The organism is Streptomyces sp. NPDC044921 (genome assembly GCF_056432865.1).
This window is the reverse complement of record NZ_JBWKIF010000003.1, coordinates 158655-513270: the sequence shown is the minus strand read 5'-3', so window position 1 is coordinate 513270 and position 354616 is coordinate 158655. Positions and strand designations below refer to the sequence as shown.

Here is a 354616-nt window from a genome sequence, read left to right as displayed (position 1 = left end):
TCTCAAGAAACGGTCGCTTCCTTTGTACTCACCCTCTCGGGCTTTCCTCCGGGCGCTTCCCTTCGGTCTTGCGTTTCCGACTCTATCAGATCTTTTCTCGACCCGATTTCCTCGGTGCTTTCCAGGTTTCCGCTCTCGCGGTTTCCTTTCCGGCGCTTCCGACTTTATCAGAAGTTTCTGAGTCGGATTTCCCGCCCCGGCCGGACATGTCCCCGGTGCCTGAGTTGGCCCGGGTGCCCCGTCGGGAGGAGTTGTAAACCTACTGGAGCGGGGCGCCCCGATGCAAATCGAGGCGCCCCGCTCCCAGTTGGCACTGGCTCAGACCCGACGGGCCGTCAGACCTCCACGACCACGGGCAGGATCATCGGCCGGCGTCGGTAGGTGTCCGAGACCCACTTGCCCAGCGTGCGGCGGATGAGCTGCTGCAGCTGGTGGGGTTCGACCACGCCGTCCTGCGCGGAGCGTTCGAGTACCTCGGTGATCCGGGGGATCACGTCGCCGAAGGCGGAGTCCTCGATGCCCGAGCCGCGGGCCTGGACGTGCGGGCCGCCGGTGATCTTTCCGGTGGAGGAGTCGATGACCACGAAGACCGAGATGATGCCCTCGTCGCCGAGGATCTTGCGGTCCTTCAGGGCCGGCTCGCCCACGTCACCGACGGAGAGGCCGTCGACGTAGACGTAGCCCGCCTGGACCTTGCCGGAGATCTTGGCCTTGCCCTCGATGAGGTCGACGGCGACGCCGTCCTCGGCGATGACGATGCGGTCGTGCGGGACGCCGGTCAGGGCGCCCAGTTCGGCGTTGGCGCGCAGGTGGCGCCATTCGCCGTGCACCGGCATCAGGTTCTTGGGGCGGCAGATGTTGTAGAAGTACAGCAGCTCGCCCGCGGAGGCGTGGCCGGAGACGTGGACCTTGGCGTTGCCCTTGTGGACCACGTTGGCGCCCCAGCGCGTGAGGCCGTTGATCACGCGGTAGACCGCGTTCTCGTTGCCGGGGATCAGGGACGACGCCAGGATCACCGTGTCGCCCTGGACGATGCGGATCTGGTGGTCTCGATTGGCCATCCGGGACAGGGCCGCCATCGGTTCGCCCTGGGAGCCCGTGCAGACCAGGACCACCTCGCTGTCCGGGAGGTCGTCGAGCGTCTTGACGTCCACGACCAGGCCCGGCGGGACCTTCAGGTAGCCCAGGTCCCGGGCGATGCCCATGTTGCGGACCATGGAGCGGCCGACGAAGGCGACCCGGCGGCCGTACTCGTGCGCCGCGTCCAGGATCTGCTGGATGCGGTGCACGTGGCTGGCGAAGCTCGCGACGATGATGCGCTTGCGGGCGCCGGCGAAGACCTGCCGCAGGACGTTGGAGATCTCCCGCTCGGGCGGGACGAACCCCGGGACCTCGGCGTTCGTGGAGTCAGAGAGGAGGAGGTCGATGCCCTCCTCGCTCAGGCGTGCGAAGGCGTGGAGGTCCGTGAGGCGGCTGTCCAGCGGGAGCTGGTCCATCTTGAAGTCGCCGGTGTGGACCACCATGCCCGCGGGGGTGCGGATGGCCACGGCCAGTGCGTCCGGGATGGAGTGGTTGACCGCGACGAACTCGCAGTCGAAGGGGCCGATGCGCTCGCGGTGTCCCTCCACCACCTCCAGGGTGTACGGGCGGATGCGGTGCTCCTGGAGCTTGGCCTCGATGAGGGCGAGGGTCAGCTTGGAGCCGATCAGCGGGATGTCCGGCTTCTCGCGCAGGAGGTAGGGGACGCCGCCGATGTGGTCCTCGTGGCCGTGCGTGAGGACGATGCCCTCGATGTCGTCGAGGCGGTCCCTGATGGACGAGAAGTCCGGCAGGATCAGGTCGATTCCGGGCTGCTCCTCCTCGGGGAAGAGCACTCCGCAGTCGACGATCAGCAGGCGGCCGCCGTATTCGAAGACCGTCATGTTGCGGCCGATTTCGCCGAGGCCGCCGAGCGGGGTGACCCGCAGGCCGCCTTCGGGGAGCGGCGGCGGGGGGCTGAGTTCGGGATGCGGATGGCTCAAAAGACTCTCCTCACCACGCGCGCCACGTACCGGTAGGGCACGTGGCGCGCGTGACGTTCGTGCAGAAGCAGTTGTCGTTGTGGGGTGGTGCGGGCACCGGTGGCCCGCTTATTCAGTTGTGAAGCACATGCGCGGGGGTGCGCGCGAAGTCTGATGTCAGAGCTGTACCCCGCCGGCGGCAAGATCGAGCTTGAGCTGCTCGATCTCCTCGGGCGCGCACTCGACCATGGGGGCGCGCAGGGGCCCGGCGGGCAGGCCCTTGAGCGCGAGCGCCGCCTTGGTGGTCATCACGCCCTGCGTGCGGAACATGCCCGTGTAGACGGGGAGCAGCTTCTGGTGGATCTCGGTGGCCTTCTGCACGTCGCCGGAGGTGTACGCGTCGACCAGGGCGCGCAGCTCGGGGGTGACCACGTGGCCGACGACGGAGACGAAGCCGACCGCGCCGACGGAGAGCAGGGGGAGGTTCAGCATGTCGTCGCCGGAGTACCAGGCGAGGCCGGAGCGGGCGATGGCCCAGCTGGCGCGGCCGAGGTCGCCCTTGGCGTCCTTGTTGGCGACGATCCGCGGGTGCTCGGCGAGGCGGACGAGCGTCTCGGTGTTGATCGGGACGCCGCTGCGGCCGGGGATGTCGTAGAGCATGACCGGCAGGCCGGTGGCGTCGGCGACGGCCGTGAAGTGCCGGTAGAGCCCTTCCTGCGGGGGCTTGTTGTAGTACGGCGTCACGACGAGCAGGCCGTGCGCGCCGGTGCGCTCCGCCGCGCGGGCCAGTTCGATGCTGTGGTGGGTGTCGTTGGTGCCGACTCCGGCCACGACGTGGGCGCGGTCGCCGACGGCTTCCAGGACGGCCCGTACGAGATCCGCTTTCTCCGCGTCGCTGGTGGTCGGGGACTCGCCCGTCGTGCCGTTGATGATCAGGCCGTCGTTGCCTGCGTCCACCAGGTGGGCGGCGAGCCGCTGCGCGCCGTCGAGGTCGAGTGCGCCGTCCGCCGTGAAGGGCGTGACCATGGCGGTGAGGACCCGCCCGAAGGGGGTCTGCGGAGTCGAGGTCGGAGCCATGGGTTACACGCTACTCGTTGCTCAGGACCGGGTCTGCCCTCGGGGCGGGCGACAAGTCGCGACAAAGGTGGAGCCCGGCACTGCCTGCTCGGGGGTTCAAGCAGTGCCGGACCCGTTTGATCAGGCTAGATGAACTTCTAGAAATGCCGCAATACGGACACTTCGCACGGCTGAACCGTACATCTGTGCCTGACCGGGGAAGCGGGCGGTGTCACGGCGCCACGCGTCCGTTGGCGTTGAAGGCGTCGTACGTGAGCGGCATGAGCCGGGCCCACTCGGCCTCCATCTTCTCGCCGACCATCTCGATCTCCCGCTGCGGGAAGGACGGCACCTTCGCCAGCTCGTGCTGGGTGCGCAGACCGAGGAAGTGCATCAGCGAGCGGGCGTTGCACGTGGCGTACATCGAGGAGTACAGGCCGACCGGCAGGACCGCGCGGGCGACCTCGCGGGCGACGCCGGCGGCGAGCATCCGGCGGTACTTCCTGTAGGCCTGGCGGTAGGAGTCCTCCATGGCCTCGCCCACCAGCTGGTGCTGCTCGGGGGTGCCCTCGACGAACTCGTACTTGCCCGGCCTGCCCTGCTGGATCAGCTTGCGGGAGGTGTCCGGCACGTAGAAGACCGGCTGGAGCTCCCGGTAGCGGCCGCTCTCCTCGTTGTACGACCAGCCGACGCGGTGCCGCATGAACTCGCGGAAGACGAAGATCGGCGCGCTCACGAAGAAGGTCATGGAGTTGTGCTCGAACGGGCTGCCGTGCCGGTCCCGCATGAGGAAGTTGATCAGGCCCTTCGAGCGCTCGGGGTCCTTCTGCAGCTCTTCAAGGGACTGCTCCCCCAGGGTGGAAACCCGTGCTGCGAACAGCACGTCGGAGTCGGCCGCGCTGTGTTTCACCAGCTCAACGGTGACATCGCTGCGCAGCTCGATCTTGAAGTCGTCGTCGGGGGTCTCGGTCACGGTTCGCAGGGCCTTCCCATCGCGTCTCTTGGCGACGCCACTCTACGTTTGGTGACGTGCCGCAATGAAGTTGGTGAAACAGGGCACCTCTGAGGGAGTTCGTTCGTCTCTACGGATGACAGTGATCCGTTCCACCCTCGAAGGGAGACGCACCCCTGATGTCCGGTCGGCGTGAACCCGTACCGTTCGCCTTCGTCGCCGAGGCCGACAGGTTCCGCAGCAATGTCACTCCCCCACCGCGTGAGCGGCTGTCCGCCGGCCAGATGGCCGGCCGATGGCTCATGGGGCTCACCATCGTGGCGGGGCTCGTGGGGTCCCTGGTGATCGGGACGCCCGCGCTGTCGCCCGACCATTCGGCCCAGCAGCCGCAGCAGTCCCAGGCGTCCGAGAGGCGCTGAACCGCCCCCGGACGGGCGGTGACTCCATCCGGCCCCCCGCCAGTGGTGACCGGGGACACAGATCGGTAGCCTCACCGGGCACAGCCCACGCATGGATCGAGTGAGGACCCGCCGTGCCCCTGCCCTTTCTGACGGCCGACCGCGTATTCGAGGCGGCGGACGACGTTCCGCTGCCGTACGACGACCGTGACCACTGGCGGCGGCCGTACCGGCCCGGGCCGTGGCGGGTCGCGGCGGCGGCGCTCGCGCTGCTGCTCGCCTCGTTCGTGCTGTTCGCGGCCGTCGTCATCGCGGCGACGGCCGAACCGGCCTCGGCCGGGCTGGTCTTCGCCCTCGCGCTGCTCGTCATCGCCGGCGCCCTGCGCCTGCTGCGGGTGGGCGTGTGGGTGAGCGCGCGGGGGCTGCGCCAGGTGGGTTTCCTCACGACGCGTACGGCGCCCTGGGAGCAGGTCGTCTCCGTGCGTACGGTGCAGCAGCCGGTGCGCTGGCTGGGGCTGCCCCGGACCGTGCAGGGCCAGGCTCTGCTGCTGCGGCGGCAGGGACGGGCGGCGGACGGTGTGCCGCCCCTGATGTCCACGCACAACCTGGACTTCGTCGGCCGCACGGAGGCCTTCGACCGGGCGGCCGACTCGGTGGAGGCCTGGGCGGACGAGTACCGCCCGCACTGACCTTCGCTCCTCATGCCGAGGGGGCCGGACCGTGCGCGTCACGGTCCGGCCCCCTCGGCATGAGGAGCCCCGGGTTCAGGCGGTCTCGGGCTGCTTGCCGTCGTGCAGGGCGATGGCGCGCTGCATCGCCTTGCGGGCGCGCGGGGTGTCGCGGGCGTCGTGGTAGGCCACGGCGAGGCGGAACCAGGTGCGCCAGTCGTCGGGGGCGTCCTCCGTCTCGGCCTTGCGCCGGGCGAAGACCTCGTCGGCCGAGTCCCGGTCGATGCGGCCGCTGGGGGTGCGCTTCAGCTCGTCGACGGGCAGGCCGCCCTCGGCGTCGAGTTCGGCGGCGAGGGCGTTGGCCCGGCGGACGAACTGGGTGTTCTTCCACAAAAACCACAGGCCGATGCCCGGCAGGATCAGCACGGCCACGCCGAAGGTGACGGTCAGGGGCGTGCCGGTCTCGATGAGCAGGACGCCGCGGCTTCCGACCAGGACGAAGTAGACGACCAGGACGGCGGCCGTGAGGGCGTAGGTGAGCTTCGCGCGCATGAGGGTTCAGGGCTCAGTTCAGGTCCAGGAAGTGTTCCAGGCCGAAGGTCAGGCCCGGGGTGCTCACCACGCGGCGGGCGCCGAGCAGGATGCCCGGCATGAAGCTGCTGTGATGGAGCGAGTCGTGCCGGACCGTCAGGGTCTCGCCCTCCCCGCCGAGCAGGACCTCCTGGTGGGCGAGGAGTCCGCGCAGCCGCACCGCGTGGACCGGGACGCCGTCGACGTCGGCGCCGCGGGCACCGTCGAGGGCGGTGGCCGTGGCGTCGGGGGCCGGGGCGGTGCCGGCGGCGCGGCGGGCTTCGGCGATGAGCTGCGCGGTGCGCGTGGCGGTGCCGGAGGGGGCGTCCACCTTGTTCGGGTGGTGCAGTTCGACGACCTCGACGGACTCGAAGTACGGGGCGGCGAGCTGCGCGAACTTCATGGTGAGGACGGCCCCGATGGAGAAGTTCGGCGCGATGAGCACGCCCGTCCGCGGGGACCGCTCCAGCCAGCCGTTCAGCTGTGCGAGGCGCTCCTCGGTCCAGCCGGTGGTGCCGACGACCGCGTGGATGCCCTGGCCGACCAGGAAGTCGAGGTTGGCCATGACCGAGTCGGGCGTGGTCAGCTCGACCGCGACCTGGGCGCCGGCTTCGGTCAGTGTCTCCAGCTTGTCGCCCCGGCCGAGGGCGGCGACCAGCTCCATGTCCTCGGCGGCCTCGACGGCCCGGACGGCTTCGGAGCCGATCCGGCCCTTGGCGCCGAGGACCGCCACGCGCAGCTTGCTCATCTCTTGTGCTTCTTTCACCAGGGGATTGTCAGGCGACGGCGTCGTGCAGGCGGGCCGCCTGTTTGTCCTTCAGCGGGCCGATGACCGACAGCGACGGCTTGCGTCCGAGGATCTCGCCGGCGACCGCGCGGACGTCGTCCGGGGTGACCGACGCTATCCGGGACAGCATGTCGTCGACGGACATCTGCTCGCCCCAGCACAGCTCGCTCTTGCCGATACGGTTCATCAGCGCGCCGGTGTCCTCCAGGCCGAGGACCGTGGAGCCCTGGAGCTGGCCGATGGCCCGGGCGATCTCCTCGTCGGTGAGGCCGTGCTCGGCGACGTGGTCGAGTTCGTCGCGGCAGATCTTCAGCACGTCGTGCACCTGGGAGGGGCGGCAGCCGGCGTAGACGCCGAAGAGGCCGCAGTCGGCGAAGCCGGAGGTGTACGAGTACACGCTGTAGGCCAGGCCGCGCTTCTCCCGGACCTCCTGGAAGAGGCGTGAGGACATGCCGCCGCCGAGGGCGGTGTTCAGTACGCCCAGGGCCCAGCGGCGCTCGTCGGTGCGGGACAGGCCCGGCATGCCGAGCACGACGTGGGCCTGCTCGGTCCTGCGGTCGACCAGCTCGACGCGGCCGGCGGTGCGCAGGGCGCGCTTGCCGCCCCGCGGGGCGACGGGCTCGGCGGTGAGGTCCTTGAACGCGCCGGCCTTCTCGAAGGCGGCGCGGACCTGCCGGACGACCTTGGCGTGGTCGATGTTGCCGGCGCAGGCGACGACCAGGTGGGTCGGGTCGTAGTGCTTCTTGTAGAAGCGGCGGATGCGGTCGGCGGTGAGGGCGTTGACCGTGTCGACCGTGCCGAGGACCGGGCGGCCGAGGGGGTTGTCGCCGAACATCGTGTGCGCGAACAGGTCGTGCACGCAGTCGCCCGGGTCGTCCTCGGTCATGGCGATCTCTTCGAGGATGGCGCCGCGCTCGACGTCGACGTCCTCTTCGCGGATGAGCGAGCCGGTCAGCATGTCGCAGACGACGTCGATGGCGAGCGGCAGGTCGGTGTCGAGCACGCGTGCGTAGTAGCACGTGTACTCCTTCGCCGTGAACGCGTTCATCTCGCCGCCGACCGCGTCGATGGCGGAGGAGATGTCCAGCGCGGACCTGCGGTTGGTGCCCTTGAAGAGCAGGTGCTCCAGGTAGTGGGTGGCGCCGTTCAGCGCCGGGGTCTCGTCGCGGGAACCGACGTGCGCCCAGATGCCGAAGGTCGCGGAGCGCACCGAGGGCAGGGTCTCGGTGACGATGCGCAGGCCGCCCGGGAGGGTGGTCTTGCGGACCGTGCCGATGCCGTTCTCGCCCTGGATGAGGGTTTGGGTACGGGCGACGGCCCGCGCCTCCGAGGAGGTGCGGGCCGTCGCCTTGGAGCCACGGGACGTCACTGGTCGGCGTCGTCCTTCTGCGTCTCGTCGCCTTCCTCGCCCTCGATCACGGGGATCAGGGAGAGCTTGCCGCGGGAGTCGATCTCGGCGATCTCGACCTGGACCTTCTGGCCCACACCGAGGACGTCCTCGACGTTCTCCACGCGCTTGCCGCCGGCGAGCTTGCGGATCTGCGAGATGTGCAGCAGACCGTCCTTGCCGGGCAGCAGGGAGACGAACGCGCCGAAGGTGGTCGTCTTCACGACCGTACCGAGGTAGCGCTCGCCGACCTCGGGCATCGTCGGGTTGGCGATGCCGTTGATCGTGGCGCGGGCGGCCTCGGCGGCCGGGCCGTCGGCGGCACCGATGTAGATCGTGCCGTCGTCCTCGATGGTGATCTCGGCGCCCGTGTCCTCCTGGATCTGGTTGATCATCTTGCCCTTGGGGCCGATGACCTCGCCGATCTTGTCCACGGGGATCTTGACGGTGATGATCCGCGGGGCGTTCGGGGACATCTCGTCCGGGGTGTCGATCGCTTCCATCATCACGTCGAGGATGTGGAGGCGGGCGTCGCGGGCCTGCTTCAGGGCCGCGCCCAGGACGGAGGCGGGGATGCCGTCCAGCTTGGTGTCGAGCTGGAGGGCGGTGACGAACTCCTTGGTGCCGGCGACCTTGAAGTCCATGTCGCCGAAGGCGTCCTCCGCACCGAGGATGTCGGTGAGGGTGACGTAGTGCGTCTCGCCCTCGATCTCCTGGGAGATCAGGCCCATGGCGATACCGGCGACCGGGGCCTTCAGGGGCACACCGGCGTTCAGCAGCGACATGGTGGAGGCGCAGACCGAGCCCATGGACGTCGAGCCGTTGGAGCTCAGCGCCTCGGAGACCTGGCGGATCGCGTAGGGGAACTCCTCGCGCGTCGGCAGGACCGGGATCAGGGCGCGCTCGGCGAGGGCGCCGTGGCCGATCTCGCGGCGCTTGGGGGAACCGACGCGGCCGGTCTCGCCGGTGGAGTACGGCGGGAAGTTGTAGTTGTGCATGTAGCGCTTGCGGGTCACCGGGGAGAGGGTGTCCAGCTGCTGCTCCATGCGGAGCATGTTCAGGGTGGTGACGCCCAGGATCTGGGTCTCGCCACGCTCGAACACGGCGGAGCCGTGGACCCGCGGGATGGCCTCGACCTCGGCGGCGAGCGTACGGATGTCCGTCAGCCCGCGGCCGTCGATGCGCTTCTTCTCCTTGATCACGCGCTCGCGGACCAGCTGCTTGGTGAGCGAGCGGTACGCGGCGGAGATCTCCTTCTCGCGGCCCTCGAACTCCGGCAGGAGCTTCTCGGCGGCGAGCTGCTTGACGCGGTCCAGCTCGGCCTCGCGCTCCTGCTTGCCGGCGATGGTGAGCGCCTGGGCGAGCTCGGGCTTGACGGCGGCGGTGAGCGCCTCCAGGACGTCGTCCTGGTAGTCGAGGAAGATCGGGAACTCGGCGGTCGGCTTGGCGGCCTTCGCGGCGAGGTCGGCCTGGGCCTTGCAGAGCACCTTGATGAAGGGCTTTGCGGCTTCCAGACCGGCGGCGACGACCTCCTCGGTCGGCGCCTCGGCGCCGCCCTTGACCAGCTGGATGGTCTTCTCGGTGGCCTCGGCCTCGACCATCATGATCGCGACGTCGCCGTCCTCCAGGGTGCGGCCCGCGACGACCATGTCGAAGACGGCGTCCTCGAGCTCGGTGTGCGTCGGGAAGGCCACCCACTGGCCGTTGATCAGCGCGACGCGGACGCCGCCGATCGGGCCGGAGAAGGGGAGGCCGGCCAGCTGCGTGGACGCGGAGGCGGCGTTGATCGCCACGACGTCGTACAGGTGGTCGGGGTTGAGCGCCATGATCGTGGCGACGACCTGGATCTCGTTGCGCAGGCCCTTCTTGAAGGACGGGCGCAGCGGGCGGTCGATCAGCCGGCAGGTGAGGATCGCGTCCTCAGAAGGACGGCCCTCGCGGCGGAAGAAGCTGCCGGGGATCTTGCCGGCGGCGTACATCCGCTCCTCGACGTCCACCGTGAGCGGGAAGAAGTCGAGCTGGTCCTTGGGGTTCTTGGAGGCGGTGGTGGCCGACAGCACCATGGTGTCGTCGTCCAGGTATGCCACGGCGGATCCGGCGGCCTGCTTGGCCAGGCGGCCCGTCTCGAAGCGGATGGTGCGGGTGCCGAAGGCGCCGTTGTCGATGACGGCCTCGGCGTAGTGGGTCTCGTTCTCCACTAGCGATCTCTCCGTTTGCTTGTCGTCTTTCGTCCCACGACTGCCCGTGTGGCAGGGGGACATTCCGGAGATGCGCGCCGTGCTGTGCGGGCCGGTCTTCGATCGAAGCACCCGGGGCTCGCTTCCCCCCGGGGGCCACTACCGAGGACCGGCGGCGGCGTGGTGCGCCTCTCCTCTTCTTGTCGTGCTGTGTCGTCCGTCTTGCGTTGTGCTACCACACTACAAAGGGGCGGTGACACTCCGCACGTACAGTTGCGCGCGTACAGCAAAGGGAGCGGCCCCGTTTCTCCCGGGAACCGCTCCCCTCACGGCGTCTTACTTGGCGCCCGCCGCACCGCGGCGGATGCCGAGGCGGTCGACCAGCGCACGGAAGCGCTGGATGTCCTTCTTCGCCAGGTACTGGAGAAGGCGGCGACGCTGACCCACCAGGATCAGCAGGCCACGGCGGGAGTGGTGGTCGTGCTTGTGGGTCTTGAGGTGCTCGGTCAGGTCGGAGATCCGACGGGACAGCAGAGCGACCTGGACCTCGGGGGAGCCGGTGTCGCCCTCCTTGGTACCGAACTCGGACATGATCTGCTTCTTCGTAGCGGCGTCGAGCGACACGCGTACTCCTCATTGGTCTGCGATGGCCACCGAGTGCCCCCGGTCTGCTTCTCGGGGGAGCTTCCGTGACTCGGAAGGCGGGGATCCGCTGGGCGCGGCCTCCAGAACGGCTGGTTCCGGGGGTGCGTACACAAACGGCCGTCGACCAGAGTACCAGGTGGTCGGGGGCCTCTTTGCCCTGGTCCCCGAAGCTCCCGGCCGGAGCGGAGGGGGCCACTAGGGTGGGCGGGCTCGGATCGTTCGTACGTCGGGAAGGGGTCGCTGCGGCATGGCGGAGACGGCTGAGGAGATCAAGGCACGCAAGGAGCGGGAGCGGGACGAGCTCTACGCCCTCGACATCTCCGGTGTGGAGTGGCACTGCGCGCCGGGCACGGAGGAGCACGAGGAGCGGGTCGAGATCGCGTACCTGCCGGAGGGGGCCGTCGCGATGCGGTCGTCCCTCGACCCGGAGACGGTGCTGCGTTACACGGAGGCCGAGTGGCGGGCCTTCGTGCTGGGAGCGCGGGACGGCGAGTTCGACCTGGAGCCGAGGCGGCGCGACGGAGGGTCCCCGGCCGGGCAGTAGGCGCGAGGACGCACGACGAGGGGTGAGCCGGTGGACGGCCGCCCCTCGTTGTGCTGTCCGGGGCGGTGACGGGCGTCCTGGGCAAGGGGGTTCGGGTTCTTCACGCTCGTCGCCCCTCTTGTTCAGCAAAGTGTGTGCCGCGTACGCCACTTCAGGGCACCTTGCGGGCAGGTTGTGACACGGCGGACGGGTGCTCGGGGGTGGACGGGCCTGCCGTGGCGGGGCTTGTGGTGATTAGGCTGGGACGGGGCGCGGCGCCGGAAACCGTGGAGCGGGCGTCGGTGTCCCAGGGGGAAACACGGGGGAGTTGGTGGAACGGCTGCCTCGGACGACCTCGATACGCCTCAAACGACTTCGCACGGCTTCGCACGACGTCGGACGACAAGCAAGGGTCGCCCCAGCACGGCATGAGGGTGCTCGACCACACCAGCAGGAGGAACACTGTGAGCAGCGATCGGGACGGGATCCGCGGGGGCTGGGCGACACCCGGCGATGACCAGCCCGACGCGGAGTCCGCGGCCGAGGTGACGGGCGAGTTCACCATCGACTACGCGCCGCCCGCCTGGTACACGCAGAACGCCTCGGGGAGTTCGGGTTCCGGGCAGGGCGCGGGGACGCCCGGGGAGACGTCTTCTCCGGGGGCGGCCGGAGGAGCCGGTGGCTCCAGTGGGCCGGGTGGGGCCGGTGCGTCCGGTGCGTCCGGGGGTGCTGCCGCGGGTGGCGCCGCCGGTGCGCCGAAGGGGCCGGTTCCGCCGCTGCCCGGTCTGACCCCGCCGCCGCACGCGAATCCCTCCGGCGGGTACGCGTACCCGTCCGTTCCTCCTCATGGTCCGTCGTCCTCCAGCGGTGGTCCGTCGACTCCTCCCGGTGGGAACTCGTCCGGTCCGGGGCCGGCCCCGGCGCCCGGAGCACCCTTCACCCCTCCGGCCCCTGCACCCGCTCCGGGTGCTCCGTTCACGCCTCCCGCGCCCGTTCCCGCTCCGGGTGCTCCGTTCACGCCTCCCGCGCCCGCTCCCGGCGCGCCCTTCACGCCTCCCGCGCCGTCTGCCGGGGGGCCGTCCGCCGTTCCGAGGCTGCCGACGGGGTTCGAGCCGCAGGGGGCCCAGGCCGACCAGCCCGGCCAGTCCGCCCCGTCCGACGGGCGGGCGGAGGAGCCCGGCGCCGCCCCGGGCTCTTCTACGGCCGTGCCGAGCGTCCCCGTCGGTGGGTATCAGGCGCAGTGGACGCCGCCCGCTCCGCCGGAGGCGGCTCCGGCCGTTCCGGCGGCGTCGGCCTCCGACGACGCCGAGTCCGCCGACACCGAGTCCGCCGACGGTGACCTGGAGAGCGGTGCCACCATGCGGTTCTCCGCCGTCGCGCTGAAGCGGGAGATCGCGGAACGTGCCCCGGCCGCCGAGGAGCGGGTGGAGTCGGCCGACGCGGGCCTGGACGCGGGGAAGCAGACCGAGCACGAGGAGGAGGCCGTTCCCGACACGGGTGACCGTGTGGTGTCCGGGGGCGCCGAGGAGGAGACGGCGGATGGCGTGGCCGCGTCCGGTGCGGGTGCGGGCGCGGACCGCGTGGACAGCGCGGTGTCCGGCGGTGCCGGCCCCGAGGACGCGGAACCCGTGGTGAAGTCCCCGGCGGCCGGCACTCCGGATGAGGACGCCCCGGAGGCGGACAGCGACGGCTCGACGACCGGGGCGGCGGGCCTTCCGGACGCCGCGCCGGAGGGGAACGCCGCCGCGGACGCAGAGGTGAAGGACGCCGTGCCGGGGGAGAGCGTGGCCACGGACGAGGAGCCGGTCGGCGCCGTGCCCGCGGACGCGCAGCCGGTCGACGCCGTGCCCGCGGACGCGCAGCCGGTCGACGCCGTGCCCGCGGACGCCGTCCGGGCAGACGACGTCGTCCCGGCGGACGCCGACCCTGAAGCAAGTGGTCCGGCTGGCGCGACCCCGGCCGACGCCGTGCCTGTGGATGCGCCCCCGGCCGCCAGCGAACCGGCCGATGTACGGGACGCCGCTTCCGCGCAGACCGGCGACGCACCTCTCGCGGACGCCGAGCCGGCGGATCCGGGCCCCTCCGGCTCCGAGCCTTCGGACGCCGTACCCGCCGAGGCCGCTCCCGACGCCACAGACGAGGACGAGGAGAAGGACAGCGCGCCGCAGGACACCGCGGTGCCGGAGCCGTCCGACTCCCAGCCCGCGTGGACTCCCCCGCCCCCGCAGGGCGTGCCGCCGCTGCCGCCGTCGTACCAGCCGGCCGCCCCCGCACCGGCGAGCCAGTGGCCGGCCCAGCCTCAGCATCATCCGCAGCAGATCCAGCCGCAGGCGCCGCCCGCGGACGCCCAGCCCCTGCCCCAGCCCCAGCCCCAGCCGGCCGTTGCCCAGGGACAGGCGCCGGTGCCGCCGCAGCCGTCGGTGCCGGCCCAGCAGCCGCCGTTCCAGCCGCAGGCGCCGCAGCCCGCGCCCGCCGCGTGGAACCAGCCGGGCGCGCCTACGCCGCCGGGCCAGCCCCCCGCTCAGCCCACGGCCGGGCCTCAGCCCGGCGGTTACGGCTTCCCTCAGCCGGGAGCCCCCGCCCCGGCCGCCCCCCAAGCCCAGGGCGACCACGGCTTCCCGCATCCCGGTGCCCCGGCTCCGGCGGCCCACCAGCCCCCGCTCCCGGGCGCGCAGGCCGGCTACGGCTTCCCGCACCCGGGCGGGCCAGCTCCGGCCAGCCCGCAGTCACAGCCGCAGCCGCAGCCGCAGCCGCGGGCCGGTATGCCCCCGGCCCAGCAGCCGGGCACCCCGCCGCACCCCGCTCCGAACCCGCAGGGCGGCTACGGCTTCCCCCACCCCGGCGTCCCGGCCGCCGCAACGCCGCAGCCGGCGGCCCAGCAGCCGGGCACCCCGCCCGGTCCTACCCCCGCTCCCGTCGCGCCCGACGCGCCGGGCGGATACGGGTTCCCGCACCCCGGCGCTCCCGCCCCGGCCGGGCCGAACGCCCAGGGCGGCTACGGATTCCCCCAGCCGCCGGCCCAGCAGCCCCACCCCGGCGTGCCCCCGCAGGCACAGCCCCCGCAGGCACAGCCCCCGCACCCCGGCGGCCAGCAGCCCCCGGTCGACCCCCGCACCGGTTCCGCCTGGCCGCAGCCCGTGCAGCTCGATCAGCGGCAGCCGACCAACCCCGGGGCCGCGCCGCTCGGTTACACCGCTGCCGTCGAGCTGTCGTCCGACCGGTTGCTCAACAGCAAGAAGCAGAAGGCGAAGAGCAGCCGTCCGGCGGCCGGGGGCGGGCGGTTCAAGCTCGGCGGGAAGAAGGAGGAGGCCGAGCGGCAGCGCAAGCTGGAGCTGATCCGCACGCCCGTGCTCTCCTGCTACCGGATCGCGGTGATCAGCCTCAAGGGCGGTGTGGGCAAGACGACCACCACCACCGCGCTCGGCTCCACGCTCGCCACCGAGCGGCAGGACAAGATCCTCGCGATCGACGCCAACCCGGACGCGGGCACCCTCGGGCGCCGGGTGCGGCGGGAGACCGGGGCCACCATCCGTGACCTCGTCCAGGCGATCCCGTACCTCAACTCGTACATGGACATCCGGCGGTTCACCTCCCAGGCGCCGTCGGGCCTCGAGATCATCGCCAACGACGTCGACCCGGCCGTGTCCACGACGTTCAACGACGAGGACTACCGGCGGGCCATCGACGTGCTGGGCAAGCAGTACCCGATCATCCTGACCGACTCCGGTACCGGTCTGCTCTACAGCGCCATGCGCGGGGTCCTGGACCTCGCGGACCAGCTCATCATCATCTCGACGCCGTCCGTGGACGGGGCGAGCAGTGCGAGCACCACGCTGGACTGGCTGTCGGCGCACGGCTACTCCGACCTCGTCTCGCGGTCCCTCACCGTCATCTCCGGAGTGCGCGAGACCGGCAAGATGATCAAGGTCGAGGACATCGTGGCGCACTTCGAGACGCGCTGCCGGGGCGTCGTCGTCGTGCCGTTCGACGAGCACCTCGCCGCCGGTGCGGAGGTCGACCTCGACATGATGCGGCCCAAGGTGCGGGAGGCGTACTTCAACCTCGCGGCCATGGTCGCCGAGGACTTCGTCCGTCACCAGCAGTCGCACGGGCTGTGGACCTCCGACGGCAACCCGCCGCCGGTCGCCGCCCCGCCCCTGCCGGGCCAGCACGGCCCGTACGTTCCCGGCCAGCCTGTTCCTGGGCAGCCGGTTCCCGGCCAGCCGGTTCCTGGCCAGCCGGTTCCTGGCCAGCCGGTTCCCGGCGGGCCTCCCTACCCCGGTCAGCACCAGCCGGGGCCGTACCCGCAGCAGCCCCAGCAGCCCCAGCAGCCGGGACAGGCGTACCCGCAGCCCGGACAGCCTTACCCGCAGCCGCAGCCGCAGCCGGGACAGCAGCCCTACCCGCAGCCGGGTCAGCCCGGGCAGCCCCCGGCCGCGCCTGCGCAGCCCGGCTACGGCTACCCGCAGCCGGGACAGCCCGCTCATCCCGTTCAGGACGCCCACCCCGGACAGCCCGGGCAGACCGACCAGCAGGGGCAGACCCCGCCGCCCCCGCCCCCGACGCAGTAATCGCCTCACCCGGTCGGCCCCTTTCCAGGGGCCGGTCCCGTTTCCGGCCCGCGCCGTCCCGACTCGGCGCGGGCCGTGTGCGTTCCGGGCCCATCCGGCGCGAAATCCGTTGCCAGGCCCTGGCCAGCGACGCGTCAGTGGTCTCCACCAATGGGCACCGAAAGCTCGCCAATTCGTTATTTCCGCAGGCCACAAGGGGTGAACGTGCCGTTGACGGGCGAGGAGGCCGCTGATACACACTCAGCAACCCCTGACAGCTGATCAACCCGTCCTTACCGTCCGAGCGATGACGCGAGGTCCGACCATGGGCACGAACGATCAGACACGCAGCCTCCCGCGCGGCCTCCGGCTCGTCGCCGTCGCCGGGGCGGCCGCGCTCACCCTCACCGCCGGGCTCGCGACCCCGCTCGACCCGGCGCCCCGGCAGGCCCGGGCGGCCGACGACGGCAAGAAGGTGCTGACCGTCGCCGTCGCGCAGAGCGTGGACTCGCTCAGCCCGTTCCTGGCGGTCCGGCTGCTGAGCACGAGCATCCACCGGCTCATGTACGAGTACCTGACGAACTACGATCCGAAGGACAACCACGCCGTGCCGGGCCTGGCCACCGAGTGGGAGTCGTCAGCGGACAAGCTGACCTGGACGTACACCATCCGCTCGGACTCGAAGTGGTCGGACGGCAGGCGGGCCACCGCCGAGGACGCGGCCTGGACGTTCAACAAGATGATGACGGACGACGGCGCGGCCACCGCGAACGGCAGCTATGTGGGCAATTTCCGGAAGGTGACGGCGCCGAGCCCCACCGAGCTGGTCATCGAGCTGAAGAAGCCGCAGGCCACGATGACCGCGCTCGACGTGCCGATCGTGCCGAAGCACGTCTGGGAGAAGGTCTCGGACTTCTCCGAGTTCAACAACGACAAGACCTTCCCGGTCGTCGGGAACGGCCCGTTCGTGCTGACCGGCTACAAGGCCGACAGCTACGTGCGCCTCAAGGCCAACAAGACGTTCTGGCGCGGGGCGCCGAAGTTCGACGAACTCGTCTTCCGCTACTACAAGGACCAGGACGCGGCCGTCTCGGCGCTGCGCAAGGGCGAGGTGTCGTTCGTCGCCGGGTCGCCGTCCCTCACACCGGCCCAGGCGGACTCCCTGAAGGGCGCGGAGAACATCAAGGTCAACGACGCCCCCGGCCGCCGTTTCTACGCCCTGGCCACCAACCCGGGCGCCAGGGCGAAGAACGGCGAGAGGTTCGGTGACGGCCACCCCTCCCTGCTCGACCGGCGGGTGCGCAACGCGCTGTTCATGGCCGTCGACCGCGAGGCCATCATCGACAAGGTGTTCCGGGGCCACGCCGTCGAGGGTGAGGGGTACATCCCGCCGCGCTTCCAGGACTACTTCTGGAAGCCCTCCCCCGGCCAGAAGCTGGCGTACGACCCGGCGGAGGCGGCCCGGCTGCTGGACCGGGCGGGCTACCGGAAGAACGGGGACGGCAAGCGCGTCGGCAAGGACGGCAAGCCGATCACCTACCGCGTCCTGTGCCACGCCACCGACCCGAACGACAAGGCGGTCGGCAAGTACCTCCAGGAGTGGTGGGGCGACCTCGGCATCGGCGTCCGGCTCACCTGCCTGGACAACGTCACCGACCCGTGGCTGGCCGGCAAGTACGACCTGGCGTTCGACGGCTGGTCGGTCAACCCGGACCCGGACTTCGTGCTGTCCATCCACACCTGCGGCGCGCTCCCGGCGACCCCCGAGGACACGGGCGCGACCGACAACTTCATCTGCGACAAGACCTACGACGAGCTCTACGCCCGCCAGCTCGCCGAGTACGATCCCGCCAAACGGGCGGACATCGTCAAGCAGATGGAGTCGCGCCTGTACGACCTCGGGTACATGAACGTCATGGCGTACCCGAACGCGGTCGAGGCCTACCGGACGGACCAGATCAAGTCGATCACGACCATGCCGGCGGAGGCGGGGAACATCTACGGCCAGGACGGCTACTGGAGCTGGTGGTCGGCGGTCCCGGCGGACTCCGACGACTCCTCCGGCGGTTCGTCCACGACCGTCGTGGCCGTCATCGCCGCGAGCGCCGTCCTGCTCATCGGCCTCGGCACGGTCGTGGCGGTGCGCCGCCGGGCCGGCGCCGACGACCGTGAGTGACCGCGCGCACGTGACCGCCGACGCGACCCCCGCGCTGGTCGAGGACAGGCAGCCGACGACCCGGCCACGGGTACGCGGGCGCTCCGCGTACCCGCGCTACCTGGCGGGCAAGGTGGCCGGTGCGGCCGTGTCGCTGCTGGCCGTCCTCGTCACCAGCTTCTTCCTCTTCCGGCTCATCCCCGGCGACCCGGTGAAGACCATGACCGGCGGACGCCAGGTCTCGGCCGAGCAACTGGCCGCCTACCGCGAGGAGTTCGGGCTCGACCTGCCGTTGTGGCGGCAGTTCACCGACTACTGCGGCAAGGCCCTCACGGGCGACTTCGGCACGTCGTACCAGTTCCGCGCGCCCGTGGTCGACAAGATCACGGAGGCGCTGCCGAACACCCTGCTGCTCACCGGCACGGCCTTCGTCCTCTACACCGCGCTCGGCATCCTCCTGGGCACGCGCTCGGCCTGGCGGCGCGGCGGGCTCGGCGACCGGGTCAACACCGGCCTGGCGCTGACCCTGTACTCGATCCCGTCCTTCTGGCTCGGACTGCTGCTGATCATCGTGCTGTCGGTGGGCATCGGCCCGCTGCCGGGCCTGTTCCCGACCGGCGGCATGGAGTCGGGCGGTGAGGAGGGCTTCGCGTACGTGCTCGACGTGGCACACCATCTGGTGCTGCCGGTGGTGACGCTGGTGGCGGTGGAGTACGGGCAGACGCTGCTGGTCACGCGGTCGGCGCTGCTGGACGAGATGGGCGGCGACTACCTGACGACCGCCCGGGCCAAGGGGCTGCGCGACGACCTCGTACGCCGTCGGCACGCCGTGCCGAACGCGCTGCTGCCGACCGTGACCCTGATCTTCATCAACCTCGGCCGGACGGTGGCGGGCGTGATCCTCGTGGAGACCGTGTTCTCCTGGCCGGGCCTCGGCGGGCTGTTCTACCAGGCGCTGAGCGTGCCCGACCTGCCTCTGGTGCAGGGGCTGTTCTTCGTGTTCGCCGCCGCGGTGATCCTGATGAACACCCTCGCCGATCTTGTCTATCCGCTGCTGGACCCCCGGGTGGCCCGATGACGACGCCGACCGGAACGGCCCCGGGCCCGCGGGCCCTCGCCCGGCAGCGCCGCCGGGCCTCCGTCGCCCGCTTCTGGCGGCAGTACCGCGCCGAACGGGCGGGGCTGTACGGCCTGGCCGTGCTCGCCCTGTGCGCGCTGCTGGCGCTGTTCGCACCCCTGTTCGTCGGCTCCGACGTGAGCAGCGTGACCGACGCGCCGGGGCGTCCGATGCAGAGCCCGAGCGCCGCCTTCCCGCTGGGCACCGACCAGTTCGGGCGGGACCTGCTGGGCCTGGTGGTCTGGGGCTCGCGCGTGTCGCTGTTGGTGGGGCTGCTCGCGGCCGTGCTGTCGGTGGCGATCGGCACCCTGATCGGGGTGACGGCCGGGCACTTCAAGGGCTGGTACGCGACGGTGATGATGCGGATCACCGACTGGTTCCTGGTCATGCCGACGCTGGTGCTGGCGATCGCCCTGGCGACCGTGATGTCCCGCTCGCTGACCACGATCGTCGTGGCGATCGGCGTCACCACCTGGCCGACCACGGCCCGCCTGGTGCGCGCGCAGACCCTCGCCGTGGAGACCCGGCCGTACATCGAGCGGGCGAAGGCGCTCGGCGGCGGGCACTGGCACATCATGTCGCGGCACGTGCTGCCCAACGTGATGCCGCTGGTGCTGGCGCAGACGACCCTGATCATCTCCTCCGCCATCCTCGCCGAGGCGACGCTGGCCTTCCTCGGGCTGGGCGACCCGACGGTCGTGTCGTGGGGCGGGCTGCTCCAGGACGCCCGGGAGGCGGGCGCGGTCAGCGCCGGAGACTGGTGGTACCTGGTGCCGCCGGGCATCGCCATCGCCGTGGTGGCACTGGCGTTCACACTGTGCGGACGGGCCGTGGAGGCCGTCCTCAACCCCAGGCTGGGGGTGTCGCGTTGACTCTGCTCGACGTCAGGAACCTGACCGTGACGTACCCGGGCGGCGCGGCCGCCGTGCGCGGGGTGGACCTGCGCCTGGACGCGGGGCGCAAGCTCGGCCTCGCCGGTGAGTCGGGCTGCGGCAAGTCCACCCTGGCGCTGGCCCTGCTGCGGCTGCTGCCGAAGGGCACCCGCGTCACCGGCGAGGTGCTCCTCGACGGTGAGGACGTGCTGACCATGAAGTGGGGCCGGGTGCGGGCGGTCCGCTGGGCCGGGGCCTCCGTGGTCTTCCAGGGCGCGATGCACTCCCTGAACGCCGTGCACCGCGTCGGCGACCAGATCGCCGAGCCGATCCTGCTGCACAGGAAGGCCACCCCGGCCGGGGCGAGGAAGAAGACCGGCGAGCTGCTGGAGCAGGTCGGCCTGCCCTCGGCCCGCGCCGCCGCCTACCCACACGAGCTGTCCGGCGGCCAGCGCCAGCGCGTCATGATCGCCATGGCCCTGGCCTGCGACCCGCGCCTGGTCATCGCCGACGAACCGACCACCGCGCTCGACGTGATGATCCAGGCCCAGATCCTGCGGCTCATCGGGCAACTGGTCGCGGACCAGGACCTGGGCCTGATCATGATCAGCCACGACCTGGCCGTCCTCGCCGACACCTGCGACCGGCTGGCGGTGATGTACGCGGGCCGGGTGGTCGAGGAGGGCCCGGCCCGGCAGGTGTACGAGGACGCCCGGCACCCGTACGCCAGGGCCCTGTCGGCCGCGTTCCCGCGCATCGGCGACCCGGCCTCCCGGTTCGCGCCCCGGGGCCTGGCGGGCGACCCGCCCGACCCTGCGGCGCTGCCCTCCGGGTGCACGTTCCACCCGCGCTGCCCGGGGGCGCTGGAGTCGTGCGCCGAGCACGACCCGGCGCCGCGGTCGGCGGGCCCTGAACGCCGGGCGGCGTGTGTGCTGGTCGGCCCGCCGCTGGACGGGCCGGACGGCGCCCGTGACGAGCCGGACGCCCGCGCGGGGCGTCGAACCCCGGAGGGTCCGGAGACCCTGGAGGAAGCGAGGCCCGCCACGCCATGACCCTCTCCCCCCCGACCCCCGAGGTCGGCACGGCACCCCTGCTGCGTGCCCAGGGCCTGCACGTCACGTTCCCCGGCCGGCGCGGCGGTCCCCGGGCCCGGGCGGTGGACGGCGTCGACCTCGACATCCGGCCCGGCGAGATCGTCGCCCTGGTCGGTGAGTCCGGCTGCGGCAAGACGACCCTGGCCCGCGCCCTGCTGGGCCTGGTGGAGCCCACGGCGGGCCGGGTCGCCTTCGACGGCCGCCCCCTGGACTACTCCGGCCGCTCCCTCAAGGCCTACCGCAAGCGCGTCCAGCTGATCCTCCAGGACCCGAGCGGCTCCCTCAACCCCCGGCACACGGTGTACGACGCGGTCGCCGAGGGCCTGCGCATCCACGGCTTCACGGGCGACGAGCGCGCGGCGGTCGCCGAGGCCCTGTCCCGGGCCGGTCTGCGTCCCCCGGAGCGCTTCTTCCTGCGCTACCCGCACGAGCTGTCCGGCGGACAGCGCCAGCGGGTCGTCATCGCGGGCGCGCTCGTCCTGGAACCCGAACTGCTGGTCGCCGACGAGCCGGTGGCGTCCCTCGACGCCTCGGTACGCGGCGAGATCCTCGCCCTGCTGCTCCGGCTGCGCACCGAGCTCGGCCTGTCCGCCCTGGTCGTCACGCACGACCTGGGCCTGGCCTGGAACATCGCCGACCGGGTGGCCGTGATGTACCTGGGCCGGATCGTGGAGACGGGGGCGGTGGAGCAGGTCCTGACGGCCCCGCGGCATCCCTACACGCAGGCCCTGCTGTCGGTCCTGCCGGAGGCCCCGGGCACCCCGGTGATCCTCACCGGCGAGCCCCCTGACCCCTCCCGCGTCCCGCCCGGCTGCCGCTTCCACGCCCGCTGCCAGATCCTGGCGGGCGGCGAGGCGGAACGGGCGGGCGTGGCGGACGCGTGCCGGGGCCGGGACCTGGAGGTGCTGAGCGGCAGCGGACCGTCGCAGGTCGCTTGCCACTGGGCGGCTTCCCTCACCAGGGGCACGGGGAACCGCGCGACCGGCCCGCACGGACCGGCGGACGGCCCACGAGCGGTCTAGGCGGCCTCGTCGGCCGCCACCAGCTCCCTGCACCTGTCCACGTCCCGCCCCATCTGCTCCAGCAGCGCGTCCAACGTGTCGAACCTGGCCTGCCCCCGCACGAACGCCAGGAAGTCCACCGCGACGTGCAGCCCGTACAGGTCCAGCCCGACGCGGTCGATGGCGTACGCCTCCACCGTGCGCTCGGTCCCCTCGAACTGCGGGTTCGTCCCGACGGAGATCGCCGCCGGCATCGCCTCGCCCTGGGCGTGCAGCCATCCGGCGTACACACCGTCGGCCGGGATGGCCGTGTGCGGCAGCGTCTCCACGTTGGCGGTGGGGAAGCCAAGTTCGCGTCCGCGCTGGGCGCCCCGGACCACGACGCCCTCCACCCGGTGCGGCCGGCCCAGGATCTCCGCCGCGCCCCGGACGTCGCCCTCGGCGACCAGACGCCGCGTCAGGGTGGAGGAGAACGGCTCCCCGCCGCCCGCCTCGCCCGTCACGTACAGGTCGACGACCTCCACCTCGAAGTCGTAGGTCTTGCCCTGCGCGGCCAGGAACTCCACGTCGCCGGCGGCCTTGTGGCCGAAGCGGAAGTTGGGGCCCTCGACGACCGCCTTGGCGTGCAGCTTGTCGACGAGCACCTTGACGACGAAGTCGGCCGGGGACAGCTTCGAGAACTCGGTCGTGAAGGGGAGGATGAGCACCGCGTCCACGCCGAGGTCCGCCATGAGCTCGGCGCGGCGGTGGTGCGGGGCGAGCAGGGGCGGGTGGCTGCCAGGGCGGACCACTTCACTGGGGTGCGGGTCGAAGGTGACGACGACGGCGGGCACGCCCAGCTCCCGGGCACGGTCCACGGCGTGCCGGATGATCAGCTGGTGTCCGCGGTGGACTCCGTCGTAGGAGCCGATGGTGACGACGCTGCGCCCCCAGTCCTGGGGGATGTCCTCCAAGCCACGCCAGCGCTGCACTGTGCCTGCTCCTTGTCGAAAGCTCGTCGAACCCGTGTCCGGTCGGTTGTCCGTGGTGACGCGTACGCAGGTCTAAGGGTGCCATGCCGGGTCGCCGCCGCCCGCATCGGCATCGGGCCTGTGACCGGGCGCACGGCACCCCGCGCCGTCAGGCCGGGACGCGGACGCCCGCCAGGTCCTCGATCGTCCGGTGGGCGCTCGGCCCGACCAGGGCCGCCCATTCCTCCGGCGTGTCGGCCAGCCAGCCGGCGACGCGGGCGGCGAAGCCGGGCACGTGCCGGCCGAGGTCGACCAGGGCCCGGTCGAAGCGGACCGCCCCCTCGGGAGTGCGCGCCAGCAGCAGGCCGACGCGGTGGACGAGGTCGCGCAGGTCGTCGCCGCCGTTGCGGGCGGCGGCGTGCAGCAGCGTGTCCAGGACGTCCGTGTCGTGCTCCCGGGCCAGCAGCTCCTCGCGCAGTTCCCGGCGCAGCGGGCGGGAGGCGGGGATGCCGGGCGGCGTCAGGACCCCGGCGAGGGCGCAGCGCAGCCGCACGGGACCGTCTTCCAGCAGGCCGGTGACCAGCGGCAGGAGCACCGCCCGGGCGGCGGGGCCCCCGTCGAGCCGTTGGTCCACGTAGGCGGCGACCCGCCCGGCGAGTTCCGGTCGCCGCTGCGCCGCCTGCCGGATCAGCCCCGCGACGGGCCGGGCCAGACCGGGCGGGGTGGCGTCGGCGAGCGCCCGCAGCGCCTCGTCCGCGTCCGGCCGCTCCAGCCGTGCGGCGAAGGCGCCGAGGACCGGTTCGGTGTGGGTGAGCAGGGCCCCGGCCAGCGCGTCCGGCGGCAGGTGCGGGTCGCCCGCCGCGAAGTGCTCCAGTGCTCGGGGCAGGTAGCGGACGCGGCTCTGCGGGTCCTGCACGAGGAGGGCGAGCGCACCGCCGTGCAGGGCGCGGTCGGCGGGACGGGCGAGCAGGGTGAGGGCCGCGTAGCGCAGGAGGGCCCGGTCGCCCCCGGTGTGCGCGTGGGGGGCGACGCGCAGTCCGTGCGCCATCGCCGCGGCCCGCCGGGCCGGCCGCTCGTCACGGGCCCACCGGTCGGCGGCCCGGCACAGCGCCGACGGCTCCTCCTCGGCGAGGACCGCGAGCAGTTCCTCGGCCCGCCGGTGCGCGCTGTCGACGAGCACGTCCGTCAGTTCGTCCGGGGCGCGGTGGCGGTGCGTGTGCAGCAGTGCCTGCGCGGCCAGGGCCACGGTCGCGTGCGGGGTGGCGGGCAGCGGCTGCTCGTCGTCGAACCAGCGGACGAGCTGGGGCTGCGCGGCGACGGGGTCGGCGGCCAGCAGCCGTGCGACGGCGTCCAGGAAGCGGGGGCCGGCCTCGCACGGCGGCCCGTCGGCGTGCACCAGCCGCCTGAGCAGCCGGAACCGCGGGCCCTCCGACAGCCGCAGGCCGGTCCAGAAGTCCGGACCGAGCACGTCCGGCACGGGCCGCTCCTGCCGCCGCCAGGCCACGATCCGGTCGGCGAGCAGCCGCAGCACGTCGGTGTACGGCGTCGCGTCCGGCACGGCCGCCAGCGTCCCGGCGAGCAGCCGGGCGGCCCACCAGGACCCCGGGTCGGCGTCCAGGGCGTGCACCAGGTCGGCCAGGCGGGAGGCCAGCGGGCCGGTGCCGCGCTGCCGCCCCAGGCAGAGCAGGGCCTGGACGACGGGCCCGATGCGGTGGTGCGGGACGGGGTCCGCCTGCTCGTCCCGGCCGCGGTGGACGAGGGCGTGCAGGGCCTCGTCCAGGTCGAGGTGCAGCCCCTGGAGCCAGTCGGCGAGCTCCTCGTGGGCGAAGCGGTAGCCCGGTCCGCAGGGCACGAGCAGGCCTTCCGCGAGCACGGCCGCGGCCCAGCCGCTGCCGCCCCCGAGCCGCTCCGGGGCGGTTGTCCAGGGGAACGCCGCCTCGAACGCCTCCCGGTCCAGGTCCCCGAGCCCCGGGCCGAGGCTGCGGCGGGCGGCCTCGTGCACCTGCCCGGCGACCTTCGCGGCCAGCCGGCGCACGGCGGTGCCGCGCAGGCCGCGGCCGGCGGCGAGGCGCGTGGCGATCCGCAGGGCCATCAGGTCCACGTAGGCGGAGAAGACGTCGTTCCGGTCGAGGGGGGCGGCGGGCCGCGGGGCGTCGGCGAGCGCGGCCCGGAGCTCCGTGAACAGGCGCAGTGTCAGGGGATGCCGGGCGTCGGTGCCGGCCAGGGCGCCTTCCGGGATGCCGAGGTGCTCCCGGGCCTGGCGGGCCTCGTCCTCGGTGAGGTCGCCGAGGACGACGCACGCGGGCCGGTGCAGCGGTTCCGCCGCCTCCTCCCAGTACTCCGCCCGGCAGGCGACCACCAGCCGCACGCCCGTCTCCCGCAGCCACCGCAGCGTCCCGTCCGCCCAGTCGGCGAAGCGGCGGGCCAGGGCGGGCGGCATCTCCTCGGGGCCGTCGAGCAGGAGCAGCAGGGGGCGGCCGAGAGCGGCGGCGCGGCGGGCGAGGCGCTCCGGCGAGAGGTCGCCGAGACCGGCGGGGAGCGGGGTCCGGGCGGCGGCCACGAGCGGGGCGGCCCGGGTCAGCGCCCGGCGGGCCGCGTCCGCCACCGACGTGTCGTCGTCCCGCAGGTCGCAGCCGCGCAGCCACAGCGTGGGACACCCGCCGCGTGCGCGCCGGGCCGCGAGCGCCGCGAGTTCCGTCGTCCGGCCGCTGCCCGGTGCGCCGGCCAGGCCGAGGACGGACTGCGGGCCCGACGTGAAGGCGCTGAACTCGGCCGCCACAGCCGCCCGTTCGACCGTTCGCGCGGGATCCAGGGGCTCGGGCGGGCCCTCCAGGCCCGTCGAGACGCGGGTCAGCTCCAGCACTCCGGCCAGGTTCAGGTCGTCGCCGTACGCCGGGACCGTCGCCGCGTTCTCCGCGAGCAGGTCGGCGAGCGGGCCGGCCGCACCGGGCATCCCCGGATGCAGGGGTACGGCGAAGCCGACGTCGCGGTGGCCGGAGCGCAGCGCGGTGCCGAGGACGCCGACGACGGCTCCGGTCGCGGCGTCCACCACGGGGCCGCCGGCCGCTCCCCCTCCCAGCCGCAACGCGTCCCGCCCCGCCGTGCCGACCGCCAGTTCCAGCGCGCCGTCGACGCGGTGGAAGCGGTCCGTGGCCGCGTACGTCACACCGGCCGGGCCGAGGACCCTCGCCTCACGCCAGCCTCCGGCGGCGATCCGCACATAGGTGCCGGTCCCGGCCCCGTCCCGGGCGGTGACGGGCAGGGGTGGCACGCCGAGCCCCTCGGTCCGTACGAGGGCCAGGTCGAGCGCGGGCAGCGGTGTGATCGCGTCGGCGGTCACGACCCGGCGGCGGTCCCCCGCCCCGTACAGCACCAGCCCGGACAGGCCGTCGACGGCCTCGTGGCTGGTGACGAGCGTGCCGTGGTGGTCGGCGAGGAATCCCGTGCCCCGCGGGCGGCCCGCCAGGTCGTGGATACGGACGAGCGCCCCGTCCGGCACCGCCCGGTCCTCGCACTCCATGGGTCCGGGGCGGTCCGGGCGATCCGGTGCGCTGTCGTCCGTCTCCCGGGACCGGTTCCGCGACGTCATCGTCGAGCCTCCCCGCCGTACACCCGTGCCCTCGCGTTCGACGTTAGGGGCGGGATGATCAGCGGGACAGATCGCTTCGCGAAAGCGCCCCCTTCCGCTCCCCCGGTTCACTCCGAGCGCCCGCACGGACGGGTGAACGGACGGGGGCGGCTGGATACACCCTAGGGGTGGGGGAACCGAGGGGGGACCGTGGAGCGGCGGCAGTGGAGGTACCCCGTGACCGCCGCTCCACGGGCGGACCGCCCGGACGGGCGGGTCAGCCGAAGACGGCCAGGCTCTTGGCCTTGCCGCGCTGCTCCTCGACGAGGGCGAGGAACCGGCCCTCCGGGTCGAAGACGGCGACGGGGCCGGAGCCCGCGTACTGGTCGGGCATCTCCAGCCGCACGCCGTTGGTCAGCAGCCCGGCGCGGCGGGCGTCGACGTCCCAGCGGGGGAACGCGGCGGCGGCGGCCTCGGCGACCGGCATCACGGTCAGCTCCTGCTGGAGCTGGTCCAGGGTGCGGGCGGCGTCCAGCTTGTAGGGGCCGACGCGGGTGCGGCGCAGGGCGGTGAGGTGGCCGCCGACGCCGAGGTCGGCGCCCAGGTCGCGGGCGAGGGCCCGGATGTAGGTGCCCGAGGAGCAGACGACCGACACGACCAGGTCGAGCACGGGCGTGCCGTCCTCGGCGACGGCCTCCCGGACGTCGTACACGCCGAAGGAGGAGACCGTCACGGGCCGGGCCGGGATCTCGAACTCCTCGCCCTCCCTGGCCCGCTTGTAGGAGCGCACGCCGTTGATCTTGATGGCGCTGACCTTGGACGGCACCTGCATGATGTCGCCGGTCAGCTTCGCGATGCCGGCGTCGACGGCGTCCCGGGTGACCCCGGAGGCGTCGGCGGAGGAGGTGATCTCCCCCTCGGCGTCGTCCGTGAGGGTGTTCTGCCCGAGCCGGATCGTGCCCAGGTACTCCTTCTCGGTCAGCGCGAGGTGGCCGAGGAGCTTGGTGGCCCTCTCGACGCCGAGGACGAGGACACCCGTGGCCATCGGGTCGAGGGTGCCGGCGTGCCCGACGCGTCGTGTCCTGGCGATGCCGCGCATCTTGGCGACGACGTCGTGCGAAGTGAAGCCCGACGGCTTGTCGACGATGACGAGGCCGTCGGGCGTGGTGTGCTTCTGGGTCATTCGGCGGTGTCGTCCGTCTCGTCGTCCTCGTCCGGCTTGCGGTACGGGTCGGCGTCACCGGCGTACTTCGCCCCGGCGGACGCCTCGCGGACCTTCTCGTCGGACTGGCGCGCCTTGTTGAGGAGGTCCTCGATGTTCCGGGCGGTGTCCGGGAGGGCGTCCATGACGAAGGTCAGGGTCGGCGTGAACTTCACCCCGGCGGCCCGGCCCACCTCGGAGCGCAGGATGCCCTTGGCGCTCTCCAGGCCGGCGGCGGCCGCGGCCCGCTCCTCGTCGTCCCCGTACACGGTGTAGAAGACGGTCGCCTCCCGGAGGTCGCCCGTCACCCGGGTGTCCGTGATGGTGACGTGCGAGCCGAGCCGCGGGTCCTTGATCCCGCGCTGCAGCTTCTGGGCCACCACCTCTCGGATGAGGTCCGCCAGCCTCTTAGCCCGCGCGTTGTCGGCCACTGGTCCGTCTCCCGTTCTTTCCTGTCCGGTTCGTTCTCGGTTCGTCAGTCGTCTTCGCCGTGGAAGCGCCGCCTGACGGACAGCAGCTCCACCTCGGGGCGGGCGGCGACCAGCCGTTCGCACCGGTCGAGCACCTCGCTCAAGTGCCCCGCGTCGCCGGACACCAGCGCGAGGCCGATGACCGTCCTGCGGTGGAGGTCCATGTGGTCCACCTCGGCCGCGCTCACCGCGTACTTGCGCTGGAGCTCGGCGACGATCGGACGGACGACGGAGCGCTTCTCCTTCAGCGACCGTACGTCGCCGAGGAGCAGGTCGAAGGACAGAGTCCCCACGTACATGTGTGTCCGGATGACCCGCCGGTACGGGATCGATGGCCTGCGCGGTCGGAGCGCAGGAACACCAGGAACGTTACCCCGAACGGGCCGGGGGCTCGATCGGGTTTTCCGGTGCGCACCGCGCCCCAACGGCCAGCCGGCCGACGCGGCGGGTGCCGCGTCGGCCGGTCGGTGATCCGTGGGTGTTACACCCGCGGCTTCTCGCGCATCTCGTACGTCGCGATGACGTCGTCGACCTTGATGTCGTTGAAGTTGCCGAGGTTGATACCGCCCTCGAACCCTTCGCGGATCTCGGTGACGTCGTCCTTGAAGCGACGCAGGCCCTCGATGTTGAGGTTCTCCGCGACCACCTTGCCGTCGCGGATGAGGCGGGCCTTGGTGTTCCGCCTGACCTCGCCGGAACGGATGAGGACACCCGCGATGTTGCCCAGCTTGGACGACTTGAAGACCTCGCGGATCTCCGCCGTACCGAGCTCGACCTCTTCGTACTCCGGCTTGAGCATGCCCTTGAGGGCCGCCTCGATCTCCTCGATCGCCTGGTAGATGACCGAGTAGTACCGGACGTCCACGCCTTCGCGCTCGGCCATCTGCTGCGCACGCCCGGCGGCGCGCACGTTGAAGCCGATGACGATGGCGTCGGAGCCCATGGCCAGGTCGATGTCGGACTCCGTGACCGCACCGACGCCGCGGTGCAGGACGCGGATGTCGACCTCTTCGCCGACGTCCAGCTGGAGCAGGGAGGACTCCAGGGCCTCGACCGATCCGGACGCGTCGCCCTTGATGATCAGGTTCAGCTGCTGGACCTCGCCGGCCTTCAGCACCTTGTCCAGGTCCTCCAGCGACACGCGGCGCGTGCGCTTGGCGAACGCTGCGTTCCGCTCGCGGGCGGCGCGCTTCTCCGCGATCTGGCGGGCCGTACGGTCCTCGTCGACCACGATGAAGTTGTCGCCGGCGCCCGGGACGTTGGTCAGACCCAGGACCTGGACCGGCGTCGACGGACCCGCCTCGGCGACGTTGTTGCCGTTGTCGTCGAGCATGGCGCGGACGCGACCGTAGGCGTCGCCCACGACCATCGTGTCGCCGACCCGCAGGGTGCCTCGCTGGACGAGGACCGTCGCCACGGCACCGCGGCCGCGGTCGAGACGGGACTCGATCGAGATGCCCTGCGCGTCCTGGTTCGGGTTGGCCCGCAGGTCGAGCGAGGCGTCGGCGGTGAGGATCACGGCCTCCAGCAGGGAGTCGATGTGCAGACCCTGCTTGGCGGAGATGTCGACGAACATGGTGTCGCCGCCGTACTCCTCGGCCACCAGCCCGTACTCGGTGAGCTGGCCGCGCACCTTGGTCGGGTCGGCGCCCTCGACGTCGATCTTGTTGACCGCGACGACGATCGGGACGTCGGCCGCCTTGGCGTGGTTGAGCGCCTCGACCGTCTGCGGCATGACGCCGTCGTTGGCCGCGACGACCAGGATCGCGATGTCGGTCGACTTCGCACCACGGGCACGCATGGCGGTGAACGCCTCGTGACCCGGGGTGTCGATGAAGGTGATCTTGCGCTCTTCGTCGTTGACCTCGGTCGCGACCTGGTAGGCACCGATGTGCTGGGTGATGCCGCCGGCCTCGCCCGCGATGACGTTCGTCTTGCGGATGGCGTCGAGCAGGCGCGTCTTACCGTGGTCGACGTGACCCATGACGGTCACCACCGGCGGACGGACCACGAGGTCTTCCTCGGTGCCCTCGTCCTCGCCGAACTCCAGGTCGAAGGACTCGAGCAGCTCGCGGTCCTCCTCCTCGGGGCTGACGATCTGAACCGTGTAGTTCATCTCGTCGGCGAGGAGCTGCAGCGTCTCGTCGGAGACGGACTGCGTGGCCGTGACCATCTCGCCGAGGTTCATCATGACCGCGACGAGCGACGCCGGGTTGGCGTTGATCTTCTCCGCGAAGTCGGTGAGGGAGGCACCGCGCGACAGGCGAATGGTCTCGCCGTTGCCGCGAGGCAGCATCACGCCGCCGACCGACGGGGCCTGCATGGCCTCGTACTCCTGGCGCCTCTGCCGCTTCGACTTGCGGCCGCGGCGCGCGGGACCGCCGGGACGGCCGAAGGCGCCCTGCGTGCCACCACGGCCACCGGGACCGCCGGGACGGCCGCCGAAGCCGGGACGGCCACCGCCGCCGCCGGGACCACCCGGACGGCCGGCGAAACCGCCGCCACCGCCACCGGGACCACCGGGACGGCCGGCGAAACCGCCACCGCCGCCACCGGGACGACCGGCGAAGCCGCCGCCACCCGGACGACCGCCACCGCCACCGGGACGACCGCCGCCACCGGGACCGCGGCCGCCGGGGCCACCGCCACCGGGACGCGGGCCGGCCGCCGGACGCTGCGGCATCATGCCGGGGTTGGGACGCGGACCGCCGGGACCGCCGCCGGGACGCGGGCCGCCGCCCTGCGGACGGGGCATGCCGCCCGGCGTGGGACGCGCGCCGCCCGGAGCCTGCGGACGGGGACCGCCCGCGGCGCCCTGGGGACGGGGACCGCCCTGGCCCTGGCCCTGCGGGCGCGGGGCACCGCCGGGTGCGCCGGGACCGCCGGGACGCGGGGCGCCGCCGGGACGGGGCGCCTGCGGGCGCGCCATGCCGGTGGAGCCGCCGGAGGTGAAGGGGTTGTTGCCCGGACGGGGACCCGCCGGACGGGCACCGGGACGCGGGGCGCCGCCACCCGGACGCGGAGCGCCGGCGCGGTCGCCACGGCCCTGGCCGCCCTGACCGGAACCACCCGGACGGGGGGCACCGGGACGCGGGGACTGACCGGCCGGACGCGGGGCGCCCGGACGCGGGCCGGAACCCTGGGACGGCTCGGCGGGAGCCGACGGCGGTGCCGTGAACTCGGGCGTGGTCGGAGCCGGGGACGCCGGGGCGGGCCGCGGCGCGGGCTTCGGGCCCGGGGTGGGACGGGGGCCGGGAGTGGCCGGCGCGGCGGGAGCCGCGGGCTTCTCCGCGGCGGCCGGCTTGGGGGCCGGCGGGCGCGGGGCGGCCGGACGGGCAGCCTGCGCCGGGGAGGGGGCTGCCGGCTTCGCCGGGGCAGCCTTGCGGGCGGGGGCGGGCTTGCCGCCGCCGTTGCCCTGCTGGAGGGCGTCCGTCAGTTTGCGTACAACGGGCGCTTCGATGGTCGAAGACGCCGAACGGACGAATTCACCGAGTTCCTGGAGCTTGGCCATGACGACCTTGCTCTCGACACCGAACTCCTTGGCGAGTTCGTAGACCCGGACCTTAGCCACTTCGCTCCTTTGAGGTCCGGGTTGCGTCCGGACCGTCGCTAGTTCATGGGCGTACTCATCGCGTACTCATCGAGTGCTCATCGCAATCTCGACCTGCTTTCGACTCGCGAGGTACCTAGCCGCACGGGGTTCCGTACGGCACGTCTTACGGTGTTGCCTGCTCGGCAACTGTCGTCTGCTCGACGTAGTGGCGCAACGCCTTTGTGTCGAGCGCTCCCGGGGCGCGCAGTGCCCTCGTGAACGCCCGGCGGCGTACCGCCTGGTCGAGACAGACCAGTGCGGGGTGTACGTACGCACCCCGGCCGGGCAGCGTACCGCGATGATCGGGGACGCATTCGCCCTCGATCGCCACGATCCGCAGCAGTTCGGCCTTGGCCGCTCGCTCCCGGCACCCCACGCAGGTGCGCTCAGGGCATACTCGGGCGCGCGTCCGGCCAGACACAGTTAAGTCTACCTCCCCGTACGCGCCTCACTCCTGCGGGGCAGCAGCCGAACAGTTGCAGCGCGTGAACCTGTCGTGATCTGAACGACCGACGGCTTGGATCCATTCCCCGGATCCGGCGCGGATCTCCGTCGATCTTCGGCCGATCCGCGGGGCTACTCCGCGGCCGGTTCCGTGTCCGGGCGGATGTCGATCCGCCAGCCGGTCAGCCGGGCCGCGAGGCGGGCGTTCTGGCCCTCCTTGCCGATGGCCAGGGACAGCTGGTAGTCGGGCACGGTCACCCGGGCGGACCGGGTCGCCATGTCCACGATCTCCACCTTGGAGACACGGGCCGGGGACAGCGCGTTCGCCACCATCTCGGCCGGGTCCTCCGACCAGTCGACGATGTCGATCTTCTCACCGTTCAGCTCGCCCATCACGTTGCGCACCCGGCCGCCCATCGGGCCGATGCAGGCGCCCTTGGCGTTCAGACCGGACCGGGTGGACCGTACGGCGATCTTGGTGCGGTGACCGGCCTCACGGGCGATCGCGGCGATCTCCACCGACCCGTCGGCGATCTCCGGCACCTCCAGGGCGAAGAGCTTCTTCACCAGGTTCGGGTGCGTGCGCGACAGTGTCACGGACGGACCGCGGACGCCCTTGGCCACCCGGACGACGTACGACCGCAGCCGCATGCCGTGCGGGTAGGTCTCGCCCGGCACCTGCTCCTGCACCGGCAGGATGGCCTCCAGCTTGCCGATGTCCACGAGCACGTTCTTCGGGTCGCGGCCCTGCTGGACCACACCGGTGACGATGTCGCCCTCGCGGCCGGCGTACTCGCCGAGCGTCGCGTCGTCCTCGGCGTCGCGCAGGCGCTGCAGGATGACCTGCTTGGCGGTGGTGGCGGCGATACGGCCGAAACCGGACGGGGTGTCGTCGAACTCGCGGGGCTCCTGGCCCTCCTCGAGGTCGTCGGGGTCCTCCTTCGCCCACACGGTCACATGGCCGGTCTCCCGGTTGAGCTCCACGCGCGCGTGGCGGCGGCTCCCCTCGGTGCGGTGGTAGGCGATGAGGAGGGCCGACTCGATCGCCTCGACCAGCAGGTCGAAGGAGATCTCCTTCTCCCGAACCAAGCCCCGCAGGGCACTCATGTCGATGTCCACGGCTACGCCTCCTCTTCCTTCTCGTTGTCCTTCTTGTTGTCCTTGCGGCCGAACTCGACCTGGACGCGCGCCCGGACGATGTCGTCGAAGGCGAGTCTGCGCGCGGTGGCCTTGCGGCCCTTGACCCCGGGCACCTCGGTGTCGACGCCGTCGTCGTCGACCTTCAGGATCCTGGCGAGAAGCTCGCCGCCCTCGGCCAGCTGGAACTTCACCAGCCGGTCCGTGGCCCGGACGTAGTGCCGGTGTTCCGTGAGGAGGCGCTCCGCGCCCGGGGTGCCGACCTCGAGGGTGTACTCCCCCTCGCCCATCGCGTCCGTCTCGTCGAGCTTCGCCGAGAGCGCGCGGCTCACATCGGCGATCTGGTCCAGGTCCGCACCGGTGTCCGAGTCGACGACGACGCGCAGCACACGCTTGCGGCCGACGGAGTCCACTTCGATCTCTTCGAGATCCAGGCCCTGGGAGCTGACGAGCGGTTCCAGTAGCTCTCGCAGCCTCTCGCTCTGGGTGGTGCTCATCCGGGTGACTCCTCGGCCGCGTGTGCTGTTGTGGGATGGGTCGCGTGTCTGGTCAAAGGGTATCCGGTCGCAGGGTGTGTTGCCGTCCACCCGGTCACGAACGGTGCCGCTGAGTGGTCCCGGGCGACGGCCCGGGTACCGTGATCACGGGCGTGCAGCCCTTGTGGTCCCCGCCTTCCCGCCTGTTGCCCACCACGAGCCCCGAGGACGTCTGACGTGCCGTTCCCCTCATCGCCGCGCGCCCGCTCGGGGCCGCGCAGAAGGAGTCTGCTCGCGACCGGGCCCGCGGCCCTCGCCCTTTCGGGCTGCACCTCCGGCACAAAGGGGGCCGCGGACGCGGGCGACGGCCCCTCGGCCGCCGAGCGCCGGGCACGCGCGCGTGCGGCCCGGGACAGCGAGCGGCTCCTGGAGCGGTACGACGCGGTGATCGCCGCCCGGCCGGCACTGGCGGGGCGCCTGGGACCGCTGCGGGAGGACGTCGTGCGCCACGTCCAGGCGTTCGGAAGTGGCCGAAAAGCATCCCCCTCGGCGTCGGTCCCGGCGTCCGGCCCGGCATCACCGTCCGTGGCGGCCCCGCCGTCGCCGGCTGTCCCGGGGAACGACGAGGAGGCCCTGGCCGGGCTGGCCGCAGCGGAGCGGGAACTCGCCGACCAGCGGGCCGGGCAACTGCTGGGGGTACCGGGCGAGCTGGCGCGGCTGCTGGCGTCGGTGGCGGCGGCCGGGGCGGCGCACGTGTACCTGCTGACGGAGGGGGACGCGTGAGCGAGGCGAAGGACCGGGAGCTGCGGGCCCTCCAGGCGGCCCTGGCGGCCGAACACGCGGCCGTCTACGGGTACGGGGTCGTCGGCGGGCGGATCGGTGACGGGCAGCGCGCCGAGGCGCGCACGGCCTACGACGCGCACCGGGCACGCCGGGACGCGCTGGTGCGCGAGGTGAAGGACCTGGGCGGCCGTCCCGTGGCGGCGGCCGCCGGGTACGCGCTGCCCTTCCCGGTGGCGGACGCGGCGGCGGCCGCGCGGCTGGCCGCGGAGCTGGAGGACCGGGTGGCCGGGGTCTACTCCGACCTGGTGCGGGCCGCGGGCGGTGAGCGGCGCGCCCTGGCCGCCGGGGCGCTGCGGGAGGCGGCGGTGCGGGCGGTGCGCTGGCGCGGGGAGAGCGTAGCCTTCCCTGGGCTCGCCGAGCGGGCGGGCACGGCCCCGCCCTCGGCGGCGCCGACGGCGTGACCCGCGCGGGGCACGCACCGCCAAGAGCACGAAGGGAACGACTCGCGCATGGTTTTCGAACCGCCGCAGCGCCTGGTCAGGGCGCTCGGTGAGACGGCCCCGGACGGCGACGACTGGCTGGAGAGGCTGCCCGAGGCGGCTCGGCAGGCCGTCGCGCTACGCGAGTTGACCGTGGAGCGGGTGCAGGTGCCCGGCGGGCGCAGCAGCCTGGTCGTGCTGGTGCGGACGGCCGACGGGACGCCCGCCGTGCTCAAGCTGGCGCCGGGCCGGGCCCGGCCGGAGGCGGAGCGGGCCGCGCTGGCGCACTGGGCCGGACGGGGTGCCGTGCAGCTGCTCGAACCGCCGCCGGCCTCCCGGCCCGCCGCGGACGGCGAGGGCGCCGAGGGGGTGCTGCTGCTGGAGCGGCTGCACCCGGACGTGTCGGTGCGGTCCCTGCCGGAGGCCAAGGCGCTGCTGGAGGCCGCGGGGACGCTGCGGCGGCTGTGGGTCGAGCCGCCCGCCGGTTTCCCCTTCGAGACGGTGGCCGAGCGGACCGGGCGGCAGGCCGAGGCGATGCGGGCCCGGGCGCAGGCCGATCCCGAGGTGGCCCCGCTGGTGGACCTGGCGCTCGGGGCGCGCGAGGAGCTGCTGGCCGCGCCGCCCGAACACCGGCTGCTGCACGGCACGTTCCGGCAGAGCAAGGTGCTCGCCGGGGAGCGGATGCCGTGGCTGGCCGTGGGGCCCGACCCGGTGGTCGGCGAGTGCGCCTTCGACCTGGCCCGGCTCGTCCGCGACCGGGTGGAGGACCTGATCGCCCAGCCGTCCGGCGCGGCGACGACCCGGCGCCGGGTGAAGCGGCTGGCCGAGTCCCTGGACGTGGACCAGGAGCGGCTGCGCGGCTGGACCCTGTTCCGGGCCGTGGAGTCGGGTGTGCGGGCGGGGCGCGTGGGACGGCCCCGGGACGCGGAACTGCTGCTGGAGTTCGCGGGCTGGCTGTGAGCGCTCCGAGAGCTCGGAGCGCTCACAGCGGCAGCGCCGGGTGCCCTAGGCCGTGAGGCGGGCGACGGCCTCCTCGACCGTCAGTTCCTCGCGTTGGCCGGTGCGGCGGTCCTTCAGTTCGACGACGCCCTCGGCCGCGCGGCGGCCCGCGACCAGGATCTGCGGGACTCCGATCAGCTCGGCGTCCGTGAACTTGACGCCCGGGGAGACGCCGGCGCGGTCGTCGACCAGGACGCGGACCCCGGCCGCGGAAAGCCTGCCGGAGACGTCGAGGGCCAGTTCGGTCTGCAGGGCCTTGCCGGCGGCCACCACGTGGACGTCGGCCGGGGCGACCTCCCTGGGCCAGCACAGGCCCTTGTCGTCGGCGCTCTGCTCGGCCAGGGCGGCGACCGCGCGGGAGACGCCGATGCCGTAGGAGCCCATGGTGACGCGGACCGGCTTGCCGTTCTGGCCGAGGACGTCGAGCTTGAGGGCGTCGGCGTACTTGCGGCCCAGCTGGAAGATGTGGCCGATCTCGATGGCGCGGTCCAGGACGAGGCCCGTGCCGCACTTGGGGCAGGGGTCGCCGTCCTGCACGACGACGACGTCCACGTAGGCGTCGACCTCGAAGTCACGGCCCGCGACGACGTTCTTCGTGTGCGTGCCGGCCTTGTTGGCGCCCGTAATCCAGGACGTGCCCGGGGCGACCCGCGGGTCGGCGATGTAGGTGACCTTGTCCAGGCCCTGCGGTCCGACGTAGCCGCGGACCAGGTCGGGGCGGGCGGCGAAGTCGGTCTCGGTGACCAGCTCGACGGCGGCCGGGGCGAAGTGCGCCTCGACCTTGTCCATGTCGACCTCGCGGTCACCGGGGACGCCGACGGCGACGATCTCGCCGTCGACCTTCACGAGGAGGTTCTTCAGCGTGGCCGAGGCCGGGACACCGAGGGAGGCGGCGAGGGTCTCGATGGTCGGGGTGTCCGGGGTGGGGATGTCCTCGGCGGCGGGGACGTCCGCGGCGTCGACGGGCTTCAGCTCGTACGTGATCGCCTCGGTGTTGGCGGCGAAGTCGCAGTTCGGGCAGTCGGCGAAGGTGTCCTCGCCGGCCTCGGCCGGGGCCAGGAACTCCTCGGACTTGGAGCCGCCCATCGCGCCCGCGGTGGCGGCGCAGATGCGGTAGTCCAGGCCGAGCCGCTCGAAGACGCGCTGGTAGGCCTCGCGGTGCAGGGCGTAGGACCGCGCGAGGCCCTCGTCGTCGGTGTCGAAGGAGTAGGAGTCCTTCATCAGGAACTCGCGGCCGCGCAGGATGCCGGCGCGGGGCCGCGCCTCGTCGCGGAACTTGTTCTGGATCTGGTAGAGGATCACGGGCAGGTCCTTGTAGGAGGACGCCTGGTCCTTCACCAGCAGGGTGAAGATCTCCTCGTGGGTGGGGCCGAGGAGGTAGTCGCCGCCCTTGCGGTCCTGGAGGCGGAAGAGCTCGGCGCCGTACTCGTTCCAGCGGCCGGTCGCCTCGTAGGGCTCGCGCGGCAGCAGGGCGGGCAGGGACACCTCCTGGGCGCCGATGGCGTCCATCTCCTCGCGGACGATGCGCTCCACGTTGGACAGGACCTTCTTGCCGAGGGGCAGCCAGCTCCAGATGCCGGCGGCGGTGCGGCGTACGTAGCCGGCGCGGACGAGGAGCTTGTGGCTGAGGACCTCGGCGTCGGCCGGGTCGTCGCGCAACGTCTTCGCCAACAACTGGGACATGCGCTGGACCGGTGCGTTCGCCATGGTTCGTCTGCTCCTGCTACGTGTGAGTGATGGCAGGAGGTTATCCGGGCGGTACGGGGCGGCGGAAATCGGTTAGCGGCGCAGCAGCGGCAGCGGGGCGCCCATCACGGCGTACGGCTTCGGGGCGCTCGGGAAGAGGACCTGGCGGGCGAGGTCCCGGTAGCCGAGGGAGCGGTACAGGGCGCGGGCGGGGCTGTCGGTGTCGATGGCGGAGAGGATCGAGCGGGGCTCGGCGGCGGCGTCGGTGATCGTGGTGATCAGGGAGCGGCCGATGCCGCGGTTCTGGTGGTCGGGGTGCACGTGCAGCTCGGTGATCACGAACGAGTCGTCGAGCCAGTGGTCGTGGTGCTGGGCGCGCAGGTAGGGCTCCACGACGGTGGACCACCAGTGGGCGCGGTCGTTGGGCATGCCGTAGACGAAGCCGACGAGGCGTCCGCCAGTGGTCGCGCCGAGGGCCCGGGCACCGGGGTAGGTCATGTGGCGCAGGACGATCTGGCGGCGGACGGCGACTTCGTCGGGGCCGAGGCCGAAGGCCACGGCCTGGACGGACAGGGCCTCGTCCACGTGGGCGGAGAGGTCGAGGGGGCCGATCACCAGGTCCATGGCGGGGAGCCTACAGGGGCGTTCCGGTCGTCGTCCGGGCGCTTCAGAACAGAACGCTCATGAACGCGCCGACCTCCTGGAAGCCCACGCGCTGGTACGTCCTCCTGGCCGCCGTGTTGAAGTCGTTCACGTAGAGGCTGACGACCGGGGCCACGTCCGCCAGGGCGTAGCGCAGTACGGCGGCCATGCCGGGGGCGGCCAGACCGGTCCCCCGGTATTCGGGGGCCACCCACACGCCCTGGATCTGGCAGGCCCGGTCCGTCGCGGCGCCGATCTCGGCCTTGAAGGCGACCTTGCCGTCGGCGTCGAAACGGGCGAAGGCGCGGCCGGAGCCGACGAGTTCGGCGACGCGGGCCTGGTAGAGGAGCCCGCCGTCGCCGGCCAGCGGCGAGACGCCGACCTCCTCGGTGAACATCGCCACGCACGCCGGCAGGATCGTCTCCATCTCGTCCTTGCGCACGCGGCGGACGTAGGGGTCCGGGGCGACGTCGTCCGGCAGCCGGTCGGTGACCATGAGCGGCTGGTGGCGGCGGACCTCGCGGGCCGGGCCCCAGTGGGGCTCCAGGAGCCGCCAGAGGTCGGCGGTGGCTCCGGCGGGGCCGACGATGGACGAGCAGCGGCGGCCGGACCGGCGGGCGCGGTCGGCGAAGGCGCGCACGGCACGCGGACCGGCGCAGATCGGGACGAGGTTGGCGCCCGCGTAGCACAGGGAGGTGAGGATGCCGTCCTCGTACCAGCCCCACATCTCGCCGCCGAGCCGCCACGGGTCGAGTCCGGCGATCTGCACCCGGGACGTCACGAAGGCGTTCGCGACCGGCTCGCGGTCGAGGACGGCGAGCGCGGCGTCCAGGTCGCTCGGTTCGAGGACCCGTGAGGTGGTCTGCGTCAACACGTGCGGGGCCTCACACACTGGGGTCGGCTGGTCTCCGCACTATAGCCGCGGTGCCTGGGCGGGGCGCCTCGGAGCTCGGGCCCGTGGTCGCCGGGCGGGTGCGGGACGCCCGCGGCTCGTCGCGCCCACGCGGCGGAGCCGCATGCCGACACCCGACACGGCCCCGCGCCCCTCGCGGGGCGCGGAAGACCGGCCTCAGCCCGCGACCGCCACCGACGGCTCGCCGGAGGCCACGCCGTCCTTCTCCATCTGCTCGGCCAGCTTCATGGCCTCCTCGATGAGGGTCTCCACGATCTTCGACTCGGGGACGGTCTTGATGACCTCGCCCTTGACGAAGATCTGGCCCTTGCCGTTGCCGGAGGCGACGCCGAGGTCGGCCTCGCGGGCCTCGCCGGGTCCGTTGACGACGCAGCCCATGACGGCGACGCGCAGCGGGACCTCCATGCCGGTCAGGCCGGCGGTGACCTCTTCGGCCAGCTTGTAGACGTCGACCTGGGCGCGGCCGCAGGAGGGGCAGGAGACGATCTCCAGGCCGCGCTGGCGCAGGTTCAGCGACTCCAGGATCTGGATGCCGACCTTGACCTCCTCGACGGGGGGCGCGGAGAGCGAGACGCGGATCGTGTCGCCGATGCCCTGGGAGAGCAGGGCGCCGAACGCGACCGCCGACTTGATGGTGCCCTGGAAGGCGGGGCCGGCCTCCGTGACGCCGAGGTGGAGCGGGTAGTCGCACTGCTCGGCGAGCTGCTTGTACGCCTCGATCATGATGACCGGGTCGTTGTGCTTGACGGAGATCTTGATGTCGCGGAAGTCGTGCTCCTCGAAGAGGGACGCCTCCCACAGGGCCGACTCGACCAGGGCCTCGGGGGTCGCCTTGCCGTACTTCTGCAGCAGGCGCTTGTCGAGGGAGCCGGCGTTGACGCCGATGCGGATGGGGGTGCCGTGGTCGCGGGCCGCCTTGGCGATCTCCTTGACCTTGTCGTCGAACTGCTTGATGTTGCCGGGGTTGACGCGGACCGCCGCGCAGCCGGCCTCGATCGCGGCGAAGACGTACTTCGGCTGGAAGTGGATGTCGGCGATGACCGGGATCTGCGACTTGCGGGCGATGGTGGCGAGGGCGTCGGCGTCGTCCTGGGTGGGGCAGGCGACGCGGACGATCTGGCAGCCGGAGGCGGTCAGTTCGGCGATCTGCTGGAGGGTCGCGCCGATGTCGGACGTCCGCGTGGTCGTCATCGACTGGACCGAGACGGGGGCGTCACCGCCGACCGCGACGGACCCGACCTGGATCTGCCGGCTCTCGCGGCGCTCGGCGAGCTTGGTCGGAACGGACGGCATGCCGAGAGAAATCGCAGTCATCTGCTGTGCAACCCCAAGTCGTGGATCAAGGTCCGGTCCCGTGAGCAGCGGGCTCCGAGCTTCGAGATTACGGCACGGGCGAGGGCGCGGGCACATCCCACCCGCGGTGCCACCCGATGGGAGGCGGCCCGGCCGAAAGCCTGCCGGGCCGCCGTGAACTCCGTATGACTAGGAGATTCTCACCGGGTTCACCACGTCGGCGATCAGGACCAGGATCGTGAAGCAGACGAAGATACCCGCGACCACGTAGGCGACCGGCATGAGCTTCGCCACGTCGAAGGGGCCCGGGTCGGGCCGGCGCAGCAGTCTGGCCGTGTTGCGGCGCAGCGACTCCCACAGGGCGCCCGCGATGTGACCGCCGTCGAGCGGCAGCAGCGGGAGCATGTTGAACAGGAACAGGGAGAGGTTGAAGCCGGCGACCAGCATCAGGGCCATGGCCAGCTGCTGGGTGGGCGGGATGTCGAGCGTGAAGATCTCACCGCCGACCCGCGCCGCGCCGACCACGCCCATCGGGGAGTCGGCCTCGCGCTCGGCGCCGTCGAAGGCCGCGTTCCACAGGGCCGGGATCTTGCCGGGGAGGGCGGCGAGGGAGTCGACGGCCTCGCCGATGCGGTCGCCCATCCACGTCACGGACTCGCCGAAGTCCTGCTTGACCACGCCCGTGGCGGCGCTGAAGCCGAGGAAGCCGGCCTGGACGTACTGGCCCTCGACGATCTGGCCACTGGAGTCCTTCTTGGCGACCTGGTTCGAGGCGATCTTCGCGTGCAGGGTGACCTCGCGGCCGTCCCGCTCGACGACGATCGGCACCTCCTTGCCGGGGTTGGCGCGGATCAGGTCGGACAGCTCGTTCCAGTCGTCGGTGCGCGTGCCGCCGAAGGAGACGATCTTGTCGCCCGCCATGAGGCCCGCAGCGGCGGCCGGGGAGGCCGGGTCGCCCTTCTCGCACTTGTCGCGGTTCTCGCTCTGCGCGATGACGCACTGGGAGACCGAGCTGACGGAGGTGGTCTGCTGGGTGATGCCGAAGCCCATCAGGACCGTGAGGAACAGCACCACCGCGAGAATCAGGTTCATGAAGGGGCCGGCGAACATCACGATCACGCGCTTCCACGGGGCGCGCGTGTAGAACATCCGCTTCTCGTCGCCCGGCTGCAGCTCCTCGTAGGCGGCCGAGCGGGCGTCCTCGATCATGCCGCGCCACGGGGAGGTGGAGCGGGACTCCAGGCGGCCGTCGGGGCCGGGCGGGAACATGCCGATCATGCGGATGTAGCCGCCGAACGGGATGGCCTTGATGCCGTACTCGGTCTCGCCCCTCCTGCGCGAGAAGAGCGTCGGGCCGAAGCCGACCATGTACTGCGGCACGCGGATGCCGAAGAACTTGGCGGTGGACAGGTGCCCCAGCTCGTGCCACGCGATCGAGAACAGCAGGCCGACCGCGAAGAGGACTATGCCGAGGATGAACATCAGGGTCGTCATGCACGGGCCTCCGCCGTCTGTGCCGCCAGTTCCCGGGCCCGGGCCCGCGCCCAGGTCTCCGCTTCGAGGACGTCCGACACGGTGAGTGAGGTTCCCGTACGCGGGGTGCCGTGCTCCTCGACGACCCGGGTGACGGTGTCCATGATCCCGTTGAACGGCAGTGCGCCCCGGCGGAACGCTTCGACGCACTCCTCGTTGGCCGCATTGAACACCGCCGGGGCGGTGCCCGCGAGCTCGCCGACGTGCCGGGCGAGGTTCACCGAGGGGAAGGCCTCGGTGTCGAGCGGGAAGAACTCCCAGGTCGAGGCCTTGCTCCAGTCGAAGGCGGGGGCGGCGTCGGGGACGCGCTCGGGCCAGCCGAGGCCGATGGCGATGGGCCCGCGCATGTCGGGCGGGGTCGCCTGGGCCAGTGTCGATCCATCCGTGAACTCAACCATCGAGTGCACATACGACTGGGGATGCACGACGACCTCAATGCGGTCGAAGGGAATGTCGTAGAGCAGGTGCGCCTCGATGACCTCCAGGCCCTTGTTGACGAGGGTGGCGGAGTTGATCGTGATGACCGGGCCCATGGCCCAGGTGGGGTGCGCGAGGGCGTCCTCGACGGTGACGCGGGACAGCTCCTCCTTGGTCCGGCCGCGGAAGGGGCCGCCGGACGCGGTGACGACCAGCTTGCGCACGTCGGCGCGGGTGCCCGCGGCCAGGGCCTGGAAGAGGGCGGCGTGCTCGGAGTCGACCGGGATGATCTGCCCGGGTTTGGCGAGGGCCTTGACCAGCGGGCCGCCCACGATGAGCGACTCCTTGTTGGCCAGCGCGAGGGTGCGGCCCGCCTCCAGGGCGGCGAGGGTGGGGGCGAGTCCGATGGAGCCGGTGATGCCGTTCAGGACCGTGTGGCAGTCGGAGGCGGCGATCCGGGTGGCCGCGTCCGCGCCGGCGAGGATCTCGGGAAGCGGCTCGCCGGTGCCGTACCGCGCGCGAAGCGCCTCGCGCAGGGCCGGGACGACGTCCTCGCGGGCCACGGCGACCGTGCGCACGCGCAGCCGGTGGGCCTGCTCGGCGAGGAGGGCGACCCGGCCGCCGTTGGCGGAGAGCCCGGTGACCCGGAAGCGGTCGGGGTTGCGCAGCACGAGGTCGATGGCCTGGGTGCCGATGGACCCGGTGGAGCCGAGGATCACCACGTCCTTGGGGCCGTCGCCCGCGACGGGGTCGTAGACCAGGTGCGGATCGGCGAGGGGGGCTGGACTGTCGCTCATCCCTCCATTGTTGCCGTAAGCCCCGTGTCTGAGGACAGCGCGTCCCCTTCCCGGGGGCGCGCGCCGCAGACGTTGGCGCCCCCGGGGGGCCGGGCTACCGGATGGGCCGGTGGACGTTCTCCTTCCGGGACGGTCCGGGCGTCGCGTCGGCGATCCAGGGGCCGTCGCCGGACGGGTCGACGATGCCGTGCTCCAGCCACGCGTAGGTGCCGGACAGGACGCCCTTGACGACCTTGCGGTCGAGGTCGTCGGTGTTGGTCCACAGGCGGGTGAAGAGTTCTTCGATCCGGATGCGGGCCTGGCGGCAGAAGACGTCGGCGAGCTGGTAGGCCTCGCGGCCGTGGTCGCCCCGGCCGCGCAGCATCTCCGCGCGGACGCAGGCCGCGCTCATGGCGAACAGCTCGGCGCCGATGTCGACGATCCGGCCGAGGAAGCCCTGCTTGGACTCCATGCGGCCCTGCCAGCGGGACATGGCGTAGAACGTGGAGCGGGCCAGCTTGCGGGAGGTGCGCTCGACGTAGCGCAGGTGCCCGGACAGGTCCACGCCGTGCTTGAACTCGGCGTAGGAGGTGGGCAGCTGGCCCGGGCCCGCGACCAGTTTCGGCAGCCACTTGGCGTAGAAGGCGCCCGCGTTCGCCCCGGCCTTCGCCTTGTCGCCGAGGGACTTCTCGGGATCGATGAGGTCCCCGGCGACCGCGAGGTGGGCGTCGACGGCCTCGCGGGCGATGAGGAGGTGCATGATCTCGGTCGAGCCCTCGAAGATGCGGTTGATGCGCAGGTCGCGCAGCAACTGCTCGGCGGGGACGCCGCGTTCGCCGCGGGCGCGCAGCGACTCGGCCGTCTCGAAGCCGCGGCCGCCGCGGATCTGGACGAGTTCGTCGGCCATCGTCCAGGCCATCTCGGAGGCGTACAGCTTGGCGAGGGCGCCCTCGATGCGGATGTCGTTGCGGTCCTCGTCGGCCATCTGGGAGGCCAGGTCCGTCACGGCCTCCAGGGCGAAGGTGGTCGCCGCGATGAAGGAGATCTTGGAGCCGACCGCCTCGTGGTGCGCGACGGGCTTGCCCCACTGCTCGCGGGCCGCGGACCACTCCCGGGCGATCTTCAGGCACCACTTGCCGGCCGCCACGCAGGAGGCGGGCAGGGACAGCCGTCCGGTGTTGAGCGTGGTCAGGGCGATCTTCAGGCCCTGCCCCTCCTCGCCGACGCGGTTGGCGGCCGGGACGCGGACCTGGTGGAAGCGGGTGACGCCGTTCTCGATGCCGCGCAGGCCCATGAAAGCGTTGCGGTTCTCGACGGTGACGCCCGGCGAGTTGGTCTCCACGACGAAGGCGGTGATGCCGCCCTTGTGTCCGTCGGACTTCGGCACCCGGGCCATGACGACCAGCAGGTCGGCGACGACGCCGTTGGTGGTCCACAGCTTCACGCCGTCCAGGACGTAGTCGTCCCCGTCCGGCACGGCCGTGGTGGCCAGGCGGGCCGGGTCGGAGCCGACGTCGGGCTCGGTGAGCAGGAAGGCGCTGATGTCCGTGCGGGCGCAGCGCGGCAGGAAGCGCTCGCGCTGCTCCTCGGTGCCGAACAGCTTCAGCGGCTGGGGCACGCCGATCGACTGGTGCGCGGAGAGCAGCACGCCGATCGCGGGGCTGGCGGAGCCGGCCAGGGCGAGTGCCTTGTTGTAGTACACCTGGGTGAGACCGAGGCCGCCGTACCTGGTGGCGATCTTCATCCCGAAGGCGCCGAGCTCCTTCAGGCCGTCGATCACCTCGTCGGGGATCCGGGCCTCGCGTTCGATGAGGGCCGGATCGACCTTGGTCTCGACGAAGTCGCGCAGCTTGGCGAGGAACTCCTCGCCGCGCTGGGCCGCCTCGTCCTCGGGGACGGGGTGGGGATGGATGAGGTCGAGCCGGAAGCGGCCGAGGAACAGCTCCTTGGCGAAGCTGGGCTTGCGCCAGTGCTGTTCCCGGGCGGCCTCCGCCACCTCACGGGCCTCCCGCTCGGTGACGGCGGGACGGGATGAGGGGGTGGTGGAAGCGGACATGAGGGTCACCTCGCCGCATCTAGGAATAGTGATGACTGTACGTTACCGACCAGTGCTACTGGATCGTTGGTACCCGAAACGGGATGCTCCCACCAGTCCTCGCGCGTCCGTTCAGCCGAAGGGGACACGGTGCGCGCGGCCCTTGCCGGGCGCCTGACGACGGTGTTGCATCGAGGTGCCTCCCGGAGCCCGGCGCCCGCCCGGGAAATCGGTATCGAAGCGCTTCGACAGCCTATGGACACCCACTCGCGCTGGAGCTACTGTCGGACCACCCCCACCCGTTCACATCAGCACAGCGCGTTGTCGAAGCGCTTCACAGAAAAGCTTGGAGAGCTGGATGGTCACCCTCGCCGAGGTCGCCCAGCACGCCGGAGTCTCGGCGAGCACGGTGAGCTATGTCCTCAGCGGCAAGCGGTCGATCTCCTCGACCACCCGGCAGCGGGTCGAGCGGAGCATCCGCGAACTCGGGTACCACCCGAACGCCGGGGCGCGCGCCCTGGCGAGCAGCAGGTCGAACATCATCGCGCTGATGATCCCGCTGCGCACGGACATGTACGTGCCCGTGATGATGGAGATCGCCATCGCCGTGGCGACCACCGCGCGGACGCACGGCTACGACGTGCTGCTGCTCACCGGCGAGGAGGGGCCCGACGCGGTGCGCCGCGTCGCGGGCAGCGGGCTCGCCGACGGGATGATCCTGATGGACGTCGAACTCGACGACGAGCGGCTGCCGTTGCTGCGCGCGACGGACCAGCCGTCGGTGCTGATCGGCCTGCCCGCCGACACCGCCGGGCTGACCTGCGTCGACCTGGACTTCCGGGCGACGGGCGCGCTGTGCGTGGAGCACCTGGCCAAGCAGGGGCACCACGACATCGCTGTCATCGGCGAGGCCCCGGCGGTCTACGAGCGGCACACGGGCTTCGCCGAACGCACCCTCGACGGGCTCCGTTCCCGCGCGCGGGAGCTGGGCGTGCGCCTGCTGCACCGGCCCTGCGAGGGCGGGTACGACGCCATGGCGGTGACGCTCGCCCGGATCCTCGACGAACGCCCCGGCACCTCGGGGCTCATCGTGCAGAACGAGTCGGCGGTCGAGCCGCTGCTCGCCCTGCTGCGGCAGCAGGGCCGGGCCGTGCCGGAGGACGTGTCGGTGGTCGCGATCTGCCCCGACCAGGTGGCCACGCAGGCCTCGGTGCGGCTCACGTCGGTCGCCATCCCCGCGCAGGAGATGGGCCGGCACGCCGTGGAGCACCTGGTCGCCAAGCTGGAGGGGCGCGGCAGCGACGACGTGGTGCTGCTCGCGCCCGAGCTGACGGTCCGGGCGAGCAGCGGACCGGCGCCGAGCCACCCGTAGGCCCCCGGTCCCGGCCCCCGCCTCTTCCCCCGGCCTTCTTCCCATCCGGCCTCCGCCGGGGCATCCCCCTGTCCGCACTCCTCCAGGAGCACAGGAGCACGCGTGAATCTGCCTGCTGAAGCCCGGCCCCAGGTGAGCCTGGCGCAGTCCTCCCCCACCGTCGGCACGTTCCGCGAGCGGGACGGCGCGCTGGAGTGGAGCGGCCGCCAGGAGACCGTCCGGATCGAGCCGTGGGGCCCCGACGCGGTCCGGGTGCGGGCCCGGCTCGGCGGCCCGGTCCTCGAAGGGCTTCCGGGCGCCCTGCTCGACGCGGCCCCCGCGGCCGCGTCGACGGTGACGATCGAGGACGGCGGCGGCCGGCTGACCGTCGGCGCGCTCACCGTCGAGGTGGACGCCGAGGGCCTGATCCGCTTCCTGCGCACCGAGGACGGCGGCGAGCTCCTCGCCGAGGACCGCGCCCACTTCTGGTGGCCCGGCCCCCGGCTCTACACGGCCGTCGGCAACGGCCACCACCGTCTGGAGCAGCGCTTCGCCGCGTACGACGGTGAGAAGCTCTACGGGCTCGGCCAGCACCAGCACGGCCGTCTCGACCAGAAGGGCCTGGTGCTGGACCTGGTCCAGCGCAACGCCGAGGTCGCAATCCCGGTGCTGACCTCCAGCCGGGGCTACACGCTGCTGTGGAACAACCCGGCGATCGGCCGGGTCGAGCTCGCGCACAACGGCACCCGGTGGGTCGCCGACTCGGCCCGGCAGATCGACTACTGGATCACCGCGGGCACCCCGGCCGACGGGCAGCGCCGCTACAGCGCGGTGACCGGCCGGACGCCGATGCTGCCCGAGTGGGCGGCCGGATTCTGGCAGTGCAAGCTGCGCTACCGCACACAGGACGAACTCATGGCGGTGGCCCGCGAGTACAAGCGGCGGGGCCTGCCCCTCTCGGCGATCGTCTGCGACTTCTTCCACTGGACGCACCTCGGCGAGTGGAAGTTCGACCCGAAGGAGTGGCCGGACCCGGCGGCGATGGTGCGGGAGCTGGCGGAGCTCGGCGTCCAGCTGGTGGTGAGCGTGTGGCCGTCGGTGTCGCCGCTGAGCGAGAACCACCCGGTGATGGAGCAGCGCGGGTACTTCATCGGCACCCAGTACGGCCCGATGGCGCACGCCGACTGGCCGGACAAGGAGGTCGCCTCCACGGTCCAGGTCGCCTTCTACGACGCCAGGCATCCCGAGGCGCGGGAGTTCGTGTGGTCGAAGGTGAAGGAGAACTACCTGGACCCGTACGGGATCACGGCGTTCTGGCTGGACGCCTGCGAGCCGGAGCTGAAGCCGGGGTTCCAGGAGAACCTGCGCTACTGGGCGGGGCCGGGCCTGGAGGTCGGCAACATGTACCCGGCCGAGAACGCCCGCACCTTCCACGAAGGCCTGCACGCCGCCGGCGAGACCGAGGTGGTGACGTTGAACCGCTCGGCGTGGGCGGGCAGCCAGCGCTACGGCGCCGCCCTGTGGTCCGGCGACATCGGCACCGACTTCCCGACCCTGCGCCGCCAGATCGCGGCCGGCCTCAACACGGCCCTGTCGGGCATCCCGTGGTGGAACACCGACATCGGCGGCTTCCACGGCGGCGACCCGGACGACCCGGCCTACCGGGAGGTGATGGTGCGCTGGTTCCAGTTCGGCGCGCTGTCCCCGCTGATGCGCCTGCACGGCTTCCGCGAGCCGGGCATGCCGCTGGGCCCGGAGATGACCGGCGGTCCGAACGAGGTGTGGTCCTACGGCGAGGAGGCCGGGGCCGTTCTCGAGAAGTACCTGCGGCTGCGCGAGCGGCTCAAGCCGTACGTGCTGGACGTGATGCGCGCGGCCCACGAGGAGGGCCTGCCGGTGATGCGGCCGCTGTTCCTGGAGTTCCCGGGCGACCAGGCCGCCTGGTCGGTCGACGACTCCTACCTCTTCGGACCGGACCTGCTGGTCGCCCCGGTGCTGACGGCCGGTGCCACCGCCCGGACGGCGTACCTGCCGGCCGGTGCCGTGTGGACGGACGCCTGGACGGGCGCGGCGTACGAGGGCGGCCGGACCGTGACGGTCGACGCCCCGCTGGACAGGCTCCCGCTGTTCCTGCGGGACGGGGCGCGGCTGCCCGTGGCGGAGTAGCCGCACGGTCCGCCCCGGACCGGGACCGATCGCGCCCGACGGCACGGTCGGCCCCGGCCCCGCGGGTCAGCCGCCGCTGACCGTCAGGTTGTTGGTGGTGAAGTTCAGGCCGCCGGACGAGGAGGTGATCTCGTAGCCGAACTGCACGTCACCTATGGTCTCGTTGCCCATCCACTTCTTGGTGTCCTTGATCCACTTCAGGATCGGCAGGATGTTCACGCTGCCGGAGTTGGAGTCGGACGTGCGCAGGAACGAGAAGACCTCGTTGGCCCCGTTGTTGCCCTTGTAGACGTTCCAGGTGTGGCCGCCGAGGGTGACGCTGCCCTGGGAGGTGCCGAGCGGTCCGACGGCACCGTTGTAGTTGACCCAGAGCATGATCTCGTAGTCGTAGTCGGTGTCCCAGATGTCGTACGACGTGTTGTACGCGCCGGACGACGGCACCGTGACGTTGTAGCTGCTGGTGAGCGAGGACAGGGCGGTGATCGACTTGTTGATCACCTTCTTGGAGTTGGGGTAGGACTTGATGCCGCCGGTGTTGGGGTGGTTGGCCCAGACGCCCCAGTTGGTGCCGGAGTTGGCCCAGACGCATTGGCTGCCGGCGCCGGAGCCCCAGATGTTGTTGTAGAGGGTGTAGCCGTTCAGGCTCGTGTTGCCCCACTGGTCGCAGGAGTTCCACACGGCGGCGGAGGCGGGGGCGGAGGCGAGGCCGACCGTGGCGCCGAGCGCGAGGGCCGGCGCCAGCAGGGCCTTGGTGAGCCTGCTCAGGGTGTGTGTTGGTGCCATGGTGTCCCTTCCATGGGTGGGGGGAACTGCGGGGGGATCACCGCGCTCTCACGGTGAGGACGCGGTCCTCTCCGGCGACGAGGTCGAGGGGCTCGCCGCCGGAGGAAGTCCTGAGTTCGACACGGGTGCTGCGGCTCGGCCGGAGCACGGCGGTGGCGCTGCCGTCCCGGCTCCAGGTGAGGTCCAGTCCGGCACCGAACCGGGTGCGCACACCGCGCAGCGCGCCGCCGGGGAGGTCCGGCGGGAGCGCGGGGAGCAGTACCAGCCGGTCGGGGGTGGACTGCACGAGCATCTCGATCAGCACGGCGGGCAGGGTGTGCGCGGCGTCGGCGTTGTAGACGTCACGGCCCGGGTAGTGGGCGCTCATCAGGGAGGCGTGGAAGAAGTCGCCGTCCAGGACCCGGCCGAGGGCGTCGGCGACGCGGGCGCCGTCGCGGAGCCGGGCGGCGACCAGGGCGTGGTGCAGGTGGCCGTGCGCGGAGTCGTTCTCGGCGCCGCGCAGTTCCAGGGCGCGGTGGGCGGCTGCCGCGAGGCCGGGGGTGTCGTAGGGGGTGATCTCGTCCAGCGGCCAGACCCCGTAGAGGTGGCTGAGGTGACGGTGGTCGTAGGAGTCCGCCAGGCCCGGCCAGGCCCATTCGGCCAGCGCCCCGTCCTCGTTCACGCGGTGCGGCGGGAGCCGGTCGGCGAGGGCGCGCCAGCGCTCCGCGTCCGGGGTGCCCGGGTGGTAGGCGGCGGCGGTGCGCAGGGCGTGGCGGGCCGCGGAGAGGTCCATGGCCGCGTTGATCGTGCCCCAGCTCGCGTTGGCGGGGCGGTTCTCGGGTGAGTAGGACGGGACGACGACGAGGTGGCCTTCCTCGTCGGTGCGGGTGAGGAAGTCCTCGTAGAAGAGGGCGACTTCGGCGAGGGCGGCGGCGGTGCGCGGGTCGCGGGCGCCCCGGGTCTCGTCGTGGTCGACGAGCGGCTTGAGCAGCCAGTCGGCGCCGGCGGTCCACAGGTGCAGCGGGTACTCGCGGTCGAAGTGGTAGGAGTGGCCGGACTCGCCGTCGGTGTGGGCGGGGGCGACGGCTCCCCGGGTGCCGAAGACCGCGCCGGCGTTGTCGCGCCAGTCGGGCAGGTGGCGGTGGACCAGGCGGGCGTGGGCCTCGGTGACCTCGGGGAGGGCGGCGGCCGCGGCCGAGGCGGTCTGCAGGTTGAGGTTGGCGTCCTGGGTGAAGGCGCCCGACCAGGCGGTGTTCCAGTCGCCGGTCCACAGACCGGTCAGGCGGGGCGGGAACAGGCCGCTGGCGCTCAGCAGGTGGTAGCGGCCGGCGGCGAAGAGGCGTTCCAGCAGGGCGGTGCTGCGCGGCCGCTTGAGCAGCTCGGAGCCCGGCAGGGCGCGTTCGGCGGGGTCGGCGCGCAGGTCGAGCGTGACGCGCTGGTAGGCGGTGCGGTGCAGGGCGACGTGGCGGTCGAGGAGTTCGCCGTGGTCGGCGGGCAGGTCGCGCAGGGCACGGCCCTCGGCGACCACGTCGAGTTCGTCGGTGTGCCGGAACACCCGGGTGAGGATCAGCACGCAGCGGGCGCCCTCGATGCGCACGCCCGGGGGCACCAGGGTCGTGGTTCCGCCGGTGACGGTGATCCGGCTGACGCCGGTGCAGGCCAGGTCGCTGTCCGGGTAGCGGGCGCGCAGGCTGAGCAGGGCGCCCTCGGGGGTGAGGACGGCTCCGTGGCCGACGCCCAGTCCGGCGGGGGCGCCGGGCAGCCGGTGGTCCAGGTCGATGCCGAGGGTCAGGTCGGGACCGGTGACGTGCTGGACGATCACGTCGTCCGCCCGGGAGACGAACACCCGCCCGGTCCAGCCGTCGCAGGTCGCGCTCACCACGCCGGTGGTGAAGTCGACGTCCCGGCGGTAGCCGGGGCGGTCGCCGGCCGGCCGGTTCAGCCGGACCTGGAACGCGGGGTGGAACGGCTGCACCCATTGCAGCGGGCGTCCGTCCGTGAAGCTCTCGGCGGCGGCGGTGTCGCCCGCCAGGAGGCGGTCCTGCACGGCGGCGAGGGCGGCGGCGAGCCGCGGCGGCCGGGGATCCCGGCCGTTGGGCCGCACCAGGGTGTGATGCGTGACGACGACCCGCTCGGCGTTCGGGTCGCCGAACACAAGAGCACCGTGGTGGCCGTTGCCGCTGAGGAAGGCGTCCTCCCAGCGGCCGGCCGGCCGTGGCTCCCAGGTGCCGTGGACGGGGGCGGAGTCGGTCATGGCCTCAGCACCGCCGCCCCGTAGCGGCCGAGCGTGACACGGCCGGTCACGTCGGTGCCGGTCAGCAGGTCACGGTGGGTTCCGGGCACCTCCACGGTGACCGGTTCGCGGCTGTGGTTGAGCACGAACAGCACCTCTCCCCGGCGCACGGCTTCCACCTGCCCGGGCAGTCCGTCGAGCACCGGCCGGATGCCCGCGCCCTCTGCGACCCGGGCCAGCAGGTCGCGCAGCGCCCCGGGCTCCGGGAGCGTGGAAAGGTACCAGGCCCGGCCCTTGCGCAGGACGGCGGGCAGTCCGTCGAGTTCACCGCCCTGGTAGGGCACGGTCTCGTCGGCGGTGCCGTCGCCTTCCAGCTCCTCGGACCACAGGGTGCCGTGGAAGCCCTGGCAGGCGACGGTCTCCCCCTCGTCCAGCGGCCACCACTCGTGCAGCGTGCGGATGCCGAACAGCTCCCGCAGCCGGGCGTCCATGCCGCCGGGGCGGACCCGGTCGTCCTCGTCGGCGACGCCGGTGTGGAACCCGCACACCAGGGTGCCGCCCCGGCGCACGTAGGCGAGGAGGTTGCCGATCGAGGTGTCGGTGAGCGCGTACAGCTGCGGCACGACGACCATCGCGTACGGCGTCAGGTCGTGCCCGGGATGGGCGAAGTCGGTGGCCAGGTGCGCCTGCCACAGGGCCCGGTGCCAGGCGCGCAGCACGTCCGGGTACTCCACCCGGCTCGACAGGCGGCCGTCGTGGGCCCCGGCCCACCAGGCGTCCCAGTCGTGCAGGACGGCGATGGGCGCGGTGACGGGCCGGCCGGTCACCTCGGGGGCGATCCGCGCGAGGTCGGCGCCGAGCCGCTTGACCTCCTGGTAGGTCCGGCCGTCCTCCCCCGCGTGGCTGACCATGCCGGAGTGGAACTTCTCGGCGCCCTGCCGGGACTGCCGCCACTGGAAGTAGCAGACGGCGTCGGCGCCCCGGGCCACGGCCTGCAGGGACCACAGCCGGTTCAGGCCCCGGGGCTTGGGGTGGTTCACGCCCCGCCAGTTGACCGGCCCGGCCGCCTGCTCCATGAGCATCCAGGGCCCGCGTGCCTGGGAGCGGGTCAGGTCCTGGACGAGGGCGCCGCTCTGCGCGCCGAGCGGGTCGCGCGGGTCGGGGTAGAGGTCGACGGAGACGACGTCCTCCTCCGCGGCCCAGCGCCAGCCGTCCTGCCCGGACCACAGCGGCATGAAGTTGGTGGTGACCGGGATGTGCGGGGTGTGGCGGCGGACGATGTCCCGCTCGGCGGTGAAGCACTCCAGGAGCATGTCGGAGGTGAACCGCCGGAAGTCCAGGACCTGGCCGGGGTTGCGCAGGTAGTGCGGCTGGCGGGGCGGCAGGATGCCGTCCCAGGTGTCGTAGCCCTGGCTCCAGAAGGCGGTGCCCCAGGCCTCGTTGAGGGCGTCCAGCGTGCGGTACTTCTCACGCAGCCAGCGCCGGAAGGCAGCCGCGGCCTCGTCGCCGTAGTCGTAGGTGCAGTACTCGTTGTTGATGTGCCACATGGTCAGGGCCGGGTGGCCCGCGTAGCGGGCGGCCAGGTCCTCGGTGATGGCGGCGGCGTAGCGCCGGTAGGTGGCGCTGGAGTGCGAGAAGTGCTGCCGTCCGCCCCACCACTCGGTGCGGCCGTCCTCGGTGACGGGCAGGGTGTCGGGGTGCAGCCGGCCCATCCAGGGCGGGGGCGAGGCCGTGGGGGTGGCGAGCACGACGCCGACGCCGTGGTCGTGCATCAGGTCCATCAGGGTGTCCAACGGGCCGAACTCCCGTGCGCCGGGCTCCGGTTCCAGCGTCGACCAGGAGAACACCCCGAGGGTGACGGAGTTGACGCCGGCGGCCTTCATCAGCCGGACGTCCTCGTGCCAGGTCTCCCGCGGCCACTGCTCCGGGTTGTAGTCGCCGCCGAAGAGCAACCGGCCCCTGGTCGCGTCACCGAGGTCGGGCATCAGGCGGGCTCCCCGTACTGGACGCCGCGCCCGTTGGTGGCGACGTAGACCCGGCCGTACACCCGCGGGTCGCCGGTGATGGCGGCGCCGATCCAGCCCCACTGGTGCCGGTCGTCGTTGACGCGGACCCAGGTGCTCGCCTCGTCGTCCGAGCGGTACACGGCCGTGACGCTCTCGGTGGCGCCCACCATGTAGAGCGCCGGGTAGGAGGCGCCCTCGGCGGCCTTGCCGAAGCCGAGGGTGTACGACGCCCAGCAGCTGGTGACCTTGCGGAAGCTCGCGCCCCCGTCGGTGGAGCGGTACAGCCCGTTCCACTTCAGGCTGAGCCAGAGGTCGCCGGAGCGGCCCGGGGCTGCGACGAGCTGGAACTCGCTGTCGCCGGAGCTCAGGCCGTCGGCCCGGGCGGTGAAGGTGCGGCCGCCGTCGGTGCTGGCGAACAGCGTGCCGGTGGTGATGTCGAAGGCGTAGAAGCGCCGCGGGTCGGCGGGGCCGGCGACCGGGGCGGCGCCCCGGGGGAAGGAGGCCACCTCGGACCAGGTGGCGCCGTTGTCCGCCGAGCGGAAGCCGGGGTTGTCCGCGCCGAAGGACCACAGCAGCACGCTGCCGTCGGCGTTGGCGGCGATCGGCCCGGGCGCGCTCCTGGCCGGGGCGGGCTGGGACGCGAACGGGGCCCAGGTTTTGCCCCCGTCGGTCGACCAGGCCCCGTTGCCGTGGTCGCCCCAGCCCGCCCGGACCACGTACGACGGCTTGGCCGCGGCCAGCGACAGGCCGGTCGACGTGCCGAACACCGGGTTCGACGCCATGCCGCGCGAGGGCGACGCCGTCAGGCGCTCGTGGTACATGACGCCGATATCCCCGGACCCGCTGAGCAGGTGCGCCTCGCCGGCCGGGGGCGAGAGGAGCTGGCGGACGGAGGCCTCCTCCAGGCCGCGGATCTGCGGGGCCCAGTGCGTGAGGTCGCGGGTGCCGTACAGGGTGGCGCCGGTGCCGTAGACGACGTGTTTCGAGTCGTACGGGTCGAGGGCGAGGGCCTGGATCCACCAGCCGAACTTGGGCTTGTCGCCGCCCCACTTGAGGTACGGCGTCTCGGAGACGTCGAGGACGGCCGTGTCCTTCAGGGAGGTCCAGGTGCGGCCGCCGTCGGTGGAGCGGAACACGGTGTCGATCTCGGTCCAGCGGTTGTTGGTGGAGACGACGAGCGTGCCGGGGCGGCGGGCGTCGACGGCGACCCCGCCGTAGCCGAAGGAGTCGGTCCCGCCGTCGCTCGTGGTGCCGCCGGGTTTCACGGGCGTGACCTCGGTCCACTTGCCGTTGGTGGTGCGCAGCTTGTGCACGCTGCCGTCGGACTGGCCGTTGGGGCCCGGGCCGTCGGCGTAGGTGACGTACAGCTCGCGCGTGTGCCGGTCGTACGCGGCGCGGACCGGCACCTTGGCGGCCTTGCCCGCGGGCTGCCCGGGGACGGCCTCCCAGGTGGTGCCGTCGGCGGTGCGGTACAGGTTCGCGGTGGTGCCGTCGGAGTCGCCCCATCCGGCGTAGACGGTGCGGCCGGCCGCGACCAGGAGCGTGATGCCCTGCCCGGTGGCGCTCGGGGCGGCCGGGAAGCTCACCGGCTGCCAGGTGGCCCCCCGGTCGGCCGACCTGAGCAGCCCGTCGTGCCGGGTCCCGAGCCACAGCGTGTCGCTGTCGCGCGGGTCGACGAGCAGCCGCTCACCGCACCCGCGTCCGTCCTCGTTGGCCCCGAGCTTCACGGAGAGGTCGGTGCGCCGCCAGGTCGCTCCGCGGTCGTCGGAGCGCAGCACGGCCCCGTTGCCGGCCCACGGCTGGGTGTACGTGCCGAGGGCCAGGTACAGCCGGTTGGGACGGGCCGGGTCGACGGCCATGGCCTCCACGCCCAGCAGGTTCCAGTCGTCCCAGCCGATGTGGTCGACGAGCGGCACCCACCGGCCGGTCCGGTCCTCCCAGCGGTAGGCACCGCCGATGTCGGTACGGGCGTAGGCGAGACCGCGGACGGCGGGGTGGAACAGCACGCCCGTGATGAATCCGGTGCCGCCCTGGACGACGTTGCGCCAGCGGTAGGCACCGCCTGCGGCGGGGACGGCGGCGTGCGCGCGCCCGGGCAGGGTCGGGACGGTGGTGAGCGCGGCGGCGGCCGCGGTCCCGGCCAGGACGGCTCTTCTGCTGGGGCGGGACGCGTGCATGACATACCTCGTCTTCGTGAAGGGGGAGGGGGGACGCAACCTGGGGGCGCGGGGAACCGCGCGAGCGGCCGCGGCGAGGCCGCGCACGGGAGGCGAGGGACAGCCCCGCGGCGCGAGCCGTCAGCCCTTGACCGCGCCGGTGAGCATGCCCTTCTTGAAGTGCCGCTGGACGAAGGGCGACAGCACGGCGACCGGCAGCAGGGCCATCACCATGACCGCCATCTGCACCGCGAGCCCCGACAACTGGCCCGTCTTGATGGCCTGTCCGAGACCGACCGGCGCTTCCTGCTTCTGCACGAGCTGGATCATCACGTTCTGCAACGGCATCATGTCCTGGTCGTTCAGGTAGAGCGACGCGTTGAACCAGGCGCTCCAGTACCCGACGGCGTAGAACAGCGTGATCACCGCGAGGACGGCCCGTGACAGCGGCATCACGATCTGCCAGAGGATGCGGAAGTCCCCGGCGCCGTCGATGCGCGCGCTGTCGACGAGTTCCTGCGAGATCCCCATGAAGAAGCCGCGCAGCACGAGGATGTTGAAGACGCTCACCGCGCTCGGCAGGATCAGCGCGAGATAGCTGTCGGTCAGGCCCAGGGACTGCACGAGCAGGTAGGTGGGGATGAGGCCGGCGCTGAAGAACATGGTCGCCAGCAGCGTCATCAGGATCCAGCGGTGGCCGAGGGACCCGCTGCGGGAGAGGCCGTAGGCGCACAGGACGGACACCGCCATGGAGAACAGCGTGCCGACCAGGGTGACGAGGACGCTGATGACCGCGGCGCGGGTGACCTGGCCGCCGCTGAGCAGTTCCCGGTACGCGATGAAGGTGATGCCCTTGGGCACCAGCACCAGGCCGCCCGCCTCGTCGATGGTCCTGCGCGAGGAGAGGCTGGTGACGATGACGATCCACAGCGGGAAGAGGATGGCCAGGCAGGCGAACGACAGGGCGATGCCCTTGCCCGCGAGGCCGGCCCTGGAGGGCGCCTCCTCCCACGCGGGGCGGGGCGGGGCGGCCCACGGGCGCGGCTTGTCCACCGGTTTCCCGACGACGGCGGTCACTTCTTGTACACCCCCTGCTCGCCCATGAGATGGGCCACCTTGTTCGCGGCGAGGACCAGGCCGATGCTGACCACGCCCTTGATCAGACCGGCGGCGGCCGCGTAGCTGAAGTCCTGGTTGCGCACGCCGTTCCACCACACGAAGGTGTCGAGGACCTCTCCCGCTCCGGGTCCGACGGCGTCGCGTTGCAGCAGGATCTGCTCGAACCCGACGGTCAGGGCGTCGCCGACGCGCAGCACCAGCAGCAGCGCGATCACCGGGCGCAGGGCGGGCAGCGTGACGTGCCACATGCGGCGCCAGCGTCCGGCCCCGTCCATCGCGGCCGCCTCGTAGTGGTCCTGGGACACCGAGGCCAGGGCGGCGAGGAAGACGATGATCCCCCACCCCGCGTCCTTCCACACGCTCTGCGCGGTGAGCAGGAAGGCGAAGGTGTCCGGGTTGGTCATGATGTCGATGCCGTCGTACCCGTTCTGCCGCAGCAGCTGGGAGAGCATCCCCGCACCGCCGAACATCTGCTGGAAGACGGCGATGACCAGCACCCACGAGAAGAAGTGCGGCAGGTAGAGCACCGCCTGCGCGACGGCCCGCACCCGGGGCCGGACCACGCTGTTGATGAGCAGCGCGAGCAGGATCGGGATCGGGAAGAACAGCACGAGCTGGACGAAGAACAGCACCAGCGTGTTCTCGACGGCGTTCCAGAAGGCCGAGTCCGCGAAGATCCGCTGGAAGTTCTCCAGGCCCACGAACGGGCTGTTCAGGATGGAGACGACGCCGTTGTCGCTGATGTAGGGGTCGTAGTCCTGGAAGGCGACGACGTTGCCGAGGATGGGCAGGTAGTTGAAGACCAGCACCAGCAGGACGGCCGGCAGCGTCATCAGGACCAGGACGCGGTCGCGCCGGAACCTGTGCCGGAGGCTCAGCTTGCCCGCAGGTGGCTTCTCCCGGGAACCGGTCGCCTCCGGTGACGCCACCGGTTTCTTCCCGGACGTTCCGGCCTCGGTGCTGCTCCGAGGCACCGTGCTGTGGGACACGGCTGTTCTCCTTGCCTCAGAGCCGGGTCAGCTCGCCGCCGGGCCGTTCTCGTCGAGAAGCTTCTGGTACCAGTCGCGCAGCTTGTCGCCGCCCTTGCTCTTCCAGTCGGAGACGAACTGCTGCATGTCGCCGATCTTCTTCCGGCCGCGGACGATGTCGTCCTCGAGCTGCTCGACGTCGTTGGTGAGGTTGGTGTAGCGGGCGGGCTCGGTGATCTGCATGCCCCAGAAGGAGGACTTCCTGGCGAACGCGCCCATCCGCTGCTGCCACTCGACCTGGCCCTTGGCGACCTCGGGGAAGTCGGGGTGCGCGAGGGTCGCGGCGGGGCTCGCGACCATGACGTAGGCGTTCATCACCTCGATGTTGCCCTTGTCGGTCTTGACGGGGACGCCGTCCTTGACGGTGTAGTGGGTGCCTTCGACGCCGTAGTTGGTCATCATGTACTCCTTGGTGCCGTACGGCGCCGCGGTGACGTTGGCGACGGCCAGCACGTCGCGGATGACCGACTCGGAGGCCTTCTTGTTGACGAAGGCGAAGATGCCGGCGGGCTGGTCGGCCCACAGCACGGGGTCGCCGCCGTCATGGCCCCAGACGTCCATGCCCCAGATCTTGAACTCCGGGTTCTGAGTGGCCTGTTCGGCGGTGCGGCCCCACCACTGGGAGATGTTGTTGGGGTAGATCAGGAACTCGCCCGCCGCGAACTTCGGGCCCGGGTCGGGGGCGTTCTTGCCCATCTTGGAGTCGGGGTGGACGACCCCGGCGGCGAAGAGCTTGCGGGACCACTCCAGCGCCTCGAGGAACTCCTCGGTCTCGATGCGGTTGACGAGCTTGCCGTCGACGAGGTGCCAGCCGAGGGGCTTCTCGCTGCCGGAGAGCACACCGAAGGCCTGGAACGCGGTCCACTTCATGTCCAGGCAGGCCCACCGCCTGGCCCTGGCGTTGGTGATGTCCTTGGCCAGCTCCATGAACTCGTCGCAGGACTTCGGGACTTGATAGCCCTCCTTCTCGAAGATGTCCTGCCGGTACAGGGGCACCATGGAGGGGGCGGACGGCGCCGGCATGGGCAGGCCGCGCAGCTTGCCGCCGAAGATGGAGCGCCGCCACGCGTCGGTCGGGATCGCCGCGAGGTTCGGGTACTTCTTGACCTCGTCCCCGGACAGGTAGGGGCCGAGGTCGGCGAACTTGCTGATGATGGCGCTGGGTATCTTGCCGCCCATGTTCCACCCGGGGACGACCACCACGTCCGGGACGTCGCTGGAGGCGAGGACCGCGCCGAGCTTCTGGTCGTAGGTGTTGCCGTCCTGGTTCTGCCAGACGACGTCGACGCCGATCAGGTCGTTCATCGCCGTGTAGTAGGCGTTGTTCTGCTTCGGCGGCGAGCCCCAGAACGGCGACATGACGGTGACCTTGCCGCCCTTGCCGAGCTTCTCGGCGACCGAGGTCTTCAGGGTGGAGAGGTCCAGCTTGCGGGTGAAGCCGATGGCCGAGCCGTTCCTGGACGGGATGTCCGGCTTCACCACGTTGCTGGCCACGTAGGCGGGCAGGATCTTCTCGGCGTCCTTGCCCGACGTGGTGCCCTCCCGCGAGCCGCTGTCCGACCCGCCGCACGCGGAGAGCAGCGGCACCCCACCGGCCACCGCTGCGGTGGCGACCGCCGTGGAGGCGAGGAAACTTCTCCGGCTCGGTCCCGAGGAGGCGGAGGCGGCGTTCGGCGTCATTGCGTCAACCCTTCATGGCACACCAGGACACCCGGCGGAGGCCGTCGGCTGCGGTGTCTCGAGTGGAACTGGCTGAGCTGAAGCGCACCGTCGACCCGGGGCATCACCGGTTCCGCAGTCGAAGCGCTTCGATGTTGCTGCGAGGTTAAGTGAACGCCCCAGGGTGCACAAGGGTCGTCCCCAAACTTCCTCCTGACCTTGATAAGGGACCTTTCCTCATGCACGACTTGAAGGATGACGTCGGTCTCTTGACACCCGGCCCGTCGTCGAATGAGCATCGAAGCGCTTCGAAAGCGCCTCGCCGATTCAGCGCAAGGGATCCCACGTGACCGCACACACGCCACCCACCGCACCGTTCCGCGATCCGCGGCTGCCCTTCGCCGAACGCGTCGACGACCTGCTGGGGCGGCTCACCCTCGACGAAAAGATCTCCTTCCTGCACCAGTTCGCGCCCGCCGTCGAACGGCTCGGCATCGCCGCGTTCCGCACCGGCCAGGAGGCGCTGCACGGCGTCGCCTGGATGGGACCCGCGACGGTGTTCCCGCAGGCCGTCGGGCTCGGCGCGACCTGGAACCCCGACCTGGTACGGCGGGTCGGTGACGCCGTGTCCCGGGAGGTCCGCGCGATGCGCGCCAAGGACGACCGGGTCGGCCTCAACGTGTGGGCCCCGACGGTCAACCTGCTGCGCAACCCCCTGTGGGGCCGCAACGAGGAGGGCTACTCGGAGGACCCGAAGCTGACCTCGGCGATCGCCACCGCCTACACGCACGGCCTGCGCGGCGACCACCCGGTGTACTGGCGCACCGCGCCCGTGCTGAAGCACTGGCTCGCCCACAACAACGAGACGGACCGCTCCACGACGTCGAGCTCGGTGCGCCCGCGGGTGCTGCACGAGTACGACCTGCGCGCCTTCCGCGACACCGTCGAGGCGGGCGCGGTGGCCGGCGTCATGCCGGCGTACAACCTGGTCAACGGCCGCCCCAACCACGTCTCCCCGTACCTGCGCGAGCACCTGCGCACCTGGACCGGCCAGGAGCTGCTCGTCTGCTCGGACGCGGGCGCGCCGAGCAACCTGGTCGACTCCGAGCACTACTTCGACACGCACGAGGAGGCGACGGCCGCCGCGCTCGTCGCGGGCGTCGACAGCTTCACCGACCACGGCACGGACTCCTCGCAGATGACCGGGCGGCTGCGCGGCGCCCTGGAGCGCGGCCTGCTGACGGAGGCGGATCTCGACACGGCCGTCCGGCGCCAGCTCTCGGTCCGCTTCCGGCTCGGCGAGTTCGACCCGCAGGACGACCCGCACCCGGCGACGGCCGCGTTCGACACCCCCGGGCACCGCGCCCTCGCGCGGGAGGCCGCCGAGCAGGCGATCGTGCTGCTGAAGAACGACGGGCTGCTGCCGCTGGCCGCCGGCACCCGGGTGGCCGTGGTGGGGCTGCTCGCCGACGAGTGCAAGCTCGACTGGTACAGCGGCACCCTCATCCACCGTTCGACCCCGCTGGAGGGCCTGTACGAGCGGTTCGGGGCGGAGCGGGTGGAGTTCGCCGAGGGCGTGGACCGGGTCCGGCTGCGGACGGCCGCGGGCGCTTTCCTGCACGTGCCGGTGGCGCAGGACGCGGCCGACGAGGTGCGCGGCGCGGAGGGCGCGCTCGACCCGGCGCTGCTCGCGGGCCGCACCGACCTGCCCCCGCTCACCACCGACGCGGCCGGCACCGAACTGGCCCTGGTCGACTGGGGCGGGGGCGTACTGACCCTGCGGGCGCCCGACGGCCGCTACCTCTCGGTCGCCGAGGACGGGTACGTACGCGCCGCCGCCGACCAGCCGGGCGGCTGGGTCGTGCAGGAGACGTTCAGCCTGGAACCGCACGGGGACGGGCACCTCCTCAGACACCTGGGAACGGGTCGCCACGTCTGTGTCTCCGCCGACGGCGTGAAGGTTGCCGACGAGGATGCCGAGGTCTTCGGGCTGGTCGTCGCCGAGCGCGGCGAGGAGGCGGTGGCGCGTGCCGCCGCGCGGGCGGACGTCGTCGTGGTGGTCGCGGGCAACGACCCGCACCTGGGCGGCCGCGAGACCGAGGACCGTACGACGCTGCGCCTGCCGGACCACCAGGAGCGGCTGCTGCGGGCGGCCCGGGCGGCGAACCCGGCCACCGTGCTGGCCCTGGTCTCCGCCTACCCCTACGCCGTCGACCCGGCGGACCTGCCGGCCGTGCTGTGGACCGCGCACGGCGGCCAGGCGGCCGGCACCGCCCTGGCCCGGGTCCTGGCCGGCGACGTCTCCCCGGCCGGCCGCCTGCCGCAGACCTGGTACGCCTCCGACGCCGACCTGCCCGGCCTGCTCGACTACGACGTGATCGGCAGCCGCCAGACCTACCTCTACTTCGAGGGCACGCCCCTGTTCCCCTTCGGCCACGGCCTGTCCTACGCCTCGTTCGCCTACGACGGCCTGACGGCCCGGGTCGAGGACGGGTCGGTGCGCGTCTCCTTCTCCGTCACCAACACCGGAGAGGTCACCGCCGACGAGGTCGCCCAGCTCTACGCCCGGGCCCTCGACCCCGCCGTCCCCCGCCCGCGCCGCGAGCTGCTGGACCACCGGCGGATCACGCTCGCCCCGGGCGCGACGGCTCGGCTGCACTTCGACGTCGCGCTGTCCGCCTTCGCGTTCTGGGACGCGGCCCACGACCGGTGGCGGGTGGAGCCGGGCGCCCACGAGCTGCTGGCGGGGGCGTCCAGCGAGGACGTCCGGCTGCGGACGGTGCTCACGCTCGACGGCGACCCGGCCCCGCCGCGCGCGGTCCTCACGGACGGCCTGGCCGCGGCCTCCTTCGACGAGCAGCGCGGCATCGAGATCGTCGACCGCACCAAGGTGTCCGGCGACGCGGTGACGCCGGCGGACCCCGCCGGGGGCGAACTGGTCTACCGTTCTTGCGACTTCGGGCGTGGCGTCTTCGGGGTGACGGTGGAGGTGGCCGGCTCCGGCACGGTCGAGCTGTCCCTGGACGGCGGCCCGGTGCTCGCGGTGCTGTCCACCCCCGCGCCCACCGCGGGCCCGTACGACTACGTCCGGCTGAGCGCGTCCGTCGCCGCCGCCGGTGTCCACGACGTGCACCTCGGGCTGCGCGGCCCGCTGCGGCTCGCGCACGCCGGCTTCTCCGGTTGAGGGTCCGGAACAGGCCGGCACCAAGAAGGGGCCCGGCACCGGAAGGCATCGGTGCCGGGCCCCTTCGCAGACTATATGAAAACGGTTCTCATGAGCCAGAGGGTCAGAGGGCGATGCCGGTGAGGACCATCACGCGCTCGTAGGTGTAGTCCTCCATGGCGAACCGCACGCCCTCACGGCCCACGCCGGACTGCTTGACGCCGCCGTACGGCATCTGGTCGGCACGGTAGGACGGGACGTCGCCGATGACCACGCCGCCGACCTCCAGGGCCCGGTGGGCGCGGAAGGCGGTCTGCAGGTCGTGCGTGAACACGCCCGCCTGGAGGCCGTACTTGGAGTCGTTGACGGCGGCGAAGGCCGCGGCCTCGCCGTCCACCTTCTGCACGGTGAGGACCGGTCCGAAGACCTCCTCGCAGGAGATCGTCACGTCGGCCGGGACCTCGGCCAGGACGGTCGGCGCGTAGGAGGCGCCGTCGCGCTCGCCGCCGGTGAGCAGCCGGGCACCGGCGTCCACGGCCTCCTGCACCCACTTCTCGACCCGCTGGGCGGCCTCCTCGCTGACCAGCGGGCCGACGTCGGTGGCGTCGTCGCTCGGGTCGCCCGTCACCTGGGCCTCCACGGCGGCGACGATGCGCGGCAGCAGCCGGTCGTACACCGAGGCGTCGGCGATGACGCGCTGGACGGAGATGCAGGACTGACCGCCCTGGTAGTTGGAGAAGGTGGCGATGCGGTTCGCCGCCCAGTCCAGGTCCTCGTCGCTCGCCCAGTCGGCGAGGACGACGGCCGCGCCGTTGCCGCCCAGCTCCAGGGTGCAGTGCTTGCGGGGCACCGAGTCCATGATCGCGTAGCCGACCTTCTCGGAGCCGGTGAAGGAGATGACGGGCAGGCGCTCGTCCTGCACCAGGGCGGGCATCTTGTCGTTGGCGACCGGCAGGATGCTCCACGAGCCCTCGGGCAGCTCGGTCTCGGCCAGCAGCTCGCCGATGATCAGGCCGGACAGCGGGGTGGCCGGGGCCGGCTTGAGGATGATCGGGGCGCCGGCGGCGATGGCCGGGGCGACCTTGTGGGCGCAGAGGTTCAGCGGGAAGTTGAAGGGCGCGATGCCGAGCACGACGCCCTTCGGGAAGCGGCGCGTGAGGGCGAGCCGGCCCTGCCCGCCGAGGTCGGTGTCGAGACGCTGGGCCTCGCCGCCGTTGAACCGCCGGGCCTCCTCGGCCGCGAACCGGAACACCGACACGGCACGGCCGACCTCGCCGCGCGCCCACTTCATGGGCTTGCCGTTCTCGGCCGAGATCAGCCGCGCGATCTCCTCGGTGCGCTCGGCGAGGCGCTTGCTGACGTGGTCCAGGGCGGCGGCGCGCACGTGCGCCGGGGTGGCGGCGAACGCGTCGCGCACGGCGTACGCGGCGGCCACGGCCTCCTCGACCTGCGCGTCCGTCGGCACGCTCACCTTGCCCACGAGCCGCCCGTCCCACGGGGAGGTGACGTCGAAGGTGTCCTCGCCGGTGGCCTGGCGGCCGGCGAGCCAGAAGGCGTGGGTGGAGGTCATGTTCGTTCCGGCCCTTCGGCGTTGGGGGTGATCCAGAGGTACGGGACCAACCGTAGGGGCGCCGTGGCCGAAGGGCGCTTGTCCGGGGCGTAGCAGTGGCGGCCGGGGACACTACGGTTTGGCTAGTCGCTGCTGGTCGTCTTCAGGGCCAGCCAGAGCTCCATGCGCACGTCCGGGTCGTCCAGGGAGCGGCCGAGGATCTCCTCGACGCGGCGCATCCGGTAGCGCAGGGTGTGGCGGTGCACGCCCAGGTCGGCCGCCGCCGCGTCCCACTGGCCGTGCCGGGACAGCCAGGCGCGCAGGGAGGCGACCAGGTCGCCGCGGCCCGTGGCGTCGTGCTCGTACAGCGGACGCAGCATGCCGTCGGCGAACGCCCGCACGGCGTCGTCCGCGAGCAGCGGCAGTACGGATCCGGCCGCCATCTGCTCGTGCTCCACCAGGACGCGCCCGCGCCGGCGGGCCACCGACAGGGCCTGCTCGGCCTGCTTGTACGCGGCCGACGCGGCGATGGGCCCGGCCGGTGCCGACAGGCCCACGACCAGCTCGTCCTCCTCGCCCCCGGGCACCTTCTCGCGCACCCCGGTCCGGGCGGTCTCCAGGGCCGCCGCGTACGCCGCGCAGGCCGCCGCCGCGGCACCGCCGTCCGCGGCCAGCACCACCAGCCGCTCCCCCTCCGGAACGACCAGCACGGCCTCCCCGGCCCGGGCCGCCGCGGACTCCACGACGTCGCCGAGCGCCGCGAGGGGGTCGCCTCCGGTGTCCGCGGCGGCGAGCGCGGCGGCGGAGGGCCGGTCGGGGGCCGGAGCGCCCGTCCGCGCCTCCGCACGGGCCAGTGCCGTCGCGGCCGACACCGGCACGCGCTCGGCGACCAGCATCCGGAACGGCGCGTCCAGCAGCCCGCCGTACAGGTCCCCGGCGACCGCCCGCGCGTGGTCCGGCTCCCCGGCCAGCAGCATGCGCAGCACCGCCGCGCCGATCCGCTGCTCGGCCGCCTGGAGGGACCGGGAGCGTTCCGTGGTCAGGGTCAGCAGGGCGACGGCCGAGTGGACGGCGTACCGCTCGGCGGTGCCCAGGGCGGCGGCCGTGCCGACGGCGAGCGCCGCGCGGGGCCGCCGGCCGGTCCCCACGGTGTGCAGTTCGACCCGGTCCTCGTTCTCCGGCCCGCCGGCCACCGACGAGGCCGGCGCCGGGCGGTCCCGCAGCCGCTGCACGTCGCCGGTGAGCCGCGCGGCCCGGCGGCCTGCCCACTCGGGCGCCGCGGCGACGACCGCGCCCGAGGCGTCGTACAGCGCCGCCCACCCGTCGACCTGCGCGGCCAGCGCCGCCAGCAGCCCCTCCGGCCCGCCGGTCTGCGCCTGCCGGGTCAGTTCGCGCTGGGCGGCGAACCCGGCGGTGACGGCCTTGTACTGGTCGGCGGCGATCGCGGCCGACACGGCCTTGCTGATGGCGAGGAAGGGCGTCCGGCGGGGCACCTCCAGCAGCGGCAGGCCCTCCTCCTCGGCCGCGTCGACGAGTGCCTTGGGGATCTCCTCGTAATTCACGCCGACGGCGAAGCCGAGTCCGACCACACCGGCTTCGGACAGCCGCCGCACGTAGCGGCGCATCGCCTCCGGGTCCTCGGCGTCCAGCTTGAGCGCGGTGATCAGCAGCAGCTCCCCGCCCTCCATGTAGGGCACGGGGTCGGCGAGCTCGCTGACGTGCGCCCAGCGGACCGGCACGTCGAGGCGGTCCCCGCCCGCCCGCACGGTCAGCTTCAGCGCGGAGTGGTGGACGAGCGAGGCGAGCGTCGGGGGCATGAGGCCTTCAGGTCTGCGTCAGGGCTGTGGGGGCATTGTGCTCTTTTGGCCGCCGCGTATGAACGACCTGTGACGATTCTGCCTCACCGTACGATCCCCGCGTACCGCGCCCGTGCGCGGCGGGCGGCGGATCTCAGCCCCGGAGGTTCACCAGCAGGGGCGGCGCGTGCTCGCCCTGCACCGTGGTCAGCGACAGCACCGCGTGCCCGGCCGGCACCCCGTGGGCCAGCTCGGAGGCCGACCAGCGCTCGCGCTCGACCTGCCGGACGGTCACCGCCCGGGCGGTCGGCGCCTTGCCGGTGATCACCCGCCGGACCGCGTGCAGCGCCTTGCCGGCCGGGGTCTCGGCGATGATCTGCCGGTCGGTGACGTCACGGGCCTCGGTCCACTCCTTGCCCCACACCTCGGCGAAGTCCTGGCCGTCCCAGGGCGTGAGCCCCGCCAGCGCCATCCGGCAGCCGGTGGCGCCGAGCAGCGGCCCGCGCAGGGGCCGGGCCACGTCGTCCAGCGTCCGCAGGGTCAGCACGACACCGGCGTTCCCGGACCGCAGCCGCTGGATGCTCCGCACGGCCTCGGGCGTCACCACCCCGGTCGCGTCGTCCAGCACCAGACAGGCGAACAGCGACCGGTCCTCGCGTACGGCGACACTGGCCGTGAACTGGGCGAGCACCAGCCGCGCGAGCATCCGGGAGGCGTCGGCGTGCCCGCGCTCGGGCAGGTCGATGCGGACGCGCACGGGGTGGTCGAGGGCCTTCAGCGTGAAGGGCCGCGACTGGCCGGAGGTGTCGAAGAAACCGGCGAAGGCCGGCCGGTCGAGCAGCGCGACCCGGTCGGCGAGCACCCCGCCGACGTCCCCGGGCTGCCCCATCTGCCGCTCCCGGGCGTCGAGCTCGCGCAGCAGCGACTCCTGCCCGGACTCCTGCAGCCCCTGCCGCAGCGCGGCGAACGGCCCCGGCGCCCCGTCCAGGAGCTGCCGCAGCTCCGGTACGGAGGGGAAACGCCCGTGGACGGCGCGGAACGGCCCGAGCAGCTGCGCGAGCACGGTGGTGGAGCGCCGGCTGTCGCTGCCGGGGTGGGGATCGGCGAGGTCCCCGACCAGCCCCTCGGCGAGGACGGCCGCGGCCTCGTCCGGGTCGCTGGTGCCGCCGTACAGGTCGAGGTCGTACTCGGACTCCTGGTTCCCGATGCGCACGACGACGTCGTACGCGTCGGCGGGCCCGAGCCCCGCCCCGGCCCCGCCGACCACCACGACGGCGGCCCGCCCGGCCAGGGCGTGCAGACACAACGACTCGGCGAGCGGCCGCACGACGGTCCCGGTCTTCCCGGAACCGGCGGGACCGACGGCGAGCAGGGAGGTACCGAGCAACTCGGGCCCCAGGGCGAGTCCGGTGCCGCGGTAGGCGTACGGGTTGCGTGGGTCGTCCACGGTGGCGCCCAGCCGCACTTGTCCGGTGAGCAGGTCGTGTCTGGCCACCCGGGTGGGCAGATCGCGCTCTCCGGAGGGGTGCAGGCAGGCGGCGGCACCGTCCTTCAGCACCGCGCCGCTGAAGGTGGAGAGGCTGTGCCGTCCGGTGCGCACCCCCTGCCAGGCCCGCATGATCCGTGCGTGGTCGACGTCCCGCATGAGTCCCGATCGGGCGTCGGCGGCGAGCCTCTCGGCCGCGTCCGCGGCACCGGCGGCGCGGAGCTCGTTCCATTGAGCCAGGTCCTCGTGGGCTGACGGGTGGGCCGTCTGGACCTCGGGTCGGCGGAGTCGCTCGGTGACGAACCGGCGCCAGACCTCGCCCCAGCGGCCGAGCCGGGCCACGCCGACCATGATCGCCAGGGCGACGAGAAGCTCGTACCCCCGGTACACCATGAACGTGCCGGTCTCCCCGAGGTCGCTGTCGGCGCCGCGCCAGGCGTCGGGGACGATCAGGTCGAACGGCACCCACCACCAGTTGCCGAGGTAGCCGTTCTGCAGCAGCGACCAGACCAGCCACCCCACCAGGAAGGCGATCACCGCCCCGCTGAGCAGCTGCCGGGTGGGGATGACGTCGAGTTCCTCCGCGGGACGCGGCCGGTGGCCGAACCGCCACACGCCCGGCGCCGCCTCGGGCCGGGGCGCGCGCAGCCAGGCGAGGAAGGCCGACCCGTCCGGGAGCGGCGGTGTCGCCGGCGGCCGGAGCGGCCGGGGAGGCATCGATAGCCCCTCCGGCGGCCCCCCCGGACGCGGCACCGGGTTCGCATGTGTGCCCCGGGCCTCCTGCGTCCCGTCGCTGTCCATCGCCCTTGCCCCCTGACCAGCCGCTCCGTCCACCATCAGCGAGTCAATCTAACGCCCTCCCCTGGGGAGTTCACCGCTTACGCGCCCGCGTCGTGGGCACCGGTGGCCGAGAGTGCCATGTCCACCCCGGACAAGCCGCAGCGCCGACAACGCCCACATGGAGCATGCCCACCCCCCTCCCCCCGCCCTAGCCTGCGGGAAAAGAAGTCAGAGTGTCTGTACAGGCCCGTCCGCACCACCCCCAGGAGCCCCGCATGAGCGCACTGCCGCAGGAGCGTCGTGTCGTCACCGCCATTCCCGGCCCGAAGTCGCAGGAGCTGCAGGCCCGCCGCACCGCCGCGGTCGCGCAGGGCGTGGGTTCCGTGCTGCCGGTTTTCACCGCGCGCGCGGGCGGCGGGATCATCGAGGACGTCGACGGCAACCGGCTGATCGACTTCGGCTCCGGCATCGCCGTGACGTCCGTCGGCGCCTCCGCCGAGGCCGTCGTACGGCGGGCGTCGGCGCAGCTCGCCGACTTCACCCACACCTGTTTCATGGTCACGCCGTACGAGGGCTACGTCGAGGTCGCCGAGGCGCTCGCCGAGCTCACCCCGGGTGACCACGCCAAGAAGAGCGCGCTGTTCAACTCCGGCGCCGAGGCCGTCGAGAACGCCGTGAAGATCGCCCGTGCGTACACCAAGCGGCAGGCCGTCGTCGTGTTCGACCACGGCTACCACGGCCGCACCAACCTGACGATGGCGCTCACCGCGAAGAACATGCCGTACAAGCACGGCTTCGGGCCGTTCGCGCCCGAGGTGTACCGGGTCCCCGTGGCCTACGGCTACCGCTGGCCGACCGGGCCCGGGAACGCCGGTCCCGAGGCCGCCGCCCAGGCGGTCGACCAGATCAGCAAGCAGGTCGGCGCCGAGAACGTCGCCGCGATCATCATCGAGCCGGTGCTCGGCGAGGGCGGCTTCATCGAGCCGGCCAAGGGCTTCCTGCCGGCGATCCGCAAGTTCGCCGAGGACAACGGCATCGTCTTCGTCGCCGACGAGATCCAGTCCGGCTTCTGCCGCACGGGCCAGTGGTTCGCCTGCGAGGACGAGGGGATCGTCCCGGACCTGATCACGACCGCCAAGGGCATCGCCGGCGGACTGCCGCTCGCGGCGGTGACCGGGCGCGCCGAGATCATGGACGCCGCCCACGCGGGCGGCCTGGGCGGCACGTACGGCGGCAACCCCGTGGCCTGCGCGGGCGCGCTCGGCGCGATCGAGACGATGAAGGAGCTCGACCTCAACGCCAGGGCCAAGAGCATCGAGGCCGTGATGAAGGCGCGTCTTTCGGCCATGCAGGAGAAGTTCGACATCATCGGCGACGTGCGCGGCCGGGGCGCGATGATCGCCATCGAGCTGGTCAAGGACCGCGCCACGAAGGAGCCGAACCCGGAGGCGACCGCCGCGCTCGCCAAGGCCTGCCACCAGGAGGGCCTGCTGGTCCTGACCTGTGGCACCTACGGCAACGTCCTCCGCTTCCTGCCGCCCCTGGTGATCGGCGAGGACCTGCTCAACGAGGGCCTCGACATCATCGAGCAGGGCTTCGCCCGCGTCTGAACCCCCGCGGCGCGCATCTGAGCCGCCGTCGGGGCAGGTGAGCCGCCCCGGTTCCGCTTCCGGGGCGGCGAGCGGCAGAGCGTGTGAAGAAGGTGTGCGAGGTGGATGACATGGCGCCGTACGGCCTGTCCTCCGCCCTGCCCCTGTCGTAGGTTCTACCCAGATGAGAGATACACCCCGCCCACAGGGGACTGTGGACGGCATCAGGCCGGGGCCTCCCCAGCTTCGACCTGGTCGTGCCCTCGCGCACACAACCGGAGCCCGAGGCTCTGGATCTCCTCACCGATCGGACGGTCGCCCGCCCCAAACCCCCCGGGGCGCGCGACGTTCCGGTCCGGACGGCCGCCCCGGAACCACCCCCCCCTGTTCCGGGGCGGCCGAACCTCCTTCTCGCCCCCCTCTTCCTTGCGCTCAGTCGGCCGACGCCTCCCGCGCGGCCCGTTCCAGCCTGGCCCGGTGCCTCTGCCACCACGTCTGGTCGCCTTCCGGCGCGTTGTCCGCGGCCGGCGTCAGGCCGGTGCTCCCGTCGATGAGCTCGCGCACGATGTCCGCGTGTCCGGCGTGCCGCTGCGTGTCGGCGATCACCCGCACCAGCACGTGGTGCAGCGTCACCTCCCGCCGCTCCTCGGGCCACCACGGCACGTGCCCGGTCGCGTCCAGGGCGAGCGCCTCCACCGTCCGGTCCGAGTGCCGCCACGCCTGCCGGTAGAGGCCCACGATCCGCTCGCGCGACTCGTCCGGCGTGGCCCACATGTCCGCGTGGGGTTCGGCGTCCCGCGTGTACCACCAGGGCGGCGGCGGTTCCGCGTCGAAGTACGGCCGTCCGAACGTGTCCCCGAGGTACCCCAGCTCCACCCCCGCGACGTGCTTGACCAGCCCGAGCAGGTTGGTCCCGGTCGGGGTGAGCGGGCGGCGGGCGTCGTACTCGGAGAGCCCTTCGAGCTTCCAGAGCAGCGCGTCCCGGGCGTCCTGCAGGTAGCGGAGCAGGTCCGCCTTCGGGTTCGGTGCGGTCATGCCGGGCAGTGTCGCACCCGGCACTGACAGGGCCCGCTCGCGGACGTCCGCGCTCGTGCCAGGCTGTGCCCCATGCCGGTCTCTGCACCCCAGGAACGCGCCCCCTCCCGTGAGCGCCCCGGCGCTCTCGTCCCGCTGTTCGGCCTGCCCGTCCTGCTCTTCGCCCTGATCACCTGGCAGGTCGTGGCCGACGGCCCGCTGCTGCGCCTCGACGAGCGGCTCAGCCGTGTGCTGGTCAACCCGGACCGGTTCTCCGAACTGCTGTCGGACCTGGGCAACGTCGGGGTGGCGGTCCCGGTCCTCGCCGCCGCCCTCGGGTACGCCGCGGTGCGCGGCCACCGCGACGGCACCGGCCGCTGGTGGCTGCCGGTGGCCGCCGCCGCCCTGCTCATGGCGCTGGTCCCGGCGCTGGTCGTCCCGCTGAAGGAGCTCACCGACCGCCCCGGCCCGCCGGTCGTTCCCCCGGGTACCGGCTACTACCCCTCCGGCCACACCGCCACGGCCGTCGTCGCCTACGGCAGCGCGGCCCTGCTCCTGCTCCCCGGGCTCCGCGCCGCCCTCGCCCGCCGCGTCCTGGTCGCCGGGTGCGCCGCCCTCGTGTTCGGCGCGAGCTACGGCCTGGTCCGCCGCGGCTACCACTGGCCGCTGGACGTGGCGGGCAGTTGGTGCCTGGGCGCGGTGCTGCTGGCGTCGCTGTGGCTGTTGCTGCGGCGGACGCCGCCGTCCGGTTCGCCCCGGTGAGACCTAGTCACCGTTCTCCGTGGCCAGCCCCGCCGCCGCCTCGTGCATCGCCAGTTCCAGCAGGGCCGGGTCCGTCAGCAGCCCCGAGCCGTCCGGCGGGACCAGCCAGCGGACGCCGCCGGGCGAGGAACGGCCCGGGTACGGCACGACGATCCAGGTGCCGGCGCCCGCCGTGCGGATGCCCGTGCCGAGCCAGCGGGCCGCGGTGCCGGGCGGCACGAAGAAACCCATGCGCGCGTCACCGAAGTCGACGAGCACGGGGCCGGGTTGGTCGAGGACGCGGCTGAGCACGTCGAGCGTGGCGTAGCCGAGTTCCCCGGGCAGGATGAGCACGTCCCAGGCGCTGCCGGCCGGCAGCAGCGCGACCCCGAGCGGGTTGCGCTCCCACTCCCAGCGGCAGGCCTCGGGATCGGGTGCGACGGATGCGAGCCACTCGACCGCCGACTTGGCCCCTGTCATGAGGAGGACCCCCTTCTTCACTCGTGATGCTCGTGATCCCGCGGACGCGCGCTGCGTCCACGAGGGCGCCACGAGGGAGAAGGAGGTCTCCCCGGGGTCATTACGCGGGTTCCGTGGTCTCGTTGGAGTGAACCGGATCACACCCGCCCGGCCGGATCGGCCGGCTCGTTCAGCTGTCGAAGCCCAGGCCCAGCCGGTCCATCGTCCGCAGCCACAGGTTGCGCCGGCCGCCCCGCGCGTCCGCGCGGGCCAGGGACCACTTGGTGAGCGCGATGCCCGTCCAGGCGAACGGCTCGGGCGGGAACGGCAGCGGCTTCCTGCGGACCATCTCCAGTTCGGTCCGCTCGGTGCGCTCCCCCGCCAGCAGGTCCAGCATCACCTCGGCGCCGAACCGGGTGGCCCCGACGCCGAGTCCCGTGTACCCGGCCGCGTAGGCCACCCTGCCCTGGTGGGCGGTGCCGAAGAACGCCGAGAAGCGGGAGCAGGTGTCGATGGCGCCGCCCCAGGCGTGGGAGAAGCGGACGCCCTCCAGCTGCGGGAAGCAGGTGAAGAAGTGCCCGGCGAGCTTGGCGTAGGTCTCGGGGCGGTCGTCGTACTCGGCGCGGACGCGGCCGCCGTAGGGGTAGATCGCGTCGTAGCCGCCCCACAGGATCCGGTTGTCGGCGGACAGCCGGAAGTAGTGGAACTGGTTGGCGCTGTCGCCGAGGCCCTGGCGGTTCTTCCAGCCGATGGAGGCGAGCTGGTCGTCGGTGAGCGGCTCGGTCATGAGGACGTAGTCGTAGACCGGGACGGTGTAGGAGCGCACGCGGCGGACGAGGTTCGGGAAGACGTTGGTGCCGAGGGCGACCCGGCGGGCGCGGACCCGGCCGTAGGGGGTGCGGACGGCCATGCCCGCGCCGTAGGGCTTCAGGTCCAGGGCGGGCGTGTGCTCGTAGACGCGGACGCCCAGGGCGACGCACGCCCGCTTCAGGCCCCAGGCGAGTTTCGCCGGGTTCAGCATGGCGACGCCCGTGCGGTCCCACAGGCCCGCCCGGAAGGTCGGTGAGTTCACCTGCTCCCGTACGGCGTCGGCGTCCAGGTACTCGACGCCCTCGGCCAGGCCGCGGCGGACCGTCTCCTCGTGCCACTCGCGCAGTTCGCGCGCCTGGTAGGGCTCGGTGGCCACGTCGATCTCGCCGGTGCGCTCGAAGTCGCAGTCGATGGAGTGCCGGGCGACCGCCGCCTCGATGGCGTCGAGGTTGCGGGCGCCCAGCCGCTGGAGCGTGTGGATCTCGCCGGGCCAGCGGGCGAGGCCGTTGGGCAGGCCGTGGGTGAGGGAGGCGGCGCAGAACCCGCCGTTGCGGCCGGAGGCGGCCCAGCCCGCCTCGCGGCCCTCCACCAGCACCACGTCCCGCCGCGGGTCGCGTTCCTTGGCGATCAGCGCCGTCCACAGTCCGCTGTAGCCGCCGCCGACGACCAGCAGGTCACAGGTCTCGGAGGTGGTGAGGGCGGGTTCGGGGCGGGGCCGGCCGGGGTCGTCCAGCCAGTACGGGACCGGCTGGGCGTCGGAGAGCGAACGGGTCCACTGATTCATGGCGCCAGCGGCCATGATTTCAACTCCCTACGGTTATGCCTTTTGTCTGTTGCGGCGATTTCCGATGACCATCGAGATCAGGACGAGCAGGACGGCGACGACGAACATGGCCGTACCGATGACATTGATCTGGACGGGTGTTCCGCGCTGCGCCGAGCCCCAGACGAACATGGGGAAGGTGACGGTCGAGCCGGCGTTGAAGTTGGTGATGATGAAATCGTCGAAGGAGAGCGCGAAGGCGAGCAGCGCACCGGCCGCGATACCCGGCGCGGCGATCGGCAGGGTGACCCGGACGAAGGTCTGGAACGGGCCCGCGTACAGGTCGCGCGCCGCCTCCTCCAGTTTCGGGTCCATCGACATCACACGTGCTTTCACGGCCGTGACCACGAAACTCAGGCAGAACATGATGTGCGCGATGAGGATCGTCCAGAAGCCCAGCTGGGCGCCCATGTTGAGGAACAGGGTGAGCAGCGAGGCGGCCATGACGACCTCGGGCATCGCCATCGGCAGGAAGATCAGCGAGTTCACGGCGCCGCGGGCGCGGAACCGGTAGCGGACCAGGGCGAAGGCGATGAGCGTGCCGAGGAGCGTGGCGCCGAGGGTCGCCCAGAAGGCGATCTGGAGGCTGACCGACAGGGAGCCGCACAGGTCCGAGACCCCGCACGGATCCTTCCAGGCGTCGAGCGAGAACCGCTGCCACTCGTAGTTGAAGCGCCCCTTCGGTTGGTTGAAGGAGAACACCGTCACGATGACGTTCGGCAGCAGCAGATAGGCGAGGGTCAGAAGTCCCGCGATGACGACGAGATTCCTCTTGAGCCAGTTGACGAAGGGCATTTAGACCAGATCCTCCGTCCCGGACCTGCGGATGTAGAAGGTGACCATGAGGAGGATGGCCGCCATGAGGATGAAGGAGAGCGCCGCGGCCGTCGGGTAGTCGAGCACTCTGAGGAACTGCGTCTGGATGACGTTTCCGACCATGCGGGTGTCCGTGGAGCCGAGCAGGTCGGCGTTGACGTAGTCGCCGGCCGCCGGGATGAAGGTCAGCAGCGTGCCGGAGACGACACCCGGCATGGACAGCGGGAAGGTCACCTTGCGGAAGGTCGTCCAGGGCCGGGCGTACAGGTCGCCGGCGGCCTCGTGGAGCCGGCCGTCGATGCGCTCCAGCGAGGTGTAGAGCGGCAGGATCATGAACGGCAGGAAGTTGTACGTCAGACCGCAGATGACCGCCAGCGGGGTGGCCAGCACGCGGTCGCCCGCGGTCAGGCCCAGCCAGCTGGTCACGTCCAGGACGTGCAGCGAGTTGAGCGCGCCGACGAGCGGGCCGCCGTCCGCGAGGATCGTCTTCCAGGCCAGGGTGCGGATCAGGAAGCTGGTGAAGAACGGCGCGATCACCAGGATCATGATCAGGTTCCGCCAGCGGCCCGCCCGGAAGGCGATCAGGTAGGCCAGCGGGTAGCCCAGCAGCAGGCACAGGACCGTGGCGGTGCCGGCGTAGAGCACCGAGCGGACGAACTGCGGCCAGTACGCGGACAGCGCGTCCCAGTAGGTGGCGAAGTGCCAGGTGACCTCGTAGCCCGTCTCCAGCGAGCCCGTCTGCACGGACGTGGAGGCCTGGTAGACCATCGGCAGCGCGAAGAACACCAGCAGCCAGAGGATGCCGGGCAGCAGCAGCCAGTACGGGGTCAGGCGGCCCCGGCGTTTCGGCGGCTTCGGCCCGGGTGCGTCCGGCGCGAGGGGTGGTGGCGCCTCGGTGAGTGTCGACATCAGGCCGCCTCTTCCACTCCGGCCGAGCCCGCTGTCCCGTCGAACACGGACTGGGCGGCGTCCAGGCCGAAGGTGTGGGCCGGGTTCCAGTGCAGGACGACCTCGGCGCCGGGCACCAGGCGCGGGTCGCGGTCGATGTTCTGGGCGTAGACCTCGAAGTCGGAGCAGACCGGGCTGTCGACGACGTACTGCGTCGAGACGCCGATGAAGCTGGAGTCCGTGATCCGGCCGGTGATGCGGTTGCGGCCCTCGGGGATCTCGCCGGCGTCGTCCGCGTGGGTGAGGGCGATCTTCTCCGGGCGGACGCCGACCAGGACCTTGCCGCCGGTGGACGTGGGGGCGGAACAGCGCGCCTCGGGCAGGACGAGCTTGCCGCCGCCCGCCTTCAGCACGATCTCCTCGCCGCTCCTGGAGTCGACCTCGGCCTCGATGAAGTTCGAGGTGCCGAGGAAGTTGGCGACGAAGGTGGTGCGCGGATTCTCGTACAGGTCGGCGGGCGAGCCGAGCTGCTCGACGCGGCCCGCGTTCATCACGGCGACCGTGTCGGCCATGGTCATGGCCTCCTCCTGGTCGTGCGTGACGTGGACGAAGGTGATGCCGACCTCGGTCTGGATGCGCTTGAGCTCCAGCTGCATCTGGCGGCGCAGCTTGAGGTCGAGGGCGCCGAGCGGCTCGTCGAGCAGGAGCACCTTGGGGTGGTTGATCAGCGCGCGGGCCACGGCGACGCGCTGCTGCTGGCCGCCGGAGAGCTGGTGCGGCTTCTTGCGGGCCTGCTCGCCGAGCTGGACCAGCTCCAGCATCTCCTCGACCTGCTTCTTCACCGACTTCAGACCGCGCCGGCGCAGGCCGAAGGCGACGTTCTCGAAGATGTCCAGGTGCGGGAAGAGGGCGTAGGACTGGAAGACCGTGTTCACCGGCCGCTTGTACGGCGGCAGGGCCGTCACGTCCTGGTCGCCGAGGAGGACCGTGCCGGCGGAGGGTTCCTCCAGGCCGGCGATCATGCGCAGGGTGGTGGTCTTGCCGCAGCCGGAGGCGCCGAGCAGGGCGAAGAAGGAGCCCTGCGGGACGGTCAGGTCGAGCGGGTGGACGGCGGTGAAGGAGCCGTAGGTCTTGGCTATGCCCGTGAGGCGGACGTCGCCGCCGGGGCCCGTCGTGTTCGTCATGGTGGTCACGCCCCCGTCAGCTTCGCGAACTTCTCTTCGAACTCGGTCTCTTCCTTCGAGCTCAGCGAGCGGAAGGCGTGCGACTTGGCGGCCATGGCCTTGTCGGGGATGATCAGCGGGTTGTTCGCCGCGTCCTCGTCGATCTTGGCCAGTTCGGCCTTCACGCCGTCGACGGGACACACGTAGTTGATGTACGCGGCCAGTTCGGCGGCCGCCTTCGGCTCGTAGTAGTAGTCGATGAGCCGCTCGGCGTTCGTCTTGTGCCGGGCCTTGTTGGGGACGAGCAGGTTGTCCGTGGACGTCATGTAGCCGCTGTCCGGGATGAGGAAGTCGATGTCGGGGCTGTCCGCCTTGAGCTGGACGACGTCCCCGGCCCAGGCGACGCAGGCGGCGAAGTCGCCGCTGGTCAGGTCCGAGGTGTAGTCGTTGCCGGTGAAGCGGCGGATCTGGCCCTTGTCGACGGCCTTCTGCAGCCGGGCGATGGCCGCGTCGTAGTCGTCGGCGGTGAAGTCCGCCGGGTCCTTGCCCATGTCGAGCAGCGTCATGCCGACGCTGTCGCGCATCTCCGACAGGAAGCCGACGCGCCCCTTGAGCTTCGGGTTGTCGAGCAGGTCGGAGACCGACGTCACCTCGACGCCGTCGAGGGCCTTCTTGTTGTACGCGATGACGGTCGAGATGCCCTGCCAGACGTACGAGTAGGCGCGGCCCGGGTCCCAGTCGGGGCTGCGGAACTGGGCCGACAGGTTGGCGTAGGCGTGCGGCAGGTTGGACGGGTCGAGCTTTTGCACCCAGCCCAGGCGGATGAGGCGGTCGGCCAGCCAGTCGGTGAGGACGATCAGGTCGCGGCCGGTGTCCTGGCCCGCGGCGAGCTGCGGCTTGATCTTGCCGAAGAACTCGTTGTTGTCGTTGATGTCCTCGGTGTACTTGACCTTGATGCCGGTGCGCTTGGTGAACTGCTCCAGCGTGGGGTGGTGCTTGCCGCTGTCGTCGACGTCCATGTACTCGGTCCAGTTGGAGAAGTTCACGGTCTTCTCCTTGGCCGAGCGGTCCTCGGCCGGGACGCCGCCCTGCGACTGACCGGCCGCCGGGATGCCGCAGGCGCTCAGTGTCCCGAGACCGCCGACGGCGAGCGCGCCGCCCGCGGAGGCGCGCAGCAGGGACCGCCGGGTGAGGGCGGCCCTGCCGTTGGTGAGGCTGCGCCGCATCGCGGCCACTTGGGCCGCGGACAGGCGGTCGGGCTCGTACTGCTCCATGCGCGTGGTGCCCTTTCGGAGGGTGGGCGGCCGCTGGTCGGGCGGCCTGGTACGGCTAGCGGTCCCCGAAGACGGTGCGGTGCCAGTCCTTCGCGGCGACCGCGGTGTTGTCGAACATGACGTGCTTGATCTGGGTGTACTCCTCGAACGAGTACGCGGACATGTCCTTGCCGTAGCCGGAGGACTTGTAGCCGCCGTGCGGCATCTCGCTGATGATCGGGATGTGGTCGTTGACCCACACGCAGCCGGCCTTGATCTCGCGCGTGGCCCGGTTGGCCCGGTACACGTCCCGGCTCCAGGCGGAGGCGGCCAGGCCGTAGGGGGTGTCGTTGGCGAGGGCGATGCCCTCGTCGTCGGTGTCGAACGGCAGCACGACCAGGACCGGTCCGAAGATCTCCGACTGGACGACCTCGCTGTCCTGGGCCGCGTCGGCGATCAGGGTGGGCCGGTAGTAGGCGCCCTTGGCGAGCTCGCCCCCGGGCGCCTCGCCGCCGGTGACCACGCGCGCGTAGCCGCGCGCCCGGTCGACGAAGCCCGCGACCCGGTCGCGCTGGACGTGCGAGATGAGCGGGCCGAGGTCGGTGCCGGCGGCGAAGGGGTCGCCGAGCCGGACCGTCTCCATGAGCGCGGCCGTCCGTTCCACGAAGGCCTCGTACAGCGGCCGCTGCACGTACGCGCGCGTGGCGGCCGTGCAGTCCTGCCCGGTGTTGATGAGCGCACCGGCGACGGCCCCGTGGGCGGCGGCCTCCGGGTCGGCGTCGTCGAAGACCACGAAGGGTGCCTTGCCGCCGAGCTCCAGGTGCAGGCGCTTGACCGTGGCGGTGGCGACCTCGGCGACGCGCTTGCCGACGGCGGTGGAGCCGGTGAAGGAGGTCATGGCCACGTCGGGGTGGCCGACGAGGTGCTCCCCGGCCTCCTTCCCGGTGCCGGTGACGATGTTGATCACCCCGTCCGGGATCCCGGCGTCGGTGGCCGCCTGCGCGAAGAGCAGCGAGGTCAGCGGGGTGAGCTCGGCGGGCTTCAGCACGATGGTGTTGCCCGCGGCGATGGCCGGGAGGATCTTCCAGGCGGCCATCTGCAACGGGTAGTTCCAGGGGGCGATGGACCCGACCACCCCGATGGGCTCGCGCCGGACGTAGGAGGTGTGGTCGCCGGAGTACTCACCGGCGGACTGCCCCTGCAGGTGCCGGGCGGCCCCGGCGAAGAAGGCCGTGTTGTCGATGGTCCCGGGGACGTCGAACTCGCGGGTCAGCTTCAGCGGCTTGCCGCACTGGAGCGACTCGGCGCGGGCGAAGTCCTCGGCCCGGTCGGCCAGGACCGCGGCGAACCGGTGCAGGGCGTCGGACCGCTCGCCGGGGGTGGCGCCCGCCCAGCCGGGGAAGGCCTCGCGCGCGGCGGCGACGGCCCGGTCGACGTCGGCGGCGCCCGCCAGCTCGTAGCGCAGCACCTCCTCGCCCGACGCCGGGTCGACGACCGCGTGCGTACGGCCGGAGGTGCCCCTGGTCAGGCGGCCCGCGATGTACTGCGCGCCCTGCTGGAAGCGCTCCTCGGCCGGGAATCGGCCGGGGGTGGCGTTGCCCGGGTTGTGCATGTCGCTCTCCTCCGTGTCCCCGTCGCGGGGCCGGCGTGGCTCAGGCTCGATTTGAGTGCCGATCCTGACAGAGGGATGGGACTCCAACAAGTGATTCCGTTGTTGATTTTTGGTTACGCGACGGAATCTGTCGACCAGGTGTCGAGTCCGCCGCGAAAAGGCGGGACGCTGTGTCAGTGGTGCGTGCCAGACTCGCGTGCATGGAGGAGATCACGGGGGCGGTGGACTCACGGGACGCGCTGATCAGGGCGGTCCGCGCGGGGGCCAGGGTCAAGTATCTGCACTTCTGGGGGCACCGGCCACGGCCGGACGGCCGGATCGGCGTGAGCTGCCTGAGCCAGTGGTGGCCGTCGCCGTTCACGGTGGACGGCGTGGAGTACGCGACCGCCGAGCACTGGATGATGGCGGGCAAGGCCCGGCTCTTCGGGGACGCGGCGGCCGAGCGTGCCGTGCTGGCCGCCGCGCATCCCGCCGAGGCGAAGAAGGCCGGGCGGCTGGTGCGCGGGTTCGACGAGGCGACCTGGGCCAGAGAGCGGTTCGGGATCGTGGTGGAGGGCGGCGTCCACAAGTTCGCGGCCCACCCGGACCTCCAGGGCTTCCTGCTGGGCACGGGCGAGCGGGTCCTGGTCGAGGCGAGCCCCGTGGACCGGGTGTGGGGCATCGGGCTGGCCGCGGATGACGAGGCGGCGGCGGACCCGGAGCGGTGGCGGGGGCCGAACCTGCTGGGCTTCGCGCTGATGGCGGCGCGGGAGCGGCTGCGGACGGCCGGGGCATGAGGAGAAGGCCGGTCCGGGACCGGCCCCTCGGCGACCGCGGCACCCGGTGAGCGCGGCCCCCGGGTGCCTTGAGACGGCTCGGCTCAGGAAGCCGCGCCGAGCCCGCCCATGACGCTCGCGAACAGCAGGAACCCCAGCAGCGGCAGGATCACCGTGGCGACGATGCCGCAGACCAGCCCGGCGGTCGCCGCGCCCTTGTTGGTGGCCTCACCACGGGTGGCCTTGCCCCGGCCCACGGCACCGAAGATGATCGCCAGGATGCCGAGGATCACGCCCAAGAACCACAGCACGACGGTCATGCTGCACACCACGCCGATGATGCCCAGCACCAGACCCGCGGTTCCCATGCCGTTGCTCGGCTGCACGGGCATCGCGTAACCGGCGGCCTGCGGGTAGCCCACCGGCGGTGCGGCCGGGTAGCCGGGGCCGCTCTGGGGGTAGCCGTAGCCCGGTCCGGACTGCTGCGGGTAGCCGTAGCCGGGGGCCGGCTGCTGCGGGGGCTGCGACGGCGGGCCGAAGCCACCGGGTGTGGGATGGGCGTTGGACATGGACGTGCTCCCCTCCGTTGTCAGACCCGGGAATCGTAGTGGCCGGCCCGGCCGGGGAGTACGGGAGTTCAGCGCAGGACGGGTGCGGTGACGGCGGGGCGCGGGGCGCCGTAGTACGGGTCGTCGTTCTGGTCGCTGTTGATGGCGGCCGTGATGCCGACCGCGATCAGGACGATCACGGTGATGCCGAGGATGATCCCGATGATGCCCATGATCAGACCCGCCTGGGCCTGGCCGTGGTTGGTGGCCACACCCGCCTCGGCGCGCCTGCGGCCCTTGATGCCGAAGACGACGGCGAGGATGCCGGTGACCAGGGAGACCACGCCGTACAGGCAGAAGAGCGTGCAGGAGACGATGCCGAGCACCATCGCGGCGATGCCCATGCCGTTCTGCGGGGCCGCGGGCATGCCGGGCCAGCCGTAACCGGACTGCGGGTAGCCGGGGTAGCCGTAGCCGCCGGGGGCCGGGCCGGTGGGGGCGACGGGCGGGGGCGGGACCGCGCCGGAGCCGGGGGTGTCGTACCGGGGGGTGCCGGCGGGCGGGGTGAGACCGGCGCTCGGCATCGAGGTGACCGTGGCCTGGTCGTGCACGGAGGGCGGCCCCTGGGCGGGCGGCTGGTCCTTGTCGAGCGACGGTTTGTGCTCCGGGGGCGCCCACGGGTCGTGGCCGCCGCCCGCGCCGGGCTGCGTCGGGTCCGTCATCTGTGCATCCCCCCTGGGTCGATCGTGCCGCCATGCTACGGGCCGTGCGGCACGGGCCACAGGGCGGGTGCGCGGGGTGTGCGCGCCCCGACGGGGCCGAGGGCCGGCGCCCGGCCCCGCGCCCCTCGCGGCGCCGCTCCCCCGCCTAGGATGAGTCCCGAGTCACCGATCAGCCGATCACCCGCGCCCGCCGCCCTCGTGCCGGCCCGGCGCCGTTCCGGGGAGGAACCCTTGACCGAGCACCTCGTCGACCCCCAGGCCCCGCGCGATCTGCGGGCCTTCATCGCCGGACTGCCCAAGGCCGAACTGCACGTGCACCACGTGGGTTCCGCCTCCCCCCGGATCGTCTCCGAGCTGGCCGCCCGGCACCCCGACTCGAAGGTGCCGACCGACCCCGAGGCCCTGGCCGACTACTTCACCTTCACCGACTTCGCGCACTTCATCGAGGTGTACCTGTCGGTCGTCGACCTGATCCGCACCCCGGAGGACGTCCGGCTGCTGACCTACGAGGTGGCCCGGGAACTCGCCCGGCAGCAGGTGCGGTACGCCGAGCTGACCATCACGCCGTTCTCGTCCACCCGGCGCGGCATCGACGAGCGGGCCTTCATGGACGCGATCGAGGACGCCCGCAAGGCCGCCGAGGCCGAGTTCGGGACCGTGCTGCGCTGGTGCTTCGACATCCCCGGCGAGGCGGGTCTGGAAGCCGCCGAGGAGACGACCCGGCTCGCCACCGACGACCGGCTGCGCCCGGAGGGACTGGTCTCCTTCGGGCTCGGCGGTCCGGAGGTCGGTGTGCCCCGGCCGCAGTTCAAGCCCTACTTCGACCGCGCGATCGCGGCCGGGCTGCACTCCGTGCCGCACGCCGGCGAGACCACCGGCCCGGAGACGGTGTGGGACGCGCTGACGCACCTGCGGGCGGAGCGCATCGGGCACGGCACCAGCTCCGCGCGGGACCCGAAGCTGCTCGCGCACCTCGCCGAGCACCGGATCGCGCTGGAGGTGTGCCCGACCTCGAACATCGCCACGCGCGCGGTCCGCACCCTCGACGAGCACCCGGTCAAGGAGTTCGTGCGGGCCGGGGTGGTCGTCACGATCAACTCCGACGACCCGCCGATGTTCGGCACCGACCTGAACAACGAGTACGCGGTCGCCGCCCGGCTCCTCGGCCTCGACGAGCGGGGCCTGGCGGACCTCGCGAAGAACGCCGTCGAGGTGTCCTTCCTGGACGACGCCGGCAAGGCCCGGATCAAGGGCGAGATCGACACGTACACCGCCGGGTGGCTCGGCCGGTGACGTCCTCCGCACAGCGCCCCGGGCGGCCGGTGACCGCCGTGGCCCACCGGGGCGACCCCTACCGCGTCCGCGAGAACACCGTGGCCTCGCTGAGGTCCGCGCTGGCCCGGGGCGCGGACGCGGTGGAGGTCGACGTACGGCTCACCCGGGACGGTGTGCCGGTACTGCTGCACGACGACACGCTCAAGCGGCTCTGGGAGCACGAGCGGCCGGTGCTCGCGCTCTCCTGCGACGAGGTGCGCGGGCTGACGGGCGGCGGGGTGCCGACCCTGACGGAGGCGCTGGCCGCGACCGACGGGCACCGGGTGATGATCGACCTGCCCGGTTCGCCCGGCGTGCGGGCGGTGCGCCGGGTCATGGACGCCGTCGGGGAGGCCGGGGCGGCGGACCGCGTGTACTACTGCGCGGGCGCCGACGCCATGCTGGCGGTGCGCGCGGCCGACCCGGCCGCCGAGATCGCCCTCACCTGGACGACCCTGGCCCCGCCGCGGCCGGTGCTGCTGGAGGCGATCCGCCCGCGCTGGCTCAACTACCGTTTCCCGCTGGTGGACCGCCCGCTGGCCGACCGTGTGCACCGCGACGGCTACCTGCTGTCCGTCTGGACCCCCGACACCCGCCGCTCCATGCGCCGGCTGCTGGCCGCGGGCGTGGACTCGATCACGACCAACCGCGTCGACGTGCTGTGCGCCGCGCGCGCGAGCGCTGCGGCGCCGTCGCCGGATCGGCCGGGGCCACGCGGGTGAGGCACCGCGGCACCGGCGCACCGTCCGTGCCGGTGCCGCGGCGGATCGCGCCCTGCCCCTGCCCTGCCCCTCGTCGACGTCCCTGACGACGTCCGCCGGCCGGCTGGACGGGGACGACGGTCGGGCCGCCGTCGCAGCCCCGTGCGTTCCGGGTGAGGGCGGCGGTGCGCCGGAATTCTTCCTCCCGCTCACGGACCAGGGCCTTACGGCCTGGCGCCTGCCCCCGGTCCTCCCGGATCTCGAAGTCCATCGCATCCCCTGAGCTGGGGTGTTGCGACGACCACTAGAACGGAAGATGGCGCCCGGGGCCGCTCCACACGGCGTGACTACGCGTCCAGGGACGTCATCACGTGCTTGATGCGCGTGTAGTCGTCGAAGCCGTACGCCGACAGGTCCTTGCCGTAGCCGGACTTCTTGAAGCCGCCGTGCGGCATCTCCGCGACCAGCGGGATGTGCGTGTTGATCCACACGCAGCCGAAGTCGAGCTTCTTGCTCATCCGCATGGCGCGGCCGTGGTCCTTGGTCCACACCGAGGACGCGAGCGCGTACTCCACGCCGTTGGCCCACTCCACGGCCTGGTCCTCGTCGCGGAAGGACTGCACGGTGATGACCGGGCCGAAGACCTCGTTCTGGATGATCTCGTCGTCCTGCTTCAGGCCCGAGACGACGGTCGGCGCGTAGAAGTAGCCCTGGTCGCCGACCCGCTTGCCCCCGGCCTCCACGCGCGCGTGCGCGGGCAGGCGCTCGATGAAGCCCTCGACCTGCTTGAGCTGGTTGGGGTTGTTCAGCGGCCCGTACAGCACGTCCTCGTCGTCCGGCTGCCCCGTCTTGGTGTCGGCGGCGGCCTTCGCCAGCGCGGAGACGAACTCGTCGTGGATGGACTCGTGGACGAGGACGCGCGTGGCGGCCGTGCAGTCCTGGCCGGCGTTGAAGTAGCCCGCGACCGAGATGTCCTCGACGGCCTTGGCGATGTCGGTGTCCTCGAAGACCACGACCGGCGCCTTGCCGCCCAGCTCCAGGTGGACGCGCTTGACGTCCTTGGAGGCGGACTCGGCGACCTGGATGCCGGCGCGCACCGAGCCGGTGATGGAGGCCATGGCCGGGACGGGGTGCTCGACCATCATGCGGCCGGTCTCGCGGTCGCCGCAGATGACGTTGAAGACGCCCTTGGGCAGGATCCCGCCGAGGATCTCCGCGATCAGGACCGTGGAGGCCGGGGTGGTGTCCGACGGCTTCAGCACGACCGTGTTGCCCGCCGCGATCGCCGGGGCGAACTTCCACACGGCCATCATCATCGGGTAGTTCCACGGCGCGACCTGCGCGCAGACGCCGACCGGCTCGCGGCGCACGATGGAGGTCAGGCCCTCCATGTACTCGCCGGCCGAGCGGCCCTCCAGCATCCGCGCGGCACCCGCGAAGAAGCGGATCTGGTCGACCATCGGCGGGATCTCCTCGGAGCGGGTCAGCCCGACCGGCTTGCCCGTGTTCTCCACCTCGGCCGCGATCAGCTCCTCGGCGCGCTCCTCGAAGGCGTCCGCGATCTTCAGCAGGGCCTTCTGGCGCTCGGCGGGCGTGGTGTCGCGCCAGCCGGGGAAGGCCTCGGCGGCCGCCGCCATGGCGGCGTCCACGTCCGCCTGCCCCGACAGCGGAGCGGTCGCGTACGCCTCGCCCGTCGCGGGATTGACCACCTCGGTGGTCCGTCCGTCGGCGGCGTCCCGGAACTCACCGCCGATGTAGTTGCGCAGACGACGCAGCTCGGTGCTCACTGCCGGCCCTCCAGTTCGGATGTCCATCACTTGAGACACCCACCCTAGTCGGCCGACCCACGTTTTCAACACCCCCGCTCCGTCCGCTGGTGCGGAATCCGCAGGACTGGACTATCGAAACAACGGATTTCATCGATCGAGGCTTGCGGAAGTGTCGAGACCTCGTGCACAGTGACCCCGTGGCCAGTCGAAGCGCAGACCAGAAGGGCTCGCGGGAGCACCGCGAGCCCTCCCGCGAGTCCAGGAACGGCAGCTCGCCCCAGCTGGACGCCGTCTCCCTCGCCATCATCGAGCAGCTGCAGGAGGACGGCCGCCGGCCGTACGCCGCCATCGGCAAGGCCGTGGGCCTGTCCGAGGCGGCCGTGCGCCAGCGCGTCCAGAAGCTGCTCGACCAGGGCGTGATGCAGATCGTCGCCGTCACGGACCCGCTCACCGTGGGCTTCCGCAGACAGGCGATGGTCGGCGTCAACGTCGAAGGCGACGTGGAGGCGGTGGCGGACGCGCTGACGGCCATGTCCGAGTGCGAGTACGTGGTGATGACCGCAGGCTCCTTCGACCTGATGGTGGAGATCGTCTGCGAGGACGACGACCACCTCCTGGACGTCATCAACAGACGCATCCGGGCCGTCCCCGGAGTGCGCTCCACCGAGAGCTTCGTCTACCTCAAGCTCAAGAAGCAGACCTACATGTGGGGAACCCGATAACCGTGAGGACCCGATAGCCGTGAGCAAGGACCTCTCCCAGTCCGCGTACGACCACCTGTGGATGCACTTCACGCGCATGTCGTCGTACGAGAAGGCCCCCGTCCCCACCATCGTCCGGGGCGAGGGCACGTACATCTACGACGACCAGGGCAAGCGCTACCTGGACGGCCTCGCCGGGCTGTTCGTGGTGCAGGCCGGGCACGGCCGCGTGGAGCTCGCCGAGACCGCCTTCAAGCAGGCGCAGGAGCTCGCGTTCTTCCCCGTCTGGTCCTACGCCCACCCCAAGGCGATCGAGCTGGCCGAGCGCCTGGCCCACCACGCGCCGGGCGACCTGAACAAGGTCTTCTTCACCACCGGTGGCGGCGAGGCCGTCGAGACCGCCTGGAAGCTCGCCAAGCAGTACTTCAAGCTGGTCGGCAAGCCCACCAAGCACAAGGTCATATCCCGGGCGGTCGCCTACCACGGCACCCCGCAGGGCGCCCTGTCCATCACCGGCCTGCCGGGCCTGAAGGCCCCGTTCGAGCCGCTGGTGCCGGGCGCGCACAAGGTCCCGAACACCAACATCTACCGCGCGCCGCTCTTCGGTGACGACCCGGAGGCCTTCGGCCGCTGGGCCGCCGACCAGATCGAGCAGCAGATCCTCTTCGAGGGCCCGGACACGGTCGCCGCGGTGTTCCTGGAGCCCGTGCAGAACGCGGGCGGCTGCTTCCCGCCCCCGCCCGGCTACTTCCAGCGCGTGCGCGAGATCTGCGACCGGCACGACGTGCTGCTCGTCTCCGACGAGGTCATCTGCGCCTTCGGCCGCCTGGGCACGTACTTCGCCTGCGACAAGTTCGACTACGTGCCGGACATGATCACCTGCGCCAAGGGCATGACCTCGGGCTACTCCCCGATCGGCGCCTGCATCATCTCCGACCGCCTGGCCGAGCCGTTCTACAAGGGCGACAACACCTTCCTGCACGGCTACACCTTCGGCGGCCACCCGGTCTCCGCGGCCGTGGGCCTGGCCAACCTCGACCTGTTCGAGCGCGAGAACCTCAACCAGCACGTCCTGGACAACGAGGGCAACTTCCGCGCCACCCTGGAGAAGCTCCACGACCTGCCCATCGTCGGCGACGTCCGCGGCAACGGCTTCTTCTACGGCATCGAACTCGTCAAGGACAAGGCCACCAAGGAGTCCTTCGACGCGGACGAGACCGAGCGCGTCCTGTACGGCTTCCTGTCCAAGAAGCTGTACGAGAACGGCCTGTACTGCCGGGCCGACGACCGCGGCGACCCGGTCGTGCAGCTCGCCCCGCCGCTGATCTCGGACCAGTCGACGTTCGACGAGATCGAGCAGATCCTGCGGGCCACCCTCACGGAGGCGTGGACCAAGCTCTGACCATCCCGGGCTCCCGCGTCGCTCCGATCGTCTGCCTGGATGATCAACACCGGCCCCGGTGACGCCCGTTCGAGTGAGAAACGGCGGCCCGGGGCCGCGTGCTGTCCGGAGCCGGGCCGCTTTTCTGCCTAGCGTGCCCAGTGACCGATCGGCCCTGCCTTCGTTCCCCCGCACGGGGGATGGCACGGGAACTACGGATCTGAACCGAGGTGTACGCCCATGGAGGCCCCGCCGGACAACGACGTGCTCTGGGCACGTGCCCTGCACTTCCAGCACGACGACGGCTCGCCCGCGCTCTGCGGTGTCTCGCTCGGCGTCCGCGAGGGCGAGATCCTCGCCGTCAGCGGCCCGCGCGGCAGCGGGAAGACGACCCTGCTGCGGTGCCTGTCCGGCCTGGTGCCCGTGCGGCGCGGCGAGGTCTGGTTCAACAGCGTGCCCGTGCACACCATGGGCCCGCTCACCCGGGAACGGCTGCGCCGGGACCGCTTCGGCTGGATCGACCCGGCCCCCTCCCTGGTCCCGGAGCTCAACGCCTGGGAGAACACCGCCCTGCCGCTGATGCTGCGCGGCACCGGACGCCGTCGCGCCAAGACCACGGCCCTGGAGTGGCTGGAGCGCCTCGACATCGGCGACGGCGCCCGCAAGCGCCCGCACCAGCTGGTGCAGGCCGAGCGGCAGCGGGTCTGCATCGCCCGCGCGCTCGCCACCGCCCCGTCGGTGCTGTTCGCCGACGAGCCGACGGCTCCCCTGCACCGCGCCGACCGCTCCCACGTGCTGCGCACCCTCACCACGGCGGCCCGCTCCCACGGCATCACCGTGGTGCTGGCCACCCACGACCCGGAGACCGCGGCGCTCGCCGACCGCACGGTGTCGCTGCTCGACGGGCGGCGCGTGCAGACGGTGCACCTGCCGCCGGTCGCCGAGACCGCCGAGCCGGAAGGCCGGGCCGCGTGCTCGCTCTCCGTCTGACCCGCGGCGCCCACCCCGCCGTCCAGGTGCGCCGCCTCCTGGTCACGGCGGCCGCGGCGGGCACGAGCTTCCTGTTGCTGTGCGCCCTGGCGCACGCCCTCGGCCACCCCGGCGCCACCGGCGAGTCCGTGACGCGGCTGGCGTGGTGCGCGGCCCCGCTGGCCGCCACGATCTACTTCGCCGTCGCGGTGGCACGCACCGACCCGGCCACGAAACCCCGCCCCGGCCTCGCCGCGATCGGCCTCGGCCCGGTGCGGCTGATGGCCCTCTCGGCGGCCACGACGGCCCTGTCCTGCACGCTCGGCTCCATGCTGGCCCTGCTCGTGTTCCTGCACCTGCGGGGCGATCTGTCCGGCCTGCCCTTCGACGGGGCGGCCGCCGGGCCCCTGGCCTCGGGCCGGCCCCTGCCCCTGGCGGGCACGCTGACCCTGCTGGGGATCGTGCCCGTCGGCGCGTCGGCGGCCGTGGTGACGGTGCTCCGGCCGAGGGAGGCGGGACCGGCCGCGCCCCGGGCGTCCCGGACGTACGGCCGCTTCGGCGCGTACCGCCGCGAGAGCAGGCGCGAGACCTTCGGGGCGTACGGCCGGTTCGGACGGCAGATCGTCCGGCCCGCGCCCGGCCCCTCCGCCGACGCGGCGCCGCAGGGCGCACCTCCGCAGGCACGCACGGGCGAATCGGCCACGACGGCGACCGCCGCGGGCACCGGCACCGCCACTGGATCCGCTTCAGGGCCCACCTCCGACACCTCCGACGCGGAGCCCGGGTCCGACACAGGGTCCGGCTCCGGCGCAGGGTCCGGCTCCGGTGCGGGAACAGGCTCCGGCTCCGCTGCACGCTCCGGCTCCGGGGCGGCCTCCGGCTCCGGTGCAGGGCCCGGCTCCGGCGGCCCGGTGAGCGCGCTCGCGGACCCCCCGGCACGCGACGCGGTGAGCGCGGTGATCCCGTACGGCGACCCGGCGCGGCACCCGGCGCAGCCGGAACGCGGGGGCGCCGCCCGGCCGGCCGGTGACCCGGCCCCGCACACGGGGGAGCCCGGCCCGGGCAGCGACCACTCCGACGGCCCGTCCGCGGGCCGTGCCCCGGCCGCCGCTGCCGCCCCGGCCCGGCACCCGGCGACACCCGACCCGCGGACCGCCGCCCACGCCGCAGGGCGCCCGGACGGGCCGCACTCGGTGAGCGCGGCCCGAGCCGAGGGGACTCCCGCCCAGCGGTCCGCCCCGTACCCGGCCGCGGCGCGCGGCGCCGACGACCCCGCCGCCCTCGCGGCGGCCCTGCCGGAGACGCCCGTGCCCGGTGTCTCCCCCACCGCCGCTCCCACCGGTCTCCCCTGGGGCATCACCCTGCTGGCCGCGGGTCTCGCCGTGGAGACCTACACGAGCCGCACCGCCCCGGCCGCCCCCGACCTCACCTTCTCCGGCGCCTCCCCCGGCGTCCTGGCGGGCTGGGCCCTGGCCGCCGTCGGGCTGGCCCTGGCCGGACCGGGCCTGACGCACCTGTGCGGACTCCTCCTCCAGTCGGCCCGGCCCGGTGCCCTGCGGTTGCTGGCCGGTCGCGTCCTCATGGCGGAGGCCGGCCGCATCGGCCGCCCCCTGGGCGTCGTCAGCGCGGTGCTGTCGGCCGCGTGGGCCATGGTGCTGCTGCACGCCCCCGACGGTCTGTCCCTCGGCCCGCTCACCCTGCTCGGCGTGCTCCTGGTGACCGGCTGCACGGTGGGGACGCTGCTCACGGCCGCCGTCGAGGCACGGCAGGTACGCGCCGACACGACCAACGCGCTGCTGCGCCTGGGGGCCCCGGCGAGGATGCTGCGCGGCGCCGCCGCCCTGCGCGCGGGCGCACTGCTCGCCCTGTTCGGTCCGCTCACCCTGACGGTCGCCGAGCTGGCGGCCCTGCCCCTGGCACGCTGACCCGCCCGGCCCTCCCCCGGCGCCGTCGAGAAAACCCGTACGAAAAAAATCTCCGGACAGCGATGAGTCCGGCGCCTGTGCCCGGTCTAATCCCGCGTAACGACACGGACCCGTTGGGAGAGACCCCATGTACCAGCAGATGATCTTCGTGAACCTGTGCGTCAACGACCTCGGCGCCTCGAAGAAGTTCTTCACGGAGCTGGGCTACTCGATCAACGAGCAGTTCAGCGACGACTCGACCGCCTCCGTCGTGATCAGCGACACCATCGTCGTGATGGTGCACACGAAGGACAAGTACGCGCAGTTCACGAAGAAGCAGATCGCGGACGCGACGCAGACCAGCGAGGTGCTGATCGCGCTGAGCGCCGAGAGCCGCGAGAAGGTCGACGAGCTCGTGGACAAGGCGGTCGCCGCGGGCGGTTCCGTCAGCGGCGAGACCCAGGACCACGGCTTCATGTACGGCCGAGCCTTCGACGACCCGGACGGCCACACCTTCGAGGTCGTGTGGATGGACCCGTCGGCCGTCCAGGGCTGAGGGCCGCTGTGCCAGCATGGGCGGGTGCAGACGATGCCCGCCCATGCGGCCCACCATGACGACCGTGAGATAGAGACCCTCGCCGAGTTCGACGCGACCGTCTCGGCACGCGGCACGCTCGCCGGCTATCGCGTCCAGGCCGTCGACCTGACGGACCGCACGCGCGAGCTGCTCACCACGGACACGGCCGGCGCGATCTTCCTCGGCTGCGCGATGCGGGAGGACGCGGCCGTGAAGATCCGCGCCGACGGCGCCCTGGTCTTCCCGCCCGTCCCCGGCCTGCCCTTCGACCCGTACCGCGGTCTGCTCTACTCGCCGGACGAGTTGTTCGCGTCGCTGCCGGACGGCTACGAGGCCACGCCCGACGCCCGCGCCTACGCCTGGTTCCAGCGCACGAAGGCGGACGGCGACATCTACGCGTCCATGCTGCGCGCGGTCCACGACGACTCCGTCTCGGACGCCCTGGACGAACTGCTCACCGGCGCCCGGGTGGTGGGCGTGATGGGCGGCCACGCGATGGCCCGCGGCACCGAGGAGTACGCGGGCGCCGCCCGCCTCGGCCGGGAGCTGGCCCGGGCCGGCTTCACGGTCGCCACGGGCGGTGGCCCCGGCGCGATGGAGGCGGCGAACCTCGGGGCCTACGCCGCCCCGTTCGGCGCGGAGATGCTCGCCGAGTCCCTCGAACTGCTGGGCAAGGCACCGCACTTCACCCCGTCGATCACCCAGTGGGCGACGGCCGCCTTCGAGGTGCGCACCCGCTGGCCCCGGGGCGGGCGCTCGGTCGGCATCCCCACGTGGTTCTACGGCCACGAGCCGCCGAACGCCTTCGCCTCGCACATCGCCAAGTACTTCGCCAACGCCACCCGCGAGGACGGCCTGCTGGCCCGGTGCAACGCGGGTGTGGTGTTCCTGCCGGGCGCCGCCGGGACGGTACAGGAGATCTTCGACAACGCGACGCCCAACTACTACGAGTCCCGTGGCGAGCCGACGCCCATGGTGCTCGTGAACCGCTCCCACTGGACGGAGCGGCTGCCGGCGTGGCCGCTGCTCACATCGCTCGCCGGACAGCGGCCGATGGCGACGCGGATCGCGCTCGTCGACCGGATCGAAGAGGTGCCCGAGGCGTTGAAACGTCTCGGCGATTAATAAGCTGGCAAAGCAAGTGCTTGCAAGCTGCATATGCGTTGACACTACTTATGCGGCGCTTATAGACCTGTGAGCCTCCAGGTGGTGCTGATGTTCCGTCAACACCGCCGCCAACCCCCCGCATTACGCATCCTGTAAAGGACAAACGTGGCAGTTCTGTCCGTATCCCGCCGTACGGCCTCGCGCCGTACCGTCGCTCGCTCCCTGCGCGTCCTCGGTGTCGTCTCGGCCTCGGCCGCGCTCGCGCTCGGTGCCTCCGGCAACGCGCTCGCCTGCAACATCAACGAGTTCTCCGCCGAGGCGAAGTGCGACGGCGACAAGGGCGTCATCACCGTCACCGACGTGGACCCCGCCGGTGTCCCGGCCACGGTCACCGTCTACCTGCAGAACAACGGCGCCGACGCCAGGAAGGTCGGCGAGCAGGTCGTCAAGGGCTCGCGCGAGGGCACCACCATCACCTTCGCCGAGGACTGGAAGCCGAACGCGGAGTACCGCATCCACGTGAAGGCGACCCCGTACGTCGACGAGGACATCAAGCCGAACCTCGTCACCCCCGCCACGGCCTGCACGAAGGGGGAGGAGCCCCCGGCCTCGACCCCGCCGGCCACGCCGACCCCGTCGGCCCCGTCGACCCCGTCGGCCTCCCCGTCGAAGCCGGCCGAGGAGACCGGCACGCCCGCTCCGGAGCCGTCGCAGAGCGAGAGCACCACGCCGGCGGGCAACGCGCCCGCCCCGGCGGCCGGTGACTCGAACCTCGCCGAGACCGGTGCCGACTCCAACACCGGCGTCATCGCCGGCATCGCGGCGGCCCTGGTCGTCGCCGGTGGCGGTGCCGTGTTCTTCGGCATGCGCCGCCGCGGGGCGAAGAGCGACAGCTGACGCCCGCGCACCACGCGACGTGGCCCGTCCCCTGGACCAGAGGGCGGGCCACGCCCCTTCTCAGCCGAACGTGGCCCGCTCCAGCCAGAACTCCAGCACCTCCCGGTCTCCCAGCACCTCCAGCTCCGGTGCGTCCAGGGGCAGTCGGCGGTAGAAGGCGAGCAGCACGGAGGTGAGCGGTCCGCGCAGGGCGACGCCGGCCTTCTCGTGGCCCCGGCGCCAGGAGATACCGTCCTCGGTCAGCTCGATGAACCACTCCGCGTCCAGTCCGGGACCGGCGTCCGTGGCGTGCAGATGGATGCTGCGGCCCGGTCCGCGCAGTTCGCCCACCACGTCGTCCGGCGCGGTCCGCTGCACGTACCGCACGATCTGCAGCCACTCGTCGATCGCGTCGGCGGCCACGTCGGGCGCGACCGCGTAGGGCACTCCGGCGGCGAGTGCGGCGTCCGCGCGGTGCACGGTGATCTCGTGGGTCACCCGGCGGGCCCAGAACCCGGAGTTCAGGACCCCCGCCCAGCCCCACACGACGGCGTCCGGCCCGGCCTCCCGCAGGGCCGCGACGACCCGCTCACCGCTCAGGGCCAGCCATGCGTCCAGCGCCGCGGCGTCGCCGCGGGCCTCCGGTCCGGCGATCCCGGGCACCCGCTCCTCGGGCACCTCTTCCGCCGCCCGGGTCCGTACGATGACCTCCACCCAGCGCAGGGCACCGCCCAGATGCCGGACCAGGTCCTCCAGCGACCAGTCCGGACAGGTCGGCACGGTGCCCGACAGATCCGCGCCGGAGACCACCACCGCCCTCAACAGGCGTACCTGGTGGGCGATCTCGTCACAGTAGCGGTCATGCGCGAGCTGAGTCATGCCCGCACCCTAGGCCGCCGCCGATCAGTCGAGCACCACGATTTCGGCCGCGTCGAACTCCACCCCGACCTCGTCCCCCACCTCGGGCGCCGCCCGCAGCGCGCACGCCGCCTCCAGGCGCGGGGCGTCCCCGGGCTTCAGGTGGACGGCGACGTGGGTGCCGCGGAAGGTGCGTGCGGCCACCGTGCAGCGCAGTCCGGCTTCGGCGGGCACCAGGCGCACCCCGGCGGGCCGCACGAGCAGCGTCCGCGTGCCCTGCGGCGCGCCCTCGGGCACCGGCACCTTGCCCCACGGCGTGTCCGCCGCCCCCGCGCCGACCGTCGCCCCGACGACGTTGTCGAAGCCGAGGAAGCGGGCCACGAACGCGTCGGCGGGCCGCTGCCACACCTCAAGGGGCGTGCCGGACTGGGCGATCCGCCCGTCCCGCATCACCACGACCCGGTCGGCGAGCGCGAAGGCCTCCCCCTGGTCGTGCGTGACGGCGAGCACGGTGGTGCCCAACCGCCCGAAGAGCTCCTTCAGTTCGACGACCAGCCGCTCCCGCAGCGACCGGTCCAGCTGGCCGAGGGGCTCGTCCAGCATCAGCAGCCGCGGACTCGGCGCCAGGGCCCGGGCCAGCGCGACCCGCTGCTGCTCCCCGCCGGACAGCGCGGCGACGGACCGCCGCCCGGCGTCCGGCAGCCCCACGAGGTCCAGCAACTCCCGTACGCGCTCGGCCTGGTGGCGCTTGGACGTCCCGTGCATGCGCAGGCCGAAGGCGACGTTGCCGGCCACGTCCCGCTGCGGGAAGAGCTGGTGGTCCTGGAACATCAGCCCGACGCCCCGCCGGTGCGCGGGCACGCCCGCCTGGTCGCGCCCGTCGAGCGAGACCCGCCCGGAGTCGAGCGGCTGCAGCCCCGCGACCACCCGCAGCAGCGTCGACTTGCCGCTGCCGCTCGGCCCCAGCACGCACACGACCTCGTGCTCGGCGACGTCCAGGTCGACGGCGTCCAGCACGGCCCGCCCGCCGAAACGGACCGTCGCGCCCTCCAGCCTCAGCAGCATTCAGAACTCCCCGGTCCGGTCCGTCCGCAGTCTCTCCAGCACCAGCAGGGCCACCGCGCACACCACCATCAGAATCGTCGACAGGGCCATCGCCTGCCCGTAGTTGAGGTCGCCGGGCCGTCCCAGCAGCCGGGCCACGGCCACCGGCAGCGTCGGGTTGTCGGGCCGCGCGATGAACACGGTCGCCCCGAACTCCCCGAGCGAGACCGCGAAGGCGAACCCGGCCGCGATCAGCAGCGCCCGCCGTACGAGCGGCAGGTCCACCTCCCGCCACACCCGCCAGGGCGAGGCCCCGAGCACCGCGGCCGCCTCCCGCAGCCGGGTGTCCACGGCCCGCAGCACCGGCAGCATGGTCCGCACCACGAACGGCACCCCGACCAGCGCCTGCGCGAGCGGCACCAGGATCCATGCCGACCGCAGATCCAGCGGCGGCTCGTCCAGGGCGATCAGGAAGCCGAACCCGACGGTCACCGCCGACACCCCGAGCGGCAGCATCAGCAGCGCGTCGAAGCCGCGCACGAACCGCCCGGCGTCCCGGCGGGTGAGCGCCACGGCGGCCAGGCCGCCGATCACCACGGCGATGAGCGTGGCGGCCACGGCGTACGACAGGGAGTTGCCGATCGCCTCGATCGGCGGGACCAGGAACACGCCCCCGTCCTCGCGGGTCAGCGCCCGGTAGTAGCCGAGGCCCGGCGCGTCCAGCGACCGCTGCACCAGCACGGCGAGCGGCAGCAGGAGCAGCAGGACGACGGTGGCGAGGACCCCGCCCAGCAGCGCCCACTGCGCGGCGCCGCGCGGCCGGCGCGCGGTCGCGGACGGGTCCACCAGGCGCAGCGCGCTCTCGCGCCGCCGTACGGTCCAGGCGTGCAGGACGAGGATGGCGCCCACCGCGGCGAACTGGATCAGCGTCAGCACGGCCGCCGTGGACAGGTCGAAGATCTCGGAGGTCTGCCGGTAGATCTCCACCTCCAGGGTGGCGAAGGTGGGCCCGCCGAGGATCTGGACGACACCGAAGGAGGTGAAGGTGAACAGGAAGACCATGAGCGCGGCGGCGGCCACGGCCGGGGCGAGGGCCGGCAGGGTGACCTGCCGCCAGGCCCGCGCGCGGGACGCGCCGAGCATCCGCGCGGCCTCCTCCTGCCGCGGATCGAGCTGCGCCCACAGCCCCCCGACCGTCCGTACGACGACCGCGTAGTTGAAGAACACGTGCGCCAGCAGGATCGCCCACACGGTGGTGTCCAGCCGTACGCCCCACAGCTCGTCGAGCAGTCCCCCGCGCCCGACCAGCGCCAGGAACGCCGTACCGACGACGACCGTGGGCAGCACGAACGGCACGGTCACGACCGCCCGCAGCACCTGCTTGCCCGGGAACGCCAGGCGCGCGAAGACGTACGCGCCGGGGAGCGCCAGCAGCAGCGTGAGGGCGGTGGAGACGATCGCCTGCCAGGTGGTGAACCACAGGACGTGCCGGACGTCGGACTGCGCCAGCACCTCCCCGATCCGCCCGGGGTGCCAGGCCCCGTCGGCCTTCAGACCGCGCGCGACGATCGCGGCGACGGGGTAGGCGAAGAAGACCGCGAAGAACGCGACGGGCACGGCCAGCAGCCCGAGCCGCGCCGCCGCGCCCCGCGTCCGGCCGGTCACTTCAGGACGAGCGAGGTCCACGACTTGACCCACTGGTCACGGTGGTCGGCGATCCGCGCCGGGTCCATGGTCTCCGGGGCCTTCGCCTGGGGACCGTACGTGACGAACTCGGGTGGCACCTGGGCGTCCTCGGTCACCGGGTAGACGAACATGTTGAGCGGCATGTCCTCCTGGAACCTCTTGCTGATGAGGAAGTCGAGGAGGGCCTTTCCGCCCTCGGCGTTCTTCGCGTTGCTCAGCAGTCCGGCGTACTCGACCTGCCGGAAGCAGGTGCCCTCGGCCACCCCGGTCGGGGCGGTGCCCGGCCTCGGGTCGGCGAAGACCACCTCGGCGGGCGGCGAGGAGGCGTACGACACGACGAGCGGCCGGTCGCCCTTGGCCTTCTTCCCGCCGGCCGAACCGGAGAACTCCTCGTTGTAGGCCTGCTCCCAGCCGTCGACGACCTTCACGCCGTTGGCCTTGAGCTTCAGCCAGTAGCCCTCCCACCCGTCCTCCCCGTAGCGCGCGGCGGTGCCGAGCAGGAAGCCGAGGCCGGGCGAGGACGAGGAGGCGTTCTCGGTGACCAGCAGGTTCTTGTACGCGGGCTTGACCAGGTCGTCGAAGCTCCGCGGCGGCCGCAGACCGCGGTCGGCGAAGTACTTCTTGTCGTAGTTGACGCAGATGTCGCCGGTGTCGACGGGTGTGACCCGGTGCTTGTCCCGGTCGACCCGGTACTCGGCCTTGATCCGCTCGGATCCCTTGGCCTGGTACGGCTGGAACAGACCGTTGTCGAGGGCGCGGGACAGCAGGGTGTTGTCGACGCCGAAGAAGACGTCGCCCTGCGGGTTGTCCTTGGTCAGGATGGCCTTGTTGACGGCCTGCCCGGCGTCGCCGTCCTCCAGGACGCGGACCTTGTAGCCGGACTGCTTCTCGAAGGCCGCGATGACGTCCTTGGACGCGGCCCACGAGTCGTGGCTGACGAGCGTCACGGTCTTGGAGCCGCCGGACTCCTCGTCGCCGCCGGACGAGCCGCACGCGACGAGCGTGCCGGCCATGCCGAGCGCGACGGCCACCGCCGTCAGCCGCTTTCGGTTGATGTCCACTGGATTCCTCCTGGGGTGACCAGGAGAAGACGCGGCCCCGCCCGGGACTTCCGAGGTCCCGGGCAGGGCGCAACAGCTCGAGTGATGACCGATCTCCCTACCCAGAATGACCTGGGCCAGGTTCGGAGGGTCTGCGGCCGGTGCCGCACTCTCAGCGCTGTGGCGCTCCCCTGTCGGAATATGCAGATGTTCTTACGACGGTCAGACTACCGTTCGGTGGCCGCGAGCTGACCACACGCCCCGTCGATCTCCTGACCACGGGTGTCCCGGATCGTCACCGGCACACCGTGCGCGGCGATGGCCTCGACGAACGCCTTCTCGTCCTCCGGCCGGGAGGCCGTCCACTTCGACCCGGGCGTCGGGTTCAGCGGGATGAGGTTGACGTGCACGGGCCTGCCCTTGAGCATCCGGCCGAGCCGGTCACCGCGCCAGGCCTGGTCGTTGATGTCCCGGATCAGCGCGTACTCGATGGACAGCCGGCGCCCGGACCTGGCGCTGTACTCGAAACCGGCGTCCAGCACCTCGCGCACCTTCCAGCGCGTGTTCACGGGCACGAGGGTGTCGCGCAGCTCGTCGTCCGGGGCGTGCAGCGAGATGGCGAGGCGGCACTTGAAGCCCTCGTCGGAGAACCGGTGGATGGCCGGGACGAGCCCGACCGTCGAGACGGTGATCCCGCGCTGGGAGAGCCCCAAACCGTCGGGCTCGGGGTCGGTGAGCCGCCGGATGGCGCCGACGACCCGGTTGTAGTTCGCGAGGGGCTCGCCCATGCCCATGAACACGATGTTGCTGAGCCGCGCCGGACCGCCGGGGACCTCGCCGTCCCGCAGGGCGCGCATCCCGTCCACGATCTGGTGCACGATCTCGGCGGTGGACAGGTTCCGGTCCAGACCCGCCTGCCCCGTCGCACAGAACGGGCAGTTCATCCCGCACCCGGCCTGCGAGCTGATGCACATGGTCACCCGGTCCGGGTAGCGCATCAGCACGGACTCGACGAGCGTCCCGTCGAACAGCCGCCACAGCGTCTTGCGCGTGGTGCCCTGGTCGGTCGACAGGTGCCGCACGACGGTCATCAGCTCGGGCAGCAGCGCCTCCCGCAACCGTCCGCGGGACCCGGCCGGGATGTCGGTCCACTGCTCCGGATCGTGCGCGTACCGCGCGAAGTAGTGCTGCGAGAGCTGCTTGGCGCGAAACGGCTTCTCCCCGACAGCGGCGACGGCCTCCCTGCGCTCGGCAGGAGTGAGGTCGGCGAGATGCCGCGGCGGCTTCTTGGCTCCGCGGGGGGCGACGAAAGTGAGTTCTCCGGGCTTAGGCATGGCTGTACCAGTGTCGCAGATCGAATCGGGTGACCCGCGGCACCGGGAGCGCCGGCCCTATCCGCCCGTGTGCTCCAGCCGGTCCTTCAGGAGCTGCTCGTTGCGCGGGAGCTCCTTGCGGACCTGGGGGCGGACGACGAGCGGGACCAGGACCTTGCCGACGCCGTGGCCCTCGAAGTCGACGGCGATCGTGACGTGGGAGGGGCGCCCCTCGTCGAACGGCTCGACCTCGCCGTGCACCCGGGCCCGGACCGGGCCGTCGACCCCGCGCATGCCCCAGCTGTGCGGCGGGTCGTACTCGGTGACCTCCATGGTCATCGGCATGACGCGGCGGCCGACGTGGCGCGTGACGCGGACCCGGGTGCCGACGCCGACGGGCCCTTCGTCGAGGCGCTCCGCGGACACGGCGCTCAACTGCCACTCCGGCATCTTCTCCGCGTCCGTGACGTAGTCGTAGACGTCCTCGGCACGGCAGTCGACATCGACGGTTGGTGTGATGGCGGTCATGATGGCCCCCTCGGGGAGGTACACCTGCATCGTCCCACCGGGGTTCCCGGCGGCTCCGGGACTGCGGCGAGCCCCCGTCCGGTGCCGGACGGGGGCTCGCCCCAGGAAGACCGGTTCCGCTCAGCCGGAGCCGACGAAGAGGACCAGCAGCAGCCACACGACCGGAGCGGTCGGCAGCAGCGAGTCGAGCCGGTCCATGATGCCGCCGTGGCCCGGCAGCAGCGTGCCCATGTCCTTGATGCCGAGGTCCCGCTTGATCATGGACTCGCCTAGGTCGCCGAGCGTGGCGCTGACCGCGACCGCCAGGCCGAGGACCAGCCCCTGCCACCAGGCGCCGTCGTCGATGAGGAACTGCATGCACAGCGCGCCGACGACCATGGCGAAGGAGACCGCCCCGGCCAGGCCCTCGCGGGTCTTGCCGGGGCTGATGCGCGGCGCGAGCTTGGTCCGGCCGAAGCGCCAGCCGACGGCGTAGGCCCCGGTGTCGCTGACGACGGTGAGCAGCAGGAAGGTGAGCACCCGCTGCGGCCCGTCGTCGGCGGTCAGCATCATCGCGACGAAGGTCGCGAGGAACGGCACGTAGAACGCCGCGAAGACACCGGCCGTGACGTCCCGGAGGTAGTTCTCGGGCGGTTCCGTCATGCGCCAGACGAGTACGGCCAGGGCCGTGAGCGCCATCGCCACCCAGGCGCCCTCCGCGCCCCGGACGTACCCGGCGACGACCATCGCGGCGCCGCCGAGCGCGAGCGGCACGAGCGGTGCCCGGATGCCCTTGCGCTCGTCGAGCCGCTTGGTCAGCTCCCACAGGCCCACCACCACGGCGACCGCGACGACCCCGACGAACACGGCCTTGACGATGAACAGCGAGGCGACGATCACCGCGCCGAGCCCGACGCCGACCCCTATCGCGGCACTGAGGTCGCGACCCGCGTTCTTCTTCTGCGGCTTGGGAGCCGGCTGTGCGGCGTCGGGCATGTGCTCCGGGTTCGTCTCGTTGCGGACCGGGGGGCCGCTCGGCGGAGCGGCCCCCCGGTCGTCGTCCTGGTTTCCGCCGTGTGCGGCTACGTCGGGCACGATGGGCATGGGGCGAGTGTGAGGCGCTTGGTGCGCATCGTATGCGGGACCCGCCGGGACGGGCCCCCGGACGTGCCCGTGGCCGTACCCCTGCACGGGCCCCCGGCCGTGACCCTGCGCGGGTCCGTGGCCGTGCCCTTGGTCGGTGGGACCCCAGTACCCGGCCGGTGGCGGCGCCCCCCAGGAAGAGTCGTTCATCAGACCTCGAGCAGCTCCGCTTCCTTGTGCTTCAGGAGCTCGTCCACCTGCGCGACGTACTTCGCGGTGGTGTCGTCGAGCTCCTTCTCCGCACGGCGGCCCTCGTCCTCGCCGACCTCGCCGTCCTTGATCAGCTTGTCGATGGCTTCCTTGGCCTTGCGGCGCACGGAGCGGATCGAGATCTTCGCGTCCTCGCCCTTGCCCTTGGCGACCTTGATGTACTCGCGGCGGCGCTCCTCGGTCAGCTCGGGGAACACCACCCGGATGATGTTGCCGTCGTTGCTGGGGTTGACGCCCAGGTCGGAGTCGCGGATGGCCTGCTCGATGTTGCGCAGCGCGCTCTTGTCGAACGGCGTGACCACGGCCATGCGCGGCTCGGGCACGGAGAACGAGGCCAGCTGGTTGATCGGCGTCGGCGCGCCGTAGTAGTCGGCCACGATCTTGTTGAACATCGCCGGGTGCGCACGGCCGGTGCGGATCGCGGCGAAGTCCTCCTTGGCGACCACGACGGCCTTCTCCATCTTCTCCTCGGCCTCGAGGAGGGTCTCTTCGATCACCACTTGCTCCTGCGTGTCTTGAGTAGGCCCGGCTGCGGTTCCATGTGGGGCGGCGGCCGGCTGCGTCGCGTCTTCTTCCTGCACGGTTCCCGACCGGCAGGACATTGTCCATCCCCCGGCCCGGCTCCGTCCCGTCCGTCCCCCGGACGGGGTTGGTGCGGTGTCTCAGTCCCGGCTGCCGGGTTCCCCCACCAGCGTGCCGATCTTCTCACCCTTGACGGCGCGCGCGATGTTGCCCTCCGCGAGCAGCTCGAAGACCACGATCGGGAGCTTGTTGTCGCGGCACAGCGTCACGGCCGTGGCGTCGGCGACCTTCAGGTCGCGGGTGATGACCTCGCCGTAGCCGAGGTGGTCGAACTTCACGGCGTCCGGGTTGGTCTTCGGGTCGGAGTCGTAGACCCCGTCCACGCCGTTCTTGCCCATCAGCAGCGCCTCGGCGTCGATCTCCAGGGCGCGCTGGGCGGCGGTGGTGTCGGTGGAGAAGTAGGGCATGCCCATACCGGCGCCGAAGATCACCACGCGGCCCTTCTCCAGGTGCCGCACGGCGCGCAGCGGGATGTACGGCTCGGCGACCTGGCCCATGGTGATGGCGGTCTGCACGCGGCAGTCCACGCCGACCTTCTCCAGGAAGTCCTGCAGGGCGAGGCAGTTCATGACCGTGCCGAGCATGCCCATGTAGTCGGATCGGGCCCGGTCCATGCCGCGCTGCTGCAGTTCGGCGCCGCGGAAGAAGTTGCCGCCGCCGATGACGACCGCGATCTGCGCTCCGTCGCGCACGACGGCCGCGATCTCGCGGGCGATCTTGTGCACCACGTCGGGGTCGACGCCCAGGCCCCCACCGCCGGAGAAGGCCTCTCCGGACAGCTTCAGCAGAAACCGGCCGCGTACTTTGCCGTCGTCGCTCTTCTGGGCCTTGGTGGTCATGGGGGATCCCGCCTCTTTCACGTGGTGCACATGCGAGGAAGGCCATTGCCGGTGGGGTGTGTTTCGCATCCCATACGGCAATGGCCTCCTCGTCAGATCTGCTGTCGTCCGCCACCCCTGTGACGGCGTACGCGGACGACTGCTGTCGACCCTATCGGGGTCGCGCGTCGATCGCGGTACGGACTCAGATGCCGACCTTGATGCGCGTGAAGCGCTTCAGGGTGACACCGGCCTCGTCCAGGACCTTCTGGACGGACTTCTTGTTGTCGAGCGCGTACGGCTGGCCGAGCAGCGTGGCGTCCTTGAAGAAGCCGTTGAGGCGGCCCTCGACGATCTTCGGCAGGGCGGCCTCGGGCTTGCCCTCGGCGCGGGTGGTCTCCTCGGCGACGCGGCGCTCGGACTCGACGACCTCGGCCGGCACGTCCTCCTTGGAGAGGTACTTCGGCGCGAAGGCGGCGATGTGCTGGGCGACGCCCTTGGCGATCTCCGCGTTCGGCTTGTCCAGCTCGACGAGGACACCGATCTGCGGGGGCAGGTCGGGCATCGTGCGGTGCATGTACGCGGTGACGTAGCCGTCGGCGAACTGCGCGAAGCGGTCCAGGACGATCTTCTCGCCCAGGTTGGCGTTGGCCTCGTCCACGAACGCCTGGACGGTCTTGCCGGCCTCGATCTCGGAGGCGAGCAGGGCCTCCAGGTCGGCCGGGGAGGTCTTGGCGACGTGCTCGGCGATGGCGGTGGCCACGGCCTGGAACTTCTCGCCCTTGGCGACGAAGTCCGTCTCGCACTTCAGCTCGACGAGGACGCCGGAGGAGTTGTCGTCGGCGATGATCGAGACCACGGCGCCGTTCTCGGCGGAGCGGCCCTCGCGCTTGGCGACGCCCTTCTGGCCCTTGATGCGGAGCGCCTCGACGGCCTTCTCGACGTTGCCGTCGGCCTCGTCCAGCGCCTTCTTGCAGTCCATCATGCCGGCGCCCGTGAGCTCGCGGAGCTTCTTGACGTCGGCGGCGGTGTAGTTCGCCATGAGTCTGTGAATCTTTCTCGAAGTCTGGAAGATCGAAGATCTGCGGGATGCACCCCCATGGAGCCCGGGAGTGCTGTCCTTCCGCTGACCTACGGGTGAACGGCGGGAGCGGACTTCATCGCGCCCAGGGCGCCTGGTGATGGAGTGCCGCTCCCGCCGTCAACGCGGACTGACGGGTCAGGCCTGCTCGGCCTCGGCCGGCTTCTCGCCCTCGGCCGGCTGCTCGGCCTCGGCGGCCGGGGCGGCCTCGGCGGGGGCGGCCTCGGCGGCGGGGGCGGCCTCGTCGGCCTTCTTCTCGCCCTCGAGCAGGTCGCGCTCCCACTCGGCCAGCGGCTCGCCGGCGGCCTTCTCGCCCTTGCCCTCGGTGGCGACACCGCTGCGGGCGATGAGGCCCTCGGCGACGGCGTCGGCGATGACGCGGGTGAGCAGGGTGACGGAGCGGATCGCGTCGTCGTTGCCCGGGATCTTGTAGTCGACCTCGTCGGGGTCGCAGTTGGTGTCGAGGATCGCGACGACCGGGATGTTCAGCTTCCGGGCCTCACCAACGGCGATGTGCTCCTTCTTGGTGTCCACGATCCAGACGGCGCTGGGCACCTTCTGCATCTCGCGGATACCGCCGAGGGTCTTCTCCAGCTTGGCCTTCTCGCGGGAGAGGACCAGCAGCTCCTTCTTGGTCAGACCGGAGGACGCGACGTCCTCGAAGTCGATCTGCTCGAGCTCCTTCAGGCGCTGCAGGCGCTTGTAGACGGTCGAGAAGTTGGTGAGCATGCCGCCCAGCCAGCGCTGGTTGACGTAGGGCATGCCGACGCGGGTGGCCTGCTCGGCGATGGCCTCCTGCGCCTGCTTCTTGGTGCCGACGAACATGACCGTGCCGCCGTGGGCGACGGTCTCCTTGACGAACTCGTAGGCGCGGTCGATGTACGACAGCGACTGGAGCAGGTCGATGATGTAGATGCCGTTGCGCTCCGTGAAGATGAAGCGCTTCATCTTCGGGTTCCAACGACGGGTCTGGTGACCGAAGTGGACGCCGCTCTCCAGCAGCTCCCGCATCGTGACGACGGCCATGGCCGTATCTCCTTGAATGTTCTCGGTTGTGCCGCGGATGCCGGACGGCTCCCGCGCCTGACGCCCACTGCGCGCCGTGCCACGAGGGACCGAGGGGCGCTGATACGGGCCGTTGCCGGACCTCGTATCGGGGCGTGCGAAGTCGACCCGGTGGCCCGGGTCGCCACCAGAAGTGTACGGGACCCGCGAGGCCCCGGGTGACGCCGTTGTCCACAAGCGGGCGCCGCTCCACAGGCGCGGGTGGCGACCGCGGTGGTTCGGCACGCTTCTGCCCATGCGAGCGAAGCGATGTGTGCGCGTGATCACGCGCCTGGTGCTGTTGCCGGCCCTGACGGCGGGCCTTTTGCTGGCACCGCCACCGCGCCTGTTCGCCGCGGGTGCCGACGTGCCGACCGCGGACGTGACCGTGCCGACCGCGGGTGCCGATACGCCTGCCGAGGACGTGACCGTGCCGACCGCGGGTGCCGATGTGCCTGCCGAGGACGTCAAGGCGCCGACCGCGGACGTCAGTGTGCCGGCGGTGGGGCGCGCCTGGCCGGTCGGCCTGCGCCCCCGGGTGCTGCGCGGCTGGGAGCCGCCGGCGACGGTGTACGGGCCGGGCCACCGGGGCGTGGACCTGGCGGCGGCACCCGGGACTCCGGTGCGGGCGGTGGCGGCGGGACGGGTGGCCTTCGCGGGCCGCGTGGCGGGCAAGGGCGTGGTCTCGGTGGACCTCACCGGCACCGGCGACCCTCCGCTGCGCACCACGTACGAACCGGTCACGGCGTCGGTCGAGGAGGGCACACGGGTGCAGCCGGGCGAGGTGATCGGCACGGTGGACGCCCACGGCTCGCACTGCGCGTCACCGTGCGTGCACTGGGGGCTGCGCAGAGGCGGGACCTACGTGAACCCGCTGGGTCTGCTGCCGCCCTGGCTCCTGCACGGGGGGCCGTCGAGGCTGCTGCCGGTCTTCAGGTGACGGCGAGCGCCCCCGTGATCCCGGCCGGGGCGGGGATCAGCCCCGCACACCCCGCAGCGCCATGGAGACGGCGGCCTCCGTGATCGCCGCGGGGTCCTCCGCCGCGCCCAGCTCGATCCTGCGCACCGCCGCGTCCACCACGCCCTGCACCAGCATCGCCGCCAGCCGGGGCTGCTCGTGCCCCATCTCCGCGAGCGCCTCGACGATCATCGCGACCAGCCCGCCGTGCGCCGCCCGGATCTTCTCCCGGGCACCCGCGTCGAGCTCGCTCGCCGAGATCGCGACCACGGCCCGGTGCCGCCGGTCCCCGACCAGCTCCAGCTGCTGCCGCACGTACGCCTCGACCTTGGCCTCGGGCGTCTGCGCCCGCTCCATGGCGGCCGACACCTCCGCCGCCCAGACGGGGAAGTCGGCCTCGCACAGCTCCTCGACGACGGCCGCCCGTGACCGGAAGTACTCGTAGACGCTCGACCGCGCGAGGCCCGTCCGCTCGGCGAGGGCCGGGAAGGTCAACGCCTCCGTCCCGCCCTCGGACAACAAGGAACGAGCCGCGTCCAGCAGGGCGGCTCGCTGCATCGACCGGTGCTCGGCCACGGAGGCCGCTCGAATCCTTGGCACGTCAACCACTGTACGGACGCGCCGGGCCCGACGGGAGTGGCTCCCGCCCAGTCGGCGCCGGCCCGCCGGATCAGCGACCGAAACCGGCCAGTTTCGCTCTGAGCTGGAGGACGGACTTGGTGTGGATCTGGCTGACCCGGCTCTCGGTCACGCCCAGCACGTTCCCGATCTCGGCCAGGGTGAGGCCCTCGTAGTAGTAGAGCGTGACCACGGTCTTCTCCCGTTCGGGCAGCGTGTTGATCGCCCGCGCCAGGAACCTCCGCAGCTCCCGGTCCTCGGCGACCTCCACGGGATTGTCGGCGGCGGTGTCCTCCAGCGTGTCCATGACGCTCAGCCCGTCACCGCCCTCGCCCCCGCCGTGCAGCAGCTCCTCCAGGGCCACGACGTTGGCCAGCGACAACTGGCTGAACACCGCGTGGAGGTCCTCCACCGCGATGCCCATCTCGGCGGCCACCTCGCCCTCGGTCGGCGTCCGCCGCAGCCGCGCCTCCAGCGTGGTGTAGGCCCGCTCCACGTTGCGCGCCTTCTGCCGCACCGACCGGGGGATCCAGTCCAGCGCCCGCAGCTCGTCGATCATGGCCCCGCGGATGCGCGTGATCGCGTACGTCTCGAACTTGATCTCCCGGTCGATGTCGAACTTCTCGATCGCGTCGATCAGCCCGAACACCCCCGAGGAGACGAAGTCCGCCTGCTCCACGTTGGACGGCAGGCCCACGCTGACCCGTCCCGCGACGTACTTCACCAGCGGCGAGTAGTGCAGGATCAGCTGCTCCCGCAGCCGCTCGTCCCCCGTCGCCTTGTACGACCGCCACAACTCGTCGAGCGACGAGGGAGCGGGCGGCCGCACGTTGCCACCGTCACGGGCGGCTGGGGGGATCGCCGCCCGGTCGGACCCGGAGGTGTGCTGGGGCATTCGTCGCCTTGTGCCGTTCTGCTGCGGAGTGGTGCTGCCGAGGGGAGCTGTCTGTCTGATGTCGAGTTGCCTGTCCGTGTCGGGATCCTCGTGAGCGTAGCGTGACTGCGGCGTCGCGGTGCGCGAAGGAGGGAGGTCGAAGCGGGCGCAGATACGTTCCGCGAGACCCTCCGCCGGGTCGCCCCGATCGCTCGGTGTGATCACCACAGAAGCCCAACTGGGCGCATATCCAAGGGGTGTCGGGGTTCCCCCGGACGGCCGAACACGGACGGTCAGCACGGCCCGGGAGCACCGCGGACCGACATCACCGCCTCGCGTGTCAACTTCCATCCGTCGCCGTGTCGTTCGACGTAACCGAGTGCTCGGAGTTCGTACAGTCTCGCGACCGCGTCGTCCTGTGCGGTCTGCGCGCGACGGGCGATCTCGTCCGGGCGGGCGGCCCCGCGTCCCGGCAGCGCGGCAAGCACCTGCCGGGCGGCCGGTTCCAGCAGGTCCCGGGGCAGGACGGGGCCGCGCCGCTCCGGTGCCAGCTGTCCGATGGCGCCGACCAGTTCCACGACGTCCGCGGCGTCGGTGACCAGGGCGGACTCGCCGCGCAGCAGCTCGTGCACTCCGGCGGACAGGGCGCTGGTGGCGGGGCCCGGGACACCCATGGTGTGCCGCCCGAGCCGCTGGGCCGCCCGGGCCGTGACCAGGGAGCCGCTGCGGTGGGCGGCCTCGACGACCACGGTGCCGCGGGTGAGGGCCGCGATCACGCGGTTGCGCAGGATGAACCGGCTCGGGGTCGGGTGGTCGCCGGGCGGCAACTCCCCTACGACCAGCCCCTGTTCGGCGATTCTGCCGATCAGCCGGGTGTGTCCGCGCGGGTAGGGCCGGTCGAGCCCGCAGGCGAGGACGGCGACGGTGGCGCCGCCCGCGCCGAGCGCTCCGCGGTGGGCGGCGCCGTCGACACCGTAGGCGCCGCCGGAGACCACGACCCACCCCTGCTCGGCGAGGCCGGCGGCGAGGGTGGCCGCCATGTGGGCCCCGTACTCGGTGCAGGCCCGGGCGCCGACGACGGCCACGGACTTCAGCGCCCACATCCGCAGGTCGGCCCGGCCCCGGACCCAGAGCCCGAGGGGCCGGGCGTCCCCGAGGTCGTCGAGCTGCGCCGGCCACTCGGTGTCGCCGGGGCACACGAACCGGACCCCGGCGTCACGAGCGACGTCGAGGTCCCGGCGCGGCCGGGCCGCCGCGGCCCTGGCCAGGAGTCCGGTCCACCGTTTGCCGCTGACACCGGGCAGAGCCGCCCCGCCCTCCCGGAGCCGCCGCGCCACGCCCCCGGCCCCGTGCTCCCGCACCCACCGCCCACCGGCTTCGTCGCCGGGTTCGAGGACGCGGGTGAGGAAGACGCGGGCGAGCAGTTCGTCGTCCGGTTCGCCGGCCGTGCTCACGTCAGCGCCCCGAGGGCCATGGGCACACCCCGGGGAACTCCGGTGCGCAGCTGGAGCGCCAGGGCGACGTCCGTCGCGTCGGGCCGGTCGTGACCCACGAGGTCGGCGACGGTCCAGGCGACCCGCAGGACGCGGTCGAGGCCGCGGGCGGTCAGCACGCCCCGCTCCAGGTTCCGCTCGGCCTCGTCCATCGCGCCGGGCACGGCGTACCAGCGGCTGCGCAGCTCCCTTCCGGGCACTTCGCCGTTGGTGCGCCAGGGAGTGCCCGCGAGGCGCTCCGCGGCCCGGTCCCGGGCGGCACGGACCCGGTCGGCGACCGTCGCCGTGGACTCGCCGCGGGCGGCGCGGGCGGTCAGCTCGGTACGCGTGACGCGGTCCACCTCGACGCGCAGGTCGACCCGGTCGAGCAGCGGGCCCGACAGCCTGGCCTGGTAGCGGCGGATGGCCGAGGGCGGACACTCGCACAGGTCGTCCCGCTGGGAGAACCGGCCGCACGGGCAGGGGTTGGCCGCGAGCACCATGAGGAACTTGGCCGGGAAGCGCACGACGCCCGCGCTGCGCGCGATCACGACGTGCCCGGCCTCCAGTGGCTGGCGCAGCGCGTCCAGCGCCTGGCTGCTGAACTCGGGCGTCTCGTCCAGGAACAGCACGCCCCGGTGGGACAGGGACACCGCGCCGGGCCGCGCGATGCCCGGGCCACCGCCGACGAGCGCCTGCATCGTGGCCGAGTGGTGCGGGGCACAGTAGGGGGCGATGTCGATCAGCGGCTTGCCCGGGGGCAGCAGACCCGCCACCGAGTGGACCGCCGTGACCTCCAGCGACTCCTGCCGGCCGAGCCGGGGCAGGATGGCCGGCAGCCGCTCGGCGAGCATCGTCTTGCCGGCTCCGGGCGGCCCCTCCAGGAACAGGTGGTGCCCGCCGGCCGCGGCCACCTCCACGGCCGTGCGCGCCGAGGTCTGGCCGACGACGTCCGCGAGGTCGTGCCCGTGGTCGTGCTGGGCGGCCCCGGCGCTGTGCATGCCGGTCGCGGCACCGGTGCCCGGCACCCGCAGACCGGCGAGGAGCGGGTCGGGGCGTCCGAGGGCGTCGGGTTCCTCGTCGGGTACGGGTTCGTCGGCCAGGATGGCGATCAGCTGGCGCAGGCTGCGGACGCCCAGGACGGAGATCCCGGGCACCAGCGACGCCTCGGCTGCGGCGCACTCGGGCACCACCACCTGCTCGTACCCCGCGTCCGCCGCCGCCAGTACCGCCGGCAGCACCCCCCGGACGGGCCGCACCCGCCCGTCCAGGCCCAGCTCGCCGATCATCACGATGTCGGCCAGGACCCGGGGGTCGATGCGCTCCGCCGCGCCGAGGACCGCCGCCGCGACGGCCAGGTCGAAGCCGCTGCCGGACTTGGGGACGGAGGCGGGGCTCAAGCCCACCGTGAGCTTCTTCTGCGGCCAGGCCGCGCCCGAGTTGACGACAGCGGCGCGCACCCGGTCCCGGCTCTCCGTGAGGCTCTTGTCGGGCAGCCCCACCAGCGTGAACGCCGCCACTCCCGGTTCGAGGTCGGCCTGGACCTCGACGACCACGCCCTCGACGCCCACGAGCGCCACCGAGCACGTACGGGCGAACGCCATCAGGCCACCCCCCGCACGTGCTCGACCACGGCCGCGCCACGGGCCGGCAGCAGCACCCCGACCACGTCGATGCGGACCCCGCCGGGCGGCGCGCCCCCGTGCGTCTGGATCCAGCGCTCGGCGAGGTCGCGCAGCCGCTCCGCCTTCTGCGGGGTCACGGCGGCCATCGGATGCTCGAAGGGACCCTCCCGGCGGGTCTTGACCTCGCAGACGACCAGGACGTCCCCGTCGCGGGCCACGATGTCGATCTCTCCGGTGCGGCCGGAGCGCCAGTTGCGCTCCAGGACCGTCAGTCCGGTCTCCGCCAGCCGCCGGGCCGCCAGGGTCTCTCCGTACCTGCCCATCGCACTGCGTGCGTTCATGTCGGCACCACCTCCGGCGCCAACGATCACGCAGCCGGACCCACCGGGTGGATCTTGGTGGACGGCTCGGCCGTTGTGGACAACCCCGTCACCCGCCCGGGTGACCGGGCGGCGCGGGTCAGCCGCTGGGCAGCTCCAGGTCGCTCTTGTTCAGCTCCTCGATGTTCACGTCCTTGAACGTCAGCACCCGGACCTGCTTCACGAAGCGTGCCGGCCGGTACATGTCCCACACCCAGGCGTCGGCCATGGACACCTCGAAGAACACCTCGCCCTGAACCGAGTGCACCTGCATTTCGTAATCGTTGGTGAGGTAGAAGCGCCGCTCGGTCTCGATCACGTATTTGAACAGACCGACGACATCGCGGTACTCCCGGTAGAGCTTCAGCTCCATCTCGGTCTCGTACTTCTCGAGGTCCTCGGCGCTCATGGCATGTTCCCCTTCAGCCGTGCGATCCCCCCATTGTGCGCCAGTCCGGTGAGCCCCTAGACGATTTCCGGGTCAAGGATCACAGGCCTGGCCGGGGGACCCTCGTCGAGCAGCGTGCGCAGCAGCCCGGCGAGTCTGGTCGGATACACCGTCTCATGTGCCCGGCCCAGTTCCGGGCACGTCCACCAGCGCGCTCCGGCGACACTGCGCCGTTCCAGTTCGGTCAGCCCCGCGGCGGCGATCTCCGTCCGGTCCGTACGGGCGAGGTAGTACCACTCGTCCTGGTCCCAGCGGCGGCCCGCGAACGGAAAGGAGCACCTGCGCCGCCACAGCACCGGGCCGAGCTCGACCTCGGTGATGCCCGTCTCCTCGGCGAGTTCCCGCAGGGCGGCCTGTTCACGGGTCTCGTCGCCCTCCACACCGCCGCCCGGGGTGAACCACCAGTCGTCGGCCGGATCGTCCGGCTCGTGCCCGTGCAGCAGCAGGATGCGGTCCCTCGGGTCGAGCAGCACCACCCGGGCGACCCTGCGCAGTCCGCCCTCGTAGGTGTCCTGGCCCGCCGGGACGGCCTCAGCGGACACCGGCGGGCTCCGCGCTGGTCCGGCGGGCCCGGGCCGCGCCGGTCCGCTTGGCGATGGGCCCGTAGGCGCCTCCGCCCAGGACGAGCACCGCGCCGGCGATCACGAGGAGGGTGATCGTCGGCAGCGGGCCGGGCGAGGAGAGGGTGCCGAGCGGCTCGAAGCCGGCGGGGCGCTCCAGCATGCCCTTCATGGGCCAGACGACGGCGTCCACGCGGGCGTCCACGGCGGAGCGGGCCACTGTGCCACTGGCGGCGTCGGTGAGGTGGGCGGTGGAGTCCACGGAGTTGCCGCGCTCGTCACCGAGCAGGAACAGGCGGCCCTGGGGGACGGTCACGGTCGGGAAGTTGTTCGTCCCGGCGGGTGTGTCCGCGGGCAGGTAGGTCTCGTCGATCTCCTTGCCGTTGACCCGCAGCTTGCCGTCCTGGCAGCAGGAGACCGTGTCGCCGCCGACCGCGACCACGCGCTTGACCATGGGCGCGTTGGCCCAGGCCGCGTCCTTGAAGACGACGACGTCCCCGCGGCGCACCGCACCGCCGTCGACCCGCTGCGCGAGGATGCGGTCGCCGGCGTCGATGGTCGGCGTCATCGAACTGGTCGGCACGGTGTACGGCCGGTAGACCACGGCGCCCCAGGCGAACCCGCCGAGGAAGAGCACCATGCCCAGTGCGACGGCCAGCCCGGACAACCGCTGTCCGGTCCGGCTGCCCACCGGGCCCGTGCCCGGGCCACCGCCGCGCGGGGCCGTGTGCGTCATGCTCTCGCCACCCATGGGTCCGCACCCTACCCGGGGGTACCGGCCGAGGTCAGCAGACGGGTGGAATCACGGCTTTCCGCTGGGGGAACGCCTCCCGGGCCGGATCGCCGCCCCGTGAGCTCCGCGGTCGTACCGGCCGCAGCCACCGGGCGGGGGCAGGGCGGCCGGACGCCGGCTTCCGGCTGACCCGCACAGGCCGCGCGGCAGCGGCGTACAGAGCTTGGGCGAGCCGTACAGAGCGCCGAGCCGCACAGAGCCTGGCCGATTCGTCCGGGGCCCGCGGCCGCGCCGGACCGGGCGGAGCCACCCGCCCACGTCCGCGCTACGGCTTACGGCGGCGCCACCACACCACCGGCACCACCCCGGCCAGCGCGAGGCCCTGCGGTGCCACGGGGAGGGAGGCGGCGGCCGGCTGGGCGTTCAGGCCGGGCTGGTCGAAGGTGTCGGGCACCGGCAGGTTGTCCCAGCGGTTGACCGGCCAGGCGACGACGATGGCACGCCCGACGACGTCCTTGACGGGAACCATGCCGTGGTTCTTGTCCGACTGGTTGTACCGGGAGTCCCGGGAGTTCTGCCGGTGGTCGCCCATGACCCAGATGTAGCCCTCGGGGACCTTCACCTTGAACTGGCCGCCCTGGTCGTCGACGCTGCACGGGGTGTTGCCGGGGTAGACGTACGACGCCTCGTTCAGCGCCTTGCCGTTCACCGTCAGCGGGCCGGTGTTCTTGCACTCGACCGTGTCGCCGCCGACGCCGATGACGCGCTTGATGAGGTCCTTCTCCTCCACCGACGGCATGAGGCCGATCCAGCTGAGGAACGTCTGCAGCGCGTTCGGGTCCGTGGTCGGCTCGCCCGCCAGCCAGTTGTCGGGGTCGTGGAAGACGACGACCTCGCCGCGCTCGGGCTCCGAGCCGAACCAGGGGGTGAGCTTGTCGACGAGCACGCGGTCGCCCTGCTGGAGGGTGTTCTGCATCGAGTCGGAGGGGATGGAGAACGCCTGCACCAGGAACGTCTTGATCAGCAGCGCCAGCACCAGCGCGATGCCGATCAGGATGGGCAGCTCCTTCCAGAAGGAGCGCGGTTTCTTCGGTGTGCGGGCCGTTCCGCCCGGTCCCTGGCCCTCGGCCGTGCTGTGCTCGTCTGTCACCCTGTCGCCCTCGGCTGCCCCGGAGTCACTCCCGGAGGTCACGGCGCTGTCCGCGGCCGGGACGGCGGATTCCGCGGGGTGTCCGCGGTGCTCCTCGCCGTCGTGTCCGGACCGTGCGCCAACCGCCACATCCCCCACGCCAACTCCTCACTCTGTGCCGCCGCCTGCCCCACACACGGCGCAGGCCCACCACTCCCATAACGAGCGGGAGTTCCGCAGGGGTCGGGAGCTGGATCGTCTCGTTCGAATCGTAGGGGGCAACCCTATGCGACAGCCGGGGAGCCGCGGTCGACCCGGTGCCCGAGTCGGACACCGAGGCGTAGGTGTTCGGCTCCTCCAGGGTGGTCCAGTGGCCCAGCGGCCAGGCGATGACCATGGCGCGGCCCACGACCTCGTCCTCGGAGACGGTGCCGCCGTAGTCGGTGTCCTGGTGGGCGCGGGAGTCCGCGGAGTTGTTGCGGTGGTCGCCCATCACCCACAGGCGCCCCTGCGGGACGGTGATGTCGAACGGCGTGTCCGACGGGGCGACACCCGGGTACAGGTAGTCCTCGTTCAGCGGGACGCCGTTGACGGTCACGCGCCCTTGTGTGTCGCAGCACTGGACGCGGTCGCCGCCGACGCCGACGACCCGCTTGATGAGGTCCTTCTCGTTCTCGGACGGCAGCAGGCCGATGAAGGTGAGCCCTTCCTTGATCTGCTTGACGACGACGGGGTCGTCCTTCCGGGCCGTCGGCTGCTCGTCCTGGAGCCAGCCGCCGGGGTCCTTGAACACGACGACGTCCCCGCGCTGCGGCTCGGAGCCGAACCACGGGGTGAGCTTGTCGACCAGGACGCGGTCGCCGACCTGGATCGTCTGCTCCATGGAGCCCGACGGGATGACGAAGGCCTGGACGAGGAAGGTCTTCAGCACGAGGGCTATCAGGACGGCGACACCGACGAGGAGCGGTATCTCCTTGACCGCGCTGCGCCTGCGGCGCCGCTTGACCTTCTTCTGGAGCTTGCGCCGCTCGGCGCGCGTGCGGCCGCTTGAGGCACCGGCGGCGCGCCGGGCGCCGGTGGGCAGCAGGTTGTCCGCGGGGCTGGCGGGCACCCCGCGCGGTTTGCCGCGGTTACCCATGGGCGCCCGCCTCTTCGGCGGCGGGGGCGGGCACGCGCGCGTAGGCGTCGGGCCGGTGCAGCCGGGTGGTGTGTGCGAAGGGCCAGACGATCGCGTCGGCGCGGCCGATCACGACCCCGACGGGGATCATGCCGCCGCCGGGCGAGCCGAGGTGGTCGCGGGAGTCGCTGGAGTCGCTGCGGTGGTCACCGAGGAGGAAGAGCCTGCCGTCGGGCACGACGACGTCGAAGGACACCGCGGAGGGGCGATCCCCGGGGTAGAGGAAGCCCGACTCGTCGACCGGCCGGCCGTTCACCCGGATCCTCCCCTCCTTGTCGCAGCAGACGACGTGGTCTCCCCCCACGCCGACAACGCGTTTGATGTAGTCCGCGTGCCCGAAGTACCCGGTCCCGTCGAACACGACGATGTCTCCCCGCTGCGGCGCGGCACCGAAACGGTATGCCAACTTGTTTACGAGAACCCGGTCCCCGATCCTCAATCCCCGTTCCATCGATCCGCTGGGGATCTGGAACGGCCGCAGCACGAAGGTACTGAGGAACAGCAGGAACAGCAGGCAGGCCAGCAGCGTGAGGGTGATCCGGCCGCCCGGGAGCCAGGCGGCGACCCGCGACACCAACGCGAAGCGCGACCGTTCCTCCGGCCCCCCGGGCTCCGAGGAGGGGTCCTCGGAGTCGGAAGGGCGGGAGGAGCGGTCGCGCTCCGTGTGCTGCGCTTCGGTGTCCATCGGAGCCTGATGCTATCCGGCCCCGAGGTGAACCCCGGAGAGCGCTCAGTTCTCGCGCTTCTCCTTGATCTTCGCGGCCTTGCCGCGCAGCTCGCGCAGGTAGTACAGCTTGGCGCGGCGGACGTCACCCTTGGTGACGAGCTCGATCTTCTCGACGATCGGGGTGTGCACCGGGAAGGTGCGCTCGACGCCGACGGAGAAGGAGACCTTGCGGACCGTGAAGGTCTCGCGCACGCCGGAGCCCTGGCGGCGGATCACGACGCCCTTGAACTGCTGCACACGGGAGCGGTTGCCCTCGATGACGCGGACGTGCACGTTGACCGTGTCGCCCGGGCGGAAGGCGGGGATGTCGCTGCGCAGCGACGCGGAGTCGACGGTGTCGAGCAGGTGAGACATTTCGTCTGCTTTCCTCGCTGATGCCACAGGTCATCAACGGAAACTAGGTGTGTTTCGGAATGAGGGTCGCGCGGGTCGGGGCGGGCGTCGTCTCCCCCTGTGGCAGGGGCGCACGCCGGACGGACGCACAACAGCTGGCTATTCTTCCACGCCCTCGGTCCTGCGCCAAAATCGGCCGTACGGCTCCCCCGCGGGATCCGGCGACCAGCCCAGGATGGAGAGCATCTCGCGGTCCTTCTTGTCGAAGGCCTTGGGGTCGCACCGCTCGATGAGATCGGGCCGGTACGCGGTGGTGCGCCTGATGGCCTCGTCCCGGCGCCAGCGGGCGATCTTCCCGTGGTGCCCGCTGAGCAGCACCTCGGGGATGTCCCGGCCGCGCCACTCGGGCGGCTTGGTGTAGACGGGCCCCTCCAGCAGGTTGGCCATGGCGCCGGGTGCGAAGGAGTCGTCCCGGTGGGACTCGGCGTTGCCCAGGACGCCCGGCAGCAGCCGGGCCACGGCCTCGGTGACGACGAGGACGGCCGCCTCGCCCCCGGCCAGGACGTAGTCGCCGATGGAGACCTCGTACACCGGCATGCGCGTGGCGTACTCGTCGACGACACGGCGGTCGATGCCCTCGTAGCGGGCCGGGGTGAAGACCAGCCAGGGGCGTTCGGAGAGGTGGACGGCGAGTTCCTGGGTGAAGGGGCGGCCGCTGGGCGTGGGCACGACGAGGGCCGGCTCGCGGGAGCCGGTCTCGTAGCCGTCGGCCAGGACGGAGTCCAGGGCGTCGCCCCACGGCTCGGTCTTCATGACCATGCCGGGGCCGCCGCCGTAGGGGGTGTCGTCGACGGTGTTGTGGCAGTCGTAGGTCCAGGACCGCAGGTCGTGGACGTGGACGTCGAGCTGTCCGCGGGCGCGTGCCTTGCCGACGAGGGAGACGTTCAGCGGTTCCAGGTACTCGGGGAAGATCGTGACGACGTCGAGGCGCATCAGGACTCGTCCCGGCTGGAGGCGATCTCGGCGCGGTCGTCGATCAGTCCCGGCGGCGGGGTGATGACGGCCTTCTGCTCCTCCAGGTCGATCTCGGCGACGATCTCCTCGACGAAGGGGATCATCACCTCGCTGCCGTCGGGCCGCTCGACGATGAACAGGTCCTGGGTGGGCAGGTGCGAGATCTCGGTGATCCGCCCGACCTCGGTTCCGTCGGCGGTGACCACGTCGAGGTCGACGAGCTGGTGGTCGTAGTACTCGTCCTCGCCCTCGGGCAGTTCCTCCGGGTCGACCTCGGCGATCAGGAGGGTGTTGCGCAGGGCCTCGGCGGCGGTGCGGTCGCGGACGCCCTCGAAGCGCAGCAGGAGGCGTCCGCTGTGGACGCGGCCCGTCTCGATGGTGAGCGGTCCCGCGGAGGCGGGGTCGGTGGCGAGGACGGCCCCGGGGGCGAGCCGCAGCTCGGGCTCGTCGGTCCGTACCTCGACGGTGACCTCGCCCTTGATGCCATGGGCACGGCCGATCCGTGCGACTACCAGCTGCACGTGTCCAAGTCTCCTTGTCATACGACTGCGGGCCGGGGACGGCCCTGTGGCCCTCCCCGGCCCGAGCCGGTTGCGCGATAAGCGTCAGCGGACGTGGTCCACGTCGACGAGGTCGACGCGGACGCCGCGACCGCCGATGGCGCCCACGACGGTGCGCAGGGCGCGTGCGGTGCGGCCGTTGCGGCCGATCACCTTGCCGAGGTCGTCCGGGTGGACCCGGACCTCGAGCACCCGCCCGCGGCGCAGGTTGCGCGAGGCGACCTGCACATCGTCAGGGTTGTCGACGATGCCCTTCACGAGGTGCTCGAGAGCCTCCTCGAGCATGCTCAGGCCTCGGTCGAAGCGGACTCAGCGGCGGCGTCGTCCTTCTTCTCAGCCTTCTTCTTCTGGGTGATGGCCTCACCCTTGCCCTCGTCGTCGCCGCCGAGAGCCTCGAACGACGGGCGCGCGGCCTTCTCGGGCTGGGTCAGGAGCGGGGCCGGAGCCGGCTCGCCCTTGAACTTCTGCCAGTCGCCGGTCTTCTTGAGGATGGCGAGCACGGGCTCGGTCGGCTGCGCGCCGACACCCAGCCAGTACGCGACACGGTCCGCGTCGACCTCGATCACCGACGGGTTGTACGTCGGGTGGTACTTGCCGATCTCCTCGATCGCACGGCCGTCACGACGGGTGCGGGAGTCGGCGACGACGATGCGGTAGTGAGGCGAACGGATCTTGCCCAGACGCTTCAGCTTGATCTTGACTGCCACGGGAGTGGGTTCTCCTGGATTTGACGTGGTTGGGCACGGCGAGAGAGCCGCGTGGGGTTGCGGTACCCGAGTGCCCGATGGACGCGTCAGCCGGAGGCGAGAGGGTTCCTGTGCGGCTGTCGAGTACAGCTAGCCATTGTGCCACACCCCGCGGGCCGCTCAGGCCGGGGGTGTGCCGCGTCCGGGCATGCCGCAGGGGCACCCGGCGTGGAGGTGGGGTACGCCGGGTGCCGGCCCGTTCCGCGGCCCGTCCGACCGGCAGCCACGAGATGCCGGTCGGACGTCAGCTCGCGACCGCTCCCACGACCTCGGGGATGCGGAACGGCTTGCCGCAGCCGCCGCAGACGATGGGCGCCTGGGCGAGGACCGACGGGACGACACGGACGTTGCGTCCGCAGTCACAGACCGCCTTGACGCGCACGCCGCCGCCCGAGGAGCCGTGGCGGGCGGCCGGGCCCCGGAAGGTGCGGGAGGTGTCGGAGGAGGTCGCTGCGGTGTGGGCCTTGAGGGCGCGCTGGAGGCGCTCCATCGTCGGGCGGTAGCGGCGCTTCGCCTCGGGCGTGAGCGTGACCAGGGAGAAGCCGCTGCTGGGGTGCGGTTCCTCGGGGTGGTCCAGGCCCAGCTCCTCGGCGATGGCGAGGAATCTGCGGTTGTGGTAGCGGCCGGCACGGGACGTGTCGCGGACGCCGCGCGCGGCGGCGATGCCATGGACTGCCTCATGGAGCAGTCGCTCGAAGGAGAGCTCGTGACCGCACGCGGACGACGACTCCCCGATCAGGGACTCTGGCGCGGCAAGGTCGGGCAGCTCGGGGTGGTACCGCTGAATGTCGGCCCACGCCTGTGCCAGCTCTGCGGCGAGAACAGGTGGTGTCTGTGTCGTGCTCACGTAATGACAACGAGCTGGGGTGCCCCAGTGTTCCGATTCCGGGCCATCCCAAATAATTTGCACGTACCCGTCAGTTGCCTCTGATGCGTCCCGACGAGGGCGCGTGCGCTGATCTGTGGAGAAGCCTCGCAGCTCACCACAAGGTGGTGCGTAGCCACGCGTACGCCCCGGCGCGTAGCGAGCGCCCGCGCGCCGGGGAGCCAGGGGTCCGCGGGGACGCAAGAGGCGTTTCGGTCGCCGCGCGTCCCGCGCGGCCAGCGTGCGCGTACCTCAGTAAGCGCGTGCCACGACGGCGACGTTACCGGGTGCGTCACCGTCGGCCGGCACCGACCCGTCCTCGGCGACCAGACACCGTACGGTCACCGCGTGCTCGGCGAGCGCGGCCTCGCCCTCCGCGCCGAGCAGCGCCCACGGGATGCGCGCCCAGCCGCCGGCCGTGGCCGCCTCGACGGCCTCCCCGATCGTCGTGACGTCGGCCGTGCGGGACTCGCGGCGCTCGCGCGACTGCGTCAGCAGCAGCTCCTGGTCCTCCTCCAGGACCTTGGGGAGCAGCTCCGCCAGGTCGTCCAGCCGGACCGGCGCCTTGCCCCCGGGGATGCGGCGGGCCAGCGTCGCGGTGCCGTGCTCCAGGTCGCGCGGGCCGATCTCGATGCGCACGGGCACGCCCTTGAGTTCCCAGTCGACGGCGCGGCGGCCGAAGGGGATGTCGGTGCGGTCGTCGACGTGCACGCGGACACCGGCCGCGCGCAGCCGGTCGCCGACCTCGCGGACCTTGGCCAGAACCGCCTCGTCGCCCTTGACCGCCAGCACCACGGCCTGGATCTGCGCCAGCCGGGGCGGCACGCGCAGTCCGTCGTCGTCGCCGTGCATCATCACCAGCGCGCCGATCATGCGCGTGGTGGATCCCCAGGAGGTCTGCCAGACCAGTTCCTGCCTGCCGTCCTTCGACAGGTACCGCGTGTCGAACGCCTTGGCGAAGTTCTGGCCCAGTTCGTGGCTCGTGGCCATCTGCAGGGCCTTGCCGTCGCCCATCATGCCTTCGAGGGTGAGGGTGTTGACGGCACCCGCGAAGCGCTCCCTGGCGGTCTTGCGGCCGGGGACGACGTCCATCGCGAGGACGTTCACCATGAAGTCCTCGTAGACCCGGCGGTGGATGTGCGCGGCGAAGTCGCGCGCCTCCTCAAAGGTGGCGTGCGCGGTGTGGCCCTCCTGCCAGAGGAATTCCGTCGTGCGCAGGAAGAGGCGGGGCCGCAGTTCCCAGCGCACGACGTTCGCCCACTGGTTGATGAGCAGCGGCAGATCGCGGTAGCTCTGCACCCATTTGGAGAAGTAGTCGTTGACGATCATCTCCGAGGTGGGGCGGACCACGGCGGGCTCTTCGAGTTGCTTGCCGCCGCCGTGGGTGACCACGGCCAGTTCGGGCGCGAAGCCCTCGACGTGGTCGGCCTCCTTCGTGAGGTACGACTGCGGGATCAGCAGCGGGAAGTACGCGTTCTGCGTGCCCGTGGCCTTGATGCGGGCGTCCATCTCCGCCTGCATCCGCTCCCACAGCCCGTACCCGTACGGCCGGATGACCATGGTGCCGCGCACCGGCCCGTTGTCGGCGAGTTCCGCCTTGGTGATCAGGTCCTGGTACCAGCGCGGGAAATCGTCCGCGCGGGGCGTGAGTACGGGTGCCTTGGCCATGGCGCGATGGTACGGGCCCGGGTTGCCGGAATGTGAAATCTCGCCACCGGCACATGACATCTCACAACCCCTGCCGCATTCCACTGGACGACGGGTCGAGGGGGGAGTTTCCTGGCATACGGGGAGTGCGAGCGCACTGTCACGGGGGCCATGGAAGCGGCAAGAGGCAACTCTCGGCGGATTGGGGCGCTTACTTATGACACCTACGCTCGTGCGGCAGCACCTGCCTCACGCGGGGGCCGCACCCCGCGTGGACCTGCGTGCACGCGCGCGTGACTGGTCCGAGATCCAGGAGCGGATGCTCGTACCGCTCTACGAGGCCGTCTACGAGCGACTGGACGTGGGTCCCGCCACGCGGCTGCTCGGCCTCGGCTGCGGTTCGGGACTCGCCCTGCTGATGGCCGCCGCCCGGGGAGCGGCGGTCACCGGTGTCGACGCTTCCCCCGAAAGAGTGGCCCTCGCGCGGGAGCGGCTGCTGCCCGGGTCGTCCGGTACCGGTACGCGCCCGGACACCCGGCTGGTGGACGGCTCGCCCGGGGACGCCGCGCGGTCCGGCGCTCCGGCCTACACGCTGGTGACGGCCTTCGAGCCGATCGGATGCCTGGCGGGCGACTCGGAGGGGCTGGGCGGGCTGCTGGCGGAGGCGACGCCGCTCGCCGAGCGCGGAGCCGCCGTGGTGCTGGCCGGCTGGGGCCCGCCGGAGCGGTGCGCCACGGCGTCCGTGCTGCGGGTCGCCACCAAGCTGGCGGAGCCGCTGCGCCACTCGGGCAGCTGGCGTCCTGCCTCGCGCGACGACCTGGAGGACGTCGCCCAGCGCGCCGGGCTCAGGCCGGACGGCTCGGGCCGGGTGGCCTGCCCCTTCGGCTACGCCGACGTGGACAGCGCGGTACGCGGCCTGAAATCGACGGGGCTCTTCGACGCGGCGATGGGCGCGACGGACCAGGTGCAGGTGGACAAGGAGCTGACCGAGGCGCTGCACCCGCACCAGCGGCGGGACGGCACCGTGTGGATGCCCAACGTGTTCCGGTACCTGATCGCCCGGACGCCGTGACACACGGCGCCTGACACGACCGGGAGGGCGCCCCTTCACGGAAGGAGCGCCCTCGGCGTCGTCGTACCGGACCGGCTCGTCAGCCCATGAACTTCTTGAACTCGTCGGGGAGTTCGAAGTCCTTGGCGCCCTGCTGGGGCAGCCCGAAGGCGTTGCCGCCCTCCGCGGCGGCCGCGCGGCGCGCGGCGGCCTCCTGCTCCTGCTGCTTGCGCTTCATCGGGTTGCCGGAGCGCTGCTTGCCCTTGGCCTGCTTCTGCTTCTTCTTCGCCCGGCCGGGGCCACCGCCCATGCCCGGCATCCCGGGCATCCCGGGCATGCCGCCCTGGGCCATGCGGGACATCATCTTGCGCGCCTCGAAGAACCGCTCGACCAGGTTCTTCACGGCGCTGACCTCGACACCGGAACCGCGGGCGATACGGGCGCGGCGCGAGCCGTTGATGATCGTCGGGTCCTGGCGCTCGGCCGGGGTCATCGACTTGATGATGGCCGCCGTGCGGTCGACGTCCCGCTCGTCGAGGTTCTGGATCTGGTCCTTCATCTGGCCCATGCCCGGCAGCATGCCGAGCAGCTTGGAGATGGAGCCCATCTTGCGGACCTGCTCCATCTGGGCCAGGAAGTCGTCCAGGGTGAAGTCCTGGCCCTTCTTGGACGCCAGCTTGGAGGCCATCTTCTCGGCCTCTTCCTGGCTGAACGTCTTCTCCGCCTGCTCGATCAGGGTGAGCAGGTCACCCATGTCGAGGATGCGGGAGGCCATCCGGTCCGGGTGGAAGGCGTCGAAGTCGTCCAGCTTCTCGCCGTTGGAGGCGAACATGATCGGCTTGCCGGTGATCTGCCGGATCGACAGGGCGGCACCACCGCGGGCGTCACCGTCGAGCTTGGAGAGCACCACGCCGTCGAAGCCGACGCCGTCGCGGAAGGCCTCGGCGGTGTTGACCGCGTCCTGGCCGATCATCGCGTCGACGACGAACAGGATCTCGTCCGGGGAGACGGCGTCGCGGATGTCCGCGGCCTGCTGCATCATCTCCTGGTCGATGCCGAGGCGGCCGGCGGTGTCCACGATCACGATGTCGTGGACCTTGGACTTGGCGAAGTCGATGGAGTCCTTGGCGACCTTGACCGGGTCGCCCACGCCGTTGCCCGGCTCCGGGGCGTAGACGGCGACGCCGGCGCGCTCGGCGACCACGCTGAGCTGGTTCACGGCGTTGGGGCGCTGCAGGTCACAGGCGACGAGCAGCGGCGAGTGGCCCTGCTCCTTCAGCCAGCGGCCGAGCTTGCCCGCCAGGGTGGTCTTACCGGCACCCTGCAGACCCGCCAGCATGATCACGGTGGGCGGCTGCTTGGCGAAGCGCAGGCGCCGGGTCTCGCCGCCGAGGATCGTGACCAGTTCCTCGTTGACGATCTTGAGGACCTGCTGGGCCGGGTTCAGCGCGCGGGAGACCTCCGCGCCGAGGGCACGCTCCTTGACGTTCTTGATGAACGTCCGGACGACCGGCAGGGCGACGTCGGCTTCCAGCAGAGCGATCCGGATCTCGCGCGCCGTGGCGTCGATGTCCGCCTCGGAGAGCCGTCCCTTGCCGCGCAGGTTCTTGAAGGTCGCTGAGAGGCGATCGGAAAGAGTATCGAACACGGCGCTCGCGGTCCTCGGGGTCGGAGACGGACTGGGGAATCGCCCTCCAGGGTATCCCGGCGTGACAAGTCGCCGGGTCGCCCTCACCCCCGCAGTGTCTCCTCCAGCTTCCGTGCCACCGGCTCGGCCTCGTCACCGGGCAGCGGCGCGCCCTCCGGGCCCGTCACGTAGAAGGCGTCGACGGCGTTGGCGCCGAGCGTCGAGACGTGGGCGCTGCGCACCCGCACGCCGGCGTCCTCCAGGGCGCTGCCGATGCGGAACAGCAGGCCCGGGGCGTCCTGGGAGCGGACCTCGATGACCGTGGCCAGCCGGGAGGCGGCCGGGTGGACCGACACCCTCGCCGGGGGCGCGACCACGCCCCGGCGGCGCGGATAGGCCGCGTCCCGCTCGGCGAGGCGGGCGGCGATGTCCAGGGAGCCGTCCAGGGCCCGGACCAGGTCCGCGCGCAGCCGGGCGGCCTGCGGCAGGGAGCCGTACTCGGCGGCGACGCGCCAGTCCAGCAGCAGGACGGATCCGTCGACCCCGGCGGGCAGGGTCAGCGACCGCAGCTCGGCGGTCCGCACGGTCAGCCGGTGCACGGCGAGGACCCCGGCCACCGCGGGCAGCACCCCGGGCTGGTCGGGGACGGCGATGAGCAGCTCCACGCCGAGCGGCTCGGGGTCGCCGGACGGCTCCTGCCCGGCGGGCGGCTCGGTCTGGGCGCGCAGGGAGAGCACGGGACCGCCGGTCGCGGCCGCCTCCAGGGCGAGACGCTCCTGCTCTGCGGTGGGGGCTGCGTCCTCGGGGTCGTCCGGGACGTCGCCGGCGAGCACCGCCCCGACCCGTTCGACCAGCTCGGTGACGAGCGAGCCGCGCCACGACGACCAGGCGGCCGGGCCGGTGGCGAGGGCGTCGGCCTCGGTGAGCGCGTGCAGCAGCTCCAGGGTGCCCGGGGAGCCGACGGCGTCGGCGACCGCGCGCACGGTGGCCGGGTCCTCCAGGTCGCGCCGGGTGGCGGTCTCGACCAGGAGCAGGTGGTGGCGTACGAGGGTGGCGACGACGGCGACGTCGTGCCGGTCGAAGCCGATGCGGGCGGCGACGTCCCTGGCGATGATCTCGCCGGCCACCGAGTGGTCCCCGGGCCAGCCCTTGCCGATGTCGTGCAGCAGCGCCGCGACCAGCAGCAGGTCGGGGCGGCTGACCCGGCGGGTGAACGCGGAGGCGCGCACGGCGGTCTCGATGAGGTGCCGGTCGACGGTCCACAGGTGCACGGCGTTGCGCTGCGGGCGGCAGCGCACGCGCTCCCAGTCCGGCAGCAGCCGGGTGATCAGCCCCTCGGCCTCCAGCGCCTCCCAGACCTCCACGGTGGGGCGGCCGGAGCCGAGCAGGGTGACGAGCTGCTCGCGGGCCTCGGCGGGCCAGGGCGTGGGCAGCGGGCGCACGGTGGCCGCCAGGCGCCGTACGGCGTGCAGGGACAGCGGGAGCCCGGCCTGCGCGGCGGCGGCAGCGGCGCGCAGGGGCAGGACCGGGTCCCGCTCGGGGCGCGCGGCCCGGGCCAGCACCACCTCGCCGTCCTGCTCGACCACGCCCTCGGCCAGCGGCGAGCGCTCGGCGGTGGGCTTGCCCCCGCCCAGCATCGCGCGCAGCCGGGGCCGCACGGCCCGCGAGCGCAGGACCCGCCCGACCTCGCGCCAGGTGACGTCGCTGGCGTACGAGACGATCCGCGCGGCTTCGTAGACCTGCCGCAGCAGGGTGTCCGCGTCGAGCAGGCCGAGCTCGGCGGCGACCTGGTCCTGCTCCTGGAGCGCGAGCCGGTCGGTGGCGCGTCCGGTGGCCAGGTGCAGGGCGTCCCGGACGTCGAGGAGGCGGCGGCGGGCGTCGGCGAGGCCCTCGCGCGGGGCGTCGGCGAGCCAGGAGGCGGCGACGGCCCGCAGCGCGGTGGCGTCGCGCAGCCCGCCGCGGGCCTCCTTCAGGTCGGGTTCCAGCAGGTACTGCAGCTCGCCCTGCCGCTCGGCGCGTTCGGCGCACAGTTCCTGAAGTTCGGGCAGGCGCTTGGGCGCTTGGTTGCGCCAGTCCGCGAGGACGGCGGTGCGCAGGGACGCGGTGAGGCCGAGGTCGCCGGCGATGTGCCGGGCGTCCAGCAGGCCGAGCTGCACCTTGAGGTCCTCGCCCGCGGTCCTGCGGGCCTCGGCGGGGGTGCGCACCGAGTGGTCGAGGTCGAGACCGAGGTCCCAGACCGGGTACCAGAGCCGGTCGGCGAGGGCGGCGACCGCCTTGGTGTCGCCGCCGTCGTGCAGCAGGAGCAGGTCGAGGTCGCTGCGCGGGGACAGTTCACCGCGTCCGTAGCCGCCGACGGCGACCAGGGAGGCGCCGCGCAGGTCCCCGGCGCCCGCGGTGAACAGGCCGGTGAGCCAGTCGTCGGTCAGTTCGGCCAGGGCCGCACGGCGCGGCGGCCCGGACCGCGCCTCCTCGGTGAGGAGGCGCAGCCGGGCCGCCGCGTAGCCGCCGGGTCCCGAGTCCTCTGCTTCGTTCCGCACGTCCGTACCCGTCACCCGGCGACTCCTGTTCGTTTGCCTGCCTGGAAGGCCGTCAGAGCGCGTCGGGGCCGCGCTCGCCGGTGCGGACCCGTACGGCCGTCTCGACCGGGACGGACCAGACCTTGCCGTCACCGATCTTGCCGGTGCGGGCCGCCTTGACCACGACGTCGATCAGCTGCTCGGCGTCGTCGTCCTCGACCAGGACCTCGATGCGGATCTTGGGGACGAGGTCGACGGTGTACTCGGCACCGCGGTAGACCTCGGTGTGGCCCCGCTGCCGTCCGTAGCCACTGGCCTCGGTGACCGTCAGGCCGTGTACGCCGAAGGCCTGCAGGGCCTCCTTGATCTCGTCGAGCCGGTGCGGCTTCACGACGGCGGTGATGAGCTTCATGCGTCCACCTTCTTGCTCTCGGCCCCGGCCACGGCGGCCACGACGGCGGCGGTCTTGGCGGCGCCGCCACCGGCGCCGCTGAAGTCGTATGCGGTCTCGGCGTGCTCGGCCTGGTCGATGCCGGCGACCTCGTCGTCCTCGGAGACCCGCATGCCGATCGTCTTGTCCAGGAGGAAGGCGAGGACCGCGGAGACGACCAGGGAGTAGGCGAGGACACCGAAGACGCCGGCGCACTGCTTCCAGAACTGGTCCAGGCCGCCGCCGTAGAACAGGCCCGCGACGTCGGACTGGCCCTTGCCGGTGGCGAAGAAGCCGATGAGCAGGGAGCCGAGGATGCCGCCGACCAGGTGGACGCCGACGACGTCGAGGGAGTCGTCGTAGCCGAACCTGTACTTCAGCCCGACGGCCATGGCGCACAGCACGCCGGCGATGGCGCCGACGGCGATGGCGCCGAGCGGGGAGATCGCGCCGCCGGCCGGGGTGATGGCGACCAGGCCCGCGACCGCGCCGGAGGCGGCGCCGAGCGTGGTGAAGGCGCCGTGGCGGATCTTCTCGTAGGCGAGCCAGCCGAGGACGGCGGCGGCGGTGGCGACCTGCGTGTTGACGAACATCAGCGCGCCCACGCCGTCGTCGTTGCCGAGCCAGGAGCCGGCGTTGAAGCCGAACCAGCCGAACCACAGCAGACCGGCGCCGAGCATGACCAGCGGGAGGCTGTGCGGGCGCATCGGGTCCTTCTTGAAGCCGACGCGCTTGCCGATGACCAGGATCACGCCGAGCGCGGCGGCACCGGCGTTGATGTGGACCGCCGTACCACCGGCGAAGTCGATGACACCGAGCTCGAAGGCCCAGCCGCCGGCGCCCCAGACCCAGTGCGCGACCGGGAAGTAGACGACCGTGGCCCACAGGGCGACGAACAGCGCCCAGGCGCTGAACTTCACGCGGTCCGCGAGGGCGCCGCTGATCAGGGCGGGCGTGATGATGGCGAACATCAGCTGGAAGACCAGGAAGACGAAGACCGGGATGGTGTAGCCGTCCCACAGCTCGGTCAGGCCGATGTTGCCGAGGCCGACCCAGTCGGAGTTCCAGCCGATGAGACTGCCGGAGTCGGTGCCGAACGCCATGGAGAAGCCGTACAGCACCCACAGGACGGTGACGATCCCGAGGCTGATGAAGCTCATCATCAGCATGTTCAGGGTGCTCTTGACGCGGACCATGCCTCCGTAGAAGAAGGCCAGGCCCGGGGTCATGAGCATCACCAGGGCGGAACAGATGAGCATGAACCCTGTGTTGGCGGCAGACAGCTTGGGCGCTTCTGCGGCAAGGGTGATGGCTGGTGCCATCGGCGTCTCCTCGTCGTTGGTACGGCCCCGTGCGGGCGAAGCCTGGAGCGGAGTGAGGGGGTGGGCCGGTTATGCGCCACGAGATTGGCGCAGCGCGGTTTCGGTGGAAGCCCCTCGTTGTTTCGCGACCGTGACGAAGGCGCGTGCTGTGTTACGCGTCGATGAACTGCCGGATGGCGGGGTGCGCCGATCGTTATCGTGGCGCAACCTTCCGCGGGCCCCCGCCTTCGGGGCGCACGGGCCGGCCGCGGCCGGCCTTCCGATGACCTGGCTGGGGGAGCCGAGTCGGGCAGTTCGGGAGGGCCGGCCGCGGCCGGGGTTCAGGGGGCCGTGAGGCCGGTCAGACCGCCTCGGCGGTCTCGGGCAGTTCGGCGGCGAGCCGCTCGGTCAGGTCGACGACCTCGCCGAGGTCGCCGAAGTCGCGTGCGGCGGTGTCCACGGTCTTGCGGATCCGGGTGTTGACGCGCTCGGAGCGGACCTTCTTGGCGATCCGCATGGCCTCGGCGGCGAAGACCGTGCTCTGCTCGGGCTCGCGCTGCAGGAGGTGCACGGTGGCCATCCCGATCAGGTTCAGCGCATACGACCGCTGGTGCTCGCCGTCCTCGGCGAACAGCTCCACGGCCCGCTTCATCAGAGGCTCGGCCAGCGAGGCGTAGGTGGGGCTGCGGCCGGCGACGTAGGCCAGGTCGCGGTACGAGTGGGAGTTCTCCCCGTAGAGCTCGGCCTCGGAGAAGAAGCGGATCCAGTCGGGGTCCGGCTCGTCCCACTCGTCGGCCTCGGCGAAGGTGTCCTCGGCCATCCGCACGGCCCGCTTGCACTTGCCGGGCTGGCCCATGTTGGCGTAGGCGCGGGCCTCCATCGCATACAGCATCGACTGGGTGCGCGGGCTCGCGCAGTCCCGGCTGCCGTACTGCGCGAGGTGGATCAGCTCCAGCGCGTCGTCGGGCCGGCCGAGGTGGATCATCTGGCGGCTCATGCTGGACAGCACGTACGAGCCGAGGGGCCGGTCACCGGCCTCCTTGGCGGCGTGCAGCGCGAGGACGAAGTACTTCTGCGCGGTCGGCTGCAGCCCGATGTCGTACGACATCCAGCCGGCCAGCTCGGCGAGCTCGGCGGCGACCTTGAACAGGCGCCGGGTGGTGGCCTCCGGCTGGGGTTCCTGGAGCAGGTCGGTCACCTCGTGCAGCTGGCCGACGACGGCCTTGCGGCGCAGCCCGCCGCCGCACTGGGCGTCCCACTGGCGGAACATCACCGTCGTGGACTCCAGCAGGTCCAGCTCCGGCTTGGAGAGGCGGCCGCGGGCGCGCCCGGAGGCGGCCGCCGGCTCGGGCTCGGAGCGCGGGCCCGGGGGCGAGGGGACGAGCCAGCGCTGCATGGGCTCGATGAGGGCCGGGCCCGCAGACAGGACCAGCGAGCTCCCGAGGAAGCCGCGCCGCGCCAGCATCAGGTCGCTGCGCGAGAACTCGCTGAGCAGGGCCACGGTCTGCGGGCCCGTCCACGGCAGGTCGACGCCGGTCGCGGACGGTGACTGGCGCGCGGTGCGCAGCCCCAGGTCCTCGACGGAGACGACGACGCCGAAACGCTCCGAGAACAGCTCGGAGAGGATCTTGGGGATGGGCTCGCGCGGGTTCTCGCCGTCGAGCCAGCGGCGCACCCGTGAGGTGTCCGTGGAGATGTGGTTGGCGCCCAACTGCCGTGCTCTGCGGTTGACCTGGCGGGCGAGCTCGCCCTTGGACCAGCCGCTGCGCACGAACCAGGAGGTGAGCAGCTCGTTCGGGCGCTTGTCAGTGTGCGTCGCGTGTGCAGCGTTCGTTCCGCTTCCGCCGTTGCCGCTCACTGGAACGCCCCCATCCCTGAGACCACTTGTCGCCGAGTGCGCCAAGCCCTATCAGCATGCCGGTTCGTACGGCCGCCCGTCCGGGTCTTGTCACCCTTCGAACGGAAAGGCGACTTGCCTCCGGCATACCCGCGAGTGCATGTGCCCCCAGGCCTCGTGCACACAAAGTAATCCTACGATCACCCGTCCAGCCCCGGCTCACACGCAAACGCCACCATTCGCCACCCCTTCGAATGAACTCACGTACGTCAACGCGCGATTCACTTGACAGGACACACCCAGGAGCGGGTGCAGCGATGCACTCAAGGGCGCGCGCCGTCGGGCGCACCACCCTGGGCGCTTCCTGGCGCGGAGTGAACCGGCCGCCACCGGGAAGGCGGAAACAGAGAGTCACGTATCGCGTCCGCTGCGTAACCACCGCTGCGCCGGACCCGTTGGAGGGGGTATGGGCTTCACGATCGGCATCAGCCGGGGCATGCGCGACATCCGGTCCGGCTCGCGCCGCCGCAGCCGCACGTCGGACGGCACGGCCGTGGCCGAGTACACCGGACTGTGGGGCTGGGACGTGGTGCCGGGCGCCCGGGCGTCGGCGGGCGCGTGCTCCTGCGGCCGCCGCGGCTGCTCCGCTCCGGGTGCGCACCCGCTGGACTTCGCCCCGGTGATCCCCGCCGGGGCGACGCTGGACGAGGTGACGGAAACCTGGGGCGAGTTCCCCGGCGCCGCGGTGATGCTGCCGGTCGGCCGGGCCTTCGACGTCATCGAGGTGGCCGAACCGGCCGGGTGCCGCGCCCTGGCCCGGCTGGAGCGCATGGGCCTGCCCGTCGGCCCGGTCGCGGCCACGCCCGACGGCCGTGCCCAGTTCCTCGTCGCCCCCGGCGCCGCCGCGGACCTGCCCGGCTTGCTCTACCGCATGGGCTGGGACGACCCGGACGCCCTCGACCTGCGCGGCCTCGGCCCGGGGACGCACATCACGGCGCCGCCCTCGGACCGCGGCGGCCTCGGCCCGGTCCGCTGGCTGCGCTCCCCCGCCCTGGACTCGGCCTCCCGGCCGCCGGAGGCCCGCCTGGTGCTGGGCACGCTGGCGTACGTGGCGCACCGCTCACGCGCCTAGCCCGCGGCCAGGACACAGAGCGAAGCGCCCGTCCCCGACTGCACCTCGGGGGCGGGCGCTTCTCGCGCGGGTACGGTTCTTCGCGGGTCGTGCGGCGGCGGGTGCCGAACTCACTCCCCGATAAGGGCGTCAACGAACGCCTCCGGCTCGAACGGCGCCAGGTCGTCCGCGCCCTCCCCGAGCCCGACCAGCTTGACCGGCACGCCCAGCTCGCGCTGGACCGCGACCACGATGCCGCCCTTGGCCGTGCCGTCCAGCTTGGTGAGGACGATGCCGGTGATGTCCACGACCTCGGCGAAGACCCGGGCCTGGACCAGGCCGTTCTGGCCGGTGGTGGCGTCGAGGACGAGCAGCACCTCGTCGACCGGGGCGTGCTTCTCGACGACCCGCTTGACCTTGCCGAGCTCGTCCATGAGGCCGGTCTTGGTGTGCAGGCGCCCGGCGGTGTCGATGAGCACGACGTTCGCGCCCATCTCCTTGCCCTCCTTGACCGCGTCGAAGGCGACGGAGGCGGGGTCGCCGCCCTCCGGTCCGCGCACGGTGTGGGCGCCGACGCGCTCGCCCCAGGTCTGGAGCTGGTCGGCGGCGGCGGCCCGGAAGGTGTCGGCCGCACCCAGGACGACGCTCTGGCCGTCGGCGACCAGCACGCGGGCGAGCTTGCCGGTGGTGGTGGTCTTGCCGGTGCCGTTGACGCCGACGACCATCACGATGCCGGGCTTGCGGTCCTCCGGCTCGGTCCTGACCGCGCGGTCCATGTCGCGGCCGACCAGGGTGATGAGCTCCTCGCGGAGCAGGGTGCGCAGTTCCTCGGGGGTGCGGGTGCCGAGGACCTTCACGCGCTCGCGCAGCCGCTCGACCAGTTCCTGGGTGGGCTGCACGCCGACGTCGGCGGTGAGCAGCGTGTCCTCGATCTCCTCCCAGGTGTCCTCGTCGAGGTGCTCGCGGGACAGCAGGGTCAGAAGGCCCTTGCCGAGGGCGTTCTGCGAGCGGGAGAGCCGGGCCCGCAGCCGGACCAGGCGGCCGGCGGTGGGCTCCGGGATCTCGATCGCGGGAGCCTCGGCGGGCGGCTCCTCGACGACGACCGGAGCCGAGCCGTCCGGAAGATCCACCTCCTCTATCGTGCGCCGCGGTTCCTCCCGCGGCGTCTCGGCCTCGTCGCCGACGTGCGGCTCGGCCGGTGGGGCGGTGATGTCGGGCGCCGCGGGCGGGGGCGGCGGCAGCTGCTTCTTGCGCCGGCTGCCGACGATGAGCCCGCCGAGCGCGCCGAGCACGACCACGGCGATGACTACAGCAAGGATGACGATGTCCATAACGCGTCCAGTATCAGTCATGGGGCCCCGGGTCACCCCGCGCGCACCGCCCCGGAAGGCCCGGGGCCGCCGGATCTCCACACCCCTGGATGTCTGACGCACCGTCAGCTAACGTCCCCCGGACACCCGCCCGGTGAAGGGAGACGCCGCCATGCCCGTCACGGTCGTACGCTTCAACCTCGTCGCCCCCGGGGCCCGCCCCGCCGAACTCGGCGCCCGGTACCGGGCGGCCCTGGAGATGGCCGCCTACGCCGACGACCGGGGCGTCACCACGGTGCAGACGGAGGAGCACCACGGGGCGGAGAACAACTGGCTCCCCTCGCCGTTCGCCTTCGCGGGAGCCGTCTTCGGCGCGACCCGGCGTGTCGCGGTCACCGTCTCGGCGGTCATCGGCCCGCTGCACGACCCGCTGCGGCTCGCCGAGGAGATCGCCGTGCTGGACCTGCTCAGCGGCGGCCGGCTGGTGACGGTCGCCGGGATCGGGTACCGGCCACAGGAGTACGAGCACTTCGGGGTCGACTTCTCCCGGCGCGGGAAGCTCCAGGACGAGCTGCTGGAGACGCTGCTGCGGGCGTGGACGGGCGAGCCCTTCCCCTACCGGGGCCGCACGGTCCGCGTCACCCCGCGCCCCTTCACCGAGCCGCATCCCCTGCTCCTGGTCGGCGGCTCCTCCAGGCCGGCCGCCCGTCGCGCCGCCCGGCTCGGCCTGCCGTTCTTCCCCAGCGCGCACCTGCCGGAGCTGGAGGCGTACTACAAGGAGCGGCTGGTCGAGTACGGCACCGAGGGGTGGGTGATGATGCCGGCGGCCGAGACGCCGCTGCTGCACGTGGCCGAGGACCCGGACCGGGCCTGGGCGGAGTACGGCCGGCACTTCCTGCACGAGGCGCGGACGTACGCCTCCTGGCAGTCGGGGGCGGTGCGCTCGGCGGTGAGGTCGACGGCGACGACCGTGGCGGAGCTGCGCGCGGAGGGCGTGTACCGGATCCTCACGCCGCAGCAGTGCGCGGGGCTGGGTCTCGACTCGTACGTGCTGCATCCGCTGGCGGGCGGGATGCCGGTGGAGGAGGGATGGCGCAGCCTGCGGCTGTTCTGCGAGCGGGTGCTGCCGGCCCTGGGGGGCTGAGGCCCGGGCGCCCAAGGGGCGGCCCGCCGCGTCCGCCCGGTGATCCGCTGGGGGCATGAGCTTGTCGGTGGACGTGTTCCTGCGCGAGCCGGACGTCCCCGGGGGGGCGGGACGACTCGGCCGGGTCCGAGTCCTGGCGGACGGCGGTGTGGGGGTCGGTCGGAGGCGGTGCGGGCGGCGGGCGCCCGCTTCCTGCCGGTGCTCGTCGGCTACGACCTGGAGGTCGAGGCCGCGCACGCCGAGTTCCTGCGCGAAGTGGCCCTGCCGCGCGACCGGCTCGACGCGATCGCCGCGAGCACGCGGGGGCCGCGGGGGTTCGAGGAGCACCGGCGCGGGCTGGTGGGACGGCTGCGCGATCCGGAGGTGGCGGCCCTGCGCGCGCGGGTGATCGAGGGCGGCGTCATCGTCTGGTGAGACGCCTCGTCCCGTCGGGACGACGGACCGCCGCCCCGGCTCGGGCAGTGGCCGAACCGGGGCGGCGGCGGGTTACGGGGAGAGGGGCAGCGGGGACTTTGGCCCTTCTCCCCGAGTGCGCGGGACGGGCTCAGCCCATCTCCTCCAGGGACTTGCCCTTCGTCTCGGTGACGAACTTCAGGACGAACGGGATGGAGAGCGCGGCGAACGCCGTGTAGATCACGTACGTCACGGACAGGTTCCAGTCGGCCAGCGACGGGAAGCTCGCGGTGATGGCCCAGTTGGCGATCCACTGCGCGGCGGCGGCCACACCCAGGGCGGCGGCGCGGATCCGGTTGGGGAACATCTCGCCGAGCATGACCCAGACGACCACGCCCCACGACAGGGCGAAGAAGAGCACGAAGACGTGCGCGGCGATCAGGGCGATCCAGCCCTGCGCGGCGGGCAGCTTGCCGTCGACCAGGTGGTAGGAGAACGCCCAGGCCTCCAGCGCCAGGCCGACGACCATGCCGACCGAGCCGATGATCGCGAGCGGCTTGCGGCCGACCCGGTCGACGAAGATCATCGCGATGACCGTGCCGACGATGTTGATGATCGACGTGGTGAAGGAGTAGAAGAACGAGTCCGTCGGGTCGACGCCGACCGACTGCCACAGCGTCGAGGAGTAGTAGAACGCGACGTTGATGCCGACGAACTGCTGGAAGACCGACAGGCCGATGCCGATCCAGACGATCGGCTTGAAGAAGAAGCTGCCGCCGAGCAGGTCCTTGAAGCTCGACTTGTGCTCGCTCTTCATGGCGCCCTCGATCTCGGCGACACGGGCGTCCAGGTCGACGTCCTTGCCCTCGACCTCGGCGAGGATCTGCCGGGCGCGGTCGTGCTTGCCGACGGAGATGAGGAAGCGCGGGGACTCGGGGATCGCGAAGGAGAGCAGGCCGTACAGGACGGCCGGGACGACCATGACGCCGAGCATGACCTGCCAGGCCTCCAGGCCCATCAGCCTGCCGCGCTGGTCACCGTCGGCGGCGTTGAGCAGACCCCAGTTGACCAGCTGCGACACGGCGATGCCGATGACGATCGCGGCCTGCTGGAAGGAGCCGAGCCGGCCGCGGTAGGCGGGCGGGGCGACCTCGGCGATGTAGGCCGGGCCGATCACGGAGGCCATGCCGATGGCGAAGCCGCCGACGACCCGCCAGAAGGCGAGGTCCCACAGCGCGAAGGGGAGCGCGGAGCCGACGGCGCTGACGGTGAACAGGACCGCGGCGATCTGCATGCACCGGATGCGGCCGATGCGGTCGGCTATGCGACCGGCGGTCGCGGCGCCGATGGCGCAGCCGATCAGGGCGATGGCGATGACCTGGGCGAGGGCAGCGGAGCCCACGTCGTAGCGGTCACGGATGGCCTCGACGGCGCCGTTGATCACGGAACTGTCGTAGCCGAAGAGGAAACCGCCCATCGCGGCGGCCGCCGCGATGAAGATGACGTGCCCGAGATGATCGGGGTGAGCCGTCCCGGCTCCTGACTTGGGTGCCTGCGCTGTGCTGGTCACGTGTACTCCTCGGGCCACCGGCAACGCTGCCGGAGGGGGTCAGCCCTTCGAGGTCCACCTGAAGGTACCTGAAGGTAAAAGGAACGTTGCCGAGACTATGCCTTCAAGTTTCGAAGTCAATAGGTCGGCTCTGTGAATCTGAGGCAGGAGTGTGTCAGTGATGTGTTCAAGTGTTGAAGTCATAAAGCGTCGCAGGTGAGACCGGTGTAGACCACACCCATCTAGCGGAGGCGCTGGGAGATGACCTTCGACACACCGTCGCCCTGCATGGAGACGCCGTACAGGGCGTCGGCGACCTCCATGGTGCGCTTCTGGTGGGTGATCACGATCAGCTGCGAGGCCTCCTGCAGCTCCTGCATGATCCGGATGAGCCGCTGGAGGTTGGTGTCGTCGAGGGCGGCCTCGACCTCGTCCATGACGTAGAACGGACTCGGCCGCGCCTTGAAGATCGACACGAGCAGCGCGACGGCCGTCAGCGACCGCTCCCCGCCGGAGAGCAGCGACAGCCGCTTGACCTTCTTGCCCGGCGGGCGGGCCTCGACGTCCACGCCCGTGGTGAGCATGTTGTCCGGGTCGGTCAGCACCAGTCGCCCCTCACCACCGGGGAAGAGCCGGCTGAAGACGCCCTCGAACTCCCGGGCGGTGTCCCGGTAGGCCTCGGTGAAGACCTGCTCGACGCGCTCGTCGACCTCCTTGACGACCTGCAGCAGGTCGGCGCGGGTCTTCTTCAGGTCCTCCAGCTGCTCGCTGAGGAACTGGTGGCGTTCCTCCAGCGCCGCGAACTCCTCCAGCGCGAGCGGGTTCACCTTGCCGAGCTGCTGGTAGGCGCGTTCGGCGGCCTTGAGACGCTTTTCCTGCTCGGACCGGACGAACGGCCTGGGCCGGTTGCGCGGGTGCTCGGGGTCCTCCGGCAGCTCCTCGCCCTCGGCGGGGGGCGAGGGCGGCACGAGCTGGTGCGGACCGTACTCCGCCACGAGCCCGGCCGGTTCGACACCCAGCTCCTCCAGCGCCTTGGTCTCCAGCTGCTCGATCCGCAGCCGCTTCTCGGCGCCGAGTACCTCACCGCGGTGGACCGAATCCGTCAACTTGTCGAGTTCCGCCTTGAGATCGCGGCCCTGGGTGCGGGCGCGGGCGAGTTCCCGCTCGCGGTGGGCCTTGGCGGCCTCGGCGGCGGTGCGCTCCTGGTCGGCGCGGGCGAGCGAGACCTCGACGTGCGCGAGCAACTGCCGCGCGCCGGAGCCGACGGCCCCGGCGACGGCCGCCTCGTGCCGCAGCCGGGCCCGCCGCTGCTCCGCACGCGCGCGGGCCTCGCGTTCCGCCCGGGCCGCCCGGTCCAGGGAGTCGGCCCGGCCGGCCAGGCCCTTGACCCGCTCCTCGTGCGTCCGGACCTGGAGGCGGGCCTCCATCTCGGTCTGGCGGGCGTTGGCACCGTCGGCGGCGAGCCGGTCCCGCACGGAGGTGTCGGGCTCCTCCTCGATCGGCATCTCCTCGGCGACCGCGAGCCGCTCGGCGAGTTCCCCGACCTCCTGGAGCGCCTTGTCCAGGGCCTCCTGAGCCCGGGCCGCGGCGGCCGTGGACCGCTCGGCCTCCCCCGCCGCGCCCCGCGCCTGCCCGGCGAGCCGGCCGAGCTGCTGGGCCACGGCCGACTTCTCCCGGTCGGCGGCCCGGCGCCGCTCCCCGAGCTCCTCGACCAGCGCGGCGCACTCCGTGCGGCGTTCGACGGCCTCCTGCTGGGCCTCGGCCAGTTCCTCGCAGCGCACCGCCAGCTCCTGAAGCTCGGCGGCGGCCTCGTCCACGGACGCCTGCACTTCCAGGAGGCTGGGGACACCGGCGGAGCCGCCGTGGGCGAAGTGGGCGCCGAGGAGATCGCCTTCGGCTGTCACGGCGGTGAGGTGGGGGTGGGCGTAGACGAGGTCCTCGGCGTCCTCCAGGGTGTTCACGACGACGATGCCGTGCAGGAGGCGGCGGACGGCGGGCATCAGGTCGGCCGGGCCGCGAACCAGGTCTGCGGCATGGGTGTGCCGCGCGTCCGCGGGGTCGTCGCGGTGGGTCGCACGGTTCCCCGCGCCCCTGGGGTCGGCGTCTCCTGCCAGCAGCAGAGTGGCCCGGCCTCCGTCCTGCTTGCGCAGCAGGCGGATGGCGTCGGCGGCCGCGGCGGGAGTGGTGACGGCCAGGGCGTCGGCGGCGGCGCCGAAGGCCGCCGCCAGGGCGACCTCGTGGCCGGGGGTCACCGTCAGCAGTTCCGCCGCCGGGCCGAGCAGGCCGGAGAGGCGGTCCTTGGCGGCCAGCAGTATGCCGGTGCCGTCCTTGCGGCGCAGGCCGAGTGCCAGGGCCTCGTGGCGGGCCTGGGTGGCGGCGCGCCGGCGTTCCGCCGCCGTGGTGGCCTCGCGGGCCGCCGTGAGCGCGGCCTCGGCCTCGGCAAGCTCCCGCTTGGCCGCCTCGTGCCGCTCGGCGAGTTCCGCGTCGCCGGCGTCGAGTCCGTCGACCTCGGCCTTGAGGGCCTCGTACTCCTCCTGGGCGGCGACGGCACGTTCCTGCGCCTCGTCGCGGGCGGCGGCCAGACGTTCGATCTCGGCCTGGGCGGAGGCCGCGCGGGAGCGGGCCGCGTTGACCTGGCCGGCGAGCCGGGCCAGGCCCTCGCGCCGGTCGGCGATGGCACGGGCGGCGTCCTTCAGGCGCCGCTCCTCCTGGGCGAGCTCGCGCTCCAGCTCGGCACGGTGGGCGACCGTGTCCTCCAGGGCGCGTTCGGCGGCTTCCAGGGCCGCCTCCAGTTCGGCCTCCTGCTCGCGGACGCGGGCGGCCTCGCGCTCCATGTCCTCGGGGTCGCGGCCGCGCCGCTCCTCCGGGGGCGCCGAGGTGGCGCTCTTGACCCGGGCGTCGGCGAGGGAGATCGTGCCGCGCACCCGCTCGGCGAGCTGGGAGAGCTCGTACCAGGTCTGCTGGGCGCGCTGGAGGCGCGGCGTCAGCTGCCGGACCTCGGTCTCCAGCAGGGCCTCGCGCTGGAGCGCCCGGCGCAGCTCCTGCTCGGCGGCCTCCTTGCGCTCCTTCAGCGCGACCTCGTCGGCGACCTCGGCCTGGAGGGCTTCCCGGAGCCGTACGAGGTCGTCGGCGAGCAGGCGCAGCCGGGCGTCGCGCAGGTCGGCCTGGATGACGGCGGCCCTGCGCGCCACCGCCGCCTGCCGGCCCAGCGGCTTGAGCTGGCGGCGCAGCTCGTCGGTGAGGTCCTGCACGCGCGCGAGGTTGGCCTGCATCGCGTCCAGCTTGCGCAGCGCCTTCTCCTTGCGCTTGCGGTGCTTGAGGACGCCGGCGGCCTCCTCGATGAAGGCGCGGCGGCCCATCGGGTCGGCGTGCAGCACGGAGTCGAGCTGGCCCTGCCCGACGATGACGTGCATCTCGCGGCCGATGCCGGAGTCGGAGAGCAGTTCCTGGATGTCGAGGAGACGGCAGGTGTCGCCGTTGATCTGGTACTCGCTGCCGCCGTTGCGGAACATGATCCGCGTGATGGTGACCTCGGCGTACTCGATGGGCAGGGCCCCGTCGGAGTTGTCGATGGTCAGGGACACCTCGGCGCGGCCCAGCGGGGGGCGGCCGGCGGTGCCGGCGAAGATGACGTCCTCCATCTTGCCGCCGCGCAGCGACTTGGCGCCCTGCTCCCCCATGACCCAGCTGAGGGCGTCGACGACGTTGGACTTGCCCGAGCCGTTCGGTCCGACGACGCACGTGATCCCCGGCTCGAACCGGAGGGTGGTCGCCGAGGCGAACGACTTGAACCCGCGGAGGGTCAGGGCCTTGAGGTGCACGCCGCCGGACTCTACCGCCCGGGTTCGTCTCACTCCATGAACCCACGGTTTCGCCGCTGAACGCGCAGGGCACACCAGACGTTAAAGACGGTGAAAGGATGCGCGGGGGAAAGAAAGAAGGGACGCCGGTGGCGTCCCTTGCACTTCTGACAACTCAGCGGTTGTGACGGGCTTCCTTCACCACTGCTTGCCGATGTGGAGCGGTGCAGTGATCAGGTGAGCGCAGGCTCCGCCTGGTGTGCGTCAACGCTCTCCATGATCCTGTCGTGAGAAGCGGCAGCCGTCAGCGCCTCGTTCTCCGCCTGGATCCGTACGAGCTCGGATTCCAGGTCCTGGACGCGCTGCTGGAGCCGTCGCATCTCGGCGAGGAGTCGAGGGTCGGAGCCGCCGACGTAACCGAGAAGCGCCTTTGCCATGATGGATGGTCCTCCACAATGAGTGACCGACCGATGCGGTTGGGTCGTGAGGGATTCGCACCCGCGGCTTGGCAGGGCCTTCAGTTGTGCTGCCGTTCAGCCATGCCAAACAGCTAGGTGCGCGGGGTGCTTTCAGCGTCTCACCAAAAAGTTTGACGGTCAACACGATCACGCCCCGTATTGGCGGGCGACCCTGGCGCACACGGCCTGGAACGGCGACGCGGCGGCTTCAGCGGGCCCTCGGGGCGTGGCGATCATCCTTGCGTCTGGAGTCCGCCAAGGCAAGCGGTTCTCGGCAATCACCAGCGAGTTTCCGTCCGGAGCGGCCGCCCGGGGCCGCCCCGCGGGGGGCCGGGGAGCCGCCTCGTGGCGCGGGATCAGCGGATGGCGAAGCCCTCGTAGCCGCCGCGGGGTGTGTCCCAGATCTCGGTGACGCCGTCCACGCGGCCGGGCGTGTCGTCACCGCGGAGCCACTCCAGCAGGTCTTGACAGCCCTCGCGCGCGCCCTCGGCGACCACTTGGACCCGTCCGTCGCCCAGATTGAGAGCAAAACCACTCAGGCCGCCGATCTCCAGGGCCTTGGCCCGCGTGAACCAGCGGAAACCCACACCTTGGACGCGTCCTCGCACCCAGGCGACCAATCGCACATCCTCGCTCATGACTGCAACCTAACCGCCCAATCTCCCTCCAGGCACTTCCTCCACTTGCGCCATGCGGTACCGTCCCCCCTCAACGAATCTCATATGAAACTCACACGATCGAGTGAGTTTGGTGTTGATCTCGAGGACGAGTCGACCGCCAGGACGAGGAAGGCCAGGACATGGGACGCCACCGACGCTCCGCCGCCGGCCGCGCCGCCACGGGCCGCGCCGACGGCTTCGCGGAGGGCCACGACCCGCTGTACTCCACCGCGGACGACGCCCCGACGATGGGCATCGCGCCGTATCTCAACCCGGAGGCGTACGCCGGGACCTACGCCAAGAGCGAGGCGTACCTGTTCGGGGCGCAGGCCGCCGGGGCCGGTGACCGCTTCACGGACACGGCGGTCTTCGCGGGCGACGGTTTCGCCTCCGACGGCTTCGCTTCCGACGGCTTCACCCCCGACAGCGGCGCCCGCCGCGCGGGCGCGCACCGCCGCCGGAAGAAGACCGCCCGCCCGATGCGCACCGGGCTGCTGGGCGTGTCCGCCGCCGTCGCCCTCGGCACGGTCGCCGTCGCCACGGGCGCGGTGCCCGGCCTGGAGAACTACAAGCTCGGCGGCGGCAACGGCGCCGACAACGTCCAGGCGGGCGACACCCCGACGAACCTCCCGGCCGAGCAGGGCGGCACGTCCGGCACCGCCGAGAGCCGGGACGACTCGCCCACCAGCCGGGACGCCGAGCGTTCCGTCTCCCCCTCGCCCTCCGCCTCGAAGTCGTCGGCCGCCCCGACGAAGACGCCGGAGAAGACCGGGAAGACGCAGGAGAAGGCGCCGGAGAAGAAGAAGCCCGCGGCCACTCCCAGCGAGGAGAAGCCGGACAGCACGCCCTCGCGTACGGCCACGAAGGCACCGCGGACGCCCGGTGCGTCCGCCGCCCTCTCCGGAGAGACCGCGGCCGCGGCGCAGGTGCTCGCGCTGGTGAACGAGGAGCGGGCCAAGGTGGGCTGCAGCCCGGTCGCCGCGAACAGCGCGCTGGCCGGCCTCGCCCAGAGCTACAGCGAGGACATGGCCGCGCGGGGCTTCTTCGACCACACCGACCCGGACGGCCGCACGCCGTGGGACCGGGCCGAGAGGGCCGGCATATCCAACCTCGGCGGCGAGAACATAGCCCGCGGCCAGGCCGACGCCGCGGCCGTGATGGACGCCTGGATGAACAGCCCCGGCCACCGCGCCAACATCCTGAACTGCGACTTCAAGACGCTGGGCGTCGGTGTCGAACTCGGCTCCGGCGGCCCGTGGTGGACGCAGAACTTCGGTTACTGAGGCACCTGCGGAGGGGCGAGGTCCGAGGACTCGTGCGGTACCCGCGCAGCGGGTCGGCGCTCGCGGTGAGCGGGGCGGTCGTCCACCGCGCCGGCGTAGGGCTCACGCGGCCGCCAGGCCCCGGAGGAAGATCCTGGCCGTCTCCGTCACACGGCGGCCCAGTTGCTCGGCCGTGGCGATGTCGGCCTTGTGGACGGCCTCCGGGCCCTCGTCGGCGTTGGTCGACGCCGCCGCGCCCGCGAAGACACCGAGGCGGTTCAGGTCGTGCTCGGAGCCGGTGCTGCTGTTCCAGCCCGGGAGCAGTCCCAGGTTCACCCAGTGCATGCCGAGCTGGGCGGCGAGGATCTGGAAGTACTGCAGGGTGTGCAGTTTGTCGCCGCTCTTGGAGGCGGAGTTGGTGAACCCGGCGGCCAGCTTGTCCTTCCACCCCTGGGTGGCCCAGCGCTTCGAGGTGGCCTCCGCGAAGACGTGGAAGGCGCCGGACGCGGTGCCCATGTAGGTCGGCGATCCGAACACGATGGCGTCCGAGCGGTCGAGGAGCGCCCACTGCTCCTCGGTGATCCCGTCGACGTTGATCAGGTGCACCTCGGCACCGGCGTCGGCGGCACCGGCACGGACGGCCTCGGCGAGGACGGCGGTGTGGCCGTAGCCGGAGTGGTAGGCGAGGGAGACGACAGGCGTGGTCACAGGTACTCCTGGGAAAGAGGCAGGTCACTGACGATGACCAAAGGAAAGCACTAACTGCTAGTTAGTGCAACCTGTTGGTTAGCGCTGTGCTGGCGTAGGCTGGGCATATGACCACGATCCAGGAGCCCACGGAGGGGCTGGACGACCTCCCCTACAACGTGTTCGCCAAGGCCTGTCCCTCGCGCGGCACGCTCGAACACGTCACGGGCCGCTGGGGCGGACTGACGCTCGGCGCCCTGTACGAGGGCCCGCTGCGCTTCAACGAGCTGCGCCGCCGTGTCGACGGCGTGAGCGAGAAGATGCTGTCCCAGACGCTGCACGCCCTGGAGCGCGACGGCCTGGTGCACCGCGAGGCGCAGCCCACCAATCCGCCCCGGGTCGACTACGAACTGACGTCGCTCGGGCGCGGGGTCGCCGAACGCCTGCTGAGCCTGATCCACTTCGTGGAGGGGCGGATGGACGACGTGCTCGCCGCCCGCGAGCGTTACGACGCCACGCGCGGCGCCCGCTGACACGCCGGACAGAAGTAGCTCGACCGGTTCATCCAGGGCCGTCGCCGCATGGGCGTGCCACAGCGGCGGCAGGGCAGGCCCTCGCGGCCGTACGCGTCGAGGGACCGGTCGAAGTAGCCCGACTCGCCGTTGACGTTGACGTACAGGCTGTCGAAGCTGGTGCCGCCGACGGCGAGGGCCGCGTTCATCACGTCCCGTACGTGCCCGAGGAGCAGCAGCGTGCGCGGGCGGGTGAAGGTCGCGGTCGGGCGCTCGTAGTGGATGCGGGAGCGCCACAGGGCCTCGTCCGCGTAGATGTTGCCGACGCCGCTGATGAGCGACTGGTCGAGCAGGGCCCGTTTGATCGTGGTCCGCTTGCGGCGCAGCGCCTGGTGGAACGCCTCGTCGTCGAAGAGCGGGTCGAGCGGGTCCCGGGCGATGTGCGCGATGACGTCGGGCAGGCCGGCCGGGGTGTTCTCGTGCAGTGACAGTCCGCCGAAGGTGCGCTGGTCGACGAAGCGCAGCTCGGTGTCCAGGGCGTCGGTGAAGCGGACGCGGATGCGCAGGTGCCTCTCGTCCGGGGCGGTGCGCGGCTGGACCAGCAGCTGGCCGCTCATGCCGAGGTGGGCCAGGACCGACTGGTCCGTGTCCTCCAGGGGCAGCCACAGATACTTGCCGCGGCGGCTCGGGACGCCGATGCGGTGGCCCTGGAGGCGGTGCGCGAAGTCCTCGGCGCCCGCGAGGTGGCGGCGCACCGCGCGCGGGTGCAGCACCTCGGCCTCGGCGACGGTCCGGTGGGCGACCCACCGCTCCAGGCCGCGCCGGACGACCTCGACCTCGGGCAACTCGGGCATGGGGATCCCCCGTCACGAACCTGCGGACGACCCGAGCGCCCGCCCCCGGGCAGGGGCGGGCGCTCGGGTGCGCTGTGCTGTCGCCGGCCGCCGGGTGGGGGCGGCCGGCCGGTCAGCCGTCGACGCTGCTGCCGTCGACGGCCGTGTGGGCGGCCTGCACGGCTGCCGTCTGCGTCCCCTCGGCGGCCTTCGCCGCCTTGGCACGCTCGTCCGCGGCGGCCCGGATGGACCGCCAGGCGGACTCGGCGGCCTGCTGCTCCGCCTCCTTCTTGCTGCGGCCGGTGCCGGTGCCGTACGAGACGCCTCCGACGCGGGCGGCAGCAGTGAAGGTCTTCTCGTGGTCGGGGCCGGTCTCCGTGACCAGGTACTCGGGGACGCCGAGCCCTTCGGTCGCGGTGAGCTCCTGGAGACTGGTCTTCCAGTCCAGGCCGGCTCCGAGGTTCGAGGACTTCTCGATCAGGGGGTCGAACAGGCGGTGCACCAGCTCCGCCGCCGAGTCCAGTCCCTGGTCGAGGTAGACCGCGCCGATCACCGCTTCCAGCGTGTCGGCGAGGATGGACGCCTTGTCCCGCCCGCCCGTGCCCTCTTCACCGCGGCCGAGCCGGATGAAGGAGCCCAGGTCGAGCCCGCGGCCCACCTCGGCGAGCGCACGCGAGTTGACCACCGCGGCCCGCAGTTTGGCCAGCTGGCCTTCCGGCAGGTCGGGGTGGGTGCGGTACAGCGTGTCCGTGACCACGAGGCCGAGCACGGAGTCCCCGAGGAACTCCAGGCGCTCGTTGGTCGGCAGACCGCCGTTCTCGTATGCGTACGACCGGTGGGTCAGTGCGCGCACCAGAAGGGCGGACTCGACCTTGTAGCCGAGCCGCCCTTCCAGAAGCGTGTGGGACGAGGCCTGGTTGTCCGCCGGAGCACTCCCGCTCACGCGGGAAGACTTGTTCTTAGGCGTGGACACAGTGCCTCTCACCAGCCGCTCAGACCTCGAGGACCTGGCGCTTGTTGTAGGTGCCGCACGACGGGCACGCGATGTGCTGCAGCTTGGGCTCGTGGCAGCGCTCGCACGCAACCAGGGTGGGGACCGCAGCCTTCCACTGCGACCGGCGGTGGCGCGTGTTGCTGCGCGACATCTTCCGCTTCGGAACAGCCACGGCTACTTCTCCTGCTTCTCGTCGACGCCCGCTTCGGCGCCGCTCATCTCGTCCTTCTCGCCGTCCGACATGGTGTCGGCGAGTCCCTGCAATGCCGCCCAACGGATGTCGACGGCGTCATGGTGGTGGTCCGGGTCGTCCGCCAGCCGCGCGCCGCACTCGGCACACAGACCAGGGCAGTCCTCCCGGCACACCGGCTGCATCGGCAGTGCGAGCACCACCGCATCACGCAGCACGGGCTCGAGGTCGAACAAGCCGTCCTCGAGGAAGAGCCTGTCCTCGTCTTCCTCGGCGTCGTCGCCCGGCTCCGCGGTCACGCGGCCCCGGTCGTCGGCGTCAGGGTACGAGAACATCTCCTGGAAGTCCGCTTCGAGCTCCAGCTCCAGCGGCTCCAGACACCTTACGCACTCCCCCTCGGCCCTGGCACGGGCGGTGCCTGTGACGAGCACCCCTTCCATGACCGACTCCAGGCGGAGTTCGAGCTCGACCGGGGCGCCTTGCGGCACTCCGACGACTCCCTTGATACCGAGATCCTGGGGAGCGTCGACCGTGCGGGTCAGGCGCTGCAGCGCACCAGGCCGCCGGCCCAGCTCGTGCGTGTCGAACACGAGGGGGTTGCGGTGGTCGAGGCGGGCGTTCAGAGCCATTCCTGCTTTCGATCTTCGAGCTCAGAGGGAACGCTGCCCCGCGGTGTTCCCGGGCAGCGTTGATCGCGGACGTACACGCGACCGAAGAGCCAGGATACTGGACCTTTCGCCGTCGGCCCAATCCGGTGCTCAGCCCTGGCCGCGGCCCTGCTCGTAGGCCCGCAGCTGCTCGGCGCTGATCATGCTCGTGTCGAAGAGGCTGGTCTCGTCGAGGGCGTATCCCTGCTGGCCCTGATGGCCCTGCTGCGGCTGCTGCGCCTGGGACGGGTCGTAGGCGGCCTGCTGCGGGTCGTAGCCCTGGTAGGCGTACGGATCGGCCTGCTGGTAGCCGTACGGGTCCTGCTGGGCCGCGTAGGGCTGCTGCGGGTAACCGCCGTACGGGTCGGGCTGCTGCTGGTAGCCGTACGCCGGCTCGGGCTGGGCGTAGTCCTGCTGCCGGGCCGCGGGGCGCTCGACGGGTGCCGGCGGCTGCTCGGCCAGGGCGGCCAGGTCGGCGAGGTAGTCGGCGTCGCTGGAGTGCTGGACGGTGCTGGTGTCGTCGGCCAGGGCGCCGAGGTCGTCGGTGGCGATCCGGCCGTGCAGCTTCTGCCGGCCGCGCCCGACGGCCTCCAGGGTCTTGGCGAGCACCGCCTCGAAGGCGCCGAGCTTGGCGTCGACGTACTCGTCGGCGGTACGGCGCTGGGTCTCCGGGTCGTGGCTGCGCTCGGGAGCGTCCTCGTCCTGGTAGCCCTGCTCGTCGGTGCCGGGGCCGGTGCCGAGGAGCTTCTCGCGGCCCCGGCCCACGGAGCCGAGGGTCTTGGTGAGGACGACCTCGAAGTTGGCGAGCTTGGAGTCGACGTACTCGTCGGCCTCGGCACGGACCTCCTCGGCCTCCTTGCGGGCCTCGGCGAGGATCCGGTCGGCCTCGGCCTGGGAGCGGCGGGCCACCTCGGTGTCGGAGATCAGCGAGCCGCGCTCGGCGTGGGCGCTCTCGATGATCCGCTGGGCCTCCTGGCGGGCCTGCTCGACCATCTGCTCGCGGCCGCCGATCAGCTCCTGGGCCTGGGCGAGGGAGTCGGGCAGCGCCGCGCGCACCTCTTCCAGCATCGCGAGCAGCTCGGCGCGGTTGACCACGCACGAGGCCGACATGGGCATGGACCGGGCGCCGGAGATCGCGCTGACGATCTCGTCGAGCTTCTTCTGCACGTCCACCGTGTGCTCGCCACTCTCTACAGATGCGTTGGAGACGGACGGGACGACTGTACGGCCACGGGGTCCCCGGCGGACACCGGGTGACGGGTGGTCAGGGGCCCGTGGCGCGTCCGGGGCGCGGTCAGTCCTTGCGCAGCCGCTCGGTCAGCGCCCGCAGGACCTCGGCCGGCACCAGGTGGGACACGTCGCCGCCCCAGGTCGCGACCTCCTTGACCAGGGAGGACGACAGGAAGCTGTAGGTGGGGTTGGTGGGGATGAAGAGGGTCTCCACGCCCGAGAGGCCGTTGTTCATCTGGGCCATCTGCAACTCGTAGTCGAAGTCGCTGACCGCGCGCAGGCCCTTGACGATGGCGGGGATGTCGCGCTGCTTGCAGAAGTCGACGAGCAGGCCGTGGAAGGCCTCGACGCGGACGTTGCCGTACTCGGCGGTGACCCGGCGGATCAGGTCGATCCGCTCCTCGATCTCGAACAGGCCCTTCTTCGACTGGTTGATCATCACCGCGACGTAGACCTCGTCGTACAGCCTGGAGGCGCGGGAGATGATGTCGAGGTGTCCGTTGGTGATCGGGTCGAACGACCCGGGACAGACGGCACGGCGCACTTGTGATCCCTCGCTCTCCGGTCCGGTCATCGTGCGTCTTCGCACGTAGAGGCGGCGCGACCGTACCAAAACGTTCCCTCGCCGTAGCGACGGGACCGCAGGGGCTCGAAACCCTCGGGCCACCGGAATGCGCCGCCTCTGGTGCTGCGCTCCACGGTGACGAGGGCTTCTTCGGCGAGCCACCCTTCCGAGCGGAGTGTGAGGAGGATCTCGCGAAGATCGTCGTCCGTGACGGCGTACGGGGGGTCGAGGAAGACGAGGTCGTATGGCTCGCCGGGGGGTGCGGTGCGGATGATCTGTTCCGCTTTGCCGGATCTGACCTCGGCGCCGGGGAGGCCGAGGCTCCGCACGTTGTCGCGGACCACGCGGACGGCTCTGGCGTCGGCCTCGACGAGGAGCGTGTGGCCGGCGCCGCGGGACAGGGCCTCCAGGCCGACGGCTCCCGATCCCGCGTAGAGGTCCAGGACGCGCTCGCCGTCCAGGGGGCCGCCGAGGAGGGACTGCCAGGTGGAGAAGAGACCTTCACGTGCGCGGTCGGAGGTCGGGCGGGTGCCGGTGCCTGGGGGTACGGCCAGGCGACGTCCGCCGGCTGCGCCGGCGATCACGCGGGTCATCTTCGGTCCTTGGTCGGGGGCGGCTTTCGGTACCAGTGTGGCCGGTCGCGCCCGCGCGGCGGTAGCCGCATATGAGGTACAGCCCCGCGCCCTCGCAGGGAGGTCGGTCACCCTCATCCCTTCTCCAGGTACTGCTCCCTCTCCTCGTCCAGGAGCGCGTCCAGAGCCGTCCGGAGGGCCGGGAGACCGGTCAGCTCCGGGTCCTCGGCCACCACGGCTGTCGCCTCCTGCCTCGCCTCCGCGATGATCTCCTCGTCCTCGATGACCGCGAGCATTCTGAGGCTCGTGCGGGCGCCCGACTGGGCCTGGCCGAGGACGTCGCCCTCGCGGCGCTGTTCGAGGTCGATGCGGGAGAGCTCGAAGCCGTCGAGCGTGGAGGCCACGGCGTTCAGGCGCTGGCGGGCGGCGCTCGCCTCGGGCATCTCGGTGACCAGCAGGCACAGGCCGGGGGCCGAGCCGCGGCCCACGCGGCCGCGCAGCTGGTGGAGCTGGGAGACGCCGAAGCGGTCGGCGTCCATGATCACCATGGCGGTGGCGTTCGGGACGTTGACCCCGACCTCGATGACCGTGGTGGCGACCAGGACGTCGGTGTCGCCGGCGGCGAAGCGGCGCATGACGGCGTCCTTGTCGTCGGGGTGCATCCGGCCGTGCAGCACCTCGACGCGCAGACCCTTCAGAGGGCCCTTGGCGAGCTGGTCGGCCACGTCCAGCACGGCGAGGGGCGGGCGCTTGTCGGCGGCGTCCTCCGGGGACTCCGGGGGCTTCTTGCGGCCGGCCTTCTTCGGGTCGTCCTCCTCGTCGCCGATGCGGGGGCAGACGACGTAGGCCTGGTGGCCGTTGGACACCTCCTCGCGGACCCGCTCCCAGGCGCGGGCCAGGAAGTGGGGCTTGTCGGCGGCCGGGACGACATGGCTGGCGATCGGGGAGCGCCCGGCCGGGAGCTGGTCCAGGACGGAGGTCTCCAGGTCGCCGAAGACCGTCATCGCGACCGTGCGGGGGATGGGCGTGGCCGTCATGACGAGCAGGTGCGGGGGCTGCTTGCCCTTGCCGCGCAGGGCGTCGCGCTGCTCGACGCCGAAGCGGTGCTGTTCGTCGACCACGACCAGGCCCAGGTCGTGGAACTGCACCTTGTCCTCGATCAGCGCGTGCGTGCCGATGACGATGCCGGCCTCGCCGGTGGCGAGGTCGAGCAGGGCCTGGCGGCGGGCGGCCGTGCCCATGGAGCCGGTGAGCAGCACGACCTTGGTGCCCTGCTCGGCCCCGCCCAGCATGCCGCCCTCGGCCAGCTCGCCCATCATCTCGACGATCGACCGGTGGTGCTGCTGGGCGAGCACTTCGGTGGGCGCGAGCATGGCGGCCTGCCCGCCGGAGTCGACGACGGCGAGCATGGCGCGCAGGGCGACCATGGTGTTGTGTGTGACCGTGAAGTTGTCGGTGACGTAGGCATGGCTCGGGTGGGCGACGCTGATGCACTGGACGGGCTTCCGCCCCACGTACTCGACCGCCCGGATGCCGCGTCGGAACGTGTCGTACTCCGGCCCCGGACGCAGGCGCTCCGCCTTACGCGTGAGCCGGAACGGCGCGTGGTCGCCCGGCAGGGACACCCGCACGTCGTACGCGGCCTTCTTCGGCCGTACACGCGCCCGGCCGCCCAGCGAACGTACGAGCCATGCCACGTCCTCCGCGAGCCGGCGCGAGGCCGGGCAGAGGGAGACACCCATGCCGTCGGCCTGGACGGTGCCGCCCGTGTCCAGGAGTCCCTGCAGCACGGCAAGACGGTCCTTGACCGAGGCGTTCTTGAAGGGGTGAGGGACGAACGTGTCCTGTGACGTCCTTCCCCAGAGGCCCAGCTCGCGCAGGACCCGGATCACCGGGTTGCGCACGCCCGCGGCACGCCGCTCGGGCTGGACCGTGTAGTCACAGTGCGATCCCTGCACCGGTACCAGCCGGCATTCGGGCGCTACTGCCGCTGCCACCACGTCACGGGTCTCGTCGTCGATGAGGGACAGACGGAGCTCGTGCCGGAACGAACCGTCCCCCAGCAGCAGCCCGAGCAGGTACGGGTCGAGGGGCAGCCCGGCGTCGCCGCCGAGGTCGACCGGCTTCGCCGGCGGGATGTACCACTTCGAGGACCCGTCGGCCGCCAACGTGTCGGAACGGATCTCCCGGGTCGTCATGACCTTGGGAGCCCGACCAGGGTGCCGGTCACCGCTCGTGCCGACGATCCAGAGATGCTCGTCGTCGCACTCGACGGAACTCCCGTCGGACAGGACCAAGCGCCACACGTCGCGCTCCCCCTGGGGAAAGACGCCGTCGATCAGGGCGATGTCCCCGTCGGGCACCACCACCTCGTCGCCCACCCGCAGGTCCCCCATGGGGCGGAAGCCAGTGGGCGTGAGCACCAGTGAGTCGAGGGGCTGGGCCTTGCCCGACCCGACCTCCCCCTGCAGCAGCCGGTGCATCGGATGGTCCGTGGCCAGGTCGGCGAAGATCTCGCGGGAGACGCGCTGCTGGCCTTCGGTGAGGGTGAAGGGGAGGCGGGCGTCGAAGGCCGTGAGGAGGCCGTCCGGGGCCGGTTCGCGGGGGACCGCGGGGAGTTGGGCGTCGGCGTGGCGGCGGCGGGCGAGGGCGACCTGGAGGACGAAGGCCTCGTCCCACTTGAGGCGGGAGCGGGCGTCCTCGATGTCCGCCTTGGTGTGCGGGCGGTGGATCTTGAGGAGGGCCTCGGGGAGCGGGATGAGGCCGCGGCCCCGGCGCAGGCTTTCGGGGAGCGGGTCGACGGCCTCCCGGGCGGTGGGCAGGACCGTCTGGAGGGCTTTGCCGATCTTCCAGGACTCCAGCTTGGCGGTGGCCGGGTAGATGGGGATCAGGGCGCCCGCCCAGGTCTCCACGGACGTGCCGGGGCCGTCGGGGTCGTCGGGGTCGCCGCGGAGCAACTCGTAGGCCGGGTGGGCCAGTTGCAGACGGCGGTTGAAGACGGAGACCTTGCCCGCGAACATCGCGCGCGTGCCCGGCAGGAGCTCCTTGTGGGGCTTGTGAACGCCGTTGCCGAAGAAGACCAGTTGGAGGCGTCCGCTGCCGTCCGTGATCGTGACCTCCAGGCGCTGGCCCTTGCCGCGCGGGGCCTTGGCGGAGGCGAAGGTGTGCAGCCGGGCGTCGGCGACCTGGGCGACCACCGTGACGTGCTCGTCCATGGGCAGGTCGGCGAGGTGGGTGAGCTGGCCGCGCTCCTCGTATCTGCGCGGATAGTGGTGGAGGAGGTCGCCGACGGTGTGCAGGCCGAGGTGCTCGGCCATCACCTTCGCGGTGGCGGGGCCGAGCACCGACTTCAGGGGCTGTTGCAGCGGTTCTTCCAGTGCGGGCACGAGATCCATTGCACACCACGCCACTGACAATGGCCTCCAGGCTGCGGCCGTATCGCCGTAAAGATCCCGGAAACCCCTGGTCAGGCGGCTCGCCAGGGCCGTAGGATGACGCGCTCCCGGCCCTCTTTCGCGGTCACCGCTCCCCCGGGACCGCCCGACCCCGCGCCGTCGCGAGTCCCCCACCGGCGCCGTGAAGATGGACTCCCAGACCTCACCGGCATCCCAGCCTCCCCCTTCGCCCCCGTCACCCCACACCTTCCAGGTCGACCTGCGCGGTCTGGTCGACCTGCTCTCCCACCACCTCTACTCCAGCCCCAAGGTGTACCTGCGGGAGCTGCTCCAGAACGCCGTGGACGCGATCACCGCCAGACGCGCGGCGGAACCCGGTGCCCCGGCCCGGGTCCGGCTGTACGCGGAGGGCGGCGCGCTGCGCGTCGAGGACACCGGCGTGGGGCTCACCGAGGCGGACGTGCACAGCCTGCTCGCCACGATCGGGCGCAGTTCCAAGCGCGCCGAGGGGCTCCAGGAGGCCCGGTCCGACTTCCTCGGGCAGTTCGGCATCGGCCTGCTGGCGTGTTTCGTCGTCGCCGAGCGGATCCGGGTGGTCAGCCGCAGCGCCCGTGCCCCCGGGGCGCCGCCGGTGGAGTGGACGGCGTGCGACGACGGTTCGTACACCGTGCGAACCCTGCCGGACGCCGAGCGGCCCGAACCGGGCACCACCGTGCACCTGGTGGCCCGGGCGGGGGCCGCGGAGTGGCTCGCGCCCGAGCGGGTCGCGGCGCTGGCCCGGGACTTCGGGTCGCTGCTGCCGTACGACGTCCGGGTGGACGGCGAGGCGGTCACCGACCTGCCCGCGCCCTGGGACCGTCCGTACCCGGGTCCGGCCGCCCGGCGGGTCGCCCTCGCCCGGCACTGCCAGGACCTGTTCGGCTTCGCGCCGCTGGACACGATCGACCTGTCCGTGCCGCTGGCCGGTGTCCGCGGGGTGGCGTACGTGCTGCCGGCGGCCGTGAGCCCGGCGCAGCGCGCGGGGCATCGCGTGCACCTCAAGGGCATGCTGCTGACCGAGCGGGCCGAACAGCTGCTGCCCGACTGGGCGTTCTTCGTGCGCTGCGTGCTCGACACGGACAGCCTGCGGCCGACGGCCTCGCGCGAGGCGCTGTACGAGGACGAGACGCTGGCGGCGGTGCGCGAGGCGCTGGGCGAGCGGATCCGGGCGTGGCTGACGGGCCTGGCGGCCGGTGATCCACAACGGCTGGCCGCGTTCCTGGCCGTGCACCACCTGGGCGTGAAGTCCCTGGCCCGGCACGACCGGGAGATGCTGCGCACGATGCTGCCGTGGCTGCCGTTCGAGACGACCGACGGGCGGCTGTCGCTGGAGGAGTTCGCGCAGCGGCACCCGGTGGTGCACTTCACGCGGACGGTGGAGGAGTACCGGCAGGTGGCGCCGATCGCGTCGGCCCAGGGCATCGGCGTGGTCAACGGCGGTTACACGTACGACAGCGAGCTGGTGGAGGCGCTGCCGTCGGTGCGGCCGGGGACCGTGGTCGCCGAGCTGGACGCCGAGACGGTGACCGCGCACCTGGACGCGGTCGACCCGGCCGAGGAGCTGGCCCTGTCCGGCTTCCTGGCCGCCGCGCGGGCCCGGCTCGACCCGCTGGGCTGCGACGTCGTCCTGCGGGCGTTCCATCCGCTGTCCGTGCCCGCGCTGCACCTCGACGACCGGGACGCCCGGCACGAGCAGGCCCGGGCGGACGCCGAGGCACGGGCCGACGACCTGTGGGCGGGGATCCTCGGCTCCCTGCGCGGCAGCGCGCCCCGCGCGCGCCTGGTGCTCAACCATCTCAACCCGCTGGTGCGGCGGATCAGCGCCCTGCCCGACACGGAACTCATCGGCACGGCCACGGAGTCGCTGTACGGGCAGGCGCTGCTGATGGCCCAGCGGCCGCTCGGGCCCGCCGACTCGGCGCTGCTCAACCGCGCGTTCATCGGCCTGCTGGAATGGGCCACGCACACCGAGGACGGCCGGGCATGACGGAGATCACGGATGTCGACGCACTGCGCCGGGCGATGGCGGAGAACTCCGGGCAGCCGGAGGGACCGGCCCGCAACGCGCGCGCGGAGGAGTTGCTGGCGGCGGCCGAGAAGCTGAACGTGCCGCTCGCCGTCATCGAGGCGCTCGGACACCAGCTGAAGGTCTACAACTACAGCTCGGAGAAGGGGAAGATGTTCGTCCCCTTCGCGCGGCTGCTGCGCATGTGGGACGAACGGCCCGGGGACTTCGACGAGTACGAGGCCCACTCGCTGCACTGGGTCTTCAAGTGGGTGTCGTCCGGCATGCTCGACCAGCCGCACATCCCGCTCGCGTCGATCGAGAACTGGCTCGGCGAGATGGAACGCCGGTACCGGCTCGCGGGGTACTCCGAGGGCGCCGTGCGCAGCGCCGAGCACAGCGTGGCCGCGCATGTCGGGGACGTGGCCCGCGCGGAGCGGGCGTACGCCGCGTGGCTGGCCGCCGACCGGGACGCGATGTCCGACTGCCACGCGTGCGAGCTGCACGCGCAGGGCTGGTGGCAGGCCGAGCTGGGCCGGGACGCGCAGGCCCTTAAGCTGTGGCGGCCGGTGCTGGAGGGCCGGTTCACCTGCGCCCACGAGCCGCACACGGTCCTGGCCTCCTCCCTGGTCCCGCTGCTGCGGCTGGGCCGCCTGGACGAGGCCCGGGCCAACCACCTGCGGGGGTTCCGGATGGTCCGGGCCATGGAGAGCATGCGCGGTGCCTACGCGGAGCACGTGGAGTTCTGCGCGCTGACCGGCAACGAGGCACGGGGGCTCGATCTGCTCGCGGAGCGCCCGGCGTACTTCACGGACGACGGGCAGCCCCGGAGCAGGCTGGACTTCCTGAGCGTGGTGGCCCTGCTCATGGACCGCCTCACCGGACTCGGTCTCGGCGACCGGCTGGTGCCGGGCCCGGCCGGCCGGGAGTGGACCGCGCGGGAACTGGCCGCACACGCGCGGGCGGAGGCGCTCGCCCTGGCAGCCCGTTTCGACGAGCGCAACGGCACGGCACACGTCGGCGAGCGGGCACGCGCGCGCATGGCGCGGAAGCCGCTGGCCGAGCGGTTGCCGCTGGGGCTGCGGCCGGCCGGGCCGGTCCCGGTGCCCGCTCCCCCGCCGGTCGCGGAGCCCGTCGCCGGGCAGCCGGACCTGCCCGCCCTGCTGGCCGAGGCACGGCGGCTGTCGGACCACCTGCAACCGCACGCCGTGGAGGCGTGGGCGGCGGTCGCCCGGGCCGCGCGGGGCGTCGGGCTGGACCCGCGCGACCGGGCCGAGATCGCCGACCACGAGGCGATGGGCCTCGGCCCCGCGGGTGCCGCCCTCTTCGAACGGGCCGCCGTGCTGTACGCGGAGGCCGGCGACCCGGGCGAGGCGCTGGCGGCACGCGCGCGTGCGGCGTACGTACGCGCGCTGGGGGGTGAGGTCGCGGAAGCGGTCGCGGCCGTGGCGGGGCCGTACGAGGAGGTCCTCGCGCTGTACGCCGCCGGGGGCACGGGGACGCGGCAGACGGCGGCCGTCCTGATGGGCCGGGCCCGGATCCTGCTGCGACGGGCGCACGCGACGGAGGGCCCCGGGGCGCAGGCGGTGTACGGCGCGGCCGAGGCGGCCGTGCGCGAGGTCCTGGCGCTGGTCGAAGGCCGCACCGGGGAGGACGTGCGGCTGGCCGCGCGGGCCGCCGAGGGGCAGGCGATGCTCGGCGAGCTGGCGGGGCTGCGGGGGGACCTGGCGGCGGCGGTGGAGCTGTTCGGGCGGGGCGCGGCGGCGTTCGTCGCGGCGGGGCTGCCCTGGTTCGCGGTGGAGTACGAGGCCCGGCTGGCGTCCCTCGCGCACCACCTCGGCGACATGGCCGAGGCGGAACGGGCGGTGCGGGCGGCCCTGGAGCACGGTGGAGCGCACCTGGAGGCGCCGGGGCGGGCCCGCCTGCACCTCCAGCTCGCCGAGCTCCTCGGCGACCGGGACGAGCCCGTGGAGGCCGCGCAGCACGCGCTGGACGCCGCGCACTGGGCCGACGAGGCGGGCGAGAGCAGCACGCTGGGCCCGTGGGCGCGGCAGCAGCTCGGCGGGTTCCTGCTGCGGCAGGGGCGGTGGGCCGAGGCGGCGGAGGTGCTGGAGTCGGCGCTGCCCGACCTGACCGCCGAGACGCACGGCGACGGGGCGGTCGTGCAGACGCTGTGGTGGCTCGGCGACTGCCTGAGCGAACTCGGCGAGCACCGCGCGGCCGCCGAACGGCGCCTGCGGGCCGCCGACATCGCCCGCACCTGGCCGGAGCAGCACGACCACGCGACCCTCGCGCACCTGGCCGGGGAGTCCCTCGGGCAGGCGGGGCTGGCCGCCGAGGCGGACCGGGCCTACACGCGCGCGGGCGACCTGTGGCGGGCCCTCGGCGAGGTCGCCGGGCTGGTGCGCTCCCTGCGGGCCCGGGCCTGGCTGGCGGTGCGGGCGCGGGACGGACGGGAGCGGGCCCGGGCTCTCATGGCGGACGCGGTCCGGGAGTGCGAGGCGGCCCGGGACGCGGCGGCCGACGAGGAGTCCCGGCAGCGGTTCACCGCCGAACTCGGGCACACCCACCTGCAGTTCGGCAAGCTGCTGGCGCCGTCCGGCTCCGAGGGCGTCACCGGGGACGCGCACCCCGCGGAGTACGAGGAGGCGCTGTCCCGGCTGCTGCGGTCGGCCGAGGTGTTCGCCACCCTCGGGGACGCCGCCCTGCACGACCGGACCGGGGCCGAACTCGCCGCGGGGTGGCTGGAGGCCGAGACGGGCCGACTCACCGACGCCGCGGCACGCGCGCGTGCGGTGCTGGCGGCGTACGCCGGTCCCGGCGGGTCGGACTCCGACGGCTCCGACGGCTCCGGCGGCGGAGGCGACGACCACACCGGAGGCGGCGACGGCGACCGCACGACGGTCCGGTCCCGGCGGTCGGAGGCCCGGCAGCTGCTCCGCCTCGCGACGGAGGGCCGGGAGGAAGCCCCCCGTCCTACTCCACGCCGATGAGCAGCAGGGCCCCCTGCCGTCCGCCCCGGTACACGACCGTGTCGACGGCGAGGTAGCCCTCGCGGACCCGGCCCTCCAGGTGCTCGGCGACGGTGCCGGGCACGTCGTCGCCGAGCACCAGGGTGACCATCTCGCCCCCGGCCGCGAGCATCCGGTCCAGGACGGCCTCGGCGGTGGCGGTGACGTCCGAGCCGATCACGGCCACGTCGCCGTCGATCAGACCGAGGACGTCGCCGGCCTGGCAGATGCCCGCCATGGTCCAGGACTGGGCCTCGGCGACGGTGACCTCGGCGTAACGGGTGGCTCCGGCGGCCGAGGTCATCGACACGACGTCCTCGTCGAAGCGGCGCTCCGGCTCGTGCACGGCCAGCGCCGCGATGCCCTGGATCGCCGAGCGGGTCGGGATGAGGGCGACGCGGACGCCTTCCGTGCGGACCTGCTCGGCGGCCGCCGCGGCGGTGTGGCGCAGCTCGGCGTCGTTGGGCAGCAGCACGACCTCGCGCGCGTGGGCCCGCCGTACGGCCTGGACGAGCTCGCCGCTCGCGGGCGGCTCCCCGGGGCGGGCGAGCACCGTGGTCGCGCCGGCCTCGGCGTACAGCCCGGCCAGGCCCTCGCCGGGCACGACGGCGACGACGGCGCGTTGCGCGCGCTCCCGGGGTACGCGCTCGGCGCCCGTGGTGTGCACGTCATGGGCGCCGAAGTGCGTGATCCGGATCCGGTGGGGACGCCCGGCCTCGATGCCGGCCTCCACGGCGGCGCCCGCGTCGTCGACGTGGACGTGGACGTTCCACAGCCCGTCGCCGCCGACCACGACCAGGGAGTCGCCGAGGGCGTCGAGCCGCTCCCGCAGCCGCGCGACGGCCGCGTCGTCGGCCTCCAGGAGGTAGATCACCTCGAAGGCGGGGCCGTCCTGGCGGGGCGCGGCGGCGTCGGCGCTCCCGCCGGGGTCGGCACAGGCCGGGGCGGCGCCGGCGGCAGGCGCCACGCGCGCGTGCGGCGCGTCCACCGTGGGACCCGGCCCACCGGGCGCCCCGGGACCGGCCGGTCCCGGGAGCCCGTCCGGCCGCGCCCCCGGCGGCTCCTCGGGCTCCGGCGCGGGCAGGGCACCGGACGGCGTCCCCACGGAACCGCCGGACACCGCCTGGGACACCGCATCCGGCAGCGTTCCCGCCGAGCCGTCTGCCTCCGCCCCGGCCACCGCACCGGACGGCACCGCCGGGCCCCCGGACGCCACCTCGGGCGCCCCAGCGGACGGCTCCCCCACCGAACCCCCGGTCCCCTCTCCGGCACCGGACGGCACCCCCGTCGAACCTTCGGCCCCGGCCCCGGGCACCACGCCCGGCCGGGTCCCCGGCCGCTCCCCGCCCCCGCGGGCCTCCGGCACCCGGCCCGTGCCCGCCACCGGCCCGCGCGGCCGCTCCCCCGTGAACGTCTCCACCAGCGCGCCGAGCACGGCGACCAGCCCCCGCCCGCCCGCGTCGACCACACCCGCGCGTTCCAGCACGGGGAGCTGGTCCGGGGTCTCGGCGAGGGCCTCGCGGGCTCCCTCGTAGGCGGCCCGGGCGACGTTCCCGCAGTCGCCCTCTGCCCCGTCGGCGGCGTCGGCGGCGGCCGAGGCGACCGTGAGGACGGTGCCCTCCACGGGGTGGGCCACGGCCTGCCGGGCGGAGTCGGCCGCGTGCCGCAGGGCGAGCCGCAGGCCTCGGCCGTCGGCCTGCGCGCCCCCGTCACCGGCCAGCACCTGGGCCATGCCGCGCAGCAGCTGGGCGAGGATCGTCCCCGAGTTCCCGCGGGCGCCGATCAGCGCCCCGTGCGCCATCGCCCGGGCCGCGTCGGCCAGGGTCGGCCCTTCGGGAGGGGAGTGCGACGCACGCGGCGAGCCCGCCGCGTGCCCGGCGAAGACCGCCTCGACCGCCGCGACCGCGGATTCCACGGTCAAATACAGGTTCGTGCCGGTGTCGCCGTCGGCCACCGGGTAGACGTTGATCGCGTCGATCTCCTCGCGCGCCCGCCCCAGCGTCTCGAGCGCGAGACCGCACCAGGTGCGCACCGCGAGAGCATCGAAGAATGTCTGCGGCACCTGCGCCACCGCGCCTCCCTGAGCTGCTGGACGTGGCAGGCAGCGTAGACCCCGGGGCGGTCCCCACCGGAAGAGGGCCGGGGGCGGGCCCCTGAGCTGCCGTGCTAGTTTTCTTGTACGGGTGCAGCCGTTGTATGCTGCTCCGGTTGCCCGATCCTGATCGGGCTTTCCCACCTGGCAGCGCCACTCAGATCTCGCCGGCTCCCTGGAGCCACAGGATCTCGATCCCGGCATGCCGGGATTAACCGTAAGTGCATCTGAAGTCTTTGGAGTGACCCGTGGCTGCCAACTGCGACGTCTGCGGCAAGGGGCCGGGCTTCGGCAACAACATCTCGCACTCGCACCGCCGTACGTCCCGCCGCTGGAACCCGAACATCCAGCGTGTGCGTACCGTGGTGGGCGGGACGCCGAAGCGCGTGAACGCTTGCACCTCGTGCATCAAGGCCGGCAAGGTCTCGCGCTGACGCTCAGCTAGCGCGCGGCCACTGCTGGTTCGCTGTAGGAGCCGGTCCACCCAGGTGGACCGGCTCTTTGGCGTGCCCGGCGGCTCGCCCCGGCGGTGAGCCCTGCGGTTCGCGGCGGTCGCCGGGGGAGTGGCGGCGCCGTCACCGGCCGTCGCGGAACCGCCAGCCGTGGTCCACCGGCCCGATGCCCCCGCCGAGCGCGAACCCCGCCGCGACGGCCCCGGTGACGTACTCCTTGGCCGCCGCCACCGCCTCCGGCACGGAGTCGCCCTTCGCGAGCCGTGCGGCGATCGCGGAGGCGAGGGTGCAGCCGGTGCCGTGGGTGTGGCGGTTGTCATGCCGCGGCGCGCGCAGCCAGTGCTCCTCGGAGCCGTCCGTGAGCAGGTCCACGGCGTCCCCCGCGAGGTGACCGCCCTTGATCAGCGCCCAGCGCGGCCCGTACGCGAGCACGGCCGCCGCCGCCCGCCGCATCTCCCCCTCCGACTCCACGCGCACGCCCGTCAGCTGGGCCACCTCGTCGAGGTTGGGCGTGGCCACCGTCGCCACCGGCAGCAGCTTCGTGCGGACCGAGTCCAGCGCGGAGGCGGCGAGCAGCGGGTCGCCGTGCTTGGAGACGCCGACCGGGTCGACGACCGCCGGGGCGTCCGTCCCGGCGATCAACTCGGCGACCGTCTCGACGAGTTCCGCCGAGGCGAGCATGCCGGTCTTGACCGCCTGGACGCCGATGTCGTCGACGACGCTGCGGTACTGGGCCCGCACGGCCTCCACCGGCAGCTCCCAGGCGCCCTGCACGCCGAGCGAGTTCTGCGCGGTCACCGCGGTGATCACGCTCATGCCGTGCACGCCGAGCGCGAGCATCGTCTTCAGGTCGGCCTGGACGCCCGCGCCGCCGCCGGAGTCGGAGCCCGCCACCGTGAGAACGTTGGGGATCATGAGTCCAGGTCTCCGAAGTGGTCCCAGCCGCCCTTGCTGGTCCACGGTGCCCCGTCGACCGTCACCTGGGGCAGCGCCGAGGGGTTGAGCACCTCGCCGATGACCTTCCAGCGGGCGGGCAGCTTCACGTCCGGCGGGAAGGTCGCCACGATCGCGTGGTCCTCTCCCCCGGTCAGCACCCACTGCATCGGGTCGACGCCGACGGCCTGCCCGATGTCGTTCATCTGGGACGGGATGTCGATGGCCTGGGAGCGGATGTCGATGCGCACCTTGCTCGCCTCGGCGATGTGCCCGAGGTCGGCGATCAGCCCGTCGCTCACGTCGCACATGGCGGTCGCCCCGAGTCCGGCGGCGGCCGGCCCCGCGTGGTACGGCGGCTCGGGCCGCCGGTGGGCCTCCACGAACGCCCGCGGCGAGCGGAACCCCCGGGACAGCACCGCGTACCCGGCCGCCGACCAGCCCAGCCAGCCCGTGACGGCGACGAGGTCGCCGGGCTGGGCGCCCGCCCGCGTCACCGGCTCCTGGTTGCGCAGGTCGCCCAGCGCGGTGATGGACACCATGATCGAGTCGCCGCGCACGACGTCCCCGCCGACCACGGCCGCGCCCGCCACCTGGCACTCGTCGCGCAGTCCGTCCATCAGCTCGCTCGGCCAGGTCACCGGCAGTTCGGCCGGGACGACCAGGCCCAGCAGCAGCGCCGTGGGCACGGCGCCCATGGCGGCGATGTCGGCCAGGTTCTGCGCGGCGGCCTTGCGGCCCACGTCGTAGGCCGTCGACCAGTCCCGCCGGAAGTGCCGGCCCTCCACCAGGATGTCCGTGCTCGCCACGACCCTGCGGTCGGGGGCGGCCACCACGGCGGCGTCGTCGCCGGGGCCGACCCGGACCGCCGGGGTGGTGGTCAGACGGGAGGTGAGCTCCCTGATGAGCCCGAACTCACCGAGCTCACCAACAGTGCCCTTCATTGCCCTTGCTCCCCTTCTGTCCCTGTCCGTGCCCGGTCGCGGGGCACCTCGGTCCTCGCTACGGTCGATGCGGTGACCGTCACGTTCTGCCGGACCTGCACCCCGGCGCGCAAGACCCGGTATCCGCAGGTCTCCCCGCGGCGAGCGGCGACGCGATACCGTGGCGTTCCTCTTCCCCACATGATCCTCGTGGCCGCCCTGGAGGTTCCGTGGTACAGGCGTACATCCTGATCCAGACGGAGGTCGGCAAGGCGTCGACCGTCGCCGAGACGATCAGCAAGATCCCTGGGGTCATCCAGGCCGAGGACGTCACGGGACCGTACGACGTGATCGTGCGGGCCCAGGCCGACACCGTCGACGACCTCGGCCGGATGGTGGTCGCCAAGGTTCAGCAGGTGGACGGCATCACCCGCACCCTGACCTGCCCGGTCGTCCATCTGTAGCCCCCGTCTACCCTGTGCCGGTGCACTCTTTCCGTCACCGGCACCGCCGTGTCCTCCGTGTGTTCCACCTGCCCGCCCTCGCGCTGTTGATCACTGCCGCGGGCTGCTCCTCAGCAGACGACACCGCGTCGGCGGCGGTTCCCAGTCCGGACGCCGGGGTCACGGAACTGTGCCGGAACCTGGACAAGGTACTGCCCGCGAGGGTGGGCGGTGAGCGTCGCGAGGACCCCGAACCCGCGTCGGCGCTGACGGCCGGCTGGGGCAGCCCGGCGATCATACTTCGCTGCGGTGTGCCGCAGCCGCCGAAGATGGTCGACCCGAAGGTCGCCGAGGGGCGGGACGCGGACGCCGTCGCCGGTGGTGTGAACGGCGTGGACTGGCTGATGGAGAAGGAGGGCGACGGACACCGGTTCACCAGCGCCAACCGCGAGGCCTACGTGGAGGTCCGGGTGCCGGAGGGGGTGGACAGCTCCGCTGTCCTGATCGACCTGGCTCCGGCTGTGAAAAAGGCGATCCCCGAGGGGATCGCCTCCTGATCGCCTGCCGGCCGGTCCGGGCAGGGCCTCAGCGCAGGCCCGTGGAGCGGCGCAGGGCCGCCTGGACCAGCCGGTCGATGAGCTCCGGGTAGCTCACGCCGCTCGCCTGCCACATCTGCGGGTACATCGAGATGGGCGTGAAGCCGGGCATCGTGTTGATCTCGTTGATCACGAAATCCCCGTCCTCGGTGAGGAAGAAGTCCGCGCGGACCAGGCCCTCGCAGGAGGCCGCCTCGAAGGCGTCGACCGCCAGGCGCTGGACCTCGGCCGTCTCCTCGGGCGTCAGCGGCGCGGGCACGATGCCGGGTGTCGAGTCGATGTACTTGGCCTCGAAGTCGTAGTAGGCCTGCGCCTGGGGCGGCGGGATCTCCGCGGGGACCGAGGCCCGGGGGCCGTCCTCGAACTCCAGGACGCCGCACTCGATCTCGCGGCCGCGCAGGGCCGCCTCGACCAGGACCTTGGGGTCGTGGCGCTGTGCCTCGGCGATCGCCTCGTCCAGGCCGGACAGGTCGTCGACCTTGGTGATGCCGATGGACGAACCGGCGCGGGAGGGCTTCACGAACAGCGGCCAGCCGTGCTCACCGGCGAAGTCCACGATCTTCTTGCGGGCGGCCGCCTCGTCCCGCTGCCACTCGCGCGGCCGGATCACCACGTACGGGCCCACCTTCAGCCCGAAGGAGGTGAACACCCGCTTCATGTACTCCTTGTCCTGGCCGACGGCCGAGGCGAGCACGCCCGAACCCACGTACGGGACGCCGGAGAGCTCCAGCAGGCCCTGGAGGGTGCCGTCCTCACCGTACGGGCCGTGCAGCACCGGGAAGACCACGTCGACCTCGCCGAGCGCCTTGGGCACCGATCCCGGCTCGCTGTAGACGACTTCGCGGTTGGCGGGGTCGACCGGGAGGACCACTTGGCCCTCGGCCGACTCGGCGAGCGCGTCGACGCTCGGCGGGCGCCGGTCGACGATCGCCATCCGCTCCGGCTCGTCCGCCGTGAGCGCCCAACGGCCGTCCTGGGTGATGCCGATCGGGAGGACGTCGTACTTCGACCGGTCGATGGCCTTCAGGACGGCGCCGGCGGTGACCACGGAGATCCCGTGTTCGGAGCTGCGCCCGCCGAACACGACGGCCACACGCGGCTTGCGAGGCGGCTGCTCGGGGCTCTGGGGGAGGTACTCGGTGCTCATATCGCGTTGAGAGTACCCGGTGGTAGGGCCCGGAGACAGCGCCCTCCGGCTCGCGTCGCTCAGCGTCGTTCGGGCTTCGCGCTGCGCGACATCAGCTCCTTGAGGGCGACCACCGGAGGCTTGCCCTCGTGCACGATGCCGACGACCGTCTCGGTGATCGGCATGTCGACGCCGTACCGGCGGGCCAGATCCAGCACCGACTGGCAGGACTTGACGCCCTCGGCGGTCTGCTTGGTGACCGCGATGGTCTCCTGCAGGGTCATGCCCTTGCCGAGGTTGGTGCCGAAGGTGTGGTTGCGCGACAGCGGCGAGGAGCAGGTCGCCACCAGGTCGCCCAGGCCGGCCAGTCCGGAGAAGGTCAGCGGGTCGGCGCCGAGCGCCATGCCGAGCCGGGTGGTCTCGGCGAGGCCGCGGGTGATGAGCGAGCCCTTGGCGTTGTCGCCGAGGCCCATGCCGTCCGCGATGCCGACGGCCAGGCCGATGACGTTCTTCACGGCCCCGCCCAGTTCGCAACCCACCACGTCCGTGTTGGTGTACGGGCGGAAGTAGGGGGTGTGGCAGGCGGCCTGGAGCCGCTGGGCGACGGCCTCGTCGGTGCAGGCGACCACGGCGGCGGCCGGCATCCGGGCGGCGATCTCCCGGGCCAGGTTCGGGCCGGTGACGACGGCGATCCGGTCCTGGCCGACCTTGGCCACGTCGTCGATGACCTCGCTCATCCGCATCGCGGAGCCGAGTTCGACGCCCTTCATCAGCGACACCAGGACGGTGTCCGGGGCGAGCAGCGGGGCCCATTCGGCGAGGTTGCCGCGCAGGGTCTGCGAGGGGACCGACAGGACGGTGAAGTCGGCGTCCGCGGCGGCCTCGGCCGGGTCCGTGGTGGCCCGCACGCCCTCGGGGAGCTCGACGCCCGGGACGTAGTCGGGATTGGTCCGCGTGGAGTTGATCGCCTCCACGAGCTCCGGGCGGCGCCCCCAGAGGGTCACCTCGCACCCCGCGTCCGCGAGCACCATGCCGAAGGCCGTGCCCCACGAACCGGCGCTCAGAACCGCCGCCTTGACCGGCTTGCTCACGTACCCAGCCCCTCTTCCTGCGCCGACTGCGGCGACCGTGCCGAGCGCACCGACCGCCCCGGTTCCTGCCCGCCCCGCTGCGACTGCGCCTGCGTGCGTCGCCGCTGCTCGATCCGCTCCCGGCGCGGGTCGTAGGGCGTCTCGGGCGCCTTCTCGCCGCGGATCTCCTCCAGCTGGGCGGTGATGGCGGCCATGATGACCTCCGTGGCCTCCTTCAGCAGGTCCGCGGTCATCTCCCGGTCGTAGAACCGCGAGAGGTCGACCGGCGGTCCGGCGAGCACGTGGTGCGTCTTGCGCGGCAGCGGACGCGGCCTCTTCGCGTACGGCGGCAGCAGCTCGTTGCAGCCCCACTGGGCCACCGGGATCACCGGGCACTTCGTCTGCAGGGCGACGCGGGCGGCCCCGGTCTTGCCCGTCATGGGCCAGCCGTCCGGGTCGCGGGTGAGGGTGCCCTCGGGATAGAAGGCGACGCATTCCCCGCGGTTCACGGCGTCGATCGCGGACCGGAAGGCGCTGAGCGCGTCCGTGCTCTCGCGGTAGACGGGAATCTGCCCCGTGCCGCGCATCGCGGCTCCGACGAATCCCTTCTTGAAAAGCCCGCTCTTCGCGAGGAATCGCGGGACGCGCCCGGTGTTGTACTGAAAGTGCGCGTAAGCGAAGGGGTCGATGTGCGAATTGTGGTTCACCGCGGTGATAAATCCACCCTCGGCCGGAATGTGCTCCATTCCGCGCCAGTCCCGCCTGAGCAGTACCACCAGCGGCGGTTTGCAGATCACCGCGGCGAAGCGGTACCAGAAGCCGATTCTGCGGCGGGGCACGCGGACACCTTCCTCTAGGGCCTGAAGCGGCGGCCACGGGGGGCCGCACAAGTGTCGCCCCAGGCCGCCGGTCTGTCGAGAACACCGTACGCCCCGACACGCCGGCCGCCAGATGCCCCGGGTGACAATGACCGCGACAAGAGGAGGACGGAACACCCGTGCAGTGGACGTTGGTCGTACCCCTGAAGCCGCTGGCCCAGGCCAAGAGCAGGCTGGCGGACACCGCCGGCGACGGGCTGCGGCCGGATCTGGCGCTCGCCTTCGCCCTGGACACGGTGGCGGCCGTGCTGGCCTGCCCGGCGGTGCGGGATGTGGCAGTCGTCACGGACGACGCCCGGGCGGGCCGCGAGCTGGCCGCGCTCGGCGCCGCGATCATCGCCGACGAGCCGGGCAGCGGTCTCAACGCCGCACTCGCACACGCGGCGGCGGCCGTGCGCTCCAAACGTCCGGGCAGTGCGGTGGCCGCGCTCAACGCCGATCTGCCGGCGCTGCGCCCGCGGGAATTGTCCCGGGTTCTCCGGGCCGCCGCGGAATTCCCGCGCGCATTTCTGCCGGACGCGGCCGCAATCGGCACGACTTTGCTGGCCGCCGCCCCGGGCCGCGCATTGCACCCGGCCTTCGGCACCGATTCCCGGGCCCGGCACCGGGCGTCCGGCGCCGTGGAACTGTCCCTCGCCGCCGTGGACTCCGTGCGCCAGGACGTGGACACCGGCGACGACCTGCGCAGCGCGCTGGCCCTGGGGGTGGGCCCTCATACGGCCGCGGCCGCCGCGCGGTTGCTGATCCCCGGGCAGTAGGCTGCGGGCATGCAGGCGACCGCGTACACCTACGACCCCGGCAGCCGCAGCGGGCAGGTCCTCCTCGACGACGGCACGCCGGTGCCCTTCGACGCGGCGGCGTTCGACGCGGGCGGCCTGCGGCTGCTGCGCCCGGGGCAGCGGGTGCGGATCGAGGTGGAGGGTCCGCAGGACGCCCCGCGCATCACTCTGGTGACCCTGCAGACCCTCTGAGCACTCGGGCCACTTCCCGAACACGCCGCGGGCCGGACTCCGTCAGGGAGTCCGGCCCGTCGCGTGAGTACCCAGGCGCCCCTACTTCTTGCGGGCGGTGGTCTTCTTGGCGGTGGTCTTGCGCGCCGTCGACTTCTTGGCGGGTGCCTTCTTGGCGGTCGCCTTCTTCGCCGGGGACGACTTCTTGGCGGTGGTCTTCTTGGCCGCGGTGGTCTTGGAGGCCGCCGTCGTGGTCTTCTTGGCGGGCGCCTTCTTCGCCGTGGTCTTCTTCGCGGCCGCCGTCTTCGTGGTGGTGGCCTTCTTGGCGGCCGTCTTGCGCGCCGTGGTGGTCTTCGCCGCACCCGCCGTCTTCTTCGCCGCGGCCTTCTTGCCCGCGGACTTGGCGATGGTGGGGGGCGGGCCGGACAGGCTGCCCTTGGGGGCCTTCTTGACGGCGATGTCGCCCTTCGGGAGCTTCTTCGAGCCGCTGACCAGGTCCTTGAAGCCCTGGCCCGCGCGGAAACGCGGAACGGAGGTCTTCTTGACCCGAACCCGCTCGCCCGTCTGGGGGTTACGGGCGTAGCGGGCCGGACGGTCGACCTTCTCGAAGGAACCGAAGCCGGTGACCGAGACCCGGTCACCCGCGACCACCGCGCGGACGATGGCGTCCAGTACATGGTCGACAGCATCGGCGGCCTGCTGGCGGCCGCCCATCTTGTCGGCAATCGCTTCTACGAGCTGCGCCTTGTTCACGTCTTCCCCTTCGGAGACATCGCCAGAACGAAAGTGTTCAAGCTTTTTCGCACGTTAGGCAGATATATACCGCAAATCAAACACGAAACGGGCTTATCACCCTTGTGCCGCAGCGAGCCCGGCGGTATCGGCGGGTTCAGCGTTCCTCGTCGGGCAGACGCCCCTCGTCGAGGTCCGCGGTGAACCGCTCCAGCCGCCGTGCCGCGTCGGCGAGATCGTGCTTGGCCGCGGCCGTAATGACCAGCAGCTTCCGGGTCAGCGCCATCCGTACGCCCTCCGGGACTTGCAGTGCGCGCACCCTTGCGTGCGCTTCCTTGAGTTGGTCCGCGACTGCCGCATAGAGCTTGAGTTGGCCGTCGTGTTCCATGCACAGATTGTGCCATCTGGGGCGAGTTGTCGCCTGCGCAGGGGACAACTGCCGCCTCAAACGGCCTTCCGGGCACACCCGGAAGGCACGGCCGTACCAGTCGCCTACCCCGACAACCACCGTCATAACGTGGCCAGTTGGCTGCCGACCTGGGGGTGGACGGGGCCGTTCGGGTGCAGAAACGGCCGTACCCCCGATCGGGCTGATCGGGGGTACGGCGGGGGTGTTGCGGTGGCCGAAAGTCGCCTTGTTCAGGTCCGGCGGATCATGCTCCGGATCAGACCGGGAGGGTCCGCGGCTTGAACGACGGGCGCTTCGCCTCGTAGGCGGCGATGTCCGCCTCGTTCTGCAGGGTGATCGAGATGTCGTCGAGGCCGTTCAGCAGCCGCCAGCGGGAGTTCTCGTCCAGCTCGAAGGCGGCGGTGATGCCCTCGGCGCGCACCTCGCGGGCGACCAGGTCGACGGTGATCTCCGCCTGCGGGTCCCTCTCGGTGAGCTCCCACAGCGCGTCCACGGTCTGCTGCTCCAGGACGACCGTGAGCAGGCCGTTCTTGAGCGAGTTGCCGCGGAAGATGTCGGCGAAGCGGGAGGAGATCACGGCCTTGAAGCCGTAGTTCTGCAGCGCCCAGACGGCGTGCTCGCGGGAGGAGCCGGTGCCGAAGTCGGGGCCCGCGACCAGCACGGTCGCGCCCTGCCGCTCGGGCTGGTTGAGCACGAAGGACGCGTCCTTGCGCCAGGCCTCGAACAGCCCGTCCTCGAACCCGTCGCGCGTGACCTTCTTGAGCCAGTGGGCGGGGATGATCTGGTCGGTGTCGACGTTGCTGCGGCGCAGCGGGACGGCCCGGCCGGTGTGGGTGGTGAATGCTTCCATGACTGATCAGACTCCAGCGGGCGTGGGGACGTCGGCGTCGGCCAGGTCGGCCGGGGAGGCCAGGTGGCCCAGGACGGCGGTGGCCGCCGCGACCTGCGGCGACACCAGGTGCGTACGGCCGCCCTTGCCCTGCCGTCCCTCGAAGTTGCGGTTGGAGGTGGACGCGGAGCGCTCCCCCGGGGCCAGCTGGTCGGGGTTCATGCCCAGGCACATCGAGCAGCCCGCGTGCCGCCACTCGGCGCCGGCCTCCTTGAAGACGACGTCCAGGCCCTCCGAGACGGCCTGCAGACCGACCCGCGCGGAGCCGGGCACGACCAGCATCCGTACGCCGTCGGCGACTTTGCGGCCCTTGAGCAGCTCGGCGGCGGCCCGCAGGTCCTCGATGCGGCCGTTGGTGCACGAGCCTACGAAGACGGTGTCCACCTTGATGGAGCGCAGCGGCTGCCCGGCCTCCAACCCCATGTACTCCAGGGCCTTTTCGGCGGCGTGGCGCTCCGACGCGTCTTCGTACGAAGCGGGATCGGGGACGGACGCCGAAAGCGGTGCGCCCTGCCCGGGGTTGGTGCCCCAGGTGACGAACGGGGACAGTTCGGCGGCGTCGATGACGACCTCGGCGTCGAACTCGGCGTCCTCGTCCGTCTTCAGCGTCTTCCAGTACGCGACGGCCGCGTCCCAGTCCTCGCCCTCGGGGGCGTGCGGGCGGCCCTTGAGGTAGGCGAACGTCGTCTCGTCCGGGGCGATCATGCCCGCGCGGGCGCCGGCCTCGATCGACATGTTGCAGATGGTCATCCGGGCCTCCATCGAGAGCTTCTCGATGGCCTCGCCGCGGTACTCCAGGACGTAGCCCTGGCCGCCGCCGGTGCCGATCCGGGCGATGATCGCCAGGATCAGGTCCTTGGCGGTGACGCCCTCGGGCAGTTCGCCGTCGACCGTGATCGCCATGGTCTTGGGGCGGGTCATGGGCAGCGTCTGGGTGGCCAGCACGTGCTCCACCTGGGAGGTGCCGATACCGAAGGCCAGGGCGCCGAAGGCGCCGTGCGTGGAGGTGTGGGAGTCGCCGCAGACGACGGTCATGCCGGGCTGGGTCAGGCCCAGCTGCGGGCCGACGACGTGCACGACGCCCTGCTCGACGTCGCCCAGCGGGTGCAGGCGCACCCCGAACTCGGCGGCGTTCTTGCGCAGCGTCTCCAGCTGGATCCGGGAGACCGGGTCGGCGATGGGCTTGTCGATGTCGAGGGTGGGGGTGTTGTGGTCCTCGGTGGCGATGGTGAGGTCGAGGCGCCGCACGGGGCGGCCGCTCTTGCGGAGACCGTCGAAGGCCTGCGGGCTGGTCACCTCGTGCAGCAGGTGCAGATCGATGAAGAGAAGGTCGGGCTCGCCCTCCGCGCGGCGGACGACATGGTCGTCCCAGACTTTCTCCGCGAGTGTCCTACCCATCGCTGTTCCCTCCGGCCGACGGCCATCCGCCGACCCAACTAGAGATCTTGAGAGGCGGTGCCCGTTCCCCTGATTCCGGGCACACACCACCAGGCCCTTACGTCACGGGCCGTTGTGACTTCGTGATTCCAGGGTGGCGGGTTCCGCGGAAATTTGAACTTGCGTTTCACAGAGTGAGACGCGAGTATCGTTGCATGGACAACAGTAGCGGCGTCGGCGTTCTGGACAAGGCGGCCCTCGTCCTGAGCGCTCTGGAGTCCGGTCCGGCCACCCTCGCGGGCCTGGTCGGCGCCACCGGACTGGCACGACCCACGGCCCACCGCCTGGCCGTGGCCCTGGAACACCACCGCATGGTGGCGCGCGACATGCAGGGCCGTTTCATTCTCGGCCCCCGCCTGGCCGAGCTGGCCGCGGCCGCGGGTGAGGACCGCCTCCTCGCCACCGCGGGACCGGTGCTCACGCATCTGCGGGACGTCACGGGCGAGAGCGCGCAGCTCTACCGCCGCCAGGGCGACATGCGCATCTGCGTCGCCGCGGCGGAGCGGCTGTCCGGCCTGCGGGACACGGTCCCGGTCGGTTCGACGCTCACCATGAAGGCCGGCTCCTCGGCGCAGATCCTGCTGGCCTGGGAGGAGCCGGAGCGGCTGCACCGCGGTCTGCAGGGGGCCCGCTTCACGGCGACGGCCCTGTCGGGCGTACGGCGGCGGGGCTGGGCCCAGTCGATCGGCGAGCGGGAACCGGGCGTGGCGTCGGTGTCCGCGCCGGTGCGGGGGCCGTCGAACCGGGTGGTGGCGGCCGTCTCCGTCTCCGGGCCGATCGAGCGGCTGACGCGGCACCCGGGGCGGATGCACGCGCAGGCCGTGATCGACGCGGCGGGGCGCCTCTCCGAGGCGTTGCGGCGCGGCTGAGCGATGCGGGGGAGGCCGGCCTCAACGCCGCGGCAGGTCTTCCCCCGGCCAGGCGCCGTGGCAGGGAGCGTTTCGTCGTCGGCCGCGGGCCCTCGGTGGTTGATCGCACAGCTCCCCGCGCCCCCTCGTGGCGCACGCGAGAAGGCCCTCCACCGAGGTGGAGGGCCTTTCACTCTGTACCCCCGACCGGATTCGAACCGGCGCTACCGCCTTGAGAGGGCGGCGTGCTAGGCCGCTACACAACGGGGGCGTGGATCCTGCGTTTCCGCAGGTCCGAGCTGGTCTACCTGGACTCGAACCAAGACTAACTGAACCAGAATCAGTCGTGCTGCCAATTACACCATAGACCAATGTGGTTTAGACCAGTCAGTACCCCCGACCGGATTCGAACCGGCGCTACCGCCTTGAGAGGGCGGCGTGCTAGGCCGCTACACAACGGGGGCCCTAGCAGTCCCGAGACGATCGTCCAACTGCCGATCTCCGGAACCAGTACCCCCGACCGGATTCGAACCGGCGCTACTGCCTTGAGAGGGCAGCGTGCTAGGCCGCTACACAACGGGGGCTTTGCAGATGAGCTCTGCGAGCTGGCCTACCTGGACTCGAACCAAGACTAACTGAACCAGAATCAGTCGTGCTGCCAATTACACCATAGGCCACTGGAACGCAAGCCCCTGGGGGGATCGTGTTCTAGCTTTGCGCTCTGGGGCTCCGGCCTTCCGGCCCGCTCCCCGCGGCGCAGGAAGAACATTACCCGAAGGTGGACGGGGCTCCAAAACGAGTATCCGCGCCGAGCAGAGACGGCAGTTCGGCGAGGGAGGCGATGCGGTGCGGGCCGGTGGGCGGTTCGATCGTGGCGTACAGGCCCCCGCGGTCGATCCACACCGACAGCAGCCCGGCGTCGGCGGCGCCCCGCCCGTCGATCTCCGGGTGGTCGCCGACGTAGGCGACCTGGTGCGGTGGCAGGCCGAGGGACTCGCAGGCGGCGAGGAACGCGCCGGCGTCCGGTTTGGAGACGCCCAGTTCCGCCGCGCACAGGATGGTCTCGAAGCGGTCGTGGACGCCGAGGGCGCGCAGCTTGCGGTCCTGGACGTGCAGGCTGGAGTTGGAGAGCACGGCGTGCCGGTGGCTGGCGGCGAGGGCGTCGAGGACGGGCAGGACGTCCGGGAAGAGGGTCCAGGCCGCCTCGTAGTGGGCGATGTACCGCTGGAACCACGCGTCGGCCTCGGCGTCGGTGAGCCGCCGGTCCAGGAACACCCGCACCCGGTCGCGGCGCTGGCCTTCGAAGGTGGCCTCGCCGGCCGAGAAGCGGGCCCACTGCCGCTCGGTGACCTCCCGCCAGCGGGCGAGGGCCCGGTCGACGCTCTCGTCGTCGTCGACCAGGCCCTCCGCCGTCAGGTGGGCGTGCATGCCGAGGCGGTCGGCGGTGGTGTAGTCGAACAGGGTGTCGTCGACGTCCCAGACCACGGCGCGAATGCTCATGGCCGGACCGTACCCACCACGCCCGGTTCTCAGCCCACGTGGAAGTCGGTGCGGCAGCTCGCGGGTGGTGCGGTTCTCGCGGAGCAGGAAGCCGTCGGCGCGGCGGGCCGGACCGCGGTCGGCCGGGACCGCGATCCTGCGGTCGGCGGCGCGGTCCAGGGCGCCGGCGGTGCCGCCGCAGGTCCAGTGGAGCGGGTGACGGCCGGGCGGGCACGGCGAGGGCGGCACCCGGACCGGACGCCGCCCTCGGGGCCACCGTGCCGTTACCCGGCCAGCTTCGCCAGCGCCGCGTCGATCCGGGCGAGGGTCTTCTCCTTGCCCAGGACCTCCAGGGACTCGAACAGGGGCAGGCCGACCGTGCGGCCGGTGACGGCGACCCGGACCGGGGCCTGGGCCTTGCCGAGCTTGAGGCCGTGGGCCTCACCGGCGGCCAGGACGGCCTCCTTGAGCGACTCGGCGGAGGTCCAGTCGGCCGCCTCCAGCTTCTCGCGGGCCGTGCGCAGCAGGGCGTCCGAGCCCTCCTTCATGGCCTTGTTCCAGGACGCCTCGTCCTGGACCGGCTCCGGCAGGAACAGGAAGTCGACGTTGTCGGTGATCTCCGACAGCACCTTCAGCCGGGTCTGCGCGTGCGGCGCGACGGCCTGCCACTTCGCCTCGTCGAAGGCCTCCGGGGCCCAGGGGGCGAACGGCGCCTGCAGCCACGGGCGGCAGCGCTCGGTGAAGTCCTTCACGTCCAGCATGCGGATGTGGTCGCCGTTGATGGCCTCGCACTTCTTCAGGTCGAAGCGGGCCGGGTTCGGGTTCACGTCGGAGACGTCGAACGCGGCGATCATCTCGTCGATCGTGAAGACGTCCTGGTCGGCCGAGAGGGACCAGCCGAGCAGGGAGAGGTAGTTGAGCAGGCCCTCGGGCAGGAAGCCGCGCTCCCGGTAGAGGTTCAGGCTGGACTGCGGGTCGCGCTTGGAGAGCTTCTTGTTGCCCTCGCCCATGACGTACGGCAGGTGGCCGAACTGCGGGATGCCCTGGGCGATGCCCAGCTCGATCAGCGCCTTGTACAGGGCGATCTGCCGGGGGGTGGAGGAGAGCAGGTCCTCGCCGCGCAGGACGTGGGTGATCTCCATCAGGGCGTCGTCGACCGGGTTGACCAGCGTGTACAGCGGGGCGCCGTTGGCGCGGACGATGCCGTAGTCCGGGACGTTCTCCGGGGTGAAGGTCAGCTCGCCGCGGACCAGGTCGGTGAAGGTGATCGTCTCGTCGGGCATCCGGAAGCGGACGATCGGCTCACGGCCCTGGGCCTGGTACTCCTCGACCTGCGCGGCGGTCAGCTCGCGGCAGTGGCCGTCGTAGCCGGAGGGCCTGCCGGCGGCGCGGGCGGCCTCGCGGCGGGTGTCCAGCTCATCCTGGGAGCAGTAGCAGTGGTAGGCGTGGCCGGCGTCGAGCAGCTTGGCGGCGACGTCCTTGTACAGGTCCATGCGCTGCGACTGGCGGTACGGCGCGTGCGGGCCGCCGACCTCGGGGCCCTCGTCCCAGTCGAAGCCCAGCCAGCGCATCGAGTCGAGCAGCTGGGTGTACGACTCCTCGGAGTCGCGGGCCGCGTCGGTGTCCTCGATGCGGAAGACCAGGGTGCCCTGGTGGTGCTTGGCGAACGCCCAGTTGAACAGGGCGGTGCGCACCAGGCCGACGTGGGGGTTACCGGTGGGCGAGGGGCAGAAACGGACACGGACTGCTGGGGCGGATGCGCTAGCCACGCTTGACAACCTTGTTGGTGAGAGTGCCGATGCCTTCGATGGTGACGGCGACCTCGTCGCCGACGTTCAGGGGGCCGACCCCAGCCGGGGTGCCCGTGAGGATCACGTCGCCGGGGAGCAGCGTCATGGCCTCGGAGATGTTGACGATCAGGTCCTCGACCGAGTGGATCATCTCGCTGGTGCGGCCGAGCTGGCGCTGCTGCCCGTTCACCGTGAGCTGGATGGTCAGGTCGGAGGGGTCCAGGTCGGTCTCCACCCAGGGGCCGAGCGGGCAGGCGGTGTCGAAGCCCTTGGCGCGGGCCCACTGCTTCTCGCGCTTCTGCACGTCGCGGGCGGTGATGTCGTTGGCGCAGGTGTAGCCGAAGATCACGTCCTTGACGCGCTCGCGCGGGACCTCGCGGCACATCCGGCCGATGACCACGGCCAGCTCGGCCTCGTGGTGCACCTCCTCGGAGAAGGAGGGGTACCGGATCTCGTCGCCGGGGCCGATGACCGAGGTGGACGGCTTGAAGAAGGCGAAGGGGGCCTCGGGCACCTCGTTGCCCAGCTCGCGCGCGTGCTCCGCGTAGTTGCGGCCGAAGGCCACGACCTTGTTGGGGAGCACCGGCGGCAGCAGCCTCACCTTGCCGACCGGCACCTTCGTGCCGGAGAGCTCGAAGTCCGCGAACGGGATGCCCTTGATGATGTCCAGGACGAGCTCGTCCTGCTTCTCGCCCTCGATGGCGCCGAAGGCGACGTTCCCGTCGATGGAGAACCTGGCGATGCGCACGGGATGCTTGGCCCCTTGACTGAAGCGGCTGGAGTCTGACGCTCCAGGCTAACGCGGGGAGGGGTCCCCGCCGCGCGCACGGACGAGGGGCGTCCCCGCCGCCGGGGGCGCCCCTCGCAGTTCGTCGCCGCCGCGGTGAGCATCCCGCGGCCGGCACGCGTATGTCCTGGTGTCACTCCGCGGCCGCGGCGGCCGCGACGGGAACCTCCATGAGGACGGTGCGCTTGGGGTTGGCGGTCTGGGTGGGCAGTTCGACGCGGTGCTCCGGCTGTTCCGGCGTCTGCAGTTCGTCGGCGTCGTCGAGGTGCGCCAGCGTCGTGCGTCGCGGGTTGGCGATCTTGTGGAACATCGTCGTCGTCTTCACTGTTTACTCGACCCTGTCCTGTGACGGGCGCCGCGGGGGTGTAAGAACCCCCGGCCGGGCGCGGGTTGTCGGTTTTGCCATCTCTGTAAAGCGTCAGGCTAAACATCGGATTCCCGGCCCGGGCCGCGGAAAGGTCATGATCAGCATGTGAGTTTTCTCACGAATCAGGGGGCGAATCGGTCATTCCGGACCCTGGTTCCAGTGCGACGAAGCGGACATTGGGTCTGTGAAGCCATCATTCCGCTCCTGATCATGGCGACTGGGACACCTGTGACCGCTCGGCGACTCGCGGGCATATGACCGAAATAGCCGAACTCGCTTTCTACGACCGGTGATCCGGCCTTCACGTGGTGTCACCTATGTCACGGCCTGGCCTACGAACCTTGTTGGAGATCCCGTGCTGTGCTGGAATGCCACGGACCGCCGCGGGATCGAGCCGGCGCACAGGGGGCGCACAGACGCGCCGAGTGGCGGTGAGAAGGGGGAACCAGCGCCGGTCACCCACGACCACCACGGGGGCGTACTCAGGGCGTCCCCAGAACGCCGACACCGTGCCCCGCCGTTCATCCGACGGGGTGCCTGGTCCAGAGGTTGCGACGCTAGTGCAGGGACGTTTCAAGAGGGATGGCAACGCTTCGGCGGAGCCGGAGCCGCACGGCGGGACTGGCCCCATGAATGGCGGCCCCTCGCCCCAGCACGCCCAGAACCCGGGCCCGGCCGGTGACGGCGGTGACCGCTCCGGGCGCCCCGGTGCGTCGGCCCCCTCGGGGCCCGCGGGTCCGGCCCCGGCCCTGAAGCCGCCGACCGGGCCGACCGGCCCCGGTCCGCGAATAGCCCTGCGCAACTGGCGCATCTCCACCCGCCTGGTGTCGCTGCTCGCGCTCCCGGTGGTCGCGGCCACCTCGCTGGGCGCGCTGCGTATCAACCAGTCCATGGACGACATCCAGCAGCTGGACAACATGAAGCTGCTGACGGACATGACCAAGCAGGCCACCGAGCTGTCGGCCGCCCTCCAGGAGGAGCGCGACCAGTCGGCGGGCCCGCTCGCGCACGGCGGCAAGCCCACCGACTTCACGGTCAAGGGCCTGCGGGAGAAGACCGACCGGGCGCGCAAGAACTTCCTCGACTCGTCCGAGGAGATCGACAGCGCGAGCAAGGACGGCAACCTCAAGGGCGTCCGCGAGTACCTCATCCAGCTCGCCGGCGAGCTCGGCGACCTGGAACAGATCCGCAAGAACGCCTACGCCTCCGAGGGCAACTCCACGCAGACGATCGAGGCGTACCACCGCCTGATCGAGAACCTGATCGACCTCTCCCAGGACATGGCCGAGGCGACCAGCAACCCGGGCATGATCCAGCGCACCCGTGCGCTGGCGGCGTTCTCCTCCGCCAAGGAGTACTCCTCGATCCAGCGCGCGGCCCTCGCCGCGGCGCTGCCCGCCAGCAACGACACGACCGGCAAGCTCTCTCCCAACGACCGGCTGTACGCCCAGTCGGCCCTGGAGAGCCAGAAGTCCGAGATCCGCAGCTTCAAGAGCATCTACGGCGAGGAAGCCGCCGCCGAGCTGCTCAAGCCGATCGAGGACGGCGGCAACTCCACGATCAAGGCCACCGACACCTACGCGGGCCGTGCCCTGATCTCCGCGAGCGGCCTCGCCCAGCAGGACAAGCGGTCCTACCGCGACTGGCTGGACGACAGCTCCACCAAGATCCAGCAGATGAAGAACATCGAGCACACCCTGCTCGAGGAGATGGAACAGAAGGCCCGCGAGCTGCGCAGCGCCACCGAGCGCGACGCGATCATCTCCGGTGCGCTGATCCTGATCGTGCTCGGTGTCTCGCTGGTCGGCGCCTTCGTGGTGGCCCGGTCCATGATCCGCTCGCTGCGCCGCCTGGAGGAGACCGCGACCAGGGTCGCCTCCGACCGTCTGCCCGAGCTGGTCAAGCAGCTGTCCGAGTCCGACCCGCAGGACGTCGACACGTCCGTGGAGTCGGTCGGTGTGCACTCCCGGGACGAGATCGGCCGGGTGGCCGCGGCCTTCGACGACGTGCACCGCGAGGCGGTCCGCCTCGCCGCCGAGCAGGCCCTGCTGCGGGGCAACGTCAACGCGATGTTCACCAACCTCTCGCGCCGCTCCCAGGGCCTCATCCAGCGTCAGCTGTCGCTGATCTCCGAGCTGGAGTCCCGCGAGGCCGACCCGGACCAGCTGTCCTCGCTGTTCAAGCTCGACCACCTCGCCACGCGCATGCGCCGTAACGGCGAGAACCTCCTCGTCCTCGCCGGTGAGGAGCCCGGCCGGCGCTGGACCCGCCCGGTCCCGCTGGTCGACGTGCTCCGCGCCGCCGCGTCCGAGGTGGAGCAGTACGAGCGCATCGAGCTCGCCGCGGTGCCGACGACCGAGGTCGCCGGCCGCGTGGTCAACGACCTCGTGCACCTGCTCGCCGAGCTGCTGGAGAACGCGACCTCGTTCTCCTCGCCGCAGACCAAGGTCAAGGTCACCGGTCACGCCCTGCCCGACGGCCGGGTGCTGATCGAGATCCACGACACCGGTATCGGCCTGTCCCCCGAGGACCTCGCGGCGATCAACGAGCGGCTCGCCTCTCCCCCGACGGTGGACGTCTCCGTCTCCCGCCGCATGGGTCTGTTCGTGGTCGGCCGGCTCTCCCAGCGGCACGGCATCCGCATCCAGCTCCGCCCGTCCGACTCCGGTGGCACGACCGCGCTGGTCATGCTGCCCGTGGACGTCGCCCAGGGCGGCAAGAAGCCCCAGCCCAAGCAGGGCGGCCAGCCGCCGGTCGGCGGTGGCGGTCCGGCCGCCGCGCAGGCCGCGGCCGGTGCGGCGGCGGCCCGGCGGGCCGCCGGTGCCGGCCAGAACGGCGGCGCGCTCGGTGCCGGTGCCCCCGGCGGCGGTGCCTTCGGTGGCGGCGCGTCCGGCGGTGGCCGGCTCGGTGCCGGCCAGGGTCCGCGGGCCGCGCTGCCCGGACGCGACGGCGACGGCGGCCGTCCGGCCGGTCAGGGCGGAGCGCGCGGGCCGCAGGGCCCGGGCAACTCGATGTTCGAGCAGGGCCCGCCCCCGCAGGGCCGTCCCGCTCCGGCCGGTGCCGGTGCCGGGTTCGGCCAGGCGCCGGGTGCCCCGCAGGGCCTGCAGGCCGCGGGCACCGGCGGACCGCAGGACGCCTTCGGCGGCGGCCGGGGCCGTCCGCAGCAGGGCGGCAACGCCGAGCAGGGCAAGGGCCGTCGGCCGCAGCTGCCGCCGCGCGGCGGCCCGCGGGCCGAGCTGCCCGGTGGCGGCGACCCGCAGCCGCGCGTGCCGAGCTGGAGCGACGAGAACGCCCAGCCGCAGGTGCCGCGCGCCTCGCTGGACACCCCGCGCGGCCACGAGGAGCCGGACGTCTCCCGGACGTCGGCCCTGCCGCGCGTCGACGACCGCCAGGGACCCGGCTCGACGGCGGAGATGCCGGCCGTGCCGCGCGACGACGAGCGTCAGGGCCCGGCCGACTTCGGCGGCCCGCAGCATCGCGAGCAGTACGACCAGGGCTCGGGCCAGTTCGTCCGGCCGGACGTCTTCGGCGCCCCGGGCGGCCACCGTGCCCCGTCCCCCGGGACGGGCCAGTACCCGGCGCAGCAGGCCCCGCAGGCGTACGACAACGGCTCCACGGGCCAGTACCCGGCGCAGCAGGCCCCGCAGGCGTACGACAACGGCTCCACGGGTCAGTACCCGGCGCCCCGTCAGGACGCGACCGGTCAGTACCCGGCGCAGCGGCAGGACAACGGCTCCGGCCGGCCCCCGCTGCCCGGTCCGGCCACGCCGGCCGACCCGGCGGGCACCGGCCAGTTCGAGCGGCCGCAGGTCAACGGCGGCCGGGGCGGCTCCGACTTCGGTGCCCCGCGCCCGCCCGCGCCGCAGCCGCGGCCCGCCCGGCAGGAGCCCGAGGCGCTGCCGCCGGCGACCGGCCCGGGCGATGGGCGCACCCCGCTGTACGACACGCTGGAGACCAACTGGTTCCACGGGCAGCAGGAGCAGCAGCAGCCGCAGACCAACGGCTCGGCTCCGGCCGCCCCCCAGCAGCCGCAGGGCTCCACCGGCCCGCAGCGGTCCGCCTCCGCCGGCTGGCGCACCTCGCCCAACGACGACCTCGTCCGCCAGGCCGAGCGCGTCCGCCAGCCCGCCGCGGGCGGGATCACCACCTCCGGCCTGCCTCGCCGGGTGCCCCGGGCCAACCTCGTCCCGGGCACGGCTCAGCAGCAACCGCACCAGAGCGGTCCGCAGGTCTCGCGCGCGCCCGATGACGTGCGCGGCCGGCTGACCAATCTCCGTCGGGGTATCGCACAGGGTCGTCAGGCCGGTTCCACCCAGACCGGCAGCTTCCCACGGCCCACTCACCAGCAGGAGCGTTAGTTGAGTCCGATGAGCCAGGCGGCACAGAACCTGAACTGGTTGATCACCAACTTCGTGGACAACACCCCCGGGGTGTCCCACACCGTCGTCGTGTCCGCCGACGGCCTCCTCCTGGCGATGTCGGAGGGCTTCCCGCGCGACCGCGCGGACCAGCTCGCGGCCGTCGCCTCGGGTCTGACGTCCCTGACGGCAGGCGCCTCGCGCATCTTCGAGGGCGGCGAGGTGGCGCAGACGGTCGTGGAGATGGAGCGGGGATTCCTCTTCCTCATGTCCGTCTCGGACGGCTCGTCCCTGGCCGTCCTCGCGCACCCGGAGTGCGACATCGGCCTCGTCGGCTACGAGATGGCGCTCCTGGTCGACCGCGCGGGCGCGGTCCTCACCCCGGACCTGCGAGCCGAGCTCCAAGGCAGTCTGCTCCACTGATCAGCCCTGGCACCACCCGTCTCACCGCATCACCGTCCGGCCGCCACACACCCCACACAGGCCCCGTCAGACGGCTTGATCCGACCGACTTGCTGTCCCGCCCGGAGGACCCATGACCCCGCCCACCGCCTCTCATGATCCGTACGCGGAGCCGTACGAGGACGAGGGCGACCAGCCGCTGGTACGGCCGTACGCCATGACCGGCGGCCGGACCCGGCCGCGCTATCAGCTCGCCATCGAGGCACTGATCAGTACGACCGCGGACCCCGCCGCGCTCATGGGCCTGCTCCCGGAGCACCAGCGGATCTGCCACCTGTGCCGTGAGGTCAAGTCGGTGGCCGAGGTCTCCGCCCTGCTCAACATGCCGCTGGGTGTGGCGCGCATCCTGGTCGCGGACCTCGCGGAGGCCGGTCTCGTCGCGATCCACCAGCCGGGCGGCGACGAGACCACCGGCGCCCCGGACGTGACACTGCTCGAAAGGGTGCTCAGTGGACTTCGCAAGCTCTGACGCGGGTCGTTCCACCACGTCCGCGAAGATCGTGGTGGCGGGCGGCTTCGGCGTGGGCAAGACCACGTTCGTCGGCGCCGTCTCGGAGATCAATCCGCTGCGCACCGAGGCCGTCATGACGTCCGCTTCGGCCGGCATCGACGACCTCACCCACACCGGGGACAAGACCACCACCACGGTGGCCATGGACTTCGGCCGTATCACGCTGGACCAGGACCTGATCCTGTACCTGTTCGGTACGCCCGGTCAGGACCGCTTCTGGTTCATGTGGGACGACCTGGTGCGCGGCGCCATCGGCGCGGTGGTGCTCGTGGACACCCGGCGCCTGGCGGACTGCTTCCCGGCGGTGGACTACTTCGAGAACAGCGGCCTGCCGTTCGTCATCGCCCTCAACGGCTTCGACGGCCAGCAGCCCTACACCCCGGACGAGGTCCGGGAAGCCCTCCAGATCGGTCCGGACACCCCGATCATCACCACCGACGCCCGGCACCGGGCCGATGCGAAGAGTGCCCTGATCACGCTGGTCGAGCACGCGTTGATGGCCCGGCTGAGGTAGCACCCAATTCTGAAGCGCCATACGGCAGTTGTCGTAGATACTCCGGAGCCGACTGTGTCCTTTGACACGGTCGGCCGGGGTGTTCATAACGTTTCGGCAGAGAACTGGGGTGGTACGGCCACGCGTCGCGCACATCCGGTCTCGCTGCGCGCACAATCGCCCCGCCTTTTGGCGGGGCTCGCTCTTTATGACCGTTTTATCTGGGGCTTACACCCCCCTGAATCCCTGCCCTCGACTGTTTGGAAGAGCGCAGGTCGTCGTGCTGGAATGCCTGAACTGCCCAATAGTCAATGACGTACTCCTCCGACGAGAACGTGATTGGGCTCTGAGACACTGCGGCACATGGTTGGTGCCGACCGCCGAGAGGTTGTTGGTCGAGTGAGGCGAAGCAAGAACAGTCCCGAGCCGTCGGCCCGGGGCAACTTCACCCCGCCGCCGCGCACAGCGGCGCCCGCCCCCGTGCCCGGTTCGGAGCCGACGGCAGCGCCCGACCGGAGCGGTGGCCGTCTCTCCCCGCGCAACTGGCGCGTGGCGACCCGGCTCAACGCGATCCTGCTGATACCCGTGCTGGTCGGCCTCGTCATGGGCGGCTTCCAGGTGAAGAGCTCGATCGACACCTGGCAGGAGGCCGAGGACGCCGAGAACACCGCGCGCCTGGTCCGCGCCTCGCTGCTCTACGCCAACGCCCTCTACAACGAGCGTGACGCCTCGGCGGCGCCCCTGCTGAAGGGCAGCGCCCAGACCGCCCAGGACAAGGCGACCGTCACCGAGGTCCGCAAGGCCACCGACGAGGCCGCCGACGCCTTCGACGCCGCAGCCCAGAACATGCCGGCCAAGCCGGGCCTGGAGCGCCGGCTGAAGCTGTTCCGCGAGGCCGAGCCGAAGCTGCAGACCCTGCGCCAGGTCGCCTACACCTCCAAGTTGAAGGGCGTCCAGACCGAAGAGGGCTACGTCGAGGTGGCCCACCCGCTGACCGAGTTCGCCAACGAGCTCGGTCTCGGCACGGGCAACATCACCAGCTACGGCCGGACCGTGTACGCCATCGAGCTCACCAAGGCGGCCCTGTCGCTGCAGCGCTCGATCGGCATGCACATCCTGATCAAGCCGGGCCCCGACGACGGCAACCTGGCCAGCCAGCGCGTCGCCCTGTCGTCCTACGCCTACCTCGAGCGCATCGCCGTGCAGGAGTACATCGGCGGTGGCACCGAGCAGGACGCGGCCAAGCTCAAGGAGGCCGAGGCCAAGCTCAAGGCCGACGGCGCCGCGATGGCCCGCGAGGCCAAGGCCAAGAACCCGGACTACGTCGCCCCGCCGGCCAACCCGACGACGATGATCTCGGCCGTCGCGACGCTGCAGAGCACGGACCCGAGCGCCCGCGCCGCCCTCGCCGAGCGGGGCATCACCGCCGAGAACTGGTGGGCGGTCAACACGCTCAAGTTCAACGCCTACGAGAAGATCGAGGCGGACCTGGCCGACAAGGCCGTGAGCGAGGCCGCGGACATCGCCTCCGACGCCCAGCGCGACGCCTACATCACCGGTGCCGCCGTCGTGGTCGCCCTGCTCCTGGCCTTCATCCTGGCCGGTGCGGTCGCCCGCCAGATGAGCCGCTCGATGCGCCAGCTGCGCAACGCCGCCTTCGGCATCGCCGAGCAGCGCCTGCCGATGCTGGTCGACCAGCTCTCGCGCACCGACCCGGGCCGCGTCGACACCCGCGTCCAGGCCATCCCGATCACCACCACGGACGAGATCGGCGAGGTCGCCCGCGCCTTCGACCAGGTCCACCGCGAGGCCGTCCGGCTCGCCGCCGAACAGGCCCTGCTGCGGGGCAACATCAACGCGATCTTCACCAACCTCTCGCGCCGCAACCAGTCGCTGATCGAGGGCCAGCTGACCCTGATCACCGACCTGGAGAACAACGAGGCCGACCCGGACCAGCTGGAGAACCTCTTCAAGCTGGACCACCTGGCGACCCGTATGCGCCGCAACGGCGAGAACCTCCTCGTCCTCGCCGGCGAGGAGCCCGGCCGCCGCTGGGACCAGCCGGTGCCGCTGGTCGACGTGCTGCGCGCCGCCTCCTCGGAGGTGGAGCAGTACGAGCGCATCGAGCTGTCGGGCGTGCCGGAGGCCGAGATCCACGGCCGGGCCGTGACCGACCTCGTGCACCTGCTCGCCGAGCTGCTGGAGAACGCCACGACGTTCTCCTCCCCGCAGACCAAGGTCCGTGTCACCGCGACCCGTCTCCCCGACGGCCGCGTGATGATCGAGATCCACGACAAGGGCATCGGCCTGACCGCCGAGGACTTCGCGGACATCAACCACAAGCTGGCCAACCCGCCGACCGTCGACGCCGCGATCTCGCAGCGCATGGGCCTGTTCGTGGTCGGCCGGCTGTCCGACCGGCACGGCATCCGCGTCCAGCTGCGCCCCTCGGGCGAGCAGGCGGGCACCACCTCGCTGGTCATGCTGCCCGACGCGATCACCCACGGCGGTGGCGGCGAACAGCACGTGGACCGCGACGAGTTCACCGTCTCGCAGATCATCCCGGAGCAGAACTTCGGCGGCGAGAACTTCGGCCAGCCCCTGCGCACGGCCGCGGAGCTCGGCTTCGACGACAGCCGCTACGCGGACGTCCCCGACGACATACGCGAGCTGGACCCCGTCGGCCGCTCCCTGATGCGCGAGGAGCGCCGGGCGGCCCTGGAGGCCCAGTCCCAGGGCGAGCAGCCCGCCCTGCCCGGCCGGAACGCCCAGGAGCAGGCCGAGGCGCCCGCGTACCAGGAGGAGTTCGACGGGCAGCAGGGCTACGGGCAGAACTACGACACCGGCCAGACCGGCTACCCGGAGCAGCAGCCCTCCTACGACGCCCCGCAGGCGTACGAGGAGCAGCAGCAGGCGGCGTACGAGGAGCAGCGGCACACCGCCTACGAGGAGCCGCAGCGCCAGGCGTACGACGAGCAGTACTACGCGCCGAACGGCGGCCTGCCGCAGAACGACACCTTCTCACCGAACGGCGGCTACCCGGATCCCGCCTATGCGGAGCCGGCCCAGGAGGAGACCGCGGGGCAGGGCGCGGGCGTGCCCGACAGCTTCCCGGCGTTCGAGCAGCGGCGCTACCAGGATGACTGGCCGCAGCAGGACGGCTACCAGAACGGCTACCCGAACCAGTACCCTTCTCAGGCCCAGGAAACGGAATCTGCGCAGGCCGCTGACGCGGGTGAGCAGGACCGCGTAGGCTTCGACCGTCCGGGACCGGCCCCCTCCGCCGCCCACGCGTTGACCGACGCCGGGCTTCCCCGCCGCGGAGCCACCGCTGGCGGTGCGAACGGCTCGGGTGGCGCACGGCACGGGAGCCAGGAGCCGCCGGCCTCCGCGCAGGAGAGCAACGGCGACGGCGACTGGCGCTCTGCCAACGACGAGCGGTGGCAGCAGGCCTCGCAGCTCCGGAAGCCCAAGGCGGGCGGGGTCACCTCCTCCGGCCTGCCGAGGCGGGTCCCCAAGGCCAACCTGATCGAGGGGTCCGCCGAGAGCACTCCCCAGGGAGGCCCACAGGTCTCCCGCGCCCCGGAGGACGTCCGGGGCAGGCTGAGCAACCTGCGCCGGGGCGTCCAACGCGGACGCAGCGCAGGCAGTGAAACGAACGGCCAGGGCTTCGGTCCTGACAGCACCTACAACCAGGAGCGTTAGTGTGAGCCCGATGAGCCAGGCGGCACAGAACCTGAACTGGTTGATCACCAACTTCGTGGACAACACCCCGGGGGTGTCCCACACGGTGGTGGTCTCCGCCGACGGACTCCTTCTGGCGATGTCCGAAGGCTTCCCCCGCGACCGCGCCGACCAGCTCGCGGCCGTCGCCTCCGGTCTGACGTCTCTGACGGCAGGCGCCTCCCGGATCTTCGAGGGTGGCAGCGTGAACCAGACGGTCGTGGAGATGGAGCGGGGATTCCTCTTCATCATGTCCATCTCCGACGGATCGTCGCTCGCGGTGCTCGCCCACCCCGAGGCGGACATCGGCCTCATCGGGTACGAGATGGCCCTGCTGGTGGACCGGGCGGGTACGGTCCTGACCCCGGACCTTCGTGCGGAGCTCCAGGGGAGCCTGCTCAACTAATCGACGGACGGTGCGTTTTGGCGTCCCGTGGCCGTAAGGTTTCGGGACGCGGCTCCACAGCGATGGGTGCCAGGCACAGTCGGAGGAGGAGAAAGTGGCAACACCCCCAGGCGGTTCGTCGGGCAACTGGTCGTACGGCCCTGCCCAGGGTCAGGGCGACGGTGGTCAGAACCCGAACCGTTACAACTTCCCCTCCGCACCCAGCCACCGGCAGCCGTACGCGCCACAGGGCCCCGGCCCGTCGCCGTACGACCAGCCGCAGGCTCCGCGCATCCAGCCCGTGCAGCCGCAGCGCCGCACCCCCGAGCCGGCGCCCGGTGGGGCGTCGAACCAGCACAATCCGCTGGTGCGCCCGTACGCCATGACCGGCGGCCGGACGCGCCCGCGCTACCAGCTCGCCATCGAGGCGCTGGTGCACACCACCGCGCAGCCGCACCAGATGCAGGGCCAGCTGCCCGAGCATCAGCGGATCTGCAACCTCTGCCGGGAAATCAAGTCGGTCGCCGAGATCTCGGCGCTCCTCACGATCCCTCTCGGCGTGGCCAGGATCCTCGTCGCCGACTTGGCGGAGGCGGGACTGGTCGCCATCCATCAGCCCGGCGGCGACGAGAACGCCGGCGGCCAGCCAGACGTGACACTGCTCGAAAGGGTGCTCAGTGGACTTCGCAAGCTCTAGCGGAGGGCCTTCCCGCTCCACCACGTCCGCGAAGATCGTGGTGGCTGGCGGCTTCGGCGTGGGCAAGACCACGTTCGTCGGCGCCGTCTCGGAGATCAATCCGCTGCGCACCGAGGCCGTCATGACGTCCGCTTCGGCCGGCATCGACGACCTCACCCACACCGGGGACAAGACCACCACCACGGTGGCCATGGACTTCGGCCGTATCACGCTGGACCAGGACCTGATCCTGTACCTGTTCGGTACGCCCGGTCAGGACCGCTTCTGGTTCATGTGGGACGACCTGGTGCGCGGCGCCATCGGCGCGATCGTGCTGGTCGACACGAGGAGGCTCGCCGACTGCTTCCCCGCCGTCGACTACTTCGAGAACAGCGGCCTGCCGTTCGTCATCGCCCTCAACGGCTTCGACGGCCAGCAGCCCTACACCCCGGACGAGGTCCGGGAAGCCCTCCAGATCGGACCGGACACCCCGATCATCACGACGGACGCGCGGCATCGGGCCGACGCGAAGTCCGCGCTGATCACGCTGGTCGAGCATGCGCTGATGGCTCGGCTGCGGTAGTTCTCCTGCTGCGGGACAGCCCCTGGCGGCCTCCGGGCCGCCAGGGGCTGTCGCGTCGCCGGGTGCGGGTTCGTGGGGGGCTGATCGCGCAGTTCCCCGCGCCCGCAAGAACAAGAAGGCCCCTCCGTGAGGGGCCTTCTGTCAGGTGCTGGGGTCAGCGCCAGCTGTGCGGGGCGCGGAAGCCGGGCTCTCGTTCCAGGCGGCGCCAGCCGGCCTTGACGCGGCCTCGGTGGGCCGGGGCGGGGTCCGTGGGGCGGGCGGCGGCGCGGGCCAGGAGGAGGGCCGTGATGGCGGCGACCTCCTCGGGCTCGGCGTGGCCCTTCTCGACGCGGATGTCAGGCGTGTCCATGGGTGTCAGTCTCCGTGGCTGGGGTGTCCGCCGGGTTACTGCGGCGGGTTGCCGTGCTTGCGGGACGGCAGGTCCGCGTGCTTGGTCTGGAGCATGGCGAGGGACCTGATCAGTACCTCGCGGGTCTCGGCGGGGTCGATGACGTCGTCGACCAGACCGCGCTCGGCCGCGTAGTAGGGGTGCATGAGCTCGGACTTGTACTCCTTGACCATGCGCGCGCGCATGGCCTCGGGGTCCTCGGCGTCGGCGATCTGGCGGCGGAAGATGACGTTGGCGGCGCCCTCCGCGCCCATGACCGCGATCTCGTTGGTGGGCCAGGCGTAGGTGAGGTCGGCACCGATGGACTGGCTGTCCATGACGATGTACGCACCTCCGTAGGCCTTGCGCAGGATCAGCGAGATCCTCGGCACGGTCGCGTTGCAGTAGGCGTACAGCAGCTTCGCGCCGTGGCGGATGATGCCACCGTGCTCCTGGTCGACGCCGGGGAGGAAGCCGGGGACGTCCAGAAGGGTGATGATCGGGATGTTGAAGGCGTCGCACATCTGGACGAAGCGCGCGGCCTTCTCGGAGGCCTCGATGTCCAGGACGCCCGCCAGCACCTGCGGCTGGTTGGCGATGACGCCGACGACCTGGCCGTCCATCCGGCCCAGGGCGCAGATGATGTTGCGGGCCCAGCGCTCGTGGACCTCCAGGTAGTCGCCGTCGTCGACGATCTCCTCGATGACCTTGGTCATGTCGTAGGGCCGGTTGCCGTCCGCCGGGACCAGGTCCAGCAGGACGTCCGAGCGGCGGTCGGCGGGGTCGGTGGCCTCGGCGCGGGGCGGGTTCTCGCGGTTGTTCTGCGGCAGCAGCGACAGGAGGTAGCGGACCTCCGCGATGCAGGTCTCCTCGTCGTCGTAGGCGAAGTGGCAGACACCGCTCGTCTCGGCGTGCACGTCGGCGCCGCCGAGGCCGTTCTGGGTGATCTCCTCGCCGGTGACCGCCTTGACCACGTCCGGGCCGGTGATGAACATCTGCGAGGTCTCGCGGACCATGAAGACGAAGTCGGTGAGGGCCGGGCTGTAGGCGGCGCCGCCCGCGCACGGGCCGAGCATGACCGAGATCTGCGGGATCACGCCCGACGCCTTGGTGTTGCGCTGGAAGATGCCGCCGTAACCGGCGAGGGCCGAGACGCCTTCCTGGATGCGGGCGCCGGCGCCGTCGTTGAGGGAGACCAGCGGGGCACCGGCCGCGATGGCCATGTCCATGATCTTGTGGATCTTGGTGGCGTGGGCCTCGCCCAGCGCGCCGCCGAAGATGCGGAAGTCGTGGGCGTAGACGAAGACCGTGCGGCCCTCCACCGTGCCCCAGCCGGTGATCACACCGTCGGTGTACGGCTTCTTGGCCTCCAGGCCGAAGCCGGTGGCCCGGTGCCGGCGCAGCTGCTCGACCTCCCGGAAGGAGTCCGGGTCGAGGAGAAGTTCGATGCGCTCGCGCGCGGTCAGCTTGCCCTTGGCGTGCTGCGCCTTGGTCGCCTTCTCGCTCGGTCCGGCCACCGCCTGCGCGCGGATCTCGTGCAGTTCGGCCACGCGTCCACGCGCGTCGGTCGGCTCACCCGGCGCCTCATCCAAAACGGTCATGTAGCGACCTTACGAAGCCGACCGAGAAAAGCGGGCCGTCGACTCCTCACAGTCTCCGGCGTGTTTTCCTGGTACCACCGAACAGAACCATGCCGGGGTGCAGCCCTTTCGACTGCTCAGAGGGCATGCGCCTTGTAGGGGTCGCACAAGTGGCTCAGTCGAGCGTCACGTCACATCGATGCCCGGCGCAGGCCGTCCCGGGGGTGAGGCGCAGCCGGAGCCGGCGGCCGGTGGCGAGGACCTCGACGGACTCGTCCGCGCGGACGACCCGGCGGACCGGGCGGTCCCAGGTGATCTCGAACGGTTCGCCCGTACGGGGCGGCTCGCTCACGCAGAGCGTAGCGGTACGGCCGCGGCGCACCACCAGTACGCTCGCGCCGGCCGAGGCGGTGAGGGGACCCGCGGTGCCGGGGCGCCAGAAGTTCGCGGCCGTCAGGCCGAGGGAGGGCACCCGAACCGCCTGGCGGGCGGCGTCGTTGGCGAGGACCGAGAGCCACCGGCGGTCGGCGGCGCGGCGCGCTACCGCGAGGCGGGACGCGCCGGGCATCAGGACGTAGGCGTAGCGGGCGTCGACCGGGTCGGTGCCGTGGTCGAGCCAGAGGGTCTGCCAGCGGCGGGTGCGGCGCTCGGCGGCGGAGCCGGTGTTGATGTCGGACCAGGCCCCGGTGCGGTCCTCGCGCAAAGCCCTGGGCTCGCCGTCGAGCAGCACCCAGCCGCCGTGGTCCTCCAGGTGGGCCCAGCCGGGGCCCTGGGCGAAGCGCTGGGTGCCGTGCGCCCCGAGGTTGCGGTTGTCGACGATCGTCTCGACCGGGACGCCGTCGGCGCAGGTGATCCCGGCGCCCAGGCAGATCACCGCGTCGGCGGCGCAGAACCACGACTTGCGGGCCTGCAGGGTGGAGCCGAGGCCCTTGAGGTGCTGGCCGAGTGCCGCGTAGGTGCCGTCGGTGGTGCCGCCGACCCAGCGGGCGTCCGGGCGTGCCGTGCCCCATTCGCCGCCCTCCCGGTCGGCCAGCCGCCGGGTGGAGACGGTGGTGCCGGGCAGCCGGTACCAGTCGACGGTCGGCCAGTACCAGTCCGTGTACTGGTCGCTCGCGCCGGACCACCAGCTGACCATGCCGGCGCCGGTGTGCCAGCCGCGCGGGTTCTCGCCGTTGCCGCACTCGTAGTGGGCGATGCGGTCGCTGGCCATGGCGATGTTCACGGTGAAGCCGGGGCGGCGGTGGACGGCGCGGTCCATGGCCGCGAAGAGGTGGTGGCCGGTGGGTTCGGGGGCGGCCGGGACCGGCGCGGCGGCGATGGTGTGCAGCCGGGCGAGGGTGGCGACGCCGAACTGGGGCGCCGTCAGCAGGGGTGTCACCGTGTCGCGTTCGATCCAGCCCTTGATGCGGGCGTGCCAGCGGTCGCGCTCCGCCGGACTCGCGCCGGCCGCGAGCAGGGCGATGGCCGCGATGAGCTGGTGGCCGTGGTAGTGGTCGCTGCGCATGACCCGGCGGTCGTCGGCGAGGTGACCGCGGCTGATGGCGCGGCCGTTGACGCTGTCCATGACGAGTCCGTCGTGGATGAGCGGCGCGAAGGCCCGTTCGACGCTGTCGAGGACGATCTGCCGGTTCGGGTCGGTGACCTCCCAGTCGGACCCGGCCAGCAGGGCGAAGAGCCGGCCCAGGCCGTCGAGCAGGACCTGGCCGTAGGTGCCGGAGTAGGCGACCGAGGTGTGCTGGACGAAGGAGCCGTCGGCGTAGAGGCCGTCGCCGCGGGTGACGTACGGGAAGACCGGGGAGAGCGCGTCGCGGGCGAGGGCGATCTTGGCGGGGGCACGGCCGAGGATGCCGCGCAGCGCGACGGAACGGCACAGGTCGACGCGGTTGGCACCCGTGGAGGTGCCGCCGTAGTCGCCGATCGCGGAGTCGGGGACGAAGTGGTCGGCGGCGGCGCAGGCGGCCCGGATCCGCTCGTCGCCCAGCCGCTCGTACAGGGCGGCGGTGATGTCCAGCAGCAGGCGGGGGCTGCCGATCTGCCACTCCCACCAGTTGCCGTAGCGGGTGGTGGCGGGGTGGTAGACCGTGGCGGAGAGGTGGTCGAGGCCGCGGAGGACGCCCGTGAGGAGGTCCGGGTCGGCGGTCGTGCCGGTGCCCGGCTGCAAGTAGGCCTGGGTCATGGTCCACAGGCGGCTGTAGCTGCGGGTGATGCCGGCCGGCGGGTCGAAGGGGTGCCCGGGCCAGAGGGAGTCCGCCGCCGGGGCCATCCGCCGGAGCAGGTCACGGGCGAGTGCGCCGGTCCCGGCCAGCCGGGAGGCGTACGGCTCCGCCGCCGGGTCGTAGCCCGTGCCGAGCGCGATCGCGAGCCAGCGCCGGCGCAGGGTGTCGTAGGGGTCGCCGGGAGCTCCCGCGACCCGGGCCGCGGGGGTCGCGCCCCCGGTGGCGGCCAGGGCCGCGGCGGCGAGCAGCAGGGCTCGACGGCCCGGTCGGGTCGGCCGGGCGGGCTCGCCGGTACGACGGAGGAACGCGCGGCGCTGCGGAGTCATGGCCCATGCCCTACCACGGGAGGCCGGTCACCTGAACGGAGGATCCGGCCGGAGTGACCGGGATGGCGGAACGGGGAACGCCCGAGCGGGAGAGGCCTTCGGGGGAACGTCCGAGTGGGACGGACGTTCCGGGGCGACCGGCTCCCCGGGGGAAGGGGTGTCCGGCCGGGGAGCCGAGCACCTCGCGCCCAGCCGGCCGCCCGCCCGGTCACCGCACGGACCGCCGAGCTCCCGTCCGGGCCCTCAGCCCCGGCGGCCCCGCAGACGCCGGTACAGCCCCGGTCCCAGCGCCCGGGCGCGGCCCTGGAGCGGCGGCGGGCCCAGGTACGCCTCGTCACGGTGCCGGCGGACGGCGTCGAAGATCACCGCGGCGGCGTGGCCCGGGGTGAGGAGGCCTGTGCCGGAGCCGGTGTCGCCAGTGGCGTGGCGCGCCGGGGACGCCGTGGCGGCGGGGGCGGGGACGACGTGGGTGACGCCGACGCCCGTGCCGCGCAGTTCCCGGCGGAGCGCTTCGGCGAAGGCGGCGAGACCGGCCCTGGCGGCGGAGCGCACCGCTTCCTCCTCCGTGTCCGCGCGGTCGGCGAGCGCGCCGAGCAGTACCACGCGGCCCCGTCCGGCAGTGATCATGGCGGGCAGGACCTCGCGCACGAGGTGGAGCGTGGCGTTGAGGTTCAGGGTCAGCACCCGGTCGATGTCGGTGTGCGGCATGGCGGCGAAGGGGCCCGTCCAGCCGATGCCCGCCCCGGCGACCAGGACGTCGATCCGGCCCGTCGCGTGCAGTGCGGAGCGGGCCAGCAGGCGCGGTCCGTCCGGGGCGGCGAGGTCGGCGGGCAGCACGACGGCCGACGTGCCGGCGGCGGCCCGCTCCAGGCGGTACCGGTCCCGCCCGCTGAGCAGGAGCTGCCAGCCGTCCAGGGCGAAGCGCCGTGCCGTGGCCGCCCCGATGCCCGAGGAGGCACCGGTGACCAGGGCCACGCGCCGGTCGAGACGCCGTTCGGGCCCGTAGACGCGCGTCCGGGCGGGGTCGCCGGCACGGCGCGGGGTGGCGTCCGCCGGCGGGTCGTAGGCCGAGCCGGGGCCGGTGAGTGTCACGAGTCGTCTCCCCTGCGCTGTGCCTCGTCTGTCTCCCTACGGTCCCTAGCTACGGAACCCCGTCTTCCGCGGCCCCGCCACCGCACCTCGTCGTCCCGCCGGTCCGCCCCACCGCCCGACGGGCCCCGCCACCTGGGCGAACCGCGAACCGCGGCGGCGTACGCCCGAAGGGGTCAGGACCACCCGTGCGGGCCGCCGGGCGGCGGTACGGGCGGCCCGGCGGAATCCGGTGCCGACACACCCGCCAAAGATGTTGAACATTGAACGGAATAGGTCTACGGTGGGACGCGTTAGGTAGTTCAACGTTCAACATAAGCCGCAGGAGGCACCCATGAGCATCTTCAGCCGCACCGACACCGCGACCGCCACCGACACCGCCGTCACCCCGGAGCTCGCCGCCCTCACCGGCGACTACACGATCGACCCGGCACACTCGACGATCGGGTTCGTGGCCCGCCACGCCATGGTCACCAACGTCAAGGGCAGCTTCCAGGACTTCACCGGCACGCTGCACCTCGACGGCACCGACCCCTCGCGCTCCACGGCCTCGCTCGACGTCGTGATGGACAGCATCGAGACGGGCAACGCCGACCGCGACGGGCACCTCAAGAGCGCGGACTTCTTCAAGGCGGACGAGTTCCCGACGATGACGTTCCGCTCCACCAAGGCCGAGGCGCTGGGCGGCGACGACTACCGGATCACCGGCGACCTGACGATCCTCGGCACCACCCGGCCCCTGACCATCGACCTGGAGTTCAACGGCGCGGCGAAGGACCCCTTCGGCAACGAGCGCGTCGGCTTCGAGGGCAAGGCGCAGATCCTGCGCTCCGAGTGGGGCCTGACCTGGAACGCCGCACTGGAGACCGGCGGCGTGCTGGTCTCCGACAAGATCAAGCTCAGCTTCGACATCTCGGCGATCAGGAACGCGTGACCCCACGGCACCGGCCCGGCGACACCGCCGGGCCGGCCTGGCCGGATCACGCCCCTTGTGCGAGAACCGTCGGCGTTCCCATAATCCAGCAGCAGAATTTTGACCAGTCCATGCCAGCACATGGACGTTCTTTTTTGCTGTGCCGCTGTCATGCGCTCGTCAAATGATGCTTCGGTTGCACGTCTCCCCGGTCAACCCCCCACGGAAGGCATCACGTTGAAGAGACTCCTCACCGCTCTCAAGAGATGCGCGGTCCTGGGCGCCGCCGCCCTCGCGATCGCCAGCCTCCAGCCCGTCTCCGCCGCGCAGGCCGCCCCCTCGCCCGTCGTCGGCGGCACCCGTGCCGCGCAGGGCGAGTTCCCGTTCATGGTCCGGCTCTCGATGGGCTGCGGCGGCGCGCTCTACACCCAGCAGATCGTGCTCACGGCCGCGCACTGCGTGGGCGCCTCCGGCAACAACACCGGCATCACCGCCACGGCGGGGGTCGTCGACCTGCAGTCCACCAGCGGTCGCGTCCAGGTCCGCTCCACCAAGGTGCTGCGCGCCCCCGGCTACAACGGCACCGGCAAGGACTGGGCGCTCATCAAGCTCGCCCAGCCCATCAACCTGCCGACCCTGAAGATCGCCACCACCACGCAGTACAACACCGGTGACTTCACCGTCGCCGGCTGGGGCGCGAACCGCGAGGGCGGCGCCCAGCAGCGCTACCTGCTGAAGGCGACCGTGCCGTTCGTCAGCGACGCCGCCTGCAGGGCCTACGGCGGTTCCTACAGCGGTCTGGTCGCGAGCGAGGAGATCTGCGCCGGCTTCGACGCGGGCGGCGTGGACACCTGCCAGGGCGACTCCGGCGGCCCGATGTTCCGCAAGGACAACACCGGCAACTGGATCCAGGTCGGCATCGTCAGCTGGGGCGAGGGCTGCGCCCGGCCCGAGGCGCCCGGCGTCTACACGGAGGTCTCGACGTTCGCCTCCGCCATCGCCTCGGCGGCCTCCACCCTCTGAGCCTTCACCATCGCTCCGGCGGCGTCCACGCGTTCGAGCCGCCGCCATCGCCCCGACGGGGTGTCCGCTCCAGCGGGCCGCCGCCACCGCTCCGACAGCGCGTCCGCTCTTGCGGGCCACCGTCCTCGCCCCGACAGCGCGTCCGCTCTTGCGGGCCACCGTGCTCGCCCCGACGGGGTGTCCGCTCCAGCGGGCCGCCGCCACCGCTCCGACAGCGCGTCCGCTCTTGCGGGCCACCGTCCTCGCCCCGACGGGGTGTCCGCTCCAGCGGGCCGCCGCCACCGCTCCGACAGCGCGTCCGCTCTTGCGGGCCACCGTCCTCGCTCCGACAGCGCCTCCGCTCCAGCGGGCCGCCGTCCTCGCGGGCCCGGTGCCGTGCGGCGCCGGGCCCGTCGCGCGCCGCCCGGCCGGGCTCACCGTCCGCGGCTCGCCGCCCTCGTCCCGCCGTCCCGCCTCACCTGCCGGACGCACCGGCCGCTCACCCCGCCGGCTCCAGCCTCCTGACCGCAGCGGCCACCTGCGCCTCCCGGGCGCTCGGCGTGCGGGCGCGCAGCACGCCGAGCATCACGAGGTAGCGGTCCGTCCGCCCCAGCCCCGCGAAGGCCGCCGCGGCCCGGGGACTGCGCGCCAGCGCCGCCGCGAGGTCCTGCGGGACCTCCGCCTCCTTCTGCGACGCGTAGGCCGCCTCCCACCGCCCGTCCGCCCGCGCGGCCGCCACCTCCGCGAGCCCGCCGGGCCGCATCCGCCCGGCCCCGGCCAGTTCCCGGACCCGGCGCACGTTGACCGACGACCAGAGGCTGCCGGGGCGCCTGGGCGTGATCCGCTGCAGGTAGTACGTCGCGTCGAGCCCCTTGCGCTGGCCGGTGATCCACCCGTGGCACAGCGCCACGTCGTTGACGTCGGCGGCGCTGACCGAGGCGATGCCCGATCCCTTCCTGGCGACCTCGACCCAGAGGCCGGGGTGCGGAGCGGGGTGGGCGGTCAGCCAGGAGTCGAGGTCGGCCGCGGTGGCGAAGGGCAGGTGTTCCCCGGAGGTGGTCATGACGCCACCGTAGGCGGCATAGAGGTCAGATCCTGACCTCTATGCCAGGAGGGCGGCCGCCTGTTCACGCGCCCGGGCGAGGGCGTCCGGGAAGATGCCGAGGCCGTGTGCCACGAGGGCGCCCTCGTGGAGCAGCATCAGGGCCCGGGCCGTCGCCTCCGCCCGCCCCGGCTCGATGTCCGCGGCGAGCCGGGTGAACAGGGCGAGCATCCACCGCTTCTGGCCGGTGATGACCGGGTGGGCCGGGTGGGCGGGGTCGCTGATCTCCGCGTGGGCGTTGACCATGCCGCACCCTTTGGGGCTGCGCTCCTCCGCCCAGTCGCGGGTGGCGTCGAAGACGGCCAGGACGCGCTCGCGCGGGTCCGGGCCCGCCGCGTCGAGGCGCTCGGCGAGGAACTCCCGCCAGCGCTCGTCGCGGTCCGCCAGGTACTCCACGACGATCTGCTCCTTGGAGCCGAACCGGTCGTAGAGGGTCTTCTTCGTCACCCCGGCCTCGGCGGCGATGAGGTCGACCCCCACGGCGTGGATGCCGCGCTCGTAGAACAGCCGCGCCGCGGCGTCCACGGCGCGGCGGGCGGCGGGGGTCATGACGATCCGGCGCGGAGTCTCGGCGGTGGCGGCCATGACACCAGAGTATACCGATCTGTATAGTGGGCGGGGAACAGGTATACCGATCTGTCTACTGGTTGTGATGTCGTGAACGTCCTGCTCTCCCTCGCCTTCGTCCTGAGCTGGAGCTCCGGCTTCATCGGCGCCAAGCTCGGCGCGGGCAGCGCGTCCGCGCTCACGATCCTGATGTGGCGCTTCCTGCCGCTGGCCGTCGTCCTCGTCGCCGCGGCCGCCCTGATGCGGCCGGCCTGGCGAGGACTGACCGCCCGGGACGTCACCCGGCAGGCCGTGATCGGCGTGCTCTCGCAGAGCGGCTATCTGCTCAGCGTCTACTACGCGATCCAGCTCGGGGTCTCCAGCGGCACCACCGCCCTGATCGACGGGGTCCAGCCCCTGGTCGCCGGGGCCCTGGCGGGGCCGCTGCTCGGGCAGTACGTGTCGGGCCGGCAGTGGGCCGGACTGGGTCTGGGCCTGAGCGGCGTCACCGTGGTCACCCTGGCCGACGCGGCGGCCGGCTCCGGTGTGGCGTGGTGGGCGTACGCCGTGCCGCTGCTCGGCATGCTGGCGCTGGTCGCGGCCACGTTCCTGGAGAGCCGTTCCCGCGCGCGGGTCGCCCCCTCCGTGTCGCTGACCGTCCACTGCGCCACCAGCGCCGTCCTGTTCAGCGTGCTCGCGCTGGGCGCGGGGGCCGCGGTGCCGCCGGCCGAGGCCGGGTTCTGGGTCGCCGTGGCCTGGCTGGTGGTGCTGTCGACGTTCGGCGGATACGGGCTGTACTGGCTCATCCTGCGGCGTTCCGGGGTCACCAAGGTCAACACCCTCATGTTCCTCATGGCGCCGGTGACCGCGGTCTGGGGCGCGCTGATGTTCGGGGAGCCGTTCGGCGTCCAGACCGTCCTCGGGCTGGCCGTCTGCCTCGCGGCCGTCATCGTCGTGCACCGCGGTGACCGGGGCGGGGAGACGGCGGCGACCGCGACCGGGGGCGGGCGGGAGGAAAACCGGTGGACCCGGTCGCCCGGCCGTGTCTAGCCTGCGGGGCATGTCCAGCCCCGAGGCGTCCAGACTGCCGCCACCGGCACTCCGGTGGCTGCTCGTGACGCCGATGCCGGGCCGCTGAGGCCGCCCGCTCGCTCCGCCGCCGGTGTGCCCTCCGAGGTGTCGTGTTCCTCGTCGGCTTCCGGGTGCGGAGTTCTTCCATGCCGTTCGCTCTTGTTCTGCTGGGCCTTGCCGTGTTCGCGCAAGGCACGTCCGAGTTCATGCTGTCCGGGCTGGTGCCGGACATCGCGCGGGACCTGGGGGTGTCCGTTCCCGCGGCGGGGGCGCTGACCTCAGCGTTCGCCGCGGGGATGGTCGTCGGGGCACCGCTGGTCGCGGCGCTCGCGCGGCGCTGGCCGCGCCGGGGCGCCCTGCTGGCGTTCCTCGCGGTCTTCCTCGCCGTCCATGTCGCCGGTGCCCTCACCGGCAGTTTCGAGGTCCTGCTGCTCACCCGGGTGGTGGGCGCGTTCGCCAACGCCGGGTTCCTCGCCGTCGCCCTCGTGGCCGCCGTGGACATGGTCCCGCCGGACGCGAAGGGGCGGGCGACGTCCATGCTGCTGGGCGGGGTGACGCTGGCCTGCGTGGCCGGGGTGCCCGCCGGAGCCGTGCTGGGCGAACTGTGGGGGTGGCGCGCGGCGTTCTGGGCCGTCGCGCTGGTGTCCCTGCCGGCGCTGGCCGCCGTGGCTCACTCCGTGCCGGGCGGTGCGGCCGGGGGCGCGCCGCCCGTGCTGCGGGACGAACTGCGGTCGCTGCGCAGCCCCCGGCTCGTGGTCACACTGCTGCTGGGCGCCCTGGTGAACGGCGCGACCTTCTGCACCTTCACCTATCTCGCGCCGCTGGTCACCGAGGTGGCGGGGCTGGGCAGCGGCTGGGTCCCCGGGGTGCTCGCGCTGTTCGGGGCGGGGTCGTTCGCGGGAGTGGCCCTCGCGGGGCGGTTCGCCGACCGGCACCCCGTGCCGGTGCTGGCGGGCGGGGGCGCCGCGGTGTGCGCGGGCTGGTGCCTGCTGGCGCTCTCCGCCGGGCACCCCGCGCCGGCGCTCGCCCTGGTCCTCGTCCAGGGGGCGCTGTCCTTCGGCGTCGGCTCGACCCTGATCTCCCGGGCCCTGTACGCCGCCCCGCGGGCGCCCACGCTGGCCGGCGGTTTCGCCACGGCGGCGCTCAACGTCGGCGCGGCGCTGGGCCCCTGGGCGGGCGGAGCGGCGATCGGCGCCGGGTTCGGCTACCGGTCGCCGGTGTGGCTCAGCGCGGGACTGGTCCTGCTCGCGGGCGGCGTGGCGGGGGTGGTACGGCGACAGCGCGGGCGGGTGGCGGCGCGGCGCTGAGGCCGGCGGTCAGAAGCCGCCCCCGAAGTCCCCTCCCCCGCCGCCGCCGAAGTCGCCGCCGCCGAAACCTCCGCCGAAGTCACCGGTGTCGAAGTCGGCGCCCGACACGTCGCCGCCCTCGTAGCCGCCGAAGTCGCCGTAGCCGGAGCCGTAGTCGGCCCCGTAGGCGGGGCCGGCCATCATGCTGCCGAGCATGGTGCCGACGAGCAGGCCCGGCAGCAGGCCGCCGCCGAAGTAGCCGCCGGCCCAGGGGCCGTAGGCCGGGCCGGCCTCCCAGTACGGGCGGCGGCCGTAGTCGGTGTCGACCTCGCGGATCACCGGGTCGCGGCCCTCGGCGAGCCGCGTGCGGTCGGCCGCGCAGACCGGCACCTCGCGCGCGGCGCCGCCCGGCGGCGTCCAGCGCGCGTCGGCGACCGACGGGCCGTGCCGCGGGTCGAAGAAGCAGGGCGGGCGGCGCTCCGGCAGCGGCCTGCCCTCGCGGCGGGCGGCGAGCCGCGCCAGGGAGAACCGGCCGTCCTCCACGGCCTCGGTGACGGCCTTGACGTCCTCCGGCCGCACCGCCGCGGCCATCAGGGACTTGGCCTGCTCGTAGGCGTCCAGCGCATGTTCGTAGTCGCCGCGCATGGCGTCGTCGGCCCCGGGTTCCCCGGGGTGGAAGTCGAGGCGGTCGAGTTCCTCGCCGAACGCGGTGATGTCCTCGTCGACGACCACCCGCAGCCTCTCCAGCGCGGCCCGCTGCTCCTCCTCGTGCCGGCGCCGGTTGCGGCGGACCAGGGCGTAGGCGCCCGCGCCACCGGCCGCGACCAGGGCGCCGACCGTGATCAGCCCGCCGACCGGGACGTCACCGCCCGGGCCGTCGCTCCAGCCGCTCGGCGCCGAGCCGCCCATGTTGCGCAGGGCGCCGTCGACGAAGTCGTTCAGCTGGGCCTTGGTGTCGCCCGCGCCCCGGACGGCCGTGACCAGGTTGGACACCGCCTGGGGACGCATCACGGAGCGGTCGGCGCGGGCGTCGAACTCGTCGCCGAGGCGGATGCCGTACAGGCCGGTCACGCCGGTCTCGGTGCGCAGGTTCCGGAAGAGGTCCTGCGTGGGGTAGCCGGCCGGGAGGACCGCCACGAAGATCGGCTTGTCCGCGTCCCGGATCTTGTCGGCGAGGGCCTCGGCGTCCGACTCGGCGAGCAGGCCGGCGGCGGCCGGGTCGACGTACACGGGGTTCTGGCGCAGTTCCCGGGCGACCTGCGTCAGGTCGGTGGCCGCGTGCGCACCCGGCGCACCGGCCAGCAGCGCCGCCAGGACGGCGGCGATCGGCACGATCAGCAGGCGTACGACAGTGCGCACCAGTGCGGCCTTCATATGTTCGAAGCTACCTGAATCGGTACAGAAACGGATATCCGTGAGAGCAGGGTTTTCGGGAGGCGGCTGCGCCTACGATGCCTCTGGCCCACTGCCGTGGGCCGGTCCGGCCGGTCCGGCCGAGCGGTCGCAGCAGGAGGGGCGGAAGAGGGGCATGTTCGCACGACGCAGAGCCGCGGACCTGACGGTGTCCGAACTCGCCGAGCTGGACCGGTCGCGGACGCGGGCCGACCTGTTGTGGGAGCTGTTCCGGCACGCCGAGGCCGAGGTGAGGTCGGCGATCGGCTGGTACCTGGCGCGGCGCAGGGGACCTGCGATGTGGTCGCGGTCGCTGCGGGCGCTGGCCGCGCTGCTGGGCATCGTCGGCACGATCACGCCGCTGGTGCACGCCGCCGCGCCCACGGCCGTGCAGCCCGAGTGGGGCTTCGTGTTCCTGGCCGGCGGGGCGGGGTGCGTCCTCTTCGACCGGATCTTCGGCTTCTCGGCGTCCTGGACCCGCTACATCCGCACGGAACTGGCGTTGCAGCAGCTCCTGAAGAAGGCGCAGTCCGACTGGGCGCAGGCGTACCTGCGGACCACCGACTCCCCCAGTGACAAGGAGCAGGCCGCGCTGCTCGGGGTGATCGAGCGGCTGCGGGCGGACGCCCAGCGGATCATCGAGGACGAGGGCGGCGCCTGGGTCGGCTACCTGGCCGACGGGGTCGAGGAACTGACCCGCTCCACGTCCCACGCCGCGGGCCAGCGCCCCCACCCGGCGGGCCTGTTCCGTCTCGACCGCACACCCGGCCGCGACAGGGGCGGCGAACTCCCCGGCCCCCGCTCCCGCGACACGGCGATGTGACGCCGCCCGAGCCGGTCCCGGCCGGGCCGGCCGGGACCGCGGGGCGCCTGCCGGTTACTGGGCCGGTTCCACGCCCGCGCGCAGCAGGCCGTACGTGTACGCGTCCTCCAGGGCCTGCCAGCTCGCCGCGATGACGTTGTCGGCGACGCCCACCGTCGACCACTCGCCCGAGCCGTCGGACGTGGAGATCAGCACGCGGGTCGTCGAGTTGGTGCCGTGCTTGCCTTCGAGGATGCGGACCTTGTAGTCCACCAGCTCCAGCTTGGCGAGCTGGGGGTAGATCTTCTCCAGCCCGACGCGCAGGGCCCGGTCCAGCGCGTTGACCGGGCCGTTGCCCTCGGCCGTGGCGACGATGCGCTCGCCCTTGGCCCACAGCTTGACCGTCGCCTCGTTGGCGTGGGACCCGTCGGGCCGGTCCTCGACGATGGCCCGCCACGACTCGACCTCGAAGTAGCGCAGCGGCTCGCCCTGCACCTCGGTGCGCAGCAGGATCTCGAAGCTCGCGTCGGCGGCCTCGTAGGTGTAGCCCCTGAGCTCGCGTTCCTTGACCCGCTCGACGACCCGGCCGACCAGCTCGCGGTCGCCGCCGAGGTCGATGCCGAGCTCCTTGCCCTTGAGCTCGATGGAGGCGCGCCCGGCCATGTCGGAGACCAGCATCCGCATGGTGTTGCCGACCTGCTCGGGGTCGATGTGCTGGTACAGGTCCGGGTCGACCTTGATGGCCGAGGCGTGCAGTCCGGCCTTGTGGGCGAAGGCGGACAGGCCCACGTAGGGCTGGTGCGTGGAGGGCGTGAGGTTGACGACCTCGGCGATGGCGTGCGAGATGCGGGTCATCTCCCGCAGGTGTCCCTCGGGCAGGACCCGCTTGCCGTACTTCAGCTCCAGGGCCGCCACGACCGGGAAGAGGTTGGCGTTGCCGACGCGCTCGCCGTAGCCGTTGGCCGTGCACTGCACGTGCGTCGCGCCCGCGTCGACCGCCGCGAGGGTGTTGGCCACCGCGCAGCCGGTGTCGTCCTGGGCGTGGATGCCGAGCCGGGCGCCGGTGTCGGCGAGGACGGTGCCGACGACCGCCTGGATCTGCGCGGGGAGCATGCCGCCGTTGGTGTCGCACAGGACGACGACGTCGGCGCCCGCCTCCGACGCCGTGCGGACCACCGACTTGGCGTACTCGGGGTTGGCGCGGTAGCCGTCGAAGAAGTGCTCGCAGTCGACGAAGACCCGGCGGCCCTGCCCGGTCAGGAAGGAGACCGTGTCCCGGACCATCTTCAGGTTCTCGTCGAGGGTGGTGCGCAGCGCGAGTTCGACATGGCGGTCGTGCGACTTGGCGACCAGCGTGATCACCGGGGCGCCGGACTCCAGCAGCGCCCTGACCTGCGGGTCCTGGGCGGCCGTGGTGCCGGCGCGGCGGGTGGAGCCGAACGCGACCAGCTGGGCGTGGCGGAAGCGGATCTCCTGCTGGGCGCGGGCGAAGAACTCGGTGTCCCGGGGGTTCGCGCCGGGCCAGCCGCCCTCGATGAAGCCCACGCCGAAGTCGTCCAGGTGCCGTGCGATGGCGAGCTTGTCGGCGACGGTGAGGTTGATGCCCTCCCGCTGGGCGCCGTCGCGCAGGGTGGTGTCGAAGACGTGGAACGCATCGTCGAGCTCGCTGGTAGCGGTCATGGTGTCAAGGCTCCTGATGGATGGGGTCTCGGTCGTACCGGAATGACCGGCTCCACCGCCCTCACATACTCCCTCGCGCTCTCGCCTCCGGCTGCGGGTGGGCCAGAAATGCGAAAAACCTCTCGCGGGTGCGAGAGGTCTGCGCGCGGGTCGAGGACGACGGTGTCCGCCCGTACCTGGTCGTACGTGGCGGTCACTGCGGACCGGCGCGCCTGCTGCCAATAATCATGGCGAACGAGAGCACGGGGGCAGTCTGGCACAACCCCCGCGCTCGCTCACGGTTGTCTCAGGATGCGGTCGGTCACCTCGTGGGGCGGACGTGTGCGGGCGTGCCGGTCGAGGCCGGGGCGGGCGTTCAGGCGTCCGCGAGGAGGCCGTCGGCGAGGAACTCGTGCACGTGGCGCAGGACCTGGGCCCGGTCGGTGCCGCGCAGGCCGATCGCCACGTGGATGGACAGGCCGTCCAGCAGCGCGCGCAGGCGGGCGGCGAAGCGGTCCGGGTCGACGCGGCGGAACTCGCCGCGCGAGATGCCCTCGGCGAGCAGGGCGGCCAGGTCGCGGTGCCAGGCGCCCTCGATGGCGGCCTGCCGGTCGCGGGCGTCCTCGTCGGCGTTCTGCGAGCGGTTCCAGACCTCCAGCCACAGGGTCCAGTGCGGGTCGCGGTGGCCGTCGGGGACGTAGAGGTCGACGTAGGCGCCGAGCCGTTCGCGCGCGGGTGCGGTCCGGGCCAGCAGGCGCGCCCGCTCGGCCCCCAGCCGGCCCTCGCTCCACTCCAGGGTGCGCAGCAGGAGCTCGTCCTTGGAGCCGAAGTAGTAGAGCAGGTGACCGCTGCTCATCCCGACCTCGCGCCCGAGCGCGGCCATGGTGAGCTTCTCCAGCCCGCGCTCGGCGATCATCGCCATGGCGGCGGCGAGCACGTCCTCGCGGGGCGGGGCCGGGGTACGGCGGCGGGGGGCGGCGGAACTCATCGGCTCGCCGCCGGGTTCCGCCTACGGGTTACCGGGCCCGCCTCACCAGCCGCCGGATCCGCCCGCCGGGCCACCAGGCCGACCACACGCGCCGCCGCAGGCCCCGCCCCGGCGACCGCCGGCTCCGGACCACGGACCGCCGGGCCCGGTGCACACGCCACCGCAGAGCCCGCCCCGAAGACCGTCGGCTCCGGATTACGGACCGCCACCGCCAGGCCCGCCCCACGGCCCGCCGGACCCAGGTCACACGCCGCCGCAGGAACCGCCCCGTCGACCACCCAGCCCAGTCCACAGACCGCCGGGTCCGCCCCACCAACCGCCAGGCCCGGTGCACACGCCACCGCAGAGCCCGCCCCGAAGGGCGTCGGCTCCGGGTTACGGACCGCCGGGACGGGTGTGTGGGACATGTCCGCGGCACCCGTCAGCGGCACGGCCGCGCCCCGGGCCGCCGCACCCACCGCGCGGTGCGCCGCCGGGGCCGTGCCCGGCCGGGTTCCCCTTCCGTGCGCCGGGTGCTGCCCGGCACGGGGGTGTCCGGCGGCGGGCCGCGCCAGGGCCGGGTGGTCGCGCGGGTCGGGGCCGGGCGCCGGCCGCTCGGTGCGGTGGTGGCCGCGGGTGGTGCGGGACAGCGTGTCGTTCACCCGTACGTTCTACCTGACGCCCGCCCTCGGCTGCTGCTGCGTGATGCAGTGGATGCCACCGCCGCCGGCGAAGACCGCCCGGGCGTCGACCAGGGTCACGGTCCGCTCGGGGAACAGGCGGCGGAAGATGCCGGCGGCGAGCTCGTCGCGCGGGTCCTCGAAGGCACACAGCACCACGCCGCCGTTGCAGAGGTAGTGGTTGATGTACGAGTAGTCGGCCCAGTGGCCGTCGGCCTCCAGCACGGTCGGGGCGGGGACCTCCACGACCTCCAGGCGCCGGCCCCGCGCGTCCGTCTGCGACGCCAGCAGGGCGATGACCTCCCGGGTCACCTCGTGGTCGGGGTGGGCGGGGTCGGGCTGGGAGTGCGCGACCACCACGCCCGGGCGGGCGAACGCCGCGACGATGTCGACGTGGCCGAGGGTGCCGAAGCCGTGGGGAGGGTAGTCGCCGGTCAGGCCGCGCGGCAGCCAGATCGCCTTGCGCGTGCCGAGCTGCGCGTGGATCTCGGCCTCGACCTGCTCGCGGGTCCAGCCGGGGTTGCGCTCGGGCCCGAGCTGGACCGTCTCGGTCAGCAGGACCGTGCCCTCGCCGTCCACGTGGATCGCCCCGCCCTCGTTGACGAGCCGCGAGGCGTACGTCCGGGCTCCCGCGAGGTCCGCGACGTGGGCTGCGATCTTCGCGTCGTGCTCCCAGCGGGCCCACTCCTGGGCGCCCCAGCCGTTGAACGTCCAGTCGACGGCGGCCAGTCGCCCGTGCCCGTCGGTGAGGAAGGTGGGGCCGATGTCGCGCATCCAGGCGTCGTCGAGGTCCCGCTCGACGGTGTCGACGGCCGGTCCGAGCAGTGCGGCGGCCTCGGCCGCCTGCCCCGGCGCGCACACCACCGTCACCGGCTCGAAGCGGCGCACCGCGCGGGCGACCGACGCCCAGGCCGCGCGGGCGGCGGCGAGTTCGCCGGGGTCGTCGAAGGTGGGGTTGGGGGACGGCCAGGCCATCCAGGTGCGCTCGTGCGGGGCCCACTCGGCGGGCATGCGGAAGCCGTCGGCGGCTGCGGGCATCGGTGACCTCAGAGGAAGTAGAGACGGTTGAGGGAGACGGACTCGGCCGGCGCGGAGCGCAGCGGCTCGCCGTCGAGCGTGACCAGACCCGTGCGCTGGTCGACGTCCACGGCCCCGGTACGGCAGTTGCGGCGCAGGTCGGCCGGGCCGATGCCGCGCGTGCCGCGCACCGCGACCCTCCGGCGGCGGGTGGGCAGCAGGTCGTGTCCCAGGTCGGCGGCGGCCTGTGCGACGAACGCCACCGAGATCTCGGCCGGGGTCGCTCCGTGCGCGCCGAACTGCGGCCCGAGCACGAGGGGTTCGCAGGTGTCGGTCGCCGCGTTCGGGTCGCCGGTCACGCCGTACGCCGGGAAGCCCGCCTTGAGCACCAGTTGCGGCTTCGCGCCGAAGAACTCGGGGCGCCACAGCACGATGTCGGCGAGCTTGCCCACCTCCAGCGACCCGACCTCGTGCGCCAGGCCGTGGGCGATGGCCGGGTTGACGGTCAGCTTGGCCATGTAGCGCAGGACGCGCTCGTTGTCGTGGCCGACGCCGGGGTCGCCCAGCTCGGCCTTCATCTTCCCGGCCATGGCGAAGGTGCGGCGGACCGTCTCGCCGGCGCGGCCCATGCCCTGCGCGTCCGAGGAGGTGATGCCGATGGCGCCCAGGTCGTGCAGGACGTCCTCGGCGCCCATGGTCCCGGCGCGGATGCGGTCCCGGGCCATGGCGGCGTCGCCGGGCAGGTCGGTCTTGAGGTCGTGGACGGAGACGATCATGCCGTAGTGCTCGGCGACGGCGTCCCGGCCGAAGGGCAGGGTCGGGTTGGTGGAGGAGCCGATGACGTTCGGGACGCCCGCCATCTTCAGGACGTTGGGGACGTGCCCGCCGCCGCAGCCCTCGATGTGGAAGGCGTGGATGGTGCGGCCCTCCAGCACCCGCAGGGTGTCCTCGACGGAGAGGCACTCGTTCAGGCCGTCGCTGTGCAGGGCGACCTGGACGTCGTGCTCCTCGGCGACGCGCAGGGCGGTGTCCAGGGCGCGGGTGTGGGCGCCCATGTCCTCGTGGACCTTGAAGCCCGAGGCGCCGCCCTCGGCGAGGGCCTCCACCAGGGGCGCCTCGTGCGAGGACGAACCCCGGCCGAGGAAGCCGATGTTGACGGGCCAGGCGTCGAAGGCCCCGAAGGCGTGCCGCAGCGCCCAGGGCGAGTTGACGCCGACGCCCCACACGGGCCCGAACTCCTGCCCGATGATCGTGGTCACGCCGGAGGCGAGCGAGGCCTCCATGATGCGTGGCGACAGCAGGTGGACGTGGGTGTCGACGGCTCCGGCGGTGGCGATGAGCCCTTCCCCGGAGACGATCGAGGTGCCCGTGCCGACGACGACGTCGACCCCGTCGAGGGTGTCGGGGTTCCCGGCCCGCCCGATCGCGTGGATGCGGCCCTCGCGGATGCCGATGGAGACCTTGCGGATGCCCTGCACGGCGTCGATCACCACGACGTTGCTGATGACGACGTCGCAGGTGTCCCGGACGGCGGCGGCCTTGAGGTGCAGTCCGTCGCGTGCGGTCTTGCCGAACCCGGCGAGGAACTCGTCGCCGGGCCGCTGGGAGTCCGACTCGACCTGGATGACCAGCCCCGAGTCGCCGAGGCGGAGGCGGTCGCCGGCGCGGGGGCCGTGGGTGGCGGCGTACTCGTACGGGGTGAGGCGGCGGGCCTCGGCGGGGTGGCCTCCCGGGCGGCTCATCGCTCGGCCTCCTGCTCGGGGGTGTCCGGTACGCCGAGGTAGCCGCAGGCGGCGGCGCGGCGCAGTGCCTCCGCGCGGGCCCCGGGGGCGTCCAGCGGTCCGTCGACCAGCCCGGCGAAGCCGATCGCGATCCGGTCGCCGCCGATCGGCACGAGCCCGACCTCGGCGCGCTCGCCCGGGCCGAACCGCACCGAGGACCCGGCGGGTACGGCGAGCCGCATGCCGTAGGCCCGCTCGCGGGGGAAGTCGAGGCGCGGATTGGCCTCGAAGAAGTGGAAGTGGGAGGTGACGGAGACCGGCACGGTGGCGGTGTTGACGACCGTCAGCCGCACCTGCGGCTCCGGCTCCGCGTGGTCCGGCCCGGGCAGCAGCGCGCCCGGCGCGTCCGGTCCGGAGCCGGAGCCGATCGGGTCGGAGACGACCGCGAGCCGCGAGCCGTCGTCGAAGACCGCCTCGACGTGCACCTCGGTGACGACGTCGGCGACGCCGGGCAGCACGTCGCCGGGCCCGAGGACGGAACGGGCGGCCTCGACGGCCTCCGCGAGCCGTTTGCCGTCCCGGGCGGCCTCGCACACCGTGTCGGCGATGAGCGCGGTCGCCTCGGGGACGTTCAGCCTCAGCCCTCTGGCCCGGCGGGCGCGGGCCAGCTCGGCGGCGCCGAAGAGCAGCAGCCGGTCGCGTTCGGTCGGGGTCAGCCGCATGTCACTCCCTCCGTTTAGAACATCACTCTAAACATGAGTTTGCCTTCCCTGGAAGGCTGACGGCGGACCGTCGCACACATCACATTGAACGTCGCTCTAACCGAGAGAGACCAGCATGCCGATCGAACAGCGCGGAGTCGACACCATCCCCGAGGAGTGGGGGTCCGAACACAGCTGTTCGGGACGTTCACGGCGTACGCGGCGCGCGCCGCCCTCGACTACGCGGGCCGCTGGTCGACGCGGCCCCCGCCTGGTACCTGGTGCCGCTGCTGCTCGCCGCCTCGGCGGGCTCGGTGGGCGACGCGGGTTCGATGCCGTACTCGATGGGCCTGGACCTGGACGCGATCCTGCCGCGCGCGTCCCGGGCGCGGGCGACGTACACGGTGGCGGTGGCGGCCACGGCCGCGGTCTTCGCCGGGCACCACTACTCCACCGCGCAGGGCGCCATGACGTCGTTCGTCCTGCTCCTGACCGCGATCGGCACGCCGTGGGCGGTCATCACCCTCATCGGCTTCGCCCGCTGCGGCGGGGTCTGCGACGCGGACGCCCTCCAGGTCTTCAACCGCCGTGCGCGGGGCGGCGTCTACTGGTACCGCGCCGGGTGGCACGTCCCGGCGACCCTCCCCTGGGCGGCCGGCGCCACGGTGGGCGTCCCTTCGGTGTCCCTGCCGTCGTACGAGGGACCACTGCCGGCCGTGACGGGCGGGGTGGAGGTGAGCTTCCCGCTGTCGGGGCTGGTGGGCGGTACGGCGTACGCGCTGTCGACGCCGGGGCCCGCACGAGCGAGACCCGGGGCGGAGGGGACCGCCGCGCACCCGGCCGGCGCGGAGGGCGCCTCGCACGTCGCGCGGTGACGCACCGCGCCGGGGACGGGGCCGGGCACCGGCAGGGCGGGCCCGGCTTCCTGTCCGGCCGGTGCGGGGACGCCGTTGGTGAGGGCCCGGGTGGTCCGGGGCGGATCCTCCGGGCAGGGGACCTAGCCCAGCGGGTGCATCCAGCCGTGCTTGTCCTCGGCCGTGCCCCGCTGGATGTCGAGCAGCGCCTGCCGCAGCTTCAGCGTGACCTCGCCCGGCTCACCCCCGCTCTGCTTCCACTCGGCCCCGGCCCGCTTGACCGTGCCGACCGGCGTGATGACCGCGGCCGTACCGCAGGCGAACACCTCGGTCAGCGTCCCGTTCTCCGAGTCGCGCTGCCACTGCTGGACCGAGACACGGCCCTCCTCGGCCTCGTACCCGAGGTCGCGGGCGACGGTGAGCAGGGAGTCGCGCGTGACGCCCTCCAGGATCGAGCCGGTGAGGGACGGCGTGACGATCTTGTTCCCGTACACGAAGTACAGGTTCATGCCCCCGAGCTCCTCGACCCAGGTGTGCTCCACCGCGTCGAGGTAGCAGACCTGGTCGCAGCCCTTCGCCGCCGCCTCGGCCTGCGCGAGCAGGGACGCCGCGTAGTTGCCGCCGGTCTTGGCGTCGCCCATGCCGCCGGGCACCGCGCGGACCCGGTCCTCGGAGACCCAGATGGAGACCGGCTTCACCCCGCCCGGGAAGTAGGCGCCGGCCGGGGAGGCGATCACCAGGAACAGGTACTCGTTGGCCGGCTTCACGCCCAGCCCGACCTCGGTCGCGATCATGAACGGACGCAGGTAGAGGGACTCCTCGCCGCCGTGGGCCGGCACCCACGCCTTGTCCTGCCTCACCAGCGCGTCGCACGCCTCGATGAACGTCTCGACCGGCAGCTCGGGCATGGCGAGCCGGCGCGCGGACCGCTGGAAGCGCTCGGCGTTCTTCTCCGGACGGAACGTGGCGACCGAGCCGTCGGGACGGCGGTAGGCCTTCAGGCCCTCGAAGATCTCCTGCGCGTAGTGCAGGACCGTGGTGGCCGGGTCGAGGGAGATCGGCGCGTACGGCACGAGCTGGCCGTCGTGCCAGCCGCGGCCCTCGGTCCACTTGATCGTCACCATGTGGTCGGTGAAGTGGCGGCCGAACCCGGGGCTGGCCAGGATCGCCTCACGCTCGCTCGCGGAGAGCGGGTTGGCGGAGGGCTTGAGCTCGATCGTGGGCGTCGTCATGGATTGATGTCCTTCACCGGTTGTAGTGACGGGCCGCGCTCGGTACCGCGCTGATGGTGACCAGTGCTAGGACGTCCGAGCATTCCCTCATTCCGCGGCCTCGCGTTCGATTATCGCCCGGGGGCGGCGGCGGAAGGAACGGGGTGGATCCGGCCCGGTGGTCGATGGTGGCACCCGGCGGGAACATGCGGAAGCCGCCGGGTGCGGATGCGACCCGGCGGCTTGCGGAAAGCGGCGGGTCAGCCGGCTACGCGTACGGCGAGGGCGTCGCCGATCTCCGAGGTGGAACGCGCGGGCTTGCCGGCCCGCTCGCCGAGGTCGGCGGCGACCGCCTCGTCGATGCGGGCGGCCTCGGCCTCGTAGCCGAGGTGGCGCAGCAGCAGGGCGACGGACAGCACGGTGGCGGTCGGGTCGGCCTTGCCCTGGCCGGCGATGTCCGGGGCCGAGCCGTGCACGGGCTCGAACATCGAGGGGAACTCGCCGGAGGGGTTGATGTTCCCGCTGGCGGCGACGCCGATGCCGCCGGAGACGGCCGCGGCGAGGTCGGTGACGATGTCGCCGAAGAGGTTGTCGGTGACGATCACGTCGAACCGCTCGGGCTGCGTGACGAGGTAGATCGTCGCCGCGTCCACGTGCATGTACTCGGTGGTGACCTCCGGGTACTCCTCGGCCACCTTGTTGAAGATGTTCGTCCACAGGTGACCCGCGAAGGTCAGCACGTTGTTCTTGTGGATCAGCGCCAGCTTCTTGCGCGGGCGGGCCTGGGCGCGCTCGAAGGCGTCACGGACGACCCGCTCGACACCGAAGGCCGTGTTCACGGAGACCTCGGTGGCGACCTCGTGCGCGGTGCCCTTGCGGATCGTGCCGCCGTTGCCGGTGTACGGGCCCTCGGTGCCCTCGCGGACCACGACGAAGTCGATGGCCGGCTCGCCCTTCAGGGGCGTGTCCACGCCCGGCAGGAGCTTGGACGGGCGCAGGTTGACGTGGTGGTCGAAGGCGAAGCGGAGCTTGAGCAGGAAGCCGCGCTCCAGCACGCCGGACGGCACGGACGGGTCGCCGATCGCGCCGAGCAGGATGGCGTCGTGCCGCTTCAGGGCCTCGAGGTCGGCGTCGGTGAGGGTCTCACCGGTGGCGTGGTAGCGCCGGGCGCCGAAGTCGTACTCCTTGGTCTCCAGCTTCACATCCTGCGGAAGGACGGCGGAGAGGACCTTCAGGCCTTCGGCCACGACCTCCTGGCCGATGCCGTCACCGGGGATCACTGCGAGATTGATGCTGCGAGACATGCGGGGCACCCTACTCCTCGTCCCATGGGATGACACGAGGTGTCCGTGATGCGGACACCCGGCCGGGTGAGCGCACGGGGCCGTCGACGGCCGTTCACCCGTATGTGGTGCGGCCGTTGGCCTCCGCTGGGAAGTTCACTGGACATGGAGATCCCCCACTTCGGCATCCCGCCCGAGCTCGCCCGCCGGATGAGCATGGCGGAGCAGCACGAGTACCTGCGCACGCGCCTGTCGCGGCGGCGCACGCTGGTGACCGCGGGCGCGGTGGCGAGCGGCCTGCTGACCGGCTGCGGCTCCGGCTCCTCCGCCGGGCAGGGCGGCGCCACGGCGACGCGGAGTCCGTCGCCGGGCACCTCGAAGGCACCCGGCTCCTTCATCACGCCCTTCGGCCGCCACCTCGCCTTCGGGGCCGACCCCAGGACACAGATGCGGATCTCCTGGCAGGTGCCGCTCGCGGTGCGCAAGCCGTACGTCCGGGTGGGCCCGCGCCCCGACGACCTCGGCCGCAGGGTCGAGGCCGAGCTGCGCGCGCTGCACACCCCGGGCCTGAAGGGCGTCCGGCCGGCGGTCGAGCAGTACTACCTGCACGCGGCGCTGGACGGCCTGCGTCCCGGCACGACGTACTACTACGGCGTCGGCCACGAGGGCTTCGACCCGGCCTTGCCGCGTCACCGGTCGACCGTCACGTCGTTCCGCACGGCACCGGCGCGTCCGCCCGAGCGGTTCGTGTTCACCGCGTTCGGCGACCAGGGCGTCGGCGCGGCGGCGGCCCTCAACGACCGTACGCTGCTGCGGCAGAGGCCCGCCTTCCACCTCCACGCGGGCGACATCTGCTACGCCGACCCGACCGGCAAGGGCAAGGAGTCGGACGTCTTCGACGCGAGCCAGTGGGACCGGTTCCTGAAGCAGACCGAGCCGGTGGCCCGTTCGGTGCCGTGGATGGTGACGACCGGCAACCACGACATGGAGGCCTGGTACTCCCCGGACGGCTACGGCGGCCAACTCGCCCGGTTCTCCCTGCCGGGGAGCGGCTTCGACGCGCGCACGGCGCCGGGCGTGTACGCCTTCACGTACGGCAACGTCGGCGTGGTGGCGCTCGACGCGAACGACGTGTCGTACGAGATCCCGGCCAACTTCGGCTACACGGAGGGCAGGCAGACGCGGTGGCTGGACCGCACGCTCGGCGAGCTGCGGTCGTCGGCGGACGTCGACTTCATCGTCGTCTTCTTCCACCACTGCGCCTACTCCACGTCCACGCACGCCTCCGACGGCGGCGTGCGCGCCGCGTGGCTGCCGCTGTTCGCGCGGCACGAGGTGGACCTGGTCGTCAACGGGCACAACCACGTCTACGAGCGCACCGACGCCATCCGGGGCGGCGAGGTGGGCAGGCCGGTGCCCATCGGCGGGACGACCGATCCGCGGCGGGACGGGATCGTCTACGTCACCGCGGGCGGCGGCGGCAGGGAGCTGTACGGCTTCCCCGCCGGGGTGAAGGAGAGCTACGAGGGGAACACCACCGGCCACGAGCCGGTGGACACCTTCCGCTGGACCAAGTCCCGGGACACCAGGGCGGAGTCGGTGCACTGGTCGCGGGTGCGCTACCGCGGCTTCTCGTTCCTCTCGGTGGAGGCGGTGAGCGGCGCCGCGCCGCGGCTGGCGGTGTCGGCGCTGACGTCGAACGGTGAGCGGATCGACCACTTCGAGGTGCGGCGCGGGGCGTGAGGCCCCGCGCCGCACCCCGTCGGGCGCGGCTCCCGGTCGGGGTGGTGCGGCTCAGTGGCCGGTGGATCCGCCGTTGTCCCTGCGGTCCAGGGCGCGCTGCAGCGCGGCGGCGGCGTTCTTGCGGTCGGACTCGGTGGCACGGGAAGCGTGACGGACTCGGCGGCGGACGGTCGTCTCGGCCATGGGAGATCGGCTCCTTCGACAGCACGTGGAGTGCAAGGGGAGGGGTGGTTTCGAGACGCCGGAAGGGGCGGGGAGCGGTGCCGCAGGGATTGCCTGCACGGGGCCCGGCTCACGACCGCCATTCGCTTGGTCGAGCGAGACGTTCGGCTCCTACAAAGCTAAGGGAGGCCGGAGCGTCTGTCTCCACAATTACTCGGACTTCCTACTATCTGAGACGGTGGAGTGGCTCACACCGCGCTGAGCTGCGGTGATTCCTAGAGCACGTCCCCATCGCGCCAGTCGAAGAGCAGTTCCTCGCCGGGGTCCGCCGCGAGAGCGGGCCACAGGTAGGTGCTGCCCTCCTCGTCCGGGAGGTGGACGCCGCCGTCCGGGCCAAGGGCGTGGATCCGTCCGGGCCAGGCCCGCCAGCCACGGGCGGTGTACAGCGCGGCGCCGTAGTCGCTCGCGGACAGGGCCCCGACGTCGTAGGCGCGCAGGACGATCTCCTCCAGGGCCCCCATGACCGCGCCGCCGAGCCCCCGGCGCCGCACGTCGCGGCGGACGGCGACGCCCTCCACGTAGCCGACGCGCAGCCAGCGCCCCCGGTACCGGGCCCGCCGCAGGACCACCGCCCCGTGGGCGGCGAGCCCGTGCCCGTCGTGCAGCAGGGCGTGCATGCCGCCCAGGGTGTGGTCCCAGTCGTCGTCGCCGAAGTCGCCGTCGAACGCGTCGTGCAGCAGGCCCCGCACGGCGGACAGTTCCGCCGGGGTGAGCCGGGCGGTGTGGTCGGTGCGCACACGGGTGGTCATCGCCCCAGTATGCGGACCGGGGCGGGTCGCTCTCGACCGGTTCGCCGCGCACGAGGGAAGGGTCCGGCACCGGGAGGGAGACCCGATGACGACGGCGGAGCCGCGCGCCTAGGTGATCACCCAGCACCGCTTCGGCGGGCCGGAGGTCCTGGAGGCCGAGGAACGGCCGCGGCCGGTGCCCGGGTCCGGGGAGATCCTCCTGCGGGTGCACGTGAGCGAGGCCGGCCCGGCGGGCGGCCTGGCCCGTTCCGGCGTCGTCGCGCTGTCCGGGGAGCCCCCGTTCACGCTGGGCCGGGACGTGTGCGGGGAGGTCGGGGAGGTGGGGCCGGGGGTCACGCGGTTCCGCCCCGGGGACGAGGTGTTCGGCCGGATCGACGGCGGCGGACACGCCACGCACGTCACCGCGCCCGAGGGCCACTTCGCGGCCGAGCCCGCCGGACTCGACCACGTCACGCGGGCGCCGCCCCGACGGCGGCGCCCACCGCCTGGCGCGCCCTGGCCGACTTGGCGCGCGTCGGCCCGGGCAGCCGGGTGCTGGTCCGGGCGGCGGCCGGCGGGGCCGGGCACGTGGCGGTGCAACCGGCCGCGGCGGAGGGCGCGGACGTCGTCGGCGTCGCCCGCGCCGGGGACCACGACTTCCCGCGCGAGCTCGGCGCCGGTGAAGCCGTCGACGACACGGCCGGCGCCTCGCCGAGTCCGTGCACGGCGTCGACGCCGCCCTCGACCTGGTCGGCGACGACGCGCCGGTCGTCCTGGACACGCTGCGCCCCGACGGCATCCCGCTCTCCACCGTCCCCGCCGACCCGGGCCTGTCCCCCGAGGACGTGGAGGCCCGGGGCCTGCGTTTCGCGCTCGTCCCCGACGCCCCGTCGGGGGCGCTGCTGGAGCGGACCGCCCCGCTGCCGGCCGACCGCCGGATCCGGGTCCACGTGGCGGCGGCCCTGCCGCTGCCGGAGGCCCCCGCGGCCCATGAACGGGCCGCGGGGGGCACCCGGGGCGGGATCGTCCTGGTGCCGGATCCCTGATCCCGGGCAAGCCGCGGGGCCGGGCCGTGGCGGCCCGGCCCCGCGTGCGCACGGGCTCAGCCCATGTGCGGGTAGGTGTAGTCCGTCGGCGGGACCAGCGTCTCCTTGATGGCGCGGGTCAGGGTCCAGCGCATCAGGTTCTGCGGGGCACCGGCCTTGTCGTTGGTGCCGGAGGCGCGGCCGCCGCCGAAGGGCTGCTGGCCGACGACGGCGCCGGTGGACTTGTCGTTGATGTAGAAGTTGCCGGCCGCGTAGCGCAGCTTGTTCGCCGTGTAGGCGGCGGCCGCGCGGTCGTTGGCGATGACCGAGCCGGTCAGGGCGTAGTCGGAGACGGCCTCCATCTGGGTGAGCATCTCGTCGTACTTGTCGTCCTCGTAGACGTGCACGGCGAGGATCGGGCCGAAGTACTCGGTGCGGAAGACCTCGTTGCCGGGGTCGGTGCACTCGATGACGGTCGGGCGGACGAAGTACCCCTCGGAGTCGTCGTAGGTGCCGCCCGCGACGATCGTGCAGGAGGCGTCCTCCTTGGCCCGGTCGATGGCGGCCTTGTTCTTGGCGAAGGCGCGCTCGTCGATGACGGCGCCGATGAAGTTCGACAGGTCGGTGACGTCACCCATCTTGATGCCGTCGACCTCGGCGGCGAACTCCTCCTTGAAGCCGGAGTTCCAGATCGAGGCGGGGATGTAGGCCCGGGAGGTGGCGCTGCACTTCTGGCCCTGGTACTCGAAGGCACCGCGGGTCAGCGCGGTCTTCAGGACCGCCCGGTCGGCCGACGGGTGGGCGACGAGGAAGTCCTTGCCGCCGGTCTCGCCGACGAGGCGCGGGTAGCCGCGGTACTTCTCGATGTTGGCGCCGACCGTCTTCCACAGGTACTGGAAGGTCTTGGTCGAGCCGGTGAAGTGGATGCCGGCCAGCTCGCGGTGCTCCAGGGCGACCTTGGAGACCTCGATGCCGTCGCCGGTGACCAGGTTGATGACGCCCTTGGGCAGACCGGCCTCCTCCAGCAGCTGCATCAGCAGCACGGCGGCGTGGGTCTGCGTCGGGGACGGCTTCCAGACCACGACGTTGCCCATCAGGGCCGGGGCGGTCGGCAGGTTGCCGGCGATGGCGGTGAAGTTGAAGGGCGTGATCGCGTAGACGAAGCCCTCCAGCGGGCGGTGGTCCAGGCGGTTCCACACGCCCGGGGCGTTGGCCGGGGGCTGCTCGGCGAGCAGCGCGCGGGCGTAGGAGACGTTGAAGCGCCAGAAGTCGACCAGCTCGCAGGGCGTGTCGATCTCGGCCTGCTGGGCGGTCTTGGACTGGCCGAGCATGGTGGAGGCGGCGAGCGTCTCGCGCCAGGGACCGGCCAGCAGCTCGGCGGCGCGCAGGATGATCGCCGCGCGGTCGTCGAAGGACATGGCGCGCCAGGCGGGCGCGGCGGCCAGGGCCGCGTCGATGGCGTCCCGGGCGTCGGCCTGCGTGGCGTTGCGGTACGTGCCGAGCACAGCCCGGTGGTTGTGCGGCTGGACGACCTGGAAGGCCTCGCCGCCGCCCATCCGCTTCTCGCCGCCGATGGTGCAGGGCAGGTCGATCGGGTTGTCGGCCAGCTCCTTCAGCTTGGCCTCCAGCCGGGCCCGCTCGGGCGAGCCGGGGGCGTAGCCGTGCACCGGCTCGTTGACGGGGGTGGGGACCTGGGTCACAGCGTCCATGGGTTCCGTAACTCCTTACTGAGCGGTGATGCGGGCGGTTGCGAGCTCAGCCCTTGCTGACCATCGAGCGGACGAAGAACCGCAGGTTGGCGGGCTTCTCCGCGAGACGGCGCATGAAGTAGCCGTACCAGTCGGTGCCGTACGCGGTGTAGACGCGCATCCGGTGGCCCTCGGCGGCCAGCCGCAGGTGTTCCTCGGTGCGGATGCCGTAGAGCATCTGGAACTCGTACTCGTCGAGCTTGCGTCCGGCCTGGTGGGCCAGTTCCTGGGCGATGGCGATCAGGCGCGGGTCGTGGGAGCCGATCATCGGGTACCCCTCCCCCCGCATCAACGTCCGGAGGATGCGAACGTATGCCCGATCGATGGCGTGCCTGTCCTGGTACGCGACGGAGGCCGGTTCCTTGTACGCGCCCTTGACCAGGCGGACCCGGCTGCCGCTCGCGGCGAGGCGGCGGGCGTCGTCCTCGGTGCGGAACAGGTAGGCCTGGATGACGCAGCCGGTCTGCGGGAAGTCCTTCCGCAGCTCCTCGTGGATGGCGAACATCGAGTCGAGGGTGGTGTGGTCCTCGGCGTCGAGCGTGACCGTGGTGCCGATCTCGGCGGCGGCCTCGACGACGGGGCGGACGTTCTTCAGGGCCAGTTCGTGGCCGTCCTCCAGCGCCTGCCCGAACATCGACAGCTTCACCGACATCTCGGCACGGGTGCCGAGCTCCAGCGGCTTGAGGCGGTCGATCAGCTCCAGGTAGGCGTCCCGGGCGGCGGCCGCCTGCGCCGGGCTGGTGATGTCCTCGCCGACGACGTCCATCGTGAGCTCCAGGCCCTGCCCGGCGAGGTCCCGGATGACGGGGACGATGTCGTCGACGTCCTCCCCCGGGATGAACCGGTCGACGACCTGCTTGGTCACCGGAGCCGCCGAGATCAGACGTCGCATCCGGTCGCTGCGGGACGCGGCGAGAATCACGGGACCCAGCACGGGGCACCTCCAGGGCACAAGCGACGTGAGGGCCGTATCCCTGGCGGATGTTGCCTCGGGTACGGCACGGAGAACCACCGTGAAACTTAAGGATCCCCCCGATCGTCGGCCATCGACAGCTGTCACGCATCCGTGCCGCAGATCTCAGACAGATGTATGACGGTGCCCCGCTGGTGGGGGACAATGCCCGCGTGACGCCGGAACACAGGGGTGACTACGAGGAGCTGGTCGACGAGATCTCGGAGCTGCTCGGCGCGCCCGCGACGCTGGAGAACCGCGACTTCGAGCTGATCGCCTTCGGGGCGTACGACAGCGAGGGCGACCTCGACCCGTCGGCCCTGGACCCCGTGCGCACGCGGTCGATCCTCACCCGCCGCTCCACCGCGGCGGTCCGGGCCTGGTTCGAGGGGTTCGGCATCACGCGCGCGACGGGCCCGGTCCGCATCCCGCCGACACCCGAGGCCGGGGTGTACCGGGGCCGGATCTGCCTGCCGGTCCGCCACCGGGGCGTGGTGCACGGCTACGTCTGGCTGCTGGACGACGATCCCGGCCCGAGCGAGCGGCAGCTGTCGGCCGCCATGGGGGTGACGGCCCGGATCGGTGCCCTGCTCGCCGACGAGGCCCAGCACGGCGCCGACCTCAGCCGTGAACTGAGAGCGGTGCTCACCGCGGAGCGGGACTGGCAGCGCGACATGGCCGTCGCGGAGCTGCGCACGGCCCTCGGCCCGCGGGCGGACGCCCCGCACACCGTGGTGTGCGTCGCGCCGTGGCCCTCGGCCGACCCCGACGACGCGCCCTCGGTGCGCACCATGCCGGGCGCGGCGGCCCTGTGCACGCTGCCGTGGGGGGCGGCGGACCAGTGCGTGGCGGTACTGGTCCGTCTGCGCTCGGCGGACGTCCTGACCCCGGCGACGACGGCGGCGAACCGCCTGCTGGAACGGGCCCGCGGCGGCCTCGGCCCGGGCGGCCCCGCGCGGCCCGGCCACCACGGGCGCCCCGCGGCGGGCGGGCCCGTGAACCCCGCGGCGGGCTCGCGGGGAGCGGGCGGACCGGCTCCACCGGCCGGCTCGGGCTCACGGGGATCGGGCGGGCCCGGGTCCGCCGCGGCAGGCGCCGGACCGGGTGGGGCGGGCGGGCCGGTCGCCGGTGTCGCCACCGCCGGTCCCGGACTCGCCGGGCTGGGAGCCGCCTGGCGGGAGGCGTCGGCGGCCGCCCGTGCCGCGCTCGCGGAGCCCCGGCTGGGGCCGGTCGCCGAGTGGGCGGCGATCGGGCCGTTCCGGCTGCTCACCGCGCTGCCGCCGGACGTGGCCCGCGACCCCGCCGTACGGACGCTCCTCGCCCCCGTCCACCGGGAACTCGCCCGTACCGCCGAGGTCTACCTCGACTGCGCCGGGCAGGCCGCCCGGGCCGCCGCCGAACTCGGCATCCACCGCCAGACCCTGTACTACCGCCTGTCCCGGATCGAGAAGCTGACCGGCCTGGACCTGGACGACGGCGAGGACCGGCTGCTGCTGCACATGGCGCTGAAGGGAGCCCGGCTCTTCCCCGGTGAGGCCACGGGGCCGTCCGGGTGAGACCCGTCGCCCGGACGGGCGGTTCGCGCGACGCACCCGTGCCGTCGCCCACCCCGCACGGTCACGGTTCTCCCGGTGTGCCATCGACTGGGAGGAGCTCACGTGCGCAACCGACGCGCCCGGTCCGCGACGACGACGGTGGTGGCGGGGCTGGCCTGCGGGGTGCTGGCCCTCGCGCTGCCGGGCCCGCACGCGAGCGCCGGAGCGGGCCCCGAGGGCCCGGACGCCCACCGCCACGAGCGGAGCGCCGCGGTCGTCCTCGACTGGGTGCGCACGGCCGACGCCGTCATCGACGCCGAGGCCCGCCCGGGCCCGGCCGAGACCTTCGTCTGGCAGGCGTACGTCTCCACAGCCGTCTACAACGCGGTCGTCGGCGTCGAGGGCCGCTTCATGCCCTACAAGTGGGACGGGCGGGCACCCCGTACGGCCTCCTCCGCGGCGGCGGCCGCCGCCGCGGCGCACCGGATGCTGCGCCACCACTTCCCCGGTGCCGCGCCCCGGCTGGACGCCGCACTGGCCCGGACCCTCGCGGCGATCCCCGACGGCGGGGCGGAGGACGACGGCGTGGCGTTCGGCCGGCGCGCCGCCGCCCACGTCATCGCCCTGCGCCGGGACGACGGCCGGGGCGCGCCGGTGTCCTTCCCCGCGCACCCCCGCCCCGGCGTCTGGCGGCCCACCCCGCCCGGGCACGAGCCGTTCGCCGGCGCCTGGCTCGGCAGGATGCGCCCGTTGCTGCTGGACTCCCCCGGCCGCTTCCGCCCCGGCCCGCCGCCCCCGCTGCGCTCGGCCCGCTACGCCAGGGACCTCCACGAGCTGGCGACGCACGGAGGACGGACCGGCTCGCTCCGCACCCCCGAGCAGACCGACACCGCACGGTACTTCGTCGCCCTCGATCTGCAGGGGGCACTGGGCGACCACGCCACCCGGCACGGCTTCGACATCGCCGAGACGGCGCGTCTGTACGCGGCGGCCAACACGGTCCAGGCGGACGCCGTCATCACCGCCTGGGACGCCAAGCTCCACTACGGCACCTGGCGGCCCGTCACCGCACTCCGCGAGGCGGACACCGACGGCAATCCGGCGACCCGGCCGGACCGCGACTGGGAACCGCTGCTCACCACGCCGGCACACCCCGACTACCTCAGCGGCCACGCCACCATGGGCGGGGCGCTGATGCGCATGCTGACCGGGATCCTCGGCACCTCCCGCGTCGACCTGCGCATCCCCTCGGCCACCACCGGAGCGACCCGTCACTACCGCCACGCCCAGGCGTACGTGCGGGACGTCGTCGACGCCCGTGTCTGGGGCGGGATCCACACCCGGACGGCCGACGAGACGGGCAGCGCCACCGGCCGCCGGCTCGCCGAGTGGGCGCTGCGCAGGTACTTCCGCCCGGTTCCCTGACCCAGGTCGGCGTCGGGACCGCGGCGATCAGGGACACGATTCTGAAAACGATTGTCATCGTGTTACGGTCGTGACGCATTCAACCATTGACCTTCCCTTGACCTTGCCTTGACCGAGGTGTCCCCGTGCGCGTCCCCGTCCGCCCCCTTCCCCTCGTCGCCCTCACCGCGGCCTCGGCCCTGATCACCGGCTGCTTCTCCGGCGGGCAGCCGGGCACGGACGACTCCGGGACGGGGGGCGGGCGCATACGCGTCGCGATGATGCAGCCACCGCGCTCGGGGCTGTCCCCGCTGTCGGACGACGCCTTCAAGCTGTCGCGCTGGTCGACGGCGGAGACGCTGGTGAAGCTGGACGCGGACGGCGACGCCCGGCCGGCCCTGGCCACCAGGTGGGTGCAGTCCGGCCGCAGCTGGACCTTCACCCTGCGCGAGGGCGTCACCTTCCACGACGGCACGAAGCTCACCGCCGAAACCGTCGTCAACTCCCTCACCAGGGCGGCAGCGGCCTCCCCCAAGCCCCGCATCCTGGACGGCGTGGACCTGACCGCGAAGGCCGACGGCGGCAAGGTCACCGTCACCACGGCCGCCGAGGACCCCCTGGTCCCGCAGCGGCTCAGCTCCCCGCAGCTGTCGGTCCTGGCCGCGAAGGCCTACCGGGGGAAGACCGTGAACCCGGTCGGCGCGGGCACCGGCCCCTTCGAGCTGACGAAGGTCGAGGGCACCTCCTCCGCCTCGCTCGACCGCTACGACGGCTACTGGGGGAAGAAGGCCAAGGCCCCCGGCATCGACGTCCGGTTCGTGCCGGACGGCACCGCCCGCGCCGCCGCCCTGCGCAGCGGCGAGGCCGACATCGTCGAGGCGGTGCCGGTGTCGCAGGCCGCCGTCCTCGACCAGGACCTGATCACCGAGGTCCCGATGCCGCGCACCAACACCCTGTACCTCAACACCCGCAAGGGCGCCTTCAAGGACCCCGCGCTGCGGGCGGCGGCCCGCGAGGCGATCGACGCCGCGTCCATCGTGAAGGGCGTGTACGAGGGGCGCGCCGACGTGGCCGAGGGGCTGCTCGGACCGGCCCTGCCGTGGGCGGCCGACCTGCGCGAGCCGGTGCGGCGGGCCGAGGCCGGGGACCCGGCCGGCCGGACCATCACGATCGGCACCTTCACCGACCGCGCCGAGCTGCCCGAGGTCGCCGCCGCGCTGCAACAGCAGCTCCAGAAGGCCGGGTTCAAGGTCAGGCTCGACGTGCGCGAGTACGCCAACATCGAGTCCGACGCGCTGGCGGGCCGGTTCGACGCGTTCGTCCTCTCCCGCGCGACGGTCCTGGACTCGGGCGATCCGGCCGCCTACCTCTACAGCGACTTCGCCTCCGACGGCTCCTTCAACATCTCCCAGCTCGCGGACCCGGCCGTGGACAAGGCCCTGCGCGCGGCCGGCGAGACGCCGACCGGTGAGGCCCGGCGCAAGGCGGTCGTCGCCGCCGAGGCGGCCGTGATCGGCACGGACGCGGCCGTGCCCATGCTGCACGAGCGCGTGATCCAGGGCGACGCGGCCGGCGTGACCGGCGCCGCCCACGACCCGCGCGAGCGGGAACTGGTCACGGCGGACACCTACGTCAAGTGAGGCCCCGCACACGGCGGCCGGCCGGCGCCGCCGCGCTGACCCGCCTGCTCTGCCTGGCCGCCGTGGTGGCCGCCGTCGGCCTGCTGCCGTGGCTGTCCGGCCGGGACCCGGCCCTGGCCGTGCTGCGGGCCCGCTCCGCCGAGCAGGACCCGACCCGGGAAGCCCTCGACTCCGTACGGCGGGACCTGGGCCTGGACGCCGGCCCCCTGTCCCTGCTGGGCGGCTGGGCCGCGGACCTGCTGCGCGGTGACCTCGGCACGTCCTGGGTGTCGGGCACCGAGGTGCTGCCCTCGGTGGTCTCCGGGCTCCAGGTGTCACTGGCGCTGATGGGTGCCGCGCTGGCCGTGGCGCTGCTGCTGGCCTGCGCCCTGGTGGCGCCCGTGCTGGTGCGGGGCCGGGCGTCGGCGGGGGCGTGGGCCGCGATGCTGGCCGCCGTGCCCGAGTTCCTGCTGGCCACGGTGGTCCTGCTGGTGTTCGGGGTGTGGCTGGGGTGGCTGCCGACGTCGGGCTGGGCGGGTCCGCAGAACATGGTCCTGCCCGCCGTGGCCCTCGGCGTCCCGGCGGGCGGGCTGCTCGGCCGGCTGGTCGCGGACGCGCTGCCCGCCGTGCTCGACGAGCGGTGGGTGGAGCTGTGGCGGGGCGCCGGGGTGAGCCGGGCACGGATCGCGGGGGCGGCGCTGCGGCGTGCCCTGCCGCCGCTGGTCCCGCAGTTCGGGATGGTCGCCGTGGGGCTCACCGGCGGCGCGGTCGCCGTGGAGACGGTCTTCGCCGTGCCGGGCATCGGCCGTACCGCCCTGGGTGCGGCCAAGTCGCAGGACCTGCCGCTGCTCCAGGGCGCGGTGCTCGCGCTGCTGGCGCTCGGCCTGGTCACGGGCGCGCTCGCGGCGCTCGCCCGGCGGCGGCTGCTGGGCCCGGCCCTGCGGGACGCCTCGCTGGCCCTGCCGCCGGCCCGGCCGGTGCGTGCCCGTCCCGCGATCCCGCTCTCGCTGTTCGCCGTCCTCGCCGTGACCATCGGCTGGGGCCTGCTGCGCGACCCGTACGCCGTGAACACCGCGGCCCGGCTGGCGGCGCCCTCCTGGGCGCACCCCCTCGGCACCGACGGCCTCGGCCGTGACGTCCTCGCCCGGCTCGGTCACGGCGCCGCCGCCACGGTCGGCACGGCGGCGGCGGTCTGCCTGCTGAGCCTGCTGGTCGCGCTCGCGCTGGGCTTCCTGCCCCGGATCGCGGAGGGCGCGGCGGACATCGCCAACGCCCTGCCCCCGGTGATCGTCGGCATCCTGGTCGCGGCGGCCGTCGGCCCCGGCACCGGCGGCGCGGCCCTCGCGGTCGCGCTGATCTCCTGGCCCGCCCTGTCCGCGCACGCGGCGGCCCTGGTGCGGGAGGTGCGCGCCTCGGCGTTCCTGGCCGCCCAACGGGCCATCGGCGCCGGGCCGTGGTGGATCCTCACCCGGCACGTGCTGCCGTCGGTGGCGGGCCCCGTCGCCCGCCACGCCCTGCTGCGCCTGCCCGGCATCGCCCTGGCCCTGGCCTCGCTGGGCTTCCTCGGCCTGGGCTCGCAGCCGCCCGCCCCCGAGTGGGGCCTGCTGCTCGACGAGTCCCGCGCCTACGTGGAACGCGCCCCGTGGGCGGCCCTCGCCCCGGCGGTGGCGCTGGCCCTGCTGGCGGGGCTCGCGGTGTCGGGCGCGGCGCTCACCCGGGGCCGCCGGGTACGGCGTCCCACCCCGGCTCCGGCCCGGAAGGAGCACCCCGTTGGAGTCTGAAGTCCTGCTGTCGGTACGGGCGCTGCGGATCGCCTTCGACGGGGCCGAGGCCGTGCGCGGCCTGTCCTTCGACGTCCGCGCGCGGGAAGTCCTGGCGATCGTCGGCGAGTCGGGAGCGGGCAAGTCCCTCACCGCCCGCGCGCTCCTGGGCATGCTGCCGCGCGACGCGGTCGTGAGCGGCACGATCAGCCCGGACCTCACGGCCCACCGCGGCCGCCGCATCGCCCTGGTGCCGCAGGACGCCCTGTCCGCCCTGTCCCCGGTGCACCCGGTCGGCGACCAACTGGCCGCCGCCGTCCGGTCGGTGGCCGGGGTGTCCCGCAAGGAGGCCCGGGCCCGGGCGGTCGCGGCCCTGGACCGCGTCGGCATCCCGGACGCGGCGCGCAGGGCGCGGGCCCACCCGCACGAGTACTCCGGCGGCATGCGCCAGCGCGCGGTGATCGCCATGGCGACGATCAACGAACCGGACGTGCTCGTCGCCGACGAGCCCACCACGGCCCTCGACGAGGAGCGCCGCGACCAGGTGCTGCGGCTGCTCGCCGAGCAGCGCGCGGCGGTCGGCGCCGCGCTGGTCCTGGTCACGCACGACATGGAGGCCGTGCGCGGCCACGCGGACCGGGTGCTGGTCATGTACGCCGGGCGCGTCGCCGAACTCGGCCCGGCCGACGAGGTACTGGCCCGCCCCCGGGCCCCCTACACGGCCGGGCTGCTGGCGTCGCTCCCGCAGCACGCGCCCCCGGGCCGCCGTCTGCCCACCCTGCGCGGCACCCCGCCCGCCCCGGGCGCGCTCCCACCGGGCTGCGCCTTCGCCCCGCGCTGCCCCCTCGCGGCCGGGTCCTGCCACACGGTGGAGCCCGAGCCCGAGCCGGCCGCGGGCCGCCTGATCGCCTGCCACCGCTGGGAGGAACTCCCCCACCCGGCGGCCGCGTTGTTCTCCGAGGAGTGGCGGCCCGCATGAGTGATTCCCTGCTCGACGTCCGCGACCTGGTCGTCCGCCACGGCCGGGTGACCGCCGTGGACGGCGTCTCCTTCTCCCTGGACGCCGGCGAGACCCTCGCGCTGAACGGCCCGTCCGGTTGCGGCAAGTCCTCCACGGCCCTGGCGGTGCTCCAGCTGCGCCGCCCGGACGGCGGCCGGGTGCGGTTCGAGGGACGGGAGCTGACCACCCTCCCGGAACGGCGGCTGCGCCCGCTGCGGCCCCGCATGCAGCCCGTCTTCCAGGACCCGTACGGCTCGCTCAGTCCCCGCCACCGCATCCGGGACGCCGTCGCCGAGCCGCTGAGGGTGCAGGGCCGCTGGGATCCCGCGGCGGGCCCGGCCCGCGTCGCCGAACTCCTCGACCGGGTCGGCCTCGATCCCGCCCACGGCGACCGCCGGCCGCACGAGCTGTCCGGCGGCCAGTGCCAGCGCGCCGGCATCGCCCGCGCCCTGGCCTCCGATCCGAGGCTCCTGGTGCTCGACGAGCCGGTGTCCTCCCTGGACCCGTCGGTCCGCGCGGGCGTGCTGAACCTGCTCGCCGGCCTCCAGGACGACCTGGGTCTCGGCTACCTGTTCATCTGCCACGACCGCGCGGTCGTCCGCCACATGGCGGACCGGGTGATCGAGATGCGCGAGGGGCGGATCATCTCCGGGCGGCCGCCTCGATGACCTGGCGCAGCCCTTCGGCGAGCTGACCGGCCTCGGGCGCGTTCTTCGGGTCGAAGGTCCACTGCGCCATGAGGCCCATCATCAGTGTCAGGTAGAAGTACCCGAGGGTGTCCACCCGCTCCTCCGGCACGTCGTCCTCGTGGCCGCCGTGGAAGAGCGTGACGATGCCGCGCGCCCCCTCCCGCTGGGCGCGCGCGAGGTGCTCCCGCACCTCCGGCAGCTGGTCGCCCATGGCCACGATCTCCATGCTGAGCCGCCACAGCGAGCCGGGCTCCCGCATGGTGGCGATGATGTTCGTCCACACCTCGGCGAACCGCTCCAGCGACCCCGGCTCGCCCCGCAGCTCCCCACCGCCCTCGAAGGCGGCGGACATCCCCTCGACCAGCTCGACGTACGCCTGGGCGAGCAGCGCGTCCTTCGAGCCGTAGTGGTAGCCGATCGACGCCAGGTTGGTCCCCGACTCCTTGACGATGTCGCGCGCGGTGGTGCGCAGGAAGCCCTTGGCCAGCAGGCAGCGCTGGGCGCCTTCGAGCAGATCCTCACGGTGTCCCATGCCGGCCACCCTACTCCCGCATCCAGACAGTCGTCTTAAACAGACGTACTAGACAGCTGTTTAAGACGTCCGTACAGTCCTGCCCATGACGACGACCCCGTCCCCTCCCGCCCTCGCCGGCCGCCGCGAATGGACCGCGCTGGGCGTGCTGATGCTCCCGCTGCTCCTGGTCTCCATGGACGTCTCCGTGCTGTACTTCGCGGTCCCGGAGATCAGCGCCGACCTGGCACCCTCCGGCACCCAGCAGCTGTGGATCTTCGACATCTACGCCTTCGTCCTGGCCGGTCTGCTGATGACGATGGGCGCGCTCGGCGACCGGATCGGCCGGCGCAGGCTCCTGCTGATCGGCGCGGCCGCCTTCGGAGCCGCCTCCCTGGCCGCGGCCTACGCCCACAGCGCCGAGGCCCTGATCACGGCCCGCGCCGCCCTGGGCATCGGCGGCGCCACGCTGATGCCCTCCACCCTGGCGCTGGTCCGCACGATGTTCGCCGACCCCGCTCAGCGCGCGAAGGCCATCGCCCTGTGGTCCGGCGTGATGACCGGCGGCGTCGCGCTCGGCTCGGTGATGAGCGGCGTGCTCGTCGAGTGGTTCTGGTGAGGCTCGGTGTTCCTGGTCAACCTGCCCGCGATGGCCCTGCTGCTGGTCCTCGGCCCGCTGCTGCTCCCCGAGTCGCGCGACCCCGCCCCGGGCCGTTTCGACTGGCTGAGCGTGCCGCTGTCGATGGCGGCGGTGCTCCCGGTGATCTACGGTCTGAAGGAGATCACGGCCGGGGGCTGGAACGTCCGGTACGTCGTCTCCATCACCGTCGGCCTGCTCTTCGCGGCCCTCTTCGTCCACCGGCAGCGCACCGCGGCCTCACCCATGATCCCGCCGGTCCTCTTCCGCGGCCGGGGCTTCGGGCCCGCCGTGGTGCTCAATCTGCTCTCGCTGTTCGCGATGATGGGCTCGGCGTTCTTCACCACCCAGTACATCCAGTCGGTGCTCGGCAAGAGCGCGCTGGAGGCCTCGCTGTGGGCCCTGCTCCCGTCCGTGCCGATCGGCATGGCCGCCCCCGTCACGGCCCAGTTGGTGCGCAAGGGCCTGTCCCGCCTCGCGGTCGTCACGGGAGGTTTCGTGATCTCGGCGAGCGGATACGTCCTGCTAACCCTCGCCGGGCCGCGGTCCATGGCGGTGGTGCTGACGGCCTGCGGGGTCCTGGCCTTCGGCATCGTGACGGTCACGACCCAGGTCATGGACCTGGCCCTGGGCACGGCCCCGGTGGAACGGGCGGCCACGGCCTCGTCCCTGATGGAGACCGGCGCGGAGTTCGGCGGTGCCCTCGGCATGGCGGTCCTGGGCTCGATCGGGACGGCGGTCTACCGCCACGAGATGCCCGGCTCCGCCCCGGCGCCCGCCCGCGAGACGCTGGGCGGCGCGCTGGCCGTGGCCGATCAGCTGCCGGGGCGCGCGGGGGACGCCCTGGCGGCGACGGCCCGGGCGGCCTTCACCAGCGGGATGAACGGGGCGGCGCTCGCGGGGGCGGCGGTGCTGCTGGGCGCGGCGGTGTTCGCGGCGCTCACGCTCCGGCGGGTGCCCGGCTTCCAGGGGCCGGGCACGCCGAACGCCGGACGGGCCGAGTCGCTCAGCCCGTCCGGCGTCTGAGGGAGGGACGGGGTCAGGCCAGATTCACCGAGCGGGCGGAGGTGGCGCCGATCTCCGCGGCCAGCTCGGCCAGCACCGAGGGGGTCACCGTGTCGTCCACGGTGAGGACGGCCAGCGCCTCGCCGCCGGCGACGGCACGCGAGACCTGCATACCGGCGATGTTGATGCCCGCCTCGCCGAGGATGCGGCCGACCGTGCCGACGACACCCGGCCGGTCCTCGTAGCGCAGCACCACCATGTGGTCGGCGAGCGCGAGATCCACGTCGTAGTCCCCGACGGCGACGATCTTCTGGAGGTGCTTCGGGCCGGCCAGCGTGCCGGAGACCGACACCTCCTCGCCGTCGGCGAGCGTGCCGCGCACCGTGACGACGTTGCGGTGCTCGCTCGCCTCCGAGCTGGTGGTCAGCCGCACCTCGACGCCGCGCTCCTGCGCGAACAGCGGGGCGTTGACGTACGACACCGTCTCGTCGACGACGTCCTCGAAGACGCCCTTGAGGGCGGACAGCTCCAGCACCTTCACGTCGTGCTGGGTGATCTCGCCGTACACCTCGACGTCCAGGCGGACCGCGACCTCGCCGGCGAGCGCGGTGAAGATCCGGCCCAGGCGCTCGGCGAGCGGCAGGCCCGGCTTGACGTCCTCGGCGATGACACCGCCCTGCACGTTCACCGCGTCCGGCACCAGCTCGCCGGCGAGGGCGAGACGCACCGAGCGGGCGACGGCGATACCGGCCTTCTCCTGCGCCTCGTCGGTGGAGGCACCGAGGTGCGGGGTGGCGACGACCTGGTCGAACTCGAACAGCGGGGAGTCCGTGCAGGGCTCCTTCGCGTACACGTCGAGACCGGCGCCGGCGACCCGGCCCTCCTTCAGCGCCGAGTACAGCGCCTCCTCGTCGACGATGCCGCCGCGCGCGGCGTTGACGATGCGCACGCTGGGCTTGACCTTGCGCAGCGCCTCGTCGCCGATCAGGCCGAGGGTCTCGGGCGTCTTGGGCAGGTGGACGGTGATGAAGTCGGAGACCTCCAGCAGCTCGTCCAGCGACAGCACCTTCACGCCCATCTGCGCGGCCCGGGCGGGCTGCACGTACGGGTCGTACGCGACGACCTTCATGCCGAAGGCGGACATGCGCTGCGCGACGAGCGCGCCGATGCGGCCGAGGCCGACGACGCCGAGGGTCTTCTCGGCCAGCTCGACACCCGTGTACTTGCTGCGCTTCCACTCGCCGTTCTTCAGCGCGGCGTTGGCCTGCGGGATGTTGCGGGCGGTGGCGAGGAGCAGACCGCAGGCCAGCTCGGCGGCGGTCACGATGTTCGACGTGGGGGCGTTGACGACCATCACGCCGGCCTTGGTGGCGGCGGAGACGTCCACGTTGTCCAGGCCGACGCCGGCTCGTGCGACGACCTTGAGCTTCTTCGCGGCGGCGATCGCCTCGGCGTCGACCTTGGTGGCCGAACGGATCAGGATCGCGTCCACGTCGGCGATGGCGGGGAGCAGCTCGGCTCGGTCCGCGCCGTTGCAGTGCCGGATCTCGAAGTCCGGGCCCAGGGCGTCGACGGTGGCGGGCGACAGCTCTTCAGCGATGAGTACGACGGGTTTCGAGCTCACGTGAGTCCTCACAAGTCCAGTGCTGCGGACGGCCGTCCCGACGGCCGCAGGCGGTGGAGGGGTGCTTGCCGCGTGGAAGACGCACGACGCTGTGGGCCTGACGCGTATATATGCAGCAGTGTAGTGGTGCGACAGGGGGCGCCCGACGCCTTGGCGGAAGGATCACCCGGACGGGAAAGGGCCCGGCCGCGGCGTCGCTGCCGCGGCCGGGCCCCAGGGCTCACGCCTCCTCGTCGACCCAGCTCATGAGCTTGCGCAGCTCCTTGCCGGTGGTCTCCAGCAGGTGCTCGGAGTCCTGCTTCTTGTACTCGTTGTACTTCTTCAGACCGCCGTGGTACTCGTCCATCCAGTTCTTGGCGAACGTGCCGTCCTGGATCTCGGCGAGGACCTTCTTCATCTCGGCCTTGGTGGCGTCCGTGATGATGCGCGGGCCGGTGACGTAGTCGCCCCACTCGGCGGTCTCGGAGATCGACCAGCGCATCTTCTCCAGGCCGCCCTCGTACATGAGGTCCACGATCAGCTTCAGCTCGTGCAGGCACTCGAAGTAGGCGATCTCCGGCTGGTAGCCGGCCTCGGTCAGCGTCTCGAAGCCCGCCTTGACCAGCGCCGCGGTGCCACCGCACAGGACGGCCTGCTCACCGAACAGGTCGGTCTCGGTCTCCTCGGTGAAGGTCGTCTTGATCACGCCGGCGCGGGTGCCGCCGATGCCCTTGGCGTAGGACAGGGCCAGCTGGAAGCCGTTGCCCGTGGCGTCCTGCTCGACGGCGGCGATGCACGGAACGCCGCGGCCCTCCTCGTACTGGCGGCGGACCAGGTGGCCCGGGCCCTTCGGGGCGACCATGCAGACGTCCACGCCGGCCGGGGGCTTGATGAAGCCGTAGCGGATGTTCAGGCCGTGGCCGAAGAACAGGGCGTCGCCGTCGTTCAGGTTCGGGGCGATGTGCTCCTCGTAGACCTGGGCCTGGATCGGGTCCGGGACGAGGATCATGATGACGTCGGCCTCGGCGGCGGCCTCCGACGGGCTCACCACGCGCAGGCCCTGCTCCTCGGCCTTGGCCTTGGACTTGGAGCCCTCGTGCAGACCGACGCGGACGTCGACACCCGAGTCACGCAGGGACAGCGCGTGGGCGTGGCCCTGGCTGCCGTACCCGATGACCGCGACCTTGCGGCCCTGGATGATGGACAGGTCGGCGTCGGCGTCGTAGAACAGCTCGGCCACTTTGGGTTCTCTCCTCGGGAGTGCAGGTGTTGCGTCCCACCGTATGACGGGGGGCGGAAGGGAAGTCTGAGGGTCTCGGAATACGGGCGGCCGGCGGCGGCGCCGACCGCCCGTTTCGCGTCTTACGCCGACCGGTCCAGGGCGCGCAGCGACCGGTCCGTGATGGAACGGGCACCGCGTCCGATCGCGATCGTGCCGGACTGGACGAGCTCCTTGATGCCGTACGGCTCCAGCATCTTGAGCATCGCGGAGAGCTTCTCGCCGGATCCGGTGGCCTCGATGGTGACGGCCTCCGGGGAGACGTCGACGGTCTTGGCGCGGAACAGCTGGACGATCTCGACGATCTGGGAGCGCGTCTCGTTGTCGGCGCGCACCTTCACCAGGACGAGTTCGCGCTGGACGGCCTGCGACGGCTCCAGTTCGACGATCTTCAGCACGTTGACGAGCTTGTTGAGCTGCTTGGTGACCTGCTCCAGCGGCAGGTCCTCCACGCCCACGACGATGGTGATGCGGGAGATGTCGGGGTGCTCGGTGACACCGACGGCGAGCGAGTCGATGTTGAAGCCGCGGCGGGAGAAGAGGGCGGCGATCCGGGCCAGGATGCCGGGGGTGTTCTCCACCAGGACGGAGAGCGTGTGCTTGGACATGGTCTGCTTCCTTCAGGGCTCTCAGTCGTCTTCGTTGTCGCCGAAGTCGGGGCGGACGTCCCGGGCGGCCATGATCTCGTCGTTGGAGGTGCCGGCGGCGACCATCGGCCAGACCATGGCGTCCTCGTGGACGATGAAGTCCACGACGACGGGACGGTCGTTGATGGCGTTCGCCTCCTCGATGACCTTGTCGAGGTCGTCCGGGGACTCGCAGCGGATGGCGTGGCAGCCCATGGCCTCCGACAGCTTCACGAAGTCGGGGACGCGGGTGCCGCGGGCCTGCGGGTTGACGTCGTCCGGGCCGGAGTGCAGGACGGTGTTGGAGTACCGCTGGTTGTAGAAGAGGGTCTGCCACTGGCGGACCATCCCGAGGGCGCCGTTGTTGATGACGGCGACCTTGATCGGGATGTTGTTCAGGGCGCAGGTGGTGAGTTCCTGGTTGGTCATCTGGAAGCAGCCGTCGCCGTCGATGGCCCAGACGGCCCGGTCGGGTGCCCCGGCCTTGGCGCCCATGGCGGCCGGGACGGCGTAGCCCATCGTTCCGGCGCCGCCGGAGTTGAGCCAGGTGCCGGGCTTGTCGTACTCGATGAAGTGGGCGGCCCACATCTGGTGCTGGCCGACGCCCGCCGCGAAGATCGTGCCCTCGGGGGCGAGCTGCCCGATGCGCTCGATGACCGCCTGCGGGGAGAGCGAGCCGTCGCCGGGCTGGTCGTAGCCGAGCGGGTAGGTCTCGCGCCAGCGGTTCAGGTCGTTCCACCACATGGTGTAGTCGCCCTGGTGACCCTCGCTGTGCTCCTTCTGCACGGCCTGGATCAGGTCGGCGATGACCTCGCGGGCGTCGCCCACGATCGGCACGTCGGCGGCGCGGTTCTTGCCGATCTCCGCCGGGTCGATGTCCGCGTGGACGATCTTGGCCAGGGGTGCGAAGCTGTCCAGCTTGCCGGTGACGCGGTCGTCGAAGCGGGCGCCGAGGGCGACGATCAGGTCGGCCTTCTGCAGGGCGGTGACGGCGGCGACCGAGCCGTGCATGCCGGGCATGCCCAGGTGCTGCGGGTGCTTGTCGGGGAACGCGCCGAGTGCCATCAGCGTGGTGGTGACGGGCGCGCCGGTCAGCTCGGCGAGGACCTTCAGCTCGGCGGTGGCCCGGGCCTTGAGCACCCCGCCGCCGACGTACAGCACGGGCCGGCGGGCCTGGGTGATCAGCTTGGCGGCCTCGCGGATCTGCTTGGCGTGCGGCTTGGTCACCGGGCGGTAGCCGGGCAGGTCCATGGTGGGCGGCCAGGAGAAGGTCGTCTTCGCCTGGAGGGCGTCCTTGGCGATGTCGACCAGGACCGGGCCGGGGCGGCCGGTGGAGGCGATGTGGAACGCCTGCGCGATGATCCGCGGGATGTCCTCGGCCTTGGTGACGAGGAAGTTGTGCTTGGTGATCGGCATGGTGATGCCGACGATGTCCGCCTCCTGGAAGGCGTCCGTGCCGATCGCCTTGGACGCCACCTGGCCGGTGATCGCGACCAGCGGCACGGAGTCCATGTGCGCGTCGGCGATCGGGGTGACCAGGTTGGTGGCGCCGGGGCCCGAGGTGGCCATGCAGACGCCGACCTTGCCGGTGGCCTGCGCGTAGCCGGTGGCGGCGTGTCCGGCGCCCTGCTCGTGGCGGACCAGGACGTGGCGCACCCTGGTGGAGTCCATCAGCGGGTCGTAGGCCGGGAGGATCGCACCGCCGGGAATGCCGAATACCGTGTCGGCGCCGACCTCCTCGAGAGAGCGGATGAGGGACTGCGCGCCCGTCACCTGCTCGGGGGCGGAGTGTCCTCCGGATCGGGGCCGGGGCTGCGGGTGGTGGGCCCCGGTGGCCTGCTCGGTCATCGGCATTCTCTTCTCAGATGCTGAGGGTTTTTGCGAGGTTCGTTCGGTTTTCGACTGCTGCACGGAGGGCGCCTGTGCAACAAAAAACCCCTCGTGCCATAAGGCAAGCGAGGGGAGCGCGCCGGGTGGGGTCGCTGAGCGGTCGAGGCTCAGCGTCAGCCGACGCGCTTTCCAAGTACGAGAATTCGGGTGCGCATGGCACAGACCCTCCCCCCGGCACGCACTCACTGTCAAGTGGGTGGGACGGGAGTCTCATTATGTGAGCGGAGGGCCGTACCGCCTCCGATGACGGCGGACACGTTCGCGCTGTACACCCGCCCGGCGCCGCCCGCCAGTGCCGGTTCGCCCGGTGCGTGCGGAAGCGGGTAGTGACCGCCCGCGAGCGCCCGGCGCAGCCGGTACTCGTCCAGCGGCCCGGAGAACGCCATGCCCTGCCCGTGCGTGCAGCCCATCGCCCGCAGGGCGACGACCTGCTCGGGCAGGTCGACCCCCTCGGCCACGGACTGCAGCCCGAGGTCGCCGGCGATGCGCAGCAGCCCGCTGGTGATCTTGTGCAGACGGGCGGACTCCACGACACCGTCGACCAGACCGCGGTCGAGCTTCAGGATGTCGACGGGGAGCCGCCGCAGGGCCGTGATCGCCGCACAGCCGCTGCCGAACCCGTCGAGCGCGATCCGTACGCCGACCCGCCGCAGGGCGCCCAGGCGCCGCTCCAGCTCGTCCAGCGGGACCCTCGGGTCGGCGTCGGACAGCTCGATGACAAGCGAGCCGGACGGCAGCCCGTGCCGGGTCAGCAGCGCCTCGATCGAGCCGAGCGGCAGGGACTTGTCCAGCAGCCGGCGGGCGCTCATCCGGACCACGACCGGCACGGACAGCCCGGTCGCGTGCCGCTCGGCGGCCTGCTCGACGGCCTCCTCGATCATCCAGCGGCCCAGCTCCGCGGTCTTGTCGCTGTCCTCGGCCACGCGCAGGAACTCCGCCGGGGTGAACAGGACCCCCTGGGAGGAGCGCCAGCGCGCCTGCGCGGACACCGACGTGATCCGGCCGTCCTCCAGGCACACCACCGGCTGGTGCAGCAGGGCGAACTCGCCGTCGTGCAGGGCGGCGCGCAGCCGGGTGGCCAGCTCCGCCTTGCGGACGACGTCCTGCTGCATCTGCGGCTTGTACAGCTCGACGCGGCCCTTGCCGCCGGCCTTGGCCCGGTACATCGCCAGGTCCGCGTTGCGCAGCAGCTCGCCCGCGCCGAGGCCCGGTTCCGCGAAGGCCACGCCGATGGAGGCGTTGACGCGGACATCGTTGCCGTCGATCAGGTAGGGCTGGGACAGCGTGGTCCGCAGGCGGTCGGCGAGCTCGACGATGTGCCGCTCGCGGGCCTGCCGGTCGCGGGTGTTGTCCCCGACGATGAGGGCCGCGAACTCGTCCCCGCCGAGCCGTGCGGCGGTGTCGCCCTGGCGGACCGAGTCCTGCAGCCTGCGGGCGGCCTGGACGAGCAGTTCGTCCCCGGCCTGGTGGCCGATGGTGTCGTTGACGGCCTTGAAGCCGTCGAGGTCGATGAAGAGCACGGCCGTGTTCCGCAGGGCCAGGCCCCGGTCCGAGGCGCGGCGGCCGGACAGCGCGTGCTGGACGCGCTTGGTGAACAGGGCGCGGTTGGGCAGGTCCGTGAGCGGGTCGTGCTCGGCGTTGTGCTGCAACTGCGCCTGCAGCCGGACCCGTTCGGTCACGTCCCTGCTGTTGAAGATGAGGCCGCCGTGGTGGCGGTTGACGGTCGACTCGACGTTCAGCCAGCCGCCGTCGCCGGAGCGGAAGCGGCACTCGATGCGCGTGGTGGGTTCCTCGACCGGGTTGGCGGCGAGGAACCTGCGCACCTCGTGCACGACGCAGCCGAGGTCCTCCGGGTGGATGAGTTGGGCCAGTTCCGTACCCACCAGCTCCTCCGCCGGGCGGCCGTAGACGCCGGCGGCGGCCGGTGAGACGTACCTGAGGACACCGCTGGGTGCGGCGATCATGATGACGTCGCTGGAGCCCTGGACCAGGGAGCGGAAGTGGTTCTCCTTCTGGGCCAGTTCCTGGGTGAGGGTGATGTTGTCGAGCAGCATGATGCCCTGGCGCACGACCAGCGCGAGCACGACCGTCCCCCCGGTCAGCAGGACCACGCGGTCGACGCTGCGGCCGTTGAGGACGTTGTACAGGATCCCCAGGGTGCACACGGCGGCGGCGAGATAGGGCGTGAGGGCGGCGAGGGAGCCGGCGATGGGCCGGGCGGCCGGGTAGCGGCTGTGCTCCGCTCCGGGCAGGCCCGGAAGGTGATGGGGTCCGCTGCGCTGTCCCGGCACGTGCTCGTGCACCACGCGGGTGTGTCCCGCGCCGCCGTGCCGGTCGGGGCCGTGGCGCTCGCCCTCCGCGGTGCGGGGCGCGGCCCAGGGGGCGTAGGCCAGGAGCAGCGAGCCCGCGAACCAGCCCGCGTCGAGCAGCTGCCCGGAGCGGTAGTCGTGGTGCATCAGCGGCGAGGTGAACAGGGCGTCGCACATCACGGTCAGCGCGAGGGCGCCGATGGCGGTGTTGACCGCGGAGCGGTTCACCGCGGACCGCCGGAAGTGCAGCGCGAGGACCATGCTGACCAGCGCGATGTCCAGCAGCGGGTAGGCCAGCGACAGCGCGGTGTGCGCCACGCTCGGCCCTTCGGACTTCGCGGCCTGGGCGAGGGCGAGGCTCCAGGCCAGCGTCAGCAGCGAGCCGCCGATCAGCCAGGCGTCCAGCCCCAGGCAGACCCAGCCGGCCTTGGTCACCGGCCGCTTGGCGAGCACCAGCAGCCCGACGATCGCCGGCGGCGCGAAGCACAGGAAGAACAGGTCGGCGTAGCTGGGGCTGGGCACGGGCAGTCCCAGGACCACCTCGTACCACCCCCAGACCAGATTGCCCAGCGACGCCATGGCCGAGGAGAGGCCGAACAGCAGCCAGGCGGATCGAAAGCGGGTGCGGCGGCTGCGGGCGTAGAGGAAGCACGACACGGAGGCGGTGGCCGCCGCGGCGCTCAGTCCGAAGTCGCCCATGATCAGGGCCATGTCGTGCGAGCCCCAGCCGAACGCGGCACCGACGGCGTATCCCGCGCAGACCAGGGCCAGGACGAGTTGGAGGGCGAGGCCCGGCCGGGGGCCGGGGGCCTGCGTCCGGGGCGGCAGCGCGCTCGGGGCCGGAGGCTGTGCCCGCAGCGCTCCGTCCAGCGTGGTGGTCGGGGGCGCGCTCACCGGATCCTCCCGGTCCGCGTCGCTCCCGGGTCCCGCGGGCGCCGGTGGACCGGCTGGGCCTGCCTCCTGCGGCTGCCGGGCCTGCGGCGGTGATGGCTGTGATCGGTGTGCTGGTCGCTGTGCTGGGTGCGGTGGCCGCCGTGATCGGCGCACCGGCCGCGTCTGCCCGCGGCCGTCCGCCAGGGTCGCCGCCGGCAGCCCCGCCCCGTCGGATCGCTCGTCCATAGGCCGTGCATCGCCTGTCGCCCCCCTCACAGTCCTGCAACGTCCGTCCCCGGCGCCGAACGTGCCCCGGCGCAGCCCCTGTCGGGACGATACACCAGTCTCGTCACTCAGGGACATAGGTTCTCTACTCTCCGTGACGATCAACAGATATATGAGTACCCACCGCGCCCGGGAGATTGCGGACGGTACCCGAAGGTCGGTCAGCCGGTGGGTGCACCCGTCGTAAGGATCACGTTGCGGAGCGGCTCCCGGTTCACATAACGGTTCAACTGGTCCACCAGGAGCCGCCTGGCGCGCGGGAGGAACGCGGAGGTGGGCCCGCCGGCATGAGGGCTGATCAGTACCCCCGGCGCACGCCACAGGGGGTGTTCACGCGGCAGGGGCTCGGGGTCGGTGACGTCGAGGGCGGCGGTGAGGCGGCCGCTCTCCACTTCCGCGAGCAGGGCCTTGGTGTCGACGACGGGGCCGCGGGCCACGTTGACCAGCAGCGCGCCGTCCTTCATCCGGGACAGGAAGTCGGCTCCGGCCAGGCCGCGGGTGGCTTCCGTGAGCGGGGTCGACAAGATCACGACGTCCGCCGAGGGAAGCAGCGCGGGGAGTTCGGTGAGCGGATGCACCGGCCCGCGCGCCGTGGTGCGCTCGGAGCGCGCGACGCGCGCCACCCGCGCCGGCTCGAACGGAACGAGCCGGTCCTCGATGGCGGAACCGATCGATCCGTATCCGACGATGAGCACGTCCTTGTCGGCCAGCGCGGGCCGGAAGCCGCCCAGCCACTCCCCTCGCTCCTGGGCGCGCACGAAGTCGGGGATCCCGCGCAGCGAGGCCAGGATCAGCGCGAGGGTGAGCTCGGCGGTACTGGCCTCGTGGACCCCGCGCGCGTTGCACAGCCGCACCCCGGGACGCAGCTGTCCCAGGCCCGGCTCGACGTGGTCGATCCCGGCGGAGAGGGTCTGCACGACCTCGAGCCGGCTCATCCGCGCCAGGGGACGTACGCACAGCGGGCTGGGCTTCATGTAGGGGACGACGTAGAAGGCGCAGTCGGCCGGGTCGGCGGGGAAGTCCTGCGCGCCGTCCCAGAAGCGGTAGTCCGGCCCCTCGGGGAGTCCCTCGATCTCGTCCGGCGGGATGGGCAGCCACACGTCAGCAGTCATGCTCTGGAGGCTATGTCAGGAGCGCGCCACGGCAGAGGTTAGGTTGGGGTGGCCGGAACAGGGAGGGTCACGACCAGGTGGAGCGCAGGACGATCGGCGCGGGCGCACTCGCGGTGGGGGCCGTCGGACTCGGGTGCATGCCGATGAGCTGGGCCTACAGCACCTCGCGCCAGCGCGGCGAGGAGTCGCTCAGGGCGGTGCACCGGGCGCTGGACCTGGGCGCGTCCCTGCTGGACACGGCCGACATGTACGGGCCGTTCACCAACGAGCTGCTGGTGGGGCGGGCGTTGAAGGAGCGGCGCTCGGACGCCTTCGTGTCGACGAAGGTCGGGCTGCTCGTGGGCGACCAGCACATCGTCGCCAACGGCCGCCCCGGGTACGTGAAGCGGGCCTGTGACGCCTCGCTGCGGCGCCTGCAGACGGACGTCATCGACCTCTACCAGCTGCACCGGGCCGACCCGGAGGTGCCCGTCGAGGAGACCTGGGGCGCGATGGCGGAGCTCGTGCGGGCCGGGAAGGTGCGGGCGCTGGGGCTGTGCGCGGTGGGCGCCCGGTCCTCGCGCCGCGGCCGGTCCGGGCTGCACGACGCGACGATCCGGCAGCTGGAGCGGGTGCAGCAGGTCTTCCCGGTGAGCGCGGTGGAGGCGGAGCTGTCGGTGTGGTCGCCGGAGGCGCTGGAGACCCTGCTGCCGTGGTGCGAGACCCGGGGCGTCGGCTTCCTCGCCGCGATGCCGCTGGGCAACGGCTTCCTGACCGGGCGGCTGCGGCCCGGCGCGGGCTTCGAGGCGGACGACCTGCGCGCCCGGCACCCCCGCTTCACGGCCGAGATGATGGCCGCGAACCAGCCGATCGTCGCGGGCCTGCGCCGCGTCGCCCGACGCCACGGCGGTGGCGTCACGCCCGGCCAGGTCGCCCTGGCGTGGGTACTCGCCCAGGGCCGGCACGTGGTGCCGGTCCCGGGGACGAAGCAGGAGCGCTGGGTCACGGAGAACGCGGCGGCGGCGGGGCTGCGGCTGGGTCCCGAGGATCTCAGGGAGGTCGCGCAGCTGCCCCAGGCCCAGGGGTCGTGGGACTGAGGCCCGGGCCGGGCCTGGCGACAACCGGCCCAGGCGATAAGGGGCAAACCCCCGGTTCCCGGTTCGACGTTGCGTGATCGGGAACCTGGGAGGCGCGAGCGGTGTATGACAGGGAGAACCCCGCCGCGTCGAAGGGACCATGATCGTGCGACGTCGAGCCGTCCCGGCCGTGTTGGCCGCCGCAGCGCTCCTGCTGACCGCCGGCTGCTCCTCCGGTGACGGGGGAGCATCCGATGCCGGTGCCAGCGCCTCACCGAGCCGCACGGCACCGGGCTCGTCCGCGCCACCGCGCCAGGCCGCCGGGGAGACACCCCCCGCCAAGGGCTCGGTCACGGTGGTCCGCACCGTCGCCGAGGGCCTCAAGTCCCCCTGGGGTCTCGCCCCGCTGCCGGGCGGCGGCCTGCTCGTCTCCTCCCGTGACGAGGGGACGATCGTCCGGGTCGACGACAGGACCGGCAGGAAGACGGAGCTGGGCGAGGTGCCCGGGGTCTCGGCGGCCGGCGAGGGCGGCCTGCTCGGCATCGCCCTCTCCCCCGACTTCGCCTCGGACCGCATGGTCTACGCGTACTTCACCTCGGCCGGCGACAACCGCGTGGTCCGCATGCTCTACGACGACCGCAAGCCCGCCGGCGAGCAGCTCGGCGCGCCCGACACGGTCTTCCGGGGCATCCCCAAGGGCTTCGTCCACAACGGCGGCCGGATCGCCTTCGGCCCGGACAGGATGCTGTACGTGGGCACGGGTGAGAGCGGCGACACCGGTCTGTCCCAGGACCGGGACTCCACGGGCGGCAAGATCCTGCGGCTGACCCCGGAGGGCGAACCGGCTCCCGGCAACCCGTTCTCCGGCTCGCCGGTGTACTCGTACGGCCACCGCAACGTGCAGGGTCTGGCCTGGGACGCCGAGCAGCGGCTGTTCGCCGCGGAGTTCGGGCAGGACACCTGGGACGAGCTCAACGCGATCAAGCCCGGCGCCAACTACGGCTGGCCGGAGGCGGAGGGGAAGTCGGACGACTCGGGGTTCCAGGACCCGGTGGCCCAGTGGTCCACCGCCGAGGCCTCCCCCAGCGGCATCGCCCACGCCGAGGGCTCGGTGTGGATGGCGGGCCTGCGCGGCAAGCGCCTGTGGCGCATCCCGCTGAACGGCACGGCGGCCTCGGCCGAGCCGCAGGCGTTCCTGGAGGGCGAGTACGGCCGGCTGCGCACGGTCGTCCCGGCGGGCGGTGACCGGCTGTGGCTCGTGACCAGCAACACGGACGGCCGGGGCGCCCCGGAGGACGGTGACGACCGGATCCTGGAGGTGCGCGTGAAGTGACGGCCCGGCCCCTGCGCTGTGCGGACCCGTGCGGCCCCCGCACCGTGGGGACCTAGGCCTCCTCGTCGTCCTCGGACTCGGCCGACGGGCGGACCACGACCTTTCCGGACGCCAGGTCTATCGGACCGCGTCCGGGGTCGGCGTCGCCGACGTCCTCGCGGGTCAGCTCCAGGCGCTTCTGCTCGTCGCGGGTGTGCTTGCGGCCGGGCGAGAACAGTTCCTCGAACATGTTGAACAACGGAGCCTCCCTGGGCCGCGACGCTCGCGACGTCCCTTCCAGCGTATGCCTCAGCCGGCCGGCCGGGAGGTGAGGGATTCCGCCGGGAACAGGCCCAGCCGGTGCGCCACCGCGGCCGCCTCGCCCCGGCCGGAGACGCCGAGTTTCGCGAGGATGTTGGAGACGTGGACGCTGGCGGTCTTCGGGGAGATGAACAGCTCCTGCGCGATCCGCCGGTTGGTGTGGCCGGCGGCGACCAGGCGCAGCACGTCCCGCTCCCGGCTGGTCAGGCCGAGGGCCTCGGCGGGGTCGGTGGCGGCCCGGGCCGGTTCGCGGGCGGGGGCCAGGGCGAGGCGGGCGCGCCGGGCGAGTGCGCCGGCGGCGTCGGCCAGGGGGCGGGCGCCCAGGTGGCCGGCGACGGTGTGGGCGAGGCGGAGCAGCTCCGTGGCGCGGTCGCGCTGGTCGTCACCGCCGCCCGTGAGCAGCGACTCGGCCAGGCGGAGGCGGACCCGGGCGAGGTCGTAGGGGCGCCCCAGGGGCTCGAAGGCGGTGACCACCTCCGACCAGACGTCCGGGGCGGCGCGCCCGGCGGCCCGGGCCAGTTCGGCCCGGACCCACCGCTCGTGGGCGAGCCAGACGGGGGCGTTCGTGGTGAGCCGCTTGACCGTGGCGAAGAGCTGGTCCAGGACGTCCTCACGGCCCTTCCGCGCGGCGGGCAGCCCGCGGGAATCCGCCTCGGCGGTGGCCGCCTGGAGCAGCAGCGGCCAGGCGTAGCGCTGGGTGCCGGGCGGGAAGCCGGAGCGCAGGGTGCGGGCGAGTTCGGCGCGGGCGTCGGCGAGACGTCCCTCGGCGACGGCGACCCCGAGGGTCAGGCAGGAGATCGGCAGGTCGTGCTGCGGCATCGGGTCGTGCGGGCCGTACGAGGCGCGGCTCTCGGCGAGGTGCCGGGCCGCCTCGGGCACGTGGCCGCGGGCGAGCGCGAGGAACGCGAGGATGTTGGCGCCGGCCCCGTGCGGTCCGGCCGACTGGCCGCGCCGCTGGGCGTTGGCGGCGGCCTCGGCGGCCTCGTCCCAGCGGCCGAGGGAGACCAGCGACTCGGCGAGGTTGCCCCAGACCCAGCCCTCGGCGTCCCGCAGGCCCATCTGGGAGGTGAGCCGCAGGCCCTCGCGCAGGACGGCCACGGCCTCCTCGGAACGGCCGACGCCTTCGAGGGCGGAGGGCAGGTTCACATGGCTGCGGCCCACGACCGGCGCCAGCCCGCGGGCCGCCACCTCGTCCTTCACCGCGTACATCTGCGCCAGCCCGGCCTCGATCTGTCCGGCGTCGACCATGAGTCCGCCCAGGGTGAGCCGGGCGTTGGACTCGATGGCGTCGGCGCCCACCATGCGCGCGTACTCCACGGCCCGCTCGGCGGCCGTGAGGGCGTCGGGGCCCGGCTCGTGCAGCATCGACCAGTGGGCGGCGGTGGCGAGCACCTCGGCGTGCACCTCGGACGGCGGCAGCCCGCGGACCAGGTCCTGCGCGGTGGCGATCTCCTTCCAGCCGTCGCCGCGGGCGAGCCCCTGCACCAGCCGGGAGCGCTGGATCCAGAACCAGGCGGCGCGCAGGGGTTCGTCCTCCTCGTCGAGCAGGCGCAGCGCCCGCTTGGTGATCTTCAGGGCGCGTTCCCGCTCCCCGCCGAGCCGTCCGGCCACGGCCGCCTCGGCCAGCAGGTCGAGGTGGCTCAGCGGGAGGCCGGCCGGGGCGGGGCCGCCGGGGGTCCCGTCCCGCCGTCCGGGCAGCGGGGGCGGATAGGCCTCGGCGTAGTCGACGGGGCGCAGGCTCCGGCGTACGGGGTCGGGGGCGGAGTCCCACAGCTCCATCGCCCGTTCCAGCAGCCGCAGTTGCTCGGAGTAGGCGTGGCGGCGGCGGGCCTCGACGGCGGCGTCCAGGACGGCGGGCAGCGCCTTGGCGGCGTCGTGGGCGTGGTACCAGTAGCTGGCCAGGCGGGTGGCCCGCTGGTCGGCGGGGACGAGGGTCGGGTCGGTCTCCAGGGCTTCGGCGTAACGGCGGTTGATCCGGGAGCGTTCGCCGGGGAGCAGGTCGTCGCTGACGGCCTCGCGGACCAGGGAGTGGCGGAAGCGGTAGCCGTCGCCGCCGGGCGCGGGGGTGAGGATGCCGGCGTTCACGGCGGCCCGCAGTGCCTCGATGAGGTCGTCCTCGGCGAGCCGGGCGACGGCGGCGAGGAGCCGGTACTCGACGGTGGAGCCGCCCTCGGCGACGGTCCGGGCGACCTGCTGGGCGGGCTCAGGCAGTCCCTCCACGCGGACGAGCAGCAGGTCCCGCAGGGAGTCCGTCAGGCCCGTGCGGCAGCCCTCGTGGGCGGCGACGGCGAGTTCCTCGACGAAGAAGGCGTTGCCGTCGGAGCGGGCGAAGATCGCGTCGACCTGGTCCGGGTCGGGTTCGTGGTCGAGGATGCCGGCGACCTGCAGGGACACCTCGTCACGGGTGAAGCGGGCGAGTTCCAGGCGGCGGACGGTGCGGAGCCGGTCCAGTTCGGCGAGCAGGGGCCGCAGCGGGTGGCGGCGGTGGATGTCGTCGGAGCGGTAGGTGGCCAGGACGACGAGGCGGCCGGTGCGCAGGGTGCGGAACAGGTAGGAGAGCAGGTGGCGGGTGGAGGCGTCCGACCAGTGCAGGTCCTCCAGGGCGAGGACGACGGTGTGCTCGGCGGCGACGCGCTCCAGCAGGCGCGCGGTCAGTTCGAAGAGGCGGGCCAGGCCGTCCTCGTCGTGCCGCCCGGGGCCCGACTCGCCCAGTTCCGGCAGCAGCCGGGCCAGTTCCTCCTCCTGTCCGGCGGCCGCGGCGGCCAGTTCGGCGGGCAGGGCGCGGCGCAGGGCCCGCAGGGCGGTGGAGAAGGGGGCGAAGGGCAGGCCGTCGGCACCGATCTCGACGCAGCCGCCGAGCGCGACCACCGCGCCGCGGCGGCGGGCGGCGCCGGTGAACTCCTCGACCAGCCGGGTCTTGCCGACGCCCGCCTCCCCGCCGATCAGCAGGGCCTGCGGTCCTCCCTCGCGGCAGCGTACGAGCGCGTCGTGCAGCGCGCCCAACTCCTCGGCGCGGCCGACGAACACGGGGCTGACGGACCTGGTCTCCACGGCCCCGAGCATCGCACGCGGGTCCGGCGGCACGGCACCGGTTTTCACGGCCCCGGCCGGTCCGCGGCCCGTGGCCGCCGCCGTCCGGGCGGGGCCCGGACCGGTCACGGCGCCCGGGTGACGGGCGAGGGCACCGGCCGCCGCGTCCGGAGCGGCCGGACCCGAACCGGCCACCGGCCCCGTACCGACGGCCCGCGCACCGGCCGCCGGCCCCGCACCGGGTGCCCGCCCGGCAGCGACGGAGGCCGCGGCTGCTGCCGCGGCCTCCGTCGCCCCACCGGCCGTTCCCGCTCCCCCGTTCACGCGGCCCGGGCCGAGCGCAACCGCCGGAAGCGGTGGGTATGGCTCTCGTGCTCCGCGGTTTCGTGGCCGGCTCCACGGCGGGCCTCGCGGCGGGCGCGGGCGGCCTCGCGGACGCGGCGCTCGTGGTCGGCCCGGCGGATGAGGTCGGCGGCGCGCAGCTGCTGGAATTCGTACTCGTACATGGCGTGTCCTCGGTGGGAGTCCGTCCCGGAGGGGTTCCTCCGCGATGCCTCCACCTTCGTCTGCCAGGCGGGGCCGCCACATCGGGAGAGTTCCGCATCTTGGCGGGCCGGTGGGGCCTTAGACACGCGTGAGGGGCCTCAGCGACTCCGTAAGGTGCTCACGGAGCGGCTAGGACCCCTCACCCGGGGCCCGCGGCGGATCAGCTCGCGGACGGCAGCCCGAGCAGGACGCCCGTGTACTTGAGGACGGCCAGGAACAGGCCGATGACGCCGAGCGCGACACCCGCCCAGGCGACCGACTTGATCCACGGGGCCTGGACACGGCCGGGCGTGCCGAAGGCGGGCCGGGCGAGCACCACGACGCCGACGACCAGCGCGGTCAGCGCGAACAGGCCGGCCCACAGGGCGGTGGCCTGCCAGGCGTCGCCGTAGACGGCCTGGATCTGCTTGGCCACGCCCGCGTCCTGCACGGTCTCCAGCTGGCCGATGAGGTTCTGCCGGGCGGACGCCACGGTGCCGACCCAGCTGCCGGTGAGCGAGACGACGCCCAGGGCGGCGGAGACCACGGCACCGGCGCCCTGGCCGACTCCCTGGGAGCCGCCCTCCTTGGTCCCGGCGGCCGGGGCCCCGGACGCGGTCACCTCGCCGGAGTCGGTGCTGTCGGACTCGGTGATGTCCACCGCCTTCTCGTCGGTCGTGGCCTCGGTGGCCTCGGTCTCGTCCACTGCGTTCGTTGCCATGTCTCGCACCGTAGGGTCGCTGTCTGAGAAGTCTCTTAATGATCGTCGTGACCGGCACGCGCGCGTGCCGCGCGCCACTCGGGCGCCAGCACGGACCAGACTTCGAGGTCGTGCCGTACGCCACCGTAGTGGTGGGCCGCGCGGCGCACGCCGTCGCGGGTCATGCCGAGCCGCCGCGCCACGTTCAGGCTCGGCTGGTTCCCGGAGGCGGCGACCCACTCGACGCGGTGGATGCCGCGCTGCTCGACGGCCCAGTCGATCAGCACGCGCATCGCGCGCGTGACGAGGCCCCGGCCGGTCCCGGCGGGCTCCAGCCAGCAGCCGACCTCGCAGGTGCCGTTCTCCGCGTCGAAGTTGAGGAACAGCACACCGCCGACCAGCGTCCCGTCCAGCCACAGGCCGTGCAGGGAGCCGGTGTCCGCGGCCCGCATGTCGGCGTAGAGCCGGAGCTTGGCCCGGGCGGAGAGCAGGTCCGTCTCGGTCGTGCCGAACGGGATGTACCGTCCGATGAACTCCCGCCCCCGCTCCAGGTGCGCCAGGAACTCCCCGGCGTGCCAGGGTTCCAGGGGCCGCAGTTCCGCGCCGTCACCCAGGGATATCGCGTACATCCCGCTGCCGCTCCTCCTCCGCCAGGACGTCCGCCACCTCGGCGTCCGTCGCGGCGGCCAGCCTCTCATGCGCGGCCCGGCACTCGGGCGGTTCGATGCTGATCCGCGGCAGGCGCTCGTCGAGCCAGCGGGGCAGCCACCAGTTGGCGCCGCCGAGCAGGTGCATCAGGGCGGGGACCAGGAGCGTGCGCAGGACGAAGGCGTCCAGCGCGACGGCGGCCGCGAGGGCGATGCCGAACATGGCGATCACGCGGTCGCCGGTGAGCACGAAGGCGAGGAAGACGGAGATCATGATGACCGCCGCCGAGTTGATCACCCGGCTGGTCTCGGCGAGGCCGACGCGAACGGCCCGCCGGTTGTCGCCGGTCTCCAGCCACTCCTCGTACATGCGGCTCACCAGGAAGACCTGGTAGTCCATGGAGAGCCCGAAGAGCACCGACACCATGATCACGGGCAGGAAGGGTTCGATGGGTCCGGCGCTGCCGAGGCCGAGCAGTTCGCTGCCCCAGCCCCACTGGAAGATCGCGACGACCACGCCGAAGGCGCCGGCCACGGCGGCGACGTTCATCGCGGCGGCCTTCAGCGGGATGCCGATCGACCGGAAGGCCAGCAGGAGCAGCAGACAGCCCAGGCCGATCACCACTCCGACGAAGAGGGGCAGCTTGGAGACGATGACGTCGGCGAAGTCGTCGTAGCCGGCCGTCATGCCGCCGACCTGCACGTCGAGCGAGGTGCCGGACTCGGCGCGCGGCAGCACCTCCTCGCGCAGCCGGTCGACGAGGTCGCTGGTCCGCTGCGACTGCGGGGAGGAGTCGGGGACGACGGTCAGGTAGGCGGTGTGGCCGCCGGAGCCGAAGGTCACCGGTGTGACCGAGGCGACGCCGTCGGTGGCGCGCAGGGTGGCGTCGAGGTTGTCCAGGGCGAGCCTGTCGGCGGCCCCGTCGACCTCGGTGACCAGGGTGAGCGGGCCGTTCACGCCGGGTCCGAAGCCGTCGGCGAGCAGGTCGTAGGCCTGCCGGGTGGTGGCGGTCCGCGGGTCGTTGCCCTGGTCGGAGGTGCCCAGGTGCAGCGAGAGCGTGGGCAGCGCGAGAACGGCCATGACGACCAGGGCGACCGCGCCGAGCAGCTTCGGGTGGCGCTCCACGAAGGCCGACCAGCGGGCGGCGAACCCGGTGGGCAGCTCGGGCTGCGGCCCGTGCTCCGCCAGGCGGCGGCGCTCGCGGCGGCTGAGCGCGCGCATGCCGATGAGGGACAGCAGGGCGGGCAGCAGGGTCACGGAGGCCGCGACGGTCAGGACCACGGTCAGGCCGGCCGCTATCGCGACGCCGTTGAGGAAGCTCAGGCGGAGGATGAGCATGCCCAGCAGGGCGATGCAAACGGTGGCACCCGCGAAGACGACGGCCCGTCCCGTGGTCTGCACGGCGTTCGTGGCGGCCTCGGTGACGGACAGCCCGCGCTTCAGGCCGCGCCGGTGCCGGGTGACGATGAACAGCGCGTAGTCGATGCCGACGCCGAGCCCGATGAGCAGGCCCAGCATGGGGGCGAAGTCGGCGACGGTCATGGCGTGCCCGAGCAGCACGATCCCGGCGTAGGCGGTGCCGACGCCGACCAGGGCGGTGGCGATGGGCAGCAGCGAGGCGGCGAGCGAGCCGAAGGCGAGGAACAGCACGACCGCGGCGACGAGCACCCCGACGATCTCCGCCGTGTGCCCGCCGGAGGACTGGGTGAGCGCGACGGCGCTGCCGCCCAGCTCCACCTGGAGCCCGTCGGCCCGGGCGCTCCGGGCGGTGTCGACGACGGCCCGCGCCTCGCCCTCGTCGATGTCCTCGGCCTGGGCGTCGAAGGTCACCGTGGCGTAGGCGGTCCGCCCGTCCGGGCTGATCCGGCCCGTGCCCGGCCCGTCGTAGGGGCTGATGACCGAGGCCACGCCGGGCAGGTTCTCGATGCGGTCCAGGGTGCGGCTCATCGTCTGCTCGACGTCGGCGGCGCGGACGCTGCCGGACGCCGTGTGCCAGACGACGGTGTCGCCGTCGCCGCCGAGCTGCGGGAAGCCCTCGTGCAGCAGCTCGGTGGCACGGCCGGACTCGGTGCCGGGGACCTGGTAGTCGTTCGAGTACGTGGTGCCGGCGACGGCGGCGCCCGCGGCGACCCCCGCGAAGGCGAGGAGCCACAGCAGAACGGTGACCAGACGGCGTCGGACACACCAGCGTGCGAGGGCTGCCACGGAACGTGCTCCCAGAGTTACTTTTTGTGGATCTTTGACCGGGAACAGTCGTCCATGAACGGAACGGCCCGCAAAGAACGCATGAGCGATGCGCAGCCACTCTTACAGGCGAACGAGATCATTTGTCGGTTTCGTGGGCTTATTCACAGCGGCAGCGGTCGCGCTCAGTCGAACTGGTCCCCGAGCGCCATGACCATGACCCCGGCGATCAGCAGCCACAGCGCCCGCCGGGTGCGGCCCCGGGAGCCCAGGACGGCGGCGCCCGCGCACACGGCGGCGCCCGCGGCGTACGCGGCCGGGACGAGGGCGGGTGCGCAGCGGGTGAGCCGGAGCAGTGCGGCGGCCAGGCCCGCCAGGGCCAGGGCGGCACCGGTCCCGGCGGCGGTCCAGCGGGCCCGGCGGGCGTCTCGCGGCAGGTCCTCGGCGTCGTCCTGCTCGACGGCCGGCTCCGAGTCCGCTATCTCCGGGTCGGTGTCGGAATCAGCGCGTCCACTCATGGCCGAGACGGTAGCGCGTCGGACGGAAAAACCCCGTGCGGGGGCCGGACACCCGCTGCTAACGTCCGCGCGTCCGAGCAACACGCGCGGCATCCCGCCGCCCGGCCGAAGCAGGTGCGTTGTCTGACGGTCCGACCGAGCTCCTCCGCATCCCCTTTCTCCCGCAAGGACTCAAGGAGCCCGTTCACCGATGAAGGACCTCACGTCCCGGACCCCGGACGACCCCCTCGCTGACCGTGTGAGCCACCCCGGCTACCCGCGCAGCAACGGCTACGACGCCCGCTGGACCCTCGACAACCAGATGGGCCCGCACGCGCTGTGGCTGCTGGAATGGCTGGCCCCGGCCCTGGGGCCCGACACCCTGAGCCGCGGCTCGCGCGTGCTCGACCTGGGCTGCGGACGCGCCATGACGTCGGTCTTCCTGGCCAAGGAGTACGACGTCCAGGTCACCGCCGCCGACCTGTGGGTCAAGCCCGGCGAGAACGCCCGGCGCATCGCCGAGGCGGGCGTCGCCGACCGTGTGCTGCCCGTGCTCGCCGAGGCGCACGCCCTGCCGTTCGGCGAGCACACCTTCGACGCGATCGTCTCCGTCGACGCCTACCACTACTTCGGCACCGACGACCTGTACCTGCCCGAGCTGACGCGGCTGCTGAGGCCCGGCGGGCGGATCGGCGTCGTCGTACCGGCGCTGCGTGAGGAGATCGACGGCGTCGAGCCGCCGGAGCACCTGAAGCCGTACTGGGAGCCCGGGTTCTGGTCCTTCCACACGCCCGCCTGGTGGCGCCGCCACTGGGCCCGCAGCGGGGCGGTGGAGGTCGAGACCGCGGACTGGCTGGCGGACGGCTGGCGCGACTGGCTGCAGTGGAGCGAGGTCGTGGCCGACGAGCACACCGACGCCTGGCACGTCGAGATGGCCGGACGGTCGGCCCGGATGCTGCGCCTCGACCAGGGCCGCACGCTGGGCTTCGCGCGGATCGTGGGACGTCGCCCGTAAACGACGTGAGGGGGCCGCACCGGGTCGGACCGGTGCGGCCCCCTCTGTCACGTCCGGGCGGGCTCAGCCCTCGCTGACGCCGAGCTTCTCCAGGATCAGCTCCTTGACGCGCGCCGCGTCGGCCTGGCCCCGGGTCGCCTTCATGACCGCGCCGACCAGGGCGCCGGCCGCGGCCACCTTGCCGCCGCGGATCTTGTCCGCGATGGCCGGGTTGCCGGCGATGGCCTCCTCGACGGCGGTGGTGAGGGCGCCCTCGTCGGAGACGACCTTCAGACCGCGCTTGTCGACGACCTCGTCGGGGGTGCCCTCGCCTGCGAGGACGCCCTCGATGACCTGCCGGGCCAGCTTGTCGTTCAGGTCGCCCTTCGCGACGAGCTCGGTGACCCGGGCCACCTGCTGCGGCGTGATCGCCAGCTCGTCGAGCGCCCTGCCCGACTCGTTGGCGCTGCGGGCCAGCTCGCCCATCCACCACTTCCGGGCGGACGCCGCGTCGGCCCCGGCCTCGATGGTGGCGACGATCGGCTCCAGCGCGCCGGCGTTGAGGATCGCCTGCATGTCGGTGCCGGAGATGCCCCACTCCTCGCGCAGCCGGTTGCGGCGCACCAGCGGCAGCTCGGGCAGCGAGGCCCGGATCTCCTCGACCCACTCCCGCGAGGGCGCCACGGGGACGAGGTCGGGCTCCGGGAAGTACCGGTAGTCCTCGGCCTCCTCCTTCACGCGGCCCGAGGTCGTCGACCCGGTGTCCTCGTGGAAGTGCCGCGTCTCCTGCACGATCGTGCCGCCGGAGGAGAGCACGGCCGCGTGCCGCTGGATCTCGAAGCGGGCCGCGCGCTCCACGGACCGCAGCGAGTTGACGTTCTTGGTCTCCGAACGCGTGCCGAACTTCTCGGTGCCGTGCGGGCGCAGCGACAGGTTCACGTCGCAGCGCATCTGGCCCATCTCCATGCGGGCCTCGGACACGCCGAGCGCGCGGATGACCTCGCGCAGCTCGCGGACGTAGGCCCGCGCGACCTCGGGGGCCCGCTCGCCGGCGCCGGTGATCGGCTTGGTGACGATCTCGATGAGCGGGATGCCGGCGCGGTTGTAGTCCAGCAGGGAGTGCGAGGCGCCGTGGATGCGGCCGGTGGCACCGCCGACGTGGGTCGACTTGCCGGTGTCCTCCTCCATGTGGGCGCGCTCGATCTCCACGCGGAAGGTCTCGCCGTCCTCCAGCTGCACGTCGAGGTAGCCGTCGAAGGCGATCGGCTCGTCGTACTGAGAGGTCTGGAAGTTCTTCGGCATGTCCGGATAGAAGTAGTTCTTCCGGGCGAAGCGGCACCACTCGGCGATCTCGCAGTTCAGCGCGAGGCCGATCCTGATGGCGGACTCGACGCCGGTCGCGTTGACGACCGGCAGCGCGCCGGGCAGGCCGAGGCAGACCGGGCAGGTCTGCGTGTTGGCATCCTGGCCGAGGGCGGTCGAGCAGCCGCAGAACATCTTGGTCTTGGTGCCGAGTTCGACATGGACCTCGAGGCCCATGACGGGGTCGTACGACGCGAGTGCGTCCTCGTACGACACCAGGTCGGTCGTGGTGGTCACGGTGAAGGTTCCCTCTCAGCCCAGCAGGACGTCGTCGTCGCCCAGCCGCTTCAGCTCGCGGTAGAGAATGGCCAGGTTGGTGACGACCGCCGCTCCGGTGACGACGGCGTCGAGCAGCCGCAGCGTGTCGTTGTCCCCGCGGGCCTTCTTGATCTGCTTGTAGACACCGACGGCGCCGAACGCCGACGTGGCCATCGAGATGTACAGACCGGACTTGGAGCTCTTGAAGCCCTTGGCCTTGGACAGTGCGCTCACAGCGACGGAGCCTCCTCGATCAGCGGGTGGCCCCACTTTTCCACGAAGGCGGCCTCGACGGCGGCGCCCACCTTGTACAGGCGGTCGTCCTTCATGACGGGGGCGATGATCTGCAGACCGACCGGGAGGTTGTCCTCCGGGGCGAGGCCGCACGGCAGCGACATGGCCGCGTTGCCCGCCAGGTTGGTCGGGATGGTGCACAGGTCGGCGAGGTACATCGCCATCGGGTCGTCGGCGCGCTCGCCGATCGCGAAGGCGGTGGTCGGGGTCGTCGGGGAGACGATCACGTCGACCTGCTCGAACGCCTTGTCGAAGTCCTGCTTGATCAGCGTGCGGACCTTCTGGGCGCTGCCGTAGTAGGCGTCGTAGTAGCCGCTCGACAGGGCGTACGTGCCGAGCATGATGCGGCGCTTGACCTCGGGGCCGAAGCCCGCCTCACGGGTGAGCGAGGTGACCTCCTCGGCGGAGTGCGTGCCGTCGTCGCCGACGCGCAGGCCGTAGCGCAGTCCGTCGAAGCGGGCGAGGTTGGAGGAGCACTCCGAGGGCGCGATCAGGTAGTACGCCGACAGCGCCAGGTCGAAGGACGGGCAGTCCAGCTCGACGATCTCGGCGCCCAGTTCCCTGAGCAGCTCGACCGACTCGTCGAAGCGCTGGATGACGCCGGCCTGGTAGCCCTCGCCGCGGAACTGCTTGACGACACCCACGCGCATGCCCTCGACGCTGCCGTTGCGGGCGGCCTCGACGACCGGCGGGACCGGGGCGTCGATGGACGTCGAGTCGAGCGGGTCGTGCCCGGCGATGACCTCGTGCAGCAGGGCCGCGTCCAGGACCGTGCGGGCGCAGGGGCCGCCCTGGTCCAGGGAGGACGAGAAGGCGACCATGCCGTACCGGGAGACCGCGCCGTAGGTGGGCTTGACGCCGACCGTGCCGGTAACGGCGGCGGGCTGGCGGATGGAGCCGCCGGTGTCGGTGCCGATGGCCAGGGGCGCCATGTGCGCGGCGAGCGCGGCGGAGGAGCCGCCGCCGGAGCCGCCGGGGATCTTGGTGAGGTCCCAGGGGTTGCCGGTGGGGCCGTAGGCGCTGTTCTCGGTGGAGGAGCCCATGGCGAACTCGTCCATGTTGGTCTTGCCGAGGATGACCACGTCGGCGGCCTTCAGCCGCTTGGTGAGCGTCGCGTCGTAGGGCGGAATCCAGCCTTCGAGGATCTTCGAGCCGACGGTCGTCGGGATGCCCTCGGTGGTGAAGATGTCCTTCAGCGCGAGGGGGACGCCGGCCAGCGGGCCGAGCTTCTCGCCGCGCTCCCGCTTCTCGTCGACGGCACGCGCCTGGGCGAGGGCGCCCTCGCGGTCGACGTGCAGGAAGGCGTGCACCTTCTCGTCGACGGCCTCGATGCGGGCGAGGTGGGCCTCGGTGACCTCGACGGCCGTGAGCTCGCCGGAGGCGATCCTCGCGGCGGTCTCGGCGGCCGTGAGCTTGATGATGTCCGTCATGGCTTGTTAGTCCTCCCCCAGGATCTGCGGCACCTTGAAACGCTGCTGCTCCTGGGCCGGGGCGCCGGAGAGCGCCTGCTCGGGGGTGAGCGAGGGACGGACCTCGTCCGGGCGCATGACGTTCGTCAGCGGGAGCGGGTGCGAGGTCGGCGGTACGTCTTGGTCGGCGACCTCACTGACGCGGGCGACCGCGCCGATGATGTCGTCCAGCTGTCCCGCGAAGTGGTCGAGCTCTTCGGGCTTCAGCTCCAGACGCGCCAGCCGGGCGAGGTGGGCGACCTCCTCGCGCGTGATGCCAGGCATGCAGCGATCCTCTGGGGTGAGTGAATGTGGTTTGGCCTCATCCTATGGGGCGCCGGGCCGTGCCCGTGAAACGGTTTGCCGGCCCCCGCGGGCGGGCCCGGCCGCCGCGCCGCCGCTGCGCTCGCCGGCCGGGCCGGGGCCGCCGCCCGGACCGGGTCGCGGGGGCGTGACGGTGCTGTCCGGTGCCGGCGAACCCGGTCCGGACGACAGGCCCTAACCCACCCGGCCCGAGTCGTCCGCCGCGGCCGCCGGCAGCGCGGCGCGGGGGCGCTGCCAGCCGCGCGAGCCCCGCGCGCGCAGCCAGGCCGTGGTCTCCTCGGGCGGCATCGCGGCGGCGACCAGCCAGCCCTGCACGGCGTCGCAGCCGAGGTCGCGCAGGCGCTCCCAGGTCTCGTCGTCCTCGACGCCCTCGGCGACGACGAGCAGGCCGAGGGAGTGCGCCAGGTCGACCGTGCAGCGCACGATCTCCGCGTCCTCGTGGTCGAGCGCGAGCCGGGCCACGAACGAGCGGTCGATCTTCAGCTCGCTGACCGGCAGCCGGCGCAGGTGCACCAGGGAGGAGTAGCCCGTGCCGAAGTCGTCCAGGGACATCTTCACGCCGTGCCCGGTCAGCCCGTTGAGCGTGTCGGCGGCGCGCTGCGGGTCCTCCAGCAGGACGTGTTCCGTTATCTCCAGCTGGAGCGCTCCGGCGGGCACGCCGTGCCGGGCCAGCCGGGCGGCGACCGAGCCGGCGAAGCCGGGGGTGTGCACGTCACGTGGGGAGACGTTCACCGCGACCGGCACGAACAGGCCCTGGGCGCGCCAGCGGGCGACCTGGCCGAGCGCGGTCTCCAGGACGTACTCGGTGAGGTGGGGCATCAGGCCCGAGGACTCGGCGATCGCTATGAACTCGTCCGGCGGCACCCTGCCCCGCTCCGGGTGCACCCAGCGCACCAGGGCCTCCAGGCCCGCGACCTGTCCGTCGAAGCGGACCTTGGGCTGGTAGTGCAGGTGCACCTCGTGCGCGTCGAGCGCCCGGCGCAGGTCGCCGAGCAGACCGAGCCGGTCGGGGGTGTTGGAGTCGCGCTTGGACTCGTACACCTCGACGCCGGTGCGGTCCCGTTTGGCCTGGTACATCGCCACGTCCGCCCGGCGCAGCAGGCCTTCGGCGTCGAGGGCGTGGTCGGGGAAGACGGCCACTCCGGCGCTGGCCTCCAGGACCAGCGTGAGGCCGTCGAGGTCGAGCGGGGAGCTGAGGGCGGCGACCAGCTGGCGGGCGACCCGGGTCGCGGACGTCGTGGAGTCGGCGACCGGCAGTAAGACGGCGAACTCGTCCCCGCCGAGCCGCGCGGCCTCCGCACCGCGCGGCAGCGCCAGCCGCAGCCGGTCGGCGATCTGCAGCAGCAGCCGGTCACCGGCCAGATGACCGAGGGTGTCGTTGACCGACCGGAACCGGTCGAGGTCGATCAGCATCAGGGCGGCGCGGGCGTCGATCCGCTCGGCGTCGTCCAGCGCGGTCCAGATGCGCTCCAGCAGCCACTGGCGGTTGGGCAGCCCGGTGAGGGGGTCGCGCAGCTGCTCCTCCGCCCGGGCCCGGGCTATCCACAGGGTGGAGTCCAGGGCGATGAGGGGGATGGAGAACAGCGGCAGCAGGATCGGCTTGGCCACGGCCACCACGCACACCAGCGGCGCGATGCCGAGCAGCGCGACGGCGACCAGGCCCTGTCTGACCAGGGCGGTGCGGGCGACGGTGGGCAGACCGGGGCGCGGGGCGTGCAGGTACCACAGCAGGACGCGGGTGACGGCCAGGTAGGCGACGGCGACCAGGGCCACCTCGGGCCCGGTGGCGAGCGTCCAGGCGCCGGGGTCGGCGGGGGACTCGACGGACGGGACGGTCCCGAAGGCGGCGAGTACCAGGGCACCGGCGCCGATCCCGAGGAGGTCGACGGCCCCGTGCAGCACGCCTTGGCGCCAGCGGTTGCGGCGGGCTATGCCGACCAGCACGACGACCGTGAGGCTGACCATGCCGGCCGCGAGCCATCCGTAGAGCAGCAGGACGGCGAGGGTGAGGGCGGCGCCCGAGCCGGTGCCGCCCCACCACCGGGAGCGGCCGAGCATGACGAGGTGGCCGACGATGATGCCGGTCAGCAGGGCCAGCGCCCAGCCGGTCGTGCCGGACGGGAAGAGGGCGTGGCCGCCGGTGAAGGCGCGGTAGAAGCCGGCGCCCAGCACGAACCCGGCCGCGGCGACGATCGCGGCGGGCAGCGCGGGCCAGGACGGGTGCCGTTCGGTGTCCGCGTCCGGGCCGGCGCCGGTCAGTGCCGGCGGGTGCTCGCCGGCCGGCTGCGCGGTGCCGCGGCCGTCCGTCGCGGCGCGCCCGGCGGCGGCGCGTCCGTCCGCGGTGTACTGTCCGACGGCGCGCACCTCCGCGCCCGGACGCCCCGCCGGCCGTCCGGCCCCACGGACTGCGCGCCACGCGACCGCCATGCGGCGCAGGCGCAGCCGTGAGCCCGGCACGGCGCTCTCGGTCGGTTCCATTCCCGTCCCTCTCACAGCCGGCGGTGCCCACGCCCCGCGGCCCGGTGCCCGACAAACTCAACGGCCCGCGTTGGAAAACCCTTCCCCGCACTCCGCGCGAGCACGAAGATGCCCCGACCGCAGCTGGGCACGGCAGGCGCACATCTCAACAGTAGGCCGCGGAAGGCTTCCACGGGCAGCGGTCGCCGACGGTTGCCCGAATGCGCCCCGGCCACCCGTATGCATCTGGTATGCGCCGAACGGGTGGCCTTCAACCGCTACTCCTCGGACGAAAGGGCGACTTCGGCCGCCGCTTGCGGTCCCTGCTCCAGCAGGACCCCGAAACCGTCCTCGTTCAGAACCGGAACCTTCAGCTGCATCGCCTTGTCGTACTTCGACCCGGGGCTGTCGCCCACGACGACGAACGACGTCTTCTTCGAAACGGAACCGGTCACCTTCGCACCGCGGCTCTGCAGGGCCTCCTTGGCGCCGTCCCGCGTGAAGTGCTCCAGGGTGCCGGTGACGACGACCGTGAGGCCCTCCAGCGGGCGCGGTCCCTCGTCCCCGCCGGTGCTCTCCTCCTCCATGCGGACGCCCGCTGCCTTCCACTTACGGATGATTTCGCGGTGCCAGTCCTCGGCGAACCACTGCTTGAGGGAGGCGGCGATGGTCTCCCCGACGCCCTCGGTGGTCGCCAGCTCCTCCTCCGTGGCCTGGTCGATGCGCTCGATCGAGCGGAACTCCCGGGCCAGGGCCTCGGCCGCGACCGGCCCGACGTGCCGGATCGACAGGCTGGTGATGATGCGGGCCAGGGGGCGCTCCTTGGCCGCCGCGATGTTCTCCAGCATGGCGAGCGCGTTCTTGCGGGGCTCGCCCTGCTGGTTGGCGAAGACCGTCGCGACCTTCTCCTCGCCGGTCTTCGGATCCCGCTTGGGCAGGCCGCTGTCCTGGTCGAGGACGTACGCCTTGATGGGCAGCAACTGCTCGACGGTCAGGTCGAACAGGTCGCCCTCGTCCACCAGCGGCGGCGTCTTCGGCTCCAGCGGGGCCGTGAGGGCGGCCGCTGCGACGTAGCCGAAGTGCTCGATGTCCAGCGCCTTGCGGCCCGCGAGGTAGAACAGGCGCTCGCGCAACTGGGCGGGGCAGCTGCGGGCGTTGGGGCAGCGCAGGTCGACGTCGCCCTCCTTCATCGGCCTGAGCGGTGTGCCGCACTCGGGGCATTCGCTCGGCATGACGAACTCGCGCTCGCTGCCGTCGCGCAGGTCGGCGACGGGGCCGAGGATCTCGGGGATGACGTCACCGGCCTTGCGCAGCACGACCGTGTCGCCGATGAGGACGCCCTTGGCCTTGACGACGTCCTGGTTGTGCAGCGTGGCGAACTCGACCTCGGAGCCGGCGACCGTGACCGGCTCGACCTGGGCGTACGGGGTGACCCGGCCCGTGCGGCCCACGCCCACGCGGATGTTGACGAGTTTGGTGTTGACCTCCTCCGGGGCGTACTTGTACGCGATGGCCCAGCGCGGCGCGCGTGAGGTGGAGCCGAGGCGGCCCTGGAGGGGGATCTCGTCGAGCTTGACGACCACGCCGTCGATCTCGTGCTCCACGGAGTGGCGGTTCTCGCCGAAGTGGGCGATGAACTCCCGTACGCCTTCCAGGCCGTCGACCACCTTGTTGTGCCGGGAGGTGGGCAGGCCCCAGGTCTTGAGGAGGTCGTAGGCCTCGGAGAGGCGGGTCAGGCCGGTGAAGCCCTCCAGGGCGCCGATGCCGTGGACCACCATGTGCAGGGGGCGGGTGGCGGTGACGCGGGGGTCCTTCTGGCGCAGGGATCCGGCGGCCGCGTTGCGCGGGTTGGCGAAGGGCTTGTCGCCGGCCTCGACCAGCCGGGCGTTGAGCTCCTGGAACTTCTCCATCGGGAAGTAGACCTCGCCGCGGATCTCCACGAGGTCGGGGACGCCGTCGCCCTTGAGGCGGTCGGGGATCTCCGCGATCGTGCGCACGTTCGGCGTGATGTCCTCGCCGGTGCGGCCGTCGCCGCGGGTGGCCGCGCGGGTGAGGCGGCCGTGCTCGTAGGTGAGGTTCACGGCGAGGCCGTCGACCTTCAGCTCGCACAGGAAGTGGTAGTCCTGCTCGCCCAGTTCGCGGGCGATGCGGTCGGACCAGGCGGCGAGCTCCGCGTCGTTGAACGTGTTGTCCAGGGAGAGCATCCGCTCGCGGTGGGCGACCGCCGTGAACTCCGTCTCGTAGGATCCGGCGACCTTCTGGGTCGGCGAGTCCGGCGTGCGCAGCTCCGGGTGCTCCTCCTCCAGCGCCTCCAGGGACCGCAGCAACTGGTCGAACTCCGCGTCGCTGACGACCGGAGCGTCCTTCACGTAGTACCGGAAGCGGTGCTCCTCGATCTGCTCCGCGAGGCGCGCGTGCTTCTCCCGTGCCGCGGCGGGCACCGCCGTCGTCTCCGCCTGCTTGTCGCCGGCCACCGTGTCGTCCTCCCGTTACTCTGGGTTGTCCGCGAGGGATCTCGCCGCCCTGACACAGTGGGCGAGAGCCTGGCGCGCGTACCCCGGGGAGACCCCCGCGAGGCCGCACGCCGGGGTGAGCGTGACCGCCTCCGCGAGAAGCCCCGGAGGCAGCCCCAGCCTGCGCCACAGCGTCCTGACACCCATGACGCTACCGGCAGGGTCTGACAATGGGCCCTCCGCGGAGGGGACGACACCGGCGAACAGCCGGGTCCCGCCCTCCACCGCCTCACCGACCGCCTCGTCGTCACGCTCGGTGAGCAGGGAGAAGTCGAACGACACGGCCGCGGCGCCCGCCCGCCGGAGCAGGGCGAAGGGCACCTCCGGGGCGCAGGAGTGGACGACGACCGGGCCGCCGGCGTGCGTGCCGACGAGGTCGCGCAGCGTCTGCTCCACGACCTGCCGGTCGACGGCCCGGTGGGTGCGGTAGCCGCTGGCGGTCCTCACCCGGCCGTGCAGCACGGCGGTCAGGGACGGCTCGTCGAGCTGGAGGACGAGCCGCGCTCCCGGCACCCGCCGCGCCACCTCGGCGAGGTGCTCGCGCAGTCCCTCGGCGAGGGAGGCGGCCAGATCGCGGCAGGCGCCGGGGTCGGACAGGGCCGCCTCGCCGTTGCGCAGCTCCAGGTGGGCCGCGAGGGTCCAGGGCCCGACGGCCTGGACCTTGAGCGGCCCCTGGTACTGCTGCGTGAACTCCTCCAGCGCGTCGAGGTCCTCGCCGAGCCAGGAGCGGGCCCGCTTGGTGTCCCGACCGGGCCGGTCGCCGAGCCGCCAGCCGCTGGGCTCCACGCGCGCGTACAGCTCGACGAGCATCCCGGCGGTCCGGCCGATCATGTCGGCGCCCGGGCCCCGGGCGGGCAGTTCGGGCAGGAAGGGGAAGTCCTCGAAGGACCCGGTGGCGGTCTTGGCGGCCTCCCGGGCGTCGCCCCCGGGCAGGGAGCCGACGCCGGTGGCCGGACCGAACCTGAACTGGCTGTTTTCGCTCACCCGAGAAGCCTACGGAACCGCCGGGCCGGGTCAGTTCCCCGGTCGGACCGTCAGGTCGTTGACCTCCGCGTCGCGCGGCAGGTCCAGGGCCATCAGGATCGTCGTGGCCACCGACTCGGGGTCGATCCACTGCGCGGCGTCGTACTCCTTGCCCTCCTGCTGGTGGACCTTGGCCTGCATGGGGCTGGCCGTGCGGCCGGGGTAGACCGAGGTGACCCGCACGCCGTTGCCGTGCTCCTCGTGGCGCAGGGAGTCGGCGAGGGCCTTCAGGCCGTGCTTGGAGGCGGCGTAGGCGGACCAGCCGGCGTGGGCGTTGAGGCCGGCGCCGGAGTTGACGAAGAGCACGTGGCCGCGGGCGGCGCGCAGCTGGGGCAGGAAGTGGCGGGTCAGCTCGGCGGGAGCGACGAGGTTGACGTTGAGCTGGTGGCGCCACGTCTTCGGGGTGAGCTCGCCGACCGGGCCGAGGTCGACGACGCCGGCGATGTGCAGCAGCGAGTCCACCCGGTCGGGCAGCGACTGGTGGGAGAAGGCCCAGGAGAGCTTGTCGGGGTCGGCCAGGTCGCCGACCAGGGTCCGGGCGCCCGGGTACGCGGCCGCCAGCTCCTTGGCGCGGCCCGCGTCGCGCGCGTGCAGCACGAGGTCGTCCCCGCGCGCGTGGAGCCGGCGGGCCACGGCCGCGCCGATGCCGGACCCGGCCCCGGTGATCACATGAGTAGCCATGCCCGCCATGCTCGCATCAGGGCCGGGTCACGCGATGCCCCGGCTCTCCTCCAGGTACGCCATCGCCCCCACCGGCTCCTGCGCGAAGAACACCAGGTCGGCCAGCGGCCGGGGCAGGAAGCCCTCGTCCTCCATGCGGCGGAACTGCTCCTTCAGGCCGTCGTAGAAGCCCGCGGTGTTGAGCAGGACCACCGGCTTGTCGGTGTGGCCGTGCTTCTTCAGCTCCAGGATCTCGGTCGCCTCGTCGAGCGTGCCCGTGCCGCCGACCATGATCACCACGGCGTCGGCCTTCTCCAGGAGGAGCCTTTTGCGCTCGGCGAGGTCCTCGGCGATGACCATCTCGTCGACGCCGGGCCGGACCTTGGCCGCGAGGAACCGCACGGAGACGCCGGCCAGCCGGCCGCCCGCCTCCTGCACGCCGTCGGCGACGACCTTCATCAGGCCGACGTCGGATCCGCCCCACACGAGCGTGTGACCGCCCTTGCCCAGCAGTTCGGCGAACTCCCGGGCGGGCCGGGTGTAGCGCTCGTCGAGGTCGGCGGCGGAGAGGAAGACGCAGATGTTCATGACCCCACCGTACGGGCCCGGTCGGCCGCCGTGGTCAGGCGCAGTTTGGACTGCCGGTGCGGCAGTCGCTCCCAGTCGTCCATGAACCGGGCGTCCAAGCCGTACCGCGCGGCGAGTTCCGTCAGCGTCCGCGTCCGGTAGTAGAAGTCCTCGTGGAGCACCTGGTGCTCCTCGCCCTCCGTGCGGTCGAACGTGAAGTCGAAGAAACCGCCCGGCGCGAGGATCCGTCCGACGTGCGCGAAGCACTCCTCGATGACGGGCAGCGGCGAGTGCGAGAAGACGCTGTGCGCGTGCACGACGTCGAAGTGCGCGTCGGGCAGGAAGGCGAAGGTCAGGTCGTCCGCGAGGGTCAGGTGGGGCAGCTTCGGCTGGAGCTTGTCGGCGACGAGGGTGTCCTGGGCGGCGAGCAGGATGTGCGGCGAGATGTCGATGCCGTAGTAGTTGCCCGTGTCGAGGTAGTCGATGAACAGCCGGCCGGCGCGCAGGTTGCCGCAGCCGATGTCCAGCATGCGGTGGTGCGGCCGCAGGCCGTGCCCCACCAGGTAGTCGAACTGCATGCGGCCGATGCGCGTCCACGCCTCGCGGGAGGGGTTGTGCCCCACCGCCGCCTCCGCGCTGCGGGCCGCGTCGGAGGCCATCACGGCCCGGTAGTAAGCGATGTGGTCCCGGTAGCGCAGCCGCAGCAGGGCGTCGCGCAGCACGCGCCGGGCGTGCGCCGGCACCCGCTCCGGGTGGCGCAGGGCGTAGCGGATCTGGTGGACCAGGCTGCTGCGGTTCCTGGCCGGTTCCGTGGCGCGCATCGGGGCCTCCTGCGGCGGGGGAAGAACTCCGCTTCAGCCTGCGCTGTACCGGAGGAGTCGGCTACCCGAGGAGGGGCGATCGTGACGACAGGGCACCGCATCACCGTCGAGCGGAGCGACCGGCACGTGCGCGTGGTGCGCGACGGGCAGGTCCTCGCGGAGAGCGACCGGCCGCTCCTGCTGCGGGAGACCGGCTGTCCCGAGCGGTACTACATCCCGGCCGAGGACGTGCGCACGGACCTGCTGACCCCGTCCGGCACGCGGACGTACTGCCCCTTCAAGGGCACCGCGTCCTACTGGTCGCTGCCGGGGGCGGCGGACCTCGTCTGGGCGTATCCGGACCCCAAGCCGGACGTCGCCGTCATCAAGGACCACCTGTGCTTCTACGACGTGGAAGTGACGTGATCGGCTGACGCACGGCCCGCCTCACCCAGGAACACCGCGGCGTGCGGCAGTCTCAACAGGCATGGACAAGAAGACCCTTTCGCGCGACGGCACCCGCATCGCCTACGAGAGCACCGGCCACGGCCCCGCGGTGGTCCTGGTGAGCGGCGCCATGTCGACGGGTGGCACGCTGGCGCCGCTGGCGGTGTCGCTGTCGGAGCGCTTCCAGGCCGTCGTGTACGACCGCAGGGGCCGCGGCGCCAGCGGGGACACCGTCCCGTACGCGGTGGAGCGTGAGATCGAGGACCTGGCCGCGGTGATCGAGGCGGTGGGCGGCGAGGTGTTGCTGTACGGCATCTCCTCCGGCGGCGCGCTGGCCCTGGAGGCGGCGGCGAGCGGGCTGCCGGTGCGGCGCGTGGCGGTGTACGAGACGCCGTTCGCGATGTCCGAGGAGGGCGCCAGGGAGCGCGCGGAGTACACCCGGAGGCTGACGGAGGCGCTCGGTGAGGGGCGGCGCGGGGACGCGGTCGAGCTGTTCCTGCGGCTGACCGGCCTCGCCGAGAGCGTCATCCAGAGCGCCCGCCAGTCCCCCATGTGGGCCGGCATGGAGGCACTCGCGCCGAGCCTCGCCTACGACGACGCCGTGATGCGCGACGGCCGGGTCCCCCGGGAGCGGCTGGCCTCGGTCGGGGTGCCCACCCTGGCGGTGGCGGGCGACGCGAGCCCGGCCTGGCTGCGCGAGGCGGCCCGGGCCATCGCGGACTGCGTCCCCGACGGGTCGTACCGCACGCTGCAGGGGCAGACGCACATGGTGGAGCCGAACGTGCTGGCGCCGGTGCTGACGGAGTTCTTCAGCCGGGGCTGAGGACGGCCGCCCGGTGGTCGCGGGGTCAGGCGACGCCCGCCGTCGCCCTCCTGGTCGACGCGATCGTCGCCGAGCCCACCACGCGCGTGCCGTCGTACAGCACGATCGCCTGGCCGGGGGCGACGCCGCGGACCGGCTCGGCGAAGGTGACCTCCAGGTCGCCGTCGACGAGCTCGGCGGTCACCTCGGTCTCGCCGCCGTGGGCGCGCAGCTGGGCGGTGTACGTCCCCGGGCCGGTGGGGGCGGCACCGCACCAGCGCGGCTTGACCGCCCGCAGCCCGGTGACGTCGAGGGCGTCGGCCGGACCGACCGTCACCGTGTTGTTCACCGGGGAGATGTCGAGGACGTAGCGGGGCTTGCCGTCGGCGGCGGGCGTGCCGATGCGCAGTCCCTTGCGCTGGCCGATCGTGAAACCGTACGCGCCCTCGTGGGTGCCCAGCTTGTTGCCGGCCTCGTCGACGATGTCGCCCTCGGCCTTGCCCAGCCGCTGCGCCAGGAAGCCCTGGGTGTCTCCGTCGGCGATGAAGCAGATGTCGTGCGAGTCGGGCTTCTTGGCGACGGCCAGGCCGCGGCGCTCGGCCTCGGCGCGGATCTCGTCCTTGGTGGTGACCGTGTCGCCGAGCGGGAACAGCGCGTGGGCGAGCTGCCGGTCGTCCAGGACGCCGAGGACGTAGGACTGGTCCTTGGCCATGTCGGAGGCGCGGTGCAGCTCGCGCGTGCCGTCGGGGAGGGTGACGATCTTCGCGTAGTGCCCGGTGCACACCGCGTCGAAGCCCAGCGCCAGCGCCTTGTCCAGCAGGGCGGCGAACTTGATCTTCTCGTTGCAGCGCAGGCAGGGGTTGGGGGTGCGGCCGGCCTCGTACTCGGCGACGAAGTCCTCGACCACGTCCTCGCGGAAGCGGTCCGCCAGGTCCCACACGTAGAACGGGATGCCGATGACGTCGGCGGCGCGGCGGGCGTCGCGCGAGTCCTCGATGGTGCAGCAGCCCCGCGCGCCCGTGCGGAAGGACTGGGGGTTGGCGGAGAGCGCGAGGTGGACGCCGGTCACGTCGTGGCCCGCCTCGGCCGCGCGGGCGGCGGCGACGGCGGAGTCGACGCCGCCGGACATGGCGGCGAGGACGCGGAGGGGGCGGGGGCGCTGCGGGGTGTCAGTCATAGCCCCTCCAGGGTAAGGGGGCGCGGGAACCAGGACCCGCGAGTATCCGTTGACGATCACATGGGACAGGGGAAGGCTCCGAAGGACGGCGACCGCAGGGTCGGGCGTCGCGCGTTGCTCATCGGCGGCGCGGCGGCCGCGGCGGGCACGGCCGTGCTGGCCCGGGACGAGCTGGCGCGGCTGTGGTGGCGCACTCCGGGCGTGGAGAAGCCGCGCAAGGAGGGCGAGGTCGACTTCGCGGGCGCGCGCTGGGTGGCGGCGTCGGACGCGAACTGGCGGCGTGCGGACCGGCCCGACGACTTCGGCATAGACATGGTGATCGTCCATGTCACGCAGGGCAGCTTCGACAGCGCGGTGAAGGCCTTCCAGGACCCGGGGCACAAGGCGGCCACGCACTACATCGTCCGCCAGGACGGGCACGTCGCGCAGATGATCCGCGAGCTGGACGTGGCGTACCACGCGGGCAACCGCGACTACAACGAACGCAGTGTCGGCATCGAGCACGAGGGCTTCGTGGACCGCCCGCAGGACCTCACGGACGAGATGTACGAGGCCTCGGCGCGCCTGACCGCCCGGATATGCGCGCGGTACGACATCCCGGTCGACCGAGAGCACATCATCGGCCACGTGGAGGTCCCGGGCACGGACCACACGGACCCGGGGCCGCACTGGGACTGGGACAAGTACATGCGGCTGGTGCGCCGGGCGCGCACGTCCCCCGCCTGACGCGGCCCGGCCGGGCCGCGTCGGAAGAGGGCGGCGACGAGGGCGACGGCCGGTGCCAGCCCCTGGCCGAGCGCCCCGCGCCACAGCCGCGGGAACGACACGGCGAAGACGGCGGCGGACAGCACGAGGAAGCCGCAGAGGTAGAGGACCAGGGCTCGTCCGGCGGTCTCGTCCCCGGTGTGCAGGACCACGACCCCGGCGACGAGACCGGCTCCGAGCAGGATGTTGGTGAGGAACAGCCGGACCGCCGGGCGGTGGTAGGAGAAGCGCTCCAGGACGCCCACCACGAGGTGGATCAGCCCGGCGAACAGGGCGAAGGCCTGTGTGACGACGTTCACGTCGGGAGTGTCCGCCCGGCGCCGGTCCCCGGCAAGGGCACGCGCCGAGGGGCGCACGCCCCTCACACGCACCGAGCGCGTCGCCTCCGTCCCGACCTACGTCAGCCCCGCCGCCCGGGCCCGTTCCACCGCCGGGCCGATGGCCTTGGCCAGGGCCTCGATGTCGGCCTCGGTGGAGGTGTGGCCGAGGGAGAAGCGGAGGGTGCCGCGGGCCAGGTCGGGGTCGGTGCCGGTGGCGAGGAGGACGTGGCTGGGCTGGGCGACGCCGGCGGTGCAGGCGGAGCCGGTGGAGCACTCGATGCCCTGGGCGTCGAGGAGGAGCAGCAGGGAGTCGCCCTCACAGCCGGGGAAGGTGAAGTGGGCGTTGGCCGGGAGGCGTCCGGCGGGGTCCGGGTCGCCGCCGAGGATCGCGTCCGGCACGGCCGAGCGGACCGCGGCGACCAGGGCGTCGCGCAGGGCGCCGATCTCGCGGGCGAACCACTCGCGCTGCTCGGCGGCCAGCCGCCCGGCGACGGCGAAGGAGGCGATGGCGGGCACGTCCAGGGTGCCGGAGCGCACGTGCCGCTCCTGGCCGCCGCCGTGCAGCACGGGCACGGGGGTGTGCTCGCGGCCGAGGAGCAGGGCGCCGATGCCGTAGGGGCCGCCGATCTTGTGGCCGGAGACGGTCATCGCGGCGAGGCCGGAGGCGGCGAAGTCCACCGGGATCTGGCCGAAGGCCTGCACGGCGTCGGAGTGCAGCGGGACGCCGAACTCCGCGGCGACGCCGGCCAGTTCACGGACCGGCAGGATCGTGCCGATCTCGTTGTTGGCCCACATGACGGTGGCCAGGGCCACGTCGTCGGGGTTGCGGGCGATCGCCTCGCGCAGGGTGTCCGGGTGGACGCGGCCGTGGGCGTCGACCGGCAGGTACTCGATGGTGGCGCCCTCGTGCTCGCCGAGCCAGTGCACGGCGTCGAGGACCGCGTGGTGCTCGACGGGGCTGGCGAGGACGCGGGTGCGGGCCGGGTCGGCGTCGCGGCGCGACCAGTAGAGGCCCTTGACGGCGAGGTTGTCGGCCTCCGTGCCGCCCGAGGTGAAGACGACCTCGCTGGGGCGTGCGCCGAGGGCCTCGGCGAGGGTCTCGCGGGCCTCCTCGACGGTGCGGCGGGCCTGCCGGCCGGACGCGTGGAGGGAGGACGCGTTGCCGGTGGCACCCAGCCGGGCGGTGAACGCCTCAACCGCCTCCGGGAGCATCGGGGTGGTCGCGGCGTGGTCGAGGTAAGCCATGGTGAGCCCGATTCTACGGCTCCCCTTCCGCGGACCTCAGATCAAGGTTGGCCGAACCTGGACCCTTCCGGCGGGGCGGCCCGTCGTCCCCGGGCCCGGCCCCGGCCCGTCGGGGCGCGATCGGCCGACGGCGGCTCAGAAGCTCCAGGAGATCGTGCTGTCGGACGCCATGAAGGCCGCCAGGACCAGCAGGTCCGCGACGCCCAGTCCGAGGCCGAGCAGGGCACGGCCGCGGCGCTCGGTGCCGCGCCACAGGGCGACGGTCGCCAGCACGATGGCGACCGGGCCGAGGAAGATGTTGAACACCAGCAGGCCGAGCAGGCCCAGGACGAAGGACGCGACGGCCATGCCGTCGGTGTCGCGGATGCCGGTGCGGCGCGAGGCCGGAGCGGTGAGCTGCATGGTGATCGACTCCCGTGGTCGGGTCGGACGTGCGGTCAGTGGGCCTGCGGGTGGCGGCGGCGGCCGCGCTCGCGCATCGCGAAGATGCCGAGCCAGACGGCGATGACGGCACCGGCGGCGAGGGAGAAGCCGAGCGGCGCGTGGGCCACGGTGCCCAGCACGACCCCCAGCAGCAGGAGTGCGGCGACGATGAACAGCACGGGAACCAACCCCCAGGATTTCGGTGAACGCTTGTAGTTACACTCGTTCACTGACTTCCCAGTCTAGCGCCTGTCATGACTTTCCAATTCCAGAGAACAGTTGTTAACTGCATGGTATGAGTCACACCCTCGGCATCCGGCAGGCCCAGAAGCAGAAGACCCGGCAGGCACTCCTCGACGCGGCCCTGGGGCTGCTGGAGGGGCAGAGCCTGAGCAGCCTCGGGCTGCGCGAGGTCACCCGCGCCGTCGGTGTCGCCCCGACCGCCTTCTACCGCCACTTCCGCTCCACGGCGGACCTGGGCGTGGCCCTGGTCGAGGAGGCGCTGGGCAGCCTGCACCCGATGATCCGGACGACGGTGTCCGGCACGGGCGGCCAGGAGGAACGCATCGCGCGTGCCATCGAGTTGATCGCCCGTCATGTCGACGGGTACCCCGCGCACGTCCGCTTCATCGCCCGGGAACGGCACGGCGGGGTCCAGCCGGTGCGGGAGGCCATACGGGGCCAGCTGTCCCGGTTCGCCGGGGAGGTGAAGGACGAGCTGGCCAAGGACCCGGTGTCCGAGGGCTGGAGCGAGGACGACCTGCTGATGCTCGCGCACCTCTACGTCGACCAGATGCTGATCACGGCGTCGCTCTTCCTGGAGGCGCGGGAGGGGCCGGAAGACGAACGCGCGGAGCGCCAGCGTGAGGTGGCGCGGGTGGCGACCCGCCAGATGCGGCTGATCGGCCTCGGCCGCCGCCACTGGCTGGATTGAGCCGTACGGACGCGCCCGGGGCATCGCCGCAGGGGCCGCCCCGGGCGCAGTGCCACCGGGCATGGCGCACGGGGCAGACGGCCCGGCGGTGCCCGGCGGAGTCCCCGTTCCGGGCCCCGACGCCCGTGCGAACGCCCGAAGTGCGCACTCCCCCGTACCGCCCGCGACGGTACGGGGAAGGACGGCCACCCGGACCCACCACCGCAGTGCGACGCCGGGTCACCCGAGCCGCAGGCCGTCAGGGCCAGGGGGACAACGCCGGCAGGGCCACGGCCGGGACGAGGCGCGCACGGTTCAGGGGGCCGGCTCCGGGAGGACGAGGGAGTTCCGAGGCGTCACTCGGCCAAGCCCGCCCAGAACCTCCCCGGCCGCCTGTGAACGAGCCGTCGGCACGGCGGCGTTCAGCCCAGCCGGACCCGCGCCAGCTGCCGGGACTGCGCCACCAGCCGGTCGGCGCTGTCCCACACCTCCGCGTCCTCCTCCAGGAAGCCGCCGGCGAGGTTGCGCGTGGTGATCGACACGCGCAGCGGCCCCGGCGCCGGCCGGCAGCGCACGTGCACGGTCAGCTCGACGGTCGGCACCCAGCCCTTCAGGCCGAGCTCGAAGGCGGTGGGCGGCAGGGCGTCCACCGCGAGCAGCAGGGAGAGCGGGTCGGGATCGCGGCCGTCCTTGAGACCGAACCAGGCCCGCATCTCGCCCTTGCCGGAGGGCCGGCCGAGGGCCCAGCCCAGGGTCGACGGGTCGAGCTTGAGCATCAGCCGGTCGGCGATGGCCGAGCTGCCGTCGACGGGGGCCGGCCCGTCCTCCGGACCGAAGCAGTGCTCGATCGGCGGGATGGCGGGCGGCCGGGCCGTCGTGCGGACGTCGTCGGGCAGGGCGTCCAGGTCGCCGTAGGAGGCGAGCACCCGGATGCGTTCGACCTCGCGGCCTTCGTCGTCGTACTGGAACAGCGAGGCCTGTCCGGTCGACAGGGTGCGGCCGGTGCGGACGACGTCCGTGCGGACGACCGCGGGGCCGGGCTGCGAGGCGGTCAGGTAGTGCGCCGAGACGGTGAAGGGGTCGGCGTGCGGCAGGGCGTCCGCGAGCGCTCGGCCGAGGACGGCCAGCAGGTAGCCGCCGTTGACGGCGCTGATGATCGTCCAGCCGGCGGAGAGGTCGATGTCGTACACGCCGGGCGCACGGCGGGTGAGCGCGGTGTCGCGGTCGAACTCGCTGTCGCCGATCGTGGCCCGGACGGCCGGGGCGGAGGCTGCTTCTGGCATGGCTGAACAGTACAAGAACTAACTACTAAGCGGTAGCTTTGGGCTGTTCGGGAGGTCAGGTCCGGGTGAGACGTGGGCAACTTCTTGGTGAGTGCCCGACTCGTCCGTAAACCTCGCGGCCGGTTCCGCCCTCTGTAGGGGCATGAGCCTCACCGGGACCCCGTTCCTCTGCACGCTGGTCGTGCTCACCGTCGTGGCCCTCGCACTGCCGCTGGCCCTGTGGTCGCGGATCCGCGGCCCCCGCCTCCTGCGGGCCGCGGCCCGCACGCTGATGCTGCTGTTCGCGCAGGGGACGGCCGTGGCGCTGGTCTTCACGCTGGTCAACAACGCCAACAGCCTGTACGACAACTGGGGCGACCTGCTCGGCACCGGCGACCACGTGCGGCAGGCGGCCGACCTGGGCCCCGACGGCACCGGCGGAATCGCGCTGAAGCGGCTGCCCGCGGTGCGCCAGTCCTTCCGGCCCGCCGCCGGGCCCGGGATGGGCGCGGCGGGCGGGGTGCGGGTCACCCAGCTCAGCGGCCGGGTGTCGGGTGTGAACGCCGAGGTGTACGTCTGGCTGCCGCCGCAGTACGACGAGCCGGCCTACCGGCACCACAGGTTCCCGGTCGTGGAACTGCTGCCCGGCTACCCCGGCTCGGCGAAGGCCTGGTTCGGCGCGCTGCACGCGCACGAACAGCTGGAACCGCTCATGCGGGACGGCCGCGTCGCCCCGTTCATCCTGGTCGCGCCCCGCACCAACCTGCTGGCCGGGGTGGACACCGGCTGCGCCAACATCCCCGGCACGGTCAACGCCGACAGCTGGCTGAGCGTCGACGTGCCGAAGATGGTCATGGACAACTTCCGCGCCCAGCCCGCCCCCCGGGGCTGGGCCGTCGCCGGCTACTCGGCCGGGGCGCACTGCGCGGCCAAGCTGGCCGTCGCCCACCCCGACCGCTACCGGGCCGCCGTCAGCCTGTCCGGCTACAACGACCCGATCGGCGAACGCGACTCGCTCGCCGCGCGGACCCCCGCGCTGCGCGACGCGAACAACCCGTTCCTGCTGCTGCGCCGTGCGCCCCTCCCGCCGCCGGTCGCCCTGTACCTCTCCGGCCAGCCGCACGACGGGTACGAGGCGGGCGTCGCGCTGGAGCGGATCGCGAAGGCCCCGACGACCGTGCACGTGGTGTACATCCCGAAGAGCGCCGGCGGGCACACCATGGCGCTGTGGCGGCCCCAGATCGTGCCCGCCTTCGCCTGGCTGACGCAGGAGACGGGCGCGGGCCCCGTCACGGCAGGACGGGCTGCTCCTCCTCGCTCACCGTCGAGCGCCGGTGCCACGCCCGCGGAGCTCGCCAGTGGAACCGCATCGCGAGCAGGCGCAGTACGAAGGCCGTGATCACCGCGAGGGCGCTGGTGAACGGGTTCAGCGCGTCGTAGCGGATGCACAGGGCGACCAGGGCGGAGCCGACGATCGCCGGGACCGCGTAGAGGTCACGGTCCCAGCGCAGCAGGGAGGGCACCTCGTTGGCGAGGACGTCGCGCAGCACACCGCCGCCGACCGCGGTGGTCAGGCCCAGGCCGGCCGAGGCGGTCAGGCCGAGCCCGTACTCGTAGGCCTTGATCGTGCCGGCGACGCAGAACAGGCCGAGACCGGCCGCGTCGAAGACGTTCACGGCGACCTGGATGCGCTCCACCTGCGGATGCAGGAAGAACACGAGCAGGGTGGCGAGGAGCGGGGTGAGGAAGTACCCCAGGTCCGTGAACGCGGCGGGCGGGACGGCCCCGATGACCAGGTCGCGGAAGAGACCGCCGCCCAGCGCGGTGACCTCGGCGAGCACGGCCATGCCGAAGACGTCGAAGTTCTTGCGCACGGCCAGCAGGGCGCCGGAGATCGCGAAGACGAAGATGCCGATCAGGTCGAGCGTGTGCTGGACGGACGGACTGAAGAGTTGCTGGAGCACACGGGCATTTTCCCCCACGGGTGAGCCCCCGCCCTGATGTGCGAGGGCGGGGGCTCGGGCGGGTTCACTTCTCCGCGGTGGCGGCGCCGCCGTTGTCCGCGGCGACCTCCTTGGCCGAGGACAGCAGCTCGGTGTCCTGCGGCTGCTGGTCCTCGAAGTTCTCCGGGTGGTGGCAGGCGACGCGCTGCCCGGCCCGCAGCTCCGCCAGCGGCGGCTCGGTCGTCCTGCAGATCTCCGTCGCCTTCCAGCACCGGGTGTGGAACCGGCAGCCGCTCGGCGGCGCGATCGGCGAGGGCACGTCGCCCTTGAGCAGGATGCGCTCGCTCTTGACGCCCCGGCGCTTGGGGTCCGGGATCGGCACGGCCGACAGCAGCGCCTTGGAGTACGGGTGCATCGGCGACTTGTAGAGCTTGTCGCGGTCGGCCAGCTCGACGATCTTGCCGAGGTACATCACCGCGATCCGGTCCGAGACGTGCCGGACCACCGACAGGTCGTGCGCGATGATCACGTAGGTCAGGCCGAGTTCCTGCTGGAGGTCGTCCAGCAGGTTCACCACCTGCGCCTGGATCGACACGTCCAGGGCGGAGACCGGCTCGTCGGCCACCACCAGCTTGGGGTTCAGCGCGAGCGCGCGGGCGATGCCGATGCGCTGGCGCTGACCGCCGGAGAACTCGTGCGGATAGCGGTTGTAGTGCTCGGGGTTGAGGCCGACCACCGACAGCAGCCGCTGGACCTCCTTCTTCACGCCGCCCTCGGGCTCGACGCCCTGGAGCCGGAAGGGGGCGCCGACGATCGTGCCGATCGTGTGCCGGGGGTTCAGCGAGGAGTACGGGTCCTGGAAGATCATCTGGACGTCGCGGCGCATCGGGCGCAGCTCGCCGGTCTTCAGGTGCGTGATGTCCTTGCCCTCGAACTCGACCGTGCCGCCGGTCGGTTCGAGCAGCCGGGTGATCAGCCGGCCCATGGTGGACTTGCCGCAGCCGGACTCGCCGACGACGCCGAGCGTCTCGCCCCTGCGGACCTCGAAGTCGATGCCGTCGACGGCCCGGACCGCGCCGGTCTGCCGCTGGAGCAGGCCCTTGCGGATCGGAAAGTGCTTCTGCAGGCCGGTCACCTTCAGCAGGACATCGCCGTCGGCGGTGGTGTCCTCGGTGAGGGTGCTGCCGCTGGTGTCCGGTTCGCTCACCGTTTTGTCGTCGCTCACAGCTTCGGCGCAATCTCTTCGGTCCAGATACGCTCCCGCTGCTCCTGGCCCAGGTGGCAGGCGGCCCAGTGCGAGCCGCCGACCTCGGTCAGCTCGGGGCGGACCGTGCGGGTGACGTCGTCCTTCGGGATGTCCGCGTACGGGCAGCGCGGGTGGAAGGCGCAGCCGGACGGGAGGTTGATCAGGGAGGGCGGCGCGCCCTTGATCGGGATGAGCCGGTCGGTCTCCTCGCGGTCCAGGCGCGGCATCGAGCCGAGCAGGCCCCAGGTGTAGGGGTGCCGGGGCGCGGAGAAGACGTCCTCGGCGGGGCCGCGCTCCACGCACCGGCCGCCGTACATGACCAGCAGGTCGTCGGCCATCTCGGCCACCACGCCCAGGTCGTGGGTGATCATGATGACCGCGGAGCCGAACTCCTTCTGCAGGTCGTGGATCAGGTCCAGGATCTGCGCCTGCACGGTGACGTCCAGGGCGGTGGTCGGCTCGTCCGCGATGAGCAGCTCGGGGTTGTTCACCAGCGCCATGGCGATCATGGCGCGCTGGCGCATGCCGCCGGAGAACTCGTGCGGGTAGCCGTCGACGCGCTTGGCGGGCTCGGGGATGCCGACCCGGTCGAGCATCTCGATCGCGCGCTGCTTGGCGGCCTTCTTGCTCACGTCGTGGTGGACGCGGTACGCCTCCACGATCTGGTGCCCGACCGTGTAGTAGGGGTGCATCGCGGACAGCGGGTCCTGGAAGATCATGGCCATCTTCCGGCCGCGCAGCCGCCGCACCTCGTCGGGATCGGCCGCGATCAGCTCCTGGCCGTCCAGCCAGACCTCGCCGGAGACGTGGGCGCGCGCCGAGCGGTGCAGGCCCATCACGCCGAGCGAGGTGACGGACTTGCCGGAGCCGGACTCGCCCACGATGCCCAGGGTCTTGCCCTTGCGCACGTCGAAGCTGACGCCGTCGACCGACTTGACCAGGCCGTCGTCGGTGTCGAAGTGGATGCGCAGGTCGCGGACGGACAGGAACACGTCGTCCGGGACGGACGGGGCGGTGGTGTCCGGTTCGCCGAGCGCGGCTTTGTCGAGCTTGCTCACGAGTACCTCACCCGGGGGTCGATGGCGGCGTACACCAGGTCGACGATCAAGTTGCAGAAGACGATGAAGAACGCGGCGACCAGGGTCACGCCCATGATGATGGGGAGGTCGTTCTGCTGGATGGACTGGACGGCGTAGGCGCCGATGCCCTGGAGCGAGAAGACGGTCTCGGTGAGGACCGCGGTGCCCACCAGGGTGCCGAAGTCCATGCCGAAGATGGTGACGATCGGGGTGAGCGCGGAGCGCAGGCCGTGCTTGGTGACGACCGTGGACTCCTTCAGGCCCTTGGCCCTGGCCGTGCGGATGTAGTCCTCGTTCATCGTCTCCAGCATGCCCGCCCGGGTGAGCCGGGCGTACAGCGCGGAGAACAGGAAGGCGAGGCTGACCCAGGGCAGCACCAGGTGCCAGGCCCACTCGGCCGGATTCTCGGTGAACGGGACGTAGTCGACGCTGTCCCAGATGGGGATCTCGTAGACGAACAGCGCGAGCAGGATCTGGCCGGTGAAGAAGATCGGCAGCGAGACGCCGGCGAGGGCGACGAACATGGCGCCGCGGTCGATCGGCTTGCCCTTGCGGAGCGCCGAGACGACGCCCGTGGTGACACCGAAGACCACCCAGATCACCGCCGCGCCGACGGCCAGCGAGAAGGAGACGGGGATCCGCTCGAGAAGCTGGGGCCACACCTCGACGTGATTCTTGAAGGAGTAGCCGAAGCAGGGGGCGCTGCAGTGCGTCGCGTCGGGTCCGAACCGGTAGTCGGCGCCCGCCACGAGGCCCTTGATGAAGTTCCAGTACTGCTCGTAGACGGGCTGGTCCAGGCCCAGGTTCTTCTTGATCGCGGCGACGGACTCGGGGTTCGCGTCCTTGCCGACGTACTGGGTGGCCAACTGGTCGGCCGTCTGGCCCCCGAGGCGGGGTACCAGGAAGAAGATGGCGAAGGTGACTGCGCTGACCACCAGCAGCAACAGCACCGCGCCCATGACGCGTCGGAGGATGTACGCAGCCACAGCTGTACGGCCCCGGGTGGCCGCGGCGGGATCGTCCGCCGCGGCCACCCGGTGCCTTCACCTGCCTTTCGAAAGGTTCCGGCCTGCTGATTACTTCGAGGAGCTCATCAGCAGGTAGTCGTACATGCCGAGGTAGGCCTGCGTGACCGTGACGTTGTTGGCGGACGCCGGCCGGAGCAGCAGGTTCTTGCGGTAGATCAGCGGGACGACCGAGGCGTTGTCGAGGACCATCTTGTCGATGTCGCCCCAGGCCTTGGTGCGGGCCGCGTCGTCGGTGTTGGCGATCGCGTCCGTCAGGGCCTTGTTGATCTTCGGGTCGTCCAGCTCCATCAGGTTGTTGCCGCCCGAGGGCTTGATGGCCGCGCCGTTGACGATCTGGTCGAGGAAGCCGTAGCCGGTCGGCCAGTCGGCGCCCCACGCCATCGAGAGCATGCCGAGCTTGTTCTCGTGGACGTAGGACGGGACACCGGCGAAGTTGGAGAAGTACTTGCCGGAGGGGAACTGCTTGATCTCGACGTTGATGCCGACCTTCTTCAGCGACGCCTGGACGGCCGTGGCGGCCGCGACCTCGGCGGGCCGGTCCGAGCGGGCCGTGAGGATCGTGTTGAAGCCGTTCGGCTGGCCGCATGCCTTCAGCTCGGCCTTGGCCTTGGCGGCGTCACCCTTGTGACCCTCGGTCGCGTAGGTGTCGAACTTGGTGTAGCCGTTGACCGACGGCGGCAGCAGCGTGGTCGCCACGTCGCCCTTCGGCGAGCCGCCCATCGCGTCCAGGACGGACTGCTTGTCGAGACCCCACTGGACGGCCTTGCGGCAGTGCTCGTTGTCGAACGGCTTCACGTTGACGTTGAGCGCGATGTACTGCGTGGCGCCCGCGTAGGAGCTGTCCGTCTGGTTGGCGAGCTTGCCGCGCAGGACCTTCGGCTGGGTCTGCGGCTGCACACCGGTGCCGGCCGCGTCAGCCGTGATCTTGTCGGAGATCAGGTTGTTGTCGACCGTGACCGGGTTGACCTTGAACTTGATCGTGATCTTGTCCGGCAGCGCCTTGCGGATCGGGTCCGTCTTGGGGTCCCAGTTCTTGTTGCGCACGAGGGTGGCGCCGCGGCCCTCCTCGTAGGACTGGAACTGGTACGGGCCGGTGGACTGGATGGCCTGCACGTACTTCGCGCCGGTGTCCTTCGCCTTCGGCACGGGCGCCGTCTGCGAGAACGTCGCCAGGTAGTCGAAGTCGGCGAACGGCTGCTTCAGCTTGAAGACGATCGTGCGGTCGTCCGGCGTCTCGATGGACTTGATGCCGTCGGCCGACTTGTCCTTGTACGGACCCTGGTACTTGTCGCCGCCCTCCAGGTAGGCCTTGAAGTACGTCGGGCCGTTGGACAGGGCCTCGGGCGCGAAGTTGGAGCGCTCGATGGCGTACTTGACGTCCTTGGACGTCACCGGGGTGCCGTCCTGGAACTTCACTCCGGCACGCAGCTTGTACGTCCAGGTCTTGGCGTCCGGGCTGGACTTGCCGAGGGACTCGGCGAGGTCCGGCACGACCGTGAGGCCTTCCTTGCCCGCCGCCGGCTTGAACGTGGTGAGCGTCCGGCCGTAGAGGCGGGAGAAGTTCTGGACCCAGCCGTAGTACGTGTTGCCCGGGTCGAGGGAGTCCGGCACGTCCGAGTGCTCGTACGTGACCGTCCCTCCCTTCTTGTCCGACGCGTTGACGATCGAGTTCAGCGCGGCGTCCTTCTTGCCGTTGCCTCCCCCGTCGTTGTCGTCACCACCGCCGCCGCACGCGGCAGCTCCCAGCGACAGTGCCAGGACCGACGCAACGCCGGCGGTCACCCTTCTCGTCTTCACCTGAGGAAGCCCCCTCATTCGATGGATCACTTGCTGCGAGGGTCGAGGGCGTCACGCAGCCCGTCACCCAGCAGGTTGAAGGCCAGGACGGTGATGAAGATCGCCAGTCCGGGCACGAACATGTACTGCGGATCAGCCGTGTAGAGATCCACAGCGTTGCTGAGCATGCCGCCCCAGGAGGCCTGCGGCGGAGCGATACCGACGCCGAGGAAGCTCAGCGCGGCCTCGAACAGGATGTTCGTCGGGATGATCAGCGTCGCGTAGACGAGGATCGGCGCGACGAGGTTCGGGAGGAGCTCCCGGAACAGGATGTACGGGCCGCGCGCCCCGAGGCTCGTGGAGGCCTCGATGAACTCCCGCTTGCGCAGGGTCATGGTCTGCGCCCGCACGATCCGGCCGATGTACGGCCAGCTGAAGAAGCCGATCACGAAGATCAGCACGCAGATGCGCAGCGGCAGGCCGTCGAGACCGAAGAACCCGTCCTGCACGGAGGCGGAGATCGAGATGGCGAACAGCAGCAGCGGGAAGGCGAGGAAGGTGTCCATCAGCCTGCTGATGATGCCGTCCACCCAGCCGCCGTAGTACCCGGCGATCACGCCGAGCACGGTGCCGATGCACACGGACAGCAGCGTGGCGCCGCCCGCGACCAGCAGGGAGACCCAGGAGCCGTCGATGATGCGGGCGAGCATGTCGCGGCCGTACTGCGGGTCCACGCCGAGCGGGTGGTCCCAACTCATGCCGCCCCAGCCGCCCTTGGGGGCGAGCAGCGCGGGGTCGATGAGGTCCTGGTTGAACTTGTTGGGATCGAGGTTGAAGATCCACTGGATCGGCTTGGAGAACACCGCCATCAGCACGAGCAGGACGACGACGACGCCGCCGGCCATCGCCACCTTGTCCCGCTTGAAGCGCATCCAGGCGATCTGGGTGAGCGAGCGCCCTTCGATCTGGCTCTTCTTGACCCCGGAGAGCACGGCCTCGGGCTGTGCTCCGGCTTCCGCCCCGGTGGTCTCGATCGGTGCGGTCACGGTGCGATTGACCCCTCTCGGGCCGGCGATCGCCTAGCCCCTGGCTGCCGCTGTAGCGGTTTTGTTTGTCTCGTACACGAGACCGACCGGCCCGTGTCTTGCCGGGAGTCTTCAACGCTTTGGCGATCTGTTGCCAGACTTGGCGGTGAAAGGATGCGTAAACGTGATGCTGTCTGCGGGGTTCCGTTATCCGGACAACGGGTAACAGGGGTCGGACACGCTGAGCTAGGGGCATTTTACGACATAAGCGCTCATTCCACCCTTATCTACGCGCGGAGAGGTGAGCTGTCGTCACCTTCGCGCGGGGGTGCGGAACCGGCCCCGACCGGGTGCCGGACGGCTCAGTACCTGCCCTGGGCGGGCGGGTAGCCGTAGCCGGAGGCGGGGGCCTGGACGGGGGCCGTCGCGTGGGCCTCGCGGTCGTAGAAGGGGCGGGCGTTCGCGCGCAGCCACATGGCGACCGGGTCGTGGGCGTCGGACATGGCGACGGTGGAGACGGGGAGCCCGTCGGGGACGGCGCCGAGGGACTGCTGCATCATCGCGCGCACGGAGTCCACGGCCTGCGGCGAGGTGTCGTACACGTCCAGTCCGATGGCCAGGTACGGCGCGCCCAGCGCGGGCTGCACCCAGGCGCGGCGCAGCGAGCGGACGGCCGGGGTACGGTGCGCGTTCTGCGCGAGCAGGGCGTAGAACTGCGGGACCTCGATGGCCGGTTCGGACAGCCGCAGCGGTCCGGCGGGCTGGCGGTCCAGGCCCGTGGCGATCCGGCGCAGGTCGAGCCAGGGGATGCCGACGCCGCCGCCCGGGGCGTGCGGGTTGAGCCAGAGACCGTAGTGGTCGGGGTAGAGGGCGCGGGCCACGTCGACGCCGTCGACCACCTCGTACGAGCGGTTCCAGCCGCTGGCCGAGAGCTCCTGGGCGGAGGTGACGCAGGGCGCGTAGCCGTAGCCGTCGACCTCCATGTTCCCGTACTGGGCGTCCGGTGATCCGGCCTGGCCGTGCCACAGGAGCATCCAGATCCGGCCGGTGTGCGGGGTGGCGAGCGCGCGCAGGAGAGCCTCGTAGGCGTCGTAGCGCCCGGGCGTGACCTGGCGCAGCATGTGCTCGACCTGTCCGGCCGCGGCCGTGCCGCTCGCGCTCACCTTTACCGCCCCTTCGTACAACGCCTCGACCGTGACCTAGCTTAAGCCCGCGCGGGCGCCCGGACCCGGTGCCGGTTCGCGGGTCCGCCCCGTGCGTGGCCGGTCGCGCGGTCCCCGCGCCCCCGAGGTCGGTGACCTATCGCTGGTAGAAGGGCCGGACCCGGTTCCTCATCCACTCCCCCACGGGATCCTCCGCGACGTCCAGCAGTACCAGGTTGACCGGCCACGGGGCGGGGGACCTGGTCACCGCCCGGGTCAGGGCGTCCAGGGGCAGGGCCCGCAGGTCGCCTTCCCACTGGGAGAGTTCGACGCCCACGAACATCACGGGGTCGGCGGTCTCGATCGCGGCGAGGCAGCGGCGGGCGCTGAGCACGACGCCGGTCGCCTCGAACTCGGCGGAGGCGGCGGCGAGGAAGTCCACCGGGTCGTCCTGCCAGTCGGGTTCGAAGAGGCGGACCCGGCCGCCGCTCGCGGGACCGTCCAGCGGGGTCCGGCCGGCCCGGCACAACTCGGCGACGGCGGGCGGCGGCAGGGGTATGCCGACCACGCCGCCGGGGTTGACGACGATCCCCGCGTGCGGGGGCAGGCCGCGGGCGAACTCCACGGCGGGCGCGATGGTGTACGCCATGTGCGAGCCGGCGACCTGGCGGAACTGCTCCTCCGAGCTGAACACCGGGACGAAGGCCTGGCCGTCGATCTCGACGGCGGGCAGGTCGAGGGGCCCGCTGTGCGGGCCGCCGCCGCTGGGCAGCGGGACCCAGACGAAGCTCCGGCCGAGCACCTCGACGATCCGCCCGCCGGCCGCGGGCCCGGCGCCGAGGGCGGCCGAGAGCACCTCCTCCAGCTCGTTGCCGGGCCAGCCACCGTGCGGGTGGGTCTGCGTCTGCGCCGGGAAGTCCGCGGAGAAGTCCGCCGGGAAGTCCATCTGCCTACCGCCTGCCTGAAACCACTGCTGAGGCTGCAAAGGCTAACGGCTCGGGAAGCGGGAGTGACCGGGCCGGACGGGACGGCGCGCGTCCCGGGCCCGGTCCCCGGCCCGCTCTCCCGGGTCCGCCGCGCCGACCGGGGCGGAGGCCCTGCCCCCTCCGTACGGCGCGGCGTCCGGCCGTCGTGCCGTCGTTCCCGCGCGCACCGCACCCGGGGCCTGTCACCCCGCACGGCAGCAGGAAACCCGAGCCACCGCGGGCGAGTCCCGGCTGCCGGTGGTCACCCGGTGAAGCAGATGCGGCGAAGCGCGTCGGCCGCTGCGCGGTCGGCCAGGACGGCCGAGCCGCAGCCGGAGGGGAGGTCGCCCTGTTCGACGGAGCGCAGCAGGCGGGCGGTGGCCGCGCGGTGGCGCGCGAACGCGTAGCGCGAGACGCCGCGGCCGCGGTCGCGCTGGCCCGCCAGGGCCTGTTCGGGGGTGACGTCGAGGAGGAGCAGGTGCAGGGTGCCGCCCCGGCGGCGGGCCTCGCGGGCGAGCCAGCGGCGGACCCACGCCTGGGTGCCGCAGTCGTGCACCACGATCCCCTCACCCGTGCGCAGCGCGCGCCACAGCCCCGCGTAGTGCGCGAGGCGGACCAGCGGGCGGTAGGCCGCGTACGGCAGGAAGCCCGGCATGCGGTGCTCCCAGCGGTCGCGGGTGTCCTGGGAGTCGACGCGCCGGCCCGGGACGGTACGCCGCATGAGCGTGGACTTGCCGCTGCCGGGCAGACCCGTGACCACGACGATGTCCCGGGGACCGAACAGCAGCGCGTGCGGGCCGCGGCCGGGGCGGTCGCGCAGATCGCGGACGACGGGCGCCGGCACCGGGCCGCGGACCGCCCGGGCCGGAACGGCCGGCTGCTCGGGCAGCGCGATGCCCGTGGTCGTGGCGTACGCCCTGGTCCTGTTCACCGTGATCGTCCTCCCCTGGGGCCAGGTACGGAGTCCCATCCCCGCCGAGTGTAAAGAGAAGGTAATGCCGCAGGCCTCTCATTTCCGTACTCTTCCTGCAACAGGGCTGCTACAGGTCGCTGTGTCCGGCGGCTGGACTCGCGCACTCCCTGTGAAAGGTCCCCCTGCCGCGCCGGAAGGATGCGTGCAATGATGTGCGCGCCAACTGCATACCGGCCGTTTGAATCCGCGCGGGAGAGTCCCCAGCACCGCTGACGCTGGGGCGCCGAAGGAGCAAGTCCCTCCCTTGAATCTCTCAGGCCCCGTTACCGCGCGGGCGAGGCACATCTGAAAAGCGGGCCCGTCCCTGCCCCGGCAGGGCGGCTCCACCCAAGGTGCAAGCCATGGACCAGCGCGGTCATGGCGAACCTCTCAGGTTCCGATGACAGATGGGGAGGACCGACCTCGCCCGTCATTGCCCTGGGAGACGACCGACTGTGAGCAGTACAGGAGAACTCCGTCACACCGCGCTCGATGCCCTGCATCGCTCGCTCGGCGCGACGATGACCGACTTCGCCGGCTGGGACATGCCCCTGCGCTACGGCTCCGAGCGCGACGAGCACCTCGCCGTGCGCACGAAGGCCGGGCTGTTCGACCTCTCCCACATGGGCGAGATCACCGTCACCGGCCCGCAGGCCGCCGCCCTGCTCGACTACGCCCTGGTGGGCAACATCGGCGCGGTGAAGCCGGGCCGCGCCCGCTACACCATGATCTGCCGGGCCGACGGCGGCATCCTCGACGACCTGATCGTCTACCGGCTGGGCGAGAGCGAGTACATGGTCGTCGCCAACGCCTCCAACGCCCAGGTCGTCCTGGACGCGCTGACCGAGCGCGCCGCCGGCTTCGACGCCGAGGTGCGCGACGACCGGGACGCCTACGCGCTGATCGCCGTCCAGGGCCCGGAGTCCCCCGGCATCCTGAAGTCCCTCACCGACGCCGACCTGGACGGGCTGAAGTACTACGCGGGCCTGCCCGGCACGGTCGCCGGGGTGCCGGCCCTGATCGCCCGCACCGGATACACCGGCGAGGACGGCTTCGAGCTGTTCGTGCAGCCGGAGCACGCCGTCGAGCTGTGGCAGGCGCTGACCAAGGCCGGCGAGGGCGCCGGGCTGGTCCCGTGCGGGCTGTCCTGCCGCGACACGCTGCGCCTGGAGGCCGGCATGCCGCTGTACGGGCACGAGCTGACCACCTCCCTGACGCCCTTCGACGCCGGTCTCGGCCGTGTGGTGAAGTTCGAGAAGGAGGGCGACTTCGTGGGCCGGGAGGCCCTGAAGGAGGCCGCCGCCCGGGCCAAGCAGAACCCGCCGCGGGTGCTCGTCGGCCTGGTCGCCGAGGGCCGCCGCGTCCCGCGCGCCGGGTACGCGGTCGTCGCGGGCGGCGAGGTGATCGGCGAGGTCACCTCCGGCGCCCCCTCCCCCACCCTGGGCAAGCCGATCGCCATGGCCTACGTCGACCCCGCGCACGCCGCGCCCGGCACGTCCGGTGTGGGTGTGGACATCCGGGGCAGTCACGAGCCGTACGAGGTCGTGGCGCTGCCGTTCTACAAGCGGCAGAAGTAGACACTGGCCGTGGGCCGCCGCCGGTGCGGCCCGGCCACGCTCGTCCCAGCTCACCAGCAGTCCCCCTTTCACAGCACTCCCGCGCGTACAGGAGAATCCAGGCCATGAGCAACCCCCAGCAGCTGCGCTACAGCAAGGAGCACGAGTGGCTGTCGGCCGCCGAGGACGGCGTGTCGACGGTCGGCATCACGGAGCACGCGGCCAACGCGCTCGGCGACGTGGTCTTCGTCCAGCTCCCCGAGGTCGGTGACACGGTGTCCGCGGGTGAGACCTGCGGCGAGCTGGAGTCGACCAAGTCGGTGTCCGACCTGTACTCCCCGGTCTCCGGTGAGGTCACCGAGGTCAACGAGGACGTCGTGAACGACCCGTCGCTGGTGAACTCGGCCCCCTTCGAGGGCGGCTGGTTGTTCAAGGTGCGGGTCACGGACGAGCCGGGCGACCTGCTCTCCGCCGACGAGTACACCGCGTTCTCCGCCGGCTGAGGGGTCGTAGCCGTATGTCCGTCCTGAACACCCCCCTGCACGAGCTCGACCCGGCCGTGGCCGCCGCGGTCGACGCCGAGCTGCACCGCCAGCAGTCCACGCTCGAGATGATCGCCTCGGAGAACTTCGCCCCGGTCGCGGTCATGGAGGCGCAGGGCTCGGTCCTCACCAACAAGTACGCCGAGGGCTACCCGGGCCGCCGCTACTACGGCGGCTGCGAGCACGTCGACGTGGTCGAGCAGATCGCGATCGACCGCGTGAAGGAGCTGTTCGGCGCCGAGCACGCCAACGTGCAGCCCCACTCCGGCGCGCAGGCCAACGCGGCCGCGATGTTCGCGCTGCTCAAGCCGGGCGACACGATCATGGGCCTGAACCTCGCCCACGGCGGTCACCTGACCCACGGCATGAAGATCAACTTCTCCGGCAAGCTCTACGACGTCGTCGCCTACCACGTGGGCGAGGACGGCCGGGTCGACATGGCCGAGGTCGAGCGGCTGGCCAAGGAGTCCCGGCCGAAGCTGATCGTCGCCGGCTGGTCGGCGTACCCGCGGCAGCTGGACTTCGCCGAGTTCCGCCGGATCGCCGACGAGGTCGGCGCGTACCTGATGGTCGACATGGCGCACTTCGCCGGGCTCGTCGCCGCCGGGCTGCACCCCAACCCGGTGCCGCACGCGCACGTGGTCACCACCACGACCCACAAGACCCTCGGCGGCCCGCGCGGCGGTGTGATCCTCTCCACGGCCGAACTGGCCAAGAAGATCAACTCCGCTGTCTTCCCCGGTCAGCAGGGCGGCCCGCTGGAGCACGTGATCGCCGCCAAGGCCGTCGCCTTCAAGGTCGCCGCCACGGAGGACTTCAAGGAGCGCCAGCGCCGTACGCTGGAGGGAGCCCGCATCCTGGCCGAGCGTCTGGTGAAGGACGACGTCCGGACCGTGGGCGTGGACGTCCTGTCCGGCGGCACGGACGTGCACCTGGTCCTGGTCGACCTGCGCGACTCCGAGCTGGACGGGCAGCAGGCCGAGGACCGGCTCCACGAGATCGGCATCACCGTCAACCGCAACGCGATCCCGAACGACCCGCGTCCACCGATGGTGACCTCCGGTCTGCGGATCGGCACCCCGGCCCTGGCCACCCGCGGTTTCGGCGCCGAGGCCTTCGCCGAGGTCGCGGACGTCATCGCCGAGGCGCTGAAGCCGTCGTACGACGCGGAGGCCCTCAAGGCCCGGGTGAAGGCCCTGGCCGACCGGCACCCGCTGTACCCGGGCCTCGACAAGTAACGAAGAAACCTTTCGGGCGCCGCGCCGGCCACAAGCGGGCGCGGCACCCACCCCCTTGGCACCACCCCCGTAGTCAGGAGTTCCCCCCGTGGCCATCTCGGTCTTCGACCTGTTCTCGATCGGCATCGGCCCGTCCAGCTCCCACACCGTCGGGCCGATGCGCGCGGCCGGCCTGTTCGCCCGGCGGCTGCGCAACGAGGAGCTCCTGGGGTCCGTCGCCTCGGTCCGCGCGGAGCTGTACGGCTCGCTCGGCGCCACCGGCCACGGCCACGGCACGCCCAAGGCGGTCCTGCTCGGCCTGGAGGGCGACTCCCCGCGCACGGTGGACGTGGAGACCGCCGACGAGCGGGTGGAGGCGATCAGGGCCGGCGGCCGGCTGAACCTGCTCGGCGAGCACGAGATCGCCTTCTCCTTCGACGACGACATGGTCCTGCACCGCCGCAAGGCCCTGCCCTACCACGCCAACGGCATGACCCTGTGGGCGTACGACGCCTCGGGCGCCCAGCTGCTGACCAAGACCTACTACTCGGTGGGCGGCGGGTTCGTCGTCGACGAGGACGCGGTCGGCGCGGACCGCATCAAGCTCGACGACACCGTCCTCAAGTACCCCTTCCGCACGGGCGACGAGCTGCTGCGCCTGGCCCGGGAGACCGGTCTGTCCATCTCGGCGCTGATGCTGGAGAACGAGCGGGCCTGGCGCACCGAGGAGGAGATCCGCGAGGGGCTGCTGGAGATCTGGCGCGTGATGCAGGCCTGCGTGGCGCGCGGCATGTCCCGCGAGGGCATCCTGCCCGGCGGTCTGAAGGTGCGCCGCCGGGCCGCCAACACCGCCCGCAAGCTCCGCTCCGAGGGCGACCCGCAGGCCCTGTCCATGGAGTGGATCACCCTCTACGCGATGGCCGTGAACGAGGAGAACGCGGCCGGCGGCCGGGTCGTCACCGCCCCGACGAACGGCGCGGCCGGCATCATCCCGGCGGTGCTGCACTACTACATGAACTTCGTGCCGGGCGCCGACGAGGAGGGCGTGGTCCGCTTCCTGCTCGCGGCGGGCGCGATCGGCATGCTGTTCAAGGAGAACGCCTCCATCTCCGGCGCCGAGGTCGGCTGCCAGGGCGAGGTCGGCTCGGCCTGCTCCATGGCCGCGGGCGCGCTGGCCGAGGTGCTCGGCGGTTCGCCCGAGCAGGTGGAGAACGCCGCCGAGATCGGCATGGAGCACAACCTCGGGCTCACCTGCGACCCGGTCGGCGGCCTGGTCCAGATCCCGTGCATCGAGCGCAACGGCATGGCGGCGGTCAAGGCCGTCACCGCCGCCCGCATGGCGATGCGCGGCGACGGTTCGCACAAGGTGTCCCTGGACAAGGTCATCAAGACGATGAAGGACACGGGCGCGGACATGTCCGTGAAGTACAAGGAGACGGCCCGGGGCGGGCTGGCGGTGAACATCATCGAGTGCTGAGCCGCTCCCGGGCGCTGTCCGCCGTGGCGGAACTCGCGGACCGGGTCACCGCAACCGCGGCCGGCTCCCCGCCCCTCCGGAGGTGACGTTCGCACGCCGGGCCACAGCAGCCCGTGCCATCGTGGTGGGCACCGACTCCCCCACCCCCACCAGCACTTCACGGAGCCCCCCATGCTGCGCGGCATAGACGTGAGCGCCTACCAGTCCTCCTCCTACTCCACCGAGGGCCTGTCCTTCGTGTTCGTCAAGGCGACCGAAGGGCGGTCCTACGTGAACCCGAAGCTCGCCGCCCAGACCCGGCGGGCGCGCGACGCCGGGCTGGTCGTCGGCTTCTACCACTTCCTGTGGCCCGGCAACCTCACCGCCCAGGCCGAGTACTTCCTCGGCAAGGCCCCGGACCGGGCGGGCGACATCCTCGCCGTCGACTGGGAGACCACCGGCGACGGGACGCACGCCACCAACGCGGAGAAGGACCGGTTCCTGCGGAAGCTGAAGGAACTCCGGCCGCACCATCGCGTGGTGCTCTACTGCAACCGGCACTTCTGGCTCACCGTCGACACGAGCTCCTACGCCGGCGACGGGCTGTGGATAGCCGACTACGTCTCCGCGGGCAAGCCCCGCATCAAGGCGAAGTGGCGCTTCCACCAGTACACCGACGACCCGCTGGACAAGAACGTCGCCGACTTCGACAGCCGGGCGGCGCTGCGGAAGTGGGCCGCGGACGCCTGATGTCCGCCGGTCTAGCCGCGGAAGTCCGCCGTGCGCTCCGGGGACGCCTCCGCCAGGGCCTTGGTGATCTCCTCGACTCCGCCGCGCAGGCCGTAGACCGGGGTGCCGGGCTGCTGGCGCCAGGAGTCGTCGAGCCCGCCCGCGTCGACCGTGTCAAAACCGAGTTCCTCGATGAGGTCGCGCACCTTCCGCTTGGCCGCCTCGTCGTCGCCGGCCACCGGGAGGGCCAGGCGGTCGGGGTCGCCGGCCGGGCGGTGCCGGTCCACGATGTCCTGGGCGTAGGTGCCGTTGAAGGCCTTGACGACGGGGTGGCCGAGCTGCCGTTCGGTCCAGCGGCTCTCGGTGAGGCCGTCGTCCTCGATCCCGACGATCCTGCCGTCGCGCTGCCGGGGGTAGTAGTTGCCCGTGTCGATGACCGCGACGCCCTCCGCCGCGCCGTCGAGCACGCCGGACGGCAGCTCCGGGACCGCCTTCAGGGGGATGGTCACCACGACGACCTCCGCGCCCCGCGCGGCCTCCTCGACCGGTACCGGTGTCGCGCCGGTCTCCTCCGCCAGGGCGGTGAGGGTGTGCGGCCCGCGGGAGTTGGCGACGGACACGTCGTGGCCGAGGGCGGTGAGCCGCCGGGTCAGGTTGCCGCCGATGTTGCCCGCTCCGATGATGCCGATCTTCATGGCCTCGCCCTTCCGGGGTGGATAGCGCCTTGCGGATCCTTGTGACCCGCGTCAACCTCCGGTGCCGGCGGACTATTCCGCGTTCGCGGCGGGCGCGAACGGGTCCCGCGGCTCCCGGCGGGCCCGGCACGGCGAGGGGCCCGGTCCGTGCGGGCACGGACCGGGCCCCTTCGCGCACGCGCGCGTGGCCTACTTGTTCAGGTAGGCCCAGAACTCGTCGAAGCTCAGCTTCTTGTCGCCGTCCAGGTCGCGGGCCTTGATGACGACCTCGGCGACCGACTCGGTGACGTTCCAGTCACCCGACTGGGCCAGGGCGGTCTTGAACTCGGCAGCGGTGATGAATCCGTCACCGTCCGTATCGATCCGCTCGAACTGCTTGCGTGCTTCCTCGATGTCCGCCACCGATCGCCCCTCGTCTCGTGCTGTACGTCGTACTGACGCAGGTCAGATTAACGGGCCGCTCGGGCTTCCAGTGCGGCGGGCAGCCGCTCCAGTACGGCGGCGGGGTCGGCCGTGTCCAGCGGACCGTCCAGCCCCGGGCCGGCCTCCGGTGAGCCGGGGGCGGTGCCCCGCCGGCGGGCATCGGCGCCCCGTTGCGCGAGGCGCCGGGAGATCCGCAGGGACGCCCCGGCGGGCGCGTCGTGGCCGTGGTCGGCCGTGTTGGCCTCGGCGACCTCGCGCGTCTCGGCCCGGAAGTCCGGGTCCCCGTGGCATCTCGGCCGGCTCCGGCCAGGCGTCCACCTGCTCGGGCGCCGGTTCCTCGGGCAGGCCGGCGGCGGTGCCCCGCGTCCGAGCGCGGATCACCGGGTCCGCCGTGTCCGGCGACGGGGGTCCGGACCCTCCAGCAGCCGGGGACCCAAGGCGCGGGCCCGGCTCCCGAGGGGCGGGGCCGCCGCGGTCGGTGGCGGGCGACGGGGGTCAGCGGAAGACGCCCGTGTGCCCGAGGGAGTAGCGGCCGGGCTGGGGGTAGACCGCGAGGCCGTGCGGGCCGCTGCCGACGGGGATGCGGGCGAGCTGGGTGCCGGTGCGGGTGTCGATGGCGTACACCTCGGCGTCGTAGCGGCCGGAGAGCCAGAGCACCTTTCCGTCGGCGGAGACGCCGCCCATGTCGGGGCTGCCGCCGTCGGGCAGCCGCCATTTCCTGGTGAGCTTGTTCCGCGTGAAGTCGAAGACGGAGACGGTGCCCTCGCCGCGGTTGGACACGTACATCTCGCGCGAGTCGCGGCTGACGTAGAGGCCGTGGCAGCCCTTGCCGGTGGGCAGCAGGGTCGGTTCGGCGAACGTGTCGCCGTCCAGGACCCACATGCCGTGGGCCATCATGTCGGCGATGTAGAACCTCTTGCCGTCGGGGGAGAGCTTCACGTCCTGCGGCATGGCGCCCTCCAGCGGCAGCCGCTGCTGGCCGACGACCTCCATCTTCTCGGTGTCGACCTTGAGCAGTTCGCCGCTGAACTCGCAGGAGACGATGAAGTAGCGCCCGTCGAGGGAGAAGTCGGCGTGGTTGACGCCGTAGCAGGAGACCGGGACGGTCTTCTTCACGGCCATGGTGTGCGGGTCGCGGAAGACCAGTTCGCGGTCGAGGGAGGCCATGACGACGGCGTACTTGCCGTGGGGCGTGAAGTAGAGGTTGTAGGGGTCGTGCACCTCGACCTCCTTGCCCGCCTTGCCGGTCTTCGGGTCGATCGGGGTGAGGGTGTGGCCGCGGTTGTTGTTGACCCAGAGGGTCTTCAGGTCCCAGGAGGGCACGACGTGCTGCGGCTGCCGGCCCACGGGGATGGTCTCGATGACCTCGTACGTCTTCGGGTCGATGACGGAGACCGTGTCGGACTCGGTGTTGGGGACGTAGACCCGGGACGGGAAGTCCTTGACCACGGGGGACAGCTTGCCCGGGCGGTCGGCCGCGTACACGTCCTGCGGGTCGAGGACGGGCGGCATGCCGGGCAGGCCCTCGACGGGCTTCTTCTCGGGCGGGGCGGGCACGGCGGCCTTGGTGCCGCGCGCCTCGGAGGTCCGCTCGCCGTCCGTGCCGCAGGCGGCGAGGACGGCGAGGGCGGCACCCGTGACCAGGGTGCTTCTGACGAGGTGACGGTGCATTCCATCATTTAACGGGCGCACGGCACAGAAACGTCCGATTCGCCCGATCGACGGCCGGGTGAGCCCGCCGCGCGGACCGGCGGCCCCGGCCGGACCGGCGGCCCCGGCCGTCAGCGGTCGGCGACCCGCATCTCGAACCAGGTGGTCTTCCCGCGGGGCAGCAGATCGACCCCCCAGCGGTCGGCCAGCTTGTCGACGAGGAATAGGCCCCGGCCGCTGACGTCCATCTCCTGCACCGGCATCAGGCACGGCAGCCCGCGGGAGGGGTCGCGGACCTCGACGCGGATCCAGCCCCGGCGGCGGTGCAACCGGAGCCCGAAGACGCGGGCGCCCGTGTGGCGCACGGCGTTGCCGACCAGTTCGGAGACGAGCAGGACGGCGTCCTCCGTGGTCTTGGGCGTGAGCCCCCAGTGCCGCAGGACCACGACCTGGGTGAGGCGGCGCGCGGTGGCGGCGGACTCGGGGCGGGACGGCAGTGGAACCTCTGCCTCCGTCGGATTGCCGTACAACTCCAGCGCCTTCAGCGCGTGTTCGTCCTCGACGGTCGGCGACCAGCGCGCCGCGGCCGCATGAGCGTGTCCCCGCGGCTGTTCCATACCCTCCAGCCCCGCCATGCCCCCATCATGGCCGCCCGGGCCGCGCGCCGGGGCCGTTCCCGGGGAATACGCCCGGGAGGGCGGACCGAGGACCGGCGGGCGTCCGTCATATGCCAGAGACACCCCGGCCTGGTCCGCACCCGGGCTGACCTGCTGGAACGGACCATTCCGGGCCAATCGGCGGACTCCCTCGATCCGGCGTGCTTAAGGTTGCCTTAAGGCTGCCATAAACCGCTCCTTCGAGGGACCCGGATCAGACACGGCGTCAATTGCAACCCCCTGGAGGGATGTTCAGAGGAACTTCGCCTTGCCGGGCCCCTCCTCCACGAAGCTGCGCATCCCGCGCTCGCGGTCCTCGGTGGCGAACAGGCCCGCGAACCAGCTCCGTTCGATCGCGAGGCCCGTGTCGATGTCCGTCTCCAGGCCCGTGTCGACCGACTCCTTGGCGGCACGCAGCGCGAGGGCCGGGCCCTGGGCGAGCTTCGCGGCCCAGGCGTGCGCCTGCGCGTAGACCTCGCCGGGGGGCACGACCCGGTCGACCAGGCCGATCTCCTTCGCCTCGTCCGCCTTGACCATCCGGCCCGTGAAGATGAGGTCCTTGGCCTTGGCGGGGCCGACCAGGCGGGCCAGGCGCTGGGTGCCGCCGGCGCCGGGGATCAGGCCGAGCAGGATCTCCGGCTGGCCGAGCTTGGCGTTCTCGCCGGCGATGCGGTAGTCCGCGCAGAGCGCGAGCTCGCAGCCGCCGCCCAGGGCGTAGCCCGTCACGGCCGCGACGACCGGCTTGGGGATGCGGGCCACGGCCGTGAAGGAGTCCTGCAGGGCCCGGGCGCGCAGGACCATCGCGGTGTGGTCCATCGCCTGCATCTCCTTGATGTCCGCGCCGGCCGCGAACACCTTCTCCCCGCCGTAGACCACCACGGCCCGCACGTCCTCGCGGCGCGCGGCCTCCTCGGCGAGTTCCTTCAGCCGGTCCTGGGTGGCGATGTCCAGCGCGTTCATGGGCGGTCGGTCCAGCCGGAGCGTGCCGACGCCTTCAGCGACTTCCAGAGAGATGGTCATGGGCAGCAGGTTAACGGGGACTAACGGGCGGGGCCCCGGTGCGGTCGGTCACACCGGGGCCCCGCCGTCAGCGGAGGGGTGCTACTTCTTCCACTTCTCCCACGACATGTTCCAGCCGTTGAGCCCGTTGTCCGGGGCGACGATCCGGTCCTCGGAGTTCTTCACGACCACCACGTCGCCGATCATGGAGTGGTTGAAGAACCACGCGGCCGGCGCCTTCTTGTCCCAGCCGCCGCGCACGTCGCGCAGGCCGATGCAGCCGTGGCTGGCGTTGTAGTTGCCGAAGGCGCCGCCCGCCCAGTAGTTGCCGTGCAGGAACGTGCCGGAAGTGGTGAGGCGGATGGCGTGCGGGACGTCCTTGATGTCGTACTCGCCGCCGTAGCCGACGGTCTCGCCGTTCATCCGGGTGACCGTGAGCATCTCGCTGATGACCATCTGGCCGTTCCAGGTCTCCATGCCGGGCTTGCCGGTGGTGACCGGGATGGTCTTGACGACCTTGCCGTCGCGCATCACCTTCATGGTGAGCTTCTTGGCGTCGACGACCGAGACCTGGTTGCGGCCGATGGTGAACTCGACCTTCTTGTCCTGCTCGCCGTAGACGCCGGGACGGCCCTCGACGCCGTCGAGGTTCAGGTCGACGGTCACCTTGGTGCCGGGCTTCCAGTACTTCTCGGGGCGGAAGTCGAGCCGGTCGTTGCCGAACCAGTGGCCCTCGACGTCGACGGCGGGCTCGGTCTTGATGCGGATGGCGTTCTCGACGGCCTCCGGGCTGGTGATGCCCCGGGAGAAGCGGATGGAGAACGGCATGCCGACGCCGACCTTGGAGCCGTCCTCGGGGGTGAAGGTGCCGATGAAGGTGTTCTTCGGGGTCAGCGTCGTGAAGCCGGCGTCCTCCGCGGCCGTGCGGCCCTCGGAGTCCTTGGCGACCGCGTGGACGGTGTACTTGGTGGCACCGGCCAGGTGCGTGGACGGCGTCCAGGTGGCTCCGTCGCCGGATATCCTCCCGTCGATCCTCCTGCCCTCGGCGTCCTTGACGACGACCTCCGAGAGCTTGCCCTTGGCGGCGGTGACCTTCAGCGCACCGCTGGTCTCGACGGACTTGGCCCCGTCCTTCGGCGCGATGCTGACGACGGCCTCGGACTGCTTGCTCTGCGCGGTGTCCGCGCCCTTGTCCTTGCCGCCGGCCGCGCCGGAACCGGAGCCGCCGTCCCCGCCGCCGCACGCCGTGACGGCGAACAGCAGCGCGCCGACGACGAGCGCGAGCCTGCCGTTCCCGCGCCCAACCGACGCCCCCGATATCGGTCGCACGTTCAAGTGGTACTCCCCTCCCCGGCCCTGGTCAGGCCGCTCCCCGGCGCGTGTCCCCCGCGCACCGGCGAATAGTAACCATCAAGTGAGCGGCCCCGGCGGCCCGCGAATGTCACCGTTCGGTCCCAACGGAACGCCGGTCAAGCAGCCCCCCTGTCCGGTTACTTCACCGCACTGCCCGCCTTCCATGCGTTCCAGCCCATATTCCAGCCTCCGAGCCCGTTGTCGGGAGCGACCTTTTTGTCGTTGCTGTTGACCACCTCGACGACGTCCCCGACCAGGCTGCGGTCGAAGAACCAGCCGGCCGGGGTGTCGGCGCCGCCGCCCTTCACGTCGCGCAGCCCGATGCAGCCGTGGCTGACGTTGGTGCGGCCGAAGACGCTGTGGTGGGCCCAGTAGTTGCCGTGCAGGAAGGTGCCCGAGTCGGTCAGGCGCATGGCGTGCGGGACGTCGGGGATGTCGTACTCGCCCTTGCCGTCGCGCTTCTTGAAGCCGACCGTGGCGCCGTTCATCCGGGTGACCTCCAGCATCTCGGTCACCACCATCTTGCCGTTGTACGTGGTGGTCTTCGGTGCCCCGGCCGTGACGGGCACGGTGGCGAGCGGCTCGCCGTCGCGCCGCACCTCCATCGAGTGCCGGGCGGCGTCGACCACGGAGACCTGGCTGCGGCCGACGGTGAAGGAGAACCTCTTGTCCTGCAGGCCGTACAGGCCCGGCCCGCCCTTCACGTCCCGCAGGCGCAGTTCGACGGTGACCCGGGTGCCGGGCTTCCAGTAGTGCTGGGGGCGGAAGTCGAGCCGGGTCCGGCCGAACCAGTGCGGGCGGATCTCCACGGCCGGGCGGGCCAGGACCCGCACCGCGCGTTCGACGGCCGCCCGGTCGGCGATCCGCCGGCTGAACTGCAGGGAGACGATCATCCCGGTGCCGACCGTGGCGCGGTGCTCCGGCGTGACGTAGCCGATGAAACGCTCCTTCGGGACGTACGTCGTGAAGGTGGTGTGCCGGGCCGAGCGGCGTCCGTCGCCGTCCACGGCCACGGCGTCGACCGTGTACTTGGCACCCAGCGCGAGCCGTTTCTCGTCCGGTTCCCAGGTCAGGCCGTCGGCGGAGAGATGCCCGGGCACGGGGGTCTCCCGCGCGTCCTGCGACCGGACGACCCGCACCGCCTCCAGCCGGCCGTCGGGCACGCGCACCCGCAGTTCCTCCCCGGGGCGCACGCCCCGGGTGCCGTCACCGGGCGTGACCTTGATGATGTCCTCGGGCGCCGGGGGCGCGCCGAACACCCCGGCGATGCCGCCGCCGTCGTCCGAGGTACAGCCGGTGGCCCCGGCGAGGAGCCCTGCCCATGTCACTACGGCGGCCAGCGCGGCCCTCGCGCGCCGCGCGCGCCCTTGTACGTGCCTCACGAGGTGCCCAACGACCGGCCGCGGCCCCGGGAAACGACCATGCCCGCCCCCGGGGAAACGTGAGTGCGACCCATGCTCTGGGCAGAACAGTGGGGAGGACGACGCGCAGGGAGCCGCGACCCGGGCCGCAGCACAGGGCCGCACCCCTCTGTCCCCCGTCGTTCCACGAGCCGCGGGAGGCTGACAGGTGTCCAGCGCAGCCGAGCAGGAGGCGGTGGCCGGCCATCAGGCCGCCGGGAACGGGCGCCAGGCCGCCGCCGTGAACGGCACGCGGCGGGCCGCGCCGCCCCCCGTCGTGCCCGCGTGGCCGGGCGCGCCGACGCCCCTGGGTGCCCGGTTCCGGGTCGGCCCGGACGGGGTGGCCGGGACGAACTTCGCGTTGTGGGCGGGCGGGGCCGAGGGGGTCGAGCTGTGCCTCTTCGACGAGGCGGGCAAGGAGTCCCGGGTCAGGCTCGCCGAGCTGACCCACGAGATCTGGCACGGCTTCGTGCCGGGTGTGCTGCCCGGGCAGCGCTACGGCTACCGGGTGCACGGCCGCTGGGACCCCTGGACGGGTGCCCGCTGGAACCCGGCGAAGCTGCTGCTCGACCCGTACGCGCGCGCGGTCGACGGCGACTTCGGTCTGCCGCCGGAGGTGTACGGGCACGTCCGCGACTGGCCCCAGCAGCACGTCGCGGACACCGTGCGCGACGACCGGGACTCGGCGCCGTACGTGCCGAAGGGCGTCGTCGTCCACGATGACGACGACTGGTCCGACGACCGCCGCCCGAAGACCCCCTGGGCCGACTCGGTGATCTACGAGCTGCACGTCAGGGGCTTCACCCGGCTGCACCCGGGCATCCCCGAGGACCTGCGCGGCACCTACGCCGGCCTCGCGCACCCGGCGGCCATAGAGCACCTGGTGCGGCTCGGCGTGACGGCGGTGGAGCTGCTGCCGGTGCACCAGTTCGCGCACGAGGACCACCTGCTGCGCAGGAGCCTGCGCAACTACTGGGGCTACAACTCCATCGGCTACTTCGCCCCGCACGCGGCCTACGCCGCCTCCGGCACGCGGGGCCAGCAGGTCGGCGAGTTCAAGCGGATGGTGCGCGCCCTGCACGCGGCCGGGATCGAGGTCATCCTCGACGTGGTCTACAACCACACCGCCGAGGCGGGCGAGCTCGGCCCGACGCTGTCCCTGAAGGGCATCGACAACCGCGGCTACTACCGCCTCCAGGACGACGCCCGCCGCTACGCCGACTACACCGGCTGCGGCAACACCCTGCACGTGGTCCAGCCGCACGTGCTGCGCCTGATCACGGACTCGCTGCGCTACTGGGTCACCGAGATGGGCGTGGACGGCTTCCGCTTCGACCTGGCGGCGGCGCTGGCCCGCTCCATGCACGACGTCGACATGCTCTCCCCGTTCCTCGCGGTGATCGCCCAGGACCCGGTGCTGCGCCGGGTGAAGCTGATCGCCGAGCCGTGGGACGTGGGGTCGGGCGGCTACCAGGTGGGCGCCTTCCCGCCGCTGTGGACGGAGTGGAACGACCGGTACCGCAACGCCGTGCGGGACTTCTGGCGGCACGCGCTGCCGGACGTGCGCGAGATGGGCTACCGCCTGTCGGGCTCCAGCGACCTGTACGCCTGGGGCGGGCGCCGGCCCTACGCGTCGGTCAACTTCGTCACCGCGCACGACGGTTTCACCCTGCGCGACCTGGTGTCCTACGAGCGCAAGCACAACGAGGCCAACGGCGAGGGCAACCGGGACGGCACGGACGACAACCGGGCGTGGAACTGCGGCGTCGAGGGCGAGACCGGCGACGAGGAGGTGCTCGCGCTGCGCCGCAGGCAGCTGCGCAACCTGCTGACGACGCTGCTGCTGTCCACGGGCGTGCCCATGCTGGTCGCGGGCGACGAGCTGGGCCGCACGCAACGGGGCAACAACAACGCCTACTGCCAGGACAACGAGATCAGCTGGCTGGACTGGAGCCTGCTCCAGGAGCCCGGCTGGCGGGCCCTGTTCGAGCTGACCTCCCGGCTGATCGCGCTGCGCCACCGGCACCCGGTGCTGCGCCGCCGCGCGTTCTTCTCGGGCCGGGCGCACTCCGCCGACGGGCTGCGCGACCTGGCCTGGTTCACCTCGCGGGGCACGGAGATGACGGAGCAGGACTGGTACGCGCCCGCCGCCACGCTGGGCATGTACCTCTCCGGCCGGGACATCCCCGGCCGGGACGAGCGCGGGGAGCAGATCCTCGACGACAGTTTCCTGGCGGTGCTGCACGCGGGCGAGGGGCCGGTGAGCTTCGTGCTGCCGGGTCCGCCGTGGGCGGAGCGCTACGAGGTCGTCGTCGACACCGCTCTGGAGGAGCAGGGGGAGGCGCCGGGGGTGGAGCACCCGGCCGGGACGGAGATCACGGTGCCGGCACGGGCGGTGCTGCTGCTGCGGGTGGCGGGCTGAAGCGTCGTCGTGGGGGTGGTGGGGCGCAGTCCGCCGTTCGGGTGGGAAGGACGAGGATCCGCAGGTCGTAGGACCAACGGCCGACGCGGGTCCGGCGGAAACTCGGTGGGCGGCGTCAGCGGCGAACCGTAGGCTCGCTGTCGATGGCCACGACACCCGCCCCCGCCCAGGACCGTTCCGTCGTGCGTACGCTGCTGCGCCTGTGGCCGTATGTCCGGCCCGTGCGGGCGCGGCTGTTCACCGCCGCGTTCGTCGCGATACTCGCCTCCTGCGTGGGGCTGGTGATCCCGCTCGTCCTGAAGTGGATGGTGGACGGGCCCGTCGCCGGGCGGGACCCGGCCGGGGTGTGGCTCGGGGCGCTGTACCTGCTGCTGCTCGGCTTCGCCGAGGCGCTGCTGTTCGGGCTGCGGCGCTGGCTGGTGGCCCGTCCGCTGTCCCACGTCGAGGCCTCCATGCGGGCGGCGCTGTACCGGCACCTGCAGCGGCTGCCCGTGGCCTTCCACGACCGGTGGGCCTCGGGGCAGTTGCTGTCCCGGGGGACGACGGACCTGATGCTGCTGCGCATGTTCCTCGCCTTCCCGCTGACGTTCCTGCTGGTCAACGGGGTGACGATCCTCGTCGGCGTGATCATCATGCTGCTGCAGGACTGGACGCTGGGGCTGGTCATCCTCGGCCCCGCGGTGCCCGTCCTGATCACCTGCGTGGTCTTCGAGAAGCGCTACGCCGCGGCGGCGCGGCGCGCCCAGGACCAGGTCGGGGATCTGACGACGGTCGTCGAGGAGAGCGTGCTCGGCATCCGGATCATCAAGGGCTTCGGCCGCCACCGGAGCCAGGCGCGCTCCTTCCGCGAGCTGTCGCAGCGGCTGCGCGGCACGGAACTGCGCAAGGCGCGCCTGCTGGCGACGATCTGGGGCGTCATCGTGACGCTGCCGGAGGTGGCGATCGGCGCCGCGCTGGTGGTGGGGGTCGTCCAGGTCGCCGACGGGGACCTGTCGGCGGGCACGCTGGTGGCCTTCCTGTCGACGGCGCTGGCGCTGCGCTGGCCGGTGGAGTCGATCGGGTTCCTGCTGGCGATGACCCAGGAGGCGGCCACGGCGACGGAGCGGTACTTCGAGGTGATGGACGAGAAGGCCGAGGAGGCGGATCCGGCACCGGCGGCGGCCCCGGCCGACCCGGCGGACCGGGGACTGCGCTTCCACGACGTCACCTTCCGCTACCCGGACGCCCCGCCCGGCTCCCCTCCCGTCCTCCACCACGTCGACCTGCACATCCGCCCCGGCGAGTCCATGGCCCTGGTCGGCACCACAGGCAGCGGCAAGACGACGCTGACCGCGCTCGTGCCGCGCCTGTACGAGGTGACCTCGGGCCGCATCACGCTCGACGGCGTCGACATCACCGCCCTGCCCCGTGAGGCCCTGCGCGCCAAGGTCGCCGTCGCCTTCGAGGAGCCCACGCTCTTCTCGGCCTCGGTGGGCGACAACGTTCTCATGGGGGCCGGGGACACGGCGGGTCCGGGCGCGCTGGAACGAGCGCTGGCCGTCGCCCAGGCCGACTTCGTGCACGCCCTGCCCCAGGGGACCGGCACCCGCGTCGGCGAGCAGGGCCTCAGCCTCTCCGGCGGCCAGCGCCAGCGTCTCGCCCTGGCCCGGGCGGTCGTGGGACAGCCGGAGTTCCTGGTGCTCGACGACCCGCTGTCGGCGCTGGACGTGCACACCGAGGCCGCCGTGGAGGCCGCCCTGCGGCAGGTCCTGGCCGACACGACCGCCCTGATCGTGGCGCACCGCCCGTCCACGGTGCTGCTGGCCGACCGGGTCGCCCTGCTGTCCGGCGGCCGGATCGCCGCGGTCGGCACCCATCACGAACTGCTGCGCACCAACGCCGAGTACGCGCACCTGATGTCCGGAGCGGAGTCCGGGGAAGCGGAGGGATCCCGATGACGGCGGCCACCACGGCACCGGCCGGCGGGAAGTCCGACGACCACCGCCCCGCCCCGGGCGACTCCTTCGACCAGGACCTCCTGCCCACTCCCCCGGGCGCCACCGCCGCCCTGCTGCGTTCCCTGCTCGCACCCATGAAGACCCGGGTGGCGGTCACGACGCTCCTGCTGCTGCTCCAGCAGGCGGTGGTGCAGGCGGGCCCGCTGCTCGTGGCGTACGCCATCGACCGTGCCGTACCGGCGTTCCGGGCGGACGACCACGGGCCGCTGATCGCGGTGGGGGCCGGTTACCTGGGGTGCGCGCTGGCCGCGGGCGCGCTGCAGTGGGCGTTCATCGCCGCGGCCGCCCGGGTCAACCAGGACGTGCTGCTGGACCTGCGCGGGCGGATCTTCCGCCACGCGCAGGCGCTCAGCGTCGACTTCCACGAGCGCTACACCTCCGGCCGGCTCATCTCCCGCTCCACGACGGACGTGGAGTCGCTGCGCGAGCTGCTCGACGAGGGCCTGCAGGAGCTCGTGACGGTCGTGCTGTCGTTCCTCTACATCTCGGCGATGCTGCTCTGGCTCGACCTCGGGCTCGGGGGCGTGGCGGTGGCGTCGCTGGTGCCGCTGTACGCGCTCGTGCGGCTGTACCAGCGGCGGGCGGGACGGGTGTACCGGGCGCGGTCCACCGCGATCGCCGCCGTCATCGTCAAGTTCGTCGAGACCGTGAACGGCATCCGCCCGGTGCGTGCCTTCCGCCGCGAGGCCGCCAACGACACCGACTTCGGCCGGCTCAACGAGCGGCACGAGCGGACCAACGGCGACGCGCTGCTGGAGATGGCCCGGTACGTCACCGGCTCACGGCTGGTCGCCAACACGGCGGTGGCGGCGATCGTGCTGTGGGGCGCCCACCGGGTCGCCGACGGCACCCTGGCCCTCGGTGTGCTGGCGGCGGCCGTGCTGTACCTGCGGCGGCTGTACGACCCCATCGACCGGCTCGGCATGTTCCTCAACTCCTACCAGTCGGCGGCGGCCTCCCTGGAGAAGATCGCCGGGCTGCTCGCCCAGACGCCGTCCGTGCCCGAGCCCAAAAGGCCCCGGCCGCTCCCGCCGCTGAAGAGCGAGCACCCGGGCCGCGAGGTCGTCTTCGACGGCGTCCGCTTCGCCTACCGCACCGGCGGCGAGGTGCTGCCCCGCTTCGACCTGACGCTCCCGGCCGGGCAGACGGTCGCGGTCGTCGGCTCCACGGGCGCCGGCAAGTCGACGCTGGCCAAGCTGCTGGCCCGGTTCTACGACCCTTCCCCAAGCTCTCAACTGCGTTCGAGCGGGGGAGACCCCTACGCCGGAAGGGTGCTGCTCGACGGCGTCGACCTGCGCGACCTGGCCGTGCCCGAGCTGCGGCGCGGGGTGGTGATGGTGACGCAGGAGGCGTTCCTGTTCTCGGGCACGGTCGCCGACAACATCGCGATCGGCCGGCCGGACGCGTCCCGTGCGGAGATCGAGCAGGCGGCGAAGGAGATCGGCGCGCACGACTTCATCAGCGCCCTGCCCGACGGCTACGACACCGACGTCCGCAAGCGGGGCGGGCGCATCTCGGCCGGGCAGCGGCAACTGGTGGCGTTCGCGCGGGCGTTGCTGGCCGACCCGGCGGTGCTGATCCTCGACGAGGCGACCAGCTCGCTGGACGTCCCGGGCGAACGGGCGGTGCAGCGGGCCATGGCGACCGTGCTGGAGGGCCGTACGGCGGTGGTGATCGCGCACCGGCTGTCGACGGTGGAGATCGCGGACCGGGTCCTGGTGATGGAACACGGCAGGATCGTCGAGGACGGCGAACCGGCCGAACTCATCGCGGGCACGGGCAGGTTCGCGGAGCTGCACCGGGCGTGGCGGGACAGTCTGGCGTAGCCCGGGCGCCCCGCCGGCCGTCAGGCCCGACGGATCGTCAAGGGGCTCTTACGTGTCCGTATAGCGAACATGAACTTCCGGTCAACGAACCGTTTCCGGCCATTGTATTGACGCGCCCCTGACAGAAAGCGCGGTCCCCTGCCACGCTTCCCACGACTGCTGCACAGCAACCCCACAGCAACACCTCCACCTCCCCAGGCCGGGCGATCCCCGGTCCCGCAGAAGGAGTTTGTGTTGAGAAGCAGTTCCTCGCGAAGAGGCACCTCCCACAGACGCACTCCCCACGCCCCCCGCCGCACCGCGGCCGTGGCCCTCGCCGGGGTCGCCGCGCTGATCGCCGCCGCCGTGCAGGGCGGTGCCGCCGTCGCAGCCCCGGAGAAGGCACCGCGGGCCGCGAGCGAGGCGAACCCCGGCTCGGAGCCGGTCCGGCTCACCCCCGCCCAGCGCGCCGCGCTGATCCGCGAGGCCGACGCCGCCACGGCGCGGACCGCGAGGGACCTGGGCCTGGGAGCCAAGGAGAAGCTGGTCGTCCGTGACGTCCTGAAGGACCGGGACGGCACCGTGCACACCCGCTACGAGCGCACCTACGACGGTCTGCCGGTCCTCGGCGGCGACCTGGTCGTGGAGAGCACGAAGGCGGACGAGACGGCCGCCGTCGTGAAGGCCACCCGTGCCGCCATCGCGCCGGCCACGACGAGGACGGCGGTGCCCGCCGCGAAGGCCCGGCAGCAGGCCCTGGCCGCCGGGAAGGCCGAGGAGGCCAAGAGCCCGGACATCAACCGCGAGCCCCGTAAGGTGATCTGGGCCGCGAGCGGCAAGCCCGTGGTGGCGTACGAGACGGTCGTCGGCGGTTTCCAGCACGACGGCACCCCGCAGGAACTGCACGTCATCACGGACGCCACGAGCGGCGCGAAGCTGTACGCGTGGGAGGCCATCGAGACCGGCACCGGCCACACGGTGTACTCCGGCACGGTCGACCTCACCACCACCCAGTCCGGATCGACGTACAACCTCACCGACGGCGCCCGCGGCAACCACAGGACGTACAACCTCAACCGCGGCACCTCCGGCACCGGCACCCTCTTCTCCGGCCCGGACGACGTGTGGGGCAACGGCAGCCCGTCCAACCTGGAGTCGGCCGCCGCCGACGCCCACTACGGGGCCGCCCTGACCTGGGACTACTACAAGAACGTGCACGGCCGCTCCGGCATCCGCGGCGACGGCGTGGGCGCGTACTCGCGGGTCCACTACGGCAACAACTACGTCAACGCCTTCTGGTCGGACAGCTGCTTCTGCATGACCTACGGCGACGGCGCGGGCAACGCCAACCCGCTGACGTCGATCGACGTGGCCGCGCACGAGATGACGCACGGGCTCACGTCGAACACGGCCAAGCTCGTCTACTCCGGCGAGTCCGGCGGCCTGAACGAGGCGACCAGCGACATCTTCGGCGCGACCGTCGAGTTCCACGCCAGGAACTCCGCCGACGTCGGTGACTACCTCATCGGCGAGGAGATCGACATCAACGGCGACGGCACGCCGCTGCGCTACATGGACAAGCCCAGCAAGGACGGCTCGTCCAAGGACGCCTGGTACGCCGGCATCGGCTCGATCGACGTGCACTACTCCTCGGGCCCGGCGAACCACTTCTTCTACCTGCTGAGCGAGGGCAGCGGCACCAAGACCATCAACGGTGTCACCTACAACTCGCCCACCTCGGACGGCCTTCCGGTCACCGGCATCGGCCGGGACAAGGCGGAGAAGATCTGGTTCCGCGCGCTGACCACCAAGTTCACCTCGACCACCAACTACGCGGGCGCCCGCACCGGCACCCTCGCGGCCACCGGTGAGCTCTACGGCACCGACAGCGCCGAGTACAGGGCGGTCCAGGACGCGTGGGCGGGCGTGAACGTCGGCGCCCGCTCCGGCGGCGGAGGTGGCGGGGGCACGTCCTTCGAGAACACCGCCGACGTGGCGATCCCGGACCGGGGCGCGGCGGTCACCTCGTCGATCACCGTCTCCGGCCGGACCGGCAACGCGCCGTCCAACCTCCAGGTCGCCGTGGACATCGTCCACACCTACATCGGTGACCTCCAGGTGCAGCTGGTCGCCCCCGACGGCACGGCGTACACGCTGAAGGGCTACGGCACCGGCGGCAGCGCGGACAACCTGAACACCACGTACACGGTGAACGCGTCCTCCGAGGCCGCCAACGGCGTCTGGCAGCTGCGGGTCCAGGACAACGCGGCCGCGGACACCGGCTACATCGACAGCTGGAAGCTCACCTTCCCGTAGGCCCCGGGCAGGTCCCCGGATCAGGGCGTCGCCCCGGCGGGTTCGAATCCCCCGGGGCGGCGCCCGTTTCACGCGTCCGGAGCGTCTCCGAGCCGTCGATTTCCGGCCAACATCACATGACACTCCTGACATGTACGCGTCTGAAGTGCCACTCTTCCCCCACCCGCCGCACAGCACCAGCAGTTCCCCCACACCTAGGAGCTCGTGTGATCAGCCCCCGCTACGCGCGTCACAAGCGCACCACGCTGGCCATCGCCACCGCGGTCGCCACCGGTGCCCTGCTCACCACCGGCCTGACCTCCTCCAGCAGCGTCGCCGCCGACGCGCGGAGCAAGCCGGCCCTCGCCGCCGCGCCCGTCCTCCTCACCGCGCCCGCCCGCGCCGCCCTCATCCAGGAGCAGCAGGCGGACGCCGCCGCGACCGCGGGCGAGATCGGCCTGGGCGCGCAGGAGAAGCTGGTGGTCAAGGACGTCGTGAAGGACGCCGACGGCACCGTCCACACCCGCTACGAGCGCACCTACGCGGGTCTGCCGGTCCTCGGCGGCGACCTCGTCGTGCACGAGTCGGAGTCCGGGGAGCGGCAGGGCGTCACCAGAGCGACGAAGGCCGCGATCAAGGTCGCCTCGCTCAAGCCGGCCGTGCCCGCCGCCCAGGCGGAGAAGCAGGCCCTGACCCTCGCCAAGGCGGCCGGCTCGGAGCAGACCGAGGCGGACTCCGCGCCCCGCAAGGTGATCTGGGCGGCCGACGGCAAGCCCGTCCTGGCCTACGAGACGGTCGTCGGCGGCCTCCAGGAGGACGGCACGCCCAACGAGCTGCACGTCGTCACCGACGCGGCCACCGGCGAGAAGCTCTACGAGTACCAGGCCGTCGAGACCGGCACCGGCAACACCACGTACAGCGGCACGGTGAACCTCACCACCACCAAGTCCGGCACGTCGTACACCCTCACCGACGGCACCCGCGGCGGCCACAGGACGTACAACCTCAACCGCGGCACCTCCGGCACCGGCACCCTCTTCTCCGGCTCCGACGACGTCTGGGGCAACGGCAACCCCTCCAACCTGGAGACCGCCGCCGCCGACGCGCACTACGGCGCCCAGGTCACCTGGGACTTCTACAAGAGCGCCTTCGGCCGCAGCGGCATCCGCAACGACGGCAAGGCCGCCTACTCCCGCGTCCACTACGGCAACAACTACGTCAACGCCTTCTGGTCGGACAGCTGCTTCTGCATGACCTACGGCGACGGCGCGGGCAACGCCAACCCGCTGACCTCGCTCGACGTGGCGGCCCACGAGATGAGCCACGGCCTGACCTCGGCCACGGCCGGCCTCAACTACAGCGGCGAGTCCGGCGGCCTCAACGAGGCGACCAGCGACATCCTCGGCGCCGGCGCGGAGTTCTTCGCGAACAACTCCGCCGACGCCGGTGACTACCTCATCGGCGAGGAGATCGACATCAACGGCGACGGCACGCCGCTGCGCTACATGGACAAGCCCAGCAGGGACGGCTCGTCCAAGGACGCCTGGTACGCCGGCATCGGCTCGGTCGACGTGCACTACTCCTCGGGCCCCGCCAACCACTTCTTCTACCTGCTGAGCGAGGGCAGCGGCGCGAAGACGATCAACGGCGTCGCATACAACTCCCCCACGTCCAACGGCTCCACGGTCACCGGCATCGGCCGCACCAAGGCGCTGCAGATCTGGTACAAGGCGCTGACGACGTACATGACGTCGACGACCAGGTACGCGGCCGCCCGCACCGCGACCCTGAACGCGGCCTCGGCGCTGTACGGCGCGTCCAGCGCCGAGTAAAAGGCGGTCGCCGCCGCCTGGTCCGCCGTCAACGTCGGCTGACCGGAGAACGACCACGGGCGGTACCCGGACCGAAGGCGGGTCCGGGTACCGCCCTACTCTTGGTGACCGTGTCTCATCCGGATCCGAAGGACTTCACCTACGCCGACGTCGGCGCCACCCGCGACCAGGGCTTCTGCCCGCCGGGCTTCCACCCCCTGCACGTCCGCACCCGGCTCGGCGAGGGCGAGGACGTCTTCCGCCGGGCGTCGGAGGCGGTCCTCACCTGGGAGATGCACCGCGCCATGGGCGTGGGCATCGACGCCACCGCCGAGCGGGCCGCCCCCGGCGTCGACGTCACCGTCACCCTGGCCGGCATGATCAAGGCCCCCTGCCGCGTGGTGTGGACGGTCGAGGAACCCCGCCGCGCCGGCTGGGCCTACGGCACCCTGCCCGGCCACCCGGAGAGCGGCGAGGAGTCCTTCGTCGTCGACCGCACGGGAGACGGCACCGTCTGGCTGACGGTGAACGCCTTCAGCCGGGCGGCGAAGTGGTACGCGAAGGCGGGCGGCCCGGCGACGCGGGGTTTCCAGCACGCGTACGCGCGCAGGTGCGGCAACGTCCTGCGGAACCTCGCCACCCAGGGTGCCGGGTCGCCCTGAGCCGGCACTCAGCGCATCAGCAGCCCCCCGGCCGCCACCAGCTCCTCGGAGGGCCCGGCGACCAGGCCCAGCTCCGCGCTCGAGGCCAGCAGCCGGTGGGCGGGAAGGATCCGCACCGTGTACCCGAAAGGCCCGGTGCGGTCCAGCGACAGCGGCCCCTCGTAGACCCACCGCCCGTCCTGCTCGGCGGAGCCCACCGGCTTCAGGGGAACGATCGTCGCGTCCGCGATCCGGTCCTCCTCGTCCACCCGCCCGGAGACGAGCTGCACGTCCACGTCGTCCGGCCCGAGCTCGCCCAGGCCGACCCGCACGCGCAGCCCCAGCGTCGTACCGAGCTCCGCCAGCGCGTCGGAGGCGGACGTCTCCACATGGTCGACGGTGACCCCGGGCCAGGCCGCCCGCACACGCGCCTTCCACTCGGCGAGGTCCCGGGCCGCGTCCGGGTCCATCGACCGGTGGGCGAACGCCGCCGGCGCGTAGAGCCGCTCGACGTACTCCCGGACCATCCGCCCGGCCAGCACCTTCGGACCGAGGGAACTCAGCGTGTGCCGGACCATCTCGATCCACCGGTCGGGCAGCCCGCTCTGCCCCCGCTCGTAGAAGCGGGGCGTCACCCGCTGCTCCAGCAGGTCGTACAGCGCCGCGGCCTCTATGTCGTCGCGGTGGTCCGGGTCGGTCCCGACACCGTCCGCCGTGGGGATCGCCCAGCCGAAGTCCGGCTGGAACCACTCGTCCCACCAGCCGTCCAGGACGGACAGGTTGAGGCAGCCGTTGAGCGCCGCCTTCATGCCGGAGGTGCCGCAGGCCTCCAGCGGCCTGAGCGGGTTGTTCAGCCAGATGTCGCAGCCGGGGTAGAGCTTCTGCGCCATCCCCATGCCGTAGTCGGGCAGGAAAACGATCCGGTGCCGCACCCGCGGGTCGTCCGCGAACCGCACCAGCTCCTGCACCAGCCGCTTGCCGCCGTCGTCCGCCGGGTGCGCCTTGCCCGCGACCACGATCTGGACCGGCCGCTCGGGGTGCAGCAGCAGCTCCATCAGCCGGTCGCGGTCGCGCAGCATCAGCGTCAGCCGCTTGTACGACGGGACGCGCCGGGCGAAGCCGATGGTGAGGACGTCCGGGTCGAGCACGCCGTCGATCCAGCCCAGTTCGGCCGTGCCGGCGCCGCGCTGCCGCCAGGAGGCCCGCAGCCGCTCGCGCACCTCCTCGACCAGCTGTTCGCGCAAGCCCCGCCGCAGGTCCCAGATGTCCTGGTCGGGGATGTCCGCCACGGAGTCCCAGCGCTCCGAGCCGCCGACCGTCAGGGCGTCCTCGGCGCGCTCCACGCCGATCTGGCGGGCTCCCAGCCGGAACACCTCGGGAGCGACCCAGGTGGGGGCGTGCACGCCGTTGGTCACGGACGTGATCGGCACCTCGTCGGGGTCGAAGCCGGGCCACAGGCCGGAGAACATCTCACGGCTGACCCTGCCGTGCAGCAGGGAGACGCCGTTGGCGCGCTGGGCCAGGCGCAGGCCCATCACGGCCATGTTGAACAGGTTGGGCTCCCCGCCGGGGTAGGTCTCCATGCCGAGGCGCAGGACGCGGTCGACGTCGATGCGGGGCAGTTCGGCGTCGGGACCGAAGTGGCGGGCGACCAGCTCGCGGTCGAAGCGGTCGATGCCGGCCGGGACGGGAGTGTGGGTGGTGAAGACCGTGCCGGCGCGGACCGCCTCCAGCGCCGAGTCGAAGTCCAGCCCCCCGGCGCAGAGTTCGGCGATGCGTTCCAGGCCCAGGAACCCGGCGTGCCCCTCGTTGGTGTGGAACACCTCCGGCGCGGGATGGCCGGTCAGGCGGCAGTACGTCCGTACCGCCCGGACCCCTCCTATGCCCAGCAGCATCTCCTGGAGCAGCCGGTGCTCGCTGCCGCCGCCGTAGAGCCGGTCGGTGACGCCGCGCTCGCCGAGGTCGTTCTCCTCGACGTCGGAGTCCAGCATCAGCAGCGGGACCCGGCCGACCTGCGCCAGCCAGATGCGGGCGTGCAACTGCCTGCCGCCGGGCAGCGCGAGGGCGACCTGGGCGGGTGTGCCGTCGGGCTCCTCCAGCTGGACGACGGGGAGCTCGTTCGGGTCGAGGACCGGGTAGTGCTCCTGCTGCCAGCCGTCCCGGGACAGGGTCTGGCGGAAGTAGCCGTGCCGGTAGAGCAGGCCGACGCCGATCAGCGGGACGCCGAGGTCGCTGGCCGCCTTCAGGTGGTCGCCGGCCAGGATGCCGAGGCCGCCGGAGTACTGCGGCAGGGCGGCCGTGATGCCGAACTCGGGTGAGAAGTAGGCGACGGCGGCGGGCAGGTCGTCGGGCTGGGCCTGGTACCAGCGGTCGCCGGTCATGTAGTCGTTCAGGTCGCCCGCGACCGCGGCGAGGCGGCGCAGGAAACGGCGGTCCTCGGACAGCTCGGCGAGCCGCGCGGGCGGCACGCCGCCCAGCAGCCGGACCGGGTCGCCGCCCGAGGCGGCCCACCGCTCCGGGTCGACGGACTGGAACAGGTCACGGGTCTCCGCGTGCCAGGACCAGCGCAGGTTGCGGGCCAGATCACTCAAGGGCCGGAGGGGCTCGGGGAGCACGGGTCGGACGGTGAATCGACGGATCGCCTTCACGGGTTCCACCTCGGCGCGTTGCGGGATGACGCAGGGCTTCAACGACGTCTCCTACGACAGTACCGGCGACGGTGCCGCCACCGCCGACGCTCCGCCACCGCGCCGCCGATCGGCCTGAACAGGCCCGTCCGCGGAAATGGCCGATTCCGCCCCCCTGGGCCCCCTGGGCGTCCTTGTGGTGCTTCACACGCCACGAGAGGCTGCCCCTGGCGTACCGGCGCGCGCCGGGCCGCACGCGGCCCGGCGCCGCAGCCGCATGCCGAGTCGAGGAGGGGAACCCGGACCATGGCACGGTCGCGACAGCGGCGTCCGCGCGGGAGTGGGGGCTTGGCCGCGGCGCTCTGCGCCCTCGCGTTTTCGGCCACCACCCTGCCCGCACACGCCGCACCGGAGGGGCGGATACTCGGCGCCGGGACACCCGGTTCCGTGCACGGGAGTTACCTGGTGACGCTGCAGAAGGGCACGCGGGCCGGGTCGGCGGCCGGACGGGCCCTGGCCGGGACGTACGGGGTGGAGATCAGCCACACCTACGGCACGGTCCTGAACGGCTACGCGGTCCGGGCCGACGAGAGACGGGCGCGGCGGCTGGCCGCCGACCCGCGGGTCGCCTCGGTCGTCCAGGACACGCGCGTCCGGCTGGAGGGCACCCAGCCGGAGCCGCCCTCCTGGGGGCTGGACCGGATCGACCAGCCGGGACCGGCGCTGGACGGGACCTACACCTGGCCCGCCTCCGCGGGGGCGGGGGTGACGGTCTACGTCCTCGACACCGGCGTGCGCACCACGCACCGGGACTTCGGCGGCCGGGCGCGCCACGGCTGGGACTTCGTCGGGGGCGACGGCATCGCCTCGGACGACAACGGGCACGGCACGCACGTGGCCGGCACGGTCGCGGGCAGGGCCCACGGTGTCGCCAAGAAGGCCCGGATCGTCTCCGTGCGCGTGCTCGACGCCGCGGGCGGGGGCACCACGGCCCGGGTGATCGCCGGGATCGAGTGGGTCACCCGGCACGCGAGGAAACCCGCCGTCGCCAACCTCAGCCTGGGCGGGCCGCGCAACGACCGGCTGGACGCCGCGGTGCGGGCGTCCATCGCCTCCGGCGTCACGTACACGGTCGCCGCGGGCAACGACGGCAGGCCGGCGGGTCCGTACTCCCCGGCGCGCGTCAGGCAGGCGATCACGGTCGGCGCGACCGACCGCAGGGATGCAAAACCGGCCTTCTCCAACCACGGCCCGGCCCTGGATCTGTTCGCACCGGGCGTCGCCATCACGTCCGCGAGCGCCACGAGCGACACCGCGCGGGCCGTCTACTCGGGTACCTCGATGGCCTCCCCGCATGCCGCGGGCGTGGCCGCGCTCCGTCTTTCCGAACATCCGGAAGATACTCCGGCGCAGGTCAGCGCCGCTCTGACCGCCGCGGCGGCGACCGGGAAGGTGTCCGGCAAGGGACTCGGTTCGCCGGACAAGTTACTGCGGGTGCCGCCGGGGTAGGCGGAAGCAGCGTAGACGCGCCAGGGCCGGCCTCGTCCGCCGCGGACGAGGCCGGTCTTGTGTGTCGACATACGCGTGAGTAGTTAACAAAGTGCCGGATTGCCCACCCGAATAGGGTGGGAAGGCTCCTCCGGGTACCCCTCTCAGGAGCACCACGCAGGACCCACTCCCCCATACACATCCGCCCACCCACGTTGACGCGGACAGGAGCGGTCATGCCCGCCAAGCACCACTCGCCAGCACCCCCCGACCACCGCACCACCGGGGCGCGCGCACCCGGCGGCGAAGCACGCCGCGCGCGCCCGGCCGCCGCCGGTCCACCGGTCCCGCAGCCACCCCCCGCGGACGGGACGACCGCCGTCGGGCGCATACCCGTCCTCGACGTCCGCCCGGTCGTCCAGCACGGGCGCCGGCCGGCCAAGGCCGTGACCGGAGAGTCCTTCGAGATCTCGGCGACGGTGTTCCGGGAGGGGCACGACGCGGTCGCCGCCAATGTCGTTCTGAGGGACCCCGAGGGCCGCCCCGGGCCGTGGACGCCGATGCGGGAGCTGGCGCCCGGCACGGACCGGTGGGGCGCCACGGTCACGGCCGGGGAGCCGGGCCTGTGGACGTTCACCGTGGAGGCCTGGGGCGATCCGGTGGCCACCTGGCGCCACCACGCGCAGATCAAGATCCCGGCGGGCATGGACACGGACGTCGTGCTGGAGGAGGGCGCACGTCTGTACGAGCGGGCCGCCGGGGGCGTGCCCGAGGAGGAGGGCCTGCGGGACGTAATCCTGGCCGCCGTCGACGCCCTGCGGGACGAGACCCGTCCGGCGGCGGCGCGGCTGGCGGCGGCGCTGACGCCGGAGGTGGACGCGGTGCTGTCCCGGCATCCGCTGCGGGACCTGGTCACGAGCAGTGAGCCGCTGCCGCTGCTGGTCGAGCGCGAGCGGGCCCTGTACGGGTCCTGGTACGAGTTCTTCCCGCGTTCGGAGGGCACCCCCGAGCAGCCTCACGGCACCTTCCGCACCGCCGCGCGGCGTCTTCCGGCGATCGCGGCGATGGGCTTCGACGTGGTGTACCTGCCGCCGATCCACCCGATCGGCACGACCTTCCGCAAGGGGAAGAACAACACCCTCTCCCCCGGTCCAAACGACGTGGGGGTGCCCTGGGCGATCGGCTCGCCCGAGGGCGGGCACGACGCCGTCCACCCCGGTCTCGGCACCCTGGAGGACTTCACCTGGTTCGTGGACCAGGCCCGCGAGCTGGGCCTGGAGATCGCCCTGGACTTCGCGCTGCAGTGCTCCCCGGACCACCCCTGGGTGCACAAGCACCCTGAGTGGTTCCACCACCGGCCCGACGGCACCATCGCCTACGCGGAGAACCCGCCGAAGAAGTACCAGGACATCTACCCCATCGCCTTCGACGCGGACATGGACGGCCTGGTCGCCGAGACCTGCCGGGTGCTGCGGCACTGGATGGGCTGCGGGGTGCGCATCTTCCGGGTGGACAACCCCCACACCAAGCCGGTCGTCTTCTGGGAGCGGGTCATCGCGGACATCAACCGCACCGACCCCGATGTGATCTTCCTGGCCGAGGCGTTCACCCGCCCGGCGATGATGCACACCCTGGCCCAGATCGGCTTCCAGCAGTCCTACACCTACTTCACCTGGCGCAACACCAAGGAAGAGCTCACCGAGTACCTGACGGAGCTGTCGGGCGAGGCCGCCTCCTACATGCGGCCCAACTTCTTCGCCAACACCCCCGACATCCTGCACGCCTACCTCCAGCACGGCGGCCGGCCCGCCTTCGAGGTCCGCGCCGTCCTGGCCGCCACGCTCTCCCCGACCTGGGGCGTCTACTCCGGCTACGAACTGTGCGAGAACACCCCGCTGCGCGACGGCAGCGAGGAGTACCTCGACTCGGAGAAGTACCAGCTCAGGCCCCGTGACTGGGAGAACGCCGAACGCGAGGGCCGCACCATCACCCCGCTGCTGACCCGGCTCAACACCATCCGGCGGGAGAACCCGGCCCTGCAGCAGCTGCGCGACCTCCACTTCCACCACGCGGACCAGGAAGCGGTGATCGTCTACTCGAAGCGGAAGGGTTCGAACACGGTTCTGGTGGTCGTGAACCTCGACCCCCACCACACCCAGGAGGCCACGGTCTCGTTGGACATGCCGCAACTCGGCCTGGACTGGCACGAGTCGGTGCCGGTGCGCGACGAGCTCACCGGCGAGACCTACCACTGGGGCAGGGCCAACTATGTGCGCCTCGAACCGGGCCACCGTCCCGCGCACGTCTTCTCGGTTCTGCGACCGTCCAACCCGCAGATCGGAGGGTCACCCACAACATGATCGTCAACGAACCCGTTCAGGACACCTTCGAGGACACCCCCGCCAGGGACCGCGACCCGGAGTGGTTCAAGCGCGCCGTCTTCTACGAGGTGCTCGTCCGCTCGTTCCAGGACAGCAACGGCGACGGCGTCGGTGACCTGAAGGGCCTGACCGCCAAGCTCGACTACCTGCAGTGGCTGGGCGTGGACTGCCTGTGGCTGCCGCCCTTCTTCAAGTCGCCCCTGCGCGACGGCGGCTACGACGTCTCCGACTACACGGCCGTGCTGCCGGAGTTCGGCGACCTCGCGGACTTCGTGGAGTTCGTCGACGCCGCCCACCAGCGCGGCATGCGCGTGATCATCGACTTCGTCATGAACCACACCAGCGACCAGCACCCCTGGTTCCAGGAGTCGCGCAAGGACCCCGACGGGCCCTACGGCGACTACTACGTGTGGGCCGACGACGACAAGCAGTTCCAGGACGCGCGGATCATCTTCGTCGACACCGAGGCCTCCAACTGGACCTACGACCCGGTCCGCAAGCAGTACTACTGGCATCGTTTCTTCTCCCACCAGCCGGACCTCAACTACGAGAACCCGGCCGTGCAGGAGGAGATGATCTCCGCGCTGAAGTTCTGGCTGGACCTGGGCATCGACGGGTTCCGGCTGGACGCGGTGCCGTACCTGTACCAGGAGGAGGGCACCAACTGCGAGAACCTCCCGGCCACGCACGCCTTCCTGAAGCGGGTGCGCAAGGAGATCGACGCGCAGTACCCGGACACCGTGCTGCTCGCGGAGGCCAACCAGTGGCCCGAGGACGTCGTCGACTACTTCGGCGACTACCCGAGCGGCGGCGACGAGTGCCACATGGCGTTCCACTTCCCGGTCATGCCGCGCATCTTCATGGCCGTCCGGCGGGAATCCCGCTACCCGGTCTCCGAGATCCTGGCCAAGACCCCGGCCATCCCCTCGGGCTGCCAGTGGGGCATCTTCCTGCGCAACCACGACGAGCTCACGCTCGAGATGGTCACCGACGAAGAGCGCGACTACATGTGGGCCGAGTACGCCAAGGACCCGCGGATGCGCGCCAACATCGGCATCCGCCGCAGGCTCGCCCCGCTGCTGGACAACGACCGCAACCAGATCGAGCTGTTCACGGCCCTGCTGCTGTCGCTGCCCGGCTCGCCGATCCTGTACTACGGCGACGAGATCGGCATGGGCGACAACATCTGGCTCGGCGACCGCGACGCGGTGCGCACGCCGATGCAGTGGACGCCCGACCGCAACGCGGGCTTCTCCTCGTCCGATCCGGGGCGGCTGTTCCTGCCCACGATCATGGACCCGGTCTACGGCTACCAGGTCACGAACGTCGAGGCGTCCATGGCCTCGCCGTCGTCGCTGCTGCACTGGACCCGCCGCATGATCGAGATCCGCAAGCAGAACCCGGCCTTCGGGCTCGGCTCGTACACCGAGCTGCCGTCGACGAACCCGGCGGTGCTGGCGTTCCTGCGGGAGTACGAGGACGACCTGGTGCTGTGCGTGAACAACTTCTCGCGCTTCGCGCAGCCCACGGAGCTGGATCTGAGCGCCTTCGAGGGGCGGCACCCGGTGGAGCTGTTCGGCGGGGTGCGTTTCCCGGCGATCGGCGAGCTGCCGTACCTGCTGACGCTGGCGGGGCACGGGTTCTACTGGTTCCGGCTCCGCAAGGACGCCGTATGAGGCCCGTTCCGGCCTGATCAGGCCTGATGCGCGGGGCCGGCCGCAAACTCCCGCGGCGGGGCGTTTCCTCCGCCCCGCCCGGGGCACGCATCAGTAACACCCCGCCCACCCGCGTGAGCCGGAGGAGCGCCGTCCGGGGCCCTCCGCAGGTGTCCGGAGGCGCACCAGAAATGGGTGAAAGGACGCGACGTCATGTCGGAAGCCGTCACACGCACCGTCACCACCCCGCCCGGCCTTCTTGCCTCCCTCGATCCACTGCTGCGGGAATGGCTGCCGCGACAGCGCTGGTTCGCGGGCAAGGGACGGCCGGTCACCGGGTTCACGCTCGTCGAGGCCACCGAGCTGCTGCCCCCCTCGGCCAAGCTCGGCCTGTACCACCTGCTCGTGCGCACCCACCAGCCGCTCGTGCCCTCCCACGGGGCGCCCGGCCACCCCGGTGACTGCTACCAGCTGCTCATAGGCGTGCGCGAGGCGCTGCCGCCTCGGCTGGCGCCCGCGCTCATCGGACACGTGTCGACGGGCCCGCTGGCCGGCCGGACGGTGTACGACGCCCTGCACGACACCCGGCCCGCCGAGCTGCTCCTGGAGGCGCTGCGCACCCGGGCCCGCATCGGCGCGCTCCGCTTCGAACGGGACCTCGGCCAGGACATCCGGTCCGGGCTGGTACCGCGCGTGGTGACCGCGGAACAGTCCAACTCGTCGATCGTCTACGGAGATACGTTCATCCTGAAGTTGTTGCGGCGGATCGTGCCCGGGATCAACCCGGACCTGGAACTGCCGCTGGCCCTGGCCCGCGAGGGCTGCCCCCGGGTGCCCGCGCCGACGGCCTGGATGGTCGCGGACGTGGACGCCGACGCGGACCCGGTCGTCTCGGCGGGCCCGGTGGACCTGTCCGGCCAGCCGTACGTGCTGGGGGTGCTCCAGCCGTTCGTGCAGGGTGCCTCCGACGGCTGGGAGCTGGCGCTGCGCGAGCTGGCCAAGGGCGAGGACTTCGCCGCGGAGGCGCGGGCGCTGGGCCGGGCCACCGCCGAGGTGCACACCGCGCTGGCCCGCGCGCTGCCGACGGTCACGCTCGGACAGGCGCAGCTGCGGCTCATGGTCGACGGCATGGTCGAGCGGCTGGACGCGGCCGTCCAGGCGGTGCCCGCGCTGCGGCCGTACGCCGGCGGCCTGCGGTCGGCGTTCACGGCATTGGGCGACCTGGCCGCCGAGGGCCGCACGTGGACCGCGCAGCGCGTGCACGGCGATCTGCACCTCGGGCAGTGCCTGCGCTCGCCGGCCGGGGAGTGGAAGCTGATCGACTTCGAGGGCGAGCCGGCCCGGCCGCTGGCCGAGCGGCGCATGCCGCAGCCGGCCGTGCGGGACGTCGCCGGGATGCTGCGCTCCTTCGACTACGCGGCGCGCTCGGCCGACCCGCCCCAGCCGGACTGGGCCGAGACCTGCCGCTCCGCGTACTGCTCCGGCTACGCGGACGCCTCCGGCCGCGATCCGCGCACCGACCCGGTGCTGCTGCGCGCCTACGAGACCGACAAGGCGATCTACGAGGTGGTCTATGAGGCCCGGCACCGTCCCGACTGGCTGCCGGTGCCGCTGGCCGCCATAGACCGGCTCGCCTCGTCCGGCCACCTGACCTGACTGACCCACCCTTCGCCCAGGAGGCTCCGCCCGTGACCCCCCGCCCTGAGTCCAGCGGCCCGCGTCCCCAGGGGACGGCCGGGGAGAAGATCCCCGAGCAGCCCACGGCCGCGCAGAAGAAGAGCGCCGCGCAGAAGACGGCGGTGCCGAAACAGGCAGCGGCCAAGAAGGGGACGGCCCCCGCGAAGAAGGCTGCCGCCAGGAAAACGGCCGCGGCGAAGACGACCGTGAAGAAGGCCACCGCGAAGAAGGCGGCGGCCGAGGAGACCACCGTCAAGGCGACGGCCGCCAAGACGGCCACCGCGAAGAAGGCCACCACCAAGAAGGCCACCGCCAAGAAGGCGGCCACGAAGACGGCTGCCGCGAAGACCGCCACCACGAAGGCGACGACCACCAAGGCGAGCCCCGGGAAGGCCGCCACCGCCAAGGCCGCCCCCGGCGAGGCGAGCACCACGAAGGCGGCCGCCACGAAGACGACCACCGCCAAGGCCGCCACCACGAAGGCGGCCGCTACGAAGGCCGCCACCACGAAGGCCGCCACCACGAAGGCGGCCGCTACGAAGGCCGCTGCCGCGAAGGCGAACGCCACCGAGGCCGCTGCCACCGGGGCCGCCCCCGCCGAGGCGAGCGCCACGAAGGCCACCACCAAGGCGGCCGCCGCGAAGGCCACGACCACCAAGGCGAATGCCGCGAAGGCCGCCGCCACCAAAGCGACCGCGGGGAAGGCCGTTGCCAAGAAGGGCCCGACGGCCAAGGCGGCGGGTACCGAGAAGGCGGTCGCCAAGAAGAGCGCGGCGAAGAGGGCGCCGGCGAGGAAGCCCGCCACGAAGAAGGCCACCGTCGCGCAGGCCGCCCCGGACCTGGCCACGCCGGACCAGGTCACCCCGCATCAGGCCACGCCAGACCAGGTCACCCCGGACCAGGTCACCCCGGGCCAGGTCACCCCGGGCCAGATCACGCCCGATCAGGTCGCTCCAGGCCCGGCCGCCCCGGACGAGGGCGCCGTCGGTCAGGTCGTGCCGCCGGAGATGGAGATCGCCGTCTCGCCCGCCGTGGACGCCGAGGACCGCGAGCGGTTGCTGAACGGCACCCACCACGACCCGCACACCGTGCTCGGCGCGCACCCCGTGCCCGGCGGCATCGCCTTCCGCGCGTTCCGGCCGTACGCCCTGTCCGTGACCGTCGTCGCCGGGGAGGTGCGGGCGGAGTTGCACGCCGACGGGGAGGGCTTCTTCTCCGGGCTGCTGCCGCTGCGGGAGGTGCCGGAGTACCGGCTGCTCGTGCAGTACGAGGGCACCCTGCTGGACACCGAGGACGCCTACCGCTTCCTGCCCACGCTCGGCGACCTCGACCTGCACCTGATCGGCGAGGGCCGGCACGAGGAGCTGTGGACGGCGCTGGGCGCGCACCCGATGACGCACCAGGGCGTGACCGGCACCCGGTTCGCGGTGTGGGCGCCGAACGCGCGCGGCGTGCGCGTGGCCGGCACCTTCAACTTCTGGGACGGCACCGGGCACGCCATGCGCTCGCTCGGCTCGTCCGGCGTGTGGGAGCTGTTCCTGCCGGACGTCGGCGAGGGAGAGCTGTACAAGTTCGAGATCACCCGGCACGACGGTTCGAAGACGATGCGCGCCGACCCGATGGCCCGCCGCACCGAGGTGCCGCCCGCCACCTCGTCGGTCATCACCTCCTCGCAGTACGAGTGGGGCGACGCCGCATGGCTGGCGCGGCGCGCCGAGGCGCCGGCGCACGAGTCGCCGTTCTCGGTGTACGAGGTCCATCTGCCGTCCTGGCGACCCGGCCTGACGTACCGTCAGCTGGCGGAGCAGCTCCCCGGCTACGTGAAGAACCTGGGCTTCACGCACGTCGAGCTGATGCCCGTCGCCGAGCACCCCTTCGGCGGCTCCTGGGGCTACCAGGTCACCGGCTTCTACGCGCCGACGGCCCGCCTGGGCACCCCGGACGACTTCCGGTACCTGGTCGACCGGCTGCACCAGGCCGGCATCGGCGTGATCATGGACTGGGTCCCGGCGCACTTCCCGCGGGACGACTGGGCGCTGGCCGAGTTCGACGGGCGCCCCCTGTACGAGCACGCGGACCCGCAGCGGGCCGCGCACCCCGACTGGGGCACGCTGGAGTTCGACTTCGGGCGCAACGAGGTACGCAACTTCCTCGTCGCCAACGCCGTGTACTGGTGCGAGGAGTTCCACATCGACGGGCTGCGCGTGGACGCCGTCGCCTCGATGCTGTACCTCGACTACTCGCGCGAGCCCGGCCAGTGGACGCCCAACGAGCACGGCGGCCGGGAGAACCTGGACGCGGTGGCGTTCCTGCAGGAGATGAACGCCACGGTGTACCGCAGGGTGCCCGGCGTGGTGACGGTCGCCGAGGAGTCCACCGCCTGGGACGGCGTCACCCGCGCCACCCACCACAAGGGCCCGAGCGGCTTCGGCGGGCTCGGCTTCGGGCTGAAGTGGAACATGGGCTGGATGCACGACTCGCTGCAGTACATGAGCCACGAGCCGGTGTACCGCAAGTACCACCACCACGAGATGACGTTCTCGATGGTGTACGCGTACAGCGAGAACTACGTCCTGCCGATCTCCCACGACGAGGTCGTGCACGGCAAGGGTTCCCTGGTGTCGAAGATGCCGGGCGACTGGTGGCAGCAGCGCGCCGGGGTCCGCTCCTACCTGGGCTACATGTGGGCCCACCCGGGCAAGCAGCTGCTGTTCATGGGCCAGGAGTTCGCGCAGGGCGCGGAGTGGTCCGAGACCCACGGACCCGACTGGTGGCTGCTCGATCCGGGCTACGGCGCGGAGGCCGACCACCGGGGCGTGCGGGACCTGGTCCGCGACCTCAACGCCGTCTACCGCGCCACCCCGGCGCTGTGGCGGCTGGACACGGACCCGGCCGGGTTCGAGTGGATCACCGGGGACGCGGCCGACGACAACGTGCTCGCCTTCCTCCGGCTGGACCCGGAGGGCAACCCGCTGCTGGCGGTGTCGAACTTCGCTCCGGTCGTCCGCCCGGACTACCGCCTGGGCGTCCCGGAGGACGTCCCGGCCTGGCACGAGGCCGTGAACACCGACGCGGCCCGCTACGGCGGCAGCGACGTCACCAACCCCGACCCCGTCAAGCCCGAGGCCCAGCCCTGGCACGGGCGTCCGGCGAGCATCCGCCTGACCCTGCCGCCGCTGGCGACGGTCTGGCTGCGCCCGGCGTAGGGGGCCTGTGACAGGGGTGTGACCGGAGCAGTGGCCTCCGTCACAGCCCGTCCGGTCCGGTAGTGGTGGGGTGGCCGCATGCGTGTCACCCCACCCTCCCGCCGGTCCGGAAAGGGCTGAGGCCCGTGCTGGTGGGCCTCGGTCTCTCGGCGGTCTGTGCCGTCGCCGCGCTCGTCGCCACCGCGGGGGCCCTCGCCATGGCGTTGCCCGGGCGGCCCGAGCCGTGGTCCGTGCATCTGCTGCGCCGGGCGGCGGCGGCCGCCGCGTGGGCGGCCGCCGCCGTGTACTGCCTCGGCCTCTTCGCCGTGCTGGACTCGGAGTGGGCCTTCGACGACGGGGCGAACTCGGTCCCGGCCCCGGCCTGCCGCGACGGTTTGGACCCGGCCACGATCGAGGGGCTGAGCCACCACCGGTCCTCGTACCTGCCGCTGCGCTTCGACTGCGTCCGCGTCGACGGCTCCGTCTACGCCAGTGACCCGTACTACGGGTGGATGAACGGGGCGACGGCGGTCCTCGCCCTGTCCGCCGCCCTGCTCGCCATCGGCGCGGGCTACGCGAGCGAGCTGCGGGCCCGCGCGTCCTGACGCTGTCGTCCTCGTCGCGCGGGGCGCCCTTCCCCACACGCGCCGACTGCGGCGGGGGGAGGGCGGCACACCGTCACGCCCTCGTCGGGCTACGCGAGTGCCTCCGCCAGGGCCTCGGGCAGCCGTCCGGTGTGCAGGACGCCGAGGCGCTGGGTGGCCCGGGTCAGCGCCACGTACAGGTCGCTGGTGCCGTACCGGGCCGGTTCGACCACCAGGACCGAGTCGAACTCCAGCCCCTTGGCCTGGCGGGGGTCGAGCAGGACGACCGTCTGCGTGAGGTCGGGTTCGGCGCCCGCCGTCACGCCGTCCAGCCGGGCGGCGATGCCCCGGTGGAGGTCGCGCGGCGCGATCACCGCGAGCCGCCCCTCGGCCGGGGTGAGATCCCCGACCGCCTTGGCGACGGCGCCCGGCAGGTCGTCGGCGGCCCGGGCCCAGGGGCGTACGCCGGTGGAGCGGACCGAACTGGGCGGCTCGAACTGCGGGTTCCCGGCGCGGACCACCGCCGCCGCCACGTCCATGATCTCGGCCGGGGTGCGGTAGTTGACGCCCAGCCGGGTGTGCTCCCAGCGGTCCTCGACGTACGGGGCGAGGATGCCCGACCAGGAACCGGCCCCGGCGGCCTCCGCGGTCTGCGCCGGGTCGCCGACCAGGGTCATCGAGCGGGTCGGGCTGCGCCGCATCAGCAGCCGCCACGCCATCGGCGACAACTCCTGCGCCTCGTCGACGATGATGTGCCCGAACGCCCAGGTGCGGTCGGCGGCGGCCCGTTCGGCGGCGCTGCGGTGGTCGTCCTCCTCGTGCCGCTCGGCGAACCGCTCGGCGTCGATGATGTCGTGCGCGGACAGCACCTCGGAGCCCTCGGGGTCGTCCTCCTCCTTGTCCTCGAACTCGTAGGTCCGGGAGGCGTACGAGACGTCCAGCACCCCCTGCGCGTAGGCGATCTGCCGCTCCCGCTCGCGTGCGGCGCGCTCCCGGGCCAGCCGGTCGTCCTCGCCGAGGAGTTCGGCCGCCTCGTCGAGCAGCGGCACGTCCGCGACGGTCCAGCGCCGGGTCACCGGGCGGCGCACGGCGTCGGCGTCCTCGGCGGACAGGAACTCCTCGGGCGCCGCGAGGAAGTCCGCGACGAGCCGCTGCGGTGTGAGCACCGGCCACAACTGGTCGATAGCCGCCCACACCTCGGGGTTCTCGGCGAGGTCGTCGCGGATCTGGGTGATGTCGCTGGGGTCGAGCAGGCTGGACCCGTCGAACGGGTCGGTGCCGATGCGCTCGGCGTACAGCTCGGTGAGGGTGTTGAGGATGTGGCCCTCGAAGTGCTCGCGGGCGGCGTTGTGCGGCAGCTTCGCGGCGCGGGTGCGTTCGCGGGCGACGTTGACCAGGCCGTCGTCGAGCATGAGGACCTCGCGGTCGTGCTCGATGGTGATGACCGGGTCGGGCAGCGCCTGCCGGCTGCGGACGACCTCGGCGAGCACGTCGGCCATGTCGGCCCGCCCCTTCACGGCGGCCGCCTCGGGCGGGTCGGTGGCGGTCGCCTTCACGCCGGGGTACAGCTCGCCGACGGTCGCGAGGAGCACGCCCGTCTCGCCGAGGGAGGGCAGCACCTCGCCGATGTAGCCGAGGAACGCCGGGTTGGGGCCGACGATCAGCACCGCGCGCTTGGCCAGCAGCTCACGGTGCTCGTAGAGCAGGTAGGCGGCGCGGTGCAGGGCGACGGCCGTCTTGCCGGTGCCCGGGCCGCCCTCCACGACCAGGACGCCGCGGTGCGGGGCGCGGATGATGCGGTCCTGGTCGGCCTGGATGGTCTGCACGATGTCGCTCATGCGGCCGGTGCGCGCGGAGTTCAGCGCGGCGAGCAGCACGGCGTCGCCGGCCGGGTCCTCGTGGCCGGTGCGGGTCTCGTCGCCGAGGTCGAGGATCTCGTCGTGCAGGTGGGTGACCCTGCGGCCCTCGGTGGCGATGTGCCGCCGGCGCCGGAGACCCATCGGGGTGTGCCCGGTGGCCAGGTAGAAAGGGCGGGCGACGTCGGCGCGCCAGTCGATCAGGACGGGCGTGCGCTCGGCGTCGTCGGTGCGCAGGCCGATGCGGCCGATGTGGTGGGTGACGCCCGAGGTGAGGTCGATCCGGCCGAAGCACAGGGAGCCGTCCACCGCGTTCAGCGCGGCGAGCAGCCCGGAGCGCTCGGCGACGAGGATGTCCCGCTCCAGTCGGGCCTGCATGGGGGTGTTGCCCTGCGCGAGCGCGTCCGTGACGGAGGTCTCGGCGTCGCCGCGCAGCGCGTCCACGCGCGCGTACAACCCGTCGATGAATTCCTGTTCCTGTCGCAATTCATCGTCCGGAAATTCGGTGTTTGACAATTCCGCTCCCGCCCGGATATACTGTGCTCACTGAACTTCACCGTGACTCCAGTCGACTTGAAGTCACGAATGAATCAATATACGCGAGAAAAGCCCCCGAGCCAATTACTCGGGGGCTTTTCCGTTCTCCGGGCCCGCCGCTCACAGCACGCCGGACAGCTCCTGGCCGGCGCCGGTGGACCGCGAGGGACGCACGTCTCGCGGGCAGCAGCCCCCGTGCCTCGTAGTACCGCAGCGTCCGCGTGGTGGTCCCGGCGCGTGCGGCCAGCTCGCCGATTCGCATGGCACCGAACGTGATCCCTGACGCCGAGGTCAAGGCAACACCTCAGCGTGCTTCGGCGTTCTCGCGCTCCTTCTCCCCGGCGGCGGGCTGCTCGGCCACCGGCTCGCCCCGGCCCGGCAGCAGCAGGGCCACGGCCACCGTACCGACGCCCAGGACCACCGCCCCGACCAGACTGGTGTGGGCGACCGCGTCGGCGAAGGAGGAGCCGACCGCGTCGGCCATCTGCCGCGCTCCGCCCGCCAGTTGTTCGGCCTGCGCCTTGAGCCGCCCGGCCTGCTGCGGGTCGCTCGCGTGTGCGGCCTGTTCGGCCAGTTGCCGCGCCTTGTCGCCGATGCCCTGCGCCACCGCGTACCCGGCGCCGACGGAGTCCTGGGCCGTCTCCAGGGAGGAGGCGGGAAGCCTGCTGCCGGCCGTCGCGTCCGAGAGGTGGCCCGAGTACGACGTGGCCAGCAGCGAGCCCAGGACCGCGATGCCGAGGGAGCCGCCGAGTTCCAGGGAGGTGTCGTTGACCGCGCCGCCGACACCGAGCTCCGACTCCGGGAACGCCCCCATGATCGCGTCCGTGCAGGGCGAGAGCGCGAGCCCGATGGCGAGGCCGAGGACGACCAGGGGCGCCACGAAGTCGCCGTACGCCGATCCGGAGTCGACCCGGGTGAGCAGGGCCAGCGCCGCCGTACCGCCGACCATGCCGGCCGTGACGGTCCACTTCATGCCGACCCGGGGCGTGAGGTACCCGGTGAGGGCCGCGCCCACGAACACGGCGCCGGCCAGCGGCAGCATCCGCACGCCGGTGTCCAGGGCGTCGTAGCCGAGGACGAACTGCAGGTGCTGCGTCAGGTAGTAGAAGGCCCCGAAGACGGCCAGGAAGAACAGGGCCACGGCGAGGTTGGAACCCGCGAACCGCCGGTCGCTGAAGCGGCGCACGTCGAGCAGCGGGCGCGGGTGGCGCAGCTCCCACACCACGAAGGCGACGAGTCCGGCGCCCGCGACGACCGCGGCCGTGGCCGCCTTGGCGCCCCAGCCGAAGTGCGGCCCCTCGATGATCATGTAGACCAGTGCCGCGATCCACACCACGGACAGCAGCCCGCCGCCGTAGTCGATGCGTCCCCGATCGGCGGCCCTGGACGGCGGGACCAGGACGAACGCGCCGACGAGGGCCAGCGCGGCGACGGGGACGTTGATCAGGAACGTCGACGACCAGCCGTGGTGCTCCAGCAGCGCCCCGGCGACCAGCGGTCCGGCCGCGATGGCCAGTCCGGCCGTGGCGGTCCACAGGGTGATGGCCCGGGCACGCTCGGCCCGCGGGAAGGTCGCCGCGAGCAGGGACAGCGTGGCGGGCATGATCATCGCGGCGCCCGCGCCCATCACGGCACGGGCGGCGATGACGGTCGCCGCGCTGTCGGCGAGGTAGCCGGAGACGGCCCCGCCGCCGAACACGAGGAGCCCGAGCACGAGCGCGCCCCGGCGGCTGTACTTGTCGCCGATCGCGCCGAGCAGCAGCATCAGCGCGGCGTAGGGGACGGTGTAGCCGTCGATGACCCACTGCAGATCGGCGCTCGACAGACCGAGGTCCTCGGTCATGGCGGGCGCGGCGACGGTGAGGGCGGTGTTCGCCATCACGATGATCAGCAGGCTCAGGCAGAGCACGAGCAGCGCCCACCAGCGGCGCGGGTAGGGGCGGTCCGTCCTCTCGGCCGGTTCGGTCACGACGAGTCGCATGGCAGGGGGCGCCTTCCTCGCTGATTTGCACATGGCTGTGCATTTACACAACGATGTGCAATCTACGCCGTTGCACAGCACTGTGCAACTCGTGCGGGGGAAGGGCACAATGACGTCCATGACCACGGGCACCACCAGCCGCGCCGACGCCAACCGGCGCCGCATCCTCGACGTCGCCCTCGCCGAGCTGCTGCGGGACCCCGACGCGTCCATGGACCAGATCGCCCGGGCGGCGGGCGTGGTGCGGCGCACCGTGTACGGGCACTTCCCGAACCGCGAGGCGCTCATCAGCACGCTCGTCGACGAGGCGGTGGAGGCCCTGTCGGCCGCGCACGCCGCGGGCCGCGAGGGCGTGGGGGACCCGGCGGAGGCGGTGGCCCGCTCGGTGCTGGCCGTGTGGGAGATCGCCGACCGGTACCGGCTGCTCATCGCGCTCGCGCAGCGCACGGTGACCATGCAGGGGATCCGGGAACGGCTCGCCCCGGTCCGGGAGACCGCCACCGGCATGCTGCGGCGCGGCCTCGACGAGGGCGTCTTCCGCTCACCGCTGCCCGCCCCGGCCCTGGCGTACGTGCACGAGCAGATGCTGGTCGCGCTGATGGAGGCGGTGAACGACGGGCTGGTGGCAGCGGAAGAGGCGGGCCGCTGCGCCGCGGTCACCATCCTGACCGCGGCGGGCGTGCCCGCCTCGACCGCCACCGGGCTGGTGGCGGAGCTGAACGACTGATTCCCGCTGTGGTTGCGTCCGGCTCAAGGGACCGGGCGGCTGAGCGACGGGGGAGCACCCAGCCGCCCGGAGTGGGGACCGGGCGGCTGAGCGACGGGGGGACACTCAGCCGCCCGGAGCCTGGCCGGGGCGGCGCGGCCGTCAGGCCTTCGCCAGCTCCTTCTCGCCACCCGGCTCGCGCACCTCGACGGGGTCGTCGGGGGCCGGGGCACCGTGCCCGTCGTCGAGCAGCGTCTTCTCGTCGAAGGGCAGCTGTCCGGCGAGGACCTGGTTGACCCGGTCCTTGTCGATCTCCTTCGTCCAGGTGCCGATCAGCACGGTGGCCACGGCGTTGCCGGCGAAGTTGGTCAGGGCGCGGGCCTCGCTCATGAAGCGGTCGATGCCGACGATGAGGCCGATGCCGTCCACCAGGGCGGGCTTGTGCGACTGCAGACCACCGGCCAGGGTCGCAAGCCCGGCGCCGGTGACACCGGCGGCGCCCTTGGAGGCGACCAGCAGGAACAGCAGCAGCGGGATCTGCTCGCCGACGGACATCGGGGTGCCCATGGCGTCGGCGATGAACAGCGAGGCCATGGTCATGTAGATCATGGTGCCGTCGAGGTTGAAGGAGTAGCCGGTCGGGACGGTGATGCCGACCACCGGCTTGCTGACGCCCAGGTGCTCCATCTTCGCGATGAGCCGCGGCAGCGCGGACTCGGAGGAGGAGGTGGACAGGATCAGCAGGAACTCCCGGCCGAGGTACTTGAACAGCGTGAGGATGTTCAGGCCGGAGATCACGCGCAGCAGGACGCCGAGCACGATGAAGACGAAGAGGAAGCAGGTGACGTAGAAGCCGAGCATCAGCACGGCGAGGCTCTTGAGCGCGTCCAGGCCGGCGGAGCCGGTGACGGCGGCGATGGCGCCGAAGGCACCGATCGGGGCGGCCCACATCACCATGGCGAGGATGCGGAAGACGAGCCGCTGGATGTGCTCGATGCCGCGCAGGATGGGCTGGCCGGCCGAGCCCATGCCCTGCAGCGCGAAACCGGCGAGCAGGGCGATCAGCAGGGTCTGCAGCACCGACTCGTTGGTGAAGGCGGAGACGATCGTGGTCGGGATGATGCCGAGCAGGAACTCGGTGGTGTCCTTGGCCTCGGCGTCGACCTGCGCGTGACCGGCGTCCTTGACCGCGTCGGTGACGGCGAGGCCCGTGCCCGGCTCCAGGATGTTGCCGACGATCAGGCCGATGCTCAGGGCGACCAGCGACATCACCATGAAGTAGCCGAGGGCGATGCCGCCGACGGCGCCGACCTTGGCGGCCTTGCGCACCGAGCCGATGCCCAGCACGATCGTGCAGAAGATGATCGGCGAGATCATCATCTTGATCAGGTTCACGAAGCCCGTGCCGATGGGCTTGAGCTCGACAGCGAAGTCGGGTGCGGCCAGACCCACCGCGATACCGGCGGCGACCGCGATGATCACCGCGATGTAGAGGTAGTGCGTGCGGTCCCGCTTGGTTTTGGGTGCGGCAGGTGCCGTATCGGCTGCGCTGGTCACGGCGGCCCTCCTTGACGACGTCGTCGGCATCACCGGCGTGCGGCTCACGTCCGGGAAAGCTCCGGGAAAAATCCGGGGAACTGCGGGGAACAGGGAGCGGGGCTCCCGGAGCTGCGTTATGGGGAATGCCGTGACTATGTCGTGCGCTGTGAGCGCGGTCACCCTTCCGTTCATTTAGTTCACAATCGGCCACGGTGCAGACTGACGGCATGCGCCTCACCGTCCCCCGACCCCGCAGCCTGGCGGGCCAGCTCTTCGCCATGCAGGCCGTACTGATAGCGGTCGTCGTGGCCGGATACGCGCTGTTCACCTACGTCAGCGACCGCAGCCAGGCCGAGGAGGCCGCGGCGCGCCAGGCCCGGGCGGTGGCGCGCTCCGTCGCCGACTCCCCGTCCGTGCTGGCGGCGACCCGCACCCCCGACCCGACCGCCGAGCTGCAGCCCTACGCCCTGCGGGTGATGCGGGACACCGAGGTCGACTTCGTCACGATCATGGATCCGCGGGGCATCCGCTGGACGCACCCGGACCCGAGACGGATCGGCCAGACCTTCCAGGGCCACACCGACAAGGCGCTGCGCGGCCAGACCTTCACCGAGACCTACACCGGCACGCTCGGCCCCTCGGTCCGGGCGGTCACGCCGATCCAGGACGGTTCGCGCGTGGTCGGCCTGGTGAGCGCGGGCATCCGGGTCGAGGAGATCACCCAGCGGGTCCAGGAGCAGCTCACGGCCCTGCTCGGCGTCGCGGCCGGCGCGCTGGTGCTGGGCGCGGTCGGCACGTACGTCATCAACGCCCGGCTGCGCCGGCACACCCACGGCATGAACGCCGCCGAGCTGAGCCGGATGCACGACTACCACCAGGCCGCCCTGCACGCGGTGCGCGAGGGGCTGCTGATGCTGGACGGGCAGTACCGTGTGGCGCTGATCAACGACGGAGGGCGGGAGCTGCTCGGCGTGGCCGACGACGTGGTGGGCAGGTCGGTGGCCCAGCTGGGGCTGCCCGCCCCGCTGACGGGCGCGCTGCTGTCCTCGGAGCCGCGGGTGGACGAGGTGCATCTGACGGCCTCCCGGGTCCTGGTGGTCAACACCTCCCCGGTGTCGGGCGGCGAGCGGCGCGGTACCGTCGTGACGCTGCGCGATGTCACCGAACTACAGGCGCTCATGGGTGAGTTGGACTCCGAGCGGGGCTTCACCCAGGCGCTGCGCTCGCAGGCGCACGAGGCGGCGAACCGGCTGCACACGGTCGTCTCGCTGATCGAGCTGGGCCGGGCGGAGGAGGCGGTGGAGTTCGCGACGGCCGAGCTGGAACTGGCCCAGGCGCTGACCGACCAGGTCGTGGCGGCGGTGAGCGAGCCGGTGCTCGCGGCGCTGCTGCTGGGCAAGACCGCCCAGGCGAACGAGCGGGGCGTGGAGCTGGTGGTGTCGGAGGACAGCAGCCTCGACGACGGCCTGCTGCCCGAGACCCTGCCGGCGCGGGACCTGGTGACGATCCTCGGCAACCTCATCGACAACGCCGTGGACGCCGCACAGGGCAGCGTGCGGGCCCGGGTGACGGTGGCCGCCTACACCGAGGCCGCGGGCGGCTGCCCGCGGCTGGTGATGCGGGTGTCGGACACGGGCCCGGGCGTGGATCCCGAGCACGCCGAGGCGGTCTTCCAGCGGGGCTTCACGACCAAGCCCGCCGGCCCGGGCGGCCGGGGGCTGGGCCTGGCGCTGGTCCGGCAGGCGGCGCACCGGCACGGAGGGACGCTGTCGGTGGCGCAGGCCGACGGCGGCGGGGCACAGTTCGAGGTACGGCTGCCGCTGAGCGGGGCGGTGGGCGCGTCGCCCGGCGACCTCGCCCGGGGCGGCTCGGCACCGGCGGGCGTGGCCGCCGCGCTCCCGCTGCCCGCGGGGCCCGTGCCCGGGTCCTCCGGGGGCCCGACGTCCAAGGCCTCTGGAGGCGACGCATGACGAGCGACCCGACGAGACAGAAGGCCATCCGCGTCCTGGTCGTGGAGGACGACCCGGTCGCCGCCGACGCGCACGTCCTCTACGTGGGCCGGGTGCCCGGATTCGTCGCCGTGGGCAAGGCGCACACGGGCGCGGAGGCCCGCCGGGCCCTGGAGCGCACCCCCGTCGACCTGCTCCTGCTCGACCTGCACCTGCCGGACGTGCACGGGCTGCAACTGGCCCGCTCCCTGCGCGCGGCCGGCCACCACGCCGACGTGATAGCGGTGACGTCGGCCCGCGACCTGGCCGTGGTGCGCGAGGGCGTCTCGCTCGGGGTCGTGCAGTACGTGCTGAAGCCGTTCACGTTCGCGACCCTGCGCGACCGGCTGGTGCGGTACGCGGAGTTCCACGCGGCGGTCGGCGAGGCCAGCGGCCAGGACGAGGTGGACCGGGCGCTCGCCGCCCTGCGCGCCCCGGGCCCCGCCGCCCTGCCCAAGGGCCTGAGCGCGCCGACCCTGGAGCGCGTGACGCTCGCCCTGCGCGACAGCGCGGAGGGCCTCACGGCCGCGGGCGTGGCCGAGAGCGTGGGCATCTCCCGCATCACCGCCCGGCGCTACCTGGAACACCTCGTCGACGCGGGCCGCGCGGCCCGCCGCCCGCAGTACGGCACCGTCGGGCGGCCGGAGTTGCAGTACCGCTGGGTCTCCGGTCAGTGACGGCCCACCAGCCGCGGGCCAAACCCGCCGCACGCGCATTGACCTGACTAGACCATCCAACTTAGGTTCACGACGCAGCCACCCGGCCACAACGACGTGCGTCCGCAGGAGGTCGTGCCCGTGCGCCCCACCGCCGCCCTCACCCCCCTCGCCGCCCTGGTCCTCGCCGCCACGGCCCTCACCGCGTGCGGTGGGGGATCCGGCAGCGACCCGGACACCGTGAAGGTCTCCTTCAAGCAGTCCACGGACAACTCCGTGAAGGTGATGGACACCTATCTCGCGGACATCAAGGAGCAGTTCGAGAAGGCCCACCCGGGCAAGAAGGTCGAGCTGGTCCCGATCAAGGCACCGGACTCGGAGTACTACACCAAGCTCCAGCAGATGCTCCGCTCCCCCAGGACCGCCCCCGACCTGGTCTACGAGGACACGTTCCTCATCAACTCGGACATCACCAGCGGCTACTTGAAGCCCCTCGACGCCTACCTCGCCAAGTGGCCCGACTGGAACCGGTTCTTCGACACGGCGAAGGCGGCCGCCCGGGGCGAGGACGGCAAGACGTACGGGGTCCCCGACGGCACCGACACCCGCGGCCTCTGGTTCGACAAGGACGTCTTCGCCAAGGCGGGACTGCCCGCCGACTGGCAGCCGAAGACCTGGGACGACGTCCTCACCGCCGCCCGCGCCATCAAGCGGAAGGTCCCCGGCGTCATCCCCCTCAACGTCTACACGGGCAAGCCGGTCGGCGAGGCCGCCACCATGCAGACCTTCGAGATGCTCCTGTACGGCACGAACGACGGCCGTACGGACCCCCTGTACGACAAGTCGAGCAAGAAGTGGATCGCCGGCGGGCAGGGCTTCGAGGACGCGCTCGCCTTCGTCGAGACGGTCTACCGGGAGAAGCTCGGCCCGGACGTCTCCGACGCGCTCGACCCCAACGTCATGACCCGCGTGCGCGGCGAGTGGCTGCCGCAGGGCAGGCTCGGCATCGCCCTCGACGGCTCCTGGCTCCCGCAGGACTGGCTGCCCGGCGGCGGCCACGAGTGGCCCGAGTGGTCCGGGGAACTGGGCCTGGCCGCCATGCCGACCCAGCACGGCCAGGCGCCCGGCAAGGTGAGCATGTCCGGCGGCTGGACCTGGTCCATCCCCGCCAGGGCCGGCAACCCGGACCTGGCGTTCGAGTTCGTCAAGACCCTGCAGACCAAGGCCAACGCGCAGAAGTGGTACATCGCCAACTCGGGCATCGCCGTCCGCGAGGACGTCGCCGAGGACCCGGCGTACGTCGAGGCGCAGCCCGGCATCGAGTTCTTCACCGACCTGGTGGCCTCGACCCACTACCGCCCGGCCTACCCGGCGTACCCGAAGGTCTCCACGGCCATCCAGGAGGCGATGGAGAGCGTCACCACGGGCGACGCCTCGGTCGACGAGGCCACGCGCGCCTACACGGACGCCCTCAAGGACGCGACGGACAACCAGGTGGTGGAGCGGTGAACCGGGACCGCCGCGCATGACCGCCACCGCACCGCCCCCGCCGCTCGCCAGGACATCCCGGCGCCCGCGCCCGGCACGCGGCCCCCGCCCGCCGGTGCGGGCCCTGCCGCTGGTCCCCGCTGTCGTCCTGCTGCTCCTCTTCCTGGCCGGCCCGATCGCGTACTGCGTCTGGATCGCCTTCACCGACCTCCAGCTCACCGGCCAGGCCGAGGAGTCGTTCGTCGGCTTCGACAACTTCACCCGGGCCTTCGGGGACGAGGCGTTCCTCAACGCCGTGTGGCTGACGCTGGTGTTCACGGTCCTGTCGGCACTGGTCGGGCAGAACACCCTCGGCCTGGCGCTGGCCGCGCTGATGCGGCGCGCCTCGAAACCGGTCCGCACCCTGACCGGCGGCATCGTGGTCACGGCCTGGGTCCTGCCGGAGGTCGTGGCGGGCTTCCTGCTCTACGCGTTCTTCCGCCGCGAGGGGACCCTGAACGCCGTCCTGGACTGGCTGCACCTGCCCTCCCAGAACTGGCTGTACACCCTGCCCATCCTGGCGGTGTCCTTCGCCAACGTCTGGCGGGGCACGGCCTTCTCGATGCTGGTCTACTCGGCCGCGCTGCGGGAGATCCCGCAGGAGATCACCGAGGCGGCCGAGGTCGACGGGGCGGGCGGCTGGCGCCGCATGTGGCACATCACCCTGCCCATGATCCGCCGCTCCATCGGCACCAACCTGATGCTCAACACCCTGCAGACGCTCTCGGTCTTCGGCCTGATCTGGGTGATGACCCGGGGCGGCCCGGGCGGCCGGAGCCAGACGCTGCCGCTGTTCATGTACGAACAGGCCTTCCAGAACAGCCTGATCGGCTACGGCACGGCGGTCGCCCTGCTCCTGCTGCTGGTCGGCTCCCTCTTCTCCCTCCTCTACCTGCGCCTGCTGCGGACGGAGGTCTGACCCGCGTGGCCGTTTTTCTCGCCTCCCGCCGCACGACCCGCCGCCTGGCCGCGGACGCGGGCCTGCTGGTGGTCGCCGCGGCGTTCGTCCTGCCCCTGGCGTGGGTCGTCCTCTCGGCCCTCGACCCGGGCGCCGGCCTCCGGGTGAAGGCGCCCGACGGCCTGACCCTGGACCACTTCGACGCGATCCTGACCCCCGAGATCACCTTCAGGCCCCTGCTCAACAGCCTGATCCTGTGCGGCGGCGCGACGCTGCTGACGGTGGTCTGCGCGGCGCTGGCCGCCTACCCCCTGTCCCGCTTCCGCTCCCGCTTCAACCGGCCGTTCCTGCTGACGATCCTCTTCGCCACCAGCCTGCCGATCACGGCGGTCATGGTCCCGGTCTACGCGCTCTTCGTACAGGTCGACCTGATCGACACCGTGCACGGCACGATCCTCTTCTTCGCCGCGTCCCAACTTCCCTTCGCCATCTGGCTGATGAAGAACTTCATGGACGGCGTCCCGAAGGAGCTGGAGGAGGCGGCCTGGACGGACGGCGCCTCCTCCCTGCAGTCCCTCGTCCGCGTCGTACTGCCCCTGATGGGCCCGGGCGTGGCCGTCGTGACCGTCTTCTGCTTCGTCATGATGTGGGGCAACTTCTTCGTCCCCTTCATGCTCCTGCTCACCCCCGACCAGATGCCGGCGTCGGTCAGCATCAACGACTTCTTCGGCAACCGCGGCATGGTGGCCTACGGCCGGCTGGCCGCGTTCTCCCTCGTCTACTCCACCCCGGTGATCCTGCTGTACGTCCTGATCGCGGGGCGTCTGGGCGGGGGCTTCGCGCTGGGCGGGGCGGTGAAGGGCTGAGCGGGGCCGGGAAGCGATGGGGGGCGCCGGCTGTTGCACGTCATGATCGCGACGTCCGTCGCGGTCGGCAGAAGGGGGAGACATGTCCGTCCGCGCTCTCGTCGTCGATCCGGCGGCGCCCGTGGCCGTCCGTCTGGGCCGGGTCACCGAGCCCGTGCCCGGGCCGCACCAGGTCCTGCTGGAGGTCTCGCACGCCTCGCTGAACTACGGCGACCTCAACGACGCCCGCTCCGGACGCGTCCCGGTGGGGGCGGTGCTCGGGTCGGACGCCACCGGCGTGGTGGTCCGGGCCGCGGCCGACGGGACGGGGCCGGCGGTGGGCACGCGGGTGGTGGCCCTGACCTCGGGGGCCTTCGCCGAGCGCGTCGCGGTCGACGTGGCCGCGCTCGCCGAGGTGCCCCGGGGGCTGGACCCGGCGAAGGCGGTGGCCCTGCCGGTCGCCGGAGTGGCGGCCCTGCGGTCGCTGCGGGCCGCCGGACTCGCGCCCGGCAAGAGGGTGCTGGTCACCGGGGCGTCCGGCGGGGTCGGCCGGTTCGCCGTCCAGCTGGCGGCCCGGGCCGCGGCCCACGTGATCGCGTCCGTGGGCTCGGCCGCCCGCGCCGAGGGGCTGACCGGGGCCGGTGCCGACGAGGTGCTGATCGGGCTGGAAGACCTGGGCGAGCCGGTGGACATCGTCATCGACAGCGTCGGCGGTCCCCAACTCGTCGCCGCCTGGGGTCTGCTCGCGCCCGGCGGCAGCATCCAGAGCGTCGGCTGGACCTCCGGGGAACCGGCGGTCTTCCCGCCGTACGCGACCGTCGGCCCGGCCAAGTCGCTGTCCTCCTTCGTCATCGACTCGGACGCGGGTGCGGACCTGGCCGTCCTCGCCGGGCTGGCCGCCGAGGGGGCCCTCGTCGTCGAGACCGGCTGGCAGGGCCCGTGGGACCGGTTCGACGAGGCGGCCGAGGCGCTGCGCGGACGCCGGGTCCGCGGGAAGGCGGTCCTGGAGGTGACGTCCCGCTGACGCCGGGCCGGGCGGCCCGATCCCGCACGACCGGCAGTCCGACGGCCCGGCGGTCACGCATCGCCGGGCCGGACGTCCCCGCCCGAAGGGCGGAGCGAACGGATCGCGCCGCGGCTTTCCCCCCGTAGCCGCCCCGCGGAGGAGCCGGCCGCGGCGTACTGCCCTGCGGTGTCCGCCCATGCGAACGACACCCGGGCCGCCCCGGGCGCGTCCGCCGCAGCGGGCGGCCCGGACGCCCGCTGCGCGAATATGCCCGCTGAGCTTGCCGTTCACCGGAGTCACGGCCTCCCGGGGGGCGCGTCACCGAACGGGACGCCGTACTCGTCCGCACATCCGTCCGCCGGACTGGGGACCTTCGGCTCCGGCGAACCCGCCGGTAGCCGTAGCTTCCTACAATCCGTGATCCTGGCCGAACCGACCGTAGTCGCCGCGGTCCCGCACCCCTAGCTTGTGGCCCGTGCGCCGACCTTCACCCCACCCGGGCCAGCCCTCCCCCGCGACGGCTCCGCCCTTCGACGCCGCCGCCGCCCGCCGGCTGCGCGCGGCGCTCGGCATGGCCCCCGAGCACGTCGCCCACGGCATGCGCGTCTCGTACGGGCACGCGCACGTCTCCCCGGACCACGTCATCGCCTGGGAGCGCGGGATCACGGCCCCGAGCAACGCCGAGCTGACCGCCCTCGCGGGCGTGCTGTGGTGCTCGCCCGCCGAACTCATCGGCAGGCCGCGCACCCTGCGCGAACACCGCATCGCCCGCCGCCTCGCCCCGGAGGACGTGGCCCGGGCCGTGGGGCACGACGTCCAGGCGTACCTGCGCATGGAGGAGACCGACAGCTGGCGCGGCACCGAGCGGCAGTCCGCCGCGCTCGCCGAGCTGCTCGGCCTGGGCCTGCCCGACTTCGTCACCGTCACGGGCCGCGACGCCCGGCTCGGCGGCCTGCTGCGCAGCGCGGCCACCACCCGCTGGCAGGCCTACGTACGCCCGGTGGCCCGGCTGGTCCCGCTGGACCGGCGGTTCCTGGAGGGCGCCCTGCGGAGCCTGCACGAGGACTACCAGGGGCACATGGCCGCCACCCTGAGCTGGGGTGGCGGCAGCGGTGACGCGGGCGGAGCCGGCCAGGACTTCCTCGACCGGATCGTGGAGCACTTCTGGACGAAGCTCCAGGACGACGGCGGCCGGGAGGGTGTCTAGAACACCGACTCGGCCTCGTCCATGCGGTCCTTGGGCACGGTCTTCAGCTCGGTCACGGCCTCGGCGAGCGGCACCATCACGATGTCCGTCCCGCGCAGCGCGGTCATCCGGCCGAACTCGCCCCGGTGCGCCGCCTCCACCGCGTGCCAGCCGAACCGGGTGGCGAGGACCCGGTCGTACGCGGTCGGCGTCCCACCGCGCTGGACGTGGCCCAGGATGACCGGCTTGGCCTCCTTGCCCAGCCGTCGCTCCAGCTCGTGGGCGAGGGCCGCACCGATGCCCTGGAAGCGCTCGTGACCGAACTTGTCTATGGCGCCCTTGCCGTAGTCCATGGTGCCGTCGACCGGGTGGGCACCCTCGGCGACGCACACCACCGCGAACTTCTTGCCGCGGGCGAAGCGCTCCTCGACCATCTTCACGAGGTCGGCCGGGTCGAAGGGCCGCTCCGGCAGGCAGATCCCGTGCGCGCCGGCGGCCATGCCGGACTCCAGCGCGATCCAGCCCGCGTGCCGGCCCATGACCTCCACGACCATCACCCGCTGGTGGGACTCGGCGGTGGTCTTCAGGCGGTCCATCGCCTCGGTGGCGACGCCGACCGCGGTGTCGAAGCCGAAGGTGCGGTCCGTGGAGGAGATGTCGTTGTCGATCGTCTTCGGCACGCCCACGACGGGCAGCCCCGCGTCGGACAGCATCCGGGCGGCCGTCAGGGTGCCCTCGCCGCCGATCGGGATGAGCGCGTCGATGCCGAACTCGTGGATCATGTCCGAGGCGTTCTCGCAGGCCTCGCGGAGCCGGTCGCGCTCCAGCCGGGACGAGCCGAGGATGGTGCCGCCGCGGGCGAGGATGCCGCTGACCGCGTTCAGGTCGAGGGCGCGGTAGCGGCCGTCGAGGAGGCCGGCGTACCCGTCCTCGAAGCCGATGACCTCGTCGCCGTAGTTGTCGACCGCCCGGTGCACGACCGACCGGATCACGGCGTTCAGGCCGGGGCAGTCGCCGCCTGCGGTGAGAACTCCGATACGCATCGTGCTGTGTCTCCTGCTCGCTGTGGATACCGGTGAGCCACTGCCGATTGTTTCACGCCCCACAGCCCTCCGTGCTACCCCACTCTGACGGGCGCCTTATATAGCGGCAGAGGTATTGTCAAGAGGGTTCTGCTCACCTCGGTGGGCGATTTTTGTGCCCTCGGCTGGATAGCCGTCACCTTGTGCCGGACAGCCGTCGGCTCGATGTGTACCCCCCTTCGCGATGAAACGGAGAGCTCGCGTGACCCGCAGCGTGTACGTGACCGGCATCGACCGCGGTGACGGCCGCCAGGTCGTCGAACTGGGGGTCATGGAACTCCTCACCCGGCAGGTCGACCGGGTGGGCGTCTTCCGCCCCCTGGTCCACGACGGGCCGGACCGCCTCTTCGAGCTGCTGCGCGCCCGCTACCGGCTCACCCAGGACCCGGCGACCGTGTACGGCATGGACTACCACGAGGCGTCCGCCCTGCAGGCCGAGGCCGGCACGGACGAGCTGGTGTCCACGCTCGTCGACCGCTTCCACCGGGTCGCCCGCGACTTCGACGTCGTCCTGGTCCTCGGCACCGACTACGCCGACACCCAGCTCCCGGACGAGCTGTCGCTCAACGCCCGGCTCGCGAACGAGTTCGGTGCCTCCGTGCTCCCGGTCGTCGGCGGCCGCAAGCAGACCGTGGAGGCCGTGCTCGCCGAGACGCGCAACGCCTACCGCGCCTACGACACCCTCGGCTGCGACGTCCTGGCCATGGTCGCCAACCGGGTCTCCCGCGAGGACCGCGACGAGATCGCCCGCCAGCTGGACTCCCGGCTGCCGGTGCCCTGTTACGTCCTGCCCGACGAGCCGGCCCTGTCCGCGCCGACCGTCTCGCAGATCAGCCACGCCCTCGGCGCGAAGGTGGTGCTCGGCGACGACTCCGGGCTCGCCCGGGACGTGCTCGGCTTCGTCTTCGGCGGCGCGATGCTGCCGAACTTCCTCGGCGCCCTGACACCGGGCTGCCTCGTCGTCACCCCGGGCGACCGCGCGGACCTGGTCGTCGGCGCGCTCGCCGCGCACAGCGCCGGCACGCCGCCGATCGCCGGTGTCCTGCTCACCCTGAACGAGGTGCCCGGCCCGGACATCCTCACGCTGGCCGACCGCCTCGCGCCCGGCACCCCGGTGCTCTCGGTGACCGGCAACAGCTTCCCCACCGCCGAGCAGCTGTTCTCCCTGGAGGGCAAGCTCAACGCGGCCACCCCGCGCAAGGCGGAGCGGGCCCTCGGCCTGTTCGAGCGCCACGCCGACACCGCCGATCTCGCGCGCCGCGTCTCGGCGCCCAGCAGCGACCGCGTCACGCCGATGATGTTCGAGCACAAGCTGCTGGAGCAGGCCCGCAGCGACCTGCGCCGGGTCGTGCTGCCCGAGGGCACCGAGGAGCGGGTGCTGCACGCCGCCGAGGTGCTGCTGCGCCGGGGCGTGTGCGAGCTGACCCTGCTCGGCCCGGTCGACCAGATCCGCAAGAAGGCCGCCGACCTCGGCGTGGACCTGGGCGAGACCCAGCTGATCGACCCGGCCACCTCCGAGCTGCGGGACGGCTTCGCCGAGAAGTACGCGGCCCTGCGCGCCCACCGGGGCGTGACCGTGGAGCTGGCGTACGACGTCGTCTCGGACGTGAACTACTTCGGCACGCTGATGGTCCAGGAGGGCCTCGCCGACGGCATGGTGTCCGGCTCGGTGCACTCCACCGCCGCCACCATCCGCCCGGCCTTCGAGATCATCAAGACCAAGCCGGACGCCGACATCGTCTCGTCGGTGTTCTTCATGTGCCTGGCCGACAAGGTCCTCGTCTACGGCGACTGCGCGGTCAACCCGGACCCGGACGCCGAGCAGCTCGCCGACATCGCCGTCCAGTCGGCGACCACGGCCGCGCGGTTCGGGGTGGAGCCGCGGATCGCGATGCTGTCGTACTCGACCGGCACCTCCGGCTCGGGCGCCGACGTCGACAAGGTGCGCGAGGCCACCGAGCTGGTCCGCTCGCGCCGGCCCGACCTGAGGATCGAGGGCCCGATCCAGTACGACGCCGCCGTGGAGCCGTCGGTCGCGGCGACCAAGCTGCCCGGATCCGAGGTCGCGGGGCAGGCGAGCGTGCTGATCTTCCCCGACCTGAACACCGGCAACAACACCTACAAGGCCGTACAGCGCTCGGCCGGCGCGATCGCCGTCGGACCGGTGCTGCAGGGCCTGCGCAAGCCGGTCAACGACCTGTCCCGGGGCGCCCTGGTACAGGACATCGTCAACACCGTCGCCATCACGGCGATCCAGGCCCAGACCCCGTCCCCGAGCGAGAAGGCAGCCGACCAGTGAGCCCGACCCGTGTCCTCGTCCTCAACTCCGGCTCGTCGTCGGTGAAGTACCAGCTGCTGGACATGCGCGACAGCAGCCGGCTGGCGGTGGGCCTGGTCGAGCGCATCGGCGAGCGGACCTCCCGGCTGAAGCACACCCCGGCCGGCGGCGAGAGCCGGGAGCGCGGCGGGGCGATCGCCGACCACGACGCCGCCCTGAAGGCCGTGGCCGAGGAACTCGCCAGGGACAGTCTCGGCCTGGACTCGCCGGAGCTGGCCGCGATCGGCCACCGGGTGGTGCACGGCGGCAAGTCCTTCACCGAGCCGACCGTGATCGACGACAGGGTGCTCGCCGAGATCGAGCGGCTCATCCCCGTGGCGCCGCTGCACAATCCGGCCAACCTCACCGGCATCCGCACCGCGCAGGCGCTGCGCCCCGACCTGCCGCAGGTCGCCGTCTTCGACACCGCCTTCCACACGACGATGCCGGAGTCCGCCGCCCGTTACGCGATCGACGTCGAGACGGCCGACGCGCACCGCATCCGCCGCTACGGCTTCCACGGCACCTCCCACGCCTACGTCTCCCGGGCCACGGCGGAGCTGCTCGGCAAGGACCCGTCCGAGGTGAACGTGATCGTGCTGCACCTGGGCAACGGGGCGTCCGCGTCCGCCGTGCGGGGCGGCCGGTGCGTAGACACCTCCATGGGCCTGACGCCTTTGGAGGGGCTCGTGATGGGTACGCGCTCCGGGGACATGGACCCGGCCGTCATCTTCCATTTGATGCGTGTTGGTGGAATGTCCGCCGACGAGATCGACACTCTTCTCAACAAGAAGAGCGGTCTGATCGGTCTGTGCGGCGACAACGACATGAGGGAGATCCGCCGCCGCGTCGACGCGGGCGACGAGCACGCCAAGCTGGCGTTCGACATCTACATTCACCGGCTGAAGAAGTACATCGGCGCCTATTACGCCGTCCTCGGGCGGGTGGACGCGATCGCCTTCACCGCGGGTGTCGGCGAGAACGCGGCGCCGGTGCGCGAGGCCGCCCTGGCGGGCCTGGAGGAGCTGGGCATCGCGGTGGACGGCGAGCGCAACGCCGTGCGCGGCGACGGGGCCCGGCTGGTCTCGCCGGAGGGCGCCCGGGTGGCGGTGGCGGTGGTCCCCACCGACGAGGAATTGGAGATCGCGACACAGACCTACGCGCTGGTAAATGGTTCGGGGAATCACACCTGAGCGGCATCGCGCCCTTTTGTATTTTCCGCCAGACGGAATATTCCGCTGGGAAACAAACCGATAGGATCGCCCCCATGCGCCGTTCGAAAATCGTCTGTACTCTCGGCCCCGCGGTCGACTCCCACGAGCAGCTCGTCGCGCTGATCGAAGCCGGCATGAACGTGGCCCGCTTCAACTTCAGCCACGGCTCGCACGCCGAGCACCAGGGCCGGTACGACCGGGTCCGGGCCGCCGCCAAGGAGACCGGCCGGGCCATCGGTGTCCTCGCCGACCTCCAGGGCCCCAAGATCCGGCTGGAGACCTTCGCCGAGGGTCCCGTGGAGCTGGTGCGCGGTGACGAGTTCACCATCACCACCGAGGACGTCCCCGGCGACAAGACGATCTGCGGGACGACCTACAAGGGCCTGCCCGGCGACGTCAACAAGGGCGACCAGGTGCTCATCAACGACGGCAACGTCGAGCTGAAGGTCACCGAGGTCGAGGGCCACCGGGTCAAGACGATCGTCATCGAGGGCGGCGTCATCTCCGACCACAAGGGCATCAACCTGCCCGGCGCGGCCGTCAACGTGCCCGCGCTGTCCGAGAAGGACGTCGAGGACCTCCGCTTCGCGCTCCGCATGGGCTGCGACCTGGTCGCGCTGTCCTTCGTCCGCGACGCCAAGGACGTCCAGGACGTGCACCGCGTCATGGACGAGGAGGGCCGCCGCGTCCCGGTCATCGCCAAGGTGGAGAAGCCGCAGGCGGTGCAGAACATGGAGGACGTCGTGATGGCGTTCGACGGTGTGATGGTCGCCCGCGGTGACCTGGCCGTCGAGTACCCGCTCGAGAAGGTCCCCATGGTGCAGAAGCGCCTGATCGAGCTGTGCCGGCGCAACGCCAAGCCGGTGATCGTGGCGACCCAGATGATGGAGTCGATGATCACCAACTCCCGTCCGACCCGCGCCGAGGCCTCCGACGTGGCCAACGCGATCCTGGACGGGGCCGACGCGGTCATGCTGTCCGCCGAGTCGAGCGTGGGCGCGTACCCGATCGAGACCGTCAAGACGATGTCGAAGATCGTCACCGCGGCCGAGCAGGAGCTGATGTCCAAGGGCCTGCAGCCGCTGGTGCCGGGCAAGAAGCCGCGCACGCAGGGCGGTTCGGTGGCCCGCGCGGCCTGCGAGATCGCCGACTTCCTCGGCGGCCGCGGCCTGGTGGCCTTCACCCAGTCCGGCGACACCGCCCGCCGGCTGTCGCGCTACCGGGCGCAGCAGCCGATCATCGCCTTCACCACCGACGAGGGCACCCGCAACCAGATGGCGCTGAGCTGGGGCGTGGAGCCGTACGTGGTGCCGTTCGTGAACAGCACCGACGAGATGGTCGACCTGGTGGACCAGGAGCTGATCAAGCTCAACCGCTTCAACGCGGGGGACATCGTGGTGATCACGGCCGGTTCGCCCCCCGGCGTCCCCGGCACCACCAACATGGTGCGGGTGCACCACCTGGGCGCCCAGAGCTGATCCGCCCCACCGGCCGGTGAGCGGCCGTGCACGACGCCGAGGGCGCCCCCTGGGATCCAGGGGGCGCCCTCGTGTGTGCGGCTCCCGAACGGGCTCTCGGTGGGGGCTCAGTCGATGTAGCTGTGCAGCCCGGGCACGTGCAGGGTCCCGCCGAACTGGCCCGCCTGCGTGACCTTCACGTTGGTGAAGTAGATCAGCGGGATGTTCAGCGGCGGCGGGTGCTCCGGGTCGAAGGTGACCGGGATCAGCCCGAGCAGGTTGCCCGAGATGCTCTCGGTGTACATCACCGTGTCGCCGTCGCGGATCGTGGACGTCGAGCCCTTGGCCGCCTGCACGTGGTAGGTCTTGCCGGACTGCTTGTCCTTGACCGTCTGGTGGAGGTCACCGATGTCGGTGCCGCCGGAGATGACGTACTTCAGGACCTTCTTGACCGAGCCGTTGGCCGTGCGCACCTCGACGACGCCCTGGTAGTCGGCGCCCTTCAGCGTCAGCGAACTGGCGTTGAGGTACCAGGGGTCGTCGGGCAGCGGCACCCGGTTGTCGACACCGCCCTCGGCGTCGGTGGCGGCCGGGCAGTCGTCGGGGTCCGTGGTGGCGCTCGGGGACGGGCTGGGCGAGGCGGTGGCCTCCGCCGCCTTCTCCCCGGCCGCCCTCTCGACGGCCTTGGCGGTGTCCTCGACGCCCTCGGCGGACGCGGCGGGCTCGTCGGACTCGTCGGTCCTCTCGGTCTTCCCGGCGCTGTCCCCGGCGGAGCCGGTGGCCTCGTCCGCCGTGTCCCGGGGGGTGGCGGTGGCGTCCTCGGCGGGCTTGTCGGCGGTCTCGGACGCGGAGGGGGACGGGGTGGGGCTCGGGTCCGCCCCGGTCCTGCCGCCGCCCAGGATGCCCTCGACGGCGTCGCCGATGCCCTCCAGCAGGCCGCCGCCGTTCTCGGACGGCGAGGGGGACGGCGTGGCCGCCGCGCCGTCGCCGCCCGTGGCCGGCTCGCTCGCGGACGGGGCGGGCGCGGGCTCGTCCTTGTCGTCGGAACCTGAATCCGACGAAGAGGAACCGCCGTCGCCCGCGTCCGCGCCACCGGAGGGCGACGGCTTCGGGGCCGCGCCGCTCTGGTCGTCCTTGCCGTCCTTGCCGTCCTCGGCGTCCGTCGCACCGTCACTGGCCGAGGGGGACGGCGTGGGCGAGGCCGAGGCGTCGTCCGCGGAGTCCTTCCCGTTCTCCTCCAGGGCCGCCACGCAGTCCTTGTACTCGTCGGCCGTCAGGCTCCTGGCCGTCGGCGTCGCCGGGCTGTTGCTGTCGGCGATGGCGAGCGTCGACGTGAAGCCCATCCCCATGAGCACCGCCGTCGGCATCGCCGCCATGGCTATCGCCTTGCCGGCCGGTCTGTTGAACCTCGTGAACAGCGGCTTCTTGGGTGCCGCGTGGCGCGGCCCGGTTCTCACACGGGACGCCCCCGCATCAGCCCCGTGGGTCACCTCGTCAGCCGGCACTGTGCCTCCCGTTCGCCCCGTTGGCCGGGTTCGTTCCTGACAGATCGTTGGGCGCGTCCACCCCGTCCACAGGCTTGGTCGCCGTGGTGTCGTGGTCCGTCGCCCCGGGAGCCCCGCCCGTGCCGTCACTGGCGTGGCCGGCGGGCTGCCCGGCGGGCGGAGGGCCCGGCGCCCAGGCCACGGCCATCGCGCCGCCCACGAGGGCGAGCAGGAAGCCGATGAGGAAGCCGCCGAGGTTGGACACGGGGATGGACACCAGCGCCAGCAGGATGGCCGCGACTCCCGCGAAGACGCGGACGTGCTTCTGGAACCAGAGGCTGACGCCCAGCACGACGAGCAGCACGCCGATGATCAGGGACCCGGCACCCGCGGTGGTCGCCATCGCCAGCGTCAGGTGACCGATCTGGAGGTTCGCGTACGGGAAGTAGGCGATGGGCAGTCCGCTGAGCAGGACGAACAGCCCGGCCCAGAACGGCCGCGTACCCCGCCAGGCCCGGAACTGCTGCCTCCGGAGAGTGAACTGGCCGCCTGCGGCAGGAGTCTCGGCGCTCATGGAAAAACAGCTCCCTGGTACGGCGTTGCTGTGGTGGTGATGTGGGCCGCGCGTGAAGGCGCGGCCGGAAGGTGGACGGGCGGGGGCGCCACCGGCTCCCCCGCCCGTCAGCGAGTGCTTAGTAGCACTCCTTGACACCCGTCGACAGCGACATCTTCAGGCCGCTGAGCTTGAAGGTTCCGGCGGTGGTCGCCCACGCCGTCTGCTTCACGTCGGTCAGGGTCGCCCGGTCGGCCTGCTGGGCGAAGCCGTACGGGTTCGCCGTCTCGCCCTTCCTCATGGCCGGACCCTTGGTGGCGTCCTTGGCGGCCACACCGATGTCGATGTTCTCGAACGTCGCGTCCGCGCTGAGGTCGGCGACGTCGATGTAGAGGTTCTGCGCCTCGACCGGCTTCGCACCCTGACCCGCACGCAGGATCAGGCTGACGTTCCCGAGCACCGGAATGTTCGGGGTGACGACCGACTGGCACAGGTCCTTGATCGTCGCCTGCTTGAACGACGAGACCGCGACCGGGTGCACCGACTTCTTGCCGTCGAGCGTGTACCCCTCGTCGAGGGCGCCGTACTGCGAGAAGCCCGTACCGACGAGCTCCTTGGTCGTGACCTTGAACGACTGGCCGGAGACGCTGAACGACGCGGCGAGAGCGCCCTGCGCGAGGGCGACACCTATCGCAGCCGTGGCGGCGACGCTGGGCACCATGACCACAGCGAACCGCTTCCATCTGGTCCCGCCACGCACCTGGGACTCCATATTTCCTCCTTCTCGGACGTACATCTCCTGTCCTGGCTCGCCCCGAGTCGTGGCTCAGCCGGGCAGGGATGGGAGAAGTGCTACGTCCTCGGGAAGGAGAGCGCCTGCACTCGGCGGCGCAACTAGCGCCCGAATCACCGGCGATCACCCCCGAGCGACAACCACTGGTCGCGCCTGACACGCATCACGCACAACCCTGCTGGACAGGCTTCGCCGGACGGGCGAAGACCCCCCTGTCCAAGAGCCGGCGCCACTGCCGCCGGCTCTGCTCGGTGGGGACCCAGGATGTCCCGCGACCCAACCGGCTGCCGGGGTACGGGAATGGACCGAGCGTGGCCGATCGTGGTGCATTCTCGCCGCCCGCACAAGGGGGTTCGTTACTCGCTAGTAACGGCGGGATAACCGAACAACGACCCATCGGTCTCGGTCGGCGACTCACGGTGGCCCGGAGTGGCGACACAAAGCTGTTGATCGCTGGACAGAATCCGACAGATCAACGCCCTGGACTTACTCGCAGTAACAGCGGCCGCGATTGCCAAGTTTTGGCAAAGCGCGGCCGCAGTGACGCTCTCCGGGCGAACTTTTCACGCGGGCACCACAGGCCCGCGCGTTTAACGACTGGTCAGAACAGGGCGCGCGCCAGGGCCCGGCGCGCCGCGATCACCCGCGGATCCTCGGGCCCGACCACCTCGAACAGCTCCAGCAGCCGCTTCCGCACGGCGTCCCGGTCGTCACCCGCCGTGCGCTGCACGGTCTCGATGAGCCGGCCGAAGGCGTCCTCGACGTGGCCGCCCACCAGGTCCAGGTCGGCGGCGGCGATCTGCGCCTGCACGTCGTCCGGCTTCTCGGCCGCGTCCCTGCGCACCCGCTGCGGGTCGACACCCTGCACGCGCTGGAGCAACTCGGCCTGGGCGAGGCCCAGTTTGGCCTCCTCGTTGCCCGGGTCCTCGTTCAGCACGTTCTTGTACGCCTGGACGGCGCCGCCCAGGTCACCCGAGTCCAGCGCCTGGACGGCGGCTTCCAAAAGCCCGTCGTAGGGGCCGGCCGGCCGCTCCGGGGCCGCCTGGGCACCGCCGGGCTGGGCGTCGGGGTCGACGGTGAGGCCGGTCAGGCCGAAGCGCTGTTCGGCGACCTGCACCAGCTGGTCCAGGGTCTGCCGGATCTGGGCCTCGCCCGCGGCGCCCTGGAAGAGCGGCAGCGCCTGCCCCGCGACGACCGCGAAGACCGCGGGGATCCCCTGGACGCCGAACTGCTGCATCAGCATCTGGTTGGCGTCGACGTCGATCTTGGCGAGCAGGATGCGGCCGTTGTACTCGACGGCCAGCCGCTCCAGGACCGGGCTCAGCTGCTTGCAGGGCTGACACCACTCGGCCCAGAAGTCGATGACGACCGGCACCTCGGCGGACCGCTGCAGGACGTCCCGCTCGAACCCCGCCTCGTCGACGTCGATGACGAGATCGGCCGGGGAGATCGCCCCCGCCCCGCCCTCACGGGCTGCTTGGGCGCGCGCCTGCTCCGCCTTCGCCTTGGCCTCCTGGGCCGCCTTCACCGCGGCGAGGTCGACGACTCCGCTCATGGACATGTTCCGTGGCTGCATGCGTCTATCCTCCCCCGTACTGCGCGCGCGTGTGAAAACGGTGTGGAAGCAGGGCCCGGTCGGGTGCCCTCCGGCGCCGGGTCCCCACCCCACGCCGTGCGTGCGAGGCCCGTGTACGTCCCTCACGGGCTTTCGCTACGAGTCGTAGCGTAATGCCACGCCACGGCCCCGGAACACCCCCCGCCGGTGATCTGCCTCACGGCGCCGGCCGGGAACCGCCGGTTTATCGTCAGGGCATGCACAGCCGCAGCCCCGCCAGCCGCACCGGGCGCCCGCGCAGCGCCGCGGCGGACGCAGCGATCCTGGCCGCCACCCGGCAGGCGCTCGTGGACCTGGGCTGGTCCAAGCTCACGCTGGGAGACGTGGCGACCCGCGCCGGGGTGGCGAAGACGACGCTCTACCGCCGCTGGGCGGGCAAGAACGAACTGGTCGTCGACGCGGTCGCCGAACTCTTCGACGCGCTGGAACTCCCCGACCGCGGCTCCCTGGCCGCGGACATCGAGGGCGTCGTCCGGCAGTTCGCCGCGATCCTGGCCCTCCCCGAGGCGCAGAGCGGCCTGATGGCGGTGGTGGCGGAGGCCACCCGCGACGAGGCCCTGCGCGAGCGCGTGCGCGCCTCGGTCGTCGACCGCCAGAAGCGCCTGGTCCTGGAGGGCCGCGCCCGGGCCCAGGCACGAGGCGAGCTCCCGCCGGAACCGGACCCCGGGGCGGCCTCCCGCACGGTGGACCTGATCTTCGACATGGTGGCGGGTGCGGTGGTCCACCGCACCCTGGTGAGCGGACAGCCGGTGGACGGGGAGTGGGTCCGGGGCTTCACCCAGGTCCTGCTCCGGGGACTGACAGCGCACGCCGCGCGGCCCACCGGCGGCTGAGCCGCGCCCGTGCGCCTGCGAGCGAGCGCCGGGCGGCCCCGAGAGGTGCGGGCCCTGAATCCCCGGCGGGCCGAGGGCGTTCAGAAGCCGGCCGGCTCCGTGTACACCCCCCACTCGTCCCGCAGGACGCCGCAGATCTCGCCCAGCGTGGCCTCCGCGCGCACGGCGTCCAGCATCGGCCCGATCATGTTGGAGCCGTCCCGCGCGGCGGCGAGCATCGCGTCCAGGGCGGCACGCACCGCCGTGTCGTCGCGGGCCGCCTTCCGCTCGGCCAGGACCCGCACCTGCTCGCGCTCCACCTCGTGGCTGACCCGCAGGATCTCCAGGTCACCGGTGACCGAGCCGGTGTGCACGTTGACCCCGACGACCTTCTTGTCGCCCTTCTCCAGCGCCTGCTGGTACCGGAACGCCGACTCGGCGATCTCCCCGGTGAACCAGCCGTCCTCGATGCCGCGCAGGATCCCGGAGGTGATCGGGCCGATGGGGTGCCGCCCGTCGGGGTGGGCGCGCAGCCCGCGCTCCTTGATCTGCTCGAAGATCTTCTCGGCGTCGGCCTCGATCCGGTCGGTCAGCTGCTCCACGTACCAGGAACCGCCCAGCGGGTCGGCCACGTTGGCGACGCCGGTCTCCTCCATCAGCACCTGCTGCGTGCGCAGCGCGATCTCGGCGGCCTGCTCGCTCGGCAGGGCGAGGGTCTCGTCGAGGGCGTTGGTGTGCAGCGAGTTCGTCCCGCCGAGCACCGCCGCCAGGGCCTCCACGGCCGTGCGCACGACGTTGTTGTACGGCTGCTGCGCGGTGAGGGAGACACCGGCGGTCTGCGTGTGGAAGCGCAGCCACTGGGCCTTCTCGGACGTGGCGCCGTAGACGTCGCGCATCCAGCGGGCCCAGATCCGGCGGGCGGCGCGGAACTTGGCGATCTCCTCGAAGAAGTCGACGTGCGCGTCGAAGAAGAAGGACAGGCCGGGGGCGAAGACGTCGACGTCCAGGCCGCGCGACAGGCCCAGCTCCACGTACCCGAAGCCGTCCGCCAGGGTGTAGGCCAGCTCCTGGGCGGCCGTCGCCCCGGCCTCGCGGATGTGGTAGCCGGAGACGGACAGCGGCTTGTAGGCGGGGATGCCGGCCGCGCAGTGCTCCATCAGGTCGCCGATGAGCCGCAGGTGGGGCTCGGGCTGGAAGAGCCACTCCTTCTGGGCGATGTACTCCTTGAAGATGTCCGTCTGGAGCGTGCCGTTCAGGACGGACGGGTCGACGCCCTGCCGTTCGGCGGCGACCAGGTACATGCAGAAGACCGGGACGGCCGGGCCGCTGATGGTCATGGACGTCGTGACGTCCCCGAGCGGGATGTCCTTGAACAGGACCTCCATGTCGGCGGCGGAGTCGATGGCGACGCCGCAGTGCCCCACCTCGCCCAGCGAGCGCGGGTCGTCGGAGTCGCGCCCCATGAGCGTCGGCATGTCGAAGGCGACCGAGAGCCCGCCCCCGCCGTTGCGGAGGATCATCTTGTAGCGCTCGTTGGTCTGCTCGGCGTTGCCGAACCCGGCGAACTGCCGGATCGTCCAGGTCCGCCCCCGGTAGCCGGTCGCGTACAGGCCGCGGGTGAAGGGGTACTCGCCCGGCCAGCCGATCCGTTCGAAGCCCTCGTACGTGTCCCCGGGCCGGGGCCCGTACACCGGCTCCACGGCATCGCCGGAGAGCGTCGTGAAGTCGGCCTCGCGCTTGCGCGCGGCGTCGTACCGGGCCTGCCAGCGACGGCGGCCTTCCTCTATGGCGTGAGCGTCCATACCCCCGAATTTACTAGGACGTCCAAGTAAATGTCGATGGCAGACCGCCGTACGTTCGCCCGTACGGCGGTGCGCTCAGGCCTTGGCGGGCTCGGGCGAGTCCTGCGCGACGCGCCCGCGCAGCTCGTGGCTGATACTGCGCTCCACGAAGAAGGCGGCCGTCGGGATGGTGCCGGCGAGCAGCACCCACAACTGCTTGGTGACCGGCCACTTCGCCTTGGAGCCCAGGTCGAAGGCGAAAACCAGGTACACGACGTAGAGCCAGCCGTGCGCGATGCTGACGACGCGCGTGAAGTCGGCCGCGCCGTCCAGGTCGAGCACGTACTTGCCGATCATGCCCAGGGTCAGCAGGACCAGCAGCACGCCGGTGACATAGGCCATCACGCGGTAGCGGGTCAGCACGCTCTTTTTCATGCCGTCGAGCGTAACGACCCGCTCCGGGGGATCTTTCCCCGGGTCACTGGTCCTGGAAGTCCCCCGCGGCGACCCGCAGCGGACGCAGCATCGCGAAGATCTCCGCGCACTCCTCGGCGTCGTACACCCCGAGCCCGAAGTCCATGGCCATCAGGTCGCGGGTGGCCGACTCGACGACCTCGCGGCCCTTGTCGGTGATGCTGGCGAGGGTGCCGCGCCCGTCGTTCGGGTTGGGCCGCTTGGCGACCAGACCGGACCTCACCAGACGGTCCACGGTGTTCGTCACCGAGGTGGGGTGGACCATGAGCCGCTCGCCGATCTTGGACATGGGCAGCTCGCCCGACTTGGAGAAGGTGAGCAGCACCAGCGCCTCGTACCGGGCGAACGTCAGCCCGTAGGGCTTGACCACCGCGTCGACCTCGGCGAGGAGGATCTGCTGGGCGCGCATGATCGAGGTGATCGCGGCCATGGACGGCACGTTTCCCCAGCGCTGCTTCCAGCGTTCGTCGGCGCGCGCGATCGGATCGAAGGAGAGACTGAGCGGCTTCGGCACGCACCCGACCCTACCGGCCGGTCACATGGTGGTCAGCCCTGTCTCGCCCTTCGGTCGGGCCGTCTCGGGCGGTACGACCGGGTCATGTCCTTTCCGTAGCGGTTGGTTCCCGTGTGTCACGATTACCTTCGATTCGTCACCCACCGTCACCTCCCAGGGAGCGGCATGACTCGGCTGATCCACGCCCTCGCGGCCCTCGCGGTGCTCGGTCTCGCCGCGGGGTGCACGTCCGCGCACCGCGACGAAGCCGGTACCGACGTCGACACCACGCAGGCCGGCTACGCGGCCTCCCCCTTCTGGGTCGACCCCGGCAGCCCCGCGGCCCGGCAGGCACGGCTCTGGCAGCGGCAGGGCCGGGAGCGGGACGCCGAGCTGATCAAGCGGATCGCCGACCAGCCGGTCGCGCTGTGGCCGGCCGGCGAGCTCGACCCGGCCCCGGCGGTCCGGGCGGCGGCCTCGGCCGCGAGCCGCGAGGGGAAGACGGCGGTCTTCGTCGCGTACAACATCCCGCACCGGGACTGCGGCCAGCACTCGGCGGGCGGGGCGGCGGACGCGAACGCCTACCGGGACTGGATCGGGAAGTTCGCCGACGCCCTCGGCGAGGCCGACGCCCTGGTCGTCCTGGAGCCGGACGCCGTCGCGCACGTCGTGGACGGCTGCACCCCCGGCGAGTACCACGCCGAGCGGGAGCAGCTGCTCGCCGAGGCCGTCACCCGGCTGAAGCAGCAGCCGAACACCAAGGTCTACCTGGACGCCGGCAACGCGGACTGGATCCGGGAGTCGCGGAAACTGGTCGAGCCGCTGAAGCGGGCCGGGATCGGGCAGGCCGACGGCTTCGCCCTCAACGTCTCCAACTTCCAGACCGACGAGGTCACCACCGAGTACGGCGGCCGTCTCGCCGAGGCCCTCGGCGGCAAGCACTTCGTCGTCGACACCAGCCGCAACGGCAACGGCCCGCTGCCCGGCGTCTGGTGCAACCCGCCGGGCCGGGCGCTCGGCACCCCGCCCACGACCGCCACCGGCCGGCCCGTCGTGGACGCCTACCTGTGGATCAAGCGGCCCGGCGAGTCGGACGGCACCTGCGAGGGCGGTCCGGCCGCCGGGCGCTGGTGGCCCGAGTACGCCCTGGAGCTGGCGCGCAACGCCAAGGGCTGAGCGGGCCGGCGCTCACTCCACGTGCACCCACTTCGCCTTCGACGGCGTGCCCTCGGCGTCCGTGACGAACAGCATGTACCAGCCGGGCGGCACGAGCGCGGGGTCGCGCGGCACGTCGAACGTCACCGCGTCGCCCTTCCGGGTGATGTCCAGCTCGATGGAGCGCTGTTCGACGTCCGTGGTGTGCGTGACCGCGCTGGGCCGCATCAGCCGGGCCGCGGCCACGCGTTCGGGGTGGTCCGTGCGGAAGGTGATGCGGTGGTCGTCGTCCAGCGTCCGCGGCCCGTCCTTCAGCACGGGACGCTTCGCCGCGTTCTTGTGCAGCGCGGGCGGGGTGAAGACCTCCATGCGCTGCTCGAAGTGGCCCAGCTTGGTGTTCTGCTGGTCGTCGAAGAGCGGGTCGGAGCCGAAGGTGGCGATGCGGCCGTCGGGCAGCAGCAGCGCCTCGGAGTGGTAGTTGCGGCCCACCTTCGGCGCGGCGGCCTCCCGGAAGGCGTTGGCCTTCGGGTCGTAGAACTGCGCCCGCAGGATGTTGCTGGCGCTGCGGCCCCGGTAGTCCTTCGAGCCGTTGGACGTGAACACGGTGTCGTCCGGCATGATCACGCTGTTCAGGTAGCGGGTGCCCTGCGGCAGGTCGGGGCCGGTCTCGAAGGCCGGGTTGTCCTTCTTCAGGTCGACGACGGCCGTGCGCGGGGTGGACTTCCTCGACTCGCCGACGCCGCCCCCGCCGAGGATCATCACCTTCTGCTCCTGCGCCGGGGGCAGCAGCACGGACGCCGAGGTCTCGGTCTGGTCGATGTCCTCGAGGCCGGGCACCTTCTTGAAGGTGTTGGTCTCCAGGTCCCACAGCCCCGGCTCGCGCCCCTGGTCGGCGGGCCCGTACCCGGCGTTGGAGGCCGAGTAGAACAGCTTGCCGCCCTTGGTGAGGAACAGGGCCGGGTACGTCGGGAAGTAGCGCTTGGGGCCGGGTGACCACTTCTTGGTCTCCGGGTCGTAGATCTCGTTGTCGCCCGGGTCGATCATGCCGACGTCGTCCAGGCCGGACACGGCGAGGACCCGGCCGTCGTCCAGGCCGACGAGCGTCGGGTACCAGCGGGCCTTGTCCATCGGGTCGACGGGGACGTACTTCTCGGCCTTCGGGTCGAACTCGTAGGCGGCGCGGATGCCCTGGAAGTCCTGCTTGTCCAGGGTGATCTTCTCCGACAGGCCGTAGACGTTGTCGGCAGCCTTCCCCTTCAGGCCGACGACCGAGTACTGCGCCTGCTTGCCGGTGACCGACCGTCTGCCCTTCTCGACGGCCTCCACGAAGACGCGGGCCTCGCTGGCGGTGACCTTCGTCCTCCAGGGCTGCATCACCCCGCGGCTGTTGTACGTGACCTTGAAGGTGCGCTTGGCCTTGGGGACGGTGACGTCGAACTTGGTGACGTACTCGACGCCCGCCGGGGAGCGGAAGCGGGTGCCCTTCTTCAGGTGCACCGCCTTGTCCGGGCTCTCGTTCTTCACGCGCATGCCACCGCCGGCCCGGGTCACCTCGCCGTCCAGGAGTTCGTAGCGCGCGGTGCCGCCGGCCACCAGCAGGCGCCCGTCGGGCAGTTGGGCGTGTCCGGCGCAGAAGAAGTCCTCCGGGGTGGGGACTTTCTTGAAGGTGTTCTTCTCCGGGTCCCACAGGACCGTGTCGAACTCGCCCTTGTCGAACTTGCGCTGCTCGTTGCCCGACCCGGCGACGATCAGCACCTTGCCGGTGTGCAGCAGGGCGGCGTGGATGGCGTTGGTGCGGTACTCCTCGGGGATGTCGACCTGGTCCCAGGAGCCGTACTTCGCCTTGTACCCGGGCTGGGAGATCTTGTACTCGTGGTACCGCACGGAGGCGAAGTCCAGCGCGGCCGGGGCGTTCAGGCCCGCCAGGACCGCGATGCCGCCGATGCCCAGGACGGTCTTCCTGGTCTTCTGCGAGGGCTGGTAGGCCATGGCCTAGTTGCCTCCTGTCGTGGTGCCGGTGGCCGGGGCCGCCGCCGGGGACATGGTGGCGAGCGCCGGGGCGGGCTCCTTCGATTCGGGCACGCGCGCGTGCCCGGGGGCGGGGGTGGCGTCGGGCGCCTGCGCGGGCTGCGGGGCCCGCTCGGACCGCGGGTGGCGCTCCCGGCGCTCCTTGAGCAGGGTCGCGGCCCACACACCGACCGGGGCCAGGGAGATGGCCATCGCCAGGACCGCCCAGGTGCGCATCGCGGCGTGCGTGTGGTCCAGGGCGACGGAGGCGGCCAGGGACGTGGCCAGCAGGCCGGCCCAGAACAGGTGGATCCGGAAGGTGGCCGGCCGGTCGGAGCTGGTGCCGCCGCCCTTGGGCGTGACGACGAACCGGCTGGGGCGGCGCAGCAGGGCCTCGCCGAGGGACTTGAGGTAGATCGGCGCGGACAGGGCCGACATCGCCATGCCGGCCAGGCCGCCGGAGCCCTCCGGTTCGTGCGGGGAGACGTTGTGCCGGCGGTTCCACAGGTACAGGCCGACCTGGAGGGCGGCGGCGTCGCTGTACAGCATCATCCAGACCGACGCGGATACCTGGGTGCCGGAGGCGCCGAACCAGAGGAAGAGGACGCAGCTCAGGATGCCGAGCGCCCAGTTGATGGCCGTCATCGGGTAGTAGACGAGCATCAGCGTGTAGGACAGCAGGCGGCCCGGGGGCATGGTGAAGGGCGCCTTCCAGTACTGCTTGAGGAGCGTCTCGTAGGTACCGCGCGACCAGCGCATCTGCTGGGTGAAGAAGTCGGTCCAGGAGGCGGGGCCCTCGCCGACGGCCAGGACGTCCGGGGTGTAGACGGAACGCCAGTGGCGCTGCGTGGCCGGGTTGCGGTGCCGGTGGATCTCGAAGCCGGTGGCCATGTCCTCGGTGATGGAGTCGTACAGGCCGCCGATCTGCTTCACGGTGGAGATCCGGACGACGTTGTTGGTGCCGACGAACATGGGGGCGCGGTAGCGGTTGCCGGCGCGCTGGATCAGGGCGTGGAAGAGGAACTGCTGGGACTCGGCGGCCTTGGTGACCGGGTTGTGGTAGTTGCCGTACACCTGCGGGCCGACGACGAAGGCGACGTCCGGGTCGCGGAAGTAACCCATCATCCGCTCCAGGAAGTCCGGCAGCGGGACGTGGTCGGTGTCGACGGACGCGAAGAAGTCGTAGGCGTCGCCGTGCATGGCGATCCAGGCGTTGTAGTTGCCGTGCTTGGTGCGGGCCTTGTGGACGCCCTCGGGCCGGTTCCACTCGGGGACACCGAGCCGGGTGAAGTGCCGGACGCCGAGTTCCGCGCACAGCGCCTTGGCGTCGGGGTCGTCGCCCTCGTCGAGGAGCCAGACGTCCAGCGGGCCGGTGTGGTGGATGCGGACGGCGCCCTCCAGGGTCGCGCGGACCATGGAGAGGGGTTCCTTGCCGGGGACGTAGGTGGTGAGGAAGGCGACGCGGGTGCCGGGTTCGGGCACGACCGGGACGGGGTCGCGGGCGACCATCGTGGCGTGGGCGACCGAGGCGACGTTGACGAGCATGAAGAGTTCGATGAGGCCGATCGAGACCAGCATGGTGACGTCGAGTCCGACGAGCCAGCGGTCGCCGCCCTCGCGTTCCACCCAGTGGGTGGGCCAGACGAGATAGACCAGCAGGGCTCCGGTGAGCAGCGGCGCGAGGCTCATCAGGAGGACGGCCCGTATTCGGCGGGGCTCGCGGGCGAGGAGCGAGGCGTACTGCACCCGGTACGCCTCGCCGGACGGCTCCGTGAGCGGTCCGGCGAGTCGGCTGTGGGAGTCGTAGTCGTAGCCCTCCGGCCGCACAGCGCCCTCCAGATGGTTGAGACCTGATCGAAGCGCGATACCCCGATACCCATACGAAAGTGGACATTTGGGGCGGTGTCGAACTGGGGGCGTCCAGGCGGGTGGGGTGCCCGGAGGGTGGTGGGGGCGCCGGTCCGTCCGGCTGCGGGCCGCCGTGCCCCGGCGTCGGGCGCGCGAAAACCCCGGCTCTCCGAGGAACCGGGGTTTCCTTCGCATCAGGTCTCGGTGGGGCTACTCCGCGAGATGGCGCTCCACCGTCTCCACCTTGGAGGTGAGGCCGTCCGTCACGCCGGGCCGGATGTCCGCCTTCAGGACGAGGGACACCCGCGGCGCGCGCCGCTCCACCGCGGCCACGGCACGCCGGACGACGTCCATGACCTCGTCCCACTCCCCTTCCACGGAGGTGAACATCGCGTCCGTCCGGTTCGGCAGCCCGGACTCCCGCACCACCCGCACGGCGTCGGCGACGTACTCCCCCACGTCCTCACCGACCCCCAGCGGCGTCACGGAGAAGGCGACGATCATGCGTTCACCACGCCTTCGTTGCGCGCCCGGGACGCGATGACCGCGTCCTCGGCCTCGCGCCGCAGCTTCCGCTCCGCGAAGAACCCGCCCGCCGGCAGCACCGAGAGCACGAAGTACACCGCGGCCGTCCGCAGCGACCACTTCGCCCGGTTCCACGCGTCCGCCCAGAAGATCACGTAGAGGACGAACAGCGCGCCGTGCACCGCGCCCATCACGGGCACGGCGTTGAACTCCGTGGTCCGCTTCAGCACCGAGCAGACCAGCAGGAGCAGGAACGAGATCGCCTCGGGGGCCGAGACCAGGCGGAGGCGGCGGAGGGCGGTGGCGGTCTTGAGGTCCACGGGTCACCTTCGGTGGGAGAGAAACGGTTTGTGAACGCACGCACAAGCGTCCCGCCCATTGTGGCAAACCGCCCGGGCCCCCGGCCCCCAGGGGTGCGGTCAGGGTCCTTCTCCACCCGGGGGACCTGTCCGGGAGGCCGGACCTGCGGCTACCTTCCCGTATGTGGCGATGTTCCGACTCCAAGGCAGCAAGGTGCTCGCCGTCGACATGACCGGAGACGCCGTCAAGGCGAAGAACGGGTCGATGGTCGCGTACGACGGCGAGATGGCCTTCAAGAAGCTCAGCGGCGGCGGCGAGGGCATACGGGGGATGGTGACCCGGCGGCTCACCGGCGAGCAGATGACGTTGATGGAGGTGAAGGGGCGGGGGACCTGCTGGTTCGCCGACCGGGCCTCCGAGATCAACCTGGTCGGTCTCCAGGGCGACAAGCTCTACGTCGAGTCGAGCAACCTGCTCGCGACCGACGGCGGGCTGCGCACGGGGACGGAGTTCACGGGCCTGCGCGGGGCCTCGCAGGGCAACGGGCTGTTCACGACGACCGTCGAGGGCCACGGCCAGGCGGCGATCATGTCGGACGGCCCGGCCGTGGTGCTGCGCGTCAGCCCGCAGTACCCGCTGACCGTGGACCCGGGGGCGTACGTGGCGCACCAGGGGAACCTGCGGCAGTCCTTCCAGTCGGGTGTGACGTTCCGCACGCTGCTCGGGGAGGGCGGCGGCGAGGCCTTCCAGATGCGGTTCGAGGGGGACGGCCTGGTGTACGTGCAGCCGAGCGAGCGGAACACGATCGCGGGAGACGTGTGACATGGCCTTCCGGGAGATCAACGCGAAGATGATCGAGGCGACGGTGACGCCCGGCCAGCGGCTGTTCAGCCAGCGCGGTGCGATGCTCGCGTACAAGGGCGAGGTGACCTTCACGCCCAACACGGCCGGCGGCCAGGGCGGGATCATGTCGATGATCGGCCGCCGGGTCGCCGACGAGGACACCCCGCTGATGACGGTCGAGGGCAGCGGCACGGTCCTGTTCGGGCACGGCGGGCACCACATCCAGGTGATCCGCCTCGCCGGCGACACCCTGTACGTGGAGGCGGACCGCCTGCTGGCCTTCGAGGGCACGCTCCAGCAGGGCACGATGTTCCTGGGCTCGCAGGGCGGCGTCATGGGCATGGTGCGCGGCCAGGTCAGCGGCCAGGGACTGTTCACGACCACGCTCAAGGGGCACGGGGCGGTCGCGGTCATGGCCCACGGCGGTGTCATCGAGATCCCGATCACCCCGCAGCGCCCGGTGCACGTCGACCCGCAGGCCTACGTCGCCCACCACGGCGAGGTCCGCAACAAGCTGTCCACCGCGCTGGGCTGGCGGGACATGGTGGGCCGCGGCTCGGGCGAGGCGTTCCAGCTGGAGCTCAGCGGCAGCGGTGCGGTGTACGTCCAGGCGTCGGAGGAGAAGCTGTGAGCACGTACGGAACCCCGGGCGCCGGCCCCGCGGTCTTCGACCCGGCGACCCTGCCGCCCGACGACAACGTCAACCCCTACACCTTCTGCGTGGAGCTCAAGGGGAGCCAGTGGTTCCTCCAGAAGGGGAAGATGATCGCCTACTACGGCACGATCGACTTCAACGGCGTGGGACACGGCCGGCTGGACCGCCTGGTGCGCACGTCGTTCCATTCGCCACTGCACGCGAGCGACTGGGTGGTGGCGGAGGGCTCGGGCAAGATGCTCCTCGCCGACCGGGCCTTCGACGTCAATTCGTACGACCTCGAGGACGGCAACCTGACCATTCGCTCGGGCAACTTGCTTGCTTTTCAGCCAACTCTGTCGCTGAAGCAATCAATCGTGCCGGGTTTCCTGACCCTCATCGGAACCGGAAAGTTCGTGGCCGCGTCGAACGGCCCGGTGGTGTTCATGGAACCCCCGATCCGGGTGGACCCCCAGGCCCTGGTCGGCTGGGCCGACTGCCCCTCGCCCTGCCACCACTACGACCACGGGTACATGACCGGCGTGATGGGCGGTCTACGTGCGCTGACGGGCCTGGGCGGGGCCTCCGGCGAGGAGCACCAGTTCGAGTTCGTCGGCGCGGGCACGGTCCTGCTGCAGTCGTCCGAGACGCTGATGGCCGAGCAGGCCACGGGAGCCGTCCCGCAGCAGGCGGGCGTCCCCGGAGGCGGTCCTTCCGCACATCAGCAGGGCCAGTCCGGGGTACCGCGTCTTCCCGGACAGCTGGGGGACCTCCAGCGTCGCTTCGGGCTGTGAGCGGTAGTCTGCGGAGTGTGACATCGAACGCCTGCGCACTGTTGTTCGTCAGGCGTGCGCGGTCACATGCCACCCCTCACTAGTTCGCCTTTCAACCTTTTAGGTAGACTTCATTCATGGAGACCGAGACGGCCACCCGCTGGCTGACCGATGCGGAGCAGTGCGCTTGGCGCACCCACCTGGAGGTCAACAGGCTGTTGACGTACCAGCTCGAGAAGGACTTGCAGCCGTTCGGCCTGACAATGAACGACTACGAGATCCTGGTGAATCTCTCCGAGTCCGAGGACCTGCGGATGCGGATGAGCGACCTCGCCTCCGCCACCCTCCAGTCCAAGAGCCGCCTCTCGCACCAGATCACGCGCATGGAGAACGCGAACCTGGTCCGGCGGGAGAACTGCGAGTCGGACCGCCGGGGGCTCTACGCGGTCCTCACCGACCACGGCATGGCGACGATGCAGAAGGTCGCGCCGCACCACGTCGCGTCCGTGCGCAGGCACTTCATCGACCTGCTGTCCCCCGAGGCCCTGACGGAGCTCGACAAGGCCCTCAAGCCCATCGCCGAGCACCTGCGCGGACAGCGCGGGCGGCCCTGACCCCGGCCCGCTAGCCGAGCGGCAGGCGGAGCTCGAACAGGGCTCCGCCTGCGGGCCCCTGCCCGGCCGTGAGCGTGCCGCCGTGCCGGACGGCGACGTCCCGGGCGATGGCCAGGCCCAGCCCGGCACCGCCGTCGTCGCGGCTGCGGGCGGCGTCCAGGCGGACGAACCGCTCGAAGATCCGCTCCCGGTCGGCCTGCGGCACCCCGTCCCCGTCGTCGGCCACCCCGATCACGGCCTCGTCGCCCTCCCGCCGCACGCTGACCGTGACGGCCGACCGGGCGTGCCGCTGGGCGTTGTCGAGCAGATTGGCGAGCACCCGGCCCAGCTGCCCCCGCGACCCGGCCACCTCCACCGGCTCCGCGTCCACGGTCACCCCGGCCCGTCCCTCGGCCTCCTCACGGGCGAGTCCGGCGAGGTCGACCCGCGTGTCGTTGGGGCGCTCGCCCGCGTCCAGCCGGGCGAGCAGCAGCAGGTCGGCGGCGAGCCGCTGGAGCCGCACGGTGTCCTCCACGGCCCCGTCCAGGTCCAGCAGCTCGGGATGGGCCGCGGCCACCTCCAGCTGCGTGCGCAGCGAGGCGATCGGGCTGCGCAGCTCGTGCGAGGCGTCGGCGACGAAGCGCCGCTGCCGCTCCACGGACGCCTCCAGCGCCGCCAGCGTCTCGTTGGTGGTGCTGGCGAGCCGGGCGATCTCGTCATGGGTGTCCGGCTCCGGGACGCGCCGCGCGAGGTCCTCGGAGCGGGTGATCGCGGCCATCTCGCGCCGGATGCCCTCCACCGGCCGCAGAGCGCGCCGGGTGACCAGCCAGGTCACGCCCGCGACGACGCCGAGCAGCAGCGGGAACCCGATGAGCATCACCGTCAGCGCCGTCCGCACGGCCCCGTGCTCGGCGGCCAGCGGCGCACCGGCGTACACCGTGAGGGTGCCCCGGTCCTGGGTCTCCACCTCCACGGCGGCGTACCGGTAGTCCTCGGTGTCGCCGTCGACGGTCGCGGACCCGTTGCTGAAGACGGTCTCCGCGGAGATCTCCCCGGGTTCGAGTGCCTCGCCCGGGGTCTCGGGGTCGTCCTCGTCGTCCCCGGCCGGCCGCGCGGCGGGCTGGGCCTTCACCCGGTCGCTGTCCGTGCCGCTGATCCGCTCCAGGTCGTCGCTGACCCCGACCAGCCGCCCGCCCTCGTCCAGGACCTGCACCGGCCCGATGTCCCCGTCCAGCCCCGACAGCTTGTCGTACGGCGTGCCGGCCGCGAGCTCCGAGGCGACCGCCCGCGCGGAACGCTCCGCCTGGGTGCCGGCCTCGCCCATCAGGTTGGACCGCAGGGACAGCAGCACGGCCGCTCCCGCCGCGACGAGCGCCACCGCGACGACGAGCGTGGCCCCGAGCGTGGCCCGCGCCCGGACGGACCCGAACAGCCGCCTCACGGCGAGGTCTCCAGCCGGTACCCGGCCCCGCGCACGGTCCGGATCAGACCCGCCCGCAGCTTCCGCCGCAGGGTGCTGACGTACACCTCGACGATGTTCGGATCGCCCTCGTAGGCGAAGTCCCAGACGTGCTCCAGGATCTCGGACTTGGACACCACCTCGCCGGCCCGCAGCACGAGCTGCTCCAGCACGGAGAACTCCTTGGCGGTCAGGACGATCTCCTCCTCGCCGAGGAACACCCGGCGTGCCGCGGTGTCCACCTTCAGGTCCCCGTGCACGTGCACGGGCGAGGCCCCCGCCCCCTGCCCGCGCCGGCGCAGCAGCGCCTTGACCCGGGCGACGAGCACGACGTAGGAGAACGGCTTGGTCAGGTAGTCGTCCGCACCCGTGTCGAGCCCCTCGGCCTCGTCGTACTCGCCGTCCTTGGCGGTCAGCATCAGGATCGGCACCTCGTGCCCGGCGGCGCGCAGGGCGGCGCAGACCCGGTAGCCGTTGAGCCCGGGCAGCATGATGTCGAGGATGACCAGGTCGTACGCCCCCTCCGAGGCCTGGTGCAGCCCCTCGCGTCCGTCGTGGACGACGTCCACGGCGTACCCCTCGGCCGTCAGGCCCCTGGCCAGCGACAGGGCCAGCCGCTTCTCGTCCTCCACGATCAACAGGCGCATGAGTAAAGAGTCGCAAAGGGAAGCTGAAGATCCCTTCAGGGCCCTTCAGGTTCCTCTCAGCCTCCGTCGACGAGAGTCGAAGACATCGAAAACGAAACGACTCGGGAGGAATCCGCATGAAGCGCAACATCGTGATCGCCGCCGTGACCGCCGCCGCTCTGATCGGAGGCGGTACGGCCACGGCTCTCGCGACCACGGGAGACGACGAGGGCTCGGCGCGGCAGGCGGCTGACACCCGGCTGACGGGCGACGACGCCCGGGACGACCAGGACGACCAGGACGGCGCGGACGACCGCGACGACGACACTGCGCGGGCCGCTTCCACCGACGTCACGGCGTCCGCGGCGATCGCCTCCGCGCTGAAGCACACGTCGGGCACGGCCGTCTCCGCCGAGCTGGACGACGAGGACGACGGCGGCAAGGTGGTCTGGAAGGTCGACGTCCTGTCCGGCGACGACACCTGGCACAGCGTGAGCGTCGATCCGTCCAGCGGCAAGGTGCTCGGCGCGCAGACCGACGACGAGGACGACACCGCGCGGGTGCGGGCGGCGCTGAAGGGTTCCTCGGTGACGGCCGAGGAGGCCGCGAAGGCCGCCGCCGGCCAGGGCGTGGTGACCTCCGTCGACCTCGACGAGGACGGCAAGAACGCGTCCTGGGAGGCCGAGACCCGCAAGTCCGGCGGCGCCGAGCAGGACTGGAAGGTCGACCTGAAGTCGGGCAAGGTCACGGCGGACCGCGACGACCGGAACGACCAGGACTGACCAGCACGAGTCCGTTTTCCCCCGCCCCGGCGTCCGTGCTGACGCCGGGGCGTCGCACAACCCGGCGCAGCGGGGTGCCGCCCCAGGCGGCACGCATGCCCGCGGACACGGCGGACCCGCACCCGCCGACGCACGGAAGGGGCCGTGCCGGGGGGTGTCCGCCCGCAGCGGTTGGCGCGTCAACGGACAGTCAGCCGGCACGCAACCCCATCGCGCCGTTCCGAGGACGGACACCCCCGGCGCGGCCCCGCCCCACCCCCGGCAACGGGCGAACCCACCTGCCGCCCCGGCCGCCTCCCGGCGGGACTCAGCCCTCCGTCACCTCCGCCACCAGCTCGTCCGCCGCCCGGTAGAGATCAAGCCCCCTGGCACAGCCCCGACCCACACCCGGCAACGGGCGCGCAACGGGCGAACCCACCTGC

293 protein-coding genes, 5 tRNA genes, 7 pseudogenes and 3 riboswitches are annotated in these 354616 nt (G+C 72.3%); of the genes and pseudogenes, 110 read left to right on the top strand and 195 right to left on the bottom strand.

The genetic code is table 11. From position 1 onward, the window contains the following. Positions 1 to 335: 335 nt before the first annotated feature. From AC07DA_RS07390 to thyX, 3 genes are all read right to left on the bottom strand, one after another. Positions 336 to 2021 carry a ribonuclease J gene (locus AC07DA_RS07390; RefSeq protein ID WP_479125414.1) on the bottom strand — a complete coding sequence of 562 codons (1686 nt, stop codon included), beginning with the start codon at positions 2019 to 2021 and terminating at the stop codon, positions 336 to 338. A 156-nt stretch (positions 2022 to 2177) separates the two neighbouring features. Further along, the gene (dapA, locus tag AC07DA_RS07385; RefSeq protein ID WP_479125412.1) at positions 2178 to 3077 is read right to left on the bottom strand and encodes a 4-hydroxy-tetrahydrodipicolinate synthase; all 900 of its coding nucleotides are present in this window, start codon (positions 3075 to 3077) and stop codon (positions 2178 to 2180) included. 211 nt (positions 3078 to 3288) lie between these two features. Continuing rightward, the gene (thyX, locus tag AC07DA_RS07380) at positions 3289 to 4029 is read right to left on the bottom strand and encodes an FAD-dependent thymidylate synthase (RefSeq protein WP_479125410.1); all 741 of its coding nucleotides are present in this window, start codon (positions 4027 to 4029) and stop codon (positions 3289 to 3291) included. A gap of 158 nt (positions 4030 to 4187) precedes the next feature. Here thyX and AC07DA_RS07375 point away from each other — a divergent pair, with 158 nt between their 5' ends. Next, positions 4188 to 4427: a hypothetical protein gene (locus AC07DA_RS07375; RefSeq protein ID WP_479125408.1), complete on the top strand. Its 240-nt coding sequence runs from the start codon at positions 4188 to 4190 to the stop codon at positions 4425 to 4427. Positions 4428 to 4540: 113 nt separating this feature from the next. Next, complete coding sequence (locus AC07DA_RS07370; protein ID WP_479125407.1) at positions 4541 to 5095, top strand: hypothetical protein; 555 nt, start codon at positions 4541 to 4543, stop codon at positions 5093 to 5095. 75 nt (positions 5096 to 5170) lie between these two features. On the opposite strand, the gene AC07DA_RS07365 is transcribed toward AC07DA_RS07370, so the two are convergent. The 5 genes from AC07DA_RS07365 to rpsO all read right to left on the bottom strand — a co-directional run bounded on the left by AC07DA_RS07365 (position 5171) and on the right by rpsO (position 10619). After that, the gene (locus AC07DA_RS07365; protein ID WP_479125405.1) at positions 5171 to 5626 is read right to left on the bottom strand and encodes a tetratricopeptide repeat protein; all 456 of its coding nucleotides are present in this window, start codon (positions 5624 to 5626) and stop codon (positions 5171 to 5173) included. A gap of 13 nt (positions 5627 to 5639) precedes the next feature. After that, positions 5640 to 6392 carry a 4-hydroxy-tetrahydrodipicolinate reductase gene (gene dapB, locus AC07DA_RS07360; RefSeq protein WP_479125403.1) on the bottom strand — a complete coding sequence of 251 codons (753 nt, stop codon included), beginning with the start codon at positions 6390 to 6392 and terminating at the stop codon, positions 5640 to 5642. 28 nt (positions 6393 to 6420) lie between these two features. Continuing rightward, positions 6421 to 7800 carry a M16 family metallopeptidase gene (locus AC07DA_RS07355; RefSeq protein ID WP_479125401.1) on the bottom strand — a complete coding sequence of 460 codons (1380 nt, stop codon included), beginning with the start codon at positions 7798 to 7800 and terminating at the stop codon, positions 6421 to 6423. Continuing rightward, a complete protein-coding gene (locus tag AC07DA_RS07350; RefSeq protein WP_479125400.1) occupies positions 7797 to 10016 on the bottom strand; it encodes a polyribonucleotide nucleotidyltransferase in 2220 nt (739 codons plus the stop codon). The genes AC07DA_RS07355 and AC07DA_RS07350 overlap by 4 nt, the downstream gene beginning before the upstream one ends. A gap of 315 nt (positions 10017 to 10331) precedes the next feature. Then, complete coding sequence (rpsO, locus tag AC07DA_RS07345) at positions 10332 to 10619, bottom strand: 30S ribosomal protein S15 (protein ID WP_010042739.1); 288 nt, start codon at positions 10617 to 10619, stop codon at positions 10332 to 10334. Positions 10620 to 10887: 268 nt separating this feature from the next. Here rpsO and AC07DA_RS07340 point away from each other — a divergent pair, with 268 nt between their 5' ends. The 8 genes and pseudogenes from AC07DA_RS07340 to AC07DA_RS07305 all read left to right on the top strand — a co-directional run bounded on the left by AC07DA_RS07340 (position 10888) and on the right by AC07DA_RS07305 (position 21973). After that, positions 10888 to 11184, top strand: coding sequence for a DUF397 domain-containing protein (locus AC07DA_RS07340; protein WP_479125398.1), 297 nt, complete (start codon positions 10888 to 10890; stop codon positions 11182 to 11184). Positions 11185 to 11591: 407 nt separating this feature from the next. Beyond that, positions 11592 to 11708, top strand: a pseudogene (locus AC07DA_RS07335) (hypothetical protein); the annotation flags it as partial. 660 nt (positions 11709 to 12368) lie between these two features. Then, a complete protein-coding gene (locus AC07DA_RS07330; RefSeq protein WP_479125438.1) occupies positions 12369 to 15734 on the top strand; it encodes a nucleotide-binding protein in 3366 nt (1121 codons plus the stop codon). A gap of 304 nt (positions 15735 to 16038) precedes the next feature. Next, on the top strand, positions 16039 to 17889 hold the full coding sequence (locus tag AC07DA_RS07325; protein WP_479125436.1) for an ABC transporter substrate-binding protein: 1851 nt from the start codon (positions 16039 to 16041) through the stop codon (positions 17887 to 17889). A 10-nt stretch (positions 17890 to 17899) separates the two neighbouring features. Continuing rightward, complete coding sequence (locus tag AC07DA_RS07320; RefSeq protein ID WP_479125397.1) at positions 17900 to 18946, top strand: ABC transporter permease; 1047 nt, start codon at positions 17900 to 17902, stop codon at positions 18944 to 18946. Continuing rightward, positions 18943 to 19857, top strand: a complete 915-nt coding sequence (locus AC07DA_RS07315) for an ABC transporter permease (protein WP_479125395.1) — start codon at positions 18943 to 18945, stop codon at positions 19855 to 19857. Before AC07DA_RS07320 ends, AC07DA_RS07315 begins: the two co-directional genes overlap by 4 nt. After that, positions 19854 to 20909 carry an ABC transporter ATP-binding protein gene (locus AC07DA_RS07310; protein ID WP_479125393.1) on the top strand — a complete coding sequence of 352 codons (1056 nt, stop codon included), beginning with the start codon at positions 19854 to 19856 and terminating at the stop codon, positions 20907 to 20909. The genes AC07DA_RS07315 and AC07DA_RS07310 overlap by 4 nt, the downstream gene beginning before the upstream one ends. Beyond that, entirely contained in the window at positions 20906 to 21973 is a 1068-nt protein-coding gene (locus tag AC07DA_RS07305) for an ABC transporter ATP-binding protein (RefSeq protein ID WP_479125392.1), read from the top strand. Before AC07DA_RS07310 ends, AC07DA_RS07305 begins: the two co-directional genes overlap by 4 nt. On the opposite strand, the gene AC07DA_RS07300 is transcribed toward AC07DA_RS07305, so the two are convergent. From AC07DA_RS07300 to rimP, 9 genes are all read right to left on the bottom strand, one after another. Then, entirely contained in the window at positions 21970 to 22923 is a 954-nt protein-coding gene (locus tag AC07DA_RS07300) for a bifunctional riboflavin kinase/FAD synthetase (protein ID WP_479125390.1), read from the bottom strand. The two genes, AC07DA_RS07305 and AC07DA_RS07300, sit on opposite strands and share 4 nt — an antisense overlap. Before the next feature lie 148 nt (positions 22924 to 23071). Next, on the bottom strand, positions 23072 to 26491 hold the full coding sequence (locus AC07DA_RS07295; RefSeq protein WP_479125388.1) for a trypsin-like peptidase domain-containing protein: 3420 nt from the start codon (positions 26489 to 26491) through the stop codon (positions 23072 to 23074). Positions 26492 to 26747: 256 nt separating this feature from the next. Then, complete coding sequence (truB, locus tag AC07DA_RS07290; protein WP_479125386.1) at positions 26748 to 27653, bottom strand: tRNA pseudouridine(55) synthase TruB; 906 nt, start codon at positions 27651 to 27653, stop codon at positions 26748 to 26750. Then, positions 27650 to 28102 carry a 30S ribosome-binding factor RbfA gene (rbfA, locus tag AC07DA_RS07285; RefSeq protein ID WP_479125384.1) on the bottom strand — a complete coding sequence of 151 codons (453 nt, stop codon included), beginning with the start codon at positions 28100 to 28102 and terminating at the stop codon, positions 27650 to 27652. The genes truB and rbfA overlap by 4 nt, the downstream gene beginning before the upstream one ends. A 44-nt stretch (positions 28103 to 28146) precedes the next feature. Further along, positions 28147 to 28440 (bottom strand): DUF503 domain-containing protein, encoded by a 294-nt coding sequence (locus tag AC07DA_RS07280; RefSeq protein WP_479125382.1) that lies wholly within the window; start codon positions 28438 to 28440, stop codon positions 28147 to 28149. A 182-nt stretch (positions 28441 to 28622) separates the two neighbouring features. Continuing rightward, on the bottom strand, positions 28623 to 31712 hold the full coding sequence (infB, locus tag AC07DA_RS07275; protein ID WP_479125380.1) for a translation initiation factor IF-2: 3090 nt from the start codon (positions 31710 to 31712) through the stop codon (positions 28623 to 28625). A 145-nt stretch (positions 31713 to 31857) separates the two neighbouring features. Further along, on the bottom strand, positions 31858 to 32154 hold the full coding sequence (locus tag AC07DA_RS07270; protein WP_479125378.1) for a YlxR family protein: 297 nt from the start codon (positions 32152 to 32154) through the stop codon (positions 31858 to 31860). A 155-nt stretch (positions 32155 to 32309) separates the two neighbouring features. Then, positions 32310 to 33296 carry a transcription termination factor NusA gene (gene nusA, locus AC07DA_RS07265; RefSeq protein ID WP_479125376.1) on the bottom strand — a complete coding sequence of 329 codons (987 nt, stop codon included), beginning with the start codon at positions 33294 to 33296 and terminating at the stop codon, positions 32310 to 32312. 2 nt (positions 33297 to 33298) lie between these two features. Beyond that, positions 33299 to 33811 (bottom strand): ribosome maturation factor RimP, encoded by a 513-nt coding sequence (gene rimP, locus AC07DA_RS07260; RefSeq protein WP_479125374.1) that lies wholly within the window; start codon positions 33809 to 33811, stop codon positions 33299 to 33301. A 216-nt stretch (positions 33812 to 34027) separates the two neighbouring features. On the opposite strand from rimP, the gene AC07DA_RS07255 reads away from it, so the two are divergent. The 3 genes from AC07DA_RS07255 to AC07DA_RS07245 are packed head-to-tail and all read left to right on the top strand — an operon-like array spanning position 34028 to position 36012. After that, entirely contained in the window at positions 34028 to 34573 is a 546-nt protein-coding gene (locus tag AC07DA_RS07255; protein WP_479125373.1) for a hypothetical protein, read from the top strand. Beyond that, a complete protein-coding gene (locus AC07DA_RS07250; RefSeq protein ID WP_479125372.1) occupies positions 34570 to 35034 on the top strand; it encodes a ferritin-like domain-containing protein in 465 nt (154 codons plus the stop codon). The genes AC07DA_RS07255 and AC07DA_RS07250 overlap by 4 nt, the downstream gene beginning before the upstream one ends. A gap of 48 nt (positions 35035 to 35082) precedes the next feature. Continuing rightward, positions 35083 to 36012 carry an aminoglycoside phosphotransferase family protein gene (locus tag AC07DA_RS07245; RefSeq protein ID WP_479125370.1) on the top strand — a complete coding sequence of 310 codons (930 nt, stop codon included), beginning with the start codon at positions 35083 to 35085 and terminating at the stop codon, positions 36010 to 36012. A 45-nt stretch (positions 36013 to 36057) separates the two neighbouring features. Here AC07DA_RS07245 and AC07DA_RS07240 read toward each other — a convergent pair whose 3' ends face one another. From AC07DA_RS07240 to AC07DA_RS07210, 7 genes are all read right to left on the bottom strand, one after another. Then, entirely contained in the window at positions 36058 to 37758 is a 1701-nt protein-coding gene (locus tag AC07DA_RS07240; RefSeq protein WP_479125368.1) for a proline--tRNA ligase, read from the bottom strand. 72 nt (positions 37759 to 37830) lie between these two features. Next, positions 37831 to 38361, bottom strand: a complete 531-nt coding sequence (locus tag AC07DA_RS07235; protein ID WP_479125366.1) for a GNAT family N-acetyltransferase — start codon at positions 38359 to 38361, stop codon at positions 37831 to 37833. Positions 38362 to 38404: 43 nt separating this feature from the next. Next, positions 38405 to 39253 carry a GNAT family N-acetyltransferase gene (locus AC07DA_RS07230; RefSeq protein ID WP_479125365.1) on the bottom strand — a complete coding sequence of 283 codons (849 nt, stop codon included), beginning with the start codon at positions 39251 to 39253 and terminating at the stop codon, positions 38405 to 38407. 195 nt (positions 39254 to 39448) lie between these two features. Next, positions 39449 to 40606, bottom strand: coding sequence for a flavodoxin-dependent (E)-4-hydroxy-3-methylbut-2-enyl-diphosphate synthase (gene ispG / locus AC07DA_RS07225; RefSeq protein WP_479125363.1), 1158 nt, complete (start codon positions 40604 to 40606; stop codon positions 39449 to 39451). Between the two features lie 168 nt (positions 40607 to 40774). Then, positions 40775 to 42067, bottom strand: a complete 1293-nt coding sequence (locus AC07DA_RS07220; RefSeq protein WP_479125435.1) for a M50 family metallopeptidase — start codon at positions 42065 to 42067, stop codon at positions 40775 to 40777. A gap of 8 nt (positions 42068 to 42075) precedes the next feature. After that, positions 42076 to 43332 (bottom strand): 1-deoxy-D-xylulose-5-phosphate reductoisomerase, encoded by a 1257-nt coding sequence (gene dxr / locus AC07DA_RS07215; protein ID WP_479125361.1) that lies wholly within the window; start codon positions 43330 to 43332, stop codon positions 42076 to 42078. A 94-nt stretch (positions 43333 to 43426) separates the two neighbouring features. Beyond that, a complete protein-coding gene (locus tag AC07DA_RS07210; protein WP_479125359.1) occupies positions 43427 to 45367 on the bottom strand; it encodes an acyl-CoA dehydrogenase family protein in 1941 nt (646 codons plus the stop codon). 337 nt (positions 45368 to 45704) lie between these two features. Between AC07DA_RS07210 and AC07DA_RS07205 the strand changes: the two genes are divergently transcribed. Both AC07DA_RS07205 and AC07DA_RS07200 read left to right on the top strand, forming a co-directional pair. Continuing rightward, complete coding sequence (locus AC07DA_RS07205) at positions 45705 to 46718, top strand: LacI family DNA-binding transcriptional regulator (protein ID WP_479125433.1); 1014 nt, start codon at positions 45705 to 45707, stop codon at positions 46716 to 46718. Between the two features lie 102 nt (positions 46719 to 46820). Beyond that, complete coding sequence (locus tag AC07DA_RS07200; RefSeq protein ID WP_479125357.1) at positions 46821 to 48863, top strand: glycoside hydrolase family 31 protein; 2043 nt, start codon at positions 46821 to 46823, stop codon at positions 48861 to 48863. 66 nt (positions 48864 to 48929) lie between these two features. On the opposite strand, the gene AC07DA_RS07195 is transcribed toward AC07DA_RS07200, so the two are convergent. The 7 genes from AC07DA_RS07195 to AC07DA_RS07165 all read right to left on the bottom strand — a co-directional run bounded on the left by AC07DA_RS07195 (position 48930) and on the right by AC07DA_RS07165 (position 59847). Next, a complete protein-coding gene (locus tag AC07DA_RS07195; protein WP_479125355.1) occupies positions 48930 to 49646 on the bottom strand; it encodes a glycoside hydrolase family 12 protein in 717 nt (238 codons plus the stop codon). A 37-nt stretch (positions 49647 to 49683) separates the two neighbouring features. Then, positions 49684 to 51879 carry a glycosyl hydrolase family 95 catalytic domain-containing protein gene (locus AC07DA_RS07190; protein WP_479125353.1) on the bottom strand — a complete coding sequence of 732 codons (2196 nt, stop codon included), beginning with the start codon at positions 51877 to 51879 and terminating at the stop codon, positions 49684 to 49686. Beyond that, a complete protein-coding gene (locus tag AC07DA_RS07185) occupies positions 51876 to 53843 on the bottom strand; it encodes a beta-galactosidase (protein WP_479125351.1) in 1968 nt (655 codons plus the stop codon). The genes AC07DA_RS07190 and AC07DA_RS07185 overlap by 4 nt, the downstream gene beginning before the upstream one ends. Then, on the bottom strand, positions 53843 to 56041 hold the full coding sequence (locus AC07DA_RS07180; RefSeq protein WP_479125349.1) for a 1,4-beta-glucanase: 2199 nt from the start codon (positions 56039 to 56041) through the stop codon (positions 53843 to 53845). Before AC07DA_RS07180 ends, AC07DA_RS07185 begins: the two co-directional genes overlap by 1 nt. A 120-nt stretch (positions 56042 to 56161) precedes the next feature. Continuing rightward, positions 56162 to 57097, bottom strand: a complete 936-nt coding sequence (locus tag AC07DA_RS07175; protein WP_479125347.1) for a carbohydrate ABC transporter permease — start codon at positions 57095 to 57097, stop codon at positions 56162 to 56164. Beyond that, entirely contained in the window at positions 57094 to 58128 is a 1035-nt protein-coding gene (locus tag AC07DA_RS07170; RefSeq protein ID WP_479125345.1) for an ABC transporter permease, read from the bottom strand. The genes AC07DA_RS07175 and AC07DA_RS07170 overlap by 4 nt, the downstream gene beginning before the upstream one ends. A 27-nt stretch (positions 58129 to 58155) precedes the next feature. After that, complete coding sequence (locus AC07DA_RS07165) at positions 58156 to 59847, bottom strand: extracellular solute-binding protein (RefSeq protein WP_479125344.1); 1692 nt, start codon at positions 59845 to 59847, stop codon at positions 58156 to 58158. Positions 59848 to 60172: 325 nt separating this feature from the next. On the opposite strand from AC07DA_RS07165, the gene AC07DA_RS07160 reads away from it, so the two are divergent. Next, positions 60173 to 63010 (top strand): glycoside hydrolase family 3 C-terminal domain-containing protein, encoded by a 2838-nt coding sequence (locus tag AC07DA_RS07160; RefSeq protein ID WP_479125342.1) that lies wholly within the window; start codon positions 60173 to 60175, stop codon positions 63008 to 63010. A 103-nt stretch (positions 63011 to 63113) separates the two neighbouring features. Here AC07DA_RS07160 and AC07DA_RS07155 read toward each other — a convergent pair whose 3' ends face one another. The 3 genes from AC07DA_RS07155 to AC07DA_RS07145 all read right to left on the bottom strand — a co-directional run bounded on the left by AC07DA_RS07155 (position 63114) and on the right by AC07DA_RS07145 (position 68621). Beyond that, a complete protein-coding gene (locus tag AC07DA_RS07155; RefSeq protein WP_479125340.1) occupies positions 63114 to 64559 on the bottom strand; it encodes an aldehyde dehydrogenase family protein in 1446 nt (481 codons plus the stop codon). A gap of 122 nt (positions 64560 to 64681) precedes the next feature. Then, complete coding sequence (locus tag AC07DA_RS07150; RefSeq protein ID WP_479125339.1) at positions 64682 to 66355, bottom strand: PucR family transcriptional regulator; 1674 nt, start codon at positions 66353 to 66355, stop codon at positions 64682 to 64684. Between the two features lie 133 nt (positions 66356 to 66488). Beyond that, positions 66489 to 68621, bottom strand: a complete 2133-nt coding sequence (locus tag AC07DA_RS07145; protein ID WP_479125337.1) for an ATP-binding protein — start codon at positions 68619 to 68621, stop codon at positions 66489 to 66491. A 254-nt stretch (positions 68622 to 68875) separates the two neighbouring features. On the opposite strand from AC07DA_RS07145, the gene gabT reads away from it, so the two are divergent. Continuing rightward, positions 68876 to 70210 (top strand): 4-aminobutyrate--2-oxoglutarate transaminase, encoded by a 1335-nt coding sequence (gene gabT, locus AC07DA_RS07140; protein WP_479125335.1) that lies wholly within the window; start codon positions 68876 to 68878, stop codon positions 70208 to 70210. 411 nt (positions 70211 to 70621) lie between these two features. Here gabT and AC07DA_RS07135 read toward each other — a convergent pair whose 3' ends face one another. After that, on the bottom strand, positions 70622 to 71224 hold the full coding sequence (locus AC07DA_RS07135) for a DinB family protein (RefSeq protein ID WP_479125333.1): 603 nt from the start codon (positions 71222 to 71224) through the stop codon (positions 70622 to 70624). Positions 71225 to 71296: 72 nt separating this feature from the next. On the opposite strand from AC07DA_RS07135, the gene AC07DA_RS07130 reads away from it, so the two are divergent. Next, positions 71297 to 71965 carry a phosphatase PAP2 family protein gene (locus AC07DA_RS07130; RefSeq protein WP_479125332.1) on the top strand — a complete coding sequence of 223 codons (669 nt, stop codon included), beginning with the start codon at positions 71297 to 71299 and terminating at the stop codon, positions 71963 to 71965. A gap of 3 nt (positions 71966 to 71968) precedes the next feature. Here the strand turns inward: AC07DA_RS07130 and AC07DA_RS07125 are convergent, their stop codons facing one another. The 7 genes from AC07DA_RS07125 to AC07DA_RS07095 all read right to left on the bottom strand — a co-directional run bounded on the left by AC07DA_RS07125 (position 71969) and on the right by AC07DA_RS07095 (position 79768). After that, on the bottom strand, positions 71969 to 72424 hold the full coding sequence (locus AC07DA_RS07125; protein ID WP_479125330.1) for a hypothetical protein: 456 nt from the start codon (positions 72422 to 72424) through the stop codon (positions 71969 to 71971). 169 nt (positions 72425 to 72593) lie between these two features. After that, entirely contained in the window at positions 72594 to 74012 is a 1419-nt protein-coding gene (locus AC07DA_RS07120) for an NAD(P)/FAD-dependent oxidoreductase (RefSeq protein ID WP_479125328.1), read from the bottom strand. A gap of 18 nt (positions 74013 to 74030) precedes the next feature. After that, positions 74031 to 74831, bottom strand: a complete 801-nt coding sequence (locus AC07DA_RS07115) for an ABC transporter permease (RefSeq protein ID WP_479125326.1) — start codon at positions 74829 to 74831, stop codon at positions 74031 to 74033. Beyond that, a complete protein-coding gene (locus AC07DA_RS07110) occupies positions 74832 to 75761 on the bottom strand; it encodes an ABC transporter permease (RefSeq protein WP_479125324.1) in 930 nt (309 codons plus the stop codon). After that, complete coding sequence (locus tag AC07DA_RS07105) at positions 75761 to 76924, bottom strand: ABC transporter ATP-binding protein (RefSeq protein ID WP_479125322.1); 1164 nt, start codon at positions 76922 to 76924, stop codon at positions 75761 to 75763. Before AC07DA_RS07105 ends, AC07DA_RS07110 begins: the two co-directional genes overlap by 1 nt. A gap of 5 nt (positions 76925 to 76929) precedes the next feature. Then, a complete protein-coding gene (locus tag AC07DA_RS07100; RefSeq protein ID WP_479125320.1) occupies positions 76930 to 78177 on the bottom strand; it encodes a polyamine ABC transporter substrate-binding protein in 1248 nt (415 codons plus the stop codon). Between the two features lie 55 nt (positions 78178 to 78232). Beyond that, positions 78233 to 79768, bottom strand: coding sequence for a gamma-aminobutyraldehyde dehydrogenase (locus tag AC07DA_RS07095; protein WP_479125318.1), 1536 nt, complete (start codon positions 79766 to 79768; stop codon positions 78233 to 78235). 200 nt (positions 79769 to 79968) lie between these two features. Here AC07DA_RS07095 and AC07DA_RS07090 point away from each other — a divergent pair, with 200 nt between their 5' ends. Next, entirely contained in the window at positions 79969 to 80544 is a 576-nt protein-coding gene (locus AC07DA_RS07090; RefSeq protein WP_479125316.1) for an NADAR family protein, read from the top strand. An 83-nt stretch (positions 80545 to 80627) separates the two neighbouring features. Here AC07DA_RS07090 and AC07DA_RS07085 read toward each other — a convergent pair whose 3' ends face one another. Further along, positions 80628 to 81092, bottom strand: a complete 465-nt coding sequence (locus AC07DA_RS07085; RefSeq protein ID WP_479125314.1) for a DUF4190 domain-containing protein — start codon at positions 81090 to 81092, stop codon at positions 80628 to 80630. Between the two features lie 68 nt (positions 81093 to 81160). Beyond that, the gene (locus AC07DA_RS07080) at positions 81161 to 81793 is read right to left on the bottom strand and encodes a DUF4190 domain-containing protein (RefSeq protein ID WP_479125312.1); all 633 of its coding nucleotides are present in this window, start codon (positions 81791 to 81793) and stop codon (positions 81161 to 81163) included. A gap of 231 nt (positions 81794 to 82024) precedes the next feature. Here AC07DA_RS07080 and AC07DA_RS07075 point away from each other — a divergent pair, with 231 nt between their 5' ends. Then, positions 82025 to 83086 (top strand): adenosine deaminase, encoded by a 1062-nt coding sequence (locus AC07DA_RS07075; RefSeq protein WP_479125310.1) that lies wholly within the window; start codon positions 82025 to 82027, stop codon positions 83084 to 83086. Continuing rightward, a complete protein-coding gene (locus tag AC07DA_RS07070; protein WP_479125308.1) occupies positions 83083 to 83829 on the top strand; it encodes a glycerophosphodiester phosphodiesterase in 747 nt (248 codons plus the stop codon). Before AC07DA_RS07075 ends, AC07DA_RS07070 begins: the two co-directional genes overlap by 4 nt. Positions 83830 to 84155: 326 nt before the next feature. On the opposite strand, the gene AC07DA_RS07065 is transcribed toward AC07DA_RS07070, so the two are convergent. Next, the gene (locus tag AC07DA_RS07065) at positions 84156 to 85595 is read right to left on the bottom strand and encodes a gamma-aminobutyraldehyde dehydrogenase (protein ID WP_309096145.1); all 1440 of its coding nucleotides are present in this window, start codon (positions 85593 to 85595) and stop codon (positions 84156 to 84158) included. A 164-nt stretch (positions 85596 to 85759) separates the two neighbouring features. On the opposite strand from AC07DA_RS07065, the gene AC07DA_RS07060 reads away from it, so the two are divergent. The 7 genes from AC07DA_RS07060 (at position 85760) to AC07DA_RS07030 (ending at position 93113) form a co-directional block, all read left to right on the top strand. Next, positions 85760 to 86299 (top strand): Lrp/AsnC family transcriptional regulator, encoded by a 540-nt coding sequence (locus tag AC07DA_RS07060; RefSeq protein ID WP_479125305.1) that lies wholly within the window; start codon positions 85760 to 85762, stop codon positions 86297 to 86299. 19 nt (positions 86300 to 86318) lie between these two features. After that, positions 86319 to 87680, top strand: coding sequence for an aspartate aminotransferase family protein (locus tag AC07DA_RS07055; RefSeq protein ID WP_479125303.1), 1362 nt, complete (start codon positions 86319 to 86321; stop codon positions 87678 to 87680). Positions 87681 to 87899: 219 nt separating this feature from the next. Beyond that, on the top strand, positions 87900 to 88649 hold the full coding sequence (locus tag AC07DA_RS07050; protein ID WP_479125302.1) for an ABC transporter ATP-binding protein: 750 nt from the start codon (positions 87900 to 87902) through the stop codon (positions 88647 to 88649). Further along, positions 88631 to 90553, top strand: a complete 1923-nt coding sequence (locus tag AC07DA_RS07045; RefSeq protein ID WP_479125300.1) for a hypothetical protein — start codon at positions 88631 to 88633, stop codon at positions 90551 to 90553. The genes AC07DA_RS07050 and AC07DA_RS07045 overlap by 19 nt, the downstream gene beginning before the upstream one ends. Positions 90554 to 90680: 127 nt before the next feature. Further along, complete coding sequence (locus AC07DA_RS07040) at positions 90681 to 91088, top strand: VOC family protein (protein WP_479125299.1); 408 nt, start codon at positions 90681 to 90683, stop codon at positions 91086 to 91088. A gap of 24 nt (positions 91089 to 91112) precedes the next feature. Continuing rightward, the gene (locus AC07DA_RS07035; protein ID WP_479125298.1) at positions 91113 to 92234 is read left to right on the top strand and encodes an LOG family protein; all 1122 of its coding nucleotides are present in this window, start codon (positions 91113 to 91115) and stop codon (positions 92232 to 92234) included. Between the two features lie 147 nt (positions 92235 to 92381). Beyond that, complete coding sequence (locus AC07DA_RS07030) at positions 92382 to 93113, top strand: LAETG motif-containing sortase-dependent surface protein (RefSeq protein WP_479125297.1); 732 nt, start codon at positions 92382 to 92384, stop codon at positions 93111 to 93113. A 60-nt stretch (positions 93114 to 93173) separates the two neighbouring features. On the opposite strand, the gene AC07DA_RS07025 is transcribed toward AC07DA_RS07030, so the two are convergent. From AC07DA_RS07025 to rpsB, 11 genes are all read right to left on the bottom strand, one after another. Continuing rightward, entirely contained in the window at positions 93174 to 93971 is a 798-nt protein-coding gene (locus tag AC07DA_RS07025) for a maleylpyruvate isomerase family mycothiol-dependent enzyme (RefSeq protein WP_479125295.1), read from the bottom strand. 24 nt (positions 93972 to 93995) lie between these two features. Next, positions 93996 to 95015, bottom strand: coding sequence for an ABC transporter ATP-binding protein (locus AC07DA_RS07020; RefSeq protein WP_479125293.1), 1020 nt, complete (start codon positions 95013 to 95015; stop codon positions 93996 to 93998). After that, positions 95016 to 96680: an ABC transporter permease gene (locus AC07DA_RS07015; protein WP_479125292.1), complete on the bottom strand. Its 1665-nt coding sequence runs from the start codon at positions 96678 to 96680 to the stop codon at positions 95016 to 95018. After that, positions 96656 to 97693 (bottom strand): thiamine ABC transporter substrate-binding protein, encoded by a 1038-nt coding sequence (locus AC07DA_RS07010; RefSeq protein WP_479125432.1) that lies wholly within the window; start codon positions 97691 to 97693, stop codon positions 96656 to 96658. Before AC07DA_RS07010 ends, AC07DA_RS07015 begins: the two co-directional genes overlap by 25 nt. Positions 97694 to 97817: 124 nt before the next feature. Further along, a riboswitch (TPP riboswitch) is annotated at positions 97818 to 97923 on the bottom strand. A gap of 24 nt (positions 97924 to 97947) precedes the next feature. After that, on the bottom strand, positions 97948 to 99054 hold the full coding sequence (gene rlmN / locus AC07DA_RS07005) for a dual-specificity RNA methyltransferase RlmN (protein WP_479125290.1): 1107 nt from the start codon (positions 99052 to 99054) through the stop codon (positions 97948 to 97950). A 57-nt stretch (positions 99055 to 99111) separates the two neighbouring features. Next, entirely contained in the window at positions 99112 to 99561 is a 450-nt protein-coding gene (locus AC07DA_RS07000; protein WP_479125289.1) for an SRPBCC family protein, read from the bottom strand. Between the two features lie 120 nt (positions 99562 to 99681). Next, complete coding sequence (locus AC07DA_RS06995; RefSeq protein ID WP_479125288.1) at positions 99682 to 100833, bottom strand: phosphatidate cytidylyltransferase; 1152 nt, start codon at positions 100831 to 100833, stop codon at positions 99682 to 99684. Further along, entirely contained in the window at positions 100833 to 101390 is a 558-nt protein-coding gene (gene frr / locus AC07DA_RS06990; RefSeq protein ID WP_006136598.1) for a ribosome recycling factor, read from the bottom strand. The genes AC07DA_RS06995 and frr overlap by 1 nt, the downstream gene beginning before the upstream one ends. Positions 101391 to 101555: 165 nt before the next feature. After that, positions 101556 to 102314, bottom strand: coding sequence for a UMP kinase (gene pyrH, locus AC07DA_RS06985; protein WP_383325837.1), 759 nt, complete (start codon positions 102312 to 102314; stop codon positions 101556 to 101558). A 184-nt stretch (positions 102315 to 102498) separates the two neighbouring features. Then, positions 102499 to 103335, bottom strand: coding sequence for a translation elongation factor Ts (tsf, locus tag AC07DA_RS06980; protein WP_383325834.1), 837 nt, complete (start codon positions 103333 to 103335; stop codon positions 102499 to 102501). A gap of 177 nt (positions 103336 to 103512) precedes the next feature. After that, complete coding sequence (gene rpsB / locus AC07DA_RS06975) at positions 103513 to 104400, bottom strand: 30S ribosomal protein S2 (protein WP_479125285.1); 888 nt, start codon at positions 104398 to 104400, stop codon at positions 103513 to 103515. 274 nt (positions 104401 to 104674) lie between these two features. On the opposite strand from rpsB, the gene AC07DA_RS06970 reads away from it, so the two are divergent. Further along, positions 104675 to 105358: a murein hydrolase activator EnvC family protein gene (locus AC07DA_RS06970; protein WP_479125283.1), complete on the top strand. Its 684-nt coding sequence runs from the start codon at positions 104675 to 104677 to the stop codon at positions 105356 to 105358. Positions 105359 to 105394: 36 nt separating this feature from the next. Here the strand turns inward: AC07DA_RS06970 and AC07DA_RS06965 are convergent, their stop codons facing one another. From AC07DA_RS06965 to proS, 18 genes are all read right to left on the bottom strand, one after another. Continuing rightward, positions 105395 to 105952: a TetR/AcrR family transcriptional regulator gene (locus AC07DA_RS06965; RefSeq protein WP_479125430.1), complete on the bottom strand. Its 558-nt coding sequence runs from the start codon at positions 105950 to 105952 to the stop codon at positions 105395 to 105397. A gap of 94 nt (positions 105953 to 106046) precedes the next feature. Continuing rightward, positions 106047 to 106889 (bottom strand): RNA polymerase sigma factor WhiG, encoded by an 843-nt coding sequence (gene whiG, locus AC07DA_RS06960; RefSeq protein WP_479125282.1) that lies wholly within the window; start codon positions 106887 to 106889, stop codon positions 106047 to 106049. Between the two features lie 272 nt (positions 106890 to 107161). After that, positions 107162 to 108322 (bottom strand): DNA-processing protein DprA, encoded by a 1161-nt coding sequence (gene dprA, locus AC07DA_RS06955; protein WP_479125280.1) that lies wholly within the window; start codon positions 108320 to 108322, stop codon positions 107162 to 107164. Continuing rightward, positions 108319 to 109944 (bottom strand): YifB family Mg chelatase-like AAA ATPase, encoded by a 1626-nt coding sequence (locus AC07DA_RS06950; protein ID WP_479125278.1) that lies wholly within the window; start codon positions 109942 to 109944, stop codon positions 108319 to 108321. The genes dprA and AC07DA_RS06950 overlap by 4 nt, the downstream gene beginning before the upstream one ends. Next, on the bottom strand, positions 109944 to 110336 hold the full coding sequence (locus AC07DA_RS06945) for a YraN family protein (RefSeq protein WP_479125276.1): 393 nt from the start codon (positions 110334 to 110336) through the stop codon (positions 109944 to 109946). Before AC07DA_RS06945 ends, AC07DA_RS06950 begins: the two co-directional genes overlap by 1 nt. 88 nt (positions 110337 to 110424) lie before the next feature. Next, positions 110425 to 110733: a DUF2469 domain-containing protein gene (locus AC07DA_RS06940; RefSeq protein ID WP_003993268.1), complete on the bottom strand. Its 309-nt coding sequence runs from the start codon at positions 110731 to 110733 to the stop codon at positions 110425 to 110427. A 56-nt stretch (positions 110734 to 110789) separates the two neighbouring features. Beyond that, positions 110790 to 111314 (bottom strand): NUDIX hydrolase, encoded by a 525-nt coding sequence (locus AC07DA_RS06935; protein ID WP_479125275.1) that lies wholly within the window; start codon positions 111312 to 111314, stop codon positions 110790 to 110792. Further along, positions 111304 to 112083 carry a signal peptidase I gene (gene lepB / locus AC07DA_RS06930; protein WP_479125273.1) on the bottom strand — a complete coding sequence of 260 codons (780 nt, stop codon included), beginning with the start codon at positions 112081 to 112083 and terminating at the stop codon, positions 111304 to 111306. The genes AC07DA_RS06935 and lepB (AC07DA_RS06930) overlap by 11 nt, the downstream gene beginning before the upstream one ends. Positions 112084 to 112390: 307 nt before the next feature. Then, positions 112391 to 113353, bottom strand: a complete 963-nt coding sequence (lepB, locus tag AC07DA_RS06925; RefSeq protein WP_479125271.1) for a signal peptidase I — start codon at positions 113351 to 113353, stop codon at positions 112391 to 112393. Then, a complete protein-coding gene (gene lepB / locus AC07DA_RS06920; RefSeq protein ID WP_479125269.1) occupies positions 113241 to 114332 on the bottom strand; it encodes a signal peptidase I in 1092 nt (363 codons plus the stop codon). Before lepB (AC07DA_RS06920) ends, lepB (AC07DA_RS06925) begins: the two co-directional genes overlap by 113 nt. Next, a complete protein-coding gene (gene lepB / locus AC07DA_RS06915) occupies positions 114325 to 115056 on the bottom strand; it encodes a signal peptidase I (RefSeq protein WP_479125267.1) in 732 nt (243 codons plus the stop codon). Before lepB (AC07DA_RS06915) ends, lepB (AC07DA_RS06920) begins: the two co-directional genes overlap by 8 nt. A 45-nt stretch (positions 115057 to 115101) precedes the next feature. Then, on the bottom strand, positions 115102 to 115452 hold the full coding sequence (gene rplS, locus AC07DA_RS06910; RefSeq protein WP_383325799.1) for a 50S ribosomal protein L19: 351 nt from the start codon (positions 115450 to 115452) through the stop codon (positions 115102 to 115104). 138 nt (positions 115453 to 115590) lie between these two features. Then, the gene (gene trmD / locus AC07DA_RS06905; protein WP_479125265.1) at positions 115591 to 116424 is read right to left on the bottom strand and encodes a tRNA (guanosine(37)-N1)-methyltransferase TrmD; all 834 of its coding nucleotides are present in this window, start codon (positions 116422 to 116424) and stop codon (positions 115591 to 115593) included. After that, a complete protein-coding gene (gene rimM / locus AC07DA_RS06900; protein WP_479125263.1) occupies positions 116424 to 116966 on the bottom strand; it encodes a ribosome maturation factor RimM in 543 nt (180 codons plus the stop codon). The genes trmD and rimM overlap by 1 nt, the downstream gene beginning before the upstream one ends. Positions 116967 to 117050: 84 nt before the next feature. Then, positions 117051 to 117290 (bottom strand): RNA-binding protein, encoded by a 240-nt coding sequence (locus AC07DA_RS06895; RefSeq protein ID WP_003973401.1) that lies wholly within the window; start codon positions 117288 to 117290, stop codon positions 117051 to 117053. Positions 117291 to 117292: 2 nt separating this feature from the next. Next, positions 117293 to 117712, bottom strand: a complete 420-nt coding sequence (gene rpsP / locus AC07DA_RS06890; RefSeq protein ID WP_365094391.1) for a 30S ribosomal protein S16 — start codon at positions 117710 to 117712, stop codon at positions 117293 to 117295. A 283-nt stretch (positions 117713 to 117995) separates the two neighbouring features. Further along, on the bottom strand, positions 117996 to 118598 hold the full coding sequence (locus AC07DA_RS06885; protein ID WP_094055768.1) for a hypothetical protein: 603 nt from the start codon (positions 118596 to 118598) through the stop codon (positions 117996 to 117998). 270 nt (positions 118599 to 118868) lie between these two features. Next, on the bottom strand, positions 118869 to 120284 hold the full coding sequence (proS, locus tag AC07DA_RS06880) for a proline--tRNA ligase (protein ID WP_479125260.1): 1416 nt from the start codon (positions 120282 to 120284) through the stop codon (positions 118869 to 118871). Positions 120285 to 120480: 196 nt separating this feature from the next. Between proS and AC07DA_RS06875 the strand changes: the two genes are divergently transcribed. Continuing rightward, positions 120481 to 121335, top strand: a complete 855-nt coding sequence (locus AC07DA_RS06875; protein WP_479125258.1) for a methyltransferase domain-containing protein — start codon at positions 120481 to 120483, stop codon at positions 121333 to 121335. 79 nt (positions 121336 to 121414) lie between these two features. Here the strand turns inward: AC07DA_RS06875 and ffh are convergent, their stop codons facing one another. The 5 genes from ffh to nsdA form a co-directional block, all read right to left on the bottom strand. Further along, complete coding sequence (gene ffh, locus AC07DA_RS06870; protein WP_479125256.1) at positions 121415 to 122962, bottom strand: signal recognition particle protein; 1548 nt, start codon at positions 122960 to 122962, stop codon at positions 121415 to 121417. Positions 122963 to 123045: 83 nt separating this feature from the next. Then, positions 123046 to 125493, bottom strand: coding sequence for a [protein-PII] uridylyltransferase (locus tag AC07DA_RS06865; protein WP_479125254.1), 2448 nt, complete (start codon positions 125491 to 125493; stop codon positions 123046 to 123048). Between the two features lie 37 nt (positions 125494 to 125530). Beyond that, positions 125531 to 125869 carry a P-II family nitrogen regulator gene (locus AC07DA_RS06860; RefSeq protein WP_004924863.1) on the bottom strand — a complete coding sequence of 113 codons (339 nt, stop codon included), beginning with the start codon at positions 125867 to 125869 and terminating at the stop codon, positions 125531 to 125533. Next, positions 125866 to 127209, bottom strand: a complete 1344-nt coding sequence (locus AC07DA_RS06855) for an ammonium transporter (RefSeq protein WP_479125252.1) — start codon at positions 127207 to 127209, stop codon at positions 125866 to 125868. Before AC07DA_RS06855 ends, AC07DA_RS06860 begins: the two co-directional genes overlap by 4 nt. A 340-nt stretch (positions 127210 to 127549) precedes the next feature. Next, positions 127550 to 129046 (bottom strand): transcriptional repressor NsdA, encoded by a 1497-nt coding sequence (gene nsdA, locus AC07DA_RS06850; RefSeq protein ID WP_479125250.1) that lies wholly within the window; start codon positions 129044 to 129046, stop codon positions 127550 to 127552. Between the two features lie 445 nt (positions 129047 to 129491). On the opposite strand from nsdA, the gene AC07DA_RS06845 reads away from it, so the two are divergent. Continuing rightward, a complete protein-coding gene (locus AC07DA_RS06845) occupies positions 129492 to 130157 on the top strand; it encodes a bifunctional DNA primase/polymerase (RefSeq protein WP_479125248.1) in 666 nt (221 codons plus the stop codon). A gap of 110 nt (positions 130158 to 130267) precedes the next feature. Here AC07DA_RS06845 and ftsY read toward each other — a convergent pair whose 3' ends face one another. Continuing rightward, positions 130268 to 131467, bottom strand: coding sequence for a signal recognition particle-docking protein FtsY (gene ftsY / locus AC07DA_RS06840; protein ID WP_479125246.1), 1200 nt, complete (start codon positions 131465 to 131467; stop codon positions 130268 to 130270). A gap of 151 nt (positions 131468 to 131618) precedes the next feature. Between ftsY and AC07DA_RS06835 the strand changes: the two genes are divergently transcribed. Both AC07DA_RS06835 and AC07DA_RS06830 read left to right on the top strand, forming a co-directional pair. Then, positions 131619 to 132590: an LLM class flavin-dependent oxidoreductase gene (locus AC07DA_RS06835; RefSeq protein WP_479125244.1), complete on the top strand. Its 972-nt coding sequence runs from the start codon at positions 131619 to 131621 to the stop codon at positions 132588 to 132590. A gap of 168 nt (positions 132591 to 132758) precedes the next feature. Further along, entirely contained in the window at positions 132759 to 133004 is a 246-nt protein-coding gene (locus AC07DA_RS06830) for a hypothetical protein (RefSeq protein WP_479125242.1), read from the top strand. A 130-nt stretch (positions 133005 to 133134) separates the two neighbouring features. Here the strand turns inward: AC07DA_RS06830 and AC07DA_RS06825 are convergent, their stop codons facing one another. The 4 genes from AC07DA_RS06825 to AC07DA_RS06810 form a co-directional block, all read right to left on the bottom strand. Next, positions 133135 to 134553: a sugar porter family MFS transporter gene (locus tag AC07DA_RS06825; protein WP_479125240.1), complete on the bottom strand. Its 1419-nt coding sequence runs from the start codon at positions 134551 to 134553 to the stop codon at positions 133135 to 133137. 221 nt (positions 134554 to 134774) lie between these two features. Then, positions 134775 to 138353, bottom strand: a complete 3579-nt coding sequence (smc, locus tag AC07DA_RS06820) for a chromosome segregation protein SMC (protein WP_479125238.1) — start codon at positions 138351 to 138353, stop codon at positions 134775 to 134777. Between the two features lie 212 nt (positions 138354 to 138565). Further along, positions 138566 to 138769, bottom strand: a complete 204-nt coding sequence (locus AC07DA_RS06815; protein ID WP_003993245.1) for a hypothetical protein — start codon at positions 138767 to 138769, stop codon at positions 138566 to 138568. Positions 138770 to 139146: 377 nt separating this feature from the next. After that, positions 139147 to 139428, bottom strand: coding sequence for an acylphosphatase (locus AC07DA_RS06810; protein ID WP_479125236.1), 282 nt, complete (start codon positions 139426 to 139428; stop codon positions 139147 to 139149). A 161-nt stretch (positions 139429 to 139589) separates the two neighbouring features. On the opposite strand from AC07DA_RS06810, the gene AC07DA_RS06805 reads away from it, so the two are divergent. Continuing rightward, positions 139590 to 140732: a CAP domain-containing protein gene (locus AC07DA_RS06805; RefSeq protein WP_479125234.1), complete on the top strand. Its 1143-nt coding sequence runs from the start codon at positions 139590 to 139592 to the stop codon at positions 140730 to 140732. A gap of 102 nt (positions 140733 to 140834) precedes the next feature. Here the strand turns inward: AC07DA_RS06805 and AC07DA_RS06800 are convergent, their stop codons facing one another. Beyond that, a complete protein-coding gene (locus tag AC07DA_RS06800; RefSeq protein ID WP_479125232.1) occupies positions 140835 to 141419 on the bottom strand; it encodes a flavodoxin family protein in 585 nt (194 codons plus the stop codon). 107 nt (positions 141420 to 141526) lie between these two features. On the opposite strand from AC07DA_RS06800, the gene AC07DA_RS06795 reads away from it, so the two are divergent. Next, positions 141527 to 141931, top strand: coding sequence for a winged helix-turn-helix transcriptional regulator (locus tag AC07DA_RS06795; RefSeq protein ID WP_479125230.1), 405 nt, complete (start codon positions 141527 to 141529; stop codon positions 141929 to 141931). On the opposite strand, the gene mutM is transcribed toward AC07DA_RS06795, so the two are convergent. The 8 genes from mutM to AC07DA_RS06755 form a co-directional block, all read right to left on the bottom strand. Continuing rightward, positions 141904 to 142764: a bifunctional DNA-formamidopyrimidine glycosylase/DNA-(apurinic or apyrimidinic site) lyase gene (gene mutM / locus AC07DA_RS06790; RefSeq protein ID WP_479125228.1), complete on the bottom strand. Its 861-nt coding sequence runs from the start codon at positions 142762 to 142764 to the stop codon at positions 141904 to 141906. The genes AC07DA_RS06795 and mutM overlap by 28 nt on opposite strands. A gap of 112 nt (positions 142765 to 142876) precedes the next feature. Beyond that, positions 142877 to 143716, bottom strand: coding sequence for a ribonuclease III (gene rnc / locus AC07DA_RS06785; protein WP_479125226.1), 840 nt, complete (start codon positions 143714 to 143716; stop codon positions 142877 to 142879). A 19-nt stretch (positions 143717 to 143735) separates the two neighbouring features. Next, positions 143736 to 143909, bottom strand: a complete 174-nt coding sequence (gene rpmF / locus AC07DA_RS06780; protein WP_007493396.1) for a 50S ribosomal protein L32 — start codon at positions 143907 to 143909, stop codon at positions 143736 to 143738. Between the two features lie 2 nt (positions 143910 to 143911). Continuing rightward, on the bottom strand, positions 143912 to 144556 hold the full coding sequence (locus tag AC07DA_RS06775; RefSeq protein ID WP_479125224.1) for a YceD family protein: 645 nt from the start codon (positions 144554 to 144556) through the stop codon (positions 143912 to 143914). A gap of 129 nt (positions 144557 to 144685) precedes the next feature. Continuing rightward, positions 144686 to 145747 carry a cell division initiation protein gene (locus AC07DA_RS06770; RefSeq protein WP_479125222.1) on the bottom strand — a complete coding sequence of 354 codons (1062 nt, stop codon included), beginning with the start codon at positions 145745 to 145747 and terminating at the stop codon, positions 144686 to 144688. Positions 145748 to 145868: 121 nt separating this feature from the next. Next, positions 145869 to 146348, bottom strand: coding sequence for a pantetheine-phosphate adenylyltransferase (gene coaD, locus AC07DA_RS06765; protein WP_479125428.1), 480 nt, complete (start codon positions 146346 to 146348; stop codon positions 145869 to 145871). A gap of 26 nt (positions 146349 to 146374) precedes the next feature. Next, on the bottom strand, positions 146375 to 146962 hold the full coding sequence (rsmD, locus tag AC07DA_RS06760) for a 16S rRNA (guanine(966)-N(2))-methyltransferase RsmD (protein WP_479125221.1): 588 nt from the start codon (positions 146960 to 146962) through the stop codon (positions 146375 to 146377). Positions 146963 to 147075: 113 nt separating this feature from the next. Then, on the bottom strand, positions 147076 to 150336 hold the full coding sequence (locus AC07DA_RS06755) for a helicase-related protein (protein WP_479125219.1): 3261 nt from the start codon (positions 150334 to 150336) through the stop codon (positions 147076 to 147078). A 187-nt stretch (positions 150337 to 150523) separates the two neighbouring features. Between AC07DA_RS06755 and AC07DA_RS06750 the strand changes: the two genes are divergently transcribed. Together AC07DA_RS06750 and AC07DA_RS06745 are read left to right on the top strand one after the other, a co-directional pair. Then, on the top strand, positions 150524 to 152362 hold the full coding sequence (locus AC07DA_RS06750) for an HSP90 family protein (RefSeq protein WP_479125217.1): 1839 nt from the start codon (positions 150524 to 150526) through the stop codon (positions 152360 to 152362). Further along, on the top strand, positions 152359 to 155373 hold the full coding sequence (locus AC07DA_RS06745) for a tetratricopeptide repeat protein (protein WP_479125215.1): 3015 nt from the start codon (positions 152359 to 152361) through the stop codon (positions 155371 to 155373). The genes AC07DA_RS06750 and AC07DA_RS06745 overlap by 4 nt, the downstream gene beginning before the upstream one ends. Here the strand turns inward: AC07DA_RS06745 and AC07DA_RS06740 are convergent. Further along, positions 155357 to 157462, bottom strand: a complete 2106-nt coding sequence (locus AC07DA_RS06740) for a DAK2 domain-containing protein (RefSeq protein ID WP_479125213.1) — start codon at positions 157460 to 157462, stop codon at positions 155357 to 155359. The genes AC07DA_RS06745 and AC07DA_RS06740 overlap by 17 nt on opposite strands. Positions 157463 to 157731: 269 nt before the next feature. Here AC07DA_RS06740 and rpmB point away from each other — a divergent pair, with 269 nt between their 5' ends. Continuing rightward, entirely contained in the window at positions 157732 to 157917 is a 186-nt protein-coding gene (gene rpmB / locus AC07DA_RS06735) for a 50S ribosomal protein L28 (RefSeq protein WP_003993230.1), read from the top strand. Positions 157918 to 158058: 141 nt separating this feature from the next. Here the strand turns inward: rpmB and thiD are convergent, their stop codons facing one another. Next, on the bottom strand, positions 158059 to 158850 hold the full coding sequence (gene thiD / locus AC07DA_RS06730) for a bifunctional hydroxymethylpyrimidine kinase/phosphomethylpyrimidine kinase (RefSeq protein WP_479125211.1): 792 nt from the start codon (positions 158848 to 158850) through the stop codon (positions 158059 to 158061). Continuing rightward, positions 158847 to 159812, bottom strand: coding sequence for a thiamine-phosphate kinase (locus tag AC07DA_RS06725; RefSeq protein WP_333933749.1), 966 nt, complete (start codon positions 159810 to 159812; stop codon positions 158847 to 158849). Before AC07DA_RS06725 ends, thiD begins: the two co-directional genes overlap by 4 nt. A 209-nt stretch (positions 159813 to 160021) precedes the next feature. Here AC07DA_RS06725 and AC07DA_RS06720 point away from each other — a divergent pair, with 209 nt between their 5' ends. Both AC07DA_RS06720 and AC07DA_RS06715 read left to right on the top strand, forming a co-directional pair. Then, complete coding sequence (locus AC07DA_RS06720) at positions 160022 to 160255, top strand: Lrp/AsnC family transcriptional regulator (protein ID WP_003997603.1); 234 nt, start codon at positions 160022 to 160024, stop codon at positions 160253 to 160255. Between the two features lie 20 nt (positions 160256 to 160275). Then, on the top strand, positions 160276 to 160791 hold the full coding sequence (locus AC07DA_RS06715) for a DUF3515 domain-containing protein (RefSeq protein ID WP_479125209.1): 516 nt from the start codon (positions 160276 to 160278) through the stop codon (positions 160789 to 160791). Positions 160792 to 160819: 28 nt separating this feature from the next. On the opposite strand, the gene AC07DA_RS06710 is transcribed toward AC07DA_RS06715, so the two are convergent. The 3 genes from AC07DA_RS06710 to AC07DA_RS06700 are packed head-to-tail and all read right to left on the bottom strand — an operon-like array spanning position 160820 to position 163865. Next, positions 160820 to 161977, bottom strand: a complete 1158-nt coding sequence (locus tag AC07DA_RS06710; protein ID WP_479125207.1) for a D-alanine--D-alanine ligase family protein — start codon at positions 161975 to 161977, stop codon at positions 160820 to 160822. Positions 161978 to 162036: 59 nt separating this feature from the next. Continuing rightward, positions 162037 to 163047: an NAD(P)H-dependent glycerol-3-phosphate dehydrogenase gene (locus AC07DA_RS06705; protein WP_479125206.1), complete on the bottom strand. Its 1011-nt coding sequence runs from the start codon at positions 163045 to 163047 to the stop codon at positions 162037 to 162039. Further along, positions 163044 to 163865: a lysophospholipid acyltransferase family protein gene (locus AC07DA_RS06700; protein WP_479125204.1), complete on the bottom strand. Its 822-nt coding sequence runs from the start codon at positions 163863 to 163865 to the stop codon at positions 163044 to 163046. Before AC07DA_RS06700 ends, AC07DA_RS06705 begins: the two co-directional genes overlap by 4 nt. A 158-nt stretch (positions 163866 to 164023) precedes the next feature. On the opposite strand from AC07DA_RS06700, the gene cofC reads away from it, so the two are divergent. Both cofC and AC07DA_RS06690 read left to right on the top strand, forming a co-directional pair. Beyond that, the gene (gene cofC, locus AC07DA_RS06695) at positions 164024 to 164662 is read left to right on the top strand and encodes a 2-phospho-L-lactate guanylyltransferase (protein WP_479125202.1); all 639 of its coding nucleotides are present in this window, start codon (positions 164024 to 164026) and stop codon (positions 164660 to 164662) included. 9 nt (positions 164663 to 164671) lie between these two features. Beyond that, complete coding sequence (locus AC07DA_RS06690) at positions 164672 to 164875, top strand: hypothetical protein (RefSeq protein ID WP_479125201.1); 204 nt, start codon at positions 164672 to 164674, stop codon at positions 164873 to 164875. 81 nt (positions 164876 to 164956) lie between these two features. On the opposite strand, the gene AC07DA_RS06685 is transcribed toward AC07DA_RS06690, so the two are convergent. The 4 genes from AC07DA_RS06685 to leuC all read right to left on the bottom strand — a co-directional run bounded on the left by AC07DA_RS06685 (position 164957) and on the right by leuC (position 168282). Then, a complete protein-coding gene (locus AC07DA_RS06685) occupies positions 164957 to 165607 on the bottom strand; it encodes an HU family DNA-binding protein (protein WP_479125199.1) in 651 nt (216 codons plus the stop codon). Positions 165608 to 165743: 136 nt separating this feature from the next. After that, the gene (locus AC07DA_RS06680) at positions 165744 to 165974 is read right to left on the bottom strand and encodes an SCO5555 family protein (protein WP_479125198.1); all 231 of its coding nucleotides are present in this window, start codon (positions 165972 to 165974) and stop codon (positions 165744 to 165746) included. A gap of 277 nt (positions 165975 to 166251) precedes the next feature. Then, positions 166252 to 166845 carry a 3-isopropylmalate dehydratase small subunit gene (gene leuD, locus AC07DA_RS06675; RefSeq protein WP_479125197.1) on the bottom strand — a complete coding sequence of 198 codons (594 nt, stop codon included), beginning with the start codon at positions 166843 to 166845 and terminating at the stop codon, positions 166252 to 166254. Between the two features lie 6 nt (positions 166846 to 166851). Continuing rightward, on the bottom strand, positions 166852 to 168282 hold the full coding sequence (gene leuC / locus AC07DA_RS06670) for a 3-isopropylmalate dehydratase large subunit (RefSeq protein WP_479125196.1): 1431 nt from the start codon (positions 168280 to 168282) through the stop codon (positions 166852 to 166854). A gap of 194 nt (positions 168283 to 168476) precedes the next feature. Between leuC and ndgR the strand changes: the two genes are divergently transcribed. Beyond that, complete coding sequence (ndgR, locus tag AC07DA_RS06665; protein ID WP_094055732.1) at positions 168477 to 169190, top strand: IclR family transcriptional regulator NdgR; 714 nt, start codon at positions 168477 to 168479, stop codon at positions 169188 to 169190. Positions 169191 to 169367: 177 nt separating this feature from the next. Here ndgR and AC07DA_RS06660 read toward each other — a convergent pair. The 9 genes from AC07DA_RS06660 to AC07DA_RS06620 form a co-directional block, all read right to left on the bottom strand. Then, positions 169368 to 169440: transfer RNA gene (locus AC07DA_RS06660), tRNA-Glu, on the bottom strand. A gap of 28 nt (positions 169441 to 169468) precedes the next feature. Next, positions 169469 to 169540, bottom strand: a tRNA-Gln gene (locus tag AC07DA_RS06655). Positions 169541 to 169560: 20 nt separating this feature from the next. Next, positions 169561 to 169633: transfer RNA gene (locus tag AC07DA_RS06650), tRNA-Glu, on the bottom strand. A gap of 47 nt (positions 169634 to 169680) precedes the next feature. Further along, positions 169681 to 169753: transfer RNA gene (locus AC07DA_RS06645), tRNA-Glu, on the bottom strand. Positions 169754 to 169774: 21 nt separating this feature from the next. Further along, positions 169775 to 169846, bottom strand: a tRNA-Gln gene (locus AC07DA_RS06640). 91 nt (positions 169847 to 169937) lie between these two features. Further along, positions 169938 to 170669 (bottom strand): HAD family hydrolase, encoded by a 732-nt coding sequence (locus AC07DA_RS06635; protein WP_479125194.1) that lies wholly within the window; start codon positions 170667 to 170669, stop codon positions 169938 to 169940. Between the two features lie 263 nt (positions 170670 to 170932). Further along, positions 170933 to 172417 carry a glutamate--tRNA ligase gene (gene gltX, locus AC07DA_RS06630; RefSeq protein ID WP_479125192.1) on the bottom strand — a complete coding sequence of 495 codons (1485 nt, stop codon included), beginning with the start codon at positions 172415 to 172417 and terminating at the stop codon, positions 170933 to 170935. Further along, a complete protein-coding gene (locus tag AC07DA_RS06625) occupies positions 172410 to 173186 on the bottom strand; it encodes a fumarylacetoacetate hydrolase family protein (protein WP_479125190.1) in 777 nt (258 codons plus the stop codon). The genes gltX and AC07DA_RS06625 overlap by 8 nt, the downstream gene beginning before the upstream one ends. A 172-nt stretch (positions 173187 to 173358) precedes the next feature. After that, positions 173359 to 173550 carry a hypothetical protein gene (locus tag AC07DA_RS06620; protein WP_479125440.1) on the bottom strand — a complete coding sequence of 64 codons (192 nt, stop codon included), beginning with the start codon at positions 173548 to 173550 and terminating at the stop codon, positions 173359 to 173361. Between the two features lie 602 nt (positions 173551 to 174152). Between AC07DA_RS06620 and AC07DA_RS06615 the strand changes: the two genes are divergently transcribed. The 8 genes from AC07DA_RS06615 (at position 174153) to AC07DA_RS06580 (ending at position 184783) form a co-directional block, all read left to right on the top strand. Further along, positions 174153 to 177950, top strand: coding sequence for a sensor histidine kinase (locus AC07DA_RS06615; protein WP_479125188.1), 3798 nt, complete (start codon positions 174153 to 174155; stop codon positions 177948 to 177950). Positions 177951 to 177959: 9 nt separating this feature from the next. Then, entirely contained in the window at positions 177960 to 178373 is a 414-nt protein-coding gene (locus AC07DA_RS06610) for a roadblock/LC7 domain-containing protein (RefSeq protein WP_030851929.1), read from the top strand. Positions 178374 to 178485: 112 nt separating this feature from the next. Then, positions 178486 to 178881 carry a DUF742 domain-containing protein gene (locus AC07DA_RS06605; protein ID WP_159535968.1) on the top strand — a complete coding sequence of 132 codons (396 nt, stop codon included), beginning with the start codon at positions 178486 to 178488 and terminating at the stop codon, positions 178879 to 178881. Next, a complete protein-coding gene (locus AC07DA_RS06600; RefSeq protein WP_020271455.1) occupies positions 178862 to 179437 on the top strand; it encodes a GTP-binding protein in 576 nt (191 codons plus the stop codon). Before AC07DA_RS06605 ends, AC07DA_RS06600 begins: the two co-directional genes overlap by 20 nt. Positions 179438 to 179815: 378 nt before the next feature. Next, entirely contained in the window at positions 179816 to 183121 is a 3306-nt protein-coding gene (locus tag AC07DA_RS06595) for a sensor histidine kinase (RefSeq protein WP_479125185.1), read from the top strand. 10 nt (positions 183122 to 183131) lie between these two features. Continuing rightward, the gene (locus AC07DA_RS06590) at positions 183132 to 183545 is read left to right on the top strand and encodes a roadblock/LC7 domain-containing protein (protein ID WP_004983065.1); all 414 of its coding nucleotides are present in this window, start codon (positions 183132 to 183134) and stop codon (positions 183543 to 183545) included. A gap of 94 nt (positions 183546 to 183639) precedes the next feature. Next, entirely contained in the window at positions 183640 to 184221 is a 582-nt protein-coding gene (locus AC07DA_RS06585) for a DUF742 domain-containing protein (protein WP_479125183.1), read from the top strand. Continuing rightward, a complete protein-coding gene (locus AC07DA_RS06580; protein ID WP_014675207.1) occupies positions 184202 to 184783 on the top strand; it encodes a GTP-binding protein in 582 nt (193 codons plus the stop codon). Before AC07DA_RS06585 ends, AC07DA_RS06580 begins: the two co-directional genes overlap by 20 nt. Positions 184784 to 184937: 154 nt before the next feature. Here AC07DA_RS06580 and AC07DA_RS06575 read toward each other — a convergent pair whose 3' ends face one another. The 4 genes from AC07DA_RS06575 to AC07DA_RS06560 form a co-directional block, all read right to left on the bottom strand. Further along, positions 184938 to 185132, bottom strand: coding sequence for an acyl-CoA carboxylase epsilon subunit (locus AC07DA_RS06575; protein WP_333933783.1), 195 nt, complete (start codon positions 185130 to 185132; stop codon positions 184938 to 184940). A 35-nt stretch (positions 185133 to 185167) separates the two neighbouring features. Further along, positions 185168 to 186751, bottom strand: a complete 1584-nt coding sequence (locus AC07DA_RS06570) for an acyl-CoA carboxylase subunit beta (protein WP_479125180.1) — start codon at positions 186749 to 186751, stop codon at positions 185168 to 185170. A 154-nt stretch (positions 186752 to 186905) separates the two neighbouring features. Then, complete coding sequence (locus AC07DA_RS06565; protein ID WP_479125179.1) at positions 186906 to 189272, bottom strand: polysaccharide lyase 8 family protein; 2367 nt, start codon at positions 189270 to 189272, stop codon at positions 186906 to 186908. Between the two features lie 243 nt (positions 189273 to 189515). Further along, on the bottom strand, positions 189516 to 190364 hold the full coding sequence (locus AC07DA_RS06560) for an SDR family oxidoreductase (protein ID WP_479125177.1): 849 nt from the start codon (positions 190362 to 190364) through the stop codon (positions 189516 to 189518). 331 nt (positions 190365 to 190695) lie between these two features. Between AC07DA_RS06560 and AC07DA_RS06555 the strand changes: the two genes are divergently transcribed. Together AC07DA_RS06555 and AC07DA_RS06550 are read left to right on the top strand one after the other, a co-directional pair. Then, positions 190696 to 191295, top strand: a complete 600-nt coding sequence (locus tag AC07DA_RS06555) for a YceI family protein (RefSeq protein ID WP_479125175.1) — start codon at positions 190696 to 190698, stop codon at positions 191293 to 191295. A gap of 216 nt (positions 191296 to 191511) precedes the next feature. Continuing rightward, positions 191512 to 192297 (top strand): S1 family peptidase, encoded by a 786-nt coding sequence (locus AC07DA_RS06550; RefSeq protein WP_479125173.1) that lies wholly within the window; start codon positions 191512 to 191514, stop codon positions 192295 to 192297. A gap of 478 nt (positions 192298 to 192775) precedes the next feature. On the opposite strand, the gene AC07DA_RS06545 is transcribed toward AC07DA_RS06550, so the two are convergent. Beyond that, a complete protein-coding gene (locus AC07DA_RS06545) occupies positions 192776 to 193339 on the bottom strand; it encodes a YdeI/OmpD-associated family protein (protein WP_479125172.1) in 564 nt (187 codons plus the stop codon). A gap of 39 nt (positions 193340 to 193378) precedes the next feature. Further along, on the bottom strand, positions 193379 to 193963 hold the full coding sequence (locus AC07DA_RS06540; protein WP_479125171.1) for a TetR/AcrR family transcriptional regulator: 585 nt from the start codon (positions 193961 to 193963) through the stop codon (positions 193379 to 193381). Positions 193964 to 194035: 72 nt separating this feature from the next. Between AC07DA_RS06540 and AC07DA_RS06535 the strand changes: the two genes are divergently transcribed. Beyond that, positions 194036 to 194974 carry a DMT family transporter gene (locus tag AC07DA_RS06535; protein WP_479125169.1) on the top strand — a complete coding sequence of 313 codons (939 nt, stop codon included), beginning with the start codon at positions 194036 to 194038 and terminating at the stop codon, positions 194972 to 194974. 167 nt (positions 194975 to 195141) lie between these two features. Further along, positions 195142 to 196302, top strand: coding sequence for a Cmx/CmrA family chloramphenicol efflux MFS transporter (locus tag AC07DA_RS06530; RefSeq protein WP_479125167.1), 1161 nt, complete (start codon positions 195142 to 195144; stop codon positions 196300 to 196302). 9 nt (positions 196303 to 196311) lie between these two features. Here the strand turns inward: AC07DA_RS06530 and AC07DA_RS06525 are convergent, their stop codons facing one another. Continuing rightward, on the bottom strand, positions 196312 to 197655 hold the full coding sequence (locus tag AC07DA_RS06525; RefSeq protein WP_479125165.1) for a hypothetical protein: 1344 nt from the start codon (positions 197653 to 197655) through the stop codon (positions 196312 to 196314). Positions 197656 to 197809: 154 nt separating this feature from the next. Here AC07DA_RS06525 and AC07DA_RS06520 point away from each other — a divergent pair, with 154 nt between their 5' ends. Next, positions 197810 to 198496: an SLATT domain-containing protein gene (locus AC07DA_RS06520; RefSeq protein ID WP_479125163.1), complete on the top strand. Its 687-nt coding sequence runs from the start codon at positions 197810 to 197812 to the stop codon at positions 198494 to 198496. Between the two features lie 54 nt (positions 198497 to 198550). Here the strand turns inward: AC07DA_RS06520 and cimA are convergent, their stop codons facing one another. The 5 genes from cimA to ureA form a co-directional block, all read right to left on the bottom strand. After that, a complete protein-coding gene (gene cimA, locus AC07DA_RS06515) occupies positions 198551 to 200155 on the bottom strand; it encodes a citramalate synthase (RefSeq protein ID WP_479125161.1) in 1605 nt (534 codons plus the stop codon). 355 nt (positions 200156 to 200510) lie between these two features. After that, entirely contained in the window at positions 200511 to 201122 is a 612-nt protein-coding gene (locus AC07DA_RS06510; protein WP_479125160.1) for a TetR/AcrR family transcriptional regulator, read from the bottom strand. A gap of 650 nt (positions 201123 to 201772) precedes the next feature. Continuing rightward, positions 201773 to 202819 carry an agmatine deiminase family protein gene (locus AC07DA_RS06505; protein WP_479125158.1) on the bottom strand — a complete coding sequence of 349 codons (1047 nt, stop codon included), beginning with the start codon at positions 202817 to 202819 and terminating at the stop codon, positions 201773 to 201775. A gap of 8 nt (positions 202820 to 202827) precedes the next feature. Further along, positions 202828 to 204540, bottom strand: a complete 1713-nt coding sequence (locus AC07DA_RS06500; RefSeq protein WP_479125156.1) for an urease subunit alpha — start codon at positions 204538 to 204540, stop codon at positions 202828 to 202830. After that, positions 204537 to 205241 (bottom strand): urease subunit gamma, encoded by a 705-nt coding sequence (ureA, locus tag AC07DA_RS06495; protein WP_479125154.1) that lies wholly within the window; start codon positions 205239 to 205241, stop codon positions 204537 to 204539. The genes AC07DA_RS06500 and ureA overlap by 4 nt, the downstream gene beginning before the upstream one ends. 171 nt (positions 205242 to 205412) lie before the next feature. On the opposite strand from ureA, the pseudogene AC07DA_RS06490 reads away from it, so the two are divergent. Then, positions 205413 to 206095, top strand: a pseudogene (locus AC07DA_RS06490) (cytosine permease); the annotation flags it as partial. A 122-nt stretch (positions 206096 to 206217) separates the two neighbouring features. On the opposite strand, the gene AC07DA_RS06485 reads toward AC07DA_RS06490, so the two are convergent. Together AC07DA_RS06485 and AC07DA_RS06480 are read right to left on the bottom strand one after the other, a co-directional pair. Further along, entirely contained in the window at positions 206218 to 207306 is a 1089-nt protein-coding gene (locus AC07DA_RS06485; protein ID WP_479125152.1) for a branched-chain amino acid aminotransferase, read from the bottom strand. A gap of 239 nt (positions 207307 to 207545) precedes the next feature. Then, entirely contained in the window at positions 207546 to 208589 is a 1044-nt protein-coding gene (locus AC07DA_RS06480) for a 3-isopropylmalate dehydrogenase (RefSeq protein ID WP_479125150.1), read from the bottom strand. Between the two features lie 144 nt (positions 208590 to 208733). Here AC07DA_RS06480 and AC07DA_RS06475 point away from each other — a divergent pair, with 144 nt between their 5' ends. Next, positions 208734 to 210311 (top strand): purple acid phosphatase family protein, encoded by a 1578-nt coding sequence (locus AC07DA_RS06475; protein WP_479125149.1) that lies wholly within the window; start codon positions 208734 to 208736, stop codon positions 210309 to 210311. 51 nt (positions 210312 to 210362) lie between these two features. Here the strand turns inward: AC07DA_RS06475 and AC07DA_RS06470 are convergent, their stop codons facing one another. Together AC07DA_RS06470 and AC07DA_RS06465 are read right to left on the bottom strand one after the other, a co-directional pair. After that, entirely contained in the window at positions 210363 to 210494 is a 132-nt protein-coding gene (locus AC07DA_RS06470; RefSeq protein ID WP_479125147.1) for a hypothetical protein, read from the bottom strand. 254 nt (positions 210495 to 210748) lie between these two features. Further along, positions 210749 to 211282 carry a GNAT family N-acetyltransferase gene (locus AC07DA_RS06465; protein WP_479125146.1) on the bottom strand — a complete coding sequence of 178 codons (534 nt, stop codon included), beginning with the start codon at positions 211280 to 211282 and terminating at the stop codon, positions 210749 to 210751. A 112-nt stretch (positions 211283 to 211394) separates the two neighbouring features. On the opposite strand from AC07DA_RS06465, the pseudogene AC07DA_RS06460 reads away from it, so the two are divergent. Together AC07DA_RS06460 and AC07DA_RS06455 are read left to right on the top strand one after the other, a co-directional pair. After that, positions 211395 to 211634, top strand: a pseudogene (locus AC07DA_RS06460) (alcohol dehydrogenase catalytic domain-containing protein); the annotation flags it as partial. 346 nt (positions 211635 to 211980) lie between these two features. Further along, positions 211981 to 212307, top strand: a complete 327-nt coding sequence (locus AC07DA_RS06455; RefSeq protein WP_479125145.1) for a zinc-binding dehydrogenase — start codon at positions 211981 to 211983, stop codon at positions 212305 to 212307. A gap of 56 nt (positions 212308 to 212363) precedes the next feature. On the opposite strand, the gene pruA is transcribed toward AC07DA_RS06455, so the two are convergent. Both pruA and AC07DA_RS06445 read right to left on the bottom strand, forming a co-directional pair. Further along, on the bottom strand, positions 212364 to 213995 hold the full coding sequence (gene pruA / locus AC07DA_RS06450; protein ID WP_479125143.1) for an L-glutamate gamma-semialdehyde dehydrogenase: 1632 nt from the start codon (positions 213993 to 213995) through the stop codon (positions 212364 to 212366). Positions 213996 to 214041: 46 nt separating this feature from the next. After that, positions 214042 to 214968 (bottom strand): proline dehydrogenase family protein, encoded by a 927-nt coding sequence (locus AC07DA_RS06445; protein WP_479125141.1) that lies wholly within the window; start codon positions 214966 to 214968, stop codon positions 214042 to 214044. A gap of 152 nt (positions 214969 to 215120) precedes the next feature. Between AC07DA_RS06445 and AC07DA_RS06440 the strand changes: the two genes are divergently transcribed. From AC07DA_RS06440 to AC07DA_RS06415, 6 genes are all read left to right on the top strand, one after another. Next, complete coding sequence (locus AC07DA_RS06440; protein ID WP_479125139.1) at positions 215121 to 216542, top strand: PucR family transcriptional regulator; 1422 nt, start codon at positions 215121 to 215123, stop codon at positions 216540 to 216542. 102 nt (positions 216543 to 216644) lie between these two features. Further along, the gene (locus AC07DA_RS06435) at positions 216645 to 217946 is read left to right on the top strand and encodes a vanadium-dependent haloperoxidase (protein WP_479125137.1); all 1302 of its coding nucleotides are present in this window, start codon (positions 216645 to 216647) and stop codon (positions 217944 to 217946) included. 125 nt (positions 217947 to 218071) lie between these two features. Then, positions 218072 to 219565 (top strand): ABC transporter substrate-binding protein, encoded by a 1494-nt coding sequence (locus tag AC07DA_RS06430; RefSeq protein WP_479125135.1) that lies wholly within the window; start codon positions 218072 to 218074, stop codon positions 219563 to 219565. Next, the gene (locus AC07DA_RS06425; protein WP_479125134.1) at positions 219562 to 221325 is read left to right on the top strand and encodes an ABC transporter permease subunit; all 1764 of its coding nucleotides are present in this window, start codon (positions 219562 to 219564) and stop codon (positions 221323 to 221325) included. Before AC07DA_RS06430 ends, AC07DA_RS06425 begins: the two co-directional genes overlap by 4 nt. Beyond that, on the top strand, positions 221315 to 222283 hold the full coding sequence (locus tag AC07DA_RS06420) for an ABC transporter ATP-binding protein (RefSeq protein ID WP_479125132.1): 969 nt from the start codon (positions 221315 to 221317) through the stop codon (positions 222281 to 222283). The genes AC07DA_RS06425 and AC07DA_RS06420 overlap by 11 nt, the downstream gene beginning before the upstream one ends. Next, positions 222280 to 222972 carry an ATP-binding cassette domain-containing protein gene (locus tag AC07DA_RS06415; RefSeq protein ID WP_479125130.1) on the top strand — a complete coding sequence of 231 codons (693 nt, stop codon included), beginning with the start codon at positions 222280 to 222282 and terminating at the stop codon, positions 222970 to 222972. The genes AC07DA_RS06420 and AC07DA_RS06415 overlap by 4 nt, the downstream gene beginning before the upstream one ends. Here the strand turns inward: AC07DA_RS06415 and AC07DA_RS06410 are convergent. Next, the gene (locus AC07DA_RS06410; RefSeq protein ID WP_479125128.1) at positions 222947 to 223525 is read right to left on the bottom strand and encodes a TetR/AcrR family transcriptional regulator; all 579 of its coding nucleotides are present in this window, start codon (positions 223523 to 223525) and stop codon (positions 222947 to 222949) included. The genes AC07DA_RS06415 and AC07DA_RS06410 overlap by 26 nt on opposite strands. Before the next feature lie 85 nt (positions 223526 to 223610). On the opposite strand from AC07DA_RS06410, the pseudogene AC07DA_RS06405 reads away from it, so the two are divergent. After that, positions 223611 to 225167: pseudogene (locus AC07DA_RS06405) on the top strand (MFS transporter). A 13-nt stretch (positions 225168 to 225180) separates the two neighbouring features. Here the strand turns inward: AC07DA_RS06405 and serA are convergent. The 6 genes from serA to AC07DA_RS06375 form a co-directional block, all read right to left on the bottom strand. After that, positions 225181 to 226770, bottom strand: a complete 1590-nt coding sequence (serA, locus tag AC07DA_RS06400; RefSeq protein WP_479125127.1) for a phosphoglycerate dehydrogenase — start codon at positions 226768 to 226770, stop codon at positions 225181 to 225183. A gap of 220 nt (positions 226771 to 226990) precedes the next feature. Further along, the gene (gene ilvC, locus AC07DA_RS06395) at positions 226991 to 227989 is read right to left on the bottom strand and encodes a ketol-acid reductoisomerase (protein ID WP_311685529.1); all 999 of its coding nucleotides are present in this window, start codon (positions 227987 to 227989) and stop codon (positions 226991 to 226993) included. Between the two features lie 122 nt (positions 227990 to 228111). Beyond that, on the bottom strand, positions 228112 to 228636 hold the full coding sequence (ilvN, locus tag AC07DA_RS06390) for an acetolactate synthase small subunit (protein ID WP_010048631.1): 525 nt from the start codon (positions 228634 to 228636) through the stop codon (positions 228112 to 228114). A gap of 21 nt (positions 228637 to 228657) precedes the next feature. Then, positions 228658 to 230502, bottom strand: coding sequence for an acetolactate synthase large subunit (locus AC07DA_RS06385; protein ID WP_479125124.1), 1845 nt, complete (start codon positions 230500 to 230502; stop codon positions 228658 to 228660). Between the two features lie 230 nt (positions 230503 to 230732). Next, positions 230733 to 233747 (bottom strand): putative bifunctional diguanylate cyclase/phosphodiesterase, encoded by a 3015-nt coding sequence (locus tag AC07DA_RS06380; RefSeq protein WP_479125122.1) that lies wholly within the window; start codon positions 233745 to 233747, stop codon positions 230733 to 230735. Between the two features lie 425 nt (positions 233748 to 234172). Further along, a complete protein-coding gene (locus AC07DA_RS06375; RefSeq protein WP_479125120.1) occupies positions 234173 to 235123 on the bottom strand; it encodes a 2-hydroxyacid dehydrogenase in 951 nt (316 codons plus the stop codon). 77 nt (positions 235124 to 235200) lie between these two features. Between AC07DA_RS06375 and AC07DA_RS06370 the strand changes: the two genes are divergently transcribed. Continuing rightward, a complete protein-coding gene (locus AC07DA_RS06370; RefSeq protein WP_479125119.1) occupies positions 235201 to 236199 on the top strand; it encodes an aldo/keto reductase in 999 nt (332 codons plus the stop codon). Positions 236200 to 236338: 139 nt separating this feature from the next. After that, positions 236339 to 237511, top strand: a complete 1173-nt coding sequence (locus AC07DA_RS06365) for a PQQ-dependent sugar dehydrogenase (RefSeq protein WP_479125118.1) — start codon at positions 236339 to 236341, stop codon at positions 237509 to 237511. 52 nt (positions 237512 to 237563) lie between these two features. Here AC07DA_RS06365 and AC07DA_RS06360 read toward each other — a convergent pair whose 3' ends face one another. The 7 genes from AC07DA_RS06360 to AC07DA_RS06330 all read right to left on the bottom strand — a co-directional run bounded on the left by AC07DA_RS06360 (position 237564) and on the right by AC07DA_RS06330 (position 245416). Continuing rightward, positions 237564 to 237749 carry a DUF6191 domain-containing protein gene (locus tag AC07DA_RS06360; RefSeq protein ID WP_479125116.1) on the bottom strand — a complete coding sequence of 62 codons (186 nt, stop codon included), beginning with the start codon at positions 237747 to 237749 and terminating at the stop codon, positions 237564 to 237566. 50 nt (positions 237750 to 237799) lie between these two features. Next, positions 237800 to 240874, bottom strand: coding sequence for a helix-turn-helix transcriptional regulator (locus AC07DA_RS06355; RefSeq protein WP_479125426.1), 3075 nt, complete (start codon positions 240872 to 240874; stop codon positions 237800 to 237802). Positions 240875 to 241161: 287 nt separating this feature from the next. After that, positions 241162 to 241347, bottom strand: coding sequence for a hypothetical protein (locus AC07DA_RS06350; RefSeq protein ID WP_479125114.1), 186 nt, complete (start codon positions 241345 to 241347; stop codon positions 241162 to 241164). A 200-nt stretch (positions 241348 to 241547) separates the two neighbouring features. Next, entirely contained in the window at positions 241548 to 242087 is a 540-nt protein-coding gene (locus AC07DA_RS06345; protein ID WP_479125112.1) for a hypothetical protein, read from the bottom strand. A 35-nt stretch (positions 242088 to 242122) separates the two neighbouring features. Next, entirely contained in the window at positions 242123 to 242695 is a 573-nt protein-coding gene (locus AC07DA_RS06340; protein WP_479125110.1) for a GNAT family N-acetyltransferase, read from the bottom strand. Then, complete coding sequence (locus tag AC07DA_RS06335; protein WP_479125109.1) at positions 242673 to 244919, bottom strand: MMPL family transporter; 2247 nt, start codon at positions 244917 to 244919, stop codon at positions 242673 to 242675. The genes AC07DA_RS06340 and AC07DA_RS06335 overlap by 23 nt, the downstream gene beginning before the upstream one ends. A 164-nt stretch (positions 244920 to 245083) precedes the next feature. Continuing rightward, on the bottom strand, positions 245084 to 245416 hold the full coding sequence (locus AC07DA_RS06330; protein ID WP_479125107.1) for a hypothetical protein: 333 nt from the start codon (positions 245414 to 245416) through the stop codon (positions 245084 to 245086). A 190-nt stretch (positions 245417 to 245606) separates the two neighbouring features. Between AC07DA_RS06330 and AC07DA_RS06325 the strand changes: the two genes are divergently transcribed. Next, positions 245607 to 246410 carry an SAM-dependent methyltransferase gene (locus tag AC07DA_RS06325; protein ID WP_479125105.1) on the top strand — a complete coding sequence of 268 codons (804 nt, stop codon included), beginning with the start codon at positions 245607 to 245609 and terminating at the stop codon, positions 246408 to 246410. Positions 246411 to 246473: 63 nt separating this feature from the next. Here the strand turns inward: AC07DA_RS06325 and gatB are convergent, their stop codons facing one another. From gatB to AC07DA_RS06275, 10 genes are all read right to left on the bottom strand, one after another. Then, on the bottom strand, positions 246474 to 247988 hold the full coding sequence (gatB, locus tag AC07DA_RS06320) for an Asp-tRNA(Asn)/Glu-tRNA(Gln) amidotransferase subunit GatB (RefSeq protein WP_479125103.1): 1515 nt from the start codon (positions 247986 to 247988) through the stop codon (positions 246474 to 246476). 15 nt (positions 247989 to 248003) lie between these two features. After that, complete coding sequence (locus AC07DA_RS06315) at positions 248004 to 248243, bottom strand: hypothetical protein (RefSeq protein WP_086601598.1); 240 nt, start codon at positions 248241 to 248243, stop codon at positions 248004 to 248006. Further along, entirely contained in the window at positions 248240 to 249733 is a 1494-nt protein-coding gene (gatA, locus tag AC07DA_RS06310; protein ID WP_479125101.1) for an Asp-tRNA(Asn)/Glu-tRNA(Gln) amidotransferase subunit GatA, read from the bottom strand. The genes AC07DA_RS06315 and gatA overlap by 4 nt, the downstream gene beginning before the upstream one ends. Positions 249734 to 249739: 6 nt before the next feature. After that, entirely contained in the window at positions 249740 to 250036 is a 297-nt protein-coding gene (gene gatC / locus AC07DA_RS06305; protein WP_031117542.1) for an Asp-tRNA(Asn)/Glu-tRNA(Gln) amidotransferase subunit GatC, read from the bottom strand. 213 nt (positions 250037 to 250249) lie between these two features. Further along, a complete protein-coding gene (locus AC07DA_RS06300) occupies positions 250250 to 252553 on the bottom strand; it encodes a putative bifunctional diguanylate cyclase/phosphodiesterase (RefSeq protein WP_479125099.1) in 2304 nt (767 codons plus the stop codon). A gap of 257 nt (positions 252554 to 252810) precedes the next feature. Beyond that, positions 252811 to 255006, bottom strand: coding sequence for an NAD-dependent DNA ligase LigA (ligA, locus tag AC07DA_RS06295; protein ID WP_479125097.1), 2196 nt, complete (start codon positions 255004 to 255006; stop codon positions 252811 to 252813). 15 nt (positions 255007 to 255021) lie between these two features. Beyond that, positions 255022 to 256029 carry a methionine synthase gene (locus tag AC07DA_RS06290; RefSeq protein WP_479125095.1) on the bottom strand — a complete coding sequence of 336 codons (1008 nt, stop codon included), beginning with the start codon at positions 256027 to 256029 and terminating at the stop codon, positions 255022 to 255024. A gap of 30 nt (positions 256030 to 256059) precedes the next feature. Then, positions 256060 to 256758: an SDR family oxidoreductase gene (locus AC07DA_RS06285; protein WP_479125094.1), complete on the bottom strand. Its 699-nt coding sequence runs from the start codon at positions 256756 to 256758 to the stop codon at positions 256060 to 256062. An 18-nt stretch (positions 256759 to 256776) separates the two neighbouring features. Further along, positions 256777 to 257316: an LOG family protein gene (locus AC07DA_RS06280; protein ID WP_479125092.1), complete on the bottom strand. Its 540-nt coding sequence runs from the start codon at positions 257314 to 257316 to the stop codon at positions 256777 to 256779. Further along, positions 257313 to 258116 (bottom strand): class I SAM-dependent methyltransferase, encoded by an 804-nt coding sequence (locus tag AC07DA_RS06275; protein WP_479125090.1) that lies wholly within the window; start codon positions 258114 to 258116, stop codon positions 257313 to 257315. The genes AC07DA_RS06280 and AC07DA_RS06275 overlap by 4 nt, the downstream gene beginning before the upstream one ends. A gap of 81 nt (positions 258117 to 258197) precedes the next feature. On the opposite strand from AC07DA_RS06275, the gene AC07DA_RS06270 reads away from it, so the two are divergent. Both AC07DA_RS06270 and AC07DA_RS06265 read left to right on the top strand, forming a co-directional pair. Continuing rightward, positions 258198 to 258521, top strand: a complete 324-nt coding sequence (locus tag AC07DA_RS06270) for a DUF427 domain-containing protein (protein WP_479125088.1) — start codon at positions 258198 to 258200, stop codon at positions 258519 to 258521. Between the two features lie 61 nt (positions 258522 to 258582). Then, entirely contained in the window at positions 258583 to 259365 is a 783-nt protein-coding gene (locus tag AC07DA_RS06265) for an alpha/beta fold hydrolase (RefSeq protein ID WP_479125086.1), read from the top strand. A gap of 25 nt (positions 259366 to 259390) precedes the next feature. On the opposite strand, the gene mnmA is transcribed toward AC07DA_RS06265, so the two are convergent. Beyond that, complete coding sequence (mnmA, locus tag AC07DA_RS06260; RefSeq protein ID WP_479125084.1) at positions 259391 to 260521, bottom strand: tRNA 2-thiouridine(34) synthase MnmA; 1131 nt, start codon at positions 260519 to 260521, stop codon at positions 259391 to 259393. A 60-nt stretch (positions 260522 to 260581) separates the two neighbouring features. Between mnmA and AC07DA_RS06255 the strand changes: the two genes are divergently transcribed. Next, positions 260582 to 261247: an N-acetylmuramoyl-L-alanine amidase gene (locus AC07DA_RS06255; protein WP_479125082.1), complete on the top strand. Its 666-nt coding sequence runs from the start codon at positions 260582 to 260584 to the stop codon at positions 261245 to 261247. A gap of 41 nt (positions 261248 to 261288) precedes the next feature. On the opposite strand, the pseudogene AC07DA_RS06250 reads toward AC07DA_RS06255, so the two are convergent. The 4 genes and pseudogenes from AC07DA_RS06250 to AC07DA_RS06235 form a co-directional block, all read right to left on the bottom strand. Beyond that, positions 261289 to 261531 (bottom strand): annotated as a pseudogene (locus AC07DA_RS06250) (DUF1304 family protein); the annotation flags it as partial. Between the two features lie 150 nt (positions 261532 to 261681). Continuing rightward, positions 261682 to 262851, bottom strand: coding sequence for a cysteine desulfurase family protein (locus tag AC07DA_RS06245; RefSeq protein WP_479125080.1), 1170 nt, complete (start codon positions 262849 to 262851; stop codon positions 261682 to 261684). A gap of 135 nt (positions 262852 to 262986) precedes the next feature. Then, complete coding sequence (locus tag AC07DA_RS06240; RefSeq protein WP_479125079.1) at positions 262987 to 263253, bottom strand: DUF4190 domain-containing protein; 267 nt, start codon at positions 263251 to 263253, stop codon at positions 262987 to 262989. A 35-nt stretch (positions 263254 to 263288) separates the two neighbouring features. Then, the gene (locus AC07DA_RS06235) at positions 263289 to 263453 is read right to left on the bottom strand and encodes a hypothetical protein (protein WP_479125078.1); all 165 of its coding nucleotides are present in this window, start codon (positions 263451 to 263453) and stop codon (positions 263289 to 263291) included. 116 nt (positions 263454 to 263569) lie between these two features. Here AC07DA_RS06235 and AC07DA_RS06230 point away from each other — a divergent pair, with 116 nt between their 5' ends. Further along, positions 263570 to 264208 carry a TetR family transcriptional regulator gene (locus tag AC07DA_RS06230; RefSeq protein WP_479125076.1) on the top strand — a complete coding sequence of 213 codons (639 nt, stop codon included), beginning with the start codon at positions 263570 to 263572 and terminating at the stop codon, positions 264206 to 264208. Between the two features lie 401 nt (positions 264209 to 264609). Here the strand turns inward: AC07DA_RS06230 and AC07DA_RS06225 are convergent, their stop codons facing one another. Then, a complete protein-coding gene (locus AC07DA_RS06225; RefSeq protein WP_479125074.1) occupies positions 264610 to 265470 on the bottom strand; it encodes a thioesterase family protein in 861 nt (286 codons plus the stop codon). A gap of 142 nt (positions 265471 to 265612) precedes the next feature. Here AC07DA_RS06225 and AC07DA_RS06220 point away from each other — a divergent pair, with 142 nt between their 5' ends. Beyond that, positions 265613 to 266848, top strand: a complete 1236-nt coding sequence (locus AC07DA_RS06220) for an alpha/beta hydrolase (protein WP_479125072.1) — start codon at positions 265613 to 265615, stop codon at positions 266846 to 266848. Here AC07DA_RS06220 and AC07DA_RS06215 read toward each other — a convergent pair. The 9 genes from AC07DA_RS06215 to AC07DA_RS06175 form a co-directional block, all read right to left on the bottom strand. Continuing rightward, positions 266739 to 267413 carry a trimeric intracellular cation channel family protein gene (locus tag AC07DA_RS06215; protein ID WP_094056288.1) on the bottom strand — a complete coding sequence of 225 codons (675 nt, stop codon included), beginning with the start codon at positions 267411 to 267413 and terminating at the stop codon, positions 266739 to 266741. The genes AC07DA_RS06220 and AC07DA_RS06215 overlap by 110 nt on opposite strands. Before the next feature lie 64 nt (positions 267414 to 267477). Next, the gene (locus AC07DA_RS06210; protein WP_479125070.1) at positions 267478 to 268617 is read right to left on the bottom strand and encodes an ABC transporter ATP-binding protein; all 1140 of its coding nucleotides are present in this window, start codon (positions 268615 to 268617) and stop codon (positions 267478 to 267480) included. Further along, positions 268614 to 269696 (bottom strand): ABC transporter ATP-binding protein, encoded by a 1083-nt coding sequence (locus AC07DA_RS06205; RefSeq protein ID WP_479125068.1) that lies wholly within the window; start codon positions 269694 to 269696, stop codon positions 268614 to 268616. The genes AC07DA_RS06210 and AC07DA_RS06205 overlap by 4 nt, the downstream gene beginning before the upstream one ends. Beyond that, positions 269693 to 270703: an ABC transporter permease gene (locus AC07DA_RS06200; protein WP_479125066.1), complete on the bottom strand. Its 1011-nt coding sequence runs from the start codon at positions 270701 to 270703 to the stop codon at positions 269693 to 269695. Before AC07DA_RS06200 ends, AC07DA_RS06205 begins: the two co-directional genes overlap by 4 nt. Positions 270704 to 270793: 90 nt before the next feature. Further along, entirely contained in the window at positions 270794 to 272560 is a 1767-nt protein-coding gene (locus tag AC07DA_RS06195) for an ABC transporter substrate-binding protein (protein WP_479125064.1), read from the bottom strand. Positions 272561 to 272568: 8 nt separating this feature from the next. Beyond that, the gene (locus AC07DA_RS06190; protein WP_479125062.1) at positions 272569 to 273567 is read right to left on the bottom strand and encodes an ABC transporter permease; all 999 of its coding nucleotides are present in this window, start codon (positions 273565 to 273567) and stop codon (positions 272569 to 272571) included. A 341-nt stretch (positions 273568 to 273908) separates the two neighbouring features. Further along, a complete protein-coding gene (locus AC07DA_RS06185) occupies positions 273909 to 274709 on the bottom strand; it encodes an enhanced serine sensitivity protein SseB C-terminal domain-containing protein (protein WP_479125060.1) in 801 nt (266 codons plus the stop codon). Positions 274710 to 274845: 136 nt separating this feature from the next. Next, the gene (locus AC07DA_RS06180) at positions 274846 to 275634 is read right to left on the bottom strand and encodes an enhanced serine sensitivity protein SseB (protein WP_479125058.1); all 789 of its coding nucleotides are present in this window, start codon (positions 275632 to 275634) and stop codon (positions 274846 to 274848) included. Between the two features lie 281 nt (positions 275635 to 275915). Beyond that, entirely contained in the window at positions 275916 to 276584 is a 669-nt protein-coding gene (locus AC07DA_RS06175; protein WP_479125056.1) for an AAA family ATPase, read from the bottom strand. Positions 276585 to 276805: 221 nt separating this feature from the next. Then, positions 276806 to 276905: riboswitch (glycine riboswitch) on the top strand. After that, a riboswitch (glycine riboswitch) is annotated at positions 276906 to 277022 on the top strand. Positions 277023 to 277060: 38 nt separating this feature from the next. Here AC07DA_RS06175 and gcvT point away from each other — a divergent pair. The 5 genes from gcvT (at position 277061) to AC07DA_RS06150 (ending at position 282126) form a co-directional block, all read left to right on the top strand. Further along, complete coding sequence (gene gcvT / locus AC07DA_RS06170) at positions 277061 to 278182, top strand: glycine cleavage system aminomethyltransferase GcvT (protein ID WP_479125054.1); 1122 nt, start codon at positions 277061 to 277063, stop codon at positions 278180 to 278182. A gap of 104 nt (positions 278183 to 278286) precedes the next feature. Then, the gene (gcvH, locus tag AC07DA_RS06165) at positions 278287 to 278664 is read left to right on the top strand and encodes a glycine cleavage system protein GcvH (RefSeq protein ID WP_086562694.1); all 378 of its coding nucleotides are present in this window, start codon (positions 278287 to 278289) and stop codon (positions 278662 to 278664) included. Between the two features lie 14 nt (positions 278665 to 278678). Further along, positions 278679 to 279941 (top strand): serine hydroxymethyltransferase, encoded by a 1263-nt coding sequence (glyA, locus tag AC07DA_RS06160; RefSeq protein ID WP_479125052.1) that lies wholly within the window; start codon positions 278679 to 278681, stop codon positions 279939 to 279941. Positions 279942 to 280029: 88 nt separating this feature from the next. Next, complete coding sequence (locus AC07DA_RS06155) at positions 280030 to 281397, top strand: L-serine ammonia-lyase (RefSeq protein WP_479125050.1); 1368 nt, start codon at positions 280030 to 280032, stop codon at positions 281395 to 281397. Between the two features lie 171 nt (positions 281398 to 281568). After that, positions 281569 to 282126, top strand: coding sequence for a glycoside hydrolase family 25 protein (locus AC07DA_RS06150; protein ID WP_479125049.1), 558 nt, complete (start codon positions 281569 to 281571; stop codon positions 282124 to 282126). 11 nt (positions 282127 to 282137) lie between these two features. On the opposite strand, the pseudogene AC07DA_RS06145 reads toward AC07DA_RS06150, so the two are convergent. The 7 genes and pseudogenes from AC07DA_RS06145 to AC07DA_RS06115 form a co-directional block, all read right to left on the bottom strand. Then, a pseudogene (locus AC07DA_RS06145) lies at positions 282138 to 282815 on the bottom strand (NADPH-dependent F420 reductase); the annotation flags it as partial. A gap of 174 nt (positions 282816 to 282989) precedes the next feature. Further along, positions 282990 to 283202: an EF-hand domain-containing protein gene (locus tag AC07DA_RS06140; RefSeq protein ID WP_479125048.1), complete on the bottom strand. Its 213-nt coding sequence runs from the start codon at positions 283200 to 283202 to the stop codon at positions 282990 to 282992. Between the two features lie 516 nt (positions 283203 to 283718). Beyond that, a complete protein-coding gene (locus AC07DA_RS06135; RefSeq protein ID WP_479125046.1) occupies positions 283719 to 284894 on the bottom strand; it encodes a YncE family protein in 1176 nt (391 codons plus the stop codon). A gap of 110 nt (positions 284895 to 285004) precedes the next feature. Beyond that, positions 285005 to 285613 carry an ATP-binding protein gene (locus tag AC07DA_RS06130; RefSeq protein ID WP_479125045.1) on the bottom strand — a complete coding sequence of 203 codons (609 nt, stop codon included), beginning with the start codon at positions 285611 to 285613 and terminating at the stop codon, positions 285005 to 285007. A gap of 168 nt (positions 285614 to 285781) precedes the next feature. Further along, positions 285782 to 286549 carry an enoyl-CoA hydratase/isomerase family protein gene (locus AC07DA_RS06125; RefSeq protein ID WP_479125043.1) on the bottom strand — a complete coding sequence of 256 codons (768 nt, stop codon included), beginning with the start codon at positions 286547 to 286549 and terminating at the stop codon, positions 285782 to 285784. 81 nt (positions 286550 to 286630) lie between these two features. Then, the gene (locus tag AC07DA_RS06120) at positions 286631 to 287863 is read right to left on the bottom strand and encodes a L,D-transpeptidase (protein ID WP_479125041.1); all 1233 of its coding nucleotides are present in this window, start codon (positions 287861 to 287863) and stop codon (positions 286631 to 286633) included. 155 nt (positions 287864 to 288018) lie between these two features. Then, positions 288019 to 289263 carry a L,D-transpeptidase gene (locus AC07DA_RS06115; protein WP_479125040.1) on the bottom strand — a complete coding sequence of 415 codons (1245 nt, stop codon included), beginning with the start codon at positions 289261 to 289263 and terminating at the stop codon, positions 288019 to 288021. A gap of 187 nt (positions 289264 to 289450) precedes the next feature. Between AC07DA_RS06115 and glgX the strand changes: the two genes are divergently transcribed. The 6 genes from glgX to AC07DA_RS06085 all read left to right on the top strand — a co-directional run bounded on the left by glgX (position 289451) and on the right by AC07DA_RS06085 (position 300273). After that, a complete protein-coding gene (gene glgX, locus AC07DA_RS06110; RefSeq protein WP_479125038.1) occupies positions 289451 to 291703 on the top strand; it encodes a glycogen debranching protein GlgX in 2253 nt (750 codons plus the stop codon). 143 nt (positions 291704 to 291846) lie between these two features. Further along, positions 291847 to 293640 carry an ABC transporter ATP-binding protein gene (locus AC07DA_RS06105; protein WP_479125036.1) on the top strand — a complete coding sequence of 598 codons (1794 nt, stop codon included), beginning with the start codon at positions 291847 to 291849 and terminating at the stop codon, positions 293638 to 293640. Beyond that, positions 293637 to 295526 (top strand): ABC transporter ATP-binding protein, encoded by a 1890-nt coding sequence (locus AC07DA_RS06100; protein ID WP_479125034.1) that lies wholly within the window; start codon positions 293637 to 293639, stop codon positions 295524 to 295526. Before AC07DA_RS06105 ends, AC07DA_RS06100 begins: the two co-directional genes overlap by 4 nt. Positions 295527 to 295760: 234 nt before the next feature. Beyond that, positions 295761 to 297821: a M4 family metallopeptidase gene (locus tag AC07DA_RS06095; RefSeq protein WP_479125032.1), complete on the top strand. Its 2061-nt coding sequence runs from the start codon at positions 295761 to 295763 to the stop codon at positions 297819 to 297821. A gap of 209 nt (positions 297822 to 298030) precedes the next feature. Next, positions 298031 to 299632, top strand: coding sequence for a M4 family metallopeptidase (locus AC07DA_RS06090; protein WP_479125425.1), 1602 nt, complete (start codon positions 298031 to 298033; stop codon positions 299630 to 299632). 104 nt (positions 299633 to 299736) lie between these two features. After that, positions 299737 to 300273 carry a DUF1990 family protein gene (locus tag AC07DA_RS06085; protein ID WP_479125030.1) on the top strand — a complete coding sequence of 179 codons (537 nt, stop codon included), beginning with the start codon at positions 299737 to 299739 and terminating at the stop codon, positions 300271 to 300273. An 8-nt stretch (positions 300274 to 300281) separates the two neighbouring features. Here AC07DA_RS06085 and AC07DA_RS06080 read toward each other — a convergent pair whose 3' ends face one another. Beyond that, complete coding sequence (locus tag AC07DA_RS06080; protein WP_479125029.1) at positions 300282 to 302900, bottom strand: glycosyltransferase family 1 protein; 2619 nt, start codon at positions 302898 to 302900, stop codon at positions 300282 to 300284. Between the two features lie 285 nt (positions 302901 to 303185). On the opposite strand from AC07DA_RS06080, the gene AC07DA_RS06075 reads away from it, so the two are divergent. The 6 genes from AC07DA_RS06075 to AC07DA_RS06050 all read left to right on the top strand — a co-directional run bounded on the left by AC07DA_RS06075 (position 303186) and on the right by AC07DA_RS06050 (position 313870). Then, positions 303186 to 304388 (top strand): S8 family peptidase, encoded by a 1203-nt coding sequence (locus AC07DA_RS06075; RefSeq protein WP_479125027.1) that lies wholly within the window; start codon positions 303186 to 303188, stop codon positions 304386 to 304388. Positions 304389 to 304603: 215 nt separating this feature from the next. Beyond that, positions 304604 to 306727 (top strand): alpha-1,4-glucan--maltose-1-phosphate maltosyltransferase, encoded by a 2124-nt coding sequence (locus tag AC07DA_RS06070; protein ID WP_479125026.1) that lies wholly within the window; start codon positions 304604 to 304606, stop codon positions 306725 to 306727. Then, the gene (gene treS / locus AC07DA_RS06065) at positions 306724 to 308424 is read left to right on the top strand and encodes a maltose alpha-D-glucosyltransferase (protein ID WP_479125024.1); all 1701 of its coding nucleotides are present in this window, start codon (positions 306724 to 306726) and stop codon (positions 308422 to 308424) included. Before AC07DA_RS06070 ends, treS begins: the two co-directional genes overlap by 4 nt. Positions 308425 to 308616: 192 nt before the next feature. Next, positions 308617 to 310059: a maltokinase N-terminal cap-like domain-containing protein gene (locus AC07DA_RS06060; protein WP_479125022.1), complete on the top strand. Its 1443-nt coding sequence runs from the start codon at positions 308617 to 308619 to the stop codon at positions 310057 to 310059. A 32-nt stretch (positions 310060 to 310091) separates the two neighbouring features. Beyond that, positions 310092 to 313286 carry a 1,4-alpha-glucan branching enzyme gene (glgB, locus tag AC07DA_RS06055; protein WP_479125021.1) on the top strand — a complete coding sequence of 1065 codons (3195 nt, stop codon included), beginning with the start codon at positions 310092 to 310094 and terminating at the stop codon, positions 313284 to 313286. Positions 313287 to 313411: 125 nt separating this feature from the next. Then, on the top strand, positions 313412 to 313870 hold the full coding sequence (locus AC07DA_RS06050; protein ID WP_479125019.1) for a hypothetical protein: 459 nt from the start codon (positions 313412 to 313414) through the stop codon (positions 313868 to 313870). 89 nt (positions 313871 to 313959) lie between these two features. On the opposite strand, the gene AC07DA_RS06045 is transcribed toward AC07DA_RS06050, so the two are convergent. From AC07DA_RS06045 to AC07DA_RS06035, 3 genes and pseudogenes are all read right to left on the bottom strand, one after another. After that, positions 313960 to 316191: a HelD family protein gene (locus AC07DA_RS06045; RefSeq protein WP_479125017.1), complete on the bottom strand. Its 2232-nt coding sequence runs from the start codon at positions 316189 to 316191 to the stop codon at positions 313960 to 313962. 223 nt (positions 316192 to 316414) lie between these two features. Further along, positions 316415 to 316504: pseudogene (locus tag AC07DA_RS06040) on the bottom strand (MerR family DNA-binding transcriptional regulator); the annotation flags it as partial. 42 nt (positions 316505 to 316546) lie between these two features. Then, positions 316547 to 318223: a DHA2 family efflux MFS transporter permease subunit gene (locus tag AC07DA_RS06035; protein WP_479125015.1), complete on the bottom strand. Its 1677-nt coding sequence runs from the start codon at positions 318221 to 318223 to the stop codon at positions 316547 to 316549. A gap of 109 nt (positions 318224 to 318332) precedes the next feature. On the opposite strand from AC07DA_RS06035, the gene AC07DA_RS06030 reads away from it, so the two are divergent. Further along, positions 318333 to 318950 (top strand): TetR/AcrR family transcriptional regulator, encoded by a 618-nt coding sequence (locus tag AC07DA_RS06030; RefSeq protein ID WP_479125013.1) that lies wholly within the window; start codon positions 318333 to 318335, stop codon positions 318948 to 318950. Positions 318951 to 319091: 141 nt separating this feature from the next. Here AC07DA_RS06030 and AC07DA_RS06025 read toward each other — a convergent pair whose 3' ends face one another. Next, on the bottom strand, positions 319092 to 320486 hold the full coding sequence (locus tag AC07DA_RS06025) for a cation:dicarboxylate symporter family transporter (RefSeq protein WP_479125012.1): 1395 nt from the start codon (positions 320484 to 320486) through the stop codon (positions 319092 to 319094). Positions 320487 to 320695: 209 nt separating this feature from the next. Between AC07DA_RS06025 and AC07DA_RS06020 the strand changes: the two genes are divergently transcribed. The 7 genes from AC07DA_RS06020 (at position 320696) to AC07DA_RS05990 (ending at position 328595) form a co-directional block, all read left to right on the top strand. Next, the gene (locus AC07DA_RS06020) at positions 320696 to 322438 is read left to right on the top strand and encodes a sensor histidine kinase (RefSeq protein ID WP_479125010.1); all 1743 of its coding nucleotides are present in this window, start codon (positions 320696 to 320698) and stop codon (positions 322436 to 322438) included. After that, positions 322435 to 323133, top strand: a complete 699-nt coding sequence (locus AC07DA_RS06015; RefSeq protein ID WP_479125008.1) for a response regulator — start codon at positions 322435 to 322437, stop codon at positions 323131 to 323133. Before AC07DA_RS06020 ends, AC07DA_RS06015 begins: the two co-directional genes overlap by 4 nt. A gap of 96 nt (positions 323134 to 323229) precedes the next feature. Then, positions 323230 to 324621, top strand: coding sequence for an extracellular solute-binding protein (locus AC07DA_RS06010; protein WP_479125006.1), 1392 nt, complete (start codon positions 323230 to 323232; stop codon positions 324619 to 324621). Positions 324622 to 324637: 16 nt separating this feature from the next. Continuing rightward, complete coding sequence (locus AC07DA_RS06005) at positions 324638 to 325558, top strand: carbohydrate ABC transporter permease (protein WP_479125004.1); 921 nt, start codon at positions 324638 to 324640, stop codon at positions 325556 to 325558. A gap of 5 nt (positions 325559 to 325563) precedes the next feature. Next, on the top strand, positions 325564 to 326403 hold the full coding sequence (locus tag AC07DA_RS06000; RefSeq protein ID WP_479125003.1) for a carbohydrate ABC transporter permease: 840 nt from the start codon (positions 325564 to 325566) through the stop codon (positions 326401 to 326403). Positions 326404 to 326485: 82 nt separating this feature from the next. Then, positions 326486 to 327406, top strand: a complete 921-nt coding sequence (locus AC07DA_RS05995) for a zinc-binding dehydrogenase (protein ID WP_479125002.1) — start codon at positions 326486 to 326488, stop codon at positions 327404 to 327406. Between the two features lie 448 nt (positions 327407 to 327854). Further along, positions 327855 to 328595 (top strand): helix-turn-helix domain-containing protein, encoded by a 741-nt coding sequence (locus AC07DA_RS05990; RefSeq protein WP_479125000.1) that lies wholly within the window; start codon positions 327855 to 327857, stop codon positions 328593 to 328595. Here the strand turns inward: AC07DA_RS05990 and AC07DA_RS05985 are convergent. Further along, complete coding sequence (locus AC07DA_RS05985; protein ID WP_479124998.1) at positions 328592 to 329617, bottom strand: ATP-dependent 6-phosphofructokinase; 1026 nt, start codon at positions 329615 to 329617, stop codon at positions 328592 to 328594. The genes AC07DA_RS05990 and AC07DA_RS05985 overlap by 4 nt on opposite strands. 241 nt (positions 329618 to 329858) lie before the next feature. Here AC07DA_RS05985 and pta point away from each other — a divergent pair, with 241 nt between their 5' ends. The 3 genes from pta to pyk all read left to right on the top strand — a co-directional run bounded on the left by pta (position 329859) and on the right by pyk (position 334665). Then, positions 329859 to 331955 (top strand): phosphate acetyltransferase, encoded by a 2097-nt coding sequence (gene pta, locus AC07DA_RS05980; protein WP_479124996.1) that lies wholly within the window; start codon positions 329859 to 329861, stop codon positions 331953 to 331955. Continuing rightward, on the top strand, positions 331952 to 333166 hold the full coding sequence (locus AC07DA_RS05975) for an acetate kinase (protein ID WP_479124995.1): 1215 nt from the start codon (positions 331952 to 331954) through the stop codon (positions 333164 to 333166). The genes pta and AC07DA_RS05975 overlap by 4 nt, the downstream gene beginning before the upstream one ends. Positions 333167 to 333240: 74 nt before the next feature. Then, positions 333241 to 334665 (top strand): pyruvate kinase, encoded by a 1425-nt coding sequence (pyk, locus tag AC07DA_RS05970; RefSeq protein WP_479124992.1) that lies wholly within the window; start codon positions 333241 to 333243, stop codon positions 334663 to 334665. A 107-nt stretch (positions 334666 to 334772) separates the two neighbouring features. Here the strand turns inward: pyk and AC07DA_RS05965 are convergent, their stop codons facing one another. The 4 genes from AC07DA_RS05965 to AC07DA_RS05950 form a co-directional block, all read right to left on the bottom strand. Beyond that, positions 334773 to 336149: a hypothetical protein gene (locus AC07DA_RS05965; RefSeq protein WP_479124990.1), complete on the bottom strand. Its 1377-nt coding sequence runs from the start codon at positions 336147 to 336149 to the stop codon at positions 334773 to 334775. Then, entirely contained in the window at positions 336139 to 336702 is a 564-nt protein-coding gene (locus AC07DA_RS05960) for a DUF6114 domain-containing protein (protein WP_479124988.1), read from the bottom strand. Before AC07DA_RS05960 ends, AC07DA_RS05965 begins: the two co-directional genes overlap by 11 nt. A 118-nt stretch (positions 336703 to 336820) precedes the next feature. Next, complete coding sequence (locus tag AC07DA_RS05955) at positions 336821 to 337453, bottom strand: DUF6230 family protein (RefSeq protein WP_479124987.1); 633 nt, start codon at positions 337451 to 337453, stop codon at positions 336821 to 336823. Positions 337454 to 338075: 622 nt separating this feature from the next. Next, complete coding sequence (locus AC07DA_RS05950; RefSeq protein WP_479124985.1) at positions 338076 to 339050, bottom strand: tetratricopeptide repeat protein; 975 nt, start codon at positions 339048 to 339050, stop codon at positions 338076 to 338078. A 236-nt stretch (positions 339051 to 339286) separates the two neighbouring features. On the opposite strand from AC07DA_RS05950, the gene AC07DA_RS05945 reads away from it, so the two are divergent. After that, positions 339287 to 339922 carry a TetR/AcrR family transcriptional regulator gene (locus AC07DA_RS05945; RefSeq protein WP_479124982.1) on the top strand — a complete coding sequence of 212 codons (636 nt, stop codon included), beginning with the start codon at positions 339287 to 339289 and terminating at the stop codon, positions 339920 to 339922. Positions 339923 to 340002: 80 nt separating this feature from the next. On the opposite strand, the gene AC07DA_RS05940 is transcribed toward AC07DA_RS05945, so the two are convergent. From AC07DA_RS05940 to AC07DA_RS05930, 3 genes are all read right to left on the bottom strand, one after another. Continuing rightward, positions 340003 to 341703, bottom strand: a complete 1701-nt coding sequence (locus AC07DA_RS05940) for an acyl-CoA mutase large subunit family protein (RefSeq protein WP_479124981.1) — start codon at positions 341701 to 341703, stop codon at positions 340003 to 340005. A 75-nt stretch (positions 341704 to 341778) separates the two neighbouring features. After that, a complete protein-coding gene (locus tag AC07DA_RS05935; protein ID WP_479124979.1) occupies positions 341779 to 342117 on the bottom strand; it encodes a DUF3817 domain-containing protein in 339 nt (112 codons plus the stop codon). 43 nt (positions 342118 to 342160) lie between these two features. Then, the gene (locus AC07DA_RS05930) at positions 342161 to 342670 is read right to left on the bottom strand and encodes a MarR family winged helix-turn-helix transcriptional regulator (RefSeq protein WP_383325298.1); all 510 of its coding nucleotides are present in this window, start codon (positions 342668 to 342670) and stop codon (positions 342161 to 342163) included. Positions 342671 to 342835: 165 nt separating this feature from the next. Here AC07DA_RS05930 and AC07DA_RS05925 point away from each other — a divergent pair, with 165 nt between their 5' ends. Then, positions 342836 to 343825 carry a glycoside hydrolase family 6 protein gene (locus tag AC07DA_RS05925; protein ID WP_479124977.1) on the top strand — a complete coding sequence of 330 codons (990 nt, stop codon included), beginning with the start codon at positions 342836 to 342838 and terminating at the stop codon, positions 343823 to 343825. 12 nt (positions 343826 to 343837) lie between these two features. Here AC07DA_RS05925 and glxA read toward each other — a convergent pair whose 3' ends face one another. The 4 genes from glxA to AC07DA_RS05905 form a co-directional block, all read right to left on the bottom strand. Beyond that, positions 343838 to 345793 (bottom strand): radical copper oxidase GlxA, encoded by a 1956-nt coding sequence (glxA, locus tag AC07DA_RS05920; protein WP_479124976.1) that lies wholly within the window; start codon positions 345791 to 345793, stop codon positions 343838 to 343840. Between the two features lie 3 nt (positions 345794 to 345796). Next, positions 345797 to 347638 carry a glycosyltransferase family 2 protein gene (locus tag AC07DA_RS05915; RefSeq protein ID WP_479124975.1) on the bottom strand — a complete coding sequence of 614 codons (1842 nt, stop codon included), beginning with the start codon at positions 347636 to 347638 and terminating at the stop codon, positions 345797 to 345799. Between the two features lie 231 nt (positions 347639 to 347869). Beyond that, entirely contained in the window at positions 347870 to 348163 is a 294-nt protein-coding gene (locus AC07DA_RS05910; RefSeq protein ID WP_030854324.1) for an MTH1187 family thiamine-binding protein, read from the bottom strand. Then, positions 348160 to 348504 (bottom strand): DUF3817 domain-containing protein, encoded by a 345-nt coding sequence (locus tag AC07DA_RS05905; RefSeq protein WP_094055880.1) that lies wholly within the window; start codon positions 348502 to 348504, stop codon positions 348160 to 348162. Before AC07DA_RS05905 ends, AC07DA_RS05910 begins: the two co-directional genes overlap by 4 nt. A gap of 169 nt (positions 348505 to 348673) precedes the next feature. On the opposite strand from AC07DA_RS05905, the gene AC07DA_RS05900 reads away from it, so the two are divergent. The 4 genes from AC07DA_RS05900 (at position 348674) to AC07DA_RS05885 (ending at position 351348) form a co-directional block, all read left to right on the top strand. Continuing rightward, the gene (locus AC07DA_RS05900; protein WP_094055881.1) at positions 348674 to 349306 is read left to right on the top strand and encodes an AIM24 family protein; all 633 of its coding nucleotides are present in this window, start codon (positions 348674 to 348676) and stop codon (positions 349304 to 349306) included. A gap of 1 nt (position 349307) precedes the next feature. Continuing rightward, complete coding sequence (locus tag AC07DA_RS05895; RefSeq protein ID WP_479124973.1) at positions 349308 to 349958, top strand: AIM24 family protein; 651 nt, start codon at positions 349308 to 349310, stop codon at positions 349956 to 349958. Continuing rightward, positions 349955 to 350755, top strand: coding sequence for an AIM24 family protein (locus AC07DA_RS05890; protein WP_479124971.1), 801 nt, complete (start codon positions 349955 to 349957; stop codon positions 350753 to 350755). The genes AC07DA_RS05895 and AC07DA_RS05890 overlap by 4 nt, the downstream gene beginning before the upstream one ends. A 116-nt stretch (positions 350756 to 350871) precedes the next feature. Next, positions 350872 to 351348 carry a MarR family winged helix-turn-helix transcriptional regulator gene (locus AC07DA_RS05885; protein WP_351364635.1) on the top strand — a complete coding sequence of 159 codons (477 nt, stop codon included), beginning with the start codon at positions 350872 to 350874 and terminating at the stop codon, positions 351346 to 351348. 10 nt (positions 351349 to 351358) lie between these two features. Here the strand turns inward: AC07DA_RS05885 and AC07DA_RS05880 are convergent, their stop codons facing one another. Further along, entirely contained in the window at positions 351359 to 352768 is a 1410-nt protein-coding gene (locus AC07DA_RS05880) for a sensor histidine kinase (RefSeq protein WP_479124969.1), read from the bottom strand. Beyond that, positions 352765 to 353433 (bottom strand): response regulator transcription factor, encoded by a 669-nt coding sequence (locus tag AC07DA_RS05875; protein ID WP_479124967.1) that lies wholly within the window; start codon positions 353431 to 353433, stop codon positions 352765 to 352767. Before AC07DA_RS05875 ends, AC07DA_RS05880 begins: the two co-directional genes overlap by 4 nt. A 116-nt stretch (positions 353434 to 353549) precedes the next feature. On the opposite strand from AC07DA_RS05875, the gene AC07DA_RS05870 reads away from it, so the two are divergent. After that, a complete protein-coding gene (locus AC07DA_RS05870; RefSeq protein ID WP_479124966.1) occupies positions 353550 to 354194 on the top strand; it encodes a PepSY domain-containing protein in 645 nt (214 codons plus the stop codon). The last annotated feature ends 422 nt before the right edge of the window (positions 354195 to 354616 follow it).

Coding starts and splice junctions, on each gene's coding strand:
- dapA (WP_479125412.1), bottom strand. CDS start 3,077: ATGGCTCCGACCTCGACTCCGCAGACCCCCTTCGGGCGGGTCCTCACC.
- AC07DA_RS07375 (WP_479125408.1), top strand. CDS start 4,188: ATGTCCGGTCGGCGTGAACCCGTACCGTTCGCCTTCGTCGCCGAGGCC.
- AC07DA_RS07365 (WP_479125405.1), bottom strand. CDS start 5,626: ATGCGCGCGAAGCTCACCTACGCCCTCACGGCCGCCGTCCTGGTCGTC.
- dapB (WP_479125403.1), bottom strand. CDS start 6,392: ATGAGCAAGCTGCGCGTGGCGGTCCTCGGCGCCAAGGGCCGGATCGGC.
- AC07DA_RS07340 (WP_479125398.1), top strand. CDS start 10,888: ATGGCGGAGACGGCTGAGGAGATCAAGGCACGCAAGGAGCGGGAGCGG.
- AC07DA_RS07325 (WP_479125436.1), top strand. CDS start 16,039: ATGGGCACGAACGATCAGACACGCAGCCTCCCGCGCGGCCTCCGGCTC.
- AC07DA_RS07315 (WP_479125395.1), top strand. CDS start 18,943: ATGACGACGCCGACCGGAACGGCCCCGGGCCCGCGGGCCCTCGCCCGG.
- AC07DA_RS07305 (WP_479125392.1), top strand. CDS start 20,906: ATGACCCTCTCCCCCCCGACCCCCGAGGTCGGCACGGCACCCCTGCTG.
- AC07DA_RS07295 (WP_479125388.1), bottom strand. CDS start 26,491: ATGACGTCGCGGAACCGGTCCCGGGAGACGGACGACAGCGCACCGGAT.
- truB (WP_479125386.1), bottom strand. CDS start 27,653: ATGACCCAGAAGCACACCACGCCCGACGGCCTCGTCATCGTCGACAAG.
- AC07DA_RS07280 (WP_479125382.1), bottom strand. CDS start 28,440: ATGTACGTGGGGACTCTGTCCTTCGACCTGCTCCTCGGCGACGTACGG.
- rimP (WP_479125374.1), bottom strand. CDS start 33,811: ATGAGCACCACCCAGAGCGAGAGGCTGCGAGAGCTACTGGAACCGCTC.
- AC07DA_RS07245 (WP_479125370.1), top strand. CDS start 35,083: ATGGTTTTCGAACCGCCGCAGCGCCTGGTCAGGGCGCTCGGTGAGACG.
- AC07DA_RS07240 (WP_479125368.1), bottom strand. CDS start 37,758: ATGGCGAACGCACCGGTCCAGCGCATGTCCCAGTTGTTGGCGAAGACG.
- AC07DA_RS07235 (WP_479125366.1), bottom strand. CDS start 38,361: ATGGACCTGGTGATCGGCCCCCTCGACCTCTCCGCCCACGTGGACGAG.
- ispG (WP_479125363.1), bottom strand. CDS start 40,606: ATGACTGCGATTTCTCTCGGCATGCCGTCCGTTCCGACCAAGCTCGCC.
- AC07DA_RS07220 (WP_479125435.1), bottom strand. CDS start 42,067: ATGTTCATCCTCGGCATAGTCCTCTTCGCGGTCGGCCTGCTGTTCTCG.
- dxr (WP_479125361.1), bottom strand. CDS start 43,332: ATGAGCGACAGTCCAGCCCCCCTCGCCGATCCGCACCTGGTCTACGAC.
- AC07DA_RS07210 (WP_479125359.1), bottom strand. CDS start 45,367: ATGTCCGCTTCCACCACCCCCTCATCCCGTCCCGCCGTCACCGAGCGG.
- AC07DA_RS07205 (WP_479125433.1), top strand. CDS start 45,705: ATGGTCACCCTCGCCGAGGTCGCCCAGCACGCCGGAGTCTCGGCGAGC.
- AC07DA_RS07195 (WP_479125355.1), bottom strand. CDS start 49,646: ATGGCACCAACACACACCCTGAGCAGGCTCACCAAGGCCCTGCTGGCG.
- AC07DA_RS07190 (WP_479125353.1), bottom strand. CDS start 51,879: ATGACCGACTCCGCCCCCGTCCACGGCACCTGGGAGCCACGGCCGGCC.
- AC07DA_RS07185 (WP_479125351.1), bottom strand. CDS start 53,843: ATGCCCGACCTCGGTGACGCGACCAGGGGCCGGTTGCTCTTCGGCGGC.
- AC07DA_RS07180 (WP_479125349.1), bottom strand. CDS start 56,041: ATGCACGCGTCCCGCCCCAGCAGAAGAGCCGTCCTGGCCGGGACCGCG.
- AC07DA_RS07165 (WP_479125344.1), bottom strand. CDS start 59,847: ATGACGCCGAACGCCGCCTCCGCCTCCTCGGGACCGAGCCGGAGAAGT.
- AC07DA_RS07155 (WP_479125340.1), bottom strand. CDS start 64,559: ATGACCTCCACCCACGCCTTCTGGCTCGCCGGCCGCCAGGCCACCGGC.
- AC07DA_RS07150 (WP_479125339.1), bottom strand. CDS start 66,355: ATGCCCCCGACGCTCGCCTCGCTCGTCCACCACTCCGCGCTGAAGCTG.
- AC07DA_RS07145 (WP_479125337.1), bottom strand. CDS start 68,621: ATGGACAGCGACGGGACGCAGGAGGCCCGGGGCACACATGCGAACCCG.
- gabT (WP_479125335.1), top strand. CDS start 68,876: ATGAGCGCACTGCCGCAGGAGCGTCGTGTCGTCACCGCCATTCCCGGC.
- AC07DA_RS07135 (WP_479125333.1), bottom strand. CDS start 71,224: ATGACCGCACCGAACCCGAAGGCGGACCTGCTCCGCTACCTGCAGGAC.
- AC07DA_RS07130 (WP_479125332.1), top strand. CDS start 71,297: ATGCCGGTCTCTGCACCCCAGGAACGCGCCCCCTCCCGTGAGCGCCCC.
- AC07DA_RS07125 (WP_479125330.1), bottom strand. CDS start 72,424: ATGACAGGGGCCAAGTCGGCGGTCGAGTGGCTCGCATCCGTCGCACCC.
- AC07DA_RS07120 (WP_479125328.1), bottom strand. CDS start 74,012: ATGGCCGCTGGCGCCATGAATCAGTGGACCCGTTCGCTCTCCGACGCC.
- AC07DA_RS07115 (WP_479125326.1), bottom strand. CDS start 74,831: ATGCCCTTCGTCAACTGGCTCAAGAGGAATCTCGTCGTCATCGCGGGA.
- AC07DA_RS07110 (WP_479125324.1), bottom strand. CDS start 75,761: ATGTCGACACTCACCGAGGCGCCACCACCCCTCGCGCCGGACGCACCC.
- AC07DA_RS07105 (WP_479125322.1), bottom strand. CDS start 76,924: ATGACGAACACGACGGGCCCCGGCGGCGACGTCCGCCTCACGGGCATA.
- AC07DA_RS07100 (WP_479125320.1), bottom strand. CDS start 78,177: ATGGAGCAGTACGAGCCCGACCGCCTGTCCGCGGCCCAAGTGGCCGCG.
- AC07DA_RS07095 (WP_479125318.1), bottom strand. CDS start 79,768: ATGCACAACCCGGGCAACGCCACCCCCGGCCGATTCCCGGCCGAGGAG.
- AC07DA_RS07090 (WP_479125316.1), top strand. CDS start 79,969: ATGGAGGAGATCACGGGGGCGGTGGACTCACGGGACGCGCTGATCAGG.
- AC07DA_RS07085 (WP_479125314.1), bottom strand. CDS start 81,092: ATGTCCAACGCCCATCCCACACCCGGTGGCTTCGGCCCGCCGTCGCAG.
- AC07DA_RS07080 (WP_479125312.1), bottom strand. CDS start 81,793: ATGACGGACCCGACGCAGCCCGGCGCGGGCGGCGGCCACGACCCGTGG.
- AC07DA_RS07050 (WP_479125302.1), top strand. CDS start 87,900: ATGGAGGCCCCGCCGGACAACGACGTGCTCTGGGCACGTGCCCTGCAC.
- AC07DA_RS07040 (WP_479125299.1), top strand. CDS start 90,681: ATGTACCAGCAGATGATCTTCGTGAACCTGTGCGTCAACGACCTCGGC.
- AC07DA_RS07025 (WP_479125295.1), bottom strand. CDS start 93,971: ATGACTCAGCTCGCGCATGACCGCTACTGTGACGAGATCGCCCACCAG.
- AC07DA_RS07020 (WP_479125293.1), bottom strand. CDS start 95,015: ATGCTGCTGAGGCTGGAGGGCGCGACGGTCCGTTTCGGCGGGCGGGCC.
- AC07DA_RS07010 (WP_479125432.1), bottom strand. CDS start 97,693: ATGGCCGGCACGCTCGTCGCGTGCGGCTCGTCCGGCGGCGACGAGGAG.
- rlmN (WP_479125290.1), bottom strand. CDS start 99,054: ATGCCTAAGCCCGGAGAACTCACTTTCGTCGCCCCCCGCGGAGCCAAG.
- AC07DA_RS07000 (WP_479125289.1), bottom strand. CDS start 99,561: ATGACCGCCATCACACCAACCGTCGATGTCGACTGCCGTGCCGAGGAC.
- AC07DA_RS06995 (WP_479125288.1), bottom strand. CDS start 100,833: ATGAACGACTCTTCCTGGGGGGCGCCGCCACCGGCCGGGTACTGGGGT.
- pyrH (WP_383325837.1), bottom strand. CDS start 102,314: ATGACCACCAAGGCCCAGAAGAGCGACGACGGCAAAGTACGCGGCCGG.
- tsf (WP_383325834.1), bottom strand. CDS start 103,335: ATGGCGAACTACACCGCCGCCGACGTCAAGAAGCTCCGCGAGCTCACG.
- rpsB (WP_479125285.1), bottom strand. CDS start 104,400: ATGGCCGTCGTCACGATGCGGGAGCTGCTGGAGAGCGGCGTCCACTTC.
- AC07DA_RS06970 (WP_479125283.1), top strand. CDS start 104,675: ATGCGAGCGAAGCGATGTGTGCGCGTGATCACGCGCCTGGTGCTGTTG.
- whiG (WP_479125282.1), bottom strand. CDS start 106,889: ATGCCCCAGCACACCTCCGGGTCCGACCGGGCGGCGATCCCCCCAGCC.
- AC07DA_RS06950 (WP_479125278.1), bottom strand. CDS start 109,944: ATGGCGTTCGCCCGTACGTGCTCGGTGGCGCTCGTGGGCGTCGAGGGC.
- AC07DA_RS06940 (WP_003993268.1), bottom strand. CDS start 110,733: ATGAGCGCCGAGGACCTCGAGAAGTACGAGACCGAGATGGAGCTGAAG.
- lepB (WP_479125273.1), bottom strand. CDS start 112,083: ATGGGTGGCGAGAGCATGACGCACACGGCCCCGCGCGGCGGTGGCCCG.
- lepB (WP_479125269.1), bottom strand. CDS start 114,332: ATGGGTAACCGCGGCAAACCGCGCGGGGTGCCCGCCAGCCCCGCGGAC.
- lepB (WP_479125267.1), bottom strand. CDS start 115,056: ATGGACACCGAAGCGCAGCACACGGAGCGCGACCGCTCCTCCCGCCCT.
- rplS (WP_383325799.1), bottom strand. CDS start 115,452: ATGTCTCACCTGCTCGACACCGTCGACTCCGCGTCGCTGCGCAGCGAC.
- trmD (WP_479125265.1), bottom strand. CDS start 116,424: ATGCGCCTCGACGTCGTCACGATCTTCCCCGAGTACCTGGAACCGCTG.
- AC07DA_RS06895 (WP_003973401.1), bottom strand. CDS start 117,290: ATGCTCGAGGAGGCTCTCGAGCACCTCGTGAAGGGCATCGTCGACAAC.
- proS (WP_479125260.1), bottom strand. CDS start 120,284: ATGGCCAAGGCACCCGTACTCACGCCCCGCGCGGACGATTTCCCGCGC.
- AC07DA_RS06875 (WP_479125258.1), top strand. CDS start 120,481: ATGACACCTACGCTCGTGCGGCAGCACCTGCCTCACGCGGGGGCCGCA.
- AC07DA_RS06860 (WP_004924863.1), bottom strand. CDS start 125,869: ATGAAGCTCATCACCGCCGTCGTGAAGCCGCACCGGCTCGACGAGATC.
- AC07DA_RS06855 (WP_479125252.1), bottom strand. CDS start 127,209: ATGGCACCAGCCATCACCCTTGCCGCAGAAGCGCCCAAGCTGTCTGCC.
- AC07DA_RS06845 (WP_479125248.1), top strand. CDS start 129,492: ATGGGCTTCACGATCGGCATCAGCCGGGGCATGCGCGACATCCGGTCC.
- ftsY (WP_479125246.1), bottom strand. CDS start 131,467: ATGGACATCGTCATCCTTGCTGTAGTCATCGCCGTGGTCGTGCTCGGC.
- AC07DA_RS06835 (WP_479125244.1), top strand. CDS start 131,619: ATGCCCGTCACGGTCGTACGCTTCAACCTCGTCGCCCCCGGGGCCCGC.
- AC07DA_RS06815 (WP_003993245.1), bottom strand. CDS start 138,769: ATGGCAAAGGCGCTTCTCGGTTACGTCGGCGGCTCCGACCCTCGACTC.
- AC07DA_RS06810 (WP_479125236.1), bottom strand. CDS start 139,428: ATGAGCGAGGATGTGCGATTGGTCGCCTGGGTGCGAGGACGCGTCCAA.
- AC07DA_RS06805 (WP_479125234.1), top strand. CDS start 139,590: ATGGGACGCCACCGACGCTCCGCCGCCGGCCGCGCCGCCACGGGCCGC.
- AC07DA_RS06795 (WP_479125230.1), top strand. CDS start 141,527: ATGACCACGATCCAGGAGCCCACGGAGGGGCTGGACGACCTCCCCTAC.
- mutM (WP_479125228.1), bottom strand. CDS start 142,764: ATGCCCGAGTTGCCCGAGGTCGAGGTCGTCCGGCGCGGCCTGGAGCGG.
- AC07DA_RS06775 (WP_479125224.1), bottom strand. CDS start 144,556: ATGGCTCTGAACGCCCGCCTCGACCACCGCAACCCCCTCGTGTTCGAC.
- rsmD (WP_479125221.1), bottom strand. CDS start 146,962: ATGACCCGCGTGATCGCCGGCGCAGCCGGCGGACGTCGCCTGGCCGTA.
- AC07DA_RS06755 (WP_479125219.1), bottom strand. CDS start 150,336: ATGGATCTCGTGCCCGCACTGGAAGAACCGCTGCAACAGCCCCTGAAG.
- AC07DA_RS06750 (WP_479125217.1), top strand. CDS start 150,524: ATGGACTCCCAGACCTCACCGGCATCCCAGCCTCCCCCTTCGCCCCCG.
- AC07DA_RS06745 (WP_479125215.1), top strand. CDS start 152,359: ATGACGGAGATCACGGATGTCGACGCACTGCGCCGGGCGATGGCGGAG.
- thiD (WP_479125211.1), bottom strand. CDS start 158,850: ATGATCCCCAACGTTCTCACGGTGGCGGGCTCCGACTCCGGCGGCGGC.
- AC07DA_RS06725 (WP_333933749.1), bottom strand. CDS start 159,812: ATGAAGGGCACTGTTGGTGAGCTCGGTGAGTTCGGGCTCATCAGGGAG.
- AC07DA_RS06710 (WP_479125207.1), bottom strand. CDS start 161,977: ATGAGCACCGAGTACCTCCCCCAGAGCCCCGAGCAGCCGCCTCGCAAG.
- AC07DA_RS06690 (WP_479125201.1), top strand. CDS start 164,672: ATGCAGGCGACCGCGTACACCTACGACCCCGGCAGCCGCAGCGGGCAG.
- AC07DA_RS06680 (WP_479125198.1), bottom strand. CDS start 165,974: ATGGAACACGACGGCCAACTCAAGCTCTATGCGGCAGTCGCGGACCAA.
- leuD (WP_479125197.1), bottom strand. CDS start 166,845: ATGGAAGCATTCACCACCCACACCGGCCGGGCCGTCCCGCTGCGCCGC.
- leuC (WP_479125196.1), bottom strand. CDS start 168,282: ATGGGTAGGACACTCGCGGAGAAAGTCTGGGACGACCATGTCGTCCGC.
- ndgR (WP_094055732.1), top strand. CDS start 168,477: ATGGACAACAGTAGCGGCGTCGGCGTTCTGGACAAGGCGGCCCTCGTC.
- AC07DA_RS06635 (WP_479125194.1), bottom strand. CDS start 170,669: ATGAGCATTCGCGCCGTGGTCTGGGACGTCGACGACACCCTGTTCGAC.
- AC07DA_RS06610 (WP_030851929.1), top strand. CDS start 177,960: ATGAGCCAGGCGGCACAGAACCTGAACTGGTTGATCACCAACTTCGTG.
- AC07DA_RS06605 (WP_159535968.1), top strand. CDS start 178,486: ATGACCCCGCCCACCGCCTCTCATGATCCGTACGCGGAGCCGTACGAG.
- AC07DA_RS06590 (WP_004983065.1), top strand. CDS start 183,132: ATGAGCCAGGCGGCACAGAACCTGAACTGGTTGATCACCAACTTCGTG.
- AC07DA_RS06575 (WP_333933783.1), bottom strand. CDS start 185,132: ATGGACACGCCTGACATCCGCGTCGAGAAGGGCCACGCCGAGCCCGAG.
- AC07DA_RS06570 (WP_479125180.1), bottom strand. CDS start 186,751: ATGACCGTTTTGGATGAGGCGCCGGGTGAGCCGACCGACGCGCGTGGA.
- AC07DA_RS06565 (WP_479125179.1), bottom strand. CDS start 189,272: ATGACTCCGCAGCGCCGCGCGTTCCTCCGTCGTACCGGCGAGCCCGCC.
- AC07DA_RS06555 (WP_479125175.1), top strand. CDS start 190,696: ATGAGCATCTTCAGCCGCACCGACACCGCGACCGCCACCGACACCGCC.
- AC07DA_RS06545 (WP_479125172.1), bottom strand. CDS start 193,339: ATGACCACCTCCGGGGAACACCTGCCCTTCGCCACCGCGGCCGACCTC.
- AC07DA_RS06540 (WP_479125171.1), bottom strand. CDS start 193,963: ATGGCCGCCACCGCCGAGACTCCGCGCCGGATCGTCATGACCCCCGCC.
- AC07DA_RS06530 (WP_479125167.1), top strand. CDS start 195,142: ATGCCGTTCGCTCTTGTTCTGCTGGGCCTTGCCGTGTTCGCGCAAGGC.
- AC07DA_RS06525 (WP_479125165.1), bottom strand. CDS start 197,655: ATGAAGGCCGCACTGGTGCGCACTGTCGTACGCCTGCTGATCGTGCCG.
- AC07DA_RS06520 (WP_479125163.1), top strand. CDS start 197,810: ATGTTCGCACGACGCAGAGCCGCGGACCTGACGGTGTCCGAACTCGCC.
- cimA (WP_479125161.1), bottom strand. CDS start 200,155: ATGACCGCTACCAGCGAGCTCGACGATGCGTTCCACGTCTTCGACACC.
- AC07DA_RS06510 (WP_479125160.1), bottom strand. CDS start 201,122: ATGAGTTCCGCCGCCCCCCGCCGCCGTACCCCGGCCCCGCCCCGCGAG.
- AC07DA_RS06505 (WP_479125158.1), bottom strand. CDS start 202,819: ATGCCCGCAGCCGCCGACGGCTTCCGCATGCCCGCCGAGTGGGCCCCG.
- AC07DA_RS06500 (WP_479125156.1), bottom strand. CDS start 204,540: ATGAGCCGCCCGGGAGGCCACCCCGCCGAGGCCCGCCGCCTCACCCCG.
- ureA (WP_479125154.1), bottom strand. CDS start 205,241: ATGCGGCTGACCCCGACCGAACGCGACCGGCTGCTGCTCTTCGGCGCC.
- AC07DA_RS06485 (WP_479125152.1), bottom strand. CDS start 207,306: ATGACGACGCCCACGATCGAGCTCAAGCCCTCCGCCAACCCGCTCTCC.
- AC07DA_RS06480 (WP_479125150.1), bottom strand. CDS start 208,589: ATGTCTCGCAGCATCAATCTCGCAGTGATCCCCGGTGACGGCATCGGC.
- AC07DA_RS06475 (WP_479125149.1), top strand. CDS start 208,734: ATGGAGATCCCCCACTTCGGCATCCCGCCCGAGCTCGCCCGCCGGATG.
- AC07DA_RS06470 (WP_479125147.1), bottom strand. CDS start 210,494: ATGGCCGAGACGACCGTCCGCCGCCGAGTCCGTCACGCTTCCCGTGCC.
- AC07DA_RS06465 (WP_479125146.1), bottom strand. CDS start 211,282: ATGACCACCCGTGTGCGCACCGACCACACCGCCCGGCTCACCCCGGCG.
- pruA (WP_479125143.1), bottom strand. CDS start 213,995: ATGGACGCTGTGACCCAGGTCCCCACCCCCGTCAACGAGCCGGTGCAC.
- AC07DA_RS06440 (WP_479125139.1), top strand. CDS start 215,121: ATGTATGACGGTGCCCCGCTGGTGGGGGACAATGCCCGCGTGACGCCG.
- AC07DA_RS06415 (WP_479125130.1), top strand. CDS start 222,280: ATGAGTGATTCCCTGCTCGACGTCCGCGACCTGGTCGTCCGCCACGGC.
- AC07DA_RS06410 (WP_479125128.1), bottom strand. CDS start 223,525: ATGGGACACCGTGAGGATCTGCTCGAAGGCGCCCAGCGCTGCCTGCTG.
- ilvN (WP_010048631.1), bottom strand. CDS start 228,636: ATGTCCAAGCACACGCTCTCCGTCCTGGTGGAGAACACCCCCGGCATC.
- AC07DA_RS06385 (WP_479125124.1), bottom strand. CDS start 230,502: ATGACCGAGCAGGCCACCGGGGCCCACCACCCGCAGCCCCGGCCCCGA.
- AC07DA_RS06375 (WP_479125120.1), bottom strand. CDS start 235,123: ATGACTGCTGACGTGTGGCTGCCCATCCCGCCGGACGAGATCGAGGGA.
- AC07DA_RS06365 (WP_479125118.1), top strand. CDS start 236,339: ATGATCGTGCGACGTCGAGCCGTCCCGGCCGTGTTGGCCGCCGCAGCG.
- AC07DA_RS06355 (WP_479125426.1), bottom strand. CDS start 240,874: ATGCTCGGGGCCGTGGAGACCAGGTCCGTCAGCCCCGTGTTCGTCGGC.
- AC07DA_RS06350 (WP_479125114.1), bottom strand. CDS start 241,347: ATGTACGAGTACGAATTCCAGCAGCTGCGCGCCGCCGACCTCATCCGC.
- AC07DA_RS06345 (WP_479125112.1), bottom strand. CDS start 242,087: ATGGCAACGAACGCAGTGGACGAGACCGAGGCCACCGAGGCCACGACC.
- AC07DA_RS06340 (WP_479125110.1), bottom strand. CDS start 242,695: ATGTACGCGATATCCCTGGGTGACGGCGCGGAACTGCGGCCCCTGGAA.
- AC07DA_RS06330 (WP_479125107.1), bottom strand. CDS start 245,416: ATGAGTGGACGCGCTGATTCCGACACCGACCCGGAGATAGCGGACTCG.
- AC07DA_RS06325 (WP_479125105.1), top strand. CDS start 245,607: ATGAAGGACCTCACGTCCCGGACCCCGGACGACCCCCTCGCTGACCGT.
- gatA (WP_479125101.1), bottom strand. CDS start 249,733: ATGACGGACATCATCAAGCTCACGGCCGCCGAGACCGCCGCGAGGATC.
- gatC (WP_031117542.1), bottom strand. CDS start 250,036: ATGCCTGGCATCACGCGCGAGGAGGTCGCCCACCTCGCCCGGCTGGCG.
- AC07DA_RS06300 (WP_479125099.1), bottom strand. CDS start 252,553: ATGGAACCGACCGAGAGCGCCGTGCCGGGCTCACGGCTGCGCCTGCGC.
- AC07DA_RS06285 (WP_479125094.1), bottom strand. CDS start 256,758: ATGGCGGGCATGGCTACTCATGTGATCACCGGGGCCGGGTCCGGCATC.
- AC07DA_RS06280 (WP_479125092.1), bottom strand. CDS start 257,316: ATGAACATCTGCGTCTTCCTCTCCGCCGCCGACCTCGACGAGCGCTAC.
- AC07DA_RS06275 (WP_479125090.1), bottom strand. CDS start 258,116: ATGCGCGCCACGGAACCGGCCAGGAACCGCAGCAGCCTGGTCCACCAG.
- AC07DA_RS06265 (WP_479125086.1), top strand. CDS start 258,583: ATGGACAAGAAGACCCTTTCGCGCGACGGCACCCGCATCGCCTACGAG.
- mnmA (WP_479125084.1), bottom strand. CDS start 260,521: ATGACTGACACCCCGCAGCGCCCCCGCCCCCTCCGCGTCCTCGCCGCC.
- AC07DA_RS06255 (WP_479125082.1), top strand. CDS start 260,582: ATGGGACAGGGGAAGGCTCCGAAGGACGGCGACCGCAGGGTCGGGCGT.
- AC07DA_RS06245 (WP_479125080.1), bottom strand. CDS start 262,851: ATGGCTTACCTCGACCACGCCGCGACCACCCCGATGCTCCCGGAGGCG.
- AC07DA_RS06240 (WP_479125079.1), bottom strand. CDS start 263,253: ATGCAGCTCACCGCTCCGGCCTCGCGCCGCACCGGCATCCGCGACACC.
- AC07DA_RS06230 (WP_479125076.1), top strand. CDS start 263,570: ATGAGTCACACCCTCGGCATCCGGCAGGCCCAGAAGCAGAAGACCCGG.
- AC07DA_RS06225 (WP_479125074.1), bottom strand. CDS start 265,470: ATGCCAGAAGCAGCCTCCGCCCCGGCCGTCCGGGCCACGATCGGCGAC.
- AC07DA_RS06220 (WP_479125072.1), top strand. CDS start 265,613: ATGAGCCTCACCGGGACCCCGTTCCTCTGCACGCTGGTCGTGCTCACC.
- AC07DA_RS06195 (WP_479125064.1), bottom strand. CDS start 272,560: ATGAGGGGGCTTCCTCAGGTGAAGACGAGAAGGGTGACCGCCGGCGTT.
- AC07DA_RS06180 (WP_479125058.1), bottom strand. CDS start 275,634: ATGGACTTCCCGGCGGACTTCTCCGCGGACTTCCCGGCGCAGACGCAG.
- gcvH (WP_086562694.1), top strand. CDS start 278,287: ATGAGCAACCCCCAGCAGCTGCGCTACAGCAAGGAGCACGAGTGGCTG.
- glyA (WP_479125052.1), top strand. CDS start 278,679: ATGTCCGTCCTGAACACCCCCCTGCACGAGCTCGACCCGGCCGTGGCC.
- AC07DA_RS06150 (WP_479125049.1), top strand. CDS start 281,569: ATGCTGCGCGGCATAGACGTGAGCGCCTACCAGTCCTCCTCCTACTCC.
- AC07DA_RS06135 (WP_479125046.1), bottom strand. CDS start 284,894: ATGCACCGTCACCTCGTCAGAAGCACCCTGGTCACGGGTGCCGCCCTC.
- AC07DA_RS06125 (WP_479125043.1), bottom strand. CDS start 286,549: ATGACCATCTCTCTGGAAGTCGCTGAAGGCGTCGGCACGCTCCGGCTG.
- AC07DA_RS06105 (WP_479125036.1), top strand. CDS start 291,847: ATGGCCACGACACCCGCCCCCGCCCAGGACCGTTCCGTCGTGCGTACG.
- AC07DA_RS06100 (WP_479125034.1), top strand. CDS start 293,637: ATGACGGCGGCCACCACGGCACCGGCCGGCGGGAAGTCCGACGACCAC.
- AC07DA_RS06075 (WP_479125027.1), top strand. CDS start 303,186: ATGGCACGGTCGCGACAGCGGCGTCCGCGCGGGAGTGGGGGCTTGGCC.
- AC07DA_RS06070 (WP_479125026.1), top strand. CDS start 304,604: ATGCCCGCCAAGCACCACTCGCCAGCACCCCCCGACCACCGCACCACC.
- treS (WP_479125024.1), top strand. CDS start 306,724: ATGATCGTCAACGAACCCGTTCAGGACACCTTCGAGGACACCCCCGCC.
- AC07DA_RS06060 (WP_479125022.1), top strand. CDS start 308,617: ATGTCGGAAGCCGTCACACGCACCGTCACCACCCCGCCCGGCCTTCTT.
- AC07DA_RS06035 (WP_479125015.1), bottom strand. CDS start 318,223: ATGCGACTCGTCGTGACCGAACCGGCCGAGAGGACGGACCGCCCCTAC.
- AC07DA_RS06030 (WP_479125013.1), top strand. CDS start 318,333: ATGACGTCCATGACCACGGGCACCACCAGCCGCGCCGACGCCAACCGG.
- AC07DA_RS06020 (WP_479125010.1), top strand. CDS start 320,696: ATGCGCCTCACCGTCCCCCGACCCCGCAGCCTGGCGGGCCAGCTCTTC.
- AC07DA_RS06015 (WP_479125008.1), top strand. CDS start 322,435: ATGACGAGCGACCCGACGAGACAGAAGGCCATCCGCGTCCTGGTCGTG.
- AC07DA_RS06005 (WP_479125004.1), top strand. CDS start 324,638: ATGACCGCCACCGCACCGCCCCCGCCGCTCGCCAGGACATCCCGGCGC.
- AC07DA_RS05995 (WP_479125002.1), top strand. CDS start 326,486: ATGTCCGTCCGCGCTCTCGTCGTCGATCCGGCGGCGCCCGTGGCCGTC.
- AC07DA_RS05985 (WP_479124998.1), bottom strand. CDS start 329,617: ATGCGTATCGGAGTTCTCACCGCAGGCGGCGACTGCCCCGGCCTGAAC.
- pyk (WP_479124992.1), top strand. CDS start 333,241: ATGCGCCGTTCGAAAATCGTCTGTACTCTCGGCCCCGCGGTCGACTCC.
- AC07DA_RS05960 (WP_479124988.1), bottom strand. CDS start 336,702: ATGAGCGCCGAGACTCCTGCCGCAGGCGGCCAGTTCACTCTCCGGAGG.
- AC07DA_RS05955 (WP_479124987.1), bottom strand. CDS start 337,453: ATGGAGTCCCAGGTGCGTGGCGGGACCAGATGGAAGCGGTTCGCTGTG.
- AC07DA_RS05950 (WP_479124985.1), bottom strand. CDS start 339,050: ATGCAGCCACGGAACATGTCCATGAGCGGAGTCGTCGACCTCGCCGCG.
- AC07DA_RS05945 (WP_479124982.1), top strand. CDS start 339,287: ATGCACAGCCGCAGCCCCGCCAGCCGCACCGGGCGCCCGCGCAGCGCC.
- AC07DA_RS05940 (WP_479124981.1), bottom strand. CDS start 341,703: ATGGACGCTCACGCCATAGAGGAAGGCCGCCGTCGCTGGCAGGCCCGG.
- AC07DA_RS05935 (WP_479124979.1), bottom strand. CDS start 342,117: ATGAAAAAGAGCGTGCTGACCCGCTACCGCGTGATGGCCTATGTCACC.
- AC07DA_RS05925 (WP_479124977.1), top strand. CDS start 342,836: ATGACTCGGCTGATCCACGCCCTCGCGGCCCTCGCGGTGCTCGGTCTC.
- glxA (WP_479124976.1), bottom strand. CDS start 345,793: ATGGCCTACCAGCCCTCGCAGAAGACCAGGAAGACCGTCCTGGGCATC.
- AC07DA_RS05910 (WP_030854324.1), bottom strand. CDS start 348,163: ATGATCGTCGCCTTCTCCGTGACGCCGCTGGGGGTCGGTGAGGACGTG.
- AC07DA_RS05900 (WP_094055881.1), top strand. CDS start 348,674: ATGTTCCGACTCCAAGGCAGCAAGGTGCTCGCCGTCGACATGACCGGA.
- AC07DA_RS05895 (WP_479124973.1), top strand. CDS start 349,308: ATGGCCTTCCGGGAGATCAACGCGAAGATGATCGAGGCGACGGTGACG.
- AC07DA_RS05885 (WP_351364635.1), top strand. CDS start 350,872: ATGGAGACCGAGACGGCCACCCGCTGGCTGACCGATGCGGAGCAGTGC.
- AC07DA_RS05875 (WP_479124967.1), bottom strand. CDS start 353,433: ATGCGCCTGTTGATCGTGGAGGACGAGAAGCGGCTGGCCCTGTCGCTG.
- AC07DA_RS05870 (WP_479124966.1), top strand. CDS start 353,550: ATGAAGCGCAACATCGTGATCGCCGCCGTGACCGCCGCCGCTCTGATC.